Genomic DNA, 461,373 nt, shown 5'->3' with positions numbered 1-461,373 from the left:
ACTCGAAGATTCGGATGCAGAGCTGACAGAAAATAGCTTTCGGATTTATGCCCTCCGCGACGAATATATCAGCACAATCGACCCAGTAATCCGGTTTCTCAAAAATAAAAATCCAACCCTCGCGCACAGCATTTGCGACCGCAGCTACCTACCCGAAGCCAGCCGGTTTCAGCAGCTGGAAGATATGGACTGGGCTTTTGGAACAATGGGGATCCACGATAAGGCGCGGCATTTGGCTACGCTCTATCTCGAAGATCTGGGTGATCTGATCCAGGAAGCGATCGATCCGCATTTCGGTTTTAGTCGCTACGCCGAGCGTTTGGGCAGGTCGGCTACCAGTTTCGACGAAATGGAGCAGGCGCTAGAAATGCCGGATACGCTTTTGTCTCACACATTGAAAGAGGTTTTGGAGGGAAAATTACAGCAATATCAACCCGATATCGTCTGCATTTCAGTCCCTTTTCCGGGAAATTTGTACGGTGGATTTAAGTGCGGGCAGTATTTAAAAAAGCATTATCCCGCTATCAAAGTAGTAATGGGAGGTGGTTTTCCAAATACTGAATTGCGTTCGCTGAAAGAGCCGAGGGTTTTTAATTATATCGATTTTATCTGTCTCGACGACGGTGAGGCGCCGTTATTGTCTTTGCTCGATCACCTAGACGGAAATCGGGAGGCGGCACAAATGAAGCGCGTGTACTCTCGTATAAATGGCGAGGTAGTCTATCATAATGGTGCGCGGGAGCGGGATATTGCGCAGAGAGATACCGGTACGCCGGATTACAGCGACCTGCCACTCAATGATTATTTGTCTGTGATTGAGATTGTTAACCCGATGCACCGGCTTTGGAGCGACGGCCGCTGGAACAAGCTGACGCTCGCGCACGGATGCTATTGGGGCAAATGCACTTTTTGCGACATTTCGCTCGACTATATCCGTCGCTACGAGCCGATGACCGCCGGTTTGCTTTGCGATCGAATCGAAGAAATCATTGCGCATACTAACCAGAACGGTTTTCATTTTGTGGACGAAGCCGCGCCGCCCGCATTACTGCGTGATTTGGCATTGGAAATTATCCGTCGAAAACTGACGGTAGTGTGGTGGACCAATATCCGTTTTGAAAAGAATTTCACGCACGATCTCTGCTTGCTGCTAAAAGCTTCGGGCTGTATTGCTATTTCCGGCGGACTTGAAGTAGCTTCTGACCGGCTGCTGGAAAAGATGAAAAAAGGGGTGACTGTTGCGCAGGTTGCGCGGGTAGCGGATGCATTCACAAAAGCGGGCATTATGGTGCACGCGTATCTGATGTATGGTTTCCCCACGCAAACCGCCCAGGAAACGATTGATTCGCTGGAAATGGTGCGGCAGCTTTTTCAGGCTGGCATTGTCCAATCAGGCTTTTGGCACCGGTTTGCGATGACCGCCCACAGTCCGGTGGGTTTACATCCGGAGGAATTTGACGTAATGAGATTAGGGCCAGATACCGGCCGGTTCGCCAACAACGATCTGGAACACGATGATCCGCTAGGCGCCGAGCACGAGCGTTTTTCGGAAGGTTTGCGAAAATCTTTGTTCAACTATATGCACGGAGTTTGTCTAGATTTCCCGCATTCGCGGTGGTTCGATTTCAAAGTGCCGGTGACCTCCATTCCGCCCAATTATATTGAAAGAAGTATCAGCGAGCTGCCCGACGTGATCAGTCGCGCGAATGCGGTTGCAGTTTGGCTGGGTAGCCTTCCTGAAATGGCTGTTTTTGAAGAGAAAAGAGGGAAAAGTATCTTTGAGGTAGCGGAGCTTGTATTTTATAACAAGAAGAAAGAGTGGGCTATCGAAGCGGATGTGGCGATCGGAGAGTGGCTGGTTGGTGTATTTCCAAAGCTGTTAGTATCTAATCCAGAACCGTTGTCTTTCGATAAGTTCATGAAAGAATTTGAGCTCGCCGGACTAGGGAGTTTTGAAATATTTGCCCAAACAAAAACCTGGACGGATCTCCGTACGGGCGGACTATTAATACTGTAACTATCAGTATCTCAGCACTTCAAAACTTTTAAGCTCATTATCAAAAGTGGTGAAAACAGCAGGGTAACCAATATCCACCCGACCAATTTTATTCGCCAAATTCAAAGCTTTCGCCGGCCGTATCGTTGCCATTTCGATCGCTTCCTGCAAAGGTATTCCAATGATTTCGACAGCATTTCTGACTGCGTCAGGAAGAGAAATGGTCGCGCCGGCAAGGTTACCGTCGGAATTGGTATAGCGGCCGTCTTTCAGGTAAGCATCGAATTCGCCCCATTTGAATTCTGTCACTTTCTCGCCCAGAAACAGCGCGTCGGAAATCAGGAAAAGTTTGTCTTTTTTGATCTTGTAAGCAACACTTGCCGCACCGAAATCACAATGCACGCCGTCGATAATCAGCGGCGCGTATACGGACTCAGTGTCAAAAGTAGCTCCTACAAGTCCGGGAGCTCGGTGCCCGAAAGCTGACATTGCATTGTATAAATGCGTGACCAGATTAATACCCTGCGAAAATGCTTTGGTAGCCTCTTCATAAGTTGCATTGGAATGCCCGGCAGAAACTGTGATATCCGAGTCCAGCAGCATCTGGATTTGTTCTTCCGTGAACATTTCCGGCGCAATCGTAATCAGGCGAATTACCCCTTTTCCAAGCCGGATAATTTCTTCCAACTCGTCATTCGAGGGTTTTCTAACAAATCCTGCCAAATGTGCGCCGCGTTTGATCGGATTCAAATACGGGCCTTCCAAATGCATTCCCAGCACGCCTGAACCGGGGTTTTTCTCCATAAAACTTCTAGTTGCTTCAATACCTTTCAGGATATTTTCGTGTGGAGAAGTAATAAGGGTTGGCAGCACGTAGGCTGAGCCGGTTTTTAAACTTGCTGAGTAAATATCTTCAATCGTCTCTTCATCAGCGCGTTCCGTGAAATAGTACTTTTCGCCCCCGTTAATGTGGCTATCAAAAAAACCGGGTGCCAGATTGTCCACGCGAATTTCGTGCGGACCGGCTTCTGCATATTCCATTCCCGCAATCTGCCCGTCCAGGATTTTGATGGACTGATTTTCAAGTACTTCGGATCCTGTAAATACTCTGCGGGCAAATAATTGGAAAGACATAAGCGGTTTAGAAAATGGCGATATCAAGAAACAAAAAATGAGCAGCGCTTCAAAACGCTATTTGATAATAATATCAAATTTTGTCAATAGCCCGGCGAGGTCGGAGGACCGAAATTTGGCTTTGCGAATGTTATTGGAAGTGGGATCGATCGTGAAGTTTTTACAGGTTGTGAAGTCCAGACCGGCCAGATTAGTATTAATAAAAACCGCGTCCCAGAGGTCGCAATCGTGGATTTTGCTTTTCGATAAATCGGCCTGCGTGAAGTCAGCGCCGTGAATTTTGCACTTTGTGAAAAAGGATTTGTTCAGTTTTTTTCTTTCGAAAATCGCATAGTCGAGAATGCATTCTTCAAACTTAACTGCAAATGCAAAGTCTTTGGCTTCCGAAAAATTGACACCGGTAAGTTTGCAATTGCTGAATGTAATATCCGAGATCTTACAGTTTTTGATTTCGGCATTGCTCAGGTTGCAGTTTTTAAAAACACAATCCATGAAGTCGATACCCGACAAGTCTGAAAAAGTGCAGTTATTGAATGTAACCTGCTCGTAGGCAGATTCCACGGGTTTTCGCTCCGTGAAATCGACGTTATTGATTGATTCCAAAAGGTTTAAGTATTGGTAAGAGAAGAGATCAAAGGTATTTCTTAATGACGGATTTTAGTTGATCAGCCTGCACCACACCCGACTGGCGCCACATTGGTTTGCCGTTTTTGAAGACAATCAATGTCGGTACACCCTGGATCTTATATGCATTGGCGGCCGACTTATTTTTATCAACATCGACTTTAATAATCGTAGTAGAATCTCCCAGATCGGCTTTTACCTGATCCAGAATCGGTTTCATCATTTTACAGGGCCCGCACCATTCGGCCGAAAAATCGACCAGAACAGGCTTATTTCCATTGATCAGTTCTGCGAAAGTTGCCATGATTTTGAGTTTTTTAGTTCAAGATAAAGTGAATGTATCCTGTATAACTAACTCAATTTTTCCTTTAAAAATTTCCCAAACTTCATTTCTACGTATTCGTAGGTAAAGTGAGAATAGATAATGGTGAGTAAAATGGAAGAAGTGAGTGAAATAGCGATCATCAAATCTGTGGGTTGTGATTTCAAAAACCTGAAAAGCACCACGTTGACGAATATGAGTACCAATGCGTGGTTGAGGTAAATGGAGTAGGATATTTTACCGAGGTACTGAAAAGGCTTGGTGGAAAGCATTTGTGTAACGATTCCTTTCGAGCTGGCGAAAATGACAATACCTGCCGAAAAGAGCGGCGGAAAGATCAACTTCCACAGATTCAGGTCCAAATAATGGACTAGGTACATGGCGGACAGCAGTACGATCAGGAAAGGGATTTCCAGTGCGGAAAGATGAAAAGTTCTTTTACTTAAAATAAAATGCGTGAATATGCCGAGGCAAAAGCAGAGTAAACCTCTAACAAAACCATAATCGTAAGCCAGCAGATATTCGCCTCTTGAATAGATAAAAACCGCAGACAAGATCGTGATTAATATGAAAGACAGGTACTTGAATTTTGGTACCAAAAGGATCACCAATCCGAAAACCACATAGGAAATCATTTCAGCAGAAATAGACCAGGAAGGGTAGTTATTGCTTATCCACGAGCCGAAAACGGGCGTGGAACCCATGAAAGTGAGTGCGTCGAATGCAGTGTAAAAGTAGTAGGAGAGCCCAAGGCTGCCGACGTTTTTCATCGAACTCTGGTCGCCCAGTAGGTTGGCTAATACGAAAATCACTTCTGTGTAGAACAGGAGCGGATAAAGCCGGATGAAACGTTTTTTGAGGAATTGAAAAAAATCGCCCGCCGTGTGAATGCGGTTTACGTAATTCAGGGCTATTACAAAGCCGCTGAGTACGAAGAAAAAATCAACGAAAAGGCTCGCATTGATTACAAAGAAGTTATTATAGAGATAATGGTCTTTAAAAGCATTGTGATGATGAGCGATGACCAGTACCGAAAATATGCCCCTAAGTCCGTCCAATTGTTCAACTCTGCCTTTCATGAGAATGATTTTGACTTGCCGGGGTGCATGTAAAGCAAGCGATCGGAAAATGGAATGATTTAGGTGGTGGCAACCGTGGTAAGCCGCGTGGCCGCCTTCTTTTTCTGGTAACTATCAAGGTAGCGGATTCCGAGGAAACGGATCATTACCGCGTAAGGGAACCAGAATGCAATGTCGTAGGGTCTTCCGCCGGTAACGAGCAGTACCATCATCGACAAAAAGAAAAATGCGAGAAATGTGCTGAGCGGGTTGGTATACCTCCGGATTTCGCGGATTGCGAAGAGAAAGAGAAAGAAATTGAAGGCCGCAAAGAAAAGAAATCCGAAAATTCCCTGATCCACCCAGGCTTCCAGGATAGGTACATCGAGGTAATCGGCTTTATAGCCACGGCCTAGAAATACTTCCCACGAAAAGATCGTTTCCATAAATTCACCAAACCCGCTTACCCGGCCCATAGCGGAATAATCCACATCGGCTTCCTCCGAAAGGCGGACCCCGGTTGAGGTAAAGATCACGTTCATGATCCGGTCCTGGAAAATATCCCAGTAACCCAGCAGTAAATTCAGAATATCGCCGTAGCGCGCCAGGAAGTAATTAATTCCAACCAGAATAATCGCAATGAAAATGAAGTTCCGAAGTTTGAATGCATTCCCGATCGCAGAGGTGATATTTGAAAATTTGAACCGGAAAATAAAATAAGCGAAAGCGGCGAGACCCAAACCAAGATAGCTGGATTTGGCAAGCGACATAACCACCACACCGAGTCCGAAAAGCACCGAGAAAAACAGAAATATCCGGGTTAAGAGGTTCTTTGTATTGCCAAGCATCATCAATGCGGTGAGCATACATACGATCCCGTTTCGGGCTGTAATGTGCGGATTACCACCTGGCTGGGCTCCTTCGTTGGCAAAATTGACCGCTGCCCGCATCCCCGGAGTCCAGTTTGGATCCGTGATCAGCGAGTAAACAAGGGTGATATTAGTAAAAAACGAGAGGAGAAAAATGATCATTACCAGCGTGTCCTTCACATCGTTCGGAACGTGCATTAAGAGCACAATGAAGCCGAATGTAAATGCGAAGTTTCCGACGTCGGCGACTGATTTTCCTACATTATTAAAAAACATAAAGTAGTAAAGCGCCATTAACAAAAACGCCAGACCCAGGTTCAGCAGAATGATATTCGGCTTGTAAAGTCGCTTGAAAAGGTGCATTGGCACCATTAATATCAGTGCAAATGAAAAGAAGATAGCGGTAAAAATGCTGCTTGCAGGTCCCACACCCAATGTATCCCTAATAAAAAATATCAGCGGAAACCCGTTGAACATCATAGCGATGCCCAGCGAATATCTGAGATAAGTAAAATTATTAGCTACATTAAGTAAGCTCCAATTCATCTAGAAAATCTGTAACTAATGTATTTGAAATCAAACCTGGAAATGAAATAAACGATTTTCCTGGTTCGGCACCAAAGATACTTGATTTTGTTGACTAGCGCCGAACTGTTCGTAGAAATGTACAATTCCTGCACCCGCTTGTGCTCCTCGCTTCCCACGTGCGCGATGGTCGAAGATTTAGCGTCGGCATGCACGCGCAATGCACCGCCAAGTCCGTCGATCTTCTTTGTAGTTGTTCCTTTTTTGGCGGTGTACCGACTTACAAACTCGTAATCGAATGCAAAACGGTAGCTTTCGTCAAAGAGACCATACTTTTCAACGAGCGACCGCTTGAAAAACAACGACTGATTGTGAATCTGCATTCCTTCCAAAATCTGGCAATCGAAATCAAAAGAGGTTGTTTTCAGGAGCTCGGTCACTTCGTCGTCGGTTGAGATCATGTACAAGTCTCCGTAGAGAATATCGGTCTTGTACTGCGCGGCTGCCTCTCCAAAACGTTTGAAAGTGCCTGGAAAATATACATCGTCCGAATTCTGGAAACTGATATAGTCGCCGGTTGCTCTTCTAAGCGCCTTATTAATAGCGTCTACCTGGCCCTTGTCTTTTTCCGAAACCCACCAGGTAATGTATTTTTCGTACTTTTTAATGACTTCAACACTATCGTCAGTCGAGCCGCCGTCGACGATCAGGTATTCCAAATTCGGATAGTTTTGGTTAAGAACGCTTAGAATCGTGCGTTCGAGAAACGGCGCCTGATTGTAGGAAGGCGTGATAATCGTCAGCTTCGGCAGGTTTTTCGCATTGCTTGCCGCTGCATTTACATCCAGTTGTAAACCGGACACAAATTTGCGCAGCTCATGTGTGTTTTTTTCTAGGAAATGCATTGCATCCTGTTTTTAGAACTGATCAATATATTCGGTAACAGCCGTAAGTTTTTTGGCGATATTATTTCGTAAAACGCGGTATCTGCGAATGTCGGGCACTTTTCCGTAAACGGGCAGATGTGATTCGGGCAGATATTTCCGGTAGTTTTGAAGGTTTTGTGTGTATTGTTTCAGCAAATTTTGAAATGTATCGTTCTGTCCGGCCAGGGCTTCATGATTGGACCAAACCGCATCGAAATACGTCAATCCTGTGAAATCAGCGGAAATAAGCGGATTTCCGTCAACTGTATATTGCCCTTTATTTCCTGAAAGTTTTTTATTCAAAATTGCGTTCAAACCAAAATGCCAGCCTGCGTGCGGGATTATTCTTGTTTTCGGAATCCAAACCGGAATGTAGTTCATCCAAAGCTGGTCCATATTCATTCCGTTACAAAGGTCAAATGCAGCTCTGTCGAGTGTCCGGCTGCTCCACCAATCCAGCGTTTTGCGGGTCGCTTCGGTATTTCTCAAAGTCCAGCTTCCGGAATGAAACATTCCTACATTCAAAATCCTTTTATCGTCGAGTACGTCTGACTTAGCAAGTGGTTTGAGAATGTTGGGAGTAAGATAAAAGTCAATGTCATTCTCTAAAACGGCATCGATCGACTGGTACAGCTCAACTGTGGGTGCAAGGAATGTGAGCAGAGTGCATTCGGGGTGCTGATTTAACAACCATTTCGCTACAAACGAGCGGGCGGCTGCCAATACTTCGAAATCAAAATAGTCGAGCACCCAGTTTTCCCAGGCCGGAATACCTATTCTTGAAATGTCAATAACCTGAATATTTGCAGGCAGTTCTTTCAGCGGCGCCGCGTCGACCCAGCAAAGGTAAAAAACAGCATTCGGTTCGCGTTTGGAAACCGAATCTGCCAAATTAAGTGCGTGAGCCAGATTTGTCCTGTTACAGACTGTATATATAATGTTCATTTAAGATCAATCGGCTTCCGGCATTGTTTTAAAATAAGACAATTCCTTGATATTGGATCGGGAAATGCCCGTCAGCGCAAAAGGTAGAGCATCGCTATTACCGATTTGCTGAACGTTTTTGGCAAAATGATTGCGAACGATATTCGTCGGCTTCCTGAGTTGCGGCCAGAAACGATTAGCTTCGAGGTCCCAGAAAACTGAGTCAGCGTGCTGCAAACGCGTTTCGTGCCTGTATTGATAAGCCTCTTTCCGCTTGTTTTGCAACGTTTTCGTCATTCGCTCAATCCGACAAAGGTAAAGTCCATTATCCGTATAACCCTTTCCGAACAGTATTTTTTCCTCAGTAGTTAGTCCTGAAAGCCTTTTTATGATCGTGTCCGGTGCACTTTCCGGGCTTGCGAAATAGGGCGGCGCTTTTAAGTAGTCGTACCCTTGCTTGCACCAATAATAGAGCTCATCACGTACAACCCAACTATTCAATTCGTGGATCAGCAGGAATTCACACCAGTTGAACCGGTCGTAAAAATCCTCCATTAAAAACAGGGAAGCGAGGTGATCGCGGGACTGGAAGTATTTTTTCGGAAAATAAATAACGTCAATATCCTCGTTGTGCTCTTTCACAATGGAAAGGTCGGCGCCTTCGAATGTGATGAAAATGAGCGGATACTTATGTAACGTTTCGAGACAATGGTGTAATAGCCTTTCTTCCGTCGGATTAATGTCGGGATTCAGAATGGGGATGAGTACGGATACAAGCTCTTTCATCAGAATGTTTCGAGCTGACCAATCACATAATGGATGGGTTTTTTGAGAAATTTACGCACCCGCTGGTAACGGCGAACCGGCACTGGCTTGATATATGCGCAAGGGAATTTTCTATAATATGCGTTTCCCTTTGATAAGAGGCTATTCCGGTAAATAGCAAATAACTCGGTAAGGTCGGTGCGGTCGGCTAATTCGAAACGGTCCTGATACTTGGACAATATATCGGGTTTTGCAGGATCATAGCCACTGTAATGAAAGAAGATCAGCGGAAACTGACCATTAATAATGAATTGATTATCAATATTATTGAATGTCCGTTCGTGCAGGTTCCAATAAGCTGCATTGTATCCGGGGTTCCTTTCTATTAATGTATTTTGTACAAAAACAGGCAAGAAATTCATCCAGTTCTGATCTACAAAAAGCCCGTTACAAAGATCTATCAGGCATTCGTATCTTAATTTCTCTTCCCACCAAGCTATAAACTGCGCAATTTGTTCACTCCGACTGAACGCCACAAAGCCGAGGTTGTACACGCCCGTATTCAAATGGTGCAGTTCATTGGGAGTCAGCTGGTCTTCGATTGGCGTTATAATGTGGGGCGTAACTACTGCATTGTATTTTTGCAGCGAGTTTACCAGTTCAGTGAGAGGCTGGAAAACGATAATATCCGGGTCGAAGTAGATAACTTCTGTCGCCTCAGGATAGTGTTTGAAAAAGTAGGTGAAATAGAAAGGCTTTACCGCGGTGTTGAGCTCAGTGATATTGTATCGCTCAGCCATTTCCTGAAAATCCCTTATTTCGATCTTATCAATCTCGATCATCGGGAAATCAGGCGTGTACGAACTTTCGAATGCGATTCCCTCCAATGTGTCGACGAGCCCGATGAAGAATTTTACATCCGGATTCGTGGCTTTGAGGGAATCTCCTAACGTTCGCGCCTGGGCTAGGTAGTTGATTGAGCAAATGGTAAAGGCAATGGTCATTGATTATGCTGTTCCGAAACCTGTAAAGGTAGGTACTTTTGGATGATAGCCTCGATACTGCCGATGCTTTTCTCGGTATTATGCCTTTGTAATACCTTCTTCCTGCCATTTTGCCCCATTGTATCCCTTAATGCAGGGTCAAGAATTAATTGGATAACTGCGTCGGAAGCAGCAGAAATGTCCATGAAGGGCACTACAAAACCAGCGTCACTTTCAATCAGCTCCGGCGCGCCGCCAGCGTCTTCAAAACACACGACCGGAATTTCCAGAAGTGCAGCTTCGAGTACCACAAGCGGGTACGGATCTTCCCGGGAACTGAGCAAGAGTACATCAAAACGGTCAATATAGTCGAGCGCGTGCGGAGTAGGAGGGATCAGAATAATTTTTTCACTTAACCCCATCAGGCGGATATCGCTTTCGATGAGTTCATAGATCTCGTGCTGCGGACCTGCGCCAACCCACACAAAATAGACGGGCAGCGGCTGAGTTTTGTGAATTACTCTTTTTGCAATCCAGTTAAATATATCATTTCCTTTGCGCCATTCGGCATTTCCGCAGCCACCGATCACAATCGCGTCGGCCGGGACTTTGTGCGTTCTTTCGAGTAAATCGTGTTGAACTGTCCGTAACTTCTCATCAATATGTTCGTGGTCAATCAGCGTAAATGTGCTTACGCGTGAAGAAGGAAAATCATATTTTCTGACATAATAGTTGGCGACTGCATGTGATACCGCGATCAGGTGGTCGGCCTTTCGCAGCATGAAAGCCAGGTGCTTTTCATGCGAGTACATTTTGACCGACATAGCCAGTTCGTGTACAAACAATACGAGCGGAATTCTGTGCAGGAATTTCAGGAAATCGTGATAAACGCCCGCATTGGCAATTGAATTGATGAAAACAAGGCCGATATTCTGCATTTCGAGTTCACTAACAACTCGGTCTGTGCCTCGCTGAACCGTGCGCTCTTCGTAAAATTTATAGAGATATACCTTTTTAAGCAGCTTTCCGGTAAAAGGCGTGGGAGCGACTTTGTAATTTTGGTAGAGCTTCGTTACGGTCACGACTTCTTCAAATTCTTTTTCCAGCTCTCCTCCACTGCAAAGCAAAAGATGCATCGGGACGCCCCGTTCTTTCAAAAGCCTCAGCAGCTGTAACAACAGCAGCTGGCTTCCCGCCCGGTTCGCGTCGTGACTGACGAATAATATTTTCTTTTGCTCCATTAACAATTATCGCTATCTCAAACTACGGACCTCACATGGTCAGCACAGAATCAATATATCAGTATGCTTCGTGGCTTAGTTTGCCAGGGACTTTTTTAGCCGGATTTCCGACATATATCCCCCATTCTTCCGTTTCCTTCGTGATCGCCGAAGCCATTCCCACCAGCGTGCCCTGCGCGATCGTAGTGTAATCACGGATTGTGCTGTTTACGCCGAAAAACGAATAGGATTCAACCACACAATGTCCCGAAAGAACTACGTGTGACGTAAAAAATACGTGGTCTTTGATTTGGCCGTGGTGACCGATGTGATTTCCACTCCACATTACCACGTTATTACCGACTGTCGTAAAAGGCTGGATCGTATTGTCTTCCAATATGAAGCAATTGTCGCCGATCACACTTTTATCGAAAATAGTAGCTTTGGAACTGATATAGGATATGAACTGATATCCTTTTGCTTTGGCTTCGTTGTAAATAGCCTCCCTGTTCCGGTTCATATTGCGGCCGGTCATCGGGGCGAAAAATGAATATTCTGCGGGAGAGAAGAGCGTTTCCACGTCCTCAAATGCAACAACAGGCAATCCTTTGAAAGATTCCTGATCTATATACTGGCGATTGATTGTGAACGCAACTATCTCATGTTCAGAGTCATGAGTTAAATAGTAGTGTGCAAGTTCTGCCGTGTCGAGTACTCCAAATATGATAATCTTGGCCATTCTAAATTAATTCGTAAGCTTTCAGTTGTTCCCGGATCTCTTCTGGATTATTGAACATCAGGATATCAATTACCGATAACCAAGGTACGAAAGCATTTTTAAATTGAGTATATGGGTACGGAAGACTTTTAATGAAGTCAAGCTTTATCCCTTCCCTCTCAAATTTGCCTTTGTCGTACAACTCCATTCCACCGATCGGGTTGATGTAATGCGTGGCATTCTCCTGTTTACAAATGTCCAGAATCCTGTCTTGTCCTTTCAGGTTTGTATTTTGATAGATCGTTGAGGAAGGGATTATTTCAGTCTCTATTTCCATGAAAGCGCAGGTTTTAATCAGCGCATGCAGGGTCAGTTCGTAAATAGTACTGACTTCTAAATTTACGATTTCTTCTATCAGAACAAAAACCTTTTGATAATGGGGGGCTTTCTGGTAAGACTGCTGAACGGTTTTCAGAAACTTTTTTTGCCAGGGCTCATTGGTCAATAACCCCACTTCATTGATCAGCTTATTCTGGCTCGCGTCCTTTAACGGAATTGTAAACAGGTGCGCTTTGCCCGACACTAGCATGTTATTCCTGTTGATCCAGCCTTTGTTTATAAAATTCACATCGTCGTAAATAATGAATTTATCGACGGCATTGATAAGCTGAAAGTATCCTATATAGGGAAATATATAGGGCTGCATGATAGCAATTGTCATTTGAAGCTATTTGAGTTTCCGAAGATAATAATCTTCTCCTTTTACATCCAGATTGGTCATTGTAGTGTCTGAGCCCAGGCGGATATCAGTAGGCAGAGCCCTGATCTTGCTGGTATCGTTCACAACACTTCTTGCGTAAAAAAGGTAGTCAGCTTCTTTGGGAATAGGTTTCAGCCCTTTCTCAAAAGGGTGAATTGAGATCAGCTTACGTGATAATTCTGCTCCATACAAGGGATATTCGAAATCATCATTAATAGTCGCTAATGCTACTGTTGCATTCGCCGGCACAATCGAATCGAAAGTCTGGTATGCCTTTGTGATATCGGGACGGGCAATAGTCTGGAATTCAATGCGCTCTGTTTTCAGCGCAGATTCGTGCCCGTAAGCTGGCAACGGAAGACAGCGTACATTGAGATACACCGACATCACCGCAGAAATACAAGCCAGACCGACCACTACCAATACATAACCTTTCCAGATATTGCGCCGGGGTTTTGTAATTGAAAGGCGGTGATGTGAAAATAGCAGCAGCAGAAAAAGAACGCCAAATAATCCGGTTTCAATGAAATACCTCCCTTTAAAAGGATCGTAAGGAGCTGAATAGGAGAGCGTAGCAAAATGCAGACAGAATGCTAGTGCCAGAAACCAATGCACCCGCGATCGGAATACACGCACCAAAACAAGTAATACCAGCGGAAGTGTCAGCGCAAAACCAAATACGCCCCAGTAAGGATTCGCATTGTAGTTCTGGAACCGACGCTGCATCGAAAAAGGGAGGATTGAGAAATCTGTCTCTTCGTCCAGGCGCATGCGCAGCTTGTCTTCAAGCGCAACAATCGGCTTTCTGATCGTAGTATTCAGATTATAACCCCACTGTGCATTCCGGATACCATCAAGATTGAAAAAATCGTAAGCATACCTTACCATATTCCGGCTCCCCTGCTCTAACAGGTTTGATACCGATCCGGCTCTTTCAACAGATTGATGTTTTAAAGAAGTAGGCGGCCCGATCGGGTGGCCGAAAACCATGATATTTTTGATATAGCCGGTTGGGAAAGTATAAATGAGCATCGCCACGAAAATGGACACGGCAAGCTTTACAAATCTACCAAAGAACGTTTTGAGATCAGGAGCCAGGAAAACGGTATAAAGCATGATCACAAAAACCGAAGGCAATAGTAGCGCAAAAGTTACTTTATGTCCGAAAACAATACCGAAAACCATTCCGGAGATGTAGAGGTATTTGTTGGCCCGGGTGGAATAGTAAGTGAACAGGAAATAGAGCAGACAACTCAGGTAAGCGGTCATCACAATATCCGTTTCCGTCGAAATTGCCTGCATTAAAAAGTCCAGGAAAAGGCTGTAAGCCAATGCGCAGAAGAAGCTGGCCGACAAATTTCTGCCTATGCGTTGCGATGTCCCGAATACTGCGACCAGCGAAATGTAATAGGAGAGGTGGTGGATCAGCTTGAATGCATTTTCAAAATTCCCGCTGATCAAATAGCTGTAAATTTGGATCGTTGTCAGGCTTTTTGGATAGGTATCCATATTCCAGTTCGTCCCACCAAAATGCGCCATGGTTCCATGCTGAATATAGCGCACGGCCCGGTTGAGGTGGCCTGTCATACTGTCCCATTCATTTGGTGCGGTAAAAAGTACCAGGATCAGATTCGTGATCGCGATAAAAGCGAACGTCGAGAACATGATCAGGAAAATGGCCTTTAAATAGGGCGAAAGCTCCCGCGACCAGGATTTGAAAACAGTCAACCTATTTGATATAATTGCCCTAACAGAGTAACCCGGAGATGCATTACCTAGATACGACCACAGCAAAAAATGGAGAAGCAGAATGAAGAAATTCCCAAAGATCCACGCGTATACATTGGCGGTGAGATCGAGGGCGGAAAGAATAAAACCACTGGGAATAATGCTTCCTGCGAAAAGAACAAAACAGGTAATAAGCCACTCAGTGAGAGAGGGTTGAGCAACCTTTTTTGCAACAAATCCTATACCGTATAAAAAGAGGAAAAAGGCGAGCCAATAAAAGAGTACCATGCGGTTATGGTGATAAATGACCGTTGATAATGCCGGATATGCGCTCGATGTCTGAGTAAGGCAGGCCGACGTATAAAGGCAAACTTAACACTCTTAATGCGATATCCTCAGAAACCGGACAAGCAAATTGCCGCGGCATAAAAGAAAGGGTATTCAAAGAAGGAAAAAAGTAGCGGCGCGGAATAATTTCCTGCTCACGCAAAGCATCCATTACACGGAACATCATTTCCTCTGAAGGAAATACAACAGGATAATAGGCGTAGTTGTATTCTATATCACTGCTGATCAACGGTTTGGAAAGAACATCCCAGTTCAGCAAACTATCGTAGGCTTCAAAAACTTCTTTCCTTGCCTGGATAATATTTGGTACCTGAGGCAAATTCACCAGCCCCATTGCGGCGTGAAATTCTGAATTTTTACCATTGATGCCTGCATACAAATAAAGGTCGTCGCCCTGGTGACCGAACGCGCGCAGCAAGTGCAGCTTTTTGTCCAGTTCAGGATGATTTGATATCAACGCCCCGCCTTCAATCGTGTGAAAAACTTTTGTTGCGTGAAAGCTGCATGTACTGATATCACCGTAAGAAAGGAGCGATTTACCTTTGTAAGTCACGCCAAATGCGTGCGCAGCGTCATAAATGACTTTGAGATTGTGCTTTTTGGCCACAGCTTCAATCGCTTCAATATCACAGGGATTCCCGTAAACGTGGGTTGCAAGGATAGCAGAAGTTGCCGGGGTGATCGACGCCTCGATGAGGGTCGGATCTATATTAAATGTTTGAGCGTCAATGTCTACAAAAACGGGCGTGCAATTCTCCCAAAGGATTGCATTGGAAGTCGCGCAGTAAGAAAAGGGGGTTGTAATAATTTCTCCTTTTAATTCAAGCGCTTTGATCGCAATTTGAAGAACGATCGTCCCGTTTCCACAAAAATAAAGGTGATCGACGTTGAGATAGTCTTTCAGTTCCTGTTCAAGCTGCTGTAATACAGGCCCGTTGTTGGTAATGTATCCGCGGTCCCATATTTCGTGGACATACTTGATGTACTCCTCCTTGTCAGGCAAAAAGGTTTTAGTGACATTAATCATTCACTACGTGTTCAGTTTGGCGAATGGAAAAATTAAGTTGAGGGCGAATATATCCGGGCCATTTGCCATACCAGGTAACATTTTCACGGTAGTCCTCAATATCAAATACCAGGGCTTCTTCCATGTTGTAAAGCACTGTACTTGTGTCCTTTACGATCATCATGGAAACCACATACGAGCCGTCGTTCAGGAAATTTCCTGGCAGTTCGCAGGTTCCGGTCACCAACCCTTTTGGGAAGCTTTCGGATTGTGTGCCCACATTGAATATACATTCACCGGTAAAGGTGTATAAATGCATACTCAGGTTCAGGTTTGCGCCTTCTACCAGATTCCAGAATTCGAACTGGAAATTGATAGGTGTCCGCACGTCAATATGGTTCAGATCGTCCTGATACTCAGGAAATAATTTGAAGCGTTTCACACGTACCTGATCGTTTCCTGGCGCACTTTCAATAGTGTCCCAATGTTTGTCGAGACTTTTGTGTGATACTTTGCTGAGGTAGTTGGTAACGATATGCGTCGTTTCACCCTGGTCGATCAACCGTCCTTTTTCAAAATAAAACGATTTATTGCAAAGTGCCTGAATAGCGGTCAGGTTGTGGCTAACAAATATCAGCGTACGACCGCTTTCCGAAACGTCCCGCATTTTACCAAGACACTTCTTTTGAAATTCAGTATCTCCAACTGCCAGAACTTCGTCAACAATCAGGATCTCAGGATTAAGGTGAGCTGCGATGGCGAAACCCAATCTCACGTACATACCCGAAGAATATCTTTTGACAGGTGTATCGAGAAATTTTTCAACGCCGGCGAAATCGACGATCGCGTCAAAAGATTCGCGGATCTCACTTTTCGCCATTCCCAGGATCGCGCCATTCAGAAAGATATTCTCTCTTCCGGTTAGCTCCGGGTGGAAACCTGTTCCTACTTCGAGCAAGCTGGCAATACGGCCTTCGATCTTGATCTGGCCCGTACTCGGTTCGGTAATGCGGCTGAGAATTTTGAGCAGAGTTGATTTCCCTGCTCCATTATGACCAACAATACCGATACGGTCGCCCTGGTCGATGCTGAAATTAATGTCCTTCAGCGCCCAGAATTCTTCTTTCTCTGAAAAATCGTCCTGCGCTTCCTTTCTTGAAAATAGTTTATCGACCGTCTCCGAAACAACATCACGCAGGCCCGAGGACCCACTTTTGCGCTGGTGGTCGATGATATATTTCTTACTGATATTTTCAGCTACAATTACAGGCATGCCTTAGCGTAATTTTTCAAATGTGATCAACAAACGTGTTCTCTTTTCTTCGAAAATAAATCAAAGATAATATGAGAATCGAAAAGGAAATGATCACCGTCGAGTACAAACTTTGTGGATTAAAATACGATTTTTCTCCCAGCAGGCACCAGCGGAACCCGCCGATAATGCCCACAAGGGGATTTAGGTTGTAATATTTTTCAAACCAGGTGTCTTTCACAAGCGAGCTTGGATAGGCAACCGGCAGCACGTACATGCCAACCTGGATTAAAAACGGAATTAACTGGCCGATATCACGAAAACGAACGTTCAGCACTGCAAAGAACAATCCGAAGCCCATCGATGTAATAAATGTAAGTAAAACAAAGAAAGGAATGTATATGATCTGCCAGCTTATCGTGTAGTCAAAGAATGGAGTAAGTACGATAAATATGCCGAGTGCGATCAAAAAATCTACAAAACCGACGGCGATAGAGCTGAGCGGCATGAGTAACCGTGGGAAATATACTTTCGATACCAGGTTTGAATTGAGCAAAATACTATTGCTGATCTGCTGAAATGTATTCGAGAAGAATGTCCAGATCGTAAGTCCGCTCAATACCATTAAAGGGTAGGGGACACCAGGATCGCTGTCTATTTTAGCCACATAACTGAATACGAAAACCATAACAGTCATCGTCATAAACGGCCGGAGCACACTCCAGGCGACACCCAGTAACGTTTGTTTGTAACGAACTGAGATATCCCTTTTGGATAAAATCCAAAGTAATTGTCTGTGCAGCCAGAGATCTTTCCAATAGTCCTTTTCAGAACCGCCTGCCTTAATTGTAGTCGTGTGTTGCGCCGCCATTTTTTTACGCTCGTTCTACCCTGACTGTGGTAGCAGGAGTACTGAATACTGTTCTAAAATATGTAAATATCAATGCGATCATTAATCCTGCAAGTGCACCAATCTTCGCATTTCTCTTATCCTCCTGTTTCATATCAAGAGGTACTTTAATGCCTTCAATTTCTGTGAAAAGTGGGGCTTCACGTACCAACGACATCTGCATTTTTTCTGCGTTCGCCATCGCTTCATAATAAAGCTGCTGCAAGAATGTCGATTTTCGCTCCATACTATTGGTAGAAACCTTGGCTTCCGGCAGCATGATTTGCGAGCTGTAATCCATTTGTCTTGCCAGTTTATGCTCAGCAATACCGAGTACGCTCGCTAGTGAATCGGCCCGGTGTTGCAGGAGACGAAGTGTCTTTCTGGTTTTCTGCGTCTGGTTCTCAGTATACATTTCTTCGACTGTTTTCAGGAGTGTAGTTACCCACATACCTGCCAGTGCCTCATTTTCCATGAGGGTTGATATCGAAATAAATGAAGATTTACGATCCAGTGAAGCGATCTCCGTTGCGTCGCCAGCCTTTTTAACGATCTCATTCAATATGATCCTGGAAGTCCTGTCCAGTTTTTTCAGATCGTTCGATACAAAATGAAAATTTTGCAGATCGGGTCTTTCTTCCCACTCAGACGTTTTGATGCCGCTGGAATCAATAAAAAAGTTAGCAAAAATCTCTTTTTTTCCATTGATCTCTACCTCCTTCATCAGGTTACGTTCTAAGACAGGACGTGATTTTACGAAGTAGAAGAAGTTTTCACCTGTGAAAATGTTCGCATCCGGAGCAGATCCCAGGCCGAGTAACCCGGCCATTTCACCGAATCCCGCGCCCTGGCTACTTCCGCCCCCCAAGTTAAACACTACGTTTGCCTCGTACTTGTTCGCCTTTTTTACATAAGTATCCAATGCATATCCGATTCCAAAACCGATGATCGGTAAGAATAGGATCATTTTCCAGTTCCGGATAATGGCATCTTTAACAACGATAACTTTTTCAACTACTTCCTTCGGAGATAGTTCGTCATCGGGAATTTCTTGCGGTCGCGCAGGGGTGAGTGTTTGAGACATTATCTTATTGAGCGAAAGGCCAATACTGTTACTATTAATCCCATAACCGAGCTCAGCAAGCCGGTAGCCGTCGAGATAGCCTGTTGCGTGTTCAACCCAGGAGCAGCTCTTACAGGTACAAAAATCTCCGATCCCGGCTCAACTTTCGGATAAACGTTAAAGAAAAGAAATCTTCTTGTCCGGTCTATATTTCCGTTAGGATATTTAATATAAGAGCTTTTACGGAGAGACTGTACAGTAAAGCCACCCGACTGAGAAATATAGTCCGTAAACGACATTCCCTTGCCGTACTTAACCGTAGTAGGATACAATACCGATCCTGCTACCTGAACTGTTTCCAGACGTTTTGGAATACGGATAATATCTCCTTCCTGTACGATCAGGTCTTCGAATGATCCTGGGTTTTTCAGGATATTTTTCAACACAATACCAATTTTCTCTTCCTTGACATTAGGAACGTCACCGAGGATTGTACCTTTCTTGATACTATTTTCAGTGATCTCCGCCTGTTCAAAGTCAGTAGGCTCTTCCAGGTCTCTCACGATCGTGCGGCGAAGTAAGGTTGCTCCCTCAGGATACGCAAGCTCCGTCAACCCGCCTGATCTTTTGATAATGTCGCTGATCTTGTCGTTTTTGTTAATGATCGTGTACGGTCCGGTTACCAGTACTTCACCTTCGACAAATACAGTTTGCTGTTCTACATAATTCGGCGATTTCCTGACAATGATCTGGTCAAATGGAAGGAGACGGAAATTAGTCGCTTTAGCGCCAAGTGATAAGTCTCTGTTCAGGTCGAACTTAAAAACCTCCGATATCTGCGCATTGGCAGTACCCGCAACACCGTTTCGCTTGCGCCTAACAACTTCTACCTCAGAGGTATAAGCCGACTCGCGGAGACCGCCAGCCTGAACAAGTGCGTCTTCCAGCGTCATTTCGGAAGTATATGGAAACTTGCCTTCGTTGATACCGATCTTCGTATTGTTAACCTCGCCTTCCACACTCACATAAGCCGATTCAGCCATATCGAATTTGGACGGAACAATCACCTGGTCAAGTCTGGTAAGAATGAGGTCGGGAACTACATTATTGATCAGATCCACGTAATTCATCGGGATACTCTGTAGAGTCAGATCGTCTCTTGTTCTCAATACATTGATCCGGCCTGCAAAAGCGTCTTCTCTTAATCCCTGCGCATTTTCAATCAGTTTTTTAAGAGTAGGGCTGCTGTCTAGCGAAAAATCACCCGGGCGCATTACTGCTCCTTCAATCGTCACAATATTTTCGTAGCGATCCAAAACGGTACCTACATTAATAGAGTCACCAGTCGCGATTTCGAAATTCTCATATTCGCTTTCCGAAACGTCCAGCAGCTTTCTTTCCTTAGAAGTAATCCGCTGGATTTTAAGTCTTTCGCGATAAGCCTTATCCTGGAATCCACCTGAATACTTAATAACATCACCCAGCTTTTCCTCAGTTTTCAATTCGTAAATACCCGGACGTTTAACCATACCAGTTATCTCCGCACGTTTCAGATAATAGCCAACTACAATATTGTCATTGTCCTGAACCCGTATATCTCCTTCAATCTTACCGTTAACAAGGTAATCGTAGATATCCATATGCGACACTACCTTTCCAGCCCGCACTACACGCACATCACGGAAAGATCCAATTTCATTCGGCCCGCCGGCCTGGTAAAGCGCATTGAATGCAGATGAAAGCGATGATACCTCATATGTTCCGGGATTAATTACTTCCCCGGTCACAAATACCTTCACTGAGCGGATATTCCCAAGGGTTACCATCAATTTGGTACGGGCTGTGGTGCCTCCGCTGCCGAGTAGCCCCGGAACGAACTTGGCAAATTTATCGATCAAAATTTTCCTGATTTCCTCGATCGTGCGCCCTGCAACCTGCACCGGTCCGACCCTTGGAATTAGGATATTCCCGTCCTTGTTCACCACGCCTTCATAAGTACTTTCTGCGTAGTTATAAATGTAAATGTTCAGCTCATCACCAGGCCCAACCACATAGTTGGTAGGTGTAGCGATCTGTAAATCAGGGATTGGATCCAGATTCTTATTGGCAAAAATAGAGTAACCGTATATCTTCTGGCGGAATGCTTCTTTTTCCTGTTCTTCGGGTGTCAGTGTGGTGGAAGTGGAGGTATTAACCTTGCTCTGGTCACTGTTCTGTTCGCCATTTTGGCCATTCTGATTGGCTGGATTTTTGCTTTTATCGTTAGACTGGCTGTCATTTCCCTGCTGGTTTCCTTGTTGATTACCAGGCTGTTGACCATTTTGTTGACCCGATTGAGGTGCATTTGGGTTTCCCTGAGTATTGCCTTGCTGACCTCCCGTTGTGGTACTTCTCGGTCCGGTTTGCTGCGTGCCTCCCTGAGATCCTTGAGAGGCAGGAGCCTGAATTGTTGGAGCTGAGGGTGTTACCTGAGATATTGCTGGCAGAGAAATGAGAAAAGTCAGAAAATAAAGAAATAAGGAATTATAACTTTTAGTAAATCTGAATCTGTTCATATGAAGAATTATTGTACTATTGAAATGCTGAAAATCCATGAAACCTATCTTTTAGACTACTATTTTTGATTTTGGAATCCGGGCAGCGTCGTATTTGGATGTGTATGTAATAGCAAAGTAAATTAGATTTTTCCTATTTTTAAACAAATTCTAGTAATCGGGCTCTTGTTATCCGCGCAAAGGTATAACAGCCTAACGACAAAAAACTGAAATTATTAAAATACAATATTCAAATTCAGAAATACGACTAAAAGAATAATTATAAAAATGGAAAGTACAAACGTTCAATACAACGAGGATAGTATCAGATCGCTGGATTGGAAGGAGCACATACGATTAAGGCCGGGGATGTATATTGGAAAATTAGGGGACGGCTCGTCTATTGATGATGGTATTTACGTATTAGTCAAGGAAATCGTCGATAACTCCATCGATGAACATATGATGGGTAATGGAAAGACCATCGAGATCAAAATTTCGGAGCATCGGGTGGAAGTACGGGACTATGGAAGAGGTATCCCGCTGGGAAAAGTGGTGGATTGTGTTTCGAAAATTAATACAGGCGGGAAATATGATTCCGGCGCGTTTCAAAAATCGGTCGGCTTGAATGGGGTAGGTACCAAGGCGGTAAATGCGCTTTCCCAATATTTCAAGGTACAATCGTTCCGCGACGGGAAATCAAAAGTCGCTGAGTTTGAGCAGGGAGCTTTGCTGCGTGAATCAAAAGAGCAGCCTTCCAACCAGCGAAACGGCACACATACTTTATTTGAGCCGGATTCGAGCATCTTTAAGAACTTCAAATACATTCCGCAGTACCTGGATAGCATGATCTGGAACTACTGCTATCTGAATGCGGGGTTGACAGTTAATTTCAATGGAGAAAAATATATCTCCCAAAACGGCCTGCTCGACCTGCTGAAAAGCAAAACGGATGCAGAATCGATTCGCTATCCAATCATACATTTAAAAGGAGAGGATATCGAGTTTGCGATGACGCACGGTAACCAATATGGGGAAGAATATTATTCTTTTGTAAACGGCCAGTACACCACGCAAGGCGGAACGCACCTCGTGGCTTTCCGGGAAGCAGTAGTGCGGGCTGTGAGAGAGCATTTTGGCAAAGATTATGCGCCGGAAGATATTCGCTCGTCGATCAGTGCCGCTGTGGCGATCCGCGTGCAGGAACCTGTATTTGAATCTCAAACCAAAACAAAACTGGGATCCAGTACGATCACGCCTGACCCGAACAGTACCACAGTCCGCACCTTCGTCAATGATTTTGTAAAAGAGCAGCTGGACAATTATCTGCACAAACATCCTGAATCCAGGGACGCATTAAAGAAGAGAATTGAACAATCGGAGCGGGAGCGGAAGGAGCTGGCAGGTATTAAAAAGCTGGCAAACGATCGTGCCAAGAAAGCAAATCTGCACAACAAAAAGCTCAGGGATTGCAGGCTGCATTTGACCGACATTAAAAACGACCTGCGTCACGATACCACCTTATTTATAACAGAAGGAGATTCGGCGAGTGGCTCTATCACAAAATCACGTAATATTCAGACGCAGGCTGTATTCAGTTTGAGGGGAAAGCCGCTGAACTGCTTTGGGCTGACGAAAAAAATCGTTTACGAAAACGAAGAGTTCAATTTACTGCAACACGCGCTTGATATTGAGAATGGTGTGGAAAACCTTCGTTTCAACCGGATAATTATCGCTACCGACGCGGACGTGGACGGCATGCACATCAGGTTGTTGTTAATGACATTTTTCCTGCAATTCTTTCCTGATCTGGTTCGTAACGGGCACTTATTTGTTTTGGAAACGCCACTTTTCAGGGTGCGTAATAAAAAAGAAACAATTTACTGTTACAGCGACGAAGAGAAACAGCACGCGATCGCAAAACTCGGCACCAAACCTGAGATCACGCGTTTTAAAGGATTAGGGGAAATATCTCCCGAAGAATTCGGCCGGTTCATTGGTGAAGATATGCGCATAGAGCCTGTGATCCTTCAAAAGGAAACTTCGATCCAAAAGTTGCTTAGTTATTTTATGGGCAAGAATACGCCTGAAAGACAGCGCTTTATAATTGATAATTTGAAAGTTGAGAAGAATATCGAAGAGCTTGCACTCGCCAGCTAATAGTAGCATTATATCATTTTACAAAAAGTTACTCTGTGGAATTACAGAATTTAAGGGAAAGAATAGATACACTCGATGATCAGCTGCTGACTATTTTGAATGAGCGAATGGAGCTGGTTCGGCAGGTAGGCGAGCTGAAACGTTCGTCGCAATCCATAATCTATCGTCCGGAAAGAGAAAAGCAGATCCTGGACAGACTTGAAAAAAGGAATAACGGGCTGTTGACCCGACAGGCGATCGATGCGATTTTCTTTGAGATCTTCGCTGTATCACGCAATCTCGAACTCCCGGAAAGAGTCGCTTACCTCGGGCCGGAAGGAAGTTTTACGCACCAGGCGGCCGAGGGCAGGTTTGGGGGAATGAGCGAATACATGGTTTTGCCGACTATTCACTCTGTTTTTGAAAGTGTAGAAACCGGCCGCAGTAAGTTTGGTGTGGTACCTATCGAAAATAACCAGGAAGGTATCGTGATCGAAACTGTGGATTATCTGCGGGAGAAAAACCTTTCGATCGTGGCTGAGGTATTGTTACAGGTACATTTCACCTTCGCTTCCCAGTCCGACAGTCTGAAAGATATTAAGAAGATATATTCAAAAGACATCGCATTCCGGCAATGCGGGAAGTTCATTCACGAATATCTGGATGGAATGAATGTGGAGCTGATCCCGGTGGAATCGACCTCGAAAGCAGCCAAGCTGGCAGCCGACGAGCCGGACGCAGCTGCGATCTGCTCATCCATTTCCGCCCGCCTTTTTGGAGTACCTATTCTTTTTGATAATATCGAAGACAGTGATCAGAACCGGACACGTTTTCTCATATTGGCCAAAGACTTTACGAATATTAAAAGCGACGACGACAAGACAACTATTATCGCAAACCTGCCGAATACCAATCGTCCGGGCGTTTTGTACGAATTTTTAAAGGATTTCAACGACCGCGGGATCAACCTGACCAAGATAGAAAGCCGCCCGCTGAGAGGCGAAGCAGCTTTCAGAACCTGGTTTTTGGTAGAATTTCTGGGTCACATGCAGGATCCTCAGGTGCAGGAGATCATGCATAAATATGGTACGCATTTGAAGTGGCTTGGGAGCTACATTAAGGTTTCCTAGCAGCCGCTATTTTAAAGTGCCGCGATAAAGTGAGGGCCAGTTACCGTACAATTCAACGGAAGTTTCAGTCCCGTCCGGCAAACGCACTTTGGTAGTTCTCACTGCGGTAGGCGCCTGGAAACTGTCCACTGCGAGCACTACGATATTTTTCCCTCTTACAATCGAAGTAACGAAAGGCTGCTTCTGGTCAATAGCCAGGAGCGCCTGTTCTTTTTTAGGGGTAACCCAGTTTCCGTTTAATTCAAAAGGCAGATCTTTCACGGTACCACCTACGATCACGTCTTCAACCTGCTTCGCCATCCAATTTCCCAGCGCGTAATATTCCGTCGGGAAATCCCAGTACCACGGCGCGCCTTTACCTTTTGCATTCCTTCCAACCTCACCTTCGGGCGTTTTTCCATCGGCGGGATACCATTCGTAACCCCAGCCCCAGCCGCCTTTTACGAGTTTGTAAGCATTAGGATCGCTGCCTGATGGAGGCCCATCCTGCCACAAATAGTAACCGTCGAAAAGTATAAGTGAAAACAATGAAAAGCTCAGCGCCTGACTGGCCGGCATCATCTCCAGCTGGTTCATGATCAGCTCGCCTTTGGGATCTGTGAGCTGGTAGTTCCAGGGATTAATAGGATCTTTATAAAGCGGCATATACCTGTTCCAGCCGTAGAATATAAACTTATTGAGCTTTTGGTATGGGATCAACTGATTGATTCTCAGTGAATGAACAGCAGACAGTAATACAAAATTGTTGGGTGAATTACCCTGCGCATCCATTGCAAAATTCGGCTTTGGGTACACATCAATCGGCGTCGCATTGAATGCATTCTGCAAGCTTTCGCCGTTTGGCAGCACATCAAAATTCGGGTTATTGGATTTCGGCTGCTGGTAATCTTTGATAAAATCTTTCGGATTGGCGCCGCCTACCGTGTTGATATGTGGGTTTGTATAAGCACCTCCGCCCCAGTAATCCATCAAACGCATTTCCGGGTGGTTTTTACGAATATAGTCAGTGAACCAAAGGAGCCTTTGTTTCACCTCAGCCGGATACTTCTGGTTCCAGAACTCAAAGTCAAGCGCATAAACGCCGAAGCCGGGTACGCCGGCCAATGCTTCCACTTCCTGCTTGCTCAGTGTCGCGAACCATTTTTCGTCTTTATCATTGAAATAATTGGGCGTAGCTGTGTAATGCAGTTTATTGGAAGGATATTCTTTTTCAGTATTAAAAAGATAGCCGATCCCGCGCTTGTAATAATTGATAGAAGGTACTTCATCGTTGAGCCGGTATTGCGCGACGATCTTATCTTTAATAGGTTCGAATTCAGGGAATTTTGTGTCAAAAGTTACATTCAATCCGCGTGGCGGCGCAAACCAGTCTGGGATCTGAATGCGGGTTAATCTTGATTCTCCTTTTTCAGCGACTTTACCCGATATCCAGATATTCTGCTGACGAACTGAGCGATTTTTCAGTTCATTCCACCAGTCATTGTAAGGTGCGTCGATCCAGCGGGCGGTTACGGAATACAGGTAACCCGGTCGCACTTCGATGCCATTTTCCAGTCCATTTACCGCGATACCATCGATCATCACCACTTTCGTGCGGCCGTCGTTGTAATTGGCAAAATCTTTCAGGTACAGTTTTCCATCTTTCGAAACCGGCCTTACATCCAGAAAAACATCTTTACTCCCGTGCCTGATCCACTGCGAATTGTCGGGGATCTCATTTTTGATCTTTCCATCGAAACTGAAGGAAGCTGTCGTTTCGCAGCCGGGCTGCCCGAGGCTTATCACCTTGATTGTAGCTTCACCTTCATTCAACTCAGTTTTCGGAATGGTAAGCCACGTTCCGTAACGGTGAGGGATATCAGTCAGTTTCTGCGTATTGCCCGACTGCGTGATTTCGATATTATAAGGCGCTAATCCACCCACATTGGCGGCCAGCTCGAACTGCATTTCAGAGCCGATCTGCCGATACCGCCTGACCGTCAGATCGCATGCATTGGAAGCGGAATCAATAGTAGTGGCAACCGGAAATCCTTTTACAGCCTCGGGATAATGGCGGTTCTGAGAAGGACCGAAGCGGTTCCAGGCCCATAGCCCGGAACCCGCCAGAAATATCAGAATTCCACTGGCCCAGATAAGCGTTGATTTTGACAAAATTTTGTTTTTACGTACCACAATAGTTGGTTACCACCAGCGATAGAACAGACCTATCGACCCGTTAACCGATGATACTCCTTTTTCAATATAGTCATGTTTGTATGCAGTACCATCATATTTGACGCGAACATCTACGCCAACAGCACCATCTTTCTTGAAAAGGAACTTGGAACCCAACCCTATCCCATATTTCGGGGCGATCTTTTGGTGCTGGGAAGACAGTGTTCCATAGTAAAGCACATTATCCAGAATACTGATCCCACCGCTCACCTGCACATAAGGCTGGATCATGGATGTTTTACGAAGAAAATGGTAATTACCAAACAGCTCCACCGGATATTGGGACAAAGTGCGCGTTTGAACCGCCGAGATCGTCCCTTCACCATTTTGATAAAGCGTGCGCGGAATGCGTTTCTGGAAATAGGTCGAACCAATTTCTCCGCCTATTGAAAAAGGTGAGTTTCTCAAAACCCATTCAATCGAAATGGACGCATTCCGGAACGAAGATTTGTCAATATAAGAATCTGCAAAAGAGCCCAGCGGCACTGCTCCCATCACGCGGGCAGTAGCCAGGTAGTGGGTATATCGCTCAAAAGGCGACGGTAGAGTGTAAAGCTTGGGCGCTTCCTGCTGTTGTGCGTAAGCCGGTAAAAAGCCTGCTAGAAAAAGGGCTGCAATGATTATTTTTTTCATTTTCAATTAATTTTTAAATATTCTGACTGGCCAAAAACCGAGTCGATCATCGTATCTACATACTGTCTGTTGCCGATACCCGCCCCTCTTACCTGCGCATCCCAGATCACGTTAAACGTTTTGTCAACTGTGTTTGGGTTCTTGAAATCGAGCAGCGTGATCAGCCAGTAACTCTCGGCAGTTTCGTAGTAGCTGTAATAATTAGGGTAACCATAACCGAAGCCGCCGCCCCAGTAACCGCCGTAATAGGAGTTAAGTGGCTGCGAAACTACATTCAAATAGGTATTTGTGATCCAGGTCACATTAATACCCACGTCAGGTTTGGCTTTCGGGCTCACATATGTGTAGCCGAGGGCCTGCATTTTGGTGATAATGCGCGTAAGTACATCTTTGTCAATATCAGTCAGTGCAGTGCCTGAGCGATTATTTTCAACGACAACTACGGAGTCGACAATGCTGAAAGTTTTGTATTGTTTGAAATTAGCTGCCTTGTCGTGGTTGGTGATGTATACCAGTGATTCTTCCGTAGACAGGTCATTGATCGGATCTTTGGAGCAGGAAGCCATTCCCAGTCCGGCTATAAGAAGGAATATTGAAGCTTTTTTAAACATTTTGGGTCTTACATTTAAAGTTATTAATTAAACGAAATTTGAAATTGAACATTTTACAAATGCAGTTTTAGCGGCTCAATTTTTTAGTAAAAATGGTTTGTACACTATTGCAGACCTCGTTTTGTGAAAATTGGTTGTAACAATCCATACCTTATATTGACGGCGATGCAACTGAAAGGCACATCAAATTTGTATTCTATAAAAATGGATACCTGTAAATAAGGAGAAGGCAATAATCATCATCTTTGGTTTGAAAAAGACCAGCAGCACCTTGCAATTATCATAAATATGGAAACAAAAGAAGAGATTTTAAGGATCATAGATGTTCTGAACGACACGTATGAAAGTGAAGAAGCCTGGTACGGACCGTCGGTAGTAGAGGCACTGCGTGACGTCACGCCGAAAATGGCAGAGCTGCGGCTCAGCACGAATACACACTCGATCGCGGAGATCGTGTACCACATGACCACCTGGCGGATATTCTCAGTGAGAAAGATCCAGGGTGACGCGGAATTTGATATTAAAACACAGGATAAAGACTGGAAGAAATTCCCGATAGTGGACGAATTTGAGTGGGAAGCTATTCAAATGGAGCTCAGTTTGTCTCAGGAAGAACTGATTTCGGAACTGGAAAAAATTGAAAGTGACAGCTTCCTGGAAGAGTTTGTGCCGGGTCGCGACTATTCTTATTATACCATGATCCACGGTGTGATTCAGCACGATGTGTACCACGCAGGGCAGATCGGGCTTATCAAAAAAGCAGTGAAGGGCATGCGCCTGGATGAAGACGATAATTATGGCGCATTTGACGACCGATCGGACTTCGATCAGGGGTCAGAATACTATTAATACTTATATAAAATTTCGTATAGTTGCATTGCGACCTATTGTTTATTGCTAAATTTTTCTATTTTGCATAATAATAGAGCGTTGCGAAACCTAGCTCGTCAATGTTCTAGTGGTGTGGATATAGACATAAAGGCTGTCCGATATTTCGGTCAGCCTTTTTTTAAGTAGAAATCTGTGCAACATTTGAAATCTAAATACTGATCATCCATTATGAAAATCCTTGTCGTTGAAGACGAACCCAAACTGGCCGGCTTTCTGAAACGCGGGCTCGAAGAACAATCCTGGGAAGTCGAGCTGGCGTATGACGGACAAGTCGGGAAAAAAATGGCGGCCAATTACCGGTTCGATGTGATCATTCTCGATGTAAACCTGCCGCTGCTGAACGGTTACGATCTGGCGCGGCAACTGAGAAATGACGGTTTGTCAACACCGATCCTTTTTCTTACTGCCCTTGGAACGATCGACGACAAACTTGACGGTTTTGAAGCCGGCGGAGACGATTATCTTGTAAAACCTTTCGAATTCCGCGAGCTGATCGCCCGGGTGAAGGTATTGTCCCACAGAAATACCACGCGGGAGCAATCGAGCCAGGTACTTACACTCGCCGATCTGGAACTGAACCTCGACGAAAAAGTGGCGCGCCGCTCCGGAAACCGTATTGATCTCACAGCCAAGGAATTTGCATTGCTTGAATACCTTATGCGCAACCGCGGGAGGGTAGTATCCCGGGTGGATATTGCCGAGCAGGTGTGGGATATTCGGTTTGATACAGGTACCAATGTGATAGACGTTTACATTAACTTTTTGAGAAAAAAAGTGGATAAAGATTATCCTAACAAGCTGATCCACACGGTAGTGGGAATGGGTTACATATTCAAGGAAGAATGAATATCAAGTCCCGTCTGACGCTCATGTTCACCATGCTGGTCGGCTCCATCATGGCACTTTTTTGTCTGTCGATCTATTTTTTTTATGATCAATACAGAGAAAAACGGTTCTATTCATTTCTGAACGAGCGGGCGCAGACTATTGCGCAATTGGTAGAGGCGAGCAACGGGATCAGCAAGGCGGATATTGAAAAGATCGAAAAAGAGAACAAAACGATCCTTCTCAACGAAGAGATCACGATCTACGACGGAGCCGACTCGATTATCTACATGAGCGGCGCCGACTACCTGACCATTTCAAAATCATCGCTGGCCGACGCGCGGGGTGGGAGGGAGATCCGCACCAAATACCAGGACAAGGAAGTGATTGTTACCCGCCACATTTTGCAGGATCACCGCAAGCCTTGGATCGTCGTGATTATCGCCAATGACAACCTGGGAATGAGCCAGCTGCACCGGCTGCGTGAAATTCTGGTCATTGGCTGGCTTCTGGCGCTGGTGCTGGTCGCCGTGGCAGGCTGGCAGTTTTCTAATGACGCGATCAAGCCCGTTGCAGATATTATCGATCAGGTCAATAATATTTCGGCGGGGAACTTACACGAAAAAGTAAAGGTAGGGCGGGAGAAAGACGAGCTCGCATTGCTGGCGGAAACCTTCAACCAAATGCTTGCCCGGCTGGAAATTGCATTTGTCGCGCAGAAGAATTTCGTTTCCCACGCCTCTCACGAACTGCGTACACCCCTGGCACTGATCATGAGCGAAGCGGAACTAGGCCTGATGAAGGAACGCTCAGTGTACGAATACCAGGACGCATTGCAGGGAATATGGGCAGAAGCGAAAGAAATGAACGGGCTGGTGAACAGACTGCTCGAACTCGCCCGGACCGACGAAAATACATTCAAAGTATCATTCAGAAAGATCAGGATAGATGAAGTGCTCTGGCAGGCGAAAACATCTACCGAACAAAAAAATCCGGGATACCACGTGAATGTTACTTATGAAAAAATCCCTGACGATGAGCAGCAGCTGATGCGGATCGGCGACGAAAGTCTGCTGCGAACAGCATTCGTTAATCTCATGGATAATGCCTGTAAATATTCTGACGACAAGACGGTTAACGTCTCGCTGGAAACCGGCGACGATCAGATCAGGATCAACTTCAAAGACAACGGAATTGGCATTGCGCCCGCCGAGCTGCCTTATATTTTCGATACGTTTTACCGGAGCGGCGCCACGATCACAAAGGCGGGTTATGGCATTGGACTAGCACTCACCAAACGCATTATCAATATGCAGGGAGCGACGATCGATGTTGAGTCCACATTAGGCTCGGGTGCTACATTTATCGTTCGGTTTCCTCCTTTTTAACTCGCTTTTAATTCAGCATTAATGCGACTTTAACTCGCCTGACTGTTTTTTGTAACCTGATCACCCGGGACAATATATTAGTAAATGAGGTGATTAGATATGCACGAAGTTTAACAGCTATTGATTTCCGAATTACCCGGAGGAAGCGATACCAGGTTAAATTGAGTTAGGTGAGTAGTAAAGCAAAACTGGCCTCGGGACATTCCGGAGGCCAGTTTTTTAGTGCTATTCAGGAATGCGAACCTGCCTCTGCGAATCTTCGATACGTGTGGAAGGCAATGCTTCGGGATATTCTTTTGCGATGAATTCAATCATTTTCTCACGTACCAGACACCTCAGATCAAATGTTTCGCTCGAATTGCGGGCGGACATGATCGCCCGAACTACCATCAGCTGACCCTGCGTATCCGTAATCTGAAGTGCCCACAATTTTCCGTTCCACAGCGGCGTGGTATCCAATATCTCTTTCAACTTTTCACGCAATTTGGGGATAGGTGCGTGGTAATTCAGTTGAAAAAACGCAGTGCCGATCAGCGCACTGTCGTTTCTTGTCCAGTTCTGAAATGGCGTTTCGATGAAATAGGTGATCGGAAGCACAATGCGCCTGAGGTCCCAGATATTCACCACCACATAAGTCAGGTTAATCTCCTCGATCCGGCCCCACTCGCCTTCGACGATCACAACATCGTCTATTTTAATAGGTTGCGTAAATGCGATCTGAATCCCCGCCATCAGGTTAGCAAGAGACTTTTGGGCTGCAAAACCGATAATCACACTGAAAATACCCGCCGAGGTAAGTAAACCTACACCATACTGGCGTACCCCTTCGAAACTCAGCAGCAATACCGAAACGCCTACGATCACGATCAAAATAATGACCATCCGCTTCACGAATTTGATCTTCGTGAACATCCGTCTCGCATGGTTATTATCAGGGGTATTGAAATCGAGCTGGTCGACTAAGATCCTTTCGATTATGATCACGACCCGGACCATCAGCCACGTTGTCGCGGCGATGAGGGACACCTTGCTGATTGCGAAAAGCCAGCCATATTCGGGGTATATAGCGGAATAGGCCCGGGTAGAGGCGGTGATGAAAACCATCGGAACGAAAAAATAGAGTACGCTCGTGAGATTTTCCCGTATCGCTTTCACGGCGTTCCACTGCCTTTTTAAGGCGGCTATCTTAATGATATTGATAAGTAATGCGCTAATTATAAACCCGACTACTCCCGCAATCAGGACAATCAGCCAGGGTTCATTTTTGTAGAAAAACGCTTCTATGTAATTCATTCATTCGTCAGATATCGTTGAGTCGCGCGACGATCATCCCCGTGTGCTTCGGGACAGATGCCACGTATTCAGCCAGCGGGACACTGGTCATGATCACTTTTTTTCCACCCAGGGAAGCGTGGATCAGATAAGCCCTGCTGCCAATTTTACTTATAATACCCATGTGGTTCACGTCCAGCCCCTCAACAGAAGAGGTAAATGCAACAATATCACCATCATGTAGCATCGGTTCCGCCTTTTGAATGCCGGCTTTCGGAATATAGCTGTGCTTTCTTGTATTGATCTCGCTCTCCTGTCCTTTAACCTTCTCCCAAACCTCACTCTCAGCCAGTGCGGCATACAGATTGGCGTGGTTGGTCATGAAGTTGATCTTTTTTGTAAACGGTACCCCGCCTACTTTTTCTGTGATATCTTCGAGTCTGCCGCGTTTCTCGTTTTCATACAGCCAATCCAAAATATAATGCAGCCGGGAAGGATACCCGTCAATGATCCCGTCGCGGTACCGCAATTTGGTCAGCTCATTTTTATATGCGTCAAAAGTTGCATTCTCGCTTTTTGCCACGGTGAGCGCGATTACACTTTCAACAAGTGTAGTACAATCCAACCCGTCGAACTTGCAGACAAGTTTTTCGGTAGGATTGCCTTCCAGCGTACCCGCAACGTAGGGCGTACCCAGAAACGATTCACTCATCCGGAGTACCTGGGTGCCGATATCCCGGCTTTCCGGCAGATCCATTTTCTGCGCAAAAACCTTTTGCAGGTTCGTTTGCGCATGGACAGCACCTGAGAAAGAGACCAGAATGTATAAAACTGCAATTCTCAACATACTCAATTTTTTTAGCGGATATTTAACTGCCGGCCGGTGCACCGGGCTATTGGCAGGGTTAAATATTTACATACAAACTTCGCAATTACGTAAAAATAGCAATGAAAAAGCCTTACCTGCCTATGCAGGCGCTATTTTTTCACTATTTCATATACGAGGACGGATGCCGGAGGCAGCTCAACGTGAATCCCGCTGGAAGTGATATTCGCAGCCTGCTGATGCAATTTTGCCGCAAATGCAGGGAAAACAGGAGTAAGCTTATATTGAATGGTGCTATTCAGTTGCAACACATTACTCCACGCATCTTCCGGAATGCGAACGTTGGTCTCAACAGCTCTTTCACGGTCGAAATTGCAGATAAAAAGCAGCCTTTGATCCGGGGTATGACGGAGATAACTGTAAATGATTTTTTTGTCGTAATTGTAACTTTGCCCATCTACGTTTACATATTGCAGGTCATAAAATTCGCCTGCAAAAACGGCCTCATTTTGCAGCACGAAGTGATTCAGGCTCTCATAGAACTCCCGGAGCTTGCGTTGCTCGCTGGTCAATAGGTCCGTATTGAACTTGCCGCCATTTACCCACTGCTGAAACTCTGTTACGCCCCAGTAATCGAAAATGGTAGTACGTCCGTCTTCTCCCTGAAATCCTTCCGCAACCAGTGGGTTAACTCCCAGTTCCTGACCAAAATAAAGCATCATCGGGCCAGTATGGAGTGTGGCACTGAGCGTCATCGCAGGAATTGCCAGCCAGGGGTTGCCCGCGAAATAGCGCGACGCAATGCGCTGCTCGTCATGGTTTTCCAAAAACCGAAGCATATTTTCACTGATATCCCCTGACTCCTGCTGCCACAGCCTGGTAATATCCTCTGCTGTTCCGTGCCCCTCGATCAGTCGCCGTAGTGAGTTGTACAGTCCGACTTTATCGTACAGATAGTCGAATTTTCCTTTATGAATGTAATTGTGATATTGTTGCGGGTTATAGATCTCAGCGATGAAAATGATCTCCGGGTTTAATTTTTTGATCTCAGGAATTACCCACGCCCAAAACTCCACTGGTACCATTTCCGCCATGTCGCACCGGAATCCGTCCACTCCTTTTTCTGTCCAGTATTTCAAAATATCATACATTTTGAGCCACGTGGAAGGGATAGGAGAAAAATGGGTAGCGCCGCCGTTCTGATAATCCACACCATAATTCAGCTTGATCGTCTCGTACCAGTCATATTGGCTTGGCTGGGCTGCGAAAACATCATTTCCAGTCGCTTTCGCAGGTCTTTCGTCGTAAGGAGCTGTTACGGCGAAAGGCGGTGTGTGGCCTTCCGGGACTATAAAATCCTGATTAGGAATGTAATAGAAGTTATTGGACGGACTGAAACTGACCGTAGTATCATCCTCTTCACCGAAATCCTTCACGCCAATCGCCCGGGCATCCGAATGATATTGCCTCGCTACGTGATTGGGAATAAAATCAATAATAGCTTTCAGCTGTTGTGAATGCGTGCGTGCAATAAGCAACTCAAATTCGTGCATGCGGTTGGTAACGTCGACCGCCAAATCGGGGTCCACATCATAATAATCTTTCACCGCATAAGGCGACCCTGCGATACCTTTCACGATCAGCGGATGATCGTTCCGGATGCCGAACTGCGAATAGTCCGTGAGCGTGGCGTGTTCCAGAATGCCCGTGTACCAAACGTGCGTAATACCAAAATCGGTCAGCGCTTTCAGGGCTGTATCCGTAATATCATTGAACTTGCCGGAGCCATTTTCCTCGATCGTACCGTAGCATTTGTTGGTTGTATTCTGATTGCCGAAAAGGCGCGTGAAAATCTGGTAAATGACAAACTTATTCTGATTAACTGGGGACATAGTCTGTTGACTTTGATATTTATTAAGGAATGGATCGCGGCTTTTCTTCGTCTGCAAGATATTCATTTTGAAAATTACGCCTTCCATTCGTCCTGCCTTTTTGATCCAAACCAGGTATAGCGTGGTGCAGCTGATCAAAATTGGTGCGTGATACAAACACTTTATACCTTTTTATTGATTTTACTATTTCTTGAAAAAATAATATAATACCGAGGATTTAGCATCTGGTTAAAGTAATAATTGTAAATCTGGGACATTACTCGTAGGTTACGACTTTTTGAGCCATTTTATTTGACTATGGTACAGAGAATCTACTTACTTGTTTTATCAAGTATATGGCTGATGCTGACCGTATTAGGTTCCGGGGAAGTTGCTGCCCAGGACTTTGGCGAATGTCAGAGACTGGTCAAAGATCTACTGCCTGTTTTTAACCGCTCTTTTGAAGAAAACAATCCCGCACTAATAAGGGAAAAGTCTTATCAGCGCGGTATCCGCGAATTGCAGGCTGCCTACTCTCTCTATCACAAACAAGCATTTCAACCCTCCGATTCGGTTCAGCGTATGAACAACGAGGCGGTGATACTCGCCCTGCTGGGGAATTACCAGAAGGCACTGCATATCATGGAAGCGCTCGACCTGAACCAGCAGGAACCGCAGCTACGCTATAACAGAGGACTTTTTGCATTGCTTTCCGGAAAATATGACGCAGCCCGAAACGACTTCAGCCAGGCGCCCGGCGGCACACATGCAAACCTGAACACCGTCGTCGCTTTTGGTAAACAGAAAAAATACAGCGAGGCAGCAGATTTTGCGGCCGGTAATTCAGCGAAGAACAGCGGCGGCAAATGGAATTACAATCTTGGAATGGTACACAAATACAGCGGCCGGACCGAAGAAGCGATTGAAGAAGTTACCACCGCGATCAGGCAGAAAGATGAAATGGCATTTCGGCTCCAGCGCGGCGATATGCTGATGCGAACCGGGAATGAAAAGCGGGCTGTCAAAGATTTTGAAAAAGTGGCCCGTACCCACCCGAAAGCGCAGATCAGGTATGCAAATGCATTGCTGTCCCTCAACCAGTTTGGCCCCGCAAAGGCAGTTTTCTCCTCCTATCTCGAAACGGACGACCGCACTTTCCGGGGCGATGCTTACCTGGGAATGGCGCATGCAAATTATGGTTTGAAGCAGATCAGCGAGGCGCAACGCTACTATAAGCTCGCTTCCACTCTAAAACGTGAAACACCCGCATTGCAATCGGGAATAGCAAATACGCACCTTTCCAAGCGCGAGTATCAGACAGCATTTACACTTTTCGACCGGGTAATTAAAAAGGATTCGACCTATTTGCCTGCCTATCTCGGCCGCGCCGTTTCGTATTATGGTCAGCGTAAGTATGAGCTCGCTTTAAAGGATTTCAAGAAAGCAGAAAAAGCGCTGGATGAGCACAACAGGTTTTTTGCTGATCTTTTTGTTACCAAAGCATTTTCTGAATACTATCTGAAACGCACCAGCGAAGCACAGGATGATTTCCAGAAAGCGATCAAGCTGGACGCAACGCGATACGAAGCGCTGGCAGGTATGAGCGGCATTATGATCGACCAGAAACGCTACTCGGAAGCAGGTACTTTCCTGGCAAAAGCATTGCAATACGAGCAGGGTTACGATCTGATGTGGAGCAATTACGGGAACCTGCTCCTCCACTTCGATATGTATAAAAAAAGCTATCAGGTGTTCAAAAAGGCAGTTTCCCTGAATCCTTCCAATGTGAATGCACAGAACGGATGGGGGGTAGTACTGCTGGAAAACGATCAGCTCGACAAATCAATGGCGCTTTTCGACAGCCTGGTGCGGGAAAAGCCCGACTTACCTTTTTTGCATAATAACCACGGTATCATACAAGCATATATCGGGAACCGCCACGACCAGAAACGTCAGGTGAATGAGGCAAATGCGCGTTATGACGGCGCTTTTGAAGATTTTAAGAAGGCAATGGAAGTAGCGCCTTCACGCAAGTTCTATAACGTAAACCAGGGAAACGTATACCGCTATCTGGAAAAATACGATGAGGCAAAACTGAGCTACCAAACCTATCAGGATAAAAGTGCATTGAACAACACCGCTGTCATGTACGCGGGGCAGGAGCGGATCAAGGATGCCAAATATTACCTGGGTGTGGCACTCCAAATCGATTCACTTCACCGGGTTTTTCAATACAATATGACCGTACTTGCGAAAGGGAAGCAAAAGGAAATGATGCGACTCGTAGCATCCGCGGATGAGAATAGCCCTTTTTCCGATATTGGGATCAAATACAGCCGCGATGGATTTGTGACGATCTATTTGTACGATTATGAGTATGACGTGTTGACCTTCCCAGGAAGACACTATATGCCGCTGCCGGTTGCCGAATACAAGGAAGATTACTTTATACCGGAATACGATTTCAAGCTGGTAGCCTACGAGAATAAGAAGAGCGACGGAGACAAAACGAAGCGTGTCAGGTACCGAAGTCAAAAAGTGAAGTTGCCGGGTTCGCGAAACAAATCGGGCACGCATTGCCCTATTCTTTTTTAATCTGAATTTAATAACTTGGAGAAAATCCGCGCAGAATAGGCCTGTGAGAAATATTTTCTACGTCTTCTTTACCGCACATCCCCAACTGACGCAAATTTCTCTACTGTAAAAACACCTCCTTTTGTTCTGGTTAATCAGGCTTCTCCCCGGTGCTGGGAAAAGATATTCCGGACTTCGACGAAGCTGATCGGCTTGTCCAGAAAGTAGTCTGCGCCATTCTTAAAAGCCTCGTCGCGCAAATTGGTCATGGCGCTCATTGTGACGATATATACTTTTTTGTCAGGATATATACTTTTTATTCTCTGAATTTCACCAATACCTTTTCCATCAGGTAAGTTGTTGTCAATGAATATCCAATCCGGCATTATCTCGGTTATGCAAGCTATACCCTCATTCAGGGACCCTGCTACCTTGATAGCCGCTTCCGGCTCCCTGATATTAAGCTGTCTCACTAGAAAATTGCGCATCAACACTCCCAAATCTCTCTCATCTTCAATAATTACAATCTTCATAGCGATGTGTCGGAAATAAATTTAGTCATCAATAGCGGAGGTACTTAAGATAGCTTGTACTGCATATAGTTAAGGTGCCAGTTGCAATAATCCTGCCATTTAAGAGCTTTCCGGAGCGAGAACCGGGACAATGGTTTGTCGAAATTATTCAGTGAGCTTTATTTGAGTTTCCGCTTGTCCGGCTTTTCCGCTATTTAGGAATTTTTCTTTACAGGTTCGGGAGGGGAATTATCGTCAGTATTTTTTTTAGTGTACTGATTTTCAGGTTACTAATGAAAATATATGGACCGAGGAGAAACTGGTAAGGATTTTGCTCAGGTAATGGAAATGATTGTTCACATTAACGCTAAAACTATGTCAGGTAATAAAGTGATTTTGGGTGTAATATCAGCTGCCGTTGTAGGAGCGATTATCGGATTGCTTGTAGCGCCGGAAGAAGGAGCGCAAATCCGGAAGAAGATCAAGAAAAAAACAAACAGCCTCGCCGGCGACCTGATTGATGCGCTTGAAAAAAGCAAACAAAGTGCAAAAGACGCAGCAGAGAACCTGAAAGAGGAGGGCTCGGCATTAAAAGACGAGGCAGTTAATAAAGCAGCAGAGTATACTGATACTGCGAAGCGTGAATTCAACGATTTTAACTAATATTCGTAAAAGGCCGGAGCTGTCCAGTTCCGGCCAACTTTATTTTCACACCATCATGGAAAGCAACACCGATCCGTCGACGGATCAAAAACCAAAAATTACAGTATCAAATACTGTTGATTATATCAAAGAATTGCTTGCTGCTGGCCCGCAAAGTGCTACCGGCCGGGGATTAGAACTGGGTGTGGGCGCAGTACTTGCACGTACTGCATTGAAACGTTTACCCGCACCGCTCAACTTCGTCGTTCCGATGGTTGTGGAAAAGGTGATTTTGAAGCACGGCGTAGATGAAGGCCGCGATCTGTTATTAAAAGGTCTCAGGTGGGTGAAGAAGGCAACTGACGAAAAACCGGAAGTGCTATCCTGATTGCGCATAATCTATATATACTAAAACCCTTCAACCGAAGGGTTTTTTTGTTTTCCATATTCACGGAAATGGGTTGGTTGTCCAGGAAGATAGAAATCAGGGTCGGCAAGCCTTTTGTTTAATACAATTTTTGTCTCTTTATTCCGATCTCGGACAGGCGGCTGCGAAAATCGTACTGAACGAAGTTTTCAACCTCAAATGAAGTGGGCAAGGCGTTACCGGGAAAGTCATTTCTGATCACCGGCCCTTTCTACACTTATGATTATCAGGCAAATATATTTTGCGCTGAAGCAGGAAAACAAAAAGCTTGCGAGCATCTGTCTCGAAGCTGTCAGATTGATCCGCCTTGTCCGAAAAAGGTATTTGGAATCCGGCGAATAGTAGTGACCGTGTGGAGCATCCCTACTTTCTGAATTATAATACTCAGTCTGTGGAAATAACTACGCAATCTTTGCAATCGCTGTTCCGTGTTACCTGAACATTGAATAAAGAATTGTAAATTTAAAGCATTAAGAAAATTACCATCTTACCGTTACTTGCTCTATGCAAAGACAGACGCAGACGCAAAGGCAGACCTTAAAATATTCTCCATTACAAATTCAAATGCTGAACCTACTGCATTTGACAACGATGGAGCTTGAGCAGAGAATCAAAGAAGAATTAGAGGAAAACCCGATTTTAGAAGAGGGTAAGGAGGAGAATGCCGCAGAGGAAGCTTCCGACGATCTGCAGGATCCGGCGGATACCGGAACAGGCGAGGATAATTCAGTTCAGGATTATTACGATTGGGACGAATTCAGGGATGACGATGTTCCCGACTACAAGACTTATGCAAATAACCAATCGGCAGATAATGAGCTATATACGCGGCCGATGGTGGAACCAATCTCGTTCCGCGACGATCTCAAACAACAAATTCATTTTCTCAGACTAAACGAGCGCCAGCAGCTGGTGGCAGACTTTATCCTCGATTCGCTGGATGAAGATGGTTTTCTGAGACGCGAGAGCGACGTAATAGCAGATGACATTTCGTTCGCCAACAGCATGTTCATCGATACCGATGAAGTGAATGCAATGCTGAAAGTGATACAGCAGCTTGATCCACCAGGTATTGCAGCGAGTGACCTGCGCGAGTGTCTGCTCATTCAGCTGAACCGCATGGAAACGCAGAATGATACCTGGAAATCTGCATACCGCATTGTAACTGATGCATTCGATGAGCTGGGTTCCCGCAATTATGACAAGATCATGCGGATTACCGGCCTCGACGAAGAAGCTTTGAAAAAAGCAATTCAGTTGATCACTACATTAAACCCCAAGCCAGCCTCCGGACTTCGCAACGATTCAATAGTGAATGAAAGCATCAAGCCGGATTTCATGTTATGGTATGCAGAAGACGGCGAGATCGAAGTGCAGCTGACCTGGGGAAACAGCCCTGCCCTGAAACTGAGCAAGGTGTTTACAAAAATGGCGGAGCAGAAGAATGACAAAGCCACCAACCAGTTCCTGAAAAACAAGATGAACTCGGCTAAATGGTTCATAGACGCCATTAAGCAGCGGGAAAATACAATGCTAAGCACATTGAAAGCGATTGTGCGGCTGCAATATGATTACTTCCAGTCTGGTGATGTTAAGAAACTGAGACCGATGATCCTCAAAGATGTGGCCGAAATTATCGATATGGATATTTCCACGGTTTCGAGGGTTACTACCAATAAATATGTGCAAACACCGTTCGGGATCGTTTTGTTGAAAGACCTGTTTACGGAAGGTGTTACGAATGAAGACGGTACCGAGGTATCTAATAGAGAAATCCAGGAGGCGATCAGGGAAATTGTTGCCGCGGAGGATAAGAGACACCCGTACAATGACCAGCAGATTACCGATATGTTGTCAGAAAAAGGCTATTCAGTAGCCAGACGGACAGTAGCAAAATATCGGGAGCAGCTGAACATACCCACCGCTAGATTAAGAGTGACTATTTAAATCTAAATTAAGCCCTAAAAACCAGGCATGAAAAAAATTGTTGTTGTTGATGATGAGGCAGATATTTGTTTTCTGTTGAAAAGGTTTTTGTCGAAGAATGATTTCATAGTAGAAACAGCACAAAACGGGAAAGATGGTCTCGCATTGATCGAATCGATCTCGCCGGACCTTGTCATGACGGACTTTCGCCTGGGCGATATTACAGGAACCGAATTGCTGACTGCCATTAAGGCGAAACGGCCAAATGTGCCGGTGCTGATCATTACTGGCTATTCAGATATTAAAATCGCTGTAAGCGTCATGAAGCTGGGCGCTTACGATTATATCACCAAACCGCTTTTTCCTGACGAAATATTAGTCACAGTGAAAAAGGCGATCGCGGATGCGGAATCTTCTCAAAATGAAGAGCAAATGTACACCGCGTCGGCTACCTCAGGCACTACTTCGGAAAACAGTCCGAAACCTGCGAGAAAGATGAATCCACGCACCAAGGCTGGCTACATCATGGGAACTTCGGAGGTTTCTGATAACCTTTTCCGGCAGGTTGATCTGGTAGCGCCTACCAATTTCAGTGTGATTATTTATGGAGAAAGTGGTTCGGGAAAAGAAGCGATCGCGCAGGAAATCCACAACAGATCCCGCCGGAAGGATATGCCTTTTGTAGCGATGGACTGCGGTGCTATTTCAAAAGAACTGGCAGGTAGCGAGCTTTTCGGACACGAAAAAGGATCGTTTACAGGAGCACTTCAAACCAAAATAGGGCATTTCGAGCTTGCCAACGGCGGTACCTTGTTTTTGGATGAAGTTTCCAATTTATCCTACGAAATCCAGGTTGCGCTGCTCCGTGTAGTACAGGAACGTAAAATGCGCCGCATTGGCGGATCAAAAGAAATCGACCTCGATGTACGTATTATCGTTGCGAGTAACGAACGGTTGCTGGAATCGGCGAAAACCGGGAAATTCAGAGAAGATCTTTACTATCGTTTCAATGAATTTACCATTGAAGTACCCGCGTTGAGAAACCGGAAAGACGATCTGATGTTGTTCGCGAACTCGTTTCTCGAAACCACAAATGCAGAGCTGAACAAGAGTGTAAGCGGATTTTCGGAAGAAGTGAAAAGCGACTTCCTGAACTACTCCTGGCCGGGTAACCTTCGCGAAATGAAGAATGTGATCAAAAGGGCTACATTACTTTCCGACGGCGACCTGATCGAAGAAAAATCACTGCCTTTTGAAATTGTAAATTATCGCAAGCTGAAAGACCTCGACGAGGAACCTGCCGCTGTTGCGCCTGCTGCTCCCGGGATTGTAGAACCGGTGGACGGAGACGATTCCAAGCCGAGTTTGAAAACAGTGGCTAATGAAGCTGAATATGATATGATCATGCAGGTTTTGAGGGATGTAAATTTCAACAAAAGCAAAGCGGCCCGTTTACTGAACATCGACAGGAAAACGCTTTATAATAAAATGAAGCAGTTTGACATTTAGTGGTAAAGGGTAATGCGGCATGAACAACAAACTAATAAAGGTACTTCTCGTTGATGACGACGAAGACGATTACTTCCTAACGAGGGAGTATTTTAATGACCTCGTCAACTGGAAATTTGATATTACCTGGTGCGCGACGTTCAGGGATGCGGAGAAGGAGATCAAAACTAAAAAGTATGATCTGTACCTTTTCGATTATCTGCTCGGCGAAAGTACAGGTATTGACCTGATCGATCTGGCCTGCCAGTTTGAATGCGAGGAACCGATCATACTTCTGACCGGAAAAGGCGATACTAAGATCGCTGTCGAAGCACTTCGCCTGGGCGCTGCCGATTATCTGATTAAAAGTGAGCTCGACGCTGAAAAGCTGGAAAGGAGCATCAGGTATGCGCTGGAAAGAACTTCTGTTTTAAAAGCACTGAAACACAGCGAAAGAAGGTACCGACGTGTTTTTGAAGAGTCCAATGATTTTCTGTTTATCAGTGATCTAGCAGGCAATATAATCGATTTGAATGCTTCCGGCAGCGTCCTGACAGGATATGCAGAAGACGATCTTAAATTGAAGAATATCGTCGAACTGATTGAGGATCCGCAATTTAATGCACTCTGGGGAAATATTAAGGACCATACCATTCACGATCACGAAGTGCGGCTGCTTACCAGGGAGGGCGACAAAAAGTACTGTCTCTTTTCCGCTTCCGTAGAAATAGACGACGACCACCCTTACATTCAGGGGCGGCTGCATGATATGACCGCCAGAAAGCAATCGGAACGCGAGCGTTTGTTTTCCGAAAAAATGGCTGTTACAGGTCGGCTCGTGCGCATGCTGGCGCATGAGGTACGTAACCCGCTTACAAATGTGAACTTGTCGGCCGAGCAGCTCGAAATGGAGCTGACGGACGAAGACCAGAAATTTTATACACAGATCATCAAGCGGAATTGTACCCGTATTAACGATCTGATATCCCAGCTCCTGCAACCCTCGAATTCTGCTGATATAGAGTTGGTTAACAATTCGGTGCACACTGTTTTGAGTCAGGCAATAGGAGCGGCGCTTGACCGTGTGCAATTGAAGCGGATCCAGATCGTCACCTACTTTGCAGAAGAAGAACTGGCTATCCCGCTCGATTCTGTTTCCCTGCAAATGGCTTTTCTCAACCTGATAACGAATGCGATCGAGGCGATGGAGGAAGATAAAGGTATTCTTACTATTTCCACCAGAAACCACAGTGAAGGTGTTCAGGTGATCTTTACAGATAATGGTTCAGGCATTAGTGAAGAGCATATTGAGAAAATCTTTGAACCCTATTTTACGGGTAAAAATAATGGTATGGGGATCGGGCTTTCGACTACTATGAGCATTATCCACGCCCATCACGGACGTATAGACGTACAATCGGAAGTGGGTGTGGGAACCACATTTACGATCACTTTCAAGCCGAATGCACTCCTCCCTGACGCGCAGATCTGATATTCGCCGCATTAAAAGCAGGCGCAGTCTGCACGTATAAGGCCCACCGCCAGATTCGGATCACATTTCATGTTATGCCGCGTATGCATTTTTCGTCTTGCGATTGAAGAATGCGTATATGATCGGAAAGACTAGCAAGGTCAGGACGGTCGCTGTGATCAGTCCGCCGATCACGACGATAGCAAGTGGCTTCTGCGTTTCCGAACCAATACCTGTTGATGTTGCAGCCGGAAGCAATCCGATCGCCGCCATTAATGCGGTCATCACCACCGGCCTGATCCGAGACTTTACACCTTCCCTGATCGCCTCGTCGAGTGGCATTCTCGCCGACAGGTTTTTATTAAATACCGAGATCAGGATCACCCCATTCTGAACGCAGAGCCCGAATAGGGCTATAAATCCAACCCCGGCGGAAATCCCGAAGTTCATGTGCGTAACGTGCAGCGCAAGTATTCCACCAATCAGCGCGAATGGAACGTTGATTAACACTAAACCTGCATCTTTTGCATTATTAAACATAATGAAGAGGAGTATGAAGATCCCGATAAGGCTGATCGGTACCACCTGGCTGAGGCGCTCTGTTGCCCGCACCTGGTTCTCGAATTCGCCCGACCAGTTGACAGAATAGCCTTTCGGAAGATTTTGCAGCATTGGTTTCACCCGGCTTTGTGCATCGGCGATCGTACTCCCAAGATCACGCTCGCGCACGGAGAATTTTACCCCGATAAAGCGTTTGTTATTATCCCGGTACACAAATGCAGGTCCGGTTACGGTTCTAATGGTGGAAATTTCTTTCAATGGTATCTTGCCGCCGGTTAGTGTCGGGACCATCAGTTGCTGGATATCGTCCACATTGCTGCGGTATTGCTGCTCGTATCGCAGCCGGATATCAAATTTTCGTTCGCCTTCATAGAGGATCGAGGCAGTTTTACCGCCGATCGCCATTTCAATGACCGCCTGCGCGTCGGAGATACTCACACCATATTGGGCCATTTTATGATCATGCAGGATCACACTCACTTCGGGCTGGCCAATATTCCGCAGAATGCCCACATCCTTAATCCCCGGCACATCTTTGATCGCTTCGAGCACTTCGTTTGCTTTGGTATTCAGCGTTTCCAGATCGTCGCCGTAGATTTTTACGGCATTACTGGCATTCATTCCCGCCACGGCCTCGGCTACGTTGTCGATAATAGGCTGCGAATAGTTGTAGTTGATTCCCTGGAACTGTTTCAGCTTGGTGTCCATTTCTTCGATCAGCTGGTCCTGCGTAATCTTGCGCGTCCATTCAGATTTCGGTTTCAGATTCACCTGCATTTGAACATAATAAAAACCGGAAGGATCTGTTCCGTCATTGGAGCGGCCGGTTTGGGATAATACACCATTTACCTCCGGAAATTCATTGAGTTTTCCACGGAGAACGCTCACCATTTTAATCGTCTCATTCAGAGAGCTGCTCATCGGCATTTTAGCTTCTACCCACAATGTGCCTTCGTTAAGAGTCGGAAGGAATTCGGTACCCAGGAATTTGGCAGAAAAGAGGCTGACACTCAGAAAAATCATTGCAAAAAGAACACTTAATCTCTTACGCGCATAGCACCATTCAAAGCCGCGGGAAACCGAGCGGTCAAAGAATCGGACGATCGGATTACTTTTTTCGCGTACGTTTTTGTTGAGTAAAATTGAGCAGAGTACCGGAACCAGCGTCAGCGTATACAGCAGTGCGCCGAGCAGGGCAAATCCCAGGGTGAAAGCAAGTGGTGTAAACATCTTTCCCTCGACTTTCTGGAAACTAAAAATCGGGATCAGTGCAGTGATAATGATCAGCTTAGAAAAGAATATTGCCTTCCCAAGCTCGCCGCCGGTCTTCTTGATAAGCCCGAGTTTTGCAAGTCTGTTGTAACGTTGCATTCCATTTTTATGTGCCAGATGGTCGAGCGAAACAAATATCCCCTCCACCATGACCACCGCCCCGTCGATGATGATACCGAAGTCGATCGCCCCCATCGAGAGTAAGTTGGCCGACATACCCATGAGTTTGAGGCACATGAATGCAAAAAGCAGTGCAAGCGGAATGATGATCGACACGATAACTGTCGTGCGCCAGTCGGCCATAAAAATGAATACGATCACGGTCACGAGCACAATACCTTCAATCAGGTTGTGCTTCACGGTATGCGCACAAAATTCGATGAGGTTGTCGCGGTCGTAAAAAGTGACCATTTTCACATCCGGCGGAAGGATTTTGGTATTCAATTCCGCTACTTTTTCCTTGATACGCGCCAGTACCTCGCTCGGATTCTCGCCTTTGCGTTGTACCACAATACCTTCCACCACATCATCATTTCCATCGAGTCCAACCTGTCCGACACGCGGCATATCTGACTCTTTCACATCCGCCACATCCCTGACCAGCACGGGATTATCTTTTACAAACTCAACGATGATGTTCTCAATATCCGGAATGGAGTTCAGTAACCCGATCCCCCGCACCACATAAGCCTGCCCGTTTTTCTCGATCACATCGCCGCCTACATTGATATTGCTTTTTGAAACCGCTTGGTATACTTCCAGCGGCGTGATGTTGTATTTAACCAGCTTGGTCGGATTTACCTGCACTTCATAAATCTTCTCCCGGCCACCAAATGCAACCACGTCAGCTACACCCGGAATGCTTCTCAGTTGTCTGTCGATCACCCAGTTATGCAGCGTGAGCAGCTCGCGGCTGTCGCGGTCTTTGCTTTTTAAAGTAAATCTAAAAATCTCTCCGGTAGGACCGTACGGCGGCTGAACGTCAGGTTCCACGCCGTCGGGCAGCGAGATATTCCTGAGCTGGTTATTAACTTGCTGCCGGGCGAAAAAGTCTTCTACGTGGTCATCAAAAATGATCTTGATAATGCTCAAACCGAACATCGTCGTGCTCCTGACGTTGGTTTTCTGCTGCACCGAGTTCATCGCCACCTCAATCGGCACCGTCACAAATCGCTCAATTTCCTCGGCGCTGCGCCCATTCCATTCCGTAACGATGATGATCTGCGTATTGGTAACGTCCGGAAAAGCTTCCAGCGGCGTATTGCGATAGCTGACAATACCCGCCACAATCAGCAGGCCGGTCATGAAGAATATGAAGAACCGGTTTTTCAAAGAAAACCCGACGATACCTCTAATGAATTTGTTCATCGAGTGAATGAGTGGATGAATGAGTGAATGAGTGAATGAGTGAATGAGTGAATGAGTGAATTGGGAGGAAAGGGAGGAAAGGGAGGAGGGAGAATGGAGGAAGGTAGGAATGGAGAAGGTAAGCGTAGCGTAGCTTTCTTTCCCTTCCCCTTCCTCCATCCTCCCTTTCCTCCTTCCTCCCTTTCAATCATTCAACGCGTCGTACACGAGCAGCTGATTTTTCGAGATGACGGTTTCTCCCGGTTCGAGTCCGGATTTGATGTAGGTCCGGTTGGCGAGGGAGCGGTAAACATCTACCGGACGGGTTTCGATTTTCGAGCGGCTGTGGTATACCATCACCCAGTTCTTGCTCCGGTCAAAAATGATCGCTTGCGAGGGGATAGCCTGCATTTCACTGCCTTCCTCGAAGTTGAGGCTCACGGTCGCGTGCATTTCAGGTTTTAGTTTAAAGCCCACATTTTGCAGCTGAATGCGGATCTTCATTGCCTTGGTATCCGGGTCGAGGACGTTGTATATTTTGTCTACTTTTCCTTTGAATACCTCGTCGGAAAAGCTGATTGTACGCACTGCGGCCGCCATTCCGAGCTTAATTCTCGGAATATCACTTTCATTCACATTCGCCATCACCCACACATCGGCGATCTGGCCGACTGTAAAAAGACTTTCGCTATTGTCTGACCGGAGCTGCATGCCGCGGTTGACATTTTTATCAATAATAAAACCATTGATCGGCGACTTTACCGTGTAATTGGTAGATTTACCCAAACCATAAATGGAGAAAATTTCCTTCACTCTGTTCAGCTCCGCCTGCGCTTTATCCACCATCTGGCGGGCAGAAATCACGTCGCGCTCGGGTACCAGCTTACTTTCAAAAAGATCTTCGGTTGAAGACAGATTCTTTTGCGCCACAAGCAAATCAGATTGAGCCTGGATCATTTGTCGCTCAAAATCAGCCACTTCTCCCGACCGGATCACCGCCAGCTTCTGACCTTTCCGCACATTATCGCCCAACTCCACATCCACTTCTTCTACATTACCACCCACCAGCGGATATATCTTGATCACCTGGTTTTCGTCAGGCACTACTTTTCCCACGAGCGTGAGTTCGTTGCGCACCGCCTCCGTGCGAACCGTATCGAGTGTAATACGGCTCATCATGGTATCCGACAGCATAAATGCTTTCGATTCCTCCATATGCTCCTTCTTCTCGCAAGCTGCCAGACTGAGCCCGGCGACTGCAAATGCGGCTGCATAAATTATATCCTTCGTCATAACATGAAATGGCGATGCCGCCGGTAAGTGATAATCGTTGAAAATCAGTTGAATAGCTCCTCGCCGACCACGTAGTTCAGCTCTTCGTAAACCTTAATGCGATCGGCCTGCAACCGGTTATATTCTTGGATGCTTTCGTTGTAGGTTTCGATAAAATCGATGAATTCGAGGAGGGTTATATTTCTTTTCTGGAAGTTGTCGTAAATGCCGGTACTCAACAGCTGGAACTGATCTGTAAACTGGTTTTCAACGCTCTGATAAGCCTTTTCAGCAATGTTCACTTTCTCGATTGCAGCGTCCACCTGGTTGCCGATGCTGTTCTGCCGCGCGTTTTCGGCCGTTTTGTAGTAGCTGATATTTGTTTTCGCAGCCCTGATATTTCCCTGGTTTCTATTGAAAAAAGGAAGAGAAATGGACGCATTCACACCAAAATAGTGATTGACATAATTACTCGCCTGATCGTACACTGCCCCGATCTCGATGTCGGGTACCGCGAGCGCTTTTTGAAGGGTATAATTGAGTTCCGCCTCTTTGGTTTGCGACTGGGCTACTTTCAGGTCGGCGCGGCTCTGTAATGCTCTGTCTATCAGTGTCGAAGGTGTGTATCTGGCGAGCTGGTAACGCCGGATATCCGAACTGTCCACGGTCGGTTTTACGGGCCGGTCGGTATTTATGAGCGTGCGCAGGTCGCGCTGGTTTTCCTGTATTTCAAAGAGAATATCGGCCCGGTTGTTAGAGAGCTGGAATAGCAATGCTTTCAGGCGGACAACCTCTTTCAGCGAAATATTTTTGCGCTCATATTCCTTCTGAAACGCGGCTACCGTCGTAGTTAGGGTATTAATTTGATTGTCATACAATGCAACCGTCTGTTCCAGGTAATAGGATTCGAAGAAAATCTCGCGCAGCTCGAATTTCAGTGTGCGGATCAAATCATAAAACTGGTATTCACTCTTGCGCGTCGATTCCACATCCAGCGCCACCTGCTTGTTACGCTTGCCGGCGCGGGTGATCATTTGTGAAATCGTAAACGCTTTTTGTCCATTTTTGCCCACATCAAATGCGCCCCGGGAGGGATTATAGGCACTTACCTCAACACCAAACGTCGGATTATTCCAGAGCCTATCCTGTATCTCGATCGACTTGGCAATATCGATCTGGTATTTTTCAGCAAGTAATTCGAGATTGTTTTGGAGAAAAAGGCTGTCAGCCTGCCTGGTGGAAAGTCGGAGCGTGTCCTGTGCGTGTAAAGTGTGTGCAAGGGAAACGAACAGCCCGAAAATGTAGATTCGCATGATTTCTGTTTTAGAATGATGCGATATTCGGGTAGCAGTATTATAGGAGGCTTAAAACGAAGTTAGAAAAAAATTAGAAGTACCCTTTACCCCTAAATCCCCTGGGAGGGGACTTTACAATGCGCCCGCCCTAACCAGTAGCAACGAAGAACCCCCTTCAGGGGGCAGGGGGAAGGGGAGCAGAATGCAGGGAAAGGAGGTCAAACATGCTCCAATTGCACTTTAAACTCACTTCCAACACCCATTTCGCTCGTAACCGAGATAGTGCCGTGGTGCAGCTCGATAATGCGCTGACAGATTGAAAGGCCGATTCCAAAACCCGGTTGGTCGGCAGCTTGCGTGGCCCGGAAAAATGGGTCGAAAATATGCGGCAGGTCGTTTTCACTGATCCCGATCCCGTTATCCCTCACTTTAACCGTACAGAATTTCGGGTCAGTGGAAATAATGATACTGGCGTGCTGATCGCTGGAATATTTACACGCGTTATCAAGCAGATTCACAAGAACCCGTTTCAACAGTTCTTCATTTCCTTTTACAACGGTTTCATTACCGTTTTCCGGAATGCGCTCATAATCAATATCCACGCGGTAGGCAGGGTGGGAGGTGAGCAGTTCATCTTTCGCCACAAAAACCAGATCTTCAATGTGGATCGTGGTCATTTTAAAATTCGTGGAGTTCTCGTAAGAGCGGGCGAGGAAAAGCAGACTATTCGTGATGCTGATCAGCCGCTCGGTATCCGAAAACAGGTTACCGAACACCTCTTCCAGCTCGGTGTTATTTTTGGTAAATCGCTGCCCAAGCTGGATCTCGGACTTCAATGCAGCCAGCGGCGTGCGCAGCTCGTGGGAAGCGTGGGAGACAAAGCTTTTTTGTTGCTCAAATGCATTGTTCAGCCGCGCGAGCACTGTATTGAAATTGATTGCCAGCTGCGCGATCTCATCCTTTCGATCGCCCTCGTCGAGTTTTTGAGAAAGATTTTGAGCCGTAATAAGTGAAACCTGTTCGTTGATCCGGCTGATCGGCCGCAGTGCATTGCCCGCGAAATAGATCCCCAGCCCGATCGTGACAGCAATACCTGCCAACAAACCCCATCCGAGGGTATGTTTTAGATTGGTCAGTTTACTATGTCCAAAAGTATCGTAAGCCGAGGCCAGTACCACCAGCGGCTCGCTTTCATCCTGATACAGCAAGCCTATCACCTCATTTTCACCCTGATGATATTCGATATACCTTTCCTTTCGTACTTCGTCGAGCAGCGAAGCCTGGTAAGTAAGCAGCTTATCGTCGACGCTGGAATAGACCATTTCATTCTGGCTGTCGAAAATCAGAACCTTCTCATCGAGCATTTCGGAAAGGGTATTCTGGTCGATCGCTTTCAGTAAATGTTTGTCAATCCCCTGCACTTTCACGAGCAGCCGGCAGGTAGTTTCAGCGCGGCTTTTCAGACGATCATAAAATTCTTCCTGTCTGTAATGTTCTGATACACTGTAAATAGCAAGTGAAAACAAAAGCAGTATCGCCGCTACCAAAAGCGTGAATTGCAGAGCGATACGTTCCTTTATTTTCATATCCATTAATTATTCCTCTCTCATAACATACCCCATTCCAGGGCGCGTGTGGATCAGTTTTACGGCAAAGTCCTTGTCTACTTTTTTACGTAAATAATTGATATACACTTCCACTACATTGGTTCCGGGATCGAAGTTAAGGTGCCACACGTGCTCGGCCAGGTCCATTTTGGAAACGACCCGCCCCCGGTGCTGCATGAAGTATTCCAGCAATGCAAATTCTTTGGCCGTCAGCTCAATAGGATTCCCGGCGCGTTTTACCTGTTTGGTTCCAAGGTTCATTTCCAGGTCGGCGATACGCAGGGTTTTGTCAGTTGATTCGGGATTATTGATTTCTGATATCCGGAGTGCCGCATTGATTCTTGCCAGCAACTCCCTAAAATCGAATGGTTTAACAATATAATCGTCTGCGCCTCGATTCAGACCTTCCACTTTATCTTCAATCTCCCCATAAGCAGTGAGCATGATAATGGGCAGCGCAGGTTTGTAAATCCGGATCTGTTGGCAAACCTCATATCCGCGCATTCCCGGCAAATTCACATCCAGCAAAACGAGATCGAATTTTTTATCCAGCGCAAGTTGCTTGCCGGTGATTCCGTCGTAAGCGATTTCGGTTTCAAACTGCTCGGCAGCGAGACCGCGGAATATATTCTGGGCAATTCTGCGGTCGTCTTCTACTATCAATATTTTTTTCATCATGCTTGAAAAAGTGAGCCGCTATAACACGGTAAGTGCCTGTTCCAGGTCCTGGATCAGGTAATCTGCATCTTCCAAACCCAGGTACATCCGCGCCATTCTGTGTTTTTCGACGGTCGGATCAAAATTTTCGGGAGCAATACCGGCCGCCTGCGGCAATATCAGCGACTCGTGCCCGCCCCAGGAAACTGCTACCAGAAAATGTTTCAAGGAATAGGTAAACCGCTCGATCGCTTCGTGCGAATCAGCCTTCAAAACAATCGTAAGTAAGCCGCAGGCGCCAGATAGCTGCTTTCTAGCCAATTCTATCTGCGGGAAATTTTCATCAAATGGAAAGATAACGCGCTCGATCTTCGGATGATTTTTTAGAAAACCAATTACCTTTTCGGTCGTTTTGGTAATGTGCTGCAACCGAACCGGCAATGTGCGCAGCCCGCGCAGGATCAACCACGCATTGAAAGGCGAAATACCGGAACCGTTATTCAAAAGCTGCTCGTTGAATATCTTTTGCAGCATATCCTTTCTGCCCGTCAAAACGCCCGCCACTGTGTCACTGTGACCGCCGAGGTATTTCGTCGCCGATTGCAGGCTAAGGTCAATACCGAGCGAAATGGGTTTTTGGTGTAAAGGTGTAGAATAGCTGTTATCGACGATAGTGATAATGCCGCGCTCCTTAGCCAGCCGGGCCACAGCTTCGAGGTCCTGCATTTCAAAAGTATTGGAATTGGGGCATTCCAGGTATATAATGCGGGTATTGGGTAAAATTGCTTTCTCGAAATTTTCGATCCTGGTACCGTCAATGTAGGTAGTCGAGACATTGAACCGCGGCAGCATATTATCAAACATTCGCCAGGCCCAGCTGTAAGGTTTGTCCACCGAAATAATATGGTCTCCGGCACCGACATTTGCCAGAACGGAAGCAAAAATAGCCGACGCTCCGCTGTTAAAAACGAGTGCATCTTCCGCGCCGTCGAGCGCCGCCAGTTTTTTGCGCAGAATTTCAATGGTAGGATTTTTTCCTCTGGAATATAAATAGGCAGAATCTTCGTTTTCGAATGCTCTCCTTAAATCTTCAAAAGTGTCGAAAACGAAATTGCTGGACTGCACGATCGGTGGAGATACAGCATTGAAATACAGGCTCCTATCTTCGCCCAGCTCGTTCAGTATATGGGAAATTTCCATTAATACGGGGTTAATCTTAATGTGTTGGCAAAAGGGATATTCGCTTACGAAATCACAGGATATCTTTGGGAACGATCTCGGCAATAGCCTCGGCGGGCGCTTCAAATACGATCCCCTGTTCGAGCGAATGGATAATTGCTTTATTGCTGTGTGCAAAGTAGCAGGTATCCACCCCTAGCTCCTGTATATTTTTTAAAAGCACCGTAGCCTCAGGCTTTGGCCGCTTACGCGTTTGCCGAATATAAACTGCGCGGATATTGGAAGGGAAAGTCCTGCAAATTTCTTCATAAATCTCAGGATCTTTCTGAGAATCGTCGCCGAGCAATATGAATTGCAGTTCGGGATAAAAATTAATGATATTATGGATCTTCCGAAGCTTGTGCAAATGGGAGCCGCCGCCAGTCATTACAAAATCGTCCAGCCCGGACTTGATTTTTTTTAATTTCAATATCGCCTTGGGCAGCCCGTTCAATTCTGCAAACCTGACGATCATATCATACAGGTTCCACTCACTGCTCGATACATAGAAAAAAATGTTGCTCTCTTTTTGCGGGTGCGTCCGGCTGGCAAAGGAAAGCAGCCGGTAGTGTTTTACCACGTCGTCGAAAGGCTTTCTGGCCTGTACATTGCGGGCCAGCAGCACAAATAGTTTTCGAAACGAGCGGCGGCTGTGGGAAATCAGGAAAGTATCGTCAATGTCGGAAATCAGTCCGTAGGACGTTTTGTAGGGTAGAAAGAATTCCTCGGTGCTTACAGCGTGGTATTTTTTTCCGTTCACCTCATCGTCCACAGTTACTTCATAGGTGTGCCAGCCGCTGGGCAAAGTTTCGGTCAGCGGAACCTGGAAACGGAAATAACCGTCTGCCTCGGCGGTCGTTTCAGCCGTTACGTTACCGACTTTGAGGAAAACTTTAAGGAATGGAACAGGTTTAACAGAGAACAATTCTATGATCGTTCTCGCGTACCGAAAGCCGCTACGTGTGTACTTACGATCACCCGAAGGATATTTTTTGACAATATGCCCAAATACAACCAGTTCCTTTTTATTCGCATAACCGCGATACAGCTTCAAGTCACAACGTTTCATACTTATCTTTAACCCACTTAGACTTCAGGTCCCTAATTTAGCCAATATGTTTTCAGAACGAAAAGTTTTGCTGGTTGTTAATCCGATCTCCGGAGATGTCAACAAGGATGTTATTTTTGAAAGAGTGATAGAAAAAACGGGCCAGGACGGATATGACCTGCGTATTTACTCCACCACAGGCGAGCACGACCTCGAAACGATCCGGGAGATGGTGACCACACTGAAACCTGAGCGGATACTGGTAGCAGGCGGCGACGGGACAATATCGCTGGTAGCGCAGGCTGCGTACGGTTCCGACGTGACTATGGGTATTATTCCCGCCGGGTCGGCCAATGGACTTTCGGTAGATTTTGGTCTGTCAGGTTCTCTGGAGCAGGCAATTGAAGTTGCATTTGGTGAGAAGATCATGCATATGGACGCAGTTTCGATCAACGGCGATATCAGCTTGCATTTGAGCGACTTAGGGTTAAATGCATTATTGGTCAAAAACTATGAAAACAGCGAGACGCGGGGAAAGTTGGGGTATGCGCGGGAAATGCTGAAAACGCTGAGCGAGCACGAAAATTTCCTGGCGAAGATCACGGTGGATAATGAAGTGATCGAGACAGATGCATTGATCGTGATCATTGCAAATGCCCAGAAATACGGAACCGGCGTTACGATAAATCCGGCGGGAGATATGGCCGACGGATTTTTCGAACTGGTAATTGCCAAAAAGCTTGATTTTATTGAAACAGCCAAGATCCTGGCCGGCAATACAGATTTCAATCCCGAGATCATGCGGGTTATTTCAGTCAAAAATGCTGTGATTGAATGTTTGGACAAAGAGGCGCATTTTCAGATCGACGGAGAATATAAAGGAATGGTGACGAAAGTCGAGGCGCATATTTTGGAGAAGTATATTAAGGTGGCGGTGTTGTAATGCCAAACCAGTAGTTCTCCGCCAATAGGGCTTTTTTGTCAAAACCTATAACTCTTTACCACTCTACAAAATGAAGGCTGTTTTTCTCTTGATATCCGGTTTGCTTTTTTGTCATTTTAAAAGTGCCGGACAGGCTGTTGAGCTTTGCCAGGGTGCTTATTTTACCGAGCAGCAGGGAAAGGAGTTTCTGGAAAAACGTAAGGTAACTTCGAAAGTAGCGTGGGAAACCCGCGCGGCGCAGATCAGAAAGCAGATCCGCGAAGGAATGGACCTGCAAACTTTGCCACCAAAACCAACTTCAAAGCAGATCGTCCACAGCCGGAAGGAAATGGACGGTTACTCGATAGAAAGTGTTGCTTTTGAGAGTCTGCCGGGCATTTATGTTACTGGTAACCTGTACAAACCACTCAAAGAACAGAAATCTTACGCCGCTATTCTCAGTCCGCACGGGCACGGCGAAAACCCGCACGGACGTTTTCGCGAGCAAACCCAAAAACGCTGCGCTACTCTTGCCAGAATGGGCGCGATCGTATTCGTTTGGGATATGGTAGGGCAGGGCGATGCTAAGCAATGCGAACATAAGATGCCGAAAGCGCTCAAATTGCAGACGATCAATAGCATTAGCTCGCTGGATTACCTTCTTTCTATTCCCGGTGTTGATCCTGAGCGCGTAGCAGTTACAGGCGAATCGGGTGGCGGTACACAGACTTTCCTGTTAGCGGCACTGGACGATCGGATCAAGGTATCCGTGCCGGTCGTGATGGTTTCGAGTTATTTTTTCGGAGGATGTGTGTGCGAAAGTGGTATGCCGATTCATAAAAAAGGCGATTACCAGACCAATAATGTGGAAATAGCCGCACTGGCAGCTCCCCGGCCGATGATCATGATCTCGGACGGAGGTGACTGGACCAAAAATACTCCCGAGGTCGAATATCCTTTTGTCAAAAGTATTTACAGTTTGTATGGAAAAACGGACCAACTGGAAGCTGTTCACCTGCCAGACGAAAAGCACGACTTCGGCCCCTCGAAGCGCAATGCGATGTATGCTTTCATGGCGAAACATCTGAAACTCGACCTGAAAGCGGTTTCTGATGCATCCGGAAAAATCGACGAGGAGCCGGCAAAAGTTCTAACTCAAAAAGAACTCGAAGTTTTCAATGAAGCGCACCCACGGCCAGCCAATGCGGTGATGGGCGACGCAGCTGTTATGGGACTTTTGTAACAGTTTTCGTTCATGATCATCATTATCGTTTTCGCTGCAATTGTCTTCATCGTACTCAGTTCCACTGTTTTCAAAATGCACCCGCTCGTGGGTTTGCTGCTCGCGGCGATCGGCGTAGGCGTTTTTGCGGGGCTTCCTATTGACAAATTGGCCGAAACGATTGGGAAAGGTTTTGGGGAATTAATGTCGAAAATCGGTCTGATGGTGATATTAGGCTGCGTGATCGGCGCTATTCTGGATAAATCGGGCGCGGCGATTAAAGTGGCGGATGTAATATTGAAGCTATTTGGCGAAAAGCGTCCTGCATTTGCTATGTCGGTGATCGGTGGAATTGTGGGGATACCTGTTTTCTGCGATTCAGGTTTTATCATTTTACACAAACTCAATCAGATTGTTGCTAAAAGAACGGGACAGCCGCTGGCGACCGTGGCACTTTCCCTTTCCGGAGGATTATTTGCTACCCACACATTGGTGCCGCCTACTCCGGGTCCATTGTCGGCTGCGGGTAATCTTGGCATTGCTGATTCGGTGGGGCTGGTGATATTGATCGGTTTGGTCGTTTCTATTCCAAGCCTTTTTCTATCGACCTGGTTTGCAGGAAAGTACGCGCGGAATGTTGTAATCGTGTCAGACGCAGCGGTTGAAGAGCCGGTTATGGTCCCGGAAACTCTCCTCCCGCCGGCCTGGAAAGCATTTATGCCTATTGTTCTTCCTATTTTATTAATTACACTTGCCTCCTTTGCCCGAATTCTCGATTTTCCGGAAGTTTGGATTAAATGGCTGGGTTTCTTAGGCAGCCCGCTCGTCTCGTTCCTGTTGGCGATCTTTTTCAGCTATTCATTATTTGCCGAATCCGCAGCTGAACGCATGATGGAATGTTTCAAAAGTGGTATCGAGCATTGCGGTACAACACTCGTATTAGTAGGTGCCGGCGGCGCTTTCGGGGCTATTTTAAAGGAAACACCTTTGAAGGAAATGGTGAGTGTGTGGCTGCTGAACAACGAAATGTCGGGCGGTTACCTGCTGTTGATCGCATTTGCAATCGCGCTCTTTTTCAAAACAGCACAAGGTTCGACTACTTCTTCCATGGTGCTGACAACCAGCATTCTGGCTCCCTTGCTGGCCTCGCTCGGGTTCGTAACACCTGTGCAAATTACATTGGTAGTTATGGCAGTAGGAAGTGGGGCAATGGTAGTATCGCACACGAATGACGCCTGGTTTTGGGTTGTATCGCAGTTCACAGGGATTTCTGCCAAGGATACTTACCGTACCCACACGATTCTGACGGGATTGCAGGGAATTGTGAGTTTCGCTGCGGTGATGGTTTTGTATTGGATTTTAGGGTAAAATACATCGGAAAACCCAGAGGCATTTAATAGCTTGTCATCCTGAATAGAGTTAAAACTTGTCACCCTGAGCGGAGTCGAAGGGGACGGTACTGCTTGATTAGTAACGCCTCCTTCGACTCCGCTCAGGGTGACAAAAAAAGGGTGACATTTCCGTCCTTAACCATCAATAGCCAGGGAGTTAACTCCCCGGCTATTGATATTTTGAATATTTATTTTTGCTTATACGCCCAGCTCGGCCAAAACTTCCGAAACCTTCGCTGCTGCTTCTTTGAATTCGATCGCAGACTGTACTTTCAAACCTGATTCGTTGATAATCCTTGCGCCTTCTTCTGCGTTGGTTCCTTGCAGACGAACGATAATTGGAACAGGAATTTCGCCAATTGCTTTGTAAGCTTCCACCACACCAGCAGCAACGCGGTCGCAACGTACGATACCACCGAATATATTGATCAGGATCGCTTTTACATTCGGGTCTTTCAGGATAATACGGAAACCTGCTTCAACGGTACGTGCATTCGCGCCACCTCCAACATCGAGGAAGTTAGCGGGCTCGCCACCAGAAAGCTTGATAAGGTCCATTGTTGCCATTGCAAGTCCGGCACCATTTACCATACAACCTACGTTTCCGTCCAGTTTCACGTAGTTCAGGTTATTTGCACCTGCTTCTACTTCCAAAGGATCTTCTTCGTTGGTATCGCGCATTTCAGCAAGCTCAGGGTGACGGTACAATGCGTTATCGTCCAGATCAACCTTCGCATCAACTGCTAATATCTTATTGTCAGATGTTTTCAAAACCGGGTTGATTTCGAACATCGCTGAATCACTTTCTATATAAGCTTTGTAAAGCGAGGTGATGAATTTCACCATTTCTTTGAAAGCGTCGCCTTCTAATCCAAGAGCGAAAGCTACTTTACGTGCCTGAAACGGCTGCAATCCAACTTTTGGATCGATCCATTCCTTCATGATTTTTTCAGGAGTATGCTCTGCAACTTCTTCAATGTCCATACCGCCTTCGGTGCTGGCCATGATCACGTTGCAGTTTCTGCCACGGTCCAGAAGGATCGACAGATAGTATTCTTTCGGCTCGCTGGCGCCTGGATAATAAACGTCTTCGGCGATCAATACTTTGTTTACGCGTTTTCCCTCGGGACCAGTCTGGTGGGTCACCAATACTTTACCCAGAATATTGTTGGAGATAGTTCTTACATCTTCTACTGATTTGGCAAGCGCCACGCCACGTTGTTCGGTACCAACGATGCGGCCTTTTCCGCGGCCACCGGCATGAATTTGGGATTTTACAACATACCATTTGGTGCCCGTCTGCTGGCTTAGCTCGCGAGCTACTTCCACTGCCTTGTCAGGAGTGTCGGCTACAAGGCCTTCCTGAATACGCACACCGTATTTTTTAAGAACGCTTTTGCCTTGATATTCGTGAATATTCATGAGTATAAAAGTAAATTGGTATTTTCACGGCAAATTAAGGAATTAATCAAAACGGGCGAAGGAATACGCTCAATTATCTTCAATCAGATCATGAATTTACTTCAGGCAAATGGGATTAGGCGTACATATGGTTCTTTACAGGTTTTGAAGGGAATTGATCTGGAAGTCACAAGTGGAGAAGTGGTGGCGATAGTTGGCCCTTCCGGTGCTGGTAAAAGCACATTTTTGCATATTCTGGGCACATTGGACCGGCCGGAAGAAGGACAGGTGATTATCGACGGTGTCAATGTTTTCGGACAAAAAGACAAGGATCTGGCCCGGTTCAGGAACGAGAAAATTGGGTTTATTTTTCAATTTCATAACCTGCTCGCTGAGTTTACCGCACTTGAAAATGTGTGCATGCCCGGCTATATAAATGGTCAGATAAGTGAAAAGGATATTATTACGAGAGGGAAGGAATTGCTTGATCTGCTGGGTCTTGCGGGACGAATGGATCACTTGCCTTCCCAGCTTTCGGGTGGCGAGCAGCAACGCGTCGCAGTTGCACGCGCGTTATTGAATAAGCCTGCAATCGTATTGGCCGACGAGCCCAGCGGTAACCTGGATTCGCATACGGCCCTCGACCTGCATCAGCTGTTTTTTAAGTTACGGGATGATATCGGGCAGACGTTTATTATCGTCACCCATAATGAAGAGCTCGCCGGAATGGCCGATCGCCGCCTTGTTATGCAAGACGGAAAAATGCTCTCATGAAAATTTCTAAAAAAAATCTTACTCAAATATGTGACCGAACCAATGGACGTGCGTCTAAAGGAGTATGTTTTTCATAACGTTGAGTAAGTAAATAGCCGTTTGAAAGTTTTAAGCGGATATTTTGATTTTTGGTTGCTAGTAAAAAAAACCGCCGGGTAATCCCGACGGTTTTTCTTTACTAGCAAGAATGCTTTTGGAATTACATCATTCCACCCATTCCGCCGCCGTGGCTGTGGCCACCGCCAGCAGGAGCGTCTTCTGGTTCGTCAGCAATTACACATTCTGTTGTCAACAACAAACCTGCGATAGATGCTGCGTTTTCAAGAGCCAAACGGGATACTTTCTTAGGATCAATGATACCAGCTTCCAAAAGGTCTGTATATACATTGTCTTTCGCATTGTAACCGTAAGCGCCGGTTCCTTCTTTCACTTTCTGAACAACAACCGAAGGTTCCTGACCTGAGTTAGAAACGATTGTTCTCAAAGGAGCTTCCAAAGCAACGCGGATGATATTGATACCGGTTTTTTCGTCTTCGTTAGAACCTTCAACTCCTTCCAGCGCAGCAGTTGCACGGATGTAAGCTACACCACCACCCGCTACGATTCCTTCTTCAACAGCAGCGCGGGTTGCGTGCAATGCATCGTCAACACGGTCTTTTTTCTCTTTCATTTCAACCTCAGTTGCAGCTCCGATATAAAGGATAGCTACACCACCTGACAATTTAGCCAGACGTTCCTGAAGTTTTTCGCGATCGTAATCCGAAGTGGTATTTTCGATCTGCGCTTTGATTTGGTTTACACGGCCCTGAATATCCTCAGAGTTACCTGCACCATTTACCAAAGTTGTATTGTCTTTGTCGATAATCGCTTTTTCGCAAGTACCCAGGTAATCCAAAGTAACGTTTTCCAATTTGAAACCGCGCTCTTCGCTGATAACCTGACCGCCGGTGATTACTGCGATATCTTCAAGCATTGCTTTACGACGGTCACCGAAACCAGGAGCTTTAACAGCAGCTACTTTCAATGCACCGCGGATTTTATTTACTACCAATGTTGCAAGTGCTTCTCCGTCAACATCTTCTGCCAAAATAAGCAAAGGACGACCAGTTTGAGCTACTGCTTCCAATACAGGAAGAAGCTCTTTCATGGAAGAAACTTTTTTCTCAGAAATCAGGATATATGGACGCTCTAAATCAGCTTCCATTTTCTCTGTATTAGTTACAAAATATGGAGACAGGTAACCACGGTCAAACTGCATACCTTCTACGGTTTTAACTTCCGTTTCAGTACCACGCGCTTCTTCCACAGTGATCACACCTTCTTTACCCACTTTCTCCATCGCCTCAGCGATCATCTGACCGATCTCTTCGTCGTGATTTGCTGAGATTGTAGCAACCTGAGCGATCTCTTTTGAAGTTGTGATTGGTTTTTTCTGTGCTTCAAGATCTCTAACGATGATTTGAACAGCTTTGTCAATACCACGTTTCAAATCCATTGGGTTAGCGCCAGCTGCTACGTTTTTAACACCGATCGAGTAGATCGCTTGTGCCAGAACAGTTGCAGTTGTAGTACCGTCACCCGCAGAGTCAGCAGTTTTAGAAGCAACTTCCTTCACCAACTGAGCTCCCATGTTTTCGATAGGATCTTTCAGGTCAATTTCTTTTGCAACAGTAACACCATCTTTGGTGATGCTTGGAGAACCGAATTTTTTGTCAATTACAACGTTACGACCGCGGGGTCCCAATGTAACTTTTACGGCGTCAGCCAATGTGTCCACGCCCTTCTTGATCTTGTCGCGTGCTTCTGTGTCAAAAAATATTTTCTTAGACATAACAGTTAATAATTTGAAATAACTTTTAGAGAAACTTAATGAATATTAATTGTCAGACAATTAACCAATAATGGCGTAAATGTCTGATTCGCGCATAATCAGGATATCTTTTCCTTCATATGCTAACTCAGTACCGGAGTATTTACCATACAAAACGGTATCACCCACTTTCACTGTAAGAGGCTCATCTTTTTTACCTGGACCAACCGCAACTACTGTTCCGCGTTGTGGCTTTTCTTTTGCAGTATCAGGGATAATGATACCAAATGCAGTTTTTTCTTCGGCTGGGGCTGGTTCTACAAGAACACGGTCAGCCAGAGGTTGTACGTTCACTTGTATTTCTGCTAAAGTTGACATAAATATTAAACGTTTGTTTTTTGATTGTCAGTAATTGTCTTGACTGGTAACCAGTAAGCACAATCTATGCCAGCAGGCCGAGCTCTGACATTTTTTCCGGGCAGTGTGACAAATTTGTACCTAACCTCGCGGCAATATGATTATAATGCTATTCAGTTGTCAGTACATCGAAAAAATTGCTTCGCGTTTTCAAAATGACTAAATTTTATCGGCATCAATTTTAGAACCTTATGACAAATCTGCAAAGAGACTGGCTGACCGAGGGGGTTTTTGATTTTGAATACAAAAAGTACGTATTGATGGCGTATTTGCAGCATATTAATAAAGAGTTTGACCTTCACCGCCTGCATCCGCACCTGCCCGAGCTGCGTGTTCACTTTGATATCTGCAACGATATACGTGCCAGCAAAATGCGGATTAAAACTTCGTTTCCGAAAAACCTGACGGGCATTGACCTCCAAAGCTGGCAGTTGCAGTACGAGGAAACGCACCAGGACGACCCGTATATGGAAGAGCTGAATTACATACTTGACTTTGCAATCCCCAGGTTTGAGAAATCCATCGGTCAGGGTACCGAGCGTTTTTCGGAAGTAGCGGAAAATCTGACGATCTCGCCTGTTGGTATTGTGCCTTTGCGCTTGCAGGAAGGGTACCTGCTATTTTTACATGCTTTCCAGCCTCTGGTGAGTGTATTTCAATATCAGGTTGCTTTGTTTGATGAAATGAAGGAGCGGATACTGAATACCAGGTTTTTGGAAACTCTGCGGATCGGATTAGGTTACACAGTTTCACAGATCAAGGTCGATCTTACCAAAAAGGATAAGTCGCTTCCCAATCCTGCCACCTACATTATTGAATCCAAATACGATTATCCGCTGCACGAAACGCTGCTTCCGGTTGCTAAAAAGCTGGTTTTAAAAGAAATCAATATCGCCTGATCTTAGCTTATACAAACGAAAAGAGGTCACAATATAAATCGTGACCTCTTTTTTGACTAAGTATCTCTTACTTCGTAGTATCCGCAGGGGCAGCTGGTGTAGTTGCTGCCGGAGCCGCTTGCTGACCAGCAGCAGGTGCCGGTGCCGGAGCAATATTGCCGCCAGGTACCACCGCATTTTGTGCTCTGTCTACATTGACACTTTTAATTCCGCCTCCATTGTCGTCGCCGCCTACCATAATATAAGAAGCCAGCGAGATCAGGATAATAGTACTTGCAAGTCCCCAGGTGATTTGCTCCAATAAATCGGTCGTTTTCTTTACACCGAACATTTGTGTAGTGCCAGCACCGGCAAACTCACTTGAAAGTCCGCCGCCTTTTGAGTTTTGAACCAATACTACCAGAATCAATAAAACTGCGACGATCGCCACGAGAATAATCAAACCCAAATACATGCTTTATTTAATTAATGATTGAATGACTGAATGATTGAATTAATGTAGGAGCAAATTGATTGATGATTCTTTCGCTCTTTATTAACTCAACTTGCGTGATATAATTCGCTTAATTTTTTCGCAAAGTAATTCCTTTTTTCCGGTTTTTTCAAGATCAATTTCTGATAGATATCGATTGCTTTCTCGATTTTGCCCTGGCGGACTAAAATTTTTGCAAATGCTTCGGTCTCAATACTTCCTTCCCACGATTCGGCGACCCGCCCGGTCAGATCAACCTCCACCGGATCAAGATTGTTGTCCTGGCGATTGATCCTTGGGTTTTTCTTCATAAAACCCTGAATGATCAGCTGCTGCCGCTTTTGTTCTTCCGATTTCTGGGAAGCGAGTGTGGTAACCTGCTGATCCACGTCGCTGATCAGGATATCTTCGCCGTTTTGCGGCTCGATGGTTTCCGCAACCGGCTCTGTTTCTGCCGTTTCGGCAACAGTTTCAATGCGGTCTGTATTGTTTTCAATCAATTGCTGAAGAGCAATTCTGCTTAGTGCATAAACCGCCGCTCTTGGTCGGGTTTCATCCAGTTTTTCGGATCCTACCGACGCTTTTGCAAGCAGTGAATGCGCGATCTGGAAGTAAGGAAATGTCTTGATCGTAGCTTCAAGTTCGTCAATCAGTTCACTTCCCGTAAGCGCAGGTTGTTTTACAAGCCGGTTGAAGGATTCCTTTTCAATAATTGCCATACCCGGCTATTCAGTTAGATTCAAGCGATGAAATTAAGTAAAATCGGCGGTCAACTACCAGTCAGCAGCCGATTTATTGAAAATCTGCTGCACCAGGTTTTCACGGATTGTAGGTAAAAGACGCGCTTCATTCTGGTTCAGCGTTTGATCCTGAGGGAAATCCGCGTAGTAAGTAAAAGACTGGTCAAAATTCTTGGTTTCATCTTTTGCATTTGTGTAGCGAACCTGTATCGTCACATTCAGCCTGTTAAGTCCGGCCTGGTCATTCGCAGTAGGAGCAGCCGGTAACACATCATAGCCGGTAACTGAACCTTCAAGCACCAGGTCGCCACCGCCCGGCTGACTTGTCAAACTTGTATTGCGTTGAAAATATTCTTTCAGGTCTTCTGTCAAACGTTGCGGCAGATCCGAAGGCCCGCCCGCAGTTCCCATGGTAAAGTTCAGCACGCTGAAAGTCTTGATATCCGGAGAGAGGTTAGTTCCTGTGAAGGAATATACGCCACATCCTGACAGAAAAAACGAGCTGTGCAGCACCAGTAAAATGATCAGAAACTTCTTAAAACGCACGTCACTCAAATAATCAGCCCATTTAGCCACTTTATTCTTCAATATCATACTGCTTGATTTTTCTGTATAACGTCCTTTCGGAAATGCCCAATGCATTCGCAGCATACTTTCGTTTGTTATTATTTTTACGCAAAGCCTTAATGATCATTTCTTTCTCTTTGTCTTCCAATGAAAGCGATTCTTCCTCGGCCGAAACGTGCACCACATCTTCAATTTCACTTCGCTCGTCTGAATATCTGTCCAAATCCACCATTCTCGAAGGCGGGGGCGATAGTAGCCGCGAAGGTTCGATCGTCGGGTTATTCATCGGAGGCTCAGCATTATTGATCGAGCTGAATAGTTCCTGGTGATCTTTCAATATATCTCCGCCGTATTTTTCATTTTCAAGCACATTTCTGACCAGTTTTTTCAATTCGGTCATATCCCGCCGCATATCGAAAAGCACTTTATACAGTAACTCCCTTTCCGAGAATGAGCTCGCAGAATCTTCTCCATTGCGCAATGTGACCAGCGCTTTCCGGCTCGCGGGCTGCACCGGGTTGAGGTAGTGGTTCAAAGTGTCAACACTGATCGGCAACTCCTTATCCGTTTCCAGAATAGTGATCTGCTCGGCGATGTTTTTCAGCTGCCTGATATTTCCGGGAAATGCATATTGAAGCAATACATCCTTCGAATCCCCGTCGAGGCGCACGGGCTTTGTTCTGTATCTTTCAGAAAAATCATTGGTAAACTTCCTGAAAAGCAGCAATATATCTTCTCCACGATCGCGCAGCGGCGGTACGTAAATAGGTACTGTATTTAACCGGTAATATAAATCTTCCCTGAATTTTCCATGGTTTACCGCGTCGAGGAGATTCACATTCGTCGCAGCAACCACACGCACATTCGTTTTCAATACCTTCGAAGAACCCACCCGGATATATTCACCATTTTCTAAAACCCTAAGGAGCCTGGATTGAGTCCCGATCGGCATTTCACCTACTTCATCGAGAAAAATAGTGCCGGAGTTGGTGGTTTCAAAATAGCCTTTTCGTGCATCAAGTGCGCCGGTAAATGCGCCTTTTTCGTGACCGAACAACTCCGAATCGATCGTTCCTTCGGGAATAGCCCCGCAGTTGATCGCGATGAATGGGCCGTGTTTGCGGGAGCTTAGACTATGTATGATTTTTGAAAATGACTCCTTTCCACTTCCGCTTTCGCCGGTGATCAGCACGGTAAGGTCCGTTGCCGCTACCTGCACTGCCACGTTGATCGCGTGGTTGAGGCCGGGGGCAGTTCCGATGATCCCGAAACGGTTCTTTATAGCTTGTATTTCAGTTGAGTTCATTCAAATAGCGATATCCTACCAGCCGCTGCTTTTAGCTGTTTAAGGGTTTAAAAAATAGCCTCAACCTCTGTCAATGCTTTTCCTTTAAGAGTTGCTGCCGTGCATTCCGTGATCAGTACGTTTACGTAATCACCTATTTTATAATGTTCGCGCGGAAAAATGACCCGCTTATTCTGGTCCATTCTTCCTGAAAAATCATTTTCAGAACGTTTCGAAGTCCCCTCAACCAGCACTTTTTGCACGGTACCGATCAATCGTTGATTTCTTTCGAGTGAAATCCTTTGCTGCACTTCAATGATCTCCGCCAGTCTCCGCTGCTTCACATCCGCCGGAATATCATCTGCATATTTCTTCGCAGCCAGTGTACCCGGCCGCTCCGAATAAGAGAACATATAGCCGAAATCGAAGCGCACATATTCCAGCAGCGAGATCGAATCCTGGTGCTCTTCTTCTGTTTCCGAGCAAAAACCGGAGATCAGATCGTGGGAAATACCACAATCCTCGCCGATGATCCGGCGAATGCTATCTATTCTTTCCAGGTACCATTCGCGGTTGTAAGTCCGGTTCATCATTTCCAAAACCCTGCTATTGCCACTCTGCGCAGGCAAATGGATGTAGTTGCAAATGTTGTCGTATTTTTTAATGGTATATAAAACCTCGTCAGTAATATCTTTCGGGTGCGAGGTACTGAACCGCACACGCAGGTCGGGGTCAATCAGCGCGACCATTTCCAGGAGCTGCGCAAAATTTACTTTATTCTCCCATTTGTAGCTATCCACATTCTGTCCCAGCAGGGTCACTTCCCGGTAGCCGCGTTCAAAAAGGTCACGGGATTCTTTTACGATTGAATGCGGGTCGCGGCTGCGTTCCCGGCCGCGGGTAAGCGGTACCACGCAAAAGCTGCACATATTGTCGCAGCCGCGCATGATCGAAACCAGCGCCGTCACGCCATTGGAATTCAGCCTGATCGGAGAAATGTCCGCGTAAGTCTCTTCGCGGGAAAGAAATACATTCACGCCTTTTTGGCCGGTTTCAGCTTCCTGTACCAGTCTGGGCAGATCGCGGTAAGCATCCGGGCCGGTCACGATATCAACCATTTGTTCTTCTTCCAGCAGCTGTGTTTTGAGCCTTTCCGCCATACAGCCCAGGACACCGATCAGCATGCCCGGCTTTTTCAGTTTCAAGAAATTCAAATGCCTCAACCTGTTCCGTACTTTCTGCTCCGCATTATCGCGGATCGCGCAGGTATTCAAAAATATGACATCTGCATTCTGCTCATCGGAAGTAGTCGCGTAGCCTGCATCGCGCATGACGGAGGCCACAATTTCGCTGTCTGAAAAATTCATCTGACAGCCGTAACTTTCTATAAAAAGCCTCTTTTTGCCGATCGCAGGCTCGTTTTCCGAAACACGCACGGTCTCACACGCCTCTTTATCTGCGTCGGTCAATATCTTTAGTGAACTGACAATTTTCTGCTCCATCGGAAGGATTCTTAGGCACTTAAAATTGCTGCGTTAATGCAGCTTTGATCAATTTCGGGTTCATTTTGAATACACCGAAAGAATACAAATATAGGAAGAAATCGAAGAAAAACTGACAAACTGTCATGGAAACGAACCGCTCAAACCAAAATCAGAAAGGGTAACCTACACCCAGATTGATATTTAAGAAATTGGATTGGGATCTGTCGAATAGCCTTTTAAATTGGAGTTCGTCCAGCACAAACTTCTGTACAGCAGGATCGTAGACTTTGACACCAAAGTCAAATCGCAGAATGAAAAAGGAGAGATCATACCTGATGCCAAATCCGGTACCTACTGCAATTTGACGCACGAAACTTGTAGTCGGGGATCTCTGGGACACGTCCGAGGTACTGCTTAAATTCCACACATTCCCGGCATCCAGGAAAAGTGCATAGTTGAGATCGCCGAAGAAATTAGCAAGGTATCCGCGCCATTCTAAATTACCTTCGAGCAGGAATTCACCGGGCGATTCAATCGTAAGATTGTTGAAAGTTTTCCGGGGAGGCGAAGAGCCCGGACCCAGCCTGCGTGGTAGCCAGGCGCGTAAACTGTTTGAGCCGCCTGCAAAAAAGTATTTTTCATAAGGCGGCACTTTTGTGTCTCCGTAGCTGTAAATCATCCCGCTATTGACCCTTGCAACAAATGCTGACTTCTTCCCAACAGGCCAATAGCGGCGGTAATCTGCATTCCAGCGCAGGTATTTATAAAATTGCAAGTCTTTAAAAACACTGTTAATCAGCTCTTGCTGCCTTGGCAGTATATTCAGCGAGGTCCCTCCCGATTCCAATGCAACCCTGAAATAGCTGGCCTTTTTCTGCGGACCGATCAGTGCATTTGTGTTGTATACAAAATTGACGTTAATGTCAGATACGAACGATTTGTTGAAGCTGTTTCCCAAGTTATTACCCAGCGAATCGGACAAAAATTTGAGCAGATCTTGAAAATCCGGGCGGATATTTTGTGTGTTCAAAATATTAAGATCAACAAGGGAAACATTGAATAGCGTTTTACTCGTAGGTTGCCAGGAATAGGTCATCGCCATTTTCAGATTGGTCCGAGTATATTCCGGCCGGTTGACATAATTGTAACCCACCCCGACTTGCGTCCGCGGATTATATTTAGCTGTGCGGCGCTGTAAAAAATTGCCAGGAGTGAGCAGCCTGGGGAATATCAAAGAGGTATTCAAACCAATTTCTTCACTCCGATAAATATCCTGATCTCCTAAAAAGCCGGGTACCAGCTCAATACCTCCGCGGAGGTTGGCTTCAAAGTTTTCGAGTCCGTTGAACACATTCCGGATCTTGTAAGACAAACTTGCAAACGGTCCAGGGGCGCCTTGCAGCTGTATTACATTCAATCCGACATCCGTGGAGATCTGGTATTTTTCAAGCGGGATCACTTTGAAATAACTATTGATACCCGCCCCGGAAGAATCGAGTGTATAACTGTAATTCACAAAGTCAAACTGGTCGGTTAGGGATAGTTGCTGCTGGGTTCCGCGCTCTTTATCCTGACTGTAATAATCTCCTGGCCTGACCTGGATCTTGCTATCAAGGATTTTTCTTGAGAACTTTTTATCCACAAAAGAATACCGGATACCATTAAAAGTGCTGGTATCTCGTGCAAAAAGTGAATCAGGAATGCCCACAGGCGGCAATACTTCAAATTGAACCGAATTGATCTTGTACCGCACACCCTTGTTGTCTTTGACGGGCATTTCAACATTTACATTGACATCAACTGACTTGAAGCTGCTGTCTGTCAATGCATTGGTAATCGTATCGTTGACCAGATACGAGACATTTTGCCTCGAAAACCCCATGTAACCCTGGTTCCGGAGCAAGGTTTCGATCCGGATACGCTCTTCCTCAAACGCGTCTCCATCATACCTTTTCTTTCCGATCAATGTGGCGGTTTTCGAATTTGCAGTAATAATACTATCGGCGAAGTAGTTTTTTACCTGGTAGTATACGTCACGGATAATGGTCGGCTTATTTTCCGTGACGAGATAATTAACCCGGATCCGGTTGAAAATGGTATCCGGTTTGAAACCGACTTTTGCCTCAAAAAATCCATTGTTATACAGGTACCGCTGCATCTTTTCTGCATTTTGAACCACTTCGTCCAGCTGATAATAAACAGGCATTTCGCCCAGAACCCGCATCCAGAAGTTGCCTTGTGTGGCTCTTACCTGCGCTTTTTCGAGTTTTTTGGCATAGCGGCGCTGAATTTTGCCCAGCTTTTTGGGGTCGTTTTCGTGGATACGGGATTCTTTCTGATAATTTTGCGTCACCTCGATCACCTTGCGCTGCCTTTCTTCGCGGTTATAGAAAATCTCGCCGAAGCGGTAGAGGCCGACGTAAGGAAAAACAGGGAGCCCGAGTAATCTCCGGTTTGGTTTTTGAGGAATCAACCCGTCCAGTTCCGCATCGTTCACAATGCGGTTGCCTTTGATGGAAGAAGTACCCAGGTAATAATCTTTGTTTGGGGAGGACTTAGGTGCGCAGGACAACAATCCTGTGAAAACAAGGAAAATGAGCAAGCTGTATGTAACCCTACAATTGATATTCAATGCTTTCAAAAAATCGTATTAAGTATATAAACTCGCTTAAAGTAAAGAAATACAGGCAGTTGAGTCAAGCTTTTATCGTCGAGGGCGCCAAAAGTGTTTTAGAGCTGCTGGATTCTGACTATGAAATTGAGTTTGTATTGGCGACACAGGAATTTCAGCAAAAATACTCAACTATTTTATCCCGCAATAGCGCCGAAGCAGAAACGGTAACTGCACAGGAACTGGAAGGATTGGGTTCATTTCAAACCAACGATTCTTGTCTGGCAGTTGCTAGAACGAAGGAAAACGAATTTTTGTCTTACCAGGAACCTGAATTTGTATTGGTTCTGGACGATATCCGCGACCCTGGAAACCTCGGTACGATCGTCAGGGTGGCAGATTGGTACGGCATTCAAAAGATCGTTTGTTCAGAAGATACCACCGATTTCTACAACCCCAAAGTAATCGCCGCGAGCAAAGGTTCATTTACCCGCGTCCAGCATTTTTACACCGACCTCACCACTTACCTTGCCGATCAGGCTGCCGGGAAATCTGTGGCAGGCGCTTTTTTAGGCGGAGAGTCACTTTACGAATTCCAGTTTCCTGCAACCGGCGGTTTTATAATTATGGGAAATGAATCGAATGGAATCAGCCCGGAAGTTGAGAAATTTGTTACCGCCAAAATCACAATTCCAAGAATAGGAGAGGCCGAATCGCTGAATGCCGGCATTGCTACTGCTATTATTCTGGATAATATGTCCCGTCAGATTTCGGGTAAATAAAGGTCTCTATTCGTGGGCTGCGCGGTGCGATAATTCTTCCGCATATTCTTTGCCTAGATAATTATCAATAAGATAATGAGCAATGTACAATACTGGTGTCAGTAATATTGCGACTGCCGCTTTGTATAAATAATTGATAGAACCCACCGAAAATACCTGCTTCAAGTCCCAGTTGCCGAACACATAAAAAGCAATTGTGATCACGATAAAGCTGTCGACCAGCTGCGAAAACATCGTCGAGCCTGTTGCCCTGAGCCAGATGAAACGGTTACCCGTTTTCCTGCGCAGCCAGCTGAAAACAAATACATCCAATAGCTGCCCAAGTAAAAATGCGGTGATCGAGCCGATCATAATCCCGAGCCCCTGATTGAAAATTTTGGCAAATGCGTCATTGATATTGAACACATTACCCAAAGAATCGGTATTGTTCAGATCCAGCCAGAATTGTGCCGGTGGAAGCTTGGTAGCGGCGAATATGGTGATGAAAGTGTAAACGATCAGCGCGGCTGTAAGGTAGGATATTCTTTTGACCCCTTTTTTGCCGAAATACTCATTGATAATATCCGAAGTGATAAATACGACCGGCCAGTTTACAACGCCTGCGGTCATATTGAAATCCAGCCGCTGACCGCCTATGAGCAGATTCGCTGGCGGAATTCCCAACAATCCTTCTACCGAAAAGATTTTGCCGCCGGTTATTTCTGCGATCAATGCGTTGGTCAGGAATATGCCGCAAAGCACGAGAAACAGTTTCTGCTTTTTCGCTTCCTGAATCGTAGAGTCCTGCATAGCCGCTAAACGATCATATCTTCTACGGTGCGCGTCGACAATACCCGTCGGTTTTCAAGGAAGAATTCCAGCTTATCTGCCGCCTGGTTCAGCTCGTCGACAGTTGGCAGAAAAACGATGCGGAAATGATCGTCTGAAATGTAGTTGAACCCGGTCCCGGCCACTACCAATACTTTCTGGTCGCTCAGCAGGTCGTAAACGAACTTCTCATCGTTTTTAAGACCGAATTTTTTCAGATCAATTTTTGGAAAAACATACAGCGAACCTTTCGGTTTCACGCAGGAAATACCTGGAATGGAAACGAGCCGGTCGTAGATCAGATTCATTTGCTTGTACAAACGCCCGGTAGGAGCAACCAGCTCTTTGACACTCTGATAACCCCCTAATGCAGTTTGGATCGCATATTGTGTGGGTACATTGGCACAAAGCCGCATGCTGGCCAGCAACAGCAAACCTTCTGAATAAGATTTTGCTTTGTGTTTCGCGCCGCTCAGAATCATCCAGCCGCCACGAAAACCAGCCGAGCGGTAGTTTTTGGAAAGCCCGCCGTAGCTTACGCACAAAGTGTCGGTCACGAGTGAGCCCATTGGGTAATGTACGGCCCCATCGTAAAGTATCTTATCATAAATCTCGTCAGAGAATATGATAAGACCGTGCTCCTCGGCGATTTTGGCAATGCGTATCAATACGTCTTTTTCGTATACCGCGCCGGTAGGGTTATTTGGGTTTATTAAAACAATTCCTTTGGTACGGGAAGTGATTTTCTTTTCAAGATCGTCCAGATCCGGATTCCAGTCAGCGGCTTCGTCGCACACATAGTGCACGGGAGTACCGCCGCTCAAAGCGATTGACGCGGTCCAGAGCGGGTAATCTGGCGAAGGGACAAGGATTTCGTCTCCCGGATTGAGCAGCGCCTGCATTGAAAGCAGGATCAGCTCACTTACGCCGTTTCCAATGAAGATATCATTGATCTCCACATCCTGAATACCGATCGTTTGTGTGTAATGCATCACCGCTTTTCTCGCGGCAAAAAGTCCTCTCGAGTCCGAATAACCCTGCGCATTGCGCATATTCATGATGATATCGTGTACGATCTCGTCGGGTGAATCGAAACCAAAAGGCGCGGGGTTGCCGATATTCAGATTATGTATTTTATAACCCTGACTTTCAAGCTCCAGCGCTTTTTGGTAAGTAGCGCCACGAATTTCATATTTAAGATTGTTGAGGCGCTGGCTTTTGAGGAATTCCATTACTTTATTGTTCGGTCGGTTTTTTCAAAGTTAAGCAAATATGTCAAACAGACGATCCTGAGCGGGATTTGCCTATCGGTTTCTAAGGCTGTCGATAATCACTGACATCAATAGAAATCCCGTCACTCCATAGAAGACCGGACTGATTTCCCAATTCTGGATCCGAAACAAGACCAGCACAGCAATCAGTCCCACAAGTAAGATCATTGACAAAATCCGAAAGACCGTAAGATACGTTTTCATAGTTTATACGATTGATTGAAAGGTAGATAAGAGAATAGGAGCTGTAATATAATAAAAGCCGACCAATTGGCCGGCTTTTAAAAATTACTTGAGGAAGTTAAAATTATCTTGGCGCTTTAAACGTCCATGTATCTACCCAGCTGGCGCGAATGTGAGGCGGAGCAGCTACCGTGCTAGGCTGGATCATCCGATAACTGATTTCTATTTTTTTAGCAGCCGCATCGTATACGTTTTTGCCCGTAGGATCAAGCTGACCTGACCTCGTATTCCCGGCAGGTTGTCCATAGTAATTAGAAACACTTACTATTTTATCAGTCGCAGGATCAAACTTCACAACCGGCGCGAAAGAACCATATCCGCTCACGCCTGTTCCAGTCCAAAACGGGATGAATGGAGAACCCCAGTAGATGTAATCCACTACAACACACTCAGTAGCAGAAATAGTCTCCAAAGTATATTCAAGCGCATCTCCATGCTCCGACATACTGATAAATGCAGGATTGGTATAGTCTACCATTTTGCTAGTGACAGTGTAAACTCCGTCATACTTGTTCTTAGCATTTACACTCAAAAGAATGGTCCCAAAATTACCGCTAACTACGCCGGAAGACACAGACTGAATTTGAATCGGCAGCACGTAGCTCTTTTCGAAATCAAATTTGTTGGGCATCACTTTCAATGTCACAGTAGCTGTGCGCTGGCCTTTCGGGATCACAACAGAGGTCGGCATTGTATAAACGGCTGGCTCAATTAGATCATACTCGGTGTGCTGCTCCTCGTTATATTGACTAAGTGCTGATGTATCTATTCCAAGGTTTACGGTTATATCATTAGGCGCAACATCTGCACCCGAATAACTAACAGTGATCGGATACTCACTTTCGTCGGCGAGATCAAATGCCCTGGTATACAGAGAATATGTACTTCCGCTGGGGGACACAAAACTCGACGGATTTTTGAATTCCACCACATTGGTCGATTTGTCCGGATCCAATGTAATATCATCCTTCAAGCAGGAGGAAAACGCCGCCGCTATCAGGACCAGACTGGCTATTTTTATTGAAAATTTCATATTGCTAATTAATTAGGATCCCAGAAAATAAGGTCAGTGAATTGATTGATCGTTCTGTAATTGCCAGCGTTATACGATTGCTCCGAAGATGGATACAAAATCCTTGAAGGAAGCTTGTCAGCGCGCGTTGAGGTAGACAGCAGAGAAGCGATGTTCTGAAATCCGTTACCGGTTGGCGAAGTTGCCGGGTAGCCGGTTCTCCTGAATTCGTTGTAGCCCTCTTCCGAGTTGATCATATTGACTGCAATCCACTTTTGCGTAATGATCGCTTCCAGCCGTTGTGCAGGTGTAGTAGCCAGCTTGATGTTGACAAGATAGCTTTCCGGGTTATCTGCTTTGTAGGCAGCCACGTCAGCAGCAACATCCTTCGTCGATGATACAAGGTTAGTCACATCTTTATACAAGTAACGATATGAAGCTGTGATACCCGCATCAAAGTTTGCAGTGTAGTCTCCCGGGATGAACGCTTTCAACTTAGCCTCTGCCTGAAGAAATTCAGATTCTGCAAGTAGCATGATCACCTGGCCCTGGCTAGGCCCTTTCAAAACACCCAATGCATTGCTGATGCTGGTCGCGCTGCTATATGTTCCCGTATACCAGGTAGAATAATTGGTGACGATCGTTGGTGCATCTACTTCGTCGCCAAGTTGATTGACAGGAGTACCTGTTGCAAAGTTCTTATAGATTACGGAACCTCTGCCGTTGTCAGTGAGTTTCTGGCCTTTATAAAAACCATAAGCAAATTCGGTAGGAATACGTGAGGTGTTCGAAAGCTCACCGGTAGTAAAATAACCCCATGAATTCCATCTTGGATTCGGTCTGTCTTTTACGTAACCAGGGTTTACAATCGCGTCGTCAGTAAGAAATCCCAGCTCTTTGTCCAGTGCCGCGAAGTTCGTAGTAACGAAGGAAGACAGTGCAGCAACACCTGAAACGCGGATTAGCATTTTCAGTTTTAAAGTATTTGCAAGCTTCTTCCAGTTGTTCATATCGCCGCCAAACATTGGGTCAGACGAGGAGTTCAGCGATTTTGGAAATTCAGCACCGTCAATAATCGTAATAGCAGAATCCAGTTTCACTACCAGGTCCTGGTAGATTGTAGCTGCGTCGTCGTACTTGGGTGTCAGGTTTGCATTGTTTTTCAATGCTTCTGTGTATGGTACGTCACCGAATGCGTCAACCAGCTTCTGATAGTTCAATGCAGTCATAATTCTCGCTGCCGCATTTGCATAAGCCAGTTCATCTTGGCCCTGGGTCTGGTCGAGTACATATTTATAATCGTTCAAATTGTCGTAAGTATTTACCCAAAGCCCATTGTAATCTCCCGGCACCAACTGATAGTTAAACAGGTTACCAAAACCTGAAAAGCCGCCGGCGTTGGCCATATAGCCTCCAAAATGCAGGCCGTAGTTATTAAACTGGTTGCTCACCGCAGCAGATGCTACGATCGCCTGTGGCAGTACTAGCAATGCATCCGCCTCTGTTGCACTGTTAGGGTTTGTATTGATATCGAGATAATCACTACAAGATGACAGGGCCGTAATAAGCAGCGCCAGCATCCAACTGATGTTATATCTTTTCATTATTAGTTTGAATTAGAATGTTAATGATAATGTGCCTCCGAAATACCGTGCAGGAGGAGTTTGTCCAAGTGTTGTAAATCCTACCGCATTGCTATCAGCACCATTCGCGCTATACTCAGGGTCAGTGTAAAGGTTTGACTTAGGAACCCAGATGAACAGGTTTCTTCCCTGAACACTGATGTTTGCTCCTTTGATAACTTTCGTTGCAGACAGGATAGATGAAGGAATTTCATAGCTCACCGATGCTTCGCGCAACTTCCAGAAACCTGCTGAGTTGGCGTAGTTTTCGCCGATGTTGGTATTTCTCGTTCCATCAGTCCAGAAATCAGCACCGCCGCTTCTCACTGCAATGTTGGTATTTGCTACATAATCTCCTTCTGCATTCATGTATGAAGAATTTGGAATAACAAAGCGATCTCTGTTGAACCAGGCTGTACGGATACCGGCCCCGGAGAAATCATAGCCTGTTGAGATCGCGTTGTAGATATAATGTCCATTGCGGTACTCAAACAATATATTGAATCTCAAACTTTTTTTGAATTCAATAGATCCATTCAAACCCAGGATATGCGGCGGGTTGGTAATGCCTACATCATGGAACGAACCATTTGTCGAGGGATACCCTGTTTTAGGATCAACGACGATTCTGCCCTCAGGATCACGGTTGTATTTGGTGACCTGAAGCAGAGGAAAAGGAGAGCCTACTTTTGCGAGTACACGTGCAGCAGTTCCGGAAGTTGACAAGCTCAGTTCGTTCGATTGATCTGACAGTGAAATCACCTTGTTGCTGTTATAAGTGTAGTTGGCACCAAGTGAAACTTCAAGTCCGTTATCAGCTTTGATCGGAGTGATGCGCAGGGTAGCTTCAATCCCTTTGTTTTCCACCTCACCAATGTTTGTTCTCAATGAGTTGTAACCCGTAGAGTTCGGGATCAAAACCGTGATAGTCTGATCAACTGTATTGGTTTTATAATAGGTTACACCACCACCAATATCCCAGGGGCGGAACTCAAAATCAATTCCTGCTTCAACACCTGTTGTAATCTCTGGTTTCAAATTAGCCGAAACAAGGGTGTTGTCCAATGTAAAACCGGCACCGCTTGAATAAGGGTAATTGCTGCCTTGCGAGAAGGTGCTGCTCAATGCATAGGCGCCCAGATTACTCAATGGAATGGGGCCAAATGCGCCTGTGTTTGCAAGGTTAACCTGTCCGACCTGCGAATAGCCTCCCCGGATTTTCAAACTTTCAAGAAAGTCCGAGTTTTTCAGGGCAGGTATAGCATCGCTGGCAATGAAGGAAATGTCAGCAGACGGATAGAAGAACGATCTGTTTTCTTTTGCAAGAATCGAACGCCAGTCATTCCTTGCTGTTACGTGCAGGTAAAGGAATTCCTTGAACCCAAGCCGGGCTTCTCCGTAAACACCAATCTGACGCGCTTTGTAACTTCCTTCGTTTGCACCGGGGTTGTTAAGGCTGTTTCCAACATTGTAAAGCCCGTCGATTACAAGTCCGTTTGCATTAATACCAATTGCTTTCGTTGCGTTTTCACGAACAGTGGTTCCAACCGCCACATTCAGGTTGAAAGAAGGAGTAAGGTTGGTTTTGAATTCAGCAAGAAAGTCGTTGACAAGCTGGGTTGTATAACCCGCGTAATCTACAACTGAACCTGGAATGTCCGTTTTAGAACTTCCCGAAATGCCTTTGGTGTAATCTGAATAAGTGAATTTACCTGTATACACCTTTCCAGAAAGGTTGCGGCCGCTCATCCCGACACGGTATGTGAAGGTCAAAGGTTGAATCGGATTCCACTTCAACTCCATATTTCCCTGCAAATAATCATTACGTGCGTCCCAACGGTTGTTCGATAATGTGAAATATGGATTCTGGAAATATTCGTTGAAATACCCGTTCGGGTTGGCGAAGGGATTATTCTGCCAGTCTTCATACTTCGTTACGTCCACGTGCGATGGTGACATCAGCAGGTTTTGGTAAGCTCCGCCTGTCGCGCTGCTTTGATTGGTACGGTTGGCAATGAAGTTCGTGTTGAACGAAGCTGTCAGGTTTTTATAGATGTGACGAACAATGTTCGCCCTCACGCTGTACCTTTTGTAAGCATCGTAAGGTACAGTAGATTTTTGATCAAAATACTGTGCTGAAAGGTAGAATGTACCTTTTTCGTCTCCGGAAGTAACACTAAGGTCCGTCTGGTTTGCTACGCCCGTATTCCAGAAATCCTCGCGGAAATTTTGTGCAGAGTAGGGGACAGTCTGAATAGATCCATCCTGCAAAGGTTTACCAATCTCAACCATTGATCCGTCAAACGCCGGGCCATATTGCTGGTTTTCGTAAGGCGTGTAGCTTGGTACATCGTCCGGCGTAGTTCCTGAACCAAAACCTCTCTGAAGCTGAGGGAGAAAACTTACTTTCTCAATTGTTGTTGTGTTTGAAACACGGAACTGCGTCACACCCGACTTACCTTTCTTAGTAGTAACAATAAGTGCACCGTTGGAAGCGTCAGAACCGTATAATGCGGCTGCACCTGCACCATTCAAAACCTGGATATCTTCAATGTCTTCCGGATTCAAGTTTCCAAGAATGTCATTGGTTGAGATAATGTTGTCGATTACAACCAGCGCCTGGTTGTTACCAGTTAGCGAGCGGTTACCGCGAAGTACCAAACGGTAATTCGGATTGACGCCGGAGCTTACACCCATTACAAGTAAACCAGGTACTCGGCCCGCCAAGCTGGCTGCGACACTGATCGGCTTGCCCTGTACAATGTCCTGCGCTTTTACCGTAGTTGACTGGTTTCCCAGCTCGCGTCGCTGGGCGGTAAGACCACCCGCTGTGATCACGACTTCATTCAATGCAAGTTCGTCCAATGTCAACACAACATCGAGATTACCGGAAGCCGGAGCTTTCAACTCCTGATTCAGAAAACCGACGAACGAGAAAATAAGGGATTGACCCGGGCGCGCATTAATGCTGTATTCGCCTTTGTCATTGGTAAGCGTTCCGGTGTTGGTACCGGCGACCCTGATAGAAACTCCGGGTAAAAATGACCCGTCGTCTTTGGAAGTAACCGTCCCGGTCACCTCTCTGCTCTGAGCGTACACCTGACTGCAAAGCAGTAGCAAGCCTCCCAGGAAGGGCAGTAGAAATTTTTTCATTAAGTTAGGTTTGTTATAGAATAATAAGACTGTAAAAATAATGTTTGTCCTGACAATTACAACAGCATATTCACTTATTTCGAAATAATCTTTAGACGGAAGGGATCATATACTGTTAAATAGCACGTAAAAAGGGTTTTTGTCAAAATTATCTGTGAAATAGATTTGTCAATTTACGGTTACTCCTAATGTTGGATAAATTGTATTTTACTGATAATACAAAAAGGCGGACCGAAGCCCGCCTTTTGCATTATACTATAAGATGTGATCAGAACTTATCCCACCACAATTTGGTAGTTACCACGTCGCCTCCGATTGCACTTGCGGCAGCTTCGCGGTTTGTGCCGTTCAGCGTTTGCTCGTTAATCGGGTAGATCATCCGAACAGGAATAGCAAGTCCTGCAGGAGCATTACCACCAGTTGGCGGAAGCAATTTCGGGAAGTCTAATCTTCTCCATTCAACCCAGGCTTCCCATCCTCTGTTGTAAAGTGCAAGCCACTTCTGGAAACCGATTTTCTCTTTCCAGTTAGTCGACGCGGTTGCGTAAGCTACTTTCGGCTGTGCGAGGTATGCATTGGTTGCAGCTGTGATCGCGGCAGCAGGCTGGCCGATATTGCCGAGCCAGTATTCGATCGAAGCGCCAACGCCTTTGTTGTAATGCTCAGCAGCTGAACCGGCGATAAAACCTCTTTCAACAGCTTCTGCACGCAGGAACTCAACTTCTGAATAATCCAGCAACAAACCTTCCAGGTCCGGCTCGATGACGTTATCACCTACGTGAGAGAATGCAGAATATGTATTTGAAAATCCGTAAGCACCACCTACAAATTCACCTGCTTCGTTCGGAGTGAAGAATGCGGGAAGTCTTGGGTCTTTCAGCTCTTTCAATGGATTAACAATCGTTGCAGAAGCTACAAAATCCTGGCGGCTGGAATACAGCGGATTTAGGTTTTGCGCGATCACATTGTAGTTCGGAGGAGTTCCGATATATGGGAAAGCTGCATTGTCATTGTTCGAAGTAAATGCTTTCGGTGCGGCTTCTGCTACCAGCTGTTTCGCTTTTGCAGGGTCACTGTCAGCAATGACCATCGCCATTTTCAGTTTAAGTGAATTTGCAAATTTAGCCCACTGAGTCAGGTCACCTTCATAAAGCAGGTCGCCGTTCTGAAAAGGTACGCCATTTGTGCTAAACTTAGGAATAACCGCATCCAAACGAACAAGTAGTGCGTCGTAAACTGTTTTCGCGTCGTCATACTTTGGCAAAACGTTGTCGGGATTCAATGCTTCCGAGTAAGGAATATTTCCGAATGTATTCACCAATGCAGCCCAGGCCATTACTTCCACCACTTCGATCTGCGCCAATTGCACGTCTCTGTTAGCAGGAACAATGAATTCATCTTCGTTCAGCAATCTGCGGGCTTCATTCAAATCAGAAATAACACCTTTGTAAAGTCCCTGCCAAAAAGCCTGAGGAACTGTACGTGCAGTTACATTGTAACGGGGCTCATCCAGATAAGTGGTTGTTGCCCACTGTTGTACGTACAAACGGTAGTTGTTAACGTTTACGTTAGGGCTGGTCAATGTATCAGCAAGCCCTTTCAAAGCATTTGAGAACAAAGTCACCGGGGGCACTGCCGACGGACGCTTCGCATCCACATTGTAATCGTCCAGGCTGTCGACGCAGGCCGTCATCAGCAGTATCGGAAGAAAGAAAATGATTAATCTTTTCATATAATTTTTATAAACGGAATTTAACATTGAAACCATAACTTCTAACCGCAGGGTATGCACCGCTTTGGTATCCACCAGCACCGTTCAGCAATCCTGAACCCAAGCCTTCTTCCGGATCCTGGAAATCCATGTTTTTGTGGATGATCCAAAGGTTACGACCGATCACAGAAACATCAATTCCTTTGAATGCGCGGAGTTTTGAAACGAAATTCTGTGGCAATGAATATGTCAACGCAACTTCTCTCAATTTGATATAGCTCGCGTCGTAAATGTACATCGCACGTGGAGGGTTGGTTGGGTAACCGTAAGCTGTGTTTCCGTTACCATCAGAGTTTTCAGCTCTTACATCGTTCGGAGTTCCGTCAGCTTTAACACCAGGGAACAATACACCGCCTGGCTTGTCAGTCAGACCCAATTTTTTGCCGTCAGCATCATAGTTGTAGGCAGGGTCTCTTTTTGGGTTACCCAATTCGTTCAGACCAGCAGTAATAGGGTACATACCTGTTCCTTCTCCATACCATTGATCCAGTGACCAAACATCTCCACCGTGACGAATATCAAGCAGGAAGTTTAAAGTCAACGATTTGTACTTCAGATTGTTGGTGATACCACCGATCCAGTCCGGGTTAGGGTTACCAATGATTTTGTCAGAAGCTGCTGTCGCTGCATAAGTACCATTCGAGCGAACAATTTTCTGGCCATTTTCATGGTATTCGAAGTCAGTACCGCGGATGATACCAAAAGGTTGTCCAACAGCAGCATTCAGGGAAACACCACCTTGCAAGCTGGCTACCGGAACGTTTTTCACGTCTTCATACAGGCTGATAACCTTGTTTCTGTTACGCGCGAAGTTTGCGCTCACTGTCCACGAGAAGTCACCAGTTCTTACCGGAGTTACGTAAGCAGAAATCTCGATACCCTTGTTTTGTACTTCTCCTGAGTTGATATACTTAAAGGCAAATCCGGTTGCAGCTGAAATAGATACCGGAAGGATCTGATCAAGCGTTTGTGAGCGGTAGTAAGTGAAGTTAAAACCTACGCGGTCTTGCAGGAACGCAGTTTCCAATCCAAATTCGTAGCTTTTTGTACGCTCAGATCTCAGATTAGGATTGTTTTTCGTGTTACGCAATGTAAAGTATGGAGTTGATCCAATACCCGTAGGTTTGTCATACACATCCAAAGTACTTCCCCAAGGTGCGTCATTACCAACCTCAGCGTAGTTAGCGCTCAACTTACCCATTGTCAACCAATCCGCTTTCAAGCCTGGAAGGTTTGAGAAGTTGAAGTTGGCTCCAATCGCAGGATAGAAGTAAGTGTTGTTGTCTTTTGGAAGCGTCGAAGATTTGTCTTGTCTTGCTGTAAGGTCAAGGTTAACCAGATCTTTGTAACCAAATGAAGCTTGTGCATAAATACCGTCTACACCAATACGCTGATAGGTTTCTGACGGAGCTTCGATTGGGTTGATAGAGTTAAGCAGGGAGTAAAGTCCCGGTACAACCATACCGCCATTCGTTTTCGCTCTGATCGCATTCAGTTTTGATCTGCGCATGCTTCCACCTGCCAAACCTGAGAAATTGATGTCTTTTGTGATCGCCTTGCGGAAATTAACGATAACATCCAGGTTGGTTTCGTTGAAACCTCTGTTGTAACGGCTGTATTCTGCCGGACTAGAACTGTTGAATGCAATTCTTTCTTCCTGAAAATCCTGCGTTCCATTGTAAGCGAAACGACCTGTTACATCCACCCACGGAGCAAGTTTGTAGATCGCCTGTGCATAACCGAAGAAGTTATCACGTGTGTCGTTCGAGTAGTTTTGGTAGCGAGAGTAATATGGGTTCTCAGAGTAGATAGGTCCATTGTTCTCGAAACGTCTTGTCGGGCTTGCCCAGTTCCAGGTTACGTTTTGTTCGTTTCTGAAATAAGCATCTTTTTGTTCCAACAGATCCACGTTAGTTTGGAACCACTGTCTGAACTGTTGGTTAGGGTTTTTACCATCATAACCAGTTCCGTAGCGACCAAGACCTTTAATTTGCGAGTAGTTAGCGTTAGCCTGAACAGTCAGTTTCTTAGACAAATCAAAAGAAGCTGAGAAGTTGAAAAGGTTTTTGCCCAGTTTACTGTTTGGAAGCACGCCTTTTTCATCATTTCTTGTATAACCAACTTTGAAAGTTGTGTTTTCACCTCCACCGGTGATGCTTACACTCTGGTTAGAGTTAACGCCCGTTTCATAAAATGCATCAGGTCCGTTTGCAGCTGCAACCCAAGGAGTCATTTTTTGATAGTTAGGAGAGCTTGGATCCAATGCATCCCACTGATAAACCATCACAGAAGGATCGAATTTAGGACCGAAAGAAGCATCCGCATCGAAAAGCGTAATATTGCCTTCACCGGATCCCAGGTTTCCACGATAGAAACGGGTTTTTGCACGGTCACCATCGTAACCTGCACCGTATTCTTTCTGGTATTTTACAAAAGTCGATTTGTCGATCTTACCCCAGGTAACACCACTGTTTACTGTTACGTCGAAGCTGTTTTTGCGGCCTTGCTTGGTCGTGATCAAAATCACACCGTTTGACGCACGTGAACCGTACAATGCAGTAGCGGCAGCACCTTTCAAAACGTTCACCGAAGCAATGTTGTCTGGGTTAATATCCGCAGCAGCATTACCGTAGTCAGTTCCCGCACGACCAGTTTGCTGATCCGAGGTATTGGTATTTGCATTTGAAACCGGCACACCATCAATAACCCACAGTGCCTGGTTGTTACCTGTGATGGATTTGAAACCACGGATAACCGCGCTTGTAGATCCACCCATGTTGTTGTTGGTCTTAATGTCCAAACCAGCCACCTTACCTGCAAGTGCATTCATTACACTCGGGTTACGTGCCTGCGTGATTTGCTCTGCATTTACTTGCTGAGCAGCATATACGAGCTCATTTCTCTTTCTCTCCTGGCCAAGGGCGGTTACCACCACTTCCTGTAACTGGCTTACGTCGTTTTTAAGAGAAACGTTGATCGTAGTTTGGTTACCTATTTCGATTTCCTGAGACTGGAAGCCGATAAAGCTAAACACTAAAGTAGAGCCTGACGCCGCTGAGATCGAATACTCGCCCTGAGTGTCAGATGTAGTACCACGAGTAGTACCTTTCAAAGAAATGTTAACACCCGGCAGCACTGAGCCGTCTTCAGCGGTGACCTTACCGGTCACGGCGCGATCCTGGGCATACAATTGCGTGCTTAAGAGCACCATGCAGCCCAGTAAGGATAATAGATACTTCCTCATACCTGATTAAAGAATAGTTTTGTTACGTGAACACAATGTTGCAAAATTAATTATTAGTTTAACCATTACAACGATTCTATTGCGAAATTTCAAAATATAGTTTGGTATCACATGCGTTTTTGGAAAATATTATAATTCAAATCGGGGTTTTTTAACGATTTTGTAAATGTTGAAAATTCTGTAAAAAACTCGGTATGATTATATAATTGTTAACATAACACCCTGTTTGTTAACTTTTTCGTATCATTACCTTTAACTAGTTTTAACTTTGATAATTAACGCCATTTTACTATACGTTTTGAAATGATAGAATTTTTCTAAATTGAAATTTCCTGATTTGTTCAAATTGCGGCAGTCAACAAGTGCTTTTAGGCACCTTCTGTGATTGCATTATTTTAATATTTACTTAAAATTTACAGCCGGAATGCTACTAAACAAACTGATGGTGGTGGTACCATTGTTCTTTGCACAGGCCGCCTTTGCGCAAACAGCCCTTGTGTCCAGGATCGATCAGAAAGCCCAGTCGATCGAAAAGAAGCTTTCGGACTGGCGGCGTGACTTTCACCAGAATCCTGAGCTGGGCAACAGGGAATTTAAAACAGCCGAAAAGATAGCGGCCCACCTGAACCAACTTGGAATAGAAGTGAAAACGGGCGTGGCGCACACCGGCGTCGTAGGAATACTGAAAGGCGGAAAGCCAGGACCCGTCGTGGCGCTCCGTGCAGATATGGACGCACTTCCTGTGACAGAACGGGTGGATGTTCCATTCAAATCTACCGTGACCGCTGAATTTAACGGACAAAAAACGGGCGTTATGCACGCCTGCGGGCACGATACCCACGTGGCTATATTGATGGGCGTCGCGGAAGTATTGTCTTCCATGAAAAATGATCTGCAGGGTACTGTTAAGTTCATATTCCAGCCGGCTGAGGAAGGTGCGCCCGAGGGAGAAGAAGGCGGTGCCGAGCTGATGATCAAGGAAGGAGTGCTGGAAAACCCGAAAGTAGATGCCGTTTTTGGATTACATATTGATTCAAAGATCGAAGTGGGTAGAATAGGTTATAAGCCGGGCCCGACAATGGCTGCGGTAGATATTTTAACTATTAATGTGACCGGGAAGCAAACACACGGCGCATATCCGTGGTCAGGAGTGGATCCTATTGTTACTTCGGCGCAAATTATCAACTCTTTACAAACCATTGTAAGTCGTAACCTGAACCTGACGCAAGCGCCGGCCGTCGTGACGATCGGTATGATCAATGGAGGCATCAGACAGAATATTATTCCGGAATCCGTGAAAATGGTAGGTACGATACGAACCTTTGATGAAGAAATGCACAAATTTGTTCACAAGCGGATCAATGATATTGCTACCAATGTAGCCGAAAGCGCCGGTGCGAAGGCGGATGTGAAGATCGATATACTTTATCCGGTCACAGTGAATGATATTCCTTTGACCGAGAAAATGATTGGGACTTTACAAAATGTGGCTGGAAAGGATAATGTGAGTCTGATCCCGGCCAAAACCGGAGCGGAAGATTTCTCTTATTTTCAACAAAAAGTACCGGGACTGTTCTTCTTCCTGGGCGGAATGCCAAAAGGAAAGAACCCCGAAGAGGCCGCCCCACATCATACGCCTGATTTTTTCCTGGATGAAGGCAGTCTGGTCCTGGGTGTAAGGTCACTCGCCAGGCTTACTACCGATTATATGGCAGGCGCTAAAGCCAAATCAAAATAAACTGAAACAGATTATTCCGGAATGTTCTTCCTTACCTGATCGAATAAGAGGGTAGGGAAGAACCTTTTCAGATAAATAGCGGCCACTTCCTTAAATCCGCCGATATATATTTCCTTTTTATCCTTTTTGACCGCACTCAATATCCTCCGCGCACATTCCTCGGCAGGAATTCCGTTCGCCTGATTTGCATCCATTTTACCGAATTTGGAGCCGGATTCATTTAATGCATTCAATGAAATATTGGTACGGATATAGCCAGGGCAAACAGTTGTCACTTTGATATTATCTACATAACCTTCTGCCCGGAGTGAATCGTAAAATCCGTGCAACGCATGTTTAGCTGCGTTATAGCCCGAGCGCATAATGGTTCCTATTTTCCCCGCGACACTGCTCATGACAATAAAATGGCCGCTTTTCTGCTTCATCATATAAGGTAAAACCGCCTTCGTCAGCGCAACCGTACTGAAAAAGTCAATTTCCATCAGGTTTTTGTAAACAGCCAGGTCAGTATCTTTGATATAGGAGCGCTGACTGACACCTGCGTTGTGCACCATGATATCGATCCGCTGAAACTGCGCGATCACCTGTCCGGCTGCCGATCCGGCCTTTTCAAGGTCGGTCACATCCATCGGCAACACAAGCACCGACGTATCGGGCAGGCCGGTCGCCAGCTTTACCCTTTCCAATTCTTCTTTTCTCCGTGCTGTCAATACGAGTTTCGCACCTTCGTGCGCAAATGCAATTGCGAGCGCCTCTCCAATCCCGGAACTCGCGCCGGTTATCCACACAACCTTATCTTTAAAATTCTCCATTAATTTATATGAATGCGGGAACAGTTGAAAGGAATTGAAGCCCGGCACTTTTAGAAGTTACTGTAAGTTTGGCCTGCATTCCTACGCCCATAGCCCGGTTATCGCCCACGTGTCCTACCGGAAAGTCAAAACACACGGGGTAGGAATATTCGGCAATATGTTCCTGAATGATCTCATTTGCATTTTTCCCAAAAGTCGGCTCTTTATTATCTTTCATATCAGTAAACTGCCCCACGATCAGCCCCGCCAGATTAGCCAATTTGCCCGCCCGTTTCATCTGGATCATCATTCTATCGAGATTATAAAGGTATTCACTGACATCTTCAATAAACAAAATGGTCCCGTCCAGATCGATCTCAGTTTTGGAACCTATCAGATGATTGAGGATACAAAGGTTTCCGCCCACAACCGTGGCAGTAGCTTCACCCTCGCGGTTCAAAGTATGTGGCTTGATGACATATTCCGGCATTTCTCCAAACAAAAGCTGCCTCAGCGACTCAGCCGCCAGTTCGCCCCCGTAAGTCGTAATGGATTTGGCCATCGGCGCGTGCAGGCTCACATATCCCAGATTATAAAACTGCGAAAGCAATACAGTCAGATCGCTGAACCCGACGATCCATTTGGGGGTTTCTAAAAAACGGGTGAAGTCAAGTTGGTCTACAATGCGGGAGCAGCCGTAACCGCCTCGGGCTGCGATGATCGCATTGATATCAGGATCGTCCAGCATTTGCTGCAAATCCTCCCGCCGCTCATCATCACTCGCCGAAAACTGATTGAAAGCTGTTTTCAGTGTTTTGCCTTCTCTAACCTGTAATCCCCATTGATTTGTAAAAATGTCGATACCGCCGAGGATATCTTCATATTTGATCACGCTAGCCGGCGCCACAATCCCTATCCGGTCACCGGGTTTTAGAAATGGAGGAAGTTTGATTTGACTCATAAATAAAAAAGGGTACATCAATAATGCCCCCTCAAAGAAAGAATACGAATGATTTGTTGATCTACCTTATAAACAATTCTGTGCTCCCGATTTATTCGTCTCGAATAGTATCCTGCCAGATTATGTTTCAATAGCTCCGGCTTTCCAATTCCCGAAGCGGGAGTTTCAGAAATTGAATCAATAAGGTTTTTGATCCTCCTTAATGTGTTAAGCTGCCCTGATTTCGAGAAAAATCTTAAATCTTCGGCGGCAGTATTCGAAAACTCTATTTCGTATTTAATATATCCCATAAATCAGTGCCAGGTTCGTATTTCACGACCTTGCCTTCGTCGATCTGCTTCTCACTGAGCTTGATCTTTCTGACGAATTCCGGGTCGTAAGCTTTTTCCCCGCTGATATTATAGGATACGTTGAATTTCTTGAGTAGACTTTTTACTGCTTCAATAACTTCTTGACTTTCAGTATCTATCGTTAGTGTGGCCATGTTATTCCATGTCTTGTTCCCATCAAATATACCTCAAATAAATATCACATCATCAACCAGATCACTCTTCATTTCCCGGTTGATCAGCTCGATAATCTTTGATTTTGCGCGCAGAAGTTCGTTTCTAAGCGGCGCCGATTCTATTTGTAAAAATAACGTCCGCTCGTGAATATAGACCTTTTTAGTCCGCGTCGCGATCGCCGAACCCATAATTTTGTCCCAGTGCGCGACCACGTAAGACTGGTCAAATCGGGTCCGGATCTTGTACCTGTCGAGCATCTGATCGATAGCATCTTTCAGCGGCGTGACGCCCGGCTTCCGCGACGCCTTTTCTTTGTCAAACCGATAGTGTTGTGCCATAGTTGCGCGAGGTGATTTTTGCAAATGTAGACATATAATAAGGTTCACCGCAGCGATCTACCCTACTTTTTAAGCAACTCTTCATACACCACATCCATAATCGACGTGCGTATATTGAGCGTCGATATCTTGCTGTTTTCCCTTGTCGGGTACACGCGGTTCGATAGAAAAACGTAGTTCAACTTCCAGGCAGGATCCGCCCAGGTCATAATTCCGGTGTAGCCCGTGTGCCCGAAACTTGACGGGCTGGCGTACTTCGGTGCATTGCCGGTATATTTGAATGAAGGTTTGTCAAAACCGATCCCGCGGCGGCTGCCCTGGTCCGGATACTGGTATCTCGTAAATTCCAGCAGCGCGTCTTTGCTCAAAAGCTGTTGCCCGCCATAATAGCCCTCCTGCAAATACATTTGCCACACTTTCATCACATCGTTTGCATCCCCGAACAAGCCCGCGTGTCCGCTTAATCCGCCCAGCATTGCAGCCGCCTCGTCGTGCACCTGTCCGTGCAGCTGCGTCATTCTGAAAAACGTATCTTTCTCGGTAGGGACAATATCTTCCAGTTTATAAAATCTCTTCGGATTGAAAGTCAGCGTATTAGCGCCCAGTTTATGGTAATAGTGATTTTTAAGATAATCCTCAAAACCCTCGCCTGACAAACTTTTTACGACCTGCGGGTACAGAATAAATGACAGGTCGCTGTACACATATCCTTCTTTTTCATTCAAAGGAGAATCCCGGATGGATTTGAATATGGTTTCAGGATAATCCTTGTAAATGAACAGGCTATCTCCCACAACCGAAGTCGGGTACCGCCTGGACTGTTTGGTACTGAACGTCTTCTTTTTCCAGCTGCCGTCCGGTTTTTGCGCTTCTTTCCAAAGCACGATAAATGCTTTCAGTCTTGCGCTGTGCGTCAGCACGTGGCGCCAGTCCAGGTCCGCTTTGTTGGATTTTGCAAAATCGGGCAGGTAATCCTTCATTGTCGCGTCCAGATCGAATTTTTTCTGGTCCCACAAACTCATTAATGCCAGTGTAGAAGCAGTTATCTTGGTCACTGACGCCAGATCGTACAGATCATTCAGCTTAACCGGTGCGGCGCCTTCGTACGTGTGTTTTCCATAAGCCTTCCTGAAAAATACCTTCCCATCTTTTGCCAGTTGCACCACGCAGCCCGGAGTTGCTTTTTCTGTTACGGCAAGATTGGCAATAGAGTCGATTCTGTGCGTCAGAACCTTCGAATCCATTCCCAGCTCTTCCGGAATAGTATATTTCAACCGACCGATTGCCGGCGTTGCAATACCAGCTTCGTAAGGAAATTGTGCATTCACGGTAACCGGCAGCTTTCCACTCGCGGGTATTGCTCCAAAAATAAGTTGCGCCGACAGATCCTGTGTGTAGGGTGTCATTTGATAAGCCATCACCAATGCTTTTGCATTTTCAGGCTTGTTCATTTTGTTTAATGCATAAGGATTTCCAAAAATGGAAACAATTGCCTTTTTCGAAGCGATCAGTTCCTGCAAAACCGCATTCATCGGCTCCGTCAGCCCGTAGTTGGTTCTTGGCGAAATACTTCCCAAATGCACGCCTACCATAATCAGGTTGTAGTTTTTTAGCTGCGCCCTGAGGTTTGCGATCTGGATTTCGGTTGCTTTTGCGGGAATTGTAAAATGAGTTACGGAAGTGTAAAGTTCAAGCGTTTTCTGGAAAGTCGTGATCGTATCCGCACCGAGGGAAACAGAGGCAATTTTTAGGGTATCCAGTTCTCTCAGAGGCAGGATGTTGTTTTCATTTTTTAGAACGGTCAATGCTTTTTCGGTCAGAAGCCTGTTGACCAACTCGGCTGATTTTGGATTCAAATCTTCATATAAATTGTTCAGGTCGACCGGCTTGTAACGGTTCAGCCCCGCCCAGGCTTTGGCCATCAATACCTTTTTACAGCGCGCGTCGATCTCAGCCTGGCTGATTCGCCCCTCGGCAACGCTCTTCTTAATCTCTGTAATTGACTTGTTCAGATCCTCCGTAAATTCCAGAATATCCATGCCCGCTTCCAGGCCCATCGCGTCGGCTTTTCCGTCAGGGAAATATTTGGTTACACCCTTCATATTCATTGCATCCGAATAGATCAGTCCGTCGAAGCCGAGCTTGTCCCTCAATATGTCCGTGACGATCGGTTTGGACAGGGTTGAGGGTAGGTTAGGGGTTTTGTCTAATGCAGGAATGCTCAAATGCGCGATCATAATCCCGCTAATTCCGTTGCTGATCAATGCTTTGAAAGGGTACATTTCGAGTGAATCAATGCGGGTAACATCGTGCTTGATCAGTGGCAGATCGTAATGTGAATCCGTGCCGGTATCGCCGTGGCCGGGGAAATGCTTTGCGCTGGTCAGCAGCCCGTTATCCTGCATTCCCTTCATATATGCAACTGCCTTGTCAGCCACTTTATATTTATTTTCACCAAAAGACCGGAAGCTGATCACCGGATTGTCCGGATTATTATTCACATCGGCCACCGGCGCAAAATTGATATGCATTCCCAATCTCTTCGCCTGCCGCGCCAGCTGCGCCCCCATTTCGTAAATCAGGTCATTATTCCCCTGAATAGCTCCCAGCGTCATTTGGTAAGGATAGCGCACGGTACTGTCGATCCGCATTGCCAGACCAAATTCTGCATCCATCGCGATCAGCAGAGGCACTTTGGAAATAGATTGATAAAAATTCGTCAGCCGGGCCTGGGGCATCGGGCCGCCCTGAAAAAAGACGATCCCGCCAACCTTATTTTCCCGGATCAGCTTTTCAACCATCGCCGGACTACTTGCCTTCGGGTCAATGAGCGCCCTTTTTACATCCGAAACTGCCGGGATCATAATCAGCTGCGCAATCCGCTCGTCGGGAGTCAGCGTTGCAAAAACAGAATCAACCCACTGCCGGGCCGCTGCATTCTGGTTTTTGTTTAGAAAGCTGGGAGATGTACTGATTTGGGCTTTTAAACTTTTTGGAATAAAGAATGAAAAGGAGAGCAGGATTAAGAAAATATGCTTCATTCGATTTTTGCTATTCAATTTAATATTAGTTTTCATTAACCTGCGTCAACACATTGAGAATCAAGTCAGCATTGAACCAAACGCCGACTTCGTTTATCAGGACTTTAATAATTGGCTTGATTGCTTTTACGTGATTCTGTCTTTTTGCTTCTATAAGCGTTCCCAGAATCCCGGTAATTTTGAGGCCCATTTGCGACGCGATCGCTCTCCCCTTCTTTTCATCTATCAATAGTAGGTCAGCATTCAGCTCTTTGGCTAGAATGATAGCCTCAGCTTCTCCTGCATCTAAACTCAGTGCAAGTTCAGCTACCAACGAAGTTTCACTAATATGCCTTATTTCTATCCAATCACTAAATACCTGGTCAATATATTTCTTGTCCAGCTGGCTTAGCTCGGCGAAAACTTCATTTGGAATTACTACTTTATTATAAAGTTTATGAAGAATAAACAGGCTATCCGATTGTAGCAAACCACTGATTACAGAAGTATCACTAACTACTATCACTGAAACAAAGCAGCTAGGGTTTTCAAATCGGACTGCAAGTCTTCGTTATTGAAGGATGATGATATTTTCCGTTTTCCCAGTTCCTGCTGGAATTTGATCGAGCCAATTCCCGTCATCTTTCCACCCTGCCCGACGGTAATTTTTTCTTCTTTGTATAATTGTAAAGCAAGTTCTAATCTGAGTTCCTCAGGACTCATTCCAGTACTTTGCACGATTTGGTCATCAAGTTCCAGTAGCATAGTCAGAATATTCAGTGTCTTGTAAATATACAGATTGAAATCAATTTAGCCATTAATGTATTTGCCTCAAAACACCAACCCCAGCACAAGCCCGGCCAGGATAATAAAGTAGGAGGGGATCTTGGCGAAGGTGAGTACCAGCAGGGTGATAATCACCGTAAAAAGGGGTTGCCGGTCGGTCATCATGGGCTGCAATAGCAAAATGGCCGCTGCGATCGTAAGTCCGCAACTGGCGGCGTGGATACCTTCGAGCGAGGCGCGGATCCCGCGGTACTTTTTTAATTGATCCCAAAAAGGATAAGCAAAGAATATGAAGAAAGTGCCCGGCAGAAATATCCCCGCCGTAGCCACAAACCCACCGACGATCTGCCCGAATACGCCGTGCGTTTGCAGAGAAACGCTCCCCACAAATGTAGCGATAGAGAAAACAGGCCCCGGGACCACCTGCGTCAATGCCATTCCGGCCAGAAATTCCTGCTCGGTGAGGTAATGCTTGAATTCCACAAACTCATTATATAGGATCGGGATCAAAACCTGCCCGCCGCCGAAAACCAGACTTCCGTTCCGGTAAAAGTTTTCAAAAAGCCTCACAGGAAGCGAGTTGGTAACCTTACCCACAATCGCCGCCGCCACCAGTACCGAGATCCAGAATATGATCGGCCGCCATTTCACACGGATCGGCGCTTTGTCCATTTTCTCGTGTTTCTTGAAATTCAAAGAAGCCGCCACACCGCCCAGCACGATCAGTACCGGGGTCGTGTAAGGGGAAGGATAAAGGTACGCGAGTATCGTGGAAATGATCAGAAATGTCCATCCCTGGGTGTTATGAATCACTTTTCGAGCAATAGCCGAAGCGCCGTACATCAGGAATGCAACCGCCATCGGGCCGACGAATTTGGTGAAATCCAGCGAAATAGATTTCGATTCCAGGTAATGTATCCCAATCGCCGCCGCAGTCATTAAAACCATTGCAGGAATAGACCAGACGATCAGCGTCAGGTAAGCAAGCGGCTGGCCGCCGATTTTTAAGCCGATCGCCGTGACGGTCTGCGTCGAGCTCGGTCCCGGTAATACCTGGCATAGCGCCTGTAATTCAAGTAGTTCCTCTTCGGTAATATATCTTCTTTTCTTGACCAGCCTTTCGATCATCATCATTAAATGTACCTGCGGGCCTCCGAAAGCTGTCACTGATAACAAGAGGATATCCATCAGGTAAATGATGTATCTAAAACGGCGGATGGGAGGAACAGCCAATGGCGTACTTAGGTTACTATTTTTTTAATCCCAATTCCCTTAAACGCTCATCCAGAAACTCTCCGGCGGTCATGTTGGTGTATAATTTCGGATTTTCAGCAGTAATGCAGCTTTCCAGGCTGGTTAGGTCCATATCCGCCCGCGGATGCATAAAAAAGGGAATGCTGTATCGCGACGTGCCCATTTTTTCGCGCGGCGGATTTACTACCCGGTGAATGGTCGACTTCAATTTATGATTAGTCAGCCTGTCGAGCATATCTCCCACATTCACAACGATTTGATCGGGTAATGCGGTGATCGCGATCCATTGTCCGTCGCGCCGCAATACTTCCAGTCCCTCGGCACTTGCACCCATTAATAAGGTAATGAGATTAATATCCCCGTGCGCGGCAGCTCTCACTGCACCCTCGGGTACCAGTTCCGGATTGGGAATAGGAAAATAGTGTAGCGCCCGCAGCAGACTATCGCCATTTTTTACTTTATCCTCAAAATAATCCTCGGGCAAATGCAGGTAGATAGCAATCGCACGAAGCAGCGTTTTGCCCGCATTCTCAAAGGTTTTATACACTTCAAGCGTATACTTTTCGAATTCAGGAAAACCCTCAGGGAAAACATTCGAGGGCATATTGCCGATCGGGTCCGGTTGGCCGATATGGTAGAATTCTTTTAAATCGGCGACTTTGAAGCCTTTCGCAGTTTCTTTACCCTTACTGATGTAGCCGCGCTGGCCAAACAGGTTCGGGAATTCATATTTCCGTTTCACTTCGTCGGGTTGAGAGAAAAACTCCTGCACCGACGCGTATAATTTCTCACGCAGCTCGTCACTCAGCCCGTGGTTTTTAATTGCTACAAAACCTATATTAGTAAATGCATCGCCAATTTCGGCCACAAATCTCTCTTTTTGTTCCGTATTTCCGGAAGTAAAATCAGCCAGGTCCAGCGAAGGGACTTGGTTCAATAGCGCAGGTTCCATGTTATTACTTTTTTTGCGCAAAGTATAAAAACTATCGTGAAAGTTGCCAGCTAGTTTTGCTCCCGATCACGCTCACGTCCCGGCTCGCTTATTTTACACTTGACTTGTTTAGTTTTATTATTATAAATTTAATTCAAATTTTAATACTCAATCATGATACTCACACTCCCGGAAAATGAATTATGGAAAAGCTTCATTTCCGGCGATCAGCAGGCATTCAGCCAGTTGTACGATCAGTATTCGGACAGTTTGTTTGCTTTTGGAATGCGCTACACGACTGACGATGATCTGGTCAAAGATTGTATCCACGATCTGTTCATTGATCTGCACAGTTACAGAAGCGGCTTGTCCCGGGAGGTCAATGTGAAATTTTATCTGCTCAAATCATTCCGCCGCAAACTCCACGCCGCGCACCGCAAGTCTTCTATTTTCAGTATCGACCGATGGAATGCGGACGAAAGTTTCGGAATGAATGCATTCTCATTCAGTATTGAGCACGAGATCATTATGGATGAAAGTCAGCGCGAAATATTGCAGCAGCTGGCTTCTGAGATCAATCAGCTTCCGGACCGGCAACGCGAAATACTTTATCTGAAATACAATCAGGACCTGGATTACGACCAGATTGCCGCGATCATGCAGATTTCGGTCCCTACCTGTCGCACCTTCATTTACCGGGCACTCAAACAGCTTCGGGGCAAGCTCGAATTCGGCTCATTTCTGCTCGTTTTCTGCTGGTAATTAAATTTTTTCTTCTTTTTATTAAAAAAAATCGATTTGCGAGTCTATATCCTTTCGAAACCTTTCTCTTGTATGTCAAACAAGTTTGTGCATGAAGAGAAAGTTACCCAAAAAGGGTCAGCGTCAGGATATTAAACCGGAAGAACTGTCCGAAGAAGACCGGAAAACCGCCGACACCACCCGCCAGTTGATGCAGCATATCCGCCACGAAACGCTCCCGCCTTCGGAAAGAGAATATATATGGACTCAGGTGGAGGAGAGTATCCAGCAAAAGAAGCAGATCAGAATGAACAGATTGTGGTATTCGATTGCCGCAACCGTCACGCTACTATTGCTCGCCGGGCTGGGCTATCTCAATTTCAGAAAAGATTCCGGAACGGTAATGCGGCAGCTGGCTTCCAATACGGCAGGCGATCCTGAAAACACCAAACTGGTTTTGGCCGATCAGCGGACGATCAATTTGGAAAGGCAAAATTCGTCCCTGGTTTACGAAGGCAATGGAAACCGGATCCAGATAGATTCAGCTACGGCGGTTGATCAGGAAGTGGCCGGCCAGGAGTTTAATACATTAATTGTTCCTTACGGTAAAAGGTCGGTGATCACGCTTTCGGACGGGACTAAAATCTGGGTCAATTCCGGCTCCAAACTCGTTTATCCTGCACATTTCGATTCAAAACAAAGGGAAGTTTATGTTGAAGGTCAGGCCTATTTTGCTGTCAGCCACGCAGCCGATCACCCATTTTTCGTCCACACCAAAAACATGAAAGTGCAGGTTTTCGGGACGGAGTTTGATGTAAGCGCCTACGCCGACGACCAGCAGACTTCGACGGTTCTCGTGAAAGGAAGTATTGAACTTACGGCAAATCAGCAATCGATTTTTAAAGCTCAAAAGAGAAAACTGGAACCCGGAATGCGGGCGGTTTACGTAGCAGGAAAGGGTTCGCTGGAAGTAAAACAGGTGAATGTGGGAGAATATATATCCTGGAAAGACGGGTACCTCGCATTGACGAGGGCGCCGCTGGCCGGGATCCTGAAAAAATTAGCACGGTACTACGACGTGGATATTCAGCTTACAGAAATGGAAAGCGGCAGCAGGACTTTCTCGGGTACGCTCGATCTTCAGGAGGACATTACCAAAGTTCTGGACATTGTCGCGGTGGGAACATCACTTACTTATCAACAATCGGAAAGGAGGTTTGTACTAGGGAAAAGCACTATTACCAAATAAAAAACGGAAGACGCGGCAACGTCTCCCGATCGATTGCACTTGCCGGCAAGCAAGTGATTTCTTAACAATTGTATCAACAAAAGTCGAATCAAATTTATGAAAAAATTTGACCAATCAGGGTATTACCCTTTGGGAGAGCTACGTCCCCGAAAACTGCTCAGAATTATGAAGTTGACTATACTGCTTTTATGGGTTGCGATGATGAGCGTGCATGCAACAGGCTATTCGCAAAAAAGCAGAATGGATGTAAAAATCCGTAACGGGAACCTCAATACCCTTTTTCAGGAGATTCAGGATAAAACCGAATACCGCATTTTTTACGGCGACGACCTTTTTACAGGAAAGCCGGAGAAGACCATCAACCTCGACCTGAAAAATGAAACGGTGCCTGCGATTTTGAACAAAGCACTGAAAGGTTCGGGGCTCGCTTACAAGATCATAGGCAAGCAGATCGCCATTTTCAGAAAAGAAGAAGAACCCGGTCAGGCACTGATCAATACCATGTCCGTAGCGCCTGCGACGGTCGTTGCTACGATACGCGAAATAACCGGTACTATCCAGGATGTCAAGGGTTTACCGCTCGTGGGAGCAACTGTGGTCGTGAAGGGAACGGACAAAGGAACCTCCACAGACGCAAGCGGGAAATTTACGGTTGAGGCGGAACCGGGCGATGTGCTGGTGGTTTCCTTCATCGGATTTCTTGGGAAAGAGCAAATTGTAGATGCACAAACTTCAATCAACATACAATTGCAGGAAGACCTCGGCGGACTGGAAGAAGTGGTGATCGTGGGTTTTGGTTCGCAAAGGAAAGCGACCATTACCGGCGCTATTGCCACCATTACGACCGAAGATCTGAAACAAAGCCCGACAGCCAGCATTACCAATGCATTGGCGGGAAGGCTTCCGGGGCTTTTTGCAAACCAGTTCAGCGGCGGCGAGCCGGGGGTTGACCGAAGCGACATTTTTATCCGCGGAACTGCTACTTACGGAAACAAAGCGCCGATCGTGATCATCGACGGGCTGGAAAGAAGTATGGATTACCTGGCACCTTCTGAAATTGAGACTTTTACCATTTTAAAAGATGCGTCTGCAACTGCGCCTTACGGAGTTCGCGGGGCAAATGGTGTAATCCTGATCACGACCCGGAGAGGAAAAGTGCAGGATAAGGCGACTGTAAATTTCAAAGCTTCCGTGGGTATTAATCAGCCGGTCAAGTTTCCAACCTATTTGGGATCAGCAGATTATGCAATGCTTTATAACGAAGCAAGAAGAAATGATAACCCCGACGCAGATCCTTCGACGCTGAACTTGTTCTCAGAAGCTTCGATATCGGACTGGCGGCGCGCAAAAGGGGATAACTCTGACGGACTGGGTTACAACTGGGATTATTTTGATTATGCATTCAAACCGGGCGTTCAGCACGACTACAGTTTGTCTATTAGCGGTGGATCAGTAAAGGCCAGATATTTTGTTCTGGCCAATTACTTTCAACAGGATGGAAATTACAAGCATACCAACCTGAGCACCAACAATACGCAGGCCGTTTTCAAGAGATATAATTTCAGGTCTAATATCGATATTGATATTACCGACAACTTTTTCGCCAAACTGGATATCGGCGCGCGCATTACCGACCGGAATGCACCGGGTACCACGGCCGCCAGGATTGTTGAGCTCGCCAATACCCAGCCTTCCTATCTGCCGATCATCGTGGAGCCGAACGGAAACCCTGATAATCGCGTATTCGAAGCCAATAACCCGCTTGGAATGCTTTACGGCGACCAGATTTACAGGTTTAATATTCTTGGAGAATTGAGCAGAACCGGGTTTTTGAACGAAAAAAACACTTACCTGAACGGATCTTTCTCGCTGGGCCACAAGCTTAACTTTATTACGGAAGGTCTGTCGATAGACGGGATGTTTTCTTACGATGCGAGCGACGGCGGCTGGATCAACCGCCGCGTGAACACGTATTCCGAGGGTTACCGCGAATATCCGGGTTACGCTACATTCGTGCCGGCCGACGGAAGCGATATTTACCGTACGCCGGGCAACTATACCGGCGCCTATAAGTCTGGAAATAAGTATGATATCGACCAGACGATCGGCAATGGATTTGACAATAAAGACAATGAAAGCCGCACTTATATTCAGGCGAAGATCGACTATATGCGGAATTTTGGGTTACATAATGTGACCGGGATGGTATTGGGAAACCGGTCGCGGCGGATCATTAATAACCAGGTACCTTTCAGCTACCAGGGATTGACAGCCCGCGCCACTTACGGTTACGACGACCGCTATTTGCTGGAATTCAATGCGGCTTATAATGGATCAGAGAACTTCGCAAAAGGAAAACGCTACGGATTCTTTCCGTCGGCTTCCGCAGGGTGGGTTATTTCCAAGGAAAAATTCCTCATTGGCGCTCAAAAATGGCTTAATAATCTGAAAATCCGTGGTTCTTATGGTTTGGTAGGAAGCGACCGCGTGCCGAATGACAAGCGTTTTATTTATCTGCAATACTTTGGCGGAAGAGACGGAGATTACAACTTCGGTACGGATAACTTCGGCTCCGGCGCGGGCGGATATTTGTCGGAAGGTGATCTCGCTAACCCCGATTTAACGTGGGAAAAGGCCAGAAAGACCAATATCGGTATCGACGCGACTTTCCTGCAACACCTGACATTTACCCTCGACCTTTTCCACGAGCATCGCTACGATATCATCACCGATATGAGCGGGGGCAACAAGTTGGGTTTTCCGGATATTGTGGGTAAAAATGCGCCTTATCTGAATTCGGGTATCGTCAATAATAAAGGTTTTGATATGGAAATCGGGTGGAGCGGCAGCATTGGTAAAAATGCTACCTATTTCATCCGTCCGAATGTTTCATTTGCCCGCAACAAGATCGTTTTCATGAATGAAATTCCTTATGCTTTCGGAGGCAGGGCAAATACCGGAAAACGCATTGAAGAGCATTTTAACTACATTTTCGACCACTTTGTAGGCAACCAGGAAGAGGCGAATACATTGAATGCGATGAACCAGGGAAGCGGCTACCAGTCCTGGGGCGTATTGCGGCCGGGTGATGTGGTTTACAAAGATCTCAACGGTGACGGTCGGGTGGATGATCTGGGCGACAGAACTGCGACGGGATATCCTAAATACCCGGAACTGATGTTTGGTCTGCCGGTAGGAGCGCGCTACAAGAATTTCGATTTCAGCATGCTTTTCCAGGGTGCGGCAAGAGGTTCAATGCAGCTTTCAGGCGCGGCAGTGTACGATTTCCCTTTGTTTAGCCAGGATAAATATGGCAAGGTAAAACCCATGCACCTGAACCGCTGGACTCCTGAGAATGCCAGCACAGCAACCTATCCCGCACTTCATTTCGGTGACCATAGCAACAACAAGAATGCAAACAGCAGCTTGTTTCTATACGACCGCGACTACGTACGTCTGAAAACGATCGAGCTGGGCTATAATCTTCCCAAACCATTGATCAAAAAGATCGGGCTTGACCAGGTGCGGTTTTACGCGCAGGGAATGAACCTGCTTACGTGGGACAAGCTCGGCGACGTAGATATGGACCCGGAAACAAACGAAGGGACCGGAGACTGGTACCCGATCCAGAAGGTGATGAATTTTGGTGTAGACATTTCATTCTGATTATCCTGACTATTTATGAAAAACAGAAAAATATATACGATCCTATTCTTTGTAGTCGGCAATATGCTGGCAGCCTGCGACCAGGATTTTCTGGACAGAAGGCCTGACGATCAGCTGGATGCAGAGCAGGTTTTTACCAGGTATAATAAAACCAATCAGCTGATCACAGACTTGTACGACAATGCGAAAGGCTCCAATAGTCCGCTCGTATTCTTCTCTCACTTCTCCACAGCGCCCGTAACCGACGAAGCGGAAGGTTCTACCGCTGAGGGAAGTTTGACTAACAAATTCAACACCGGCGACTGGAATTCGAATGCAATGCCCGATCGCAGCAGCCGCGGGCAATACTGGTGGGATTTGTACGACCGGATCCGGAAAACGAATGTGATCCTGGAAGGTGTGCGCACTTATAATACGCCGGATAATCCTTTGCAGGCGGGTGATCTGGCGAAGAGGCTCGGAGAAACGTATTTCATGCGCGCATATTTTCATTACCTCGCCGCGCGGATGTACGGAGAGGTGGTTTATATGACAAGAACGATATCTCCAACTGAGCCGATGGATTTCAAACAGGAATCCTTCCATGCTATTGCAGCCAAGATTTCGCAGGATTGTGACTCAGCGATGGCATTGGTACCGGGCAGCTGGGGCGGCGCTGATTTTGGTAGGGTGGATAAAGGGGCTTGTCTGGGACTGAAAGCGATCGTAGCCTGGATGGCCGCAACGCCGATGTGGAACGGAGGTACATTTCCCAACGATACGCGCCTTTTTGCTGCTGAATATGGGCTGAATCCGACACGCTGGACAGTCGCGCGGGATGCAGCTAAGGCGGTGATCGACTATAAAGTGGATGGTCGCCTGCGTTACAGCCTGTACCAGGGGCACGATGCGGCCGATTTCCGGGACGATGCGGGTATTGATAACAACAACTCGAAAGTGCCGGCGCGGCTCTGGGATATGTACCACAACATGGAAGCGTTTCAAAATGAGGCAGTTTTCTTTGTGACGAGAGATAAGGATAACAACTGGCAGGGTGATATTTATCCGCCGAGCTGGGGCGGAAGCTCGCGTCAGATGCCGGTTCAGGAGCAGGTGGATGAATACGAATATGTGGCCAAAAACGGTTTCGGCTATCCTATTTACAGTTCACGTGCGAAAGCCGACGGATACGATGATACGAACCCCTACGAAGGTATCAAACGCGACCCGCGCCTGCACCGCGATGTTGTTTACCACGGATCTACATTCAAGGGAAAGGTGATCAATACCGCGACGGGAGCCGACAAAATCGGCGCTACGAATTCTACTACGACGGGTTATTTCCTGCGTAAAATCCTGCGTGAATCCTGGAATCGGGACAAAAGCTTTTCTATTAGCGGCCCGCCGGTCTGGCGATTGCCTGAATTCATTTATATCTACGCGGAGGCAGTCAACGAAACGGCCGGGCCGAATGCGGAGATCTATGAAATGATCAATAATGTGCGGAAACGCTCTTTTATGGCGCCAATGCCGCCGGAGGTTCAAACGAGCAAAGCGCTGATGGACGAATATATCAAGCGGGAACGCCGGGTGGAGCTTTTTTACGAAAACAACCGGATCTGGACTTCACGTCTGTACCTGGAACCAAGTTCAGCGAAGGAACTCGCGCGGGAGCAGGCCTGGCAGAGCGCCGGTGCTACTAACGAGCAGCGCGCGCAGCTCGGCTGGCCTTACCCTAAAACGCAGCGGATGATCAATGGAATGAAGCCGGTAGAAGACCCGGCAGGTAAAATTGTGGTCGACGGGAAGAAATACAAAATGCAGCGTTTCTTCATAGAAAGCCGCGTTTTCGTAGCGCCAAGGCACTATCTGTTCCCAATCATGCAGGACGAGTTACAAAGAACCCCGACCTTGAAGCAGAATCCGGGGTGGTAGTGAGGGAGGAAGGAGGAAAGGGAGGAAGGAGGAAGGAGAAAAATGAAATAAAGCCCCTGTCAGTCTGAGCGTAGCCGAAGACACGTGCACAATGTCTTCGGCTACGCTCAGACTGACAGGGGGCACATTTTCAAACTTTTTTCCTTCCTCCATCCTCCCTTCCTCCATCCTCCCTTCCTCCCTTTTCCCTACTCCTTCAACCCCTTAATATAAGCAATTGTCTGAGGTATCTGCTTCAAATAACTTGGGCTCTCGTCTTCTATGAAGTAATGTTTTACACCTACTTTTTTGGCGGCTTTTAGGGCGGCGGCGATGTTGATGGAGCCGGTTCCTAGTGCTACGTCATTGGTGGTCGGTGTGCCGCCGGAGAGGTTTCCTACTACTCCTTTTTTAAGGTCTTTCAGGTGCATTAGTTTCCAGCGGGTTGGGTATTTTAATAGCAATGCAGCTGGGTCCTGGCCTGGGAATGCGGTCCAGAGCAGGTCCATTTCGAAGTTGACGTATTCCGGATTTGTGTTTTTAACCAGATAATCAAACAAAGTACCGTCTTCGTAAGGCTCGAACTCGTAGCCGTGGTTGTGGTAAGTAAGCTCAATACCCGCTTCTTTCAGTTCTTTGCCAGCTTTGTTAAAATCGGCAACTGCTTTTTTTGCCGTTTCAAGATCGAATTTTCCGTTGTGGGGAATCCAGGCTACCATCACGTATTTGGCACCCAGAATTTTGGCATCCTTGATCGTTTGCTCCGAACTTTCCGCCAGCTTTTTGTAATCTGCGCCGATGGAAACCATTTTAATACCCCGCTTATCAAGCTGTTTGCGCAGCTCTTCGGTAGTCATTCCCGCTATCGGCCCACCTTCCATTTCAGTAACGCCGAGCGACTTGATGGTGTCCAGTGTCGCTTCAATCCCTTTTGGCCAGCTTCCGCGAAATGTGTAAGCCTGTAATCCGATCGGATTGGTGTACACTTTTCCCTGAGCCAAAACCGCCTCATGCCCCACCAGAGTAGCAGCAGCAAACAGACACGTTTTTAATAATTTGTTCATTTTCAAAATGGTTAATGATGATTGTTGTGCATAGGGGCTTCGGCTTCGCTCAGCCTGACAATACATGTCTGTAGTGCTACTAGTTACTGCCAGATGTTAGCTTACGAACAGATGCATGTTGTCTGCATACTCAGCAAAGATAAAATCTTGCTTACCCATCAGATGCATACTGTCAGGCTGAGCGCAGCCGAAGCTCCACGTGCACAATGCTGTTAAAAGTAATTATGCCCTCAACTTATACTAAAACCCGTCAGCCTTGATCTGCTTTTCTGTAATATCTCCATACTTCTTAACCTGATCGCGTATTTCATCCGCCTTTCCGATCAATACAAATTGCAGCTTGTCTTTCGGGAAGTAGGTATCGATAATTTCCTTTGCCCGCGCAGTGGTCAGCCCGTCTACTTTGGACTGAAATGTATCGATATAGCTTTCATCAAAATTGAAAACGTGCATATCGGTAAGCAGTCTGGCCAATGCACCGGCGGATTCAAATGCGGGCGGAAAGCTTCCTTTTACGTAGGCTTTGGCCGATTGCAGGATCTCTTCATTAATGCCCGTTTTGTGCAGACTATCCAGAACCTGCATCGCCATATCGATCGCAGGTACCGTAGTGGAATTTTTAGTAAATGTGCTGATCGCGAAAGTACCGGCGTATTTGTAGCGGGTAAATGCGCTTCTTGCTCCGTAAGTAAGTCCCGAATTGACACGTAATGCATCATTCAGCCAGGAGGTGAACCGGCCGCCAAGTATCGTATTGACAACCATAACCGGCACATAATCAGCGGAGTTGTAATCAACTCCCTTGCCTGCAATTACAAAGGTCGTTTCTCTGGCATCGGGCTTGTCAACCAGTAACACGCGGCTTTTTTCGAATTCCAGATCCGGGGCCACGCGCTTCACCATGCGGTAAGGCGCCGTTTTCCAGGTTCCAAAAAGTGCAGTCACTTTCTTCTTCATATCCGCCGTTTTGAAATCACCCACTATTGCAATAGCACCTTTTCCCGAGGTATAATTGCCTTCGTAAAATGCCTTTGCATCGGCAGCAGTCAGCTTTTCAATAGTGGATGTGATGCCGTCGCCCGGCGTTGCGTAGGGGAAATTGTTGAACATGAATGCGTTCATGTAGTTTGATATCACCGCACGCGGACTTTCTTTTTGCCTTACCAGTTCCTGAATTGCGCGTTGCTTGTGTTTTTCGAATTCGGTTTTGTCAAAAACGGGATGCATTAATACCTGCTGGATAATATCAAAGAGTTTTTCCTGGTCTTTTACGGCAAACGAAGAAGTAACGCCCGCCATATCTTTTCCCGCATATGTATTGATCGTCGCGCCCACGAAATCGGTCATTTCTTCGATCTGCGGCTTGGTGTATTTTTCAGTACCAAAAAGCAATGCGTCGGCTGTGATACTGGCGAGCCCGAAACGCTCACCGTCGTTGATCGAACCTGCATCGAATACGGCCGATACATTGATCAGCGGCACTTCATGCTGCTCCATCAGGTAAATGGTGAGTCCGTTTTTAAGCTTGAATTTTTCAAAAGCGGGGACTTTGAAATTATTTTGTGCCGAGGCCGACAGCGAAAGCAATGCCGCAAGCACAAATAGTATCTTTTTCATATTTCAAAAATTAGCAATGAATGATGTTGTGAAGTGGCATTTACTTTGATTTTTCCGGCAGCAGATAACCTACAGTCCGGTTACGCTCGGTGAAATATTTCGCAGCAACCCGCTTGATATCCTCCGCAGTGACTTTCTTGTACAGTTCCGGCGCTTCAAACATCTTTTTATAATCACCAAAAAACACATCGTAACTCCCCAGACTATTCGCTTTTCCATTGATCGTTTCGAGCGTACGGTAAAATTCCATCAGTTTCTGGTTTTTTACTTTCTGAAGTTCTTCGTCTTTTACCCCGTTTTTGATCACCAAATCAATTTGATTATCAATTGCTTTTTCCAGATCAGGCGCGGTTACGTTTCCGCCGGCGATCGCGTAAATAATGAACAGGCTCGGGTCGAAACTCTGGTCGGTGAAGCTCGCAACATTGGTCGCCAGGGTGGAATCCATGACTAGTGATTTCGTTAATCTCGACGAGTTACCGGAGGTCAGGAGGCTGCTCAGCAAATCAAGCGCGTAATAATCTTCGTGTTTTGTTTCGGGAACGTGGTAAGCCATCAATATATTCGGCGTGGCAATATCCTTATAAGTGGTAACCCTTCTTTCCCCGTTCTGCGGCGGCTCGATCGTTCTGATTTTCGGAGGTAACCCGCGGGCCGGAATAGGCGCCATATATTGATCGGCCATTTTTTTGACCTGTTCCAATGTAATATCGCCCACGATCACCACCGTCGCATTGTTAGGTGAGTAGTAGGTTTTGAAATAATTTTCCAGATCTTCCTGCGTCCAGCTTTTAATATCAGACTCAAATCCAATTACCGGAAACATATAAGGATGTTCCTGAAATGCAACCGATTGTACCAGCTCACCAAGCATCCGGTAGTTGCTGTTTTCCAGCCCGGTACTCCGCTCGGAAAGTACCACGCCTCGCTCGCTTTCAACCATTTTCGGGTCTATTGACAAATTTGCAATGCGGTCGGATTCCAGTTTGAAGATCGGTTCCAGTGCGTCTTTTTGAAACCAGTCGGTATAAACCGTTACATTTTCGGTCGTGTATGCATTATTGGAACCACCGTTTGCTTCCATAAAACGGTCGAATTCTTTCGGGCCAAAATTCTTGGAACCGTTGAACATCATGTGTTCGAAAAAGTGCGAAAGTCCGGTGATCCCGTGCACCTCGTTCCGCGAGCCGACTTTCCAGAAAATGTACATATTGGCATTGGGAATAGAATGGTCTTCGAGTACGAGAAACTTCATTCCGTTGGCTAATGCAAAAGTTTTGACGTCTTCCGGTTTCGTCTGGGCGTGCGTGCTGCCCAGGCCTGCCACTACTACGGCCAGACACAGCAGGAAAAATTTTAGCCTCATAAAAAATGGGTGGTTAATGATTTCGTAATGATAATGAAAAATAAAAAGGATGCGTGGAAAAAATCTAAACGCTTATTTTTGGCAATTGAATAATCCTAAACCATCAGAAATTTATGAAAAACGTTTTCCGTGTCCTGCTTATTCTCGTGGGATTTGCTACCCTCGCCGGGTTTTCCAAAGAGTATTCCGAAACGCTCAAAGACCAGCGTTTCAAGGTGATGACCTATAATATCCACCACGCGAATCCGCCTTCGGCCGGCGCACAGATCGATATTGAAGCGATTGCAAAAGTGATCAATGCCGAAAAACCCGACTTCGTCGCATTGCAGGAAGTGGATGTAAATACGGAAAGATCAGGAAAAGGTAAGAACCAGGCGCAGCAGATCGCCGCATTGACGGGGATGAAATTCTATTTTTCCAAAGCGATCGACCACGGCGGCGGCGATTATGGTGTGGCCGTTTTGTCCAAATTCCCGATCGTTGACTCGGTGAAATATGCATTGCCGATCCACCCGGATATGAAAGAAGAGGACCGTACCGTAGCTGCGGTGACGGTTACTTTGCCGAATAATAAGAAAATGATCTTTGCCAGCACGCATTTGGGTTTGAAAGAGCCTAACCGCGTATTGCAGGCCGAAACGATTATTGAAAAGTTTGGGAAAACAGAGTTGCCTATGATTTTAGCCGGAGATTTCAACGCAGTGCCCGACAGCAAAGTGATCGCCTACCTGGATAAATATTTCAAAAGAACCTGTTCAGAATGCGGATTTACGATCCCGGTAGAAAAACCGAACAAAACGATCGATTTCATTATGTTCAAATCCGACAAACTGAAAGCCTCGAACACCCGCGTGATCGACGAGAAATATGCTTCTGACCACTTGCCGGTTGTAGCAGATTTTATATTAAAATAACCCTAATCCTTGATCCAATTTACCCGCACAATGCGGCTGGAAACGTCGTGCTCTTTGAAAAAATGCTGCCAGTGCAGCTGTCGCGACGAAAGGTGATCGGTAGGTGATTTGATCTCGATGAATGCATAATCCGTTTCGTTCCAGACCAGCAAATCTGGGAAGCCGCGGGTATTTTCGCGGAGGTTCAATGCGATTTCCATCATCACCGCGCGGATTTTCTCGGGCGACAACAGGGAAGTAAGCGTCAGAACCTTGTGCAGCGCGCCGTCGTACCAAGGTACCAGCACGTTCGTAATCCCATATTTATCAGTAAAAGTCTGAGTGACCAGTTCGTCGATAATCTCGCGCGAACTGGCTGCTTCCAGTCTTTCTTTCAACTGCGCAGACCTTTTGTAGTAAAAATCAGGAAGGAAAAAATCGGACGGAATGCGTTGCAGCGGATTATGGATCGTCTGCACATTGGTATCATAAATAATATCCCAGAAAAGCAGCCCGAACAATGCGCGCCAAGGTTCATTTTCGCTAAAAAATGCCTGGTAGCCCAGCGCGCGGTAATATTCCAGCGCGCCATATTCGACCTGAAACCGAAACGAGATCGGTACCTCGATCGCTTCGGCATCTTTCAAAGCCTGGGTAGTCCGCTTGACGAGCTTGCGCTTTTTGTTCTTAATTCTTTCCTGAAAATCCAGACTGAAATAGCGTTCATCTGCATTCTGCGGGTTTTCTGCGATCTCCTCGCACAGTGCGAGCGCCTCTTCGATCTCGCCCAGGTTGTTCAGCAGTCGCACACGCCGCTCACGGGCCGGCGCATCGTTAGTAAGCTGGTAAATGACGAGTGCCTGAGAAAGCATTTTCTTACGTTCGAGCCAGGCGCCAATTCGTAGAATCAGGGAGTTGAAAGAGGGTAATGCTTTCGGAGCAAGCCCGGTACCGTTTCCGGCGTACCAGTTCATAAACCAATCATAGATTTCTTCCGGCGGCAACTCGTTTTTGATCACGTCAAAAGTTTCTTTCATCAGCGAAACCGTGAGCGTGTCGTCGACTTCCTTTCGTGTTTCAAACTGAATGGACAAAAACTGTTCGTCGAAAGACTGAAAACGCACGTGGCCGAGGTCGCGGATCACGAATTCGGTCATATCTGCATTCCTGTTCCCGAAAAACAGGAACTTCATCAGCATTACTTCGGCTTCGAAAGTAACCTTAACGACCGGTTCCGTTTCGGTAATGATCTCGCACAAAGTCTTAAAATCGTAATCGTGCATCAGCCAGCGCACCAGATCGGGCTTTTTAATGCTTTTGGCCGGCATAATATCCGGGCCGAGGATCTTTGTAAAAAGCAGGTGCTCCGGTTTGGTGAAAAGCTCCATGATCTCCGCAAAGCGCGTTTCGTGCGAATCGCAAAGTGATTCTATAAAACCGTTTTCATGCAGTTCTTCCAGCACAGCAGGCAGGTCGGTGATCTCGGAATAGGAGAGGCTGTTGACCCTGAAAAATGACTTGCTGCGGTTACTGAAACGGATGAAAAGGCATTGTGCATCTTCCGAAAGCCGGTCATAGGTTTCCAGAAAACCCAGCTCTTTCTCCGTCAATATATGGGAGTACCTCTTCCTTACAAATTCCAGGACATAGGTGAAATAATCGTGGTAATATTTGGGAGGAAGGTCAGTTGGGAACCCGTTATTCTCTGCAATTTGATCCGAAGGCACGTCTATCTAAGCGGGATTTTTTATTTCAATGTAGGTATAAAGTTACAGCAAGATTTTAAAAGTCTGGCCTGAATTAAAATTTTGTTAAGTATTCAAAATTTAGAAAAATGAGTAGCTAAAATTGTATTATACCTATTTCAAATCTTGTCAATTCTGATTAATATAGTATATAATTAAGAAATTGGATTACATTTGTTATCTATGGAAAACAATTTTTACTGCCCATGACTACATTAGATTCTTATGATTTCGCAGGGAAAAAAGCCCTGGTTCGCGTGGATTTTAACGTCCCCCTCAATGACAAATTTGAAATCACGGACGATACCCGTATCCGTGCTACAATTTCTACAATCAGTAAGATTCTCAACGACGGAGGTGCCGTTATTTTGATGTCGCACCTGGGCCGCCCGAAAGACGGACCCACAGAAAAGTACTCTCTTAAACATCTGGTAAACCCGCTGTCACTGATACTTGGCAAAACTGTAAAGTTTGCTGACGACTCTATCGGTGAAAGCGCAACCGAACTATCGGCCGCATTGCAGCCGGGAGAAGTGCTTCTGCTTGAAAACCTTCGTTTTTACAAAGAAGAAGAAAAGGGGAATGAAGAATTTGCCGAAAAACTCTCGAAACTGGGAGATGTTTGGGTAATGGACGCATTCGGAACAGCTCACCGCGCGCACGCTTCTACTGCGGTAATAGGCAAGTTTTTTAAGGATAAAGTTTGCGGTTATGTGATGCAGGCTGAGCTGGATAATGCAGAAAGGTTGCTGGAACATTCAGAAAGACCATTTACTGCCATTATGGGCGGCGCGAAGATCTCTGATAAAATCCTCATTATCGAGCGTCTGATCGACAAAGTAGATAACCTGATCATCGGCGGTGGAATGTCTTATACATTCTCAAAAGCGCAGGGTGGAAAAATCGGAAAATCACTTCTGGAAGCAGATAAGCAGGATCTGACATTGGAACTGGTTCAAAAAGCAAAAGATAAAGGTGTGAACCTGATCCTGCCTGTTGACTCGGTAATCGCGGACAAATTTGCGAATGATGCGGAGCGTAAGGTAGTACCAGCCGGCGAAATTCCTGATGATTGGGAAGGTCTGGATATTGGTCCTGAAACGATCAAGATTTTTGCGGAAATTATTAAAAACTCAAAAACAGTACTTTGGAACGGTCCAATGGGCGTTTTTGAATTCCCGAACTTCGCACAGGGTACCAATGCAATTGCGGAAGCAGTAGTAGCGGTAACAGAAGAAAACGACGCATTTTCACTGATTGGCGGCGGCGATTCTGCTTCTGCGATCAACAATGCAGGTTTCGGCGATCGCGTGAGCTACGTTTCGACGGGTGGCGGCGCTTTGCTTGAATATATGGAAGGTAAAGTACTTCCCGGTGTAGCTGCATTGGAAGCGTAATATTTCGATTTATAGTTTTGGTTTAATAAAGAAATCCATCTCGCAAAGCGCGGGATGGATTTTCTACATAACAAACCTAACTAATTTATGAATACTGACCTAGGCCGGGATTCCTATCTAACTTCCACCATTGGCGCGTTTTTGAAGATCGTCAGATCCGGTATTACGCTGGCGGGCACCTTTCACATTTTGATTACCAAAATTGTAGGTGAATGTGAGCCTGAACTGGCGGCTCGGCCACTGCGATTTGACGTGAAAGTCAATATCCTTGTACACTGCTCTTCCGCGGAACCTGTTGGTCCAGAATATATCGTTCACATTCAGGCGGATAGAACCTTTTTTGTTCCAGATATTCTTCTGTAATCCAGCATTCAGCATTCCCATCGGCTTGGCCTGATACAGTCCGTAAAATGCGCGACTGTTGTACCAGCCTGAGATTTCACCTGACCACGTTTTTGAAATCGTAAACTGGTTCGCCGCATACATATTCCACGACGTCTGTCTGATTTCCAGCTTCTCTTCCAGGTATACGGAATTGTAATGATTGTATACCCCTGTGAAATTCGTTTGTATGTTCCACCATTTTGCAACCTTAATAGGGAAGGAGACTGTAAGGCTGACATTATCCTGGTTGTCCAGGTTGTCTGAGGTTACAAAAGTTTTGTTTTCGGAAGCAATTTGCTGCGGAAGCTCGTCTGCGATCATATCCTTGATCCGGCTGTAAGCAATGGTTGTATTCAGGAAACTTTTGTAAACGTGAACGAGCTGGAATGAATTGGTATACTGTGGTTTAAGGTTCGGGTTACCTCTTTGAAAAGTGTAGGGATCAAGGTAAAATTCAAATGGATTAAGCGACTGGTAATTCGGTCTGTCGATCCGGCGGCTGTACGACAGGTTCAGTACGTTGTTGGTATCCAGCTGGTTGGATAAAAATACACTCGGGAAAAAGTTGATGTAATTTCTGTCGCGTTTCTGGCTCAATGTCACTGAGTTACCGATCGAATGCGTGTGCTCGCCGCGGAGTCCGAGCTGATATTTGATCTTTTTAGTAATACTACCATTGTAATTCAGATAGGCGGCATTCACATTTTCAGTGTATTTGAAACGGTTCGAGCGGGTAGGATCAAGTACCCAATCGTCGGCTTTGGTCTCAAAAACCATATCATTATCGGAAGCTACAAAGCTGGATTTCAAACCGGTTTCAAATTTTCCTTTCCAAAGCGGCTGTGCGTAATCAAGTTTTGCAACTGCAATGTTAATATCCGATGGCATATTGTTGCGTACCGTTTCGGGGCTTCCGTCCTGCTGGCCGCCTGGCAGATAGTATTTCGTATCCAGGTTGCTGCTCTTTTTACCGCCATATCTCACATAATCCACATCAAAGGTCAGCTCTTTGCCTTTGTCGTTGAACTGGTGTTTGAAGTTCAGGTTCGTGCTGATATTATTCATTTTGCCGCCATTGTAAACGTCGGTACGGAAAGTGCGCTGCAAGCTCAGATCTTCGTTCAGAATGCGGGTATTGGTTTGTCCGAAAGGATTGCTGAATTCACTGTAAAATCCTGAAACAAGCACGCCCAGCGTAGTTTTATCCGTCGCGAAATAGTCGACCCCGGCGCGGACATTATAGTATTGCGACTTGTTGATCCGCTCTGTGCGCTGGTCGAAAATCGTTACTTTATCTTCAAAAGGAATGGTTCTGTAAATGTCATTATTATTAAAACCTTTGTTCAGAAAAGCGCCTCCGCTGATGAACGAACTTAGCTTACCCGCTCTGTGATTGAGGGTTGCAGTAGCATTTCCTCTTCCAAAACGTGCCCAGGCACCGCCAAGGTTGATATTGCCGTTTGTACCGTAGTTCTTGTTGCGTTTCATCTTGATATTGATGATCCCGGAGTTACCTGCCGCATCGTATTTCGCAGAAGGATTGGTGATCAGTTCTATCTTTTCAATATTATCGCTCGGGGTATTGCGTAAAAGTGTGATCAGTTCCTGTTGAGACAAAAAAGTCTGTTTCCCGTCTATTTGAACAATTACCCCTTCTTTTCCTCTTAGTTTCAACTGTTCATTTTGCTGATCGACAGTTACGCCCGGAGCTCTTTCGAGTACTTCAAGCGCAGTCGCACCGGCAGAAACAATGCTGTTTTCCACATTCACAACCGTGCGGTCGATCTCCTGTTCGATAAAAGGTTTTTTAGACACAACCGTCACTTCGTTCAGTGCCTGGGTTTCAGTTTTCAGATTGAAGACAGGCAGCGCAACTACATTGTTATCTACCGTAAACACATCGCTGTAATTCTTTTGATAACCCACCATGGAAACCAGCGCGAGATATTTTCCGGTGGCTACCTGATCAAATAAAAACTTCCCGTCGTCGTCAGCAGCAAGACCTTTTACAAGCGTCGAATCTTTGGCTTTGAGGAGTAAAACGTTCACAAACGGAAAGGGTTGCGACTTTTCATCCAGAATAGATCCTGAGATTCTACCCTTACCTGCGGCAGGTTCCGGGGTTTGTGCGAACGCAAAATTTCCGCTGAGTAGCAAGGCTACTGTTAGGTTGATTAAAATTTTCATGGCTATTAGATTGTGGTCAATATACCGGGGTGTCTGTCTCAGTACATTGCAAATGTAAGTACTTGGTATAACATAGAACCTTAGATTACACAAGTGGTTTTTATGTTATATAAGCGGATAATGTGTGTCTGTTCGCTGTTTGATAGATACAAAAGGAGTAAAGAATGTTGCATTCCTCTTGAAAAAAAGTTTGAATGGTAAAATGGAGCGACGAGTGATTCGAGTCGGTTTTGGTTTTTTGATTTCGGTCAATCTGTCTACCTTTACATTTTAGATAGCATATATATATGACTGAACAAATTCTGATCTTAGATTTTGGTTCACAGTATACTCAGTTAATCGCACGGCGCGTTCGTGAACTAAATGTTTATTGTGAAATCCACCCATTCAATAACTACCCCGATCTAACTCCAAATATCAAAGGTGTCATTCTCTCCGGAAGCCCTTGTTCCGTTCGGGACGCCGATTCTCCAAGAATAGATCTTGACAAATTTCGCAAAGTTGTGCCTGTTCTGGGCGTTTGCTATGGTGCACAAATGCTGGCCTTTGAGTTGGGCGGCGATGTGAAACCTTCGCAGCACCGTGAATACGGCCGCGCCAAGCTGGAAATTGACGATAATGATTCTTCTTTGCTCGCTGGGCTTTCCGACTCTTCGCAGGTTTGGATGTCACACGGCGATACCATCGTTCGCGCTCCGGAGAATTTCCATGTGATCGCTTCCACCGAATCGGTGAAAGTAGCTGCATTTAAAATTGAGGACGAGCTTACTTACGGCATTCAGTTTCACCCGGAAGTGACGCATACTACGGAAGGTAAGAAGCTGATGTACAACTTTGTAGCCAAAATTTGCGGCTGTAAGGGAGACTGGACTGCTGAGTCTTTTGTAGAACAGACGATCAGCCAGCTTCGCCAAAAACTGGGCAATGATAAGGTGGTAATGGCACTTTCCGGCGGGGTTGATTCCACGGTTGCAGCTACATTGGTTCACCAGGCAATAGGCGAAAACCTGTATTGTATTTTTGTCGATAACGGGCTTTTAAGGAAAGATGAGTTTGCAGAGGTATTGCATTCTTATCAGGATATGGGGCTGAATATCAAGGGGGTAGATTCAAGATCTCACTTTTATGAAAATCTTTCTGGATTATCCGAGCCGGAGGCGAAACGCAAAGCGATCGGTAAGTCTTTCATTGATATTTTCGATCAGGAAGCACATTTAATAGAAGATGTAAAGTGGCTTGGACAGGGAACGATCTATCCCGATGTGATCGAGTCGGTTTCTATCAACGGACCTTCCGCTACGATCAAATCGCACCACAATGTGGGCGGGTTGCCGGATTTTATGAAGTTGAAGGTTGTCGAGCCGCTCAATACACTTTTCAAAGATGAAGTTCGCGCAGTCGGCCGGACTTTGGGTATTGACGAAAAGATTTTAGGTCGTCATCCATTCCCCGGGCCCGGACTTGCGATCCGTATTTTGGGCGAGATCACGCCGGAGAAAGTGGCTATTTTACAGGAAGTCGATGCGATTTTTATCGGGGGACTCAGAAAATGGGATCTATATAAAGACGTTTGGCAGGCTGGCGCAATGCTTTTGCCTGTTCAAAGTGTGGGTGTAATGGGCGATGAGAGAACTTACGAAAGTGTAGTGGCGCTGCGTGCAGTAACTTCCATTGACGGAATGACAGCTGACTGGGCGCATTTACCATACGAATTCCTCGCAGAGGTTTCCAATGATATTATCAATAAGGTAAAAGGCGTGAACAGGGTAGTGTACGATATATCTTCCAAGCCGCCCGCAACGATTGAGTGGGAATAGGCTTAAAAACAAGAAAAGCGGTCGTAAAACCGCTTTTCTTGTTTTGTTATCTTTCCGTCACGTCAGGATCGCCCGACTCCGCGGCTTAGTAAGCTCAGTACAAATAATACAAGGAATACAAAGAACAGAATTTTAGCAATTCCGGCTGCCCCGGCAGCAATTCCTCCAAATCCAAGAACGCCCGCAATAATTGCGACGATCAGAAATATTACGGTCCATTTTAGCATGATTGATAAAGTGTTTAGTTGCTGAATAAATTTTGTAATCAGGTATTTACCAATTATGTGCCAAATCCGTCTTCACGCGAAAACCCTTTCAAAGGGCCTGAAACGTGCTTCCAGGGTTTCATTTTCTCCTTTTTTTGTAGAGAATCATGCCCATTGCCGGTGATAAAATCGCCTTTTTTCCTAGAAGTTTGACGGGAAGTGCTAGTCTGTAATCGTGAAATTTCAAACACAAACGATGTGTCAGATTCAGAGAATTTCCCGTTAATCTCATAGAGCGTTAATTTGCCTAACAACTAATTTATACCAGACCTAATGAAATTTAATGTATTGTTGCTCCTCCTGATTTCGGTGACATCGGAAGTCTCAGCGCAAAGCGACCGCTGGCAGCAGCGCGCCAAATACCAGATGGAAGTTGACTTTGATGCTACCAAACACCAATATAAAGGCAGCCAAAAGCTGATTTACAGCAACAACTCCCCGGATACGCTTCACAAGGTTTTTTATCATTTATACCTAAATGCATTTCAGCCGGGAAGTCAGATGGACGTTCGTTCGAGGACGATCAGTGATCCGGATGCACGTGTGAAAGACAGAATTTCCAAATTGTCGCCGAGTGAGATCGGTTATGAAAAGGTACTTTCTTTGAAACACAATGGAAAAGCTGTCAAATATGAAGTGGTAGGGACTATTCTTGAAGTTACATTAACCGAGAAGATCCTGCCGAAATCGCAGCATACATTTGACATGGAGTTTGAAGCGCAGGTTCCGCTGCAAATCCGTCGTACCGGACGGGACAACAGGGAAGGGATTGACTATTCGATGGCGCAGTGGTATCCCAAGATGTCAGAATATGATTACGAAGGCTGGCATGCAAACCCCTATATAGCCCGTGAATTTTACGGTATATGGGGTGATTTTGATGTAAAAATTAAAATGGACGCTGCTTACACGATCGCTGCGACCGGCTATCTGCAGAATCCCGACAAAATTGGTCACGGGTATTCTCAAAAGCCTGTTACCCACAAGCCGGGCGAAAAGCTGACCTGGCATTTCATCGCACCAGAAGTACACGATTTTATGTGGGCTGCCGATCGGAATTATAAGCATGATATTGTAAAAGTGGATAATGATTTGGATCTGCACTTTTTCTATCAGCCTGAAACAGATAGTATTGCGAGAAACTGGAAAGATATGCAGCCGCTGGCAGTGCGGTGTTTCCAGATCATGAACCAGAAATTTGGACGGTATCCTTACAAACAATATTCAGTGATCCAGGGCGGTGACGGAGGAATGGAATATCCGATGGGTACCTTGATCATGGGACGTCAGCGACTTTCTGGATTGGTGGGTGTTACCGTTCACGAGTCTATCCACAGCTGGTTCCAGATGATATTGGGTACCAACGAATCGAAATATGCGTGGATGGACGAAGGTTTCACGACTTATGCCGAGAATCTCGTGATGTCAGAGCTGTTTCCTTCCAAAAATGATGCGCAAAGAGGAAGTACTGCCAGTTACCGCAGTCTGGCGAAATCAGGCCTGGAAGAACCATTGACCACGCATTCTGACCATTATAATACAAACCGCGCTTATTCGATCGGAGCCTATTCGAAAGGAGCGGTTTTCCTGAACCAGCTTGGGTATATTATCGGACAGGAAAAGCTGGCGAGCGGCATGAAGCGGTATTTCAATGAATGGAAATTCAAGCATCCGAATCCAAATGACTTGAAAAGGATCATGGAAAAAGAGTCGGGGCTCGAATTGGACTGGTACCTGGAAGACTTCATCGGTACGACCAAAACCATCGATTACGGCATCAAGGAAGTAATTCCGAACGGCGCTCAAACGGATATTACACTCGAAAGGATCGGACAAATGCCGATGCCGCTGGATGTGGTAGTGGGTTACAAAGACGGTACCCAGGAGCATTTTTATATTCCGCTGGAAATTATGCGGGGTGAGAAAACTGAGAAATTGTATGCAAAAACCACATTGCTGACAGATTGGGGCTGGACTTATCCTGAATATAGCTTCTCGATCAATCGCAACCTGGCAGATATTACAATCATTGCGATCGATCCTAGCCAGCGGATGGCAGATATTAACCCGGAAAACAACATTTTTCCATCATTACCCAAAGGATCTCCGCGTTTCAAAGGCGAGCCCGCCAAATAGATCAGCGGCCGATCCGAATGGAAGTACCAAACCGCCAGCCCATTCCCTGGAATTTGCTGCCGTGAAACTGGGCCACCGCTTCGAGTCTGAGTATTCTTAAAATATCGTCTATTCCATAGACAACCTCCGTATAGTTGCGGATCGTCGGCACTTTCAGATAATGCAATTGCACCGTCTCTGAAATGCCGGTGGTCCGCAACGCTTCTATCCGGGTGATCACAAATCGCTGGGTCGAAAATGTGGCGTGCGCCTGTAGAAACCGCGAAGCAGTACTGTAAGTATAATAGGGCAGCATTCTGAACTGGTCGGGCGGGTAGGCGTATTGGAAGAAAAATTCATTGCCCATAAAATGCCGGAAGTCGGGGAAATACATTTGATTTTTGCTCAAAAATCCACCTCCATTGACGAAATATTCCAGGTTACTTCTTGGTCCGAGATTCAGGTTCTGGCGAATTGTACCTTGTAATAATGAGTAATCCACATCCCCGGCAAATGCGAGGCCACTTTTGTAGTTTACAATAAATGAAGGTCCCCTGCTGCGCAAATAGCGTTTTTCTCCATTCCTGACCAAAAATCTACGCCAGGGACGAATTGTTGCGGTAAGGTCCAGGATTGTCGCATTATGATCCGGAAACCCTGTATTTCTTATCTCCTTGTTCACAGGCCGGTTGGGCGTGTAGCTATATTTGTCCCAGGAGAATATCGGTTTTGCATTTTCGAGATTGAATAGCTCTTTCCGGCGCTCAAACTCCAAGCCGGCATTCAAAGTGAGAACGTCGGAGATATTGCGCAGCGTGAATTCAACTTTACCAAACTGTTTCTGATAAAGTTTCATGAAGTTGCGGTCAAAAAACCGGGCTGCCATACTGTTTGGAAGCGGCGGGATTGGATTGTTATTATTGATCTGACTCGCCATTTCCCCACCAGACAGGAACAGGCTCCATTTGTCGTTCCCCACATTGGTTTCCAGATTCCCGTAAAGCTTCTTGCGACCAACCGAATATCTGATTAACGGTCTCGCGCTCACAAAGTAAGACTTACCCCAGCGTTTTGTCCATTCGGTGATCAGATTCACCGAGTTACCCTCAACCGTATTGTAGCTGATCGCCCAGATCGGACTTTTGAAATAGAATGTGGTCCTGTTTCCAATCGAATAAGTATTGCCGGTGATCAGGTGCATTGGTTTAAAATAGAGTGAGTCGGGCCGCTTTTTATCACCTTTTGCATCTTTCACAACTTTAATACTATCCTGCATTTGATAGCTGGAAACCTCTGACTTCGTTAACGGAATCGGCCGAAGCTCCTGCCAATATGTAGTATCCCGTTTATTGGCCATTGAATCGATTACAATGGAATCCGAACGTACAAGGCGGTCATCGCTTATTGCGCCGTTGTTTTGCTTTTTCTGCTCCTTCTCATATTTTTTAGTGAGTTTCCGGAAGTTCTTGGTCGAAAATTCTCTTTGCTCTTTGATCAGGTTGTCGAGGTTTTGCTTCTGGTTTGCCGCCGCAGTTTCAGGAGTATTTTTATGGTCGTTAATCACAATATCCTCTTTCAGCCCCGGATCCACGTCCAATTTCTGATAGGTTAACGAAACGAGATATTTAAACTCCCCTGCAAAGCCTACATAGCTACCATCCAGCCTGAATTGCTGATTCACAGGTATCCACACATTTTGTATCGGACTAAAAATCTGCTTGGCCGAAATGTTCAAACCGCGTGTGGTAGTTTGCAAATCGTAGCTATGAATTGCCCAGCGGTCTTCGAGAATAAATAAACTGCCTTTAAAAACACCCTCTCCGTAAGCTTTCGGAATAACCCTGATCTTATTCACCATTTGTCCCTGGTCTTCAAAATATCCCTCATATTCGAAACGATAATAGGAAAATGCTTTGGGCGAAAGAGGAGAGATCGTACCGGCAATCTCGGGGCTGTATAAGCTGGCCAGAATGTAATCGTTCGGAGAGGGAATGCTGTTGTCGAGGCTGTTTCTGGTGGATAAAATCCGCTGACTGTAATGGTTGGGGCGGCGGTATTTGATCTCGGCAACGCTTTCATTAATAAACGCTTTGCCTTCCTGAATACCTTCTTTCTTCAAACGCTTTTCCAGTAAATAGGGAATTTTGGTAGGCAGCGCTGTACTTCTTGAATATACTTTCGCGGTATAACCTCTTAGTTGAAGTTGGTGAAAACGAGCCTTCGCAATTGCCCGCCGCATGATACTGTATGCGGGATCTTCCTTGGATTTGCCTACTGTCGCTTCATTGAGATTCAGCGCCTGCTCTTCCATCGTCACATTCAGTTCGACGAAATCTGCGGCAATTGTTACGGTTTTGGTCAGACTTTTGAAACCTAGGTATTGAAAGATGATCTCATAGTTGCCGGCAGGCAGTGAAAACTGGTATTCACCGTCTGCATTCGCCATCGTACCATCGCTGCTTCCCTTGACCGCAATCCCTGCGTAGGGAAGAGATTCGCCATTTTTGGTACTGATTTTTCCTTTGATCCCGCCGGCATTTGAGAATCCACAAGTTGTGGCAAGCAGCAGAAATAGAAATGCAAAACGCATAGGTTGTTCGTGAAAGTCCTGATAGAAACGGATAACTCTCTCACAACATAACCATACCAGCGGAATTTAATATAGTAAGTACACAAAAAAGCAGCATTCCTGTGCTTGAAATGCTGCTTTTAAAGATTTTCGATTTTAATCACACTGTCCGTCCGGCGTGCAGCTTGCCCCATCTCCCAGAGCTACCAAAGGTGCGGGATTTAATTTTTCCCATTCTCCGAAAGACTGCTCCAATGCGGCCAGAAAAGCTTCCGAAGGCTGCGCTCCTGACACTGCATATTTACGGTCGAGCACAAAGAACGGCACTCCCCGCGCACCAACCTGCTGCGCCTCGTACACATCTTTGCGCACATCTTCACTGAAACGTGTTCCTTCCAGAACAGCTCTCAGCTCAGCGGAATCGAGCCCTATGAAAGCTCCCAGTTCGACGAGTGTATCGTGGTCGGCGGTATTTTTTCCGTCTGTAAAGTAGGCTTTGAAAAGCTGCTCTTCGGCTTGGTCGCCTAGTCCTTTTGTCTTCGCAAATTGTAAAAAACGGTGCGCATCGAAAGAATTGGCGAGTACTGCTTTGTCCATATTATATTCCAGGCCCACTTCTGCCGCCATATTGGTAACGTGATCATTCATCTGCTGGGCATATTCAGGGGTCCAGCCTTTGGTTTCGGCCAAATATTCGTTAATACCTTTTCCCGGCTCAGTCTTCATTTCCGGGTTTAGCTGGAAACTTTTCCATTCCACCTGGATCTTGTCTTTATGTGGAAATTCAGCTAATGCATTTTCAAATTTCCTTTTCCCGATATAGCAGAACGGGCACATTACATCACTCCAAATTTCAACTTTCATGCTGCTGCTGTTTTCAATTTGCCTATAAGGTAATAAAGAATTCTTCATGAGGCCTTCTGACCTTTTTCGCTTTTACCAGCGGATCATTTTCCGGGTCGCGGTAGCCGAGGGTCACAATCACGACGCTGCGCAATCCTTTTTCCTTCAATCCTAAAATTTCATCCAAAGCCGGCCCGTTAAAACCTTCCATTGGCGTGGCGTCAACCTGCTCTACCGCGGCAGCTACCAATGCATGTCCAAGTCCGATATACGCCTGGCGAGCAGACCACTGGAAATTATCTTCCTCACTTCTGTTCAATATCCCGCCGTTAATGCTGTTTTGGAACGCAGACAGCGATTCCGTAGTGATGCCGCGCGTTTCTGCGATCAGTTTAATGTAATCTGAAATGTTCTCGTGTGTGACTTTTTCCCAAGCTGCAAACACCAGCAGGTGAGACGATTCCAGCACCTGCGGTTGTGGCGCGGCGGCTTGATGAATCTTTTCTTTTAATGCTTTTTCTTTGATAACCAACACATTATAAGGCTGCAAGCCCACAGACGAAGGTGCCAGATTGATTGATTCCAGGATATTATCCAGTTTTTCTTCCGGTACAATTTGTCCGTTCATGCGTTTGACGGCGTAACGCCATTTCAATTTATCTATGAGATCGCTCATTTTTTGTTGTGCTTTAATTAATAACTGTGCAAACTTATTGATTTAAGCTATACATTTGTAAGTACTATACAAAAGGATAGTTAAACAAGTTCAGAGATCATGAAGAATGGAGAGGTAACCATAGAGGGACATACCTTAGGGGAATGCACCAAAAGCATATTGCCCGTGCGCGACGCGCTGGAAGTGCTGAGTGGCAAATGGAAATTGCCGATTATCATCTCATTGATGTTTGGGAACAAACGTTTTTCCCAGATCGCACGCGAGGTACCGGGCATTACAGACAAAATGTTATCCAAAGAATTACGCGACCTCGAATGCAACGAGCTCGTAAAACGCACCGTTTTCGACTCAATTCCGGTCGTAGTCGAATATTCACTCACTGAGTACGGACACTCGCTCAAAGTGGTAATTGAAGTATTGCGAGAGTGGGGATCAAAGCACCGGGAAAGGATGATGGTGGAGGCGTAAGATGCTTTGTCTTCCAGATTCTGTTCTACTAAAATTGAAACTGCCAAAGGCAAAAACCTCAAACAAAAAAAAGCAACCCGCGAAGGTTGCTTTTTTGCAATAATATAAATTCGAGAAAGAATTATCCCAGCTGATTAATGCAGTTCAGATCTTCGAATGCCACTTTCAGGCGTGCGATCATGCTTTCTTCGCCTTTGCGTAACCATACACGTGGGTCGTAGTATTTTTTGTTTGGTGAATCAGGACCATTTGGATTACCCAATTGTGTCTGCAGGAAGCCTTCGTTTTCTTTGTAGTATTTCAAAAGACCTTCCCAGGTTGACCATTGCATATCTGTATCGATATTCATTTTGATCGCTCCGTATTCGATCGCCTCGCGGATTTCTTCACGTGAAGAGCCTGATCCTCCGTGGAATACGAAGTTAACCGGCAACTCGGCAGTCGCGAATTTTTCCTGAATGAAATTTTGTGAGTTACGAAGAATTTTCGGCTCCAATTTCACATTACCCGGCTTGTAAACGCCGTGCACATTTCCGAATGCAGCTGCAATCGTGAAGTTGGGTGAAATTTTAGATAGCTCTTCGTAAGCGTAAGCAACTTCCTCAGGCTGGGTATATAATTTCGAGCTGTCCACATCGCTGTTGTCAACACCATCTTCTTCTCCACCGGTTACACCCAATTCAATTTCAAGTGTCATGCCGATTTTCGCCATTCTTTCGAAATATTTAGCGCAAGTCTCGATGTTTTCTTCAAGCGGCTCTTCCGAAAGATCCAGCATGTGAGAGCTGTAAAGTGGTTTTCCGTACTGGTCGAAGTGTTTTTCACCGGCATCCAGCAATCCGTCGATCCATGGAAGCAATTTTTTAGCGCAGTGGTCGGTATGTAAAATGACTGGAACTCCGTAAAGCTCAGCCATTTGGTGTACGTGCATCGCACCTGAAATACCTCCTGCAATAGCCGCCTGCTGATTTGCATTTGAAAGGCTTTTTCCTGCGTAGAATATAGCGCCTCCGTTAGAAAACTGAATGATAACCGGGCTGTTGACCGATTTCGCAGTTTCCAGAACCGCATTCACTGAATTGGTCCCTACTACGTTAACTGCCGGAAGGGCGTAATTGTTTTGATTGGCGTGACGGAAGATTTCGCTTACTCCATCTCCGGTGACAACACCGGCTGCAAAGCGTTTAGTGGTTTCGCTCATAGTAACTTATAATATTTTTTCAAGAAATGATTTGGCAATTCAGATATAAAAAAGGAACTGCGTAGCAAGACCCGCAAGTTAGGTATTTTACATAAAATGGAGGAGAAACAGGCGGTTTATTCTGAGTTAAAACGAACATTTATCAACTTATAACCGTTTTGGCACAATCTGTGTATCTTTGAATCTGGCGGCTTTACAGGTTGCCGGATTGTCTATTTCTTCTTTTTATAATGAATTCAAAACTTTCCAGAACCATACTCCTCGCATTGGCACTCGGCTTTTTTGTGGTTTGGGTATTGGAATTCCGCCGGGCCGGACTTTTTGAAAGTTACTGGCTTTTATTATTGAGTATTGTTTGCGTGCTATTTTTTCAGTTCAGCAGATTGAAAGCCGCAGCGGCCGCGGGCAAGAAGGCCAAACCGGAGGTTCCGGCTACTAAACCGCAGCCGCGGAAAACCGCAAAAAAATGAACACAATTTCACTTGGCCTGACCCTGTTTTTCTTCATCCTCGCCGGCTATTTCGGTGCGGTAAGATCTGTGCTGCTGGATATTTCGATGGACAGATATTCATTCCGTCACGAAAAAATAGAAGAAGTTACCCAAACACTTTACTGGCGCCGGATCCTGCGCATGATCCGGCTCCTGGCTGTGGCGCTCGGCTGTTTTATGGCGATCGTCACCATTTATCCTTACCTGGCGCTGCATTCTGGCTTTCAGGAAATGTTGCTGGTAACCGGACTTTTCGCCGGCCTCGCAAGTATCTGGATGCTATGTTATACGAGTTGGGTTAAAGTCGGCCGCAGCTTTCCCCGCATTCTTGATCTCACTGCCTTTCCGGTGAGGCTGGGGGAGTGGCTAATGACGCCGCTGTATTGGGTTGTGGAGCCTTTTGTGAAAGAAAATATCCTGAATGCGTCCCTGCGGGACGATATTATCTCAGCCGACGATCCAGATTTCGACGATCACAGTATTGAGGAGAGGATGTTTATCAATGCTTTGGATTTCAAGGATTTGCGTATCCGGGATTGTATGATTCCGCGGACCGAGATTTCGGCAGTGAATGTGAATGCAAGCATTGAAGATCTGCGGACTGCATTCCTGTCCAGCGGGCATTCCAAAATTATCGTACATAAAGAATCCGTTGACGAAGTATTGGGTTACTGCCACGCACTGGCGCTTTTCAAGAAACCGAAAGAGATCAGTAATATCATCACGCCGATCATGATCGTGCCGGAAGCAATGCCCGCGCGGGACCTGATGCTGCGGTTTTTGGAGGAAAGAAGAAGTCTGGCATTGGTAGTGGACGAATTCGGAGGTACTTCGGGGCTGATCAGTGTGGAAGATGTGGTAGAGCAGATTTTTGGGGAAATTCAGGATGAATATGATACTACCGAAGACTGGACCGAGCGCCAGCTTGACGATCACAATTACATACTTTCCGCCCGTCACGAACTCGATTATCTGAATGAAAAATACGGCTGGGAATTACCTGAAGGCGACTATGATACACTTGCCGGTATGCTTATCCATTTTTACGGCGATTTGCCCGATGTGAACGAAACAGTAAGTATCCCGCCATTTTCATTCCAGGTTGTGTCAATGCAGGATACACGCATTGAGCTGGTGAAACTGACGATTGAGGAGAAGAATAAAAAATCTGACAAAATTTAAAGCTGCTATTACGCCCAAATATGACCCGAAGTATCTTCGTCCACCTGCTGATTATCTGCTGCGTTTTTTTTACCACACCCATATTCGCTCAAAACGATGCATTCAAGGCTGAGCTGGCCACTATTTCGAAAGAAGCAAATGGCACGGTAGGAATTGGAATCATGGATTTGAAAACCGGAAAAACAACGATTCAGCATGGCGATCACAAATTTCCGATGCAGAGCGTTTTCAAATTTCCACTTGCAATGGCAGTCCTTGATCAGGTTGACAAAGGGAAAATTACATTGACCCAAAAAGTGCGTATTACAAAGGAAGATCTGCTGCCAAAGACGCACAGCCCGATGAAAGATAAATATCCGGAGGGAAATATTGATTTGACAGTAGCTGATCTGCTGAGCTATACCGTTTCAGAAAGCGACAATATAGCTTGTGACCTGCTGTTTAAACTGGCCGGCGGTACCAAAGTTGTCAACGATTATGTACACAAACTCGGCGTCAAAGACATTGAAATCGTAGCAAATGAGGAGGAAATGACCAAAGGCTGGGATATTCAATACAAAAATTTCAGTACGCCGGGGGCGATGCTGCAGTTGCTTTCCGTCTTTTATAAAGGCAAAAATCTTTCAAAAGCAAGCAGCGATTATCTTTGGAAAATCATGATTGCAGGACCGACAGGCGCTAATCGAATTAAATCTCAATTACCTGAAAACACCATCGTCGCGCATAAAACCGGCACTTCTGGCAAGAACGAAAAAGGTACCTACGCGGCCACAAATGATGTTGGGATTGTGAAATTGCCGGGTGGAAAAGACCTCGCAATTGTCGTGTTCGTCTCCGATTCTAATGCCGATATTGAAAGGCGCGAGCTCGTTATTGCAAAGGTCGCGAAGGCAGCGGCGGAACATTTTCCTTCAAAATAATCCTTTTATTAAAAAGGCTGAAAACTTCGAATTGTGCGGATATCTGTCGAGAAACTGGGAAAGAAATTTGTGAAGGAGTGGATTTTCCGCAATGCTACTTTCGAGCTTTTGGCAGGTCAGACTTACACTTTTGTGGGGCCAAATGGAAGCGGCAAGTCTACTTTGCTGCAACTGCTAACCGGCATGGTACCCGCCACGGAAGGCAAAATCAGCTATTACGACGCTCATAATAAGGAAATTGAAGACGATCTCTGGTACAGGCAGCTCGTCATTGCGGCGCCTTATCTTGAACTGATCGAAGAGTTTACATTACGCGAGCTGGTCGAATTTCATATCAAGTTCAAGCCACTCAAAAACAAGCTTTCAGTTAAGGATTTCGAAGAAATTGTGCAGCTTTCCCACGCGAAAGACAAGGTAATCCGCCATTTTTCTTCGGGCATGAAACAGCGCGTTAAGCTGGGACTTGCATTCATGTCCGACGTCCCTATTATTTTTCTCGACGAACCCACTACCAATCTGGATGTCCAGGGTATTCAATGGTACCTGGACCACGTGACGGATTATACTCAAAATCAGCTTGTTTTGCTCGGTTCGAACGTAAAACAGGAATATGAATTTTGTGAAAATATCATATCGGTTTCTGCGTTCAAATAGGATACGAGCACTTTTTCTATGCACAAAACTTTACGGTTAACTCTTGTAATGCTTTCGATGCTGGCCTTTATGGCTGGAAAAACGCGGGCTGGCGGTATGTATTTCATTGAGAACCGAGGTCAGTGGGAAAAGGATATCCTGTACCGCGCCGAAATTCCCGGCGGCTTCCTTTTTCTGAAAAGCCAGTCGATGGTATATGTGCTTTACGATGCCGCTCCGATAGCCGCGCGCCACGCTAAAACGCCCGTTATTTCCCCCGCGGCCCGCCAAAATCCGACTACCTCCAATATCGCTGCACACGGCGTGGAAGTGAAGTTCAACAATGCCGCGAGCGACGTAAGGCACACGCCGAAAAGTCCGGTTCAAACCAGTTTTAGCTATTTTTTGGGTAAAGAAGAAAGCAAGTGGGTAGGTAATGTGCGGGGTTTTGAAGAGGTAGTTTATGAAAATATCTACGCCGGAATTGATCTCCGCGTGTATATCCACAGGTCAAAACTGAAATATGAATTTGTTGTCCGCCCGAATGCAGATCCTTCTCAGATCAGAATGCAATACGTTGGCGCTGAGCAGGTTTCGTTAAGCAGCGAGCGGCAGATTATCGTGAAAACTTCGGTGGGCCAGTTTCGGGAAGCAGAGCCCTATTCATTTCAAAACATTAATAATAAGGCAGTCGAAGTACCTTCTGCATTCTCGCTTTCGGGAAATACGGCGCAATTTATTCTACCAAAAGGCTACCAGAAAAACGCGGCTCTGACCATTGATCCTGAGCTGATTTTTTCCACCTATTCCGGCGCGGTTTCTGATAACTGGGGCCACACGGCGACGTATGATGCGGAGGGTAACCTGTATTCAGGCGGTACTATTTTCGGCGCAAACTTTCCGGCTACGGTAGGTGCGTTTCAGGTGAAGTTTGAAGGATCGGTTGACGTTTCGATCATGAAGTTCACGCCCGACGGAAAGGATCTGGTTTATGCTACATTTCTGGGCGGAGACGATACGGAAGTTCCTAACAGTCTGATAGTCAATTCTAGAAAAGAACTCTTAATTCTTGGTACAACTTCTTCCAAAGACTTCCCCACGCGGACAACTGCTTTTCAGCGTGCATTTGGCGGCGGCAATAAGGTAGTTCCTATTTCAGGTCTGGATTTGAACAATGGGGCAGATATTTACATCTCAAAATTAAGTGCAGACGGAAAGCAACTTGCTGCATCCACTTATCTGGGCGGCTCGGGAAACGATGGCGTAAGCAGCTCAGAATCATTCACAATCCGGAATTATGGCGACGCTTTTCGGGGTGAGATTGTGGTAGATGAAACAGACAATGTACTGATCGTTACTTCGACAAGTTCGACCAACTTTCCACTTAAAAATCCGGTACAAAACCGAATGCTCGGCGCACAGGATGGAACCGTTTCCAAGCTCGATCCGGGGCTTTCCACGTTGCTTTGGAGTACTTATATTGGTGGTGAAAAAGAGGATGCAGCCTATTCTCTGAAATCGCTTCCGGGGGGAACTGTATATGTCGCAGGTTTTACAAAAAGCAGCGCATTATCCAGTACATCAGGATCTTATCAGAAAAACCTGAAAGGAACTGAGGATGCATTTATTGCCAGATATACCGCGGACAAGCTGGTAGCGCTCACCTACGCGGGTACCGAAAAAGAAGATGGAGCCTATTTGCTCGATACCGACGCGAACGGAAATGTGTATTTCTACGGACTGACCACGGGCGATTATCCGGTTAGTCAGGGCGTTTACCAAAATGCTAAAAGTGGCCAGTTCATTCACGCATTGGATGCCACACTCTCGAAAAGTGTTTTCTCAACGATTATCGGCTCAGGCCGAGGTACTCCGGACATTTCCCCGACAGCCTTTCTGGTCAGCGAATGCGGCAATATTTATATTGCAGGCTGGGGTGGAGATGTGAACAGGACTACAAACAGCAATATGTTGAGCAGCACCAATGGTTTGCCGGTAACCGAAGACGCTATTCAACCGGGCACGAATGGAAACAATTTTTACATCGCAATTCTCGAACAGGGTATGAAATCGCTGCTTTATGCGACTTATTTTGGTAGTCAAAGTAAGGACGAGCAGATCCAGGGCGATCATGTGGACGGCGGTACCAGCCGCTTTGATAAAAACGGAACGATATACCATGCTACCTGCGCGTGCGGCGGCAGTCATTTTCCCGTAACCCCGCAAGCCTGGTCGGAGGAAAATAATAGCGACAACTGCAATAATGCGGCTTTTAAGATAGATATCGACCGGTTGGAAGCGAAGTTTGACGTGTATGCTGGTAGTAAAAAAGATGTACTCCGCGGCTGCGCACCACTCGCTCTAACCTTCGTGAATATGAGCGAAGGCGGCATTGATTATATATGGGAGGTAAGTGGCAACACCATTTCGAGGGAAGATGAGCAGGCGGAATATACATTTGCAACGCCGGGTGAATATAAGGTTACTTTAAAAGCATACAACCGGCTGAGCTGCAAGCGTATAGATGTGGCGGAGAAAACTATCATTGTAGAAACACTGAATGCAAAAGTGACTGCGGATACTGCGGTTTGTGAAAATTCTAATGTGAAATTACTCGCGGAAGGAGGTACCGAATACAAATGGTCGCCCGCGACGGGATTAAGCAGCACAACCGTTGCCAATCCGACCGCAATCGTGAAAGAAACGACCGAATACAGCGTGGAGATCAGCAATGCGAGCGGCTGTAAGGTGACCAAGCAGGTGAAAGTATTAGTTGAAAAAAAGGCTGATTTTGTTGAAATGGCAGATACCGAAGCTTGTCAGGGCGCCTCGGTTGTGCTCACAGTCGCCGGCGACGCACCAGAATACAAGTGGTTTCCGGCAAAAGGGTTACCCGAAACGATTGGTAAAAGTGTGACCGTCAAACCCGAAGAAACGACGACTTACACCGTGGAGGGGCTTTACGCCGACGGTTGCCGGCCGATCCGGGAAATAACTGTTAAGGTAGATAAAACGCACGCGCCTGACTTCGAAGTGGTGACTTCCGGCGGCGCATGCAACGAGCCTTTTTCCTATTCGATAAACAACAAAACCGCGAATGCACAGCGTTTTGAGTGGAATTTGGGTAAGGGAAATACGGTAACTGATAAGGATATCGGCGAATATCAATATGAAACGCCGGGAGAATATGTCGTTACTTTAACTTCCTATAATGCAGCCGGTTGTCCTCTCAAAACGGAGAAAAAGGTCGTCGCTTCCCCGCCTTTTACCTTAACCAATGTAATTACGCCAAATGGTGATGGTAAGAATGATTTCTTCATTGTACCCGTTTCGCCTTCGTCGCTGGAAGTTTTTAACCGGTGGGGGAAATCGGTTTACAAGGCTGCTGATTACAAAAACGATTGGGGAAAAGGGATCGCAAATGGGACTTATTTTTATGTGGTCGACACGCCGCAGGGTAATCACTGCAAGGGTTGGGTAGAGGTATTGGAGTAAACCACTTATCTTGCAATCAGGTTATTAATTGAAACACAAATCACTTAATTCAATGAAAAAACTATTCATACTACTATCTCTTGCGGTGGCCGGTTTTGCCGCAAATGCGCAAAATGCAAGTACCTTCGGAAAAGAAGTCAATGACAAAAAAGCGATCGAAGCTTCCGCGCTTCCTGCCAAAATGGGTGATAAGACCGAAATGGAGGCCAAAGTGAGCGGCACGGTAGAATCTGTTTGCCAGGTGAAAGGTTGCTGGATGAAAGTGAAAATGGATAATGGTGAAACAATGCGGGTGATGTTCAAGGACTACGCATTCTTTGTTCCAAAAGATATAGCCGGCAAAACGGTAGTGTTTGAAGGGGAGGCGCAAAAGAAAATGGTTCCGGTCGAGCATTTGCAGCATTATGCCAAAGATGCGGGTCAGAGCAAGGAAGAAATCGCGAAAATCACAGAACCAAAGCAGGAATTGACCTTTATTGCAGACGGTGTTCTGGTAAAATAGTTTTCAGAAATACGAAAGAAATATTCAGGTGGATACTTTGTAGCAATACAAGGTATCCATTTTTGTTTTTATGAAGATCAAAGTTCTCTCTTTCGCCCTGCTGTTTTGCTGTTCCAGCGCATTCGCTCAAAATGTAAGGATCAATTGGTGGAACCCTCAAAGTGCTGCATTTCCTGTGATAGAAGGTCGGGCCTGGCAGGGTAAGGATTTGAAAAATCCGTATGACCGGTTACCGGCAAAGGCCGAAAAGACTGTGAGAGAGGCGGTTTGGGGTTTGTCAAACCAATCGTCGGGGTTGATGATCCGCTTCCGTTCCAATTCACCCGAGATCAAAGTGCGCTATACTGTGGGCGGCGGCCATGCATTGCCCCACATGCCAGCAACCGGCGTGAGTGGAGTCGACTTGTATGCGATTAGCAGTGACGGGGAGGCGCGCTGGGCAGCGGGCAAATATGCATTCGGAGATACGATAACTTACAATTTTCGCGGGCTTGCGGGCAACGATAATTATCACAAAAAAGGGCGGGAGTACCGGCTGTTTTTACCATTATATAACAATGTGAAGTGGCTGGAAATCGGCACGCCGGAAGGGACCGAGTTTACAGCACTGCCAGTGCGGCCAGATCAGCCTATTGTCGTTTATGGTACTTCCATTGCGCAAGGAGCCTGCGCTTCGCGGCCGGGTATGGCCTGGACTTCCATATTAAGCCGGAAAATGGACCGGCCGCTTATTAACCTGGCTTTTTCGGGAAATGGAAGACTGGAAAAAGAGGTAGTGGAGCTGGTCAATGAAATTGACGCAAAGGTTTTTATCCTGGATTGTCTGCCCAACCTGACGATCCGCCCGGGATCCGAATTGGCGGTAACTGCGGAAGAGGTGAGAAGCCGGATTTTGACTTCCGTAAAGTCGATTCGTGAAAAACATCCTGCGACACCTATTGTGCTCGCCGAACACGCAGGTTATACGGACGAAGAGCTTAATCCGCAGAGTAAAAACTTTTACCAGGAAGTAAATGAGATACTAAAAAATGCATTTGCGCAGCTCAAATCAGAAGGAATTGAGAATTTGTATTTGATCTCTAAAAAGGATTTTAATCAGGATATTGAAACGACGGTCGACGGTACGCACCAGACGGATCTTGGTATGATGCGTTATGCGGAAGGTTATGAAAAGCATTTGCGCAATGTGCTGCATGAATATACTGGTGAAGCTTCGACAACAAAGCCCATTATCCAGCTGCGGGAACTTAATAACTACGATTGGGAAGCGCGGCATCTGGCTGTTTTAGAGCATAATAAGAAGTCTTCGCCGGAAGTAGTTGTAATAGGAAATTCCATTACGCATTTCTGGGGCGGGCTACCGAAAGGGCCGCGGGCGGTGGGAGAGGAATCCTGGAACAAAACATTTGGGAAGAGTTCGGTTAATATGGGTTACGGCTGGGATCGAATTGAAAATGTGCTTTGGCGGATTTACCACGGAGAGCTGGATGGTTTTAATGCAAAGCAGATTGTAGTTAACATTGGCACCAATAACCTGCATTTGAATACCGATGCTGAGATTGTGGAAGGCTGGAAGTTGCTGATCAGTGCATTGAAGTACCGTCAACCCAAAGCGAAGATTACCTTTTCAGGTATTTACCCAAGGCGCGCCCAGGAGCAACGCGTGGTGCTTTTGAATGAGCAGCTGGCACAATTAGCGGGTCAAGAAAACATCGGATTTATCGATCCGGGAAAAGTATTCTTGGATAAAGAAGGTAAGATCGACGAGGCGCTGTTTGGCGATGGATTGCATCCGAATGCAAAAGGATATGAGTTGCTGGGGAATGCGATCAAGTCTGCCGTAAAATAACAGTTACAGAATAACTCCAATCCCGAAAAGAATAACGAAAAACAGCGTCGACAGCGCCATTTGTTTCAGATAGGGATCGAGTTCCTGAGCCTTCGTCAGTTTCGAAACAGCCAGGCCGTTTTTGATAAATAATGGGAAGCTGAGCAGGAACAGCAGATTTTGGATTCCGGAAAAATGCAGGAAAGTGTAAAGTGAAACGCAAAGCATGCCTGTGATTAAAATAAGCCAGTGATAAGCGATCGCTTTTTCGCGTCCGAGGCGAACTGGAATTGAATTTTTGCCGGTAGCGCGATCGGATTCAATATCGCGGATGTTATTGATATTCAAAACTCCAACTGCAAAAAGACCGCAACTGGATGCAGGAAGCAATAATGACCAGTCCCAAAGGTGTGTGTGAAGGTAACTGCTGCCTAATACGCCCACCCAGCCGAAGAAGATCAGCACAGACAAATCGCCCAATCCAACGTACCCGTAGGGACGTTTTCCCGCGGTGTATGTAATCGCGGCGATAATACAGGCGACGCCTATTCCCAAAAACACCCAGAATGCATTCTTAGGTGCGTCGTTTAGTGCGATAATGAGCAGCGAAATGCCGGAAATTAATGCGAGTGCTGAGAACCAGACAATCGCACGCAGCATCAGCGAGGCAGTAATATGGCCTGAATGCACAGCCCGGCGCGGCCCTTCTCTCAATTCAGTATCTTTTCCGTTGACAGCATCGCCATAATCATTGGCAAAATTGGAAAGCACCTGTAAAATAATGGTGGTAAGTACACTCAAAGCTGCAACCGACCAGTGAAAATCGCCCGTCGAGGCAGCCAGAAAGCAGCCCATGATTATGCACGAAAGCGAAAGTGGTAATGTTCTCGGCCGGGCGGCCTCAAGCCAGGGATTCATTTAATTTTAAAATGTAGGGAGATTCAGGCTTGTGTTTTCTGCTCAGCCCAATTAATAATTTTTTCTGCAAGGTACAGACCTTCCGTCGAAACTGAGGCTCTTAATATTCCATCGTAGCTCATGGAAAGGTGTAGAATATCGTAAACCGCCATAAAGTCTGAGAGAACCTTTTTATCGAGAACAGATAATTCCTTCTGATACCATTCCAGGCTCTTTCTGGTTTTCTTCTTCTTATCACCCAAAATACTGTCTAACGCAACCAGAACACCAGCATATGCAGTATGTCCGGCCATTTTTACATATTTTCTGTCCTGATAGTATCCGTCTTCCTTTTGCGCTTTTTCACTGAGAATCGTTTTTGCATTCGACAGGTAGCGTTTCGCTTCGATAATGTCCTTCATTGTAATGTGTGTTTGATTGATTTGGAAGGGCAATGTAGGCTGCCAGTGTAGTAACTGGCAGCCCGGCAATATGTACTATTAAATTCCAACTGATTTTAAAAACTCAGGGTCGGTTGGTAGCACTTTTGAAGCAAAGAAATTGGTCAGTTCGCCTTTCTCGTTGATCACATATTTACAGAAATTCCAGGTAGGAACTTTGTCGTTCCAGCCGTTTAAATCTTTGGTGCTTAACCATTTGTAAATAGGAGCCTGGTCGTCGCCTACTACTGAAACTTTTTCGAACATCGGGAAAGTTACACCGTAAGTGGCCGAGCAGAATGTCGCGATTTCTTCGCTCGTACCGGGCTCTTGTCCACCGAAATTATTAGCAGGGAAACCTAAAACCACCACTTTGTCCCCGTGATCCTTATTGAATTTTTCCCAATCCGCATATTGTTTGGTATAACCGCATTTGGAAGCCACGTTCAGGATCACTACTTTTTTTCCTTTATACTTACTTAAATCAACCGTTTTGCCGCCTACAAGCGATTTTACTTTAAAATCATAAAGCGATTGTTTGGCAACCGGCGCGTTTTCAGGTCTCGCAGCAGTCTCACTTTTGTCGGCAAACAAGCCGGTTATCAGGGATGTAATCATAATCAGGATCGACTTTAACACGCTCATTTTAGTTATGGTTATGGTTTATACAAATCTAGCAATAAACACAATGGATTAGTCCTACATTCTTTCGGGAACCTCTATGCCCATTAACCCCAAAGCTTTACGAATTGTTTCAGATACGACCTTAGATAATGCAACCCTGAAACGCGTCGCCTCCGGGTTGGGATCAGAGAATATCGAAACCTCAGCGTAAAACTGGTTATAGACCTTCGCAAGCTCAAATGCATACTGGGAAATGAGCGAAGGAGCAAACTCGCTGGCGGCGGCACTTACCTTTGAAGGATACAAGGAAAGCGAAAATATCAACTCACGCTCAGCGGGATGCAACTTGTAAGCGTCTCCCGGAATTACGGCAGCGATCTCAGCCTGTTCCGCTTTTCGGATAATCGAGCGGATACGTGCGTAAGTGTATTGGATAAATGGCCCTGTATGCCCCTGGAAATCAATTGATTCGAGCGGGTTAAAAAGCATTCTCTTCTTGGGGTCTACCTTTAAAAGGAAGTATTTCAACGCGCCCATTGCCAGCTGATTGTAAAGCTGCTTCGCTTCGGCGCTGTCAAAGTCGTCGATCTTACCCAGTTCCTGCGTGCGGTCTGCGGCAGTCTGGATCATTTCTGCGATCAGATCATCGGCGTCGACAACGGTGCCCTCGCGTGATTTCATTTTGCCGGAAGGCAGATCGACCATTCCGTAGCTGATGTGGTAGCAGCCTTCCGAGTAAGTGCGGCCGAGCCTTTTAAGTATTGCAAAAAGTACTTTGAAATGGTAATCCTGCTCATTTCCTACTACCCACAAATAGCGGTCGTTGTGAAAATCCTTATTTTTTAATTCAGTTGTGCCTAAATCTTGGGTAATATATACAGAAGTACCGTCGCCGCGCAGTACCAGTTTTTCATCCAGACCTTCCTCTACCAGACTGATCCACACCGAATTATCTTCTTTCCGGTAGAAAACGCCTTTTTGCAGACCTTCTTCAATAATATCTTTTCCCAGCAGGTAAGTATCTGATTCGTAATAAGTTTTATCAAAAGAAACGTTGATCTTTTTATAAGTTTCCCCAAAACCCTGGTACACCCATCTATTCATTTTCTGCCAAAGTGCGATCGTGTCGGCGTCGCCCTGTTCCCAGAGTAGGAGGAGTTTTTGAGCTTCCAGAATCCAGGGAGCCTTTTTTGCGGCTTCTTCCTCCTTCATTCCCTGCTCTACAAGTTCCTTGATCTGCTTTTTGTATTCCTGATCGAACTTCACGTAATACTTGCCCGCCAGGTGGTCACCCTTAATGCCGCTGCTTTGAGGCGTTTCGCCATTTCCCAGCTCGCGATATGCTAGCATGGATTTGCAGATATGAATACCCCGGTCATTGACCAGACACGTTTTAACAATATCATAGCCACTGGCTTTCAGTATCTTAGACAAAGAATCGCCAAGGAAATTGTTTCTTAAATGCCCCAGGTGCAGGGGTTTATTGGTATTTGGCGAAGAAAATTCCACCATTACCGACTGTCCGTTCGAGGGCGCTGTGCCGTAGTCGGGGTGGCTGCTCATTTGGCTGAACAAGTCCAGCCACGTCTGGTCTTTCAGGCTGATATTTAAAAAACCCTGAACTACATTGAAACTATCAACTACCGAAGAATTTTCAACCAGCTCAGTCCCAATAATCTGACCAATTTCCGCCGGTGCTTTGCGGGTGGTTTTGGTTAATGTAAAAGTTACAAATGTGTAAAAACCTTCAAATTCCTTTTTTGTGGGTTGTAAAATGATCTCTTCGGCGTCGATTTCGAAGTGCTTTTGGATCGCTTTTTTAATATCGCCTTTTAAAATTTCCTCAATTGTCATGGAAAATGGTGTAAGTCAGAACTGATCTCCCAAAAATGCGGATACATTTTCTGATGTTTTTATTTGAATGAAAATATTTCTAATATTAATAGTTATGTTATCTTTTTGATGCAAAATTAGGGTAAATATTGAAGCGAGTTACACCCCTGAAGGAAGAAGTTATGCCCAGGTTTCTGTTAAGTTGTTTTCGGGTAACTATTGTATGGCTACTTGTTTTGCTGCCTGCAATAGGAGCCTTGGCGCAGCTGCAACAGGCGGACAGGCTGGAAATACCCACCAGTTCTTCCGCTTCCGAACAATTTGAAATATTTAGTCTGGGAGAGCAGGGGATATTGTCTGTGATCAGGGGCGACGGATATTCCAGCATCAGGAACGAGCAGTGGCAATTTGTTCAATACGATACCACATTCAAAGTACGCTGGCGAGCTGCTTACAAGCTCGATTTCAGGTACATCCCGGTTATGGCCTACAAAGGTGCCGACGCCGGCTATTGGCTCTTCGCCGAGCCGGACAGCGACCGGTTTCTTTTTTTACAGCTCAATTTTAATGACGGATCTATCGACACTTTCAAGGGAAATCTGCTCTCAGGCGTCGATGTGCAGCAATTCAAGGTAATTGGCAGCAAAGCGCTTGTTTCGGGCTATTATAGGTCCAGGCCGGTTGTAATTATCCATTCCTTTTTTGACCATACCACCCGCGTACTTCCTGGTCTTTTTGAGAAAAATACCGAGTTAAATAATGTGGACATCAATGAGGTCGACGGCTACATTAATGTGATCACTTACGCTTATCGCAAGAAAAACTGTGTTTTTGAGATCAAAACATATAATTACGACGGCAAATTTCTGAAACGCACGACGCTCAGCGATTCACGTTACAGTTTTATCTCAGGGCAGATCGTCCCACTTAATCCCGACGATTCTTACCTGATCGGCAATTATTCTGTGGGTTGTACCCAGTACTCGCAGGGGCTGTATGTTACCCATATTGAAAACGATAAACCTGCTGAACCTCAGTTTATTGAATTTTCAGATCTGCAAAACTTTTTCAATTATATGAAGCCCAAGCGGCGACAGCGAATGCTTGATAAGATTGGAAAGAGAAAAAGTCTTGGAAAGGAAAATCGTTTCAGGTACCGCCTGCTGGTTCACGAGCTGATCCAGACAGAAAATGAGATCGTGCTGGTTGCAGAAGTGTATTATCCGAACCAGCGGTCCACAATTCCCGTGATATCGGGGGGAATTTCAAGACCCTATATTTCGCGGTCGCTCGAAGGTTACAGATACACGCACGCAATCGTGTGCGGGTTCGACAGGAGCGGTAAATTCATGTGGGATAACTGCATTACCATCAAGGATCTGACTAGTTTCGATTTACAGGAAATGGTGCAGGTAACTCCTGTTGACGATTATTTCGTGCTGGCATACCCGCAGGAAGGCGAAATTCACACGGAGGTGATCAATCGGGATAAGGTAGTTGTGGAAACCGAAAAGTTTAAGATCAACGCAAAATCAGAAAAAGACAAAGTGCTCAATAATGAGGACGGATACTTGTCTCCCTGGTACGGCCAGTATTTTCTCGCCTACGGAATGCAGCGCATCGGCAGCTCGTCGATCGGACAGGGTAGGGAAATATTTTATGTCAATAAGCTGACCTACAAAACAGAAGATATTGGTAAAGTAGGTTTAAAAAGCGACTCAGCGCCCAGATAATCAGTCTACAAGCCAGATGTGATCAGCTTCAAATCCCTGTTCCTTCCATTCAACCTGCACGCGCTGGCTTTCCACGGTACTCACCTTCATCCCTGCATAATCCGGGCCTATAGGAAGCTCTCTGTTGTAGCGGCGATCGATCAGTACCATTAATTCCACCGCTTTCGGGCGGCCAAATGCGGTCATTGCGTCAAGAGCTGCTCGCACCATTCGCCCGCTGGCGAGCACGTCGTCGATCAGAATTACTTTTTTTCCTTCGATTAGGAAAGGCACGTTCGTTTTATTAGGCACCAGCGGGGATTCGCGTCTCCTGAAATCATCCCGGTAAAAAGTTGCGTCCAGGTACCCCAACGGAATATGCTGGCCGGTCCGCTGGCGAAGTTCGGCGATGATACGCTCCGCAAAATAAATCCCCCTAGGCTGTAAGCCCATTACCGCCGAATTGGAAAAATCCTGGTGATTTTCAATTAATTGCTGGCACAACCGGCTGATCATGATTTCCAGCAAAGGGCTACTTAATATTAATCGTTTTTGGGGTATCATGAATTTTCCCTGAATTTTAGCCTAAATTAAGTGCTCTATCACGAAATCAAAAACTTTTGCCAAATGAAATATCTGATTGCCGGATTAGGAAATATTGGTCCGGAATATGCTTTTACCAGGCACAATGTCGGCTTTATGGTGTTGGACAGACTGGCTGCGCAGCATGATTTCAAGTTCAGTTTTGAGAAGCTCGCTTTTGTGGCAGAATGGAAATACAAAGGCCGGCAGATCTATTTTATCAAACCGACCACCTATATGAACCTCAGTGGAAAAGCGCTGAGATATTATATGGATCAATATAAAGTGAGCGCCGAAAACACGCTCGTGATCGTGGATGAGCTGCAATTGCCATTTGGTACACTACGGCTGAAACCGAAAGGCAGCCACGGCGGTCATAATGGATTAAAGAATATAGAAGAATTGCTGGCCACGTCCGAATATCCTCGTCTGCGCTTTGGGATAGGGAATAATTTTCCGCGAGGCAGGCAAGTAGATTATGTGTTAAAAGCTTTTTCCCCAGAGGAAATGGCAGAGTTGCCGATCTTTCTGGATACTGCCGGGGATATGGTTCTGGCTTTTTGTACTTTGGGTATACATTCAGCAATGAATAATTATAACCAATGATTGAACAATTTTAAGAAAATATAATTATTTCAAGACAGTCGAATATTCTGTAAAAGGCCGCTTGAATAAAATATTCTAAATTCTATTGCTGCGTAAATAGTATAATATTGGTAGTAATTGGACTTAAATAATATTAACTTCCAAATAAAATTCGGTCTGCGTCATCCGTGTAACTTTGTAATTTCAAAATTAACAGTGATATTTGTATCACCATTAGCGGAAATAAGAATTGAATTAAACCATGACGCTAATAAAAATTGTTTTATATTTGTGTAGATAAGACAATTAATCAGATCACCCTCTGTTTCAGTCAGATAGAGGAGGGAAATAAAAAGAAGTAATTGACTGATCCGGAAGATTTTGAGTTGTAGAGCTGGCAGTAGGTTAGAGACACATCGAAAAGCAACGATAAATCGTATACAAGGGAGTAATATTTATCTGATTATTACTTTAAACTATTACGCCGGTTAGCACGTTTATTTGGAAATTCGTCCTTCGGGACAAAAAATATTAAAGAAAAGAAAAGGTTAAGGGTTTAGGAATAGTCAGTATAAAGCCATCTCAATGAGGTGGCTTTATCTTTTTATAGGCTCAGCCCAGATTTCAACTCTCCGGTTCGATCTTTTTTCACTTTCTGACCGGTTCACTTTATTCGGCTGCGCCGATCCATATCCGCTTCCTTCAATGCGGTCGGCGGAGATACCTTTTCCCAGCAGATAGGCTTTAACAGTTTCTACTCGCTTGTTAGAGAGTTCGAGGTTCTTCTCAAAATTGCCGGTATTGTCCGTATGTCCTTTGAGCAATATCTTCAATCCCGCATTTTTCTGAAAATATGCTACCATCGCGTCCAGTTCGCTCATTGAGTTCCCTTCCACTTCCTCAGTACTTTGCGTAAAATAAAGCGTAGTGAGTGGAGCTGAATAGGTTTCCGGCGCCAGGCTGATCAGTGATTTGATCTCTTCGTACCGATTGTTGGTTTTGACAGCAATGCTTTTGGATTGGAAACCATCGGCCCGCGCCGAAATTTTATAGGACTGGTAAGGAGTTAATTCGAAATTATAAACGCCCTGCACGCTCTTGGTCTGCGCCACCAGCGAATCGTTATCTGATTTTCGGACCATTACTTCGGCATCATTTACCGGAGCAAGATCGCGCCCATCATATACTCTGCCGGTCACGAGTGCCAAATTTTTGTTTCTGCCAGGCTCCTGTCTGGCGGGTTCTTCCACCTTTGGCTCCGGCTTTTTCTCTTCGGCAACGGGCTCCTTAAAATTCTTGGCAATCGTTTGATAGCTCCTCCGCACGAAAACCGGCGTCATTACCCGATCATAAACGCGGATCAGGGCAATAGAGCCGCCGCTGGCTTCGTAGCCAGCTACCAGATCATCCTGGAAAAGGTTCAGGACCTGATCGTTATCAAGCATTCCTTCGGTGCCGGGATCTTTAAATTCAAGTTTGGATTGTCCATTGATGTACATCTTGATCACCTTCGTTTCGAAGTCCCGCGAATACACATAATGTACATATTGGTTCGCTCGCACAGGCGCTTTTTCACCTATTGCATAGTCGTAGAAATTGAGCTTCCCGTCGTAGATATAGCTTCCGTAGTCGCTTTTTCTGTTCTTGAAATCAAGCACGCGTTTCCAGCTGTCGAGCTCATTCATTTTGAAATAGATCTCAACCGTAAAGCTCTTGCTAAGAAAACCTTTGGCTTCCGTATTGTTGAATTGCAGGCCGCTATTGCTTTCAAACTGATAAGTAGTGCGGTTGAGATAGTCGGAGCCCGGGATTTTTTCTTTGATATATTGCCCCGGTTGTCCAAGCACTTTAAGGGCCGGCCCGCCGCTCTCGATGGGGTTCAGGCCATTGTTAAAATCGTAGGTCCATTGGTTTTGGGAAAATGCAGGTATGCTCGCGATTGACAAAAGAATAGCCAGGAACAATACATTTTTTTGAATTCGCATGCCCAAAAATATGAAAAGTGCAGGCGGAAGCCGAAATGCATCACGTATTTTTGGCGCGTAATCTCCTTTGTGTGTGAAAAATATTGGTATTGGTATTCTGTTTTCCATTTTGTGGTCCTCTGCTTCCGTCGCGACAAAGTTCGGTGTACAGTCAGCTCCTCCGTTAATATTGGCAAACGTCCGGTTTTTTATCGCCGGAATCCTGCTGCTGACTTTTTCCTATTTATTTACCAAAAATCCTTCCTACCGATTGCCAAACCGAAATGAATGGTTGCAACTGGCGCTTTTCGGTTTTCTGAATACAACGCTGTACCTGGGCCTCTACGTGTACGCCATGAAATATACTGCCGCCGGAATAGGCAGTCTTGCAGTTTCGACCAACCCGCTGATCATCGTACTGTTGTCGTCGTGGTGGCTGAAAAGGCGGCCGCAAGCAGAAGAGTGGCTGGGGATTGCATTAGGAATGGCGGGGATCGGTATTGCAACGTATCCGCTCCTTGGCGATAGTTACACGACCGTGGAGGGAATTACGATATTGTTAATCAGCATGATAGCGGTCTCAGCGGCCAGTGTTTATTATGCTTCGCTCAAATGGGAGCTTCCTAATTTGCTGATCAACGGCTGGCAGGTATTCCTGGGTGGCGTGTTTTTACTTCCCGCTACATTCCTGTTCAGTGATTTTTCAGAAACCCGGCTCGACAGTACTTTCTGGGGCTCCGTGTTATGGCTGAGCCTGGCAGTATCTATCGTCGGGCTAATTTGCTGGTTCTATTTGTTGCGACTTGACGCTGTGAAAGCGTCGCTCTGGTTATTCCTGTGTCCGCTTTTCGGCTTTTTCTTTGCGTGGTGGCTTATGGGAGAGCCAGTTACCGTTTACACGGTACTAGGCACATTCTTCGTTTTGGCCGGGTTGTATGCAGGTCAGCGCGTGAAATTGTCGCAAGAAAGCAAAGCTTAATCTTCAATCAGAATCTCGCCTTTAAGGTAGAGTTTGGCCTGACCGCCAATATATACCCTGTCTCCGTCAAGCTCACATTTCAGGAAGCCGCCGCGTTTAGATATTTGTTTGGCGGTAAGTGTATTTTTAGAAAGCCTTTCAGCCCAATAAGGAATAAGGGTAGTATGCGCAGAGCCGGTCACCGGATCTTCATCAATGCCCGATTGCGGCGCAAAAAACCGGGACACGAAATCGACATCGTTCCCTGAAGCTGTGATGATAATACCTCTCGCAGGGATCGTAGAGAGCACAATGATATCAAGTTCCAGGTTTTGAACCACTTCCTCTGATTCTACTACAACCAGATAATCGGTTTTTCCTTTGTAGACTTCCATCAGCGTGGTGGTATTGAGACTTTCCACCAGCGCAGGCGGTGGAACCGCTACGTGATACAAATCCACCGGGAAATTGAGCGTAAGCCAGTCTTCCTTACAATCAACCCGGAGCTCTCCGCTTCGTGACTCGAATACGATCGACTTGCCTTCGTAGTTCTGAATATTGAATATCACATATGCAGCCGCTAATGTAGCATGCCCGCAAAGATCAACTTCCACGGTAGGTGTAAACCATCTGATATGAAATCCTGACTCGGTGGGAATATAGAATGCAGTTTCAGCCAGGTTGTTTTCTGCGGCGATATTGAGCATGGTTTCGTCCGGCAGCCAGTAGTCCAGCGGGACGATTGCAGCAGGGTTTCCTCCAAAGAGTTTATCAGTAAAAGCGTCAATTTGATACAGAAAAAGTTTCATGTAATATCGGTCGGTTAACAATACAAGGTATTAAAAATAATCTCTACTGCCCGAATGTGCCGCAGGAAATTTTTAACATTATTTATAAGAATGGTATAAAATTTTGTCGAAATACATTTACACTATCTTTTCCTGTTTTTCATTCGGAGGTATACACCGTTTGTCCAGCCGAAGCCTTCCTGAATCTCATATTCACCCCCGCCGGCAATCAGATTTGTGTCTGAAACGTTATATTTTTCGAGCATTTTACCCGAGTGCCTGAACTCCTTCTCTATCAGGCCAAGCCACTCAGCCGACAGTTCATTGGCGGTCCGGTGAAAGTTATAATTTCTTAGACCCTTATATGCGATCCATTGCAGCGGAGCCCAGCCATTTGGTGCGTCCCACTGTTGTCCCGATTTTACCGTGGTGGTCAGCAGCCCGCCCGATTTCAAAAAATTAAGCCTAATATATGCCCTCACGTAGTGCGAATTGGGTTTTGGAGCCAATTTAAAAAACAAAGGAAAGGTACCGGCAAGAGTAATGGCCTTCTTGAATTGTTGTTTTTTAAAATCGTAATCCATGTAATAATTTTTGGCAGGGTCCCAGAAGTAAAGCTGGATCGCCATTCTCCGCTGGGCTGCTTTGTCCAGATAAACGCCGTGCAAAGTCATATCTCCCGCGAGCAGGTATGCTTCTGAAAGCGTTTGTTCCAGATGGTACATCAGGCAGTTCAGGTCTACCGGCAGGATATCAGTGGTATGGATCGTGGCGAAATCTTTCTCATCCTCAAACCAGCGGCTGCTAAAATCCCAGCCCGACTCCGCCGCAGCGCGGATATGCCGGTAGAGTTCCTCGCGGGAAGCGCCGTGTTTTTCATTCGCATGGTCAGCAAGTTCCACGTCTTCCCGGTACGATTCCGGTCTGGGTGTCGCTTTATCATCCCAATACCGGTTCAATTTCATTCCATCGGGCAAATGCACCAATCTTCGGTGGGCGCTGAAAGGCTCCCCCGAATTTCCCGGCTCCATCCAGTAATCGTATTCTTTCTGCATTTGGGGCAAATACTTTTTCAGTATTTTCTTGCCTTCCATATCACTGAACAGCCTGACCATCAGTGAGAAAAACGGAGGCTGTGAACGTGTGAGATAATACGTGCGGTTGGCGGTGGGAATATAGCCGAAACTGTCGATGAGATATGCGAAATTGTCGATCATGCTTTGTACCAGATCAGTTCGTCCGTTCTCTTTCAGTCCAAGCAGCGTAAAATAGCTGTCCCAATAGTAAATCTCCCTGAAACGTCCGCCGGGTACCACATAAGCGTGCGGAAGTGGGATCAGCGAACCGCCGCGTTCCTGGCTTTCCGGCTGTCTGGTCAATACCGGCCAAAGCTTTTTGACATGCTCGGAAACCGACATTGTTTTATCAGCCTTGAAAGTGGAAGCAATGTGCGTGGGCATCCTGAAACACCGTCTTACAAATTCCTCTATATCAAAACCTTCTGAATGTCTTTCGTGGTGATAACGTTCAATGATCAGCATAGGATCTTCGAGGGGAATGGCGTCCGCGAAGGTTTTTGAATCCGTGAAAATATGACTGTTCTGGACATCCTTAAAAAAGGAACCGTAAAGCTCCTCGGGCGAAATATGTGATTGTCCGTAAGTGTAAGAGGGGGCAATAAATCCGTACAAAAGAACTGGTTTTAAAGGGTTATTATGCCAATAGCAGGCCGGTTGCATTTACTTTAAGCCCTGACAGTTTTTCAATTGTTTTCAAAAAGCAACGACCGAATATACCCTTTTGTTCCGACAGGCCTGATAAATGTCCTGATGCTGGGAAAGAGAATTTCCTACTTTGTTTGCATTTTCAGGCATCCCCGCTTAATATTGTACCATCAAGTCAATTGCTCCACTTTAAGCGATTGATTTATAAAGAAGAGGCGAGAGAATGGGCTCAACGAACCTCTGGCAACCTGCTACCATCATGGAGAAAGGTGCTAATTCCCACCTAATTTTATTAGGAGATATAAAATCAATTCGCGTGTACTTACTGTTAGAAATTTCCGTAAGCCGAATGGCTTTAATCTCCACATTTTGTATCTAAATGTGCTTTGGCACCTATGCAGTCGGAACAAAAAACATTCAAGCATCCCTATCCCTATTCCCTCGAAATGGGCGGAGAGCTCGCTGGTTTTGAGCTATCATATACCACTTACGGAACTATTGACCCGGACAAAAACAATATCATCTGGATCTGCCACGCACTTACCGGCAGCTCCAATGCGGCTGAATGGTGGGATGGGCTGGTAGGAGAGGGGAAATACTTTGATCCGGCGAAGCACTTTATTGTTTGTGTAAATGTGCTGGGTTCTGCGTATGGATCTACCGGTCCTTTGTCGGTCAATCCAAAAACAGGAACACCATATTACCGCGACTTTCCCGTAATTACTGTTCGTGATGTAGTCGGGGCGATGGATTTGCTGCGCCAGGAAATGGGGATAAGAAGGATAAAAATCTGCATTGGCGGCTCGTTGGGTGGCCAGCAGGCTTTGGAATGGGCGGTAGAAGTGCCCGATTTATTTGAAGAACTGGTATTGATCGCCTCCAATGCATTGCATTCGCCGTGGGGAATCGCATTCAACGAATCCCAGAGAATGGCGATCCAGGCCGACCCTACTTTTGACGATAACCACCCGGAAGCTGGCGCAATGGGCATGCGGGCGGCGCGCTCGATTGCATTGCTTTCTTACCGTAATTACGATACCTACAATTTTACGCAAGCCAGGGATAACCCCGATCAGATCGACGATTTCCGCGCTTCTTCTTACCAGCAATATCAGGGGGATAAGTTTGTAAAACGCTTCAATGCGTATTCCTACTGGGTACTTTCCAAGATCATGGATTCGCACAATGTAGGCAGGAACCGGGGCGGGATTGTGCACGCTTTGGGTTTGGTAAAAGCCAAAACGCTGGTATTAGGGATCAAATCCGATCTACTGTTCCCGCTGTCGGAGCAGCAATTTCTGGCAAGACATATTCCTGATGCTGTTTTTCAGGAGATCGATTCACTATACGGACACGATGGGTTTTTGATTGAATACAAGCAATTGACCCAGGTGATCAGAGTTTGGCAGGAAACGAATGGGCAGTTGGAAATGGCTAAGATCGGATAACCTTTTCCAACTGATCAAATTGCTATTTTTTCGAAATGCTCAGCAACAGCTCGGGCTCATTCGTTGTGATAAAATCAACATTCTTTTCCAGAAAAGATCTCAACATCGCTTCGTCATTTACTGTCCACACATTTGTGGTCAGTTTTTTGGCTTTCATAGCTGCAATGTAATCTTCATTCTTTTTGTACACATTGAAGTGATAATCAATACCGTCTAATCCAGCGGCCGCGATCTCATCTGGCGTTTTATCTCCATTCAAATATTCCACGTGCGCTTTTGGCGCCAGTTCTTTCACTTTTTTGCAAACGTCAAAATCGAATGCGATGTAATCAGTAATATCCTCAACTTGAAGCTTTTTGACCATTTCCACGCATTTCGTTGCCAGCGCCAGGGATCTTTCTTTTCCCATTGAAGACGTTTTGATTTCAAGAATCAACCTCGTGTTTTTCTGTTTTGCGCCGGCTTTCAAATAGGCTTCAAGCGTCGGCAGCGACTCGCCATTTTCCAGCTTGATCTGCGAAAGCTCACTTGCGTTCGTTTTCTCAATATGCGTACCCTTGATAGCATGATCGTGCAATACAAAAATCACCGAATCGGCTGACATGTGCACGTCGAATTCACTACCGTAGCAGCCCATTTTAATCGCATGTTCCAGCGCGCCAATCGAATTTTCTGTCGAGCCGGTGTGCTTCCACGCGCCGCGGTGCGCGATTACTTTGTTCTTGTTTTGTGACATTCCTTCAAATGCAGTAAGGCTTAAAAACCCTGCGGCAAGCATAGCAAATACTTTTTTCATTTTGTAAAAATTTGACTGAAATAAAAAAACCGTGATCTCCGGTTACTAACCAAATGCTAACGGATCCGAAAAGTACATTTTGTATCTGTCAGCTATATTAGGTAAATATTAAGTTTCCGATCCTGGAATATGATGTTTTGAAACTGTAATTACCACCTGCTTCGAAGTTGGCGTGTTGCTTTTGTCGGCTACACTATCGATCGGTACCAGCACATTCGTTTCAGGGAAATAGGTAGCTGTGCAGCCTTTCGGAATAGGGTAGGCGACGACCAGGAATTTGTGCGCCACTCGCTCCACTCCGCCAAAATCGTTGTGCAAATCCACCAGACTTCCATTTTGCAAATTTCGGTCGGAAATGTCTTCTTCATTCATAAAAATGACCCGCCGCTCGTTAAAAACACCGCGATACCGATCATTTAATCCGTAGATAGTTGTGTTAAACTGATCGTGGCTGCGGATCGTCATCATTGTTAACTCATTCTTTGATAAATGATTAACCGGAATAGGGGCGACATTAAATCTGGCTTTCCGGGATGAAGTATCAAACTTTCCGTCCCGGTTACAATTGGGTAGATAAAATCCCGCCGGCTGGCGCACGCGCTCATTATACTTTTCAAATCCGGGAATTGTTCGCTCAATATCCGCCCTGATCACGTCATAATTATCAATATACATTTGCCAATTGATCTGGCTGCGTTTCCCGAGCGTAGCCTGGGCCAGTCTGCATACAATTTCGGGTTCGCTCAAAAGCTGGTCAGAAATAGGAGGCAATACACCTTTTGACATTTGAACCACACCCATTGAATTTTCGCAGGAAATAAATTGATTCTCTCCGTTCCGAATATCCATATCGCTCCTCCCGAGGCAAGGCAATATCAAAGCTTCCTCCCCGTGCACCAGGTGGCTCCGGTTCAGTTTGGTCGAAACGTGGACAGTCAGGCGGCATTTACTTAATGCTTCGGCCGTATAGCGGGTATCGGGCGTGGCAGAAAGGAAATTGCCTCCCATCGCAAAAAATACTCCAACTTTTCCCTCGTGCATCGCCTTAATCGCATCCACAACGTCGTAGCCGTGCTTTTTCGGTGGGGCAAAATGGAAATTTCGTTCAATAGAATTAAGCAGCTGTTCGGAAGGTTTTTCAAAAATCCCAACAGTACGGTCGCCCTGCACATTACTGTGGCCGCGCACCGGACAAGTCCCCGCGCCCGGCTTGCCGATACTACCTTTTAGCAACAACAGATTGACTATTTCCTTAATAGTATCCACCGCATTTTTTTGCTGCGTAAGTCCCATTGCCCAGCAAACGATTATTTTGCTTTTCGTCGCGAGCAGTCGCGCCGTTTCCTGGATTTGTGTAAATGGGACACCGCAAACTTTCGCAAGCTCTTCCGGGTTAAGGGTATTCAAATGCGCTTTAAACTGCTCGTAACCCTCCGTATCTGCCCGAATAAAATCCTGATCGAAAACGGCACCCGGATTTTTTTCTTCTTCTTTTAAAAGCAAGGCTTCAATCGCTTTCAATAGCGCCAGGTCACCGTTTATTTTAATATGAAGAAAAATATCGGTGAGCGAGGAGTTGCGGCCAAATACACCTTCTACTTTTTGTGGATTATTAAAACCCATTAAACCCGTCTCAGGAAGCGGGTTGATAGAAACGATCGTCGCTCCGTTTGCTTTCGCTTTCTGCAATGCAGTGAGCATACGCGGGTGGTTCGTACCCGGATTCTGGCCCATGATCATGATCACTTCTGCCTTGTAAAAATCGTCCAAAGTCACCGAACCCTTTCCGATTCCCAGCGACTCGGCTAATGCGACGCCGCTGCTTTCGTGGCACATATTGCTGCAATCCGGCAGGTTATTCGTGCCAAATTCTCGAACAAAAAGCTGGTATAAAAAAGCCGCTTCGTTACTCGTCCGGCCGGAAGTGTAGAAAACGGCCTCGTCGGGCGACGGAAGTCTGTTCAGTTCTGATCCTATTTTTGAGAATGCGGCTTTCCAGGTAATTGGCTGGTAATGTGTGCCGCCAGCTGGCAAAAACATCGGCTGGGCAATCCTGCCTTTGCCTCCGATTTCGTAGTCCGACAGTTTGCCAAGTTCCAGTACTGAATTTTGTGAGAAGAAATCGGGGGTAAGTTTCTTCAAAGTCGCCTCTTCCGCGACTGCCCGCGCGCCATTTTCACAATATTCCGCAATGCCGGAACGCTCATCGTCGGGATCAGGCCAGGCGCAGCTCGGACAATCAAAACCTCCTTTTTTGTTGAGGTTGAATAACGCCTTCATTCCACGCTGCACGCCGGCTTCTTTAATGGTTTTTTCAAAGCTAGAAACCACCGCCGGAATACCCGCAGCTACTTTCATGATCTTGCCTTTTTTGAGGCCGGTCAGCTTGTCAGGATTTTCAGAGCCTGGGATGATAATAGGCGATTCAGCCATAACTAGCAGGTTTGGTTCGGGTTTTCGTAGTTATCAGACTGATCCTCGGCATCATTGTCGAGGCATTTAAAATCCTTTTCTACCAGCAGATATAACGATTCCTGCTCATTGAAAGACATATTTGAATCAATCCCTATCACATTATTTTCCGGCCACTCCCGTGCAAACGACTCTGGAATAAATATCGTAATGTGCTGATTTTCAAAAGAAGCTGAGAGCGTTTCGATAGCTGGCTGACTTTTGATTGCATACACCAGCTCGCCTTGCGGAAAAGCGGTTCGTTCTTCGAGATATCCTTCGTTGCCCAGTTGTGCCACGTCGCTCTTGGACAGCCGGTATCTTACTTTATTTTTTTGAATTCTGATTTTCATAAACCTATAATCCGGTGATAGCCGGTATAAACATTGAATCTGTCATTTTTTAAAAATCCCACCAGCGTCATATTATTCTCCTCCGCCAGCTGCACTGCCAGGCTCGATGGTGCGCCTATTGCAGCAACCAGCTCAATACCAGCCATTAATGCTTTTTGAATCAGCTCAAAACTTGCTCTGCCGCTCAATAGGAGCATCTTGCTGGTAAGAGGCAATTGATTCTCTAACAATGCTGTGCCGATCAATTTATCCAAAGCATTGTGCCGGCCCACATCTTCACAGATATTTATCAGATCTCCGGCCGCATCGAAAAGTGAGGCAGCGTGTAATCCGCCTGTTTCCTGGAAGATATTCTGTTGTCCCGAAATCCTGGAACCCAATGTAAAAAGTACTTCCCGGCTCACTTCAAACGTGTTTTGCAGGGAATAGGATGAAACGGATTTGATCGCATCGATACTCGCTTTTCCGCACACGCCGCAGCTGGATGTTGTGTAAAAATTTCTTTCAGAAGTATTCAGATTTGGTTCGGATGATTCAGAAAGAGTGACCAATACCTGATTTTCTTCAAATACTGAAATCTCAATATTCTTGATAGCATTTACTGATTTGATAATGCCTTCTGTCAACAAAAATCCTGCTGCAAGTTCGCGGTCAAATCCTGGCGTGCGCATCGTAACAGAAATATTCCGCCATTCTGATTTTCCTGAATTCTGATAGGCGAGCCGTATTTCCAATGGTTCTTCTACTGCCAGGAAATCCTCTTTTTCGGCACTTCCTGTGGCAGTAACCCGCTTGATCGGGCGTCGGATTACGGATACCGGCTGCGTTTTAACCATTGTTTTTTTGTTTTAAAAGCTCTGTAATCCTCGCAAAATCCTCCGGCGTATCTATGGATTGCATTACATTTTCAGCTTCCGGGAGAAATTTTTGCGCATTCACATTTCTCAGAAACGACTGTAACGAACGGTCGCCCGACTCAAAATGTCCGCTCAGACGCGAACCAACTTTCGCAGCGTACCACGCTAGTAAAGGCTCGTATTTTTCGTCTGAATTATAAAAGGCGGCAGCGACAGAATCTTCCTGAATTGCGTTTAGAAAATGTGAAATATCGGTTTCTCCAAGCAGCGGGTAATCGCAGCCGGTAAACAGGAAATCGTGATTTGGAAAAGATTGGAATGCAGTAAGTAATGCTCCGATCGGGCCAATGTGTGCATAATGAGGCAGATCGACCATTTTTTCGTATTCCGTTTCCAGGACACTCAGCTGGTCTTGGTTACAGGAAATAATAGTCTTTTCACAAAACCCGGAAAGCAGATCGGCAACATGCTCATATTGAGATTTTTGATGATAAATAAGACTGCTTTTGTCGCGGCCCATTCTTGAACTTTCGCCCCCACAAACCGCTATTCCGATCAGTCCCATGCAAACAGAATTTGTATTTTGATTCCCATTTTCGCCGAAAGCCGGGTTGAAAGTATCGGCCAAATATGCTTAACTTCCTTTATGGAAAATGGTGATGTCAAGATTATTAATAAAAAGCCAATCTATCCGGTCAGTCCCGAGCTGCGGAAATACCTGCGTTTTTACCAGCGCGACGCCCGTTTACCTGTAAGTTACCACGATTTGCTCGGTTTTTACGAATCCTTTCCGGTGACAGATAAATTCGGTAAAGACACTTTGTGGGAGAGTCCGCTGTACCCGTCGCACGAGATCGACAGGCTGCACAATGGTTTGAAAAAAGTGTATGCAATGCTGAAAGCCTCTGGGAATCTGCGTATTGTGGAGCATAAATACATCGACCGCATTGACTATTGCAAGTTCGGGAACTCGAATCCTTTTCGTATAAAAATAGTGAACCGGCTGAACGACATTTATGATTATTTCTATGTCAAGAAAGCAGACGCTTCACGGATTTATGGTTTGGAACTTGAAGAGATATTTTCTCCGAATCAGGTAAACTATCTTGTTGACGGTGATTCACTTATTGAAGAGCATATCGCCGGTATTCCGGGGGATGAATTTGCCAAGACTCGCCTGCGGCACACAGATTATAACCCGATCCGAATTGCCAAGGAATTTGTAAAATTCAATGAACGCTGCACCATAACCCTGCTCGGGGATATGCGCGCCTATAATTTCGTGATGCAGATCACGCCCGATTTTGACGATTTTCAGTTCCGTCTGCGCGCAATCGACTTCGACCAGCAGTTTTACGAAGGAAACCTGAAAGTATACATGCCACAATTCTTCAAGGAAAACCTGCCTTATGTAGAACTGGCGATGGAATATCTGACGGACAAAACGGTACTTCAATACCAGCAGGAAGAGCAATCCTCTATTATGTACCAGGCAAGAAGCGAGCGCCACCGCCTCCGCGAACTCCGCGACGTTTCGATCAAGGACAATATCTCAACAGTAGAGAATATCAGCCAGCTACGCGAAGGCCTTTCCCGCCATTTCAAAGACACCCATTACCAGCACTGCGAAAGTATGACTGAGATTATTGAATTGAATATCAAGAATATAATCAGGCAGGTGATTTCGTAGAAGCAGCGATCTTTCCTTTTACTCACAAGTATTACTTACCTTTGCGGAACAAACCCAGCAGCATCCGCTGTTCGGTTGTTTCAAATTCAAACCAAAATCGGAAGGCATTCAACCTTCGGCGGATTACTACAATGAGCAAACACGGACGAATTCTTGTCGCTATGAGTGGCGGCATCGACAGCTCTCTCGCAGCTGTTATGTTACACGAACAAGGTTATGAGGTCATCGGAATGACCATGAAAACCTGGGACTACGCCAGCAGTGGCGGGACCAAAAAAGAGACCGGTTGCTGCTCGCTCGACTCCATTAATGACGCCCGAAATATCGCCGTAGAACTCGGTTTTCCCCATTATATTCTCGATATCCGTGAAGAATTCGGAGATTATGTGATCGACCATTTTACCGGCGAATACCTCGAAGGCCGCACGCCAAATCCCTGCGTTTTATGCAATACCCACATTAAATGGGACGCGCTGCTGAAACGGGCAGACAGGCTGGATTGTGAATTCATTGCAACCGGACACTATGCCAATATGCAGTTCAACGACGCCCGGCATTATGTTTCAAAGGGAATTGACAGTTGGAAAGACCAGAGTTACGTGCTTTGGGGCGTTTCGCAGGAAAGTTTAGCACGCACGAAATTACCGCTAGGCTATTTGCACAAAACTGAGATCCGCGAAATGGCCCGCGAGCGCGGGTTTATTGATTTAGTCAATAAATCGGAGAGTTACGAAATTTGTTTCGTGCCGGATAATGATTACCGCGGATTTTTGAAAAGGAGAATACCCGGTCTGGAAGCGGAAGTAGCTGGTGGCAATTTTGTTTTTGAAGATGGTACCGTTGTCGGAAAGCACGAAGGTTATCCTTTTTATACCGTTGGTCAAAGAAAAGGTCTGGGCATTGCATTGGGTAAGCCGGCATTTGTGACCGAGATCAGAAAAGATACAAATGAAGTAGTATTAGGCGATTTGCCGGACTTATTTCGCGATGGAATGTATGTCGGTAAACTGAACTTTCAAAAATATGCTTCGATTGAAAAACCGCTGGAAACTGTAACCAAAGTACGGTACAAACACGACGGAACGCCGGCTACAATCGAGCAAATCGAACCGGATAAGTTGGTAGCGCGCTTTCACGACGGTGTAAACGGGATTGCGCCAGGGCAGGCGGCTGTATTTTATGAAGGCGATGATGTAGTGGGTGGGGGTTGGATATTGAAGAGTTTCAGGCAGTAAGCTAGATACTGCTAGGGTAACTTTTTTGTCAGCCTGAGCGGAGTCGAAGGCCCGTGCACGACCGCCTTCGACTCCGCTCAGGCTGACAAACTTCACTTAAAATTAAATTAAACCTTCGCAATCCGCTGCCGTACAGCCTCATACAGCACAATCGAACTCGCCACCGATACATTCAGCGATTCAACCTGGCCGATGAGCGGGATCTTTGCGCCGCTGTCGGCGAGGTGGATAAATTCTTTTGAAATACCATCTTCCTCAGAACCCATGATAATGACTGTGGGTATTGAGAAATCAATATCATAGACTGACTTCTCGGTTTTCTCAGTACAGGCTACAATCTGCAATCCGCTGTTTCTGAGGTATAAAAGCGTTTCATACAAGTTCGGCTCACGGCAAACTGGCAGGAAATTCAATGCGCCTGAAGAAGTTTTCATCGCGTCTGCATTGATCTGCGCGCCGCCTTTGGTCGGGACGATCAATGCTTGCACACCTGCACATTCAGCAGTTCTGGCGATTGCTCCGAAGTTTCGTACGTCGGTAATGCGGTCTAGCAATAGCAATAGGGGCGTTTTTCCGTCTTCATAAACCTGCGTAAGCACATTGTGCAACGGCATGTATTGGATCGGGGAAACGAATGCGATCGCGCCTTGATGATTTTTACGCGTGATCCTGTTCAGTTTTTCAATTGGTACGCGCTGAAATGGAACGCCCGTTTCTTTGGCGAGCTTTTCAATCTCTGAAAAACCTAATTCTCTTTGAAGGAATAATCGCTCGATCTCTTTTCCAGACCTGAGCGTTTCAAGTACTGACTGTGTCCCAAAGACCATATCGGCCTGGGATTGTTTTGGGGCGGGTTTTCTTACCGTATACTGCCGTTTCTCCATGCTTCGACTACCGGATACCAAATGGGCTGGTATTCGGCGTACCGAACCAGTTCATAATGGTCATCCACAAATTGGTTGTTTTTTCTGTTAAATGTAAAATTGACGTTCTGGGCATTGCCGCGTTGGTCGTAACTCCATACTTCGCGGTCTTTGCTCCGTTGAACTTTATCTGGTGGACCTAACACAATGTAAATCATGCCCTTATCGGTTTTCCACCCTTCTTTATAAGTTGTAAAAAGTTGATTTGCTTCTTCTACGCGACTGTAAAACGACCGAATCGACTGTTGAGCCAGCGGTGCATTTCCGTTCATAAGCGTCAGCCAGTATTTATCAAGCGCTTTTTTATAATCTTCTGCTTTTTTGATTTCGTTAATCTCCGTATTTGTGCTCATGTACAGCAGCGGGCCGAGCAAAAGCTGCGGCTGGGTTAGTTTCGGAAAACGCTCATTTACAACCAATACACCCAATCCTTCTGCCTGAGTGGTATCAGAAAAAATATTGTACAAACCTTCTTTTGCAAATTGAAGCGGCTGATTAGCCTGGATCGTGAAAGTACTATCCACTTCCAGCGACTTACTCACTCCTTTATTCGCGATATTCATCGGAGAACCGGCTGCCTCAAAGTCGTGATTGTAGTAAAAAACGTGAAGCTGCTCTTCTTCCGGATTCAGCTTTTTTATTACAAAAGATTCATTGGAATTGATATAATGGCGCTGTAAAGGCTGTGTGCTATTGGCAGTATAAACGCCGTAAGTCTGGTTCACATCCAATTTCTTAAAACGGATCGTCAGGTCATTCAACACTTTTTTCAAAGTTCCTGTCTGGCTTATCTCACTTAAAAGCACTCCGTAATCCCTGTTAGGACTTTTCAGATCGTAAGAGATCACAATCTTTTGACCGGAAGTAGAAACGTTCGAAGAATCAAGTTTTACATTCCCGTAACCCAACCGTTCCCGCGTTCCATAATCCGAATATATAACGTAGTTCAGATTATAGGTTTTAATAAAATCAGCAGGTGTGATCGGATTTTTACCTTTGAAGGCGTCGACGTAAAGAAAAACCTTGGTTTGCGTAGTATCCTTTAAAATGTATTTGCTCTGAATAGCCACCAGCGAGGGTTCTTCGCTAACCAGCGGCGCAGATTGTTGGGTAGATCTGACCTGCGCTTCCGGCAGTTGTTTGACGGTTTTATTTGAGGACGCACAGCCGGCAATAGCAGCTACCGTCAATATATGGGCTAAAACGCTTAAACTTGTTCTCATGTGTTCTATTCAACCTTTGTCAAATAACGAAGGAACGGATAAAATTACCCAATAAAACTGTAATAAAATTTTCATTCGCCGCTACCCGGATTTCTGGTCGCGGTTTTGATCTGATTTTCGATAGTATCCCACTGATCGTTAGTTACTTCCTCCAGGAAATTAAATTGCCCGGCAGACAAAACCTCACCGCCGTCCAGGGTAATCACTTCACCTGTCATATAGGCTGAAAAATCAGACATTAAATAGGCAGCCAGGTTCGCAAGCTCCTGGTGATCGCCAACCCGTTTCAGCGGGATCCGGTTTTCGAATGCAAATTTTTCGGAGAGCTCTTTTGGGAATAATCTATCCCAGGCACCCTTGGTCGGAAATGGTCCCGGCGCGATCGCATTCAGGCGTATTCCGTGACTGGCCCACTCGAATGCAAGCGATTTGGTCATTGCTAAAACACCCGCTTTTGCCATCGCAGAAGGTACTACCCAGCCGGAGCCTGTCCACGCATAAGTGGTCGAAATGCTGAGTACCGTTCCTTTTATTTGTTTTTCAATCCAATATTTACCCAATGCCAATGTAAAATAGTAGGAGCCGCGCAGCACAATATCAACCACCACATCCACTGCTTTGTACGAAAGCCGCTCCGTCGGACTGATGAAATTGCCAGCTGAATTATTGACCAAACCATCGACCTGACCAAACTTTTCAACCGCTTTACTGATCACATTTTCAATCTGGTCCGGCTTTCTGACATCGCAGGGTACATATATAATATTTTCATCAGAGCTCAATTTCAATTCTTCGACCGTTTTTGTCAGAACCTCTTCCTTTCTGCTGCAAATCACCACGTTAGCACCCAGTTTCAGGAAATAGGCAGCCATTGATTTTCCGAGACCGGTGCCCCCGCCGGTTACAATGATGGTCTTATTCGCGAGCGAGCCTTCGCGGAGCATTCCTTCCGTGTTTGACATCTTACCAGACTTTGGTTGAAAAGAAATATTACTGTTGCGCGAGCAGATATAGCACAGCCATTCTAACCGCTACACCGTTTTCCACCTGATTAAGAATTATAGAATGGCGGGAGTCGGCGGCATCGGAGGAAAGTTCTACACCCCTGTTAATAGGGCCGGGGTGCATCAGGACGATCTCCTTGTTCAGGTCGTCCAGCATTTGTTTATTTATTCCAAAATAAAGAGAATATTCTCTGAGTGATGGAAAATATTTGATCTGCTGTCTTTCCAGCTGAATGCGCAATACATTCGCTACATCGCACCATTCCAGTGCCTGCTTTACATTGTGACCGATCTTTACACCCAGTTCACCCAAATGCTTGGGGATCAATGTAGAAGGCCCGCAAACCATTACCTCTGCGCCCAGCTTTTGCAGGCAGAATATATTGGAAAGTGCCACACGGGAATGCGTAATATCTCCGATAATCGCGATCTTTTTTCCTTGCAGATCACCCAGTTTTTCACGCATTGAAAACGCATCCAGCAGTGCCTGAGTAGGGTGCTCGTGCGTTCCGTCGCCTGCATTCACCACATTGGCGGGAATGCGGGTAGACAAATAATGCGGCGCGCCTGGGCTGCTGTGACGCATGACGATCATATCCACTTTCATCGCAAGGATATTGTTGACCGTATCGAGCAGCGTTTCGCCCTTCTTCACCGAACTGCCCGAGGCTGAAAAATTAACTACATCAGCCGAAAGCCTTTTTTCAGCAAGCTCAAAAGAAAGTCGGGTTCTGGTGGAATTTTCGAAGAAAACGTTGGCAATCGTAATATCTCTCAGGGAAGGTACTTTCTTGATGGGCCGGTTGATGACATCTTTAAATTCAGTAGCTGTATCTAAGATTGTCTGGATGTCATTCTCGTTCAGGTTTTTAATTCCAAGTAAATGCCGGACCGAAAGTTTTGTCATTGTGAATTGTCAATGAAAGTTTCGCAAAGATAGCAAGGAAGCTGGCATTGAGAAAAAACTGACAGCAATTCTGGTGATTCCGGAACATTCAACACTTAACTTTACCGCCACGTGAAATACCAATAGGGTTGCCAGTTTTGGTGACCTTTTATTTTAGAATATGGACAAATCGACCGTTATACAGCATTTGAAGCTGCTTTTAGAAGAAAAAATGAGTGTATCCTGGAATGCCATGGAAGCTGCGCAGGAATCGGCAAATGATCAGGGGAAAAGCTCGATGGGCGACAAATACGAAACTTCCCGTTCAATGGGGCAGCTCGACAGAAATATGCACGCGCGGCAATTTGAGCAAGCGCGCCAGGAAAGGTTGGTTTTGGAGCGGGTTAGTGCCAGCGAAGCGAGTCAGCGCGTGGCAGTAGGATCTCTGCTGGAAACTACGGCTGGCTGGTTCTTTGTCGCAGTGAGTTTGGGTTCTGTTAAAATAAATGAAGAGACCGTTTTGGCAGTCTCTTCATCGTCACCCGTCGGCGCTTCCTTACTAGGGAAAGAGGCGAGGAGTAAATTTGATTTTATGAAAAAGCAGCATGAAATACTGAGGCTATATTAGTCTCAGGCCATATTGTGGTACACACGCTGCACATCGTCGTCGTCCTCAATTCTCTCGATCAGCTTTTCAACTTCGGCAGCTTCTTCTTCGCTTAAAGCCTTGGTATCATTTGGAATACGTTCAAAGTCGGCTTCAACGATCTCGTAACCGTTTTCCTCAAAGTAATGCTGTAACGCACCGAATGCAGAAAATTCACCGTAGATATTGATCAGATCAGTCTCTTCATCCAGAAAGACCTCTTCTCCGCCCAGATCGATCAGTTCGAATTCAAGCTCTTCAATATCTTTCGCGTTATTCTTGATCTTGAAAATGCATTTGCGATCAAAAATGAAATCGAGCATTCCCATGGTACCGAAGCTGCCGCCGAGTTTATTAAAATAGCTTCTTACATTGGCTACCGTGCGGGTAGGGTTATCGGTAGTACTTTCGACAAGAATTGCCACGCCGTGGGGGCCGTAACCCTCGTATACCATTTCCTTGTAATCTTCCTGATCTTTCGAAGTTGCCCTTTTAATAGCCCTTTCTACCGTATCTTTTGGCATGTTGGCTGCCCTCGCATTCTGTAAAAGAACGCGTAGTTTCGCGTTGGTAGCAGGATCCGCAGTTCCATTTTTTACCGCAAGGACAATATCTTTGCCGATCCTGGTAAAAGTCTTGGCCATTTTATCCCAACGCTTGAACATCCTGGCCTTTCTGTATTCATAAGCCCTTCCCATGCTTATTATTGTTAATTGTGTAAAGATTTAGATGACACGAAGGTGATCATATTTTGCACAAAAATATAAAGACGAACACATCAGCCAAAAATAAATTTCTCACAAAAATAATATACATAAATGATCCTCGACTGGCATTTCAAAACCTTTGACGAGCTTTCTACCCACGAACTTTACCAAATGCTGCGCCTGCGTACCGAGGTTTTTGTAGTAGAGCAAAGATGCTGTTTCCTCGATATGGACAACAAGGACCAGCTCTGTCACCACTTGTTAGGCTACCGAAACGGTGTTCTGGTAGCAGTTTCGAGAATAGTGCCGCCGGGTATTTCCTACGAGCATCCGTCCATCGGCCGGATCGTAGTGTCGGCTTCCGCCAGAGGGATCGGAGCGGGAGTTGAATTGCTTAACGTATCAATTGAAAAGCTGGAAAGATTGTATGGGAAAGCCGAAATCCGCATTGGTGCGCAGCTTTATCTGAAAAGGTTTTACGAATCGTTTGGCTTCATGCAATCGAGCGTGCCCTACCTGGAAGACGAGATCAATCACATAGAAATGACGCGAAGAGCGGGTTACAAAGCCGACTAGCCACCAAATGGGGAAGGATTTCCCATCTTTGATGAATTTATAAACACAAGCCTTTTTGGAGGATTTAATTAAATGATAACCCGACTGTAATATTCCGATAATTTGTAGTAATAAAACTACGGATCTTGAAAAAAAACTTTGATATAAATTGTTCCGTTGCGCAATCTTTGATAATTTGGCACAGAATTTTAGTTATTAGTATTCAGTCAAGCAAATTGTTGCTTTGGGACTGACGCCCGTCAGAAACCCAATAACATTTTTGACGAACACTGATAGAGGAGGGTTTACGTGGAATGGCCTACTGTAATGCGGTAGGCCATTTTTTTGTGCCTTAGTAATTGGTTCCCTTAACGAAATCGTGTTCATTTGTAGCAGTATCAGAACACGGCACACCATTTCATGACCAAAGTAACCGATTTCATTCAGCAGGCCGACGGCAAAACGCTGTTCTCCATCGAGATTATCCCCCCATTAAAAGGTCAGAATATCAATGAATTGCTTAATTCGATTGAACCGCTTATGGAATTCAAACCTCCGTTTGTGGACGTTACCTATCACCGGGAGGAGCTGATCGACCGGGTAGGGACCGACGGAACTATTGAGCGTGTACCTATCAGGAAGAGGCCGGGGACAGTTGGTATTTGCGCCAGGTTGATGGAGCGGTTTCACGTCGATGCGGTGCCCCACGTGATCTGCGGCGGTTTTACCAAAGACGAGACCGAAGATGTGCTGATCGACCTGCATTACCTGGGTATTGATAATGTATTGGTGTTACGGGGCGACCCTGAGAAGTCGGCAGGTGTATTCAAGCCTAAGTCCGGCGGGCATACTTATGCTTCGGAACTGGTAAGTCAGGTGAATGATATGAATAAAGGGATTCTGCTGAATGCTGAAACGGAAATGTCGCCTACCAACTTTTGTATTGGTGTGGCGGGTTATCCTGAAAAGCATTTCGATGCAACCAGTTTTGACACCGACTACCAGCATTTGCGCAAAAAAGTGGAGCTGGGCGCTAATTACATAGTTACCCAGATGTTTTTTGATAACCAGAAATATTTTCAGTTTGTCGAAAGATGCCGCGCAGAAGGGATTACTGTACCTATTATTCCTGGTTTAAAACCGATCGCCACGCGCAAGCAACTTTCCGTACTAGCCCAGATCTTCCATCTCGAATTCCCGAAAGACCTTGTGAATGAAGTCGAAAAGTGTGCAACTGACAAGGAAGTACGGCAGGTAGGAATAGAGTGGGGAATACAACAATGCCGGGAATTGATCGATTACGGTGTTCCTGTCCTGCATTTTTATACAATGGGCAAATCAGATAATGTCGCTCAGATAGCGCGGCAGATTTTCTAGAACCGGCTTATTCATAGCAAACAGCAGTTCCATTTGCGCTGACCATCAGCATGGAACTGTTTCCGCCTATTGTTTCGAGATCAATATCGACGCCGATCACCGCATTTGCGCCCAATCGTTGTGCCTGATCCATCATTTCGCGGATTGCAATGCTTTTTGCCTCGCGCAGTCCCTGTTCGTAAGAACCGGAGCGGCCGCCCACTACATCGCGGATATTGGCCAGAAAATCCTTGAAAAAGTTGGCTCCGATGATCGCCTCTCCATTTACCAGCCCAATGTACTTTGTGATCCTTTTTCCTTCGATGTTCGGGGTAGTAGTAACAAGCATATTAGCGTTTGGTTTTGTTGGTGCAATTTTCGCGGATGAAATTAGCAGATTGAAAAAGGCAGGGCGTAAAATAATGGTTTAACGGCAAAGAAGCAGCGGAACACGGTAATTTTTAATTAAACGCGGAAATTTTTATCAGCTAAAAAATCGGTCACGGCCGCGTCCGTAAGAATATTGGTTAGCTTTGCCTTCGAATTTTTTAGATTAAAAAAGCAGTTATGGAACAGTCTATTGAGACAATTAATGCAATTATTAGAGGCAGACGCAGCATTTTCCCGCCAAGTTATATTGAAAAAGAAATCTCGGACGAGGTAATTAACAATATCCTCGAAAATGCAAACTACGCGCCTACACATAAGTTGACAGAGCCTTGGCGTTTCATCGTTTTCAAAGGTGCAAGCCTGAATCGCCTGGCCGGTTTTTTCTCCGAAAGATACAGAACTGTCACAGCACCTGAATCCTTTTCTCAGGCCCGTTACGATGCAGCCGGGGAAAAAGTACTTAAATCGGGTTGCGTGATCGTGATCAATGCAGAATTGCATCCCGACAAATTGCCTGAGTGGGAAGAAACGGCTTCGGTTGCCTGTGCGGTGCAGAATATGTGGCTTACAGCTACTGCCTACGGCTTGGGCTCGTATTGGAGCAGCCCCGGCGTTTTGAAGGAACTGGCCGAGTTCCTGGGACTTCCTGAGAACCAAAAATGTATGGGTTTGTATTTCATGGGTTACCACGATGCCCCTGAAATGCCGGCACGCCGTACACCCATTGAAGGCAAGATTACCTGGGCGGAATAATGGCAAAAAACAGGTCAGTTCTCCGCGCGGATAAGGTTTCAAAGCAATTTGGCGACCAGCCTGTACTTTCAGATATTAATCTGGAACTGAGGGCGGGGGAGTGGCTCGCGATTTTGGGCGAAAGCGGCTCGGGCAAGAGTACGCTTTTGCGCATTTTTGCCCGATTTCTGGATGCTGATCAGGGAAAGATCATTTTTAATGGAGAAGAATTAAAATCCGTGAGTGGAGAGCTGATCCCCGGACATGAATCGATTCGGCTGATCCACCAGGAATTTGAGCTTTTTCCTAATCAGACTGTCGAGGAAAATATCTCCTATTCGCTTCGGTTCTACGATTCTGAATATCGGCGGGAGCGGGTGGAAGAACTGCTTGAAGTTGCAGGTCTCGATTATGTAAGAACTCACAAGGCAAAGTTGTTGTCAGGTGGTGAAAAGCAGCGTACCGCGATCGCAAAGGCACTTGCCGAGCAGCCAGACGTACTTTTGCTGGACGAACCTTTCGCCCACCTCGACAATCATAACCGGCGTGTGCTGGGTGATGCGATCGAAAATATGCAGAAGCAACAGAAAACCAGCTGCATTTTCGTTACCCACGAATCGTCAGACGCGCTCGCTTGGTCGGACAGGATCGCTGTCTTGAAAAATGGTAAGATCATTCAGATTGGTACACCGTCGGAAGTATATAATCAGCCGGTAAACAGTTATGTTGCCGAGCTTACGGGAGGTATCAACTGGCTCGGAAAGGGTGAGAAAAGGCATTTTATAAGACCCGAAAAAGTAAAGCCGACCAGGTTCAAAGAGAAAAGTAAATGGCAGGGAAAGGTCGAGGCGATTCGTTTTAAAGGGAATTACTGGGAAATCCGCTGCACAAATGGGCAGGAGCAACTTTCTTTTTATCGAAGCAAAAAAACGGTTGAAATAGGAGATACCGTTTTTCTGACCTACGCCGCCAAAGATCTGGGTAACATTTGAATTAAAGGCTGAACCAGAAAGATATCTTCACTGCGAAGGGCGTCACATTTGGATTGTCCAGGTAAGTAAGCCGGTGGATAAAGTCAATGCGGCCGCTTTTGAGAATGTTATCAATACCATAACCCAACTCTACATAGGGTCTGTCTTTCAGTTTGTTAAACAGCTGAATTTCATGTCCGGCGTCATCGGTAGCTGCGGTCAATGCCAGGTTGGATTCACTGATACTTCCGTAAAACAGCTTTCCCGTTGCGAGCATCCGCCACTTCAATTTCTTGATCGCCGGAATGCGATTGAGCAGAAACCCCTCAAAATTATGCTCCATTCGCAGTGAAACGTAGCGGTCACTGACGAACTCGAAGTAACGCATCATATTGAATGCATTATCGACGTAAAAAAGCGATTCATTCCCCAACGGCGTGTACAGCAGCGGGTAAGGCAGGGTCGATGGGATCAGGCCGAATGTCAGATTATAGTAAGTCCGTCCGATCACCCCCGTGCGAAAGCTTTGTTTTACATTGAAAGAAAGCTTATTATAATTGAAATCCCCACCCAGAAAATTTTTGACACCCAGAGTATATCTCAAAGTAAATGCGGGCGAATTGCCGTTTCCCATACTGATCCGCTCGTTATCATTTTGTAGAAACGTTTCTTTGTTGGCAAACCGCGTTTCGAAATTGATCTCGGTGATGTCAAATGCGGATTTGGTAGGGGAATCGATACCAGCGTAGGGTTGTGTTTTGTATGCAAAAGGAAATAGCGGCCTGAAATCGCGGTGCCGGATCTGCACACTGCCTGTTAAACCTTTCACCACTTCCCGCTTAAAATAAGCCGAAACATCTTCCTGCCAGTAAGCCCGGCGGAATGCACCAAAACGCGAAAAAGCGCCAAAAAGCGTGTTAGGGCCAATTGTCTCGGCAGAAACGCCCAAACGTTCGAGATCCTTTGAATACGAAATACCCGCCATCGTCCACGGCTTCCGGTCGATGATATAATCCATTCCCGCGCCGTATTTAAAGGCTTTGTCGCGCGTACCATAAGCGCCGTAACCGCTGAAAATCCATTTGCGACTGAACCCCGGATCAGTCCGGAAACCCATTCTGAAACGGTGGCCTTCCACGGCATTATTGGCATACAAAAACAAATAGGGGCCGATGTCAATATTCCATTTGTCGATCTTCTTGTAACCGTTGACGAGGATGTTCAGTATCTCGGTATAAGTCTTCACAACCGGCAGAACACGCAGCGAATCAACCAGTTGAAACGAAAGTCGCTCACTCGGACTAAGTGCCTCGGGCCGGCTTTTGATCCAGAAAGTGGAATCGTGCTTCATGTAATCGTCTTTCAGCTCGATCGACGTATCGTAGAATTTGCTGTCACGCGGCGCATTCAGTTTGAAGTTCGAATTGGCCGAATAGAATTTTAGCAGCATTCCCGCAGTCTGCTTTGTCGGCTCGTCCACATCAATCAGCACCCGTGTTTTCGACGTTAACCATTTTCCTTCATCTTCAAAAAGCTCGTAAGATTGCTGGATCTTAATTTTCTCGATAAAATTCAGATTCGCCTTTTTACCCACATTAACATCGATCTGAGTTAACGCATAAGTATCGCCATCGACCCAGAAGTTACCGGTAAACGCAAGGTCCTGCTCTTGCCGGGGTTCGAATTCAATGTGGTAGTCGTAGCTGGAACCGTTGTAAACACTGTCCGCGAGGTAATATTCATAATACAGCTTCCAGTTTTCGCTTATCGGCGAGACAAAATCTTTTTCCAGGAGATTTAACCAGTTGTTGTAAAAATTATATTGCTGAAACGAAGAGCCGATCAACTGCGAGGTAAGACTTCCGTCTGTAAGTCCCACGCCCGATATCTTCGTTTTGTTGATGATCTCTTTTTTCTTCTTGGGATCTCTGCGGTAAAAAACGTTGGAAACTGACTCAGAAATGAAGATAGGGATGATCGTTTCTCCATTCTCACCTTTTACTTCGTCATATTTATCAACAATATGCGTCATTTTTTTGACAGCCTTCCTGTTCCTGAATTTCTCGGAAAGGTTATCAATATCAATCTGGATTTTGTTATAGCTCTCATATTCGTAAGCGCCCAGGTTATCTATATTATTCGTCTTCCTGTTCGCTACGATTTTTCTCAAAATCGCCCACGCGGGATTCTCGCCGGCAAATATCTTCACCTCTCTCAACTGCGTGGAGCCGGGAGCCAGTTGCACGTCGATGGTCTGTTCGGTCAGGTCTGCTTTGATAGCCTTGCTGCGGTTTTCATAACCCACATAAGTAACACTGATCGAGTCAGCGGGAGGATTGTAGTTGAGCTGGTAAAAGCCATCGAAATTGGTGGTAGTTCCGTAGAGCGAAGCTTTGATCGCCACATTGGCAAACGGGATCGCATCGCCTGTGCTGGCGTCCGTAACTCTGCCCTTGATTACATGAGTTGTCTGCGAATACGCTGTCCCTGAATAGGATAGTATTAAAAAGAATAGGGAGGATATTATTTTGAAGAAAGCATTCCGATCAACCGATATTCGCCCCGTATGCATGCCCTCACTTCGGTTTCTCATCGTTCCTAATCTCATTATTGGAGGTTATATCTGCCGACGGCCGTAAAATATGCACGTCGAGCACTGCTTTGGGCCTGGCAAGGTATTCCCTCACCAAGGTCCGCATTGAATACCCGTCAGGAACATCCTGTGCGGCAAAGGATATTGCTTTAATACCTTCGTTATGAGCGATATACAGCGCACGGGCATTGTGGAAATTTTGGGAAATGATCGTAAAATTATCCTGATTAAAAAGTTCTTTGCACCGCACAACAGAATCAAAAGTCCGGAAACCGGCATAATCCAGGGTCATTACATTCTCCGGTATCCCCAGGTTTAGCAGCGCCCGCTGCATGGAAAGCGGCTCATTGTAATATTGCGAATCATTATTCCCGCTTAATATAATGTATTTGATCTTTCCCTCCTTAAAAAGCCGCGCAGTAGCTTCCATTCGATACTTAAAGAAAAGATTGTCTTTCCCTTTTTCCGATCTGGGGCTGGTACCGAGCACTAATGCAACATCATTGGAAGGTAGGTTTTCTATGGAAAAGTAATTGTATTGTCTTGTACAGTACACCACCCATAAATTACAAAGCAAGATGAAAATCATGCACGCGAATAGTAAGGCTAATATGATTTTAATTGCTCTTTTCACCGAAACAATGATGTGCCCTCAGTTACCCGGGACGTTTACTGCAATGGGTTGCCTGCCTTATTTAGTACGCAAAAACAGGCACCTTCCGTTGCCTGTTCAGCGGATTAAGCCTATATTATTTATTCAAAAATGCCAAGCTGGCTTTTCGAATCAGGCCCTTTCTTGTTATCCTTTTTATTTTTAGTGCCTGGTTTTTTATCCTCCTCAGCTTCATCTCCTTCCTGCGGGTCGGCGGTTTCCTCCTCTTTGCCCGTTAAGTTAACTGTATTTTCTGTGATAACTTCTGGTTCTGTTACACCGGTTACATCTTCACTGGTTACCTCTTCTTCCAACACATTTTCGGGCTCTTCCGTTGCTTCCTGCTCCATTACTGGATCTGGCAGGGGAGCAAGCCAGCGGATATTCTTAAACTTGTCATTTGGAAGCTTGTTACCCATTGCCCGCCAGCCGCGTACGTCCACCATTTCTTCAATGATATATTCAGTGGTAGTTTCCTCTTTCTGAGGTGTTTTGGGGTAAACAATTTCGAGCACCGGACGTTTGTCAGTGCTGGCCAGCAGCAGCTTGCTGTTTTTGGCGTCACTGATAAACAGGAATTTTTTGTCCAGCGAGGAAGTCTCTATATTAAAGCGTTTGATGAAATGCTGTTTCTGACCTCCGTCAAAATAGATCGCCGTGATCGCCAGCGTCGGATCAAATTTCTTGACGAGCAGTACCTCATTGGGCACATAGTGATTGGTCAGATCGAAGTTCGTCAGTTCATAGGAACCGTCTTTATAAATAACCAGGATACTATCCGACGGGCCGAAATTGCCAAGATATTCACCTCTTTCGTCACGGTTAAGGCGCCCGATAATCGGGTCAAACCACATATCCACCCCGCCCAGCGTCGAGCGACCGGCTTGCTTCAGCGTAATTTTCCTGATCGGATATTTGGTCAGGATATTACCCATTGCGCTCCTGTTCTTGATTAGCAGCTCTGCGAAATTGAAATCAAACTGCTTGACTTTCGCTTTGCTCTGGGCTGTAAGGTTCACGGTGATTATCTCAGCTTCCCCGTTATCATTGGCAGTGAAATAGGTGATTTTGGATTTGGGAGATCCCTGCGTCAGATCATATTCACGGTCTCTAGTCACCGCTGTGATCTGGCATCTTTTAATGTATGAAACGCCCGTTTTTCCATCCAGATAAACGAGGTTATACACTTTACGTTCATCGTTTTTGATAAAAACCGCACAGTGAATAATGTCCTTTCCAACAAATATCTTCTCCTGCACTTTGGTCACAAGACATTTTCCATCACCCCTAAAAATGATAATATCATCGATATCCGAGCAATCCATCACATATTCGTCCTTTTTGAGACCATATCCGATAAATCCTTCGGCACGATTGACGTACAATTTCTGGTTATTGGCAGCTACGATATTCGCTGAAATCTGGTTGAATGCATGTATTTCAGTTCTTCTTCCACGGCCTTTACCATACTTTTTCAGCAGATCGCGGAAATAGTCGATCGCGAAACGGGTGATATTGGCCAGGTTATCCTCGGTTTCCGCTAATTCTTCCTGCCATTTCCGCATCAGTTCGTCGGCCTTGAAACCGTCGTATTTAGAAATACGCTTGATCCGGATCTCGGTCAGCTCCACAATATCGTCGTCGGTTATTTCCCGGTAGAATTGTGGTTTGAATGGTTCGAGTCCTTTATCAATCGTCCTGATTACCGCTTCAAATGTTTCGCATTCCTCAATATCCCGGTAAATGCGGTTTTCAATAAATATCTTTTCAAGAGATCCGTAAAGGATTTTTTCAAGAAGCGCAAGCCGCTTGATTTCAAGCTCACGTTGCAGCAGGTGCACCGTTTGCTGGGTATTGTACTTTAAAATCTCAGTAACACCTACAAAATGAGGCTTGTCTGCAATAATTATACAGGCATTCGGTGAAATGGACACTTCACATTCAGTGAATGCGTAAAGTGCGTCCATAGTAATATCCGGAGAAACGCCCGGTGCCAGGTGCACCTGTATCTCTACCTCCGCCGCCGTATTATCAACAACTTTTTTAACCTTGATCTTCCCACCGTCATTCGCTTTTACAATGGAATCAATGAGTGAAGTGGTCGTGGTACCGAAAGGAATATCGCGGATAACGAGCATTTTTTTATCCTCTTCCTCAATTCTGGCGCGCACACGCACTTTTCCGCCACGGTGCCCGTCATTGTAATTGGAAACATCTATCTGCCCGCCAGTCAGAAAGTCTGGAAAAATTGTGACATCTTTTCCCTGCAAAATGGCAATGGAAGCCTCGATCAGCTCGCAAAAGTTGTGGGGAAGTATTTTGGTGGAAAGCCCTACTGCAATACCTTCCACGCCAAGTGAAAGTGTTAGCGGAAATTTGACAGGCAGGGTAACGGGTTCTCTTTTCCGGCCATCGTAGGAAAGCTGCCAGTCAGTGGTATCGTCGTTGAATACGATTTCCTTTGCAAATCTGGAAAGCCTTACTTCAATATAACGCGCTGCGGCCGCACTATCGCCGGTACGGATATCTCCCCAGTTTCCCTGGGTATCAAAAAGCAATTCTTTCTGGCCGATATTAACGATCGCATCGTAAATGGAAGCATCGCCGTGCGGGTGATACTGCATTGACGAGCCGACCACGTTCGCCACTTTATTAAAACGCCCGTCGTCCATTTCGTTGAGCGCATGCATAATGCGTCGCTGAACCGGTTTCAGACCGTCTTCAATCGCAGGTACCGCACGCTCAAGAATTACATAAGAGGCATAATCCAGAAACCAGTTTTCATATAAACCCGAAATGGGCACTTTTTCATGCAATCCGCTATCTTCTACGTCAGGCGTAGCTCCGTTTTCGTCCATAAATGAAGGAGGAACCAGGTTTTAAACTAATCAGAAATATAAGGTCTTCATCCACCGGCTTTCGTTGAAGGACTGCAACATATCCAGGTACGTTGCAGCGCGAAAATTGCCGTCAGATTGATTTGAATTAACTGCTAATATAGCAAATAAAGCTATAATTATCAGTTTGCAGCGTCGGGGTCCTGCGCGTTCAGGACAGTCAGCAGCTCGCTGATCATCATCGCTGTGGCACCCCATATTTTGTACCCCTGTACCATATAGTGCGGCGCATGTACCTGCTCGCCGCGCACCTGAATGTCGCTGGATCCGATGATATTAATGTCGGATATTTCTTCCAGTTTGATCTCAAAAATGTCTTCCACTTCGCGCGGGTCGGGGTAGAAATCCGGGCGGTAGGGCATGGCGGCTATCACGGGTAAAACGTAGAAGTTGCTCGCCGGAATAAAGAGCTCCGTGAGGATCCCGAGTATCTTCACATCATTCAGCCGCAAACCGATTTCTTCCTGCGCTTCCCGCAGTGCCGTACGAATAAGATCCTTGTCAGTAAGCTCGTAGCGCCCGCCGGGGAATGCAACCTGCCCCGAATGCACGCCGTCGTAAGCTGGGCGAAGGATCAGGGGAAAGTATATTTCGTTTTGATGGGGATAAAACAAAATAAGGATCGCGCTTTTACGCGTGCGGGAATTGGGTTTAAATGTAAGCCGCAGCTTGCTGGAAGCCTGCATCAGCTTATGCGCCGAATCACCCGGAAGCGGGTACTTCAGTTTTTTAGCTAATTGTTCGGTAAATAACGAAAAGGATTCCAGTGATGCCATCGCGGCTGTGGGGTGTCAGGAATTGGTATTTTACAAATATAACAAATAACGATTGCCGTGTTATACCCTTGCGTACAACTTCGCGAGCTGCTCGGCGCAACGTTCCCCGTCCATAGCAGCCGACATAATCCCACCGGCGTACCCGGCTCCTTCTCCGCAGGGAAACAGGCCTTTGACCTCGGGATGTTCGCAACTTTCGCGCTCGCGGGGAATCCGTACAGGCGAAGAAGTGCGGCTTTCCACGCCGATCAGTTGGGCGTCGGGTGAAAGGTAGCCCCGCATTTTCTGACCAAAATCAATTAATGCCTCCCGAAGCGGAAATGCGATATTTTCGGGCAGGATTTCATAGAGGTCGACCGACTCCAGACCAGGCTGGTAGGAAGTGTCACGCAATTCTGACGAAATTTTCGATTTTACAAAGTCCGTAGCCAGCTGCGCCGGGGCAGTTTGCATTGCTCCCGCCAGCGCACATGCCCGCTGCTCCATTTCCATTTGATATTGTAATCCTGCCAGCGGGCCAAAAGATTTGTAAGGCAGCAGATCCGGTTCTTCTACCGAAACCACCAGCCCTGAATTGGCATAAGGCGAGTCGCGTTTGGAAGGCGACATACCATTTACCACCACTTCGCCGGTAGCAGTGGCGGCCGGCACAATGAACCCGCCCGGACACATACAAAACGAAAATGCGCCCCGCTGCACTCCCTTGTAATTAGTCTGCGTAACCAGCGAATAAGAAGCCGCTGGCAAATAGGGCCCGCGGTCGGTGGCGCAGTGATATTGAATTTTGTCGATCGTATTCTGAGGATGCTCAATGCGTACACCCATCGCAAAGGATTTGCTTTCGATCAGGATATTTTTGGAATGCAACAAAGTGTAAATATCCCGCGCCGAATGGCCGGTTGCCAGGATTACCCCCAGACCTTTGTGCTCGTTTCCATCCCCGGTCACCACACCTTTCAGCTGTCCTTCCGTAACAAGGAAGTCAGTTACTTTTGTATTGAAATGAATCTCTCCGCCAGCTTTCAAAATGCTCTCCCGCATTTCTGAAACTACTACCGGCAATTTATTGGTACCAATATGCGGGTGGGTATCGATCAGGATCTGCTCACTTGCACCGTGCTGGACAAATATTTCCAGAATCCGGCGAATATCACCGCGTTTGTTGGAGCGGGTGTACAATTTTCCGTCCGAGTAAGTACCCGCCCCGCCTTCGCCGAAACAATAGTTGGATTCGGGATTAACAACATGTTCCTTATTGATAGCCGCCAGATCTCGTCGCCGGGCGCGCACATCTTTTCCTCTTTCAAAAATGACAGGTTTGATACCCAGCTCGATCAGTCGCAGCGCGGCAAACATACCCGCCGGGCCGCAGCCAATAATGAGCGCCTGCGGACGGGCGCTGACGTCTTTATATTCAAAAACGGAAGTAACCAACGACGGAGGAAGTTCATTTACATAAACCTCTGCCTGAACATTCACTTTTACTTGCCTGCCACGCGCGTCGATTGACTGGCGTGTTTTTCGAATAAAAGGCTGATCTGCTTCGCGAATGCGGAGTTTCCTGAAAATATGTTGTCGGAATTGCTCTTCGTCCAGAGCGATCTCCGGCGCGAGCGTAAGTTGAAGCGTATGATGCATAAGAAAGGGATTTATCCTTTAAGTGATACAAAGGTAAAAAATTTCCCGCGCTGATGCCGCAAGAATACAGCCACCGACCTACCGGGTAGCATCGTCGACAATGCTACTTTTGTAATAAATTTCACTTCATATATATGGAAACGAACCGTCGTCAGTTTCTCCGTTCAATACCTGCCTTGGCTGCCGTGCCGACTCTATTGTCACTCCCGAATCCATTGGGCCAAACCGCTGCGCCTTTTCCACTTTCCTGCAACCAATACTCCTGGATCACGTTTTATGCCCGTGACGGGAAGGATTGGTCTGCAAATTTGGACGCGTCATTCGCTGATTTCGCATCGACTGGCTTGAAAGCCTACGAACCTGCATTGAACAATGCGGAAGATGTAACGAAGCTTTTGCCCCTTTTGAAAAAGTACCAGCTTTTAATGCCGTCGGTTTATGTGAATACCTCTTTGCATCAGGCAGAGGAAGCTGCGAAATCTATTGAATCGGTGCTTTCGATTGCGGATGCATTAAAACCGGCGAATACCAAGATTGTAGTAACAAACCCTAATCCGATCAAATGGGGGAGTCAGGAGAATAAATCGGATGCGCAACTGGCGGAACAGGCGAAGAATATGGATAAGCTGGGGGCTGAGCTAAAAAAGCGCGGCATGACGCTAGCTTACCATACCCACGACGTGGAGCTGCGGGCTGCGGCGCGGGAGTTTCATCACATGCTGCTGGCAACCGATCCGAAAAACGTATCACTTTGTCTCGACGTACATTGGGTGTACCGCGGCGCTGGTAATTCGCAGGTTGCTCTATTTGATATTGTTAAATTGTACGGAAAGCGCATTGTAGAGCTGCATATCCGTCAATCGAAAGGCAGTATCTGGCAGGAAACCTTTGGCGAAGGTGATATTGATTATCCACGACTAGTCACTGCGATGAATGCTATAAATGTAAAGCCGCATTTTGTTTTGGAACAGTGCTTAGAGAAAACTTCTCCAAAAACGATGAATGCAGCGGAGGCACACAAAGTGGATATGGTTGAGGCAAAACGTGTTTTTGGAATCTTGTAAAATATATATGGGGCAATTTGAAAAGTTGATATTTAAACTACTTTCGGGCGCTGCTGATAATAATTTCAGTTTCAATGATTTAAGATCTATTCTTTTAAATCTTGGCTTCACAGAAAAAACAACGGGAGGTAGTCATCGAATTTTTTATAAGGAAAATATTGCGGAAATTGTCAATATCCAGCCTGATGGAAACAAGGCTAAACCTTACCAGATCAAACAGGTCAGAGCAATAATCTTGAAATACAAGCTTGTCAATTATGAACAGTAAATACGAGCTCATCATTTATTGGAGCGAAGAAGATAGCAGATTCATTGTCGAAGTGCCAGAGTTGCCTGGCTGTATGGCCGATGGAATTACCCAGAGCGAAGCGCTTTCAAATGCGCAAACGGTGATTGACGAATGGATCGCAACAGCCAGAGAACTAAATCGCGAAATTCCCAAAGCAAAAGGGAAATTAATGTACGCATGATAGTTGACCATATTTATCTGCTAATACTACGTGCTTTTATTGCAGAAAACAATGTGATTCATTTTCCGGATTCACAATCTGCTCTGTAAATCCTTGCTCGTTTCCCGCGACCCGTCGTGCGACCAGCCTGGCGCTTTCAGCAAATATTTGAGTTTTGTCGGAAGATCCACAGGCTGCCGAAAATCCCGCCCGATCTCTTTCCACTCGTGAAAAACGGTCTGCACCACGTTTTCGGGCTGCATTGGTTTTGTCAAACCGTAACGTGGCGGTACCTCCGCCATTTCTTCCTGAAACGTTCCGAATATGCGGTCCCAGATAATCAGGCACATACCCATATTTTTATCCAGGTATTGCACGTTGCTCGCGTGGTGCACGCGGTGGTGAGAAGGGGTAACCAGCAAATATTCCAGCCAGCCCAGTTTTTTGACATATTCGGTATGCACGATAATGCCGTAAATCTGTGTCAGGGAATACATGACGATGATATCCGCAGGTTCAAAACCTAAAATAGCGAGCGGGATAAAGTAAATAAAGCGGTACAGCGGTTGGAAAACAGACGAACGAAAACCGGTTGTCAGATTGAAGTGCTCAGAAGAATGGTGCGTAACGTGCACCGCCCAGAATAGCCGGCAATGGTGATCCACATAATGCAAAGTATAGAAAGCGAGGTCTTCCAGCAAAAAGAGCAAGAGCCAGTAAGCGAACGGATTCTGGATCGGAGCAAATAATGCGAGGTTGTAGAACCACAGCAGAACAGTTACATAAACTGCCCGGAAGAGAAGGTCAATACCGCCATTGCAAAGCATCAGGACAGCATTAGTGACGCTGTCCCGGAATGAGTAGGAGGGCCTGGCGGAATGGTCGTGGCTGGTTTGCCGGTACGTAAGGAAAATCTCTAAACCTATTAACAACAAATAAAACGGAGTGGAAATCTTCAACAGGAAATCCTCAAAGTTGTATGTGCCAGGCATCGTAGTATTTACAAATAGTTGGCAAATATAACCGGGTATAGAATCAAAGATTTTTCTGCATCGATTTCTAAGAAAATTTTAATGTAGCCACGCTAAAACGCTCTGAATCATGACCGTGTTAGGGAATAATTTTCTTCAATGCTTTCCTCAAAGCTTCGTTCTTAAATTTCTTTTGAAGGATGATCGGTGCCGCGATCCGCTCGCGGCAATCGTAGAGTGAACATCTTTCGCACGTTTGATTCACTTCGCGGGAAGGCAGCGAGGGATCGTCGAGGAATGCCAGCTTCTCCCTGGTAGGTTCGTCGAGGTAAATGCCCATTGAAACGCTGACATTCAGATTGGGCGTCGGCGACATCTGCTGTGCAAAACTGATCACCAGGTATTGGTCCTGCGTGTCGACGTAAGTTGATTTCTGCGCCTTGCACAATACCTGCGGCTGCTCCTTGCTATTGATTTTGTCGGCCAGATCGTTCAGGATCGTGAGCGCCACCCAGCGGCGACAATAGTGCTCGTCGCGCACTGTATGCGGATAATGCTTTCGGGAAATGTGCATTTCCTTCGTCATATCGAACACATTCTGACCTACGAAATTATTGAACCGTGAAAAGAAGATCTGATTAATACCAAAATAGCGCGGCAGGATATTGCTGAGCCGGTAACAGAAAGATTCGGGGGTAGTATTAAAATGATGGATCAACCGGATAAGCTGATCAGGCTGCCACGTTTTCTGCGCAAAAACATCGGTAATAGCCGGTACAAGCAGACTCCTCTTGATAATGATCGCGCTCGCAAAGTACGAGGCTTTGAAGTTATTAAGCAGCTGCTCAAACGTTTCAGCTTCTACGAGCGCGGTGGTTTGCAAGCGATTTTTCAGACCTAAATACAGATACCCAAGTTCACGACCGTAAATGAATGCACGCTGGACCGAAGACAAATGTGCATTGAGGAGCAACCGGTTACCTAATATATTGTTGATCGTAAGCGAACGTACCGTTGAAAATTCAGGGTTTGTCCGTTCATTGATCTGCTCGATTTTGTAATTGAATTTCGTTTTCAGAATCCCGGCAAGAAAATGCTCGTCGAGCAGTTTTTCCGGCTCCACGTTATGCTCTGTTAGAAAACGCTCGGCTTCCAGTTCTATATCTTCGAAATAATTGTCGTGCATTTCCTGGTAAGTCCGCAATGCAGAGAAGTAAAACTTCTCAATCGACATATTGTAATTGCGCGCGATCTCGATCAATGTGCCCACAAATGCACTGATCTTCATCGGCGCGTCGGACAGGATTTCAAGCAGGTTAGCAGGATCAATACCGAAGAGTTCAAGCGGCAGTTCGGTGAGAATATTGGAGCTCAATAAGTCCGAAATCGGTTCCAGTCGCTTGCTGAGTTTCAAAGAGACCAGGGTATCGTAGTCGACATCGATGGCCCGTGCGAGCGCCAATATTTTGTCAGACTTCGGGTATTTTTTTCCTTTTTCAATTTCATTGATATAGGAAATAGATAAGCCCGATTTTGCAGATAATTCACTTAATGAAAGACCCTTATCCAGTCGCAGCTGTTTAAGTTTCAATCCAAATACCAACCTAACATTATCTGTATTTATCGCCACTGTTTTGGATGAAAAGGCCTGATTTGAGAGGTTCGCTATCAGGCAATTTAATTAAAGAATCGCAAAAGTAGAAATCAGATCATTTGACCCGACAGACAAACAATAAAAAACGGGACCGATCAAATGATGGTCCCGTCGATATGATGCTGGTTGCGCCTGACTTACAAAATAGCGAAGCCGAGCGTTGCCTGGAACAGATTGCTTTTCTTTCCAAATTGAGATGCAGTAGTCGCGTTGTTAAAGTTGATCTTCACAACATCTGTGAAATTTCCTTCGTAACGCACATCAAGACTTAATCTTCCGAAATCAAGACCTACACCTGCCTGGTAACCGTAAGCAAGGCGGTTTTTGAATTCTGCCTCTGAATTGCCGCCGGTCACATCGTCAAATGAGTCGCCGAGTTTTCCATTGCTGTTCAACCTCAAAGAAGCCATCGGGCCGACATTGATGCGGAAGAATTTAGCGATTCTTACACCGAAAAGGATCGGTACGTCGAGGTTAGAGAAACGTACGTCTACTTTTCCATCCGAGTTCTGTACACCATCTTCATAAACATTAAATCTTCCTCCTTTTTGAGATAGTAAAAATTCAGGCTGGATATATGCATTCTTACCAAATCTGAAAAATACACCACCTACGAAGCCCAGTGAGCGGTTATCGTTGTCTTTAAAGTCAAATGCGTTTCCGCCAGAGTTTAATGACAGGTCGTTACTTCCGTTGATATTAGAAAGGTTTGCCCCAGCTTTAATACCAAATCTGAAAGCAGGATCGTATTGGGCCGATGCGGAGTAGCTGATCAATAGTGCACACAGCGCAATTAGAATGTTTTTCATAGCAATATGAATTAGATAGTTTGAATGATGAATACCTCTTTATTAAATTTTATTAAAAAGCTATGCCGGGTGCGGAGAGTAGGTATGAATGCGCTTCTGGGCATTAGTTTCCCCAAATACGCTTTGCAATGGCTGTTTCGCAGGTTATTCACGGCAGAAGAAGCTGGATACGATCAAAAACGCTATTTTTGCGCGTTGTTTCAATAAATATTTTAATCACCTTCCTATTACAGGGCAGCTTTCGCAATCGGTTTCTTCAAGGATTGGGAATGCATTTAAATGATAAGCTATGAGTGAGTATAGTCATGGGGAAATAGAGAAAAAATGGCAGGGTTTCTGGGAACGAAATGGGACTTACCATGTTTCAAATCAATCTGACAAACCTAAATACTACGTGCTGGACATGTTTCCGTATCCTTCCGGAGCGGGCCTGCACGTGGGACACCCGCTGGGGTATATTGCCTCCGATATTTATTCCCGTTATAAAAGGCTGAAAGGTTTCAATGTGCTGCACCCGATGGGATTCGACAGTTTCGGTCTGCCGGCTGAGCAATATGCGATCCAGACCGGCCAGCATCCTGCGATCACGACCGAGCAGAATATATCCCGCTATATTGAACAGTTGAAAAACCTGGGTCTGAGCTACGATTGGAGCCGCGAAGTGCGCACTTCCGATCCGGGCTATTACAAATGGACCCAGTGGATCTTCGGCGAGCTTTTCAATAGCTGGTACAATAACGATTCCGACAAGGCTGAGCCGATTGAAACGTTGACCCAAAAATTTAGCGAAAGCGGAAATAAAAGGGTTAATGCGCCCGCCGACGAGGATACCCCGCAATTCACGGCCGAAGAATGGAATGCATTTTCAGAAGAAGAACAATATAAGATTACATTAAAATACAGGCTCACCTACGTAGCCGACGCGACCGTAAACTGGTGCCCGGGCCTGGGTTCTGTATTATCAAATGACGAAGTAAAAGACGGCGTTTCCGAGCGCGGCGGATTTCCGGTTATCCAGAAACTGATGCGTCAGTGGATGATGCGCATCACCGCCTATTCGCAACGTTTGCTTGACGGACTGGACACCGTAGACTGGACAGATTCATTAAAAGAACAGCAACGCAACTGGATCGGAAGATCGGTAGGCGCGCTTGTGAAGTTTCAGGTTTGGGAAGAAAGGGAGGAAGGGAGGAAGGAGGATGGAGAAAGAAATCCATATTCCGTTCCTCCATCCTCCGTTCCTCCATCCTCCGTTCCTCCATCCTCCCTTTTCTCCCCCTTCATCGAAGTCTTTACCACCCGTGTCGACACGATATACGGGGTTACTTTTATGGTGATTGCTCCGGAGCATGAGTTGGTGGACCAGATCACTACTACCGAGCAGCGCGGGGCGATTGATGAATATATTGCGATGACGCAGAAGAAGTCGGAGCGTGACCGAATGTCGGATGTAAAAACGGTTTCAGGTGCATTCACGGGGGCATTTGCGATCAATCCTTTTAACGGGGAGAAAGTGCCGGTTTATATTGCTGACTACGTTTTGGCGGGTTATGGTACCGGCGCAGTCATGGCAGTACCTTCCGGCGATCAGCGCGACTGGAACTTTGCGAAGCATTTCGACCTGCCGATCATCCCCATTCTGGATGGACAAAAAGACATAGAAACACAGGCCGACGCGACCAAGGAAGGCAAGTATATTAATTCGGGAATCATTAACGGACTGACTTTCCACGAAGCGAACAAGGTTTTGATACAATACCTCGAAGAAAAGGGTATTGGAAAAGGAAAGATCAATTACAGGCTGCGCGACGCGGTTTTTAGCCGTCAGCGCTACTGGGGCGAGCCGGTTCCCGTTTTTTATAAAGAAGATAGCACCGGAACTCCGGTACCTTATCTGATGTCTGAAAGCGAGTTGCCGCTGAACTTGCCGGACGTTGATAAATACCTTCCGACAGAATCAGGCGAGCCGCCGCTGGGACGGGCGCAGGATTGGCAGCACAGCTCTGGTAATGCTTACGAACTGAGCACGATGCCGGGTTGGGCGGGCAGTAGCTGGTATTGGTACCGGTATATGGATCCTAAAAATCAGTCGGAATTTGCTTCGCAGGAAGCGATTGGTTACTGGCAGAATGTGGATTTGTACATGGGCGGCACCGAGCACGCGACCGGGCATTTGCTATACAGCCGGTTCTGGAACAAGTTCCTGAAAGACAGAGGTTATGTGCCTCAGGAAGAGCCTTTCAAAAAGCTGATTAACCAGGGAATGATCCAGGGGCGCAGCAGTTTTGTGTACCGTGTAAAAAGCGAAGACTACAACAATCCAACCTTCGTAAGTGCCGGATTGCGCGACCAATATGAAGTTTCCGCATTACACGTGGACGTGAATATCGTGCAGAATGATGTGCTTGATATTGAGAAATTTAAAGCGACGCGGGCGGATATTGGTGCTGGAAATGCGACTTTCATTCTGGAAGATGGGAAATATGTGTGTGGGGTGGAGATCGAGAAAATGTCGAAATCCAAATTTAATGTCGTAAATCCCGATGATATTGTAGAGAAATACGGAGCAGATACATTGCGTTTGTACGAAATGTTCCTCGGCCCGCTGGAACAGGCTAAACCCTGGAATACGCACGGAATTGACGGTACTTATCGCTTTATACGCAAGCTGTGGCGGTTGTTTTATAACGACGCGGGACAGTCGGTCGTAAAAGATATTCCTGCCAAACCGGATGAATTGAAAATCCTTCACAAAACGATCAAAAAGATCGAAGAGGATATTGAAAACTTCTCCTTCAATACTGGCGTGAGCGCTTTTATGGTTTGCGTAAATGAGCTGGGCAGTCTGAAATGTCACAGTATAACGGTATTGCAGGAGCTGGTAATTTTGATATCTCCTTATGCGCCACATATTGCGGAGGAACTTTGGGCGGCGTTGGGCAATGCGGAAGGAACAGTTTCGAGCGCCTCGTTCCCGAAATGGGAGCAGCAGCACGTGATCGACGCAATTTTTGAATACCCTGTGCAGATCAACGGAAAAGTGCGCATCTCACTTCCTTTCCCGCTCGATACACCGGGTGACGAAATCGAAAAGGCGGTACTTGCAAACGAAACGGTAGTAAAATGGATGGAAGGAAAACCTGCGAAAAAGGTGATCGTCGTTCCAAAACGGATCGTGAATGTTGTGATCTAGAATTTTTATTAATACAAAAAGAAAGCCCGGTGCAATTGAATGCGCCGGGCTTATTTTTTGGCTAACAGATATTATTTAATGGCAAGTACGCGCTCCACAGGTTGCTCGGACAGTTCAAAGGTTTTGATCAGTTTCTCGCCTTTTCCGGTAATCTGAATGGTGTAAATTCCGCTTGGCAGATTTTTTACATTCAGTGCTTTTCTGAATTTCTCGGTATCCTTTCCGATCACTTCACGGAACATTACGTGGCCTCTGTCATTGGTTACCAGCACCATCGCATTGCAGTCTGCATATTTATCTACATTGATGTGAATGTTACCTGATTTTGAAGCGAAAATTCCGGTACCGAAACTGGTTACTTTTTTGGTTTCCTTATCGTCGGCAAAAGTATTGGCAGTAAAAACAACAGTGAATGCTACTGCGAAGGCGATTGATTTAAGTAAGTTTTTCATGGCTAATGGATGTTTAAAGGTTCTGTGACTGCTGTCCCTCTTGGACATAACAAAGATAGGTGACGACAGGTACTATGTATTACAAAGTACAGGAGCGGTTGAGATCCAAAATAAGTGGTTGTAGCTGCGGAACACTGAACTTTGCTATTTTTGCAGCATAATGGCGAAAAAGAAAATTAAGTCCTCTCCGAAGAAAATACCCTATTTAAAGCCCCTTCCGCCCAAAGGCTGGGCGATTATTGCCGGGGTCGTTTTACTGATAGCGGGCATCATCTGGTGGCGCGACAGCAAGGATGAAAACCAATGGGAGTTTGTCAGCAAGTTCGGTATCCGGCTGCCGATGCGGTACACAATCCACGGGATCGACGTATCTCACCACAATGCGAAGATCAACTGGGACAAGCTGAGAAATACACGATCGGGTGAAGTGAAGATCGACTTCGTGTACATCAAAGCGACCGAGGGCGCGACGCATTTAGACAAACAATATAAAAGAAACTGGAACGAGGCAAAAAGGGTAGGGATGAAACGCGGGGCTTATCATTTTTATAATCCCAGGGTGATGTCCGACAGGCAGGTGCAGAACTTCATCGGCCAGGTGAGGATGGAAGCCGGGGATATGCCGCCCGTGCTGGACCTGGAAACGCACGCCGGCCGGCCCGACGATATCATTATAAAAGGGGTAAGAAACTGGCTCACGCAAATAGAAAAGCACTACGGCGTGCGGCCTATTATCTATGTAAATGAATATTTCTACAAAAAGTATATAGCCGGAAATTTCGACGACTACCCGCTCTGGCTCGCCGGCTATTCCCGCGACGATATCAGCGACCTGGCACTCGATTCGCAGGTCCTATTCTGGCAACACAGCGAAAAAGGCTGGGCCGACGGGATAAGAGGATTCGTAGACTACAACGTATTCCTGCACGAAGGAGACGACTGGGCCGCGCTGGGGGAGTAGTAAACCCCAACCCCTGAAGGGGCTAGCAGGTCTCCTAAAAACCCCAAACCCCTTAAGGGGCTTTATGAGGTCTTTTGCAACAACGAAAAGTCCCCCTTGGGGGATTTAGGGGTGAATTTTTTAAGTCCAACGAGCCCTAATCTCAAACCAAGCCTCCTAAAACCCCCAACCCCTAAAGGGGCTTTACTTTAATTTTTTGCACTACCTAAAAGTCCCCCTTGGGGGATTTAGGGGTTTTTTTGTCCAACGAGCCCTAATTTTCAAACCAAAGGCTCCTGCTGGCTCAAACAGTGAAAACTACCTTGTCCCCAGATGATCTCAGTCGCTTCGAGCGGAATGATCTTTCTTCCCGCAAATGCTTTCTCCAGGATGTCAATCGCAACTTGGTCGTTTGGATTATTGAAGACCGGAACGATGACGCCGATATTGCAGATTAAAAAGTTAGCGTAGGAGCCGGGTGTGCGGAAACCGTCGATCACCACTGCTTTCGGCATCGGAAGCTCAATGATATTCAGCTGTTTGCCATTTACCAGCCGCATTTTTTTAAGTAAATCCAGGTTGGTTTGCAGAATTTCGTAGTTCTCGTCCTCTCGATTTGACTCGACGCAGGCCACCACGGTATCTTCGTTGATAAACCGCGTGGTATCGTCAATATGCCCGTCGGTATCGTCGCCGACAATGCCGCCTTCTACCCACAATACCTGCTCCACGCCGTAATAATCGCATAGGTATTTTTCAATTTCTGCCTGTTTCAAATGCGGGTTGCGGTTGATATTCAGCAAACAGGATTTGCTGGTCAGCACACTTCCGGCGCCATTGAATTCCACCGCGCCGCCTTCCATGATAATACCCGGATTAACGATCGGTAAGTTCAGGTATTTCGCTACTGCGGCAGGTGTGCGGTTATCGTCGTCATAAGGTGGATATTTGCCTCCCCATGCATTGTGGCCCCAATCGACGATCATTTTTTGCATTGTTTCAGGGTTGATCAAAAACGAAGGCCCGTGATCTCGGCACCACGCATCGTTGGTAGGTTTTATGATAAATTCGATTTTTGAAAGATCGACGCCGGTGCGGAAAAGTTCTGCTGTGATAAAGCTTTTAAGATTCTCATTATCAGCAATAATGCCCACATTTTCACCCTGACTGATCGCCTTAATGAATGCCAGATATTGCGGCCGCATTTGCGCCAGCTTTTCTCCCTGCCAGGACGATTCGTTATGCGGAAATGTGAGCCAGGTAGCCCGGTGCGGATGCCACTCGGGAGGAAAAATGAAACCGGATTCTTTGGGGGTTAACGAAGTATGTAGCTCAGACACGATTTTGCGATTGGTAATGAATACCGCAAAGGTCGGAAAGGTTTTGGGTTAAGGCAAAATCAATTATTAGCCACCATTACATTATCTACCAGATACGTACCGTCGACTGTTTCGAGGTGATACGCTTTGGTCACGCGTCTGGCGTTTTCCTTTACCGCACCTATTTTCCAAAGGGATACCAGGCCGGTGGCAGGTTCGTAGTGGTACAAAACGTCCTTCTTCGAAAGCTTTTTCATTCTTTTTTTGCCGTGACTGGTTTGGACCCGGTGGTCGGGCGTGGCCTCTATCAGCAGCGCGGGGACTATTTGCTGTGATTCCGCGACAGTTTCGGCCGGGCGGAGATAAAATGCGGTTAATGCAGAATAGGGTTGGTTAAAAACATCGATCTGCTTCACCTGCGTGGCGGTCGTTTTCCCGCCCCGGCAGGTTTTAACATGTTCGCCAATCTTTACATCCGCGATCGGTTTAACACTACCGTCGGCCATTGTTACGGGCGCACTTCCGGAGAAGTACTGGTAACGCTTCTTTTTCTTTGAAACTTTGATCGTTTCCTCAGATTTGATCTGCCCGACGGACATATTGTCGGTCTGGGCAAATACACTGAGCGATACGAGTAAAAGGAGTGAAGTACTTGCTAGTTTAATCACAATGGAAGTTTATGCTTTTGACATTTTTACAAAAACTTTACTTAATGCATTCGGCAGCGCACCAATGGCGATCAGTACCAAACCTACCGTGATCAGGGTAGAGTTGTGCGCGAAGAATGTACCGGAAGAAAGGATTGCGAGAATTAAAATCGTCGAAAAAGGCAGTGAGAAAGCAAGGAGCAATACAGCCAGTTCGAGGTCGAAAGTCCGTTTTTCTTTGGGTAAACCTTTTGCGTCTTCTTTGATATTGAATGCCGAAATATGCGCGAGAGGCCAGAAACTAGCGGCACTCAGCGGGATCACGATCGCCAGCAGGATCATTGCATAATCGTTGATATTCAGTACATAAATCATCCCCGCGCTGATCAGCATCGTGATACCTGCCCTGAAAAACAGGATACTCGCGACAATGCGTTTTTTTCCTTCTTTTAGTTGAACTGCAAGCCCGATGAACAAAAGCACAAGCGGTGTCATCATCGCGCTGGTTTTATCAAAAAGATCCGTCACGATCGGCGGCAATGTATTGTAGTTGATTCCCAAACTCAGGAGAATGATCGCAAGGAAAATCAGCAGGTTAATAGGCTCCTGGAACATGCTCGCAAAAAGACTTTTCAGCTTGCCGCCCACTTTGGTTTCCTTGTCGTTACTGTTTTTCAAAAACATATTCATAGCGAGAATATAAAGAGAAATCAGCACGAAGAACTTGTTGCCAACATCAGCCAGCGCCGCAATCGCCAGACTTTTTTCCCCTAAAAATTCAGCGATAAAAGGAAAGCACGAAAGTCCCGGCGCGAGAGAAGGAATGAGCATCATCAATGTTCTTCCGGTCGGGCTGTTTTTCTCAATACCAAATAATGCAAAAGCCAGCGGCGCCGAGAAAAACATCAAAAAGTTGAAAACCAAAGTCACCAGCGGGATAATGATCATCGAAGAATCAATATCGATCTTCATCAAAGAAATGAATATGGTCGAAGGCAATGCAACCGACAGAATGATTTCCTTGATCCCATTAGTCTGATCCTTGTTCTTGAATTTGCTTTTCAAGAGCAGTCCAAGGGATATTAGCAATAAGAGTGTTATGGTTTTTTGCAATGCATCACTCATGATTGGAAATGTTGATGTGGCAGGTGTTTTTCAATGGTTGGTAATGGGGGGGTGTTTGGGGGGTCAGGTTGTCATTGATGGTCAATTTTTGTCATTTGTGGTCATTGCTTGTCATTAAGTCATTGATTGTCATTAAGGTCATTGGTTGTCAGTTATGGTCATTTGTCGTCATTTATTGTTTGACGTTACTTGTGCTATTTCTAAACTGCACTTGACAAGAAGACCCTGCACCTAACTATAAATGACAACCAATGACAACCAATGACTAAAATGACAATCAATGACAATCAATGACAAAAAATGACCATCAATGACAACGCATACTAACTCAACTGCCCCAGCGCCCCTACAAATGCTTTCATTTCGTCCATCGTACCGAGACTTACGCGGCACCAGGGTTTGTTCAAAATGTCGAATGTGCGTACTGAGACGCCTTTTGCATTCAGTTTTGTAAGTAATTCTTTTGCAGGTATGGTCACCGGGAAGAGTACGAAGTTGGTGTAGGACGGAATGTATTTATATCCCATTTTATCCAGGTTTTCGTACAGATAAAGCTTCGCTTCGTGATTCAGCTTGCGCGTGTTTCCCTGAAAATCTTTATCGTCGAGGCTGGCAGAAGCTGCAAAGATCGAGGTATAAGAAATCCCCATTCCGCCGCGGGTGATCTTGTTGATCGTTTCCAGGTAGGAAGGAAGTGCGACCATATATCCTACACGGATACCGGCCATTCCCATGATTTTGGAGAAAGTACGGGCTACGATCACATTTTTCTTCTGGGTAAGGAGTGAAACCATGCTCTGGGTATCAGCGCCTACTGCCAGTTCAATGTAAGCTTCGTCAACAAATACAGGTACTTTTTCGGAAACGCGTGAGCAGAAATCAAGCAGGTCCTGGCCTTTGGTGATCGCGCCGGTCGGGTTGTTTGGGTTACAAACGTACACCAGTTTCGTTTCGCTGTCGATTGCGGCTTCCATTGCTTTCAGGTCGTGTGACCAGTCGTCGGTACAGGGAACAGGCTTCCAGGTTGCGCCAACGGATTTGGCAACCTGCACCAGCGACATATAGCAAGGATCAGCAGAAACGATGTTTCCTTTTCCTTTCATGAAAGTCACCAATGCCACTTTTTCCAAAAGGTCCGATGAACCCGGGCCCATCATGATATGGTCGGCAGTTACCCCTTCTTTTTTGGCTATTTTATCAATAAGATCATACATTTCCTTCCACGCATAGCGGTTGCCATTCTTTACTGAATCGGCTACTGCTTTCTGTGCTGACATCGGCGGGCCGTATGGATTTTCGTTTGCATTCAGCTTGGCGATAATCTTTGGCGCTTTCAAATCATCCGGTAAAAAATACTCTCTTACCATGGGGCTGCGGTAAATGCGGTTCTCAGGATCCAGCGACAACGGTGCGCCAGCGAAAGCGCCCATGCTCAAATGCGGGGCCAGTGTCATACCTCCGATTGCCATTAAACCGGATTTAAGAAGATTCCGACGGTCCATTTTCTGATTCATTTTTATAAAAGTTTTAGTAATACGTGACGATAAATATGTGATTGGAAAAACTATAATTCAATTTACAAATAAACAAGCCAACACGGAACACAGTTAGCTTGTTTTTCAGTTAGTTAGCTGCTATTTGTGAAAATCTTGTGAAGGCAATTCCCTTGTGATTTCCCGTCCAGGAAATCTTGATTAGCGAACCGGCTTTCGGTGCGGCTATACCCAGTTCTGCCCAGGTTTTATCAATCGTCACCAGTCCGTCGGCATTGGATGTAACTTCACCCAACGCTGCGCCGGAACGCAGTGTAATTCTGATCGCAAGATTTGGGACAGGGATCGAGTCGATGCCTTTGGTATGGTCGAGGATATTGGTTTTATCGAGTTCCAGCAGGCGGGCCGAAAGCGTCAGTTTCGTGGCCGTCGCGGCATAGGTTACAGTCGGCTCGCTGGCGATCGGTGCGCCGAAAGGAGCTCCTACGATATCAACCAGCACAGGCGCTACGTCTCTTTCCAAAAACGGGTCCTCTACTTTGCAGGAAGCGATTCCAAGCGTGACCATTGCCAGCAGGCAAAGTGTGGTTATGGAAGATCTGATATTTTTCATAATTCTCTGATTTCTTGAATGAATAAAAAGGACGGTTATTTCTCTGCCCACCAAAGCTTGGTTTTCATATCGTCGGCGCCACCATTCAGGCCAGCGCCCTCGGTAACTGCCTTTTGGTTCAGTGAATATTCCGAAGCCGGGTAGTTGAAGCGCGTTGGCAGGATACCACCATTGTTTAATACCGCTCTCGGATCCGGTGCCGGAAATACAGGGAAACCAGTTCTACGCCATTCGACCCAGGCTTCAATACCTTGTCCAAACAGGGAGATCCATTTTTGTTCAAGCACTTTTTCCTTGCTGGCAGCACCCGCTTTTGTGAAATAGTCGGCAGGAGGAGTGAGGCCGTATTGCGCGAAGGAAGCAGTAATTCCATCTTCATAAAACTTCTTGGCATCGCCCGTAATATCACCGTCAAGCGCAGCTTCGGCCAGTATGAATTTTAATTCTGCAAAAGTCATGATCACCTCCGGCGCGTCAGCTTTTGTGAATGCAGTACCGATTGTAGAACTGGTGGCCAGGTAGCTGGTAGCGATCGCGTCCGGCAATCCGTTAGCGTGTCCCTGGTACAAACCATCTTTGTTCGGGTTTGCGTAGACGGCAATGCGGGTATCGCCCATTGCATTCATCTTGTCAGCCAGCGTTTTGCTGATATTCCAGTCCGTACGTCCGCCCTGGATCAGAATCTGATTCCATTCGTTGTTGCTCGGTAATACCGTTGTGCATTTCAGGGAAGCATTGTCTGCATTACTCGTAAACACAGGGAACTTCGTCGCATCTGCCAGAATTTCCGCCATGATAGCCTTCGATTCAGCAGATTTTTTCGCAGCCTGGCGGTTAGCAAGTCTGAGACGGAGTGAGTTGGCGAATTTTTTCCATTTCAAAATATCCCCTGAGTAAAGAATATCCCCCGCGATCGCAGGCCCGCCTACTGTTAGCTTCTCGTTAGCTAATTTGAGATCATTCAGCAAACCTGCGTAAACCACATCCATCGCATCGTACTTGGGCGTGTAAACCGGTTCCATCGCCGTTCCCTTGATTGCGTCGGTGTAAGGAATCGCGCCGTACATATCTGTCAGCAATGAAAACACCCAGCTGCGCATCACCAGCGCCACACCTTCATAATTCGCATTCGGAGTAGCAGATTCCGGGTTTGTCTGCATGATAATGCGCTGGAAATTGAGCAGGCCTTCGTTGAAGAATCCTTTCCAGTTGTTGGAAAGCAATGCAGGTGAAACCGTGTAATCGTCTCCCTCATTACTGTAAATATTCCGGGTCAAATGCTGTACGTACAGTTCGGCTGCATCGATATTGATCCGCTCAAACCGGTCCCTGTGGCCCCAGTAACGGTCGATTGAAGTTTCAATGCCGGTAGGAAGGAGGTACTGCGGCCCGATCGCCGTGGGGCTGTTCGGACTTACGTTCATTTCATCAAAGTCCTTGGTGCAGCTTGAAGCGGTAAGAATACCTGCCAGCGCCGTCATCCAGATGGTTTTATGATTTAATATGTTTTTCATTTCAAAAATCTTTAAAGTCCGTAACTGGGTTGACTGGATCAGAATGACAATGAGATATTGGCTCCTACGCTGCGTGAACTCGGAAGCTCACCGTAGCCAAATCCCTGCTCGTTACCACCTTTGGCGTCGATCTCAGGATCGATGTGCGGCGTGTTTTTGAATATCATCCAAACATTGCGTCCCACTACCGAGATTTTGGCAGACTGTATTTTGATCTTTTTCAAGATGAAAGGACTGAAAGTGTAGCCCAGCGAAAGCTCCCGAAGCTTCACATAAGTAGCATCGAAAATTGCCGATTCGTGGTAGTTTCGAGGGTTGCTGTATCCGTAAAGCTGATTTGCAGTGACGATAATATCGTTTGGTACATAAGATTTCGAACCGTCAGCACCAGTCAATTCGCGCACACCCTGACCGATCACACCTTCTTCGCGGCCCAGCGCGGTCTCAGCATATTGACCTGTCCAGCGCGCAGTACCTGTACCTTCATCGTAAATATCTCCTCCCACACGAACGTCCACCAATGCACTCAGCGAAATGCCCTTGTAGTGCAGTGTATTCATCATCCCGCCGATCCAGTCAGGCTGGATATTGCCCAGTTTTTGTCCGGCAGCAGTGATAGGAAGTCCATTCGCTCCGTACACAACTTGTCCGTTGTATTTTTGAAAACCAACCCCGTAAAATGTACCGTAAGGCTGTCCTACACGTGCTTCCGACGACATTCCTCTTTGTGTTGCCAAAGTATAGGTAGTAAGTCCTTCCGCCAGCTCTACCACTTTGTTGCGGTTGCGAGACCAGTTCAAAGAAACATCCCAGCTAAATCCGCCCGGCAGTTTCACCGGCGTTCCCGAGATCGAAACCTCGATACCCTTATTAGTGATCTTACCTGCATTCAGGATACGCGTATTGTAGCCGCTCGCTTTCGAAATTTCAACACCCAGGATCTGGTCTTTGGTAGTCTGATCGTAGTAAGTCACGTCCAGTCCGATCTTGCCTTTCATGAAACGAAGGTCAGCGCCGATTTCCAAACCGGTTGTGATCTCAGGTTTCAGGTTGCTGTTCGCGATTTGGATGTTCTCGCCGAACTTGGGCACTGCACCGTTCCAGGAGCCTTTTGCAAGGAATGTTTGTGCCAATTGATAAGGCGTTGCATCGTTACCAACCTGTGCGTAACTGGCGCGTACTTTACCGAAAGAGAAGATACTGCTGTTGATATCAAACAAGTCGGTAACAACTGCGCTCAGCGAAGCGGAAGGGTAGAAGTAGGAACGTGCGTTTGAAGGCAATGTGCTCGACCAGTCGTTACGCGCTGTCAGATCCAGGAACAATGCATCTTTCCATGAGAAATTGGCTGTTCCAAACAAGCTTTGCGTTTCAGATTCCCTGATCTCACTTTCGATCGTGTTTTGGCTTGGTACCGAGTTTCCTGCATTGTACAGCCCGTCAACCACCATTTCGCCTACATAGAAGTAGTTTCTTTTGTAATAATTTTTACGCTGAATACCTCCAAACTGAACATTCATGCCGAAATCAGACGTGATATCTTTGTTGTAAGTCAGCATGAAATCAGAGTTCGTTTCCTGGCTGCGCAGAACTTCTTCTGAAAAGCGGCCCGGTGTACGAACACCATTGCGGACGCGGAGGAAATTGGAAACGTTGATACGCGTGTCACTCCAGAAGTCAGTTCCGGTACGTACCAGCAGGCTCAGGGAAGGAAGGATTTTGTAGTTCAATGCGATATTCCCCATTAAACGATCCTTTTCATTTCCCGACGGCAGATTTTTCTGCGTGTAATAGGGGTTCGTGAAAAACGTGTGCTGCCAGTGAGGAGGATCTGTATCCGCGCCTCGCTGATTGTGAACGCCGATATAGCTTTCATAATCGCGAAGCTGATCCCAGGAAACGTGGCGGTGGGACCAGATAAATTCCTGTCCGCCGGAGTAGCTGCGGTTGTCCGAGCCAGACTTGATATATTCACCCGAAAGCGTAATGTTCAGGTTTTTGGTCAGATTGTAGCCCGAGTTGATCCGGAAATTATTGCGGTGAAAATCATTATAGTACATGATACCTTTCTGATCCACGCGGCTCAATCCTAAACGGAAATAGCCTTTGTCGTTTCCGCCGTTCAATGCCACACTATTCGTGATCGTGCGGCCTGTTTGCCAGTATTCTTCCCAGTTATTAGGCTGAGGAGTCAGTGGTGCAACATCGTCACCAGTCCACCACTGTCTCACCATGCGTCCGTCCATAGGTGCTCCCCAGCTTTCATCGGTACCTTCTGAGCCAGCCAGAGGATATCTTGAGTCGTAAACCGACCTGTATTGTGCAATCTCGTTCGGATCTGTGATGCTGCCGCTCCACCCGTCATTGTACCAGGTGCGGTAGCCATTTCCTCCGCCGTAAGTGTTCTGAAAATCTGGTTTGATCCAGGGGCGCTCGAAAGTGATGTTTGAGTTAACATCTACGCCAAGTCCTTTTGTGCCCTGGCCATTTTTAGTAGTGATCAAAATAACCCCGTTAGCAGCACGTGAGCCGTAAAGCGCCGCTGCATTGGGTCCTTTCAATACCGACATTTCTTTGATATTGTCAGGGTTAACTTCTGAAATACCGCCTCCGAAAGTTTTGCTGGCAGTTTGCTCCATCGGTACACCGTCGATAACGATCAGTGGCTGGTTGTTTCCTGAAACGGAAGAAGAGCCGCGGATCTGGATCGTCGAGCTGCTGCCCGGGCCGCCGTTCGACTGTATCCTAACTCCCGCAATTTTACCGGAAAGTGCATTCGCCACATTCGTAGAACGCGATTCTGTCAATGCGCTTCCTTTTACCTCCTGTACTGTATAGCCGAGCGCTTTTTTCTCCCGCTCAATACCAAATGCAGTCACGACCACCTCGGAAAGTTGTCTCGTATCTGCTTCCAATTTAATGTCAAATTGGGTCTGGTTTCCGATCGGCAGTTCTTTGATCAGAAAACCTACATAGGAAACGACAAGTGTTCCGTCGCCCGGAACCGAAAAGGTGAAATTTCCGTCTGCGTCTGCATTCGTACCAACATTTGTTCCTTTCAGAATGACCGATGCACCAGCAAGTCCGAGACCATCTTCGGCCGCCAATATCTTTCCGGTGAGCTGCCTTACCTGGGCGAACGCAACCGGAGAGCAAAGGCATACCCATAATAATAAGAGTAGAACTTTACGCATGAGGAAGTAGAGTTAAAATGTTGTTAGGTGTAAATCCACGGAGAAAAAGTTATGGCTGTGTGGTGTCCACGTTGCCGTGCGCCGCACACACTTTCGCGTGGACAGAACAACACAGCCATAAGCTTGCAACACTGCTTTTCCGGAAAGCAATACCCTCTTTAATCGAGGACAGACATGAAAAACTCGAGAAAAGGCAGAGCCTGACGCGACAGTTTGCCTGTCCACGGTAATCGGGAAACCATTATTAAAATAATTATATTGTTTCGAGGCGGAACCTGCTGAATGGATCGTAAATAATCCCCTCAGGTCTTAGTATGTTCCTCTCTCAACAGTCAGATATATTCATGTGCGGCTGGAATATATCTTCGGTTTAGAAGTTCAGTCATTCGTTTAATGACTTCTCAAATATACTGACAATGTGAAAAGATGCAAGAGAATAAATTAATTATATCGACTTTTTTGCAATAAAAATTGGTCATTTAAAAACTTTATAAAATCGTATTGTAATAATCTGATAAAAAATTTTACTTAACCATTTTTTAATATTGTCGACTGATTTACTAGATTAAAAATGCATAATTCGATTTGTAAATCCCTATAAAATAGACGTTTATGCTACTAACGTGTAGTTTTTCAGTGTGACGCGTGGTTACTAATGTTCTGAATGCGCTAAAATGCAGACTCGGAGCATAGAAAAACAAAAAAGTGAGCCCCGGTTGGAAGCTCACTTTTGGTCTAATAGGAATAGTTATATTTATATGCCTTTCAAGAGTCGATATATCTCTTCAATATCGGCCGGTAAGAATCGATCCGTCGGTCACGCAAAAACGGCCAGGTGGTGCGATAGTGATCCAGCTTTTCGAGATCAAGTTCCTGCACGTGCGTCACTTCACCCTCGTGTGGGGCGAGGTACAACAATTTGCCGTGCGGGTTTGCGATAAATGAGCCGCCCCAGAACTGCTGGTCGGCCTCGCGACCCACGCGGTTAACAGAGACCACATATACACCGTTCGCGACAGCGTGTCCGCGCTGGATGGTTTGCCACGCGCCATATTGTTCTTCATTCGTAGCAGGATCGGTTTCATTCGTATCCCAGCCAATCGCCGTAGGGTAAAAAAGGATTTCAGCGCCCATTAAACTGGTTATGCGAGCCGCTTCCGGGTACCATTGATCCCAGCAGATCAGCACGCCGATTTTCGCAAATTTCGTGTCAAAAATGCGGTAGCCGTCGCGATCAGCAACGTCACTCTGCGCATCGCCGGTGGGTGCGTCGCCGGGCGTGAAGTAGAATTTCTCGTAATAGCCCGGATCGTCGGGAATATGCATTTTGCGGTATTTGCCAAGGTAGGCTCCGTCGGCGTCGAGTACGGCGGTAGTATTATGGTAAAGTCCGTGCGCCCGTTTTTCAAAAAGCGAAGCAATGATTACCACACCCAATTCCTTTGCCAAAGTACTCAACTGATCGGTCGAGGGGCCGGGAATAGGCTCAGCCAGGGCGAAATTGCCGTGGTCTTCCACATCACAAAAATACAAGGATTTGAAAAGCTCCTGAAGGCAGATAATATTCGCGCCTTTTTGCGCAGCCTCGCGGATTTTGATTGTAGCTTTTTGGAAATTGGCCACAACATCAGCGGTACAGCTCATTTGTACCAAACCTACGTTTACTTTTTTTGTCATGAATCTGATTTGTGGATTTGCCTTTGAATGATCAGGAAATGTAACACTAATTCGAGGCAGGTAGTTCTTTGATCGGGAAAGAGAAGGAAATCTCGTTCATACATTTGAAATGCTTCCGAGGGCACGCTTTGTAGCCAATCTTGGAGCAGGGCCTGCAACCGAGGTCGGGCCTTTCCAGTACTTCGAATGCGGTTTTGTAGGGATACATGCCAAAACCCGGAATCGTATTTCCCCAGATCGAATATACTTTTTTCTTAAAGGCGGCCGCTACGTGCATTAGTCCGGTGTCATGCGAAAACACAATGAGCGCCTTCTTTACCAGCGATGCGGACTGGTTGAAATTATATTTTCCGCACGTATTCACGATCAGCCCGTCACCAATCGCATTCCGGATGATTTCTCCATTGTCAAAATCCTCTTTCCCGCCCAGGAGCACAACCGGATAATTGATTTTCCGGCAAAGCTCGATCATTCTTTCGACGGGTAATTTTTTGGTATTATGCTGACCTCCGATCGCATACGCGACAAACGCGGCGCGGTGTGTTGGCGGGAGCCACTCGGGTTCTACATTATCCTTATAAGGTATGAAATAGTCCAGCCCCTGCCCATCGTTCGTGATTCCGAAAGTAGCAAGCGTTTCCATGTACCTGTCTACAATATGAATATCGGGCAGGTAATCGATTTTGAACTGCGTGATCAGCCATTTCAGCACATTCAGCTTGTCGAAACTAAATGAAGGAACGCGCAATGCGAATTTGACCCTTAATGTGCGGATATTGGTGTGAAGGTCTATTACGTAATCAAACTGCTCTTTTTTCAGCTGTTCGAGTACTTGTTTCGTATTTTTTTCAAGTAGCCAGATCTTGTCGACATAAGGGTTGTCCAGCAGCAGGAATTCGAATTTACTTTTGGTAAAATAGTGGATCTCAGCTTGCGGATGCTGCTGTTTCAGGCACCTGATCACCGGCGTTGTCAATATGATGTCGCCAATGGATGAAAAACGGAGGATCAGAAATTTTACCGGTTTACTCACATTTATGGGTTGATGTTGCAGTTATGCAAAAGAAGTAGTTTCGACGCTGTTTTAAAAGCCTGAAACTGCGTCGGGCTCATGTTAATGCAATACCTGCTCCGGTTTCAGCATTTCCGGCCGCTTGTGTTTCCAGCGCCTGTGGCTCCACAGCCAGTTATGCGGCTGGTTCTCAATATCGCGCTGCAAAATCCTGAGCTGCGTTTCCAGGATGGAATTATTCGGAACTTCTCTTGGCTTGTCGGTGATCTTACAGATATTAACCTGATAGTAGCCGCGCTTGTCGGCCACTTTACTGAAATCCGCATACAATACGGTCAGGTTATAGCGTCTCGCAATCGTTTCTACTCCCCTGAAAACGCCGGTATCCTGATTTAGAAACTGCGTCCAGAATGCGGTTTTCGGGTTAGGCGACTGATCATTGGCCAATACCACTACATAAGGTTTGTCGCGCGGCTTTTGCAGTTCTTTAAATATATTTTCCATTGAAACTAACTTCGCGCCGAATCTTGTACGCAAGTCGCGAAGCCACTGGTCCGATTCCGGATTTTGCAGCGGGCGGTACACTACTATGCATTCGTGGGTGAAGGTAAGGGATGAGAAAAGGTTGGCCAATTCCCAGTTTCCCCGGTGCCCCATAAGGTAAATAATGTTGGTCTTGTTTTGATAAAAATGATCCATGATACTGATATCCCCCTGTATCCGCTCGCAAACACACTGCGGCGTTGCAGTGCGGAACTTGATCGTTTCGACGATAAGGTCAGTAAAATGCCGGTAGAAATTTTTAGCAATGCATTCGAGCTCTTCCTCCGTTTTTTCAGGGAAGCTATTTCTGAGATTTTCGAAAATTACTTTTTTTCTGTATCCGCCCACATGGAATATGGACCAGCAAAGAAAGTCGGAAAGGCGAAACGCATTTTTCCAGGAAAGCCTGGAAATTCGGTTCAAAAGGGCAAAAAGTAGTTTAGAGACGGTGCGTTTCTTTAAAACAGATTTCACAATACCAGGGTTATACTATCAGTAAGTAAACGTTGGCATTTGTCTACTAATTTTGTTAGATTCACTCTTTCAAACAATTGCATGGACATGCTGGAAGGGTTATTTGACATTAAGAATGATCGCCGTCTGAGTGTTTACCTGTACCGGATCGGTTTTGGCATGTGGCTGATGTACCTGGTGCTCGGCGCCCCCGCATTGCGGACGTACATGCATTACCGGCAGGATTGCGGCCTGCTTTCCTTTGCTTTAATGATTTTCGGTTTTACAGCCTCAATGGTATACGATTACGTGCACCATCACGATCAGTACGAAATTAAAAAGAAGTGGTTGTTTTTCAGCTATCTGATCCTGGCAGGTATTATCTATTTTCTGGAATTTCACCAGAAGGGCAGGGTGCTGGATATCAACTGGTTCCTCAGATTGCTTTAATATCAGAGTCCCGCAACTGAACTTCCCTGCTGCATCATTTCATTTACTTTTTCAAACGACAGGTCTGGTAAAGCGGCTACTTTTCCGATGATCATAATAGCCGGCGAACCGATTTCGCTTACTTTGGAAAGCGGCAAAATATTGCTGATCCGCCCTGTTACAACCTTCTGATTTTCCAGTGTTCCATTTTGAATGATCGCAATTGGTTCATCCATTTTATTCAGCCCGGAATACATTTCGACAATTTCATTGAGCTTGTGCAAGCCCATTAAAACCACAACGGTGGCAGAAGATTGCGCCGCCAGATGCAGGTCTTTGGATAGCTCGTGGGCTTTGGTAGTACCCGTAATTACCCAAAAACTTTCACTTATCCCTCTGGATGTGAGTGGGATACCAGCTAATGCAGGAACTGCGTAGCTGCTGGAAATACCGGGGATAATTTCGGATTCAATACCATAACCCGCTGCAAAAATTACTTCTTCGTACCCACGTCCAAATATAAATGAGTCGCCGCCTTTCAAACGCACGACTTCACCATATTGCTTTGCTTTTTCGACGATCAGGTCATTGATTTCATCCTGTCCGCAGCTTGTTTTACCAAAGCGTTTTCCGACGAGTATTTTGACACAATCCTCAGGACAATGATCCAGTAACGAAGGGTGGGCGAGGGAATCGTACAAAACGACGCGGGCTTTTTGCAAAGCCTTGACTCCCTTTAAAGTGATCAAATCAGGATCACCCGGCCCAGCACCGATTAATGTAAGTTTCATATTGTTTTGCTGTTGGCTTTTAGCTGTTAGCCACTAACCCTTAGCAAAAAAACTAACAGCTAACAGCTAATCGCTAACACCTAATCCTTAGCTATCTTTTCCGAAAGACAATTCCTGCAATGCCGGCTCTCCGGTTTCCGCTAGTTGCGTCTCTCGGGTGTCGCGAACAAAATTCAGGAATTTATCCGCAGTACTGATGAAGTAGGTTGCGAATTGCTCGGTTGGTTCAAATTTATTAATGCTGAATACCAGTGACTTAAATGGAGTAGCAGCTTTTTCAGCAAGCGCAAATTCCGCAGGCGTTTCATATTCAAAATCCTGACCAAAATGCGTTTCGAAATCGTTGATAATACCATATTGTGTGTTGGTATTCACGTCTTTCGTCATCAGTAAACCTTTTGCGCCGGTGATAAATACGTTGTAAGCGTGATAAATAGCATCCGCCCAAACGCCCGATTCAAAGTTTTCCTTAGCCAGATTTAATTTTTCCTGACCTTCTGTAATTGTGGTAGCAACCAGATCGACCATTACACTCGCGCATTCACCGACACCGATCTCAGTTTTAAAAAGTTCGTCGTGGTCCCAGTCGCGGTAATCGTCGTCGCTCACGGTTGAAAGATCTGCAAGCGGTTTCAGTAGCTGGAAGAAATAGTTCTTAGTCTGACGCTGGTAGTATTGATTGTAATACTCTCCATCGTACGCATTCTTCTCATAATCATCGAAAAGCATACGCAATGCTTCCGGTCCGCGCTTGGTCGGAACTTTGATCACTTTATCTCCGATCAGCCCGACGCCGTCTCCTGTAAAGCCGCCGCCAAGTAAAACCTGTAATGCAGGAAGAACCAGTTTGCCGTTTTTCACAGAGCTTCCGTGGAAGCCGATGTTACACGCATTATGCTGTCCGCAGCCATTCATACAGCCGCTGATCTTGATCTTAATATCTTGATTATAAATCATTTCAGGATACTCGTCACGCATTACATCTTCCAGCACGCGGGTAATTCCGTAGCTGCTGGAAATCGCAAGGTTACACGTATCCGTTCCCGGGCAGGTGGTAATATCCATCGTGCTGTCAAAACCCGGAGCAGCCAGTCCTAACTTGGCAAGTTCGTGGTAAATAGCAACCAAATCTTCGCCTTTTACGAACCGAAGCAAATAGCCCTGGTTTACAGTCACCCGAATATCGTCTGCTGCATATTGACGCACTACATCCGCCAGGCTCCGCGCGATATTTGAATTCATATCTCCAAGCAAAACCCGCAACTGTACTGCGTACCAGCCTTTTTGTTTTTGTTCAAATGTGTTGGTCCTCAGCCATTTTGTGAAAATGTCCAGCTTGTCAGCGTCAATGCTTTCAGCGGCTATTCTCAAAATATCAGATTCGCTCAGAGAAGGGCGATCTGCATAAATGAAAGATTCAACCTCCTTCGTGCCAAATAGATCTTCTGGAATTTCAAAAACCTTGTTTTTAACCGCTGTACGCTCTTCCTCCACTTTGGCCAGCATATCTTCCAGGCCCAGGTCATTCAGAAGAAACTTCATACGAGCTTTGTGGCGACGAACACGTTCTCCGTAACGGTCAAAAACGCGCAACAATGCTTCTATGAATGGTATTACGTCTTTTTCTTCAAGAAATTCAAATGCTGTTTGTGCTGAAAAAGGCTGCGCGCCTAATCCACCACCAATCAATACTTTAAATCCTTTAACAGTTTCCCCGGCTGCATTCACGCCCATTTTGGCGATCAGACCCACATCATGAATAAATGCGAGCGCAGTATCTTTTTCAGATGAAGAGACAGCGATCTTGAATTTCCGTCCCATATCCTGATTGATCGGATTGCGTAGGAAATAGGTAAATATCGAATGCGTGATCGGTGTCACATCGAAAGGTTCGTCGGGATCAATTCCTGCGATCGACGAAGCAGTCACGTTGCGTATCGTGTTTCCGCACGCTTCTTTCAGCGTAATTCCAGCATCTTCCAGGTCAGCCCATAATTGCGGTGAATCCGAGAGCTTTACAAAGTGCAGCTGTATATCCTGGCGCGTGGTCGCATGCAGGTTTCCGGTTGCAAATTTGTCCGAAGTATCCGCGATCCGAACAAGCTGATCGGCGGTAATGCGTCCGTAAGGTAATTTGATACGGATCATTTGAACCCCCGGCTGGCGCTGACCGTAAACGCCCCGCGTCAGACGGAACTTCCGGAAAACTTCCTCCGGCGTAGCGCCTGTATTAAATGCATTGATTTTTTGGTTTAAATCAACGATATCACGCTTTGCAACGGCGGATACTTTGTCAGAAATGATTATTTCGCTCATGGTGATATTCTGTATTTATTCAATCATGCATGCACCAACGGTGACATTCGAAGTCTCGTCAATCAGGATCGCTGCGCCGTTTGCGCGGTTTTTCTGATAGGGATCGTATGCGATTGGCTGGGCAGTTCTTAAAATGATTCTGGCAACATCGTTCAATTTCAGGCTTTCCACCTCGTCCATTTTCTCGTAAGAATTGATATCGATCTGGTATTCAATGTCCCGGACTGAACAGCGGGATCTGGCGGTGCCGTGCTGCAACACGTATTTGTCTCCTGGTTTCAGCGTTTTTCTATCGTCCATCCAGCAAACCAGCGCTTCGATGTCCTGGCTTACGATCGGGGAATTATTCAGAGAAACAATATTATCTCCGCGGCTGATATCAATATCGTCTTCCAACAAGATCGTTACAGATTCTAAAACAGAGGCTTCTTCTATTTCGTTTCCGCCGAATTCTATTTTAGCGATTTTAGATTCCTGCTCGGAAGGCAATACTTTAATCAGATCTCCTTTTTTGAAAGTACCGCTTTGAACCCGTCCTGCATAGCCGCGGTAATCGTGCAGCTCGTCAGTCTGAGGGCGGATTACGTATTGTACCGCAAACCTTCCGTCTTCCTGGTTCTGGTCTTTCAATACATTCACATTTTCAAGAACAGAAAGCAGCGTCTCGCCGGTATACCAGCTCATATTCGCCGATCTGTCCACGATATTATCACCATTTAATGCGCTGACCGGAATGATTGTCAGGTCTTTGATATTCAGCTTATTGGCAAGTTCCTGATAGGATTTTGCTATTTCTAAAAATGCATCTTCCGAGTTACCAACCAGATCCATTTTGTTAATCGCAACGATCACGTGGGGAATACCCAGCATCGAAGCGATCAGGGAATGTCTGCGGGTCTGCTCTACTACTCCGTGGCGCGCATCTACCAAAATAATGGCCAGATCTGCATTAGAAGCACCCGTAACCATATTTCTGGTATACTGAATATGCCCCGGCGCATCGATACTGATGAACTTACGGTTTGGTGTCTGGAAATATTTATAAGCTACATCGATCGTAATACCCTGCTCACGCTCCGAACGCAAACCGTCGGTTAACAAAGCAAGGTCAATTTCTCCCGTATTGCGGCTTTTGCTGGCACGTTCGATGGCTTCCATCTGATCTGCCAATATATTTTTTGTATCGTAAAGCAGGCGACCGATCAAGGTACTCTTCCCATCGTCAACCGATCCTGCTGTTATAAATCTTAGTAAATCCACCTGTTTAATGTTGAATTATTGATTGATTGAATGACTGAATGACCGTTATTGTCACCCTGAGCGTAGCCGAAGGGCTGCACCACGTTCGATCAGAAATACCCTCCCTTTTTCCGATCCTCCATCGCAGCTTCCGTCTGCTGGTCGTCGATGCGGGTTTCGCCGCGTTCGCTGATCCTCGAAATTGAGATTTCGGCAATTACTTCATCCAGAGTAGCTGCGCTGGACTCGACGGCTGCGGTGCAGGTCATATCGCCCACGGTCCGGAAACGAACCTGGCGCGTTACGATCTGATCTTCCGGGTCGCTTTCAATCACCGGGGTATTGTTCAATAATTTTCCGTCACGCAGGATCAACTCTCTTTCGTGGGCGAAATAGATAGAAGGCAATGTAATCCCTTCTCTTTTCAGGTAAGCCCATACATCCAGTTCCGTCCAGTTGGAGATCGGGAACACGCGCACGTTTTCACCTTTTTGGATCCGTCCGTTAAATAAATTCCAGAGTTCCGGCCGCTGACGTTTCGGGTCCCACTGACCAAATTCATCGCGGAAGGAGAAGATACGCTCTTTCGCACGCGCTTTTTCTTCATCCCGGCGGGCCCCGCCAATGCAGGCATCAAATTCAAATTCTTCAATAGTGTCGAGCAGGGTAAAAGTTTGCAGCCAATTGCGGCTTGCATTCTTGCCGGTTTGCTCTTTCAATCCCTTCGCTTTGATCGTATCCTCCACATATCTTACCACCAGCTTTGCACCAATCTTTTCAGCAAGCTCGTCACGGTAATTGATCGCTTCGATGAAATTGTGTCCGGTATCTACATGTACCAGCGGGAAGGGGATTTTACCTGGGGCAAATGCTTTTTGAGCAAGACGAACGAGGGTGATCGAATCTTTTCCACCGGAAAATAGTAAGGCAGGACGTTCAAACTGTCCCGCTACCTCACGCATAATGTAAATAGCCTCCGCTTCAAGCTGATCCAGATAATCCGGAGCTTTCTTTGCAGCACTTACAGAAGCTTCATTGATTGGTAATGACATGGTTGTTATTTTTCTTTTCGAGATTGATGCCTTGAGCTATTAGCGGTTAGCTTTTAGCCGTTAGCCTTTTTTATTATTGGAAGCAACAAACAAAAGCCAAAAGCTAATAGCTAACAGCTAATAGCTAACAGCTTGTACCTACTTCGCATGCAGTCCGCATTCTTTCTTCGACTCGTCTTCCCACCACCAGCGACCGGCGCGGAAATCTTCACCTTCCTGGATCGCCCGGGTACAAGGCGCGCAGCCAATGCTCACAAATCCCCTGTCATGCAGTGGATTATAAGGGATCCCGTTTGATTTAACGTAATGTTTTACTTCCTCAAAAGACCAGTCCAGAATTGGGTGGAACTTAACAAGGTTATGCGCTTCATCAGCTTCAAGCCGCTCCATTCCCTGACGGTTTCCCGACTGCTCCGCCCTGATGCCAGTTACCCAGATCTTTGCGCCTTTCAATGCGCGGTTCAGAGGTTCCACTTTGCGGATAAAGCAGCATTCTTTTCTGTTTTCCACAGAATCGTAAAAGCTCAAAGGTCCCTTTGTGCTCACCAGTTCCTCAGCTGCCTGGGTTTGTGGGTAGTATACTTTGATCTTCGTGTCGTAACGGTTATTAGTCTTTTGCAGCGTCATATAAGTTTCGCTGAAAAGCCTGCCGGTGTCGAGTGTGAAGATGGTAATGTCCAGGTTATTCTTTAAAATCAAATCAGTAATAACCTGATCCTCATATCCCAGACTGGTTGAAAACACAACCTGCCCGGGAAACAGATCCGCCAGTATCGCCAGCGACTCTATTTCGTTCTTCCCTTCAATGGCCGCGTTTAAAGATGACATTATTGCTTCGTTCATGGTGATTCGTCGGCAGCTTTGATTGCCTCATTAATTATTCGGTCGCTGATCCGAAAGTTGGTCTTGCGTATTTTTTCGAACACAGCTTTTACAGATGGTATTTTGCCTTTTTTTTTGCATTTAGGATTACTCCAATACTACCGGTTACCCGGATATTCAGCTTCTCCGCAGACTTCCTCGCCTTCATATCGTCTAGAATTACGGTGCAGTCCGGAATTTCAAATGCTAATGCTAGCGCAGAAGCCTCTCCAATGTCCAAGGTCTCTTCAAAAGATGTTTGCAACGCTTTGTTGTGAACATCTTTGATTTCTACCCACTCAGGCAGAGCACTCCCAACCTCCGCAGCTATCTCTCGTGTAACATAGATGTGATCGTAGACGGCTCTCAATATATCCAGTTCGGCAATCTTAGTAAATAAAATAACACAACTGGAATCAGAGATTACTTACTGAACTATGCATTGGCAATGTCCTTATATAAATCTTCGATCGAATCGCTGAACATGGAAAATCCAAATCTTCCCATGATCTCTATGAAAGATCGTTTACTTATTCCAACAAGTTGAGCAGCTTGACCTAGGCTAATTTTACCTCGCTCATAAAGTTGACCTGCCAAGAGCATTTTAATTTCGAATTCTTCTGTGTCCAGAGAGTCGGGTAAGTCAATGGTTACCGTTTTCATTGCATTTAGAATTTAATTCCTACTCCAATATATCACTTTTCACCGACACCTCGACTGCCTGGGTGAAATCTTCGATCAAGTCTTCAATGTCTTCCAAACCAACTGAAATTCGGATCAGACCTGGCGTAATTCCAAGCGCTTTCTTCTCTTCCGGCTTCAATTTTGCGTGGGTTGTGGTATTTGGATTCGTTACAATCGTTCTAGTATCACCCAGGTTCGACGAGAGCGACGCAATTTCCAATGCATCCATAAAGGCCGCTACTCTTTCAAAACCGCCTTCCAGCTCGATCGTAACTACCGCGCCGCCGGCCTTCATTTGTTGTTTGGCCAGTTCGTGCTGAGGATGTGATTCCAGGAAAGGGTACTTAACCTGCTTTACGTCAGGATGTTTTTCCAAAGCCTGCGCCAGTTGCAATGCATTCGATGAATGCTTTTCCATTCTTAGATTCAAAGTTTCAAGACTTTTGCTCAAAACCCAGGCATTAAACGGAGACATCGAAGGTCCCGTTTGGCGACAAAAGAACCGTAACTCTTTGATGTATTCTTTTTTACCCACAACAACACCACCCAAAACGCGGCCCTGGCCGTCCATAAATTTGGTAGCCGAATGCAAAACAAGGTCGGCACCAAAGTCGGCAGGAGTTTGCAATGCAGGTGAGGCAAAGCAGTTATCGACGTTGAAAATAATATTGTGTTTCTTGCAAATACGACCTATCATCGCCAGATCAACCAGGTCAAGTCCTGGGTTAGAAGGCGTTTCGAGGTAGATCATGCGGGTATTTGGCTGAACAGCCGCTTCCCAGTCCGCCTCGGAAGCATCCGCATCGAGGTAAGTATGTGTAATACCCCATTTGCTCAAAATCTGAGTGATCACCTGGTGTGCAGAGCCAAACAAAGCGCGGCAAGCGAGGATATGATCTCCTGTTTTCAACAAAGCCGCCATACTTGCAAACACCGCTGCCATCCCCGTCGCAGTAGCAACGCCATCCTCACAGTCCTCCAGCATGCAGACTTTGTCCACAAACTCTTGCACGGTCGGGTTAGAAAACCGGCTGTAAATATTCCCAGGTTCGGTTTCTTCAAAAAGCGCCTTGCCCTGCTCAGCACTTTCAAATGTGAAGCTGCTGGTCAGAAATAGTGGTGTCGAATGCTCCCGGTACTTCGTTTTACCGGTTTGAGTACGTATCGCTTTTGTTTGTTTTTTCATGTTAAGCTATTGGCTATTGGCTATTAGCTATTGGCTATTAGCTTTTGGCTTATTTACTGTTGTTATTTCAATTAATTCAATTCGCTCAAATAGATTTCCGGCACTAGTGAAGCTAAATACTAATAGCTAACAGCAAATACCCTACAAATCCGCCAAAACCATATAAATAATCCGTATACTCACGATCACAACAATCGTCCCGACCATGATCATCATTGTTTTAATCGGTAACCGGCGGGATAGGTTTGCTGCGATGGGGGCGGCGACCATTCCACCCAAAATCAATCCTAAAACGACCTGCCAGTGTGAAAATCCGATGATGCTGATGAATGTAATAGAACTTGCCAGCGAAACGAAAAATTCGGCCAGGTTTACCGAGCCGATGGTATATTTCGGGTGACGTCCCCGGGCGATCAGCGTGGAAGTAACGATTGGTCCCCAGCCTCCGCCGCCTATCGAATCCAGCGTGCCACCTGCCATCGCAAGCCAGCCGATCTTCCTGATAGGCTTTTTCTCAACCCGCTTTTTTAACGCTTTCTGTATGATAAGAATTCCCAGTATCAGCGTGTAAACTGCTACCAGAGGTTTGATTATGTAAATATATTGTTCGAGGGTAGAGAGCAAATAAGCACCGGTGATAGCGCCCAGCACACCTGGGAAAAGGATCTTTTTGAAAAGCTTGCTGTTAACATTCCCGAATTTAAGGTGCATATAACCCGAAACCCCGCTGGTGAATATCTCAGAACTATGGACACTCGCGCTCACCGCAGATGGCGGCACGCCCAAAGTCAGCAGAAAAGTGGCCGCGGTAACCCCGTAAGCCATACCCAATGCACCGTCGATCATCTGCGCCACAAAGCCGCCCAGGACGTAATAGAAGAAGTTTTCATTCAGTTCCAGCTCATCCCAAAGCACCGTAAGCCGGTCGTAGGTGAAAAACGTAAATAGCAGGTGACCGACGATCATCAATGCGATCGCGGAAAAGATATTTACCGCCACTTCCGTCCGCGTTCTTTTCCGGATGGTAGCAGCCCAAACTTTCTGCTGGAGCGTTTCCCAGGTAAGGGGCGTTTTTGTATTATTCTTGGAATGAGGTTTGTCCCAGGTCTCAACAGGACCAGCAGGTATTTTGCTGAATCGCACATCTGATTCAGCGGGTAAATCGCGCAGATAAACGACCTGGCCTCTTTCCCTGGCCAATGCAGCCAATCGCCTGTCTTCGGCCGGATCTCCACTGGCAATGTACGCTACGTCCAGAGATTCCCAGTCATTTGCTGAGTCTGTTTCCGATGAGGGTGTGAAATCCGCCGCTTCCTTCAAAGTCTATTAAGTATACTATTCTGGTAGAGTAATTCAGGATGACAAAGGTAAAGTCAAATTGTTAAAATTCAAAGGAACCTTACCTGCACATATTAAACATGCAGATGTTCCCAAGAATTTTTACAAAACCAGAAAAGTAACTAAAACAGAATGTTGGAATTTTTACGAATCAATAGCAGCGAATTTCAAAAAGCGCGGCAGGAACGTGCACGTTTTTACTTAGTATTTTTATTTGAATTGATTTGGTACTGACCGGATTATCGAGGAAAATCGTCTGCTTCGTCTGATGGTTTTCTGAGATCTTTCCAATAACAGCCCCATTTCCATCAGCAATTTCCAGGTCACTTACACAAAAGGGCATTACCGTTTCAGGGTGCACGTAAATGACGTTTTCCATCGGGTGATCTGAATCCGTATCGAATACCAGCTCGATTTTAGAAACAGTTACTTTTTCGTTCCACTCAATTTTTATGGAAGGATTTTCATCCGTAAAATCCGCTACCCACGCATTTGGAGCGGAAATTGGTCTGTGGAGTGCGTTTTTAAGGTTTTTTGGTTCAAATAAAGTGATCGGTTCACTCAAACGAAATGCAACATTTTGCCCCGCCGGTCTGCGCTGCGGGCACCAGAATTCGAAAGTGTCAACGCCCAGGTCCGCCGTTGGTTCCTGCTTGCCATAGTTGGACACAGCCGGATTTGTAGCATTGAAAACTGTCAATATCCCTGTCACTCGTTTGTCAGAATACTGCACTTTCAGCAGCTCATTTTTCATCAGACAAATAAAAACATAGCAAGCCTCCGCCACACCCGCCGACCAGTCCAGCGATACTTCATGCTTCCCGGCCGACAGTGGAATTGATTTCGTTTCCAGCGTAATATCCGGCGTGTGATTGAAAACTTCACTGCTTCTCCGCAGTTCCACTTCCAGCACTGTATCTTCCAAAGCTTCGATGTGGATCGTAATTGCAGGTATTGAGGCAGTAACAGGCAGCATTTGCGCGACTGAATGTTCAATTACATTCCAAATATCGGAGCCCGGAAGCTCGGACAAATGCAGGCTGGAAGACGCGGAAATTCTGGCTTTTTGAACCAGGTCAGCAGGATCTGCAATGTGGGTTTGTGGTAAATACTGACCTGAGCGCCAGAGTTCCAGTTGGTATTCTTCCAAATGCTGCGTTCCGACTTCGCGGGGACTGCAATTGTATTTTTTCGCAAGAGCCGCCGCAATTCCAACCGCCTGGCCGCCCACTGCACTCGTTGCCATAACCCTTGTCGACGCAAATGCAACGTGCGTGGCACTGATAATACGGCCTGCAATAAACAGGTTACTGATATTCCGACTGTAATAGCAACGGTAAGGAATGCTGTAAACGCCTTTGCTGTGCCATTGATTACAACCCGATTGGTCGCTATAAACACCGTCGGCAGGGTGTAAATCCAGGCTCCAACCGCCGAATGCAGTTGTATCTTCAAACGTTTTTTGCTCAACCACATCCTGCTGTGTCAGCATATAATCCCCCTCAAACCGACGACTTTCGCGCTTACCGGGAATGGTACCTACCCATTCCAAAGTCATATTCTCCGATTCAGGAAATTCACCCGAATTCTTAATGTAGTTCCAGGCACCATATACTACCTTCCAAAGTTCCCATTTGATCTTTTCGGTATCGTGAACGGTATCCAACCGACCGCCAAATTCCAGCCACCAGAGCCGACAGCCAAAGTCTTTGGGATTGAAAGTCTTGTAACGTGGAATCTCGGTGATATCCTGCAATGCATAGGAGGGAGGGATGAACTTCACCGGGCGGCCCGCATCTTTGGAATAAAAATACATGGAATGCCCCAGCAGCTCGCCGTAGGCTTTATCCGGCGCAAATTTTTCACCAAACTCCTCCGCTGATTCCGCGCCCATTCTGAATGCAGCGCCTGCCAGAAAGCCCACAATTCCATCACCCGAAGCGTCACAAAACAATGGCGCGGAGACTTGGTATTTTGTGCTATTCTGACTGCAAAATGCATGCACTACCTCTATCTCGTCACTTTCACTTCCATTACCTGTTTTTTTGTCCAAATCAAAAACCGCAGTGTTGAGCAGCAGCGTGATATTGGACTCCTGAATCACTTTTTCGAGCAAAACAGTATCGAAAATAAGCGGGTTACCATCGGGGTTCCGGTAGATATTTTCAAGCATAATCTCGTCAATTACGCCACCTTCCCGCGCCCAGCGGTTGTTGTTTCCCATGTGAGAGGTAGCGCCCAGGATCCACAGCCGCACTTCGCTCGAACAGTTTCCGCCGAGCACCGGCCGGTCCTGGATCAATGTCACTTTTATTCCTGCCCGCGCCGCAGTAATGGCCGCGCAGGTACCCGTCAATCCTCCTCCTACAATCACCAAATCAGCCGCAGATTCAATGGTTTTGGGTGTTCTTTTCGCAGAAGCTTCTTCTTGTGTCATTTTGTTAGATTTTTATGTCACTGGTTCAAAGCGAGGTGCTTATTCCAATGCGAACTCAGCCTCCATTGCCAGGAAACCCGTTGGTTTATAGATCGAGATATGTGTTTTTCCTTCAAAGCCCAGAACCGGAATAGCCACTTCCTTGCTTTCGCCGGGGTTTAGCTCAGGGATACTGACTTTTGTGTTTGAAGTTTGAATGTAGTAGCCGGCTATCCTGCGAGCCGGGAAATCTGCGCGGGCTGTTACCTTAATTGTCAATGTGTTATATCCTTGCTCGCCGGACTTATAGCTTACTTTTTCAACCGTCAGGGGCGAAAGTTCGTCCTGATGCACCTTATAGGCGCGGCGGGGAGAACGATCGGGACCGACTATTCCCCAGGGACGAAAACCGTTTACATTGGTACCAAACAATTTGCTGCGGTAATCATTGTAAGTCCACCATGAAGTAGCAGCCACAAAAGGTCTTTTGCGTACTTCGGCAATTACGTCCCTGATGTGCTGCGCCTGGTAAGCCTCGCCGCCATTTCCGTCCGAGCGCGTGCCCCATTCGCTGATAAAGACGGGTTTATCGGGATATAATTTGTGAATGTGATCGAGAGTTTTGGCGTGCCCGCCATAAATGTTAGCCGACACAAAATCCACATACTGGCTGGCTTCATCCTCCGGCTTTGCGGGCCGTGTATTGATCTGCATGCTGGCAAAAGTATAGAGCCGGGTAGGGTCGACCTCCCTGGCAAATGCGATCATGTCTTTTGTCCATCGCTGGCCGCCGGGCTTGTCGGAAAGGTATTCATTACCAACACTGTACGCGATCACACTCGGGTGGTTCCAGTCACGCTCGGCCATTTCACGGAACTGGGATTTGAAATTGGCGCGCATAGAATCATTGTCCATTTGCTTGCCGGTAAGCTGCCAGTTACCCACTTCGGTGATGATCAGCATACCGTATTTATCGGCCAGATCGTAATAGTATTCAGCGGGCGTGTAATGCGTGAGCCGCTGGAATTCCATACCGGCTTCTTTCATCAGACGGAAATCTTTCTCCACCAGCCAATCTGGCTCCATTGAACCCAATCCCGGATAATCCAACACCCGATTGCCACCGCCCACTTTCAACGGTTTCCCATTAAGCAGTATCTGCGCGTCGCGGATTTCTATCTTTCGTATTCCAAAATGCGAGCTGATCGAATCGGAACCGGCTGTTGCTTTTAGTTCGTACAGGTTTGGCTGGTCAAGGTCCCAGAGTTTTACTTGCGCGGCGGGAATGCTGGCTTCGGCTTCAATGAGGGCAGTTTGGCCAGCCGGAATGCTGGTCGGTTTTGTTTTCCATTTCAGTGTGACAGGTTTTTTATCCTGAAATACATTGAAATCGATTTTGGGAGTTGCCGCATTTGGAGATGCATTCTTCACGCGAATTTTTGCAGTGATGCTCGCACTGTTTTTGGCAAGATCCGGCGTTGTTTCAATCTTGATATTTTCAGCATAAACCTCAGGCTCGATGGTCAGGTACACCGGCCGGATCAGTCCGCCGTAATTCACCCAGCCGACAAAAGCATCATTCACATCGCCATTATCTTTTACCCCCGGAATGGTATTCGTTTTCCAGGTATTGTTGTTGACCGCAACCACCAGCTCGTTATTACCTTCTTTCAGCAAAGAAGTTACATCAAAGCTAAATGGCGTATATCCACCTTCATGCTCGCCGACTTGCTGTCCATTGAGCCAGACATTTGTCTTATAATAAGCCGCGTCAAAATGCAAAATCACCCGTTTGCCCGAGGCTGGTTTCCAGGGAAAGAACTTACGGTACCAGGCTGTTCCGGTATAAAATTCATAGCGCGGATCCGCCGAGAAGCAATGCGGCACAGTTACAATATCCTGTCGGGAAGGTTTGGCTACGCCTTCTTTATACCATTGATTCGACATTCCGAGCTCGGCAGGGTCAAGCACAAACATCCAGTTCCCATTCAGCGATATCGCGCCGGGATCTTTAATATGGTATTGCGCAAAGCTGTTTTGAGAGATCCAGCAAGCAATGATCAGAAGCAGCGTTCTAAATTTATTGTTCATAAAAAGCGTTAAGGAATTCAGATTGATTTAAGTTATTTTTGAAAAAACAGATTTAGCAATGGCATCGACCCAAACCATCCCGACACGGCTAAGCAATCTTCAAATAGAACTCTTGAAGCTGTATCCTTATAGTGTCTCAGAAAATGAGCTGAGGGATATCCGCAAAATGCTGGCTGATTATTTCGCCCAAAAAATCGATATTGAAATGGATCAGTTATGGGAGAAAAATGACTGGAACGACCAAACGATTGAATCCTGGAAGTCTGAACACCTTCGCAGCAAGACTTCCAAATGAAAATAGTTCTGGATACAAACGTTTTGCTGATCTCTCTTCCATTAAAATCCAGGTACCGCCCCATTTTTGACGCTCTCCGAGCTGGCGAGTTTGAACTGGTAGTGAGCAATGACATTTTGCTTGAATACCATGAAAAAATTAGTGAAAAGACTTCGGCAGAAATTGCAGAAAATGTGCTCAAACTAATTCTGTCGTTAGATAACTGCACACTGCAATCAACATTCTTCGAATGGGGGTTAATGCATAATGATGAGGATGACAATAAATACGCAGACTGCGCATTAGTCGCCAGCGCCGACCATTTAGTTTCCGAAGATCGCCACTTTGACATCCTCAAAGACATTGATTTTCCTAAGTTATCTGTCATTCGTGCGGATGATTTTCTTGAACTGGTAACATCAAGTCTACGCTAACTTTCCGCGACGCTACAAACGGGATTAAGGAAGAGAGCAAGACCACAGCCGCGACTATCCCGGTAATCAGAGCTCCTGAGGTTGTCAATGCACTCAGTATAAAAAGCATAACAGCCGTAAACAGCAACGCGCCCGCTATTACCTGCAAGCCAAAACGGTTCTGCCTTTTAGTCTCAATAGCCTCTTCTTCATTGATTTCCAAAGCATCAATGCGTTTTTGTTCCTTGGTTTCGAGGTAGGTCAAATATTCGGTTGCAATGCGGTTTTTCGACCTGGCCCAAAGTTCATAAGCCAACAAAAGCAGCAGCGGCAGCCCGACTCCCACGATCGTTTCCATTCCCCGAGAAAGCTTGAAATCAAGCAGCAACGGAGACAGTATTTTGAAAAACAAGTTGACAAGAAGCCCGATACCGGTAACCCAAAGTGTTGTTTTTGCATTCAGTCTTTTGGAAAACAAAGCCCAAAGCGGCGGCGCGAGCAACGGTCCGCCCGAAATGGCCGAAATACTTAAAACCACTTCCACAATCCCGCCAGCCGCCGGAACCAGCAATGCAATGCCGATCATCCCCAACCCGAAAAACCACGAAGAACCACGCGCCACACGGATCAGCTGCTTATCAGAAGCCGCCGGGTTGACCATTCCTTTGTAGATATCATTTGTAAAAACCGCAGAGACTACGTTCAATGCGGTATTGGCGCTGGCAGAAGTTGAGAAGTACATTCCGGTGAGCATCAAGCCGAGTAATCCCGGAGGCAATACCAGCTTGCAGATCATTAGATAAGCATTTTCAGTATCTAAACCAGTTAATGCAGGGTTGATCGCCTTGTAGATCATCGGCGGAAGCATCCATATGATCGGACTGATCAGGTACAGACCAGCGAAAAGCCAGGCAACTTTTTTAGCAGATTTCTCACTATCAACACTCGTGTAACGCTGCACCATCGTCCAGTTTCCGCCAATGTAGCAAATGTGGTAAATGACAAATGCAGCGACGAAACCGAGGGTATATTCGCCATTTAAAAGGTTAAAAAAATCATCAGGAACATTCTGGGTGAAACCTTCCCAGCCACCGACTTTATCAAAAGACAATGGAAGCAAAATGAAAACCGCGGCTGACAAAACAACGAATTGCAGAATGTCCGTCACCATCACCGCCCAAAGTCCGCCGACTGCTGTATAAGCAATCATAAAAAGCCCCAAACCAATCGTACAAGGCACTAATGGAAGATCCAGTGACGCACTGACAAGCTTGGCAACCGGATATAAAACCGAGCCCTTGATGAAAACTGAAACGAGTGTGAATATGAAGATGTAAGTCTTCTGAACAGGTAGCCCAAGCCTTTCCCGGATGAACTCAGCGGCTGTAAGTGCACCTGTCCTTTTCCAGCGGGGGGCGAGGTAAAGCGCGGTGATCAATGCTCCGATACACATCGTCCATTGAATGGTAATCGCCACCCAGCCGTGTTTGTAAGCAATGGAGCCCCAGGCCACAAATGTACCCGCCGAGAAAAAGCTCATAAATAAGGACAGCCCCCCGATGAACCAGGGAACTGCCTCTCCTCCGGCAAAAAAGGATTTCAGATTCCGCCCTGTCCGCGCAAAAAGCATCCCAATCCCCAGCACAAAAGCCGAGAAAACGAGGATGACGATGGTATCAATGTTGCTGCTCATTTGTTCGTAATGCTATTCTAAACTATTGCTTGGATGAGATTATGTTCGCAAAACAGCTCTCTTGTGTCTGTGAACAGCTTTTCTTTCTTTGTCATGCTGAGGGCTTTTTTTCTTTTTGTCACCCTGAGCGCAGTCGAAGGGAACATGTAAGATGCTACTTAGCAAGGTGCTTCGACTGCGCTCAGCATGACAAGTGTGGTTAGCTCCTTTCAAATTTGGTAAGCAGCTAATAAGCTATCTCCAATGTTTTCAAGCCAAATGCCGGAATGCTTATCTTGTCAATTTCCGCCGCCAGGTTGTTCTCAGCCCATTTCAAACTCTTCATTTTCTTTCCCTCCGTAATCTTACTCTCATCAATGTTCAATGCAAAATCTGTTTGCGAGGAACTGTTGTTCATCAGCATAATGTAAATGCTGTTTTTTGAGGTCGATTGCGCCGTAACACATTCGATAGCCGCATTATCCGGTGTAGCCAGTCCGGCTTTGATCACCAGGTTAGCTTTATCTCCAAACACATTCCCCGGCTCGAAACCATAAGTTTGGTGCGGGCCAACTTTCGGTGTGACGAAGCCTCTTGGAAAGAGGATTTTCCCATTGGATCTCAACTCCGCTTCCGACAACAAATAGTCCGTAATCCAGCCTATCTGCCACCAGGCGTGGTGCGGGTACGGGCCAGCGCCGCGGTTCATCGCATTCCAGTAGTAAGAAGCGACACTTGTTTTGCTGTCCACAAATGCGTCGCGACCGATCGCAGCGGAGCGCGCCATATCTGCGAAAATCTGCTCGCCGGTCAATTTGTACATCCTGATAAACATCCCCGCGTGGCTCGCTAGCTGAATAGGACCGTGGCGTGTAGCCGAGCCGAAAATGCCGCCGTGCTCGAAACTGAGACCGGTTTGGCTGATTTCCCAATCTTCCCGCGCTGTTCCGTTGACCGTTTTAGAAGTATGATTTGCAATAGGATGTGTGTAAATGGAAGTAGTGTAAATCTTGGCACAGGTAACAGCCGCGTCCTGGTATTTTTTGTTTTTGGTCAAATCATAAAGATCCAGTAGAGCCTGCGCCGACTGCCCGGTAGCAAAATCAGGCGCGTATCGCGCATCGCCGCAAACGCCGAGGAAAGAGCCGGTTTCTACTGCATTTTTGATAAACCAGTCAGCCCCTTTTTGCGCGGCTTTCAGGTACTTATCATCTTTTAAAATGCGGTAAGCGACGATCATTCCGTAAAAAGTGGGACGCACATCTTTAATGTCTTTAAATGTCTCTTTTTCTGATTTGCGATCGTAAGCCACTGCCCAGCTTCCATCGGATTTTTGCCAGCTCAATAGCCTGTCAGCGCCATATTTCAGCCGCGTTTTCAGCTCCTGGTTTTCGGGTTCAAAAAGGAGCATATTGCCGATATCCAGCATTACATAATAAGTAAGTGCCATTGGTTCAACGACTTCGCCCCATTCTTCAACAAACTTTTTCTTCTTCGCCAGATAATACTGACCTTCCACAGAGCCTTTAAAAAAGCCCTCGTCGGTTTGCTGCTGCACGAGCTTGAAGTTCTCGGCAGGCGGCAGCACTTTGTTGGTCAGTTCGGGATCGCTCGTCGCGTGGGCTAGCATCCACATCGCGCCATAATCCGAATTTTTCATCGCATCTTTTTGCGAACCCACCACGCCGCCGAGGTACGATTGCGCGCCTATTTGTTTTCCTTTATATTCTTCAATATTCCAGAGTGAAGTTTTAGGGTCAGTGAGGTACAAGTGCATTTTCTCAATGCGATCGGTCAGCGATTGTTTGCTTTTGCGCAGCGCCAGTGTTTGGTCAAACTGGTATATATCATTCGCCGCGTGTTTGATCGCCTGGAACCAGTCGCCGGCAATTATGCTGTACCTGAATGAGAAGGTAAACTCCTCACCTGCATTCAGTTCTGATTTTTCTTTACCCAAAACAGGGTAGTAAATAGTAGGCGCGAGCTGACCTTTTCGGTTCATGTGCGACAAGCCAATGTGCCAGTCCGTTTGCGTGATCTTGTCTTTCGCCCAGGGATCACGCGCAAGTCCTGGCTCTGGGATTACTGATAAAGTCACACCATTCTTGGTAGTTACCAGCGGGCTCAATGTACTCGCACAACGCTCGCGATAAATCACCGGACGGTCGGGCACGCCGTGACCGTAAGCATAAGCGAGCGCGAAGTTCTTTTGCAATGTATTTCCCTGAAAATAACCCGGAACGGAAGTCCAGCCGAGCTGCTCCTGAGCAACAGTCCCCAGCGTAGGTGTAGCCATTGAAAAGTATCCTTTCGCCTTCGCTTTTACTATCATTTTTACCAGAATATCAGTCGGATTTTGTGGGTCAATGCGCCAGTTGGTGGTTATAGACGCGACGTCGGTTTCTTTCGAAAATTCGATTGCATCTGATTTGATCAGCATCGAAGCCGGCAGGAAATGTATCGCCTGACCGGCTTTATTGAGGGAAACATCATTGATACTTTCCTTCCATTGTTCCTGCTGGTAATGGTATGATTCCTCAGGAAATTTTCCACCGGTTATCTTTTCAAAACTTTCTGTTGGCTCTCCGGAAGGTTTCGTAGCCGAATACAGCAAAGTATATTCACCGGAAGGCTTAGGCCCGTCGATCCATTTTCCATCTTTTTTAACCTGGAAAATGGCAATCGGGAATGTGCCTTTCTCGGAACCCTTCCATACAATTTTGATGTGATCGTTACTCAGGCTGTTTGGGTACTTTTTCTGACTAAATGCTGCTCCTGAAAGCAGAAGAGCCATTAATATCGTTGTGGTAAATTTCATGGGTTAGGTATTTCTTTGATAAAATCCTTCATTCCTTTGGTCACATAACTTGCGGTTTTTCCTTTTTCGTCAGTATAAATCAGGTAAGCTTCCAGGTCATTTTGTGTTGATAAAAATTCCTTTGTTGCATCCAGTCCCATTACAAAGAATGCAGTGTCGTAACCATCTGCAGTCATAGCGTCTTTGGCAAAAACGGTCACGCTCAGCAGCGACGTTTCTTCCATTGAACCTGTTTTTGGATTAATGATATGGTTGAAAACGCGGCCATTTCTTGTAAAATGATTGTTGTAATTACCCGCAGTTGTCATGGCAAGATTGGAGAGTTTTGCAGTAGCGAACAGTTGCCCGCGTTTCAACGGATTTTCAATTCCGGCAACCCAGGGAAGATTTTCATCTTTGTTTCCCGAGCACACTACTTCACCTCCGATCTCCACCATAAACCGGTTAATATCCCGACTCCTGAGAAATGTGCTTACAATATCCACCGAGTAACCCTGCGCAATCCCGTTCATATCGATCCTGACACCGGCATTGACTTTGGAAATCGAATCTGCATTGAAGTTAATTTTATCGAAACCAACATATTGAAGCAGTGAGTCTACATTCGCCAGCTCGGGGTCAGTTCGCTTTGCACCAAATCCGAGGGCTTCGGTCAACGGCATGATAGTAGGGTCGAAGGCGCCGTTTGTAGCCGCGTATATTTCCAGGGATTTTTGTAAAACGGGATAAAAATAATCCGACCTAAACCGATGCGATCCGGTACTATTATTAAATGCAACTATCTCTGAATCTTTACGGTACAAGGAAAGGCACTTATCGAAATCCGAGAGAATGGAATCTATCTGGACTTTGAAGTTCCGGTTTTGCCGATCAAAATATTTAATGTGATAAGTAGTACCCTGCGCTTCACCGGAAATGGAGATCAACGGCTCGTTCCCGGCGGCTTTTGCATTCACCGGGGGAACGAACATTTGAAATACCATTAAAATAAACGCAACCGGAATTTTCAAAATCATCAAATCAGTTTGTTACTCAAGGCTGCGGAGCGACAGTTTCTCCTTTCAGGATCCCCATTAATTCCGGCAAATGTTGCTCATATACGCCGCGCGGAGTGGTTCCGTACTTTTTAGTCAGAGATGCCGCGAAGCCGACCACTTCTCCCATCATGCCGCAGGTACGCATTACGCGCGTGCTGCCGAATGCGACGTGCGTGGTACTGATATTCCGCCCGGCCATAAACAGGTTCTGGATGTTTTTTGAATATAAACAGCGGTAGGGAATCGTGTAAGGCGCCACTTTGATGTGTTTTGTTCCTGCAAAAAACTCCTGACCTTCGAAGTATTTAGAATTCTTCGCGTCGGGGAAATGCAGGTCGATGGTCCAGGTAGCAGTGACCGATCCGTCGGGGTAAAATTTACCTTCCTGGATATCCATCTGATTGAGAATATGATCGCCGATAATGCGCCTCGATTCCCTTTTTCCACCAATATAGGCCACCCAAGCCAGCTCGTGTTTGGCGTATTTTGCAGCTTTGTTCTTTTTCAGATAAGACCAGTTTCCATAGATTGCACGGAGGTTATGATCTCGGATTTTCTCAGCGTCGGTAATGGTATTGAAATTACCGAAACCGGTTTCCCACTGCCAGTCAGCTTTGGGTTCGTCAATGTGGTATTCGTCGGAAAACTGGATCGCCCAGGGTGTTTCGGGGAACGAAGAAACAGTGTCGCGCGGGAGTGATGCCCACAGGTTGGAGGTGCCGAGCGTAAAATCATCAGCCTTTTCTGCCGCCAGCGATTCGCCGGTTTCAGTTTTACTTTCACGTCCCATTCTGAACTCCGCGCCAGCCAGAAAACCGATCGTTCCGTCGCCGGTGCAATCCGAAAAGAAGGAGCCTGCAAAGCGGGTTTCTTTATTGGTAGCAATATCCCGGCCCACTACTGCGGTAATAATATCGTTCTCTTTTTCAACCTTATAAACATGCGTGTTCAGAAACAGGGAAATATTAGGCTCGGCTTTCACGATTGAAATCTTGCGCGCATCTCCGTACTCTTTTGCATCTGGATTTCCATTTCCAGGATCGCCATTATCCATTTCGCGCACAATGCGGCCGAGTTTCGGGTAATGATTTTTATCCACGTCGCCCATTAAATGCACGCGGATTTCGGAGCTGTTATTTCCTCCCAAAACGGGTCTGTCCTGGATCAATGCCACTTTGAGCCCCATTCTTGCTCCCGAAATGGCTGCGCAAGTCCCGGCTATCCCGCCGCCAACTACCACCAGATCATACTGGCCGGCTTCAACAGGTTTGTCGGTGAGGTTGAGCAACTTTTTGCGGAATGCGGTCAGCTCTTCCAGCCTATTTGGCGGAGTGAATTTTAAATCATCAGTAAAAAAGATTGCATCGCAGCGGCCATTAAAGCCAGTCAAATCTTTCATCAGGAGCTTCGTCTCGGCAGACTTAATATCGACCTGGCCGCCGTCGTACCATTTCCATTCATCGGATCCGCTTTCACCAAATACCTGGCCCACAGCTTTTCCGTCGAGCAGGAGCTGAAACTTTCCCGGCCCTTTCGGAAATGGAGCCCAGTCTTTGGTTCGCACCCACATTCGGTATTTGCCTGTTCTAGGGAACTGAATAGTTGTAGTTGCATCCTTGACCGGCCGCCCCATTCCGTGCGCCATCAGGTACGAAGAGCCCATTACCACAAAAGATTGCTGATCAATCACCCAGCCGCCTTTGTCGGTGAATGATTCTGTTTCGACGAAAACGTGGTTTTGTGCAAAGACAGAAAGAGAGAAAAGAAACAAGAGTAATATGATCGTATTTGCAATTGTCCTATTAATTTTCTTTTCCATTGTCATTTCAATTGTCTCTCCCATTCTCATTTCAATTGTCTTTTCTATTGTCATCTCAATAGTATTTTCCGTCGGCTGAAGCCGACGGGAATTGACAAAGAAATCAATTGCCCCGGGCTTAAGCCCGGGGATTTTTGATGGGTTTTGGAATTTATTATTTGTTTTCATGAGTTAGTTTTTTGCAAGTATTTGATTGATTAGCGCGGCTTGTTCCTGGTTTGCATTGGGTAATGCGGCTTTGAGATTATTGGTGAGCGAGCTGGTTAGTGGAATATTTGCCAGCTTTTTTAATATCGTGATCTGCAATGAATAGGTAGATTTGTGGTAACTCTCCCAAAGCCAGTTTTGTCTCGCTTCGCTTTCGAAAAAGTGGTTATTGACGTGCTGCAATGCGTATTTGGCAGTAAAAATGTTTTTGCCGGCTATGATCTGCTGCAAGTCTTGTTCAAATAGTTTTTTAACACTTCCATCTTCACCAACCACTTTTTCCATTGCCCAATACTGATAATGGTAATTGTTGCTGGTCAGGAAGGTGTGCAGCAACTTGTCGTCTGTGTAGCTTTCAATGATCTTCCGCATTTCGGGTACCGCCTTTCCGTAAGCGATTTGCCAAAGGGTATAGCAGGTATAAACCGCGCCGTCGATCACCTGATTTTTGATGGTCTTCAATGTAGCGCCGGCTTTTACATCCACGGAGTCTGTAAGGTCTTCGGTGCCTTTTGCGATCAGATCTTCCATTTTTAATTCGGCGAAAATGGAGTTGGGCTGCGCGAGAATGTCCTGCAACTTCTGGTAATCCTCTTCCTTAAACTCGTCGTGATCAACCTTCGTGAGCACCTTGTTTTTGGGAAGATCAAAACGTACATAATTGCCCAGTAAATCCCAGTAAAAATTGATATACACCGGTTTGCATTCATTGGTATAGCAAACCGGTGTGAAGATATTCCTGAAAAAATACTGCGGCCGCCCCTTATCATCGAGCGCGAGTTTCAATGTATAAGTCAAAGTGTCATTCTCCACAATCCTGAATTCCTTTACCTTTTCATTCTTAGGAATGAAGGAGGGGTTATTCAAAAAAAGTGATAAGAAAAAAGCGATACTTAACATATTGAATTCACATTGGTTTTTGTAAAATTGATTTGCGCTGGTGGTGGTTATTACCTGAGCTTGTACGCATTCCCATTCAATAGGAAGCTCCTCCGGAGCTCGACATTGTTTGTGACCTTTGCAATTCTAGAAACAGGGGGCCGCTCTGCGGCCAGATTACGCTGATTTAATAACACGACAGCGCCCATTGACTCATTGACTCATTCAGTCACTCAATCATTCAATCATTCAATCATTCAATCATTGACTCACTTCCAAGCCGCATTCTGTTCCAGCTGTGGATTTGCATTGATCTCGTCCTGAGGTATCGGGAAGTATTTATTCTTTGCTTGGACCGGACGCGTTGGATACACTGCATTCACGGCTTTGGCAATCACGGTCTGGAACTTGTCTGTTCTTGTGAGGTCATACCAGCGGTCGCCTTCGGCGAACAATTCCCACGATCTCTCCTGAATAACAGCATCGACAAACGCTTCTTTGGTCAAACCTTTTGCCAGGTCAGCAACACCAGCTCTGGTACGGACTGCATTGATGTACTCGTAAGCTTTTGCGGAAGGACCGTTCAAATGCGCCTCTGCTTCTGCTGCAACGAGATAAATATCCGCCATTCGCAGAATAGGAATGTTGGGGATCAGACCTGTGCTGGAAACGGGATCCTGGTACTTTTTAATCAAAACTGCATCGGTGGTAATTGGTGTAATGCTCCGCTGCGGAACCCAATTTCCCGATTTATCGATAAAAGTGGTGTCCAGTAATTGTCTTCGCTTGTCCTTCGGATCAAACGAATTGAAAAACGACATATAGGCGAACATGGAACCGTATGAGGTTTTTGCATACTCCACACCCGCACTGCCAACAGGGCCGGCCAGACTTGTAAGCTGGTGCCCGTTACCTGGCGTGATAGGATCCGCTTCATAAGCCCAGATATTTTCACGGCGCGCTTCATCTTCCTTCAGGTAACTGAAAACATCCATTACATTAGGCAGCAGACCGTATTTGCCAGAACTAATCACAGCCTCAGCCTTTTCGAGCGCCTTGGCCCAATCCTGATTATAAAGTGCAGCTTTGGCATAAAGCGCATCTACTGCTTCCTTGGACGGCCGGCCTTTTTCATTGGCAGGATAGGAGGCAAGACCAGCTTGTCCGGCCTGATCCAGATCGCTGTAAATTTGTTTATAGACATCCGCTGCCGCACTTTTTGGCGCGTAGGCTTCCGCTTCTGTCACGCTTGGTTCGGTTTTCACCACCACATCTCCGAAGTTTTTGGTAAGAGTCCAGAAGTAAAAAGCCCTCAGGAAGTAAGCTTCTCCCAAAATCTGTTTCTTACGCGTTTCGTCCATCGTAGCGTCCGGCACTTTGGTAATGATCCAGTTAGCCCGCTCTATTCCACTATATGAAGAAATCCAGAGCTGCTGAGGCGATTCGTTGGTGCGACCTGCACTTTTTTGAACAGTATAAGTAGGCTCTACCGTGAACAGGGTCAATGAATTGCGGCCCACCACGCCTCTCGGATAAATCTGATCTGCGCTGAAATCCGGTACCATCGTTGCTGCCGGGCCGCCATAAAGACCGCCTAATGCATCGTAAACAGACAGTAAACCTTTTTCAGAATCCGAAGCTGTTTTGTAAAAGGATTCGACGAAAATGGAAGAGTAAATTTCTTCGTCTAACTGGCAGGAACCGGTTCCCAATGCAAGCGCCACGAGCGGAAGGAATTTCTTGAGTGCTATTTTAGAAAGTTTCATAATTCAAAAGTTTAGGGCTTAAAAAGTAAGCTGAATGCCTCCCAGGAATGATTTCGACTGTGGGTAAACGAGGTTGTCAATTCCGATTGTAGTATTGGAATTGGCGTAAGTATTCACTTCCGGATCAAAGCCGCTGTATTTCGTGAATGTGAAAAGGTTATTGCCGCTCACATAAACTCTGATTCTGCTTATTCCTTTGATCGTAGGGAGCGTGTAGCCCAGCATCAGGTTTTTGAAACGCAGGTACGAACCATCTTCCACTGCATAGGAAGAAATCGGCAAACGGCCCGCTACTGCCGGACTTACATATTGGTTGCTTGGATTTTCAGGTGTCCACCGGTTTTCTACGCCCTGGAAAAGATTGCGCTGTCCCAGCGGGTTCTCGAACGAAAGCCGACTGACATTGTAAATGTCATTTCCTTCTGTGCCGGAGAAAAAGGCGCTCAGGTCAAAGTTTTTGAAGGTAAGATTGGTAGAAAAACCGTAAATAAACTTCGGATTGGGATTGCCTGTAATGATCTGATCTGCTGAATTAATAGCACCGTCGTTGTTGAGGTCTTTCACCTTGTGTCCGCCGAGTCTGCCGTCGTAACCAGGTGTAATGGCTTCGCCAGTCTGGTTGACACCATCGAAAACGTAGGTTTTAAATACTCCAAGCGGTTGCCCTACTTTGAGAACAGTATAATTCGTGATAAATCTTTCATCGGTTGTTCCTCCGTCCAGGTCGAGCACCTTGTTGCGGTTAATGGTCAGGTTTCCATTAATGCTCCATTTCACCGGACCGTCGAGCAGGTTTGCACTTGCTGCGATTTCTAGTCCTTTGTTTTCAAGCGAGCCGTAGTTTCCGGTAATGCTGCCGTAACCGGATGAAAGCGGTAATGTTTTGATGTAAAGCAGGTCTTCGGTTTTCTTGATATAATAATCCACGATCAGAGAGAAGCGGTTGTTGAGCAAACTGGCGTCTATACCGATGTTGGTCTGTGTCGATTTCTCCCAGCGGAGATCAGGGTTTGAAATCCCGGATGGACGAATGGCGGTGAAGTAAGTATGGTTGATGTCGTAGCCACCACCGGATTCAACTCTTGCCAAAGATTGATATGGATCAATTCCGCCTGCATTTCCCGTAATACCATAACTACCACGCAATTTTAGGTCCGATAGCCAATTCACATCTTTCATGAAAGGCTCTTCAATAAGGCGCCATGCTGCGGACACTGCAGGGAAAAATCCGTATTTGTGATTGGCCCCAAACTTGCTCGAACCGTCTACGCGCGCAGTAACGTCAACAAAATACCGGTCCTTAAAACCATAATTGACCCTGCCCATGTAAGAATCAAGGCGCTGCATATTCCGTGAGCTCGATACGGTCCTGTTCAGTGCCAGTTGAAGCGCTTCGTTCCTCGTAGCATCGTTGGGAAAGCCGGTCGCATTGATTTGATTATCATTATATCTCTCCACCTGCGTCGCGAACAAACCCGTGAATTTCAAGCTATGGTGATCGCCAATTTTGGTGCCATATGAAAGCACACTTTCATGAAGGAGTCCCAAAAAGTTGGAATTAAACTTATTGGCAGTTCCTGAATTTTCATTCCGGTCTTTTACAGCGATAATGGAAATAGGCAGGTAGGTATCGTTAATTCTCGAATCAATGTCGGCATTGAAAGATGCCCGATAACTAAGTCCGGGAACGATCGTATACTCTCCATAAAGGTTGATCAATGCGCGCTTGATGTTGCGTTTCCGCAAGATGGACGTGTAATTCAGCGGGTTGATCACCTCGCGGTATTGGCCGTTACCCTGTTCCGCAAAGGGGAATATGGAACCGTCTGCTTTGTAAGGCTGCAAAGTTGGCGGGGCGCCGATAGCAGCTCCGAGCACGGTTCCGGTCACAACACCCGCGTCGCCAACGCTCGTACTGCCGGCTTCAATCCCATTGTTATTGGAAAAGCTTCCCATCACGCTGGTACCTACGCGCAGCTTTTTGCTGACATTGTGATCCACATTAAGGCGATAGGTGAAACGTTTGAAATCCGAATTAATGATCACACCATCCTGATCGAAGTAGTTGGCCGAAAGCGACAGCTGTGTTTTCTCAGAACCGCCGCTGATCGTGAGCTGGTGGTTTTGGATCGGTGCTTTCTGAAAGATCAGATCTTGCCAGTCAACACCTTCTCCGAGGCTCGCCGGATCGGGATAAGCTTTGTTTTTGAATGTTTCATTTTCCAGCTGCGCGAATTCAGCCGCGTTCAGAACATCAAGTTTTTTGGTTACCTGCTGCACGCCGTAATAGCTTTCGATAGACACGCTGGTTTTGCCTGCTTTGCCGCGCTTGGTCGTAATGAGGATAACTCCATTGGCCGCACGGGCACCGTAAATGGCGGAGGCAGAGGCATCTTTCAATACTTCAACTGACTCAATATCATTGGGGTTAATGGTGGAAAGCGGACTCACATCATTAATCCCGCCACTGTTTGAGATCTGAATTCCGTCAATCACATAAAGCGGCTCTGCATTTCCATTGATCGAGTTTGTTCCCCGGATCCGCACGCTGATATTACCGCCCGGTGAGCCGGAGTTTTGGTTGATCTGCACACCGGAAACTCGTGATTGAAGCCCCTGCGCCACGTTAGTAATAGGTAACTGCGTGAGTTCGTCAGACTTTATCGAGGCAATCGACCCGGTAGTTTCCACTTTGCGTTGGGTTCCATAGCCCACCACGACCACTTCTTCCAGTGATTTTGTGTCGACTTTAAGAATTGCATCCACGGTTGAGCGGTTGTTAACAGCGACTTCTTCTTTCAGGTAACCTACAAATGAAAAAACCAGAGTGGCATTCACAGGAGCATCAACGGAGTAAGTACCATCAACGTTGGTAAGTGTTCCTACCTGCGTGCCTTTGACGGTAACGCTGGCCCCGGGGACGCCTTCTCCCTTTTCGTCACTCACTTTTCCCGAGACAGTGCCCGACTGGGCGAAAGTGATCTGTGCAAGGCTCAGCGACAAGCATAAGAGCCCAAGCAAAACGCGTATTTGTTTCTGCATATTAAAGAATTTAGGGTTAGAGTGGATAACGGAATAATTCAATTAAGGTCAGATCTTTCTTGTATTGAAGCGACAGGTAAATGTGAAATGCGGCCTGCAATTCAGTGTGATCTGAGCCTTTTTAAATGAAATTAACCAGAAGGAAGGGCTGAATCAAGGCAGTTTAAACCTAATATAATCTCAAAATTGCTCAAAAACTATCGGGAACGTTTGCGAATACGTTGCCGATATATGGTTTTATAAACTAATAATATGATAATTCTTTATTTTTGGGCTGAGATATGCCGATGAGCGTCAACTCTCTGGATTTAGGGTTATTTATTTAAATAGTACAATTAGAATGATCAAGTGCGTAAAGTGCGGACAGGTTGAGGGAATTATGAAGGCGGGGTATGTACGGGGCAAACAGCGGTTCCTTTGCAAGCCGTGCAACTATTATTTTACAATCCAGGAAAAGGACGTTTCCGCGGCGGTCCAGCAGAAAAGGAAACGACACCAGACAACGATCATTGATATCGCCAAAACACTCGGAGTTTCGAATTCCACGGTTTCACGCGCATTGCATGGTCACGCGGATATCAGTCCGGAAACCCGCCAGGCTGTGCTGGATACAGCCGCACTGCTCGACTACCAGCCAAATCAGCTGGCTTATAATCTGGTCAAGAGCCGCACGAATACGATAGGGATGATTGTGCCGGAGTTTCACAACCCATTCTTTCCCAATGTGATCATAGGTGCGCACGAGGTGCTGACAAAGGCGGGGTATAACCTGACGATCATGCAGAGTAATGAATCCTACCAGGTTGAAATTTCCAATACGAAGGCGATGCTGGCCAATCGGGTAGACGGGCTGCTGATCTCACTGACACAGGAGACCAACAATTTTGATCATTTGGAAGTATTTGAGAAACGCGGGATCCCGCTCATTCTTTTCAACCGGGTATGCGAGCAGATCAATGTGCCGAAAGTGGTGGTAAATGATTTTGAGTCTGCTTTTATGGCAGTGGAGCATCTGATCGTGAACGGTTACGAGCGGATCGCACACCTTGGCGGGCCACTTACTTTGTTGGTGAGCCAGGAGAGATTGAGAGGCTATAAAGCGGCAATGGAAAAACACGGCAAAACCATTGAAGATCACATGGTAATTCAGGGAATGCTCTCGCAGCAAAAAGCGAGGATATATGGTCAGTACCTGCTCGATCTGGCCGAGCGGCCGGATGCGATCTTTGCAGTGAATGATTCGGCGGCAATTGAAATCATACTGATTGCCAAAGAAAAGGGGATTGCTATTCCTGACGAACTGGGCGTAGTGGGGTTTAGCGACAATCCGGAATCAGCGTACATTGGTCCGGGTTTAACGACAATCAGGCAGCCTACAATGGAAATGGGGCAGGCTACCGCCGAGTGGATTTTACAGCTGGTCGACACGGAGGAAATTCGGATTTCAGAGCGAAAAGTGCTTAGAACAGAGCTGATCGTACGCGGTTCGTCGGCGCGGAACCGGTAAAGGATTTTTCTATATATTTGTCGCGGTTCCTCATTTCATGACACATACTTACATTTAAGTTCTTATCTATGTTAAGACTTGCAGTGCCGTCACAAAGGGAAAAACGAGCGATCCGGGATTTTTTGAGGACCATCAAAACTCAAAAGAAATCGCCTGCCCAAATGGACACCACCGACTATTTATTGAGCAATCCCCGAAACAGGGAGCTTTTGCTGAAAGCGATTGAAGATCTCAAAAGCAACCCAGGTATTTTTATTCAGCGCGACCTTATTGAACCTTGATGCTTCCTGGCATCCTGATGCATGGGAGGAATATACCGAATGACAGAGGGTTGACAAGAACATTGTTAGAAAAATCAACGAGCTTGTCAAGGAATGTTTAAGAACTCCTTTCGAAGGAAGGGGGAAGCCCGAAATGTTGCGGGCGAATTTGTCAGGCTACTGGTCAAGAAGAATCACCGACGAGCACAGGCTCGTTTATCGCGTGCTTGGTGACACTTTATTTATCATGCGTTGCAAATCTCATTACGATAGTTAGTGTTTTAAATACCACGGATGCACGAATAACCACGAATACATTCGTGCCTCATTCGTGCATTCGTGCCTCATTCGTGCATTCGTGGCATTAATAAAACTAAGGATTCTGCTTCAAAACACTAGCTCCCATAATATCGATCTGCGCTTGGGGGATTGGGAAGTATTCACTTTTTCCTTTTACAAAAGTAGCCCCTTTCAGGTAGCTTCTTTTCACGCTTTCCTTCGCCAGATAAGCATTTAACACGCTATCAGCGACGCCCCAGCGAACGAGGTCGAAATGACGGTGGCCTTCCATAGCGAGTTCTACCCGACGTTCAAAACGTACCGCTTTTCTTGCATAATCCTTGGTAGCGAAGGCAGGGTAAGCTTTCACAAGATAATTAGCCGCCGGCTTTCCGCTCGCGTCGGACACGACCACATTAGCCGCACGGGTACGGATCTGGTTTACGATTTTCAACGCGGTTGCCAGGTCGTTTTCTTCGACAGCCACTTCGGCACGCATTAAGAGCACATCGGCAAAACGGATCGCGCGGTAATTGTTAGCATTCGCACGCGGAGATTCTGCACCGGCGTTTTCACCACTGTAAGCAAAGAATTTCTTGAACGTATAAGGTCCCCCGAATGCCTGGTCGCGGATCCAATTCTTGCCGGGATGCGTTCCCCAGTTCAGGAATGGAAGTCCTCTCCGGCCCACAGTCCAGTCTAATCTCGGATCAAGTGTTCCTTCGTAAGGCGTAAATGCATCAGTGGATGCCAGTCCTTCGTCATTTTTGACATCGACGTCATTGAAAGTATCTAGCAAAGGCAAACCAGCTGCATCGGTTTTGAATGCATTTACAAGGTTTTGAGAAGGCTGGTAAAACCCGCAGCAACCGCCAGGCGCCGAGCCGTAAGGAAAGTTGTAATTATCTCCCCAGCTACCGTTCTGCCCGTTTCCACCATCGCCTACCGACATTTGAACTTCGAAAACAGACTCACTATTGTTCTCCGTCGCGATCCTGAAATTGTCATGGAAGCTATTCACCAATGCAAAAGGACCGTTATTGATCACGTCGTCAAGCAGCGGCTTTGCAGAAGTGTAATCCTGCTGGTACATGTGCACTTTGGCGAGCGCGGCTTTTGCAGTCCACTTGCTTGCCCGGCCTACCTGCGCTTTTGTCGCCGACACATTGTCAATAGCGAATTGGAAGTCTGCTTCGATCATTGGCCAGATATCCTGATCGTTTGGTAAATTGATATAATCCGTCACCGTTTCATCCACATAAGGAACCATATTCCAGAGCTTCTTGGCTTCAAAATGGTACCACGCTCTCAGAAAACGTGCCTCACCTATTGCCTGCGCCTTTTCAGCGTCGGTCATGTCTGTTGCCAGACCGGCCAGTTTGATCGCATTATTAGAGCGGGAAACGCCGTCGTAAACAGCGACCCATTTATCATTATATGCCCCAATATCGGCCTGTGGAATGTAACGCTCGATCGTCGTGATCTGCGCCTGGTCACCCACATCCGAACCTTTGTACGCATCGTCGGAAGCGACTGAGCCGTAGATCCAGTTGCTTACCGAAGAGGTGTTCACAGGTCCCGCACCGACGCCGTCCAGCAAACTGTAAGCGCCGATCAGTACCGCATTTACCCCTGATTTATTTGAAAGTGACTGTTCATTCCCAACACCCAGCGGTGTTGTTTCCAGAAACTCTTTGCCGCAGGAAGTCAGCATTCCTACGCAGACCATTGCAGTTATTATGCTCTTTTTCATATCTATTCGCTTATTATTCACAGATAAAAAGTTTTGTCCCAATTACTAAAACCCGAAGTTGATCCCGATCTGGTACATTTTCGAGTTAGGATAATTTCCCTGATCCACACCCAGCACAGTACTTCCCGGCGCAGAGCCTACGGATGTTACCTCAGGATCGATACCGCTGTATTTGGTGATCGTGAAAAGGTTTTGAGCCTGTACGTAAACGCGTGCACTTTCAAATCCGATTTTTGACAAAACAGTACTTGGAAGCGTGTAACCAATCGTCAGGTTTTTCATGCGGAAGTAAGAACCGTCCTCAATAAAGTAGCTCGAAGGCTGCTGGCTGCGGCTGTCGTTTGCGTCCAGGATCGGAAGTACTGCGTCCGGATTTTCAGGAGTCCACGAATCGTTCAGCATACGCAGACTTCTGTTACCAGCCTGGTTGTTGAAATCAACCCAGCGTTTCACCATATTGATAATTCCATTTCCTTTCACGCCCTGGAAGAAAGCCGACATATCGAAGTTTTTGTAGCCTACATTCAGGTTGATACCATAGGTAAAGTCGGGGTGCGGATTACCGAGGAATACGCGGTCGTTGTCGGTGATAGTACCGTCGCCGTCTGTATCCTGATATTTGTATTTACCCACAGCTGCGTAACCCGGGTATTTCGGCCCCTTGTCCACTTCTTCCTGATTTTGGTAAATACCGTCGATCTGCAAACCATAGAACGAATAAAGCGGCATTCCTGCAACTGAGCGAGTCCAGGTATAGCTACGGATCGCCGGGCCAAGTAGTACTGCGGAAGAGCTGTTATTCAACTTGCCCACTTCATTTTTATAGGTTGAGAAATTAACCCCTACTGAATAGGTCAGGTCGCCGTTCAGTGCTTTGTTGTTAAAATCCAGGGCAAGGTCAATTCCCTTGTTGTTCATTTCACCCACATTCACGAAAGGAATCGTTGCAACACCCTGAGTAGCAGGAAGTGCCACCTGATAAAGCATGTCGGAAGTTGTACGGTTGTAAAGGTCAAGGTTGAAGTTGAACATACCTTTCAGGAAAGTTGCGTCCAAACCGATGTTGGTTTGTGTTGTAGTCTCCCATTTTGCATCCGGGTTACCAAATGCTTCCGTATCAAACCCTGGCTCCACTGCATTGTTGCCGCCTCCGATTGCGTAAGAAGACAAGCCCAGGTTCGAGCGATAAGTGCTGAAACCGTTATAGTTACCAATTTCCTGATTACCGGTTTGTCCCCAGCCAGCTCTTATTTTCAGATCATCCAGCCAGCTTACAGGTTTCAGGAAGCTCTCTTCCGAAAGTCTCCATCCCGCACTGAATGCAGGGAACGTTCCGTAACGGTTGTTTTGACCAAAACGCGAAGAACCATCGCGGCGGACAGTTGCTTCCAGAAGGTAACGGTCTTTGAATGAGTAATTTACTTTTCCAAAAAGAGAGAAAAGTGCCCATTCATAACCGCCGCCTGCGTTGTTAATACCTGCTGTACCTGAGCTCAGGAACATATACTGCGGATCTTCGGAGAAGAATGTAGTCCGGGTCGCATTGAAATTTCGTCCGGTACCTTTAATCGCCTCCGTTCCAAGCAATACATTGATCTTATGATCAGCGCCGATGTTTTTGTTGTAGTTCAATGTATTTGACCACGTCCAGTTAAGATCGTACGCATTTTCGTTCGTCAATGCATTTGCAGCTTCGATTTCTGCTTCTTCCAGGTCAAGCAGTGTGTAACCTACGCGGTTGAATGCAGTCAAATCAATACCGATGCTTGACTTGGCAGTCAGATCTTTGAGGATATCGATCTCCATGTAAGCATTACCAAACGCGCGGAAATTATTGGTCTGGTTGTTTTTAGTACGTGCCAGCTGCGCAACCGGGTTGGTAGCAGGTCCCAGACCAGCGGCTCTCGTCGCAGCAAAATTGCCCATGATATCATACACAGGAATTATTGAAGGAATACGATATCCGTTTCCGACAGGGTTACCATCCTGGTTATTCAGCGTACTTGCAGTACCGTTGTTGGCATAATAGCCTTTGTTTTCCGTGTAGCTTACTTCCAGGTTTTCACCCAAACGAATGCGTTTTTTAAACGTAAATTCTGTGTTCGAGCGCAGCGAATAACGATTGAAAGAAGTATGGATCAATACCCCATCCTGCTTGAAATAGTTTAATGCGATCGCGTAGCGGCCGGTTTCAGTACCACCTGTTGCGCCAATGTTATATTCCTGGATCGCAGCCGGCCGGAGTATTTCCTTGTGCCAGTCGGTACCTTCTTTATTAGCCTCTACAATTTGGTAAAAGCCTGCTCGGTTGTAGTTGTACAGCGCCGGATCAACTCTTGGATCACCCGCAGAAAGCCCGTAGCTCGATCCCGCAAGGATATAATCAGGAACCACTGCGCTTGGCCCGTTACCATATTGCTGGTGCGACGGGTTTCCATTCGTCAGTACACCTGCATTCCGGCGCTGCGTCCAGAGCAGGTCGCCAAATTGCTGCGGATCTTTGATCAGGTCCAGATCGACTTTGCCCGTTTGCAAACCTGCGCGGGAGTTGAATGTGAACCTCGCTGCGCCTGCTTTTCCTTTTTTAGTTGTAATGATAATAACCCCGTTGGCAGCTCTTGAACCGTAAATTGAAGCGGAGGAGGCATCTTTCAAAACCTGCATCGACTCGATGTTGTTCGGGTTAATGCTGTTGAGGCCGCCTTTGGTAGGAACACCGTCGATCACGTACAGAGGATCGTTGTTGTTGATCGTACCAAAACCGCGGATGCGGACCGTAGCTTCACCGCCGGGCGTATTATTCGAAGTAACGGTTACCCCGGCCACACGTCCCTGCAATTGCTGGGCTACGTTAGGAGCCGCAACTTTGGTCAGCTCAGTCGCATCGACCGTTGAAACCGCGCCGGTAATATCTCTTTTGGATTGAGATGAATAACCGGTTACGACTACTTCGCTCAATGCCTTTACATCCGATTGAAGTACAATATCTATCTGCGATTTGTTGGCAATGTTCACTTCCTGGGTCAGATACCCGATCGACGAAACGACAAGTGTCGTGCTGCCGTCGGGGATCAAAAGTGTAAAGGCGCCGTCTACGTCGGTGGTGGTACCTACTGACGAGCTTCCTTTTAATACGACAGTCGCGCCGGGAATGGTCCCGCCGGCTGCATCTGCTACTTTTCCCTTGATCGTTATGTCCGCATATTGTCCGCCGATCGTGGTTGTCCGGCGGTTATTTGCCGCTTCTGCTGCAACTGCGCCAGTCAGCGCAATTCCTGTGAGCGGGAGAATAGTTAATACTTGTATGAGCCTGATTCTCAAATTTTTAGGAAGGCGACTCCGCCGGTAAAAGGTTTTTTTCATACTTTTGTTCGTTTTGTTAGTTTGGAAAAATTGGCAAACGAAATCCCACGCTCCTTTCGGGGCAGCAATTCGGTCACAATCTGGTTGGGGATTAATTCGGGTGAGTGATGTGGCGACATCATTCACCTTTTTTATTGAATAGGCTGGTAGTTTATGGTGAATAGATAATGATTGCGTCGGCTCTGGACACTTGCTGAATCAAATATAGGTGATGTGTCAGCTGGATAAAATAGTGTTTCGCAGATCCTTAGAATATCAAAATAAAATTGTTTTATTTTCCTAAATACCATATAAACTAGTTTTGTAGAAGTGAAGATTAAAACCGAAAATTGATATGTCACTGATGGTAAAATAGTTTGTCCGCGTTGTTTAAAGGATATTACCAAACCGATTTAACTATGCGTTTGAAAAGAACAGGAGTAATGTGTTTACTTTTTAGTCTGTGTTTCCTGGCTGGCCAGGCGCAGCAAGCAGCAGATTATCAGCAGCGGATCAGGGCGATCAATGCGAATATCAATCAGATATTTTATGATGAACAAACAGGCTTGTACATGGAAACGAACGGAAAAAATGAAAAGCCGCATGCGTATCTATGGCCACTCTGCGCATTAATGCAAGCCGAAAATGAAGCGGAAGCGACGCTTTTGAAAAAGGAATTACTGAAACCAGTTCTGGATGCAATAGCGAAGTACAAAAACAACGATGCGCCCGCACCAGGGTACCAGGCTTATGTAACCAAAGAGCAAAAGGATTCCCGGTTTTATGACGATAATCAGTGGATTGCGATTGCGGCGCTCGATGCTTACGAACGGACCAAAAATCCATCGTATTTAAAGCTGGCCGAAGAGATTTACACGTTTATGATGACGGGCTATGATAAGAAAACGGGCGGCGGGCTGTATTGGAAAGAGGACGAAAAGAATACCAAGAATACCTGCTCAAACGGGCCCGGGATCCTGGTGGCGCTGCAATTATATAAATTGAACAAAAAGCCGGAATACCTGAATACCGCACTGGACCTTTACGCCTGGACAAACAAACACCTGCGGTCACCGGACGGTACTTATTGGGACGCGATCAAGATTCCTTCTATGAAAATTGATTCAGCCAAATACACTTATAATACCGGTACAATGCTGCAATCCAATGTGTTACTATATGAAATTACCAAAGAAGACAAGTATCTGAAAGAGGCAAACCAGATCGCCGGAGCGGCGCGCGATTTCTTTTATGTGAATAACAAACTGCCCGGAAATTACTGGTTTAATGTGGTGCTCCTGCGCGGATATGAGGCGCTTTATAAGGTAAATAAAGACAAAAGCATTTTCAGCTTTTTCGTCGACGATGCGGAAAGGATTTGGAAAGAAGAGCGGGACGAAAATAACCTGATGGGCAGGAAACCCGAAAAAACGCTGATAGACCAGAGCGCGATGGTGGAGATGTACGCGAGACTGGCGCGGCTGACCAAAGAGTAACTGCAAAAAAAGGGTTGCCGAAAGACAACCCTTTTTCAATTCTATTCCGAGTCTTTATACAACCCGAATTCGCTGATTGCAATGCTCACTGGCGATTTCGTGATCCTTAATCTAACCTTCTGTGTGGTGACCGGCGCTTCCAGTTTCACAATTCTCTTCGCCCCGACGCTAGTACCTTTGTGAATTTCCTTCCAGTTGTTATCCTGCCACGCGTCCACTGCAAATTCCTCGATCCGCTGGCCGAGCTTGATGAATTCCTGAATGCTGATAATGTCAAATACGATCGGTTGGCTCAGGTCCATGATCACCTCGGGTGTTTTAAAATCATCGTCTGTCGCCCAGTAGCTTTCCGGCTTTCCGTCGAGGATATTTTTAGCACTGTAAATAGAATTGTAACCTCTTACATTGACAGCCTTGGAAGTAGCCTTGCCGACCAAGTTAGTGGCAAAAGTCTGGCTTACGTGGTCACCGAATGCTTTCAACGCGGCCACATCGTCGGCGTGCAATTGTCCGCGGGTATCCGGCGCGAGTCCAAGATCCAGCGCCGCGCCGCGACCGACGCTTTTCAGGTAGAGATCGAATAGCTTTTCGGGCGTTTTAGGTTTTTCATTCGGGTGGTAAAACCAGCCTTTGCGCAGCGGAACATCGCATTCGGCCGGGATCCAGAACTTTCCGTTACGGGTACCGCCCGGGTTTTCAGTCGCATTCGCCTGGCCCGGTACAGCTACATTCTGGCCTTCCGAGGGTTTTGGGGTTAAAGTAGCCCAGGAGGTTTCGTTAACACTCCCGTCCTCATTTCCTGCCCAGCGTACATCCCAGCCTATATCGCTGAAAATGTTGGCATTAGGTTGTAGTTTGCGGGTCAGGTTTGTCCAGGTAGAGTCCCACTGGTAGTAAGTTGTATTGTCGATAGAACGTTTTTCCTTCGCACCGCCGTAGTACCCGTCGCCTCCGTTAGCCCCGTCGTGCCACGACATGAAAAGTTCTCCGTAATTGGTATACAGTTCACGCAGTTGCTCGCGGTAAATCGCCAGGTATTCAGGCGTTCCGTATTTCGCATTATTACGGTCCCAGGGCGAGCAGTACACACCGAATTTTAGTCCGTGCTTGCGCGTCGCGTCGGCTACCTCTTTTACCAAATCCCCTTTTCCATCGCGGAACGGGCTTTTTGTAATGTTGTATTCCGTGGTCTTAGTAGGCCAGAGCGCAAAGCCGTCGTGGTGTTTGGCTACCAATACAATTCCCTTTAACCCGCCGGCTTTTGCTGCCAGTACGATCTGTTCTGCACTGAAATCGCTGGGATTAAATGACTTCGGATCCGCATCTCCAAAACCCCATTCCTTGTTTTCAAAAGTAGTAGGAGTGAAGTGAATCAGGCCGTAAACCTCAGTTTGGTGCCAAAGTACCTGCCTTGGAGCAGGAGTAGCGCCGTAAGGTTTTGGGGGAGTTTGGGCGAAAGCATTCAGTGCCGAAAGGAAGAAAAGTGCGGCTATGGGTTTGATCATATCTAATATAAAGAATGAGGTAGCAAATCTATTGAAAAGTGAAGATCGGTTTTTTTTAAGATACATTAATGATTTTGTGTTTTTGATTCAGGTGAATTATGAAGAGATACAGCGTGTGTTTTACATAACAAAAATCTTAATTTTTATTATTAGTTTTGAATACTCTTCAACGTTCCAAATGACTTCATGCTATGTTCAATATTATCGATGATTATATGGAATTGAGAAAAAACATGAGCCTTTTGATCAATGAATCCGGGTTCAAGAATGCTTATCTGGCAGAACAAATCGGCATGCCGGCTCCAACGTTCAGTGTTAAAAAACAGCGCGGAAACTGGACGCCGGACGAGATGAAAAAAATACTTGACATTATCGAAAGCGAAAAGCTCGAAGACTTGCTTCTGCTTGAACTAATGCGTGCTGAGAGCAATGAGCCGCGATATCCAATCGATGATCTCATAAAAAAAATGGGATGGTAGTAGAATACCACAGGAGGTTCGAAAAAGATTTGGAAAAAGCCCCGAATAATATCCATAAGCGGGTTTTTTATGTTATTCTGAAATTGAAAGAAGCTGAAACTCTCGAACTCTCCGGCCTTGACTATAAGAAATTGGCAGGTCAGGAAAGTCAGTACTATCGAATCCGTGTCGGTAACTGGCGCATTGGGATTGAATATATTCATCCTAATGTTACATTGCTGCGGATTTTAGCCCGCGGCAATGTGTACAAATTTTTCCCTCCCAAACCCTAATCAATAACAAACAAATAAGCCGGCTGCGCCCCGATTTCAGCAGCGATTTTTGCGGGAATCTGAATCGCTCCCTCTTTGATTTTTAGTGCTTTTTTGTTTCCTGCGAATGTGATCTTGGCATTTGGTCCAATGGTCAATCCTTCCGGTTTCATACTGATACCAAGCTTTTCGCCGGCTTCTGCCAAATAGAATGCGTAGGTCGTGTTTCCTTTTTTAGTGTATGCCCATTTGCTCTGCCGGTAAGGAGCGAGCGGCTTGGTTTCGTAAATGCCCACGCCGTTTACATTCATCCATTTTCCTATTTCTTCCAGCCGGGTGTAAGCCTCTTCGTGCCACTCTCCGTCGGGTCCCGGCGCTACATTCAGCAGCAGGTTACCGCCTTTTGCCACAATATCAACCAGCGTATGCACCAGCTTTCGGGTTGATTTAAAATTCTCTTTCGGAATGTAGGACCACGAATCGCCCATTGTCATGCACGATTCCCAGGGTATCGACATATAGTGGTCGGGGATCGACTGCTCGGGTGTTACATAGTTTTCAAATTCACCCGTAACCGTTCTGTCGACGACAAGCAGCCCCGGCTGATGCGATCTTGCCATTTTAGCGATCCGCGCCATATCGATATCCTGCTCGTAAGGTATGCTTTTCTGCCAGCTGATATTCGGATCAATTGTATTCAATGGACGCACCCAGCCACCGTCGAGCCACAGAATGTCGACGGAGCCGTAATCCGACATCAACTCTTCGATCTGATTATAGGTGAAATCTTTGAACTTGTTCCAAAGCTCGGGACGCTTTTTAGGATCGTAAGAAGCATTCCGGTCTTTCGGGGGGAAATATTTCCACCAGTAAAATTCCGTATTCCAGTCGGGCTTTGAAAAATAAGTACCTGTCATAAAACCCTGGTTGCGGAAGGCAGAGAGCACTTCCTTGGTCACATTGCTTTTCGGGTTCGATTTAAATGGCGTGTTCGTGATCTTGTAATCCGTGTATTTGGAATCGAACATTGCGAAACCGTCATGATGTTTGGTGGTAAAAACCACATATTTCATTCCCGCATTCTTGGCCGCCTGCGCCCAGCGTTCCGGGTTGAATTTGACAGGGTTGAAAGTTTTCGGTATCTCTTCGTAAGCTTTTTTGTATTCGTACCAATCGTGCGAATGCGGTCCGCGGCGTTCACACCAGCCTTCATCCTCCGGGCAAAGTGACCACGATTCCACGATTCCCCACTGGCTATACGTGCCCCAGTGCATTAACAAACCAAACTTAACATCCTGCCATTTTGCGAGCTTTTGCTGCACCAGCGGGTCAGTCGGTGCTACATATTTGGAATGGTCCTGCTCGGAATGCTGCTGTGCGAACGAAAAATTACCTGCTAGCAAAACCGCGAGCAGTAATGCTTTTGACTTTAAATTCATTTCAGGAAAAAGTAATGGATTACTAATATGTTAGTCTGTGAAAATCTGTACGGATCAGGAGAAATGGCTCTTTGCATTAATCACCCGCGCTTTTCCAGACTTATCTGTTACCGTGTAGTTGAAACCTTTTTGCAGAGAATAGGCGCCCACTTCTCCGTTTTTGCTGATCGCGATGAAACCTACCTGAAAACTTTTTGCCTTTTCAGGATTGATCTTTACAATACGCTCGATGGTTTTTTTGCAGGCTTCGGTCGGCGACGCGCCGTTTCGCATCAGCTCCACAATAGTATGTGTGCCGCAAACGCGTATCACTTCTTCTCCCTGTCCCGAGCCCGTCGCTGCACCTACTTCATTATCAACGTACAATCCCGAACCGATAATGGGTGAATCGCCTATCCGCCCGCGCATTTTAAAACCCATTCCGCTGGTAGTACACATTCCCGACAGGTTACCCGACGAGTCCAATGCCAGTGTTCCCATTGTATCGTGGTTCACAGAACCGTCGTCAAAGTGGCTCGGCGCAAATGGTCCGTGGCCTTTTGGTTTAGATTGCTGGTGTTCAATATTGATAATCGGCTTGTATTCAGCCTTTTTCAGCCATTCTTTATAAGCTTTTTCGGCGTCGGGCGACAATTCACCAGATTCCAGCTTCATCCCGCTCGCTACTGCAAACTGCTGCGCACCTTCTCCCGCCATAAATACGTGCGGCGTGTTTTCCATCAGCTTTCTCGCAAGTGAAGCCGGGTGTTTCACGCGCTCAACAAATGCTACCGAGCCGCAATTGAACTTATCGTCCATAATGCAGGCATCCAGTGTCACGTGCCCGTCGCGGTCAGGATTTCCGCCAAGTCCCACGCAGCAGTTCACTTCATTTTCCATCGCAATAGCCGCCTGTTCTACTGCATCCAATGCTTTTCCGCCTTTTTCCAATATCGGCCACGCACCTCCGTTCGCGATCTGGCCGCTATCCCAGGTCGAGATCACCAGCGGCATATTAACGACCGGTGTTTTCGCAAATAATTCATTCACTTTTGTAAAAGGCAATGCAAAGGCTGATAAACGGAGGAAAGATCTGCGGTTGGATTTCATAGGTCAGGTGTTCGGGAAGAGTTTCTAATATTTTTAAAAATACCCTACAATTAAATTAAAATTTTTCAAATATAGTCGGCAGGGCTATCCCGACAAATGAAAATACGAAAATTTCGTCCCGATCTCATACCGCACAATTAATCGTGCGCCGGCAATTTTGTTTGTAAGTCGATTTCACTGAAATTCGAACTTTTCAGTTAGAATAGTAGCCATGTTCTATATTCAATAAAAAATAAGCATTGTTTCCTATGACTCCACAAAAAGCTATTGTCGACGTTGCGATCAATGCTTACGGCAAACCTTATCAGACTGCCATTACCCTGCTTACTTTGATGAAAACCTCCGGGCAGTGGATCAATAAGATCTATTTCGTTGAAGAGGCCAAACAACCGGAACCTTCTAATTTCCGGTTCATTTTCAATCATTTCGGCAACAAAATAATCTATTATAAACCCAGTTTCTGGCTGTGGACGAAAAATCTGAAGTTTGATTTTTTGCTCAAATTCAAATGGTTCCGGCGCGCGATCCGGTACCAGTATGCGTGGGAGAAATCCAAGCGAAAATACCTGCTGGTAATCCATAACGATGTTTATTTCAAAGAGGATCTTGTGAAAGAATATCTCGAAGGGATTGGCTCGGCTTCGGGTATCGGCAGGATCGGACAGTGCTGGGTCTGTCCGGCATTTGCTGCCGGCTTGTGCCACTCGGAGGTCTATACGCAATATAAACCCGGTTATGAGGAGCTGATGAAAATTTCGGCGGAATATCCACAGGCACGCACCTCGACGTATACGGAAGTAGTGGACCCGGCAGCGCCCTGGCCGCTTCCCGAATGCCGGTTGAACGAATATGTTGCGATGATTGATCTTGAAAAGACCAGAAAAGATACATTGCCCGTCGGAAAAGGCTCTGCATTTGGAAGTTACGACAGGCTTGATGTGGGTGTAAAATGGTTTGCGGATATGAATAACCTGGGCCATTCATTTGTGCATTTTGATTACGATCCTTACGCAACGCACAGTTGGATCAGTCTGAAAAACGCTGGTCACAATGCGCTTTTTGACAAAGATCTTTACAAATATGAAGAGTCGGTAGCCTTGCAGCAGCTGATCGATGAGTTCGGTTATGATCCCAAGACCAAGTCATTTCAACCCCAACTGTAAATGGTTCTGGAAATCCGCGAACTTCACCAGCGATACGGTGATCTGGAAATTCTTGCAATCCCACATTTTCATATTCATCACGGGATTTACTGGATCCAGGGCGAAAATGGCGCGGGTAAGTCGACGCTTTTCAGGACATTATCTGGTATGCTGCCTTTCACAGGCTCGGTAGTGATCGATAGGCAATTTGATCTGAAAAAACATCCGGTCGGTTACCGGTTGAAGTTGAATCTAGGTGAAGCGGAACCATTGTATCCTTCTTTTTTGACGCCGGAAGATCTGATCAGATTTGTCGCCGAAGCCAAGCGAGCACCCAAAGGACAGGCGGAAGAGCTGATTTCCCAATTAGGTATCAATTATTTGAAAAATACTTTTGGCAGCTGTTCCAGTGGAATGGTCAAGAAGGTTTCGCTGGCGGTCGCTTTTCTGGGAAATCCAAAGATCATTATCCTCGACGAGCCGCTGATTACGATTGACAAACACGCGCGGGCAGCATTGTTCGGTATAATCAGGACTTATCATGCTGCCGGAGTAACATTTTTGCTTTCGTCGCACCAGCCTTTTCAGCAGGAGGGTCTGGAAATCACGCAAAGCTTTGCATTGCGCGATAAGACACTGGTTCCGCTTTTTCTTTCATGAAAATGCTCCTGAGTTCCACGGTCTACGAATTTTTCAGCCGGCGGGCCGGCATGTTCCTGGTTTTGCTGGGTATCCTGTTCGGTTTCCTGGGAGGCGCCGAGCACCGCGCATTCGCCCTGTTTTTTCTGACCGGCTCTTATGGAATGTTGTATTTGCTGTGCATCTGGCTGGTTTATACATTATTGTGCGCGCAATTTTTGTCTCAGCTCTGGAAACTGCCTGAATACACATTCATCTATGAAGCGCGCCTCTGGCCTGCATTGATGCGGGTTAAAAGACTCTCCTTTTTGGGTTTCGCTTTTTTGCAGCCCATTCTGTATTATGGTATTTATCTGACTTTCATCGCGATATCTGAGAAAGTTACCCGTAATATTTGGCCCATATTCATTTACTACCTGTTGCTGACTGTTTTGCTCTTGTGCGTCGCGGAATGGCAGCTGCGAAATCCGGTCAATTATGTGATGAAATCAGGGGTAGGGGGTGTTAAGTGGCCTTTTCCCAGACCCGCTTCCTGGCTCTACTGGTCGTTTGAATGGCTGTTCCGGGAGCGGGGTATTACCTTACTGGTAGGAAAACTGGGGCCGGTATTGGTGGCTACGGGCACGATGCTGTACTATTCAACTGACATTTACGATCTCCGGCTGCCGGGTATCGGATTGTCGCTGGCTTATCTTTTAAACTTCGGGATCTCGCTGGAATTTTATAAATGGGAAAGTGAAGTGTGCCTTTGGGGGCGCTGCATGCCGGTTTCGTCCTTGCGGAGGTTTATGCGCATCGTCGCGTTTCATGCCATTATCATTTTGCCGGAAACACTTGTAGCAATCCGGAATGCGGCTTTAAGTGTAAGTGAAATGATCCAGCTGTACTTACTGGGACTGACGATTTTAACAATAATACATCTGTTTTTTTACAAAAAAGAAGGTCTGCCCGAAGATCCGCTGAAAGTATTTCTCTTTGGATTCGTCGGGCTGACCTTATTGATTTTGTATAAAATTCCGCTGCTGCTTTTAATCGCTGGCGGAATGCTGTTCTCGGTTTGGATTTATCCGAAATGGTATAAAATCTGACCTACTTCGAAGGCATCGACGGCCTCACCTCAATTTTGCTCGGCAATGTTCTTGCAGGCAATTTGATCAGATCGGAAATGATTTGTCCGATATCCTCAGGCTGGATCTTCCAAGCATCTTTTTCAGAGGGCTGGTGATTATTAAACTCACTCGCCACCGAGCCCGGCATAATGGTAGTAACTCTGATCCCCGCTTTTCTGACGTCCAGCATCATTGCCTGAGAGAAACCTACCAATCCAAATTTGCTTGCGTTATAGGCTGTTCCATTCTCAAAAAAGTTGGTACCCGCCAAACTCGCGATTGAAATAAAATAGCCTTTTGTGCTCGTTAATGCGGCTAGTGAAGCTTTTGCACTGAAAAACACACCGGTCAGGTTGATATCAATCGTTTCCTGCCACTGCTCTGGGGTAAGTTCTTCAATTGGCGCAAAGTGCCCTACACCGGCATTGGCGATGAAGTAGTCGAGCTGGCCCCATTGGTCCAGCACAGTTTGTACCGCTTTTTGCTGCGATTCATAGCTTCTTACATCCGATTCTATCCCGATCGCGAAACCTTCGCTGATCTTGTTCAGCTCGGCGGCAGCCTGGTCTGCGTTTTCTTTTGAGCGGCTGGTTATGGCCACCCTGATTCCTTCTTTAATAAGTACCTGAGCGATCCCGAAGCCTATTCCTTTTGAGCCGCCGGTGATCAGTGCAGTTTTTGATGATTCTGACATGGTTGAAGTTTTTAATAATTAATTACTGTGAAAAGACAACAGCTATCCATTTCAGAAGGTTTGAAAATAGTCGTTCCCGGCCGGTCCAATGCCTGGCTTTCTCAGTAAAATAGCTGCGGTTTTCACTTAGTAATATCTAAAACCCTATTTTTGCCAACCATTATTCTTTTTGACAGATTTATAAATCATCTATGAAAATAGTAGAAAACAAGGTTGCATTAGTGACCGGAGCTTCCCGAGGAATTGGTCGTGCCATTGCTTTGAGACTGGCTCAGGAGGGAGCTGATGTTGCATTTACTTACCTATCCAGTGTTGAAAAAGGCGAAGCGCTGACCAAAGAGCTCGAAGCTTTTGGTGTAAAAGCAAAGGGTTACCGTTCCGATGCGTCTGATTTTCAGGCTGCTGACCAGCTTGTAACCGATGTAGTCGCCGATTTCGGAAAGCTCGATGTCCTGATTAATAATGCCGGGGTTACCAAAGACGGATTGTTGATGCGCATGAGCGAGGAGCAGTGGGATACGGTAATCAGAATCAACCTTAAATCTGTCTTCAATCTAACTAAGGCGGCTACCAAAAGTATGATCCGTGCAAAAAGCGGGTCAATTATCAATATCACTTCCGTAGTTGGGATCAGTGGAAATGCGGGTCAATCCAACTATGCGGCTTCCAAGGCAGGTATTATCGGTTTTACCAAATCTATCGCGCTTGAACTGGGCTCACGGAATATCAGGTCCAATGCAGTAGCTCCCGGGTTTATTGAAACTGAAATGACCGGCGCGGTGGAGTCGAAAGCAGTGGAAGAATGGAAGCAATCGATCCCTATGAAGCGGGGCGGGCAGCCCGAGGAAGTGGCTGACGCCTGCGTATTTCTGGCCTCAGATCTGTCCAGGTACATTACCGGCCAGGTGATTCAGGTTGATGGTGGTATGTTAACATAGTGTCTTTTTGCGTTAGTAGAATAGCTGGCTGTTTCATTGTATATTGTAACATTGCCAGCTATTGACTCCGAGCACATGCGGTCCGAACTGATCTTTCAAACTCCTTACTGGTTTCTCATTTTCTGCGTTGCAGCGGGGCTTTTGTACGCTTTTCTGTTGTATCAGCCGACTGCTTCCTGGGGTAAAAAGTGGAATTATATTCTGGCTGCATTTCGCGGAATTACCGTTGCTATCATATGCTTTTTGCTGCTCAGTCCGCTTGTTCGCAAAACGGAGACTTCGGTGGATAAAGCGAAGATCGTTTTCGCTATTGACGATTCGGAGTCGGTTGGGAAATTTGGTAAGTCGGTAATGAAGGAGGTAGCAAATGCTACTGAGCAACTGAATGCATCCGGTTTTGAGGTTAGTATTGAAACATTAGGCGGCGCGTCCAGGAAAATTCAGCCGGATTCTATCCTATTTAACAAAAACAAAACAGACCTGACCGGCATGCTCCAAAACATCCGGAGCAACTTTGAGGGCCGGAATCTCACGGACGTGATCCTGGTTTCCGACGGTATTGTCAACCAGGGCGTTTCGCCGGCTTATAATAATTTTCCATTCAAGGTAAGCCCGCTGGCAGTGGGCGACACGGTGCCTGATCTGGATATTCGCATTAAAGATGTGGTCAATAACAGGATCGCGTACCTCGGGAACGAATTCCCGATCCGGGCTGAAATTGCTGCGAACGGGCTTGCGGGTAAGGCCACTACGGTGACGCTCAAACAAAACGGGCGGGTACTGGAAACCCAGACTGTGGCGATCGACCGGGCAGATTTTTTCAAAGCGATTGACTTCAAAGCTACCTCTAATCAAAAAGGAGTACAGCATTTTACCCTCGAAATAGGGCAGGTATCCGGCGAAACGTCGAAGCGAAATAACCGCCGGGATGTGTACATTGATATTATTGACGGAAAACAGAAAATACTGCTCATGGCGCTGGCACCGCACCCGGATATTAAAAGTCTGAGAAGTGTGATCGAGGCGAATGAGAATTATGAGGTGGATGTGAATATCCTTTCTATTTCGTCGAATCCTCCCGCAGCAACGAAACCTTATGATCTGGTTATTTTGCATCAAATTCCAAACGTACTTGGGCTGGGTAATGCTCAGATCAAAAAGTTTATCGACGCTAAAACACCCTTGTTCTTTATTCTGGGCAACCAATCCGCGGTGCCGCTGGCGAATTCGCTCAATCGTTCACTGATCATCAATACTTCAAACAATCAGCTGGATAAAGTTACCGCACGATTTAATCCTGCATTCCAGCAACTTAATTTTGATCCCGAAAGTCTGAAATTACTCGAAAGGCTGCCACCACTTTCTGTTCCGTTTGGGGAATATAACTTGTCTTCAGGCACAGAAACCATTCTTTTTCAAAAGGTAGGCACGCTGAATACCAGTAAGCCTTTGCTTGTTTTAAATACCAGCAGCGACCATAAAATCGCTGTATTGGCGGGAGAGGGATTGTGGCAGTGGCGGCAGGAGGAATTTGCGCAAACGAACAAGCAAGAGGTGGTAGATAACCTTTTTCAGAAACTGATCCAGGTACTTTCACTACGGGAAGACAAACGCAAGTTCCGCGTTTACCCGACTAATAATGAATTTGAAGCGGGAGAGCAGGTTTCGTTTCAGACTGAAATCTACAACGACATTTACGAACCGATTTACGGACAGGAAGTGAAGCTCGATATTACGGATGAAAAGGGTAAAACCAGACAATTTACCTACACGCATTCCAATGAATCGCCCAGGTTTAGTATCACGGGTTTGCAGGAAGGTGTGTACCGATATGTGGCTTCTACGTCGCTCCGGGCGGGTCAGGAAAAGTCTGCGGGACAGTTTGTTGTTAAAAACGTGGATCTGGAATTGAATAATACAACTGCTGATTTTGGAATGTTGCGCGAGCTGGCCGACCGCTCGGGTGGCGAAATGATAACGCCCGCATCACTGGCTTCTTATGTTGAAAAATTGAAAAGCGACCGCCCCGCTGATCGTCTGGACAGTTCAGAAGAAATGGTGGAGCTGATCTATATGAAATGGCTGTTTTTCTTGCTGGTACTGCTGCTAGGCGCTGAATGGGGATTAAGAAAGTACCATGGCGGATATTAGAAGCTCATTTTCAGGAAAGTCAAAAACATTAGCAACTGTATTCCTCGTCGTTTTCACCTGCTTTTTTCAACCGCTGTATGCGCAGGATGCAGATTCGGTTTCAATTAGTATTTACGCTGATTCGGCAGAAATCAAACCCCCGAACTACGCAATGTTACGCGGGATTTTCGCTGCCCAGTCTGCATTGTACCTGGGTACGATCTACGGATTAAGTAAATCCTGGTACAAGCATCCATTAACAAACTTCACAATCCAGGACGATTCCCGCGAGTGGCTTCAAATGGACAAAATGGGGCACGTTTACACATCATTCCAGATCGCACGACACACGGCCGCGCTCTATAAGAAAACCGGAATATCCAAGAAGCAAATGCTCATCTACGGCGCAGTTTCGGGGATTATTTTTCAAACTCCTATTGAAATCTTAGATGGATTTTCCCCGGATTATGGGTTTTCACCGGGTGATATGATCGGAAATATTGCCGGGTCGGCATTGTACCTTGGGCAGGTTGCATTGTGGGATGAAGTTCGCATTCATCCAAAGTTTTCATTTCACGCAACTTCGCTTGCCAAGGTGCGGCCTGAGTTGCTTGGGAAAAGCTGGTCGGAGCGGTGGCTGAAAGATTATAATGGACAAACGTATTGGTTATCTGCGAGTCCGAAATCGTTTTTTCCGGGTAGCAGCTGGCCAGAGTGGCTTTGCTTTTCAGTAGGTTATGGGATTCATAATATGGTTTCAGCGGAAGTGGGCCAGAGTAAGAAAATGGGCTACCGGCCTTACCGGCAATATTATTTGTCAGTGGATATTGACCTGACCAAGATCAAAACAAAGAATAAATTTGTTCGTACTATCGGCTTCCTGGCCAATTCTTTGAAGATACCTGCTCCGGCACTGCAATTCAGCAGAAATGGTGTGGGACTCAAACCTTTCTATTTTTGACAGCCTGGAAGAACTGGCTTATAAATCATTTAAATATGAATATTGGAGATAAAGTAAGATTGTTACATGGGCGGGAGGAAGGCATTATCTATGCTTTTTTGCCTGGAAATGTGGTTGAAATTGAAATTGAAGATGGTTTCAGGATTCCTGTGCTGCGCAATGAGGTAGTTACTATTTCGCCCGTCGAGTCGCAACGGATGCAAAAGGGACCGGATACCGGGAAAGTGACAGCGAAGTCGGACGTGATCGTTCCGCGCAATGCACCTTTTGCCGAAAAGGGTATTTATCTCGCCTTTGTATCAATTAATGATAAATCGCTGACGGTACATATTATTAACAATACAGACTGGATCCTGCCTTTCACCGCTTCGTCCATTCAAAATCAGGTGCAAACCGGGCTGGGCGCGGGTACATTGCAGCCGCGACAGTCGCAAAAACTCGCGGAGGTTTTGATGAAAGATTTTGAAGAGTGGCCTGTTTTTGAACTGAATGTTTTGTATTTCAGGGAAGGAAAGCATTTGTTGCCTCAATCTTTAACCAAAAAAATAAAGTGCCGCGCCCAATCTTTTTATAAAAGCAAGAGAAAAGCGCCTGTACTGGAAAAGGAAGCATTTATTTATCAGCTCGACGAAGAAAATCTGAAAAAAGAACCGGTACTGCCCGACACTGAACTTTCGGTTGCATTGAAAGAGAGTATGCTGAGAGGAGCAGGGGCAGAGCCGGTAAAACTGGAAAAGCCGAATGAGGTGGTTGATCTGCATATTGAAAAGCTGGTGATCGATACCGCCGGGATTTCTAATGAAAATATTGTAAAAACCCAGCTTAGCGCATTTGAAGCAAATCTTGAAAATGCGATTGCAAACGGAATGGAGGAAATTACATTCATTCACGGAGCGGGCAGCGGGGCGCTAAAAAATGAATTGCACCGGCGGTTGAGCAAGAACAAGCATGTGGCTTATTTTAAAGATGCGTTAAAAGACAAATTCGGATACGGTGCGACCCTCGTCAAAATCAAGTAACCTGCTGGCCAGGATATTATATGTTTTTTGTTTGGCAGCCATTGTCTGTAGCCAGTGGCAGTGCCGGCCTAAAAGTACCTCCCCTCAAGCACCTATGGAAGAATATATGTATTCCGATAAGGCAATTCAGAATGAGAAGCATTTGTCGGTGATGAATGTGCCGATCGAATTATCGGTGAAGGAAATTGAGAATCAGATCAATGCGAAAATCAAGGGGCTGATTTATGAGGACAACAGTTATGAAGACGAGGATAATGATAACCTCAAAGCGAAGGTTTGGAAGATCAGCCCGATCCGTGTAGTGGCGATTGATTCTTCTTTTCTTTTTGAAGTCCCGTTAAAAATCTGGGTTAGTGCGGGCTACAAAATCAGTCCGCTGGGTATCACGATGTCAGGTTATAAAGACACTGAATTTTCAATCCGTATTCGCCTGATTTCCAAGATCGGTATTTCTCCAAATTGGCAGGTTAAATCGGAAACTTACGTAGATAGTTATGATTGGATCTCCGACCCGAGCGTGAAGGTTGCCGGCCTCAATATTCCTATTAAAAGTATGGCGAGCCGGATGCTAAATAAAAACTTTGACAAGATCACAGAGGCGATTGACCAGGAAGTAGCCAATAATCTTGAACTGAAAAAGAATGCCGAACTGGCCTGGAACATTGTGCGACAGCCGGTTATGCTTGCCGAAGAATATGATACCTGGCTCGTAGTAGTTCCAACCAGCGTGGTAATGACGCCGCTACTGGCAAAAAACGGTGTGATTCGGGCGGTACTTGGTATCAAAGGATATACCCAAACAATCACCTCGGCCACCAAACCAACCGTAACTGCGGTTCAAAAACTGCCTGACTTACAGATAACCCCAAAAGTAACGGACGATTTTAAGGTAGGGTTAATTAGTCTGGTTTCCTATGAGGATGCGGGCCGGCTCGCTACTGCGAAAATGGCCGGGGAAACTTTTTCATTTCTAGGTGGACAATACAAAGTCAATGTTACTTCTGTTGAATTGTATGGTCAGAATGACAAGCTGGTGATCAAAGCGGGGCTTGCCGGGAGCATTTCGGGTTATATTTATCTAAAAGGCATACCTTATTATGATCCTTTGACTCAGCAGTTGTCTTTAAAAGGTCTTGATTATGACCTCGAAACGAGAAATACGATTGTACGTACGGCGGGCTGGTTATTGCAGGGGCAGTTCAGCAGGATGATGGAGAAGAAAATGACTTTTCCGGTAGGCGACCAAATTACCGAAGCGAAAAAGACAATTCAGAAAGCGCTTGGTAACTACAAGGTTACAGACGGAGTCACACTGAAAGGAACGCTTTCGGACATTCAGCCGGACAAAGTTTATCTTACTCCAAAACATTTATATTCAGTCGTTTTTGCACACGGAAAAGTGAATTTGAAGGTCGACGGAATGAAGGGAATCTGACAGAAAACCAATGGAATAATGCGTATCTGTACCATAAATTTTTACTTTTTATAGTATATTGACTGCTAATCAAAAGAAAGTATTTGTTAGCTTTGTGGTCAGAGGAAAGGAGTGAGCTGTCCTACCGCTGCGGTATTTTTATCGAAGAGGAAAGTCCGGGCAGCACAGAGTACCGTACTTCCTAACGGGAAGGCAACAGATTGGAAACGGCCTGTTGACAGCCAGTGCCACAGAAATGATACCGCCTTGGCATGTTTTTTATATACCGAGGTAAGGGTGAAACGGTGGAGTAAGAGCCCACCGCCCGGCTGGTGACAGACGGGGCAGGGTAAACCTTACGGGCTGAAAGATCAAATAGGTGTTAGTTAGTGAGGCTACTCGCTTCCGTTTTTCGAAACGCTGACACGGGTAGATCGTTAGAGATTCAGGGTGACCTGAATTCTGGATAAATGGTAGGAGTCTTTTGGGTTGTCAAACGCTTAAAAGGAACAGAATCCGGCTTATAGGCTTACCCTTTTTTCTTGTTTTTGAGTTTATTTTACAGTGCAATATTGAATCACATAACGCGTGTTTCCCATGAAGAAAAAGAATCTTTACTTTGTTTTCCTTTGTTTGTCCCTGCTGAGTTTGGATACGTTCGCTCAAAATCGAACGTACGATGGACCCAATAAAATGAATACCTGGTCCATTACCGGATACGGAGGGATTACCAAATTCTTCGGAGATTTATCGCAATACAGTGGCTTCAAGCGCGGGGATAGAGAAGAACTCACCGGTGGCTGGGGCCTTTCGATTAATAAGCAATTATCGCCGATCTTCGGTGTGCAGATTGTCGGATATAACGGACGTTTGCAGGGAGCTAAGGACAATCACCTGAGCTCTATCACAAATCATACTTACAGCGCAACATTCAACAGCCCGTCATTTGTTCAGGTAACACTTGATGGTACAATGAATGTAAGTCGTCTTCTGTTAGGTTATAACAAGCTGAGAAGATGGAAGTTTGACGCTCACTTGGGTGCAGGTATCATCTACTATCACACCGATGTAGATTACACGAACATCACAACCGGCGTTTCAAGCAGTTTCTCAACCAACACAGAAAACAGCTCTAAAACAGCAGGTAAATGGGAGCGTAATGGTTCTGTCTACACTCGTGAATGGGTTGTTCCAGCTGGTTTTACTTTGCATTATGAGCTGACTCCTAGATTTGATCTTGGTCTTGATTATACCCACAATTTCGTTAATACAGAAAAACTTGATGCTACTGTTGGTGGCCTGAGTGATTACGTGAAACAAGATGGTATCTGGACGTTTGCAAAAGGAGATTCAAGAAACGATGCTTACGGAATGCTTTCTCTTGCATTAACTTATAAACTGGGTAAAAATGCAGTAAGAGCAAAAGGCGGTAAATATGATGCAGCCAGCGGACGTTACCACCTACGTTGGGCTAATCCTCAGCAATTGATCCCTGTTCCATACAATCCAACTATGGAAGATGCAGATTCAATTGCAAAAGCGAATATGCCTAAGCCGGTTGATCCACGTCTTTACACAGATACTGATGGTGACGGTGTAGCAGATTTGTTTGATAAAGAACCTAATACTCCTGCTGGTAGCATTGTTTCAGGTGGTGGTGTTGCATTGGATATCGATAAGATCATCAGAGACGCTATCAAAAACAACCTGCCGAAAGACGAGTGCGAAGCATTGTTCAGTAACATCGAATTTGACACTGACAAAGCAATCATCCGCAATCCTTCGAAAGAAACATTGAGCAAAGTAGTTGAGCTCTTGAACATGCGTACCAATTGCCGTATCGTACTTGTAGGTCATACAGATGCACGTGCTTCTGATAGCTATAACGTGTCACTTTCACGTCGCAGGGTTGATGCAGCGAAAAGATTCCTGGTTCGTGCAGGTCTGACAGATCCAAGCCGTATCATCGCTGAATACTACGGTGAATATCGCCCGATCGCAGAGAATACAACAGTGGAAGGCTTGCAGTCTAACCGTCGTGTTGAAATCAAAATATTGCCAAACAACTCGATCCGCTCTACATATCCTGCTGGTTTCCGCAGGTAGTCCGGAAGGAAAAAATACAAAGGGAAGACAGCAATGTCTTCCCTTTTTTTATGCCTCTATATTAAAAACGGAGATAATTTCTTACATTTGCACCCTGTTTAATCAAGGGACGAGTTCCCGCTATAACAAATTCAAAATGGCAGTTAAAATTAGGTTAGCGCGTCGTGGACGCAAAAAGAAAGCGATCTACGATATCGTAGTAGCAGATGCCAGAGCACCACGTGATGGTCGCTTCATCGAAAAATTGGGTATCTACAACCCAGGTACAAATCCTGCTTCCATCGTTTTGGAATCAGGCAAGGCGGTTGACTGGCTTTTGAAAGGAGCTCAGCCAACTGACACAGCACGTTCAATTTTGCAACACGAAGGTGTTTTGTTACGTAAGCACTTGCAAGTTGGTGTGTTGAAAGGTGCAATCACACAGGAAGTTGCAGATACACGTTTCGAAGAGTGGAAGGGCTCAAAAACAGATCGCAAAGCTACTGCGGCTGATACGATGTCTCAAAAACAAAATGCTGAAAAGCAGGCGAAACTTGATGCAGAACGTAAAGTGAGCCAAACTCGTGCAGAAGCGATCGCTAAGAAAAATGCGCCTCCTGTTGAGCCGGTTAGTGAAGTTGAAGAGGTTGAAGAAGTACAGGACGAAGTTGCAGGAGAAGTTTCTGACGCAACTGAAACTGCACCGGAAGTTGAAACTGCAACGGAAGCTGAAACAGCACCCGAAGCTGAAACAGCACCCGAAGCTGCAACCGAAACCGAAGCACCTGCTGCTACAACTCCGGAAAAATCTGCGGAATAATTATTGCTTCAATGCTTTTGATGGGTCTGTCGGTAATTCCGTGCAGACTCATACTTTTTTATATTCATCCTTATTTCTTTATTATCCATGACACAGGATAATTGTTTTTTACTGGGATATATCGTCAGGACCCACGGCACGGCGGGTAACGTAGTCATTTTTCTGGATGTGGATTATCCCGATGATTATGATGGACTGGAATCTGTTTATGTCGAAATAAAAGGAGAGCTGGTTCCATACTTTATCCAGGATATCAACCTTCAGAAGCAAAGCAATGCTATTGTTTCTTTTGAAGATGTCGATACAATGGCGAAGGCTCAGGCTTTGGTAGGAAGTTCGCTCTATCTGCCGCTGGAAAACCTGGAACCACTTGGTGAGGAAGATTTCTATTACCACGAGATCAAAGGGTATACAGTCGTGGATCAGACTATCGGTGAACTTGGCATTATCCGCGAAGTATATTCGCTGAACGGACAAGACTTGATCGCGATGGATTATCAAGGTACTGAAATACTGATTCCGACCGCGGTGGAGATCGTTTTAAAGGCGGACAAACTGAACAAGCAATTGCTGGTTAACCTGCCCGAAGGCTTGCTGGATGTATATCTGGACAAGGATTCAGCAGCTAATACACCTGACGATGCGGATTGATATATTAACTTGTGTCCCCAACCTGCTTGAAAGCTTTTTTGCGCATTCTATCCTAAAAAGAGCGCAACAAGGTGGTTTTGTGGAAGTGAATGTGCACGATATTCGAGATTATTCTACGAACAAACATCGTACGATCGACGACTACGCATTCGGTGGCGGAGCTGGAATGGTGATGCAGATCGAGCCCATCGCGCGATGCATTCAGGCGCTGCAAGCGGACAGAAACTATGACGAGATCATCTATCTGACTCCGGACGGGGAACTCTTGCAGCAACGTGCGGTAAACCAGCTTTCATTAAAAGGTAATCTGATCCTGCTTTGCGGACATTACAAAGGTGTAGACCAGCGGGTGAGGGATCTTTTTGTTACGAAAGAAATTAGTATCGGGGATTATGTGCTTTCTGGCGGTGAATTAGCCGCGGCTGTGCTCGCTGACGCGATTATCAGACTATTACCAGGCGTGTTGAATGATGAAACTTCTGCGCTAACAGATTCTTTTCAGGATAATTTACTCGCACCGCCTGTTTACACCCGGCCCGCAGATTACGAGGGCAGCAAAGTGCCTGACATTCTCATGTCAGGACATGAAGCCAAAATTGAAGAATGGCGTTACGAGCAGGCTGTCAAGAGAACCAGAGAGCGGCGGCCCGATTTGCTTAAATAGGATTTTTCTTCAAATGAAAAGCGTAGCCTGTCAGAAATCCAGACTGCAATTGATCCATTCATTGTCGAAGTTGGTACCATACTTGCGGTAGAAGCCTACTGCCGAGGTATTCCAATCCAGAACCTGCCAAAGCATTCCGGTGCAACCTGTTTCTTTGGCAGCACTCACAGTAGCGTCGAACAAAATCTTACCGATTCCGTTTCCGCGCATTGACTCTGTTACAATGATATCCTCCATATACAACCGCTTGCCTTTCCAGGTGGAATAGCGGAAATAGTACAGAGATAAGCCAATGATTTTGGAATCGGATTCGGCTACAAAAAAATCATACAATTTTTCGTGATAGTCCCGGGTCATTTTTTCCACGTTGTTAGAGACCTGGTTGAGTGCCCTTTCGTAGACTGCTAATTCTTTTACCAATTCAAAAATTGCTGGAATATCATCTTCCCTTCCGTGCCTGGTTGATACCGTCATATTATATCGCTTTTTATTAAAAACAACTTCGAATCAATAATTTACCTGTTTCTAGGTGTAGTTTAAATAGTTTTCCCATTTTTCGACAATTGCCTGAAAATTCTCGGGCAGCTCAGAGTCGAACTGCACCCACTGTCTGGAAGTTGGGTGAATAAAGCCGAGCGACTTAGCGTGCAATGCCTGGCCGGGCAGCAGCTCAAAGCAACTTTCGACCATATTCTTATAATTTCCACTGGATACACTCCGCAGAATTTTATTTCCCCCATAAGTCGGATCATTGAAAATAGGGTGGCCAAGATGCTGCATATGAACCCGAATCTGGTGCGTCCGCCCCGTTTCCAGGTTACATTTGATCAACGACACATAACGCAGGCTTTTTATAACCTGATAATGGGTTACAGCGTGCTTTCCATGGGTGCCCTCAGGCAATACGTCCATCACGCGCCTGTCGCGGGCGCTGCGGCCAATGAAGCTGGCGATAGTACCTTCCGGCTCCTTGGGCTCGCCCCAGATCAGCGCGTAGTAAGTTCGCTCGATAGTATGATCCGAGAATTGCTTCGCCAGAAACGACATAGCAAATTCCGTTTTCGCAATCACCAGCAACCCAGACGTATCCTTATCGATCCTGTGAACCAGCCCCGGCCTTCCTTCGCCGTTACGGCCGGTAGGCAGTTGTTGAAAATGGTAGACCAACCCGTTGATCAATGTCCCTGTCCAGTTGCCAAAGGCTGGATGCACGACCATTCCGGTTGGCTTATTTACAATCAGCAGTACGTCGTCTTCGTAAATGATATTCAATGGAAGATTTTCAGGTAGAATCTCCGTGTCGCGCGGCGGCTGAGGTAGCGCGAGCGTAACTATATCCAGTGGCTTGACTTTGTAACTCGCTTTGGTAGGAAGTCCGTTTACCCTGACAGCTTCCGCTTCGATCCCATTTTGTATTTTTGTCCTGGATGCATTTGCGACATGAAGGCTCAGATATTTGTCAAGCCTGATCAAACCCTGACCTTTGTCGGCTACAATCCGGTAATGTTCAAAAAGGTCATCTTCGTCTGACGTAGTTTCAATAAGGTCTTCGGACATTTGCATTCGATTGGAAAGCAACAAAATTACCAATTTTAGTGGATTTACTTCTTCCTTCTCCGCCCACGCCTTTGCAGGAACTGCACGATCATTTGTTTGAAAAAGCAGCTGTGCGCCTCTTTGTAAAACGCGACGACCTGATTCACCCGGAGGTATCCGGCAACAAATGGAGGAAGCTAAAATATGTATTGCAGGATGTTTTGGTATGTGAAAAGGACACGGTACTCACATTTGGCGGCGCTTATTCGAACCATTTATATGCGCTCGCGGCTGCGGGGAAGGAATTGGGGTTAAAAACAATAGGTATAGTAAGAGGCGAGAAGCCGGAGGAAGAAAGCGCGACTTTGCAATTTTGCAGACAAAAAGGAATGGAGCTGCATTTCGTTTCACGCGAAGAATATAGGTTAAGGGATTCTGCCGAATATTTGTCTGCGCTTGAAAGCAGGTTTGGAGCTCCCTATATCGTCCCGGAAGGCGGAACAACCACGTTGGCGCTGCCGGGAGTTGCCGAATTAGTGGCAGAGGTAGAAGAACAGTTGCCGACAGTGGCCGTTTATTATTGCGTAGCAGCAGGTACGGGTGGTACTGCGGCTGGGCTACTATCAGCCGGTGCGGATGTAGTGGCATTTTCAGCTTTAAAAGGAGGCGACTTTCTGAAAGCCGATATTCTGGATCTGACTCGGGAAATAGCAAAAACGGGGACATTGGATTTGCAAACTGGGTACCATTTTGGAGGTTATGCTAAATACAATGCCGAACTGCTTGGTTTTATTGCCGATTTCAAAGCCAGATTCGGGATTCAATTGGAGCAGGTGTATACTGGCAAAATGTTCTACGGACTCTTTGATATGATCCGCAAAGGACATTTCTCGGAAGGTTCAACAATAGTGGCTGTTCATACCGGCGGACTGCAAGGTTTGCTCAGGAAATAACGGGTGATATTGTTTCCTCGCTGCTGCTTTTGGTGTTTACAAATTCTTTGATCAGTTCGCGGTCTCCGGCGATCCAGAGTACATCCTGATTTTCAATGATCATTGACGAATCCGGGTTTAGAATTCGCTCGCCATTTCGTTCCAAACCGACGATCATGCCCCGGGTTTTTTCACGTATCCCGCTGTTTCTGATATTTTTTCCCCTGATATTATACTCATTTTTTACCTCGATCCGCTCCAATACAATAGTATCTTCATTCGCCAGGTAAACATCTCCGCTTGTACTGATTTCCACATGTCCGCGGAACATATCAAGCTGATCATCCGTCCCGATTACCTCAATGCGGTCGCAGGGATATAGGACTTCGGTGGGTTTGGGTAAATAGATCGTTTTGCTACCTCTTTCGATCAACACCACATTGATACCGAAATTTTCCCTGATTTTTAGCTCCTGCAATGTTTTGCCGATTAAACTGGAATCGGCGCTAACTTCCAGGAAGGCGAAATGTGCGTCCCAGGGAAGCAATATCCTTTTAGATTTTCCGCTGCCTTCCAATTGCCGTGCATTGAGATTTTGCAAAAACCGGTCTTCAATTTTGCTATAAAACAGTTGTAGCCTCCTGTAAAATATAGCAAAACCAAGCATCATAATGCCGCCGGCGATAGCCAGTGCAGTGGGTGTCGCAAAAAACGAGCTCAGCAGAAAGCCCATTAGCAGAATAGCAACAAGCACGCGCGACAGTTCCAGCAATAGCAACGGGCCGCGACTGAATTTACGGCTAAGCCAGATTGCAGAATACGCTTTTCGGTTAGATCTTTTGAAAATAAGAGCCCACAGAAAAGGCGAAATCAGTAGGAAAGTAATCGCGAAAAGTACCGAATTGGTAATGTAATTTTCCGGTACCAGCCTATGCAGCTGATCGGCAAGCTGGCGGGAAGCGGCCAAAACGATCCCGATCACAACCACAGAGTTTAAGACAACAGTCTGGGCATAGGATTTCAATATTTCCTGCCAGTGCGTGGTTTGCGTGATCGTTTCAGTACTTGTACTGTATCGGTTTAAATAGTGCCTCCATTTTTCCGGTAGTTTCCGCTCGAACCAGTTGTAAAACGGCTCGGAGGCCCTCATCATATAAGGCGTAGTAAATGTCGTGATCACCGACACGCCCACCGCAATAGGGTAGAGAAAGTCGCTCGTTACGTTAAGTGAAACGCCCAGCGTCGCGATAATGAAGGAGAATTCGCCGATTTGAGAAAGGCTCATTCCCGATTGCATTGACTTTTTGAGAGGCTGCCCCGAGATAACAGCGCCCATCGTGACAAACATGGTTTTACCCAAAATCACTACAAAAACCAAAATCATCGTAGGAATTGCGTATTGAACCAGCAGCCCCGGGTTGATCAGCATTCCCACAGATATAAAGAATACCGCGCCAAACAGATCTTTCAAAGGTTTCAGCAAATGCTCGATCTTTTCCGCGTGTGTAGTTTCCGCTAATATTGAACCCATTATAAAAGCACCCAATGCGGCAGAAAAGCCGGCTTGTGTAACCAGGAATACCATTCCAAAGCAAAGTGCCACTGAGGTAATCAACACACTTTCATCATTCATTAAATTCCGATACTTCCTTAGCAGCGTAGGAAAAACGAATATGCCGCCCAGAAACCAGATCGTAAGAAAGAAGAAGAGCTTTAATATGGATTGCAAAAGCTCGTAGCCCGCGAATTGCTGACTGATAGACAATGTAGATAGCAAAACCATCAACAATACCGCTGTGAGGTCTTCAATTACGAGGATACCCAGTACGACTCGTGTGAACTTCTGGGTTTTCATGCCCAGTTCGTCAAATGCGCGAAATATGATTGTAGTGGACGAAATCGCAATAATACCGCCCAGAAAAAGGCTGTCTATCTTGCTCCATCCCATTAGTTGGCCGGTCACAAAACCGGTGATGAGCATCATGGTAACCTCAAACAGACCGGTTATAGCGGCTGTGTTCCCAACTTTGACGAGCTTTTTAAAACTAAACTCAAGACCTAAATTGAACAGCAAGAAAATCACCCCGATCTCCGCCCAGATCTCGATGGTTTTAATATCGGTGATGGTTGGGAAAAGGTGAAAATTAGGACCTACAAGTAATCCGGCCAAAATATAACCCAACACGATTGGCTGCTTCAACTTTTTGAAAATAAGGGTAATGATACCCGCCATCGTGAGTATTAGAGAGAGGTCTACAATTAGTTGCGGAACATGCGTCATGTAAAGGGTACTTGTTGATGTATTGTACTTAGAAAGGTCAATAAAATACAAAAAGCCTATGATAAATCAAAGGCTTCTTGTGTATTGATGCAGAAATTACGGGATGTTGTGATTACCCTACACTTCCTTCCAGGCTGATTTCCAGTAGCTTTTGAGCTTCAACTGCAAACTCCATCGGAAGCTGGTTGAGAACTTCTTTGGCGTAACCGTTAACGATCAATGCAACTGCCTGCTCGGTAGGAATACCGCGCTGATTACAGTAAAAAAGGATATCCTCACCGATTTTCGAAGTCGTCGCTTCGTGCTCTACTGTGGCCGAAGGATTGTTGACTTCAATATAGGGGAATGTATGCGCGCCGCATTTGTCACCCAGCAACAGGGAATCACATTGCGAGAAGTTACGCGCTTTTTCAGCTCTTTTGAAAACCTGTACCAATCCGCGGTAAGAGTTCTGACTTTTACCAGCAGATATACCTTTTGAAACGATCCGGCTTTTGGTATTTTTTCCGATATGGATCATTTTAGTACCGGTATCAGCCTGCTGCATATTGTTGGTCACAGCTACTGAATAGAACTCGCCGATCGAATTATCACCTTTCAGGATCACAGATGGATATTTCCAGGTAATTGCAGAACCGGTTTCAACCTGTGTCCAGGAAATTTTAGAACCGCGGCCGTCGCAAAGTCCGCGTTTGGTTACGAAGTTATAAATACCGCCTTTTCCATCTTTATCGCCTGGGTACCAGTTCTGAACGGTCGAGTATTTTACATTCGCATTTTCATGCGCAAAGATCTCAACTACCGCAGCGTGTAACTGATTCTCGTCCCGCATTGGAGCAGTACAGCCTTCGAGGTAGCTCACGTGGCTATCATCGTCACCAATGATCAGCGTACGTTCAAACTGGCCAGTTCCTGCCGCATTGATTCGGAAGTAAGTGGAAAGCTCCATCGGGCAGCGAACACCTTTTGGAATGTACACAAATGACCCATCGGAGAATACAGCTGAATTCAATGCAGCATAATAATTGTCTTTTGGCGGAACAACCGATCCCAAATATTTTTGAACCAATGCCGGATGTTCACGAATGGCCTCGCTGATGGAGCAGAAAATAATTCCTTTTTCTTTCAGCGATTCTTTGAAAGTTGTAAAAACCGATTCAGAATCCATTACCGCATCGACGGCAATCGAAACACCTGAAAGTCGTTTTTGTTCGTTGAGAGAGATTCCAAGACGTTCAAAAGTGTCGCGCAATTCCGGATCAATGTCATCCAGACTGTCAACTTGTTTTTTCTTTTTAGGCGCCGAATAATATTTAATTGCCTGAAAATCGATTTTTGGATAATGAACATTCGGCCACTTGGGTTCAGCCATTGTGAGCCATAAATGATAAGCTTTCAAGCGCCACGCAAGCATCCATTCCGGTTCATTTTTTTTGGCTGAGATAAACCTGACGATATCATCATTGAGCCCCGGAGGAGCCTCATCCGCCTCAATATCAGTTACAAATCCATATTTATATTCCGAACTGGTGATTTCCTCCAACAATTCATCTTCTTTGCTCATAGTCTTAAATTTATCACGCTGTGTTTGGTAATTAGGTAACACAGAGAAGTGTTATTGAGTTTAATCAAGGGTTAAAAATACGCAAAAATGTGGACTTACCCGGCTATACCCCTAAATCCCCTGAAGGGGACTTTTGCGATCTGCAAGTCCCCTTCAGGGGATTTAGGGGTGTCCAGGGGATTTAGGGGTCTACAAATAGCTCCCGGAAGCAAGATAATTCTCCACGTAATCGGCAACACCTTCTTCCAAAGTACTGAATGGACGATCGTAACCGATCGAGCGAAGTTTGCTCATATTTGCTTCAGTGAAATACTGGTACTTGTCGCGGATATCTTCCGGCGTATCGATATACGAAATGTCCGGTGTCTTGTCCATCGCGACGAACGTGTTGGTCACCAGGTCTTTGAAAGTACGCGCCTGTCCGCTCCCTAGGTTGTAAATACCTGAATTTTTGCGGTGGTGCATGAAGAAAATACAGACGTCGATCAGATCTTTTACGTATATGAAATCGCGCATTTGCTCTCCATCCTTAAATTCCGGGTTATGCGAACGGAAAAGTTTCATTTTCTCCGTTGCTTTGATCTGGTTGAAAGCGTGGAATATTACGGAAGCCATTCTGCCTTTGTGGTATTCGTTTGGACCGTATACGTTGAAGAATTTCAGTCCAGCCCAGAAAAACGGCTTCTTTTCCTGCTTTAATGCCCAGATATCAAATTCATTTTTAGAATCTCCGTACGGATTCAGCGGTTTCAGTTGATCCAGTGTAGTCTCATCATCATCGTATCCATTTTCTCCCAAACCGTAAGTGGCTGCCGAAGAAGCATAAACCAGCGGAATTTGATAGGCTACACATTTCTCCCAGATCGATTTAGAGTAGTTTACATTCAGTTCATCGAAAATTTCCTTATCGAATTCCGTCGTATCCGTGCGGGCGCCAATGTGGAATATAAATTCAATATCACGGCTGTTCGCGTCGATCCATTCAAACAGCGAATCCCTCTCCACTTTTTCCTTGATAGTCTTACCTTCCAGGTTTTCTGCTTTTTCAATTTTTGAAAAATCATCCACTGCAATAATGCTCTGAAAGCCGTCCTGATTGAGGCGGCTTATCAATCCGCTACCGATAAATCCGGCTGCTCCTGTTACGATAATCATGGGAAGAATGTATGTTAAAAGGATTCTTTTTACTGATACGCTTGTTGAACTGCAAAACTACGGATACAAAATGTAATTTTGCATCCGATTTCCCAAGTGCAAAGAAGTTTTATGATTTACGTAACCAGAAAAGAGCATTTCAACGCAGCTCACCGGCTTTTTAATCCGGCATGGTCAGAAGAGAAGAACCAGGAGGTATTTGGCCCTTGTGCAAATAATAATTGGCACGGGCACAATTTTGAGCTGATTGTTACTGTAAAAGGCAAGCCCGACCCCGACACCGGATTCGTGATCGACCTGAAAGTGCTCGGTGATATCGTGAAGGAAAAGATTGTAGATAAAGTAGATCATAAAAACCTGAATCTGGACGTAGATTTCATGGCTGGTAAAATGGCCTCCTGCGAAATTTTCGTGACTGAAATCTGGAAAATACTTGCCCCTGCTATCGAGAATGTAGCACCAAACTCCCGGCTGCATTACATTAAACTGATCGAGACCCCCAAGAATTTTGTCGAATACTACGGGGAATGAAATACTATCTCATTGCCGGAGAGCGTTCGGGTGACTTACACGGTTCCAATCTTATCAAAGGGATTAGGGCAAACGATGAAGACGCTGTTTTTCGGGGTTGGGGTGGAGATTTAATGCAGGCGGAAGGATTAGACCTTGTTACCCACTATAAAGACACTGCTTTCATGGGGTTCCTGGAAGTAGCGATGAACCTCCACAAGATTTCCGGGTTTTTGAAAAAATGCAAAGCTGATATTCTCCAATACCAGCCCGATGCATTGGTCCTGATCGATTACCCCGGCTTCAACCTGCGCATCGCTGCCTTCGCCAAACAGAAAGGCATCAAAGTCTTCTATTATATCTCCCCGAAAGTGTGGGCCTGGAACCAGAAACGCGCCTGGAAAATCAAACAGAATGTGGATCACATGTTCGTGATCTTTCCATTTGAGATCGATTTTTATAAAAAATTCGATTACAAAGTTGATTACGTGGGTAATCCACTGATGGACGCAATTACCAGCTTCACTCCAGATCCTGATTTTAGAAAAAAGAATAACCTGGAAGAAGACCGGCCTGTTATCGCATTATTGCCTGGCAGCCGGCACCAGGAAATTGTGAGTATGCTGGAAATTATGCTGAAAGCCCAGCCGCATTTCCCTGAATATCAGTTTGTAATAGCTGGTGTAAAAAACCTGCCCGAATCTCTGTATGCAAATGTGGATGTTTCGGGTAAATCGATAGTTGTGTATGAAAGTACTTACGATCTGCTTCACGTCGCTGCGGCTGCCTTGGTAACTTCGGGCACAGCTACATTAGAAACGGCACTTTTCCAGGTACCGGAGGTGGTTTGCTACAAGACAAGCGGCTTTTCGTACGCAATAGCTAAACGATTGATCAGGGTTCCCTTTATTTCACTGGTTAATCTGATCATGGAAAAAGAAGTCGTGCGGGAATTAATCCAGTCGGATCTGAATGAAAAACTGATCGTAGAAGAGCTGCGCGCTATACTGCCAGGTGGAGCAAAACATGAAACGCAGGTTCAGGATTATTTGAAATTGAAAGAATTAGTAGGAGGTCCGGGCGCCTCGGAATATGCAGGTAAGCTAATTGTCGCGTATATATAACTTTATTTTATATAAAATTAAGTTTGTTTTTTGTAACTTTTGTTATATTTGAGAGGTATTGCTTTGATTGATTCACCTTAATCTGCTTCTCAAATGGAAACATCATCAACTAATTCCGCTCGCGCAAAATCGTGGTCACTCGCTTTATTGCTTGCACTCGTCATCCTTGGAGGTTGCGCCAAATCTACTGACGACAAAGTCACAATCACAGGCGACCTCGATACTTCCGACTCATTTTTAGAAGGGAAAAAACTCTATCTCGGTAATGTAAGTACCCGCAATTTCCAGGACTCTGCAATTGTGAAAGATGGGAAATTCAGTTTTTCTATGAGTCCGGTGAAGGAATTCCGTGCATTTCCATCAAGTATTCTTTATGCAACAGGCAATCCCAAAGAACCATACAAGTTGATCGGGATCAAAAATCCATTCTTTTCCAAGACGGTGGAAAGCACTTTTTTTCTGATGCGGGGAAAAACGGACTTCAAAGCTGCTCCGGATTTTGTCCCCAATAAAAATGAAAAGGTGTTGCTGTTAATCGACAAGCTAAATGTCGATACTGAGGTCGCTTTCAGGCATTTATCTTTCAAATCAAAACCGGAGCAGACAGACGGGAATAAGAAGTACAATGCCGGTTTGGTCAAAAAATATCCGGGTTCGATGGGTTTGTTGAGTCAGCTTGTGTGGAGCAAAACTGTTCTGCCAGAGTCAGAGCTGACCGAATTAGCCGAATTATTTGATCAGGAATTGAAAACTACTCAGGCATATTTAGATATCAAATCTTACCTGAAATTCAACAATAAAGGCTCGGGTTTCCCCAAAGACATTCTCTTGAAAAAGCCGGATCAGGGCTTGACTTCCGCGGTTCTGAATCCGGAAAATAAACACAAACTGGTAGTTTTCTGGGCCAGCTGGTGCGGACCTTGCCGGCAGGAAATTCCCCAGATTAAAACGCTGGAAAGCAAATACAAAGACAAGCTGAATATCGTCAGTATCTCCATTGACAACGACGAAAGTGCCTGGCAAAAAGCATTGGAAAAGGAAAATATGCCCTGGTCGCAATTTTTGGCACTAGCTGATTCTTCGCGGATCAAGCTGGACAAAAGATATAACCTTCAATCCATTCCGGTCTGGATCCTGCTTGACGGGGAAAACAATCTGGTAGAGCGGCAGGTAGGTTATGAAACTGGCAAGAATAGCATCGACCGCAAAGTAGCTGCCCGGCTCAAAACGATTTAAAGCTATTGAAATACTTCTTCGAGGTCGATTTTAAGATCGGGGAAAATGGTGGAGCTAAGTGAATGCATTGCAGGCGGCAAACCAACATATTTACTTTCCTCATTTAAAACATATATCAAAACTGCACTTTTCTGTGGATCGACTATCCAGTATTCACGGACACCACAATCCTGATATAGCTTGAACTTACTGTTCATTTCCTTTTCAGAATTACCTGGTGAAAGAATTTCGATCATGAGGTCAGGAGCGCCGATGCAACCTCGGCTATCCAGTTTTTTACTGTCACAAACAATGCACAGATCAGGTTGGACTACGGTATAAATATCTTGATTTGAGAGGTCAGACCTTTTAGTATCAAACAGCCGGACATCAAATGGTGCACTGAACAAATCGCAGCTACTACCTTTGAAATGAATATAAAGTGCGCCTAATAACCGGGTGGAAATGCGTTGATGCGCGGTATTCGGCGCCGGCGACATCCTGAAAATCTTCCCTCTGATAATTTCAATCCGCTCCTTGATTCGCCATTTCAAATAATCAGCGTAGGTGTAAGTACCCTCTAAGTCGAGTTGATTAATATCGGTTATCGTCGCTTGCATAGTATGTCGTTTCTACAAATCTAACAAAACGCGAAATAACAGCTACTAGACTTCTCACGTTTTCCTTTTCTTCTTCCTCGCAGAAGGAAACAGTACATTATTCAAAATCAAACGATAACCCGGCGAATTTGGGTATAAATTCAAGTCGGTAGGCATTCTGCGGCCGCCGCCTCCGCGGCCCTCCGGGTCGTGGCCGCCGTAGAAAGTCCATTGTCCCCGGCCGAGTTCTCCGTAAATATACCGGTCCGACGAGCTGCTGGTTCCCATGATCAGCGAGCTGGGCTTAACAGTGTTTTTAGAGAATGCCGTAGTTTGTCCAAAAAACTCGCGGATCAGATTTTCATGGTTTTGCACCAGCATCGCCGGGATCACATCCCATTTGGCCGAAAAATCAAAAAGCGAGAAATACACGTCGCTATCGCCCCAGCCGCGGTACCTGCCCGCCGAAGAATTGATATCGGAAAAATTCATTCCCTCATATTCATCCAGCTGCAATTTGAAATTATGGAATGCAAAGGTCTTCTCGAAATCCAGCTTCGACTGTGCATTCGGGTCAATGCCGTCGCCGTCGAGGTTATCGACAATATCAATACCCTCTGCCGCCAACGCAATATCGAAAGTCTCCGCGCCGGAGCACATTGCGAATAGAAAACCGCCGCCCGCACAAAACTCCTTGATCGCTTTGGCAACTGCCAGTTTCATCTGCGGTACTTTTGCGTAGCCAAACCGGTTGGCGATCGCTTCCTGTGCCTTAATATCTTCTTGGGAAGTGCGCCGGAGGTTTTTGCCAAACTGCCCCGTAAAATCTTCGTGGTGCAAATGCAGCCAGTCATACTTCGGCAAATCACCTTTCAGTATTTCTTCGTCGTAAATTACATCAAACGGAATCTCTGCATATTTTAAAACCAGCAAAACTGCGTCGGTATTTTCAAACTCGGAGGGGCTGATCTTAATAGGCGAATAAACCGCAATTCTGGCCGCCTTATGCAGTTTGACCACATCCATATTGATATTCGGATTGCTGATCTCATTGATCAGCTGCGTACTTGCGGCTTCCGAAATGATCTCGTAAGATATCGCCCGCAGCTTGCATTCGTTCTCAATCGACTTGCTGTACTGGACTTTAAAACTGCCTCCCCGATAATTCAGCAGCCACTCTACGTCGATATCCCCTTTTAGCAAAATATACGCAAGTCCGTACGCTTTCAGGTGATTGGTTTGTGACTTATCCATCGGAATAAGTAGCTGATTAGCCAGACAAACCTGTGAAAAAAGCACCAGGAATAGGATAGAAGTCTTTTTCAGCATAGCGACAGACGTTTTGTAATCCGGGACTTTATCAAAAAGCGGAGGGGCGTAATCAAATTTAATGAATATCAATCACATAAAGTAGCTGTTTTTCAGGTTTTTAATAGGTGAATAAAAGGGATATTTACCTAAAACGAATTACATGTTTGAAAGGGGTAAAGCCTGTGATGAAGACGGTAGGAGCTTCCATAATCGGAAGTGCGCCCCTCAATGCAATATTTTTATGCAAAGCCAGCCCCGGCCCGAACGAAATCACATCATCGTTGAAACGATAAGTTCCGGTACCCTCTTTAAGAAGCCACGCATCTTTAGTGTTTTCGATCTTCGTTACTCCCTGCAACTCGCCGCCCGGTCGGAATATCAGTTCAAGCGCAGCGGGTACGCGCTCTGTTCCATTAGTCGTGATTTCAATCGCCATTCCGTCTTCGGTTTCCAAAATGGTCACTTTGGTTTCCAAAAGCTGAATCTCACTTTGCGGGCGGTAGGTTTTCGGCATTTTTTCCCAGTCACCGTCAGGGGCGATCGATTCTTTTGGATAAGGTTGATAGTAGGGCCCGTCGAGTTTCTGGATCAATTCCCAGGTATTTCCTTTTTCATTGACTTTCTCAGATTGAAACTGGCCTTTTCCAAAAAACGAAGAGGCAAATCGCACTCCCTGCAAAACTGCATTGCCTTTCATGAAAGTGAAAAACACCGGATTATTCGCGATCAGCGTGCTATCACGATTGTTTCTCCGGATCCGCACGAGACCCGAATTCGGGAACGTTTTGACATAGCTTATCGGAAAAGGCTTCTCAGCCGGCAACTCTGCCCAAAGTGAAGGATCATTGAGGAAATAGTCGATAAAAGAGCCCGTTTTCTCGCCGGCAGTTTTTTCTATCATCCTGCACATTGCAGCGTATTGCGGGTTTTTGTCCTTAATAGCGAGGTACCGGTAGGGATAATAGTAGTTTTCCATTGTTCCAATTACCGCCTTATCCTGCCGCCCCGAAGCGTCGGTGACCACTTCTCCGTTCGGATGCACATAATACATCGTCATATTCAGGTTCTTGCGCACATTATCCAGCAGCTCCGGTTTATTCATTCCCTTCGCCACGGTGATCAGGATCCGGTCGGAAAGTGAAGAATAAATAAATGTGCTTTTTTCATTATACTGTCCGTCCGCGTCAATATCAATATGTTCGCCGAGCCACTGCTCGATACGTGCCACATATTTTGGGTTTGGCCAAAGTTCGTTCAGCTTGGTCAATGCGGCGCAAACTACCCAGCGGTGATTGGGCGTATGTATTCCGCCCACACTCAACGCATTGCCGCCCCGGATCAGGAAGGTTTTCAGATTTTCGAGTAATTTCTCGACGCCCGGAGTGCCCGAATTTTTGATTGATGCATAAGACATTGTCAGTCTTTTGACCAAAAAACCGGTGTCCGGCGTAGAGTGGAAATTGGTGGAAAGCAAGTCGATCGTACCGTCTTCGTGCTGCGTTTTGATCAGGTATTGAGCCGCCAGGTTCATACTGTCGACCAGCTCGGTCGACCGGTAGTACTTGGAAGTAGGTGAAAAAAGGCCGGAAGCTCCGTATTGGATCAGTGCAGAGGTACTGTGTGGGTTCAATAGGTCAAATCCATCCCTGAGCCCGCCCAGATCTTCGCTATTCTTGTCCTTGACCTGAAAAGTCAGCAGTGACTCAATACTTTTATCAGTTCGGCTAGCCATTGCAGCCAGCCAGGGCGGCATTTTGTCCGCGGTATTTTTTGTTGAAATAAAAGCCGGGGCGACTACCGGCATCGAACAAATAGCAAGTGCACTATTTTTGACAAACTCTCTTCTATCCATGAAATTGATTGATTCTATTCAGGATAAAAAGAACTTTCGGCGCGCCTGCTACTATTTATTATATGCAAAAGTCAATTTTTGCCTATCGAGGGAAGAAATTTAGGTGCTACTCTGTGTTTAGAAACCTGTTCATAAGCATAAGCAATACCGATCAGCTCCGGCTCGCTGAATGGTTTTCCAAGAAACGATAAACCTACCGGAAGATCATTCAAATTGCCCATTGGGACAGTAATAGATGGAAATCCAGAAATAGCGGCTGGGCCGTAGGAACCATAACCCGTCCAGAAATCACCATTTACAGGATCAATGCACCACGCAGCGCCGGTAGCCGGTCCGCAGAGTGCGTCGAGGTTATTTTTCTCAAATTCCTTTTCCAGTAAACCGGCTACTTTATTTATTTTTTCCAATGCAGCCTTGTATTCCTTACTATTCAAATCTCCTTTTGCCTGCGAACTTTCAAAAAGCTCCTGCTTAAAAAACGGCATTACTTCCGCCTCATTTGTCTTGTTAAATGCGATCAGCGCTTCCAGTGACTTGACTTTTGCATTGGAACCCGCCAAATACTTATTGATCCCGTCTTTAAACTCAAACTGAAGTAAAGTCGATTCCGCTCCATCGACGTCCTGCGTTTCCATAAAATCAACTTCAACGATCACCGCTCCCTGGCTACGCAAATGCGCCAGCGCTTTGCTGATCAGGTTATCTACACCTTCATGTTTATCCAGAAAAGTTTTTTCAACTCCGACCCGTTTTCCTTTCAACCCATCGGCGCTCAGGAATTTCGTGTAGTCGGCAGGGAATGCGGTTTCGCTGGTATGTCTGCCCGGATCATTTGGGTCAACGCCCGCCAGCGCGCCCAGCAATGCAGCTGCGTCGCTAACTGTCCTGCCAATTGGGCCGGCGGTATCCTGGGTCTTTGAAATTGGGATAATTCCAGACCGACTCACAAGTCCGACCGTCGGCTTGATACCCACAACGCCATTCATCGAAGATGGACACGCAATTGATCCGTTTGTCTCGGTGCCTACCGCCACTGCGCAAAGATTTGCAGATACCGCCACACCCGAGCCAGAGCTTGATCCGCACGGGGAGCGGTCGATCACGTAAGGATTTTTGGTTTGTCCGCCCCGGCTGCTCCATCCGCTTGACGAGCGTGAAGAGCGAAAGTTGGCCCACTCGCTCAAATTGGTTTTGCCCAAAATCACTGCGCCGGCGTCACGTAGGCGCTTGACAATGAATGCGTCGGCAGCGGCAATATTTCCTTCCAATGCAAGCGACCCGGCGGTAGTCTGCATTTTGTCGGCTGTATTGATATTGTCTTTTATCAGCACCGGAATGCCGTGCATATTTCCCCGGACTTTCCCATTCTTGCGGTCACGGTCCATTGCGTCGGCAATTGCCAGCGCGTCGGGATTAAGCTCTATCACAGATTTCAAGGCCGGTCCGTTTTCATCAATCGTCCTGATCTGGTCCAGGTAGAATTGAGTGAGCTTTCGCGAAGTGAGCTTTCCCTGACCCATCAACCGTTGCATCTCGGGCACCGTCATTTCTTCCAGATTTGATCTCGTATTATCCTCGCCGGCCTGCTGTTCCCGCGGCGTGCATTCCGTGAAAGACAAAGAGATCCCGGAAAGTCCGGCAATAGATGTAAGATGGATAAATGTTCTGCGCTTCATATAGTACTGGTCAGGAAATAGTAAGGTTGCAATATAGAAGTTTAAGGTGATTCGAAGCCGAAGCTATTCCGACAAATCCATATTAGGCTATATACGTTGTTAGAAGCGGTTATTTGTAAATATTATACAATATTACTTATAGTACTTCTTCTACTTTATACTACATTTTACGTGCAAATTCCTGTATATGCCCATTTGAAGTATTAGAATCTTCTTAAAAAATGATAAAATCGTACCAATAATTTCAATGGCACGATTATTTAATTTAACTTTAAGAAGGAAAAGTATCAAATAAATATTGTGATCATGAACGTACTATCAAACATCATATATTATTGTGGGAAGTTTTTCTTTGCAACTATTTTATTCATAGCGATGATCATTTCTACGATCATTTCCCTGCCTTTTATCGGAGTCGGGATGATAAAAGACGCAATGAGTTCACAACATCAGCATGCAGACAGAGACGGTCTTTTTGACTTCCACAGCTGATCAGATATACCGCAATAATATAAAAGGTACGAGCCGGGAGGTTCGTACCTTTTATTTTGTTAGCACTTTGAAACTCTGTTTTCTCTTCAAAAATGGGCTAAATGCTGTAATTTTCGGTTTAATTACTTATGAATTTCTGCATGAAAAATGGTTTAATTCTGGTTTTTATACTGATTATCAGCCTATCTGACTCAGTTTTTGGTCAGGAAAAACGGTATAGTTTTGAGAAGGGCTTAATGGGTTCTCCATTTAAATTGGTGGTATATGCCCCGAACGATTCCATTGCTGAGCTTGCCGCTGCAAAAGCTTTTGGCAGGGTAGAGGAGCTGAACGAAATTATGAGCGATTACCGCGACGGCAGCGAAATCAACCGGCTTTCGGCCCAGTCGGGAAGTGGAAAGTGGGTACCTGTCAGCAAAGATCTTTTCGATATTCTGGCTGTTTCACAATTAGTGAGTAAAAAAACCCAGGGTGCATTTGACGTAACGCTCGGGCCGGTCGTGCAAATGTGGCGACACGCAACCCGGAAAGGAATTTTTCCGGCCAAAGAAGAAATTGCCGCCGCCATGCAGAAAACGGGATATTCAAAAATGAAGCTGAACCGTAAAGCGAGCAGTGTGCTACTGACCCAGAAAGGAATGCGACTGGATATTGGCGGCCTTGGAAAAGGATTTGCGGCCGAAGAGGCGATCAAAGAAGTTAAAAAACTGGGCATTACGTCCGCAATGATGGACGCCGGCGGGAAAATCGTCCTCACAAATCCTCCTCCCGGCACCGACGGTTGGAATATTAATATCTCAAACGGAAGCGATTCCCTGAAAGCGCTCAAACTTTCCAACATTTCCCTGGCCACCTCCGGCCCTACATATAGGTATATGGAATACAACGGAGTGAGGTATTCGCATATCGTCGATCCGGTAACCGGCATCGGGCTGCTTTTTCACGTACGTACCACCGCAATTTGTCCAAACGGTACAATTTCCGACGCGCTCGCAACTGCATTCAGTGTAGCGGGTATTGAAAAGACCAAAAAAATGATCCGCAAATTCCCCCGAACAACCGTTTGGCTGGTTGAAAGAAAGGGTGACCGAGTAGCCGAGTGGAACACCATTAAGCAATAAGCTACTTTGTATTTTTTCCGGATAATCTAAAATTGAATGAATATTTTAAACAATCGTTTAAAATATTCATTTCATACGCTTGTACAATTCAACTTTGCTCCCGACATTTGAAACATATTCCTGGTAAAACCTTGTTTTAAGAACATTACAACCTAACTATTGAACATTGTGAAGTGCGTAAGCGAAAAAAGCGAGGATAAAATCAGAGAGGCGGCGAAACGGGTTTTCCTTAAGAAGGGTTTTGACGGGACAACTTCCCGTGATATTGCCAAAGAGGCAGATATGAATATTGCTTTAACCAACTATTACTTCAGAAGTAAGGAAAAGTTGTTTATGGAAATATTTAAAGATCTGATGGAGATGTATTTCCAGAGTATCATCCTCATCCTGAACAAGCCTATTGACATTAAAACCAAAATTTCGGAGGTGGTTGAAAACAACTATCAAATGATGAAACAGGAGCCAGACCTGGTTATTTTCATCATGAACGAAATTCATAAGGAACCGGAAAGGTTGCTGGTAAAAACGGCGTTGTATCATCAGCTCAAATCAACGCTTTTCAATCAGCAGCTCGACGAGGGCATTGAGACCGGGAAATTGCGACCGATTCGCATTGAGAGTATTCTCCCGTTAATGACAAGCTGCATCGAGTTCCTGTTCTTGGGGAAGGAAATGCACCAGAAAATTTTTAACATGTCGGAGGCAGAGTTTGAAGCTTTTAGCGAAAGTCACAAAGATCATGTGAAAGCGATGATCTGCAATTACCTGATCCTGGAAGACTAAATTTTTGACCTGCTATTAAACGGATATTTAAAATAAACATTTATTTGAAGGTAGATGTCATTTATCCCGGTGGTCAACCGCCGGTAAATTAAGAGTAGGAAGAAATAGGCTCACCGCCCATATTGATCAGCGTTTAGTACAAATTTGAAAACGAAGGTCAATATGTCTGATGAAATTGAGGTGCCGTAAATGGCATGCTCTTTTGTAAGAGAAGTTACCTTTTCGTATACTGGTCAGATTATTCGGGGTTACTCCAAGATTTTGAGCACATTACGAATGGATTCAGTGCCAGCAGGATTTTTGTTTAAAAGTTATCGTGATCGGAAAAGTGCTTTAAAATGTGGTAATGCCCGGTTATGAAAAAATTAGTTGGATAAAGCACGCTGAGATTGCTGAGAGATTTTAATTTGTTTTTAACGGTAAAATACAAAAAGAGAGGAGCGTTTTGTGAACTAGAAGGAGAGGTAAGTGGTTTAATCGTAAGCCAAGATTGTTGACATATCAATTCTTCCGTCGCGCCGCACTCTTTAACAATGCTAATTATGGAAACCAACCATTACAACACCAATTAATTTGCCTGATTTCAATTAACCCAGGCCACAGCCTGAAGCCTTCCGGCACCCTTGAAAGAAAGAAGCTGTTGATTCTGACATTAATTATTTATGGGTAAAAAACTAAATAAACGAATTGCCGAATTCAAAGACGCGGCAGCCATTAAGGCGAAAGGTCTTTATCCTTTTTTCCGACCAATTGAATCCGGACAGGATACAGAGGTCATCATCAATGGAAAATCGGTATTGATGTTCGGTTCCAATTCTTACCTCGGACTAACATCTCATCCCTACATCATCGAAGCTTCTCAAAAGGCTGCTCAGAAATACGGCACAGGCTGCGCAGGTTCGCGTTTCCTGAACGGAACGCTGGATATCCATGAAGAGCTGGAAAGGCGACTTGCCCTTTATACGGGTAAGGAAGGTGCGGTACTTTTCAGTACTGGCTACCAGGCTAATCTGGGTGCATTGTCTTGTCTTACAGGACGTAACGATTACCTGGTACTCGATGAAAGCGATCACGCATCGATCATCGACGGCAGCCGGCTTTCTTTCTCGAAAGTGATCAAGTATGCACACAATGACATGAACGATCTTCGCAAGAAGCTCAGCCTCCTGCCTGACGATGCCGACAAGCTGATCGCTACCGACGGGATTTTCAGTATGGAAGGAGATATTGTGAAGCTTCCCGAATTGAATAAGATCGCCGCTGAATTTGACGCAACCGTACTTGTTGACGATGCGCATAGTTTGGGAGTGATCGGTGAAAAAGGTGCAGGTACTGCTTCCTATTTTGGTCAGACAGATATTACTGATCTGGTAATGGGGACTTTCAGTAAATCGCTGGCTTCGCTGGGTGGATTTATTGCCGGTGACGCTGCTACGATCGATTATCTGAAACACCGCGCCCGCTCGCTGATGTTCAGTGCAAGTATGACGCCGGCCTCGGTAGGAAGCACATTGGCTGCGCTGGATATCATTGAATCTGAACCGCATCACATGGAGCGACTTTGGGCTAATACCCGGTACGCCAAGGAGTTACTCTTGTTTAATGGTTTCGATCTGGGGCAAACAGAGAGTCCGATCCTGCCGCTTTATATCCGGGATAATGAAAAGACTTTCATCATGACAAAACGTTTGCAGGATGAAGGAGTATTTGTTAATCCTGTCGTTTCGCCTGGTGTACGTCCGGAGCATTCATTGATCCGCTTTTCATTGATGGCCACGCATACTTTTAGCCAGATCGAAGAAGCGGTTGACAAAATATCACGCATATATCGCGAAGTATGTCCGGAGCGTGTTATTGAAAGACAAAGACTATGAAGCGAATCGTCTATGTAAACTCTCCTTCGGAACTCAAAAAATTTATTGACTTCCCTCACGACCTCTATAAAAACGATAAAAATTACGTCCCTGAACTATTTATAGCTCAGAAGGACATGCTGACTCCGGGCAAACACCCATTTTACGAACATTCACAGGTGCAGCCGATGCTCGCTTATGATGGAGACAAAATTGTGGGCCGGGTAGCAGCGATCTTAAATACGAACCACAATGCTTTCACCGAGCGGAACGATGGTTTTTTCGGTTTTTTTGATACAATTGAAGACCAGGAAACGGTTGATCTGCTGATTGGAGAAGCTACTAAATGGATAAAGGAAAAAGGCGCCGATACATTAAGAGGCCCGGTTAACTTGTCTACCAATGATACCTGCGGATTATTGATCGAAGGTTTCGATCGCCCGCCGGTTGCAATGATGCCTTACAATGCACCGTATTATCAGACTTTGCTTGAAAATAGCGGTTTGGTGAAAAATACGGACCTGTTCGCCTACGAAATTATTCAGGCTTCGGTGAATGAACGATCGGTGAAGCTGGTTGATGCGTTGGAAGCCAGGTTGCAGAGAAGCGGAGTGGTAATCCGTAAGATTAACCTTAAAAAATTCGACGAAGAAGTTGCCAAGATTCGCGAGGTATATAATTCTGCCTGGGACAAGAACTTAGGGTTCGTTCCCATGACCGAAAACGAATTTAATTATCTGGCAAAAGACCTTAAAATGGTACTCGACGCCGACTACTGTCTGGTGGCCGAGAAAGATAACAAGCTGGTTGGATTCATATTAGGTATTCCAGATATCAACCAGATCCTGATTAAGATAAAGAGAGGAAGATTACTGCCAACAGGGATTTTTAAATTACTACTTGGCAAGAAAAATATAAAAGGCCTCCGTGTGCTGACGCTCGGCGTAGTGGAGGATTTCAGGAAAATGGGCATTGAAGCTTGTCTTTACGGCCGCATTATCCAGAATGGAAGAGCGCGCGGAATCGTAAAAGCGGAATGCTCCTGGATGTTGGAAGATAATTTTCTGATCAACCACGCCATCGAGCAGATTAACGGAACGCTGTACAAAAAATACAGACTGTACGAAAAACCGATATGAAGGAGCGGGTATTCATAACAGGGGCGAGCGGATTTATCGGGTATCATCTGGTGAAAGAGGCACTGGGCAAAGGCATTGAAGTACATGCGGCCGTGCGTCCCACCAGCGACCTGGAATTTCTGAAAAAGCTGGCAAAAGATCCTAAAACAGGACAGCCGGCCGCGCTTCAGATTGTGAATGCAGATTTCAGCTCCCGCGAAAAATTGAAGGATTTACTCGAAGCGGGCGGTTATACATACATTATCCACGCGGCGGGAGTTACGAAGGAGAAAACGGCGGCAGCTTATAATTTAGTCAATGCCGAGTATTCCCTCAACCTGGCGCAGGCTGCGATGTCAGCAGATATTCCGTTGAAAAGATTCGTTTTTCTGAGCAGTCTGGCCGCAATAGGGCCAATAGGTTACTCGGAGCAGCAGCCGATCACGGAAAGTACACTGCCCGGACCAGTCACCGATTATGGAAAAAGCAAGCTGCTGGCTGAGCAATATCTGGAAGATGTCAGCGGATTGCCCCTTACGATAATAAGACCCACGGCGGTTTACGGACCCGGTGAAAAAGATCTTTTTGTGTTGTTCAAAACACTGTCCGGCGGGCTCGATGCGTACATTGGTACCAAGCCGCAGCGACTGAGTTTTGTGTATGTAAAAGACCTCGTCGCCGCTACCTTATCCGCACTCACTGAAAATAAGAAAGACGTAACAGTGTACAACATTTCAGATGGAAATGCTTACGACCGTTACGCACTGGCTGACAGGTTCAAAGAGATCAGCGGGAAAAACGTTTTTCGGACGCATCTGCCCATTATTCTGGTAAAATGGCTGGCAGGTCTGCTGGATATCATTTATTCCTTTTCCTCCAAAACACCTGTCTTAAACAGGGAGAAGCTAAAAGAGCTTACGGCTTCTAACTGGAACTGTAGTATAGACGCAGCCCGGAACAATCTGCATTACCAGCCGCAATATGACCTGCGACAAGGACTTGCGGAGACATTAAGCTGGTACAAAGAAAATAAGTGGCTTTAATTTTTGCTCCCGATTTAATCGGTTTTTGAATCTAATAATCGCAATTACTGACTGTAAGTCAGGTACTTGGGCGATTGTGATCGGGTAGCATTATGTATTTGATCCTTCAAAATGAAAACAATAATTAAGTCGGTATGGTTAAAAATCGCACTGTTGATCTGTATAGTACAGGTTATCTCAGGAGCGGCCATGGCGCAAAATACGACTACGATTAAAGGTACCGTTACCGACGCGAAGACCGGCGAGACCCTGCCTTTTGTGTCTGTACTGATTCCCGGCACTACCATGGGGACTGCCTCAGATGTGGACGGGCGCTACGCACTTACTTTGCGGGAAGATCACGCGAAGATCAGATTTACTTATGTAGGTTATTTGAGTGTTGAAAAACCAATTACGGCGGGAGTTTCGCAGGTTATCGATATCAAAATGTCGGTGGATGCGTCGATGCTGAAAGAGGTAACTGTAAAAGGACGAGGACGTTACCGCAACAAAGATAACCCGGCTGTGCAGCTGATCCGCGAGGTAATTGCGCATAAGGATGAGAATAAAATGGCTGGTAATGCATTTGTTGAATATGAGCAGTACGAAAAGATCTCGCTCGCATTGAGCAATCTTTCAGACGAGTTCAAGGACAAGCGCATTTTCAAGAATTACCAGTTTCTGTTCAAGGCACAGGATTCTACCGCGATGGGCGGCAGGAATATGCTGCCGGCTTACATTCAGGAAAAGCTTTCGCAGGTTTATTTTCGTAAAAATCCAAATACAAAGAAACAAATTGTACTTGCCAACCGTCGTGCTGAATTTGATTCTAAATTCATTGATAATGAGGGTTTAAGCTCTTATTTCAATAGGTTGTATGAAGATATCAATATCTACGACAACGACATTTCCATTGCTACCAACCTGCTCCTGAGCCCGATCGCGAACACGGCGCCGACATTTTACAAGTTTTTTATCAGGGATACCATTAAAACCAATAATCCCTGGTTGATCGAGTTAGGTTTTGTTCCGAGAAATAAAACAGATATGCTTTTTGAAGGAAAGCTGTTTGTGACGCTCGATGGAAAATACAGTGTGCAGAATGCTTATCTGACTGTTAATAAAGACATTAACCTCAACTTCATGCGCGACCTCGAAGCGAGCCTGGAATTTGAGAAAGGCGCCGACGAAAGATATCATCCTTCCAAAACCAGTCTGGCGATGGAGTTTGCATTGGGTGAAAAAAGCGCCGGATTGTACGGTCAGCGGGTGGTTAATTTCAAGAATTACACCATCAATCAGGCCCGCCCCGATAGTATTTACAAAGGTCCGCACGAAGAAATCGCTTACAATCCTGAGATCAAAGTCGGCGAATCGTTCTGGGGCAACGCGCGACATATTCCGCTAGACGCGATTGAACTCGACATTTACAGAAATATAGATACCCTGCAAACCATTCCGTCGTTCCGCCGGACCATGGATATTGCGACGCTTTTCCTGGCAGGCTATAAATCGTTCGGAAAAGTGGAGATAGGACCATTCAATACCTTTTACAGCTTCAATCCGGTCGAAGGTTTCAGATTGCGTTTCGGAGGAAGAACTACCCAGGAGCTGAGCAAACGCGTTTATTTTGAAACTTACGCGGCTTACGGTTTTAAGGATGAAAAGTGGAAATACTTCGTGGCAGGTACCTATTCGATCAACAATAAGTCGGTCTACCATTTCCCGTTCAATTACATCCGGGCGAGCTACCAGCGCGATACCAAGATTCCGGGCCAGGAATTGCAGTTTGTGCAGGAAGATAACCTGTTACTTTCATTCAAGCGCGGCGATAATAACCGGTGGCTGTACAATGACATTTACAAACTGGAATATGTCAGGGAGTTTGATAACCATTTGTCTTATAAGCTCGGTTTCACGCAATGGAGCCAGCGCGCGGCGGGGATATTGCGCTACGAAAGCCTGGACAGCGACGGAACCTTACAGGACCGTGGCTTGCTGAACAATACCGAGGCGAATTTCGAATTGCGGTATGCGCCACACGAACAGTTTTATCAGGGAAAATTGTACCGTACCCCGATCATCAATCGCTACCCGGTATTCACAGCCCGCTACAATGCAGGTATAAAAGGCGTTTTCGCAGGTCAGAACCGCTATCATAATATTTCCGGAAATGTGGCGAAAAGGGTTTACCTGTCGCAATTCGGATATGCCGACGTAACTGCGGAAGGTGGTTATATTTTCGGTAAAAATGTGCTGTTCCCGCTGCTGACGATCCACCGCGCCAACCAATCTTACGCCTACCAGCTGAATTCCTTTAACCTGATGAACTTCCTCGAATTTGTCAGCGACCATTACGCAAGTCTGGATGTGCAGTACTATCTGAATGGATTTGTATTCAATAAGATACCACTTCTCAAAAAGCTGAAATTGCGTGAAGTAGTGAGTTTTAAAGGTTTAATGGGTGGTTTGAGGGACGAAAATAATCCTGCATTGAACCCATCGCTCTACCGTTTCCCGACAGACGAGCAGGGTAAGCCGATCAGCTACACTTTATCCCGTGCGCCTTACATTGAAGGTAGCATCGGGGTGGCGAATATATTCAAGCTGCTGCGTGTGGACCTGGTCAAAAGGTTTACTTACCTCGACAATCCAACCGTTTCGGAATGGGGCGTGCGGGCGAGGTTCAAGCTTGATTTTTAGTATAATAAAAGTAAAAGACACCAATTATGAAATATGCGATCATAGCAGCAGGAGAGGGTTCACGCCTGGCAAAGGAAGGTTTTCAGCTTCCCAAGCCGATGGTAACCTTGTCCGGGGAAATGATGATCGACAGGCTGATCGGTATTTTTATGCGGAACCGGGCGGAGCGGATTTTGATCATAATCAACGAAAACTCACCAGAGCTGGAAGCGCATTTGAATGCGTTGCGCCGCACATTACCACTCGATATCCTGATCAAATCCACGCCCAGCTCGCTGCACAGCGCATTTGAACTTTTAAACCAATATCCTGAAACAGAAGCAGTTTGCCTCACTACGACAGATACGGTTTTTAAAGAAGAAGAATTCGGTGCATTTATTGATGCATTTGAAAATAACCCCCAACTGGACGGACAAATGGCAGTAACTGCTTTTGTCGACGATGAAAGTCCGCTGTACATAAGTGCCGACCAGGAAGGTAAGATCACTGCATTTACAGATTCGAGAGAGCCGGAAACGCAATTTGTTTCGGGTGGAATTTATTGTTTGCGTCAAAAAGCGATCAATACGCTAGCGAAATCTGTGAATAGCGGCACTTCGCGCATGCGGAATTTCCAGCGTGAGTTGCTGCTCGAAGGAATTGAATTACAAGCTTATCCATTTTCCAAGATTGTGGATGTTGACCATATCAGCGATATACAAACGGCTGAAATGTTTTTGAATCAGGAAAGTCTGGTCTAAAAACGCATTACAATCTGACACCAATTAATTAAAGACCGGGGCGTTTTCCGGCAGCGTATGAATGAATTTGAAATACTCGGTGTACACCGTAACAAAAAGTTTTCACCGAACCACATTGGTAACGACGACGCGATTTTTTCGTTAACGGCCAAAGCACTTGAAAAGCTGGGCTGCCGCGTCACGATCTGCTGCGAGGATGATTTTCTGGCGATGGAGCAGGTTCCGCAGTCGAAGATATTCACAATGGCGAGACAAAAAACGGTGGTTGCCAAACTGCAAAAATTGGAAAGTGAGGGTATTCAGGTAGTTAATTCGGCATTTGGAATAGAAAAATGCTTCCGGACCAACCTGACCAATGCATTGAACGAAAACAACATCCCGGTCGCAGAAAGTCATATAGTGCCGACTGATTATCAGGAAGAAACGGTTTTCGATACCATCAAAGGCAAAGGTTACTGGATCAAGCGCGGCGACTTTCACGCGATACATAAGGAAGACGTTTCATTTGCCGCGTCGCGCGAAGAAGCCAAGAGTATTTTACGTGAATATGCATTGCGGGATATTCCCGACGCAGTTATTTCCGAGCATTTGGTAGGTGATCTGGTCAAATTTTACGGCGTGCGCGGGACTGACTTTTTCTTCTGGTTTTATCCTTACGACAACAATCATCACAAATACACGCAGTACCAGGAAATAAACGGCAGCTCGGCTTACTATGCTTTTGACGCAAACAACCTGCAACAGGTATCGAACGAAGCAGCTTTGGCTGTCGGGATCGATATTTATGGAGGAGACGCGATCGTCGGGAAAGACGGCAGTTTCCGCATTATCGACCTGAACGACTGGCCCAGCTTTGCACCCTGCCGCGACGAGGCAGCCGGGCACATTGCCGGACGGATTTTTGAAGTATTTACAAACAATAATTAATGGCTACCACCACTACTGAAAAATCTGAATTGAAGTCAGAAGCCAGCGATTCTGCCTTTCAAAACTCACTGAAATCCCGCGATACCGAGGAGCAGATCGATATTTGGTTTTACCGGCCGATCGGCTACCAGATCGCATTGTTTTGCGCCAAAGTCGGCATTCGGCCCAATCCGGTTACAATCGTCAGTATTTTCTTCGGCGTGGGCGCGGGTATCCTATTTTATTCCCAGGAACTTTGGGTCAATGTGATCGGAATGCTTTCGCTTGTTTTCGCCAATTCTCTCGATAGCGCCGACGGGCAGCTGGCCAGGATGACGAATGATAAAAGCCGGCTCGGGCGTATTCTCGACGGAGCTGCGGGCGATTTCTGGTTCATCGCGATCCACGTTGCATTGTGCCTCCGCGGTATGAACGAAGGCTGGACAGCCTGGATCTGGGTTTGGGGAGTTTTAGCGGGCGCGTCGCACGTGGTGCAGTCTGCGATGGCGGACTATTACCGGAATGTGCATTTGTTTTTTATCAAAGGAACATCGGGCAGCGAGCTGGATAACAGCCGTGAGCTGCAAGCTGAGTACGATCGCCTGAGCTGGACTTCCAATTTCGGGATGAAATTCGTGGCGCGTTTTTACCTGAATTATACCAAAATGCAGGAGCAGTTTTCTCCAAATCTGCAAAAGCTGCTCTGGCTCGTTCGCGACAGGTTCAGAAACGGTTTACCTGAAAAACTAGTAACAGATTTCAGGGCGCAAAACCGGCCTTTGATGAAATATACCAATATCGTACAGTTCAATACGCGCGTGCTGTTCCTGTTCCTCTGGCTGTTCATCGACCAGTCGTGGATTTACTTTTTCTTCGACATAGTCATCTTGAACCCGATCCTTATTTATATGGTCAATGGGCAGGAAAAGGTGAGCAAGCATTTTCATCAGGAGCTTATCAGCGGGAAAAATAATGAATACCAAAGCATATAAGGCACTTTTTCTGGCAATCGGCGTCGCGTCACTGGGCTATATGATCTATGGCACAGGCGTTACCGTGATCTGGGAAAATATCCAGCTGACTGGTATCTGGTTTGTGCCAGTAATAGGTAGCTGGCTGCTGATTTACATATTAAATGCATTCGCATTCCGCGCGATCATTCGCGAACCGCAGTTACCCGAAACCAACCTTTCATTCTGGTCGGTATTGCGGCTTACTATTTCCGGTTACGCGATCAATTACATTACCCCATTTGTCGCATTAGGTGGGGAACCTTACCGGATCCTGGAACTGAAACCGGCGCTGGGAATGAAGAAAGCCACTTCTTCGGTATTGCTTTACAGTTTGATGCACATGTTTTCGCACGTGCTTTTCTGGCTCGCGAGCATTGTACTGATCGTGGCCGTCGTTCCTTTGAGCGATGTAATGCTTGCAGGTTGCGGTATTCTGCTGGTAGTCGGTCTGATATTGGGATATTGGTTTATTAATGTATACAAAAAAGGCTTGATAGTAAGCTCGTTCCGTGTGCTAGAGAAGCTGCCTTTCGTTGGAAAGAAAGCAAAAGAATTCGCGCTTAAAAACGGTGAAAATCTTTACGAGGTCGATGATCAGATCCGTATACTTTACGCCCAGCGGCGCGACGTTTTTTACGCCTCCCTATTCTATGAATTTGTAGCAAGAGTAATAGGTTGTCTCGAAATATTCTTCACAGCTCACGCGATCGGCATGGAAATGAGCCTTTCGCAATCGCTGATCGTGAGTTCAGGTTCATCGCTTTTTGCGAATCTGATATTCTTTTTCCCCATGCAGCTCGGCACGCGCGAAGGCGGTTTGATACTCGCATTGCGCAGCGTTGGAATCGCCTCCGCACCCGGACTTTTCATCGGTATCGTGATGAGAATCAGGGAAATAGTTTGGATCATGATCGGTCTGGCGCTGGTGAGTGGTAAGAAGAAGACAGAAAAGGAAATCCTGGTTGTAAGTGAGTGAAAAAATATAATATGATTAAAGGAATTCTATTTGATTACGGCGGTACGATTGATACCAATGCTTTGCATTGGGCGCATGTTTTGTGGGAAGCGTACCAGCGGAATAATGTGAATGTTGATAAAAAGGCATTTAGCGAAGCTTATAAGTATGGTGAAAGGGCGCTGGCGATCAAGCCGCTGGTTCAGCCGCACCACGTTTTTTACGACGTACTGTTTCTTAAACTGACTGAACAATTCAGCTTTTTGAAGGAAAACGGACATTCGGTCGACGATGCAGCAATTGAAGCTATTGCGAGAGAATGCAATCAATTCGCACACACTACGGTAACGAATGCAAAACAGGTACTCGAAGCGCTGGCAAAGCAATACCCGCTGGTGATGGTTTCCAATTTTTACGGAAATATTAACAATATCCTGGCTGATTTCGGTATCGCCGGTTGTTTTCAGGATGTGATTGAATCTGCTGTTGTGGGTGTCAGAAAGCCCGATCCGCAGATCTATCAGCTTGGGATTGATTCACTTGGTTTTGAGCCGGAGGAATGCGTGGTGGTAGGAGATTCATTTTCAAAAGATATTCAACCGGCTCGGCAACTCGGCTGCCAGGCGATCTGGTTGAATGTGGAAGGCTGGGAGGAAAACGGCGAAAAGCAGGCGACGCCCGAAGGTGTTACTGAGATCACCGATTTTGCACGCATTACGGAAGTTTTAAAGAGTTTGGGTTAGTTGTAAAACTTTTGTCAGGCACGAAAGCGACCTGGTGAAATTAAATGAAAATTATCATGTACGACATTTGTACGATCGGCCACATTACACTCGATAAGGTAGTTACGACCCAGTCTGTCAACTATATGCCGGGGGGAACTTCGTTCTACTTTTCGAAAGCATTGCGGCAATTTGATATCAATTATATGCTGGTAACCGCGCTGGCGGAGCAGGAAAACCATATTCTGGCAGCATTGCGCGAAGAGCAGATCGAGATCTTTTCTCAGCCAAGTCCATATACAGTCTATTTCGAAAATATTTACAGCGCCAACCAGGACCACCGTGAGCAGAATGTGTTGCACAAAGCGGCTCCGTTCACAGTTGCGCAAATGCCCGATATCCAGTCCCGCATTTTCCACCTCGGCCCGCTGCTTTCCGACGATATTCAGTTAGATCTGTTGAAAAGCCTGGCTTCGAAAGGGGAAGTTTCGCTCGATATTCAGGGTTATTTAAGGTACGTAAAAGACAAAAAAGTTTACTATACCGACTGGGCGGATAAAAAGGAAGCATTACCATTTGTCTCAATTCTGAAAGCAAATGAGTTTGAAATGGAAGTGGTGACCGGGACCAGCGATGTGCGCGAAGGCGCAAGGATATTAGCAGGAATGGGCGTGAAAGAAGTGATTATCACCCTGGGAAGCAAAGGTTCGCTGGTTTATAAAGACGATCATTTTTACCAGATCCCGGCTTATACACCTACTGCTGTCGTAGATGCGACGGGCTGCGGCGACACTTATATGGCAGGATATTTGAGTAAGAAAGTGAGAGGAGCGGATGTGCAGGAGGCCGGGGAGTTCGGAGCCGCCATGGCAACCTTAAAAATTCAGTCTTCCGGACCGTTTTCGGGAAACCAGGAAGCTGTTAATCATGTTGTTCTTCATGGTGAATGTGATCGCGAACTGATCGCCCAGGCCATTTATTGAAACAAATACTCAACAATGAAATACGTGATGAAACTGTTGATGGCCTTCGGCCTGATACTGGCTTCGTATTCAGGGACATATTCACTAGCTGAAAATCCAAATGGTAAGTTTGCCGATCCCGACGAATTTCCTGTTCCGAAAAATGTCCCGGGCCTGCTGTTCTACATTCAGCGAGACCCGAACGAAAATACGATCTGCTACCAGCTTAATGTTGACGGACAGGGAAAGTTAAGCGCGAAAGATCCTGTCAATATGTTCTGGATCCGTTATACCGACGGCGGGATCCGTAAGGAGCTCAATTACATCCAGAAAAAGTTTGCTTACGGTATTAATGTAAAGGAAAAAGGCAATTCTTCTTACGAGCTGAGGTCGGTCGCTTATAACAAACTTCCTTTGTCACTGCGGAAAGATACGCGAAATGAGTACCACGTTTACACCAGCATCAACAAAAAAGAATGCATTCTGAGCCGGGTTTTTATCCGCATTGACGGAGGTACATTCTGGTCTCCCAACGTAGTTTACATTGAGCTGAAAGGGACTGAAATCGCGACGGGGAGAACAATCACACAGCGAATTAAACCATCCTGAAAGGGTTTGGTGCCGATTTTTCCTCCAAGTTTGTTACATGATTCTGCACTTGCTAGTAAAGTTTAGGGAGTAAGTTCTGATATTTGGGTTAGATTTTTATTAAAAATTCTATTGCTTGAATTAATCTGAACGTAATCTTAACCTTACTGACAAATGGAGAATATTGGAAACACCAATCAGGATCAGGTCTTTAAAGATGAAATAACCAAAGCTTCCGATTTTAAATTCGGGACTACGGTTGTGAAAGTCTTTGACGACATGGTCAGCAGATCGGTACCTTTTTACAACGAAACCCAGCGCATGCTCGCAGAAATTGCGGCTGATCACGTCAAAGAAGGTTCGCACCTGTACGATCTGGGATGCTCTACCGGTACCACACTGATTGAAGTAGACAAATTAATTCCCTCAGATATAAAATTCATTGGCATTGACGAATCCCCGGAAATGCTCGAAAAGTGCGACCTGAAATTCAAGGAAGCAGGTTTTGTGCGTCCCTACGACCTGCGCTCCGCCGATTTGCAGCAGGAAGATCTTCCAATCTCGAATGCATCTGTGGTGATCCTCTGCCTTACCATGCAGTTCGTCCGCCCGCTGTACCGCGAGCGGCTTTTGCGTAATATTTATGAAGGTTTGAATCCCGGAGGTGTTTTGTTACTGGTTGAAAAAGTGCTTTCAGAGAGTTCGGTATTCAACCGCGACTTCATCAAATATTACTATAACTACAAAAGGCGAAACCATTACAGTGAGCTCGAAATTTCACAGAAAAGAGAAGCCCTCGAAAACGTTTTGATCCCATATAAGTTATCTGAAAACATGCTCCTGTTGAAGGAGGCCGGTTTCGCGGATTGCGAAATATTCTTTAAGTGGTATAATTTTTCAGGAATGATAGCTTACAAAAAATCATGATCGCAATCGGGAATTTCTTTTTTAAGTACAGAAATAATCTGTTCATTTTTCTCTACCTCTTACTTTTCGTTCCCTCTCCGATGCTTTTCAAGCCGGAGCATTTCGGGGAAAAATACTATCTCTATCCAATTATTCTCGGGTTACTTGTGACTTTTGCCGGAGAAATTATCCGGGGTATTACTATTGGTCTCGCCTATATTATTCGTGGGGGAAAAGACAAAAAAGTATATGCTGAAAAACTTGTTACGGAGGGTATATTCAATCATTGCCGCAATCCATTGTATGTGGGCAATATCCTGATGCTGCTTGGCGTGGGTATACTTTCCAATTCGTTGTTCTACGTGGGGGTGGTGATGCCGCTGTTTCTCTTTATTTATCAGGCGATCGTACTGGCGGAGGAAAACTTTCTGCGGAATAAGTTCGGCGCCCAGTTCGATGCATATTGCAGTCGGGTGAATCGCTGGCTCATCAATTTCAGGGGAATTTCAAATGCTTTCGACGGCATGCAGTTTAATTATAAAAGGTGGGTACTTAAAGAGTACAATACCCTGTTGGTGTGGCTGCTTGGGATTTTCGCGATCCTTATTTTCAAATATCCCCAACTGATTCCGGACCCTGATTCGCGCGTGCCGGCTTTCATCGTTGTCGTGGTGATTTTAGGCGCAATCTACGGTTACATTCGTTACCTCAAAAAATCCGGCAAAATGACAGATTCTGTCGCATAATCGGGGTAAAGTACGTGTTGGCATGCTATTTGGCATATTTAATGTACGAAGCTCTCCTAAACCTGAATTATTAAAATCATAACCCCCGATCTAATAGAAGGACGTATGAGAATTGTAATCATAGGAGGAGGATTCGCAGGTGTTAACCTCGCGCTGGACCTTGCCAAAGACAGAAATTTTGAGGTTACCCTGGTGGATAAGAACAACTACAACTTCTTTCCGCCATTGATATATCAGGTTGCCACGGCTTTCTTGGAGCCTTCCAGTATCAGCTATCCGTTTCGCAAATTATTTTCAGGAAAAGATAACCTGCATTTCAGGCTGGGTGAGCTTTTAAAAGTAGTGCCCGAGGCAAACAAAGTAGTGCTTTCAAATGGTGAGCTGGAATACGATCAGCTTGTTTTCGCGACCGGCGCGGAGAGTAATTTCTTTGGGATGGAAAATGTGAAACGCAATTCCACGCCCATGAAAACCCTCGAAGATGCGATCGGAATGCGGAATAAGATGTTGCTGCAAATGGAAAAGGCTACCATCTGCGAAGATCCGGCGGAGGTTAAAAAGCTGCTTACCGTCGTAGTTGCAGGCGGCGGACCTACTGGTGTTGAGATCTCGGGGATGTTTGCTGAAATGCGGAACGGAATTCTGCGGAAAGAATATCCGCAGCTTGCTGGTAAAGGCAGTGAAATATATCTGGTCGATGGGGGAGATTCGCTGCTGTCGCCGATGAGTGTCGCCTCACAGCAGGATACCTACGAGGCTCTGACCAAACTGGGCGTGAAAATCAAGCTCAATACCCACGTTGTCGACTTCACCGATGATAAGGTTTTCTTTACCGAAGGTGATTATATTGACACAAAAACACTGATCTGGGCTGCGGGCGTTACCGGGATTGTGTTCGAAGGGATACCAGCCGAAGCCTACGGACGCGGACGCAGAATGCTCGTAAATGCGTATAACCTGGTGAATAGTACCCATAATATTTACGCAATAGGGGATGCTTGTCTTCAACTGACTGACGCGAATTTTCCGCAGGGGCACCCGCAGGTTGCACAGGTAGCAATTCAGCAGGGAAAAACATTGGCCCGCAATTTCAAAGCGCAGGTCAAAAACGAGCCGCTCAAAGCATTCGCATATCACGATAAAGGTTCAATGGCGATCATCGGCCGCGCCAAAGCGGTTGTAGATATGCCTTCTCCAAAACTTCATTTCAAAGGTGTGATCGCTTGGCTAGCCTGGTTATTTATCCACCTTATCTCGCTGATCAATCACAGAAACAGAATGAAAACCCTATATAACTGGATGGTAGCTTATTTTACCAAAGACCAGTCGCTGCGGATGATCATCAAACCTTCGGAAAAGGAAGAAAATGTCGAATCGTATTAAATAACCGGCCGTAAGGCATTTCAAAAACCGTCATGGAATCTTCAAGCTACGCATACGATTCGCCGGGAATGGTGTCGGCAGTGTTCCTTACCCGGGATGATGCGGATAAGGCATACAAAGCACTTTTGAAGAAGGGCTATTCGGAGGATGAAATTTCGGTACTGATGTCCGACGAAACTTTGAATAAGCACCTGAGTGACACAAACGAGCATTCTGAACCTGAATCTACACCCCCGACAGAAGAGGATCGCGGTAAGACGATCGGCGGTACAACCGGCGCATTAACTGGTTTATTCGTTTCGCTTGGCCTCGTTGCTGTGCCCGGACTTGGGATTTCGATTGCCGGTCCGGTAATGGCGGGTATTGCCGGCGCATTAACAGGCCGCACGCTGGGCGGGATCATCGGTTCGAAAATCCCGGCCACGCATTCAGATACTTACGAAGAGGGCGTGAAGGAAGGAGGCATTATTATCAGCGTAGACCCAAAAAACCGGGCTGAAAGTGATGAGATCATTCAAAAATTTCAGCAATACAATGGCCGCGATATTCTGACCAATGACGGTTACTCGCCTCTGAGTTGATTTACTGTAAGGTATCATTCAATACTTTCGCCTGTTCCAGATATTGCCGCAAAGTGGGAAGTTTCTTTTCGATCCAGGTCCTCAATTGTGCATCCGTCACCGTTTCTTTCTGAGCTTCAAAATAGGTAATAGTATTGGAATGGGCAACGAGCATTGCAGTTGCGTACACGGTATCAAGTTCCATTCCCTTTCTTCCCGAGAGCGTATCAAGCGTCTGTTGCCGGGTATCCGATAAGGTTGTTCGCACGTTCAGATTTTTGGAAGCAGCATAATCTTGCAATTCCCGGTTTGAAGCGGTGTATCCATCGATCATCAGCTGTCCAAAGTCCGCATACCTTTTTGATGCACCGTTATTCAGCGCCACCTGCCCCGCGCTGATCTGGAAAAGTCCCTCGTCCGCCGCATTCATCACAAACTCACGATCCGCCTCCGCGACCACGCTGTTGGTATCGCCTTTATCGTCATCACAAGAAGCAATTGTGAAAAGGGTAAGAATCCAAAAAATCTGATAAAATGATCTGTTCATAATTAGGGCGTCTGGTTTACAGGGAGCTTTCCTGAATAATACTGTGCCACGCCCCGTCGTGCTTCAAAAAATGCGCAGCGTTTGATAAATAGGCATTTATGCGTTGTTGAAGATCAGACCAGGTTCTATATCTTTATCTTACGATTACCAACGTTATAAAAACTCCACTCTTGAAAAGTATCCAATACGCAGAAGCTTTCGAAAAGCTTTGGTCGGAAGAAAGTGAGCGAAAGTCACAGCTTACTAACCGGCTCTATTGCATTGTCTTCCTCTTTTGTAACCCGATCTCGTCAGTTGCCTTCTACCTCTCCGGCGACCCTTTTTTTTATACCCTGTTCACCACCCATCTCTTCTCCGGACTATTCCTGCTGCTCTACCTTTTTTTGAATTATAAAAAAGTGATTACCGGGCACCAAATGAGTTTTGCAGCGCACGTTACGCTGATATTTTTCTATTCTTATCTGCTTTCACTCCCGCATCTTTCTTACGTGCAATCGTCGCTTAATCTTACATTGGCGATCATATTTGCGGGTATGATACTGCGTTGGGAATTCAGATATGCGCTCGTCGCCTCAGTGTTGCCGCTGGTGCTTTATCCCTTGTCGATCCACTTCGCAAGCGACACTTCTCTGACGCTGTTTTTCGAGCAGGGCGGGGTATTTGTGCTGGTTGCGAATTGCATATTCCCCGTGATCGTGAAGTTGAGATACAACAAGGATAAGGCGGAATTTTACTTTCGGTACACATTACAGCAGCAGAATGAGGCACTTGCCCAGCAAAAGCATATTGCCGAGAATGCCACGCGCGCCAAGTCAAATTTTCTGTCGCTGATGAGCCACGAGATCCGGACACCATTGAATGGAATCGTCGGGATCGTGCATTTGATGATGCAGGAAGAAAATCGAAGCGAGCCAAGGTCGGGCGAGCTGCTGCACACGCTCAAATACTCCGCAGACCACATGATGACCGTCGTGAACGACGTGCTCGATTTCAACAAGATCAACTCCCGGCACGTGGTACTGGATCCCCAGCCGTTTGACCCGAGGCAGTTATTTGAAAACCTCCGCAAAATGTTCGGGCCGGGCGCGATTGAAAAAGGCATTGAGCTCATTTTTGAAATTGAACCCAATTTACCCGACCTATTGATTGCCGACCGGATGCGGCTCAAACAGATCCTCAAAAACCTGATCCATAATGGAGTAAAATTTACTGCCGAAGGTTTTGTCAGGCTGAAAGTCGAGCAAAAGGAGATAACCAGTGATTTCGTCAAATTATACTTTGAGGTAACCGATACCGGAATAGGAATTCACGAATCTGAGCAGCGCGAGATATTTGAAGTTTTTACGCAAACGAAAGCCAGTAACCAGCGGGAAAATGCCGGTACGGGGCTCGGATTGGCTATTTCGCGTGATTTGCTTCAATTGTTCAATAGCGAAATAGTGCTGCGGAGCGAGCCGGGAAAGGGCAGTACCTTTTCTTTTGAATTGACGCTGAGATATTCCCAAAGTACTGAAACTGATTACCCGGCAACGACACTGCCTACCCCGCCCCGGGAAGGGATCAAAGTGCTTGTAGTCGATGATAACCGGGCCAATATCGTTCTGGTGACCCAGTTGCTCAAAAGGCGCAACCTTGATTTTGAAATTGCGGTGAACGGACAGGAGGCTTATGAAATGTTTGCCCGGGAGAAATTTGATATGGTGCTGATGGACCTTAGGATGCCGGTAATGGATGGTTTTGAAAGTACGCGCATGATCCGCTTACTCGACAAGCAGGTTCCGGTAGTGGCACTCACAGCATCTTCTTTCGAGGACGAAAAGGAGCGGGCTATGTCTACTGGATTTTCGGGTTATCTTACCAAACCTTTTATCCCGGAAGATTTTTACAACTACATTCTACCGTTTTTAGGAATTGCAGCGACCGATGCTTCCGAGTAGCAGCTTCATTTACAAAGGCTTACCCTTGCGGTAGGAAGCGATTTTCGAATATAATTCCGCAGGTGTAAAAGGTTTGCTGATGTAATCGTTCATGCCGACGGTAAATGCAATATCCTTGATATCCATCATCGCGGAGGCGGTCAATGCGATGATCGGGAGTTTGGTGTACTTTTCGTCCGGAAGCTGGCGGATCCTTAAAGTAGCCTCGTAGCCGTCCATTTCCGGCATTTGCAGATCCATTAATACCAGGTCGTAATCAGTTGTCTGCACTTTTTCGAGCGCGACGAGGCCGTTTTCTGCGACGTCGTATTGCACATTCCACTGCTTCATGAAATTACGCATCAGCAGCACGTTGATCGCATTATCCTCCACGATCAGCAGCCGCATTCCTTCCAGGCTGAATTTGTTGGTCGGGCTGCCGTTTATTTTTTCGGTAAAATGCTTTTCGCTGATCCTGAATGTGAGACTGAAATAGAAAACGGAGCCTTTTCCCGGCTCGCTTTCCACGAAAATCTTACTATGCTGTAATTCAAGCAGGCGTTTGGTGATCGTCAGTCCGAGTCCTGAGCCGCCGTATTTCCGGGTAGTGTCTGAGGTAGCCTGCGTGAAGCTGTCGAAAATAGTGTCAATTTTTCCGGGCGGGATCCCGATACCTGTATCCTGGACTTTGAAATCGAGTGTGATCACGTTTCCCCGGCGGCTGGTCACCTCCGCGGAAATCGTCACTTTGCCCGTTTCTGTAAATTTAACCGCATTGCTGACCAGGTTCGTCAATATCTGTCCCAGCCGCACAGGATCGCCCACAACGGTTACGTTCACATCGTTGCTCACTTTTAATTTGAGCATAATCCCCTTCTCATTTGCCTTTTGCAGGATACCCGAGCGGATATTTTCAAGCAGGGACAGCACATTGAAATCGACTTCCTCAAACTCTATTTTGCCGGCCTCGATCTTGCTGAAATCCAGGATATCATTGATCAATACCAGTAAATTCTCAGCAGAAAATTTGAGGATATTGAGATACTCCATTTGCTCGGGCCGGGGATCCTGCTGCAAAAGCAAATGTGTAAAACCGATCACTGCATTCATCGGCGTCCTGATCTCGTGGCTCATCGTGGACAGAAACTGCGATTTCGCGATAGCCGCCATTTCGGCCATTTCCTTGGCGTGGATCAGTTCCTTCTCGGTTTTTTTCTGGTTATCAATATCCATAATCGCCCCGTACAGCTTCACTACCTTGCCGGTAGCATCACAAAAAGGCTTTCCGATCGCGTGGATAAACTTGATCTGTCCGTCAGGCAGGACGATGCGGAGGTCGAAACTGGCGGGCGACATTTTATTGATCGCTTCCCAAATGTGCGTTTTGTACAGGTGCAGGTCGTCAGGGTGGATCATTTTGGAAAAAACGTCGGTATTCGGTCCGGCGCTGTCAGGTTCCAGCCCGAATATCCGGAAGGCTTCGGCAGACCAGTAGTTTTGGCCCGTTATCAGATCGGCTTCCCAGCTCCCGCTGTGGGTGAGCTGCTGCGACTCGCTGAGCATTGCCTCGCTGCGCCTGATCGCCTCTTCCGCCCGCTTCCGGTCCGAAATGTCGTGCCACACCACCAGGAGCACTTTCTTATTATTAATCGGGACGGGGCTTAATGTGACTTCTACCGGAAATTCCTCTCCGGTTATCTTTCTGTGTATCCATTCAAAACGCGTGTAACCGGTTTCATAGGCAAGCCGGTCCATTTCTAGCGCTTTTTCAGCCGACCTTTTTCCGTCGGGCTGGAATTCGGGTGAAAATGTCGCGGGGTGAAGGGAAAGCAGTTCGGTCTTGTCTTTGCAAGCCAGCATTTTCACAGCAGCCTGATTGCAATCAAGGATACCACTTTCATCAAACAGCAAATGCGCATCTGTGGAATACTGGAAGATCACGCTCAGTTTTTCCTGCAAAAGCTCACGATCATCCTCCCCCTCTGACTTTTTTTGCCCGAAAATTTCCTCCTCACTCGATGACTCCATTTGTGGTGCTTAAAAAACGTGTGTTCCGAATTTAGTAACTATTGTATTTTTATTCAAGATCAGATTTTACCTTAAAATAAAAACCCCTTCCGAATGCTGGCGGAAAGGGTTTTAGCTTAATAAATACGAACACTATTAAAACTTTTGGGCTGATCTACTCTGAAAAAAATCTATCAGCCATACACTTATAATTCCAATGACAGGGACGAAGACAGCAAGCAGCACCCTCAAAAGTTTAGATATAGCAACATCTTTTCCAATAGTGATCCTGTAAATTGTTGCAACCAAAACAGCAAAGTAGAATAAACCTATTATAATCAGCAATTGTGAACTGATACCGATACCGAGTAACAGGATGTTTCCTATCATAATTTTGTGTTAATAAGAATTATGAAATAATGGTCTCTCGCAACACATATCGTAGCTCCAACATCACATCTCAGATTTATAACGTCGCTTATGAGTTTGATACAAACTTTTCCTAACTGCAAAACTCAGAAGAACAACATGTAACTGCAAGCATTGAAATTGGACAAAATTGGACAAAAGCGGACAAAGTTGGACAAGATTGGACAGCCTCGTTAGTTTGAGATTTTTGAGATACTATTAACGCAAAAAGGTGCCGGGCCAGGGCACCTTTTTGCGTTGATTTTTAGGCAAATAATATTCTAAAAAATAAACTTGGTACTCAAGAAGTTAGATGTATCCTCATGAACGATCTCGTTGATCAGTTGTTTGTTGGTTTCATTCATTTTGAATGCGACCAGCGAGCGGATCGAGAATGCGCGGATTGCGTCGGCTACTGATAAGGTACCTTCGGCGCTGTCTTTCCGGCCGGTAAATGGGAATACATCAGGTCCGCGCTGACATTGTGTATTGATATTCACACGACTAACCTGGTTTACGAGCGGATCTATCAGAGACGCAACTTCGTCGGCATCATTACTGAAAATACTTACTTGCTGACCGTGAGTCGATTCGATCAAGAACTCGATCGTTTCTTCCAGATCATCGAAAGGCACCACCGGCACGATCGGCCCGAATTGCTCTTCGTGGTACAGTTTCATTTTGCTATTAACGGGATAAACCACGGCGGGATAGAAAAACGAGCCTTCCGAGCTGCCGCCGTTTTCATTCACTACCGAAGCCCCGTGCGCCACAGCATCGGCAATGCAACTGTCGAGGTATTCAATTTTATTTGTTTCAGGAAGAGGGGTCAGGGAAACGCCTTTTTCCCACGGCATTCCAAATTTCAGCTGTGCCACCGCAGCGCTGAATTTTTCGAGGAATTGTTCGGCGATACTTCTGTGCACCCACACGATCTTCAAAGCCGTGCAGCGCTGTCCGTTGAAGGAAAGCGAGCCCAGGATAATCTCTTTTACCGCCAGCTCGATATCCGCATTGGACGTTACGATCGCGGCATTTTTAGCATCCAACCCCAAAACTGCGCGCAGGCGGTTCACTTTCGGGTGCTGCTTTTTCAATTCATTAGCTACCTTGCTCGACCCGATAAGCGTCAGTACATTGATCTTACCCGACTGCATCAAACCGGGTACGATCGTATTTCCGCGTCCGTAAATAATATTGACCACCCCTTTTGGAAAACAGTCCCTGAATGCTTCCTGCAACGGATAATGCAGCAGCGTACCGAATTTCGGGGGTTTGAAAAGAATGGTATTGCCCATGATCAGGGCGGGTATAAGTGTGGTAAAAGTTTCGTTAAGGGGATAATTGAACGGTCCCATACAAAGCACCACGCCCAGCGGCGAGCGTCTTACCTGAGCTGCAATGCCGTCTACAATATCAAAACCCGAAGAATCCCGGTCGAGGTTTTTCAAAGAATCGATTGTCGCGTAAATGTATTCAACGGTCCGGTCAAATTCCTTTACCGAATCCGCGAAAGACTTACCGATCTCCCACATGATGAGTTTCACGATAATATCTTTCTGTTCGATCATTTTGCCGGTAAACTGCTCCACGCAATGGATCCTTTCCGCCACGCCCATTGTGGGCCACTCTCCTCTGCCATTGTTGTAAGCCGCCACGGCCGCGTCAAGCGATTCGTCTGCTTCGGCGGCTGTGCATACCGGGTAACTCCCGATCAGTTTTCTTTCGAGCCCGTTTTCGGTTTTGATACAAATCGGGGAATATACTTCATGGACAGGCCCATCCCAGGTTTTCATTGCACCGTTGCTCAGGTATTCGCGCTGGTGAATGAGCCCGGGCAGGCTGAACTCCTGGGGAATGTCATTTTCTTCGACGAAGATGTTTCTTAATGTGGCGTTGAAATCCATTTTTTGCTGGCTAAAAATGATGGTAAGGTTTAATTGAAGAATGATTTAAAACAACGGATCGTTCCGTCAAATTGACCTGACGAGTGATATTACCGCAGAACCTTACCGCTTGCTCAGTATTTCATCCCCGCGCGCTACGCAGTGTGTTCCTTTTACCCATTTTCAAGAACCGCGTGATCAGGAAGCCGGAAGCTACCGTGAGGCCAAGGATCAGGCCCAGCCACATTCCTTTGGCACCCATATTGAAATTGAATGCGAGCAGGTACCCGACTGGAATACCGATTACCCAATACGCAATTCCGATCAGTATGGTGGGTGTTTTTACGTCTTTGATCCCGCGAAGCAAACCTGCGCTGATCGCCTGCGTACTATCTGAAATTTGAAAAACCGCGGCGAAAAGCAATAGGAGGGCGGCCAGTTCCACCACCTGCGGCTCCTGGTTAAATGCGACGGGAAGTACGTTCCGGAGGATCACAAACAATGCCGCACAAATGGTACCATATATCAAAGCAGTCAGAATCGTACTCTTTCCGATCACGATGATCTTGACCCAATCGGTGCGGCCGAGTGCATTGCTTACCCGGATCGAACCCGCCTGCGCAAGGCCCATGGAAACCATAAAAGTGAAGGAAGCACAGTTCAGCGCGATCTGGTGCGCCGCTTGCGAAACCGCCCCCAACGTACCGATGATAATACCCGAAACCGCAAATGCGCCTGCTTCCATACCGATCTGCATGCTGCTCGGAACGCCGATATGCAGCAGTTCACGTAAAGTCTTGGCTTTGAGCTTCCATTGGTTATGGCGCACAGCAATGTATCGCGCAAAAGTTTTGTGACTCAGTACCACGTAACCCAGCGCGAGAAACATACAGGTCCGGGTAATAAGCGTGGCCCAGCCCGCGCCTTCCAGTTCCAGCCGGGGGAAGCCCCAGTTGCCGTAGATCAGCAGCCAGTTCAAAAGTATATTCAGCGGCATGCCTGCCAGAGAGAAGATCATCGCGGTGCGCGTGTATTCAAGCCCGTCGGCAAACTGTTTCAGGGTCATGAAAAGCAGCATAGGAATAATGGACAAGCCCATTAATTTCATAAAAGGCATCGCAAGTTCCACTACGTCAGGATCCTGCCCCAGATGATAAAGTATATTTTTACCAAAAACCAGGGTAAATGAGATGACGAGCGCAGTGAGCGTGCAAAGGATGAAACCATTGTACAAATAGTGGGATACCTGCTGCGCGTCCTGCTTTCCGTTGGCCAGCGATACCATTTGAGAAACGGAGATCGTCATACCAATCCCGATCACGAATGGGATATTCATCGCATTGATAACGAGTGCGGCGGCAGCAAGATGTTTGTAGCTGATCGCGCCGACCATTGCGCTGTCTATCAGGTGGAGCGCCATTTGTGCGAGCTCGCCGATAATAATAGGAAATGCTAATTTTAACGTTTGTGATGCTTCTTTTTTCACGGCTTTATGTGGATATGCTAAAAGGGATGCAAAGTTAGGTATTTAGAGATGGGAGTAGGAATATTTCGTTTTAATATCTACCCGGTTAGAGTAAAACAGCTTTGCAAAACGGTTTCTATTGGTAGCAAAAACAGGGGAATCGTTTATTGAAAAAATATTACAAAAAACAGAATGAGTATCAGGAGAAGTTTCGCGGCAGGGATTTTAATTTGCCTTATCTCGGGCGCAAATATGGCATTTGCCCAGAGTGGGGTGAAATTGAAAATTGTAGGTAAAATCGTTGACAGCCAAAGCAATAGTCCGCTTGGATATGCCAGTATCCGGGTTTTTAAGTCAGCGGACAGTTCATTTGTAAGCGGCGCGATCACCGACGAGACGGGCGGGTTCATTGTGGATATTGCAGCAGGTAACTATTATGCACTATCCGAATTTATCGGTTACAAACCACAGGTTACGCCCGGTATCAGATTGAATTCCTCGAACTCTCCGATGGATTTAGGATTAATCAAAGTAAGCCCCTCGGCACGGACGCTGGATGAAGTTACTGTGCAGGCGGAGAAAAGTTCGATGGAGCTGTCTTTGGATAAGAAGATATTCAATGTCGGAAAAGACCTGGCGAATGCGGGTGGTACAGCGGTGGATATCCTCACAAATGTGCCCTCCGTCGCTGTGGACGTGGAAGGGAATGTGAGCCTGCGGGGGAGTGGGAATGTGCGTATATTGATCGACGGCAAACCTTCCGGTCTGGTGAGTATCAAGGGCGCGAGCGGCTTGCAGCAGTTGCAGGGCAGCATGATCGAGCGGGTTGAAATTATAACAAATCCATCAGCGCGCTATGAGGCGGAAGGTATGGGCGGGGTGATCAATATCGTTCTGAAGAAGGAGCGGAAAGAAGGGTTCAACGGATCTTTTGACATAATCACCGGCCACCCGACCAATTACGGTGCTGCCGCAAATGTCAACTACCGACGTAAAAACCTGAATTTCTTCATTAATTATACCATGTCCTACCGCAATACGCCGGGCAAGAATTTCCTGTACCAGGAGTTGTACCGAAACGATTCCACGTTTATCATGGAGCGGGATATGAAGAGTAATCTGAAAGGAATGGCCAATAGTGCCCGTGGCGGGATCGACTATTATTTTAACGCAAAAAATATCCTGACCGGCTCCTATACGTGGCGTACCAGCAAAGGAAAACGCTTCTCGACACTGAATTACAGGGATTATATCGGCAGTACCAATAATTTGACGAGCTACACAGTGCGCACGCAGGACGAGAGAGAAACGGAGCCGAACTCTGAGTACTCAGTTACTTACAAAAAGACATTTAACAGGAAAGGGCAGGAATTTACAGCGGATGTCCGCTACCTGGATAATTGGGAAAATTCGGATCAGTATTATAACGAAAGTGTATTTAACCCCAATGGAAGCATGTCGGGAATACCGCCACTTTTGCAGCGTGCGGTTAATTATGAGACTGAAAAACAACTGCTTTTCCAGGCAGATTATGTGCATCCTTTTGCCAAAGACGGGAAGATAGAAGCAGGTGCACGAAGTAGCTCGCGGGATATGACCAACGATTATACCGTGACCCAGCGCGGGGAAGACGGCAGCTGGTTTACGCTGCCAAACCTCACGAATGATTTTCTTTATGAGGAGAATATCAATGCAGTGTACGGGATTCTGGGTAACAAAACTGGCAAATTCTCTTACCAGGCGGGCTTACGGGCTGAATGGACGGGCGTAACTACGGAATTGAAACAAACTGCTGAGGTGAATAAACGGACTTATGCCAACCTGTTTCCCAGCGTGCACGTCACCTATGATTTTGCCAAGCAGAATGCATTTCAGCTGAGTTTCAGTCGCCGCGTGCGCCGGCCACAGTATAATGACCTGAGCCCGTTTGCTACTTACAGCGATAACCGGAATTATTGGAGCGGTAACCCGGATCTCAATCCTGAATTTACGAATGCATTTGAGCTGGGACATATTAAGTATATGTCAAAGGGTTCGCTCACATCTTCGCTGTATTATCGCCACACGAATGGGAAAATTACGAGTATCAGGACTGTGCAGGAGGATGGGAGCTCTTACACGCGCCCCGAAAACCTGGGTACGGAAGATGCCTACGGTGCCGAATTTACCAGTTCATTTAACCCCTATTCTTGGTGGAAAATCGATAATAGCGTGAATTTTTTCAGGGCGATCACGGATGGTGCGAATGTGGACGAATCTTTTCAAAGTGATACTTACAGCTGGTTTGTGCGGATGATGTCGAGATTTACACTCTGGAAGTCAGCCGACGTGCAGCTGCGGGGAAATTATGAAGCGCCGCAGCAGACGCCGCAGGGGCGGAGAAAGGCGCTGGCCACGCTGGACCTGGCGGCGACGCGGGATATTATGAAAGGCAATGCAACCCTGACACTGAGCGTGATAGATGTATTTAACTCGCGCAAGTTCCGCTCTGTTACCGAGGGTTTTAATTTTTACACCAGAAACACTTCACAGGGCAGATTGCGCCAGGTTAACCTCACACTGAACTACCGGCTGCACCAGGCGAAGAAGAAGCCGAAGGAGTCTCTTGACGGGGAATTTTAAAGAAATTATGTTTCGTAAAAAAGGATAATTGTCTAACTTGTATATGATTTAGAGATTGTTAGCGTGTTTCACCAAATCGTGTTTTGCGGAATGTCTTGATCAATGGCGATGTTATCTTCTGATAATGCTTAATTTTGAACTATGGGCGCAAAAGCAAATAAATCGATATTTCTGGCAGACGATGATGCAGACGACTGCATGCTGTTTGAAGATGCACTGAGGGAAGTGAGCGACTCGACAGAACTGATAACTGCGAATGACGGCGTTGAACTGATCAGTTTAATGGAAACAACCGTCCCACCTCCGCCGGATGTGATTTTTCTGGACCTGAATATGCCGCGGAAAAACGGTTTTGAGTGTCTTGAACAAATCAGAAATACCAAAGCCTGGGAAAGGATTCCGGTGGTTATATTCTCTACAACCGGCCAGGAGGAAATGGTAAGAAAGGTGTACCAGGGCGGGGCCAATTTCTTTATCAGAAAACCAGGCTCTTTTCCGAAGCTGAAGCAGGCAATCAAACAAGTTCTGGATATAGACTGGAACAACTACAACTGGAAGCTGGTACCAGAGAATTTTTATTATCAATATTAACCTTCTCCTTCTGTTCACTGTTTAATTTGTAAAATACATTTCAGACGATATTGGTGAACGAGTCAACTGAACTCCCGAACCCTGGTAGCTACTTTGATCACCAGGCAGACAGAAACAAGAAGCAATCAAGCGATAGCGAAAGCAGATTCAGAGATACGATGAAGCAAGCTCCGGTGGGAATGGTAATCCTGCGTGGAGAAGATTTTTTTGTGGAAATGGCCAACGATTCTTACCTGAACATAGTTGGCCGCACCGAAGAAGAGCTCGTTGGAAGGTTGCTTTTCGACGCCTTGCCCGAAGTGCGGGAATATGTAAAGCCTGTTCTTACGAAAGTATTGCAGACCGGCGAACCTTTCCATGGAAACGAGTTCGAAGTCACATTGAACCGTTTTGGTAAAAAAGAGTTGTGCTACTTCAACTTTGTATATCAGCCACTTGCTGAAACTTCCGGGGAATTATCGGGGATTATTGTGGTAGCTACCGAGGTAACCCAGCAGGTATTGTCAAAACAGGCATTACAGCGGAGTGAAAATCAGTTCCGGAGCCTGGTTACCCAGTCCCAGTTTGCCAAAGCGATATTCAAAGGCGAGGATTTCGTGATCAGTCTTGCCAATGAAGCAATGCTCAAAAATTTGTGGAGACGGACATTGGATGAGGTAGCAGGCAGAAAGCTACTCGACGTGTTTCCTGAATTACAGCAGCAGAAATTTATCACAATCCTCAAAAACGTATACGAAACCGGGACAATTCACCGGGAAAACGAAGCGCTTGCGCAGGTAGACGGGCCTGACGGAATGCGGACGTTTTATCTCGATTATCAATATGCACCGATATTTGAGGAGGAAGGAAAAGTGTCGGCTATAATGGTGTCCGTGAATGATGTGACAGAAAAGGTAAAATTCCGCCAGCAAATCTCGGAAGCCGCGGACAGGCTCTCACTTGCAACCGACGGTACGAAACTGGCTACCTGGGATTTGAACCTGCAAACCAGGGATATTATTTATTCCGGCCGATTGGCTACCCTGTTTGGTTACGACGAAAACAAACTGCTGACGCACGCCGAGCTACGGGACCATGTACACCCAGACGACAGGCATTCCATCGTAGAAAAAGCATTTGAGCTTGCACTGGAAACCGGTACTTACTATTACGAAGCGCGGGTGATACACCCCGATAAGTCCATCCACTGGATCAGAACGCAGGGTAAGATATTGTACCGGGACGATCGCGTGCCACACCGGATGCTGGGTACGATGATGGATATTACCGACCGGAAAGAATCAGAACTTGCGATCAAAACGAGTGAAGGGAAATTCAGGACACTGGCGGATTCTATGCCGCAATTTGTCTGGACCGGAGACAGGGAAGGGAATCTCAATTATTTCAACAAATCCGTATACGACTACACGGGGCTGACACCTGCCGAAATGCACAAGCATTTGTGGCGCCATATTGTCCATCCGGAGGATTTGAAAGAGAATACGCGGCTATGGAACATATCCATTGAGAATGGTACTGATTTCGTCCGCGAGCATCGTTTGAGAAGGTTCGACGGAGAATTCAGGTGGAAGCTGAGCCGCGCAATTCCGCAACGGAACCCGGACGGTACGATTAATATGTGGGTGGGGACAAGTACAGATATTCACGAGAGCAAGCTTTTCATCGATGAGCTGGAAACGAAGGTACAGCTGCGTACCAAGGAGCTAACGATCGCGAACAGTGAGCTGGTCAGGACGAATATGGAGCTTGCTCAGTTTGCCTATGTGGCGAGCCACGATTTGCAGGAGCCACTCAGGAAGATACAGACATTCGCGACGCGCATTCTGGAAACAGAAAACGATAAACTGTCGGAAAAAGGCAAGGATTATTTTAGCAGGATGCAGGCTTCTTCTACCCGAATGCAGCAGCTGATCGTTGATCTGCTGGCATTTTCGAGAGCTAATGCAGTTGAAAAGCACTTCGAGCGTACGGACCTGAATGAGATATTAAAAGTTGTGAAGGAACAACTTGGCGAGGTAATTTCTCAAAGGAATGCAGTGATTACCAGTGAGCTGCTTTCGACACGAGATGTGATTGTATACCAATTTGAGCAGCTTTTTACAAATATCATTGCCAACTCGCTCAAATTCGTAAAGCCGGGACAGGCTCCGCTTATTGAGATCAAAACCGGGCGAATTGCGGGACAGTCAATAGCCCTTTCGGAAGCTGATCCCGGTCAGACGTACACTTACATTTCGTTCTCCGACAACGGCATTGGTTTTGATGAGCAATTCAAAGACCGGATCTTTCAGGTTTTCCAGCGCTTGCACAACAGAAGTGCTTATGACGGCACAGGAATCGGCCTGGCGATTTGTAAAAAGATCGTGGAGAATCATAAAGGGTTACTGGATGCAACCGGCCAACCCGGGATCGGAGCCTCGTTCATTATTTATCTGCCCGAAGCTTAATACCCGCCTTCTCAGCTGAGGTAGTTTGTTTTTTAGTCTGATAAGTAATTGCAATACCAGCCAGGATGATCACACCCCCGGCGATCATTTGCAACGAAATTTCTTCGTCTATAAAAATCCAGGCAAATAGTCCGCTCACGACCGCCTGGCTCAGCAGTGTAAGAGAGACTCTTTTCGCATCCATTTTTTGCACTGCATAATTCAATGCGAGCCAGCCGATAAGTTGGCAGATCAATCCCTGCACTACAAAAACACTCCAAAGCGATGGCGTGAAACCCAAAAGCGGCTGATCGAAAAACAGACAGATTGCCAGGAGGTAAATGCTCGAAGCCGCCATATTGATCGTCATAAAACTAACAATATCCACTTTGTTGAGTACTGATTTGCTCAGGAGCATATAGGCTGCATATAAAACCCCCGATAGCATCGCCAGGCCAAATCCTGCATCCAGCTTCATCTCGGAGAAATGCTCGAATCCGATCAATATCACAGTTCCGGCCAGAGCGACGATCGTGCCGGCCCAGAATGCGGATTTTGGTTTATCAGAAAGAAAAAAGAATGAACATATACCTACCCAAACGGGCGAAAGATTGGCGAGCAAAGTAGCCTGGGTTACATTGGAAAGTGTGATTGATAAATTCCAGACGGCAATATCAGAAGCGAAGATAATCCCGCACAGAATTGTTGGAAGCCATAGGCTACGAGCGGGCCAGGTAAATTTTTTAGCTAAAAAAACATAAGGCAATATCAGAATGAACCCGAAGAACATGCGGTAGAATGCAGAGGTAATGCCGGACACCGGCGCCCATTTCACAAGTACCGGAAATATGCTGATGCTGATCAGACCAACTACAAGCGCAATCCTCGGGTTCACGATAAAAATGTTACAGGGTAGGTTTTGCCCGGTCGTATTGAATAGGCCAGGTAATATCTTCGCCTAGTTCATGCGCTGCATGCAGCGGGAAGTAGGGGTCACGTAACAGCTCCCGCGCCATAATGATCAGGTCGGCTTCATTGTTTTGCAGGATACTTTCGGCCTGAGCAGCTTCTGTGATCAAACCAACTGCTCCCGTCAATACGCCATTTTCTTTTTTGATCTTCGCAGAAAAAGGCACCTGATAAGAGGGGCCGACGGGGATTTTGACATTTGAAACCAAACCACCGGTCGAAACGTCGATCAGTGACACATTCTTTTCTTTTAATATGCCGGCTAATCTGGAAGATTGCTCTTCGTCCCACCCATTCTCAGCCCAGTCCGTTGCGGAAATTCTTACGAAAACCGGCAATTCCTGCGGCCACACCTTATTCACTCCTTCCAGGATTTCGAGTAAAAACCGTATTCTGTTTTCGAAGCTTCCGCCATATTGATCCTGTCGCGCATTACTGAGCGGCGAGAGGAACTGGTGCACCAGGTAACCGTGAGCTGCGTGGATTTCGATCACTTTGAACCTCGCCTTGAGAGCTCGTTGCGCGGCGTCGGCAAAATCGGAAATTACTTTGTCAATACCAGCCTGATCGAGTTCAAGCGGCGGATTTTCACTTGCGTGAAAAGGAATGGGGGAGGCGCTTAAAGTTTGCCAGCCGCCCTGGTCAAACGGAACTTGTCCGCGGCCTTTCCAGGCTGGGTAAGTGCTTGCCTTTCTGCCTGCGTGGGAGAGCTGAATGCCTGGTACGGTTCCTTGAGAAGTTATGAAATCGGTGATCTGCTTCAACTTTTCAATATGCTCGTCTTTCCAGATACCCAAATCTTCGGGAGAAATTCTGCCTTCCGGCGATACTGCGCTGGCTTCGGCAATGATAAGCGACGCGCCTCCGACAGCCCGGCTACCTAAATGGACCAAATGCCAGTCGTTTGCAAATCCATCGACGGATGAATACTGGCACATCGGAGAAACGACAATGCGGTTCTTTAATTCGACACTTTTAAATGTAATTGGAGTGAACAGGAGTGATGACATAAATTAGTTGTTGGTGAAATTTACTGAATGATTTTAACGCGGCCGACGTCGCCCGTTTCGAGCCTGACCTTGATTCCGTGTGTGTGAACCGGCGCTTTGGTGAGGATATCTTTAACAATTCCATAGGTTAACGTGCCGCTCCGTTGATCTTTCTTCAAAACGATTCCGACTGAAAGGCCGGCGCGGATATTCTTTCTTTCTGTTCCTGATAATCCTTCCATTCTATGTATTAGCTGCCTTTATTTTTTGTAAAATCTTGATTTCGTCAATTGTAATAGTGCTGATCAGTTCGAAAAGCCCATTGATCGTTTTTATATCCGATAACATTTTTCTCGACGCGGATTGATCCGCTTTTTCAATTCCCAGCTCTTTGATTTCCTTTTTTCGTTTCGCGAGCAGCTCGATCAGCTTCTGGTTTTGTGGTAAAGATTCCCGGGTTATCTCAAAAGTATTGTTCTTCTTGCCTTCGATAATATCAGTTGCAGCAAGCAATTGCCGGTCTATCTGTCTGATCATCAGCTCAAATTCCGTTGAAAACTCGGAGTAGTTGAGCATTTGTGCGTAAGTAGACAAAGAGGCAATGTAGGAAGTGAGCATGTGGCTCGTCGCGACAAACTGGTGATATTCCTGCATGTTAAGCTGCTGTCTTTTGGGCTCGGAAAGCATTTTCTGGAAATTATCAGAAAGGTTTGCCATCGCAATGATCGCATCTTTCCTGCTCACTTTCATTTCGTTGATATCGAGCTCCTTACCAGCAAATTTCCCTGCCACCAGATCAAAATATTTTCGGTTTGCATCCAGCGCCTCTTTGATGTATTGATTGATCTGCGAATGCTCCCAAACCGGCAATACGTACGATGAAATCACATAAGCGATCACCGATCCGATAATGGTATCGACCACCCGATCCTCCAATACAGTTTGTATATGGTTCGGATTCAGGAAGTTGAATGATAATATCACATACAAAGTGATGGATGTGGAAGCAATGAAATAGTTGATTTTCAAGAAACTGTATGCCGTGACCATAGCCAGCATCATGAATACAAATAAGGCAGTGCTGTCTTTAACAAGGTACAATAGCAAAAATCCGGTCGCGACGCCAAGCAAAGTGCCCCCAATGCGGTGAATATTCCGTTTTTGCGTGATACTGAAAGCGGGTTTTAAAATCACCACAATGGTCAGCAAAATCCAGTAGCCGTGGCCAAGTTCGAAGAAGAGCGATGCGACATAGCCCACCAGCAAGCCAAGCGTAACCCGGACCGCGTGGCGGAAATGGCTGGATTTAAGTGACAAATTATCCAGTAAGATGCGTGGATGATATTCCTGTTTCGGGATGAAATTGTCTCCCTGAACATTCAAAGTGTACCCTTTCCCAACCTCTGCATCGTAGGTAGTAGCGCGGTGCATTTTCTTGATACGCTCGGTAACATCCTGCAAACTGTTCAGAATCTGGCGCAGCATGATAAAATCCTCCATGTTCTCATGGGTCATTTTATATTCACGCATCCGCTCGAACGCTTTCTGACATTTCGCAAAAGCTTCGTCCAGGTCGTGGCGCGGCTGGGAAGCGAAGCCGCTTTGAACTGCTATCCCGATCGTCTGAATTTCGTCGGCCAGCCAGGTGATGTAAGTTCCGAATAGCCTGAGCACTTTGGTATGGTCAAATGCCCGGTGCAGGTTCGCGTAGTTCTGTTGTGAGTTTAATATGCGTTCGAAAAGGTCAATGCTGTCGAGGAACATTAGCATTAATATGCGGCTTTTGTTAGTCGATTCGGTGACGATCTCGCGCGTTTTGAAAAGTATCTCCCTCAGATTTTCATGATTTTCACGGAGTAATACCTGCTGCTTTACAATCCGATTGAACAACCCATCGTAGTCGGGATTGGCAAAATAATAACCCGCCTTGATAGAAAGCAGTTTACCCAGCTCTATGAAACTTTCACCGAGAAGCTGCTGGATCAATTTATAAGGCAAAAGCTTTTGCAGGATCATAAAAAGCAAGAAGTACCAGATCCCGCCAGCAGCAAAAATGGCCGCGGTACGCAAAACCATATCCCCGCTCAGGTGATCGTCGATATTGAATACGAACACCAGCAATGCGATCAATCCGATGCTGTTAACGCGGTTACCGTATACGCCCACCAGCGAAAAAAGCATCCCGAAGACGATGATCTCAATAAAAATGACAAAGTGGAGGTGCCGCAGAAAGCCGGTAATGCAGGCCACGACGAAGCAGGTACCGATCGCAACCAGCAATGCATTTCGCCTGCGGTGATAGGGGCCGGGGTTATCCGTGGCGCCGATAATCAGTGTCCCAAGTGGAAACGCGATCATCTCGCCAAGGATACCGTAATGCTGAAAAATAAGGCTTGGAATGATCGCGCCCAGCGTTAAGCGCACTCCCGTCGACAGGTTATGACTGAAAATGAATTTCTTAAATTCGTCGAGATAGATCATTTATTATGGCTGGCGGCGCTTTTTGCAATACTACTATTTTAATCTCAAAAGAAGCAAAAGACATACCACATCAGGATATAAAACAAGAGGCTGCCTCCTTGCAGAAGCAGCCTCAGACTTATCATTGCTGATATTTTATTCTTCGTGTCCGAGTTTACCGATCGCTTTGTCGATAAAATACTGGCCTGTACCTTCTTCTCCGATCACATCGAAAAGTTCAAGTGCGCGGCGTGCATTGTCTTCTTCTTCTGTTTGTTCTTTAACAAACCACTGAAGGAAGTTTTCAGTTGCATAATCTTCTTCTTTGCGGCTTTGCGATACAATGCGGTTGATCGATTGCGTTACCGCGATCTCACTTTGTAGTGCAGCTTCGAAGATACTTTTGAAGGTTGGAAATTCGTGTCTTACAGCGGGTACTTCAGGAGAAGTTGCGTTTCCGCCTACGAACATCAGGTAGTCAAATATCTTAACCATGTGCTCTCTTTCTTCCTCAGACTGCTTCATGAAATATTTAGCACTGTATCTGAATCCGTTGCGATCACACCAGGAAGCCATTGCCAGATATTTGGCAGAAGCCTCAGCTTCCATTTTAACCTGGTTATTTAAAAGTATTTCTATTTCCTCTTTTAGGGAAGTCCGTTGTCTCAATAAATCTCTCATGGTTTACTTTCTTTTTATTTGTATTTATAAGTACAAATATCATGCGAAAGTTCATCAATCCAAATCGGATCTGAAATTTGGAATTGGTCTAATATGATCTGAATGAGCTATTTAGACTGATTCTGGTTCTAAGAAGAGTAGTTGGTGGAGCAGGGAATTCAGCTCGATAGCGAAGTGGGTACCATTCACAAGCTCGCGTAACTGGATCAGTTCACAGAGCGTTAGTTTATGGTAAATGTTTAGCTGCGGAGCCTCAACGAACTCGTAATCAGATTCATCGGAGAGGTCAAAAATTTTGCTGTGGATATCAATACTGTTGATAAACCGGCGAAATGCCAGGAAATCACGGACTTTAAAAGAAGCTTGAATTTCGCCGAAATGAAGTTGGATTCTGGAAGTAAGATCACATTGTACGCAAAAACCTTTCGCAGTACTGAACAATTCATTGGGGGTATTCACTGACAGTAAAGAATTTAATTCGTGGAAATTGTTGCACAAATATAGGATCAAACTTCCTGTCAAGCAAGATTATTTGTAAGCAATCTAATTAAATACTTTAAGCTGACTGTAAGTCACGGTCGTTCCAAAAATGCCTTATACTCGTTCTGTCGACATTTTTCTCTGCATGCCACATATCATAGTTTTTTTGTAGATTAATCCAGAATTGGGTGGAGTTGCCAAATGCCTCAGACAATTTCACGGATAGCTCAGGACTGATTCCTGAATGGCCGTTCACAATCGCAGACAAGTTAGTACGGCTGATACCCAGCCCTGAGGCCACTTCCGTGATCGTCAGGTTGCGCTCAACAATATATTCCTCTCTAAGGATTTCACCAGGATGTACTGGCGGAAGTTCTCTTTTTAACATAGCATCAATGATAATCTAGGTAATCAACATCATAAATATCGCCATCCTGGAATCTGAAAACTATCCGGTAGTTAGGCGAAACTTTGATAGACCAACATTCGGCAAGATCGCCGGATAACTTATGCACTCCGCTTCCCAATTGTTTCACATCCTCCAAAGTTGAAACCGCGTCGAGCTGATCAAATATCCTTACTATCTTTCTAAGATACGAGGCCGGTAATTTAGAACCATTGCCACTTTCATAATAAAGCAGTAGTCCCTTGTGCTTAATGGATACAATCATCAAAAAGTGTGTGTGTATTAGCCTTTTTTTACTTCTCCGCCGCCTTAGCCCAGTTGTCTCGCAATGTAACCGTTCTGTTGAAAACCAGTGCGCCGGGCTGGCTGTCGGGGTCTTTTACGAAATAGCCTTTGCGCAGGAACTGGAACGATTGTCCTTCTTCTGCGTCGAGTAGCGCGGGTTCGGCATAGCCGGTGATAATGTGCAGGGATTCCGGGTTGATGTAATCTTTAAAATCACCTTCCTCAGAGGAAACATCTTCCACCGAGAACAGTCGATCATATAACCTGATCTCGGCTTTAACCGCATGTGCAGCAGATACCCAATGCAGTGTGCCTTTCACATTGATACCGGTTGTATCATGGCCGCTTTTGCTATTTTCAATAAAGCTGCAATGCACTTCTGTTACTTCACCATTTTCGTCTTTCACGAAATCGTCGCATTGAATGATGTATGCACCTTTCAAGCGGACCATTTTACCGGGCGCCAGGCGGAAGTATTTTTTGGAAGGCGTTTCCATAAAATCCTCCTTTTCAATATAGATCTCTCTCGTAAATGGAATCTCTCTGTTACCGGTAGAAACATCCTCAGGGTTATTTTCGCTGTGGCACATTTCCGTTTCGCCTTCCGGGAAATTGGTGATAATCACTTTTAAAGGATCCAGAACGACCATTCTGCGCAAAGCCTTTTTATTCAAATCCTCTCTCACACAAAATTCCAGCAAGCCCACATCGATCATATTCTCACGACGCGCCACACCGATCCGGTCACAGAAATCGCTGATACTCTCGGGAGTAAACCCACGACGGCGCAAACCGCTGATTGTCGGCATCCGGGGATCGTCCCAGCCGCTAACGTGTTTTTCCTGAACAAGTTGCAATAGTTTTCGCTTGCTGGTAACTGTGTAATTCAGGTTCCGCCGCGCGAATTCGTATTGATGCGAGGGATATATATTCAGCTGTGCGATGAGCCAGTCGTACAATTCGCGGTGCGGCGCAAATTCAAGTGTACAAATGGAATGCGTAACGGTTTCTATGGAATCACTTTGACCGTGGGCGAAATCGTACATCGGATAAATGCACCATTTTTCGCCGGTACGGTGGTGTTTCGCGTGTTTGATACGGTACAAAATAGGGTCACGCATGAGCATATTGATATGCGCCATATCTATTTTGGCACGCAGCGTGCGACTTCCGTCAGGAAAATCGCCATTTCTCATTTGTTCAAAAAGTACAAGATTCTCCTCCACGCTGCGATCGCGGTACGGGCTGTCTTTTCCGGGTTCGGTCGGAGTACCTTTCAGCGCGGCAATTTCCTCCGAAGTGGAATCGTCGACGTATGCAAGCCCGTGCTGGATCAGCGAAACGGCGAAATCATATAATGTATCGAAATAATCGGAAGCATAAAGTTCGTGTTTCCACTCAAATCCCATCCAGCGAATATCCCGTTTAATGCTTTCTACATACTCAGTATCCTCAGTTACCGGGTTTGTATCGTCAAATCGCAGGTTGGTATAGCCGGGAAATTTTTTGGTTAATCCAAAATTGAGACAAATAGATGACGCGTGCCCAATGTGCAGATAACCATTAGGTTCTGGCGGGAAGCGGGTAATGATCTGAGTGTATTTTCCTGATTGTAAATCGGCCTCTACGATCTCTTCTATAAAATTCAGGCTTTTCTCTTCCTTTTTGTCTTCCGTAATCATATAATAATGAAATTATCCAATTCTCAAAGTTAATCTTCTTCACAACAAAATCCGCAAATCGGAATGTAAATCGCAAATCTCTGCGGTTTGCCTTACTTTTGCAGCATGCGCTATTTTCTCGAATTTTCTTACCGCGGAACAGCTTACAATGGCTGGCAAAAGCAAAATAATGCGCTCGGCGTGCAGCAGGTTCTCGAAGAAGCACTTACAAAACTCTTTCGTACAACTGTTGAACTGACCGGCAGCAGCCGAACTGATACCGGCGTACATGCAGAACAACAATTCGCCCATTTTGATTTGAATAATCCCATTTCGGACTACGATTTATTCATTTACAAAATAAATGGCATGATCCCGAGAGATATCGCGGTCAGAAATGTGTACCAGGTTGCAGCGGATCTGAACTCCCGCTTCGCCGCGAGTCACCGGAAGTACGAATACCGCATTTCAAAACGGAAAAATCCTTTTTTAACAGGCTTATCCTTTTTGTTAAAAGCAGATCTGGATGTCGATCTGATGAACGAAGCTGCCGGTCTGCTATTGCGGCACAACGATTTTGAAAGTTTCAGTAAGATCCACACAAACGTCAATAATTTCAGGTGTACGATTACTGAGGCGATTTGGATAGAAACGGAAGATATGCTGGTGTTTCATATTCAGGCTAATCGCTTTTTGCGCGGAATGGTACGTGCGGTGGTTGGGACTTTGCTGGAAGTTGGAAAAGGCAAAAAGTCGGTTCAGGATTTTGAGGAAGTAATTATTTCAAAAGACAGAAAAAATGCCGGAGCGCAGGCCCCGGCAGAAGGTTTGTTTTTAACAGAAGTAGGTTACCCCGAGTCTATACTGCAAGGTCACTGAGTCACTTTCTCACTTGTCAATACATTATTCACCAGCCTGTGTATCCCAAGCGGGTTATCATTTTTCAATTCGTCGGGCAGCAGCGAATCCGGCCAGTTTTGGAAAGATTGCGGCCGCACGAAGCGCAGAATGGAATGCCTGCCCACCGAGGTAAATTTCGAATCAACTGTTGCCGGAAATGGCCCGCCATGATGCATGGAAGGACAAACTTCAACGCCGGTTGGCACCGCGTTCATGATAAATCTGCCTGATATTTTGGCGAGTTGTCTCAATAGCGCGGGGTACGAGGCGGCCTCGGCTTCTTCGGCCATTAATGTTGCGGTAAGTTGCCCTTTCAAATGCAAAATCGCATTCAGTAGTTCGTCGGTATTTTCACAGATTACCAGCAAAGAAAAAGGGCCAAATACCTCTTCATGCAACTTTGGATTCGAAATAAATGCAGCTCCTGAAACCTCGGCAACAGAAGCTTGCGCCTGATTTTCTCCGCTGTTTATATTTTCTGAAACCACCAATTCCGAAACATCATTTTGCCCGAAAACTTCATCCCGCAGGTGGTAATAATTCTGACATATTCCCGCTGTCAGCATAGTTGCCGAGACAGTTTCCGCTATTGCTATTTGGTAAGATTCTCTAAAAAAATCCACTCCTTCGGACCGGGTTACAAACACGAGTCCGGGATTGGTACAAAACTGGCCGGCGCCGAGGCTGACGGAAGCTGCAATCGTTTTTCCCAGCTCCTGCGCATTATCCTTCAAATATTCAGGCAATACCACGATCGGGTTCACACTTCCCATTTCGGCGAAAACAGGAATGGGAGCTTCCCTCTCCTGCGCGAGTTTATGCAACGCCATTCCGCCTTTGAATGAACCGGTGAATCCCACAGCCGCAGTCGCAGGATGCTTCACCAATGTAGCGCCTACTTCAAATCCATCGTCGTACAACATTGAAAAAACACCTTCGGGCATTCCCGTTCTTCTCGCGGCTGCCACAATTGCCTGCGCAGTAAAATCACTCACACCAGGGTGCGCCGCGTGCGCTTTTACGATCACAGGATTCCCAGCCGCAAGCGCCGGACCCACATCGACTCCCGCTACCGAATAGGCAAAAGGGAAGTTACTCGATCCAAATACCACCACCGGACCGATCGGAACCAGCATTTTACGAATATCCGGCTTCGGCGCAGGCTGGCGGTCTGGTAATGCAGTGTCAATACTGGCTTCTACCCAGGAACCTTCTCGGAGCAAATCGGCGAACTGGGTTAGCTGGTTAATTGTGCGGGCACGTTCTCCCTGCAACCGGCCGGCGGGTAACCCTGTTTCCTGGCTCGCGCGTTCAAGCAACTGGTCACCGACCGCCAATATTTCTTCGGCAATAGCGATCAGAAAGTCGGCGCGGCGGTTGGCGGGAATTCCGGCATATTCCTGAAATGCCTTTTCAGCAAGGCGCATTGTCTGCTCTACTTCAGCACTGATAGCTACGTGAAATTTCTCAGGAAGAAAATCGTCTTGGGAAGGTACATAAGCCTGAAATGTACGATCACTTTCGGCTGAAAGTGAGTAACCGATATAGTTTTTACCCTGAATAACCATTTGATAAATCTTTGTTTTGATATAACCTTAAACAAAAAAATTGTGCAAATCGTCGACCTGCACAATTTCATATATATCTATTTATTCTTTCTAAACCAGTCTTCCGATAATATCATCAACGGAAATTCCTTCCGCCTCCGCCTTGAAATTGCGGATAATGCGGTGGCGAAGTACTGGTAGTGCAACCGCTTTCACATCTTCGATATCCGGCGAGTATTTGCCCGAAAGCAATGCATTACACTTTGCCGCCAGGATCAGAGCCTGAGAAGCGCGAGGACCTGCGCCCCATTCCAGGTAATCATTTGTTTCTTTTACTGCCAATCCTGCTGCCGGCCGCGTTTTATGAACAAGCTTCACGGCATATTCAATCACATGGTCAGTCACCGGGACGCGGCGCACCAGGTGTTGGAAGTCCATTATTTCTTCCGAAGTGATCACTTTCTGAACCTGGTAACGGTTGTCGCTGGTCGTGTTTTTTACAATGCTAACTTCCTCTGCATAAGAAGGGTAGTCCAACTGGATCATAAACATAAACCGGTCGAGCTGGGCTTCTGGCAGGGGATAGGTACCTTCCTGTTCGATCGGGTTTTGGGTAGCCAAAACAAAAAACGGTCTGTCCAGATTGTGCTTCGCCCCGGCGATCGTTACAGAATATTCCTGCATTGCTTCCAATAGCGCCGATTGCGTTTTAGGGGGTGTCCGGTTAATCTCATCCGCCAGGATAATGTTCGCAAATACCGGCCCTTTGATGAATTTAAAATTCCTGTTCTGGTCGAGCGTTTCTGATCCCAAAATATCGGAAGGCATCAAATCGGGCGTAAACTGGATCCGGTTGAAGTTGAGGTCGAGCGAAGATGCGATTGTCTGGATCAGCAACGTTTTCGCCAACCCGGGTACACCGACCAAAAGACAGTGGCCCTGGCAAAAAATGGCGGTTAGTAACCGTTTCACCACCTCGTCCTGACCAATGATCACATTACCGATTTCCCTCCTGATCTTCTCGTAAGCTACTTTCATAGCTTCGGCAGCTTCTACGTCCGATGAATACTTCACAGTGTAATGGGTTAATTTTTTAAATACTCCTTCAATGCAATGGAAACAAGGCGCTAAATATCATTACCGGCCGCTGCTGAACCGAGCACCTGACAGTTTTTGTATTCAGGCTCAATGCTGATAAATACATCTCCCTGCGCCTTTTTAAACCATTCTTCCAATGCATTGTTACGCTTGTTGCTGAGTACGATCTGTGAGAGTTTCTCGTAGTCGTCACGCAAATTAGCTGTATGGGGCTCGGATTTGCTCTTGTACCAGATAATCCGCATTGCGCTGCTTCCATCTTCGGTACGGTAAGATACCGGCTGGCTCAATTCGCCTACTTTCATGGTATCAATGGCGAAATAAAGCGCAGGATCCATGGAAGCATCAAGGGTAAGTTTAGACAAACCTGTGTTTCTATCCTGGATCAAACCGCCAGATTCTGCCGTCATTTTATCGTCGGAATTGTCCAGAGCTGCCTTTGCAAATTTCAATGTGTCGATCTCGATCAGTTTTCTCAGACTGTCCAGTGAGCGGACCGCCTGCGACATATCAGTTCCTTTATTGTAATCAGGACGTAACAGAATGTGTCTCGCGTGATATTCGGCTCCACGCGTTTCGATCATCTTGATCAAGTGAAAACCATATTGCGATTCGATCGGGTCAGACATTTCGCCTGGTTTCAGTGCCAATGCGGCCCCCTCGAATTCTGGTACCATTGCGCCCCTTTTCGCAAATCCCAGGTCACCGCCATTTTTTGCTGAGCCAAGATCTTCTGAATAGATCTGAGATAATGTAGCAAAGTCTTCCCCCTTTTCGGCGCGTTGTTTCAGTTCCACGAGCTGCTGGCGCAATTTGTCTTTTTGTTCCCTGGTCACCGTTCCCAGTTTCACAATATGCCCGATTTCCACTTCTGAGGGAATATAAGGAAGACTGTCTTTGGGGATTGAGTTAAAAAATTTACGAACCTCATTCGGTGTGATTTTTACATTACCGGAGATCGTACGCTGCATTTTTTCGACCACTTTCTGGTCTTTAACCTGCTGCCGCAATTCTGCTTTGAGGTTATCAATGCTTTTTCCATAAGCTTCCACGATATTCTTTTCCGAACCAAAACGCTGGATCATATAACCCATTTTTGCGTCCAGTTCGCCGTCAACTTCTTTGTCTTCCACCAAAACTGAATCTATTTCCGCTTTGGCAAGAAGCATTTTGTTGATGATCAGAGATTCGAGCAACTGGCATTTTTCCGGCGCAGTTCGGCCTTCGGCCTTGTACTGGTTGTACATTTCTTCCAGTTCAGAATTCAAAATGTAGTGGTTATCGACCCTGGCGATAATTTTGTCAAGGCTTACTCCCTGCTGACCTTGTCCATTGCTTTTCAAACTGACAAACAGCGCCAGAACCATCATCAAGCCGACAGCAAACAATTTATTTATTTTCATATGATTAGTTATTCCAATTTTAAACACTTGCGGGTTTTCTGATTTTATTTTTAATAATGCTAAAATACATCTTAACGCTTAATTTTCTCTAATTCTTGTGCATTGACTTTCACAGGATATTGCTGCTGCAACCGGTTCACCCACTGTTTTTCGAGCTCCTTCTGGTAATCGTTGATCACACTGCCGCGCGCTTCCAGAAAAGTCTTCGGCCGGGCCGGTTCAATTTTCCGGATATTCACCCAAGTTGCCGCGCCGTTTTCTTCGCTAGTTTGTTCGCCAATATCCCATTTGGCTTTGGCCAGATACCGGTTATCGCGGTTAAAATAACCGTCTTCAATCAACACAGACGCGCCTGCATCAGAATTATACACCTTTTCAACATCCTTGATTGACTGACTGTAAAACTGAAATGCTACCCTTCGGTTACGCTCAGCCTCAGCCGCCTGCCGGAAAGAACCATAGTCCTTTTCTATAATACGCAGAATCGGGATGTTTTGTGTATTTAAATACTTCACAACATTTCTGATTCGTGCCGCAGAAGCCATTTCAGGCTCCTCGGTGGAGCGGTAGCCCGCAATTTCAACTACATAGTCGGGATTTTTCTGCATGATAAGAGCCAGGTCTTCCAGAGACGCGGTTTCGGCCGGACTGATAATGGTAGAGCCGGCTTCAAAAAGTATTTCCTTCGATTTTCTTTCTAACCGATAGGGAGCGACTGCCAGTATTTTTCTGATAGAGTTGACAGTCTGCGGGTCTTTGGCTGAGATTACAGTGGCAAGTGCGCGCTCAGGATAGTTGTAGCGGCCTTTGTTTTGTTCATAGAAACGCACCTGGCCGGTCGAGTCTGACAGCGATTTTTGCCAAACATTTTCCTCCATTACCTGCGACAAAAGCACGCCTTCTTTAATTTCCTTTAATAAGCTTCTAAACTCAGGATTGGTTTCTTCCAAATGTTCTCTTTCGTATTGAAAAAGGCATTCAGACAGATATTCATTGTAATATCTATTGAAAATCACCGCTGGAGATGAATCTTTCGGTCTCCGCTGCTGGCGCCTTTTTACAAAATCCAGAAAAGACAATGCGTCGTAAGATTGCTCCTCGATCTTGAACAAAGTGCTTGCTGACCAGTCTTTTGAAACCGCCCGCTGGTAATCCCATTTCCCGGTAATCAGGCTGCTATCCTGCAAGCCGGCCATTTCCTGATACTGATCAGCAAATTCCTGAACCGCATATTTGTTGCGTAATTGTTTCGCCCGTGCCGCTTCGATGATCTTCCCGCGCGAATCGGTTACTACTTTTTTACGCAAGGCAGGCGCCATTACAGCAAAGCTTTCTATCGGTCTTTTTTGGATCAGCTTGATAATATGCCAGCCGTAAATGGTTAAAACTGGCTTGGAGTAACTTTCAGGCTTGCTCAAAGCATAGGCAGCTTCCTCGATCTCAGGTACCATTTCACCAATACCGAACAGCGGCAAAAGGCCATTATTTTTCTTGGACTGTTTGTCATCAGAATAGTTGGCGACTACATCAGCCCAGCTTTCACCGTCTTGCAAAAGCTTGTAGGCTTCGTCGATTTTTGCTTTCGCAGCTTCTTTCTGGCCGGCAACGGCAAAGGTATCCTGTACCATAATATGCGCGATCTGGATCATTCCCCGATTGGCACGCCGGTCGGTTACCTTAATAAGGTGGTAACCGGTTTTTGTCCGCACGGGCTGGGAAACCCTGCCGACGGAAAGATTATAGGCGGCGTTTTCAATAGGGTACAGGGTCTGAAAAGCGGTGAAGTAACCCAGGTCTCCCTTGTTTTTCTTTGCAGTAGCATCTTTTGAAAAGCGGGAAGCGATATCTCCAAAATCGGAACCCTCTTCCAGGCGGCCTCGCAATGCGATTGCGGCGCGGTGCGCTTCCAGGGTATCAGCTGGCGCAGCGTCTTCGGATACGGCCACTAATATATGCGAAGCCCGCACTTCCTGCTTCAATCTGTTGTAAGCTTCGTTAGTAAATTTCTCTACTAAATCTTTGTCAACCAAGTGATTTTTAGCCAGTTGTTCCCGGTACGAAGCAATTTCCTCCCGGTAGTCAAGCGTAGTATCCCTGCCGTCCTGCTTCGCCTGCATCACCTTGATCTTTGCGTCCGTATATAGGTCGAGGTATTCTTTCGGTGTGAGTTCTTTGGAAGAATCGGAGGCGAATTTGTTTTTGTTATAAGAGTCCTGGTATTCGTCTATTGAAAATTTCTCGTTTCCTATTTCAAGCAGCGGCTGTTCCTCTGTGACAGCTTGCTTGGGCGGTGCGGATGTTTTACAGGATAAAGTCGTGAAAAGCGCAGTAATAATAATAAAGGAAGTTGCTCTAAGCATATTATTTAATTTCAAATGACAGCCCAAAAGATGCTGTTTTATTTAACCCCGATTGTATTCAAATATTGTTAAGCTGGCAAAGTTAGCCGCTTTCGGTACACGACAAAAATATCGCATCAGGTATGTGATTTGCGCTTTGCGGTTTCCCCAGCAGCTGTGATCGCTATGGCAAATTCGCCCCAGCTAACTATTTCGCGCCTTGTGTAGCTGTTCAGCTAAAATTTTAAATACCTCCTTTTTTGCATTTACGCTGGAATTGATGTTTTAATAAGAATATCACTTCTGATTTAGTAACCTCAGGCATACATTTTTTGCAAGAAGTGTCACGGTCAAAATCAGGGGTTATGGAAAATGTGAGAACTAACAACTTTGTGCCTATTATCAGGGCATTGTGGGTTGAACAGAAAAATCGGGAGCTACTTTATCTGGAAGCCCTTAAAAAGGATAGCATGGGATCTTTTCGCCGGCTGTTAAGCCAGGGGCACGTGAGCGCGGTGCTGTTTCAGAAAGAAATTCGCTCTATCTACGATTATTTCAAATGTTTCCTGACAGATAAAGAACTGAGCGAAACCAACCAGATCGCCTCACTAGCCAGTCTGCAATTACTTGAAAATGCAAAAGCCCCGTCGGAAGTTGCAGCATGCCTGAGAAAGTTAGAAGGTACCACATTACAGCATTACAAGGCACTTCGAACTTATATGGACAGGGAACTGGAAGCTTGCCGCATTCTGGACGAGCATTTGAACCGGATCGCCGAATTTTATGAAGTGCTTGGTAAATTGGAAGGGAATAGCAGAAAAACAATAGCTTACACCGCAGCGGCCTGATTCACGCTATTCACACTTCATAAAGTTCGATCGGAAGATCGTCCGGATCGGCAAAGAATGTAAATCGCTTTCCGGTAAATTCATCCACTCTGACCGGTTCAGGATAGATTTCCTTCGCGTTCAACGCAATAATAGCTTCTTCAATATCTGTTACTTCGAAGGCAATATGCCGCAACCCGCACGCTTCTGGCCTTGAAGTTCTTGCAGGCGGCGACGGGAAAGAAAATAACTCAATGCAATACTGACCATTTAGTGAAAGATCCAGTTTGTATGATTGCCGCTCGGCACGCAATACTTCCCTGTCAATATTAAAACCCAACACTTCTGTATAAAACGCTTTGGATTTCTGATAATCCGAACAAATGATCGCGATATGGTGAATCGCATTGAGCTTTAACATCCTGCCATTTTCAAAGTGAATTCTAAATGTAAGATCAATCAGATCTTAATGAAAATTTTCTTTTTGTACATCCAGTAAAGTATCCACCATTCAATCAACAGGATCACCCCGCCGCTTACCAGCGATTTCAATCCCTCACCAAAGATCAAATCATAGTTCGGACTGATATTAATCCGGAAAGACTGATCGATAAAACTGTCGATGGTATGTGCGAAAATATAGGCGGCGATGGAATTGGTCCCTATCACGATCAGAAAAAGGAAAAACCGCTTATTGTTTTTCACATCCACTACATAATAGAAAGCAGCAAGCAAGACAAAGCACCAGCCTCCGCTGAATAGTGTCCATGCCGGCGTCCATATTTTCTTTACAATAGGATTGATGCCGCTGATATTCAATACAATAGCGAGTATAAATAGAATGGCTGTCGTAATAGCGCAACGTTTGATCAGCCAGCCATAATTCGGCGCTGATTTGAGCCATTTTCCAGCAATCAGACCAAGCAGCATCGTGCCTAGGGTAGGGACAAAGCTCAAAGTTGCATACCCGCCGCCATTGAACAGAAACGGTTTGCTACGAGGGAACAGGTTCAAAAACCACCTGTCAAACGCCCACGCCAGATTCGTATTCTTGTTCCAGTGTGCTGCAAAACCTTTCAGATTATGCTCCCAGTCGGCGGTAGTGCCTGTTTGTGACCAGTCGAAGTAGGGGCCCGGGGTAGGGTAAAAGGCAAATGCGAGGAAATAGGCGAGCAGGATCAGTCCAAGCGCACTCCATTGAATTCGTTCATTTACAAATGCTAGTGCAAACAGAAAGGGATATCCCAATCCAATTTGTGTTAATGTATCTTCAAACGTAAAATTCGTCTGCGTGGAATGCATCGAGCGGAGGAAGATACCGAGTAAGATCAGGATCAGAGAACGCCTCAAGGTATGGAACCACATTACCCCGGTACTTTGGTTCTGGCTGGCCCGGCTGGCCATGGAATAGGGCATCGCAACACCGACCAAAAATGAAAATGAAGGTTGTATCAGATCGTGGAGTGAACATCCTACCCAGGGTACGTGGCTTTGGTGAAATGCCAGGAAAGACCAGAATGCACTGTCCGGAAAAGATTCGGATATCTGTTCCAGGCGAAGCACTTCGGCCATCATCAGAAACATTACAAAGCCGCGGTACGCATCGACGGAAGAAACCCGTTGTATCTGGGTTGGTGTAAAGTCTTTCAAATTCATGTGGGTTTAGGGTTGAAATATAAAGAAAAAACCCCGCTGGATTTACCTGGCGGGGTTTTTTAAATCGTATCTCAGTTCTTAAACATTCATCTTTTTCAGCTCTTTCACCGCGTGGTCGGCAGCTCTGGCCGTCATCGCCATGTAAGTAAGCGATGGGTTCACGCAGGAAGCAGAGGTCATGAACGCACCGTCGGTCACATACACGTTCTCAGCGCCCCAAACCTGGTTATGCTTGTTCAATACCGATGTTTTAGGATCGTTACCCATTCTCGCAGTACCCATTTCGTGGATACCGATTCCCGGGTGTTTTGATTCATCATTGTAAGGAACAACGTTTTTCAGGCCGGCGGCTTCCAGCATTTCCGCTGCGTCATTCATCATATCGACACGCATCTTTTTCTCATTATCACCATAAGCCGCATCAAAAACGACAACAGGAAGCCCCCATTTGTCTTTCTTGGTTGGGTGCAGTGTAAACCTGTTTTTTTCGTTCGGAATCATTTCACCGAATCCGCCAAGGTTCATGCTCCACGCGCCTGGCTCGGTAAGCTGCTTTTTAAAATCAGCTCCAAAACCGTCGGTACTCACACCGCGTCCCCAGCTTTCGCGGCTGGCTCCGCCCTGATATCCAAAACCTCTTACGTAATCTCTTTTATCAGTTCCCCAGTTGCGGTAACGAGGTATATAAATACCATTTGCACGGCGACCGAAGTAGTATTTGTCCTCAAATCCGTCCATATCCCCGCGTGCACCTACGGCCAGGTGATGGTCCATGATATTCCGGCCCAGCTGGTCACTTTCGTTACCCAGTCCGTTCGGGAAACGTTTCGATTTGGAGTTCATCAGGATTGAGGCAGAGGCGATTGCAGACGCATTCATGAATATGATCTTGGCAAAATACTCCTTGCTTTCAAGTGTATTCTGATCAATCACGCGCACTCCGGTTACCTTATTCAGTTTATCATCAAAAATAACTTCCGACACGATCGAATCGGTAATCATAGTCAGGTTTCCCGTTTTCTGAGCCGCAGGAAGTGTAGCAGACTGCGTGCTGAAATAGGCACCATAAGGACAGCCTCTCATACACATATTCCTGAACTGACAGGCAGCGCGGCCCAGTTCGGTATGGAAATTCTGCGGCTGGGTAAGGTGCGCGGCGCGTCCCATGATAATGTGGCGGCCTGCAAATTTTTTCTCAACCTCCCCTTTCACATGTTTTTCAACACAGTTCATTTGCATTGGCGGCAGGAAATTACCGTCGGGCAATACATCCAGTCCGTCCTTTGCTCCGCTGATACCTGCGAATTTTTCGACGTAATCGTACCAGGGCGCAATCTCTGCATAGCGGACTGGCCAGTCTACACCAATGCCTTCCTTTCCATTTGCTTCAAAGTCAGCAGGGTTGAGGCGGTAGCTCTGGCGTCCCCACAACAGCGAGCGGCCTCCTACGTGGTAGGCGCGGATCCAGTCAAACTTCCTCGTTTCTTCGTAAGGATTTTCTTTGTCATTCTCGAAAAGATACCGGTGCTCTTCATTGGCCGTGTAGCCAGTGCGCATTCCTGCCCAGTATTCTTCTTTGGCCACCGTTGTAACCCGGCCTCTGTGTTCGAGCTCCCAGGGAGCAAGGGTAGCAGTTTTGTAATCGGTAATGTGTTTGATATCACGGCCTCTTTCCAGCATCAGGACTTTCAATCCCTTTTCTGTCAGCTCCTTAGCTGCCCAGCCACCGCTGATACCCGAACCAACTACGATGGCGTCGTAAGTGGCTTGTTTTGTTGCTTTTAAATTCAGATTCATAGTGAATAATATCGATTTTATGAAGTAAGGCGGCTGCCCCGATTCGTCTAAATTTTTACATTGCCCAGGCTTTCTGGCCTGGTTTATAGTCAATGCAACCGTCATATCTGCCAGGTACCGGCACATATTCCAATGCCTGCGTTGCCCCAACTTCCGAAGTGAAATAGCCTAGTAAGGTCAGTTCCTTCATTAATCTGAAAAACGGTACACCTGCATCGCTATATTCCTTACCGGCTTCGGTATACTTTTTCTTGTCCTCTTCGGCTCTGGCTTTCTTCTCCGTATCGGCTTTTGCAATCTCGTCTTTCGCCGATTTTTCCATTTCTTTCAAAATAGTAGTTCTGTCGGCAGCGGAGGATTTCATAAAATCCTTCTTTTCCAAAGCGTCAAGTCCTTTGGTAAAACTATCCTGATCTTTTTCTGAATAGCATTCATTCAGCATTTTCTCGATGAACTCACCCACTTTCGCATCCTTTGCACCGGGTGTGTCAGTTTTAGGAATGATCATTTCTGCAACTTCTGAGACCAATGCCTTGCGATCAGTGGAAAAGGAGAAACCGGTAGCGGTAGAAGTGTCGGTAGCCGATTTGCAACTTTCCAGGAAAGCCAGGATCGTAGGGGCGGAAAGTGTTCCACCCATCAGGAGCGCTACTCGGCCAAGGGCATCACGTCTTTTCATTTGGTATATATTATAATATTAGTTAACAATCCAAAATGTAATAATACATTCGATTAATGCAATTTTTAAACAATCAAGCTAAATTATGAAATATTCTAAACCGAACTTGTTAGAACAATTCTATATAAGAAAACTGACAGGTAGCAGTCTGAGATCCAGTCAGCTATGACTAATTAAAATGGCATTAAAGTTGCAGTACGAATAATTGCAGTCGGAATAATGGAGGTAAAACGCATCACAGGACCATTAAATTGCAGCCGCGAATATCAGAATTATCAAATCTTCCCATCACATAAAAGCTACCCTCAGCCTCGCCAAAGCGGCCCAGATCCTGCGTTTCGATGAAAGAACAGCTGTCCAGGTTCGCCAGGTCGATCACATTGATCCCGCCCGTTTTCGATACGCTGATATTATGGTCATAAACCGATAGCGGATCGTTAATATCACGCAACAAGATCCGCATGGTGCGGCCCGCCGTAAAGAGTCCTGAGCCGCTGGAATATCCCTGGGAAAGTAACTCCGTCATTCCATATTCGGAGTGAATTTGCGGCACACCGAAAGCCGACGTTAATATATCGTGCACTTCTTCCCGCAGCATTTCGCGCCTGCGCCCTTTCATACCGCCAGTGTCCATCACGATGAGGTCGTTTTTTTGCTTCAAAAATCGAAGATCACCCTCGTTTTCAGCAAGGTCCAGCAATGCGAAGGTAACGCCCATTAACAGTACTTGCTTACCGTCGGGCTTTGCGATGAGACTGCGCAGGTTTTTCAGCATTTCCGCTGTGTTATTCAAATAAAATCCTGAAAAAGGGGAGCCGCTGGCCTTAATAAAATGTTGCAGCATATACACGAGCGAAGAGTTGTTTCGTTCAAGGTATGATGGCAAGAGGGCGAGAATATGGAAGTTATTAAGGTCTCCGTATTTTCCCCTGAAAATCTGTTCTGAGATCGTTTCGTAAAGCTCAGGATCGTACAGATCGTGGCGGCTCGTTTGCTGACCAGTTGTCCCGCTGCTTTCAAAAGTAGTTTCTACCTTAGAAACAGCCCCGGTTTTGATCCTGTGCGTTTTGAAAAATTGAATAGGCAGAAATGGGATTTCAGTCAGTTTTTTGACAGTCCCCGGATTGATTTGCAGGTGGCCGATAAACTGTTTGTAAATGGGATTATGGTCGGCTTGATAGCGGAAGATTTGCAGCGCCAGTTTCTCGAAATCAGAGGGTTCAAATGTCAGAATCTGGTCCCTGAGGCGCTGTCTAAGTTCGGTAACCGCTATATTGTTTTGAAGTTCCAATACTGTTACTTTCGTAGGATATAAATACAAAGTTAAAAATTGAAGTGATATGAAGCTGAAAGTTTCCCTCTTCCTCTTATTTGCGGTTTCAATGGCAGGATGTGTCGATATCCCCAATTTCGACGAAACGCCAAGAATTTACTATAACGGAATAGATCAATATACCGAATCTGACACGATTTCAGGTAAGCTGCAACGGACAGAAGTGGTGACGATCACAGTCGATTTTGAAGATGGCGACGGAGATCTGGGCGCGTCTTCGGAAGATGTTCAGAAACCTGAGTTTACTTCTGCATACAAGAATGTGCCAGGCTGGGGGATGCCTGCCAATTACGAATTGGTGACTATGATCATGAATAAGGATAGCAGCTGGTCGGAGACGGTGATGGAGGGAGATAGTTTTAAATTCTTTCCTATGCTTAAACCAGACGGAAAAGCGGGGCCGATCAAAGGTAAGCTAGATCTGAAAATTCCTTTCCGTTACCTCGATAATGCAGTTTTAACGAAAGTGAAATTCAAAGTGCGCATTATCGACCGCGCATTCCACATCAGTAACCAGCTTAACCCGCCTACCGACGAAGTTACAGTTCCGGTTTACAGATAAATCCATTCGAAAACCAATACAAAACGCCGGCATCACTCTACGATGCTGGCGTTTAATATGATACGGAAAGTGGTTCCTTTGCCTATCTCCGAGTTTTTCACGAAAAGCTTGCCCGAGTGGTAATTTTCGATGATCCTTTTCGCCAATGTAAGCCCTAGTCCCCAGCCCCTCTTTTTAGTACTGAATCCGGGATTGAAGATCTTGTTCATATTGGCTTTCGTCATTCCTTTGCCGGTATCGGCAATATCGATCCACATCTCATTGTTGTTCGGCGGCGCCTGTAGTGTGACATTAATTTCGCCGATCCCGCCCATTGCATCTACCGCATTCTTACATATATTCTCTATCACCCATTCAAACAGGTTTTTGTTTAAAAGCGCAGTCTGCTCGTCGGCGAGCTGATTGTACACCGTAAACTTCACTTTGGACGAAACCCTTTTTTCAAGATAACTGACAAAATTATTCAGGATCTCCGCGACTGGCTCGGCTTTCAATGTGGGAATAGAGCCGATGTTGGAAAAGCGGGTAGTGATCATTTCAAGGCGGATCACGTCCTTCTCGATCTCCTCGGCAATAGAGGGATCAATGTTAGGATCGCTTCTGAAATATTCCACCCACGCCATCAGCGACGACAGTGGTGTGCCTAGCTGGTGCGCAGTTTCCTTCGCCAAACCCACCCAGACCCGGTTTTGCTCCGCCTTCCTGGCCGAACTGAATGCGAGATAGGCGAGGTAGCCGATCAATAGCATCACCGAAAGTTGCAGGAAAGGGTAGTAGCGTAACTGGGTGAGCAAAAACGAGTTACTGTAATAAATGTATCCTGTGCGTCCCTTGCCCAGCTCCACCGGAATAGGCGGGTGTTCGAGCTTCATAACCGCGAGCTTCTCCTGGATCATGCGTTCTTTTTCCTGTGCACTGATCGTCGCCGGGAAATCGATATTCATAGTCCGGTCGGGGGAAGTCAGGTTATTTTCATCCACATAAATGGCCGGAATCTGGTAAAAGTTGACCGCGTCCTGGATTACCTGATACACTACATTGAAGTTTTCATCCAGCGGACTATTCACCACGTACCGCAGCCCTTCCGCGTAAAGTTGTACCTCGCGCTCCTCCCTTTGTTCCAGTTCTTCTACTAATATATTGGTATAAAAAAGAGAACTGATACTGAGCAGGAGCAGAATAATCCCGATCAGATACTTATAAGCACTCTTCTGATCGTAGGTGTCCATCAGCGAGCGGCGCAGGCGCTGGCTGTTTAATATAGCTGCCGGATGCAGACGAAATCGCGGTTTTTGCTTGGGAGTTTGACTGATCATTCAGTTGCCGTGGCACGAGCTGCCGGAATTTTATGTTGTAGTACAAATAACGCAAAATAATTAAGCTTAGTGGATTTAAGATCGTCTAAGTTGGCCCGCATCGTCACCTATAAAACTGACCTGAATCATATTTTCGGGTGAAGGTTTGTCGTTATTTCGCATAGCATTAACCATAATTATTTAAATGCTTTCTAAATAAACCGCTTACTCTGCTTTAACTTTTCTATTGAAAGTTTGTGCCGTATTTTTGCATATTGACTAGACAAAGTGATGTATAATCAGTTCAAATTAATAAGTTTATCACATCGGAACGCTCCTCTTGCCATAAGGGAACAGTTAGCATTGAATGAGGCGGAGGCAAAGAGCATTATGCTGCGTCTAAAAGATTTCTTCGATGTTTCCGACGTCCTCGTTGTCTCTACCTGTAATCGTACCGAAATATATTATTCTGCCTCATCTGATCTGAATGAGGATATTATCAAGTTACTTCTCATCGAGAAGGGTATTGTTGACACCGATCTTTTCAAATCATATTTCGAGCGTTTTAGTGACGGGGAACTCGCAGTTCACCATTTATTTCAGGTAGCCACTGGTCTGCAATCGCAGGTTGTTGGTGATATGCAAATCCCGAACCAGATCAAGCATGCTTACCAATGGTCTGCGGATCTGAATATGGCCGGGCCGTTTTTGCACCGTTTATTGCACACGATTTTTTTTGCTAACAAACGGGTTGCGCAGGAAACATTCTTCCGCGACGGCGCTGCTTCCATATCTTATGCAGCGGTCGAAATGCTGGAAGGATTGATGCCAAATCCAAGGATACTCATTGTAGGATTGGGTGAAATAGGAGCAGATGTATGTAAAAATCTAGCTGAAAACGCCAATGCAGATGTGACTCTGGTGAACAGAACGCGAAGCAAATCGGAAGAATTGGCCGCCACGCTTGGTTTCAGGGTAGCTGATTTTGCAGATATCGAAACGGAAGTTTCCAGAGCAGACATTATCGTATCTTCTATTGCCCGCAACGAACCTTTCTTTACAAAAGAAATGATGGTCCGCCTGCGTGGTATGTCTTTTAAATATTTCATTGATCTTTCAGTACCAAGAAGTGTTTCACCTGAAGTGGAAGAAATTCCTGGCGTAATGCTTTATACCATTGATTCGATCCGCTCCAAAGCAGACGCAGCATTGCACCGCCGTTTGGCAGCCGTGCCGCATGTGAGAGAGATCATCGACGAAGCCGTTTTAGAATTTAATGACTGGTCGAGGGAAATGGTCGTTTCTCCGACTATTCAAAAGCTGAAAGGCGCGCTGGAACAGATCAGAAAAGAAGAGCTTACCCGTTTTACAAAAAGCCTGAGCGATTCAGAGCTTGAAAAAGTGGAACGCATTACGACGAGCATGATGCAGAAAATCCTCAAACTTCCTGTGCTGCAATTGAAAGCCGCCTGTAAACGAGGAGAAGCAGAAACGCTTATAGATGTATTGAACGATCTGTTCAATCTTGAAAAAGTCAGTTCAAACCATTAAGTTGGTTCTCAAAATAGAAAAAGGCTCTCAGGACATTTCTGAGGGCCTTTTTTATGCCAAAAATAAAGAGAGGGTGACAATGATCACCCTCTCTATGTATTACCTTACCCTCCACAATAATTAATTGTATTCTTTGATTGACCGCCGAAGCAGCCTGATCCTAACCAATTCAAAAGATATTGCTGAATACTTTATATCTCTCAACAGTTTTCAGCACATCTGATCCTATTTACGATGCCGCAAAAGTTTTAGATCGAACAGACGAAAAAAAAATTAATTTTTTTATTCACGTCCCATAAACCCGATCATTTTGTCAAGATTCATACTACGCGCGGAGGCATCGAAGATCTCGCGATAAATTCCTTCTTTCTCATAAAGCTCTGCGTGCGTTCCCCGTTCGGCAATGCGCCCTTTCTTCATTACATATATCTGATCTGAATCCAGGATCTGGGACAGGCTGTGCGAGATAATGATCACAGTCCGGTCTTTTTTAATCGCGTCGAGGCTGTTTTTGATTTGTTCCGTAGCAATTGCGTCAAGACTTGCGGTCGGTTCATCCAGGATGATAATAGGGGGATTTTTCAGAAAGAGCCGGGCGATTGCGATCCGCTGCTGCTGGCCGCCCGAAAGCATTTGCGCGTCCGTATCATATTGCTCCGAAAGCTCCATGATCTGATTGTGCAGATAAGCTTTTCTTGAAGCTGCGATCAATTCTTCCTGTGTAGCGTCCAGTTTTCCATATCGGATATTGTCAGCAATCGAGCCTTTGAAAATGTGGTTCTTTTGAAGTACCATTCCGATCGCATGCCGCAGCGGCGGAAGATCGTAATCCTGCAAAGGTTTTCCATCAAGTAACAGCTGCCCTGAATCAGGCGCGTAAAATCCTACCAGCAGATTGATCAACGTACTTTTTCCTGCACCCGACAATCCGACCAGTGCAGTAGTCTGCCCGGCTACAATATTCATATCAATATTAAATAGCGCTTTTGTTCCATTCGGATAAGTGAATGAGACATTTCGTAATTCGAAATTTCCCCTGAAACCTGGTGACGGAACATTTCCGCTTTTCTCAGTCGCTCCGTCGGCATCGAGAATTTCAAAGAAACCTTCAGAGTAGGTCAGCGCGTCGTTCATCTCGTCGTAAATCCGGTGCAGCTGGCGAATAGGGGCAGATACATTATTGAAAAGCAGAATATGAAACATGATCGCACCAATTGACATTTGCTGATCGAGCACGAGGTAGGCGGTGAGGATAATGATCAAAACGACGCCGATCTGCTCGATGAAACTCTTGATACCATCGTAAGCAAAGTTGGTTTTGCGCGTCTTCAATTGCGATTCCATGAGCTCCTGCTGCAACTGATATTGCCGGTCGCCTTCCAGTTTTTCCCGCACAAAGGATTTGATCACAACAATAGATTCGATCAGGTTGATCAGCCCGCTGCTTTTGTTTTCACGCTGGCGTTTCAGCTTGCGCCTGACACCCTGCAACTCGCCCGCCTGCCGGAAACTGATCCAGAAATAAACAGGTAAAATCGCCAGCGCAATGCTCCCCACGTATACATTTGCAGAAAACATAATACCCAGCGCGACCAATGCATTCGCAAAAAGAGGAAGGATATCGATAAAGAAATTCTGGATCAGCTTGGTCAGACTTTCTACTCCGCGGTCAATGCGCGTTTGCAATTTCCCCTTCTGATTTTCATTGTCGCTGAAATAGGCCAGATTATAAGAAAGTATCTGGCTGACAGCATCTTGTGATAAGTCACTGGAAACATTGATCCTGATTTTTTCACCAAAATAACGTTGCCCGAAAACGATAAACGAATTGACGATTTCCTTAATGAACAATATGAGTGAAATGCGGATCAGCAGATCCCTGCCCTCCATAATACCCCATTTTTTGTCGAGTATCGATTGCACCGTATCCACCGTATACCGAAGAACCCAGGGGTTAACCTGCGCCGTAATCGCGCCCAGTAATGTAAGAAAAAGCGCGAAAGCAATCTGCTTCCGGTAGGGCTTCACATAGGGTTGAAGTCGCTGAAAAATTTGCCAGATGTTCATATTACCTACTTCTTCCCGGACCTTTTGATCGGCCTGCCGTACTTCTGCATTTTCTCTTTGGCGTGGTCACGGCGGATATTCACCTTTTGATTTTTCGGGATTTTTTCATGGAATGCAGGACCTACATCTTCGCGTTTAGGCGCTTTGAAAAGCACGTCTTTCATGTAGATCTTCGGCTCTTCGTCGGGCGTAAGTATCTCGGAGATTTTCAAATTTTCCGGAAGCGGTACCATTGGTATCTTGAATTCCATCAATGCCTCTATTTCCTCCTGGAATTCCTTTTCTTTCTCAGTAATAAAGGAAATGGCCACGCCTTTACAGTCAGCGCGGCCGGTCCTGCCTATTCTGTGGATATAATTTTCGGGAGATTCGGGAATATCGAAATTGAAAACGTGGGACACTTCTGCTATATCGAGACCGCGGGCTATAATATCCGTAGCGATCAAAAGTCGGAAGGTACCATCGTGAAACTGCCTGATCGTATTGAAACGGTGATTCTGCTCCTTGTTTGAATGCATTACCCCGATTTTGTTGAGATAACCTACTTCAAGCTGGTTATACAGCTGATCGGCGAGCTTTTTCGTTGCCACAAAGATCAGTACCTTATTCATTTCTTCGTGTTCTTCCAGCAGTAGGTCCAGCAGATTTACTTTGGTGTAAAAATTCGGGACTTCGTAGGCGTACTGTTCTATATTATCGAGCGGCGTACCGGCAGGCGCGGCTTCCACGCGCACAGGGCTATTAAAATATTCCTGCATCAGATTCTCTACATCCTGCGAAAGAGTCGCCGAGAAAAGCAGGTTTTGCCTTTTTTGAGGTAAAAGATCAAGGATGTTTTTCAGCTGTGTCCGAAAGCCCAGGTTCAGCATTTCGTCTACTTCATCTATTACCAGCTTCTTGATCGCCTTGGTTTTCAATGATCCATTCAATGCGAGATCGTACAGCCGGCCAGGTGTGGCCACCACCACATCAGCGCCCTGATGCAGTTCTGCCATTTGCACCTTAATATTTCCGCCTCCGTAAACACCAACCACTTCCAGCGTCAGGTAAGTGGCCAATTTCCTCACTTCCTCCACTACCTGCACGACGAGCTCCCTGGTAGGTACAAGAATGAGTAACTGCGGCAATCTGTCTTTCGAATATTCAAGCTGGCGGAGTGTAGGCAGCAGGTAAGCGATCGTTTTTCCGGTCCCGGTCTGGGCAATGCCGCACACGTCTTTTCCGGACATCATCACCGAAAATACCTTATGCTGAATCGTAGTAGGAGTAGTATAACCCGAATCCTGCAATGCGTTCAGGAGAGGTTTGGTCAGATTTAATTCTTCAAAAGTCATAATGCAATTCAAATTGAGGCGCAAAGTTACGCCTTATCTCCCGGTTATTGAAGTGCAGGTATCAGGTGAGACAGTACTTAATTTTGGTGTTGGTCAAATATAAAAAAAGGGCATTCTCAGCCGAGATGCCCTTCCTTATTTTATAAAATAGTGTGTTGGAGTACTTTCAACAGTGCGTGTTAACGGGTGCGCAGTCTGCCTGAACCGCTATCGTAAGTCCCAAGTGGGAAACTGATTCCGGCATTGATGCCCCAGTTATTATTTTTTATATTAGAATTATCAAGCCTCGTAACATCCAATAGGCCGAATCCGTAACGTGCGTCAAAGTTGAGCCAGATTTTATCTTGCAACCGGAAGTTAATACCCGCACCAACCACTCCACCGAGGTCAAACGGGCTATAAACGCGGTCGTTTGAATTTCCATTGATATTGTCCCCATTCTTATTTCTCGCCCCAACCAAAAAGTTTAGCGAAGGTCCGAGGAAGATTTTAGGTCTTACATTATCTCCATATTGGCCGAAGTAAAATGTAGCAAGCAGCGGAGCCTGGATGTAGTTGAGATTAATGGCATTTCGCTTGTCGTCAGTTTGCGCGCCGAGTTGGGTAAAGAGCAGCTGCCCGCTGAAACCAAACCCAGTTTTAGAGCTGTAATTATAAAACCCGCCGACTGTCAACCCGGGTTTCCAATCGGTGTTTGAGATGTCACCGCGAAAGTTGGCGATCGAAACTCCTGCCATTGGTCCTATTGAAACGTTTTCCTGAGCGTGTGACTGCTGAACACAAAGGAATGTGACCAGTAGTAAAATAATACAATTTTTCATTTGATTAGAATTTGGGTACACTTTACTATACGTTCAGAAAAATGCGTACCAGATCCTTGTGAGATGCTTATAATGTTGACAACGATCCTATTGAGATGAACCAGCTCGTATTTGGATAATTATATTCAGAAAATGAAGCTGAAAATCGGGGAAATTCGTCTACAAGTGTATACGTTCACCTCAGAAGACAGAGGGAGCTCGGCTATTTGCGTTTTCCCAGCCATTGAAGAATGTAGTAGAGTGGAGCGCCACCCAGGAACAACGCCCAGCCGACAATTGCCGAGCTCGGATCAGTCACGATTACATTAATGGCAGTAATTAGTAGAAACAGCACAAACAATCCAGGCAGATAAGGATATCCCCAGACCTTGAAGCCTTGATGCGAATCGTTTTTTCCCGCCCGCTTCCTGAAAACAAAGAGCGTAGCGGCCGCGCTCGCCAGCGCAATCCCGTCAACGGACATCACATAATTCACAATCTGCTCGAAAGTATCCAGCACCCAGAGTGAAAGCAGCGTAGTTACGATCAGGAAAGTAAGTGCAAACTCCTGGACCTGCGTGCGTTCGTTGACTTTCTTAAATATCTGCGGCAGAATATGGTCGTCGGCCAGTGCGTAATATACCCTCGGCAGCGAAAGCATAGTCGCATTGATAAAGCCGAGTACCGAGCAGAATATAGCGAGCGAGAAAAATATTTTCCCCGACGGACCAAACAAAACGTTGGCTGCGTCAGCGGCGATTAGACTTGAATTACTCAAACCCTCGTAACCGAGTACGTTATAATAAGTATAGTTGAGCGCCAGATACAAAGCTAAAATCAGGAACATGCCCAGGAAAATTCCCCGCGGTGTATTACGAACCGGATCTTTGATATCCGCGCCGAAATTCAATGTTTGCTGATACCCGCCAAAAGTATAGAACACGGCGATCAGGCTGGCCCCAAAGGCGGAAAGCCAGTTTCCGCCCGAAAGTTCCGGTGTAACAGTCACGACGTCATTACTTGTATTGGAATAAAAAATACCAGTACAAAGCGCAAGCATCATCAGAATTTTGACACTGCTAAGGATATTCTGCGTACGTGAGCCGGACTTGATCCCCAGCATATTCACTACATAAAAAAACAATAGTGTAACAATCGCAGTAACCAGAATGCCTTTCTGGTCACGGGCAAAATCAGGAAGGAGCGGATTGAGGTATTCAGAACCGATCAATGCAACGCCGGCCATGCCCGCGCCATAGGTAAGTACGATCACCCAGTTGATCATGAATGCATATAGCGGGTGGAATGCGGTCGAGATCATCTTGTAAAAACCACCGGGAAAATGGTGTCTGCTGCCTATTTCAGCAAAAACGAAAGCGCCGATCAAACTCACAACCCCGCCCGCGATCCACGCAGAAAAGAATATCTCCGGGCTTCCGGCTTGCTTCGCGACTATCGCCGGAGTTCTGAATATACCGATACCGATCACAAGACTGATCACGATCATCCCCAAATCAAATACCCCGATCTGAGGACGGATTTTTCCGGAAGGTTCAGGCATTAGGCAGGTTTTTTAGAAGTTCAATTCCTGATAGGAGATGAGTAATATAGCAATTACGGCCAAAACAAGCCCCCATTTGTTCAAAGAATTCAACCGTTCCCTGTAAATGAGCCACGCTGCTACCGAGGAAACGAGCATGCTGAGGATATTGTAGATCGGGAAAACGAAAGCTGCGCTATTACCGAACGAAGCCAGTGCGAGCAGCAGAAAATACAGGGACAGGAAATTAGGAACGCCCAGGATCAGTCCGCCGATGATACTTCTCAGTTTCAGTTGCTCTTTGTACGCAAAAATCCTGTAAATCAATATCGTTGTGCCTATTATCACTGCGCCTGTGCAGGCGATGATCATGAAAACGGTGGTCTGCCCGGGCTCGTAATATTTGACAGACAAGAAATTGATCAGCGTATTATTGGTGCCCGATGCAAGAAACGTGAGCACCGGGAATAGCCATAGTGCACTCAATGCGCCCTGAGGCTGGTTTTTAGTCTTGTCTTTGGTCTGTATCGCGCCTAATGCCAGTGCCGCGAGCGCTACCATGAGGCCGGTATAGTTCAGGAAAGTAAAGTCCTTATTGTTGTTTTTAAATATAAAAAGGCCGAAAAGTACTGGGATAACCAGCGACATATTACCCGCCAGCGACGCGGCCGTTACGCTTACTTTTTGTGCTGTGAGACCGATCAGCATAAATGCAGTGACAAACAGGGAGCCGAGCGCAAGGGTAAGCAGTGTACCTTCTGAATTCCATCTAACCTGCTGAAAAACAGCCAGATCCGGCGTGAGGACCAAGCCGGTCAGCACGCAGGAATAATAATTAAAAACGACCGCGTGAAATGAATTGACCTGGTAACGCGGGTAGGCCCGCATGATCAGGTAAAGGGCGACAGTAAATACAACTGCCAGTGCGAAATAGAGCATTTGCGGCTATTGCTTGGAAAGAAGTTCGTCTATAACCTTGGGGTAATGTTCGTATTCCAGTGCGTGAATGCGGGTGGCGACGGCGCTGGCGTTATCGGCGGGATCAAGGTCGCAGGTTGCCTGAAAAATGATATTGCCTTCGTCGTAATGTTCATTCACATAATGGATCGTTATGCCCGATTCCTTCTCGCCGGCCTGCACCACTGCTTCATGAACGAAATGCCCGTACATACCTTTGCCGCCATATTTGGGCAGAAGCGCCGGGTGGATATTGATGATTTTATTGGGGAAAGCAGCCACCAGTGGAACGGGTACCAGCATCATGAAACCCGCCAGCACAACCAGATCAATGCGCTCATTTTGCAGGATCTGCGGGATTTTTCCCGTTTCGTAAAATGTCTTTTTATCAAAAAATACAACCGGGATCTGTAACCGGCAGGCCCTTTTGATCACGCCAGCCATGGGATTATTGGTAAATATCAGCGAAACTTCCACGTCTTCCCTGTCTGCAAAATATTCACTTATGTTTTCTGCGTTCGTGCCGGAGCCGGAAGCGAAAATGGCAATTCTTTTCATTGGTGTTACTTATATTATATCGATGAGTTTGATCTTAGAATTGTGACAAAGCTAAAAAAGAACGGCTTACGAATTCATTCGAAAGCCGTTCTTTGACAAAATCGTATTTTAAATGCGTTGGTCAGTATATTTTCGTCAGCTCGCTATAACCCATCAGTTTACCCTTGCGATAAGTTTCTGTTTTCAGGTCCCAGATAACGCCCGGCGTGCGGTACGAGATACTCTGCATTTCCATTTTGATCGGAAATCCCATTACCATTTCCATGGTCATATCTGCATTCAGCTTGTATGCATCGAACGTTCCTGCCGGGACTGTAAGCTTTTCCTGCGCGCTGATATTTCTGTTCCTGATGAGCATATTGAATGCAACCGGCGCGGCACCAGTCTTGCCCTTCCCTTTTACAGAAGCGTCTTTGAGCTTATCGCCTACCTGGTATTTCGTGGGGTATTCGATATTTTCATAAGTGAATTCCATCTCCATATTTTGGAAAGACTTCATTTGTTCCTGGTTCACGAGCGAGCTGGCGTCGAGTAACATTACATTTCCATCGCATTTCATCTCGTACGTATTTTTCAGTTCCGACTTTTCTTTAGTATTGAAAAACTCCATATCGATCTTAAAAACGGTGTACGCGCCATCTTTCGTGACCTTCGCAATCTTATAGATCATTTTGCCGGCCGGCCTTCCTTTTGCGTCGTAGTTGTTCATTTCAAATCCGGAACCTTCTTTGAGCGTGAGACCGGCACAATCCTGGGCAAATGCAGGTATTTGCAGCGAAACCAGACAAACAATTGTCCATAGTAAAAGCTTTTTCATAATTCGTCGATCGATTCGTGATTTAGATTGGAAACCTGTAAATATACTTTCTTGCGGCAGTATAGCGGGCGGGTAGCAGCTATATTGATTTAAAGGAAATTGAAATCCTGTCACGCCCAGATCATCGTCATAAGCCCAAGCAGCATAATGATCTTGCACAAGCTGCTCACCTGCCTGAAATCGCGGCGCGTATCAGCCCGGGAAAGCTGGAATGCGAGGTATAAAATCGGCAGCAGCAATAGAATGAAAAGTAGCACGAGCAAGCTGTTATTCAATACCCTCGCCATTGCAAAAAGCGCGAAAATGAATAGTACCAGCACTATATACAGGAAATTGCGGGTGCGCGGGATGCCCCAGATTATGGGCAATGTCCGGCAGCCGTGCGCCTGATCGCCTTTAATATCCTCCATATCCTTCACAATTTCTCGTACCAGTGAAATGAAGAATGAAAAAACTGCATAGATAAACACCAGATGCCGGTTTTCGGGATAATGAACTGTCAGGATGAGCAAAGTCATCGCCGTGAGCAGCGATACGATAAAGTTGCCGATAAAAGGCAGCCGCTTGAAGCGCTCGGAGTAAAACCAGAGCAGCGTGATCGAGAATACGTTGATCAGGAAAATATAGGGGCTGACCGCGAGCCCGAGCACTGCACCCATCACATTCAGGATCTGGTGCGCGCCTATTGCCCAGCGCCTTTTGAGATACCTGCCTACCACAACCCGCTCCGGCTTGTTGACAATATCTATTTTAACATCAAAATAATCGTTGATAATGTAACCCGCGGCGGCAATGCAAACTGTGGAAAGCGATAGTAGAAAAAGGTAGGGATCCAGTACGATCTCGCGCCAGTTTTCCCGCGGGCCGATGAGGAGAATGCGGGTCAGGTATTGGGTCAATGCAACAATGATCAGGTTGGTGGTCCTGACAAGCCGCGCACTACCCGCAATATAATCCCGTAATCTCAATTTTGACCTGGCCGACACTGTAATGCGGGTTAACGCTGAAAAGAAGGTTTAGCCGATAAAATTATTCATTTTAAAGCATTAACGACAATTCTTCACTTCTTTATCCGGTTAGGGGATAAAAAATGATTATTTGTTGTTAGCCCAAATGAAACAGCCCGCACTCTAACGGCAGTCGGGACATTTAACTATTTTGACAACATTATGAAAATCGGTATTGTATGCTATCCAACCTTCGGAGGAAGCGGTGTGGTAGCTACCGAACTAGGTAAGGCGCTCGCCAAAGCCGGTCACCAGGTTCATTTTATAACCTACTCGCAGCCTCAAAGACTCGATTTTTTCAACGAGAATCTTTATTATCATGAAGTAAATATACCCGCTTACCCATTATTCCAATATCCGCCCTACGAATCTGCGCTTTCGAGTGAAATGGTGCATGTGGTGCAAAACGCAGGTCTGGATCTGCTACACGTACATTATGCAATCCCGCACGCGTCTTCGGCTTATCTCGCAAAACAGATACTGGCGCAGCAGGGAATCCACATTCCCGTGATCACGACTTTGCACGGAACGGATATTACTTTGGTGGGTAAAGACGAATCCTACGAGCCGGTGGTTACATTCAGTATCAACCAATCTGACGGAATTACGGCTGTTTCCGAATCTTTGAGAAGAGATACTTACAGCCATTTTAATGTCACCAAAGACATTGAAGTGATCCCGAATTTTATCGATCTGGATCGTTTTAACAGACAAAAGAAAGACCATTTCAAACTCGCGATCTGCCCGAATGATGAAAAGCTGATCGTTCATACTTCCAATTTCAGGAAGGTGAAGCGGATCGACGATGTGATCATGATATTTGAGAAGTTGCGCAAACTGCTTCCCTGCAAGCTTTTACTAGTAGGCGACGGTCCCGATCGCGCACGTATCGAGCGGCTTTGCAAGGATTTGGATATGCTTTCAGATATTCGTTTTCTGGGTAAACTGGATGCGATTGAAGAAGTGCTTTCCGTAGCCGATCTGTTTTTAATGCCTTCTGAAACAGAGAGTTTCGGATTGGCAGCCCTGGAAGCGCTGGCCTGTGAAGTACCTTTGATCACTTCCAACGCAGGCGGATTGCCAGAACTGAACCTTCACGGTATCACCGGCTTTTTAAGTAATGTAGGTGATGTGGACGATATGGTGAAGCACGCGGCTTACATTCTGGACGATAATAATTTGCCGACATTTAAAGCAAATGCATTGGCGCGCGCGAAGGAGTTTGACGTTGCCAAAATATTGCCGCATTACGAATCTTACTATGAAAAGGTCGTTGAAAGCAGCAAAATGATTGAAATGTAGTGTGTAAACGGACCAGGCCGCTTATAACCGGCTCGGACCTTTCCACAGCCAGAATGCCTCATTCGCTAGGATTTTCTTTATATTAGTGTGCTATTTTACTTAGGCTTGCGTTATACAGAGAAGAAAACTTTTGAAAAATGAAACTTGTATTTAATATAATTCTCATATTCCTGCTGTTGTTAGCATTCGTTCCTTTTTTTAGAAACTTCATTTTCCATCTGCTTGTAGGACGGAAGCTGGTGAAGGAACAGGAAAGAATATTCCGGGCGCATCAAAAACAACAGGAACAGAAAACGAGAAATGGAGTGAGAGTCGACAATACTCCCCCGAACACGGATCAGTCTTCGAGATTTGGAGGTGGTGAATATGTTGACTACGAAGAGGTTAAGTAATTTTACCAGATTTTGAAATAAAAAAACCGGCACTGAAAAGCGCCGGTTTTTTTCTTGAATTGAAAAACTGGATATGTTTACTGTTTTACGATCTTAAATGTGCTTTTTCTTCCCTTTGATTCTACCATAAGCACATAAATACCACTTTGCAGCGCAGCTATATTGAGCTCTTCAGCAGCCTTGCGTGACTCTGATTGCCGCAATACCCTTCCATTCAGATCGTATAAAATAATTTTCTTCAATGCGGCTGCATTTTCAAATGTGACGTTGAGCACCTCCTGAGCAGGGTTGGGGGCTACGGTAACTTTGAATGTAAGAGCAGGCTCGGAGGCAGTTACCATTTCTACCCGCACTGTTCCAGGACTTTCTATCGTACCGAATCCGCAATAATTGGAAACCTTGAAAAGCCTGTAAAACTGGTTTGGCGATGCCTGAAAAAGCTCTATCACGTCGGTAGGGTTGTGAGTCTGCCGCGTGTTGATCAGCAGATCTGTTCCCCACTGGTAGGTCCACGGAGCGCCGCCTTCCAGCAAAACCGTGATTTTAGGATTGGTTTTACCATCAAAAATAACCGATTCGGAAGCAAACCGCGCTTTGGCTTTTTGGCCTGCAACCATTGCTAATTCATAAGCTCCGCTGGCTGTTCCCGGATCGCTCGCAGCCACGCGCATTCGGTATTGTCCGTTTGGGATAAGGTCGACCGGAAGTACAGCTTTGAGCGGGTTTGTGTTTCCAATGGTCGTAATGGACCGGAAGTTCTTCCCCGTCGTGTCCGAAATCTGCACGGTCATGATATTGCCCGAAGTGAATGTGCCCAGGGTAGCGTAGGAAACTGCAATCGTGTCGCCGGTACAAAAGCCTGCACTGCTCTGAGAAGTCCAGCTCGTGACGCTCACGCTTTTTGCTGAAACTGGATTTACCTCCACGGTTGCTGATCCGAAACTGTCTCCTGCTCCGCACTCATTCCGAACCGAGGAAATCGTGTAGGTAGTAGTTTGCCGCGGCTGTACGCGGACGTAATTGATCTGCCCCGGGAATGCGTAAAAATTTCCGCGGGTTCCATCTGATAATGTGTATTCTAAATAGCCCGTGCTTTTGGTTGAGCGAAGTGCAAGCTGTGTTGCCGTTCCGCTATTGATAATCGTGTTGCCGCTGATACTTAAATCGGTCCTGGTTGTAACGTATACGTTAACCTCGCTGGTGAGGTCATATTTTGCTACCGTGCCTCTGATCTGATATCTGCTGCCTGTCAGTATAGCGGGTATTTTCAGGTCGATATCGCCTGCGATTGTTTTAGTAGAATCAAGCGGTATCTCGGTGTTCTTATCAAGGTCTGTCAGTACAAAACGGATATATGCATCAGAAAGATCGGCCTCTCCGGCCAGGCTGTAAGTGATCCTGACAGCGTTGCCCGGGCACACCGATGAAGTGTTTGACTGCATGGTCAGACGCGGCTTGACGGATACTTTCACAGAACCCGAAACAGTACCGTATCCGCAAGCATTTGAGATCATTTTGATTGCATATTGCTGCGATTTCTGCGGATATACGTAAACATTCTCCTGGTTGCCGGAATAGTAGTTTGCAGTAGAATTATCCTGCCAAATTGTAGTCCAGGGATTGCTGCCGGTGAATACCAGTTTCAGGATCACCGTTTGTCCTGCTTCCACTGTAATATTATCGCTCATGTTTTCGGTGACCAGATTAACCGTTGCCGGCTCACTGACCTGGACTGAATAACTGTCAGTAGCCGGGCCGTCTGATGAAACTACCCTAACAGAATAGTAGCCGGCAGCCAGGTTTGCCGGGATAAATCCATTCAATGCAGGTCCAGTACCTCCCTTTACAATTATCGTCTTATCAGTTGTATTTTGTTTGGTGAATTCCAGGTCGAAAGTTGCTCCCGACGAAGCTTTACCTTCACCCACCCCGAAGGATACGGAAATTGGGTCGCCCGGACAGAAGTAACTATTGTTATAATAGGAAGTAAGTTGAATGCGGTATGCAGCAGGGATCAGGTGCGCATTGAGGTTCACCGGCACACTCCCGCATGTATTCGCTACGGATTTGATCTTGTAAACAGCCATCTTTCCAACCGGCGATTTAATAGGCACTTCAATGGAGCTACTTCCGGTATTTGTCGAAGTATAAACCTGGTCGGCACCTCCGTCAATGGAATAGGTTGCCTGTGAAATGCTGCTTGTCTGCGATCTTACTGTGACGTACCCGCCTCCCGTGGCAAGGAATACCGTAGGATTTTCCGCAGTTGTTTCAGGGTAAATGGTGATGTTCGATAGCGGCTGCTGCAATGTAGTTGACTGAACTTCACTGAATAATACCGGATTTGTTGACGCAATCCGTACTCCGCCGTTATTTGAATACGAGTAGTTTGATTTTATCTTAACCTTGTAAGTCCCGCCACTTTCAATGGTTTTAAGGGTTTGGAACTCACAGCAATTTCCATAACCCTGAATGTAAAACTTGTTTCCTGCATTAAAGGAACCGACTGTGCCGAATACAATTTCAATACTATCATCTTCGCAGATTTCTTTCCTGATCGGTTCCAGGTAGATTCCCGGCGCGGATGTGGATTTTACTGAAAGGTTTACAGAGCGGGGATTATTATTTGAAAAACAGCTGTTGCTGATCGATTTGATCTTGAATTCTGTATCTGATTTCAGGAAAAAATCTTTACCCGCAATATTTCCCTCGTATTCATATTCGGCAATTGTTCCGTCCATGTATTCGATTTTGTAGGGCGAGCCGCCTGTCAGCCCATACCTTAATGCTATTATCTGCGGCTTTTCGTACACGTAAGTTTCATTAAAGCCGGCATACTGGACATTCGGCATGGTTTGTAGCACTACATTGTAGGATACATTTGTTTGCAGGGCAGGTTGTGTTGTGATGATCTGATAACCATAACCTCCGTACCCGCTTTCACGTGGCGGCAATGCAAACTCAATGTAATCGCCGTTTTTACTTGCCGGTAATGTGCTCGTTTCACCATTGAACTGATTATGCAGTTTTACAAAAAATTGCGAGGAACCTGTAAAATTCACATTAGTCAATACTTTGATTTTCCCTTGTGTCCCTGCACAGATCAACTGCCTTTGCGAATCATCAATCCTGATTCCTTGCCGGAGCTTGATTTCCACTACCTGCGGATCCCGGATCTCCGTCTTACCGCAACCGGTCGTGATAGATTTGATCGAAAAGTTCTGATCTGCAATGGGATAGCTTGTAAAGTAAGCTGTTGAACTGTTCGAATTGTATATCGTACCATCGGTAAATTCAACTGAATAAGGTGGTAATCCCGTCATGTTGACCGCCAGTTGCATGAATTCACCAAAATTGATCGTCTGGCTCTGGGTATTGAAAGTTGCATTAGGTGCTGCCCAAACCTGGATCGGAGACTGGTAAATAGAGGAAACTGTTGCCGGATTTTCCGTAACAACCTGCACATTGTAACTCGCATTACCATTGATATTTGCATTGGATGGAAATCTTGTTTTAAGAAAATTCCCATCAACGGTTGCTGGCGCTTCCAGTATCGCAGGCATTTCCCCGCTGCTTGCATAGCGAAGAAACCGGACCTTGTATTTAGTTGCGTTCGTGAAAGCTTCTCCATTTGTTGATATCCTGACCGTAACCTCGCTGTTTTCGCAAAGTGCGGACGGGGTGACAAGCATGGTCTTAACAGAGGTTTTGTTAACAACCGCAGTGTAACTTCCACTTATCGCCATTGCACCACAAAAGTTCTCCGCATGAGCGATTCTGTAAGTGCCGCTGGCAGCTATGGTAAGGCTATATGGCTGAGCAAATATGCCGTCGTTCGAGTAAATGCTGATCTTACTGCTATCACTCAAAGTCACACGCCCTTCCTGAAAGTTAGTACCCCGCAACAGAATCTCTACGCGGTCGTATGCATTCAGGGTGTCGGATTTGCCGGGAGGATTCAATACAACGCTTCCCTTGGTATGCACACCGATGGAAGAGCTCCAATCGCTTTGTGCCTTTGGAGAGGAGGTAATTGCGCGCATTTGAATATAGGAGTTGCCGAATGTAAGCGAATCCGAAATTTTGAATTCAAGGTTCCCGCCGACCAGCACTGCAGGAATTTCCGCACTGATGTTATTTGCGTAAAGTTTGCGGATTTGTACTGTGTACTTATTGTCTGCATTAAAAGTCCCGGACAGGACTACGGGCAGCTTGAAGGTTGCATTGACGCAAACAGACGAAGTAAGATAGTTATGGTCAATGGTAATGGAATTATTCTGCGCAAAAGAACGAGAGCAAAGCAAGAGCAATGCAATAATGCAGGGGTAAAGTTTAATCATGTTTAAGAGGAGTTACAAAAGTGCTCGAAAATACAAGTTTTTCTACAAAATGTGTATAGGGAAAGTGACTTACACAAACAAAAAAGTGGCGTGCAAATTGCTCTGCACGCCACGGGAAATTTATCTGAAGGCTTCTGCTACCGGCTCAGGTACAGATTTCTTTCTCCATAAATCTTTTGAAAGAAGTCGTCCTGCAAATCATCGATAAAGTAGATTGCTTCTCCGGTCGATTTCATCTCAGGCCCAAGCTCCTTATTTACATTCGGGAATTTATTGAATGAGAATACCGGAATCTTGATCGCCCAGCCTTTTTTCACTGGCTTGAAGTTGAAATCAGAGATCTTTTTGTCTCCCAGCATCAGTTTCGTCGCATAGTTAACATAAGGTTCCTGGTAAGCTTTGCAAATGAAAGGTACCGTTCTGGAAGCTCTTGGATTCGCTTCGATCACGTACACAACACCGTTTTTAACCGCAAACTGAACATTGATCAATCCCTTTACGCTCATCGCCAGCGCTATTTTGCGGGTATGTTCTTCAATCTGGCGAATTTCGTCTGCTGTCAAGTCAAATGGTGGCAATGCTGCGTGCGAATCTCCTGAGTGGATACCCGCCGGCTCAATATGCTCCATCACGCCGATAATGTAAGCGTCTTCCCCGTCGCAGATCGCATCAGCTTCTGCTTCCAAAGCGCCTTCCAGGAAGTGATCGAGGAGGATATTATTATCAGGAATATCGTGCAGGATCTTCACAACGTGCTGTTCCAGTTCTTTCTCGTTGATCACAATCTTCATGCTCTGTCCACCCAACACGTAGCTCGGACGAACCAGCAGCGGGAAGCCCAAGGTCCTCGAAAGTTCTACCGCCGCATCAGATGTACGTACCGTTCCGAATTTCGGGAATGGGATACCAAGTTCTTCCAGAAGTGATGAGAACCGGCCGCGATCTTCTGCCCAGTCAAGTGAATGGTAGCTGGTACCGATGATCTTTACACCGTATTTTTCCAGTTTTTCAGCCATTTTTAAAGCTGTCTGGCCGCCGAGCTGTACAATTACACCTTCTGGTTTTTCGTGCTCGATAATGTCAAAAACGTGCTCCCAGAAAACCGGCTCAAAATATAGTTTATCTGAAATATCCGGGTCGGTCGAAACTGTTTCCGGATTACAGTTGATCATAATGGTCTCGTAGCCAGCCTCTTTGGCCGCAAGTACACCGTGCACACAAGAGTAGTCAAATTCAATACCCTGGCCAATCCTGTTCGGACCTGAACCCAGTACCACCACTTTCTTACGGTCGCTTACAATCGATTCGTTGTCAGGATATTCCTGGGAAGTATTGAAAGTAGAGTAGTAGTAAGGTGTTTTTGCTTCAAATTCGGCAGCGCAGGTATCCACACATTTGTACACGCGTTTGATGCCAAGTGCCTTTCTGCGGTCGTACACCTTACTTTCTTTTGTTCCCAGTAAATGCGCGATCTGGCGGTCAGCGTAGCCTTTTTGCTTGGCTGTAAGCAAAAGGTCTTTCGGCAGGTCTTCCAGGTCAAACTTTTCAATCTGGTGTTCCAGTTCGATCAATTCTTCAATCTGGCGCAGGAACCAGGCGTCGATCTTAGTCAGGTTCTGAATTGTTTTGAAAGACAATCCAATTTTGAATGCGTCGTAAATATGGAACAGACGGTCCCAGCTTGGGTGTTTCAGACTGTATTTGATCGCTTCCTGATCGCGCAGCTCGCGGCCGTCAGCTCCCAAACCATTTCTGCGTATTTCCAGTGACTGACATGCTTTTTGCAAAGCTTCCTGAAAATTCCGTCCGATCCCCATTGCTTCACCCACAGATTTCATCTGCAAGCCAAGTGTGCGGTCAGCGCCTTGGAATTTATCAAAGTTCCAGCGCGGTACTTTTACGATTACGTAGTCGATCGAAGGTTCGAAGAATGCAGAGGTACTTCCCGTGATCGGGTTGATCAGTTCGTCGAGATTATAGCCGATCGCCATTTTGGCAGCGATCTTGGCAATAGGATAACCCGTCGCTTTGGAGGCTAGTGCAGAAGAACGTGACACACGCGGGTTGATCTCGATCGCGATGATCATATCGTCGGCAGGATTTACTGAGAACTGTACATTACAGCCTCCCGCAAACTTCCCGATCCCGTTCATCATTTTGATAGCCAGATCGCGCATTTGCTGGTAAAGCGTATCAGGCAGCGTCATAGCTGGCGCAACTGTAATACTGTCGCCGGTATGTACGCCCATCGGGTCAAAGTTTTCGATCGAACAGATAATGATCACATTACCATTGTTGTCACGCAGCAATTCGAGCTCGTATTCCTTCCAGCCCATTACACTTTGCTCCACCAATACTTCGTGTACCGGCGATGCGTGCAGACCGTAATTCAGTGCTTTATCAAAATCTTCTTCTTTCTCCACAAAACCGCCACCGGTACCTCCCAATGTAAATGAAGGGCGGATAACCAGCGGGAAACCGATTTCCTGTGCAATCTCTTTTCCTTCCAGAAATGATCTGGCTGTGCGTCCCTTACAAACGTTCACGCCTAGTTCCAGCATTTTCAACCGGAATTTTTCTCTGTCCTCGGTAGTTTCAATCGCTTTGATATCCACACCGATAATCTCCACTTCGTATTTTTTCCAAATCCCGGCTTTATCGCAGTCGATAGCCAGGTTTAATGCAGTTTGTCCGCCCATCGTCGGCAATACCGCGTCGATCGGCCTGCCTAGTGCTCTGTGTTTTTCAAGAATTTCGACGATATACTTCTTTTCCAAGGGTAACAGATACACATGGTCTGCGCTGATAGGGTCAGTCATGATCGTTGCCGGGTTGGAATTGATCAAAACTACTTCGATTCCTTCCTCGCGAAGCGACCTCGCAGCCTGGGAACCTGAGTAGTCAAATTCACAAGCCTGACCTATAACAATGGGACCTGAACCGATAATCAGAACGGATTTGATATTCGTATTTTTGGGCACAGCAGATGGTAATTTTTGTAGAAATAAAGGAAATACACTAACAACTTTTGGGGTTGCCTGGCCTGGTCGGCGGAGGGGTACGTCCAAAAATTCCACAAAGTTAATTCACATATCCGAAAAAGATGGGCAGGATGGTGGAAATAACGTTAAAAATTTAGGTATTGCTGCCTAATATCTTGATTTACAGAAATTATTAAAAATTACTGCAAAGGAACGATCGACGGAGCAGAGATGTCGAAGTCGCGCAGCCTGAGCGGAACGTTGCCGCTCGCGCCAAAACGCCACGGTGCCGAGTTGCCGGGGATATTGGGATAAAAACCTACCCTGATCTGGAATGTGTTGACAGCCAGGTTTTCATTACGGAACCGCAGACCCAACCCATAACCCTGGTAAAGCGGCCCGTCCCACAAAGACGAAACACCGTTTACAAGCCCCAGGTCGGCGAATACAAAATAGGCAATACGAAATCCCAGCAAACTTTTATCAGAGAAAAAGACGGTTTCGGTGCCTACCGTAAGTCGCTTGGTACCGATCAGCTGATCGTTGTTTATACCGCGAATACCCTGTTCCCCACTAATATTCAGGTAGTCGAGCGGGTCGCGGCGGATTCCGTGTGTGTAACGAAATGTGAGAAACTGCCGGAAAAAGCTGTAACGGAAGGGAATAAGGTTACTGATATAATTGAGCTGACCGCTGAGTACACCCTGCTGGGCTTTTCCGTTTTTAGAATAGGTACCCACATTGGCCAGCGCGTACATATAGCCCAGGTTATGCGCGAGATATTGGCCCGTCGCATATTGGACTCCGGCATAACCCCTTGCTCCGAATTGCGTGTTTTCCTGGCCGATCGTCAATGCAAAAAGGTGCCCGATCGGAACGTCTTCCGTTCTACCAAAACCATAGATCAAAACGTCCCTTTTATAGTTACGGTTGGAATAACCCAAACTGACCAGCGTTGCACTGCGGTTCCAGTAGATCTTATTCAGGTCGGGCGCAACTTGCGGGCGCTCGTCGAAACTATACTTGTTATGACGGATCGCCGTCACGATCCGTGAATTTTTTGCCAGGCTACTGTTCGGAAAAGGAAATTTGAAAGACCGGCCGATCCAGGCATCGTAAAATTTGTATTCGGTAGGGTACTGGATCACGACTTCGGTATCGTCCAGCCGCCTTCTATATTGCTGTACTTTGATATGCGAGAGTTCAAACGCACCTGCATACTTGGTTTCGTTGGTTAAAAACCGCCGGTAAAGTCGTAGCGATTGTTCTTTCAGGTCGCGCTCGAAAATAAAGTTGGCTTGCCCGGTTATGAAGGTTTTGCCAATATAAGGGACTGTATATATGGTCCTGAACTGAAATTTTTGAGTGGGATCATTGGCGTCCCAGCGGATCCCCGTTCGCTGCGAATGCGTGGTACCGCGCACATTTATATTCTCGACGGCCAGATTAAATTTATTAAAAGAACTAAATCCGCCCGCAAAATTCAGCGACCACGAATCCTGCACCAGGACCACCACATCGGCCATCCACGTCACATCCGTTCGCGGCACTACGATGATCCGCGCATCGAGGATAGTACGGTTTTCCCTGAGTAAACGCTCGTTATCTTTCAAAGTCTGCGCCTGAATATCGTCGCCTTCGGAGAAAAGCAAAAATGATTTGCGGATAATCCCTTCCCGGGTATTGGTATGAAGCCTTTTACTAAGAAATTTTTGAAGGCGATTTCCCTGCCGGGTGGTGTCGTACACGGACTCGCCCATAATATCGAGCTGCCGGATATATATCTTGCGGATCACCATTCCTTCGTAAGGTGTGAACGGATTGGTTTCGATCTCTTTTACCTCCTTGATCTTACCCTGATTATATACGTCCCTGAACAACAATCTGTAAACCGCCTTCGAAAACTTGGTTTTTGACATCCGTGCTTTCAGATTTGTGTAACGGATACTGTCCCTGCTGTAAACTGACACGCTATCGGGATTTTGGGCCGATGCAAGGGTCGTAAGCAGAAGAAACAGCAACAGATATTTACACATTGGGATAACCAAATTCCACTAGACAGAATTAACGTAATTGCAGGTGTCAAGGTATGCAGCAGGAATGTCGTTATTTATTGGCTTCCAGAATAGCCTGCACCGTTTTTTCCAGTGCGCTGGGTGCCGGGGCATTTTTCGCGGCGAACTTTCCATTTGGGCGAATAATCGAAAAAGTAGCTGCGTCCAGCGGGTTCAGCCTGAACAGCAGGTCCATCATCTGATTGTTGTCCAGGAATACATGTACGCCTTTTAACTGGTGGCGGATCACATATTGCCGAAGTAATGCGTCCGAAAGACCGAAATCTTCGCCAGGCAGGTGCACAAAAATGAACTTTGTGTTCTCGGGTAAGCGGGCTTGCAGCAATGGAACATAGCCCAGTTCTTCCCTGCTTCTTGCGTCGGCCAAATTCCATTTGGCGAGGTAAATGGTATTGCCTTTAAAACCGTCAATAATCCTGTTGATCCAGCTGGTGCCGCGGTCGTTGGAGGCGGTGAGATAATAGCCCGGCAGTGCCTCCGTCGGATCCGTTTTTACGTCCCGAAAGCTTACGAACTGCCTGATATCAGCACTATCTTTTACTTCCAGCCTCACGATCTCGTCGAGCGACTGGCTGAACTGCGGGCTGCCGGTTCTGGATTGAATGTATTTGCTCAGTGCAAGCTGCTCTTTGTAAGTATATTTGTAAAGATTTTTAGACAAATAGCGCACTTTCAAAAACTCGGTCGCGGTACTATCAAAAAGATCCCCGTAAATCCTGTTTTCTCTTTCAAAATTAAACAGCAGATTTAAGACAGATTCATTTTTAGCAAAAAGCTTGTTCAGGAAGTCCAGCTCACTTTTTTCAGCGAGCCCATTGAGGGTGATCTGTTCCAGGCGCTGTTTTTCCTCAGGCGTAAGTTTAGGGGTATTGTTACGGATCAAAGTCGCCATTAACCTTACTGGTAACGAATTGGTCCGGTTTGGGTTACTAAATTTGCGTTGTTCCACCAGCAGGTCCGCATAGTCGCCGAACCTGTTCGCCCATACCACGCGCTGACCGGTAAGCGGGGGAGAGATCAGTCTTTTCAGACTGTCTTGCAATGCCTTACTTACCTCGTACCTGTTGCTCAAAGCGTGCTCGTAAAGGAACTGCATCTGCTCTTCGTCCGCGTTCGCTTTCACCCATTCCACCAATGCAGGCGACTTGACAGTATTCTGTGTAGCCGATTCAATAGCGCTAAGCCTGAGAGCTGTGCGCTGTTCCGCAGCTCTTCTCGCTTCATTCGGGCCTTTTTCCCAAAAACTTTTGAAGAAATCCTGGCCAAGTGCCTTGCTTCCCGCCAGCTTTTTGTCAACCTCCGCCAGATAAGCGGCATATTGGTTATTAGCATCGGCATTGACGCCGGCGAAGTAAAATAATTTGCTGGCTTTATTCAAAGAGTCCCCATTGAACGTAATCTCAACCGTTCCCGGTGATCCCAAAAAGGTGGTAAATGCCCGGCCGCCATAATCCAGGTAAATTTCTTCCTGTGCAAATAGCATCGGTAGCGATACCCGGAAACTGCCGTCTGCTTCCAGCGGAGCCTGTTTGCTCAGCTCCGACTGAGGCTGCAAAATGTTGTTTCTCGAAAAATTAATGAAAGGCGCCTGCCGGTAAAGCCTGCCGTTGAGGTTGAGAATGCGGCCCTTAACGATCAAAGAATCAGTGGCAGCCTCAGAAAGCTGTATGGTAATTGAAAAGAGGACGAGTAATAGGATGAAGCGCATGCACGTGACTATTAAAATTTTATAACGAAAAATAGCCAGCGTTTTTTGTCCCACCAAATTTGTTTCTTTTATTCCCTTGTGTCAGGAAGTTACAAAACGGTGTTTCAGGTGCGGTCGGGGCCTACTAATTCCTGGTCTGGTCCGCCGTCTTCATACCGCACATATATCCCGTGATATCGGTCCTGGACATTGTAATCTCTGCGTAGCGGGTGGCCTTCCCAATCTTCCGGCAGTAATATCCTGCGCAGGTCAGGGTGGCCTTCAAAGTATATCCCCATCAGATCGTACGCTTCCCGCTCGTGCCAGTCGGCAGTGCGCCAGATGTGGCTCACCGTAGGAACCGAAGGCAGCGCAGTGTCGGCCGCATTTCTTGGAAATACGACTTTAATCGTCAGATCGGTATGGTAAGGGATAGAAGTAAGGTTATAAATCACTTCCATAGTAGCCAGTCCCGGCCCATTGTCCATAGCGGTAATACAGGCGAGAAAATCGAAATACAACCGGCTGTCCTGATGCAGGAATGCGCAAATCGCATCGATCTTCTCGACGGGCACGATCAATATAGGTTGCGGGCCTTTTGTATCTGCGTCAATCGCCACGCCTGGAAACTGCGCAACGATCAGCGCACTGATTTCTTGAAAAGTCATAAGTCAGGATATTAGGTAGTAGCCGGTTCAGCGGCTTCCATTTCGAGAAACAACGCAGGAGCTACTTCTTTTGTGTTTCGTATTTTTTCCTGAAGCTTCATAAAACCGCCAATCAGAGCCTCAGGCCGGGGCGGGCAGCCGGGTACATAAACGTCCACCGGGATAATCCTGTCCACGCCTTTTACTACGTGGTAGCCATGTTCCCAGTAAGGTCCGCCACAATTTGAGCAGCTTCCCATCGAGATCACGTACCTCGGTTCTGGCATTTGTTCATATAATCTCCTGATCCGGTCGGCCATTTTAAAAGTCACCGTGCCAGCCACGATCATTACGTCGGATTGGCGCGGGGAAGGTCTCGGCATGATCCCAAACCGTTCCAGGTCATAGTTAGAGGCATAAGTTGCCATCATTTCAATTGCACAGCAGGCAATACCGAAACCCATGGGCCACAGCGACGAAAGCCGCGCCCAGTTCATCAGATCCTCTGCATTCGTTAGTATAATTCCACCGTCGCCAGTTTTTGGTCTTTCGCTCATTGCTTGTTGAAAGGAAGAAATTTGTTGGTACGGATATTGCCTTTTAAAAGGTGTACCAACTATCCAAAAGTAACCATATTTGGCAAGAATCGGTTTCAGCCAACGTTACAAAACAAATGCATAACTTCAACTGTATGAAAAACAAATTACTTCTTATCGCCACTTTTTTAGTTTTCACAGCGGGTTTGGCGAACGCGCAAACGGACTCGACCGTGCGGATGTTCAAACATGGTATGGCCATTTACGCCGAGATTGGACTGCTGCCGAATAACCGAGTGATCCGGGACCACCTTTCCCGCCTGCAGATCAAGCCGTTTGAGAACGTAATGGCATCATTGGTACTGGCACGCCGGACTGAATCCGACAAATGGTTTTCGGAAGGAAGGATTATTTTAATGAACAGTACCAATTACACCACAGATAAGGATCAGAAAAAGGCATATCTATCAGGAATTGGTATTGGTACCGACGGTGGCCCCAAACTGGTGAATACCTCGCGCTGGAATGTTACAATTCCGCTGGGAGTGGATTTGATGCTATATCGGATGAACATCAAAAGCAATGCTAATGCCACGCTGGGCCAGGTTGTCAGCAATCCTTCTTCATTCCAGGCCGTCAAACTATTCACCGGCAATGTAAATCTGCACGGAGGAATTGGTGTGGATTATAAAATGAATGTGATGCCAAAAGTCAATGACAAAGTGTACCTCAGTGCGAAGGCAACTTATCACCAGCCTCTATTGGGCAAAAGAAAATGGAGGGGCGAAAACGTGACGATCAGCGACTTATCCTATCTTAAAGTAAATCAGATCTATATCCAGATCGGAGCTGTATTTTTTCCAAAACCAGGGAGGGATAAAAAGTGGGGAGGAATGCACGGTGGTCACTGACCTTTCTGTTTCTCTGCCATCAAAGCACGCAGCTGATTTTCTAAAATCTTGATATAAATATCCTTATCAGACTCGGTAAGGATATTTTTGTGACCCAGAATAGGGTTTTGCCTTGGTTTCTCCGAAATCAGATCGTCGACCGTAGTATCGAGTACTTCTGCGAATTTTTTGAGCTGACTGATACTAGGGTCGGTTTTGCCTCTTTCGATTGCCGAATAGTTGGGCTGTGACATGCCGCATTGCAGGGCCACATAGCTTTGGGTAAACCTCTTCTCCTCCCGCCTGGTGAGCAGGTTACTTGCAAGAATATTCATTTGAGTGTGTGATTTTTTGAGGATTTAATATTGCAATAATTCAAAAATTCTGTTTCAACCACAACTCTTTTGCCAAATTATAAGCGTAGGTTATAGACTTATAAGTCCTGCTTATAGAGTTATAAGTGTGACTTGTTGGAAGTGAAAAATTGTCTCCGTCACTTTGTAGCGCAGGAATGCCTGAGTGCTTTTCTGAGACTATACCTTTCACTATACAAACTGTACACATGTTAAAATTCCGACACTTCCGGCATTGCTGGTCCCTTTCCGTAATCGTTCTTTTAGTATCCTTTTCCTGTCAAAGATCAGAAATAGCTTCGTCGGACCGGGACGGTCCCAAAGCAACAGTAATGGAATTTATGGTCTCTATGGAGGAAGCCTCCCAAGTTGCCACAGCAGACCAGTCCACCGATTCATCTTCAAAATCAACAAGCAGAATAGGGTCAGAAGAGAATGAAATTCTGGAAAGGCGAACAATTCTTGATTCGGCTAATAATCAGCCTTTACTATACATATTCAAGAAAAGGAAGGGTTTCACGATCGTATCTGCCGATCTGCGGGTAATGCCGGTTCTGGCATATTCCGATAAATCGAACATTGATCCGAACCATATTCCAAACGGCGTAACGCTTTGGTTGGAAATGGCGAAAGAGAAGATCAGGGAGGCAAAAAGGGATACAAGCCCACCTCATCCTATTGTCCTGAAAGAGTGGCAAAAGTTCCTGTCCCGCCAATTGAGAACTAGTGACAGTTATTGCATTGAATGGTATCAGTATGGTCAGTATCAATGTAAGTATACTTCCACACAAAAAGGCCCGCTGCTTACATCCGAGTGGAGCCAACGTCACTTGTCTACGACACAATTGAGTTCTGGTGGTGATTGTGATGACTGCGGTAGAAGATTTGCTGGCTGTGGACCTGTAGCAATGGCGCAACTAGAAGAGTTTTATCATCCAAATCTAGCGAGGCCAAGATTTTCCAATGGTACATGCTTTGCAACAAATGCAGGACAAGTTAGTTTGGGAACGCTTATGCAGGTGATGGGATCCAAGTCGAAGGCGAGCTATAATTATATGGGAACTTGCGCCACCTTCACCTGGCCGGCAAATGTCAAAAGCGGATTGAAGGATTTCGGATTCTCAAATGGGGGCAACGGGAATGAGGCTTACAATTTTGCTTTGATTAAAAGTGAATTGAATGGAAACCACCCGGTGATCTTTTGGGGCTCAACATGCCTGGATTGCTTCGCCGATTACCATATCTGGTTATGCGATGGTTATTTGCAGCATCACTACAGTGATTTTAATTGCACTACTAAACAGTGCAATCAATGGAGTTATAGCTACCTGAATATGAATTGGGGGTGGGGTAATGATTCGAATGGATATTATGCTTTCGGGCAATACAACCCGGATGAAGGTGATTACAATACAAATCTACACGTAATAACAGGCATCAGACCATGAGTATAATAAGAGCGACTTCATTTTTAAAGATACTTTCGATTGCCTCATTTCCTGTGCTTCTGGCAGGTTGTTTCAGGAGAGGTGATGAAGTACTACCTGACAACAGCCCTGTCAGCTCACTTGTGTCAGGAACCTGGATTTTAGAGAAGGTCGTAACACCGACAAAAGTCCTGACGGGTTCTCAAATTGGATATTCAGAAAAGCTTGTAGTCTCCTCGGTTAACGGTTATGTTGCGGATCAAATTTATCGGGATGATACTTTATTTGCCACAAATTTTCGCGCGGGGAACATAAAGCCAACTCAAAGCGCAAAGCTCAAGACTGTACTAATGCATTACCGTGATGGCAGAAAAAGGTTCTTCAAGGTTACAATTGTTTTAAGAGAACCTACAATACTTCAAGCTACTCAATACTTGCACGAATTAGGCGGGCAAGCAGATTCGATCAAGTATTATTACTCGCAGAACTGGTGGTAACCGGTCACTTCGAAGCATACCGCCCGTTCACTTATTTGTACATATCAGAAGGCACGGATCAGACCTTGATCTTTATTATGGTAAAAATATCTAGATTCTTAGAAACTAGCCGCTTAATGCACTTACTATCTGTAATAGTGTTTACAATAGCCATTGAAAGTTGTAAGCCTCGTGAGGACTTTATATATGGAAAGCCAGGGGAGGGAATGTTAAATGGCACCTGGATTTTGGAGCGGATTGTTACACCAAGTAAGACGGTAGTAATTGGGAAAAGCGGCTCTGAGACTCTAAAATTTGAGTCTGTAAATGGATTAAAACTGATAATATTTATCGCGAAGATTCCCTCATAGAGAGCCACACCTGGACAAAGACGCCCTGGCCGGTGGTAAAAGGCTCGGACAAAACAATAATTGTAACTTACCGCGATGGATCGAAGCGGTTTCATAGAATTATAGTCGTTGTCGGGAAACCAACTATTCTTGAAGCTACCCAATATGTGAAAGAACTTGGGAGCGTTGCAGATTCGATTAAATATTATTATTCTCAAAATTGGTGGTAACCGGGTCACTTCGAAGCGTACCGATCGTTCACCTGCTTGTACATATCAGCTGGTACCGGTGATTTTATCTCGGGGATCTGTTGCTTCGGTCTTACCCAGTCGAGGTAGCCTTTGGCCCAGGCGTAGGCCAGGCCAAGGATCAGGATGCCGATGAAAACGGTCATTTCGGCCATCGCAAACCAGCCCCAGGCTCCATTAGTTTGGGCTATCAGCTCTTCATTGCCAAATACGATCGCCCAGGGAAAGAGGAAAAGCAGCTCGACCTCAAACAAAACGAAGATCAATGCTACAATGTAAAACCGGATATTGAACTGGATCTGCGCATTTCCCATCGGATCTTCGCCGGATTCGTAGGTGCTCAGCTTTTCCTCGTTGGGATTGTCGGGGCGGAGGAACTTTGCTGCCATAAGCATCACACCCAGCAATACAAGACCGGAAATGATGAAAAGTAGAATATAACCAAAATCAGAAATCATACTTTGCTTCTTTTTGCAAATCTAATCTTTAAATATCTCCGTTCACAAAAAACTCACCAGCCACCCGCCCAATAAGCCTCGCCAACAAATCCACTTTTTGCCAATAGCTGCGCTGCCTGCTTGCTGCGCTTTCCGCTCTGACAGTAAAAAACGATTTTTTGATCAGGCGAAAAGGAAGAGATCACGTCGGGAATTTCAGAAAGGGGTATATTGACGCCGCCAAAGTTATCTGCCTCATACTCATAATCTTCCCGCACATCTACCAGTTGAATATGCTCCGGGTCAGTCCCACTTACCTTTTCATATTCTTCCCAGGAAATCTCCATTACCTCTGTGTCTGCCTCTTTAATCTCCGGTTTTGTGGCAGGTACTGGTGAAGTTGCAACGGTTCTATTGAATTTGAAAACAGAAGTGGCATTGGATAGCGCATTGATCACAAGCAGTTCGCCGGAGAGTACCTTACCAACCCCGCAAGCGATTTTGATAGCCTCATTCGCCATGTAAGTGCCGATCATTCCCGGTAAAATTCCGATCACGCCCGCCTCGGCACAGTTGTCACCTTCCTCGGCGTCGGGAAAAAGGCATCGGTAGGTAGGTCCGTTATCATAATTAAAAACAGAAACCTGTCCCTCAAATCTGAGAATAGAGCCGAATACCCAGGGTTTTCCCAATGCAACACAAATATCATTTACCAGATAACGCGTTTCGAAATTGTCCGATCCATCGATGATCAGATCATATTTGCGAATGATCTCAGCTGCATTTTCTTCGGTGAGCCTGACAGGATAAGGGGTGATTTTAACAAACTCATTTAGCGCAGAAAGCTTCTCAGCAGCCGTGATCGCCTTACTTTTACCCACATCTCCCGGGTTGTAAAGGATCTGCCGGTGCAGGTTGGTGACTTCCACCACATCATGATCGATGATACCAACTTCGCCGATTCCTGCTGCTGTAATATATTGAAGTACCGGACAGCCCAAGCCGCCCGCACCGACCACCAAAACCCGCGCCGCTTTCAGTTTTTCCTGTCCGGCCAGACCGATTTCTGGCAAAAGTATCTGTCTGCTATATCGTTTACGCTCGCCGCCTTCCAATTTTGACATATTGATATTATTGTTTGCTCGTCAGGCAATTTTAGACCTTTTCACCAGAAAACAGGTAATGTTCCGATTTCGATCACCGGGAGCGGGTTAATTTTTTATAAATAAAGCGTTATTTTAACGCATTCAATTAACCTGACAACGACCTGTATTATTTGATGGATCTTATTATCAGAAGTGCTGCCCCGAAGGATTTACCCGTTTTACTGGACATTATCAATCACGCGATCTTAAACACTACGGCCATTTACGATTATGAACCGAGGACGATGGACGAGCAACGGGCCTGGTTTGAGAAAATGTTCAACGACGGAATGCCCGTTGTCGTGGCAGAAATGGAAGGTAAGGTGATCGGCTACGGATCTTACAATACATTCCGGCCGAAAATCGGTTACAAATTCAGTGTGGAGCATTCCATTTATCTCGACGACAAGTCGCGCGGAATGGGGGTTGGAGGGAAGCTACTGGGAAGTTTGATCCAGCGCGCCAAAGAATCCGGCGTCCACACAATGATCGGCGTAATTGACGCAGCAAACCGTGGAAGCATCGAATTCCACAAGAAATATGGTTTTGTAGAAAAAGGCTACCTCAAAGAGATAGCCTTCAAATTCGACCAGTGGCTCGACGTTGTATTTATGCAGCTGCTGATTGAGGAGGACTGATTCGGCTAATTTGTTAAACCTACCAAGTCCTCTTTTTCATATATTCATCCAGCTCGGACCGTTTCATCGGAATTTCACCCGGGTTTTTGTCGAGCCATTTGATGAAGTCATTCTTCAAAGTGTCAGACCACTGACTGTCGATCTGGCCGGGTGTGTATTTGCCTTCTTTTAGCATTTTAATACCAAACTTATCGCGCAATGCGATGAACTCGGCGGTGACGATTACTTTTTCGGCCAAATGTGCGGGGATGAAAATAACGCCTTCACGCTTCGCCAATACCAAATCACCGGGCAGTACGATCGCGCGACCAATACGGATCGGGGTATTCAGGCCAGAAAGAAAAACGTCTTTCAGGTAGGAGGGATCCCAGTCTCTTACAAATGCATTGAATCCTTCAATCTTGGAAAGTCCTTCCAGATCCCGCGAAGAAGCGTCGAAAATGACGCCGTTGCCCGATTTGGCAAAAATAGAATTACCCAGATTGTCGCCGATCAAAGTGCCCTGTGCGATCTTGCCAAAACCATCTGCGACATACACATCACCCTTTGAAAGCTGGTCGATCGGCCAGGAATTGGTGTTGCCGATACGCCCGTTTTTCGCGCCGCGTTCTTTAATGCTTTTCTCCACATCGGGCCGCGACGGCATAAACTGCGCCGTAAGTGCGCGGCCCGCAATGGGTACATCCTGGTGGATCATTTTCCAGTTGCCGTCGAACTGGCAATTATATCCTTCATTTTGCAAAACCACCCAAGCTTCTTCAATTGCGATTTCTTTCACCCGCCTGATCAGATCATCCGGCACTTTCGGGCGACCGTCGGGAAACCTTTCGCCTTTCCATTCGGAGGTGAGGAAGATAAGTTCGTCCTTGGAGATCGTTTGCGCCTGGGCGGCATTTGTAAAAGTGAGCGCAGAAAGAGCGATTGCGGTTAAGCTCAGGAATCTGAATTTCATAAACGGAAAATGGTTGATCAGGTTTTTGGGTGGATAAAAATAGGTATAAACTTACTTATCCCACCAAACCAGACTGGAAAGCGTATTTGTCCCGCCCTGCCGGTCGCGCGCATCCATAAAATTGACTCGGTTGTATTGCTCTTCCGAATCAGGAATTACAAAACGCGTCGGGATTTTTCCGCCAGTCAGATTTCCGGGATAATTGGTAGGAGTGAGCTTAGGATAGCCAGTGCGGCGCCAGTTGGAAAAGATCTCATATTCATCTTCCAAAAACAATGCGACCCACTTCTGCGTCGATATTTGCTCGATCTGCTGCTCCACGGTACCGGTTGATCTGTAAGGGTTTGCGGTCAGATATGCATTGATTTTTGCTTCTGAAATAGTACCGGCCGGACCAAACAGTGACCACTGGCGCAGGCCCGCTCTCACCGCATTATTATACGCAACTGCTGCCGTACTTCCGGTATACCAGCCACGAACCGCCGCTTCTGCCAGCAAAAGATTTGTTTCAGCATTTCCGAAAACGATCAGCGGCGAAGCATACCTGAGTACCGTGGCCGGATTGGGCTCCGAATATTCATTGAAATCAGCAGGGCGACTATTGAATGCAGCATTCGGCATACCCTTTTGCGCCGCAGTAGAAGTGTCAGCCACAAAAGTCGATCCTTCCGGTTTCCATACAACAGATACCACATTCAGGCGGGGATCTTTGGTGGTTTTCAAATGATCGATCAGCGTTTTCGCCAATTTCCCGCCTTCCACATTATCGCCGCCCGGGGTAATATAGTCGGTTGCCATTAAACCGTTCGCGATAAAATTGCGGCTAAGTGTTTGTGAACCATCTACATAAGCTATTACCGCACGGTCCGCATCTTCAAGTATCACACCACCCGCAATCGCTTTTTCAACCCAGCTTTTAGCCAATGCATTATCTACTTCTGTCAGACGCATTCCGAGACGCAGCATCAGCGAGTAGGCGAATTTTTTCCATTGCGTGATATTGCCCGCGTAAATCAGGTCGGCATTCGCAAAATTGGCCTGGGAAGCGTCGAATGCGGCAATGGATTCTTCCAGCTCTTTCAGCATATCCGCATAAATCGCTTGCTGGGTATCATATTTCGGGCCGTAGTTTTTTTCTGATAAAGCACGGCCGGATTCGAAATAGGGGATATCACCGTAAAGGTCAGTAAGGCGGTGGAAAATGTAGGCTCTCCAAATCCTGGCCGCCGAAAGCTTGTTGACAGCCAAAGGATCATCCTGCACCGCATCGATGATCTGGTTGATCGTAATCACTGCACCTGCACCTTGCGCAGTACCGGCATATGCATTCCAGCTCGCTTGTGAGTAGTTAAAATTGAAGTACTTATCTCCCGCAGCAGGTACCTCTTTATAAGTGGCGAAATGCTGCATTGATTGTCCGATTGTGAGGTAAGCAGCGCCGGTGAAGTTGGTCGCGACACCGTCCAGCTGGGCTCTGGTAAATAGATATTCGGGAACAACCTGGGCGTATTTGTTCGGGTCGACGTTCATTTCCTCGAAACCATTATCGCAAGAGGAAACCATCAGGGCCAGTGGGGCCGCATATATGAATTTTTGAAATAGACTTTTCATCGTACAGTTCATGTTTTAAAATTTCACCATCAGGTTTACGCCCATACTACGGGTTCTCGGCACACCAAATGCTTCCAGACCCTGCGCATTAGTACTCGTGTAGCTCGATTCAGGATCGAAGTAGTTTTGCTTTTTATCCTTGAAAAGAATAGCAAGGTTACGCGCAACGAATGATACCGAAGCCGATTGCAGTTTGAGGAAAGCCAGCTTGTTAACCGGGATATTGTAACTCAGCACAACCTGACGAAGCTTGATGAAATCGTTGTTGAACATAAACATCGCCGTGTAATTCTTGTCGTTGTCGTAGTAAGTATCCACGTCCTTTTTCTCCCAGGTCTTGCTAAAAGGAGCGCCTTCCGGTGTCACGCCTTCCACAGTTACGCCTGTATCGCGGCCCGGCAACGTTTCTTTCGGCAAACCGAAACGGTAGGCATACTGATAAAGGTTGGAGTACACAATGCTTCCGAACTTACCATCCAGCAATACATTCAGTGAGAAATTTTTGTAGCGAAAATTGTTGGTAATACCCATTGTCAAAGGAGGCGTGCCTTGTCCGATCTCTTCCAGGTCACCGCGTACTGCATAGCCGCTGGCCGGGTTGAATATCACATTTCCACCCGCATCAGTTTTCTTCCGGTAGCCCCAAACCGTTCCGTAAGGTCTGTTTACAGCATTGCGGACCACACCACCACCTACGCCGGTAGCAATGTCCAATGCATTGATCCCCTCTGCCAGCTGCTCGATCTTGCTTCTGTTGTAAGCCATATTATAGCTCACATCCCAGCCAAAGTTCGTTTTCTGGACCGGCGTTCCTGTTATCAATAACTCCACCCCTTTATTGCTCAGCTCACCCACGTTCAACAATGCAGAAGTGTAGCCCGACGACAATGCAATGTTGGTCGTAACGATATCATCGGTCGTTTTTCGGTTATATAAGGTAATGTCCAAACCTAAGCGATTGTTCAGGAATTTGGCTTCCAAACCTCCTTCGTAAGTAGTCGAGGTCAAAGGTTTTAAGTCAGGATTCGGTACTTCCGAAGAAGCTAGTCCCTGCACCGGGCGACCGTTATGTCCGCCTTGCTGCATATTGTAATATTGGTAAATCTGATAGGCATTCACTGTTGCGCCGCCCACCTGTGCCCACGAACCGCGCAGCTTGGCAAAACTGATCGCCGAAGGCAGCTCCATCGCTTCCGAAAGGATCAGCGAGCCACCGATGGACGGGTAAAAAATCGTATTGCTTTTTGGATTCAAAACCGAAAACCAGTCCTGCCGGCCGGAAACAGTTAAATAAGCTAAACCCTTGTAGCCAAAGTCAACCGATCCGAAAAGCGAGTTGATCGCACTTTTCAGGTACCTCGGCGTGGTGGTCATGGCAGCTAAATTGGTATAGCTGTAAAATTCAGGGATCGTAAATTCGCTGCCTAAAATGATCGTTTCGTCAAAAATGCTGCGCTGTGCATTCGCGCCGGCCATCGCCGAAAAGCTTACATTTTCCCACTCCTTGTTGTAGTTAACAGTCAACATTCCGTTGGTTTCAGAAGAACTTGTTTTTCTTCCTTCATAACTTCCACGCGGAAAGAATGCATTGTTGGTCGGCTGCACATATTCAGAAGTGAAGCTGTAAAAGTCCTGGCTCACGCTTCCTTTTACGTACAGATTTTCAAGAATATCATAACGAAGGCTTCCCTGACTTAAAAAGCGGTGTTTGGTATCGTCGTTTTTGAATTTATTAATAACAAAATAAGGGTTTGGAGCAGCTGGTACCGGATTCCACTCCATTTCTTTGCCGGTCACCGGATCAAATCCCGGCGAAAGGCTGCGGATATCTACTGTGTTGGCAACCAGGTAAGTAGCCCAATGCGGGTTCATATCTGCATAACCTACTTTGGGACGGTCGGTACCTTGTTCCAGGTTGTATTGGAAAACAGTTTCGACACTCAGTTTTTTGCCCAAAAAAGCATTCAGGTTCAAATTCGCGATGCGGCGGACAAACGAAGAATTCGGCACCACACTATTGGATTTCGTATTATTCAAACCTAAGCGAAAGTTTACCGTTTCTGTACCGCCAGTCAATGCCACGGAGTTGATGTAATTGGTGCCCGTATTATAGAAATTTTTCAGGTTGTCTTTTTGGGGAGAATAGGGGTGCATTTTCCCGTCAACCTGGATCGTCGGTTGGCCATCCATTTTTGCGCCGTACGAAAGGCGGCCCGTGCTTTTAGCCTGTTCCACCGTAGTCGGCTTCACACCGTCCACACCCTGCCCATATTCATACTGCCAGTCGGGAATAACAGCAAGCGTTTCAAATGTGGTATTACTGTTGATCTCCACACCGATCCCTTTCTGCGCGCGGCCTTTTTTGGTAGTGATCAAAATCACACCGTTGGAAGCACGTGCGCCGTAAAGTGCCGCCGCCGGTCCACCTTTCAGCACGCTGATCGACTCAATATCGTCCGGGTTAATACCACCGATTCCGTCACCGCGGTCGACGTTCATTCCATTTCCATCCGCAGTAGTTCCACCCGGGGTAGAATTATCCATAGGCATTCCGTTGATCACGTACAGAGGCTGGTTATTTCCATTCAATGAACCGTTACCGCGGATCACAATGCGGCTCGATCCGCCCGGTCCAGTCGCCATACCTGATGCATTCACACCGGCGATCTTGCCTGTCAATGCGTTACCGATATTGTTTTCGCGCGCCTGGGTGAACTCCGAACCTTTCACTTCTGAAACCGCGTAAGCCAATGCCTTTTTCTCTTTTGCAATACCCAAAGCGGTGACCACCACCTCATTAAGCGCTTTTGCTTCCGGTTGCAGCTGCACATTAACAGTAGTCTGGTTTCCGACGGCCACTTCCTGTGAAGTATAACCTACAAAGCTAAAAATCAACACCGAAGAAGCGAGTTCTGCGTCAGGAATGTCGATTGTGAAATTTCCCTCAGCGTCCGAGGAAGTACCTCGCTGTGAGCCTTTTATCAAAACACTTACACCAGGCAGACCAGCGCCGGTCTCGTCTGTTACTTTCCCGGTCAAGTTGCGTTTTGGTGAAACTTTACTTTCAGCAGACGTTTCGCCTTGTGCAGCCTGCTCGCGTTTCAGGATAATGCGGTCCTGCACCACTTCGTACACCACGTGGTGAGGCGCCAGGATCTGGGTTAGTACTTCGGAAAGTGCCTCCTGCTGAAATTTGAAGTTGCTTTTCTGGTCATTGAAGATCTGCGGATTGTACATGAACTTCACCTTCGCCACCTGCTCGATCTTCTCCAATGTCTTGTCAATATCCGAGTTGGATAGCCGCAGCGTCACTTTTTGTTCCAGTATTCGTTGTCCGCGCACGTCGTTGGCGTGCACAAGCGTGCCGACTGCGATGGAAAGTAGGGCTTGATACAGCGTAATGCGCATGATTTTCTGTAAAGCATGATGAAATTGTACGGTTTTTGGCATATAGGAGTTTGTTAAAAATGGTCAGTAACAGCCTTTGCTGCTGATGATAATGCTCGCATCCATCTGCTCGTATTCAGCTCCGAGCGTTTTGCAGATCAGGGTCATTTTTTCAAATAGCGGCTCGTCGGAAAGGGAGGCGGTGAGGTAGCAGTTCTGCATTACTTCCGCATCAAAAATGATCTTCACTCCGTAAGACTTTTCCAGTGTTGCGAATACTTCCGAGACAGGAGTTGCTTTAAAATCAAACGATTGCCGCTGTATAGGCAGTTCAAGCAGCTTTGGATCAGGTACCAGGCTTCGGGTCAGTCGTAACTCTTTGGCTGCGAAGACAATCTGCTGGTTAGGCGTCAGTATCATTCCCGCCAGCTTCTCATCCGCATGCTGACTTGCCAGCGCCTCTTTCGTCATCGGGAACACAGAAACCTTACCCGTTTTCACAACTACCTTCACTTCTTTGTCATCTTCAAATGCCCTTACCTTGAAGCTGGTACCCAACACTTTCGTCGCCAGCGTGTGTGCGTATACATAGAAGGGTTTGTTCGGATTTTTAGCCACTTCAAAAAACGCCTCGCCGACCAGGAACACTTCTCTTTTCTTTCCTTCAAACTTTCCGGGGTAGGTAATGCGGCTGTCGGGTTGCAGCAAAACCGTACTGCCGTCTCCCAGCGTGATCAGCTTCGCCTTGTCGGTCGAGTTGTATTGCTCCACCAGCGGCTCTTCTATTTTGCTCAGAATCACCTTGTACTGATCCGATTGCTGCCTGTTGATACTCTGCTTGTTAATCCACCAGCCCACAAAAAGCAATGCGATCACGGACGCAGCCAAGTGGTACCAGTTAGGACGGAATTTCAGCCAAACCGTCGTTTTTCGGGCTTCTTTTTCACCGATCGCGTGTGAAAGGCGGTAAATTTCATTGGCTACTTCTTCGTCTGAAATCTGGTTAAAAGTGGCTTCTGTCGCAGCCAGCAGCGCTATTGCTTTTTCTACCAGCTCCGTCTTGTCGGGATTTTCTTCAAGCCACCTGGCCCACGCAGCTGTCGCGCCGGCATCATGGAACAAAACCCACTTCCTGAACGACATATCCGCGGCAAGTTCCTCCGGAAGATAATTTTGGTAATTATGCATAAGCGGCAAATGAAAATTTGGCTAATTTCTATAAGGATGCAGAATGATTCGGGTAATACTCTTTTTTGTGAAATTTTTTTGGAGGTATAGCCGATGGATTACCAGATCGCTCCATTGGGAAACTATTTGAGGCGCGAGTCAGAATTAACTGGGTTATTTAAAGAAGTTAATAGCGGATTTAAATTTTCATTCAAAGCTCTTACTATGACCCGTTTCAATAGAATTCTATTCTTGATCAATTTAGTCAGCTTATCAGGCTGCGGAGTCTTCACAGACCGCACCACCGTAGTTTACGGAACCATCACCGATCAGAATGGCGAGCCGGTTGATAGTATTTTGGTTTCGATTGACGGAGTTAAGGGTTTTATGTACGAGACATTGAAAGAAGTATACTCTGGGAAGGATGGTAGCTATGAATTGGTAGTAGAGGTTCCAAGGAAATACGGCTCAGTAAACGTGCTTGTACCATTTGGTTCGTTCGACAACCCGAAGTACGACATGAATTACAAAGATGTTAATGTTAAAAAAAATGAGATAGCTACCCGAAATTGTTGCAGCGCCTCCATTGGGAACAAAACCAAATATGATTTTCGACTGATACCTAAATGATTGAATATGAATACACAGGCTACCACCACAGCGAAGAGAATGTACCTGCTGATCACCTGCCTCTGCCTGAGCTTCCTGCTCTCACGATGCTTTCTTACACAGGATCGTACCACCGTAGTTTACGGAACAATCACCGATCAGAATGGCCAGCCGGTGGATAGTATTTTGGTATTGATAAAAGGCGCCAGAGCATTTAGATATGAGACTTTGCTACAGGTTTACTCTGGTGAGGATGGTAGTTATGAATTGGTGGTTGACGTTCCGAGGAGATTCAGTTCAGCTAACCTAATTGTGCCCTTTGGTTCATACGTCAATCCCAAATTCCAGAAGAATTATAAAGGCAAGAAAACCTTTAAAAATGATCAATTCACAACGGGTTGCTGCTCAGTTTTAATAGGCGATAAGACTAAATACGATTTTGAGTTAATACCTAGATAATCAAACATGAATACACAGACTACAACCACGTCGAAGAGAGTGTACCTGCTGATCACTTGCCTCTGCCTGAGCTTTTTGCTCTCACAATGCTTTCTTACACAGGATAGTACCACCGTAGTGTACGGAATAATCACCAATCAGAATGGCCAGCCGGTGGATAGTATTTTGGTGACTATCAAAGGAGTAGATGGTTTTAAATATGAAAGGTTGAAGGAAGTTTACTCCGGGGAAGATGGTAGCTATGAATTGGTAGTAGACGTTCCAAGGAAATACGGCTCAGCAAACGTAGTTGTACCTTTTGGTTCATACGACAACCCCAAATATGAGAGGAATTACAAAGGCAAGAAGACTTCTAAAAATGATCAGTTCACAAATAATTGCTGTAAAGCTTCCATTGGTGACAAAACGAAATACGATTTTCAGCTAATACCCAGATAATTAATTTTTCAATTTTAACGCACTTGCCATGATGCATTTCTTAAAATGCGGTAGAGGAAAACTACGTCTTTTCCTCCTGCTCCTCCTTTGTGTTATTTCAACAGTTTCAGCCCAGGATTATATTCAGCAAAGGAATGCAAAGCTCAATGCGATGGACTTATCGGGCCTTGGCAAAACTCTTTTTCTCAATGCTGCAATCACAGATCAGAATGAAGTTAATCATTATAAAAGCTTGTCTAAAAGTCAGTTGGCGAAACCTGAGCGCGTCACGTCGGCTGAGTGGCAAAATCTGTATGAGAGATTGATGGACGCGGATTTCAGACCGGAAGGGGAGAAGTTGGCGGACTTTGACAACTGGATGGAGACCGATCCCTCGAAAATCACCAGAAACGATACGGTGCCAATCGGTATCATGAATCTGGAAGGTATATACCTGACCGGTACTGAGATTACAGAAAATGAAGCCCAAAAAAAGGCAGGTAATAAAGCTGACTTCTTGAAATACGAAAGGGTGAGAATCGTGTCAGCTTCGGTGTTAAAGGAAGATCTCTATCAGGCAGATGTGATTTTTAAACTGAGTCCGGGTTTCTGTTTCTCAAATCAAACTGATCAAGTGAAAACGGTCGAAATTGATTTTGGGAATGGAAAAGGGTACCGAAGTTTTACGCTTTCAGAGCAGCTGATACCACATCGTTTTGAAACAGAGGGCGAGCACTTGATACATATCCGGCTGACAACCGGGCGCATTACTTACCGCTTTGAAACCAAAGTGAATGTCCTTCAAATGGAGCGAGTCAAGCCATTTGCAGAGTTTCAGATCACGGCCAACAAAATCTATCAGGATACTGCGGACAATGACCGATCAGCCAGAACCGCATTGGTAGGCGGAAACGTCAGGATTCTGCTGGGCTGTGACCAGATATTGAACAAACCGATCATCATTGCCGAGGGGTTTGATATGGGGCAGGATATCTTTTTGGATTTCCTGGAAGCCAAATACAGAACCAGATTTAATCGATACTTAGCGGAGGGTTATGATCTGGTATTTTTGGATTACTCCGACGGCCGCGCAGCGATACAAAACAATGCGCAGGTGCTAAAAGCATTGATCCAACAGGTTAACACGATGAAAACGGGTTCAGCCCAATCTGTGGTGATCGGCGAAAGTATGAGTGGTCTGGTTGCGCGATGGGCACTCAGACAAATGGAAAACGAAGGGCTGGCTCATCAGGTTAAGCTGATGCTTTGTTACGATACGCCGCACCAGGGAGCGAACGTCCCGGTCGGACTCACGCAACTGATGCACGCAGCAAGTCCCACACTACTAACCAAAGTGATCCTCAAATTTTTCGCGAAAGGCTGGCGAAACTATTATCTGGCAATGTCAACGCCCGCAGCTTTGCAGCTATTGATGCACCAGACCGACGCTCCAAATATTGGTGGCAAGCATCCGGAGTTTGATCTGTTCCGGACTCAACTGGTAGCGCTTGGCAATGGCGGTTATCCTCAGAACTGCCGCAACATTGCAGTGACACACGGTAGTATGGATGCGGGCGATCTAACATTATTTAACGATTATCAGTACGGCAGCAGGATATTGCGAAGCTGGACACCGTTTGGTTTACAGAATACCAACATCGACATACATACCAGCCATCCCGGCCAAAACACCAATGTACTTCGTTTTGCAAGCTGGGGTATATTTTCAAAAGCAATCGGTATTAACCGAAAATATAACAGTCCTTTAAACGACGATTTTCTTCCTGGCGGTAGAACGAATGCACCAGTTCCGAACAAATTGTTCAATTCTACAAAGGAATTTGAATTCTGCTTTGTACCTACATTTAGTGCCATTGATTATACTGGGCCCCGAGTGACGCAAGCAGATCGCGAGCTGCTGAATGTGACAGCTGTAAATGCGCAAACTGTTAATCGGAAAACTCCATTTGCGGCTATATATGGAAATAATGAAAACACTGAGCATGTTGAGGCAGACGATATCGAGTGGGGGTTAATTGGCGAAGCCGAAAACCTCCTTACTGGCATAGCCGCTTGCCCGGCGCTTCCGGTGCCACCGGTTCCTACAATAATGACTTACCCTGTTTGCCACCCTTTCGACAAGAAAAGGACTACCGAAGACAACACTGCATTTGTTAATGTGTCCCTCGCTTCTTCTTCTAATGGACTGTATATTCACAATTGGACTGTCGCGCCAGGTGACCAGCACTTTACAACTACCGGTGATCAAATTACTTTTCGCGCTGAGAGTGTGGGTTTATATCAAATCACTTGCGTGCGTACATACCCGGGGCGGAGGGATATCAGCAGTACCCACTCGGTAGGTATTTTCGTGGCCGATTGTAAAGATGTTACCGCAGATCCCGAAACGCCAACCGAACTGAATCTGGCTGAGGCAGATGTATTAGCAAGCGATGTCTGGGAAAACGACTTTTTGCTTACCACCGTCGCCGATCTGGAAGTGTTTGCACATTATATTGGAAACCCCAAAATATTATACGCTACGCTCGCAAACGGCACATTCGTTCCAAGAACCACGTTACTTGCGAGCGGGATGTTCGAGGAATTCTCAGAGTTATTTGCAGCCACCGATCCGCGAATACCTCTTCCGGTCCGGCTCAAAACTTTTACCGTGAATGCGGAGGGGAAAACAGCTTTGCTGGAATGGAAAACCGAGAGCGAAATAAACAGCAGCCATTTCGAAATCGAAAGAAGTAACACCGGGAAAGACTGGTTTTCCATTGGTAAGGTTCAGGCTGAGAACATTCCGGATGAACCGGCGCAGTACCAGTATGCAGATCAGAATATTACCGCAAAGCACGTTTACTACCGGCTTAAAATGGTCGATCGTGATTCGACTTTTGCTTACAGCCAAATCCGCTCACTCACATTTGATCCTGCGTCAGAACTAGCCGCGTATCCTAATCCGATAGGGCCGACTGGTGAGATTCAACTGCTTTCAGGCGACGTTGGTATAGCAAATCTCCGCGTTTATAATCTGGCCGGTAAGCTGGTTTTAAAGTCTGAAAAAGCTAATGCGAAGATTAATGTAGAGGGCCTGCCGGCAGGCAAATATATTCTGCAAATTCAAATGGAAGACGGTACGAAAGAGAGCCGCACGATCGTGAAGGAATAGCTAGAAATTTTATTTGAAATAAAGGTAAGCCAGAACGAGCGCCTGACTTATCAGCTGCATTTGCACTTTCAATGAATTGATCGCCTTAAACAACAGATTTGCAACTGATTGCCTGTTTACCTGCATCAGGTCGGCTATCTGTTCGTTGTTCATTCCTTCGTAGTATTTCAGGAATATCGCTTCTTTCTGGCGGCGGGGCAGGTCTTCCAGCGCCGTTCGGACTTTTACCTGGTTTTCCGTAAAAACTTCATGTTGCTCGATTTCTGTCTCAATGTTCTGGTAATCAGACAGCTCGCCTGCTTCTTCAATATCCAGTTGCGAAAGTGCATTATTGTTTCTCCTGAATTCCTGCATCAGCTGGTTTCGCAAAGCCCGGAGGAAATAAATCGTCACAAACTGGATCTGAATAGTATTTCTTTTCTCCCAGATATGGATCAGCAAATCCTGGATTGAATCCTTGATGAACTCTTTGTCGTAAGTGAAATTAGTGGCGTAGTTGAAAAGCGTGCGGTACTGTTTGTCGGCGAGCTGGCAGAACGCAAGACTGTCCCCGGCCTGGGATTGCTGCCAGAGGTTCAGAAGAACAGTATTCTCCTCAGCGATGCGTTGTCTTTTGTTCAAATCTTGTCAGGTAAGACAACAAATAAACTGGTAATAGCTAATAATGTAAAATATAAGGAAGACTTTATTTTCTGATTTAGAATAATATTTGCAAAAAATGTATTATCCCAGAATATAATTTAAAAATAGAAAGCGACCCGGCTTTTTCTTGAAATTTGCCGGGCCGGATCTACTGGTTATACATACGCAATGCAATCGATTTCCACCAGCGAGTCGCCTGGTACGCCGCCGTAAACTGCTACTGTTGTGCGGCAGGGCGGTTTGCTGCCAAAGCGGCCCTTATAAGCTTCGTTCATCAGTTTGTAATCATTCAGATCGTGCAGGAATACACTGCATTTGAGCACTTTTTCCATAGAAGAACCCGCCTTGATCAGCTCTTTTTCGAGTTCGTCGAGCACGTGTTTGGTGTGGGCAGTAATATCTCCTTCGAAGTGAGCGCCTTTTCCGGCAACAAAAACCAGGTTATTGAATTTGGTATGGCCCGAAAACAAGGGTACATCCTGATACATTTCGACACTGCCGACTTCTTTTTCGGGCGCAGCTTCGGCCTGCACTTTGGAGGCTGCTCCAATGCCGGCTATTCCTGCTACGGATGCGAAAAGTTTCTTGATAAGTGATCGTCTTTCGGTTTTCATAATGGTCTGAATTGGTTTATAAATAAGCTGTCTTAGGATCTTTTTTTCTTGCTCTTTTTTGCGATTTTCTCGCTGGCCGGAAGTGTGATTTTCCAGATGCTGCCGCCTGCTTTGTTGCCGCCCTGCTTTCCGCCGTATTCAATCACATAGAGTGTATTTCCGACAAGCAATGCATCGGTCGGGGAGGTGAAATTGTCGACGATGCGGGTGGTTTTCGTCTTGTAATTGTCGGTGGCTTTGTCATAGCTCATTTCCAGATGCAACAGATCTTTTCCCTGTCTACGCAACGGACTTGGATTAACGACACCGTTTCTCGGACCGCCTGTGTATCTGATCACAAATCCGTCACCCGCGAGGTCTTTGCCTAATGTTTTATCATTGTCAAAAAACAGCCCCAGCGGCGATGAATGCGCATTAAAAGTGCCCACAGTTACTCCTGTCGTGTCTCCGTCCATGACAATGCCCGTTTTCCGGTCGCGGTATTCATTGGCATCAGGGCCAGTATTCTGAACTGCCGGAGTGAATTTGACACCTTCCGGTTTCTTTGGAAATTCAGGATCATTGTGGAAATATTTCATGAGCCAGGCAAATGCGAACTTGCTCAGAAACGGATCTTTTTCAGGGTCCGGCTGATAATCGGGAAACTGCTGCGGATTTTCAATGCCGCCCATAATCCACGGAAATCCATAATGGTGGCCAGCCCGCACCCAAAACATATCTTCCGGGTGGTCGTAGTCGCCGGAATTGGATACCGCGAACAGATTTCCTTTTCCATCAAAAGCCATATCATAAGCATTCCGTATTCCCTCGGCGTAGAGGTAGCCTGCCTTTTTCATTTCCGCAACATCGGTGGTCAATACCAGATCTTTTGAGGCGATTGGAATTCGAAAGACATTCGCTGTCAATGCATTATCCCGTGCATTCGGATATTCGCCGCCGTTATCCTGCACTTCTCCGTGATCGGTTCTCGCGCCGGTATTTACGTAAATGAATTTTTTATCAGGACTGATTTCCAGTGCATTCCAGCCGTGATCGAAAGTGGTTTTATTAGCCCCATATTCAACTGTATTGAAAACAACTGTCATTTCCGGTTTATCCGCGCCGGGCGTCGCTACGTCGGGCGTCGCTACGTCGGGCGCCGCCACGTCCTTTTGCATTTCATAGCGCACCATCCTGCCTTTGTTTCCCTTGTTGTTATTTACACTCACATTGCCAGCCAGAAAAAGGGTGTTTCCGTTAAATGCAGCGCCCTGCAACCGGGGGATACCATGGTCCTCCACTGAAAAAACCTTTCTGCCCTCAGGCTTTCCGTTCACCTCCACAATCCTGATCACATCCCCAAAAAACGTGGTATAGTAAATTTCACCGGTATTCGGGTGGCGAATGATCCGCACCGCTTCCGGCTCTACTTTCATATATTCCTCAATGGTAATATCGTCCCGAAGCGCGACCGGCGTTTTGGTAGTTACCTCCTTCGACTGAGAGAATGTCTGCCCCGCCAAGCCTAGTGAAAGCAGGGCGGCGAGTGCATATTGGTAGCGATTTGACATGGTATGTGCTGGTTCAGGATTTATTCTTTTTTGCCCAAATGGCGAATATACGCGACGAGCTGCCACTTCTGCTCATCTTCAAACACATCCTTGAAAGGTGGCATATTCCCTCGCCCGGTAGACAGTTTCCAGAATAAGGCACCGTCGGTCTGACTTTTAACCAGGGTATCATGAAAATTCGCAGGTTTCTGCCCCAAAGCTCCTCCCGCTGCGCCGTCGCCGTAGCCTTCATCCCCGTGGCAGGAGGCGCAGTATAATGTAAAAAGTTCTTCCCCCTGCGCGAGTGTCAGCGGCTCTTCATGGTGCGGACTTTTGAGGGTATCCGCCCAGGCCGGGGCCTTCCAGGGATCCTGAACGGAATGTGCAGGTCTGTTATCTCGCGACGAAAGCCCGGCCAGAGCCGAGCCAAAAAACAGGATGATACTTGCGGCAAGGGTAATGTTTTGAAGCATTCAGTATCTGGAAAAAGGTGAATTTATCTATCAGTAATTCTCCCTCCAACCCCCAAAGTAATACTCAATTGCCGGAGAGTAATATCCACTCAATGAGGTTGGAAGGAGAAAAACGTTACTTCAAACTGTCCAATGCGGCCCGTACGCCCGCCACTTCGTCGGTGGTGACCTCGCTGGCCGAGTTTCCGAAATTGCTTCGAATGTGTGTCAGTACTTCCGAAATCTCTTCGTCTTTCAAAAAGCTGTGTTGCGGCATCACATTATTATAGGATTGACCTTTTACTTCAATCGGCCCTTCGAGGCCCTGCAATAGTACTTTGATCAATCTTTCCTTGTCGCCGGTCACCCAATCGGCTCCTCCAAGTGGCGGAAAACGCTGCGAATCGCCCATTCCGTTTCGCTGGTGGCAGGCCGAACAGTAAATGCTGTACACGTTTCCGCCGGCAATAGGCTTGTCCTTATCGAGATTATCTTTGGTCTGATCCGGCGTGCGGATGTGGCTCATTGACTTTCTTTTTTCCATCCCCGCAAGCGCTTTTTTCGGAAATTTCTTTTTGTCGCCGGTATAGGTAATCTTCCAGATCTTCCCTTTTTCGGTTTCGGCGATATAGATAGAACCGTCGGGTCCCATCGCGATTCCCATTGGTCTGTACACCGCGTCGCTCACATTTACGATCGGGTCTATACCTGCAAAACCGTCAGCGAATATCTCATATTCCCCTGCCGGCTCACCGTTTTTGAAGGGAACAAAACCGATGAAATAGCTCGATTGCGGATAAGGCGCGCGGTTAGTAGATCCATGAAATGCGATAAACGAGCCATTTTTGTAACGTTCAGGAAATTGGTTACCCTGGTAGAATAGGAGATCGTTCGGTGCCCAGTGGCCCGGAAATCCGATCAGTGGTTTCTCATATTGCGCACAGTCGCCTTCCTTTTTTCCATCGCCGCCGTATTCAGGATTTAGTACCTTTTTGCCCTGCATCTGGTCCCAGTAGCAATAGGGCCAGCCGGCGTGCGTGCCTTCTTTTATTCTCAAAAACTCCTCCGAAGGTAGCATTGCACTTTCCCAACCATCGTAAAACTGCGGCCATAAACGCAGTAAATCGTCGCGCCCGTGCTGCAGTGCGTAAAGATTGTTATCTGCAAAATTCCAGTCCATACCCACAATACTGCGCAGCCCGGTTGCAAACTTCACTCCATCCTTTTGCAGCTGCCCAGTTTTGTTTGCATCAAATTTCCATATTCCGCCGTGGTCTTCCAGAATAGGGCAGGGCGTCATTCCAGGCGAACCCGGTATGCGGTTATCTTCCTGACAAGCATTGGAATTGGCACCAAAAGGCACATACATATTACCCTTATCATCGAAAGTGATCGGCTTGGCGATATGCTCGTGCATGCCGTGCGGGTGGTCATCGGTCAATATCACTTCTTCCTTACTCTGCGGAATCAGGTCGTCGGGCGTGAGTTTATATCTGTACACTACCAGCTCGGAGCTGAAATAGAGGTAGCCTTTGTAAATCCGCATCGCAGTACCATAAGCCCGCTCTCTGCCCACCCCTCCAAAACGCTTGATAATATCCGCCCTTCCGTCGCCATTCGTATCCCGCAAGGCAATCACCGACTCGCCGGTATTGGCAAACCGTGCTTTTACATAAATATCCCCATTATCATTCACCGCAATATGCCGCGCCCGCCCCGGCAGACTATCCACGACAACAACCGCCTCAAAACCAGCCGGCAGAAACAATCCGCCGTTCTTGGTATTCACAGGCTGATCCTTCCGAGCCGAATGCTGCGTAAAACCCAATGCACAGCATGTCAGTAAGGTAAGGAGGTATTTCAGGTAGCGTTTGTTCATTGGCGTTTGATCGAGCCTGTTGCCTTTTTTTGTTTTATTACCCTAAATCCCTAAAGGGACTTTCTCATTTTCCAAGCAGTACCGCAAAAGCCCCCTCTCAGGGGGTTGGGGGTACATTACCCTAAATCCCTAAAGGGACTTTTTTGTTTTTCCATGCAGTACCGCAAAAGCCCCCTCTCAGGGGGTTGGGGGTGCTTCCGTGCCTTTTACCCTAAATCCCAAAAGGGACTTTCTCGTGGTTTCTCTCCTCTTTTTCTCCTTCCTCCTTTCCTCCTTCCTCCCTTCCTCCCTTATTTCAAATAAACCGGCTTCGTAATCCCGTTCAGGTCGTAAACAATCTTGCCCCCCATGATCGTGAGTTCGCATTCCAGCTTTTCTTTGCCTTCCATTTTGTATCCCGTTTTATCATAAAAACCAAAATTTCCTTTGCGCATCGAGAAGATTGCGACGTCTGCAATCGCACCTTCTGACAGGTGCCCAAGATTTTCTCTGTGAATCACCTGAGCGGGCGACCACGTGCTGGCTTTGATGACAGCCGGCAGGTCCATTCCCATTATATAAAACTTGGACATAATGCTGAGCATATCCTTCATCGAACCGTTCATGCTACCGGTATGAAGGTCAGTACTGATGGTATTGGGGTAAAAACCTGATTTCACTGCCGGAATAGCCTGCGAATAGTTGAAGCTCGCGCCGCCGTAGCCTACATCAAAAACAATGCCTTTTTTACGCGCTTCGATCGCAAACGGCTTTACTTTTTTAGTGTCTTCATCCACGATCGTTTCGCGCACATTTCCTTCGAGAAGTGTATAGGCATGTGTGAAAATATCACCCGGGCGCAGGTGTTTCATGAAAAGATCTTCCAGCGGAAGTGGCGGGGTACTTCCTCCAAAATCGACCATAACAGGCATATTGGCCAGCTTCCCGGCCTTAACCGCATTGTCGACAGGCTTCCAGTCCTGACCTACGAAGTGCGCGACTTTGAAACCCACCACGTCATTTTTGTTCCTTAATGCGACAGCCGCCGCCAGGTTAGGATCCATATCGGAAGTATCCTGCTCCCAGTTGCCGCCGCGCATTCCCTGGCCCACGATATTCATGAAAGAGAGTACGCGGGTCTTCGAATTAAGGATAATGTTGTTTTTAAAATCCTCAAATGAGCTCCACCCGGCACCGCCCGCGTCGACGATCGTGGTAATGCCCACCCGGAACGTGAACCCGTCGGGAGGCAGGGCGATAAATCCGTTGCTGAGGTAGTGGTTGACCTGCGTGCCGAAAAAGACGTGTCCGTGAATATCGATCAGGCCGGGCGTGACGTACATTCCTTTTGCGTCCACCACCTGCCGGGCTTCTTTCGGGTCAATATCTTTGGCTACTTTTTTGATCTTCCCTTGATAAATCCCAATATCCATCACCTGATTGATATTGTTTTTCGGGTCGATAACGGTTCCGCCTTTGATTAAAATGCTGTAAGTCTGCGCGTTACATACAACAAAGCCAGCAGCCGATAGAAGGCAGGTAAGTATAAATTTATATTTCATTTTTAAAGGGGCTTAGGTACTGCTATTCCGGATTGCGATCAGACAACTGCTTTCGACAGCTCTTCTTTCAGTCTGGTAGCAACTATTTTTTCTTCTCCCGGCTTCAACATCCAGGTGGTTATAGTCAGCGTATTGTTCTCGCCGGGCATGATTTCAATCGACGGGCTTCCATCGCGCAGGTTTTGCTGCAACACTTTTACGGGCAGCGATACTTTCGTGGCATCCCAGGAGATCCGCAGGGTAGGCGTGTGGTTACCCAGTTCAGGGGCGAACGTTTCTACATTTACTCCGGCCACGCTTTTTGCCGCATTCCTGATTGTTGCAGCACGGTCTTCCCACATTTTCCACTCCTTTTTGTGGTCCATTTTGACAAATTTGTCCAGCGCCACGTACATACCCAGGATTTCTTCCTTATTCACCTTCATTCCCCGGCCGATTGTCGAGCCACGCGGTGGCATGCTCAGTCGCGCCGCGTCGATCAGATGTTTTCTGCCCATCAAAATTCCCGCGCTCTGTGGCCCGCGCATTGCTTTTCCACCCGAAACACAAACCAGGTCAAAGCCCATATCATTGAATTTCCAGAGGTTTTCAACCGGCGGAACGTCGGCCGCCATATCGATCATCGTCGGGATACCATTCTTTTTCGCGATCTCAACCCATTGCTGGTGGTTGATCTGGCCTTTGTCCGATTGAATATGCAAAAACCACAGCAGCGCAGTCTTTTCATTGATCGCCTTCTGTAATTCCTCGATCGTCTCGATCTGGATGATTTTGCAGCCTGTATTGGTCAGTGCGTGCGAATAGCCAATATCGTGTCCTTTTTGGATAATTACTTCCGATTTCATCCCGGTACCTTCCAGATGTGGCAGTGCCTCGACCTTTTTTTGGTCCATTCCGGTCAGTACTCCCGCCAGCCCGAGTGTTAAGGCCGAAAAACAGCCCGCTGTAACCACCGCAGCTTCCGCGTGCGTCAGTGCCGCGATCTTTTCGCCCACTTTCGTCTGCACCTCATCCAGCATCATAAATTCCTTCCCAGCGCCTTGTATCGTTTCCATCACTTCCTCGTGCATCAGCGAGCCCGTCATCGCAGTGTAGGTTCCAGCGGCATTGATGAATGTGCGGATCCCCAGTTCTTTGGCCAGGTTCCTGGCTGGTACTTTCGCAACAAGCCCGGCAGCTTCTGCTCCGTTTTGCCCTAGAAATCCGCCCAGAAGAGGAAAGGCGGACAAATGCTTGATTAAATCTCTGCGATTGATCATAATGGTTCAGGACTATTTAATTACGCTGTTTTAAGAATTTTTGGAATACTCTTAAATAAGGATGCAGGAAATATGTGCGAATACTCTTCTGGTAGCTTTATTTTTTTTGATATGCGCAATTTATAGAATAAAGTTTGGTCAATATAGCAATTGTAGTTCTTTTGTTTTGATGAAAATTATGGATTTTTGAAACGGGTGTTCGAACACAGTACAAAACAGAAAAGCCTGCTGAACGCGACTTCTTGCGCTCATGCAGGCTCTTTTTTTACTTGTATTTCGAGAAATTAGAAAGGCTATTTCAGGAAAAGCTGTTTGACGCAAACCGGCGTAGGCACGCTGACCTCCTTGTTTGCGAACGTGAGCTGTCCGGATTTTGCGTCCATTTTAAAGAATACCAGATTGTCGTTATCGCGGTTGGCGACGATCGCGAATTCCCCCTTTTCATCGATCAGAAAATTCCGCGGATGCTTTCCATGCGTTTCTACGTGACCGGCTGGTTTCAGTTTGCCGGTGGTGGCATCGACATTGTAAATCGCCAGACTTTCGTGGCCCCGGTTAGAAGCGTACAGGAATTTTCCATCAGGTGAAAAGTGAATATCAGCGGCGGAATTTTTGCCCTTAAAGTCAGCCGGCAACATGGTAGCACGTTCCAGCGGCACGAGCGCACCCGAGTTTTTCACGATCTTAAATGAATTGACCACCGAACTCAGTTCTCCTACCGAATAACCAAAATTCCCGTTCGGGTGGATCACAAAATGCCGTGGGCCGTCGCCTTTTTGTACTTCTGCGTAAGGCACTGAGCCGGGCGTCAGCTTACCTGTTTGAGCGTCAATAGCATAGAGCATTATTTTATCAATACCCAGATCGGAAGCGTATACAAATTTTCCATCGGCACTTGGTATCATTGAATGCATGTGCGGCTTCTGGTCAGCGGCTCCTTTGTTCTGAATCGTGTCGGTCAGCGCACCGATGCTGCCGTCCTGGTTAAGCTTATACACAGCAAGGTCGCCGCTGCCGTAATTGGAAACGTACACAAACCGGCCTTTCGGATCCACGCCGATGTGGCAAGACCCGCTTCCGTGCGAAGGCTGCTCATTGATCACAGTCAGCTTTCCAGTAGCCGGGTCGATCGCGTAAGCTGAGACGGTCCCAGTTCCTTCATTGGCGGCGTACAGGTATTTTTTATTAGGATGAAATTCTAGAAAAGACGGGCTGGTTTTGCTGGTAATGATCTGTAACTCTTTGACAGACATATTACTTCGATCCAGTTCATACACGTAAATACCTTCTCCTTTTTGCGTGTAAGTGCCCACATACAGGATCTCTTTGGTCTTCTGTGCGAATGTTGTCATAGCGATCAGGCAAAACAAGGTCAGAATGGTTAATCTCATGGGTTTAGTAATTGGTTGGTATAAATTAAAATTTGCGAAGCAGCATTACTCGAAGATCAGTGTGCCGAATTTCTGGAATTCGTGGAAGCTGCCACCCGTTTTCTGCCACGAATAATAGGCAGTTTCCGAATCGTAATCAATGCGGTAAAAGTTGCCCCTCCATTTGGTTCCTTTCTTCGGGATCGATGGTACGATCGGGTTCATTAATGCATAAGGAATAAAAAACTCCGCTTTCCAGCCTTCTACTGAGGCCATACTCTTTTTCTGTCCGCCCTGCACGCTGGTTTCGTGGTGCACGCGCGTACTTTCATTGTAGATCCACGGCTTCCAACCCTGTGCTTTTCCATTGATATTGGGCACCAAAATAGGCAGCTCGTAATTGAGCGGCGATACTTCATATTCAAGGTAAATGGGCACTTTGGTGTCCGGCCAGAGAAAAACTTCGACTACATCCTCTTTAAACAACATCCCGTAATCTTCCAGAATAGTTGCGGTCAGTTTCTTGTCGGTGCAGTCGAAAAGGAAGTAAATACCTTTATCCGAATACATGATCTTGACTTTGGTCGGATATTGTTTGCCGGGAGCGGCCTGTTTGGGACCTTTTTGAACGGTAATATCGAACCACTTTGCGGCCGCCCAGTTAGCGGCGGTACCTTCTCCATTTACTTTAAAATCGGTTGTTCTTTTGACGACAAGTGAGGAATCAGGATTTGCGGCTGCGCTAACATAATGGGAAAAGGCGCATACAATGAAGCACAGGAATACAGCAATTCTTTGGGTCATGGTCAGGCTCTTTGGGTTAGGATGGTAGGAACAGGATTGGAGTGTGGTTATTTGTAGTCAGGTGGGGTCGCAGCAATTTCATCAGGTTTTTACATTTTACCAAATGATTAACAATATGTACCTTTTGCTGGATGAAGCGCACAGCAACGCATTTCAGAAGCGTCTTGGAACGATTATTTAAACGGTACTTGCCAAATAATTAGTAGAACTTTTAACTTCAAATGTCATGATACGCGAAAGAGGAGAGCCTGCTATTGCAGATACAAGCAAACCCATTATTGAACCACCTGTTTTTCCTGATTATCCCACCAATACCCAGCAATCAAGGCCGATTGCAGAGGATCCGAGCATTGCCGGCGGAAATGGCGACGATGAGGACGAGGATCTACTGGACGAAGAAACAGATGATGAAGTAATTGATGACGAAGAGACAGTAGCCGACGAATTTGATGCGGATATTGATGATCGTGAAGTCGTTATTGAAGATGGTGACGAGATTATCGATCCCGATGACGAAGACGACGACATCTAGTACTGGTTAAAGTCTATTTCGAAAAAGCCCTTTGGACAAACTCCTGAGGGCTTTTCCTTTATTAATGAGTATCGGGAAGAGGGTTGCGCCTTATTCAGCTAAATTCTGTTTTTCTCACTTTTCCCAAACCCATGCGTTCCGAGAACCCAAATGCTACCCAGAGTATTACCCAGGTAATTGCCGCTTCGTCACTTGGTACATTAATCGAATGGTATGATTTCTACATTTTCGGCAGCCTCGCCGTCATCATCGGACAACAGCTGTTTCCAAGCGACGCAGGTGCTTCCGCATTGATTAATACGCTCGCGATTTTCGCTGCCGGATTCATTGTAAGACCATTCGGCGCGTTGGTTTTTGGCAGATTGGGAGATTTGATCGGACGTAAATACACCTTCCTGCTCACGCTCGTTTTAATGGGCGGCTCCACGTTTTTGATCGGGTTGATACCTTCCTATTCGAGTATCGGTTACGCCGCGCCTATTCTGGTTTTGATATTGCGGCTTGTGCAGGGACTGGCTCTGGGCGGCGAATATGGCGGTGCTGCAACCTATGTAGCAGAGCATGCACCGGTAGGGAAGCGGGGGTTTTTCACGAGCTGGATCCAGACTACCGCAACACTTGGACTGTTCCTTTCGCTGGGTATTATCGTGCTGACCAAGAATATGTTAGGAAGTGAAGCTTTTGCCGACTGGGGCTGGCGGATCCCGTTTTTGGTGTCCATTCTGCTGGTTGGAGTTTCGATATATATCCGGATGAAAATGCACGAATCCCCCGTTTTTACCAAGCTGAAAGCGGAAGGAAAAGTCTCGGCAAATCCTTTGAAAGAGAGTTTTCAGAAAAAGGCGAATTTCAAAATGGTATTGCTTGCGCTTTTCGGGGCGACAATGGGGCAGGGGGTGATCTGGTACACCGGGCAGTTTTACGCGCAATCTTTTCTTGAAAATACCTGCAAACTGGATTTCAACGAATCCAGATATATTCTGCTCTGGGCCATACTTTTCGCGACGCCGTTTTTTGTGGTATTCGGATCGTGGAGCGATAAAGTGGGCCGCAAATGGATTATGCTGACTGGAATGCTGCTGGGGGTAATATGCTACCGACCTATTTATCAATATTTTATAGATGCTACTAATGTGCGGGAGTTTGAGAAAACCAGCCTGGCCAATGTTTCTGAGCCGGTTACTGAACGCGGCCTGGCTACTAACAAAACGGATTCGCTGATTACGACAACTGTGGTAAAAACGCTGGCGAGCGGGATGACATTTAAAGAGGTAAAAACGGAAACAATAGCAGCCGGACAGGTTGGTTCTTTGCCAGAATCAGCTGTCGCTATCAAGGATGTAACGTTATCCAGCTCCACTTATATCATGGTGATCGCACTGGTTTTCTTCCAGGTTTTACTGGTTACAATGGTATACGGGCCTATTGCGGCGTTTCTGGTCGAGCTTTTCCCAACCCAGATCCGGTATACTTCCATGTCGCTGCCTTACCATATCGGAAATGGGGTATTCGGAGGTTTGGTGCCATTTATTGCCACGCTGGTCGCTTCTTTCAGCGGCTCCACGCCACTCTCCGGACTCTGGTACCCGATCGGTATCGCTGCGCTGTCCTTCGTGATCGGCGCAGTATATATTGACAACCGGGTCGATAATAATGTGATGGATTAAGATATAGATTCTAAAAACTTATATATAGCTTATTATGAATGCTTTAAAGAAATTTTTGGGTTTGGTTTGGATGTTACTGGGACCTGTTATCATACTTTTTTTGTTTATGCAGGCGAGCGATAAGATCGGGCTAGCGGCAGAAGGAATAGATCGGACCAACACGACTTTACAATGGTCGATCATCATATTGATTTTTATTCCGATTTGCGCCGGACTCGTGATTTTCGGTTATTACGCGTGGAAAGGCGAGTATGAACACTTGCCCGAGAGTTCATCGGAATTGTAAGCACATGAAAGAAGAAGTATATATCCTGGCTGCGGCCCGCACACCTATCGGAAGTTTTGGAGGAAGTTTGTCCTCAGTTCATGCAGCCAGACTGGGCGCCACAGCTATTCAGGCGGCTTTGTCCAAATCGGGCGTAAATGCGGGACAGGTGGATGAAGTATTGATGGGGAATGTAGTTTCTGCTAATCTGGGCCAGGCGCCGGCTCGTCAGGCGGCGATTTATGCCGGCTTGCCGACAAGCGTAATTTGTACCACAGTAAACAAAGTGTGCGCTTCCGGCATGAAAGCAACGGTTTTCGGGGCACAATCGATTCAACTGGGCGATGCGCAGGTGGTAGTCGCAGGCGGAATGGAGAATATGTCGCAGATTCCCTATTATTTACCCAAAGCGAGAAACGGATATGGTTATGGCCACGGCGAGATCGTCGACGGGCTATTGAAGGACGGACTGACTGACGTATATGATCAGATCGGGATGGGATTATGTGGCGACCGGACAGCCGCGGAATACAAGATCAGTCGCGGGGAGCAGGATGAATTTGCTATTTTATCCTACAAAAGAAGCGCAGCATCAACCGAAGCCGGGCTATTCTCAGAAGAGGTGGTATCTGTTGAAATCCCTTCTCCGAAAGGCGGCGATTCCACCTGGGTCAGTGAAGACGAAGAATTCAGGAAGGTTAAGTTTGAAAAAATACCTTCTTTAAAACCCGTTTTTTCAAAAGATGGAACTGTGACCGCAGCCAATGCTTCTACGATCAACGACGGGGCGGCAGCATTGGTTTTGGCAGGAAAAGATATAGTGAATGCTGGAAATCTGGTACCTGTTGCCAGGATCGTGGCGTATGCAGATGCCGAGCAGGATCCCGCCTGGTTTACGACGACGCCCGTTTTGGCTACAAAAAAAGTATTGAAAAAAGCAGGGTTAGCTATCTCGGATATTGATTACTTCGAAGTAAATGAGGCATTTGCGGTTGTGGCGCTGGCTTACATCAAAATGCTGGACCTGGATATTGATCGGGTCAACGTATTCGGAGGAGCGGTATCGCTTGGACACCCGCTGGGCGCTTCCGGCGCGCGCATTATCACGACTTTACTATCGGTATTGAAACAAAGAAACGGAAGATACGGGCTGGCGGCGATCTGTAATGGCGGAGGCGGCGCTTCGGCCGTGATCGTGGAGCGGCTCGTCGAGCGACTCTGATTATTTGATCAGTACTTTCAGGCGATCATAAAAGCCTGTGCTCTTGAATGTAAAGGTTTTGTGAAGAATGTAATTGCTGATAAAGCTGCATCCCTGACCGAAAATATAGCATGCCATTTCGGTGATATTCGCCTCTTTTTTACCGAAAGGTAGTTTTGCCTGGTAGATATCGAAGCCGAGGGTATTCGTCACTACGTAATAGGAAATGTCGGCGCCTAGTTTTGTTACAATTAAAGAGAAGGTTGCGACCATAAAAAACTTCACCATTTCGCGGCGCGTCTGGTTACTGCGGCGCGCGTCGAATGCGAAAAGTTTGGTTAGGATAAATCCCCAGATCAGTCCGACGAGGTAAGAAGGTACAATGGAATCGCTCCACGAAATACCGAACCAATCCTGAATTAAACTGCTGGAAACTAACTGAATAACTGCCCCGGTGCCTGCAACAAGAAAATAAGCGATTAAATCTTTTGCATTAAAAATCTGACTCTTTCTTACTTCGGCCACGTGTGCAGGTGTTGGTTAAATACGGCTGGATACTCAAATGAGGCTCAATATTAGAAATAAAATGGTCTCTAACCAAAATCGCCAACCTAATTTGATTCACTGGAAAATGTGTCTGCGGCCGCCCGTATATGGCACTGTTTTTGTTCTGTTTTAACTTTTAAAGTAAAGTAATAACTGAAATCATGCTTCCGAATATGAAAAAGCTACTTCTGCTATCCATCCTTTTTGTTTCTGCCACCACCGCATTTTCACAGACCCAGGATTGGGCATTCGGTGTTGAAGTGGGCGAGCCGATCGGGGTAAGTATCAGGAAATATGGCGAAAGAAATGCGCTGGATATCAGTGTGGGTACGTATATCGGCCTTTTTAAAGATAAGCAGAACTACAAAGTAAGCAACGACGATCTGGGCAGCGTTGGGATTATGTTCAATGCCTCCTACGAATGGTACGTGCCCCTTCTGAACGAGCGGATATCTGCGTACGCGGGGCCGGGTGTACAGGTGAATTCGCGAAGATATTATCCGAACCGCAATATCAAGGAAGTATATACTACCAATATTTCAACTGGACCGTCGGCTACAATTGGACTCGAATTCTTTTTCGCCCGCAAACCGGCTTCGTTTTTCATGGAAGGCGGGGGATACCTTGAATTAATTCCCAAAATATTCTACTTTAATCCTACCCTTAGCGTTGGGCTAAGACATAACTTTTAATCAGCATTCAAGTGAAAAAAGCACAAATTATCCTGTACGTAACTGCATTGGCATTCATTCAGTTATCGTGCTCTTCTACGCTGCAAAAAAGGTATGACCAGCGCCACGGAACAACCAGCTACGACACCGATACGGACCGGTACAGAAATTCAAATTCCACTTCGTCCGATGAGACTTACCGCCGCGATTACAGCAAAGCAACCGATACCAATGTGCGCGCTTCCGACGGAAACCTGCTGGCGCAGTATGAGGAAATGGATAAGGTGGGAGACCTGGTCTTGTACGAGCTGGATATTCTGGAAAGAAGATATGATGTGCTGATCAATGAATACAAAACGGCAAAATCGTCTTCAAAAGAAGTGATTGCGAACGAGCTCGATCGTATTCAGGATGATGAAAGAGTGCTTTATAAAGCCTACACTAATATTTATCGCAACGGAAAGAACAACTGGCCGGTGGTAAAATCGCAGGTTGAGAACACTTTAAGATCAGTACGCCGGGTCGACAAATAATTACCAGCCAGCTCCTTTTGTCTGCGTTTTGATCCGGCAAACGTACCCGTCAACGGTCATATAAAGCGTTGAACCGTCATTTCCCCAGGCGCAATTGGACGTGAGCTCGTTCATTTCAATGCGGCCCAGGAGTTTTCCTGCCGGGGTCAGGATCAACATTCCGCCCGGTCCCGACGACCAGAGATTACCGTCTTTATCCACTTTTAAGCCGTCCGGAAGCCCGGCCTTTCCGACTTTCAACATGGGCGTAGCGTCGTATACCAGCTTGCCTGTACCGATTTTTCCTGTCGCGTCGATCGGGTAGGACATGATAATTGCTTTTTCAGGATCCGACTGCGCTACATATAAAGTTTTGCCGTCGGGCGAAAACGCGAGTCCGTTTGGTCTGGTCAGGTCTGCTATTTCCTGCGTGATCTTTCCATCTTTCGCAATGCGGTAAACGCCAAATTGTGGTATTTCCCGCGTCGGGTCGGCGTGTTTTTTGTCCATCCCATAAGGCGGATCAGTGAAGTAATAGCTGCCATTTGCATGCTCCGCAATGTCATTTGGACTGTTAAATCGCTTTCCTTCAAAATGACCTGCGAGCGTCACTTTTCCTCCTACATTCAGCGGCATCGCAGATATTCTCCTGTCTCCGTGCTCGCAGGAAATCAACCTTCCTTTGCTGTCGATGATCAATCCGTTGCTACCGGGTTCGTCGCTGTAAATCCCTTTCCCAGTATAGCCCGACGGTTCCAGAAAAGTGGAAAGTCCTTCTTTTTCATCCCACTTATAAACCCTGTTTTTTGGCACATCAGAAAACAATAAGAATCCGCCTTCTTTCACCCAAACCGGCCCTTCTGACCATTCGAAACCCGAGGCCAGCACTTCAATTTTTGCATCTTTTGCAATCAGTTTTTCAAAAGATGGATCGTCGTAAATCACTTTTCCCATTGTGGGATAGTTCTTTTGGGCAAATGCAAGTTGGGTAAAGAGTAATGCGGGCAGGAGCAGTCGGGAAGCGATTTTCATATATAAAAAATGAATGTGCGGTTAATGGGGAAATCTGTTTAAAAAGCGGAGTGCGTTGCTGCAACTACTGTCCGATAAGCACAGAATCGGCTTGCTCAGGATTTGCTGCCAGAACGAGCGAGGAATAAGCGCTCAAATTTCCACCCGTGAAATGACCGGATATGCCAGTATCATTCGAGAAGATTACATGGCGAAAGTCGCTTAATATACCCGGCAGCGTAATCTGCTTTTTCAAACCACTCAGATTATGAATAACCAGCAGCGGGCTGGATTCGTGTGTCCGCAGAAACGCCATCAGCTGATCATCATACAAATTTACAGCTGCCAGATTCGGCTGAAAGATCTGACTTAGCGCCGGCTGTTTTTTGCGTAAATGGATCAGAGAGCGATAGTGGCAATAGATCGAATGCGGATCACTTGTTTGCCTCGAAAGCGGCGTGACGGTTTTGGTAGTAGTGAATCTTGCATCGATCCAGTAGGTGATTTCCTTGGTATCTTCCTCATTATCAGACCATAAAAAAGGCTCTCGAATGTGGGGATCTGGTTTGGAGCCCAGCATTCCGATTTCTTCCCCGTAATAAATGTAAACCTGACCGGGCAATGTAAGCAGCATGCTGGCAGCCAGTTTGATCTTTTCAGTATGATTCTCAACCACGCTTCCGATCCGCTCCTGATCGTGGTTGGTCAGCATGATCGCGTCGATGAAATGCGGGTTATACTGTGCAAAAAGCGCATAGCTTTGAAGCAGCTTTTCGACCAGATTTTCGTCCTTTTCACTGATCAGAATGCGCTGTAATGCAAAGCTGAGGTCGAAGTGAAAGGTAGCGTCGAGGTGATTGAAATAAGGTGCAACTTCTTCTGTTTCAGCCCATACCTCGCCGACTGTGAATGCATTCGGGTTACTTTTCTTGATCAATCCCGCGAAGAAGTCCCAGAATTCGAGGCTATGTTGTTTTTCCCACTCCGGATAAATATGTCGCGCCGCATCCAGTCTGAAACCGTCCACGCCAATTTCCACCAGCCAGAAATCGATGATCTTTTCCAGCTCTGTGCGCAATGCAGAGGAATGGTAGTTGAGATCGGGCATTCCTACGTAAAATAACCCGTAATATTTTTCCTGGTCTTCCGGGTTATCGTGCCACGGGTATACTACCTGCGAATCGTCGGAAGTTTCGCGTTTTGCAATTCCCAGGGTTTCAATCTGCGGCGGCGTCATCCACCAGTAAAATTCGCGAAAACGGTTATCAGCGCTTTTGCGCGCTTCTGTAAACCACGGATGCAGCGTGCTAGTGTGGTTGACGATCAAATCAAGATAAATCTGAATTTTCCGTTTGTGCGCCTCATATAGCAATCTCCGGAAATCGTAGATCGTCCCATATTCAGGTTCAATTCCAAAATAATCGACGACGTCGTATTTATGGTAACTCGGCGATGGATGAATAGGCGTTAGCCAGATTGCCTCAATGCCCAGATCCGCCAGGTAGTCCAGCTTGGAGATAATCCCTTTGAGGTCGCCGATCCCGTCTCCATTCGAATCACAGAAAGAGCGGACGAAGATTTCATAACAAACCCGGGGGATAAATTTCGATTTGTCAGCGATCATTGTAGACTTTTAATCCCGGAAAAAGGGCTTTAATTTCTGGTAAACAATATGAACGGGCAGACCCATAATCGTGTAAAACGATCCTTCAATCCGCTCAATGCCGGTCATTCCGATCCATTCCTGCACGCCGTACGCGCCGGCTTTGTCAAAAGGTTTACATTGTTCAATATAGTACGATATTTCCGAATCCGCCAGCTCGCGGAAATAAACGGTGGCCGTATCTGAGATCGTTTCCATTTGCCCATCCGTCAGGATCGTCACTGCCGTGACAACGTCGTGGCTTTTTCCGGACATCAATCTCAGCATTTCAAACGCTTCTGCGGCGTCAAACGGTTTGCCGAGAATGCGGTTTTCTGCAATTACGACGGTATCTGCGGTCAATATGATCCTCCCCGCCGAAATGTCCCGGAACACTGCTGCTTTCTGTTCGCAGATGTAGGCTGCAACATCTTTGGCGGGCAGATCAGTGGGAAAACTTTCGTCCGTGGGCTTCACATCGATATCGAACGTAAACCCGGAATCTGTCAGCAATTGTTTTCTTCTGGGAGAATTGGAGGCGAGGATAAGCGGTTTTTGAAGATTAATCATTTTTTTATCAAAGCAGGAACTATCATTTCACTAATAGATGTTACTACATTAAATGTACATACATTCTTTATTTACATTGACAGCAGACACCATGTCCATTGAAACTGATATAAAACAAAAAAAATTTCGGAGCCCGTACCAGCGGCTGGCACTGAACCTGATTTATACTACCAACTGGCTGGAATACAAACAACTGGAATTCTTCAAGAAGCACGATATGACGCCCCAGCAGTACAATGTACTTCGCATTCTGCGGGGCCAGCAAACCGTGCCGATCAAGGTAAGTGATATTACTGAAAGAATGCTTGACAGGAATTCCAATACTTCCAGGCTGGTAGATAAGCTGCTGGCGAAAAACTTGGCGAAAAGAACTTCCTGCGAGAATGACAGACGCGCTGTCGACGTCGTGATCACAGAAGAAGGTTTGCAGTTGCTTGCCGAGCTGGATCCTCACGTAGACCAGTGGGAAGACCGTTTTAATATTATAACCCCCGAAGAAGCTGACCTGATCAGCGCCTTGCTTGACAAGGTTCGGGAAGCTGAATGATAATTTTCACTCTTATTACCATAATCACAATTAACAATTCAATTTAAAATGAAAACTACAATGAAATCGGTTAAATTTTTCTTCGCATCTCTGGCAGTAGCTGCTTTTGTTTCTGCATCAGTTTCGGCTGAGGATGGCAAGAAAGCCACAAATTTGAAAGTAAACCCCGCTAAAAGTGAGTTGACCTGGGTTGGTAAAAAAGTAACGGGCGAGCACACGGGCAAAATCGCATTGAAAGAAGGAACGATCACGATGGACGGTGCAAAACTGACCGGCGGAAAATTCGTTGCTGACCTGAATAGCATTACTTGTACAGACCTTACTGATAAAGAATACAACGATAAATTGATCGGTCACTTGAAATCTGACGACTTTTTCTCAGTTGCAAAACATCCTCATGCTACTTTTGTAGTGACTAAAGCGACTCCGAAATCTGCTGGCGTTTATGACGTAACTGGTGATTTGACGATCAAAGGAATTACCAAGCCCGCTACTTTCCCTGTAACAGTTAAAACAACTGCTGCCGGAACAGAAGCAACTGGTAAACTGGTAGTTGACCGCTCGAAATATGACATTAAATATAACTCGAAGTCATTCTTCGAAAACCTTGGCGACAAGATGATCAATGACGATTTTACAATCGACGTAAAATTGGTTGCCGGGAAATAATTTTTCATGGCTAATAGATTGCTTTAAAGCCTGTCCGTTTGCGGCAGGCTTTATTTGTTTTGTAGCCGTCAGTTATTATTAATCCCGTAAGACGGAAAATCGTCCATAAACTCGATCTGGCCGTTGACCGCCTTGAAGCAGTAGTGGCTCATTCCGTTGGTAACTGCAAGATATTGAGGTTGTAAGGTGAAGTTGTACCGGCTGATCTGTGCAAATGTGGCCTCGGTAACCGGCACGAACGGCGCTTTGCATTCGATCAGTAAAAACGGCAGCGAATTGGAAGACAATACCATGATATCGCTTCTTTTGGCAAGGGAATTATATACCAATCCCGTCTCGACCGCGAAAAGCGATTTGGGATAGCCGTAGTGGGAAATCAGCAAATGGATAAAATGCTGGCGCACCCATTCTTCGGGTGTAAGTGAGACGTATTTCCTTCGGATAATGTCGAAAATATGCGGTTTCCCGTTAACCTGCTTAACTTTATAAGCAAATTCGGGAAGGTTTAGAGATTCCATAGAACGAAGATACGCATCACAACAAACCTGGCCAATTAACGCATTGACTTCATGAATACCAAAGAGCAAATAGTGGAAAACTGGCTCCCGCGCTACACGGGCACGCCAGTCGGGGAGTTTGGAAACTATATTCTCCTGACAAATTTCGGTAACTACGTGACGATGTTTGCAGAGAAGTTCGACGTACCTGTGAGAGGTCAGGGGCGGGCAATGCAAACTGCTACACACAAGGATATTACTATCATCAATTTCGGAATGGGAAGTCCGATGGCCGCCACGGTAATGGATCTGCTGTCAGCGATTGACCCGAAAGCTGTATTGTTTCTGGGTAAATGCGGCGGGCTGAAAAAGACGCAGATCGGCGACCTCATTCTGCCTATTGCGGCGATCCGGGGCGAAGGTACCAGCGACGATTACATGCCGCCCGAAATACCTGCATTGCCTTCTTTCCGCCTGCAAAGCACGGTTTCGGCCAGCATCAAAAAGGCAAAAATGGATTATTGGACGGGCACAGTGTACACGACGAACCGTCGGATCTGGGAGCACGACGACGACTTCAAAGAATACCTGCGGGCGATCCGCGCGATGGCGATCGATATGGAAACGGCGACGATCTTTATAGTAGGGTTTGCGAATTCGATCCCGCATGGTGCATTGCTGCTCGTTTCCGACAATCCGCTGGTTCCCGAGGGCGTGAAAACGGAGGAAAGTGATCAGAAGGTGACGATCAATTTTGTTAAAAAGCATTTGGAAATCGGCATTGAGTCACTGACAGAACTGGCGCGTTCGGGAGAATCGGTCAAGCACATGCGTTTTGAGAATTAAATTAATACACATCGAAATGGAGAATCAATCATTATATGAGCGGATAGGCGGCGACGAGGCGCTTAGGATGCTGACTGACAATTTTTACGATCTGGTATTCAGCCACGAGCTCATTTCGCGGTTATTTAAAACAGATAAAGACCTGATCAAGGAAAAGCAAAGGTTGTTTCTGACACAATTTCTGGGCGGGCCTCAGGCATATTCGGAAGTATACGGTCACCCCATGATGCGCGCCCGCCACATGCCGCACACCATCACCGAAGACGACGCGATCGCCTGGCTGCAATGCATGTCGGAAGCGGTCGGAAAACTGCCTGTTAGTAAGGAATTGAAAGACGAGTTGTTTAACCGGTTTCCCAGGACAGCGTTTTTTATGGTGAATTCGGAGGGGTAAGGCTAGTTCTTCGTATTCAAATAAAATGATTCTTCCGTCTGTCTGAAATCATTAACAGTGTAGCTCCTGACAAAATCAGGATTATCCAGCCATTTGAAAATCTCCATTCCTGATATCAGTGATTTTGGCTGTGATCTCGGATAATAATTGATGATATGCTTGCCATTCGATCAAATCATCCCATGCTTCAAAGTTCTCAGAAGAAGCATTTTCAATTTGATTTTCGAAGGATTGCAGGTCAGTATCATACTTCTTTTCCAGAAATGAAATCTTATCTGAATACACTTGCTTCTGCGACAGATAGTCAAGCAAAACCCAGTTTCCAATTTGTTTTTTACTTAAAGTCAGCACAATATCTCTTTTTTGGAGTTTAACAAATTTAAGTATTGTCTTATGCTAAACAAGTTGCGAGCTTGTTTTGTTACTAAAATCCTTCTCCGGAATATCAGGACAGCGTTTTTCATGGTGAATTCGGAGGGGTGAAAATTTAATGTGACTTTTTATGGAAGCAGACGTCTAAACAGAGTTCTCGATTTGGGAACTTTTGTTATTTTTGACTATGCACATTCATGAAAAGAATTTTTGCTAAGAGTACGTTGGTCCAGTATTGGCAAATCCATCCCGAAACGGAGCAATACTTGAAAATCTGGTTTGACACAATTTTGAAGAACGATTTTAAGTCGCCGGCTGAAATTAAAGTTACTTTCGGAACTGCCAGTATTTTGAAAAACGGGAGGATTGTATTCAATATCAAGGGTAATTCTAACAGGCTGGTAGCACATTTTAATTTTAGTAAACAGCTCGTTTAAATCCGTTTCATTGGCACGCACAACGAATACGACAGGATTAATGCAAATACGATTTGAAATATGCTTAAACTAATTAAGACAGAAGATGAATACCGAACTGCGTTGAAGCGGCTTGGAGAACTTTTTAATGCAACTGCCGGCACTCCGGAAAGTGATGAGTGTGACGTACTTGCGTTGCTCGTAGGGGCTTATGAAGACGAACATTATCCAATCGGCGAACCTGATCCTATTGAAACGATAAAGATCCGGATGGAAGAGATGCAGTTGAAGCAGATTGATCTTGCGGAGGCGGTTGGGGGAAAAAGCCGGGTGTCGGAAATATTAAACAAGAAGCGTAAGTTGACAGTTGAAATGATCAGAAATCTTTCGGTGCTGCTGCATGTATCCGTCAATAGCCTGATCGCCGATTATCAATTGTCCCGCTAAACTTGCTGCACGGGCGCGGGCAAAACGAGAAAATATTACCTTTGCCGCATGAATTTCAAAGAGCAATTATCCGGCTACCCGATATTGGAGATGGTGGCGAAGGCTGCGGCTGAGCTGGATGTAGAGGCATACGTGATCGGTGGGTTTGTAAGGGACCTGATACTCAAAAGGAATAGCAAGGATATTGACATCGTTTCCATCGGAAGCGGCATTGAACTGGCCGAGCTTGTCGCCAGTCAGCTTGGGCCGGATGTTTTTGTCAGCATTTACAAAAGTTTCGGAACAGCCCAGATCCGGCAGGGTGATTTGGAAATCGAGTTTGTAGGCGCCAGAAAAGAATCTTATCGCGCCGATTCGCGCAAGCCGGCAGTAGAAGACGGGACGCTGGCGGACGATCAGAACAGGCGCGATTTCACCATTAACGCAATGGGGATCAGTCTTAAAAAGGAAAGCTTCGGCGAGTTGATCGATCCGTTTGATGGTGTTAAAGACCTTAAAAAGAAGATCATACGAACCCCACTGGGGCCTGAAATCACTTTCTCCGACGATCCGCTGCGAATGATGCGGGCGATCCGTTTCGCCAGTCAGCTCAACTTTGATATTGAAGCGGATACTTTCGATGCGATCGTCAAAATGAAGGACCGTATTTCCATTGTTTCTGCGGAGCGGATCTCAGACGAATTGAACAAAATAATTCTTTCCAAAACGCCTTCCTACGGTTTCAAACTGCTATTTCATTCCGGCTTACTGGCTATCATTTTTCCTGAAATGATTGAGCTGCAAGGCGTGGAAAACATTGAGGGAAAGGGACATAAGGACAATTTTTACCACACTTTGCAAGTCCTCGATAATGTGTCCCACACCACCGACGACCTCTGGCTCCGCTGGGCGGCGATCCTGCACGATATTGCCAAGCCGGCTACCAAGAAGTTTGACAAAAAGATAGGCTGGTCATTTCATAATCACGAAGAAGTGGGCGCGCGAATGGTACCAGTCATTTTCAGGCGGATGAAATTGCCGCTGAATGAAAAAATGCGCTTTGTGAAAAAGCTCGTGCGGCTGCATTTAAGACCGATCGTTTTGTCGAAGGAAGATATTACAGACTCTGCAATGCGGCGCTTGCTCGTGGAAGCCGGCGAGGACATTGAGGCGCTGATGAAACTTTGCCGGGCGGATATCACCTCCAAAAACCCCGAAAAGGTTAAAAAATACATCAGTAACTTCGATCTCGTTGAACAGAAGCTGAAAGACCTGGAAGAGCGTGACAAGCTGCGCAATTTCCAGCCAGTGATCACCGGTGAAATGATCATGCAGACTTTCGGGTTGAAACCTGCGAAAGAAGTCGGGATTATCAAAGAAATCATCCGCGAGGCGATTCTCGAAGGCACGATACCCAATGAATATGAAGCTGCTTTTGCTTTTATGGTGGAAGAGGGTAAAAAAATGGGTTTTTCTGTGCAGTGACCCGGCACATATTTTATAGCATAAGGCGCATATTTATAACTTTACCAAAAACATCTTCTCTTCACCAATTCAATGGAAAATACTCCGTTCAAGCGTTTTTTTGGCGCGCTTTTGACGATTCTCGGCATTTCAGTTCTGCTTTTCGCCTGCATCGCATTTCTTTCTGATAAACCAGTACTTGGGCTGACGGTTTCCAAATGGGAATCGATCGTGCCTTTTTTAGTAGGTACCGTATTTCTGCTCACGGGGGTCAACCTGGTCAAAGGCTAATTTGATCTTACCAAACCTGCGCCTACCGTGCAATCAAGGCACTTTTTGGGCAAACAATAGTTATTATACCATTCTATCAGCGCCTGGGAATCGGCAGATGTTTTCACCCGCATTCCCAGCGTCGCCCACTCTCTGGTGATCCGGTTGTTCTCCGAAGGAAGCTGCGAAAGCCAGTCAATCGCCTTATCGAGCAGTTCGGGTTGCTGGCGCTGTCGGGCAAAGGCGACCAGTACCGGAATAATACCATTGATAGTCAGCAAAGAGCCGGCATCTTTTCCCATGAAAGGCACGGGTGTCGCCGCCTTTTTATCGAAAACATAATGTCGGATCCAATAGTCCGATTGTCTGAGCTGGAACAGGTCCTCCATTTTTTCAAATGAATTCACCGAAATAATAGTCGAGAACAGGTTGCCCTCTATGCTGAGCAGTCGCGCCAGCTGCGCCAGCCGGATCGTAGGAAAGCCGGCCGGCCGCAGTTTTGCGAATTTCCATTCGTGCGGCTGCATTACTTTGTCGGCCAGCTTGTATTTGGTACTGAAAAAACGGAACTCATTTTGCAGCGACCGCACATAAATGTCTTCGGATTTTTCAGGAATAAGACCAGCAGAACCAAAAAGAATAGCCTCAACGTCCAGCAGCCGGTCGCGGTGTTTTTGGATAACTTTCAAAGGCACAATCTGAGTTAACCTGAGAAATGCGGGATCATTCAATTTGAATCCGAAATGCATTCCCAGCCACTGATAAGCTGTTTCTTCCCAATCATTGCGGTTTTTTTCTAACAATTCCATCACGGCCACAGCTTTTCTGTCCAGCCTTTCCAGCAACACGCGGTCGAGCATCGCGTACTTATGAATCTCGTGGATTTCAGAGAACATACCCGCACACGGGATCGTATCGCCCATATCCTGCAACAGCGCATATCTCTCCATAATGGAATTTTTCACTGATCCTTTGAGCGCCAAAGTTGGTACCAGTGTCCCGTCCTGCCGCATTACCGGCTTGTCATTTTCCCAAACCAAATGCAGGATCACGCTTTCATAAGCCGGGTCGGAGTCGTGCGTGTGGACAAACCAATCAGAGGAGCGCACATGGATTTCAATGCTTCCATACCAATGCACATCGTCGATTACCACCGCGGCTTCCAGGAAATCGGGGCCGGCGTTGTTGTTTCTATGGCCGGTACGGACTACGGAAATGCGCTTTTGCTCGTCTGTGACAAGATTTGTGCTTTCAAAATACTGGAAACGCCAAACGAAACTCAGAATCTCTTCATTCATCATAACAAGGGACAGATACGTGTGATTTGCTAAATATTGGTTTTGATTTCTTTGTCTAAACCTGATTAGTTTCTGTTCTTTGTACGCTGTTTTCGTCCTTTGGTATCGTATTGTTGAAGTGAAAAGTTCTTTTGTGCGCCGTCTGCGATTTATTGTTTTAAGGTTACTGCTCCTGTTTTTCGGAATTTCAATTATTTGGGTGGTCATTCTCAGGTTCTTACCAGTTTGGGTAACTCCGTATATGCTTTCCAGAAAAATTGAAGCTTTCAGGGAAGACAAGGAAACTGAGCTTTTTCACGACTGGGAACCCTACGAGAATATTTCGAAAGAAGTGGCTTTGGCAGTAATTGCTTCGGAGGACCAGAACTTTCCAAGGCACTGGGGTTTTGATTTTGACCAGATTTATAATGCTGTAACTGAAAAGCGGAAGCGCGCGCGCGGAGCAAGTACCATTTCCCAGCAGGTTGCTAAAAATATCTTTTTGTGGCACGGCAGGAGCTATATCCGGAAAGGTTTGGAAGCCTATTTTACGGTTTTGATCGAGCTGATCTGGGATAAGGAACGCATTCTCGAAGTATATTTAAATGTGGCCGAAATGGGAGAAATGACTTTCGGCGTGGAGGCGGCTTCACAGCGCTATTACAAGAAATCGGCGCAAAATCTCACGAGATATGAAGCGGCGCGCATTGCGGCGGTACTTCCCAATCCGATCCGTTTTTCTATTAAAAACCCCTCAGGCTACGTCAATAAGCGCACCGGCCAGATCGTACGGCAAATGAAATACCTGGGCGGGCGCAAGTATCTTAACAATTTGTAAGCCGCTATCTAATCTCTTTTTTCGGCTCGCGCGAGGAAGCTGGCGTGGCCGGTTTGACCGATTCGCGGGAGGAAGGTTTGGTCAAACCTTTGGTTGAAGCAGGTTTTTTGCGGGAGTGCCCGGGCTTCTTTCGCTTGACCGGCTTTTTTGCGGGCCTGGCAGGTTCCACCTGTTTCACAATAACCGGCCTTCCATTTTTGTCGAATGCAGGAACGCGGTAGCTGACCGATCGCGATTTTGGGTTTCTTTTGACAAATAATGCAGAACCTTCACCCGCCGTTGCTGGTCGTGAATAAGTCGTTTTGTAGTCTCCTCGATTGGATTTCGTGCGTACAATAATCGATCTCGACCGAAAATTTGCGCTGTAATACTGCCCGTACCAGGCCGGGTTCCGGAAATATTTCCATTTCCGGTAGCGGGCATTGTACGATTTGTGCAAGTGATAATGGTAACCATAGTACGAATGCCAGTACCGCGGCCGCCAGGGTTTCCAGTAAGAAGGATAATACCGCCAGCGCCACGGTGAGTTCCATGCTGAGTAACCAGGAGAGAAAACGTAACGCACCATCGGCCAGGTGGCTACCGACACAGGATTGCTCTGCGCCGATTTAACCGTTTCTAAGCCTGTATAGCCCGGATTCGCAGTTTCCGTATTGTTTGGTTCCAGAATATAATCCTTGCCATACAAGTCTTCGTCGCCGACCAGCTGGATCAGCACTTTGCCGTCGCTTTTCTTTTCAATGAAAAAAACGGCTATGTTCTGGTCCTCATTTTCGCTGACAGCCGTTTTTAATGTGATGGTGTGAATATCCCCACTTACCTTGTCAGACACGCGAATGTAGTCGGTACCTTCGTCCCCGTTCAGGTCGAGATTGTTGATTCCCGCCTGTTGGGCATTCAGGCTTCTTTCGAAAGCTTCCAGGGTTTTGGATTCCTGAAAAAGCTTCATTACGGCGTATAAATTGAGATTATCTCCTGGTAAATCGAGCTTTTCTGTTTCAGACTGGGCGAATAAATGAGCAGTTATGCCGCATAAAAACAGTGACAATACGAAGCGTAACAATTTTTGCATACCGTTGAGATAAGGGCCGGGTTACGGTCCCTCGAAGCGTTGAGATTACCAAGAAACCTCAAACTAAGCAATTTTCTTCCATTTCACCCAGGCGCCGCGCAACATTACTTTTCTGATCGCTCACTGAACCAGGGTAACTTTCGCGCCTTTTCTGAGTGTATTATGTATCTCTGCAACCTCATTGGTGTGCCTGATCAAATCATCGATTGCCGCTTTGGATGCGTCCGAAGTTACTTTTGCGGCGTATTGAAAGTTGTCTCCAGGCTGTCCGTCCGCGCCGAATTCGGCGGTACAATCCACCTCCACGCCGGTTACTATGATGTTCATTTTGGCCGCCTCACGATAAATATCGTTGCAAAAACACGTTGCTAATGCGAGTAGAAGCAATTCCCCGCCGTTAACCGAGGAGCCATAACCTGTCGGCTTTGGCGCAATCTGAATGGATTTGGCAGATCCATTAGTTTCAAGGAGAACCGAGTGTTGATTGAATTCACTTTGAATGCGGGCAGATATTTTCATAAAAATCCTGTTAGAATGCTGTTTACTGCGGAGTCTACCAGCCAAATCCATAATCTTCCCCATGGTTGCTGGACCCGCCCCAGAAGCTGCCGTGTTGCCAGTCAAAGTAAATTGCATTGATCGGGCCGCTGGTCCTGGGCTGGTAGGAGAGTTTGTAACCCATTTTGGATAGCTCTTTCCTGGTCCAGTCGGGCATCGATTCGTTCAATATCAGTCCGCCCGGAATCTTTTCGTGCGCCCCGAAGCTGCCGTACATTTGCAGCGTTTTAAAACTTGGCGCTTCCGTAGCTTCCTGCACAGTCATACCAAAGTCAACCATATTCAAAAAGAATTGCAGCAGAAGCTGATCCTGCTCGTCGCCCGCTTGCTTGGCAAATGAAAGAAACGGCTTTCCGTCTTTTAACGCGAGACTTGGCGTGAGCGTAACACGCGGCCTTTTGCCCGGTTCCACCACATTGAAAGGATTTTCACGGGCGTCGAGCACGAAAGATTGCATCCGCTGGCTCAGCCCTACGCCCGTATTTCCGGCAATACAAGCCGGCACCCAGCCGCCGCTCGGCGTAATGCTCACCACCCAACCCTCTTCGTCAGCCGCCTCCACCGAAGTGGTACCCGCCGTAAATTCCTTCATAAATTGCTCGCTGGGTCCGTTTTGGTTTTGATCTAGTACCGCATGAAAATTACCCCACGTTTTAAGCTGGTCGGCGTACGGATTTTTCTTGCCCTCGAAGGGGTAGGGATCACCCGGAAGCACTTTTGCGTCATTCTTTTCCAGGTCAATTTGCTTGATCCGCTCCTTCGCATATTCTTTCGACAGTAACCCTTTCATCGGCTCTTCGGGCGCAAATGCCGGGTCGCCATAGTAAAAGTCACGGTCGGCGAAAGCGAGGTTCATTACCTGGTACAGGGTATGCACATATTTTGACGAATTATAGCCCATCCCTTTCAGATCAAAGTTTTCAAGCATATTGAGTGCCTGCAACATCACCGGCCCCTGCGTCCATTGCTGCATTTTATACACATCAATACCCTTATAATTCGTCATTAGCGGCTCTTCGATCTTCACTTTCCAGGTCGCGAGATCCTGTTCGGTGATCAGCCCGCCTTGTTCCTGGGTACCTCTGGCGATTTCTTTGGCAATATCCCCTTTATAAAACCGGTCATAAGCTGCATATATCGCCTCTTTTCTAGTCTTCCGTTTTTTGAGTGCCTGCTGCTCCGTGTCTACCAGCTTTTGCAGCGTCGCCAGCAGATCTTTTTGCACAAAAATCTCCCCGGCGTCAGGCGCTTCTCTTGGCTGCCCCAAATGCGGCAGGAAGATTTTGGTTGAATAGGGCCATTTTTTGATCTCAGCTTTATCGCGCTCAATCGCATTCGCAGTTTGCGCCTCGATCGGATAACCCTCCGCCATTTGCATAGCCGGCGCCAAAACTTCTTTCAGGCTCATAGTCCCGTATTCTGCCAATATCGTCATCAATCCGCCCGGCGTTCCCGGCGTAGTCGCGGCCAGCGGACCGTATTCCGGCGGGTATTTCATTCCTTTCTTTTTGTAAAAATCAGCCGTCGCGCCGGTCGGAGCCACGCCCATCGCGTTGATCGCAATCACCTTTTTTGTTTTTGGATTGTAGATCAAAGCCTGCGTTTCGCCGCCCCAGCTCAGTACATCCCACATCGTGCAGGTTGCAGCCAGCATAGCGCAGGAAGCGTCGACTGCATTCCCGCCTTTACTAAAAATCATCGCGCCGGCAGTCGCGGCCAGTGGCTTTCCGGTAATCCCCATCCAATGTTTCCCATGTAGCGGCGGTTTTTGGGTTGTCACGGGGAAATTGTTAAAAGACTGGCTCCACGCAAGGAAAGACGAGGTAGTGATCAATAGGGCCGAGAATAGAAGTTTTATTTTCAATGGGATCCCGCGGTTTGATTAAACTGTATATAGTAAAAGTCGTGAAAATTTAGATTAAAGTTTTCGCTGAAATCTCAAATTTCTTTGGTAACCGGCTTGGTACTAGCCGCTTTTTGCAGTATTTCGCGGCTATGAAAGATCAGAACCCTCTCGCAGAAGCGCCCGTCAAACCACTGTTCTTCAAATATTACGCTCCGGCGCTGATCAGCATTCTTTCAGTTACAGCGCATCAGGTGATCAATGGTATTATCCTCGGCAGGCAAGTGGGTAAGGAAGGTTTGGCGGCTGTCGGGTTGTACGGATCGGTATTGCTCGTTTTTATCGCGCTCACCTTACCGATTATGGTCGGCGGCGGGATCATGATCAGTAAAAATATCGGCGCGGCCGATTATCCGAAGGTGGGGAAGATATTCAGGTTTGCCACCACGCTCGGTTTGCTATTCGGCGCTATTATCGCTTTGTCCGCCCCATTCGTCGTAAGGCCCATAGCCGATTTCCTTGCTGGTGCTGAAAATGAACAGATTGCGCAAAGCACCTCAGACTACATGCTGTGGCAGCTCGTGGGACTACCGTTTTTCTTTATACGCATGTTTTGGAGCAATTTTGTGAGCAATGACGGTAACCCGAAAACTGCCCGGAATGCCTCGTTACTCGCGGTTTTTGTGAATATAGTCCTCGATCTGCTCTTAATTGTAGTGTTTTCTTTTGGCGTAACCGGCGCGTCGATAGCTACAACGCTGGCCATTTTCTCGGGAACCCTTTTCCTGTTTTTTCATATTCGAAAAGGAAAAGGGTATGTGAATTTTCGACGCTTCCGCTTCACTTTACAGTTGCAGGAATGGCGGGAGTTGCTGCGTCTGGGGGTACCTTCGTTTGCGTCGGAAATTGCTTTTTCTACTGGCTTGCTGATCATTAACCGGCGGGTTGTGGCGCACGGTGCGCTGGCAGTTGCTGCTTTCGGAATGATCAATTACATCAGCTTTATATTCCTGAGGTTTTTTACTGCCGCCATGATCGCCTGCCTTCCTATTATTTCCTTCAATCTCGGTGCGCAGAAGTTAAGCCGGGCGCGGGAAGTCTTTCTTTTTGCCCTGCTGTTTACATTCCTTCTTGGTATCGCCGTCGCCGCAGCCGGTTTTGCATTTCCGCAGCCGCTGGTCACCCTGTTTTCCGGGAAGGAAACAAAGGAATTCGGAGAAATAGCGACTAACGGTATTGGGTGGTATTTCACCCTTTTTCTAGCTGCCGGCCCAAATTATGTCCTTTCCGCCTATTTGCAAAGCACCGGCCAGACCACTGTTTCCATTATCATGAATGTGTTGAAAGGAGGCTTGCTGGTCGCTTTGTTCGCCTGGATTTTGCCTTATTTTTTAGGTTTAAATGGAGTCTGGCTCGCGAGAGGCGTAGCCGAAATTGTGTCTTTGCTATTGATAGGTGGATATTGTTTATCCACCGGAAAAGGATTTGTAAAACCTGCCGAAATTTCATAGCATTTCCTGGTTGCCCGTTCCAGAATGTAGCTGAGGATTTCATTATATTGCTATTGATTATCCAGGAAATAATCCGGCGATTTTCTAACCAATTATCCAGCTCAGCGATGGCACAATTCAAGACACTTTCATCAAATTTTCACGTCAGCACACTGGTGGAGCACGGTACGCTCACCTTTTTTCTTGACGGTAACCAGATTATCAGCGCAAGGGATTCCATCGATTCGAAAACGATGATCCTTGAAGCAGGCAGGCACGAATACCAGTGGCAGGTGAACGGAAAGGACAATTTAACCCGGTATTATATTCGGATGACGAGCAACGGCGTGGCAGTGCCCGGGACGGGAGTCGGGCCCAGGACCTTGAAAGGCGGAGATACGGATTTTAGCGGAGGGGAATTTCAGGTCAGCTAACTCAGATGCAGGATATGAAAAATCGATTTTTACAAATTTTCCTGATTGCGGGCATATTAATGGGCCGGGAAAGCCACGCGCAGAACACGGAAGATTGTTCGAATCAGGAGACAGTTATCGCCAGAAAAAACCTGAACGAAAAGCTACAATCCAATAATAATGTTGCCAATGCAGGTACAGTGAGCAATCTGCCCAGCATTAGTCTGACTTCACTTTTTTCCGACACACAAGCCGAGGCCAAATTTTCTGTCAATGCGGGTGAAAGCCTTTTTAATATTGGTCTTTCACAATCATTTTCTGAAAAACCCGGATCCGCTACTTTTCTGGATTTGGAAGGCATCACCACCGGGACCACATTTTCGGTCGCCTGGCAGCGGACCATCGGACGCACACTTATTCCGACGAAGCTGCCGATCACTGACTTGCGGAAATTTATCGAGGTGAAACAGAAAGTGCGTGAGCGAAAGAAAATCGATCCGGCCAGCGATGTAACATTTCTGGATATGGACGAGGCCGACAAAAAGGAATTGATTGAAGCCGGCGCGATCAATCTCGATGCTTTTGAAACGCCGTGGATATTCACAGCCAGGTTCAGCGCCAGTCGCGTCGGATTCGACTACATCACCGATTCGCTTGCTGTAAGGCCTTCCGCCGCGACCCGCGTTGGGAAAAATTTTAATCTTGCATTTTCCAAATTCGAAAATCTTTATACCTATTATTCTTTTTCGTACAGCCTGATCGTCAACTATGCAAGCGGAAGCGACGTGCTCGACTATTCGTTTCCGGTCGGGAGCAATGGTCACGCATTCAGCTCGGAGGTCACATATGGAGCGCCGGCAAAAAGTATCGACTCGCGGATCAAAGCCGAGCTCCGACAAATGATAACCAGGGATAGAATACCGGTACTCGGACTTAATCCGAGCGTAACCTGGATTGTCAAAAGTGAAAAGCTTAATCTCGATATTCCGGTATATTTTCTCACGAAGCGGGAAGACGGTAATTTCAACGGATTGCAGGCCGGGATAAAAATTGGTTACACCAGCCGGTTTAATGATAGTTTCTTCAAAGATATGGTCGATCTGAAATCTCAAAAAGTCTATTTCGGCCTTTTCGTCACGAAACCATTTCTCGTAAAAAATTGAAAATGTTTAGCTTAGTTTCAAGTGAGAATTATATATCGCACAACCAACAGAGCATAGACTGGAATCATTATTTTTGATTGATCATCATACAAAAACTGCAAAAAACATGCCGGAAATAGTCGACCTCGAAATCTTTAAGACAAACCTTGAAAAACGCTTCAAAAATAAGAAGCTCCAAAAAGTGGAAGTCGGTTCCGGCGCCAAGATCGAAGCTTCCGAAAAGGATTTTGAAAAAGCACTTTCCGGTAAAAAACTGAAAAGCGTCGACCGGAAAGCCAAGGAACTATATTTCAATTTCGGTGACGATCAGGTTGTTTCCATGCATTTGATGTTACACGGTCAGCTCAGTACGCCTGAAACTTTGCCCAAAGCATTTGTCGCTGCTTTTGTGTTTGAAGGTACCGAGCCACTGGTGTTGTCTGATTATCAGAAAGCAGCCAAGATCTCACTCAATCCGAAGGAGAATCTGGTTGTAGATGCACTTTCCGGTGAAATGACACCTGAATGGCTGGAAGCACAATTAAAAAAACGCAGGTCGCCTGTGAAGACAGTAATTTGTGATCCCAAGATCATCGGCGGTATTGGTAATGCATACGCAGATGAAATCCTTTGGGAAGCAAAAATCCATCCCGAGTCCGTCGCCAATCAAATTCCTGCAAAAGAAGTCCACAAGCTTGCAAAAGCAATAAAAAGCGTTGTCAACGATTCTATTGAAAAGATCAGGAAGTCAAATCCGGATATCATCACAGGCGAAATCCGCGATTTTATGGTGGTACATAATCACAAACGGAAAACCAGCCCGACCGGCGGTGAGATCAAAAATGCGACGGTAGGCAGCAGAAAAACTTACTATACCGACGAGCAGATCAAGTATTGATCTGCTTTCATGCATTAAAATAACGCAGCCTGAACAAACTGTGCGCTTGGCAGTCCTTTCAAAGGAAAACGCTCCACGATCTGGAATTTATCACCTTTTACGAGTGACCTCCTAAGCAGCTGCATTTCATTGACCTGAAAGCTGGCCGAAAATTGCTGGTACCTCCACTCAAACCATGCCTGGTCAAGCTGCTTTTCAGTCATATTACGCGCGATCGTATAATGCGGGTCTGTGCAGTATTCGTGCTCTGCCGGCGACCACTGCTGAATATGTTTATCAATATCTGTTTTCAGGTTTTTTACGATTTCCAGTATTTTCCCTGAAGCAGGCGCAGCTACGTCTACATACATGGTACCGCGGTCATATTTATCAAAACCATTGAGTTCCATTTTAAACGGAGCGGAGGTTTCTGCCACTTTTTTGCATCCCTGAATAACCCGGTCCACTTTACTTTCATGGATAATGCATTGCATTAAAGCCATGTGCGGAGTCAGGTTGGAAGCGAACTTACAACCGTAACGCCGCTCAAAAAACTCTTTTACACTCGTTATATGTGCCTTCGTCACCTCGTCGCAAGAGAAGATCAGAAGGTATTCCAGCATGTGATTGCGGATACTGGTTAAGGTACTGGGATGATTGTTGTTGATGTGAATACTTTTCATCTTGTAGTCTGTTGAATGTCAATGATTAGTAACACTACAAAAATAGCAATGATATAATAAGTATCAAATAAATGATCGTAAAAATATCATAATTATTTAAGCAACAACAGATTTAGAACGCAGAAGTAGCGAATACACTGCGTCAGAGCACTTTATAGCTTTATATTTCAGAGAAAAAAATCTTAATAGATAACCGGGCCAGTCTGGATACGGGCCAATATTTCAGTCAGCACTTTGGGTGTCAGTGGTTTGACGATCAGGTCCTGTACTTCGCTGAGCGACTGCGCCCGGGCAAAGTCTTCTTCGTCATTTGAGGAGCTTACGATAAAGATATGCACCTTCTTTTGAACCGTCGGAAGCAGCTTACCAACAGCGTCGAGAAACTGCCAGCCGTCGAGAACGGGCATGTTCAGATCGAGCAGGATCAGGTCGGGAAGTTTGTCGGGAGTACCCAGGTTTTCATTGAAAGCGTCGATCGCGAGCTGCCCGTTATTGAAGTAGTTGGTTTGTTCCGCGATCGCCGACCTGCCGATGATGATGTTGACGGCAAAACGGTAAATCTCGTCGTCGTCCACTACCCAGAGGTTAGTTACTTTATCCATTAAATATTATTTTAAAAGCTGATCCTACACCCGGCTCACTTTCCACTTCAATTTTCCCGCCCTGGGATTCAATCTGCGTTTTTACCAAAAATAAACCTACTCCGTGCGCGTCACTGCGGTTGTGAAAGGTTTTGTAAAGTCCGAACATCTTTTTACCGTGCAGCGCCAGATCGATTCCCAGCCCGTTGTCGCGGCATTCCAGTACCGTTTTTTCATCCTGATCCTGGTAACATTTCAGCTGGATATGAAGCGGGCTGTCCGGTTTCCGGTATTTGATCGCATTGGATACCAGGTTAGTGATAATGCTTTCGAGGTAAACTCTTGGAAATGACACAACCGTTTCCTCAAAATAAATATCAACCACCGCATTATTCATATTCAGATCCGTATGGAAAATACCCAGCACTTTCTCGGTGATTGTTTTCAGGTCGATCAGTTCGGATTGTACCACACTTTCCTTGATCTTGATCGCTTTGGAAAGATCTTCCAGCGTGGAATTCAGCCCATTTGAAACATCCTTCATTTTCTCAAAAAGCAATGCATTCTCCTCGTCGAGCTTCTCCGGGTCCACGAGTGTGGAAAGCAGTACCATATTGGTAGCGTGATTCCTGATATTATGGGATAGGATATGCGTGAAATTCTTCAACTGCACATTATTCTGAGTAGTGAGTTCGAGCGATTTGTTCAATGCAAGCTCGGCATTCTTGTAACGATCAATATTCATAAAAATCCCGCGCAGCTTCGTCACCTTGCCATTTTCGTCAAACAGCGGCCGGCCCGTGGATCTTACCCACACTGATTTTCCTGTCAGCGTAGTGGCTACCAGTTCTTCATCCCACTCCCGCCCTGTTTCGATAGCCGCTGTCACCGCTGCTTCTGCGATTTTCTTGTACGGTTCCTGAACGTGGCTGTATAAACTTAGTTGGTTAAGCGGATAGTCGTCGGGAAGTTCCAATATGTCATACACCGTTTTAGACCAGGTTCTTACCTTCGTAATAAGATCCGTTTCCCAGCCGCCCACCTCGCTGATCCGCCCCGCCTCCGACAGCAGGAACTCACTGGCAGCCAGCTTTTCCTCCACTTCCTTTCGCTTTACGATCTCGCATTCGAGGTCGCGTACAGATCGGAGGCTGCTGATCAGCGGCAGCATTTTGTATAATGCAAAAACTGTGACGATCGATACAATTGCGGTTGCCAATCTGAGCAGTGCGCTCAGCCGGTAAGCCGGCCACCAGAATATCGTGGCGTCGATTAAATGGGTTAGCCCACAGAGAAGGATAAAAGCTATAAAAAGCAGAAAGATCCTTTGGAAAGGGGAGTCATTGCGTCGGCGGATAACGACGAGAAGCAATACGGGAATCGTAAAATAGGCTGCGCCGATCCCGATATCGGAAAGGATGTAGAGCCAGCCGTGAAAGTCCGACCAGCTGCCGCAGTACCACCTTGCCGGAAAATCGCTTGTGTTGGAAACACTTGAAAAAAAAGTGGAGATCTGATCTGATAGCGGTGCAGCCGCATTAATCGGGGGTAAGGGCGTTTTACATAATGCAATATTTGCAAGTTGATCTGCAACGTGTTGCGTGCTATCAGGTTTCAAGAGAACTTTTTAGAGGACGGGTGTATCGAGGCTGTAAGATAGTATTTTGTTAAGAAAGATCAATTTGCGGTTTTAATAAAACCCGGAATATTCTCATACTAAGTAAGATATGGCGGCGTTGATTGCATTGTAACCGATTGTTCTAAAACCTTCAACTTAATCTGTTTGCTATGAACGGAAAAATCCTGCCCCTGAGTTTTTTCTTGTTGAGCTGTGCACCGGCCGTCGCACAGTCCGTCGGCATACCTGTCGGAATGCCGGCAATGCTGGAAATCAACCCCGATGCCCGAACTGGCGCGATGGGTAATGCAGGCGCCGCATCGAGCCCTGACGCCAATGCGACCTATATCAATTCCTCGAAACTGGCCGCTGCCCAAGAGGATTTTGGGGCCTCCGTTTCCTACACGCCCTGGCTGCGAAGCCTGACGGACGGAATGTGGCTGGGCTACGCAAGTGCCTACAAGAAACTGGGTGAAAAACAAGCGGTTGCCGCGTCAGTTCAGTATTTTGATTATGGTACAAATGCGCCCTTCGGTATTTCTAGCAATGGGCAGGATCTGGCTTTGAGCGCCATGTATTCCAGACAGCTTGGGCGTAACTTTTTTATGGGACTCACACTAAAATACATTTCGTCTGACTTGGGACAGGCTGTCATTTTGGGAACTCCCCTTGAGCCGGGACGCACGGCAGCTGCAGATATCAGTGCCTATTACCGGAAACAGATTAAAAGTGAATCTACGGGAGAAGATTTCATCTGGTCGCTGGGAGCTGTGGTGTCAAATATTGGTGAAAAGGTCGATTACGGTGGCGGTATGGAATCTTATTTACCTACCAAACTCAGGGTAGGAGGCGGGATATCTTACACGGCGACTGGCCGGCATAGGATAAACGTTATTGCTGATCTGAGCAAGCTGCTCGTACCAACTCCCAATGTGAACGGAGTTCCCTATTCAGGTACCTATTTTGACGCCATTTTCCGATCATTTTCTGACGCGCCGGGCGGTTTTAAGGAGGAAATGCAGGAAATCAAAATCGGAATGGGAGCAGAATATTGGTATAACAACGCGATTGCATTGCGGGCTGGTTATTACCATCAGGATAAGCGGAAAGAAAATGCGAGATTCGTCACAGCCGGTGCCGGTGCGAGGATTCTGAAAAAATTCCAGGCGGATTTCGCGTACATTTTTCCAACCGTAAGTGGGAGCCCGCTTAGTAATACTTACCATGCCACACTATCATTTTATTTGAGCGGAAAAAAAGGGTAAAGGCTATCTGAATTGTCACTCAGCAAACAAAGTCAGGCAGTCGGGATTTGCGTATAACACTATACGTCTAAGTTTCGGGCTGCGTCATTTCAGTTCAGATGCGAAATGCTGCAACTAATACAGCATATCCGACGATCTGGAAGAAATGACTGGCTATGAGGCGTTTCGAGTGACAATTTTTGTGTAGCCATGAAAAAAATAATTGTCATCTTAATCGGGATATTATTCCCTGCTGCTTTCGCGGCGGCTCAGCCAGACTGGGTCGTCGCTACTGAGAAAGATGGTGTTAAAGTATACAGCAAAACGGTTCCCGATTCCCGGATCAAAGCATTAAAAGCCGAATATGTGATGGAGGCTACGGTGGAGGAAATATTAGATCTGTTGGTTGATATTCCGGCTACTACCAAATGGATGTGTCACGCCAAAGCCTGCGTTTTGCTGAAAAAGATCTCGGAGCAGGAACTCTATTATTATACTGAAGTAAGTCTGCCCTGGCCGCTTGATAACCGTGATTTCGTGACACATTTGAAGATCACACAAGACCCTGTCACTAAAATAGTCACCGTTAACTCGCCGGCTGTCGCGGGTGAAGTTGCGCCAAAAAAAGGGCTGGTGAGGGTAAATCATTCGCAAAGTGTGTGGAAGATCGTACCAGCGGGCGAGCGAAAGGTGAAGCTCGAATATACCTTGCGTACAGATCCCGGCGGGCTGATCCCGGCCCACGTTGTCAATCACTTTGCCCGGCAGGCACCGGTTGAAACATTCCTGAATATGCAGGGAGAAATCCGTTCCAGGCGGGAAAAGAGGAATGCAAATGCCGCAGCTAAATCTGCCGGAGCCTATAAGTAACTAGCCCGCTTTCAATGCTTTCCACAGATGTAAGATGCGCGCCGCGGCTACAAAGGCACAAAAGGCACGCAATTTTAGACGGTTTTGAAAGGAACAAGCAAACATTCACCATGGGAAAAGGGAAAGAACTTTTTGGTCACTACAATGATCTTGCAAAGGAAAAAGGGCCGGGTACTAAGGAAAGTGCGTATGCCGGTATTCTTTTTCAGGCATTATTAATGGTCGGCGAGCGGCGCACATTCGAGTTGCTGGAAGAGGCGGACGAACAGGGAAAAAAGCTAAAATTGCAATACCCCGACAGTTCGAAAAAGGGCGAAGCGCCCAGCGGAATCGTGCTGGAATGATGTTGCTGGAATAGTTATTTAGCAGAATGCGTTTTTCAACAGCTAAAACCAGCTACAAATCATGAAAACTGCAATCTTATCAATAGCAATGTTTCTTCTGACCGCGACCGGAGCCGCATTTGCACAGTCTACAACTCAATCAACCAACCCTAAACAAAAAGCTACCGGCGATACCGCAAGTAACTCTGCCGGAAGTATCCAGGGCGAACGCAGGACCACTGACGGAAGAGGAAAAGAGAACCAGGGAGGCCCCGCGACAGCAACTCAGGCGGGCCGCGCGACCGGCGCAGGCAAGCGCAGTGAACCAGGTGGAAAAAGTAACGGAGATGCAACAGGCAAAACCAAATTGCCGGGCAACCAAAACGAAGCCACTAACCAGTCGGGTAATGCAGGTGGTAGCAAAAGCAAAACACCAAAATCCACTCCAAAGCAAGACTAAGGTCGGTTTTGAAGCAGTATATGAGCGAAATCCCTGTCTGGTACAGGGATTTTTTTTGTTGAATATGCTGAACTAGTTTTTTGCCTCCACTACTGCCATAACCAGCGTGGCTGCATTGGCTGCTGCGATATCATAAAAGTTGCCCATATCCTCGGCCGCGTGGTCGTCGGCATTGTCGCTCATGCTCCGAATGATCAGGAAAGGCACATTTTGTTGAAAACAAGTCTGCGCGATGGCCGCGCCTTCCATTTCGGTAGCGGCCGCATTCAAATCTTTCCGCAGCCGCTCAGCTGTTTTTTTGGAGGAAACAAAAACATCACCTGTAACGATAATACCTTCGCTCACCGCCGGCACGCGGGTTCCTGATTTTCCTGCTATCTGATTAAATTTTAGACCTTTCGAAACCTTAATTGCTTTTTGTACCAGCGCGGGATCACATTTGAAATGCGTAGGATTGGGCTGGTCGGTGAGGGGATTTTTAGTTGCCCAATAATCCATTTTATCATCGGTCAATGCGCCGAAATCGTGGTAAGCGATCTCCGTACCGATCACAATGTCACCCGGGCGCAATGCCTGGTTCACGGCACCTGCAATGCCGGAAAAAATGATCTGGCGGGGGCGGAAATGGTCGAGCATGATCGTAGTGGTGATCGCCGCATTCACTTTGCCCACACCGGTTTGCGCGACCACCACTTTCCGGCCTTTCAATTCACCGGTTATAAACCCGACAGAGCGGATCACGGTATCTTTCGGATTGACCATATTTGCCCTCAAAAGCTTCAACTCAGGCGGAAAAGCCCCGAGTATTCCAATTATTTCCTGCGCATTCGACTGAATTTGAACAAAACAAAAAACCAGGAGCAGTAATACTTTTTTCATGAAGAGATTTAAAAAATTAACGCGAGTACCGCGAATAAGTCGATGATTATCAATGCTAATGTAATTTCTCTGGCGCGGCCCGTTAAAATGTGCAGGGCTGTCCAGCTGAGAAATCCCCAGATAATACCCTGGGTAATGGAGTAAGTAAATGGGATCAGTACCATCGCGAGAAATGCGGGAAAAGCTTCGTGCAGCTCGTTCCAGTTAATTTTCACAACCGGTTTCATCATAAAAACCCCAACTAAAACCAATGCCGGCGCCGTAGCAATAGCCGGGATCGCGCTTAATAATGGCGATAAAAATAGAAATGGCAGAAATAAAATCGCGCCCGTAATAGCTGTAAGGCCCGTTCTTCCGCCTTGCTCAATGCCTACCGCAGATTCAATATAAGCTGTACCCGGGCTGCTGCCGGTAAGTCCGGCGACGGTGGTTGAAAATGCATCTACGATCAGCGATTTCCTGATATTGCGCGGCTCGCCGTTTTCGTCAAGTAGGTTTGAAGCTTCCGCCAGACCGACAAATGTGGACAGGCTGTCGAACATATCCGTAAACACAAATGCGAGGATAACGGGCGCCAGGCTCCATTTCAGCGAGTTGACCAGATCGAGCTGAAACAATAAACTGAAATCCGGCGGGGCTACCAGGTTAGTGATTGTGATCACCGTTTCAGTACCTCCCCACCAGCGTCCGATCGGCCAGGCGAGGAGGCTGGTGAGCACGATACCTATCAGAATGCTTCCTTTTACATTTCTTATTAATGGAACCACTGTGAGTAGCAGGCCGGCAATGAAAGTGAGTGTGGATGCATTGAGGTTACCCAGGCTAACCATCGTAGCCGGACTTGCGACGATGAATTTTGCATTTGAAAACCCTATTAATGTAATGAAAATACCTATCCCTGAGGCGATTGCATACCGGAGCGGCTTTGGGATCGCTTTTACAATATAGGACCTTACATTAAATATTGAGAGCAGTAAAAAGAATATCCCCGACCAGAAAACAGTGCCCAATGCGACCTGCCAGGTGAGTTTGTACGTAAACACCGCCGTGAAAGTAAAAAATGCATTAAGGCCCATTCCCGGCGCGACGAGGATCGGGTTATTGGCGTACAGCCCCATCATCATCGAACTGAAAAACGATACCAGGATCGTAGCCGTTAAAACCGCTGAAAACGGCATGCCCGTCTGGCTGAGTATCGACGGGTTGACAACGATAATGTAAGCGGTGGCCAGGAAGGAGGAAAGTCCGGCGAGGATTTCGGTGGAAACAGACGTATGATCTTTTCTTAGCCGGGAAAAAGAAAACATAGGAGTGCGGTTTATTTCAAATATATTGATTTATATCGAATGAGGAGGTTTAGGTACCCGCCGACTTTTGGACTAGATCTTTTAATTCGTTCTTACATGTCTCAGTTTGTTAAAAATCAGGTCAGGAAGTGGGGAGTTGTTTCTGTTGTGGTGTTGTCCCTCGCGACTGTCTTGCTTACCAGTTATACCAAATACCAGCATATTGCCTCCGATCAGCCCGATTCGTCCAAACTGGCCGCTTTCGTAGAGCCGAGTTTTCCATATATCTCTACTTCCGTCGATGCCCGGAAGATCGGCGCGGGTTTCCCGACTGATAACCAGGCGGCGCGCACGCTTGCATTGCAGCTGGGCGACAGTGCGTATGTGTGCTTTGATACCGATCAGTTGCGGTGGTCGGTGGCGTGGACAGGTAATTTTTTGCCTATGGTTTTAATGGCGCAGATATCTTACAAAAACTTCTTTAATAAGAATAACGCTATTGCCAGGCTGACGGGCGAACCCAAGATCGCGACGGGCAATTATGCCGGCTGGACTATTGGAAAGCCACTTTTCAGGAATGGAAAGCAGGAAAACGAGCCAACCTGGAAAGCACTGCCGGCGGACCAGGCGCGGTGGAACGGATCGTACGTGGTAGGCTCAGAAGCCATTTTGCATTACACGGTTGGGAATTCGAAGATCTACGAGTTACCGGGCAGTTTCAAGTTTGGGGACCAAACGGTGTTTCGTCGGAAGCTGCGGGTTGAAAGTGTTGAGAAAGAGCTTTATATGATAGCTGCGGAAGTCAGTAACGGTTCTACCGGCGAGGTGAAAGGGAAGACTGCGTATATCTACCAGGGTGCAAATAAAGATAGTGTGACAGCCATTTCAATTGCCGGCAAGGTAGGCTGGTCGCTAGAAATCAATGAGAATAAATATGTCACGGTTAAATTCCCTCCGGCTGCCAAGCAATCACTAGGCATTATTGTGATGTGGAAAGGGCCGGCGAAATTGTTGAAAGCATTCGAAAAAGCGGCGCGTTTGCGCCCCGAGCAGCTACCTGATTTTGAAAAAGGTGGCCCTGCTGCGTGGAAAGAAACAATTACTACGGCAGGAAAGCTATCTCCGGATACCGCTGCATTTGTTACCGACCAGCTGACCTTGCCCTTGAATAACCCCTGGAAACGAAACGTGAGGGTAGCAGATATCGCATTCTTTCCCGACGGCCGGGCTGCGGTGGTGACGTTTGAAGGGGATGTGTGGACTGTTGAGGGTATCGACAAGAATTTGCAAAATATCAAGTGGAGAAGGTTCGCGTCGGGCTTGCACGAACCGTTGAGCATTGAGGTGGTGAAAGATTTTATATATGTATTTGACAGAAACGGAATCGTAAAACTGCACGATCTGAACAACGACGGGAATGCAGACTATTACGAGAATTTTTCAAATGTAATGTCGCAATCCGCAGAGTCGCGGGAGTGGGCGGCGGACCTGGTGTACACGCCCGACGGAAGTTTTTATGTGGCCAAAGGCGGAAGCCTGAGCAACGGCCCGGGAATGACGGCTGCAACCTCTGGAAAAGGATTCCGCACGGGCTCGGATCAGAATGGTACGATCCTGAAAATAACTGCTGACGGAAGAAAATCCGAGGTGATCGCGACGGGTTTACGCGGCCCGTATCTGGGTTATAATTCGAAAACAGGCGTTTTGACAGCAACTGATCAGCAAGGTAACTTTGTGCCGTCGACGCCCATTTACGTGATCAAAAAAGGGGACTATTACGGTGTTACCCCGACTGCGCACCGCACTGATAATCCCGAGATCGCCCCTCCGCTAACCTGGATCCCTCACAGCGTCGACCGGTCAAGCCTGGGCCAGGCCTGGGTTACAGGTAACAAAATGGGGCCGCTGAATGGTAGTCTGATCCACTTTTCATTTGGTACGCCCGGGCTTTTCCGCGTGTTGATTGACAGTACTTCCAGGATTTTACAGGGCGGCGTTTCCTACATCAATGCCAATTACCCGGCGCCTACTTCGAAAGGTGCATTGAATCCGGTGGATGAACAATTGTATGTGACCGGTTTTAATCTTTGGGGATCTGCATCGGTCGGTATCAGTTCGTTAATTCGGCTTCGTTATACCGGCAAGCCAAGTTATCTGCCAAATCAGTTTCACGCTGGTAACCAAGGTATTATCATTGGTTTTGATTCAGAAATAGATAAGACTTCTGCACTGAATGCTGCGAATTTTGACATAAAAAGATATAACTATAAGAGAACCGAAGAGTACGGTTCGGGCCACTTTAAGCTTGATGGTAGTACGGGTGAGGAGCTACTGCCGGTTGCCGGGTCTTATCTTTCGGCGGATGGAAAAAAAATATTGCTGCTCGTTCCGGATATGAAGGAAGTAATGCAAATGGAAGTAGGGTATAAGCTGAATGCAAAAGACGGCCGGAAAATGAACGACCATTTTTACTTTACCGTGAATAGCTCAGACGATATGGATTTGAAAAAGTATGGTTTCGAGCATGTGGATTTGGCATTGCTGACTTCGAAAAAAGCTGAGATAGCGACGCAGCCTGCGAAAACGGAAATAGCCTCCGCCGAAAAAGGCCAGGAGATATTTCAGAAAATGGCCTGCGCCGGCTGTCACTCGCCCGGTACCAAAACCGACGGGATGTACGGCCCGCCCTTCAAAAATCTATACAAATCCGAGCGGATATTTGACGACGGCACCAAGGTCGTTGCCGACGAAAAATACCTCAGGGAATCGATCCTAGAACCTTCAAAAAGGATTGTAAAAGGGTATAATGAGGAAATGCCCTCGTTCGTAGGCGTTTTGACGGATACTGACATAGAGTCCGTGATCCTGTATATTAAAGCGCTAAAAAAATAACCCGGCTGGCTTTTATTCTTTGATATTCAATACATTGGCGCCCGGCGGCTCTTCCATGAGCCGCTGGAATTGCTTGTCATGAACGGTGATCATAATCTCGACGGAGCCTGTTCCCACGGTTGCTTCCAGTAAATGTCCGCCGTAGGCTTTGAAATCTTTCCCCGTCACCACGCCGTGGCAGTGCAGAGAAGGTTTACCATTTTGCCACGCAATAGAACCCTGCATCGAAGCCAGCTCCACATCCTTGAAATCCTTAGGATCGTACTCTTTTGTTTTAAAATTGAAGAACCCGAATTTGGCGCTCACGAAACCCATTCCAGTAAAGTTGGCGGAAGGTATCTGCTCTTTAGTAGCCAGGTTTTCAATTTCCTTAAATACATCATCGCCCTGGCGCAACACCATTACAAAGCCAGCCGGTACCTTCACATATTTCGGAATGCTATCACTTTTGCTCTGGGCCGAAAGCTGGATAGTGGACAAAAGCAACGCAAAAGGAAGCAGGTGGAAAATATGCATAGCGGGAAGTTTTTGTTTTTTGAGAGTGAAAAACAACCATGCCTGCTGCAAGGCACAAAAAAACAGGCGGTTAGAAAACGTCTGACCGCCTGTTTACTCAAAACCGAACTTACAAACCAAAACCTGTCGCCAGCCCCTTCACAGGCGTGCTAAAACTATATTTCATTTGCGTCGCACCCGAAGCCAGGTCGACTGTATAGAAGCTCGTGGAGCCGCCAACCGTGAAAATTGCATAGCCCATACCGGTGGAATTGCCGATATCGAAACCGATACCTGCGGCAACGTCAATGCCCAGGCTTTTACCATCGGCAAGCGTACCATTATTTGGTGGGATTTGCTTGAAGATCATATTGGATTGACTGTCAATATCGAACAGCGTCGTATTGGCTGCAACTACGCCCGGGTAGCTGTTGGTATAAGCAACGGCAGTTACAAAAGGAGTTGCGTCTAAATTTTTCAAGGGTGTATCTATCGTCGTCATTCCCGTAGTTACGTCGATACGCAGGTTTTGTCCTTTGTCACTTACCACACGAAGTCTGTCGGCTGCGGGGTTGAAGTCAACTCCGAAATGCATCCCATCGATCAGCAACGGACCATCGCCTGTTTTCAATGCAGCGACTTCCATTGCAGCGCCGCTTCCAAGGTCGACTCCGTAAAGCTTGCTGTCATTACCCAAAGCATACAACCTGCCGTTTGCCGGTCTGATATCAATTCCTTCCAGCATCACGCCGCCTGGCAGCCCGCCAATTGCCTTCGTTCCATATTCGTTACCGTTGGTTGGATTGAAGATTTTTAGGTTGTTGGCACCGTCCAGCGCATAAGCAACAGGCATCGCCGGTATTGCAATACCAGTGATATTCACGCCAGCCGGCAGGTCACCCAGTTTTTGAAGCTTACCCGTTTTCAGGTCTACAAAATCAAGCTCCCATTTGTTTTCGAATTTCACAGAAGCGATCGGGAATACATCCGCTGCATTCATATCCGGAGAAATATCAAATCCGCCCACTTCGGTAATATCCAGGCCTAATGAACCTACCGGAACCAATGCACCAGGATTTGGCGGATTCTGGATATAAAGCATATTTGCCTCAGCATCAATATCATAAAGTGTAGTTCCCACGCCAGGAGCGGCGGTCACACCGGCTCTGCTATTGGTATAAGCTACCGCGCCTACTTTCGGACTAGCCGGCCCGTTCAACTGGGAATCGCCGGCAAGTACTGCGCCGGTTTCAGGGTTCAGGCGGAGATTTTGTCCGGTGTTGGTCACCACACGTATTTTGTCGACAGTTGGGTTAAAGTCAAAACCAATGCTTGATCCGTTCAATTTGGTAGCAATCGGATCCATTCCGATCCGCGTTGCTTTTCCCTCCTGATCACCCGTTTTGATATTGACATGATATAAATTGCTCAGCGAGCTGATCGCATATAACTGGCCCGTCGCCGGACGGAAATCGATCCCGGCCAGTACTTCATCACTCTGCAATCCGGTAACCGCGAAAGAGCGTAGCGGGCTTGCCGTGTTTTTGATGTTGATTTCGTGAAGCTGGTTATTGTCGGATAATGCGTAGAAAATACGGTCCGGCAATGTTTGCTCTGTGGGCGGTACGCGGTGATCTTCGCACGATACAAGCGCGAATGCGAACATGAACGAAGCGGCAAGGAGTACCTGCTTAACTGGTTGGTTGAGAATCTTCATAAGCTGCTTATTGTAAAATGGGGAATGGTTTAGCAGCATCTACGTTTAAACAGCAGAATGCGATTAATGCAGCCTGAAAAAATTTAATTCGCTTTTAACCGCATTTTAATATGGAAGTTTAAAGAGATTTTTTGTTTGATGGATTGGTCGATTTAATTCCCTTTTTTTGTATTCAAAATTCTCAACAAATGCTATTTACAGTAAATCATCTCGAAGGTATCAGGTCCGGCAAAATTTCACTCGCTTTCCGGAAATGGAAAAAAGCAGACGTAAGTGCCGGGAGCCGCATTCAAACCTCGGTCGGAATCATTGAAATTTCTTCACTAAGTGAATATAAAAGGGGCGACATTTCTGAACAGGAAGCAAATCAGGCGGGTTTTTCGGATGTGAACAGACTGTTATCCCTGCTCGACAAAATCAGTGAGGGTACGATCTATAAAATGGAAGTGCGCTATATTTCAGTAGATCCGGCATTAGCAATGAAGGAACCAGTGGAGGTTAACGCTGACGAATTTGAGGATTTGGTTGAAAAACTGAGACGCCTCGACGTTGGTAGTAACCAGGGTAAATGGACGATCAAAATCCTCAAAGCAATTCAGGAAAACCCGATGCTCAGCGCCGCAGACCTGGCAATCAAAGCAAAAAAAGAAAAAGAATGGCTGAAACTGAATGTACGAAAGCTCAAAAATCTGGGCTTGACGATCAGTCACGAACCTGGCTACACGTTGTCTCCGCTTGGGGAACATTTGCTCGAAAAACTAAGCGCGGCTAATTAGGAACGGAAATTGAGTTGACGTAATGTTAACAAAAATTTAACCCGCAGGAAATCTCCGGAAGCTACATTAGCAGATTAAAGCAAGGAAATGAGGAAAGTTAAGGTTGCCTTTTTCGCAGAGATCCTGATTGCCGATTTTGACGGAGCAGCGCGGACCATGTTCCAGCTTTTTGAAAGGATCGACCACGAAAGATTCGAATTCCTCTTCATCTGCGCTAGCGGCCCGGACCAGATTTTTGGTTTTGATTGCCTGAAAATTCCATCTCTGCGCATTCCATTTAATAGAAATTACGTGATCGGAATGCCCGGCCGCGCACCGGAAGGAACGTGGGAAAAACTCGATCATTTTGCCCCTGATCTGGTCCATATTGCTACTCCGTCGTTCCTTGGGCATTTTGCGCTCAAATATGCGCGCGGCAAATCGTTGCCTGTAACCAGCATTTACCACACGCATTTCGTCAGCTACATTGCCTATTATCTCAAATACCTGCCGTTTCTGATCAAACCGGTCGTAAGCCTCACCAGAAAGTATCAGAACGAATTTTATGACCAGTGTGACAAAGTTTACATTCCTTCAACCAGTATTGCAAAAGAGTTGGTTGAGGCAGGAATGTCACCAAAAAACATGAAGATATGGAAGCGAGGCATGGATACCGGACTTTTTTCTCCCGGTAAAAAGGACGAAAATTATCTGCAAACGCTCACTGGAAATTCCAATCCCACTATTCTCTTCGCCAGCAGGCTGGTTTGGGAAAAAAACCTCGAAACGCTGATCTCGATTTATGAGCTGGTCCGCGCCGGGGGTCTTTCCTATAATTTCATCGTTGTCGGCGACGGGGTGGCCAGGAAAGATTGCGAGGCGCGTATGCCCGGCGCTATTTTTCCGGGGCGACTAGGTCACGAGCAGCTTTCGGTTTTGTATGCATCGGCCTCTGTTTTCGTATTTCCTTCCGTGTCCGAAACTTTCGGAAATGTAGTTCTGGAAGCAATGGCGTCGGGATTAGTACCTGTCGTAGCCGACGGTGGCGGTAGCCGGGATTTTATTGAAGAAGGTGAAAACGGGTACAAATGCAGTCCGTACGAAGCGGCGGCCTACGTTGAAAAAATCAGGGAAGTCATAGAAAATCCTTCTTTGCAGGCAAGATTGAGTCAAAATGCTGTTCAATACAGCCAGAGTTATGATTGGGATGAACTCGCCAGGGTTTATTTTAGCGACCTGATCGCGTTGACCGCACCCATCGAAAAACTAGAACTTGAAAATTAGTCCCGCTCATATTCGTATTTTCAAGATCATCCTGGTACTAAGTATCCTGATCCTGTTATTTCAATTTATCCGGCACACCGATCTTGCGGAGGTGAAAAGTGCTTTGCAAAATGCAGGTGCAGGGTTTATCTGGGTGATTGTCAGTACGTTTGTTGCTTATTGGTTTGGTGCGATAGGGTGGTGGTTTTGTCTGGGCGAATCAAAAAAACACATTTCACACGCAAAGATCTTTGTTGTCAGGCACATCAGTGAATCTGTTGGCGCATTCAATCCTGCGAGTGTCGCCGGGGGGGATATGTTCAAGGTTTTTCTGTTAAAACCCTACGGAATTGACCAGCAACCTGCACTTACTTCCGTGATCATTTACCGGTTTTTGATGATATTAAGTCAGCTGGTATTACTGGTTGCAGCGATGATCTGGCTGGTTTCGGGCAGCGGACCGGGCGCTGGGTTGCTGCCTCCTGGGTTGCTCGTAGTAATGGTGGCGGCGATATTGCTGCTGGCTGGTTTTTGTTTTTTTTGGGTTAAAAAGGCGGGGAAATTGGAGGCAGCAACTGAGACAAGTTCTACACAAAGCCGGCTGCAAAAAGTGAGTGGCAAGATACGGGAACTGCGAATTGCGCTTTATCAATTTGCCTTAAAACATCCGCGTGAACTCGTTTTTGCATTCATTTGCTTCCTACTTCACTGGCTGATCGGATCTGTGGAATTTTATATTATACTAAAATTGCTGGGTTATGATGTGACGCTTATGCACGGACTTTTGCTCGATATGGGCGTCGTGCTCGTCAAGTCCGCGGGTGCATTTGTGCCGGGGCAAATTGGCGTGGAAGAAATAGGTAACAAGCTCATGCTCGCAGTGATAGGTATTACAAGTGCTACTTTGTGGATTTCAGTTTCAGCATTGCGCCGCACACGCCAACTATTCTGGATATTAATGGGCGCATTGTTTTATGCATTGTTTGCCCGCACTAAAAAAGCGATATCCTGATCAGTATGGAGATATTATTTGTCAGCCATAAATATCCCCCGGCAGTAGGCGGAATGGAAAAGCAGAGCTACGAGCTGATCACCGGAATGGAGCGGCATTGCAAAGTGCACCGCATTGTTTTTGACGGGAATGAAAGCACCGTAAGCTACTTTTTATTACTGAAAAAGAGAATACTGCGTACCTGCGCCGACAATCCTGGCATTAGTATCATCCATTTCAACGACGGTCTCATCGCCGCATTTTGCTCCCGTCACAAAGGATATAATCACCTGAAACGTACTGCAACCCTGCACGGGCTCGACGTGGTTTTTCCGAGTAAGATCTATCACAAATTCATCCTTCCCCGCTTCAACCGTTTCGACAAGCTGATCGCCGTGAGCCGCGCGACCGCCTCAGAGGCGCAGCGTTTGGGGATTGATAAAAATAAAATAGTAGTAATTCCAAATGGCGTTGATACCAGGATTGAAATAGCCAAAAGTCCGATTACGTTGACTGAAATGCTTGCTAATCACGGCATTGAATACCGTGGTGAGCGGATATTGCTGGCATTGGGCCGGCCAGTCAGGCGAAAGGGAATGTCGTGGTTTATTGAAAATGTGGTTCCGTCATTGAAAGGGAATTTTCTCGTGCTTCTGGTCGGTGCATACGAGCCTGTCGCGGGCGGTACAGAAAGATTGCTTTCCCGTTTGCCAAAAAAGCCAGCCGGAAAAATTTCACTTTTCCTTGGTTTTCCTACTGATAATGCGCCTTTGCGGCAATTGTTTCAAGAGCCCGAAGTCGCGGAGCGTGTGAAGCATTTGAAAAGATTACCCACGACCGAAGTGCAGTTGTTACTATCGCAGTCGGCCGCCTTTATTATGCCAAATATCAAGGTAGCGGGTGATATGGAGGGTTTTGGCTTGGTATGTCTCGAAGCCGTAATGGCCGGTGCAACTGTTTTCGCAGCTGATATTGACGGAATTCCCGATGCGATCCAGGATGGAAAAAATGGGTATTTGCTTCCGTCAGGCAATGCAAAAATTTGGGCGGAACGCATGAATGAAGCGATAGCCAATCCGCAGCCAAACGAGCACAAAGCCGCATTCAGGCAATATACAATTGAAAATTTTGGTTGGGAGAAAATGGTGCGGGGCTATTACGACCTGTTCAAATCCCTGGTCAGATAGCCCCGCGCCACATATTTTTTCACATTTACGCAAGATCCCACTTTTTACGCGGCTTCCGTGAAAGCAATCGGTTTGCCTCCTTATCGCCGACAAACTTTTCTTTCTCCGCATTCCAGGTAAGTTCCCGTTTAAGCCGGTAGGAGATCAGCCCCAAATGCATCGGTATCGTCATTTCCCGTGCGTAAACGAGGTTGGACTCAGGCTGTTTCCTGGATTTGACAGAATCTATAAAATTTTGCTGATGTCCCGGCGACCTTGGATTTGTGATCGGGATGGTTGCAATATCAGTCATCGTTTCGCCATTGATCGTGATCGACCGGGTATTATAATCGCAAATGAGCGTGCCCCTATCTCCTTCAAAATAGGCGCCTATGCCCGTTCCTGCTGCTCCCGGCACATTAGGCGGTGCCATGGTCCATAATATTTTCAAGTTTTCAAATTCGTAATCCACATTCAGGATCTTTGGCGCGTCCGCTATTCCGCTAAACGCTTCGCCGTGCGCATTGATCTTTTTCAGACCTTGCGGCGCGAGCGAGGAATAGACCACGTCGGCAATGTGACACCAGAAATCGGCAAATTCCCCACCGGAATAGTCAAGGAAATAGCGGTATGTGAAGTGGCACTTTTCGGGAATGTATTCGGTAAAAGGCGCGGGGCCAAGCCACATATCCCAGTCGAGCGTCTTGGGTACAGCCTGCGACACGGGCGAGCCGATATCTTTCGCATTCGCAGTTTTCCACAGCCGCACGGTACTGACCTTGCCGATCGCGCCGGATTTAATGATCTCTACCACCCGGTGGAAATTGTCCCCCGCATGGATCTGGTTGCCCATTTGGAATACCCGCTCGTATTTTTCCAGGTTCTTCAACATCATTTTACCCTCACCCAAATTATAGGAAAGCGGTTTTTCGCCATACACATCCTTGCCAGCCTGAAACGCCAGCGCGGCGATCTGCGCGTGCCAGTGGTCCGGCGTAGCCACCGTTATTGCATCAATATCCTTACGTTCCAGTATCCGGCGGAAGTCTCCGTAAGTATCCACTTTTGCATTCGGCTGCATTTCGAGCAATCGTTGTTTGGTCTCGCCCAGGTGCAGCTCGTCAACGTCGCAAAGCGCCACGATCTCGACTTCCGGCAGGTTGGCAAACCATTTCATGTGGTTATTTCCCATTCCGCCCAGCCCGATATGCGCCACGCGGACGCGGTCACTGGCGGCAACTTTTCCGTAAAGTGATGGCAGAATAGAAAAGCCGAGCGCACCTAGCCCGGCCATTTTAACAAAATCTCTCCTATTGGTATGAATACTCATCGATGTGGGCTCAGGGGTTAGGTTGTCAGGTGATTTTTGACAAAAGACGAAATTTCTCCCACATCTACTTTCAGCATGCGGCTTTTGAAGAGGTCGGCTTTGTATTTAATGATAAAATTGCGCAGCGACATCCCGGTGCTGTTCATCATGCACAGATTGGCAACCTCCTCGGACGTATTGAAGTGCAAAAGCAGTTCTGGAATACGAACGGTTTTGTTCTGTTGCAGCTCGCCTTTCAGATATTCTACCATGCGTTCGGTGAGTACCTGCTGTGACGATTTTTCTTCGGTTCTTTTGGTTTCAAAATTATTTCGCGCGAGAATTGTCATGATCAGGTCGATACTGCCTTTGATCAGCTTGACGTGCGAAGATTGTTTTTGGCTGATTTCAAATGCGATCTGGTTGATCAGGTAAGCGATCGTTTGTCCGTCGCGCTCGTTGGGCAGGGGCTTTCCCTGGGTGAGCCTGGTATTGTTGCAGAGATTTTCGGCCTGCTTGTAAGTGTCCGCAAAATCGGGGTCAAATGCTTTCTTTTTCTGAAAATCGTCGGCCAGAAAAGTATGGAATGCGATCACAAAAATTTCGGTACCACGGTCTTCCTGAAAAACCGGCTGCTGATCAGGTTTTAGCAGGATCAGGCCTGATTTGGCATACGCAGCTATTTTCCCGTCGAGCACAAATTGTCCGTTGCCAGACAGGATGAATATCAGCCGGTAATGCCGCAGTTCTTCCGGGCTGGCTTCCCAGATACTGGTTCTGCTTTGGAGGAGGTGGAATTTTTTATGGACACTAAACCTGACCGCGGACATTTAGAGTAAGTTTTGTTTTACTCAAATTCCTCAATCAGGTCTTTAACTGAAATTGTAAATGTCGGAAAGCCCGTTTTTTGATATTGAAACCGGGTTTTTCAATGCAGAACTAAGCTGCTTTCAGCGCCCGAGCCAGCTTTTAAACTCCGTGATACGCTCCGAGCTCACGAAAACTTCCTGCGAAGCGGCGGGGGCCAGCTCAATTTTCAGCTTTCCTGCCGAGATCGTGTGGATATCCTTAATCGCATTGATCGAGATCAGGAATGTGCGGTTAACGCGGAAAAAGTCAGCGGGGTCCAATAGCTGCGTCAATTTTTCCAGACTATATTCCACCGCAAAATGGCGGCCGTCAAAAAGCCGCAGGAATGTTGCCCGCTCCTCGATCGTGAAATAGGCGATTTCGGAAGTTTTGAATGTAAAGATCCGCGAGCCGGCCGTAACCAGAAATCGGTCCTTATATTTCTCAACCGAAATCTCGTTTGCCGGAACACTCATTTTCGGATCGGCAGGTATATTTAATTTCTTGAACTTCAATATAGAAGCCTGCAATTCCAGCGGATTGATCGGTTTCAGCAAGTAATCAATGCTGTGCGTTTTGAAAGCTTTCAGCATATAATCGTCGAATGCCGTCGTGAAAATGATCGGGATCATCAGGTTCAGGCTCTCCACAATGTGAAAACCGTTGTCGTCTTCGAGGTGAATATCCAGGAAAATAAGGTCGGGCTGGATGTTGGTGGGGTTTTGAAAATAAGTAATTGTTTCAAAAACCGAGGGTATAATAGCCAGCACGTGAATATCCCTGTCAATACCGAGAAGCATGTTTTCCAGCCTTTCCGCACTCAGTTCCTCGTCCTCAATGATCAGTACTTTCATGCTATGAGAGGGATTTTTACGACAAAATGCGTACTATTTTTTTCGATCATAACTTGTTTGTCAAGCAATAACCGGTACCTGTTTACAATATTTTTCAGGCCCAGCCCGGTTGTAGGTTCACTGAGTTTCCGAAGCTGTAACGGGTTACTGACTACCAGCCACCCTGAATCTATGGAAACGCTGATCAGCAGCGGATTAGCAGCGGACATGGTATTATGCTTCACCGCATTTTCAATCAGCAGCTGCAACGTGAGCGGGATCACCGAATAGCGTTGCAGATCGTCCGGCAAAAGCTGTAAGTCCATTACAATTTTGTCCTTAAACCGCATCCTGAGCAAATAGGTATAGGTTTCCAAAAACCGGATCTCCTCCTGCAGGCTGATCTGATGCAGCTCCGCCTGTTCGAGAATATAACGGTAAGCCTGTGAAAGTTGTTGGATAAATTCACTCGATTTCTCCGACCCTGACTCTACCAGCGAAGAAAGTACGCTCAGGTTATTGAAAAGAAAATGCGGGCTGATCTGATTTTTTAGGACCATGAAACGAGCGTTAATATTCTCTTTTTCAAGTCGTTCTGAATTGAGTTGTAACTTCTTTAATCGCTCCTGTATCTGATCGCTCACGCACAGGTAATACGCCGCGATCAATGCCAGAATGGTCAGCACCTCATTCGCTCTTCTCCAAAATGCACGGACCATGGGAGTCAGCCTGCTACCGAATTCAAGCCTGGGTGTATGCGTCCAGAGGCCATTCATTAAACCCCACGTTTCGCTCAGAATCTTGTCGAACACGATCGCCAGTAAAATGGCCGGTACGAGTGCAATAAGCTGGTTTGATAACTTAAATTCTGCTGATCCGCTGCTGCCTGTCCACGCATCGATCCGGCGCAATCCCCAATCGACCAAGTAGATCCAGCTGGTATAAAACACGGTACTGATCACGATCTCCATGCAGAAAAGCGGCAGCTTTCGCAGGACCGTAGCCCAAACATCCTCCGGCACGTTCATGTAAGTCCGCAACGGAATATAAACCAGCGCCAGCGCAAAGCCAAGCAGCCATTTTTTGCTAAAAAACATGCGGTGCATTAGAGGGGATTATCGCTTTTTGCCCGATTGATATATGCCATTTGCCAAATGTTCCTTCTTTAATTCCGCCTGGAAATCTACCGGGTTGAAGTTTTCAACAAAGCCACTTTCTTCACCCTCGATCAGCAATTTTCTCAGCAGTTCCAATTTTTGTTCTCGTGATTTGCGTTTGCTCATTTTTGAGTGGTGATATGTCAAAAACGAAGTTATCATTTTGCGACTGAAAATTCTCATTCCCGAACTTTTGTATCCTACACATTTACCCGAACCCCCGAACCCCGAGCCCCTCACTTTTGAACTTCTAACCGCCAAAATCCCTTTCCTTAAGTAGGAAAAGTTGACCAAAACAATATCATGGAAATAGGTATCAGTATGTTCGGGGATTTGTCTTTTGATAAGGCGGCCCGGGCATTTCAATCCCCTCACGAAAGGTTACAGGATTTGCTGGAGGAAGTAAAGCTGGCTGATGAAGTCGGGCTGGATGTATTCGGGATCGGCGAACACCACCGTGCTGAATATGCGGTTTCGAGTCCGGAAATTATCCTGGCTGCCGCCGCATCAGTGACCAAAAATATCAAGCTGACGAGCTCTGTTACAGTATTAAGCTCCAATGATCCCGTACGCGTTTACCAGAATTTTTCAACGGTAGATCTGCTTTCAAACGGTCGTGCCGAGATTACGGTAGGGCGGGGGAGCTTCATCGAATCGTTTCCCCTTTTTGGTTATGATCTGAACAATTACAACGGTTTATTTACCGAAAAACTGGAACTGCTGAAACAGATCAACGAGACCGAAACGATCAGTTGGAAAGGGAAATACCGCGCTGCGTTGGATAGTCAGCAGGTCTTGCCGAGGCCCGTCAATGGGCGAATGGATATCTGGATCGCCGTCGGTGGTACGCCGCAGTCGGTTGTGCGCGCGGCCAAAATGGGTTTTCCGCTTATTATCGCGATCATCGGTGGAATGCCGGCGCAGTTCAAGCCGTTTTTTGATCTTTATAAAACTGAATATATCAATGCCGGTCACGATCCTGCGAAAATGCAGCTGGCGACGCATTCGCACGGGTTGGTAGGCGAAAATGGTACTGCACTTGCCGATGAATATTTTGCGAGTTACGCAGGACAAATGGACCGGGTTGGCAGCAGCCGCGGCTGGGCTCCTTATACCAGGGGACAGTTTGAAGGCGGACGCAGCCCGGAAGGTGCCTTGTTTGTGGGAGATCCAAATCAGGTCACAGAGAAAATATTGCAGAACCAGGAAATGTTCGGATTAACACGCTTCCTGCTCCATACCGACGTGGGTGGCCCGGATCATAAGTTGCTTATGAAGTCCATCGAGCTGTTGGGTGACAAAGTCGCGCCAGCTGTGCGGAAGGCTTTGAAAAAGTAATTAGCGCATTCTTAGTAAGTTATGTATCATGCTGCATTCGTCCTGAATGCAGCATTTTTTTTAGTAAATAAAAGGATACTTGCATCAATACAGACTTATGCGAAGTATATGAAGTTGATATCGATCCCTTTTTATCACAAAACTTCCTTCGCGATGTTACATCTTTTCAAAATTAGCGTTCTCAGTTTACTGCTTTATCTCGGTCTGTCAGGTTGTGAAAAAAAGGATGACGGGAAAATCAAAATCACTTTCCGATTGAATAAAGCCAAAGGTGCCGGCGCAGTTCTGGTTACCTACAATATGCTTAGTCTGGACACATTGCTGTTAGGTAAATCTACATTGGATAGCAATGGTTTTGGGATAATAGAAACTAGGATTGAAAAGCCTGTTTTTGGACATGTTAACTTGCAGGACACGTATATCCCATTGTACCTCAAAGCAGGTGACGAGATAGTACTTGAAGCAGATGCCAGCAAGATCGGAGGTGGAATTAAGGTCACTGGCGACGGTTTTGTGATCAGCAGGTTTCTTCGAAATATACAGAAAGTCACGCAGAATTATTACAATCATAACGCAAAGGCTATCTGGCAAATTGAGCCCGCTGAGTTCGCATCAATCTTCAAACTGTATCAGAATGAGTTGTACAAAGAAGCTGAAAGACTTGAAAAAGAGGAAGGTATAGCTCCTGAAGAACTGGATTTGATGAAAAAGAAGGTCGAGATGGTATTGTACGAATATCAGCAACACTATGTGAACAACCATTACAGCTATGACCTGGACGATCCCACTATTCCGGCAGATTTGAAAAAAGTCGCTACGACGTTGCCTGTGGATTCAGTTTTTTTTGATAAGAACTCATACGATTACGGTCAAATCCTATCCAGCTACCTGATTTCCGGTATTCACGGGCCGCTCGGCAAGCTTACCGACAAAATGAACCAGGATTCACTGGATGGACACTGGCTGGAAGTGTCTGATGATTTTATTCAAAAAATGACATTGAGTCCGTTTTTGAAAAGGCATTTCAGAGCTGCAAATATCAACTATTGGTTGCGAATGGATGGTTTGTCGCCGGAAATAGCTAAGCTCCGCGAAGATTTTTATAAAACGCCGGTTTCGCCTGTTTACAGAAAGACCCTGGACCAAAGTTTCGCGAAATGGGAACCCCTCGCGCCGGGGAAACCTGCGCCGAATTTTACAGGCACTACCGCGGACGGAAAGCCGATTTCGCTGAGCAGCCTCAAAGGAAAGCTGGTGTACGTCGACGTATGGGCAACATGGTGCGGGCCGTGCCGGGACGAATTTCCGCATTCCAAAAAGCTGGTGAAGGAATTTGAAGGCAATGACAAAATCGCATTCCTGTACGTCTCAACCGATTCGAATATAGATACCTGGAAAAAATTACTACCCGATAAAAGCGTCCCCGCAGGTATTCATCTGCACCAGAAACAAGACGGCCAACCCGACGCGATCTGGGAGAAGTACCACCTCTGGGGCATTCCGAGATACATACTGATCGACGCCGAGGGAAAAATGCTAAAAACCCACGCGCCCAGACCAAGTTCGGACGATATTCTGCCTTTGCTGAAAGGGTATTTGAAAGAAAGCTGATATTTCCCTACTTCACCTGCGCACTGATCCAGTCACTCATCGCTGCCAGCGCTACCGGGGAGAAGGTTTCTGTGTTACCTGCATATTCGCTGGGGTGGCCGGTTTTGCTGGTTTGAAAAAAGTGGTTGAGATCGGGCAGTGATTTGACTGTTACATTTGTGTTACCGCCGGCTTTTACGGCTTTTTCAATCACTGGGAGATTTTGCTGCGCGTCTACCTGCAAGTCTTTTGCTCCGTTCAGTGCCAGTACCGGACAAGAGACCTTTGAGAAAAAATCGGCCGGATCGATCGAGAACATATATTGGTACCAGGGCGTGCACATGGCATTGACTTGTGCTGTAAAGAGTTGCTCTTTGGTAAATCCGGGGGGAAGTCCTTTTGCGGGGTAGCTATTCATATTTTTTTGGAAAAATGCGGTGAGCTCGGTTCGAAGGCGGGTAGTGTCCGTCGTTTTTGTGAGTATTTCTACGGTTTTCCCGTTCAATTTTCTGATCACTGCGATTTCTTCTTTACTGGCACCACCAGCCCGTGCGATCAGCTCGGATTGCAATGAGATCACCTCGATTCCCCTTGCGCCGGGTCCGGCAAGAGAAATGATAAAACCAATGTCTTTGGAGCGCGAGGCTGCTATTGCGGCTACCAGCCCTCCGTCGCTGTGTCCGGCAACGCCAATTTTTTCAGGATCGATCTCTTTTCTGGTTTTCAGGTAGGCGACCGCACTTTCAGCATCGGTTGCGAAATCGTTGGAAGTAGCTTCCATAAACTGTCCGGTGGATTTGCCAATCCCACGATCGTCGTAGCGCAAAACTGCTATGCCCTGGCGGGTTAGATAATCGGCGATCACCAGGAAAGGTTTGTGCCCCCAAAACTCAGAATTACGATCCTGCGGCCCGCTGCCGGAAACCAGGATCACTACCGGGAATTTGTCTCCTTTTTCGGGTAATGTCAATGTGCCAGACAGGGTGACATCCGCCTGATTGTTCGTAAATGTGACGTCTTCGCTATGATAGGGATACGGCAATGCAGGCTCCTGCAATTTTGTTTCAACGGGCTTTTCCGACAATACGAGATAGACGAGAATAGCAGCGATTGTAACTAAAACGGCGGTTATTATTACTCTTTTTTTCATCACGGCAGGGGGCAGGAGGGCAGCTTTGGTTATATTTGTTTAAGCAGTCACTCCTATTAACCTACTGATATTTTAACAATGGACGCACTCACTTATCTTCGTGACGGGATCAGAACCTACTTTTCCGAGTCGACGGAACTCCAACTTGGAGGCAAACTGGCGACACAGCGGCGCTTTAATTTTTACTTCAAAATAAACCCCGCAGAACCCTATCTGGTGTACCTGAACTGGGATGGGGAAGAGGACCGGTTCACGCTGAAATGTCTGGAATTCTCAGATCCCGGACAGCTGAACCAGCTGGTAGCCGCCTATCCTGAAACGGGTTCGAAGGTTTTCAATGCAGGCAAACCCAGATCTGCCGTTTCGTTTCTGTATCAGGGTAAAAGCAGGTTATCACGCCTGCATTTCAATGGTGTTATTAACGAAAAGATAGAAGCGCCTGAAATAGACGCTCCGCAGCTTTTGCGTTGTGTAGACCCATTTTACAAAACTTCCTAACGCAATCGGGCCAGCTGTAAATCGACCGTATCGCTCGCCATCACGAAATGAAGGTGCATGGATTTTTGCGTCCGGTTGGTCACTGCAATATGGAGGGTATCGTCTTTTCCACCTTTTTTTGCCGGATTTTGGAAAATGAATCGGATATCATTTTTCAGGCTGTCAAACTCATAAGATCCTCGCAAACTCTCAGCCGGCAGGTACCGATACGGATTGGGACTGAATGCTGCGCCGTTCCAGCTCGCAAAATAGACCTTGTTCCAGGCGGTCGAATCTTTAAGCCAGGCAGTTTCAGTAACAGGTTGCCTGTTTTTTAATAGCTTTTCCACTTTCCATGTTCCCAGCAATATCTTATCTGTTTTGTCATTCCATAAATATTGGTAAATGGTTGCAAATGCGGCGGCTATCACCAGGAAGCGCAAACCGTTTTTTGCCCACTGGTTCTTTCCTCCGATCGTGGGGAAACGCTCTACCAGATCCCAGAATGCTGCTTTTAATTTTTCAAAATCATTAAAAAGCAGGTAAACGAGGCCGAGTGTATAGATAATGGAATTGAAAAAAGCGCCTGCGGCGATATCATAAAATAAGTTGATCAACACGATATTGACCATCACTGGCAACAGTACCATCACACCGATCAGCGTCGTTCTGCGGAAGAGCAGCAATATCGATCCGCCTACCTGAAACAAACCCAGTATCACTGCCAGCGTGTAGGAATAGCCGAAATAATACCAGGTCAACGCAAATCCGTTGAGGTCGCCGAGAGGCATATCGAGTCGGTAACCGGGCGATTGCAGCTGGGTTTTGAGGATTTTGGCAAAACCATAAACTGAAATAGAGTAGGCCAGCCAATAGCGCAGCATCCCCAGTAATATCGCGTGGTGCCAGCCACTATTAATGCGGCCCGTGCGCTCGCGATCGTGCCATAGCGTGGCATAAACCGCACCACCGATCAGCGGAAGAACAGCCTGAATAATGAAGTAATATTTATCGTAGTCACCGAGATATTCCCAGATCGACGTGAATATGTCCAGCGGGATCTGGATAATGACGGTGACGGCGAGGATGCCGAGAGAGGCTTCGCAGAACTTGTGGAACCAGCCTGCGGGATTAGAAGTAAACTGTTCGGTCATAGATCGGATTCGGAATAGCGCGAAACGTAAATCTATGACGCGAACAGCTTTTTTGCTAGCGTACAATTACTTGTTTTTCAGTAATTGCCGCTCATTTATTTGTGAGTAACCCCGGATACAATGTGCCGTCGGCGGTCGGGAATTCGATATTCAGGAGCTTGGCGACCAGTGGGGCAATATCCTGCAAGCTCATTTCAGGTACCACCGCGCCCGGTTTGATCCCTTTTCCGAAAGCAACAAAACCAGTTTGTATTTCCTTGAAATCGGGGAAAAAGCCGTGGGTACCGCCACTCGATGCACGCGTGAAATCACCGGTGGCAGCTGCACTGACGGTAATTCCCTGCCTCGGGGCCAGCGCCAGTGCCGCATTCGGGTCAGCGCCGACTTCGTCCAGTGCCGCACGGTCTTTCACAGCGAAAAAGTTCTTTTGACCCACCGGCAGATCGTTCAGAATTTGCTTTACTTTTTCCAGCGTTTGAGTATCATTTTTATCTTTCAAATGTAAAAATGCAGAACCGCCGGAGCCGTGAAAATAAGCTTTCCACGCTGCTTTGTTGGCAGGATCGTACAAGCCGGCTTTTGCCAAAAGCACATTCGGTGCGATCGCTGTGTGGATATCCACAAAACCGTGATCACCAGTGATGATGAAAGTCGTTTTTTCTCTGATACCCGCTTTTTCAGTCGCTTCAATGATCGTTTTAATGCCTCTGTCGACACTCGCCAAAGCGGCTCTTACCTGGTCACCTTCGCGGCCTTGCTCGTGTTCAAAATGATCAACCGCTACCAAATGTACCGCCAGGAAAGAAGGTTTGTATTTACGGATCAGGTAGGCGCTGATGCGCGACATATTCTCGTCCACGCTCAGGTAATCACTGTTAAAATCAATCTCTTCCATCTTGCCGGTCGCATTCTGCTCCACTTCTTCATACAAACCTTTGGGAGAAGCATGTTCAGAAAGCGCCTTGATCATGATCCGGTCCCCGCCTTTTTTCTCAGGCAAATACCAATACTCAGGGATATTGTAAGTAGCCGGGCTGCCTACTGAAACCGGCCAGAACACGGAGGCGGTCTTCAAACCTTTCTCTTTGGCCACGCTGAAAATCGTAGGTACTTTGATCGTGCTGTAATCCCAGATCCATTTTCCGGTCACTTCGAGCGGCTCGGGCGGTGTATTATAATGTACGCCGTGTTTGAGGGGCTTCACTCCGGTGATAATCGTGGTGTGCGAAGGGTAAGTTACTGTCGGGAAAACGCCGGTAACGCCGTCGGAATAAGCGCCGGTTTCCATTCCCTGCCGCAAGTTCACCATCGACCAGTTAGGGTCTTTATAAAATTCAGGACGAAGCCCATCGATACTGATCAGTACCACGTGGGAGTCCTGGGCAGTTGCATTCAGCGAAATAGCAATGCCGAGAAGTGTGAGGAGTTTTTTCATTAATTAATGAATGAATGATTGAATGATTGAATGATTGAATGGGGGAGGAAAGGGAGGAAGGAGGAAAGGGAGGAAAGGGAGGAAGGAGGAACGGAGGAAGGAGGAAATATTTTTTCCTGTCTCCATTCTCCCTTCCTCCATCCTCCCTTTCCTCCCATTTCTCCCTTAATTAAAATGCATACCGCAAGCCAATCTGGATCTGGTAAGGGCTTCCATTTAAGCTGGAAACACCGGTTCCGTTGCTCATGCCGTATCCGTATCTTTTGGCAGTTGCGTCGAATGATCTGATGGTGTAAAGGTTTTGCTTGCCTAGGTTGGTTCCTACACCCCAGTCTTTGTTCAGCAGGTTAGCTACGTTGAAAATGTCAACTGATGCTTCCAGACCATGGTTTTTGTAGAAATTGAATTTCTTGGCCAATCTCAGATCAAACACCCCGTAGAAACCGTTGATACCTCCGTTACGCTCGGCGATTTTACCCATATCTCTCGTCAGATAATCCTTGATGCTTTGCTCAGCTTCCGGATTGTTCAGGATTGCATTGATACCGTCGCGAACAACTTGTGGCGTTTCAGGGCTGTTTGGGTCATAAATGTATGGAAGGTCGTTTGAAGAAACGAAGTCACCATTCATGTTACCGTTAACAGCCAGCGAGTAGCGCGTTCCACCGATACCTGAGTAACGCAGACCCAATGTTACGCCCCAGATGCTTGGCGCAGTTCCGTAGAATACTACTTTGTTGCGGAAGTGGTTGTTCGCATAAGTAATGCGGCTCAGATCGCGTGGATCGTCATTCACCATCAAATCAAGCGTTGCCGTGTTTGCTACGTTACCGTTGTACGAAGTGTTGTCTTTTGAATCGTTCCAGGTATACGAGAAAGTGATCTGTCCGTCCTTGAAATAACGGTAAGTACCGTCAATTACCAATGCAAGCTGGTTTTTCTTACCAATGCTATTCAGTTCAAGCACGCGACCCACTTGCTTCGTCTTGCGGCTGTCCAACCAGTTGGTAGCTCCGTTTTTAGCATTGATCTTGTCAGCCGGAACGTATACGCCACGGTTGGCTTCTTCTGCAATGCGGAAATAGGGATCTTCTACCATGTTGCGGTCCACATACATATAGTTGTTGCGCGCCCATGAAGCATAACCGCTCACACCGATACGCAGACGATCGCTGAAGAAGTGGTTATACGAGAAGTTCGTTTTGTAAAGAACAGGGATTTTCGCATTGGCATTGTTCATGTTGATCGTGATCAGACGCTCGATGCCGGGCGTATTAAACAAATCAGCACCTGGTGCAGTCGAAGGATCTTCACGGTAACCCGGGAAGTTAGGTTTCGGTACCAATGCACCCTGGATTTCAACTGCTGCTACTTTCGTTCCGTCAAACAACATGTTGTTGATCATCGAATACGGGTTCAGCTGCGAACCGAAGATACCCGCACCGAAACGGATAATGTCTTTGCTTTGCTCATTTACATCCCACGTAAATTGTACGCGTGGCTGCAATTGCGTTGTATTGATCTTGTTGTCGGTACGCAGGTTCAACTCATCAAATACGACCTGGCTGAAATTCGCTTTGTTCAGGTATTGGGTGTTGTCCAGACGCAGACCAGCCACCATTTCAAGACCACGCGCCAGTTTGGTATCCATTTGTGCATAAAGACCTGTTGCCAGAGAATTGACGATCGAGCTTGGGTCGTCCTTCAAATTGATCTCACGGGCATAACGGTAAGGCGTCTGGTTGTTAAAGTTGTCAAGACCAGTGAAATAGAAACGTCCGTTCATTTCGCTACCATAAACCGACTTCATGCGGTTGAACATGACATCAATACCAAATGTAAAGTTGATTTTGCCGGTGTTGTAATACACATTGTTCATCGCCTGGTAAACCTGTCCTCTAAACCACTCAGGTGAGAAACGCTGACCGCCGATTTGAATGGCGGTGATATAGTTGTTTGTTCCCGACGTCGAGTTGATGTTTTCAACAATTGCACGTGGAATACCGGCAGAAGGAAGCTCCGAGCTTGGGATTACCGCCTCATACTGATAAAGGTGCTGTACTTTAAATTCGTTCGTTAATTTCGGGCTCACGATCGTACGAAGGGAGGCCATGATGCTGTTGTTGAAACGCTCACGGTCGATATAAGATTCGTATGCATTAATGCTCGTATTGTCACCTTCCGACAGCTTGTCGTTTTCCTTAATCAGGTTATTGCGGAGCGTCAGCAGGTTTTTGGAATTCAACTGCCAGTCAATTCTTGCGAAAATTGCGTCAGTTCCTTTTTTCTTGCCAAATGAACCAAACTGCGGATTGTTGGAAACACCGTATTTTGATCTTGCAATATCCAGAAAGTTATCCAGCGTTTCCTGCGTTACGCGGTTAGCCGCTACGTCTGCGTCAGATTGCAGGTTGGCGATAAAAAGAGGACGTGAGTCGGCCTGATGGTCCCAGGCTACAAAGAAGTGCGCTTTGTCTTTTTTCAATGCACCACCCAGCGACAAACCGAATTGATTAGTCGAGAAATCCTGCGTTCTTTTATTTCCTCTCAAATCATAACCACTTGAAAGCCAGTCTGCACGCATGAAGTTAAATACGCTACCTGTCAATTGGTTTGTACCCGATTTGGTTACAGTGCTGATCGTTCCACCACCTGCGCGGCCGAGTGTAACATCGTATTCATTGGTAACCACCTTGAATTCACGGATCGCCTCCATTGAAATGGCGTAGGTACCTCCGGTTTCACCACCCGCAATGGTACTGCGCGAGGTCATACCATCAATTGTATAGTTGGTAGAAGATCCCAGCTGCCCGCCAAGGCTGTTACCGTTGCTCAATGGCGAAAGTTCAATCAGCGAGGTGAAATTCCGTCCGTTTACCGGCAATTTGGTAATGTCTTTGGCAGTAATAGCGGTTGACGCTCCAAGGCTAACAACCGTGTTTTTCAGTGAGTTCGCCTTAATGTCAACGGCTTGCAATTCATTTGCACTGCTTTCCATTGCGAAGTTCAACCTCAGCTGATCGCCCTGGTTCAATGCATATCCCGTTTTCTTTTGTTCTCCAAACCCTACAAATGAAACTGTGATAGAGTAAGGTGAGCCCAATGGAAGCTGCTTGATGACGTAATCACCATTGACATCGGTAACAGTACCAGCCTGAAAACCGGTAGATTCATTTCTGACCAGAACGGTCGCGCCAGGGATCGGTCCTGCCTGTACTTCGGTTACTTTCCCGATAATTGTTGCCTCATTACCCTGCGCAAAACCTGTGAGGCAGGCGCAAAAAAGCAAGGCGAACAATGCAATACATCTTGTAATTGATCGATTCATTTTGTGTTTGTTGTTAATTTAATCGTTGTTTTAAAAATTGTGGGTTGCGCATTTTCTTCACACACCAGGCGGGCTGGTGATACTTGTTATTCAAGAGAAGGTGTTTAGGTGGATTAATTAAATGGGGCGCTGCTACCGTGTGCCGGTATACGCATGGAGTTCAGGTTTCGTGTGCAATTGCTGGTGCTCATTTTTAACGCCCGCAAAAGTAAGTCGGCAATGTTAAGGCTGTGTTATCGCTGGATTAAGGGTTAGTTAATCTATACACCCGATTTTCCGGCGTCTTTTTTCTTCGCTTCACCCCGGCATTTTTACATTTGGCCGACGCTGGCATTTTAAAGCATTAAAGCGCTGTGCAGTTTTGTCGTGTTATTGACCTTCAAAAAATCCAGACATGAAAGCATTACTATTAGCCTTGACAATCTTTCTTTCAGGTAGCGTTGCCGCGCAGCAGGGTACCCAAACCGTCCGCGGCGTGATCCGCGACGAAGTTTCCAATGCGCCTGTGATCGGCGCTTCCATTTTATTGCTGCAAGCCGACGGCGCAACTCCGGTGGGTACTACTACGGATGTAAATGGCGACTTTCGCATTACCGGCATTCCCCTCGGCCGGCAGTCTTTCCGCATTACGATGGTGGGTTATGAAGAGCAGCGGCTGTCGAACATGGTGGTTACCTCTGGCAAGGAAGTGGTCGTGAATGTGACGATGACGGAGAATATCCAGGCGCTGAATGAAATCGTGGTCACCGCCGACCGGACCAACGACAAGAGCAAGACCAACAATGAACTCAGCCTCGTGAGTGGCAGATCTTTCAATATTGAAGATACCAAACGTTACGCAGGTTCACTGGGCGACCCTTCGAGAATGGCGGCCAACTTCGCGGGTGTGGTTTCCGGCGACGATTCTCGGAATGATATTGTGGTGAGAGGCAACTCGCCGACCGGCATGCTCTGGCAGCTGGAAGGATTGAATATCCCCAATCCAAGCCACTTCGGTTCATTTATGGCCACCGGCGGACCGATCAGTATGTTGAATAATAATGTGCTCGCAAAATCCGATTTTCTGACGAGCGCTTTCCCGGCGCAGTATGGGAATGCATTGTCTTCTGTTTTTGATCTGCGGATGCGGGAAGGGAACAACCAAAAACACGAGTTTGTCGGCCAGATCGGGTTTAATGGTTTTGAAGCGGGCGCGGAAGGGCCTTTTTCTAAAAATTCAAAAGCTTCGTTTTTGGTCAATTACCGCTATTCGACACTCGGCGTGTTCAAGGCGCTGGGCATTCAGTTCGGTACGGGAAGCGCGGTGCCGGATTATCAGGATCTCAATTTTAAAGTGACAATACCAACCGGGCAAAAAGGTAAGCTGACACTTTTCGGCATTTTGGGTGGAAGTAAAGTAGATTTTCTGGGCTCAGAGGTGGACACTACGCTCACTAATTTATATGGTACCGAAAACAGCAATACCCGTGTGACCTACAAAACCAATATCGCCGGGCTGGCGTACGATTATAACATTTCTTCCAAAACCTTCGCCCGGCTGACTTTGGGAATGAGTACCACGCGAGAAAAGTTCAGCGGCGATTCGATCAGCATTGCAACGCGTGAAGCATTCCCCAGCGGCGAGTCAAAATACAATACTGCCAAATATTCGGCGGTACTTAACCTGCGGCATAAAATGAATGCAAAAAGCAGCTTGTACGGCGGTGTCACTGTGGATTTGCTGGATTTTGATCTGTTTAACAAATCCATTCACAAAGGCGGTACGCTGGATAGTGTCAGGGTGAATGTAAATGGAGAAAAAAATGTGCTGACCCAGGCTTACGCGCAATGGCGGTACCGTTTTTCACCCAGACTTTTACTCACAACCGGCCTGCATTTCCAGCATTTCAGTTTGAATAACAGCATAGCCCTGGAACCGCGGGCGGGCCTGCAATATGGGCTGGGAAGTGGACAATCGCTGAGTATAGGGTATGGATCGAACAGCCAGACGCAGAGTTTATATACTTATTTTATAGAAACACCAGCTGAAAAAGGCGCGGTGCAGACGAACCGAAACCTTGACTTTACCCAAAGCCACCATTTTGTAATGAGTTACGAAAACAGGCTGGCGGAGAATCTGATGCTAAAAATCGAACCATATTATCAGATATTGAACAATGTGCCGGTAGAGTTGAGGACTTCCACCTACTCGACGCTCAATACCGGCGCGTCTTTTGGTCCGACTGACCGGGATAGTCTGGTGAATAAAGGTTCGGGCAGGAATATGGGTATTGAGCTCACGCTGGAAAGGTATTTCGATCAGGACTACTATTTTCTCCTGACAAGTTCTCTTTTTGATTCAAAATACAAGGGAAGCGACGGTGTAGAGCGGAATACGGCATTTAATACGAGATATGTGGTAAACCTGCTGGCGGGAAAAGAGATTAAAATGGGGAAGAACATGGAACAAGTGCTGGGCTTCAATCTCCGGACTACACTGGTAGGCGGCAAATATTTCACGCCGCTGAACGTGGCTGCGTCGCAATTCAGGAAAGAAGCAGTTTATGACGAGAATCTGGCGTTTTCGGTTAAACAGAATCCCTATTTCCGGACAGATCTGCGCTTTTCATACAGAAGAGAAATGAAGAAAAGTACGATTGAAGCTTCGCTGGATTTGCAGAATGTATCGGCCAACAAAAACATCTTCCAGCAAACCTATAACCCGCGGACCAATCGCCTGGCGAACCAGTATCAGCAGGGGTTTTTCCCGGTACCCTATTTCCGCTACACATTTTAATCGGGTATTGCGGGTATTAACTTAATTTCATGTGCCGAAGGATCATTTTCATATTGCCTCAGAATAATTTAAATGAAGGAACCACCCTACAAATTTGACGACCGCAAAATGCGACTGATCGGTATCCCCCTGGGAGGAATACTGATACCGATGATGATCAATTTTGACGGGTTCATGAAACTGAGCGCGGACTTCGGTATCAGCGTATTGTTTTCTACATTCATTACACTCATACTCTGGGAAGGTAATCGCGCCATCATCATGCGGATGTGGCAAAAGTTTCCGGATCACAACCAGACTACCCGCCGCGTCCTGTATGAGTCGGCGCTGGGTCTGCTATATGTTCTGATCATTAGCATTATACTGAACGAAACGATTTGCAAACCTTATTTTAAGCATAACGCATTCCTGATCACTTTCCGGATCAGCATAGTGCCCACGATCATCGTTTATCTGATCTACGAATCAGTATACTTCTTTGAATCCTGGAAAATGAATGTGCGTAAAACCGAGTCACTCATGCGGGAGGGCGTGCAATCGCAGCTGGAAGTGCTTAAAAATCAGCTCGATCCGCATTTTCTGTTCAATAGTATGAATACCCTGGCCGCGCTGATCGACGATGAGAATACCGATGCGCAGGATTACCTCGAACGACTTTCGGACGTGTACCGGTACGTGCTCGTCAGCCGCAGCAAGAATACCGTGACGGTAGAGGAGGAGATCGCTTTTGTCGATGCTTACGTGTATTTGAACAAAATTCGATTCCGGGATAATTTGCAGGTTACCAAGCAGCTGTCGGCCGGTACGATGAAACAGCACGTTACCCCGCTCAGTTTGCAGATGCTGATCGAGAATGCAATCAAGCACAATGTAGCATCGCGCAAGCATCCTTTGACGATCACGATCAGCGACGAGCGCGACGATTATCTGGTAATTGAAAACAACATTTCGGAAAAGACGATCCTGGAAAAATCGACGCGCGTGGGGTTGCAGAATATTATTAACCGGTACAGTCTGCTCAGTGAAAGGCAGGTGGAGATTATCAGAAAGAACGAACTCTTTACAGTGAAGATCCCGCTGCTTGGACAAGTGGTTTAATGCAGAAAATGAAACACATTTGATTTTAGCCATGAAAATTCTGATCATTGAAGACGAATACCCGGCGGCAGAGCGGCTGGAAAAACTGATCCGCAAACTTCACCCTAAAATCGAAGTAGCTGCGGTGCTGGATAGTGTAGAGTCTGCATTAAAATGGTTTGCAAAAGAAGAGCCGGTCGACCTGATATTTTCGGATATCCAGCTTTCCGACGGTCTAAGTTTTCAGGTCTTCGAAGAATATCCCGCCCATAGCCCGATCATTTTTACTACTTCCTATGATGAATATGCGATCAAGGCATTTCGGGTCAAAAGCATTGACTATCTCCTGAAACCGATCAAGGCGCCGGAGTTGGCGGAGGCGATCCGGAAATATGAGGTGATCAGGGAGGATTTTTCGCCCAAAGCTTATGCGAGAAAAGTGGAAACGCTCCTGGATAGTCTGAATTTTAGTAAAAAACCTTACAAAACGCGGTTTCTGGTAAAGAACGGAGAGCAGCTGATACCGGTGAACCAGGAGCTGGTCGCTTATTTTTACACGGCCAATGAAATGTCCTGCCTGGTGGCGAACGACGGGCGGCAGTACTTGGTGGATTACAAGCTGGAGGAGCTGGAAGCGCTGGTTGACCCGCTGAGCTTTTTCCGGCTAAACAGGCAGTTCATCGCGCGGATTGACGCTATCAATAAGATACATACCTATTTTAACGGGAAACTGAAAATAGAACTGCGGCCGCAGATGCCGCAAGAAGTGATCGTGAGCCGGGAAAAAGCGCCCGCGTTCAAAGCCTGGCTGGAAAGCTAATAATAAGGGCACAAAAAAGCCTCCGCGGAAAATATATCCCCGGAGGCTTTTGCATTTTTTATTTGGCAGCTCTCACAGCCGCGATAGGAAATTCTCCGTCGTTTGTAACAACCATTCCCATTAGTGAATCGCCTTTCTGTACCATATTAAGACTGATCATCCCGCCCTGGAAATCCACTTTGAAGGTTACTTTATTGTCAGTAACAGCGAGTTCTTTCATTTCGGCCCGGTCTGTTTCGCCCAGGTAACCTACCATTTTGCCGCCCTTTTCTTCAAATGTCATGGATCCTTTTTCATACTCCGGCGGAACATTCGAAACTGTGTAGTTCCAGGTACCGGCCAGCTTGTCGGCCACGTTGCGGGCTACCGCAAAAGCTGCGCTGGTGAAAAGCATGACGAGTAAGAGGTATTTCATTTTCATAGTCTAATAAATAAGGTTAATAATTATTGAATCCAGTCACCTGGTTCTTCCAAATTTAGAAAAAAAAGGATGTGAAAAGGATCAGCACTGAATTATATTTTTGATAAAGAAATTACAAATTATTTCCGGGTTCAAGTCAATTTTTGGTATTGGTATAGTTATATGATTATGAGCGTTATAGAATTAAATTCTGTGTTTTGTATTAAGTCAAAAATTTTATTCTTAAAAGCTCTAAGAAACTTGCAATTCTTTTTGATCTTTTTATGGCGGTGGTTCGTAGGTGTGGTAAATTGAATAATCTCTCAACAAAACCGGATTTGCCGTAATGGAAAACAACTTACTAAAAAATGCTGGCCCTATGCTTGAAAAAGTTAATCGGCGCTATTTTCTGAGATCAGCGGGAGTCGCTGCTACAACGGGTGCCTTCATCATGGGATGTACACTTGACGATCATAATATACCGGGTGAAGAGGTGGTTGACCTTGGTGTTGGCGACATTGGTATCCTGAATTATGCTTATGCACTGGAACAGCTTGAAGCTGCTTTCTACACACAAGTGATCATGACTCCTTATGCAGGAATGTCGGAAGAGGAAAAAACTATCCTTACTGATATTATGTACCACGAGATCATTCACCGTCAGTTTTTCAAAGCTGCATTAGGTGCTGCTGCGATCAAAGGTCTTACCCCAAATTTCGGAGGAATTGATTTTTCAAGCCGCGGCAGTGTTTTGGGTGCTGCAAAATTATTTGAAGATACAGGCGTACAAGCTTACAATGGCGCTGGAAATCTGATCAAAGATGTTAATTACCTGCTTATTGCCGGCAAGATCGTTTCAGTGGAAGCGCGTCACGCTGCTGCAATCCGTGATTTGCTGAACCCTAATTCTATGGATTTCGCTGGAGACGATGTGGTTGATACCGTAAACGGTTTCGACAAAGCTGTTAAGCCAGGCGTTATTCTTCCTGCAGTTCAGCCATTCGTTGTAAACAAAATCAGCGGAAGCGGCTTGCCTTCATAATTAATAACATAAAAACATCGGATCAAAATGAACTTACTTAATATACTTGACCAATTTCAAAAATTTGATGGCGACGCGATCGAGCGTATCGAATATACTTCGCGCCGTTTCTTTTTAAATAAAATCAGCACCAAAGTGGCTGCTGCTGCTGCTCCTGCTATCATCGCAGGTTCAATGAACAAAGCTTACGCGCAATCTTCGGAAGCGGTTGATGTGCTTAAATTTGCTTTGACACTTGAATATCTGGAAAACGAATTTTACAATATAGGTAACAAGACCGCTGGACTTATCCCTGATATGTACAAGCCTGTGTTCGCGCAGATCGAGAAACATGAGCTTGCTCACGTAAAATTCCTTGAAGCGGCTTTGGGTGTTACACCTCCCTTCAGAGATAAACCTACTTTCGATTTCACAGTAGGCGGAACTTACAAAGCATTTACTGATTTCGATACTTTCGTATTCCTTTCACATGCATTCGAAGACACTGGTGTTCGCGCATACAAAGGACAGGCTGGTACTTTGATCAAAGATCCACAGATTCTGGAATATGCATTGCAGGTACATTCAGTTGAAGCCCGTCACGCATCTATTTCAAGAAAAATCCTGGCTAAGATCAGAAACAGCAAATCCATCAAATCGTGGATCACATTGGATGAAGGATCTCCTGCACCGGTTTACAAAGGATCGAACAGCGAAGCAACAATCGTTCAGGGTGGTGTAAATCTATTGGATCTTGACCTGGCTGGTATCCCTGATACAGGTTCATTGAGATACAAAGCGGCAACAGAAGCATTCGATGAAATCCTGACCAAGGATGAAACGCTTGCTATCGCGATACCTTTTATTAAAATGTAATCGTACTTAATGATTGTGGAGTTGGTTTGTGAAGTAAGCAGGCTGTCTGGAAAGGCAGCCTGTTTTGTTTTATAAAAGAGCTGTAAAAATGTGACCAAATTGAAAGACTGACGTCTAAACAAAAATTCAACTTGTTTAGCCAGTTTTCTGATGAAGAAACTATTACTGCTTTTTGTTCTCTTTTGGGTAAATCAGCTTTCCGCCCAGCCCACCAGCAGCCAAAATTACATCCTGACGCGCACCTACAAACAAACCGGCGCGGCGGCGGGCGATGTGAGCAAAGTATCGACCCAGGTCCAGTACTTCGACGGGCTGGGCAGGCCAACCCAGACTGTGGAAGTGGGCCAGAGCCCGTCAGGTTCGGATCTGGTCGGCGCTTCCAGCTACGATGTTTTGGGGCGGCTTTCTAAACAGCATTTGCCTTACCCGGCAGCTGGCAGCGGCGCTTTCCAGCCAAATGCGGCGAATGCGGCGGCAGGATTTTATCAATCGGCACCGGCTGGGCTGGATGCTTCGGATTTGGGCAAACCCTACCAGCAGACCTTCTACGAAAAATCCCCGCTCGGCAGGGTTACCGGCCAGCAGGCGCCTGACAACAAAAGCTCGGCTTCGGTCACCAAACACAAGGTCAATGCAGCCAATCAGGTCAAACGCTACGATTTCGACCTAACCAATAATACATTATCGCAGGCCGGCCACTACGCAGCAGGGAGTTTATCCTGGATCAATGAAACCGACGAGGCTGGGAATGTGACCAATACCTTTACCGATAAGCTGGGCCAAATGGTTTGCAAGCAGATCGTCGCCTCGGCCCAGCAGACCCTTTTGACTTATTACGTTTACGATGACCTGGGGCTATTGCGGGCGGTTTTACAGCCTGGTTACCAGGATAACCCTTCGATTGCTGAGCAGGCATTTACTTATAGTTATGATGATCGTGGCAGGAACATTTCCAAAACCATTCCCGGCGCAGGTACGACCGAGCTGGTTTACGACCGTTTCAACCGGCCAGCACTTTCGCGTGATGCGGGCCAGGCCGCGCGCGGCGTTTGGGGTTTTACCAAATATGATGGAAGAAACCGGCCAATTGCTACTGGCGAAATCGCCTCGAACCTAAGCCGGGCAGACTGGTCAGCAGCGGTAGATGTAGGAACACTTCATCACGAAGAGCGCAGCAACGGGCAAATAGCGGGCTATACCCTGGACAAAACAGCGCCGAAAACAGCTACGGAAGCCAATCTTCTAAATATCACTTTTTACGATGATTACGCTTTTTCCAAAGCAGCCAATCTGGCTTACAGTTCAGTCTACTACCCTGCAAATAACGCCAATGTAAAAGGCTACCCAACCGGCACCCGCGCCCGGGTACTTCCCGGAGCAGGAGGCACTGGCGCCTGGCTGACTACTGTCAATTACTATGATGCCGAGTACCGGCCCCTGCAAACAACCCGCGAGCTATACGGACTCGGCGCAAGCGCAATTGAAAGAATATCCACCCAATACCTGTACGATCTGGCGCCGGTAGTAGCCGAGCAGAAAACCGAGCAGATTCTAGGTGGCAACAATACCAACACGCACGTTGCCACCCACACCTACGACCACGCAGACCGGCTTTTAAGCACGCATGAAACGGTAAGCGCGCCAACTGGTTCTCATGAAGCTTACACGGTCGCAAGGCGGTACAACCAACTTGGCCAGGTTTACACGCAGTGGCTGCATTCGAAAGATGGGAGCTACTTTTTGAGAAAAACCACTTACACCCAAAACATCCGCAGCTGGCAAACCTCTGCCAAAACTGTCTACAAAAAGCAAAACGACGGCCCCGAGCTTCCCATCTTCGGTTACGGGCTGGCTTACCTGAAAGGGAACAGCTACACAAATGGTAACATCAGTCAAACCGACTGGCAGGACAAAAACCTCCCTGCCAAGGGACTGACCTTTACCTACGACGGCGCAAACCGGCTGACCAGCTCGGTTGGAGTTAATGGATATACCGATACCGAGCAATCGATCAGTTACGATGCAAACGGAAACCTGAAAACGCTCACCAGGGCCGGCTCAGCCCAGGACCAGCTGACTTATACTTACTCGGGCAACCGGCTCACATCGGTGACCGACAACTCAGCCAGTAACACGGGCATCAAAGCCGGGCTGAGCAGCTACGCCTACGACGCAAGCGGCAACATGACCACCGACGGCGGCCGCAATGCAACCGTTACCTACAACCAGCTGGACCTTGCCAAAACCGTCAAGATCGGGGCAAAGACTTTTACTTACGATTATGACGCGTCGGGACGAAAGCTGCAATACACCGCCGATACGATCACGCTGCAATATGCTGGGATCTTCGAGTACCGGAAGGCAGGCAATGCAAGCAGCTTATACCGGGTGCAGCTCGCGGCGGGCGAAGCTGCGATACTGGCAGGAAAGCCTGTTTTTCATTATGCATTAAAAGACCATTTGGGCAGCACCAGGCTGGTTTTCAATGAAAAAGGCACCACCTTGCAACGGACGGATTACTACCCTTTCGGGCTGAGCATCAACCGCGACGGGGCGGCACCGAAAGTGCAGGACTGGGCAAGCCGGTACCTGTACAATGGCAAAGAGCGGCAAGTTGGCACAGGCTACCTGGATTATGGGGCACGGATGTACATGCCGGAAGTCGGCCGGTGGGGCACAATCGACCCAATGAGCGAGGCAGCAAGACGTTTTAGCCCGTACACCTACGGCAACGATAATCCACTTATCTTCATCGACCCGGACGGAATGCAAAGCTGGCACTTCGAAGGCAAGGCGGCAGAGGAAATGTTCCGGCAAGAGCAGCGGGAGCAGGAGGACAGGGAGAAGAAACGGGCTGAGAAGGACAAGCCTTTTGGTCTGCTGGCGAGAATGAAAGCGACTGGCTGGGAGCCGGGGCAGGAGTTGCCGGTTGTGGATGGGATTGAGAGTGATCATACGATTGACTTCACGATCATTCCGATTGCGAAGCCGTTAGAATGGCTGGTTAAGCCGCTTGTCGGGTTGGTTCGGGCGCAGTGGTTGGGGAGGGTTGGAGGCAGGGAGGCTGCAAAGACAGTAAGTAATAGTGCCAGCTTATCAACAAATGGAGCTAAGTTAAGTCAGCATTTAGGACAGCTTGAAAAATACGGGGCAGGAGGATTTAGAGAATTAGCTAATGGCAGATTTAGATATTACGGGCAAGCTACTTTAAATCGAGGGGACGCCAATTCTTTTAGAATGGTCCGAGAATGGAACCCCACGTCAGGAGGTAAGCGTACTTGGTTTGAAACATTAAATCCGAATGGTGGTATCATTCAAGTAAGACCTGAGTTCGGGACTGGTGTAAAAACGCATTATTTATTTAACATTACAGGAGATTATTTAGGAAAATGGTAGTTTCAGTTAACATAATTTTAGAAAAATATGCCTCTGTTTTGAATGGAAGCTTATCATATTCTAATGCTGATAGGTGGGCTTGGAAAATGATGCAATTATTTGACGACGGAAAGGTTGAGTTTGAGCCAAAAGAAGACGAAGAACTTATATGGCAACTAATTCAATATTTGTATGGTATCGATATGCCGGATGCAAGAGATAGGCTGAAACCGTCAAGAACGAATTTAGATATAATTGATTTCTTAAAAGAGAAGAATGTCTATAATCTATTGCATACAATCAAAAAGTAGCTATACCTCAAATCCATGATATTGTTTTTTAAGGTAGCTATAAACACTACAAGTTTAGCAGAGTGGCAGCGCAATATGGTGGTTAGTCAGAGCTAGGTGCAATACAATTTATTGAATGTTCTAAGCTGCCCGGCGTTTCAGTCCCTATACCTACGGAAACGATAATCCACTTATCTTCATCGACCCGGACGGCATGCAAAGCTGGCACTTCGGAGGTAAAGCCGCCGAAGAAATGTTCCGGCAGGAGCAAAGGGATCAGTAAGACAGAGAAAAGAAACGCGCGGAAAAAGACAAGCCGTTTGGTCTGCTGGCGCGAATGAAAGCCACCGGCGGGGAGCCGGGGCAGCAGCTGCCGGCTGTGGATGGGATTGAGTCGGATCATACGATTGACTTCACCATAATTCCCATTGCGAAGCCATTGGAATGATTTCAGGGATCTGGGAACCTTAAATGAAACAAAAATGTACGACGAGCTTTTATTGAAGTATTATTCTTTATCGGCGTGGTTTGTTGGAAAGAAAAAAAACAGCTATATAATAAAGGCACAACACTTTTACTAGGCAATTTGCTTTTGTTCAGTTGGTCATCACTAGTGTTTTTTCTTTTATTTTTATTACCCTTCAAATTTGGGAAATTTTCTTTATCCATTATCCTATTGGTATCCGGGTATTTAATATTCTACGGTTTCATTAATCGAAATATTATTCTGTCCATTAACGAAAAAAATATTAGAGAGCGCTTTTATCAATTAGATCATACGACACAGAAGAACAAAGCATGGATTGCTTTGCTATTACTTCTGGTTTCCTTCTTCTTTCTACAATTTGTGATATATTCTACATTTCGAGAATATTTATTAGAAGGATTTTAGATGTATATGCCGGAAGTCGGTAGATGGGGTACAGCCGACCCGATGAGCGAGGTCGCAAGACGTTTCAGCCCCTACACCTTCGGCAACGATAATTCACTTATCTTCATCGACCCTGACGGCACACAAAGCTGGCATTTCGAAGGTAAAGCCGCCAAAGAAATGTTTCGGCAGAAGCGGCACGAGCACGAAGACAGGGAAAGAAGCGGGCGGAGAAAGGCAAGCCATTTGGGATGAAAGATTCTCGTCGGATAGGTTGGACAAAAATGCAGTACTATTTAAGAAAACAATAGCTCATCCACCTCCCGCCGCGTCGGCATGGAGCTTTGGGCGCCCATTCTGGTGACGCTGATCGCGGCTGCCTCGCAGGCGAACGCCACGGCTTGTTCTAATGGTTTTCCTTCTGAAACCGCAACTGCCAGCGCGCCGTTGAAACAGTCCCCTGCGGCGGTGGTATCCGTTGCTTTTACACTTGGAGAAGTGATAAATGTGCCGCCTTGTGAAGTGCGAAGATAGGCGCCTCTGCTGCCAAGCGTAATGATCACATTTTTGCAGCCTTTGTCAATCAGGATCCTGGCGGCCTGCTCCACGGTGGGGTCGCTGGTTACACGGATGCCCGTGAGTAGTTCTGCTTCGGTTTCGTTGGGTGTGATAGCAAAAAGATATGGGTAGATTTCTTGGGGAAGGATTTGGGCGGGCGCTGGATTTAATATCACCCTGGTACGTTTCTGGTGCGCTGCGTTTATTGCAAACCGGACAGTTTCCAGGGGTATTTCCAGCTGGACCAATAAAATATCATCGCTTCCGGTCTCCTGCATTCCCAGGCTGACTTCTTCCGGTTTCAATGCGGCATTTGCGCCGGGTGCTACCGTAATGCAGTTTTGTCCTTCCGTATCGACGTTGATCAGGGCTATTCCCGAAGGCAGCGTGTGGTCAGTTGCAATATATTTGGTAAGGATATTTTCACGCTGAAACTGTTCCAGGGCCTGCTTGCCGAAAAGGTCGTTGCCTATTTTACAGATCAGACAAACCTTGCCGCCCAGCCGCGCCGCGCTCACGGCCTGGTTCGCGCCTTTACCGCCAGCATTCATCAAAAACTCTCCACCGATTACCGTCTCGCCTTTCGCAGGCAGCTTGTCTGATTTGACAACCATATCGGTATTGGAACTCCCTACAACATAAATCATAACATGGAAAGATAACAGAAAATCCATGTTACTATACCTCGCGCGCGATTTTTCCTGGGAACGATAATTATACCTGTGTAAATAGTGCGAACCAACTCATTTACCGCACCACATACATATGTACCCATATTCGGAAAAAGCTGAGAATAAACTGATTATCATCGCCGGCGCGAGCGGACATCTCGGTTTACGGATCACACACCATTTAATACAAAAAGGCGCAAAAGTGCGTGCATTGATTAGAAAAGGCAGTAAAAATCCAAGCATAGCGGCACTTCGCAACAGTGGTGCCGAAATTGTCGAAGTTGATTTTAACAACCACCTCAGGCTGGCAGCTGCACTGGCCGGTGGGGCTTGCATGGTATCGGCGGTTTCCGGTCTGCGGGAAGTGATTGTTGATTTGCAGATCAGGCTCCTCAATGCGTCGGTCGAGGCAAGTGTGCCCAGATTTATCCCTTCCGATTTTTGTATTGATTACACCAAACTCCGGCCCGGAACAAATCGCAATCTCGATCTCCGGCGCGAGTTTAACGAAAGGCTCGATCGGACGAATATCAGAGCCACTTCCATTCTGAACGGTATGTTCGCCGACCTGCTCACCGGCCAGGCGCCGCTTGTGCAGTTTGGTCTAACGAAAGTGATCTACTGGGGTAATGCTGATACCGAAATGGATTTTACTACCATGGAAGATACCGCCCATTTCACAGCACTAGCCGCATTGGATGCAACAACACCGCGCTATCTTCGCGTGGCCGGGGAAGTAGCGAATGCGCGCGACCTGGCGAAGGCGGCCAGCCTGGCAAAAGGGGAGGAGTTCGGGATATTTCGTATCGGCGGACTCGGTCTGCTTGCATTCATGATCAAAGCTGCGCGCACCTTATTCCCCCAGAAAAAAGAGGTTTTTCCGGCCTGGCAGGGAATGCAATACCTGTACGATATGCTTACCGGGCTTCCCAAACTGCATCCTCTCGACAATCACCGCTATCCTGAAATCAATTGGACGCCGCTGCGGGAAGTGCTCAGGGAAGGGAAATAATAGTCTGGCTGCAATATATTGCGTTGGCGGTCGTCTACAACTTGATCTAACACTTCCTCTATTGTGAAAAAAATGCTCTTTCCGCTGCTGGTCGGCCTATTTCTGCTTAATTGCCAATCGGATGATATTGATTCCGACGATACCAACGTGGTAGACGGGACTGACCTGCCCAACGACAAAACTGACTGGTGGAAGCCGGTATATGGAGTTTCTTTCGATTGGGACCTCGATGATCTGGATGCAGGTGACCGGTTTTCTGCGGATGTTGTCGACGTAGATGCATTCACAACTTCGGCCGAGCAGGTAGCTGCGTTGCATGCACAGGGGAAAAAAGTAATAGCTTATCTCTCGGTAGGAACCCTCGAAAACGATCGGCCCGATGCTGGTCTGCTTCCGAAAGAAGTGATTGGGAAAGTATATCCCGAGTGGCCGGAAGAAAGGTGGCTGGATATCCGGCAGCCGGAAAAATTGCGACCCTGGCTTAATTCGCGATTTAATATGATCATCAACAAGGGTTTTGACGCGATCGAGCCGGATAATCTCGACAGTTATGAAAATGAGACCGGTTTTCAGATAACCGAAACAGATACGCGCAGGTACTGCGATTTTCTAATCGAAATGGCGCACCGGAACGGACTGGGAATCGGTCAGAAAAATGTACCTGAGCTGGCACCGGATTACAGTGCAAAGTTTGACTGGATGCTGACGGAAGATGCATTTGAACAAGGCTGGCAAGATCAGGCGCAGCCTTTCACAGTACTTAATAAACCTGTTTTCGCTACCGAATATACGGATATGACCAGCAAGGCAGTTTTTGAAAACACATTTTGCCCCAAAGCCAAATCACTTCGGATTTATGCGGTTTTAAAGAAAAGAGATCTGGACAAATGGTCATCCGCCTGTCCATAACCTATTGATAAAAAGAAATTTCTGCATTTATTTAAGATCAGGATTTCAGTACTTTCCTGTTGCAAGGTTCCATTTGATTTTGAATAGAATTAGTTCTGTAAAATAATTTTTCTAATTTGTGGTTAAACGAGTTTGGAGATATGTTTGGCAACTAATAAAATTTTATGACTACGGAAGCCGCTAAGATTCTAATTGTTGAAGATAATCCTTTGATGGCCAGGCAACTGGAAGCGGAACTTAATGGGAAAGGATTTATAATTACCGGTATCGCGCGCAACCTGACGGACGCGGTATCACTGATGAAGACGCAGGCCTGCGATCTGGCGCTGATCGATATGCGGCTTGACGGGCCGGAGGATGGTATTGCTACTGCACAGGAGCTGCTGCGAATTAAATGGATCCCTATTATTTATATAACCGGAGAAGAATCCTACGAAGAAATAGCGGAACGTTCTCAATCTACTTTCCCGGCCGCCTTTCTTGAAAAACCAATCAGGCCGAGCGAATTATTTGTGCAGATCAATCTCGCACTACACAATTTTCAGGCGGGTAACCTGCCGGCGGCTAAAAGTGTACAGAGTGAATACATCGTGTTTTTTACGGATAAAGAGCATATTCAGGTGCGGCAGAGTAATATTATTTTCATCGAAGCGGATGGTCCTTATGCCAAGATTTATATTACCGAAGAAGAATTCAAACGGCTCTATCCCGAAAAAACGTTCAACTACATTTACGTCTCACCCAACATTGGCCGCATTTATTCTGAACTGAAAAGCTACTTCTATAAACTATCAAGAAAGCACATTATTAACCTCGACCATATCAGCAGGTTAAGTGCAAATCAGATCATCGCAGGAATCCACAAAATCCCTATTCCGGAAGGTCGCCGCCAGGATTTGATCGCCAAATTGAATGTGGTGAAAAGCAGATAAAAACTTTCGTTTGTAAAATCCCGGATTTGGAATGATCAAATACCGTATCGGTATAATTCTCAAAACGGAGGTAACTAATATGACTAGTTTTATATCACGTAATAACAACCTCTCTTCTTTAATCGGTGCAAGTGTTAGGTCAGAAATTGCTTGACTTATCCCTTTTTGACTAAGATTCGTTGATCAAAGCATCAACCCTGGAATGGGGAGCGAGACCGGTAGATGGCGACCTCCCCTTCCTTGTTTTAAATTCCCCCCAAACCTCTTTCAGAAATAAAAAGCGACAACTTTGCTTGAAAATGTCTGTTTCAGTAATTTGTCTGTATGAAACACCATATTATTCACCCATCTCATGACTTGCGTGACTATGTGAAGTATTTCTGGGTGCTGGAAGATAATCGCGGGCAGGCAACTTCACGGCGCTTCCAAACTATTGCGGACGGTTCACCCGGAATGATCTTTCATGAATCCGAAAACGGTTCTTTGTATCAGTTTGAGAAACAACTTCCGCCGACTTTTTTATATGGTCAAACCACCTCTGCGACGGAAATCAAGTCGCCGCCCGCATTTCGCGCAATAGGCATTTATCTTTACCCGCACGCTTTAAAAACGATTTTCGGGCTACCGGCAAGCGAGCTCACCAATACCTGCGTTGATGTTACTATGCTCAATAGCGATAGCAAATATCTGACCGAAAGGCTGATTGAAACAAATGCAATGGAGGATAAGATTTCTGTTTTAAGTACTTTTTTAAAGCAACAAATTGCCTGTAACTCCGCTACTTCCGACGTTGATGTAATGCTTGCGTTGTCAATAATTTACAGAGAAAAGGGTGCGATTTCGCTTTGTATTTTGCAGGAAAAAACGGGACTTTCGGAGCGCGCATTAGAACGCCGGTTTCAGCGTGTAATCGGTATTTCTCCTCTGCAATTTTGCAGGATCGTTCGTTTTCAGTCTTCGCTAACGCAGCTTCGCGAAAACGGTTTCGAAAAGCTTTCAGATATCGCTTACGAAAATCAATACGCTGACCAGTCGCATTTCATTCGTTCATTCAAAGAATTTGCAGGAGATTCGCCGTTTCGATTTCGAAAGAAATCCAGCGAACTGATCAACAATTTCCCTGAGATTATCGGGTGAATTTATCGGTCGTTATCTGGAGTTAACCGGCTTTCGTGAAAAAGTCATTTTGCTACTTTCGACTTGCGCTGTTCTTTCATTCCTGATCGTCAGCGCTATTTCAAGCATGTATTCTTTTTTAGGTTGAAAAGTAATTGCATCTGTAAAAAGCGTTTTTCGGAATTGATTTTGAGGAGTTAATTCGTTTAATATTCCATTTCCCTTCGCGGCTACCTGCCCATTTTCAGACAATTTCCATTCATAATCGGAATTGGACAAGTCGCTGAAATCCATCGTATTCCGGAAGATCACTTCGCCTTGATCAAAATTCGTGATAGCTACAATAACAGGCTTATATTTCTCAGCAGATAATTCCAGAATACGTTTATTGGTATTGCATTGCAAAGCACTATCTGCATAAAATACCGGCGCATTCATTACGCCCATTCTCTCGATTTCTTTCCATGGATAAGCCATCGGATTGTATCTTCCTGCGTTAGTTAAGTATTGATTGACTACTTTATTCAAATTCTGATCGCCACCTTTTAAACAGTAAAATAAAAGTGACGCATTCGGCACGCGCCGATCTTCAAACGAAGGGAGATTTTGAGCCGAAAAATTCGAAAATTGAAGGGAATGCCACAACTGCTCTTCCGACAATCCATTCATTCTCTCATCCAGCTGATATTCAATAATGGTATAAAGTCCCAGACTGTCACACAATTCCAGCCACCGCTTATTGTGATTTTTGACAATCACGGTATTCACCTGCGCATTTTTTAAAGCTTTGATATGTTGCTTCATTTGTGCTTCATTTCCAAAGGAACCCTCGTAACGCAAAGGTTTAAACGTCAGTTTTTTGTTGTTTAAAACCGCATTTCCATCTGTGATTTTAAAATCAATAATGCTTTGATAAAAAGGTGCGGCATTCTGCAAAATCTGATCGTCGGCGATGGGGGTAATCCTGCCGGAATACCAAACAGGAAATTCTGCATTCCAGAACTCAAACATCAAGGGAACGGTCTCGAAAGTATCCCACGACGCTACTTTCGGAGGATCGCCATTCATGTCGTCACTCGCCGCGCACATTTGTGATTGATAAACAATGTTTTGTGCAAGTGAATCCGGCTCTGGATAGAGGCTTTGCTTTTTGATCTCGATCAATTCGCTCATCGCCTCAAATCTTGATTTACCCCCCAGCCAAATATAACTACGGTTATACATGAAATAGGAATGGTAAGGTCGGGCTACCTTATTATGGAGAATATTGAACCTGGGAAAAACAACAGCCAGCCGCGTTGAGTCGCTTTGCGCAGTTGCCGGATTTATACCAGCAATGCAGATCATGCAAAAAAGTCGGAGTAAAGTTTGCATTAAGGCGGGAATAGGATCTGATATGATATTAAAGATCCGTGGTGCTTTTTTATTATACAACAAAGTCTAATTTTTAATACCCCTGTCGGTTTCATTCTATTTTCTCGAATCGTGCCATTCTAGTTTTGAAAAAAAACGAAAAACCATGATAGCGATCACAGGAGCAAATGGGAATCTGGGGAAGGCGGTACTTTCCTTTTTATTGCAAAAAACGCAGGCTGCGAATATCGTAGCGGTCGTTCGGGAACCTCAGAAAATGGCGCAATTTGCCGGACTGGGTATTCAGATCCGGAAGGCGGATTATAATGATCCGGCAAGCTTAGAAACTGCTTTTCAGGGTATTAAGCGGCTTTTGCAAGTTTCTTCTGCAAGTTATGGAGAGCAGGCGGTAACCGAAGAGCAAAACGTTGTCGCGGCGGCTGTGCGGCAGGGGGTAGCGCATATTGTTTACACCAGCACATTGAGCCCCTCTGAAAACCCGATTTTCTGGGGCGGGCAAACCTGCCGGCAAACGGAGCAATCGATCCGCGAATCGGGCATGCGGTATTCGATTTTCAGGAATAGCATGTACATGGAAACGATCCCGCTTTTTATCGGCAGCGCGATGGAAAACGGCCAGATCTATTATTCTGCGGGAAATGGGGCGGTCAGTTTTGTGTCTCGAATCGATATCGCCGTGGCGATTAGTCACATACTCGCTGAGCCGGAAGAAGGAAATCAGGTTTATGAGATTACGGGTGAAAAGGCATTCACATTCGCGGATGTAGCCAATGTACTTCAAAAAATCAAGGGCATTGAATGCAGCTATACAGATGTTCCGGGGGAGATTTTAAAAAGTGAATTGCTGAATGCAGGCTTGCCGGAAGAAGAAGCCGTTTTTTATCTCAATATGGGCGATAGTATCAAAGCCGGGGAATTTGCATTGACAGACCCGAAACTGGAAAAACTGCTGGGCCGAAAACGGCTCACTACGGAAGAATACCTCACGCAGCTTTTAAGAAATAGCGAGGCGAATGCGGGTTAAACGTTAAAATTGGAGTCTTACAATCAGCCCGCCTTGCATTCGGTCGGGCTGATTTGCATTTACAACCAATATAACTTCATCATGAAAGCTTGTTTGCTGCTGCTCAGTGTTTTAATGGTAAATTCAATCTTCGCACAGGACCTGCGGCTATGGTACGAGAAGCCAGCGGAAGTTTGGACGGAGGCTTTGCCGGTGGGCAACGGACATATGGGCGCGATGATTTTTGGCGGGGTGGAGGAGGAGCATTTGCAGCTCAATGAAGTCACCCTCTACTCGGGCGATCCCAAGGGTACTTTTACTTCGCTGGATGTTCGCAAGGATTTCCGGAAAGTTGATTCACTTTTTAAAATAGGAAAATATAAAGAGGCAGAAAGTCTTGTCGCGGCGGAATGGCTGGGGCGGAATCACCAGGATTACCAGCCGCTGGGCGACCTGAAAATTAAGATGGAACATAGCGGAAAAGCAACCGGTTACCGCCGCTCGCTCGACCTCGCTACTGCTACTACACACACCGAATATCAGGTAAATGGTACCACTTTCAAACGTGATATTTTTGCCAGTTACCCCAACCGCGTGATCGTGATCCGGCTGACTGCCAGCGGGAAGGAAAAGCTGAACGGGGAATTGCAATTATCTACATTACACACGACGCTGGCCAATATTTCAACTAAAAATAACCAGTATATTATGTCGGCCAAAGCGCCTGGTTTTGTACTCCGGCGTTCTTTCAAGCAGGTTGAAAAAGCGGGGGATATGTACAAATATCCGGAAGTATATGCCAAGGACGGAAGCCGGCTGCCCGGTGCTTCGCAGGTTTTATACGGCGAGGATGCAAATGGTTGGGGAATGGGCTTTGAGGCGCGCATTCAAACCACTAACAAGGGCGGTAAAGTGGAATATGCGGGAGATAAGGTCAGGATTTCCGGTGCTTCGGAAGTGGTGATCCTGCTGGCTTGCGCAACGAGTTATAATGGTTTTGATAAAAGTCCGGCTACCGAAGGATTGGATCCGGCCGAGCTGACAAAAAAGCATCTTGCTTCTACCCAAAACAAAAATTACGAAGTACTATATAATGCGCATTTAGCTGATTATCAGAAACTTTTTAATAGATCCAAAATTCAGATCGGCACATTAAATGAGCAATCCAAACTCCCGACCGACCAGCGTATCGCGCAGTTTTCGAATGGGAAGGATCAGTCGCTGACCGGGTTGTTCTATCAATTCGGCAGATACCTGATGATCGCCGGTTCTCGGCCGGGAGGACAGCCACTTAACTTGCAGGGTATGTGGAACGACAGGATTATTCCGCCCTGGAATGGAGGCTATACTGTTAATATCAATGCAGAAATGAATTACTGGCCGGCGGAGCTGACTAATCTATCGGAATGCCACGAACCATTTTTGAAAGCGATCAAAGAGTTGTCGGTAAATGGATCCAAAACTGCCCGCTCGATGTATGGAAACCAGGGCTGGGTGGTGCACCATAATACCGATATCTGGCGCCACACCGAGCCGATCGACCTTTGTAACTGCTCCTTCTGGCCGATGGCGCAAGGCTGGCTCACCAGTCATTACTGGGAAAGGTACCTGTTTCACGGAGATAAAAAATTCCTGAAAAATGACGTTTACCCGCTGCTAAGAGGAGTTGTGCTGTTTTACAAAGACTGGCTGGTACCGAATAAGGACGGCTACCTCGTGACGCCGGTGGGACATTCGCCTGAGCATCAGTTTAAATATGAGGACGGAAAGTCTACAATGAGCCCGGGCCCGACGATGGATATGGCGCTGATCCGGGAATCTTTCGCCCGGTTTATTGAAGCTTATGATCTGTTAGGTGTTCAGGATCAGAAGCTTTATGATGAAATTAAGGCAAAACAGGAAAAGCTGCTTCCTTACCAGATCGGGAAGTACGGGCAGTTGCAGGAATGGCAATTTGATTTTGAGGATGGTGAGCCCGAGCATCGGCATATTTCGCATTTGTACGCATTGCATCCTTCGAATCAGATCAACCGTTTTACTAATCCGACCCTTAATACGGCGGTTGCCAAATCCATGGAACGGCGCGGGGATTCAGGCACGGGCTGGGCGATGGGCTGGAAGATCAACATCCACGCACGGCTTTTAAATGGAGATAAGGCGCACACGCTGCTCACCAACCTGATCACGCTGGTGCGGGAAAATGATCCGATTTTGCAGGGAAAAGGCGGGTTGTATCCCAATATGTTCGACGCCTGCCCGCCGTTTCAGATCGACGGAAATTTTGGTGGAACTGCAGGTATTGCAGAAATGCTTGTGCAAAGTCACGCAGGCGAAATTCATTTGCTGCCTGCATTGCCCAAAGCCTGGCCCGACGGTAAGATCACAGGTTTGAAAGCCCGCGGTGGTTTTGAAATTGATCTGGAATGGGCGGGTGGAAAGTTGAAAAGTGCGTCGGTGAAATCGGCGCTGGGTGGAAATTGCAGGATCAGGACCAATGAAGAGACTATCGTGAAAGGCGCAATAGCGAAGCCGGCCGCCGGTGCAAATACCAACGCTTTGTTTTCTTTTATCAATCCTGAAAAAAACAGGACAGCGGCGGAAGAAAAGTTGCCAGCCGGGATATTGAAAGATTTTCAAACCTCGGCTGGCAAAACTTATGTGGTAACGCCCGGAAAATAAAGGACTTATTTGCTGTCCGTCAGCAGCTGCACCGCTTTTTCCAGCAGCTCATCTTTTCCTGAAATAATACCTTGAATAGTAGGCGTAACCTGCAAATCGGGCACAATTCCTACTTGCTGGGTTTCCTTGCCGTCGGGATAATAAATGCCAACCCCGCTGATGCCGGTGTAGATATTTCCGGGAAGCACAATGGAGGAAATGTTTCCGTCTGCGCCGGCCGTGGTACTGCCGATTACAGTGATATTCGGGGCGGTTTTGAATGTCATAGAAGTATATTCCGCCTGACTCTGCGAGCTTTCGTTGACGATCAGGATAATTTTTCCTTTGTAGTAATTTGGGTTGGCGCTCCCTATGCTGATGTTTCTGCCGAATGTAAACATTCCGGGTGTATGGAAACTACCCATTGTGAATTTAACAAAAGGTTTCGCCTCGGGTAACAGGTATGGTCCAAAGCTAAAAACCATAAAATCAGAGGGATAACAACGCATATCTATGATCAGACCTTTGCTTTTTGAGATCTCAGGGGTAAGCTTTGACATGTATGTATTTTTCCATTTTCCGGGATACAAATAAGCAATATCCGGACTGAGCATTTTGAAACAGGTATCCGCTTTATTGAAGTTGGCGTAGATATTGATCTTATCCGTGCCAAATGCAGGAACCACCAGATCCTGTACCTTATTATTTCGCCTGATACTTACGGAAATAGTAGTATCATTGGTCCGTAACAAATTGGAAGACAATACCCTCAGCTGAGTAGGGTAGTTGGAAGCCGGTGAATGGGGTAGTTTTTCTTTAATCAGCTGAGCAATGCTTTTTCCATTGATTTTTTCAACAATATCCCCGATTTTCAATCCCGACTTTTCTCCAAGTGCAGCGTTATAATAATCGGTAACAACCGGTTTATTTTCAATAAATGTAAGCTGGGCCGGGGCGTATTTTTCACCAAAAAACTTATTAAGCGCGCCTTGCTGATTGTAAATATTAGCGTGCGTATCCTTTACCCTGCCGATCAATTCGAGTGTGGTAAGTTTATAGGAAGTTTCGTCGGTTGCATTAATGAATTTTGGTATAAATTCAGTGAGTACCGCCTGCCAGTCTTCTTTAATAAGGGATTTATATGGGAAGAAATATTCGATCATATTCCAATATCGGAACAAACTCAGCAACCTGTAACCCGCGTCGGAATACTGCATTTGTGGGTAGGGATTTTCGTTTTTGAATTCAGGATTTCCCACGTCCGGATACATGGAGATGTAATAGCTTTCATGCGTTTTCTTTGCATTTTTTATTGTATCGAGCAAAGCTTGCATTTCTTTCCCTATTGCAGGATTCGAGAGCCAGTTTAAGGTTGGTTTCAATACGGCTGTTTCTGGAATTGGCTGTGCCGATCCCGGATTTACCGGTCCCAGCTTTTTAATCCATTGATATAATATCTTCTCTTTTTCCGCTTTTGATTTTGCACTAGTTAGCTGAGGCAGAATCCGAAAAAGCTCATAATCCCAGTTATGGTTGCCACTTTTGACAGCCGGGTGATAGTATTTCAAAAAGCCCCACAATCTGCCCAGATCAGACAGATCTTGTGTGAGTGCCGGGGTCAGTTTATCCAGAACCACATTCGAACCTTTGTCAAATTCTTTATCCAGCTCAGCCGCAAGAGGCTTTCTGACAGGTGCTTCGTAAAATGGCTTTCCGTCAATGAATAGTTCCAAATCGTCTGTCCATAACTCGCCCGGCCCAGCCAGTAACGCGCCGATATGGATTTTGGCCGCACTGCTGGAATAGGGAAGTTTGATACTGTACTGTTTCCAGTCGGAAGTCCCGTTAATCGCCTTTTCCTGCATATTATTGAATTGCAGCGTACCCGCTTTTCCATCTATCCGCAGCATTAATCCAACCCAGCCGCTGGTTACATTTCTAAATTTCAAATACCCCCTCAGCTCGATTTCTTTCCCCATGTATTGTGCTGGAATCGTGCTCGCTACGCTACCAAAAGTCCCATTTGGGATCGGATCGGGGGCTTTTAGGAGAACAGAATTTTTTCCATTGTGTTTTTCGGTGCTGTCTGTCACAACCTGATAATTCGTTCCCCACTGCATCCATTTATCGGGCAGCTTTTGCCCGGGATTCTTTTTCTCGAAATCCAGATTGAAATCGGCTGGTGCCGGCTGGTTCTGGGCTGCCGACAGAAAGGGCAGGCAGAGGAATGCGAGTGCTGTTAAAGTTCTTTTCATGGAAGTGACTTTGTTTCAACTTGTAAAGCGGTTCGTTCTGCTGTTATACCAAAGTCACCGTTTAATATTTAACACTTACCGGAAGAAAAATTATTAGCTGCTCATTGCGATTTGTTATTATTGGAATCATTTTTGTGATGCTAAAAATATCATTACTCAATTCCTCTATGAACAATCTGGTCAATAAAAGCGAGATGCTGGAAAAGCTGCGGAATGATATTCTGTCTTTCCAGGGCTACCGAGCGCCAATCGACGGGCAGCGGACTGATTTCGGGCTGGGCCCTATTGAAGCTGCATTCCCCAACCATACTTTTCCGACAGGAGCAGTGCATGAATTTATCAGTGACAGTGAAGAAGGCAGTGCGGCTACCAGCGGTTTTATGGCGACGTTATTGGGCACACTGATGCGAAAAGGCGGTTTTTGTTTGTGGATCAGTATCAATCGGACCATTTTTCCGCCCGGGCTGGCATTTTTTGGGGTTGAGCCGCACAGGATCATTTTTGTGGATTTAAAAAAAGAGCAGGACCTGCTGTGGGCGATTGAAGAATCGCTGAAATGCAAGGCTGTGGCAGCGGTGGTAGGGGAGATCAAAGAAATAACGCTGACCGAATCACGGCGGTTACAACTTGCTGTTGAGCAAAGCCGGGTGACCGGTTTGATCCATCGTGCAAATCCGCGCAGCATGAATACGCTGGCCAGTGTTTCGAAGTGGAGAATTACGCATATCCCCAGTCAGCTGGAAGATGGAATGCCGGGTGTGGGGCACCCGAGGTGGAATGTAAAGTTGATGAAGGTGCGAAATGGAGAGCCGGGCGAATGGGATGTGGAGTGGTCGGGCAAGTTCAGTCATATTAAAAAGGCAGTTCCGGCGCAAGAAAATAAGGATTTGCTGCAAACTGGTTAAGGTAAAATCGCATTCCATTCATCATAAAACTGGCCGCGTAGTTTTGGTAATTGCGTAGTTTATCACTTTAAATACGCGCAACACCGATTTACTACCATTCCGCAATGAAAATACGCTTACTTTATCTGGCTCTCGTTCTTTCGTTTTACCACATTTCTACACTGGCGCAAAAGCCGGTACCTGCTGCCAAAACAGACTCCATTTTCGCCGAGTGGAATAAGCCGGGAATGCCGGGAGCGGCTGTGGGGGTTGTGCATCAGGGCAAGCTTATTTATGCCAAAGGTTTTGGCGAAGCAGATCTGGAAACGGGCGCTAAAATTACGCCTGAAACCATTTTTCACATTGCTTCTGTTTCCAAGCAATTCACTGATTTTGCAATAGTTATGCTCTCTGAGCAGGGAAAGCTTTCTTTGGATGACGATATCAGGAAACATATTCCGGAAGTGCCCGACTTCGGAAAAACGATCACGATCCGCCATTTAATGAACCATACCAGCGGCCTGCGCGACCAGTGGAACCTGCTGGCAATGGCCGGCTGGCAGCTGGACGATGTGATCACTAAGCAACACGTTTTTAACCTCCTCACGCGCCAGAAAGAACTCAATTTCGAGCCCGGTTCTTCCTATGCCTATTGCAATACCGGTTACACGCTGCTGGCGGAGGTGGTAAGCCGCATTTCCAGGCAACCTTTTGCCTTTTGGATGGAGCGAAATATATTTAAACAGCTGGGAATGAAGCGCACACAATTTTACGATAATCAGGAAAAGATCGTGAAGGGGCGCGCATATTCATTTCACCGTACCCCGGGTACGTTCGGGCCGACGATGTTTAGTAAAAGTATTTTGAGCTATGGAAATGTAGGCGCCACCAGTCTGTTCACAACTGTGAATGACCTGGCGCTCTGGATCAATAACTTTCGCGAACCGCAGCTGGGCACAGCGGCGACGATGAAGCAAATGCTGGAACGCGGCAGGCTGACCAAAGGAGATACGCTGCCTTATGCTTCCGGGCTCATTCACGGCAAATACAAAAATCTGGATTATTATGGCCACGACGGCGCAGATGCCGGTTTTCGGGCGCATTTATCCTATTTTCCAAAGGAAGATTACGGGTTTATTGTACTGAGTAACCAGGCGGAATTCAATCCGTCCAAAAAAGCTTTCGAAGTAGCCGACCTGTATCTTGCCACATTTATTAAAGAAGAAAAACCGGCAGACAAAGCACCAGCTGTTACCAAAACAGAAGCCAAATTCGACTCGACTCTATTCCGGCAATATGCCGGCTCCTATTCATTGACGGAAGCGCCCGATTTTGTGATGACTTTTAAAAAAGAAGGTGATAAATATCTCACGCAGGGAACCGGGCAGCCATGGTTTCCGCTGTTTCCTTCCTCAGATTCCACCTTTTTCCTGAAAGTAGTAGACGCGTCAGTAACTTTTCACAGACCGAAAGAAGGGCAGGTAACCCGCATTACCCTGCATCAGAATGGGAATCATGAAGGTATCCGCGTAGAGCCAAAAAGTAAGGAAGCAATCCCGCGAGAGCAGTTTGTAGGAAGATATTACAGCCCGGAACTGGAAACTTTTTACCATATTAAATTACAGGGAGATACGCTCAAACTCGTGCATATTCACCACGGGGAAGTCGATTTGTCGGTGGTGAATAAGGACAAGCTGCAAGCGCCGTGGTGGTGGGTACAGCAGATAGATATGGTTAGGAATGAAGCAGGCATTGTTACCGGCATGAAAATGACAAACGGTCGCGTTGCTAACCTGCGTTTTCAAAAGCTCCCGGAAGATTTTGCGGATAAAAAGTAGTCATTGGAAATTGAAAAACTGCTTCAAGTACAATTACGTTACTTGAAGCAGTTTTTTTATATAATTATAATGCGGCTATTCCTGTGAAGCCAGTAATTCGTCCAGATTGGAAAGGCCCATTTCGAAACCTTCTTTGAAGCCCATTTCCAGGGTTTGTTCAAGATCTTTCAGTTCTTTAAAAGTTATCTCAATGAACACCAGTGTCTTGCTGGATTCTTCTTTAAATGTATTCTCCCAGTCCGATCCGGGCATGGAATCACTGATATTACCGTTTTCATCGCAAAATGCGTCAGCTGCGGTAAAGGATCTGAGCGGTGCGATCGATTTGTAATCCACGCGCGCCCAGTGTTCTTCACCCTCCGGCCCTACCATCGCGTACAGCCAGTGCCCGCCTTCTCTGAAATCCATCGTTTTGGTCCGGGCTTTCCAGGGTTTTGGAGCCCACCACTGGTCAAGAAGTTCTTTTTCTGTCCATGCAGCCCACACTTTGGTCACTGGTGCATCAAACTCCCTTTCTACCTTAATCTTCTTATTCTCCTTGTCGACATTGAAATTCATTACAACATTACTTTTCATAATCGTCTGCTTTTAAGTTAATTAATACTTGATCTAGCTGATTAAAACGATCTTCCCAAAGCTTTTTGAACTGTTCGAGCCACTGATCCACTTCCTTCATTTGCTTTGCATTGAAATGATAAAAAATTTCTCTTCCGGAAAGCTCCTGTCGTACCAGCTGACACTCCGTCAATATCTTAATATGTTTGGAAACCGCCTGCCTGCTCGTATCGAAATGCTCGGCCAGTGCATTGGGCGTCATGGCTTGTAACGCGATTAAACTCAGTATAGCTCGCCGGGTCGGATCGGCAATAGCCTGAAATACATCTCTTCGGATCTCCTTCGGCATATATGCAATGTTATGGTTGCAAATATAAGCGCAACAATATGGTTGCGCAAGTTTTATTTAAAAATTTGGGAATAAAATCAAATATAGGTCTCAGCTTTCAAGTGCCACTTCCGGATCTTGGCCATCAGTTCTTCCAGTTTGATCGGCTTACTGAGGTAATCGTCCATTCCGGCATCGAGGCATTCCTGTTGTGTGCCTTCGAGTGCGTTGGCTGTTAATGCCACAATAACGGGCTGGTGCAAAACGGTTCTCCGAATCAGGTGCGTTGCTTCGATTCCATCCATAACCGGCATTTGCATATCCATCAGGATCAGGCCGTAATTTTTCAGGTTCGATGCCTGTACTGCTTCCTGTCCGTCTTTGGCGACGTCGGGTTCGTAACCCAGCTTTTGCAGAATCCTGACAATCACGTGCTGATTGATCTTGTTATCTTCGGCTACCAGCATTTGTACCGGGTATCGTTTTGAAAAGTCGGTAGAAAGGCGGTTTTGCGTCGCGTGCTCGGTTTTTTGGAGAAATTTCTTTTGCAATGCACTCATCAGGTGCGTACTCAGGATATGCTGGCGGATCGGCTTGGATAGTACCGAAGAAAATAGCTGCCGGTGCCTGTCCTTCAATTCTTCGCCAATTGAACTAAGTAGTATAATAGGCGTTTCGGGCGTGTAGCGACGGATATTTGCCGCCAAAGTCACTCCGTCCATCACGGGCATCTGCATATCCGTGATCACCATATCGATTTCCTGGTCACTGAACAGGATTTCCAGCGCTTCTGCACCTGAGGCTGCAAGAACCGGTACCAGTTTCCAGTTTTCCATCTGACGTTTCAGAATAGCCAGGTTCGTTGCATTGTCATCGACCAGCAGGATTTTCTTGCCCCGGTGTTCGTCCATATCCTGGTTTTCGAAGGTAGGAAGCTCCTTGGTGCCTTTGGTGGTTTTTACCGTAAATGAGAATGTGGAACCCTGGTCTATCTCGCTGGAAACCGTGATTTCGCCGCCCATCAGTTTTACCAGTTTTTCGGAAATAGCCAGCCCGAGGCCCGTACCGCCGTATTTCCGGGTAGTTGACGAATCCACCTGGGAGAAGGCTTTAAAAAGCCTGTTCATTTTATCCTCAGAAATCCCAATTCCTGTATCGCGCACGTCAAACCGCAATTGCAGACTCCCGTCTGCGTAACTCTCTTCCTGCGTCACATATACGCAAACCTCACCTTCTTCGGTAAATTTCATCGCATTGCCCACGAGGTTGATCAGGATCTGACGCAAGCGAAGCTGATCTCCGACAACCTGGGCCGGAATGTGCTCGTCGATCTGGTACACCAGGTCCAGGCCAAGCTTAGCCGCTTTTCCACCGAAAATATCCAGTACATCCTCGATGTTCTGGCGGAGATTAAAATCCTCAGCTTCCAGTTCCAGGCTGCCTGATTCTATTTTGGAAAAGTCAAGAATATCGTTGATCACATTGATCAGCGTATCCCCGCAGTTAGCGATGGTTTCGGTAAACTGGCGCTGTTCCTCAGTCAATTGTGTTTCCTGCAATAAAGCCGCCATTCCGATCACGCCATTCATAGGTGTGCGGATTTCGTGGCTCATCGTAGCCAGGAATACGCTTTTTGCCTGATTTGCTTTGTCGGCTTCCTGACGCGCTTTTTCCAATTTCGCATTGCTGACGCGCAGCCTGTCATTCGCTCTTTTCTGGATTTCTTCGTTCTGCTTACGCACCAGCGAAAGCTGTGCTTCCTTTTGAAGCTCAGCCAATTGCATAGTTTGCTTAATATGCATTTGGTAGAACTGGTTCAGCATATAAGCCCACAACCCGCATATAAAAAAAATAGCCGCAGCGAGCAAAATGTGAATTGTAAACGTAAGCAGGTCGAAATAGGTAAGTCGGGTAAAATAGATTTCGGTCAGTCCGGTATTTTGTAAATAGCCGAAAATGGCGTGATGCAATAGCACAACGAGCATAACCGGTATTTGTAACTTCCATTTCTGGTAGGTGATCAGTACCGCGCTGCCGATGAATGCAAAGAAATGCATCTCAAAAAGTCCGTGCATCTGATAGATGAACTGCGCCATGTAAATCCCTAAAATCGCACTCAGCACATATTGGTACAGATCCGATTTAGGCAATGCCAGTTTTACGGAGTAATAAGCTATTAACAATATCCCGCCCACGCCGATAGCGATCAGCCAGGTATCGTAAAAGACAGCCAGCAGCAGCCCGATCACGAAATAGCCGGGCAAAAAGAAATTCATCAGATGGTCGGATCTTTCTTTGATCCCGGAGAGAAAGTTGCCAACCGGCAGGTCGGGCAAAGTACTCTTGTTTTCCAATATCATTTGGCAGGAGTTTTAATTTTTGCAGATCGGCATCGAGCAACCGTAAGACGTAAGTGCTTGTGTGCCAAGTGTGGGCAGCGACTCGCTTTTCAACAGCCCGTCCAGCGCGATCTTTGCAAAGGCAGTTTTTTCATCCGTACAATAGCGGCTGGCGTTGTAATTTCCGCGGTAATATAGTTGCTGTTCCTGATCGATCAGCGCGGCCTGCGGGGTGGAATATACACCGCACCGGGTTGCCAGCGACTGGTCAAAACTGACCGGAATATCCAGTCCGATCTTGTCCTGGATTTGTTCAACTGAATATTTTTTATCGGAGAGCACAACAACCGTAAACTGGACCTTATCACCGTATGAGCGGACCAGGGATTGAAAATGCGATTTATTGAACCGGGAACACGGGCATTCGGGATTATAAAAATGAAGCAGAACCGGTTTTTCAACTACGTTCATTGCCTGGCCCAGATCGATCCTGGTCCCGGTTGCCACCGAAACATAATTTCGCGGAACAGGAGTAGGTAGCTGATACACCCAATCATTGTACCAAAACAAAGCCCCAACTACGGATAATAAGAGCGTGAGCCAGGTAGTCACCAAGGCTATTCTAATCATTAGTAGAAATATCTATATATGAGGGTTCTTTAAAAATTGTCTTTGTTATCAAATTTAATCTAAAAATATGAATCAGGACCGTTTCGCAATTCTTTTTATTGCTCTAAAATCTTGGCGAAAAGGTAAAAAAAATTCGTATTCGCTTTTAAAACTACTGTCTTATATATAGTTTTATTATATATATAATTAAAAGTTTACTTTATGAAGGTTTTACTAATATTCATGACTGCGATTATCTGTTCCGTGGCCGTTTTGGTTGTGCATAAATGCATTGTTTCCGAGCAGTCCGACGCAGCGGATACGCTGAGATGCGAGCTGGAAGTGCCACTTGAATATCAGGTAGAGCCGAAATTGCTACCTAACTATCCGGAGGGAGAAGCGTACGTGGTTCCTCGCGAAGAAATCGTCCCCAACACCGATCCTGAGTTTCCGGGTGGTATGTCGGCTTTGGCTGCGTACATTAAAAAAAATCAAAAAATGCCGAAAGCTGCGCGCAGAGCATGTATTTCTGGAAATGTATACCTGGCTTTTGAGGTAACTGCGCGCGGGGAGATCCGAGACATTGAGGTCCTGAAAGGAATAGGCTTCGGCTGTGACGAGGAAGCGGTCAGATTAATATCCGCCATGCCAAAATGGAAGCCCGCCGAAAAGGATGGTAAATCTGTCAGTAGCAGATTCCATATACCTGTTCCGTTTGGAATATATATAAGAAATAAGTGAGTACTGTTACTACTGTCTACGGAACGGGAACA

General features: G+C 46.3%; 390 protein-coding genes, 1 other RNA gene, 1 pseudogene and 1 riboswitch (2 of these 393 running past the window's edge). Of the genes and pseudogenes, 162 read left to right on the top strand and 230 right to left on the bottom strand.

Features of this window, described 5'->3' with window-relative positions; all coding sequences use genetic code 11:
• Window positions 1-2,017, top strand: the 3' portion of a protein-coding gene (locus tag LZG94_RS14020) for a radical SAM protein (protein ID WP_233792496.1). The gene continues 182 nt to the left of window position 1, outside the view; the window shows 2,017 of its 2,199 coding nt (coding positions 183-2,199); the start codon falls outside the window, past its left edge; it ends in the stop codon at window positions 2,015-2,017.
• Between the two features lie 3 nt (window positions 2,018-2,020).
• Here LZG94_RS14020 and nagA read toward each other — a convergent pair whose 3' ends face one another.
• Genes nagA through LZG94_RS13955 form a run of 13 tightly spaced genes read right to left on the bottom strand, consistent with a single transcriptional unit; the run spans window position 2,021 to window position 14,552 of the window.
• Window positions 2,021-3,130 (bottom strand): N-acetylglucosamine-6-phosphate deacetylase, encoded by a 1,110-nt coding sequence (gene nagA, locus LZG94_RS14015; protein ID WP_233792495.1) that lies wholly within the window; start codon window positions 3,128-3,130, stop codon window positions 2,021-2,023.
• Between the two features lie 57 nt (window positions 3,131-3,187).
• Window positions 3,188-3,733 (bottom strand): pentapeptide repeat-containing protein, encoded by a 546-nt coding sequence (locus LZG94_RS14010; RefSeq protein ID WP_233792494.1) that lies wholly within the window; start codon window positions 3,731-3,733, stop codon window positions 3,188-3,190.
• Window positions 3,734-3,761: 28 nt separating this feature from the next.
• Window positions 3,762-4,058: a thioredoxin gene (gene trxA, locus LZG94_RS14005; protein ID WP_215232582.1), complete on the bottom strand. Its 297-nt coding sequence runs from the start codon at window positions 4,056-4,058 to the stop codon at window positions 3,762-3,764.
• A 47-nt stretch (window positions 4,059-4,105) separates the two neighbouring features.
• Window positions 4,106-5,155, bottom strand: coding sequence for an acyltransferase (locus tag LZG94_RS14000; protein ID WP_233792493.1), 1,050 nt, complete (start codon window positions 5,153-5,155; stop codon window positions 4,106-4,108).
• A gap of 59 nt (window positions 5,156-5,214) precedes the next feature.
• Entirely contained in the window at window positions 5,215-6,549 is a 1,335-nt protein-coding gene (locus LZG94_RS13995) for a hypothetical protein (protein WP_233792492.1), read from the bottom strand.
• Complete coding sequence (locus LZG94_RS13990) at window positions 6,546-7,433, bottom strand: glycosyltransferase family 2 protein (RefSeq protein ID WP_233792491.1); 888 nt, start codon at window positions 7,431-7,433, stop codon at window positions 6,546-6,548. Before LZG94_RS13990 ends, LZG94_RS13995 begins: the two co-directional genes overlap by 4 nt.
• 12 nt (window positions 7,434-7,445) lie before the next feature.
• A complete protein-coding gene (locus LZG94_RS13985; protein ID WP_233792490.1) occupies window positions 7,446-8,399 on the bottom strand; it encodes a hypothetical protein in 954 nt (317 codons plus the stop codon).
• 6 nt (window positions 8,400-8,405) lie between these two features.
• Entirely contained in the window at window positions 8,406-9,164 is a 759-nt protein-coding gene (locus LZG94_RS13980) for a DUF5672 family protein (RefSeq protein WP_233792489.1), read from the bottom strand.
• Window positions 9,164-10,147: a glycosyltransferase gene (locus LZG94_RS13975; protein WP_233792488.1), complete on the bottom strand. Its 984-nt coding sequence runs from the start codon at window positions 10,145-10,147 to the stop codon at window positions 9,164-9,166. Before LZG94_RS13975 ends, LZG94_RS13980 begins: the two co-directional genes overlap by 1 nt.
• Window positions 10,144-11,367: a glycosyltransferase family 4 protein gene (locus tag LZG94_RS13970; RefSeq protein WP_233792487.1), complete on the bottom strand. Its 1,224-nt coding sequence runs from the start codon at window positions 11,365-11,367 to the stop codon at window positions 10,144-10,146. Before LZG94_RS13970 ends, LZG94_RS13975 begins: the two co-directional genes overlap by 4 nt.
• 58 nt (window positions 11,368-11,425) lie before the next feature.
• Window positions 11,426-12,085, bottom strand: coding sequence for an acetyltransferase (locus tag LZG94_RS13965; RefSeq protein ID WP_233792486.1), 660 nt, complete (start codon window positions 12,083-12,085; stop codon window positions 11,426-11,428).
• A 1-nt stretch (window position 12,086) separates the two neighbouring features.
• A complete protein-coding gene (locus LZG94_RS13960; RefSeq protein ID WP_233792485.1) occupies window positions 12,087-12,785 on the bottom strand; it encodes a WbqC family protein in 699 nt (232 codons plus the stop codon).
• A gap of 6 nt (window positions 12,786-12,791) precedes the next feature.
• Window positions 12,792-14,552, bottom strand: a complete 1,761-nt coding sequence (locus tag LZG94_RS13955; protein ID WP_233792484.1) for a glycosyltransferase family 39 protein — start codon at window positions 14,550-14,552, stop codon at window positions 12,792-12,794.
• 69 nt (window positions 14,553-14,621) lie between these two features.
• Here LZG94_RS13955 and LZG94_RS13950 point away from each other — a divergent pair, with 69 nt between their 5' ends.
• Complete coding sequence (locus tag LZG94_RS13950) at window positions 14,622-14,804, top strand: hypothetical protein (RefSeq protein WP_233792483.1); 183 nt, start codon at window positions 14,622-14,624, stop codon at window positions 14,802-14,804.
• A 40-nt stretch (window positions 14,805-14,844) separates the two neighbouring features.
• Here LZG94_RS13950 and LZG94_RS13945 read toward each other — a convergent pair whose 3' ends face one another.
• Genes LZG94_RS13945 through LZG94_RS13925 form a run of 5 tightly spaced genes read right to left on the bottom strand, consistent with a single transcriptional unit; the run spans window position 14,845 to window position 21,665 of the window.
• Window positions 14,845-15,927, bottom strand: a complete 1,083-nt coding sequence (locus LZG94_RS13945) for a DegT/DnrJ/EryC1/StrS aminotransferase family protein (protein ID WP_233792482.1) — start codon at window positions 15,925-15,927, stop codon at window positions 14,845-14,847.
• A complete protein-coding gene (locus tag LZG94_RS13940; protein ID WP_233792481.1) occupies window positions 15,920-17,179 on the bottom strand; it encodes an ABC transporter ATP-binding protein in 1,260 nt (419 codons plus the stop codon). Before LZG94_RS13940 ends, LZG94_RS13945 begins: the two co-directional genes overlap by 8 nt.
• 16 nt (window positions 17,180-17,195) lie before the next feature.
• Window positions 17,196-18,029, bottom strand: a complete 834-nt coding sequence (locus LZG94_RS13935) for an ABC transporter permease (RefSeq protein WP_233792480.1) — start codon at window positions 18,027-18,029, stop codon at window positions 17,196-17,198.
• A 4-nt stretch (window positions 18,030-18,033) separates the two neighbouring features.
• Window positions 18,034-19,131, bottom strand: coding sequence for a hypothetical protein (locus LZG94_RS13930; protein WP_233792479.1), 1,098 nt, complete (start codon window positions 19,129-19,131; stop codon window positions 18,034-18,036).
• Window positions 19,131-21,665, bottom strand: coding sequence for an SLBB domain-containing protein (locus LZG94_RS13925; protein ID WP_233792478.1), 2,535 nt, complete (start codon window positions 21,663-21,665; stop codon window positions 19,131-19,133). The genes LZG94_RS13930 and LZG94_RS13925 overlap by 1 nt, the downstream gene beginning before the upstream one ends.
• Before the next feature lie 267 nt (window positions 21,666-21,932).
• Between LZG94_RS13925 and LZG94_RS13920 the strand changes: the two genes are divergently transcribed.
• Window positions 21,933-23,804 carry a DNA topoisomerase IV subunit B gene (locus LZG94_RS13920; RefSeq protein WP_233792477.1) on the top strand — a complete coding sequence of 624 codons (1,872 nt, stop codon included), beginning with the start codon at window positions 21,933-21,935 and terminating at the stop codon, window positions 23,802-23,804.
• A gap of 35 nt (window positions 23,805-23,839) precedes the next feature.
• On the top strand, window positions 23,840-24,913 hold the full coding sequence (gene pheA, locus LZG94_RS13915; RefSeq protein ID WP_233792476.1) for a prephenate dehydratase: 1,074 nt from the start codon (window positions 23,840-23,842) through the stop codon (window positions 24,911-24,913).
• 6 nt (window positions 24,914-24,919) lie between these two features.
• Here the strand turns inward: pheA and LZG94_RS13910 are convergent, their stop codons facing one another.
• The 3 genes from LZG94_RS13910 to LZG94_RS13900 are packed head-to-tail and all read right to left on the bottom strand — an operon-like array spanning window position 24,920 to window position 28,371.
• Window positions 24,920-27,064 carry a hypothetical protein gene (locus LZG94_RS13910; protein WP_233792475.1) on the bottom strand — a complete coding sequence of 715 codons (2,145 nt, stop codon included), beginning with the start codon at window positions 27,062-27,064 and terminating at the stop codon, window positions 24,920-24,922.
• Window positions 27,065-27,094: 30 nt separating this feature from the next.
• Window positions 27,095-27,760: a hypothetical protein gene (locus LZG94_RS13905; protein ID WP_233792474.1), complete on the bottom strand. Its 666-nt coding sequence runs from the start codon at window positions 27,758-27,760 to the stop codon at window positions 27,095-27,097.
• Between the two features lie 2 nt (window positions 27,761-27,762).
• A complete protein-coding gene (locus LZG94_RS13900; protein ID WP_233792473.1) occupies window positions 27,763-28,371 on the bottom strand; it encodes a DUF4136 domain-containing protein in 609 nt (202 codons plus the stop codon).
• A gap of 288 nt (window positions 28,372-28,659) precedes the next feature.
• Between LZG94_RS13900 and LZG94_RS13895 the strand changes: the two genes are divergently transcribed.
• The 3 genes from LZG94_RS13895 (at window position 28,660) to LZG94_RS13885 (ending at window position 31,475) form a co-directional block, all read left to right on the top strand.
• Window positions 28,660-29,220, top strand: a complete 561-nt coding sequence (locus LZG94_RS13895) for a DinB family protein (protein ID WP_233792472.1) — start codon at window positions 28,660-28,662, stop codon at window positions 29,218-29,220.
• 210 nt (window positions 29,221-29,430) lie between these two features.
• The gene (locus LZG94_RS13890) at window positions 29,431-30,108 is read left to right on the top strand and encodes a response regulator transcription factor (RefSeq protein ID WP_215232560.1); all 678 of its coding nucleotides are present in this window, start codon (window positions 29,431-29,433) and stop codon (window positions 30,106-30,108) included.
• Window positions 30,105-31,475 carry a HAMP domain-containing sensor histidine kinase gene (locus LZG94_RS13885; protein WP_233792471.1) on the top strand — a complete coding sequence of 457 codons (1,371 nt, stop codon included), beginning with the start codon at window positions 30,105-30,107 and terminating at the stop codon, window positions 31,473-31,475. Before LZG94_RS13890 ends, LZG94_RS13885 begins: the two co-directional genes overlap by 4 nt.
• Window positions 31,476-31,700: 225 nt before the next feature.
• Here LZG94_RS13885 and LZG94_RS13880 read toward each other — a convergent pair whose 3' ends face one another.
• The 3 genes from LZG94_RS13880 to LZG94_RS13870 form a co-directional block, all read right to left on the bottom strand.
• Window positions 31,701-32,768, bottom strand: coding sequence for a mechanosensitive ion channel family protein (locus tag LZG94_RS13880; RefSeq protein ID WP_233792470.1), 1,068 nt, complete (start codon window positions 32,766-32,768; stop codon window positions 31,701-31,703).
• Between the two features lie 7 nt (window positions 32,769-32,775).
• Window positions 32,776-33,594: an N-acetylmuramoyl-L-alanine amidase-like domain-containing protein gene (locus tag LZG94_RS13875; RefSeq protein WP_233792469.1), complete on the bottom strand. Its 819-nt coding sequence runs from the start codon at window positions 33,592-33,594 to the stop codon at window positions 32,776-32,778.
• 131 nt (window positions 33,595-33,725) lie between these two features.
• Window positions 33,726-35,465 carry an alpha-amylase family protein gene (locus LZG94_RS13870; RefSeq protein ID WP_233793123.1) on the bottom strand — a complete coding sequence of 580 codons (1,740 nt, stop codon included), beginning with the start codon at window positions 35,463-35,465 and terminating at the stop codon, window positions 33,726-33,728.
• Between the two features lie 342 nt (window positions 35,466-35,807).
• Between LZG94_RS13870 and LZG94_RS13865 the strand changes: the two genes are divergently transcribed.
• Window positions 35,808-38,039, top strand: a complete 2,232-nt coding sequence (locus LZG94_RS13865; RefSeq protein ID WP_233792468.1) for a tetratricopeptide repeat protein — start codon at window positions 35,808-35,810, stop codon at window positions 38,037-38,039.
• Between the two features lie 134 nt (window positions 38,040-38,173).
• Here the strand turns inward: LZG94_RS13865 and LZG94_RS13860 are convergent, their stop codons facing one another.
• Window positions 38,174-38,551 carry a response regulator gene (locus LZG94_RS13860; RefSeq protein WP_233792467.1) on the bottom strand — a complete coding sequence of 126 codons (378 nt, stop codon included), beginning with the start codon at window positions 38,549-38,551 and terminating at the stop codon, window positions 38,174-38,176.
• Between the two features lie 354 nt (window positions 38,552-38,905).
• On the opposite strand from LZG94_RS13860, the gene LZG94_RS13855 reads away from it, so the two are divergent.
• The 5 genes from LZG94_RS13855 (at window position 38,906) to LZG94_RS13835 (ending at window position 44,505) form a co-directional block, all read left to right on the top strand.
• On the top strand, window positions 38,906-39,193 hold the full coding sequence (locus LZG94_RS13855; RefSeq protein ID WP_233792466.1) for a YtxH domain-containing protein: 288 nt from the start codon (window positions 38,906-38,908) through the stop codon (window positions 39,191-39,193).
• A gap of 55 nt (window positions 39,194-39,248) precedes the next feature.
• Window positions 39,249-39,560, top strand: coding sequence for a hypothetical protein (locus LZG94_RS13850; RefSeq protein ID WP_233792465.1), 312 nt, complete (start codon window positions 39,249-39,251; stop codon window positions 39,558-39,560).
• A 543-nt stretch (window positions 39,561-40,103) separates the two neighbouring features.
• Window positions 40,104-41,546, top strand: coding sequence for an RNA polymerase factor sigma-54 (gene rpoN, locus LZG94_RS13845; protein ID WP_255700651.1), 1,443 nt, complete (start codon window positions 40,104-40,106; stop codon window positions 41,544-41,546).
• 27 nt (window positions 41,547-41,573) lie between these two features.
• Window positions 41,574-43,034, top strand: coding sequence for a sigma-54 dependent transcriptional regulator (locus LZG94_RS13840; RefSeq protein WP_215232550.1), 1,461 nt, complete (start codon window positions 41,574-41,576; stop codon window positions 43,032-43,034).
• 19 nt (window positions 43,035-43,053) lie between these two features.
• Window positions 43,054-44,505: an ATP-binding protein gene (locus LZG94_RS13835; RefSeq protein ID WP_233792463.1), complete on the top strand. Its 1,452-nt coding sequence runs from the start codon at window positions 43,054-43,056 to the stop codon at window positions 44,503-44,505.
• Window positions 44,506-44,577: 72 nt separating this feature from the next.
• On the opposite strand, the gene LZG94_RS13830 is transcribed toward LZG94_RS13835, so the two are convergent.
• The 7 genes from LZG94_RS13830 to LZG94_RS13800 all read right to left on the bottom strand — a co-directional run bounded on the left by LZG94_RS13830 (window position 44,578) and on the right by LZG94_RS13800 (window position 54,782).
• The gene (locus tag LZG94_RS13830) at window positions 44,578-47,685 is read right to left on the bottom strand and encodes an efflux RND transporter permease subunit (RefSeq protein ID WP_233792462.1); all 3,108 of its coding nucleotides are present in this window, start codon (window positions 47,683-47,685) and stop codon (window positions 44,578-44,580) included.
• Between the two features lie 183 nt (window positions 47,686-47,868).
• Window positions 47,869-48,957, bottom strand: a complete 1,089-nt coding sequence (locus LZG94_RS13825; RefSeq protein WP_233792461.1) for an efflux RND transporter periplasmic adaptor subunit — start codon at window positions 48,955-48,957, stop codon at window positions 47,869-47,871.
• Between the two features lie 44 nt (window positions 48,958-49,001).
• Window positions 49,002-50,249 (bottom strand): TolC family protein, encoded by a 1,248-nt coding sequence (locus LZG94_RS13820; protein ID WP_233792460.1) that lies wholly within the window; start codon window positions 50,247-50,249, stop codon window positions 49,002-49,004.
• 200 nt (window positions 50,250-50,449) lie between these two features.
• Window positions 50,450-51,817 (bottom strand): cell wall metabolism sensor histidine kinase WalK, encoded by a 1,368-nt coding sequence (locus LZG94_RS13815; RefSeq protein WP_233792459.1) that lies wholly within the window; start codon window positions 51,815-51,817, stop codon window positions 50,450-50,452.
• A gap of 9 nt (window positions 51,818-51,826) precedes the next feature.
• Window positions 51,827-52,513: a response regulator transcription factor gene (locus LZG94_RS13810; RefSeq protein WP_233793122.1), complete on the bottom strand. Its 687-nt coding sequence runs from the start codon at window positions 52,511-52,513 to the stop codon at window positions 51,827-51,829.
• Between the two features lie 21 nt (window positions 52,514-52,534).
• Window positions 52,535-53,695 carry a PLP-dependent aspartate aminotransferase family protein gene (locus tag LZG94_RS13805; RefSeq protein WP_233792458.1) on the bottom strand — a complete coding sequence of 387 codons (1,161 nt, stop codon included), beginning with the start codon at window positions 53,693-53,695 and terminating at the stop codon, window positions 52,535-52,537.
• Between the two features lie 52 nt (window positions 53,696-53,747).
• Window positions 53,748-54,782 (bottom strand): App1 family protein, encoded by a 1,035-nt coding sequence (locus tag LZG94_RS13800; RefSeq protein ID WP_233792457.1) that lies wholly within the window; start codon window positions 54,780-54,782, stop codon window positions 53,748-53,750.
• A gap of 46 nt (window positions 54,783-54,828) precedes the next feature.
• Here LZG94_RS13800 and LZG94_RS13795 point away from each other — a divergent pair, with 46 nt between their 5' ends.
• The 3 genes from LZG94_RS13795 to LZG94_RS13785 all read left to right on the top strand — a co-directional run bounded on the left by LZG94_RS13795 (window position 54,829) and on the right by LZG94_RS13785 (window position 58,273).
• A complete protein-coding gene (locus LZG94_RS13795; RefSeq protein ID WP_233792456.1) occupies window positions 54,829-55,704 on the top strand; it encodes a diacylglycerol kinase family protein in 876 nt (291 codons plus the stop codon).
• A 70-nt stretch (window positions 55,705-55,774) separates the two neighbouring features.
• A complete protein-coding gene (locus tag LZG94_RS13790; RefSeq protein ID WP_233792455.1) occupies window positions 55,775-56,926 on the top strand; it encodes a S9 family peptidase in 1,152 nt (383 codons plus the stop codon).
• Between the two features lie 12 nt (window positions 56,927-56,938).
• Window positions 56,939-58,273: a GntP family permease gene (locus LZG94_RS13785; protein ID WP_233792454.1), complete on the top strand. Its 1,335-nt coding sequence runs from the start codon at window positions 56,939-56,941 to the stop codon at window positions 58,271-58,273.
• A 221-nt stretch (window positions 58,274-58,494) separates the two neighbouring features.
• On the opposite strand, the gene sucC is transcribed toward LZG94_RS13785, so the two are convergent.
• Window positions 58,495-59,718, bottom strand: a complete 1,224-nt coding sequence (sucC, locus tag LZG94_RS13780; protein WP_215232537.1) for an ADP-forming succinate--CoA ligase subunit beta — start codon at window positions 59,716-59,718, stop codon at window positions 58,495-58,497.
• A 90-nt stretch (window positions 59,719-59,808) separates the two neighbouring features.
• On the opposite strand from sucC, the gene LZG94_RS13775 reads away from it, so the two are divergent.
• The gene (locus LZG94_RS13775; RefSeq protein WP_233792453.1) at window positions 59,809-60,471 is read left to right on the top strand and encodes an ABC transporter ATP-binding protein; all 663 of its coding nucleotides are present in this window, start codon (window positions 59,809-59,811) and stop codon (window positions 60,469-60,471) included.
• 199 nt (window positions 60,472-60,670) lie between these two features.
• On the opposite strand, the gene groL is transcribed toward LZG94_RS13775, so the two are convergent.
• A complete protein-coding gene (gene groL, locus LZG94_RS13770) occupies window positions 60,671-62,302 on the bottom strand; it encodes a chaperonin GroEL (protein ID WP_233792452.1) in 1,632 nt (543 codons plus the stop codon).
• Window positions 62,303-62,362: 60 nt separating this feature from the next.
• Window positions 62,363-62,659 (bottom strand): co-chaperone GroES, encoded by a 297-nt coding sequence (groES, locus tag LZG94_RS13765; RefSeq protein WP_031526862.1) that lies wholly within the window; start codon window positions 62,657-62,659, stop codon window positions 62,363-62,365.
• Between the two features lie 230 nt (window positions 62,660-62,889).
• Here groES and LZG94_RS13760 point away from each other — a divergent pair, with 230 nt between their 5' ends.
• Entirely contained in the window at window positions 62,890-63,597 is a 708-nt protein-coding gene (locus LZG94_RS13760) for a hypothetical protein (RefSeq protein ID WP_233792451.1), read from the top strand.
• Between the two features lie 67 nt (window positions 63,598-63,664).
• Here the strand turns inward: LZG94_RS13760 and secG are convergent, their stop codons facing one another.
• The 6 genes from secG to LZG94_RS13730 form a co-directional block, all read right to left on the bottom strand.
• A complete protein-coding gene (gene secG / locus LZG94_RS13755; RefSeq protein ID WP_215232533.1) occupies window positions 63,665-64,051 on the bottom strand; it encodes a preprotein translocase subunit SecG in 387 nt (128 codons plus the stop codon).
• Between the two features lie 86 nt (window positions 64,052-64,137).
• Window positions 64,138-64,788: a hypothetical protein gene (locus LZG94_RS13750; RefSeq protein ID WP_233792450.1), complete on the bottom strand. Its 651-nt coding sequence runs from the start codon at window positions 64,786-64,788 to the stop codon at window positions 64,138-64,140.
• A gap of 54 nt (window positions 64,789-64,842) precedes the next feature.
• Window positions 64,843-65,403, bottom strand: coding sequence for an LptE family protein (lptE, locus tag LZG94_RS13745; RefSeq protein WP_233792449.1), 561 nt, complete (start codon window positions 65,401-65,403; stop codon window positions 64,843-64,845).
• On the bottom strand, window positions 65,387-66,682 hold the full coding sequence (locus LZG94_RS13740; RefSeq protein WP_215232531.1) for a sigma-54-dependent Fis family transcriptional regulator: 1,296 nt from the start codon (window positions 66,680-66,682) through the stop codon (window positions 65,387-65,389). Before LZG94_RS13740 ends, lptE begins: the two co-directional genes overlap by 17 nt.
• A gap of 47 nt (window positions 66,683-66,729) precedes the next feature.
• Window positions 66,730-68,163: a tRNA (N6-isopentenyl adenosine(37)-C2)-methylthiotransferase MiaB gene (gene miaB, locus LZG94_RS13735; protein WP_233792448.1), complete on the bottom strand. Its 1,434-nt coding sequence runs from the start codon at window positions 68,161-68,163 to the stop codon at window positions 66,730-66,732.
• A gap of 151 nt (window positions 68,164-68,314) precedes the next feature.
• Window positions 68,315-70,786, bottom strand: a complete 2,472-nt coding sequence (locus tag LZG94_RS13730) for a BamA/TamA family outer membrane protein (protein WP_233792447.1) — start codon at window positions 70,784-70,786, stop codon at window positions 68,315-68,317.
• Here LZG94_RS13730 and LZG94_RS13725 point away from each other — a divergent pair.
• The gene (locus LZG94_RS13725; protein WP_233792446.1) at window positions 70,777-71,538 is read left to right on the top strand and encodes an RNA methyltransferase; all 762 of its coding nucleotides are present in this window, start codon (window positions 70,777-70,779) and stop codon (window positions 71,536-71,538) included. The two genes, LZG94_RS13730 and LZG94_RS13725, sit on opposite strands and share 10 nt — an antisense overlap.
• 6 nt (window positions 71,539-71,544) lie before the next feature.
• Here the strand turns inward: LZG94_RS13725 and LZG94_RS13720 are convergent, their stop codons facing one another.
• The 8 genes from LZG94_RS13720 to LZG94_RS13685 all read right to left on the bottom strand — a co-directional run bounded on the left by LZG94_RS13720 (window position 71,545) and on the right by LZG94_RS13685 (window position 84,661).
• Window positions 71,545-72,327 (bottom strand): queuosine precursor transporter, encoded by a 783-nt coding sequence (locus LZG94_RS13720; protein ID WP_233792445.1) that lies wholly within the window; start codon window positions 72,325-72,327, stop codon window positions 71,545-71,547.
• A gap of 5 nt (window positions 72,328-72,332) precedes the next feature.
• Window positions 72,333-73,577, bottom strand: coding sequence for a pyridoxal phosphate-dependent aminotransferase (locus LZG94_RS13715; RefSeq protein WP_233792444.1), 1,245 nt, complete (start codon window positions 73,575-73,577; stop codon window positions 72,333-72,335).
• 72 nt (window positions 73,578-73,649) lie between these two features.
• Window positions 73,650-73,820: a hypothetical protein gene (locus LZG94_RS13710; protein ID WP_233792443.1), complete on the bottom strand. Its 171-nt coding sequence runs from the start codon at window positions 73,818-73,820 to the stop codon at window positions 73,650-73,652.
• 103 nt (window positions 73,821-73,923) lie between these two features.
• Window positions 73,924-74,892 carry a DUF1735 domain-containing protein gene (locus tag LZG94_RS13705; protein WP_233792442.1) on the bottom strand — a complete coding sequence of 323 codons (969 nt, stop codon included), beginning with the start codon at window positions 74,890-74,892 and terminating at the stop codon, window positions 73,924-73,926.
• Window positions 74,893-74,900: 8 nt separating this feature from the next.
• Window positions 74,901-76,475, bottom strand: coding sequence for a SusD/RagB family nutrient-binding outer membrane lipoprotein (locus LZG94_RS13700; protein WP_233792441.1), 1,575 nt, complete (start codon window positions 76,473-76,475; stop codon window positions 74,901-74,903).
• 12 nt (window positions 76,476-76,487) lie between these two features.
• A complete protein-coding gene (locus LZG94_RS13695) occupies window positions 76,488-79,646 on the bottom strand; it encodes a SusC/RagA family TonB-linked outer membrane protein (RefSeq protein ID WP_233792440.1) in 3,159 nt (1,052 codons plus the stop codon).
• Window positions 79,647-79,914: 268 nt separating this feature from the next.
• Entirely contained in the window at window positions 79,915-81,378 is a 1,464-nt protein-coding gene (locus LZG94_RS13690) for a SusD/RagB family nutrient-binding outer membrane lipoprotein (protein WP_233792439.1), read from the bottom strand.
• A gap of 7 nt (window positions 81,379-81,385) precedes the next feature.
• Window positions 81,386-84,661, bottom strand: coding sequence for a SusC/RagA family TonB-linked outer membrane protein (locus LZG94_RS13685; protein WP_233792438.1), 3,276 nt, complete (start codon window positions 84,659-84,661; stop codon window positions 81,386-81,388).
• Between the two features lie 424 nt (window positions 84,662-85,085).
• Here LZG94_RS13685 and LZG94_RS13680 point away from each other — a divergent pair, with 424 nt between their 5' ends.
• Window positions 85,086-86,399, top strand: coding sequence for an amidohydrolase (locus tag LZG94_RS13680; RefSeq protein WP_409013283.1), 1,314 nt, complete (start codon window positions 85,086-85,088; stop codon window positions 86,397-86,399).
• An 11-nt stretch (window positions 86,400-86,410) separates the two neighbouring features.
• Here the strand turns inward: LZG94_RS13680 and LZG94_RS13675 are convergent, their stop codons facing one another.
• The 10 genes from LZG94_RS13675 to LZG94_RS13630 form a co-directional block, all read right to left on the bottom strand.
• Window positions 86,411-87,211 carry an SDR family oxidoreductase gene (locus LZG94_RS13675; protein WP_233792437.1) on the bottom strand — a complete coding sequence of 267 codons (801 nt, stop codon included), beginning with the start codon at window positions 87,209-87,211 and terminating at the stop codon, window positions 86,411-86,413.
• Between the two features lie 4 nt (window positions 87,212-87,215).
• Window positions 87,216-88,151 (bottom strand): LD-carboxypeptidase, encoded by a 936-nt coding sequence (locus LZG94_RS13670; RefSeq protein ID WP_233792436.1) that lies wholly within the window; start codon window positions 88,149-88,151, stop codon window positions 87,216-87,218.
• Window positions 88,152-88,168: 17 nt separating this feature from the next.
• Window positions 88,169-88,441 (bottom strand): Txe/YoeB family addiction module toxin, encoded by a 273-nt coding sequence (locus LZG94_RS13665; RefSeq protein ID WP_233792435.1) that lies wholly within the window; start codon window positions 88,439-88,441, stop codon window positions 88,169-88,171.
• A complete protein-coding gene (locus LZG94_RS13660; RefSeq protein WP_233792434.1) occupies window positions 88,417-88,635 on the bottom strand; it encodes a DUF2683 family protein in 219 nt (72 codons plus the stop codon). The genes LZG94_RS13665 and LZG94_RS13660 overlap by 25 nt, the downstream gene beginning before the upstream one ends.
• Before the next feature lie 33 nt (window positions 88,636-88,668).
• Entirely contained in the window at window positions 88,669-88,995 is a 327-nt protein-coding gene (locus tag LZG94_RS13655; RefSeq protein WP_215232516.1) for a DUF721 domain-containing protein, read from the bottom strand.
• 62 nt (window positions 88,996-89,057) lie between these two features.
• Window positions 89,058-92,036, bottom strand: coding sequence for a glycoside hydrolase family 3 N-terminal domain-containing protein (locus tag LZG94_RS13650; protein WP_233792433.1), 2,979 nt, complete (start codon window positions 92,034-92,036; stop codon window positions 89,058-89,060).
• 25 nt (window positions 92,037-92,061) lie between these two features.
• Window positions 92,062-92,541 carry a DUF3368 domain-containing protein gene (locus LZG94_RS26470; RefSeq protein WP_233792432.1) on the bottom strand — a complete coding sequence of 160 codons (480 nt, stop codon included), beginning with the start codon at window positions 92,539-92,541 and terminating at the stop codon, window positions 92,062-92,064.
• A complete protein-coding gene (locus LZG94_RS13640; protein ID WP_233792431.1) occupies window positions 92,538-92,780 on the bottom strand; it encodes a UPF0175 family protein in 243 nt (80 codons plus the stop codon). The genes LZG94_RS26470 and LZG94_RS13640 overlap by 4 nt, the downstream gene beginning before the upstream one ends.
• Before the next feature lie 66 nt (window positions 92,781-92,846).
• A complete protein-coding gene (gene chrA, locus LZG94_RS13635) occupies window positions 92,847-93,989 on the bottom strand; it encodes a chromate efflux transporter (RefSeq protein WP_233792430.1) in 1,143 nt (380 codons plus the stop codon).
• A gap of 61 nt (window positions 93,990-94,050) precedes the next feature.
• Complete coding sequence (locus LZG94_RS13630; protein WP_233792429.1) at window positions 94,051-95,007, bottom strand: isopenicillin N synthase family oxygenase; 957 nt, start codon at window positions 95,005-95,007, stop codon at window positions 94,051-94,053.
• 153 nt (window positions 95,008-95,160) lie between these two features.
• Between LZG94_RS13630 and LZG94_RS13625 the strand changes: the two genes are divergently transcribed.
• From LZG94_RS13625 to LZG94_RS13610, 4 genes are all read left to right on the top strand, one after another.
• Window positions 95,161-95,748: an RNA polymerase sigma factor gene (locus tag LZG94_RS13625; protein WP_215232512.1), complete on the top strand. Its 588-nt coding sequence runs from the start codon at window positions 95,161-95,163 to the stop codon at window positions 95,746-95,748.
• 91 nt (window positions 95,749-95,839) lie between these two features.
• Entirely contained in the window at window positions 95,840-96,976 is a 1,137-nt protein-coding gene (locus LZG94_RS13620; RefSeq protein ID WP_233792428.1) for a FecR family protein, read from the top strand.
• Between the two features lie 165 nt (window positions 96,977-97,141).
• A complete protein-coding gene (locus LZG94_RS13615) occupies window positions 97,142-100,642 on the top strand; it encodes a TonB-dependent receptor (protein ID WP_233792427.1) in 3,501 nt (1,166 codons plus the stop codon).
• A gap of 15 nt (window positions 100,643-100,657) precedes the next feature.
• The gene (locus LZG94_RS13610; protein ID WP_233792426.1) at window positions 100,658-102,556 is read left to right on the top strand and encodes a RagB/SusD family nutrient uptake outer membrane protein; all 1,899 of its coding nucleotides are present in this window, start codon (window positions 100,658-100,660) and stop codon (window positions 102,554-102,556) included.
• 188 nt (window positions 102,557-102,744) lie between these two features.
• Here LZG94_RS13610 and LZG94_RS13605 read toward each other — a convergent pair whose 3' ends face one another.
• The 3 genes from LZG94_RS13605 to LZG94_RS13595 all read right to left on the bottom strand — a co-directional run bounded on the left by LZG94_RS13605 (window position 102,745) and on the right by LZG94_RS13595 (window position 106,582).
• Window positions 102,745-103,599 carry a sugar phosphate isomerase/epimerase gene (locus tag LZG94_RS13605; protein ID WP_233792425.1) on the bottom strand — a complete coding sequence of 285 codons (855 nt, stop codon included), beginning with the start codon at window positions 103,597-103,599 and terminating at the stop codon, window positions 102,745-102,747.
• A 240-nt stretch (window positions 103,600-103,839) separates the two neighbouring features.
• A complete protein-coding gene (locus tag LZG94_RS13600) occupies window positions 103,840-105,216 on the bottom strand; it encodes a pitrilysin family protein (RefSeq protein ID WP_233792424.1) in 1,377 nt (458 codons plus the stop codon).
• 40 nt (window positions 105,217-105,256) lie between these two features.
• Complete coding sequence (locus LZG94_RS13595) at window positions 105,257-106,582, bottom strand: pitrilysin family protein (protein WP_233792423.1); 1,326 nt, start codon at window positions 106,580-106,582, stop codon at window positions 105,257-105,259.
• 113 nt (window positions 106,583-106,695) lie between these two features.
• Here LZG94_RS13595 and LZG94_RS13590 point away from each other — a divergent pair, with 113 nt between their 5' ends.
• Complete coding sequence (locus LZG94_RS13590; RefSeq protein ID WP_233792422.1) at window positions 106,696-107,496, top strand: endonuclease/exonuclease/phosphatase family protein; 801 nt, start codon at window positions 106,696-106,698, stop codon at window positions 107,494-107,496.
• A gap of 2 nt (window positions 107,497-107,498) precedes the next feature.
• Here LZG94_RS13590 and LZG94_RS13585 read toward each other — a convergent pair whose 3' ends face one another.
• A complete protein-coding gene (locus tag LZG94_RS13585) occupies window positions 107,499-109,202 on the bottom strand; it encodes a VRR-NUC domain-containing protein (RefSeq protein ID WP_233792421.1) in 1,704 nt (567 codons plus the stop codon).
• A 224-nt stretch (window positions 109,203-109,426) separates the two neighbouring features.
• Here LZG94_RS13585 and LZG94_RS13580 point away from each other — a divergent pair, with 224 nt between their 5' ends.
• Window positions 109,427-110,617 carry a phosphoglycerate kinase gene (locus tag LZG94_RS13580; protein WP_233792420.1) on the top strand — a complete coding sequence of 397 codons (1,191 nt, stop codon included), beginning with the start codon at window positions 109,427-109,429 and terminating at the stop codon, window positions 110,615-110,617.
• Window positions 110,618-110,734: 117 nt separating this feature from the next.
• Here the strand turns inward: LZG94_RS13580 and LZG94_RS13575 are convergent, their stop codons facing one another.
• Window positions 110,735-113,188, bottom strand: coding sequence for an outer membrane beta-barrel protein (locus LZG94_RS13575; RefSeq protein ID WP_233792419.1), 2,454 nt, complete (start codon window positions 113,186-113,188; stop codon window positions 110,735-110,737).
• A 287-nt stretch (window positions 113,189-113,475) separates the two neighbouring features.
• Here LZG94_RS13575 and guaA point away from each other — a divergent pair, with 287 nt between their 5' ends.
• Entirely contained in the window at window positions 113,476-115,005 is a 1,530-nt protein-coding gene (gene guaA / locus LZG94_RS13570; RefSeq protein WP_233792418.1) for a glutamine-hydrolyzing GMP synthase, read from the top strand.
• A 62-nt stretch (window positions 115,006-115,067) separates the two neighbouring features.
• Here the strand turns inward: guaA and LZG94_RS13565 are convergent, their stop codons facing one another.
• Window positions 115,068-115,232, bottom strand: a complete 165-nt coding sequence (locus LZG94_RS13565) for a DUF1328 family protein (RefSeq protein ID WP_031526823.1) — start codon at window positions 115,230-115,232, stop codon at window positions 115,068-115,070.
• Window positions 115,233-115,544: 312 nt separating this feature from the next.
• Between LZG94_RS13565 and LZG94_RS13560 the strand changes: the two genes are divergently transcribed.
• Complete coding sequence (locus tag LZG94_RS13560; RefSeq protein ID WP_233792417.1) at window positions 115,545-117,407, top strand: M1 family metallopeptidase; 1,863 nt, start codon at window positions 115,545-115,547, stop codon at window positions 117,405-117,407.
• Between the two features lies 1 nt (window position 117,408).
• Here LZG94_RS13560 and LZG94_RS13555 read toward each other — a convergent pair whose 3' ends face one another.
• The 3 genes from LZG94_RS13555 to LZG94_RS13545 all read right to left on the bottom strand — a co-directional run bounded on the left by LZG94_RS13555 (window position 117,409) and on the right by LZG94_RS13545 (window position 121,474).
• Entirely contained in the window at window positions 117,409-119,976 is a 2,568-nt protein-coding gene (locus LZG94_RS13555) for a DUF5686 and carboxypeptidase regulatory-like domain-containing protein (protein ID WP_233792416.1), read from the bottom strand.
• Window positions 119,977-120,111: 135 nt separating this feature from the next.
• Window positions 120,112-120,819 (bottom strand): DsbA family protein, encoded by a 708-nt coding sequence (locus tag LZG94_RS13550; protein WP_233792415.1) that lies wholly within the window; start codon window positions 120,817-120,819, stop codon window positions 120,112-120,114.
• 22 nt (window positions 120,820-120,841) lie between these two features.
• Window positions 120,842-121,474, bottom strand: a complete 633-nt coding sequence (locus LZG94_RS13545) for an NAD(P)H-dependent oxidoreductase (RefSeq protein ID WP_233792413.1) — start codon at window positions 121,472-121,474, stop codon at window positions 120,842-120,844.
• Window positions 121,475-121,573: 99 nt separating this feature from the next.
• Between LZG94_RS13545 and LZG94_RS13540 the strand changes: the two genes are divergently transcribed.
• Window positions 121,574-121,942 (top strand): helix-turn-helix domain-containing protein, encoded by a 369-nt coding sequence (locus LZG94_RS13540; RefSeq protein WP_233792412.1) that lies wholly within the window; start codon window positions 121,574-121,576, stop codon window positions 121,940-121,942.
• A 121-nt stretch (window positions 121,943-122,063) separates the two neighbouring features.
• On the opposite strand, the gene fbaA is transcribed toward LZG94_RS13540, so the two are convergent.
• Entirely contained in the window at window positions 122,064-123,143 is a 1,080-nt protein-coding gene (gene fbaA, locus LZG94_RS13535; RefSeq protein ID WP_233792411.1) for a class II fructose-bisphosphate aldolase, read from the bottom strand.
• Between the two features lie 230 nt (window positions 123,144-123,373).
• Here fbaA and LZG94_RS13530 point away from each other — a divergent pair, with 230 nt between their 5' ends.
• From LZG94_RS13530 to LZG94_RS13500, 7 genes are all read left to right on the top strand, one after another.
• A complete protein-coding gene (locus LZG94_RS13530) occupies window positions 123,374-123,613 on the top strand; it encodes a hypothetical protein (RefSeq protein WP_233792409.1) in 240 nt (79 codons plus the stop codon).
• Window positions 123,610-124,815 (top strand): hemolysin family protein, encoded by a 1,206-nt coding sequence (locus LZG94_RS13525; RefSeq protein ID WP_233792407.1) that lies wholly within the window; start codon window positions 123,610-123,612, stop codon window positions 124,813-124,815. Before LZG94_RS13530 ends, LZG94_RS13525 begins: the two co-directional genes overlap by 4 nt.
• Before the next feature lie 20 nt (window positions 124,816-124,835).
• Window positions 124,836-125,735: a class A beta-lactamase, subclass A2 gene (gene bla, locus LZG94_RS13520; protein WP_233792405.1), complete on the top strand. Its 900-nt coding sequence runs from the start codon at window positions 124,836-124,838 to the stop codon at window positions 125,733-125,735.
• Window positions 125,736-125,768: 33 nt separating this feature from the next.
• Entirely contained in the window at window positions 125,769-126,389 is a 621-nt protein-coding gene (locus LZG94_RS13515) for an ABC transporter ATP-binding protein (RefSeq protein ID WP_233792403.1), read from the top strand.
• A gap of 48 nt (window positions 126,390-126,437) precedes the next feature.
• Window positions 126,438-129,863: a gliding motility-associated C-terminal domain-containing protein gene (locus LZG94_RS13510; protein ID WP_233792401.1), complete on the top strand. Its 3,426-nt coding sequence runs from the start codon at window positions 126,438-126,440 to the stop codon at window positions 129,861-129,863.
• Between the two features lie 52 nt (window positions 129,864-129,915).
• Complete coding sequence (locus tag LZG94_RS13505) at window positions 129,916-130,365, top strand: DUF4920 domain-containing protein (protein ID WP_233792399.1); 450 nt, start codon at window positions 129,916-129,918, stop codon at window positions 130,363-130,365.
• A gap of 70 nt (window positions 130,366-130,435) precedes the next feature.
• Entirely contained in the window at window positions 130,436-132,214 is a 1,779-nt protein-coding gene (locus LZG94_RS13500) for an SGNH/GDSL hydrolase family protein (protein WP_233792397.1), read from the top strand.
• A 3-nt stretch (window positions 132,215-132,217) separates the two neighbouring features.
• On the opposite strand, the gene LZG94_RS13495 is transcribed toward LZG94_RS13500, so the two are convergent.
• The 4 genes from LZG94_RS13495 to argS all read right to left on the bottom strand — a co-directional run bounded on the left by LZG94_RS13495 (window position 132,218) and on the right by argS (window position 136,008).
• The gene (locus tag LZG94_RS13495; protein ID WP_233792395.1) at window positions 132,218-133,111 is read right to left on the bottom strand and encodes a 1,4-dihydroxy-2-naphthoate polyprenyltransferase; all 894 of its coding nucleotides are present in this window, start codon (window positions 133,109-133,111) and stop codon (window positions 132,218-132,220) included.
• Between the two features lie 23 nt (window positions 133,112-133,134).
• Window positions 133,135-133,512 carry a DUF5618 family protein gene (locus LZG94_RS13490; protein WP_233792394.1) on the bottom strand — a complete coding sequence of 126 codons (378 nt, stop codon included), beginning with the start codon at window positions 133,510-133,512 and terminating at the stop codon, window positions 133,135-133,137.
• Window positions 133,513-133,590: 78 nt separating this feature from the next.
• Window positions 133,591-134,175 carry a glutathione peroxidase gene (locus tag LZG94_RS13485; RefSeq protein ID WP_233792393.1) on the bottom strand — a complete coding sequence of 195 codons (585 nt, stop codon included), beginning with the start codon at window positions 134,173-134,175 and terminating at the stop codon, window positions 133,591-133,593.
• 54 nt (window positions 134,176-134,229) lie between these two features.
• Window positions 134,230-136,008, bottom strand: coding sequence for an arginine--tRNA ligase (gene argS, locus LZG94_RS13480; RefSeq protein ID WP_233792392.1), 1,779 nt, complete (start codon window positions 136,006-136,008; stop codon window positions 134,230-134,232).
• A 161-nt stretch (window positions 136,009-136,169) separates the two neighbouring features.
• Here argS and LZG94_RS13475 point away from each other — a divergent pair, with 161 nt between their 5' ends.
• Window positions 136,170-137,720 carry a hypothetical protein gene (locus LZG94_RS13475; protein WP_233792390.1) on the top strand — a complete coding sequence of 517 codons (1,551 nt, stop codon included), beginning with the start codon at window positions 136,170-136,172 and terminating at the stop codon, window positions 137,718-137,720.
• Here the strand turns inward: LZG94_RS13475 and pyrR are convergent, their stop codons facing one another.
• Window positions 137,721-138,260: a bifunctional pyr operon transcriptional regulator/uracil phosphoribosyltransferase PyrR gene (gene pyrR, locus LZG94_RS13470; RefSeq protein ID WP_233793120.1), complete on the bottom strand. Its 540-nt coding sequence runs from the start codon at window positions 138,258-138,260 to the stop codon at window positions 137,721-137,723.
• A 66-nt stretch (window positions 138,261-138,326) separates the two neighbouring features.
• Between pyrR and pth the strand changes: the two genes are divergently transcribed.
• Window positions 138,327-138,887: an aminoacyl-tRNA hydrolase gene (gene pth / locus LZG94_RS13465; RefSeq protein ID WP_233792389.1), complete on the top strand. Its 561-nt coding sequence runs from the start codon at window positions 138,327-138,329 to the stop codon at window positions 138,885-138,887.
• Between the two features lie 575 nt (window positions 138,888-139,462).
• Here pth and LZG94_RS13460 read toward each other — a convergent pair.
• Window positions 139,463-140,851 carry an OmpA family protein gene (locus LZG94_RS13460; protein WP_233792388.1) on the bottom strand — a complete coding sequence of 463 codons (1,389 nt, stop codon included), beginning with the start codon at window positions 140,849-140,851 and terminating at the stop codon, window positions 139,463-139,465.
• Between the two features lie 73 nt (window positions 140,852-140,924).
• Between LZG94_RS13460 and LZG94_RS13455 the strand changes: the two genes are divergently transcribed.
• Window positions 140,925-141,809 carry a DMT family transporter gene (locus LZG94_RS13455; protein WP_233792387.1) on the top strand — a complete coding sequence of 295 codons (885 nt, stop codon included), beginning with the start codon at window positions 140,925-140,927 and terminating at the stop codon, window positions 141,807-141,809.
• Here LZG94_RS13455 and LZG94_RS13450 read toward each other — a convergent pair.
• Together LZG94_RS13450 and treA are read right to left on the bottom strand one after the other, a co-directional pair.
• Entirely contained in the window at window positions 141,806-142,597 is a 792-nt protein-coding gene (locus tag LZG94_RS13450) for a PhzF family phenazine biosynthesis protein (RefSeq protein ID WP_233792386.1), read from the bottom strand. The genes LZG94_RS13455 and LZG94_RS13450 overlap by 4 nt on opposite strands.
• A 122-nt stretch (window positions 142,598-142,719) precedes the next feature.
• A complete protein-coding gene (gene treA / locus LZG94_RS13445) occupies window positions 142,720-144,267 on the bottom strand; it encodes an alpha,alpha-trehalase TreA (protein WP_233792385.1) in 1,548 nt (515 codons plus the stop codon).
• Window positions 144,268-144,499: 232 nt separating this feature from the next.
• Window positions 144,500-144,608: riboswitch (SAM riboswitch) on the top strand.
• Window positions 144,609-144,695: 87 nt separating this feature from the next.
• Here treA and metX point away from each other — a divergent pair.
• Entirely contained in the window at window positions 144,696-145,748 is a 1,053-nt protein-coding gene (metX, locus tag LZG94_RS13440) for a homoserine O-acetyltransferase (protein WP_233792384.1), read from the top strand.
• Window positions 145,749-145,770: 22 nt separating this feature from the next.
• Here metX and LZG94_RS13435 read toward each other — a convergent pair whose 3' ends face one another.
• From LZG94_RS13435 to LZG94_RS13415, 5 genes are all read right to left on the bottom strand, one after another.
• Window positions 145,771-146,544, bottom strand: coding sequence for a glycerophosphodiester phosphodiesterase family protein (locus tag LZG94_RS13435; RefSeq protein WP_233792383.1), 774 nt, complete (start codon window positions 146,542-146,544; stop codon window positions 145,771-145,773).
• 108 nt (window positions 146,545-146,652) lie between these two features.
• Complete coding sequence (locus LZG94_RS13430) at window positions 146,653-148,977, bottom strand: FdhF/YdeP family oxidoreductase (protein WP_233792382.1); 2,325 nt, start codon at window positions 148,975-148,977, stop codon at window positions 146,653-146,655.
• A gap of 2 nt (window positions 148,978-148,979) precedes the next feature.
• Window positions 148,980-149,348 carry a DUF7009 family protein gene (locus LZG94_RS13425; protein WP_233792381.1) on the bottom strand — a complete coding sequence of 123 codons (369 nt, stop codon included), beginning with the start codon at window positions 149,346-149,348 and terminating at the stop codon, window positions 148,980-148,982.
• On the bottom strand, window positions 149,345-150,184 hold the full coding sequence (gene fdhD / locus LZG94_RS13420) for a formate dehydrogenase accessory sulfurtransferase FdhD (RefSeq protein WP_233792380.1): 840 nt from the start codon (window positions 150,182-150,184) through the stop codon (window positions 149,345-149,347). The genes LZG94_RS13425 and fdhD overlap by 4 nt, the downstream gene beginning before the upstream one ends.
• Window positions 150,177-150,770, bottom strand: coding sequence for a molybdenum cofactor guanylyltransferase (locus LZG94_RS13415; RefSeq protein WP_233792379.1), 594 nt, complete (start codon window positions 150,768-150,770; stop codon window positions 150,177-150,179). Before LZG94_RS13415 ends, fdhD begins: the two co-directional genes overlap by 8 nt.
• A gap of 81 nt (window positions 150,771-150,851) precedes the next feature.
• Here LZG94_RS13415 and LZG94_RS13410 point away from each other — a divergent pair, with 81 nt between their 5' ends.
• Window positions 150,852-151,895 carry a hypothetical protein gene (locus tag LZG94_RS13410; protein ID WP_233792378.1) on the top strand — a complete coding sequence of 348 codons (1,044 nt, stop codon included), beginning with the start codon at window positions 150,852-150,854 and terminating at the stop codon, window positions 151,893-151,895.
• Window positions 151,896-152,026: 131 nt separating this feature from the next.
• Complete coding sequence (gene mnmA / locus LZG94_RS13405; protein ID WP_233792377.1) at window positions 152,027-153,130, top strand: tRNA 2-thiouridine(34) synthase MnmA; 1,104 nt, start codon at window positions 152,027-152,029, stop codon at window positions 153,128-153,130.
• Window positions 153,131-153,237: 107 nt separating this feature from the next.
• Here mnmA and rlmB read toward each other — a convergent pair whose 3' ends face one another.
• From rlmB to LZG94_RS13385, 4 genes are all read right to left on the bottom strand, one after another.
• The gene (rlmB, locus tag LZG94_RS13400) at window positions 153,238-154,014 is read right to left on the bottom strand and encodes a 23S rRNA (guanosine(2251)-2'-O)-methyltransferase RlmB (protein WP_233792376.1); all 777 of its coding nucleotides are present in this window, start codon (window positions 154,012-154,014) and stop codon (window positions 153,238-153,240) included.
• Complete coding sequence (locus tag LZG94_RS13395; protein WP_233792375.1) at window positions 153,990-155,276, bottom strand: GWxTD domain-containing protein; 1,287 nt, start codon at window positions 155,274-155,276, stop codon at window positions 153,990-153,992. Before LZG94_RS13395 ends, rlmB begins: the two co-directional genes overlap by 25 nt.
• Before the next feature lie 71 nt (window positions 155,277-155,347).
• The gene (locus tag LZG94_RS13390) at window positions 155,348-156,238 is read right to left on the bottom strand and encodes an SDR family oxidoreductase (protein ID WP_233792374.1); all 891 of its coding nucleotides are present in this window, start codon (window positions 156,236-156,238) and stop codon (window positions 155,348-155,350) included.
• A gap of 28 nt (window positions 156,239-156,266) precedes the next feature.
• Window positions 156,267-157,187, bottom strand: coding sequence for an aspartate carbamoyltransferase catalytic subunit (locus LZG94_RS13385; RefSeq protein WP_233792373.1), 921 nt, complete (start codon window positions 157,185-157,187; stop codon window positions 156,267-156,269).
• Window positions 157,188-157,347: 160 nt separating this feature from the next.
• Here LZG94_RS13385 and LZG94_RS13380 point away from each other — a divergent pair, with 160 nt between their 5' ends.
• Window positions 157,348-157,794 carry a transcription elongation factor gene (locus LZG94_RS13380; protein WP_233792372.1) on the top strand — a complete coding sequence of 149 codons (447 nt, stop codon included), beginning with the start codon at window positions 157,348-157,350 and terminating at the stop codon, window positions 157,792-157,794.
• Between the two features lie 2 nt (window positions 157,795-157,796).
• Here the strand turns inward: LZG94_RS13380 and LZG94_RS13375 are convergent, their stop codons facing one another.
• On the bottom strand, window positions 157,797-158,510 hold the full coding sequence (locus LZG94_RS13375) for a YebC/PmpR family DNA-binding transcriptional regulator (protein ID WP_215232464.1): 714 nt from the start codon (window positions 158,508-158,510) through the stop codon (window positions 157,797-157,799).
• A gap of 120 nt (window positions 158,511-158,630) precedes the next feature.
• Here LZG94_RS13375 and LZG94_RS13370 point away from each other — a divergent pair, with 120 nt between their 5' ends.
• Together LZG94_RS13370 and metF are read left to right on the top strand one after the other, a co-directional pair.
• Window positions 158,631-159,095: a GNAT family N-acetyltransferase gene (locus LZG94_RS13370; RefSeq protein ID WP_233792371.1), complete on the top strand. Its 465-nt coding sequence runs from the start codon at window positions 158,631-158,633 to the stop codon at window positions 159,093-159,095.
• Between the two features lie 399 nt (window positions 159,096-159,494).
• Window positions 159,495-160,451, top strand: coding sequence for a methylenetetrahydrofolate reductase [NAD(P)H] (gene metF, locus LZG94_RS13365; RefSeq protein WP_233792370.1), 957 nt, complete (start codon window positions 159,495-159,497; stop codon window positions 160,449-160,451).
• A gap of 7 nt (window positions 160,452-160,458) precedes the next feature.
• Here metF and LZG94_RS13360 read toward each other — a convergent pair whose 3' ends face one another.
• Window positions 160,459-160,779, bottom strand: a complete 321-nt coding sequence (locus LZG94_RS13360) for a heavy metal-binding domain-containing protein (RefSeq protein WP_215232461.1) — start codon at window positions 160,777-160,779, stop codon at window positions 160,459-160,461.
• Window positions 160,780-160,997: 218 nt separating this feature from the next.
• On the opposite strand from LZG94_RS13360, the gene LZG94_RS13355 reads away from it, so the two are divergent.
• Window positions 160,998-161,573 carry a nitroreductase gene (locus LZG94_RS13355; RefSeq protein ID WP_233792369.1) on the top strand — a complete coding sequence of 192 codons (576 nt, stop codon included), beginning with the start codon at window positions 160,998-161,000 and terminating at the stop codon, window positions 161,571-161,573.
• A complete protein-coding gene (locus LZG94_RS13350; protein WP_233792368.1) occupies window positions 161,573-162,544 on the top strand; it encodes an ABC transporter ATP-binding protein in 972 nt (323 codons plus the stop codon). Before LZG94_RS13355 ends, LZG94_RS13350 begins: the two co-directional genes overlap by 1 nt.
• A 1-nt stretch (window position 162,545) precedes the next feature.
• On the opposite strand, the gene LZG94_RS13345 is transcribed toward LZG94_RS13350, so the two are convergent.
• From LZG94_RS13345 to LZG94_RS13325, 5 genes are all read right to left on the bottom strand, one after another.
• The gene (locus tag LZG94_RS13345; RefSeq protein ID WP_233792367.1) at window positions 162,546-165,131 is read right to left on the bottom strand and encodes a DUF5686 and carboxypeptidase-like regulatory domain-containing protein; all 2,586 of its coding nucleotides are present in this window, start codon (window positions 165,129-165,131) and stop codon (window positions 162,546-162,548) included.
• On the bottom strand, window positions 165,100-165,705 hold the full coding sequence (locus tag LZG94_RS13340) for a vancomycin high temperature exclusion protein (RefSeq protein WP_215232458.1): 606 nt from the start codon (window positions 165,703-165,705) through the stop codon (window positions 165,100-165,102). Before LZG94_RS13340 ends, LZG94_RS13345 begins: the two co-directional genes overlap by 32 nt.
• A 164-nt stretch (window positions 165,706-165,869) precedes the next feature.
• Window positions 165,870-168,626 carry a DNA gyrase/topoisomerase IV subunit A gene (locus LZG94_RS13335; RefSeq protein WP_233792366.1) on the bottom strand — a complete coding sequence of 919 codons (2,757 nt, stop codon included), beginning with the start codon at window positions 168,624-168,626 and terminating at the stop codon, window positions 165,870-165,872.
• Between the two features lie 161 nt (window positions 168,627-168,787).
• A complete protein-coding gene (locus tag LZG94_RS13330) occupies window positions 168,788-169,441 on the bottom strand; it encodes a CoA pyrophosphatase (RefSeq protein WP_233792365.1) in 654 nt (217 codons plus the stop codon).
• A gap of 60 nt (window positions 169,442-169,501) precedes the next feature.
• A complete protein-coding gene (locus LZG94_RS13325) occupies window positions 169,502-171,079 on the bottom strand; it encodes an NAD(P)/FAD-dependent oxidoreductase (protein WP_233792364.1) in 1,578 nt (525 codons plus the stop codon).
• A gap of 134 nt (window positions 171,080-171,213) precedes the next feature.
• Here LZG94_RS13325 and LZG94_RS13320 point away from each other — a divergent pair, with 134 nt between their 5' ends.
• From LZG94_RS13320 to LZG94_RS13315, 3 genes are read left to right on the top strand one after another with little or no spacing between them, the layout of a single operon-like run.
• Window positions 171,214-172,143 (top strand): sugar phosphate isomerase/epimerase, encoded by a 930-nt coding sequence (locus LZG94_RS13320; RefSeq protein ID WP_233792363.1) that lies wholly within the window; start codon window positions 171,214-171,216, stop codon window positions 172,141-172,143.
• Window positions 172,082-172,411, top strand: a complete 330-nt coding sequence (locus LZG94_RS26555; protein WP_409013278.1) for a type II toxin-antitoxin system HicA family toxin — start codon at window positions 172,082-172,084, stop codon at window positions 172,409-172,411. Before LZG94_RS13320 ends, LZG94_RS26555 begins: the two co-directional genes overlap by 62 nt.
• Window positions 172,401-172,613, top strand: coding sequence for a type II toxin-antitoxin system HicB family antitoxin (locus tag LZG94_RS13315; RefSeq protein WP_233792362.1), 213 nt, complete (start codon window positions 172,401-172,403; stop codon window positions 172,611-172,613). Before LZG94_RS26555 ends, LZG94_RS13315 begins: the two co-directional genes overlap by 11 nt.
• Before the next feature lie 71 nt (window positions 172,614-172,684).
• Here the strand turns inward: LZG94_RS13315 and LZG94_RS13310 are convergent, their stop codons facing one another.
• From LZG94_RS13310 to LZG94_RS13300, 3 genes are all read right to left on the bottom strand, one after another.
• Window positions 172,685-173,584, bottom strand: a complete 900-nt coding sequence (locus LZG94_RS13310; protein WP_233792361.1) for a sterol desaturase family protein — start codon at window positions 173,582-173,584, stop codon at window positions 172,685-172,687.
• Between the two features lie 118 nt (window positions 173,585-173,702).
• Complete coding sequence (locus tag LZG94_RS13305; protein ID WP_233792360.1) at window positions 173,703-175,193, bottom strand: helix-turn-helix domain-containing protein; 1,491 nt, start codon at window positions 175,191-175,193, stop codon at window positions 173,703-173,705.
• 161 nt (window positions 175,194-175,354) lie between these two features.
• Complete coding sequence (locus LZG94_RS13300) at window positions 175,355-176,026, bottom strand: porin family protein (protein ID WP_233792359.1); 672 nt, start codon at window positions 176,024-176,026, stop codon at window positions 175,355-175,357.
• Window positions 176,027-176,315: 289 nt separating this feature from the next.
• Between LZG94_RS13300 and leuS the strand changes: the two genes are divergently transcribed.
• A complete protein-coding gene (leuS, locus tag LZG94_RS13295) occupies window positions 176,316-179,219 on the top strand; it encodes a leucine--tRNA ligase (protein ID WP_233792358.1) in 2,904 nt (967 codons plus the stop codon).
• Window positions 179,220-179,290: 71 nt separating this feature from the next.
• On the opposite strand, the gene LZG94_RS13290 is transcribed toward leuS, so the two are convergent.
• A complete protein-coding gene (locus LZG94_RS13290; RefSeq protein WP_233792357.1) occupies window positions 179,291-179,671 on the bottom strand; it encodes a hypothetical protein in 381 nt (126 codons plus the stop codon).
• Window positions 179,672-179,831: 160 nt separating this feature from the next.
• Between LZG94_RS13290 and LZG94_RS13285 the strand changes: the two genes are divergently transcribed.
• Window positions 179,832-180,632 carry a glycoside hydrolase family 25 protein gene (locus LZG94_RS13285; protein ID WP_233792356.1) on the top strand — a complete coding sequence of 267 codons (801 nt, stop codon included), beginning with the start codon at window positions 179,832-179,834 and terminating at the stop codon, window positions 180,630-180,632.
• 260 nt (window positions 180,633-180,892) lie between these two features.
• On the opposite strand, the gene LZG94_RS13280 is transcribed toward LZG94_RS13285, so the two are convergent.
• The 10 genes from LZG94_RS13280 to LZG94_RS13235 form a co-directional block, all read right to left on the bottom strand.
• Window positions 180,893-181,951 carry an agmatine/peptidylarginine deiminase gene (locus tag LZG94_RS13280; protein ID WP_233792355.1) on the bottom strand — a complete coding sequence of 353 codons (1,059 nt, stop codon included), beginning with the start codon at window positions 181,949-181,951 and terminating at the stop codon, window positions 180,893-180,895.
• A gap of 59 nt (window positions 181,952-182,010) precedes the next feature.
• Window positions 182,011-182,598, bottom strand: a complete 588-nt coding sequence (locus LZG94_RS13275; protein ID WP_233792354.1) for a hypothetical protein — start codon at window positions 182,596-182,598, stop codon at window positions 182,011-182,013.
• Between the two features lie 9 nt (window positions 182,599-182,607).
• Window positions 182,608-183,702 (bottom strand): hypothetical protein, encoded by a 1,095-nt coding sequence (locus LZG94_RS13270; RefSeq protein ID WP_215232444.1) that lies wholly within the window; start codon window positions 183,700-183,702, stop codon window positions 182,608-182,610.
• A gap of 323 nt (window positions 183,703-184,025) precedes the next feature.
• Entirely contained in the window at window positions 184,026-185,216 is a 1,191-nt protein-coding gene (locus tag LZG94_RS13265) for a histidinol-phosphate transaminase (RefSeq protein ID WP_233792353.1), read from the bottom strand.
• Between the two features lie 109 nt (window positions 185,217-185,325).
• Window positions 185,326-185,808: a hypothetical protein gene (locus LZG94_RS13260; protein ID WP_233792352.1), complete on the bottom strand. Its 483-nt coding sequence runs from the start codon at window positions 185,806-185,808 to the stop codon at window positions 185,326-185,328.
• 35 nt (window positions 185,809-185,843) lie between these two features.
• Window positions 185,844-187,322: a SusD/RagB family nutrient-binding outer membrane lipoprotein gene (locus tag LZG94_RS13255; RefSeq protein ID WP_233792351.1), complete on the bottom strand. Its 1,479-nt coding sequence runs from the start codon at window positions 187,320-187,322 to the stop codon at window positions 185,844-185,846.
• Window positions 187,323-187,360: 38 nt separating this feature from the next.
• Window positions 187,361-190,516 (bottom strand): SusC/RagA family TonB-linked outer membrane protein, encoded by a 3,156-nt coding sequence (locus LZG94_RS13250; RefSeq protein WP_233792350.1) that lies wholly within the window; start codon window positions 190,514-190,516, stop codon window positions 187,361-187,363.
• Window positions 190,517-191,281: 765 nt separating this feature from the next.
• The gene (locus LZG94_RS13245) at window positions 191,282-192,193 is read right to left on the bottom strand and encodes a carbon-nitrogen hydrolase (protein ID WP_233792349.1); all 912 of its coding nucleotides are present in this window, start codon (window positions 192,191-192,193) and stop codon (window positions 191,282-191,284) included.
• A 46-nt stretch (window positions 192,194-192,239) separates the two neighbouring features.
• On the bottom strand, window positions 192,240-193,226 hold the full coding sequence (locus LZG94_RS13240) for a glycosyltransferase family 9 protein (RefSeq protein ID WP_233792348.1): 987 nt from the start codon (window positions 193,224-193,226) through the stop codon (window positions 192,240-192,242).
• 81 nt (window positions 193,227-193,307) lie between these two features.
• The gene (locus LZG94_RS13235) at window positions 193,308-194,222 is read right to left on the bottom strand and encodes a lysophospholipid acyltransferase family protein (RefSeq protein WP_310589869.1); all 915 of its coding nucleotides are present in this window, start codon (window positions 194,220-194,222) and stop codon (window positions 193,308-193,310) included.
• An 87-nt stretch (window positions 194,223-194,309) separates the two neighbouring features.
• Here LZG94_RS13235 and LZG94_RS13230 point away from each other — a divergent pair, with 87 nt between their 5' ends.
• Window positions 194,310-194,651: a hypothetical protein gene (locus LZG94_RS13230; protein ID WP_215232657.1), complete on the top strand. Its 342-nt coding sequence runs from the start codon at window positions 194,310-194,312 to the stop codon at window positions 194,649-194,651.
• A 2-nt stretch (window positions 194,652-194,653) separates the two neighbouring features.
• Here LZG94_RS13230 and cobA read toward each other — a convergent pair whose 3' ends face one another.
• The 12 genes from cobA to LZG94_RS13170 all read right to left on the bottom strand — a co-directional run bounded on the left by cobA (window position 194,654) and on the right by LZG94_RS13170 (window position 208,604).
• Window positions 194,654-195,421: a uroporphyrinogen-III C-methyltransferase gene (gene cobA, locus LZG94_RS13225; protein ID WP_233792346.1), complete on the bottom strand. Its 768-nt coding sequence runs from the start codon at window positions 195,419-195,421 to the stop codon at window positions 194,654-194,656.
• An 87-nt stretch (window positions 195,422-195,508) separates the two neighbouring features.
• Window positions 195,509-197,737, bottom strand: a complete 2,229-nt coding sequence (locus LZG94_RS13220) for a HEPN domain-containing protein (RefSeq protein WP_233792345.1) — start codon at window positions 197,735-197,737, stop codon at window positions 195,509-195,511.
• Window positions 197,738-197,752: 15 nt separating this feature from the next.
• Window positions 197,753-198,997 (bottom strand): sulfate adenylyltransferase subunit 1, encoded by a 1,245-nt coding sequence (locus LZG94_RS13215; protein WP_233792344.1) that lies wholly within the window; start codon window positions 198,995-198,997, stop codon window positions 197,753-197,755.
• Between the two features lie 89 nt (window positions 198,998-199,086).
• Window positions 199,087-200,028, bottom strand: a complete 942-nt coding sequence (cysD, locus tag LZG94_RS13210; RefSeq protein ID WP_233792343.1) for a sulfate adenylyltransferase subunit CysD — start codon at window positions 200,026-200,028, stop codon at window positions 199,087-199,089.
• A 138-nt stretch (window positions 200,029-200,166) separates the two neighbouring features.
• Entirely contained in the window at window positions 200,167-200,871 is a 705-nt protein-coding gene (locus tag LZG94_RS13205; RefSeq protein ID WP_233792342.1) for a phosphoadenylyl-sulfate reductase, read from the bottom strand.
• Window positions 200,868-200,954, bottom strand: coding sequence for a hypothetical protein (locus tag LZG94_RS13200; RefSeq protein ID WP_233793118.1), 87 nt, complete (start codon window positions 200,952-200,954; stop codon window positions 200,868-200,870). The genes LZG94_RS13205 and LZG94_RS13200 overlap by 4 nt, the downstream gene beginning before the upstream one ends.
• 5 nt (window positions 200,955-200,959) lie before the next feature.
• Window positions 200,960-201,259: a hypothetical protein gene (locus tag LZG94_RS13195; protein ID WP_233792341.1), complete on the bottom strand. Its 300-nt coding sequence runs from the start codon at window positions 201,257-201,259 to the stop codon at window positions 200,960-200,962.
• Window positions 201,260-201,324: 65 nt separating this feature from the next.
• A complete protein-coding gene (locus tag LZG94_RS13190) occupies window positions 201,325-201,552 on the bottom strand; it encodes a UPF0175 family protein (RefSeq protein ID WP_233792340.1) in 228 nt (75 codons plus the stop codon).
• A gap of 19 nt (window positions 201,553-201,571) precedes the next feature.
• The gene (locus LZG94_RS13185) at window positions 201,572-202,759 is read right to left on the bottom strand and encodes a PLP-dependent aspartate aminotransferase family protein (protein ID WP_233792339.1); all 1,188 of its coding nucleotides are present in this window, start codon (window positions 202,757-202,759) and stop codon (window positions 201,572-201,574) included.
• A gap of 141 nt (window positions 202,760-202,900) precedes the next feature.
• Window positions 202,901-204,079, bottom strand: coding sequence for a TSUP family transporter (locus LZG94_RS13180; protein WP_233792338.1), 1,179 nt, complete (start codon window positions 204,077-204,079; stop codon window positions 202,901-202,903).
• A 169-nt stretch (window positions 204,080-204,248) separates the two neighbouring features.
• Entirely contained in the window at window positions 204,249-206,534 is a 2,286-nt protein-coding gene (locus LZG94_RS13175) for an FAD-dependent oxidoreductase (protein WP_233792337.1), read from the bottom strand.
• Window positions 206,535-206,573: 39 nt separating this feature from the next.
• On the bottom strand, window positions 206,574-208,604 hold the full coding sequence (locus LZG94_RS13170; protein WP_233792336.1) for a glycoside hydrolase family 2 protein: 2,031 nt from the start codon (window positions 208,602-208,604) through the stop codon (window positions 206,574-206,576).
• 58 nt (window positions 208,605-208,662) lie between these two features.
• Here LZG94_RS13170 and LZG94_RS13165 point away from each other — a divergent pair, with 58 nt between their 5' ends.
• Entirely contained in the window at window positions 208,663-208,899 is a 237-nt protein-coding gene (locus LZG94_RS13165) for a hypothetical protein (protein ID WP_233792335.1), read from the top strand.
• Complete coding sequence (locus LZG94_RS13160; protein WP_233792334.1) at window positions 208,896-209,312, top strand: putative toxin-antitoxin system toxin component, PIN family; 417 nt, start codon at window positions 208,896-208,898, stop codon at window positions 209,310-209,312. Before LZG94_RS13165 ends, LZG94_RS13160 begins: the two co-directional genes overlap by 4 nt.
• On the opposite strand, the gene LZG94_RS13155 is transcribed toward LZG94_RS13160, so the two are convergent.
• The 7 genes from LZG94_RS13155 to LZG94_RS13125 all read right to left on the bottom strand — a co-directional run bounded on the left by LZG94_RS13155 (window position 209,263) and on the right by LZG94_RS13125 (window position 222,531).
• Window positions 209,263-210,984, bottom strand: coding sequence for a sodium:solute symporter family protein (locus tag LZG94_RS13155; RefSeq protein WP_233792333.1), 1,722 nt, complete (start codon window positions 210,982-210,984; stop codon window positions 209,263-209,265). The genes LZG94_RS13160 and LZG94_RS13155 overlap by 50 nt on opposite strands.
• 226 nt (window positions 210,985-211,210) lie before the next feature.
• The gene (locus LZG94_RS13150) at window positions 211,211-213,781 is read right to left on the bottom strand and encodes a glycerophosphoryl diester phosphodiesterase (protein WP_409013276.1); all 2,571 of its coding nucleotides are present in this window, start codon (window positions 213,779-213,781) and stop codon (window positions 211,211-211,213) included.
• The gene (locus tag LZG94_RS13145) at window positions 213,778-214,797 is read right to left on the bottom strand and encodes an FAD:protein FMN transferase (RefSeq protein WP_233792332.1); all 1,020 of its coding nucleotides are present in this window, start codon (window positions 214,795-214,797) and stop codon (window positions 213,778-213,780) included. Before LZG94_RS13145 ends, LZG94_RS13150 begins: the two co-directional genes overlap by 4 nt.
• Window positions 214,798-214,813: 16 nt before the next feature.
• Window positions 214,814-216,637 carry an FAD-dependent oxidoreductase gene (locus LZG94_RS13140; RefSeq protein WP_233792331.1) on the bottom strand — a complete coding sequence of 608 codons (1,824 nt, stop codon included), beginning with the start codon at window positions 216,635-216,637 and terminating at the stop codon, window positions 214,814-214,816.
• A 171-nt stretch (window positions 216,638-216,808) separates the two neighbouring features.
• Entirely contained in the window at window positions 216,809-217,744 is a 936-nt protein-coding gene (locus LZG94_RS13135; RefSeq protein ID WP_233792330.1) for a hypothetical protein, read from the bottom strand.
• 248 nt (window positions 217,745-217,992) lie between these two features.
• Complete coding sequence (locus tag LZG94_RS13130) at window positions 217,993-219,492, bottom strand: RagB/SusD family nutrient uptake outer membrane protein (protein ID WP_409013309.1); 1,500 nt, start codon at window positions 219,490-219,492, stop codon at window positions 217,993-217,995.
• Window positions 219,493-219,507: 15 nt separating this feature from the next.
• Window positions 219,508-222,531: a TonB-dependent receptor gene (locus LZG94_RS13125; RefSeq protein ID WP_233792328.1), complete on the bottom strand. Its 3,024-nt coding sequence runs from the start codon at window positions 222,529-222,531 to the stop codon at window positions 219,508-219,510.
• A gap of 340 nt (window positions 222,532-222,871) precedes the next feature.
• Here LZG94_RS13125 and LZG94_RS13120 point away from each other — a divergent pair, with 340 nt between their 5' ends.
• The 3 genes and pseudogenes from LZG94_RS13120 (at window position 222,872) to LZG94_RS13110 (ending at window position 224,575) form a co-directional block, all read left to right on the top strand.
• The gene (locus tag LZG94_RS13120; RefSeq protein ID WP_233792327.1) at window positions 222,872-224,038 is read left to right on the top strand and encodes a LacI family DNA-binding transcriptional regulator; all 1,167 of its coding nucleotides are present in this window, start codon (window positions 222,872-222,874) and stop codon (window positions 224,036-224,038) included.
• Between the two features lie 68 nt (window positions 224,039-224,106).
• The gene (locus LZG94_RS13115) at window positions 224,107-224,319 is read left to right on the top strand and encodes a hypothetical protein (RefSeq protein ID WP_233793136.1); all 213 of its coding nucleotides are present in this window, start codon (window positions 224,107-224,109) and stop codon (window positions 224,317-224,319) included.
• A pseudogene (locus LZG94_RS13110) lies at window positions 224,309-224,575 on the top strand (Txe/YoeB family addiction module toxin). Before LZG94_RS13115 ends, LZG94_RS13110 begins: the two are co-directional and overlap by 11 nt.
• Before the next feature lie 96 nt (window positions 224,576-224,671).
• On the opposite strand, the gene LZG94_RS13105 reads toward LZG94_RS13110, so the two are convergent.
• Together LZG94_RS13105 and LZG94_RS13100 are read right to left on the bottom strand one after the other, a co-directional pair.
• Window positions 224,672-226,330 (bottom strand): RagB/SusD family nutrient uptake outer membrane protein, encoded by a 1,659-nt coding sequence (locus LZG94_RS13105; protein ID WP_233792326.1) that lies wholly within the window; start codon window positions 226,328-226,330, stop codon window positions 224,672-224,674.
• Between the two features lie 45 nt (window positions 226,331-226,375).
• The gene (locus LZG94_RS13100; RefSeq protein ID WP_233792325.1) at window positions 226,376-229,693 is read right to left on the bottom strand and encodes a TonB-dependent receptor; all 3,318 of its coding nucleotides are present in this window, start codon (window positions 229,691-229,693) and stop codon (window positions 226,376-226,378) included.
• Window positions 229,694-230,091: 398 nt separating this feature from the next.
• Between LZG94_RS13100 and LZG94_RS13095 the strand changes: the two genes are divergently transcribed.
• A complete protein-coding gene (locus tag LZG94_RS13095; RefSeq protein WP_233792324.1) occupies window positions 230,092-231,168 on the top strand; it encodes a glycoside hydrolase family 76 protein in 1,077 nt (358 codons plus the stop codon).
• 41 nt (window positions 231,169-231,209) lie between these two features.
• On the opposite strand, the gene LZG94_RS13090 is transcribed toward LZG94_RS13095, so the two are convergent.
• On the bottom strand, window positions 231,210-232,673 hold the full coding sequence (locus LZG94_RS13090) for an alpha-L-fucosidase (protein ID WP_233792323.1): 1,464 nt from the start codon (window positions 232,671-232,673) through the stop codon (window positions 231,210-231,212).
• Between the two features lie 191 nt (window positions 232,674-232,864).
• Here LZG94_RS13090 and LZG94_RS13085 point away from each other — a divergent pair, with 191 nt between their 5' ends.
• Window positions 232,865-233,152, top strand: coding sequence for a hypothetical protein (locus tag LZG94_RS13085; RefSeq protein ID WP_233792322.1), 288 nt, complete (start codon window positions 232,865-232,867; stop codon window positions 233,150-233,152).
• Complete coding sequence (locus LZG94_RS13080; RefSeq protein ID WP_233792321.1) at window positions 233,146-233,424, top strand: type II toxin-antitoxin system RelE/ParE family toxin; 279 nt, start codon at window positions 233,146-233,148, stop codon at window positions 233,422-233,424. The genes LZG94_RS13085 and LZG94_RS13080 overlap by 7 nt, the downstream gene beginning before the upstream one ends.
• Here LZG94_RS13080 and LZG94_RS13075 read toward each other — a convergent pair.
• Together LZG94_RS13075 and LZG94_RS13070 are read right to left on the bottom strand one after the other, a co-directional pair.
• Complete coding sequence (locus tag LZG94_RS13075; protein ID WP_233792320.1) at window positions 233,421-234,842, bottom strand: alpha-L-fucosidase; 1,422 nt, start codon at window positions 234,840-234,842, stop codon at window positions 233,421-233,423. The genes LZG94_RS13080 and LZG94_RS13075 overlap by 4 nt on opposite strands.
• Window positions 234,843-234,896: 54 nt before the next feature.
• A complete protein-coding gene (locus LZG94_RS13070; protein WP_233792319.1) occupies window positions 234,897-235,931 on the bottom strand; it encodes an isoaspartyl peptidase/L-asparaginase family protein in 1,035 nt (344 codons plus the stop codon).
• A 248-nt stretch (window positions 235,932-236,179) separates the two neighbouring features.
• On the opposite strand from LZG94_RS13070, the gene LZG94_RS13065 reads away from it, so the two are divergent.
• Genes LZG94_RS13065 through LZG94_RS13055 form a run of 3 tightly spaced genes read left to right on the top strand, consistent with a single transcriptional unit; the run spans window position 236,180 to window position 238,800 of the window.
• A complete protein-coding gene (locus LZG94_RS13065; protein WP_233792318.1) occupies window positions 236,180-237,094 on the top strand; it encodes a hypothetical protein in 915 nt (304 codons plus the stop codon).
• Complete coding sequence (locus tag LZG94_RS13060) at window positions 237,095-237,733, top strand: ATP-binding cassette domain-containing protein (RefSeq protein WP_233792317.1); 639 nt, start codon at window positions 237,095-237,097, stop codon at window positions 237,731-237,733.
• A complete protein-coding gene (locus LZG94_RS13055) occupies window positions 237,730-238,800 on the top strand; it encodes a hypothetical protein (RefSeq protein WP_233792316.1) in 1,071 nt (356 codons plus the stop codon). The genes LZG94_RS13060 and LZG94_RS13055 overlap by 4 nt, the downstream gene beginning before the upstream one ends.
• A gap of 1 nt (window position 238,801) precedes the next feature.
• Here the strand turns inward: LZG94_RS13055 and LZG94_RS13050 are convergent, their stop codons facing one another.
• Complete coding sequence (locus tag LZG94_RS13050) at window positions 238,802-239,515, bottom strand: SDR family oxidoreductase (protein WP_233792315.1); 714 nt, start codon at window positions 239,513-239,515, stop codon at window positions 238,802-238,804.
• A 191-nt stretch (window positions 239,516-239,706) separates the two neighbouring features.
• On the opposite strand from LZG94_RS13050, the gene fabG reads away from it, so the two are divergent.
• From fabG to trmD, 10 genes are all read left to right on the top strand, one after another.
• A complete protein-coding gene (gene fabG, locus LZG94_RS13045; protein WP_215232406.1) occupies window positions 239,707-240,453 on the top strand; it encodes a 3-oxoacyl-[acyl-carrier-protein] reductase in 747 nt (248 codons plus the stop codon).
• A 75-nt stretch (window positions 240,454-240,528) separates the two neighbouring features.
• Window positions 240,529-242,604 carry a VWA domain-containing protein gene (locus LZG94_RS13040; protein ID WP_233792314.1) on the top strand — a complete coding sequence of 692 codons (2,076 nt, stop codon included), beginning with the start codon at window positions 240,529-240,531 and terminating at the stop codon, window positions 242,602-242,604.
• On the top strand, window positions 242,591-243,544 hold the full coding sequence (locus tag LZG94_RS13035; protein WP_233792313.1) for a DUF2279 domain-containing protein: 954 nt from the start codon (window positions 242,591-242,593) through the stop codon (window positions 243,542-243,544). Before LZG94_RS13040 ends, LZG94_RS13035 begins: the two co-directional genes overlap by 14 nt.
• Window positions 243,545-243,579: 35 nt before the next feature.
• Window positions 243,580-244,563 (top strand): DUF2027 domain-containing protein, encoded by a 984-nt coding sequence (locus LZG94_RS13030; RefSeq protein ID WP_233792312.1) that lies wholly within the window; start codon window positions 243,580-243,582, stop codon window positions 244,561-244,563.
• A gap of 94 nt (window positions 244,564-244,657) precedes the next feature.
• Window positions 244,658-245,998 carry a DUF4403 family protein gene (locus tag LZG94_RS13025; RefSeq protein WP_233792311.1) on the top strand — a complete coding sequence of 447 codons (1,341 nt, stop codon included), beginning with the start codon at window positions 244,658-244,660 and terminating at the stop codon, window positions 245,996-245,998.
• Window positions 245,999-246,106: 108 nt separating this feature from the next.
• Window positions 246,107-246,517, top strand: an RNA gene (rnpB, locus tag LZG94_RS13020) — RNase P RNA component class A.
• A gap of 153 nt (window positions 246,518-246,670) precedes the next feature.
• On the top strand, window positions 246,671-248,083 hold the full coding sequence (locus tag LZG94_RS13015) for an OmpA family protein (RefSeq protein WP_229254528.1): 1,413 nt from the start codon (window positions 246,671-246,673) through the stop codon (window positions 248,081-248,083).
• Entirely contained in the window at window positions 248,016-248,882 is an 867-nt protein-coding gene (locus tag LZG94_RS13010) for a 30S ribosomal protein S16 (protein WP_310589867.1), read from the top strand. Before LZG94_RS13015 ends, LZG94_RS13010 begins: the two co-directional genes overlap by 68 nt.
• An 87-nt stretch (window positions 248,883-248,969) precedes the next feature.
• A complete protein-coding gene (gene rimM, locus LZG94_RS13005; protein WP_215232401.1) occupies window positions 248,970-249,533 on the top strand; it encodes a ribosome maturation factor RimM in 564 nt (187 codons plus the stop codon).
• Window positions 249,523-250,197: a tRNA (guanosine(37)-N1)-methyltransferase TrmD gene (gene trmD, locus LZG94_RS13000; RefSeq protein WP_233792309.1), complete on the top strand. Its 675-nt coding sequence runs from the start codon at window positions 249,523-249,525 to the stop codon at window positions 250,195-250,197. Before rimM ends, trmD begins: the two co-directional genes overlap by 11 nt.
• Window positions 250,198-250,227: 30 nt before the next feature.
• On the opposite strand, the gene LZG94_RS12995 is transcribed toward trmD, so the two are convergent.
• Together LZG94_RS12995 and LZG94_RS12990 are read right to left on the bottom strand one after the other, a co-directional pair.
• The gene (locus tag LZG94_RS12995) at window positions 250,228-250,671 is read right to left on the bottom strand and encodes a GNAT family N-acetyltransferase (protein WP_215232399.1); all 444 of its coding nucleotides are present in this window, start codon (window positions 250,669-250,671) and stop codon (window positions 250,228-250,230) included.
• A 51-nt stretch (window positions 250,672-250,722) separates the two neighbouring features.
• Window positions 250,723-251,754: an RluA family pseudouridine synthase gene (locus LZG94_RS12990; protein ID WP_233792308.1), complete on the bottom strand. Its 1,032-nt coding sequence runs from the start codon at window positions 251,752-251,754 to the stop codon at window positions 250,723-250,725.
• Window positions 251,755-251,792: 38 nt separating this feature from the next.
• Here LZG94_RS12990 and LZG94_RS12985 point away from each other — a divergent pair, with 38 nt between their 5' ends.
• Entirely contained in the window at window positions 251,793-252,686 is an 894-nt protein-coding gene (locus LZG94_RS12985; RefSeq protein WP_233792307.1) for a 1-aminocyclopropane-1-carboxylate deaminase/D-cysteine desulfhydrase, read from the top strand.
• Here LZG94_RS12985 and LZG94_RS12980 read toward each other — a convergent pair.
• The 3 genes from LZG94_RS12980 to rfaD all read right to left on the bottom strand — a co-directional run bounded on the left by LZG94_RS12980 (window position 252,676) and on the right by rfaD (window position 257,665).
• Window positions 252,676-254,946, bottom strand: coding sequence for a cation:proton antiporter (locus tag LZG94_RS12980; RefSeq protein WP_233792306.1), 2,271 nt, complete (start codon window positions 254,944-254,946; stop codon window positions 252,676-252,678). The genes LZG94_RS12985 and LZG94_RS12980 overlap by 11 nt on opposite strands.
• A 112-nt stretch (window positions 254,947-255,058) precedes the next feature.
• Complete coding sequence (gene sufB, locus LZG94_RS12975; protein WP_215232395.1) at window positions 255,059-256,510, bottom strand: Fe-S cluster assembly protein SufB; 1,452 nt, start codon at window positions 256,508-256,510, stop codon at window positions 255,059-255,061.
• A 189-nt stretch (window positions 256,511-256,699) separates the two neighbouring features.
• Entirely contained in the window at window positions 256,700-257,665 is a 966-nt protein-coding gene (rfaD, locus tag LZG94_RS12970) for an ADP-glyceromanno-heptose 6-epimerase (RefSeq protein WP_233792305.1), read from the bottom strand.
• Window positions 257,666-257,776: 111 nt separating this feature from the next.
• Between rfaD and LZG94_RS12965 the strand changes: the two genes are divergently transcribed.
• The 3 genes from LZG94_RS12965 (at window position 257,777) to LZG94_RS12955 (ending at window position 260,535) form a co-directional block, all read left to right on the top strand.
• Window positions 257,777-258,196 (top strand): 6-carboxytetrahydropterin synthase, encoded by a 420-nt coding sequence (locus tag LZG94_RS12965; RefSeq protein ID WP_215232393.1) that lies wholly within the window; start codon window positions 257,777-257,779, stop codon window positions 258,194-258,196.
• On the top strand, window positions 258,193-259,299 hold the full coding sequence (gene lpxB / locus LZG94_RS12960) for a lipid-A-disaccharide synthase (RefSeq protein ID WP_233792304.1): 1,107 nt from the start codon (window positions 258,193-258,195) through the stop codon (window positions 259,297-259,299). Before LZG94_RS12965 ends, lpxB begins: the two co-directional genes overlap by 4 nt.
• 93 nt (window positions 259,300-259,392) lie before the next feature.
• Window positions 259,393-260,535, top strand: coding sequence for a TlpA disulfide reductase family protein (locus LZG94_RS12955; protein ID WP_233792303.1), 1,143 nt, complete (start codon window positions 259,393-259,395; stop codon window positions 260,533-260,535).
• Window positions 260,536-260,537: 2 nt separating this feature from the next.
• Here LZG94_RS12955 and LZG94_RS12950 read toward each other — a convergent pair whose 3' ends face one another.
• From LZG94_RS12950 to LZG94_RS12935, 4 genes are all read right to left on the bottom strand, one after another.
• The gene (locus LZG94_RS12950; RefSeq protein ID WP_233792302.1) at window positions 260,538-261,134 is read right to left on the bottom strand and encodes a Uma2 family endonuclease; all 597 of its coding nucleotides are present in this window, start codon (window positions 261,132-261,134) and stop codon (window positions 260,538-260,540) included.
• A gap of 54 nt (window positions 261,135-261,188) precedes the next feature.
• On the bottom strand, window positions 261,189-262,442 hold the full coding sequence (locus LZG94_RS12945; RefSeq protein WP_233792301.1) for an asparagine synthetase B: 1,254 nt from the start codon (window positions 262,440-262,442) through the stop codon (window positions 261,189-261,191).
• Between the two features lie 124 nt (window positions 262,443-262,566).
• Window positions 262,567-264,276, bottom strand: a complete 1,710-nt coding sequence (locus tag LZG94_RS12940) for a hypothetical protein (RefSeq protein WP_233792300.1) — start codon at window positions 264,274-264,276, stop codon at window positions 262,567-262,569.
• A gap of 71 nt (window positions 264,277-264,347) precedes the next feature.
• Window positions 264,348-265,952 (bottom strand): amidase, encoded by a 1,605-nt coding sequence (locus LZG94_RS12935; protein ID WP_233792299.1) that lies wholly within the window; start codon window positions 265,950-265,952, stop codon window positions 264,348-264,350.
• 306 nt (window positions 265,953-266,258) lie between these two features.
• Between LZG94_RS12935 and LZG94_RS12930 the strand changes: the two genes are divergently transcribed.
• The 18 genes from LZG94_RS12930 to LZG94_RS12845 all read left to right on the top strand — a co-directional run bounded on the left by LZG94_RS12930 (window position 266,259) and on the right by LZG94_RS12845 (window position 284,546).
• Window positions 266,259-266,444, top strand: a complete 186-nt coding sequence (locus LZG94_RS12930) for a hypothetical protein (RefSeq protein ID WP_233792298.1) — start codon at window positions 266,259-266,261, stop codon at window positions 266,442-266,444.
• Window positions 266,445-266,584: 140 nt separating this feature from the next.
• Window positions 266,585-267,565 carry an FAD:protein FMN transferase gene (locus LZG94_RS12925; protein ID WP_233792297.1) on the top strand — a complete coding sequence of 327 codons (981 nt, stop codon included), beginning with the start codon at window positions 266,585-266,587 and terminating at the stop codon, window positions 267,563-267,565.
• A gap of 168 nt (window positions 267,566-267,733) precedes the next feature.
• On the top strand, window positions 267,734-268,348 hold the full coding sequence (locus LZG94_RS12920) for a TetR/AcrR family transcriptional regulator (RefSeq protein ID WP_233792296.1): 615 nt from the start codon (window positions 267,734-267,736) through the stop codon (window positions 268,346-268,348).
• 662 nt (window positions 268,349-269,010) lie between these two features.
• A complete protein-coding gene (gene spt / locus LZG94_RS12915) occupies window positions 269,011-270,222 on the top strand; it encodes a serine palmitoyltransferase (protein ID WP_215232384.1) in 1,212 nt (403 codons plus the stop codon).
• On the top strand, window positions 270,219-271,340 hold the full coding sequence (locus LZG94_RS12910; RefSeq protein WP_233792295.1) for a hypothetical protein: 1,122 nt from the start codon (window positions 270,219-270,221) through the stop codon (window positions 271,338-271,340). The genes spt and LZG94_RS12910 overlap by 4 nt, the downstream gene beginning before the upstream one ends.
• The gene (locus LZG94_RS12905; RefSeq protein WP_233792294.1) at window positions 271,337-272,362 is read left to right on the top strand and encodes an NAD(P)-dependent oxidoreductase; all 1,026 of its coding nucleotides are present in this window, start codon (window positions 271,337-271,339) and stop codon (window positions 272,360-272,362) included. Before LZG94_RS12910 ends, LZG94_RS12905 begins: the two co-directional genes overlap by 4 nt.
• A 111-nt stretch (window positions 272,363-272,473) precedes the next feature.
• Window positions 272,474-275,044 carry a DUF5686 and carboxypeptidase-like regulatory domain-containing protein gene (locus LZG94_RS12900; RefSeq protein WP_233792293.1) on the top strand — a complete coding sequence of 857 codons (2,571 nt, stop codon included), beginning with the start codon at window positions 272,474-272,476 and terminating at the stop codon, window positions 275,042-275,044.
• 26 nt (window positions 275,045-275,070) lie between these two features.
• Window positions 275,071-275,784 (top strand): NDP-sugar synthase, encoded by a 714-nt coding sequence (locus LZG94_RS12895; protein ID WP_233792292.1) that lies wholly within the window; start codon window positions 275,071-275,073, stop codon window positions 275,782-275,784.
• A gap of 57 nt (window positions 275,785-275,841) precedes the next feature.
• Window positions 275,842-276,711 (top strand): hypothetical protein, encoded by an 870-nt coding sequence (locus tag LZG94_RS12890; RefSeq protein WP_215232379.1) that lies wholly within the window; start codon window positions 275,842-275,844, stop codon window positions 276,709-276,711.
• Window positions 276,711-277,682, top strand: coding sequence for a CDP-alcohol phosphatidyltransferase family protein (locus LZG94_RS12885; protein WP_233792291.1), 972 nt, complete (start codon window positions 276,711-276,713; stop codon window positions 277,680-277,682). Before LZG94_RS12890 ends, LZG94_RS12885 begins: the two co-directional genes overlap by 1 nt.
• On the top strand, window positions 277,663-278,679 hold the full coding sequence (locus LZG94_RS12880; protein ID WP_215232377.1) for a lysylphosphatidylglycerol synthase transmembrane domain-containing protein: 1,017 nt from the start codon (window positions 277,663-277,665) through the stop codon (window positions 278,677-278,679). The genes LZG94_RS12885 and LZG94_RS12880 overlap by 20 nt, the downstream gene beginning before the upstream one ends.
• Before the next feature lie 11 nt (window positions 278,680-278,690).
• Entirely contained in the window at window positions 278,691-279,401 is a 711-nt protein-coding gene (locus LZG94_RS12875; RefSeq protein ID WP_233792290.1) for an HAD family hydrolase, read from the top strand.
• Between the two features lie 56 nt (window positions 279,402-279,457).
• Window positions 279,458-280,363 carry a PfkB family carbohydrate kinase gene (locus LZG94_RS12870; protein WP_233792289.1) on the top strand — a complete coding sequence of 302 codons (906 nt, stop codon included), beginning with the start codon at window positions 279,458-279,460 and terminating at the stop codon, window positions 280,361-280,363.
• A gap of 15 nt (window positions 280,364-280,378) precedes the next feature.
• Complete coding sequence (locus tag LZG94_RS12865) at window positions 280,379-280,951, top strand: DUF4833 domain-containing protein (protein WP_215232374.1); 573 nt, start codon at window positions 280,379-280,381, stop codon at window positions 280,949-280,951.
• 153 nt (window positions 280,952-281,104) lie between these two features.
• On the top strand, window positions 281,105-281,857 hold the full coding sequence (gene cmoA / locus LZG94_RS12860) for a carboxy-S-adenosyl-L-methionine synthase CmoA (protein WP_233792288.1): 753 nt from the start codon (window positions 281,105-281,107) through the stop codon (window positions 281,855-281,857).
• Complete coding sequence (locus LZG94_RS12855; RefSeq protein WP_233792287.1) at window positions 281,854-282,582, top strand: isoprenylcysteine carboxylmethyltransferase family protein; 729 nt, start codon at window positions 281,854-281,856, stop codon at window positions 282,580-282,582. The genes cmoA and LZG94_RS12855 overlap by 4 nt, the downstream gene beginning before the upstream one ends.
• Window positions 282,583-282,687: 105 nt before the next feature.
• The gene (locus tag LZG94_RS12850) at window positions 282,688-283,965 is read left to right on the top strand and encodes an NAD(P)/FAD-dependent oxidoreductase (RefSeq protein WP_233792286.1); all 1,278 of its coding nucleotides are present in this window, start codon (window positions 282,688-282,690) and stop codon (window positions 283,963-283,965) included.
• Window positions 283,966-283,997: 32 nt separating this feature from the next.
• A complete protein-coding gene (locus tag LZG94_RS12845) occupies window positions 283,998-284,546 on the top strand; it encodes a general stress protein (RefSeq protein WP_233792285.1) in 549 nt (182 codons plus the stop codon).
• Between the two features lies 1 nt (window position 284,547).
• On the opposite strand, the gene LZG94_RS12840 is transcribed toward LZG94_RS12845, so the two are convergent.
• A complete protein-coding gene (locus LZG94_RS12840) occupies window positions 284,548-285,072 on the bottom strand; it encodes a DUF4142 domain-containing protein (protein WP_233792284.1) in 525 nt (174 codons plus the stop codon).
• Between the two features lie 170 nt (window positions 285,073-285,242).
• Between LZG94_RS12840 and LZG94_RS12835 the strand changes: the two genes are divergently transcribed.
• On the top strand, window positions 285,243-287,009 hold the full coding sequence (locus tag LZG94_RS12835) for a response regulator (protein ID WP_233792283.1): 1,767 nt from the start codon (window positions 285,243-285,245) through the stop codon (window positions 287,007-287,009).
• 9 nt (window positions 287,010-287,018) lie between these two features.
• Here the strand turns inward: LZG94_RS12835 and LZG94_RS12830 are convergent, their stop codons facing one another.
• The 3 genes from LZG94_RS12830 to LZG94_RS12820 form a co-directional block, all read right to left on the bottom strand.
• Complete coding sequence (locus tag LZG94_RS12830; protein ID WP_233792282.1) at window positions 287,019-289,016, bottom strand: hybrid sensor histidine kinase/response regulator; 1,998 nt, start codon at window positions 289,014-289,016, stop codon at window positions 287,019-287,021.
• Between the two features lie 668 nt (window positions 289,017-289,684).
• Window positions 289,685-291,310 carry an NADP-dependent glyceraldehyde-3-phosphate dehydrogenase gene (locus LZG94_RS12825; protein ID WP_233792281.1) on the bottom strand — a complete coding sequence of 542 codons (1,626 nt, stop codon included), beginning with the start codon at window positions 291,308-291,310 and terminating at the stop codon, window positions 289,685-289,687.
• Window positions 291,311-291,431: 121 nt separating this feature from the next.
• Window positions 291,432-292,775 carry an MATE family efflux transporter gene (locus tag LZG94_RS12820; protein ID WP_233792280.1) on the bottom strand — a complete coding sequence of 448 codons (1,344 nt, stop codon included), beginning with the start codon at window positions 292,773-292,775 and terminating at the stop codon, window positions 291,432-291,434.
• A gap of 171 nt (window positions 292,776-292,946) precedes the next feature.
• Between LZG94_RS12820 and LZG94_RS12815 the strand changes: the two genes are divergently transcribed.
• From LZG94_RS12815 to LZG94_RS12805, 3 genes are all read left to right on the top strand, one after another.
• Window positions 292,947-295,376 carry a TonB-dependent receptor domain-containing protein gene (locus LZG94_RS12815; RefSeq protein WP_409013272.1) on the top strand — a complete coding sequence of 810 codons (2,430 nt, stop codon included), beginning with the start codon at window positions 292,947-292,949 and terminating at the stop codon, window positions 295,374-295,376.
• A gap of 141 nt (window positions 295,377-295,517) precedes the next feature.
• Window positions 295,518-295,967 carry a response regulator gene (locus LZG94_RS12810; RefSeq protein WP_215232364.1) on the top strand — a complete coding sequence of 150 codons (450 nt, stop codon included), beginning with the start codon at window positions 295,518-295,520 and terminating at the stop codon, window positions 295,965-295,967.
• 53 nt (window positions 295,968-296,020) lie between these two features.
• The gene (locus LZG94_RS12805) at window positions 296,021-298,414 is read left to right on the top strand and encodes a PAS domain S-box protein (RefSeq protein ID WP_233792279.1); all 2,394 of its coding nucleotides are present in this window, start codon (window positions 296,021-296,023) and stop codon (window positions 298,412-298,414) included.
• On the opposite strand, the gene LZG94_RS26465 is transcribed toward LZG94_RS12805, so the two are convergent.
• The 9 genes from LZG94_RS26465 to LZG94_RS12760 form a co-directional block, all read right to left on the bottom strand.
• Entirely contained in the window at window positions 298,392-299,288 is an 897-nt protein-coding gene (locus tag LZG94_RS26465) for a DMT family transporter (RefSeq protein ID WP_233792278.1), read from the bottom strand. The two genes, LZG94_RS12805 and LZG94_RS26465, sit on opposite strands and share 23 nt — an antisense overlap.
• 10 nt (window positions 299,289-299,298) lie before the next feature.
• Window positions 299,299-300,372 (bottom strand): NADH:flavin oxidoreductase/NADH oxidase, encoded by a 1,074-nt coding sequence (locus LZG94_RS12795; RefSeq protein ID WP_233792277.1) that lies wholly within the window; start codon window positions 300,370-300,372, stop codon window positions 299,299-299,301.
• Window positions 300,373-300,392: 20 nt separating this feature from the next.
• The gene (locus tag LZG94_RS12790) at window positions 300,393-300,593 is read right to left on the bottom strand and encodes a YwbE family protein (protein WP_233792276.1); all 201 of its coding nucleotides are present in this window, start codon (window positions 300,591-300,593) and stop codon (window positions 300,393-300,395) included.
• 1 nt (window position 300,594) lies between these two features.
• Entirely contained in the window at window positions 300,595-302,832 is a 2,238-nt protein-coding gene (locus LZG94_RS12785) for an FUSC family membrane protein (protein WP_233792275.1), read from the bottom strand.
• A 135-nt stretch (window positions 302,833-302,967) separates the two neighbouring features.
• Entirely contained in the window at window positions 302,968-303,492 is a 525-nt protein-coding gene (locus LZG94_RS12780) for a ferritin (protein ID WP_215232360.1), read from the bottom strand.
• Window positions 303,493-303,603: 111 nt separating this feature from the next.
• Window positions 303,604-303,951, bottom strand: coding sequence for a DUF6686 family protein (locus tag LZG94_RS12775; protein WP_233792274.1), 348 nt, complete (start codon window positions 303,949-303,951; stop codon window positions 303,604-303,606).
• Window positions 303,952-304,048: 97 nt separating this feature from the next.
• A complete protein-coding gene (locus tag LZG94_RS12770; protein WP_233792273.1) occupies window positions 304,049-304,360 on the bottom strand; it encodes a HigA family addiction module antitoxin in 312 nt (103 codons plus the stop codon).
• A gap of 4 nt (window positions 304,361-304,364) precedes the next feature.
• The gene (locus LZG94_RS12765) at window positions 304,365-304,643 is read right to left on the bottom strand and encodes a type II toxin-antitoxin system RelE/ParE family toxin (RefSeq protein ID WP_233792272.1); all 279 of its coding nucleotides are present in this window, start codon (window positions 304,641-304,643) and stop codon (window positions 304,365-304,367) included.
• 28 nt (window positions 304,644-304,671) lie between these two features.
• Window positions 304,672-306,345 carry a glutamine--tRNA ligase/YqeY domain fusion protein gene (locus LZG94_RS12760; RefSeq protein ID WP_233792271.1) on the bottom strand — a complete coding sequence of 558 codons (1,674 nt, stop codon included), beginning with the start codon at window positions 306,343-306,345 and terminating at the stop codon, window positions 304,672-304,674.
• Between the two features lie 105 nt (window positions 306,346-306,450).
• Between LZG94_RS12760 and truA the strand changes: the two genes are divergently transcribed.
• Window positions 306,451-307,203, top strand: a complete 753-nt coding sequence (gene truA, locus LZG94_RS12755) for a tRNA pseudouridine(38-40) synthase TruA (RefSeq protein WP_233792270.1) — start codon at window positions 306,451-306,453, stop codon at window positions 307,201-307,203.
• Here truA and LZG94_RS12750 read toward each other — a convergent pair.
• From LZG94_RS12750 to LZG94_RS12735, 4 genes are all read right to left on the bottom strand, one after another.
• The gene (locus LZG94_RS12750; protein ID WP_233792269.1) at window positions 307,197-308,792 is read right to left on the bottom strand and encodes an aldehyde dehydrogenase (NADP(+)); all 1,596 of its coding nucleotides are present in this window, start codon (window positions 308,790-308,792) and stop codon (window positions 307,197-307,199) included. The two genes, truA and LZG94_RS12750, sit on opposite strands and share 7 nt — an antisense overlap.
• A gap of 90 nt (window positions 308,793-308,882) precedes the next feature.
• Complete coding sequence (locus LZG94_RS12745) at window positions 308,883-309,845, bottom strand: MoxR family ATPase (RefSeq protein ID WP_233792268.1); 963 nt, start codon at window positions 309,843-309,845, stop codon at window positions 308,883-308,885.
• Between the two features lie 53 nt (window positions 309,846-309,898).
• Window positions 309,899-311,272: a peptidylprolyl isomerase gene (locus tag LZG94_RS12740; RefSeq protein ID WP_233792267.1), complete on the bottom strand. Its 1,374-nt coding sequence runs from the start codon at window positions 311,270-311,272 to the stop codon at window positions 309,899-309,901.
• Between the two features lie 71 nt (window positions 311,273-311,343).
• Complete coding sequence (locus LZG94_RS12735) at window positions 311,344-313,632, bottom strand: peptidylprolyl isomerase (RefSeq protein ID WP_233792266.1); 2,289 nt, start codon at window positions 313,630-313,632, stop codon at window positions 311,344-311,346.
• Between the two features lie 344 nt (window positions 313,633-313,976).
• On the opposite strand from LZG94_RS12735, the gene LZG94_RS12730 reads away from it, so the two are divergent.
• A complete protein-coding gene (locus LZG94_RS12730) occupies window positions 313,977-314,459 on the top strand; it encodes a hypothetical protein (RefSeq protein WP_233792265.1) in 483 nt (160 codons plus the stop codon).
• Window positions 314,460-314,469: 10 nt separating this feature from the next.
• On the opposite strand, the gene LZG94_RS12725 is transcribed toward LZG94_RS12730, so the two are convergent.
• From LZG94_RS12725 to LZG94_RS12705, 5 genes are all read right to left on the bottom strand, one after another.
• Window positions 314,470-314,859 carry a VOC family protein gene (locus tag LZG94_RS12725; RefSeq protein WP_233792264.1) on the bottom strand — a complete coding sequence of 130 codons (390 nt, stop codon included), beginning with the start codon at window positions 314,857-314,859 and terminating at the stop codon, window positions 314,470-314,472.
• Window positions 314,860-314,897: 38 nt separating this feature from the next.
• A complete protein-coding gene (locus LZG94_RS12720) occupies window positions 314,898-316,094 on the bottom strand; it encodes an acyltransferase family protein (RefSeq protein ID WP_409013271.1) in 1,197 nt (398 codons plus the stop codon).
• A 78-nt stretch (window positions 316,095-316,172) separates the two neighbouring features.
• Window positions 316,173-317,891 carry a GMC family oxidoreductase gene (locus LZG94_RS12715; protein WP_233792263.1) on the bottom strand — a complete coding sequence of 573 codons (1,719 nt, stop codon included), beginning with the start codon at window positions 317,889-317,891 and terminating at the stop codon, window positions 316,173-316,175.
• A gap of 55 nt (window positions 317,892-317,946) precedes the next feature.
• On the bottom strand, window positions 317,947-318,570 hold the full coding sequence (locus LZG94_RS12710) for a gluconate 2-dehydrogenase subunit 3 family protein (protein ID WP_233792262.1): 624 nt from the start codon (window positions 318,568-318,570) through the stop codon (window positions 317,947-317,949).
• Window positions 318,571-318,805: 235 nt separating this feature from the next.
• A complete protein-coding gene (locus LZG94_RS12705; RefSeq protein ID WP_233793114.1) occupies window positions 318,806-319,861 on the bottom strand; it encodes an acyl transferase in 1,056 nt (351 codons plus the stop codon).
• A gap of 49 nt (window positions 319,862-319,910) precedes the next feature.
• Between LZG94_RS12705 and LZG94_RS12700 the strand changes: the two genes are divergently transcribed.
• Entirely contained in the window at window positions 319,911-320,465 is a 555-nt protein-coding gene (locus LZG94_RS12700; protein ID WP_215232346.1) for a hypothetical protein, read from the top strand.
• 32 nt (window positions 320,466-320,497) lie between these two features.
• Here LZG94_RS12700 and LZG94_RS12695 read toward each other — a convergent pair whose 3' ends face one another.
• Window positions 320,498-321,781, bottom strand: coding sequence for a PAS domain-containing sensor histidine kinase (locus LZG94_RS12695; protein WP_233792261.1), 1,284 nt, complete (start codon window positions 321,779-321,781; stop codon window positions 320,498-320,500).
• A 270-nt stretch (window positions 321,782-322,051) separates the two neighbouring features.
• Between LZG94_RS12695 and hemA the strand changes: the two genes are divergently transcribed.
• The gene (gene hemA, locus LZG94_RS12690) at window positions 322,052-323,311 is read left to right on the top strand and encodes a glutamyl-tRNA reductase (RefSeq protein ID WP_233792260.1); all 1,260 of its coding nucleotides are present in this window, start codon (window positions 322,052-322,054) and stop codon (window positions 323,309-323,311) included.
• 282 nt (window positions 323,312-323,593) lie between these two features.
• On the opposite strand, the gene LZG94_RS12685 is transcribed toward hemA, so the two are convergent.
• From LZG94_RS12685 to LZG94_RS12650, 8 genes are all read right to left on the bottom strand, one after another.
• Window positions 323,594-325,378, bottom strand: coding sequence for an ABC transporter ATP-binding protein (locus LZG94_RS12685; RefSeq protein WP_233792259.1), 1,785 nt, complete (start codon window positions 325,376-325,378; stop codon window positions 323,594-323,596).
• A 5-nt stretch (window positions 325,379-325,383) separates the two neighbouring features.
• Window positions 325,384-326,712, bottom strand: coding sequence for a DEAD/DEAH box helicase (locus LZG94_RS12680; RefSeq protein ID WP_233792258.1), 1,329 nt, complete (start codon window positions 326,710-326,712; stop codon window positions 325,384-325,386).
• Window positions 326,713-326,891: 179 nt separating this feature from the next.
• On the bottom strand, window positions 326,892-327,533 hold the full coding sequence (locus tag LZG94_RS12675) for a porin family protein (protein WP_215232342.1): 642 nt from the start codon (window positions 327,531-327,533) through the stop codon (window positions 326,892-326,894).
• 202 nt (window positions 327,534-327,735) lie between these two features.
• On the bottom strand, window positions 327,736-329,073 hold the full coding sequence (locus tag LZG94_RS12670) for an APC family permease (protein WP_233792257.1): 1,338 nt from the start codon (window positions 329,071-329,073) through the stop codon (window positions 327,736-327,738).
• Between the two features lie 12 nt (window positions 329,074-329,085).
• Window positions 329,086-329,991, bottom strand: coding sequence for an EamA family transporter (locus LZG94_RS12665; RefSeq protein WP_233792256.1), 906 nt, complete (start codon window positions 329,989-329,991; stop codon window positions 329,086-329,088).
• Window positions 329,992-329,997: 6 nt separating this feature from the next.
• Complete coding sequence (locus tag LZG94_RS12660; protein WP_233792255.1) at window positions 329,998-330,567, bottom strand: phosphoribosylglycinamide formyltransferase; 570 nt, start codon at window positions 330,565-330,567, stop codon at window positions 329,998-330,000.
• 121 nt (window positions 330,568-330,688) lie between these two features.
• Window positions 330,689-331,384 carry a hypothetical protein gene (locus tag LZG94_RS12655; RefSeq protein ID WP_233792254.1) on the bottom strand — a complete coding sequence of 232 codons (696 nt, stop codon included), beginning with the start codon at window positions 331,382-331,384 and terminating at the stop codon, window positions 330,689-330,691.
• A 110-nt stretch (window positions 331,385-331,494) separates the two neighbouring features.
• Complete coding sequence (locus tag LZG94_RS12650) at window positions 331,495-332,376, bottom strand: geranylgeranylglycerol-phosphate geranylgeranyltransferase (RefSeq protein ID WP_233793113.1); 882 nt, start codon at window positions 332,374-332,376, stop codon at window positions 331,495-331,497.
• A gap of 177 nt (window positions 332,377-332,553) precedes the next feature.
• Here LZG94_RS12650 and bshA point away from each other — a divergent pair, with 177 nt between their 5' ends.
• Together bshA and LZG94_RS12640 are read left to right on the top strand one after the other, a co-directional pair.
• On the top strand, window positions 332,554-333,693 hold the full coding sequence (gene bshA / locus LZG94_RS12645; RefSeq protein WP_215232337.1) for an N-acetyl-alpha-D-glucosaminyl L-malate synthase BshA: 1,140 nt from the start codon (window positions 332,554-332,556) through the stop codon (window positions 333,691-333,693).
• Between the two features lie 137 nt (window positions 333,694-333,830).
• Window positions 333,831-334,085 carry a DUF4834 family protein gene (locus LZG94_RS12640; RefSeq protein ID WP_233792253.1) on the top strand — a complete coding sequence of 85 codons (255 nt, stop codon included), beginning with the start codon at window positions 333,831-333,833 and terminating at the stop codon, window positions 334,083-334,085.
• A 77-nt stretch (window positions 334,086-334,162) separates the two neighbouring features.
• On the opposite strand, the gene LZG94_RS12635 is transcribed toward LZG94_RS12640, so the two are convergent.
• The 6 genes from LZG94_RS12635 to nuoB all read right to left on the bottom strand — a co-directional run bounded on the left by LZG94_RS12635 (window position 334,163) and on the right by nuoB (window position 346,372).
• Window positions 334,163-338,425, bottom strand: a complete 4,263-nt coding sequence (locus LZG94_RS12635) for a T9SS type A sorting domain-containing protein (RefSeq protein ID WP_233792252.1) — start codon at window positions 338,423-338,425, stop codon at window positions 334,163-334,165.
• Window positions 338,426-338,562: 137 nt separating this feature from the next.
• Window positions 338,563-341,406: a carbamoyl-phosphate synthase large subunit gene (gene carB / locus LZG94_RS12630; RefSeq protein ID WP_233792251.1), complete on the bottom strand. Its 2,844-nt coding sequence runs from the start codon at window positions 341,404-341,406 to the stop codon at window positions 338,563-338,565.
• Window positions 341,407-341,606: 200 nt separating this feature from the next.
• The gene (locus LZG94_RS12625) at window positions 341,607-343,376 is read right to left on the bottom strand and encodes a hypothetical protein (RefSeq protein ID WP_233792250.1); all 1,770 of its coding nucleotides are present in this window, start codon (window positions 343,374-343,376) and stop codon (window positions 341,607-341,609) included.
• A gap of 136 nt (window positions 343,377-343,512) precedes the next feature.
• Window positions 343,513-345,189 carry a hypothetical protein gene (locus tag LZG94_RS12620; RefSeq protein WP_233792249.1) on the bottom strand — a complete coding sequence of 559 codons (1,677 nt, stop codon included), beginning with the start codon at window positions 345,187-345,189 and terminating at the stop codon, window positions 343,513-343,515.
• Window positions 345,190-345,293: 104 nt separating this feature from the next.
• On the bottom strand, window positions 345,294-345,836 hold the full coding sequence (locus LZG94_RS12615; RefSeq protein ID WP_215232332.1) for an NADH-quinone oxidoreductase subunit C: 543 nt from the start codon (window positions 345,834-345,836) through the stop codon (window positions 345,294-345,296).
• An 11-nt stretch (window positions 345,837-345,847) separates the two neighbouring features.
• Entirely contained in the window at window positions 345,848-346,372 is a 525-nt protein-coding gene (nuoB, locus tag LZG94_RS12610) for an NADH-quinone oxidoreductase subunit NuoB (RefSeq protein ID WP_255700645.1), read from the bottom strand.
• A gap of 134 nt (window positions 346,373-346,506) precedes the next feature.
• On the opposite strand from nuoB, the gene LZG94_RS12605 reads away from it, so the two are divergent.
• Window positions 346,507-347,262, top strand: coding sequence for a hypothetical protein (locus LZG94_RS12605; protein ID WP_233792248.1), 756 nt, complete (start codon window positions 346,507-346,509; stop codon window positions 347,260-347,262).
• Here LZG94_RS12605 and LZG94_RS12600 read toward each other — a convergent pair.
• A complete protein-coding gene (locus LZG94_RS12600; RefSeq protein WP_233792247.1) occupies window positions 347,256-347,576 on the bottom strand; it encodes a helix-turn-helix domain-containing protein in 321 nt (106 codons plus the stop codon). The two genes, LZG94_RS12605 and LZG94_RS12600, sit on opposite strands and share 7 nt — an antisense overlap.
• 350 nt (window positions 347,577-347,926) lie before the next feature.
• On the opposite strand from LZG94_RS12600, the gene LZG94_RS12595 reads away from it, so the two are divergent.
• Together LZG94_RS12595 and LZG94_RS12590 are read left to right on the top strand one after the other, a co-directional pair.
• Window positions 347,927-349,042, top strand: a complete 1,116-nt coding sequence (locus tag LZG94_RS12595; protein WP_233792246.1) for a Spi family protease inhibitor — start codon at window positions 347,927-347,929, stop codon at window positions 349,040-349,042.
• The gene (locus LZG94_RS12590; RefSeq protein ID WP_233792245.1) at window positions 349,039-349,518 is read left to right on the top strand and encodes a hypothetical protein; all 480 of its coding nucleotides are present in this window, start codon (window positions 349,039-349,041) and stop codon (window positions 349,516-349,518) included. The genes LZG94_RS12595 and LZG94_RS12590 overlap by 4 nt, the downstream gene beginning before the upstream one ends.
• A 564-nt stretch (window positions 349,519-350,082) precedes the next feature.
• Here LZG94_RS12590 and LZG94_RS12585 read toward each other — a convergent pair.
• Window positions 350,083-350,553, bottom strand: coding sequence for an NADH-quinone oxidoreductase subunit A (locus LZG94_RS12585; protein WP_233792244.1), 471 nt, complete (start codon window positions 350,551-350,553; stop codon window positions 350,083-350,085).
• A 53-nt stretch (window positions 350,554-350,606) separates the two neighbouring features.
• Window positions 350,607-351,656, bottom strand: a complete 1,050-nt coding sequence (moeB, locus tag LZG94_RS12580; RefSeq protein ID WP_233792243.1) for a HesA/MoeB/ThiF family protein — start codon at window positions 351,654-351,656, stop codon at window positions 350,607-350,609.
• Window positions 351,657-351,811: 155 nt separating this feature from the next.
• Between moeB and LZG94_RS12575 the strand changes: the two genes are divergently transcribed.
• On the top strand, window positions 351,812-352,315 hold the full coding sequence (locus tag LZG94_RS12575; protein ID WP_233792242.1) for a GNAT family N-acetyltransferase: 504 nt from the start codon (window positions 351,812-351,814) through the stop codon (window positions 352,313-352,315).
• A 19-nt stretch (window positions 352,316-352,334) separates the two neighbouring features.
• Here LZG94_RS12575 and LZG94_RS12570 read toward each other — a convergent pair whose 3' ends face one another.
• From LZG94_RS12570 to LZG94_RS12555, 4 genes are read right to left on the bottom strand one after another with little or no spacing between them, the layout of a single operon-like run.
• The gene (locus tag LZG94_RS12570; protein WP_233792241.1) at window positions 352,335-353,267 is read right to left on the bottom strand and encodes an RraA family protein; all 933 of its coding nucleotides are present in this window, start codon (window positions 353,265-353,267) and stop codon (window positions 352,335-352,337) included.
• 51 nt (window positions 353,268-353,318) lie between these two features.
• Window positions 353,319-354,878 carry a SusD/RagB family nutrient-binding outer membrane lipoprotein gene (locus LZG94_RS12565; RefSeq protein ID WP_233792240.1) on the bottom strand — a complete coding sequence of 520 codons (1,560 nt, stop codon included), beginning with the start codon at window positions 354,876-354,878 and terminating at the stop codon, window positions 353,319-353,321.
• Window positions 354,879-354,893: 15 nt separating this feature from the next.
• Window positions 354,894-358,328, bottom strand: coding sequence for a SusC/RagA family TonB-linked outer membrane protein (locus LZG94_RS12560; protein WP_233792239.1), 3,435 nt, complete (start codon window positions 358,326-358,328; stop codon window positions 354,894-354,896).
• Between the two features lie 21 nt (window positions 358,329-358,349).
• Window positions 358,350-359,453 carry a FecR family protein gene (locus LZG94_RS12555; RefSeq protein ID WP_233792238.1) on the bottom strand — a complete coding sequence of 368 codons (1,104 nt, stop codon included), beginning with the start codon at window positions 359,451-359,453 and terminating at the stop codon, window positions 358,350-358,352.
• Between the two features lie 231 nt (window positions 359,454-359,684).
• Here LZG94_RS12555 and LZG94_RS12550 point away from each other — a divergent pair, with 231 nt between their 5' ends.
• The 4 genes from LZG94_RS12550 to LZG94_RS12535 are packed head-to-tail and all read left to right on the top strand — an operon-like array spanning window position 359,685 to window position 364,092.
• Window positions 359,685-360,062: a hypothetical protein gene (locus tag LZG94_RS12550; RefSeq protein WP_233792237.1), complete on the top strand. Its 378-nt coding sequence runs from the start codon at window positions 359,685-359,687 to the stop codon at window positions 360,060-360,062.
• A gap of 6 nt (window positions 360,063-360,068) precedes the next feature.
• On the top strand, window positions 360,069-360,500 hold the full coding sequence (locus LZG94_RS12545) for a hypothetical protein (protein WP_233792236.1): 432 nt from the start codon (window positions 360,069-360,071) through the stop codon (window positions 360,498-360,500).
• 6 nt (window positions 360,501-360,506) lie between these two features.
• A complete protein-coding gene (locus tag LZG94_RS12540; protein ID WP_233792235.1) occupies window positions 360,507-360,938 on the top strand; it encodes a hypothetical protein in 432 nt (143 codons plus the stop codon).
• A gap of 28 nt (window positions 360,939-360,966) precedes the next feature.
• Window positions 360,967-364,092: a T9SS type A sorting domain-containing protein gene (locus LZG94_RS12535; RefSeq protein ID WP_233792234.1), complete on the top strand. Its 3,126-nt coding sequence runs from the start codon at window positions 360,967-360,969 to the stop codon at window positions 364,090-364,092.
• A 9-nt stretch (window positions 364,093-364,101) separates the two neighbouring features.
• Here the strand turns inward: LZG94_RS12535 and LZG94_RS12530 are convergent, their stop codons facing one another.
• The 9 genes from LZG94_RS12530 to LZG94_RS12490 all read right to left on the bottom strand — a co-directional run bounded on the left by LZG94_RS12530 (window position 364,102) and on the right by LZG94_RS12490 (window position 374,182).
• On the bottom strand, window positions 364,102-364,713 hold the full coding sequence (locus LZG94_RS12530; protein ID WP_233792233.1) for an RNA polymerase sigma factor: 612 nt from the start codon (window positions 364,711-364,713) through the stop codon (window positions 364,102-364,104).
• Between the two features lie 176 nt (window positions 364,714-364,889).
• Window positions 364,890-365,348, bottom strand: a complete 459-nt coding sequence (locus LZG94_RS12525; RefSeq protein WP_215232314.1) for a RidA family protein — start codon at window positions 365,346-365,348, stop codon at window positions 364,890-364,892.
• A gap of 32 nt (window positions 365,349-365,380) precedes the next feature.
• On the bottom strand, window positions 365,381-366,898 hold the full coding sequence (locus LZG94_RS12520) for a cytochrome c class I (protein WP_233792232.1): 1,518 nt from the start codon (window positions 366,896-366,898) through the stop codon (window positions 365,381-365,383).
• Window positions 366,899-366,918: 20 nt separating this feature from the next.
• Window positions 366,919-367,350, bottom strand: coding sequence for a cytochrome c (locus tag LZG94_RS12515; RefSeq protein WP_233792231.1), 432 nt, complete (start codon window positions 367,348-367,350; stop codon window positions 366,919-366,921).
• Window positions 367,351-367,465: 115 nt separating this feature from the next.
• Window positions 367,466-369,208 (bottom strand): PQQ-dependent sugar dehydrogenase, encoded by a 1,743-nt coding sequence (locus LZG94_RS12510; protein ID WP_233792230.1) that lies wholly within the window; start codon window positions 369,206-369,208, stop codon window positions 367,466-367,468.
• Between the two features lie 290 nt (window positions 369,209-369,498).
• Window positions 369,499-370,749, bottom strand: coding sequence for an amidohydrolase/deacetylase family metallohydrolase (locus LZG94_RS12505; protein WP_233792229.1), 1,251 nt, complete (start codon window positions 370,747-370,749; stop codon window positions 369,499-369,501).
• Between the two features lie 38 nt (window positions 370,750-370,787).
• On the bottom strand, window positions 370,788-372,008 hold the full coding sequence (locus LZG94_RS12500) for an aminotransferase class V-fold PLP-dependent enzyme (RefSeq protein ID WP_233792228.1): 1,221 nt from the start codon (window positions 372,006-372,008) through the stop codon (window positions 370,788-370,790).
• Between the two features lie 293 nt (window positions 372,009-372,301).
• On the bottom strand, window positions 372,302-373,399 hold the full coding sequence (locus LZG94_RS12495; protein ID WP_233792227.1) for a lactonase family protein: 1,098 nt from the start codon (window positions 373,397-373,399) through the stop codon (window positions 372,302-372,304).
• A 45-nt stretch (window positions 373,400-373,444) separates the two neighbouring features.
• Window positions 373,445-374,182 carry a carbohydrate-binding family 9-like protein gene (locus tag LZG94_RS12490; RefSeq protein ID WP_233792226.1) on the bottom strand — a complete coding sequence of 246 codons (738 nt, stop codon included), beginning with the start codon at window positions 374,180-374,182 and terminating at the stop codon, window positions 373,445-373,447.
• Between the two features lie 226 nt (window positions 374,183-374,408).
• Between LZG94_RS12490 and LZG94_RS12485 the strand changes: the two genes are divergently transcribed.
• The 4 genes from LZG94_RS12485 (at window position 374,409) to LZG94_RS12470 (ending at window position 377,868) form a co-directional block, all read left to right on the top strand.
• On the top strand, window positions 374,409-374,714 hold the full coding sequence (locus tag LZG94_RS12485) for a hypothetical protein (protein ID WP_233792225.1): 306 nt from the start codon (window positions 374,409-374,411) through the stop codon (window positions 374,712-374,714).
• A gap of 131 nt (window positions 374,715-374,845) precedes the next feature.
• Window positions 374,846-376,381, top strand: a complete 1,536-nt coding sequence (locus LZG94_RS12480; RefSeq protein ID WP_233792224.1) for an MFS transporter — start codon at window positions 374,846-374,848, stop codon at window positions 376,379-376,381.
• Window positions 376,382-376,415: 34 nt separating this feature from the next.
• The gene (locus LZG94_RS12475) at window positions 376,416-376,667 is read left to right on the top strand and encodes a DUF6814 family protein (protein WP_233792223.1); all 252 of its coding nucleotides are present in this window, start codon (window positions 376,416-376,418) and stop codon (window positions 376,665-376,667) included.
• A 4-nt stretch (window positions 376,668-376,671) separates the two neighbouring features.
• A complete protein-coding gene (locus tag LZG94_RS12470) occupies window positions 376,672-377,868 on the top strand; it encodes an acetyl-CoA C-acyltransferase (protein WP_233792222.1) in 1,197 nt (398 codons plus the stop codon).
• Here LZG94_RS12470 and LZG94_RS12465 read toward each other — a convergent pair whose 3' ends face one another.
• Window positions 377,869-378,372, bottom strand: a complete 504-nt coding sequence (locus tag LZG94_RS12465; protein WP_233792221.1) for a GtrA family protein — start codon at window positions 378,370-378,372, stop codon at window positions 377,869-377,871.
• Window positions 378,373-378,566: 194 nt separating this feature from the next.
• Between LZG94_RS12465 and LZG94_RS12460 the strand changes: the two genes are divergently transcribed.
• Together LZG94_RS12460 and LZG94_RS12455 are read left to right on the top strand one after the other, a co-directional pair.
• Window positions 378,567-379,085, top strand: coding sequence for a hypothetical protein (locus LZG94_RS12460; protein WP_233792220.1), 519 nt, complete (start codon window positions 378,567-378,569; stop codon window positions 379,083-379,085).
• Window positions 379,086-379,096: 11 nt separating this feature from the next.
• Window positions 379,097-379,597 carry a hypothetical protein gene (locus LZG94_RS12455; protein WP_233792219.1) on the top strand — a complete coding sequence of 167 codons (501 nt, stop codon included), beginning with the start codon at window positions 379,097-379,099 and terminating at the stop codon, window positions 379,595-379,597.
• On the opposite strand, the gene LZG94_RS12450 is transcribed toward LZG94_RS12455, so the two are convergent.
• The 3 genes from LZG94_RS12450 to LZG94_RS12440 all read right to left on the bottom strand — a co-directional run bounded on the left by LZG94_RS12450 (window position 379,598) and on the right by LZG94_RS12440 (window position 382,799).
• Complete coding sequence (locus LZG94_RS12450) at window positions 379,598-380,608, bottom strand: SMP-30/gluconolactonase/LRE family protein (RefSeq protein WP_233792218.1); 1,011 nt, start codon at window positions 380,606-380,608, stop codon at window positions 379,598-379,600.
• 64 nt (window positions 380,609-380,672) lie between these two features.
• The gene (locus LZG94_RS12445; RefSeq protein ID WP_233792217.1) at window positions 380,673-382,211 is read right to left on the bottom strand and encodes an alpha-amylase family glycosyl hydrolase; all 1,539 of its coding nucleotides are present in this window, start codon (window positions 382,209-382,211) and stop codon (window positions 380,673-380,675) included.
• 9 nt (window positions 382,212-382,220) lie between these two features.
• Complete coding sequence (locus LZG94_RS12440) at window positions 382,221-382,799, bottom strand: nucleoside triphosphate pyrophosphatase (RefSeq protein WP_233792216.1); 579 nt, start codon at window positions 382,797-382,799, stop codon at window positions 382,221-382,223.
• A gap of 91 nt (window positions 382,800-382,890) precedes the next feature.
• Here LZG94_RS12440 and LZG94_RS12435 point away from each other — a divergent pair, with 91 nt between their 5' ends.
• Both LZG94_RS12435 and LZG94_RS12430 read left to right on the top strand, forming a co-directional pair.
• On the top strand, window positions 382,891-383,346 hold the full coding sequence (locus tag LZG94_RS12435) for a MarR family winged helix-turn-helix transcriptional regulator (RefSeq protein ID WP_233792215.1): 456 nt from the start codon (window positions 382,891-382,893) through the stop codon (window positions 383,344-383,346).
• Between the two features lie 60 nt (window positions 383,347-383,406).
• Window positions 383,407-384,015, top strand: a complete 609-nt coding sequence (locus LZG94_RS12430) for a YceI family protein (RefSeq protein ID WP_233792214.1) — start codon at window positions 383,407-383,409, stop codon at window positions 384,013-384,015.
• Window positions 384,016-384,083: 68 nt separating this feature from the next.
• Here LZG94_RS12430 and LZG94_RS12425 read toward each other — a convergent pair whose 3' ends face one another.
• A complete protein-coding gene (locus tag LZG94_RS12425; protein WP_233792213.1) occupies window positions 384,084-384,533 on the bottom strand; it encodes a type I restriction enzyme HsdR N-terminal domain-containing protein in 450 nt (149 codons plus the stop codon).
• Between the two features lie 51 nt (window positions 384,534-384,584).
• Here LZG94_RS12425 and LZG94_RS12420 point away from each other — a divergent pair, with 51 nt between their 5' ends.
• Both LZG94_RS12420 and LZG94_RS12415 read left to right on the top strand, forming a co-directional pair.
• On the top strand, window positions 384,585-385,358 hold the full coding sequence (locus LZG94_RS12420) for an AMP nucleosidase (protein ID WP_233792212.1): 774 nt from the start codon (window positions 384,585-384,587) through the stop codon (window positions 385,356-385,358).
• Between the two features lie 16 nt (window positions 385,359-385,374).
• Window positions 385,375-385,752, top strand: a complete 378-nt coding sequence (locus tag LZG94_RS12415) for a globin (protein ID WP_233792211.1) — start codon at window positions 385,375-385,377, stop codon at window positions 385,750-385,752.
• 81 nt (window positions 385,753-385,833) lie between these two features.
• Here LZG94_RS12415 and LZG94_RS12410 read toward each other — a convergent pair whose 3' ends face one another.
• Window positions 385,834-386,103: a hypothetical protein gene (locus LZG94_RS12410; protein WP_233792210.1), complete on the bottom strand. Its 270-nt coding sequence runs from the start codon at window positions 386,101-386,103 to the stop codon at window positions 385,834-385,836.
• Between the two features lie 218 nt (window positions 386,104-386,321).
• Between LZG94_RS12410 and LZG94_RS12405 the strand changes: the two genes are divergently transcribed.
• The 4 genes from LZG94_RS12405 (at window position 386,322) to LZG94_RS12390 (ending at window position 388,721) form a co-directional block, all read left to right on the top strand.
• Window positions 386,322-386,561 (top strand): type II toxin-antitoxin system HigB family toxin, encoded by a 240-nt coding sequence (locus LZG94_RS12405; RefSeq protein WP_233792209.1) that lies wholly within the window; start codon window positions 386,322-386,324, stop codon window positions 386,559-386,561.
• Between the two features lie 60 nt (window positions 386,562-386,621).
• Complete coding sequence (locus LZG94_RS12400; RefSeq protein WP_233792208.1) at window positions 386,622-386,987, top strand: type II toxin-antitoxin system HigA family antitoxin; 366 nt, start codon at window positions 386,622-386,624, stop codon at window positions 386,985-386,987.
• Window positions 386,988-387,035: 48 nt separating this feature from the next.
• On the top strand, window positions 387,036-388,451 hold the full coding sequence (locus tag LZG94_RS12395) for a CCA tRNA nucleotidyltransferase (protein ID WP_233792207.1): 1,416 nt from the start codon (window positions 387,036-387,038) through the stop codon (window positions 388,449-388,451).
• Window positions 388,452-388,523: 72 nt separating this feature from the next.
• Entirely contained in the window at window positions 388,524-388,721 is a 198-nt protein-coding gene (locus LZG94_RS12390) for a hypothetical protein (protein ID WP_149641352.1), read from the top strand.
• Here the strand turns inward: LZG94_RS12390 and LZG94_RS12385 are convergent.
• Window positions 388,718-390,001, bottom strand: a complete 1,284-nt coding sequence (locus LZG94_RS12385; protein ID WP_233792206.1) for a DUF2851 family protein — start codon at window positions 389,999-390,001, stop codon at window positions 388,718-388,720. The genes LZG94_RS12390 and LZG94_RS12385 overlap by 4 nt on opposite strands.
• 115 nt (window positions 390,002-390,116) lie before the next feature.
• Here LZG94_RS12385 and mtgA point away from each other — a divergent pair, with 115 nt between their 5' ends.
• Window positions 390,117-390,815, top strand: coding sequence for a monofunctional biosynthetic peptidoglycan transglycosylase (mtgA, locus tag LZG94_RS12380; protein WP_310589866.1), 699 nt, complete (start codon window positions 390,117-390,119; stop codon window positions 390,813-390,815).
• 4 nt (window positions 390,816-390,819) lie between these two features.
• On the opposite strand, the gene LZG94_RS12375 is transcribed toward mtgA, so the two are convergent.
• The 3 genes from LZG94_RS12375 to LZG94_RS12365 form a co-directional block, all read right to left on the bottom strand.
• Window positions 390,820-391,887 carry a hypothetical protein gene (locus tag LZG94_RS12375; protein WP_233792204.1) on the bottom strand — a complete coding sequence of 356 codons (1,068 nt, stop codon included), beginning with the start codon at window positions 391,885-391,887 and terminating at the stop codon, window positions 390,820-390,822.
• A 120-nt stretch (window positions 391,888-392,007) separates the two neighbouring features.
• Window positions 392,008-392,406, bottom strand: coding sequence for an OsmC family protein (locus tag LZG94_RS12370; RefSeq protein WP_233792203.1), 399 nt, complete (start codon window positions 392,404-392,406; stop codon window positions 392,008-392,010).
• A 34-nt stretch (window positions 392,407-392,440) separates the two neighbouring features.
• Complete coding sequence (locus LZG94_RS12365; protein WP_233793111.1) at window positions 392,441-394,186, bottom strand: gamma-glutamyltransferase family protein; 1,746 nt, start codon at window positions 394,184-394,186, stop codon at window positions 392,441-392,443.
• Between the two features lie 254 nt (window positions 394,187-394,440).
• Between LZG94_RS12365 and LZG94_RS12360 the strand changes: the two genes are divergently transcribed.
• The 4 genes from LZG94_RS12360 to LZG94_RS12345 all read left to right on the top strand — a co-directional run bounded on the left by LZG94_RS12360 (window position 394,441) and on the right by LZG94_RS12345 (window position 398,231).
• Window positions 394,441-395,799: an MATE family efflux transporter gene (locus LZG94_RS12360; RefSeq protein ID WP_233792202.1), complete on the top strand. Its 1,359-nt coding sequence runs from the start codon at window positions 394,441-394,443 to the stop codon at window positions 395,797-395,799.
• 107 nt (window positions 395,800-395,906) lie between these two features.
• Window positions 395,907-396,212 (top strand): hypothetical protein, encoded by a 306-nt coding sequence (locus tag LZG94_RS12355; RefSeq protein WP_233792201.1) that lies wholly within the window; start codon window positions 395,907-395,909, stop codon window positions 396,210-396,212.
• Window positions 396,213-396,226: 14 nt separating this feature from the next.
• Window positions 396,227-397,354, top strand: a complete 1,128-nt coding sequence (locus tag LZG94_RS12350) for a hypothetical protein (RefSeq protein ID WP_233792200.1) — start codon at window positions 396,227-396,229, stop codon at window positions 397,352-397,354.
• Between the two features lie 106 nt (window positions 397,355-397,460).
• On the top strand, window positions 397,461-398,231 hold the full coding sequence (locus LZG94_RS12345; RefSeq protein ID WP_233792199.1) for an Fpg/Nei family DNA glycosylase: 771 nt from the start codon (window positions 397,461-397,463) through the stop codon (window positions 398,229-398,231).
• A gap of 14 nt (window positions 398,232-398,245) precedes the next feature.
• Here the strand turns inward: LZG94_RS12345 and LZG94_RS12340 are convergent, their stop codons facing one another.
• The 3 genes from LZG94_RS12340 to LZG94_RS12330 all read right to left on the bottom strand — a co-directional run bounded on the left by LZG94_RS12340 (window position 398,246) and on the right by LZG94_RS12330 (window position 401,092).
• Window positions 398,246-398,893, bottom strand: a complete 648-nt coding sequence (locus LZG94_RS12340; RefSeq protein WP_233792198.1) for a 2'-5' RNA ligase family protein — start codon at window positions 398,891-398,893, stop codon at window positions 398,246-398,248.
• 182 nt (window positions 398,894-399,075) lie between these two features.
• Window positions 399,076-399,495 (bottom strand): response regulator, encoded by a 420-nt coding sequence (locus LZG94_RS12335; RefSeq protein WP_233792197.1) that lies wholly within the window; start codon window positions 399,493-399,495, stop codon window positions 399,076-399,078.
• Window positions 399,488-401,092 (bottom strand): ATP-binding protein, encoded by a 1,605-nt coding sequence (locus tag LZG94_RS12330; protein ID WP_233792196.1) that lies wholly within the window; start codon window positions 401,090-401,092, stop codon window positions 399,488-399,490. The genes LZG94_RS12335 and LZG94_RS12330 overlap by 8 nt, the downstream gene beginning before the upstream one ends.
• Window positions 401,093-401,262: 170 nt before the next feature.
• Here LZG94_RS12330 and porV point away from each other — a divergent pair, with 170 nt between their 5' ends.
• The 4 genes from porV (at window position 401,263) to LZG94_RS12310 (ending at window position 403,989) form a co-directional block, all read left to right on the top strand.
• Entirely contained in the window at window positions 401,263-402,357 is a 1,095-nt protein-coding gene (porV, locus tag LZG94_RS12325) for a type IX secretion system outer membrane channel protein PorV (RefSeq protein ID WP_233792195.1), read from the top strand.
• Window positions 402,358-402,546: 189 nt separating this feature from the next.
• Complete coding sequence (locus tag LZG94_RS12320; RefSeq protein WP_233792194.1) at window positions 402,547-403,206, top strand: START domain-containing protein; 660 nt, start codon at window positions 402,547-402,549, stop codon at window positions 403,204-403,206.
• A 14-nt stretch (window positions 403,207-403,220) separates the two neighbouring features.
• A complete protein-coding gene (locus tag LZG94_RS12315) occupies window positions 403,221-403,550 on the top strand; it encodes a hypothetical protein (RefSeq protein ID WP_233792193.1) in 330 nt (109 codons plus the stop codon).
• A gap of 61 nt (window positions 403,551-403,611) precedes the next feature.
• Complete coding sequence (locus tag LZG94_RS12310) at window positions 403,612-403,989, top strand: hypothetical protein (RefSeq protein ID WP_233792192.1); 378 nt, start codon at window positions 403,612-403,614, stop codon at window positions 403,987-403,989.
• 72 nt (window positions 403,990-404,061) lie between these two features.
• Here LZG94_RS12310 and LZG94_RS12305 read toward each other — a convergent pair whose 3' ends face one another.
• Complete coding sequence (locus tag LZG94_RS12305) at window positions 404,062-404,868, bottom strand: 5'-methylthioadenosine/adenosylhomocysteine nucleosidase (protein WP_233792191.1); 807 nt, start codon at window positions 404,866-404,868, stop codon at window positions 404,062-404,064.
• 8 nt (window positions 404,869-404,876) lie between these two features.
• Window positions 404,877-406,175, bottom strand: coding sequence for an NCS2 family permease (locus LZG94_RS12300; RefSeq protein WP_233792190.1), 1,299 nt, complete (start codon window positions 406,173-406,175; stop codon window positions 404,877-404,879).
• A 96-nt stretch (window positions 406,176-406,271) separates the two neighbouring features.
• On the opposite strand from LZG94_RS12300, the gene LZG94_RS12295 reads away from it, so the two are divergent.
• On the top strand, window positions 406,272-409,046 hold the full coding sequence (locus LZG94_RS12295) for a DUF6797 domain-containing protein (protein WP_233792189.1): 2,775 nt from the start codon (window positions 406,272-406,274) through the stop codon (window positions 409,044-409,046).
• A gap of 12 nt (window positions 409,047-409,058) precedes the next feature.
• Here the strand turns inward: LZG94_RS12295 and LZG94_RS12290 are convergent, their stop codons facing one another.
• Both LZG94_RS12290 and LZG94_RS12285 read right to left on the bottom strand, forming a co-directional pair.
• Complete coding sequence (locus LZG94_RS12290; protein WP_233792188.1) at window positions 409,059-409,562, bottom strand: PPC domain-containing DNA-binding protein; 504 nt, start codon at window positions 409,560-409,562, stop codon at window positions 409,059-409,061.
• 109 nt (window positions 409,563-409,671) lie between these two features.
• Window positions 409,672-411,258 (bottom strand): DUF4394 domain-containing protein, encoded by a 1,587-nt coding sequence (locus LZG94_RS12285; RefSeq protein ID WP_233792187.1) that lies wholly within the window; start codon window positions 411,256-411,258, stop codon window positions 409,672-409,674.
• Window positions 411,259-411,446: 188 nt separating this feature from the next.
• Here LZG94_RS12285 and LZG94_RS12280 point away from each other — a divergent pair, with 188 nt between their 5' ends.
• The 4 genes from LZG94_RS12280 to LZG94_RS12265 all read left to right on the top strand — a co-directional run bounded on the left by LZG94_RS12280 (window position 411,447) and on the right by LZG94_RS12265 (window position 415,454).
• The gene (locus LZG94_RS12280) at window positions 411,447-412,034 is read left to right on the top strand and encodes a hypothetical protein (protein ID WP_233792186.1); all 588 of its coding nucleotides are present in this window, start codon (window positions 411,447-411,449) and stop codon (window positions 412,032-412,034) included.
• Window positions 412,035-412,121: 87 nt separating this feature from the next.
• On the top strand, window positions 412,122-413,297 hold the full coding sequence (locus LZG94_RS12275; RefSeq protein ID WP_233792185.1) for a glycosyltransferase family 1 protein: 1,176 nt from the start codon (window positions 412,122-412,124) through the stop codon (window positions 413,295-413,297).
• Window positions 413,287-414,288: a lysylphosphatidylglycerol synthase transmembrane domain-containing protein gene (locus LZG94_RS12270; RefSeq protein WP_233792184.1), complete on the top strand. Its 1,002-nt coding sequence runs from the start codon at window positions 413,287-413,289 to the stop codon at window positions 414,286-414,288. The genes LZG94_RS12275 and LZG94_RS12270 overlap by 11 nt, the downstream gene beginning before the upstream one ends.
• Before the next feature lie 5 nt (window positions 414,289-414,293).
• Window positions 414,294-415,454 carry a glycosyltransferase family 4 protein gene (locus LZG94_RS12265; RefSeq protein WP_233792183.1) on the top strand — a complete coding sequence of 387 codons (1,161 nt, stop codon included), beginning with the start codon at window positions 414,294-414,296 and terminating at the stop codon, window positions 415,452-415,454.
• A 25-nt stretch (window positions 415,455-415,479) separates the two neighbouring features.
• Here the strand turns inward: LZG94_RS12265 and LZG94_RS12260 are convergent, their stop codons facing one another.
• The 5 genes from LZG94_RS12260 to LZG94_RS12240 all read right to left on the bottom strand — a co-directional run bounded on the left by LZG94_RS12260 (window position 415,480) and on the right by LZG94_RS12240 (window position 419,707).
• Window positions 415,480-416,763 carry a Gfo/Idh/MocA family protein gene (locus tag LZG94_RS12260; RefSeq protein WP_233792182.1) on the bottom strand — a complete coding sequence of 428 codons (1,284 nt, stop codon included), beginning with the start codon at window positions 416,761-416,763 and terminating at the stop codon, window positions 415,480-415,482.
• 17 nt (window positions 416,764-416,780) lie between these two features.
• A complete protein-coding gene (locus tag LZG94_RS12255) occupies window positions 416,781-417,572 on the bottom strand; it encodes a hypothetical protein (RefSeq protein ID WP_233792181.1) in 792 nt (263 codons plus the stop codon).
• A gap of 120 nt (window positions 417,573-417,692) precedes the next feature.
• The gene (locus tag LZG94_RS12250; protein WP_233792180.1) at window positions 417,693-418,445 is read right to left on the bottom strand and encodes a LytTR family DNA-binding domain-containing protein; all 753 of its coding nucleotides are present in this window, start codon (window positions 418,443-418,445) and stop codon (window positions 417,693-417,695) included.
• Window positions 418,442-419,521, bottom strand: coding sequence for a sensor histidine kinase (locus LZG94_RS12245; RefSeq protein ID WP_233792179.1), 1,080 nt, complete (start codon window positions 419,519-419,521; stop codon window positions 418,442-418,444). The genes LZG94_RS12250 and LZG94_RS12245 overlap by 4 nt, the downstream gene beginning before the upstream one ends.
• 18 nt (window positions 419,522-419,539) lie before the next feature.
• A complete protein-coding gene (locus LZG94_RS12240; protein ID WP_233792178.1) occupies window positions 419,540-419,707 on the bottom strand; it encodes a type II toxin-antitoxin system ParD family antitoxin in 168 nt (55 codons plus the stop codon).
• A gap of 177 nt (window positions 419,708-419,884) precedes the next feature.
• Here LZG94_RS12240 and LZG94_RS12235 point away from each other — a divergent pair, with 177 nt between their 5' ends.
• On the top strand, window positions 419,885-420,919 hold the full coding sequence (locus LZG94_RS12235) for an LLM class flavin-dependent oxidoreductase (RefSeq protein WP_233792177.1): 1,035 nt from the start codon (window positions 419,885-419,887) through the stop codon (window positions 420,917-420,919).
• Window positions 420,920-421,072: 153 nt separating this feature from the next.
• Window positions 421,073-422,530 (top strand): TlpA disulfide reductase family protein, encoded by a 1,458-nt coding sequence (locus LZG94_RS12230; RefSeq protein ID WP_233792176.1) that lies wholly within the window; start codon window positions 421,073-421,075, stop codon window positions 422,528-422,530.
• Window positions 422,531-422,537: 7 nt separating this feature from the next.
• Here the strand turns inward: LZG94_RS12230 and LZG94_RS12225 are convergent, their stop codons facing one another.
• On the bottom strand, window positions 422,538-423,659 hold the full coding sequence (locus LZG94_RS12225) for a S9 family peptidase (RefSeq protein ID WP_233792175.1): 1,122 nt from the start codon (window positions 423,657-423,659) through the stop codon (window positions 422,538-422,540).
• Window positions 423,660-423,737: 78 nt separating this feature from the next.
• On the opposite strand from LZG94_RS12225, the gene LZG94_RS12220 reads away from it, so the two are divergent.
• The gene (locus LZG94_RS12220; RefSeq protein WP_233792174.1) at window positions 423,738-424,157 is read left to right on the top strand and encodes a hypothetical protein; all 420 of its coding nucleotides are present in this window, start codon (window positions 423,738-423,740) and stop codon (window positions 424,155-424,157) included.
• On the opposite strand, the gene LZG94_RS12215 is transcribed toward LZG94_RS12220, so the two are convergent.
• The 3 genes from LZG94_RS12215 to LZG94_RS12205 all read right to left on the bottom strand — a co-directional run bounded on the left by LZG94_RS12215 (window position 424,154) and on the right by LZG94_RS12205 (window position 430,053).
• Complete coding sequence (locus LZG94_RS12215) at window positions 424,154-425,290, bottom strand: hypothetical protein (protein ID WP_233792173.1); 1,137 nt, start codon at window positions 425,288-425,290, stop codon at window positions 424,154-424,156. The two genes, LZG94_RS12220 and LZG94_RS12215, sit on opposite strands and share 4 nt — an antisense overlap.
• Before the next feature lie 91 nt (window positions 425,291-425,381).
• Window positions 425,382-426,725, bottom strand: a complete 1,344-nt coding sequence (locus LZG94_RS12210) for an alkaline phosphatase family protein (protein ID WP_233792172.1) — start codon at window positions 426,723-426,725, stop codon at window positions 425,382-425,384.
• A gap of 169 nt (window positions 426,726-426,894) precedes the next feature.
• The gene (locus LZG94_RS12205; RefSeq protein WP_233792171.1) at window positions 426,895-430,053 is read right to left on the bottom strand and encodes a TonB-dependent receptor; all 3,159 of its coding nucleotides are present in this window, start codon (window positions 430,051-430,053) and stop codon (window positions 426,895-426,897) included.
• Between the two features lie 394 nt (window positions 430,054-430,447).
• Between LZG94_RS12205 and LZG94_RS12200 the strand changes: the two genes are divergently transcribed.
• From LZG94_RS12200 to LZG94_RS12190, 3 genes are all read left to right on the top strand, one after another.
• Window positions 430,448-432,829, top strand: a complete 2,382-nt coding sequence (locus LZG94_RS12200) for a TonB-dependent receptor (protein ID WP_233792170.1) — start codon at window positions 430,448-430,450, stop codon at window positions 432,827-432,829.
• A gap of 72 nt (window positions 432,830-432,901) precedes the next feature.
• Complete coding sequence (locus LZG94_RS12195; RefSeq protein WP_233792169.1) at window positions 432,902-433,927, top strand: sensor histidine kinase; 1,026 nt, start codon at window positions 432,902-432,904, stop codon at window positions 433,925-433,927.
• Window positions 433,928-433,958: 31 nt separating this feature from the next.
• Window positions 433,959-434,726, top strand: a complete 768-nt coding sequence (locus tag LZG94_RS12190) for a LytTR family DNA-binding domain-containing protein (RefSeq protein ID WP_233792168.1) — start codon at window positions 433,959-433,961, stop codon at window positions 434,724-434,726.
• Window positions 434,727-434,784: 58 nt separating this feature from the next.
• On the opposite strand, the gene LZG94_RS12185 is transcribed toward LZG94_RS12190, so the two are convergent.
• Window positions 434,785-435,141 (bottom strand): hypothetical protein, encoded by a 357-nt coding sequence (locus LZG94_RS12185; RefSeq protein ID WP_233792167.1) that lies wholly within the window; start codon window positions 435,139-435,141, stop codon window positions 434,785-434,787.
• Window positions 435,142-435,505: 364 nt separating this feature from the next.
• Here LZG94_RS12185 and LZG94_RS12180 point away from each other — a divergent pair, with 364 nt between their 5' ends.
• The 4 genes from LZG94_RS12180 (at window position 435,506) to LZG94_RS12165 (ending at window position 440,709) form a co-directional block, all read left to right on the top strand.
• Window positions 435,506-436,168: a ferritin-like domain-containing protein gene (locus LZG94_RS12180; RefSeq protein WP_310589865.1), complete on the top strand. Its 663-nt coding sequence runs from the start codon at window positions 435,506-435,508 to the stop codon at window positions 436,166-436,168.
• A 27-nt stretch (window positions 436,169-436,195) separates the two neighbouring features.
• Window positions 436,196-437,023, top strand: a complete 828-nt coding sequence (locus LZG94_RS12175; RefSeq protein WP_233792165.1) for a ferritin-like domain-containing protein — start codon at window positions 436,196-436,198, stop codon at window positions 437,021-437,023.
• Window positions 437,024-437,173: 150 nt separating this feature from the next.
• Window positions 437,174-440,419: a DUF6443 domain-containing protein gene (locus LZG94_RS12170; protein WP_233792164.1), complete on the top strand. Its 3,246-nt coding sequence runs from the start codon at window positions 437,174-437,176 to the stop codon at window positions 440,417-440,419.
• Entirely contained in the window at window positions 440,413-440,709 is a 297-nt protein-coding gene (locus LZG94_RS12165; RefSeq protein ID WP_233792163.1) for a hypothetical protein, read from the top strand. Before LZG94_RS12170 ends, LZG94_RS12165 begins: the two co-directional genes overlap by 7 nt.
• Window positions 440,710-440,791: 82 nt before the next feature.
• Here the strand turns inward: LZG94_RS12165 and LZG94_RS12160 are convergent, their stop codons facing one another.
• Complete coding sequence (locus tag LZG94_RS12160; RefSeq protein ID WP_233792162.1) at window positions 440,792-441,091, bottom strand: hypothetical protein; 300 nt, start codon at window positions 441,089-441,091, stop codon at window positions 440,792-440,794.
• Between the two features lie 495 nt (window positions 441,092-441,586).
• On the opposite strand from LZG94_RS12160, the gene LZG94_RS12155 reads away from it, so the two are divergent.
• Window positions 441,587-441,814, top strand: a complete 228-nt coding sequence (locus LZG94_RS12155; RefSeq protein ID WP_233792161.1) for a hypothetical protein — start codon at window positions 441,587-441,589, stop codon at window positions 441,812-441,814.
• Between the two features lie 41 nt (window positions 441,815-441,855).
• Here the strand turns inward: LZG94_RS12155 and rbsK are convergent, their stop codons facing one another.
• Window positions 441,856-442,764, bottom strand: coding sequence for a ribokinase (gene rbsK / locus LZG94_RS12150; RefSeq protein WP_233792160.1), 909 nt, complete (start codon window positions 442,762-442,764; stop codon window positions 441,856-441,858).
• A 118-nt stretch (window positions 442,765-442,882) separates the two neighbouring features.
• Between rbsK and LZG94_RS12145 the strand changes: the two genes are divergently transcribed.
• From LZG94_RS12145 to LZG94_RS12130, 4 genes are all read left to right on the top strand, one after another.
• Window positions 442,883-443,800, top strand: coding sequence for an NmrA family NAD(P)-binding protein (locus tag LZG94_RS12145; protein ID WP_233792159.1), 918 nt, complete (start codon window positions 442,883-442,885; stop codon window positions 443,798-443,800).
• Between the two features lie 72 nt (window positions 443,801-443,872).
• On the top strand, window positions 443,873-444,709 hold the full coding sequence (locus tag LZG94_RS12140) for an endo alpha-1,4 polygalactosaminidase (protein ID WP_233793110.1): 837 nt from the start codon (window positions 443,873-443,875) through the stop codon (window positions 444,707-444,709).
• A 164-nt stretch (window positions 444,710-444,873) separates the two neighbouring features.
• Entirely contained in the window at window positions 444,874-445,641 is a 768-nt protein-coding gene (locus LZG94_RS12135) for a LytTR family DNA-binding domain-containing protein (RefSeq protein WP_233792158.1), read from the top strand.
• Window positions 445,642-445,965: 324 nt separating this feature from the next.
• Window positions 445,966-446,778: a helix-turn-helix domain-containing protein gene (locus tag LZG94_RS12130; RefSeq protein WP_233792157.1), complete on the top strand. Its 813-nt coding sequence runs from the start codon at window positions 445,966-445,968 to the stop codon at window positions 446,776-446,778.
• 12 nt (window positions 446,779-446,790) lie between these two features.
• Here LZG94_RS12130 and LZG94_RS12125 read toward each other — a convergent pair whose 3' ends face one another.
• Window positions 446,791-448,131 carry a beta-galactosidase domain 4-containing protein gene (locus tag LZG94_RS12125; protein WP_233792156.1) on the bottom strand — a complete coding sequence of 447 codons (1,341 nt, stop codon included), beginning with the start codon at window positions 448,129-448,131 and terminating at the stop codon, window positions 446,791-446,793.
• Between the two features lie 145 nt (window positions 448,132-448,276).
• Here LZG94_RS12125 and LZG94_RS12120 point away from each other — a divergent pair, with 145 nt between their 5' ends.
• Complete coding sequence (locus tag LZG94_RS12120; RefSeq protein ID WP_233792155.1) at window positions 448,277-449,155, top strand: SDR family oxidoreductase; 879 nt, start codon at window positions 448,277-448,279, stop codon at window positions 449,153-449,155.
• A gap of 9 nt (window positions 449,156-449,164) precedes the next feature.
• A complete protein-coding gene (locus tag LZG94_RS12115) occupies window positions 449,165-451,813 on the top strand; it encodes a glycosyl hydrolase family 95 catalytic domain-containing protein (RefSeq protein WP_233792154.1) in 2,649 nt (882 codons plus the stop codon).
• Window positions 451,814-451,818: 5 nt separating this feature from the next.
• Here the strand turns inward: LZG94_RS12115 and LZG94_RS12110 are convergent, their stop codons facing one another.
• A complete protein-coding gene (locus LZG94_RS12110; RefSeq protein ID WP_233792153.1) occupies window positions 451,819-454,047 on the bottom strand; it encodes a S41 family peptidase in 2,229 nt (742 codons plus the stop codon).
• Window positions 454,048-454,214: 167 nt separating this feature from the next.
• Here LZG94_RS12110 and LZG94_RS12105 point away from each other — a divergent pair, with 167 nt between their 5' ends.
• Complete coding sequence (locus LZG94_RS12105) at window positions 454,215-454,952, top strand: ImuA family protein (RefSeq protein WP_233792152.1); 738 nt, start codon at window positions 454,215-454,217, stop codon at window positions 454,950-454,952.
• 104 nt (window positions 454,953-455,056) lie between these two features.
• Window positions 455,057-456,769, top strand: a complete 1,713-nt coding sequence (locus LZG94_RS12100) for a serine hydrolase (protein ID WP_233792151.1) — start codon at window positions 455,057-455,059, stop codon at window positions 456,767-456,769.
• A 75-nt stretch (window positions 456,770-456,844) separates the two neighbouring features.
• Here LZG94_RS12100 and LZG94_RS12095 read toward each other — a convergent pair whose 3' ends face one another.
• The 4 genes from LZG94_RS12095 to LZG94_RS12080 all read right to left on the bottom strand — a co-directional run bounded on the left by LZG94_RS12095 (window position 456,845) and on the right by LZG94_RS12080 (window position 460,621).
• On the bottom strand, window positions 456,845-457,345 hold the full coding sequence (locus tag LZG94_RS12095; RefSeq protein WP_233792150.1) for an SRPBCC domain-containing protein: 501 nt from the start codon (window positions 457,343-457,345) through the stop codon (window positions 456,845-456,847).
• A complete protein-coding gene (locus LZG94_RS12090) occupies window positions 457,335-457,661 on the bottom strand; it encodes a helix-turn-helix transcriptional regulator (protein ID WP_215232636.1) in 327 nt (108 codons plus the stop codon). The genes LZG94_RS12095 and LZG94_RS12090 overlap by 11 nt, the downstream gene beginning before the upstream one ends.
• Before the next feature lie 89 nt (window positions 457,662-457,750).
• On the bottom strand, window positions 457,751-460,012 hold the full coding sequence (locus LZG94_RS12085) for a response regulator (RefSeq protein ID WP_233792149.1): 2,262 nt from the start codon (window positions 460,010-460,012) through the stop codon (window positions 457,751-457,753).
• Window positions 460,013-460,024: 12 nt separating this feature from the next.
• Entirely contained in the window at window positions 460,025-460,621 is a 597-nt protein-coding gene (locus LZG94_RS12080; protein WP_233792148.1) for a thioredoxin fold domain-containing protein, read from the bottom strand.
• A 201-nt stretch (window positions 460,622-460,822) separates the two neighbouring features.
• Between LZG94_RS12080 and LZG94_RS12075 the strand changes: the two genes are divergently transcribed.
• Window positions 460,823-461,341: an energy transducer TonB gene (locus LZG94_RS12075; protein ID WP_233792147.1), complete on the top strand. Its 519-nt coding sequence runs from the start codon at window positions 460,823-460,825 to the stop codon at window positions 461,339-461,341.
• Between the two features lie 16 nt (window positions 461,342-461,357).
• On the opposite strand, the gene LZG94_RS12070 is transcribed toward LZG94_RS12075, so the two are convergent.
• A protein-coding gene (locus LZG94_RS12070; protein ID WP_233792146.1) for a PQQ-binding-like beta-propeller repeat protein crosses the window boundary here: on the bottom strand, window positions 461,358-461,373 show its final stretch. It continues 1,541 nt past the right edge of the window; the window shows 16 of its 1,557 coding nt (coding positions 1,542-1,557); the start codon falls outside the window, past its right edge; the stop codon is at window positions 461,358-461,360.

Source organism: Dyadobacter sp. CY343, from assembly GCF_021390335.1.
Lineage (GTDB): Bacteria > Bacteroidota > Bacteroidia > Cytophagales > Spirosomataceae > Dyadobacter.
Note: the sequence above shows the minus strand (reverse complement) of the source record. Positions and strands in the feature narration are given on the sequence as shown.

Excerpts from the sequence above, each read along its gene's own strand:
- LZG94_RS13395 (WP_233792375.1), bottom strand. The coding sequence starts at position 155,276 with ATGAGAACAAGTTTAAGCGTTTTAGCCCATATATTGACGGTAGCTGCT.
- LZG94_RS12660 (WP_233792255.1), bottom strand. The coding sequence starts at position 330,567 with ATGAAAAGAATTGCCATTTTCGCTTCCGGCTCCGGCACGAACGCAGAA.
- LZG94_RS12405 (WP_233792209.1), top strand. The coding sequence starts at position 386,322 with ATGAAAAGAATTTTTGCTAAGAGTACGTTGGTCCAGTATTGGCAAATC.
- LZG94_RS12955 (WP_233792303.1), top strand. The coding sequence starts at position 259,393 with ATGGAAACATCATCAACTAATTCCGCTCGCGCAAAATCGTGGTCACTC.
- LZG94_RS13590 (WP_233792422.1), top strand. The coding sequence starts at position 106,696 with ATGAAAAACGTTTTCCGTGTCCTGCTTATTCTCGTGGGATTTGCTACC.
- LZG94_RS12475 (WP_233792223.1), top strand. The coding sequence starts at position 376,416 with ATGAATGCTTTAAAGAAATTTTTGGGTTTGGTTTGGATGTTACTGGGA.
- LZG94_RS13085 (WP_233792322.1), top strand. The coding sequence starts at position 232,865 with ATGTTCAATATTATCGATGATTATATGGAATTGAGAAAAAACATGAGC.
- LZG94_RS13285 (WP_233792356.1), top strand. The coding sequence starts at position 179,832 with ATGGCGAAAAAGAAAATTAAGTCCTCTCCGAAGAAAATACCCTATTTA.
- LZG94_RS12870 (WP_233792289.1), top strand. The coding sequence starts at position 279,458 with ATGTACGACATTTGTACGATCGGCCACATTACACTCGATAAGGTAGTT.
- LZG94_RS13255 (WP_233792351.1), bottom strand. The coding sequence starts at position 187,322 with ATGAAAAACATATTAAATCATAAAACCATCTGGATGACGGCGCTGGCA.
- fdhD (WP_233792380.1), bottom strand. The coding sequence starts at position 150,184 with ATGGTTAAAACGCAGCCGGTATCCGTAATCCGACGCCCGATCAAGCGG.
- LZG94_RS12540 (WP_233792235.1), top strand. The coding sequence starts at position 360,507 with ATGAATACACAGACTACAACCACGTCGAAGAGAGTGTACCTGCTGATC.
- truA (WP_233792270.1), top strand. The coding sequence starts at position 306,451 with ATGCGCTATTTTCTCGAATTTTCTTACCGCGGAACAGCTTACAATGGC.
- LZG94_RS12095 (WP_233792150.1), bottom strand. The coding sequence starts at position 457,345 with ATGAAAAGTAATGTTGTAATGAATTTCAATGTCGACAAGGAGAATAAG.
- guaA (WP_233792418.1), top strand. The coding sequence starts at position 113,476 with ATGACTGAACAAATTCTGATCTTAGATTTTGGTTCACAGTATACTCAG.
- LZG94_RS13650 (WP_233792433.1), bottom strand. The coding sequence starts at position 92,036 with ATGAAGCATATTTTCTTAATCCTGCTCTCCTTTTCATTCTTTATTCCA.
- LZG94_RS13415 (WP_233792379.1), bottom strand. The coding sequence starts at position 150,770 with ATGGGACTGATCGGAATAGCGGTTTGTGGGGGCGAAAGTTCAAGAATG.
- LZG94_RS13805 (WP_233792458.1), bottom strand. The coding sequence starts at position 53,695 with ATGGAAATTTCCCATATACTGAACGAGCTGGGCGAAGATAGGAGCCTG.
- LZG94_RS13120 (WP_233792327.1), top strand. The coding sequence starts at position 222,872 with ATGATCAAGTGCGTAAAGTGCGGACAGGTTGAGGGAATTATGAAGGCG.
- LZG94_RS13540 (WP_233792412.1), top strand. The coding sequence starts at position 121,574 with ATGAAGAATGGAGAGGTAACCATAGAGGGACATACCTTAGGGGAATGC.
- nagA (WP_233792495.1), bottom strand. The coding sequence starts at position 3,130 with ATGTCTTTCCAATTATTTGCCCGCAGAGTATTTACAGGATCCGAAGTA.
- LZG94_RS12155 (WP_233792161.1), top strand. The coding sequence starts at position 441,587 with ATGCCGGAAGTCGGTAGATGGGGTACAGCCGACCCGATGAGCGAGGTC.
- LZG94_RS12725 (WP_233792264.1), bottom strand. The coding sequence starts at position 314,859 with ATGTTAAAGCTCAATGCGATTCACCATATCGCGATCATTTGTTCGGAT.
- secG (WP_215232533.1), bottom strand. The coding sequence starts at position 64,051 with ATGTATTTGGGTTTGATTATTCTCGTGGCGATCGTCGCAGTTTTATTG.
- LZG94_RS13600 (WP_233792424.1), bottom strand. The coding sequence starts at position 105,216 with ATGAAAAAGATACTATTTGTGCTTGCGGCATTGCTTTCGCTGTCGGCC.
- LZG94_RS12135 (WP_233792158.1), top strand. The coding sequence starts at position 444,874 with ATGACTACGGAAGCCGCTAAGATTCTAATTGTTGAAGATAATCCTTTG.
- LZG94_RS13450 (WP_233792386.1), bottom strand. The coding sequence starts at position 142,597 with ATGAAACTTTTTCTGTATCAAATTGACGCTTTTACTGATAAACTCTTT.
- LZG94_RS12440 (WP_233792216.1), bottom strand. The coding sequence starts at position 382,799 with ATGATTAATCTTCAAAAACCGCTTATCCTCGCCTCCAATTCTCCCAGA.
- LZG94_RS13795 (WP_233792456.1), top strand. The coding sequence starts at position 54,829 with ATGTTTTCAGAACGAAAAGTTTTGCTGGTTGTTAATCCGATCTCCGGA.
- LZG94_RS13175 (WP_233792337.1), bottom strand. The coding sequence starts at position 206,534 with ATGACACAAGAAGAAGCTTCTGCGAAAAGAACACCCAAAACCATTGAA.
- LZG94_RS12310 (WP_233792192.1), top strand. The coding sequence starts at position 403,612 with ATGAAAACTGCAATCTTATCAATAGCAATGTTTCTTCTGACCGCGACC.
- LZG94_RS12965 (WP_215232393.1), top strand. The coding sequence starts at position 257,777 with ATGATTTACGTAACCAGAAAAGAGCATTTCAACGCAGCTCACCGGCTT.
- LZG94_RS12075 (WP_233792147.1), top strand. The coding sequence starts at position 460,823 with ATGAAGGTTTTACTAATATTCATGACTGCGATTATCTGTTCCGTGGCC.
- LZG94_RS13850 (WP_233792465.1), top strand. The coding sequence starts at position 39,249 with ATGGAAAGCAACACCGATCCGTCGACGGATCAAAAACCAAAAATTACA.
- groES (WP_031526862.1), bottom strand. The coding sequence starts at position 62,659 with ATGTCAACTTTAGCAGAAATACAAGTGAACGTACAACCTCTGGCTGAC.
- LZG94_RS12370 (WP_233792203.1), bottom strand. The coding sequence starts at position 392,406 with ATGAAAATATCTGCCCGCATTCAAAGTGAATTCAATCAACACTCGGTT.
- LZG94_RS13830 (WP_233792462.1), bottom strand. The coding sequence starts at position 47,685 with ATGAACAAATTCATTAGAGGTATCGTCGGGTTTTCTTTGAAAAACCGG.
- LZG94_RS12590 (WP_233792245.1), top strand. The coding sequence starts at position 349,039 with ATGAGTATAATAAGAGCGACTTCATTTTTAAAGATACTTTCGATTGCC.
- LZG94_RS12080 (WP_233792148.1), bottom strand. The coding sequence starts at position 460,621 with ATGATTAGAATAGCCTTGGTGACTACCTGGCTCACGCTCTTATTATCC.
- LZG94_RS13265 (WP_233792353.1), bottom strand. The coding sequence starts at position 185,216 with ATGAATCAGAAAATGGACCGTCGGAATCTTCTTAAATCCGGTTTAATG.
- LZG94_RS13315 (WP_233792362.1), top strand. The coding sequence starts at position 172,401 with ATGAACAGTAAATACGAGCTCATCATTTATTGGAGCGAAGAAGATAGC.
- LZG94_RS13775 (WP_233792453.1), top strand. The coding sequence starts at position 59,809 with ATGAATTTACTTCAGGCAAATGGGATTAGGCGTACATATGGTTCTTTA.
- LZG94_RS13815 (WP_233792459.1), bottom strand. The coding sequence starts at position 51,817 with ATGAAAATAAAGGAACGTATCGCTCTGCAATTCACGCTTTTGGTAGCG.
- LZG94_RS12400 (WP_233792208.1), top strand. The coding sequence starts at position 386,622 with ATGCTTAAACTAATTAAGACAGAAGATGAATACCGAACTGCGTTGAAG.
- LZG94_RS12145 (WP_233792159.1), top strand. The coding sequence starts at position 442,883 with ATGTACCCATATTCGGAAAAAGCTGAGAATAAACTGATTATCATCGCC.
- LZG94_RS12275 (WP_233792185.1), top strand. The coding sequence starts at position 412,122 with ATGAGGAAAGTTAAGGTTGCCTTTTTCGCAGAGATCCTGATTGCCGAT.
- LZG94_RS12810 (WP_215232364.1), top strand. The coding sequence starts at position 295,518 with ATGGGCGCAAAAGCAAATAAATCGATATTTCTGGCAGACGATGATGCA.
- LZG94_RS12445 (WP_233792217.1), bottom strand. The coding sequence starts at position 382,211 with ATGATCGCTGACAAATCGAAATTTATCCCCCGGGTTTGTTATGAAATC.
- LZG94_RS12170 (WP_233792164.1), top strand. The coding sequence starts at position 437,174 with ATGAAGAAACTATTACTGCTTTTTGTTCTCTTTTGGGTAAATCAGCTT.
- LZG94_RS13510 (WP_233792401.1), top strand. The coding sequence starts at position 126,438 with ATGCTTTCGATGCTGGCCTTTATGGCTGGAAAAACGCGGGCTGGCGGT.
- chrA (WP_233792430.1), bottom strand. The coding sequence starts at position 93,989 with ATGGATATCCTCTTGTTATCAGTGACAGCTTTCGGAGGCCCGCAGGTA.
- LZG94_RS12695 (WP_233792261.1), bottom strand. The coding sequence starts at position 321,781 with ATGATCAGTCAAACTCCCAAGCAAAAACCGCGATTTCGTCTGCATCCG.
- LZG94_RS13890 (WP_215232560.1), top strand. The coding sequence starts at position 29,431 with ATGAAAATCCTTGTCGTTGAAGACGAACCCAAACTGGCCGGCTTTCTG.
- LZG94_RS12500 (WP_233792228.1), bottom strand. The coding sequence starts at position 372,008 with ATGATCAATCGCAGAGATTTAATCAAGCATTTGTCCGCCTTTCCTCTT.
- LZG94_RS13610 (WP_233792426.1), top strand. The coding sequence starts at position 100,658 with ATGAAAAACAGAAAAATATATACGATCCTATTCTTTGTAGTCGGCAAT.
- LZG94_RS12085 (WP_233792149.1), bottom strand. The coding sequence starts at position 460,012 with ATGATATTGGAAAACAAGAGTACTTTGCCCGACCTGCCGGTTGGCAAC.
- LZG94_RS13545 (WP_233792413.1), bottom strand. The coding sequence starts at position 121,474 with ATGAGCGATCTCATAGATAAATTGAAATGGCGTTACGCCGTCAAACGC.
- LZG94_RS13425 (WP_233792381.1), bottom strand. The coding sequence starts at position 149,348 with ATGAAAATCAGAATTCAAAAAAATAAAGTAAGATACCGGCTGTCCAAG.
- LZG94_RS12180 (WP_310589865.1), top strand. The coding sequence starts at position 435,506 with ATGCTTGAAAAAGTTAATCGGCGCTATTTTCTGAGATCAGCGGGAGTC.
- LZG94_RS12175 (WP_233792165.1), top strand. The coding sequence starts at position 436,196 with ATGAACTTACTTAATATACTTGACCAATTTCAAAAATTTGATGGCGAC.
- pth (WP_233792389.1), top strand. The coding sequence starts at position 138,327 with ATGAAATATCTGATTGCCGGATTAGGAAATATTGGTCCGGAATATGCT.
- LZG94_RS13680 (WP_409013283.1), top strand. The coding sequence starts at position 85,086 with ATGCTACTAAACAAACTGATGGTGGTGGTACCATTGTTCTTTGCACAG.
- LZG94_RS13300 (WP_233792359.1), bottom strand. The coding sequence starts at position 176,026 with ATGAAAAACATTCTAATTGCGCTGTGTGCACTATTGATCAGCTACTCC.
- LZG94_RS12265 (WP_233792183.1), top strand. The coding sequence starts at position 414,294 with ATGGAGATATTATTTGTCAGCCATAAATATCCCCCGGCAGTAGGCGGA.
- LZG94_RS13800 (WP_233792457.1), bottom strand. The coding sequence starts at position 54,782 with ATGAAACGTTGTGACTTGAAGCTGTATCGCGGTTATGCGAATAAAAAG.
- LZG94_RS12685 (WP_233792259.1), bottom strand. The coding sequence starts at position 325,378 with ATGAACATCTGGCAAATTTTTCAGCGACTTCAACCCTATGTGAAGCCC.
- LZG94_RS12110 (WP_233792153.1), bottom strand. The coding sequence starts at position 454,047 with ATGAAAAGAACTTTAACAGCACTCGCATTCCTCTGCCTGCCCTTTCTG.
- LZG94_RS12760 (WP_233792271.1), bottom strand. The coding sequence starts at position 306,345 with ATGATTACGGAAGACAAAAAGGAAGAGAAAAGCCTGAATTTTATAGAA.
- LZG94_RS12740 (WP_233792267.1), bottom strand. The coding sequence starts at position 311,272 with ATGAAAATAAATAAATTGTTTGCTGTCGGCTTGATGATGGTTCTGGCG.
- LZG94_RS13055 (WP_233792316.1), top strand. The coding sequence starts at position 237,730 with ATGAAAATGCTCCTGAGTTCCACGGTCTACGAATTTTTCAGCCGGCGG.
- LZG94_RS13630 (WP_233792429.1), bottom strand. The coding sequence starts at position 95,007 with ATGGAACCTGCGCTATTGAACCAAGTCCCTTCGCTGGACCTGGCTGAT.
- bla (WP_233792405.1), top strand. The coding sequence starts at position 124,836 with ATGACCCGAAGTATCTTCGTCCACCTGCTGATTATCTGCTGCGTTTTT.
- LZG94_RS13880 (WP_233792470.1), bottom strand. The coding sequence starts at position 32,768 with ATGAATTACATAGAAGCGTTTTTCTACAAAAATGAACCCTGGCTGATT.
- LZG94_RS13835 (WP_233792463.1), top strand. The coding sequence starts at position 43,054 with ATGAACAACAAACTAATAAAGGTACTTCTCGTTGATGACGACGAAGAC.
- LZG94_RS12620 (WP_233792249.1), bottom strand. The coding sequence starts at position 345,189 with ATGCGCTTCATCCTATTACTCGTCCTCTTTTCAATTACCATACAGCTT.
- LZG94_RS12505 (WP_233792229.1), bottom strand. The coding sequence starts at position 370,749 with ATGAAATATAAATTTATACTTACCTGCCTTCTATCGGCTGCTGGCTTT.
- LZG94_RS13505 (WP_233792399.1), top strand. The coding sequence starts at position 129,916 with ATGAAAAAACTATTCATACTACTATCTCTTGCGGTGGCCGGTTTTGCC.
- LZG94_RS12485 (WP_233792225.1), top strand. The coding sequence starts at position 374,409 with ATGATACGCGAAAGAGGAGAGCCTGCTATTGCAGATACAAGCAAACCC.
- LZG94_RS13050 (WP_233792315.1), bottom strand. The coding sequence starts at position 239,515 with ATGTCAGAATCATCAAAAACTGCACTGATCACCGGCGGCTCAAAAGGA.
- trxA (WP_215232582.1), bottom strand. The coding sequence starts at position 4,058 with ATGGCAACTTTCGCAGAACTGATCAATGGAAATAAGCCTGTTCTGGTC.
- LZG94_RS13725 (WP_233792446.1), top strand. The coding sequence starts at position 70,777 with ATGCTTTCAAAAAATCGTATTAAGTATATAAACTCGCTTAAAGTAAAG.
- LZG94_RS12520 (WP_233792232.1), bottom strand. The coding sequence starts at position 366,898 with ATGTCAAATCGCTACCAATATGCACTCGCCGCCCTGCTTTCACTAGGC.
- LZG94_RS13665 (WP_233792435.1), bottom strand. The coding sequence starts at position 88,441 with ATGGGATATATTAAATACGAAATAGAGTTTTCGAATACTGCCGCCGAA.
- LZG94_RS13575 (WP_233792419.1), bottom strand. The coding sequence starts at position 113,188 with ATGAAAATTTTAATCAACCTAACAGTAGCCTTGCTACTCAGCGGAAAT.
- LZG94_RS13070 (WP_233792319.1), bottom strand. The coding sequence starts at position 235,931 with ATGAAATCCAACCGCAGATCTTTCCTCCGTTTATCAGCCTTTGCATTG.
- LZG94_RS13925 (WP_233792478.1), bottom strand. The coding sequence starts at position 21,665 with ATGAACAGATTCAGATTTACTAAAAGTTATAATTCCTTATTTCTTTAT.
- LZG94_RS13785 (WP_233792454.1), top strand. The coding sequence starts at position 56,939 with ATGATCATCATTATCGTTTTCGCTGCAATTGTCTTCATCGTACTCAGT.
- LZG94_RS13220 (WP_233792345.1), bottom strand. The coding sequence starts at position 197,737 with ATGAGCGAAATAATCATTTCTGACAAAGTATCCGCCGTTGCAAAGCGT.
- LZG94_RS12125 (WP_233792156.1), bottom strand. The coding sequence starts at position 448,131 with ATGCAAACTTTACTCCGACTTTTTTGCATGATCTGCATTGCTGGTATA.
- LZG94_RS13695 (WP_233792440.1), bottom strand. The coding sequence starts at position 79,646 with ATGAAAAAATTTCTACTGCCCTTCCTGGGAGGCTTGCTACTGCTTTGC.
- LZG94_RS13550 (WP_233792415.1), bottom strand. The coding sequence starts at position 120,819 with ATGAAAGTTGAAATTTGGAGTGATGTAATGTGCCCGTTCTGCTATATC.
- porV (WP_233792195.1), top strand. The coding sequence starts at position 401,263 with ATGAACGGAAAAATCCTGCCCCTGAGTTTTTTCTTGTTGAGCTGTGCA.
- LZG94_RS12940 (WP_233792300.1), bottom strand. The coding sequence starts at position 264,276 with ATGGATAGAAGAGAGTTTGTCAAAAATAGTGCACTTGCTATTTGTTCG.
- LZG94_RS12935 (WP_233792299.1), bottom strand. The coding sequence starts at position 265,952 with ATGAAGCGCAGAACATTTATCCATCTTACATCTATTGCCGGACTTTCC.
- LZG94_RS12730 (WP_233792265.1), top strand. The coding sequence starts at position 313,977 with ATGGAAAATGTGAGAACTAACAACTTTGTGCCTATTATCAGGGCATTG.
- LZG94_RS13750 (WP_233792450.1), bottom strand. The coding sequence starts at position 64,788 with ATGGCAATTATTGAAAAGGAATCCTTCAACCGGCTTGTAAAACAACCT.
- LZG94_RS13990 (WP_233792491.1), bottom strand. The coding sequence starts at position 7,433 with ATGCATTTCCTAGAAAAAAACACACATGAGCTGCGCAAATTTGTGTCC.
- sucC (WP_215232537.1), bottom strand. The coding sequence starts at position 59,718 with ATGAATATTCACGAATATCAAGGCAAAAGCGTTCTTAAAAAATACGGT.
- LZG94_RS13690 (WP_233792439.1), bottom strand. The coding sequence starts at position 81,378 with ATGAAAAGATTAATCATTTTCTTTCTTCCGATACTGCTGATGACGGCC.
- LZG94_RS12205 (WP_233792171.1), bottom strand. The coding sequence starts at position 430,053 with ATGAATCGATCAATTACAAGATGTATTGCATTGTTCGCCTTGCTTTTT.
- LZG94_RS12680 (WP_233792258.1), bottom strand. The coding sequence starts at position 326,712 with ATGACTTTTGAAGAATTAAATCTGACCAAACCTCTCCTGAACGCATTG.
- LZG94_RS13385 (WP_233792373.1), bottom strand. The coding sequence starts at position 157,187 with ATGACAAAACTTTCGGTCCGGCATTTACTTGGAATTAAAAACCTGAAC.
- LZG94_RS13720 (WP_233792445.1), bottom strand. The coding sequence starts at position 72,327 with ATGCAGGACTCTACGATTCAGGAAGCGAAAAAGCAGAAACTGTTTCTC.
- LZG94_RS13555 (WP_233792416.1), bottom strand. The coding sequence starts at position 119,976 with ATGCGTTTTGCATTTCTATTTCTGCTGCTTGCCACAACTTGTGGATTC.
- LZG94_RS12355 (WP_233792201.1), top strand. The coding sequence starts at position 395,907 with ATGGCACAATTCAAGACACTTTCATCAAATTTTCACGTCAGCACACTG.
- LZG94_RS13965 (WP_233792486.1), bottom strand. The coding sequence starts at position 12,085 with ATGGCCAAGATTATCATATTTGGAGTACTCGACACGGCAGAACTTGCA.
- LZG94_RS12235 (WP_233792177.1), top strand. The coding sequence starts at position 419,885 with ATGGAAATAGGTATCAGTATGTTCGGGGATTTGTCTTTTGATAAGGCG.
- LZG94_RS13105 (WP_233792326.1), bottom strand. The coding sequence starts at position 226,330 with ATGAAAAAGAGCATAATAACTGCAATGGTCTGCGTAGGAATGCTGACT.
- LZG94_RS13580 (WP_233792420.1), top strand. The coding sequence starts at position 109,427 with ATGACTACATTAGATTCTTATGATTTCGCAGGGAAAAAAGCCCTGGTT.
- LZG94_RS12780 (WP_215232360.1), bottom strand. The coding sequence starts at position 303,492 with ATGAGAGATTTATTGAGACAACGGACTTCCCTAAAAGAGGAAATAGAA.
- LZG94_RS13260 (WP_233792352.1), bottom strand. The coding sequence starts at position 185,808 with ATGAAAAATATCAGATCTTCCATAACCACACTTTGCCTGCTGGCAATG.
- LZG94_RS12215 (WP_233792173.1), bottom strand. The coding sequence starts at position 425,290 with ATGACCGAACAGTTTACTTCTAATCCCGCAGGCTGGTTCCACAAGTTC.
- LZG94_RS13430 (WP_233792382.1), bottom strand. The coding sequence starts at position 148,977 with ATGGCTGAATCGCCTATTATCATCCCAGGCTCTGAAAATCCTGACAAG.
- LZG94_RS12880 (WP_215232377.1), top strand. The coding sequence starts at position 277,663 with ATGAATACCAAAGCATATAAGGCACTTTTTCTGGCAATCGGCGTCGCG.
- LZG94_RS12480 (WP_233792224.1), top strand. The coding sequence starts at position 374,846 with ATGCGTTCCGAGAACCCAAATGCTACCCAGAGTATTACCCAGGTAATT.
- LZG94_RS12570 (WP_233792241.1), bottom strand. The coding sequence starts at position 353,267 with ATGAAATTCAGATTCCTGAGCTTAACCGCAATCGCTCTTTCTGCGCTC.
- LZG94_RS13930 (WP_233792479.1), bottom strand. The coding sequence starts at position 19,131 with ATGTCTCAAACACTCACCCCTGCGCGACCGCAAGAAATTCCCGATGAC.
- metX (WP_233792384.1), top strand. The coding sequence starts at position 144,696 with ATGCAGTCGGAACAAAAAACATTCAAGCATCCCTATCCCTATTCCCTC.
- LZG94_RS13625 (WP_215232512.1), top strand. The coding sequence starts at position 95,161 with ATGATACTCACACTCCCGGAAAATGAATTATGGAAAAGCTTCATTTCC.
- miaB (WP_233792448.1), bottom strand. The coding sequence starts at position 68,163 with ATGGAGCAGAAAATTGTCAGTTCACTAAAGATATTGACCGACGCAGAT.
- LZG94_RS14000 (WP_233792493.1), bottom strand. The coding sequence starts at position 5,155 with ATGAAAGGCAGAGTTGAACAATTGGACGGACTTAGGGGCATATTTTCG.
- LZG94_RS12340 (WP_233792198.1), bottom strand. The coding sequence starts at position 398,893 with ATGAAAAGTATTCACATCAACAACAATCATCCCAGTACCTTAACCAGT.
- LZG94_RS12435 (WP_233792215.1), top strand. The coding sequence starts at position 382,891 with ATGTCCATTGAAACTGATATAAAACAAAAAAAATTTCGGAGCCCGTAC.
- LZG94_RS12670 (WP_233792257.1), bottom strand. The coding sequence starts at position 329,073 with ATGCCTGAACCTTCCGGAAAAATCCGTCCTCAGATCGGGGTATTTGAT.
- LZG94_RS13500 (WP_233792397.1), top strand. The coding sequence starts at position 130,436 with ATGAAGATCAAAGTTCTCTCTTTCGCCCTGCTGTTTTGCTGTTCCAGC.
- LZG94_RS12700 (WP_215232346.1), top strand. The coding sequence starts at position 319,911 with ATGAAGCTGAAAGTTTCCCTCTTCCTCTTATTTGCGGTTTCAATGGCA.
- LZG94_RS12190 (WP_233792168.1), top strand. The coding sequence starts at position 433,959 with ATGAAAATTCTGATCATTGAAGACGAATACCCGGCGGCAGAGCGGCTG.
- LZG94_RS12930 (WP_233792298.1), top strand. The coding sequence starts at position 266,259 with ATGAACGTACTATCAAACATCATATATTATTGTGGGAAGTTTTTCTTT.
- LZG94_RS13895 (WP_233792472.1), top strand. The coding sequence starts at position 28,660 with ATGGAAACAAAAGAAGAGATTTTAAGGATCATAGATGTTCTGAACGAC.
- LZG94_RS12615 (WP_215232332.1), bottom strand. The coding sequence starts at position 345,836 with ATGACTTTTCAAGAAATCAGTGCGCTGATCGTTGCGCAGTTTCCAGGC.
- LZG94_RS13125 (WP_233792328.1), bottom strand. The coding sequence starts at position 222,531 with ATGCAGAAACAAATACGCGTTTTGCTTGGGCTCTTATGCTTGTCGCTG.
- LZG94_RS13160 (WP_233792334.1), top strand. The coding sequence starts at position 208,896 with ATGAAAATAGTTCTGGATACAAACGTTTTGCTGATCTCTCTTCCATTA.
- LZG94_RS12290 (WP_233792188.1), bottom strand. The coding sequence starts at position 409,562 with ATGCATATTTTCCACCTGCTTCCTTTTGCGTTGCTTTTGTCCACTATC.
- LZG94_RS13935 (WP_233792480.1), bottom strand. The coding sequence starts at position 18,029 with ATGGCGGCGCAACACACGACTACAATTAAGGCAGGCGGTTCTGAAAAG.
- LZG94_RS12100 (WP_233792151.1), top strand. The coding sequence starts at position 455,057 with ATGAAAATACGCTTACTTTATCTGGCTCTCGTTCTTTCGTTTTACCAC.
- LZG94_RS13290 (WP_233792357.1), bottom strand. The coding sequence starts at position 179,671 with ATGAAAAACTTACTTAAATCAATCGCCTTCGCAGTAGCATTCACTGTT.
- LZG94_RS13825 (WP_233792461.1), bottom strand. The coding sequence starts at position 48,957 with ATGACGAAGGATATAATTTATGCAGCCGCATTTGCAGTCGCCGGGCTC.
- LZG94_RS12105 (WP_233792152.1), top strand. The coding sequence starts at position 454,215 with ATGAACAATCTGGTCAATAAAAGCGAGATGCTGGAAAAGCTGCGGAAT.
- moeB (WP_233792243.1), bottom strand. The coding sequence starts at position 351,656 with ATGTCAAAATTGGAAGGCGGCGAGCGTAAACGATATAGCAGACAGATA.
- LZG94_RS13475 (WP_233792390.1), top strand. The coding sequence starts at position 136,170 with ATGCCCAGGTTTCTGTTAAGTTGTTTTCGGGTAACTATTGTATGGCTA.
- LZG94_RS13985 (WP_233792490.1), bottom strand. The coding sequence starts at position 8,399 with ATGAACATTATATATACAGTCTGTAACAGGACAAATCTGGCTCACGCA.
- LZG94_RS13140 (WP_233792331.1), bottom strand. The coding sequence starts at position 216,637 with ATGGAAAAGAAAATTAATAGGACAATTGCAAATACGATCATATTACTC.
- LZG94_RS12990 (WP_233792308.1), bottom strand. The coding sequence starts at position 251,754 with ATGTCCGAAGACCTTATTGAAACTACGTCAGACGAAGATGACCTTTTT.
- LZG94_RS12850 (WP_233792286.1), top strand. The coding sequence starts at position 282,688 with ATGAGAATTGTAATCATAGGAGGAGGATTCGCAGGTGTTAACCTCGCG.
- LZG94_RS13075 (WP_233792320.1), bottom strand. The coding sequence starts at position 234,842 with ATGAATTTAAAGTCAAAAGCATTACTGCTCGCGGTTTTGCTAGCAGGT.
- bshA (WP_215232337.1), top strand. The coding sequence starts at position 332,554 with ATGAAAATCGGTATTGTATGCTATCCAACCTTCGGAGGAAGCGGTGTG.
- LZG94_RS12910 (WP_233792295.1), top strand. The coding sequence starts at position 270,219 with ATGAAGCGAATCGTCTATGTAAACTCTCCTTCGGAACTCAAAAAATTT.
- LZG94_RS12120 (WP_233792155.1), top strand. The coding sequence starts at position 448,277 with ATGATAGCGATCACAGGAGCAAATGGGAATCTGGGGAAGGCGGTACTT.
- LZG94_RS12875 (WP_233792290.1), top strand. The coding sequence starts at position 278,691 with ATGATTAAAGGAATTCTATTTGATTACGGCGGTACGATTGATACCAAT.
- LZG94_RS13410 (WP_233792378.1), top strand. The coding sequence starts at position 150,852 with ATGGAAAATGGTGATGTCAAGATTATTAATAAAAAGCCAATCTATCCG.
- LZG94_RS12855 (WP_233792287.1), top strand. The coding sequence starts at position 281,854 with ATGATCGCAATCGGGAATTTCTTTTTTAAGTACAGAAATAATCTGTTC.
- LZG94_RS12945 (WP_233792301.1), bottom strand. The coding sequence starts at position 262,442 with ATGCTGAAAAAGACTTCTATCCTATTCCTGGTGCTTTTTTCACAGGTT.
- LZG94_RS12140 (WP_233793110.1), top strand. The coding sequence starts at position 443,873 with ATGCTCTTTCCGCTGCTGGTCGGCCTATTTCTGCTTAATTGCCAATCG.
- LZG94_RS12785 (WP_233792275.1), bottom strand. The coding sequence starts at position 302,832 with ATGATCTATCTCGACGAATTTAAGAAATTCATTTTCAGTCATAACCTG.
- LZG94_RS13870 (WP_233793123.1), bottom strand. The coding sequence starts at position 35,465 with ATGTCCCCAGTTAATCAGAATAAGTTTGTCATTTACCAGATTTTCACG.
- LZG94_RS12365 (WP_233793111.1), bottom strand. The coding sequence starts at position 394,186 with ATGGGGATTACCGGAAAGCCACTGGCCGCGACTGCCGGCGCGATGATT.
- rlmB (WP_233792376.1), bottom strand. The coding sequence starts at position 154,014 with ATGGAGAAACGGCAGTATACGGTAAGAAAACCCGCCCCAAAACAATCC.
- LZG94_RS12375 (WP_233792204.1), bottom strand. The coding sequence starts at position 391,887 with ATGCAAAAATTGTTACGCTTCGTATTGTCACTGTTTTTATGCGGCATA.
- LZG94_RS13320 (WP_233792363.1), top strand. The coding sequence starts at position 171,214 with ATGGAAACGAACCGTCGTCAGTTTCTCCGTTCAATACCTGCCTTGGCT.
- spt (WP_215232384.1), top strand. The coding sequence starts at position 269,011 with ATGGGTAAAAAACTAAATAAACGAATTGCCGAATTCAAAGACGCGGCA.
- LZG94_RS12225 (WP_233792175.1), bottom strand. The coding sequence starts at position 423,659 with ATGAAAAAAAGAGTAATAATAACCGCCGTTTTAGTTACAATCGCTGCT.
- nuoB (WP_255700645.1), bottom strand. The coding sequence starts at position 346,372 with ATGAGCGAAAGACCAAAAACTGGCGACGGTGGAATTATACTAACGAAT.
- LZG94_RS13970 (WP_233792487.1), bottom strand. The coding sequence starts at position 11,367 with ATGGAGCAAAAGAAAATATTATTCGTCAGTCACGACGCGAACCGGGCG.
- LZG94_RS12890 (WP_215232379.1), top strand. The coding sequence starts at position 275,842 with ATGAATGAATTTGAAATACTCGGTGTACACCGTAACAAAAAGTTTTCA.
- LZG94_RS12460 (WP_233792220.1), top strand. The coding sequence starts at position 378,567 with ATGAAAAAGCTACTTCTGCTATCCATCCTTTTTGTTTCTGCCACCACC.
- LZG94_RS12830 (WP_233792282.1), bottom strand. The coding sequence starts at position 289,016 with ATGGAGTCATCGAGTGAGGAGGAAATTTTCGGGCAAAAAAAGTCAGAG.
- LZG94_RS12600 (WP_233792247.1), bottom strand. The coding sequence starts at position 347,576 with ATGAATATTCTTGCAAGTAACCTGCTCACCAGGCGGGAGGAGAAGAGG.
- LZG94_RS12545 (WP_233792236.1), top strand. The coding sequence starts at position 360,069 with ATGAATACACAGGCTACCACCACAGCGAAGAGAATGTACCTGCTGATC.
- LZG94_RS13960 (WP_233792485.1), bottom strand. The coding sequence starts at position 12,785 with ATGACAATTGCTATCATGCAGCCCTATATATTTCCCTATATAGGATAC.
- LZG94_RS13460 (WP_233792388.1), bottom strand. The coding sequence starts at position 140,851 with ATGCGAATTCAAAAAAATGTATTGTTCCTGGCTATTCTTTTGTCAATC.
- LZG94_RS12555 (WP_233792238.1), bottom strand. The coding sequence starts at position 359,453 with ATGCATAATTACCAAAATTATCTTCCGGAGGAACTTGCCGCGGATATG.
- LZG94_RS12195 (WP_233792169.1), top strand. The coding sequence starts at position 432,902 with ATGAAGGAACCACCCTACAAATTTGACGACCGCAAAATGCGACTGATC.
- LZG94_RS12250 (WP_233792180.1), bottom strand. The coding sequence starts at position 418,445 with ATGAAAGTACTGATCATTGAGGACGAGGAACTGAGTGCGGAAAGGCTG.
- LZG94_RS12490 (WP_233792226.1), bottom strand. The coding sequence starts at position 374,182 with ATGACCCAAAGAATTGCTGTATTCCTGTGCTTCATTGTATGCGCCTTT.
- LZG94_RS12510 (WP_233792230.1), bottom strand. The coding sequence starts at position 369,208 with ATGAACAAACGCTACCTGAAATACCTCCTTACCTTACTGACATGCTGT.
- LZG94_RS12295 (WP_233792189.1), top strand. The coding sequence starts at position 406,272 with ATGTCTCAGTTTGTTAAAAATCAGGTCAGGAAGTGGGGAGTTGTTTCT.
- LZG94_RS12305 (WP_233792191.1), bottom strand. The coding sequence starts at position 404,868 with ATGAAAAAAGTATTACTGCTCCTGGTTTTTTGTTTTGTTCAAATTCAG.
- LZG94_RS12450 (WP_233792218.1), bottom strand. The coding sequence starts at position 380,608 with ATGAAAATCGCTTCCCGACTGCTCCTGCCCGCATTACTCTTTACCCAA.
- LZG94_RS12160 (WP_233792162.1), bottom strand. The coding sequence starts at position 441,091 with ATGATCCGACTCAATCCCATCCACAGCCGGCAGCTGCTGCCCCGGCTC.
- LZG94_RS12245 (WP_233792179.1), bottom strand. The coding sequence starts at position 419,521 with ATGTTTTTTAGCAAAAAATGGCTGCTTGGCTTTGCGCTGGCGCTGGTT.
- LZG94_RS12130 (WP_233792157.1), top strand. The coding sequence starts at position 445,966 with ATGAAACACCATATTATTCACCCATCTCATGACTTGCGTGACTATGTG.
- LZG94_RS13875 (WP_233792469.1), bottom strand. The coding sequence starts at position 33,594 with ATGTTGAGAATTGCAGTTTTATACATTCTGGTCTCTTTCTCAGGTGCT.
- LZG94_RS13230 (WP_215232657.1), top strand. The coding sequence starts at position 194,310 with ATGCTGGAAGGGTTATTTGACATTAAGAATGATCGCCGTCTGAGTGTT.
- LZG94_RS13330 (WP_233792365.1), bottom strand. The coding sequence starts at position 169,441 with ATGGCATCACTGGAATCCTTTTCGTTATTTACCGAACAATTAGCTAAA.
- LZG94_RS12905 (WP_233792294.1), top strand. The coding sequence starts at position 271,337 with ATGAAGGAGCGGGTATTCATAACAGGGGCGAGCGGATTTATCGGGTAT.
- LZG94_RS12280 (WP_233792186.1), top strand. The coding sequence starts at position 411,447 with ATGCTATTTACAGTAAATCATCTCGAAGGTATCAGGTCCGGCAAAATT.
- LZG94_RS13615 (WP_233792427.1), top strand. The coding sequence starts at position 97,142 with ATGAAGTTGACTATACTGCTTTTATGGGTTGCGATGATGAGCGTGCAT.
- LZG94_RS13670 (WP_233792436.1), bottom strand. The coding sequence starts at position 88,151 with ATGAGTCAAATCAAACTTCCTCCATTTCTAAAACCCGGTGACCGGATA.
- LZG94_RS12240 (WP_233792178.1), bottom strand. The coding sequence starts at position 419,707 with ATGAGCAAACGCAAATCACGAGAACAAAAATTGGAACTGCTGAGAAAA.
- LZG94_RS12715 (WP_233792263.1), bottom strand. The coding sequence starts at position 317,891 with ATGAATCTGAATTTAAAAGCAACAAAACAAGCCACTTACGACGCCATC.
- LZG94_RS13030 (WP_233792312.1), top strand. The coding sequence starts at position 243,580 with ATGAATATTGGAGATAAAGTAAGATTGTTACATGGGCGGGAGGAAGGC.
- LZG94_RS13155 (WP_233792333.1), bottom strand. The coding sequence starts at position 210,984 with ATGAGCAGCAACATTGATACCATCGTCATCCTCGTTTTCTCGGCTTTT.
- LZG94_RS13485 (WP_233792393.1), bottom strand. The coding sequence starts at position 134,175 with ATGAGCGTGTTAAAGTCGATCCTGATTATGATTACATCCCTGATAACC.
- LZG94_RS12995 (WP_215232399.1), bottom strand. The coding sequence starts at position 250,671 with ATGACGGTATCAACCAGGCACGGAAGGGAAGATGATATTCCAGCAATT.
- LZG94_RS13245 (WP_233792349.1), bottom strand. The coding sequence starts at position 192,193 with ATGACAAAAAAAGTAAACGTAGGTTTGGTACAAATGAGCTGTACCGCT.
- LZG94_RS13995 (WP_233792492.1), bottom strand. The coding sequence starts at position 6,549 with ATGAATTGGAGCTTACTTAATGTAGCTAATAATTTTACTTATCTCAGA.
- LZG94_RS13095 (WP_233792324.1), top strand. The coding sequence starts at position 230,092 with ATGCGTTTGAAAAGAACAGGAGTAATGTGTTTACTTTTTAGTCTGTGT.
- LZG94_RS12210 (WP_233792172.1), bottom strand. The coding sequence starts at position 426,725 with ATGAAAAAACTCCTCACACTTCTCGGCATTGCTATTTCGCTGAATGCA.
- LZG94_RS12230 (WP_233792176.1), top strand. The coding sequence starts at position 421,073 with ATGTTACATCTTTTCAAAATTAGCGTTCTCAGTTTACTGCTTTATCTC.
- LZG94_RS13490 (WP_233792394.1), bottom strand. The coding sequence starts at position 133,512 with ATGAAGGACATTATCGAAGCGAAACGCTACCTGTCGAATGCAAAAACG.
- LZG94_RS13090 (WP_233792323.1), bottom strand. The coding sequence starts at position 232,673 with ATGATCAAACCCATAGCCGCACTTTTCTTCCTTTCGGCACTGAATGCT.
- LZG94_RS13270 (WP_215232444.1), bottom strand. The coding sequence starts at position 183,702 with ATGAGTGATGCATTGCAAAAAACCATAACACTCTTATTGCTAATATCC.
- cysD (WP_233792343.1), bottom strand. The coding sequence starts at position 200,028 with ATGTCATTACCAATCAATGAAGCTTCTGTAAGTGCTGCAAAGAAAGCT.
- LZG94_RS13185 (WP_233792339.1), bottom strand. The coding sequence starts at position 202,759 with ATGAAAAAACAAACAAAAGCGATACGTACTCAAACCGGTAAAACGAAG.
- LZG94_RS13375 (WP_215232464.1), bottom strand. The coding sequence starts at position 158,510 with ATGGGAAGGGCTTATGAATACAGAAAGGCCAGGATGTTCAAGCGTTGG.
- LZG94_RS13620 (WP_233792428.1), top strand. The coding sequence starts at position 95,840 with ATGAAGAGAAAGTTACCCAAAAAGGGTCAGCGTCAGGATATTAAACCG.
- LZG94_RS13080 (WP_233792321.1), top strand. The coding sequence starts at position 233,146 with ATGGTAGTAGAATACCACAGGAGGTTCGAAAAAGATTTGGAAAAAGCC.
- LZG94_RS13905 (WP_233792474.1), bottom strand. The coding sequence starts at position 27,760 with ATGAAAAAAATAATCATTGCAGCCCTTTTTCTAGCAGGCTTTTTACCG.
- LZG94_RS12895 (WP_233792292.1), top strand. The coding sequence starts at position 275,071 with ATGAAATATGCGATCATAGCAGCAGGAGAGGGTTCACGCCTGGCAAAG.
- LZG94_RS12345 (WP_233792199.1), top strand. The coding sequence starts at position 397,461 with ATGCCGGAAATAGTCGACCTCGAAATCTTTAAGACAAACCTTGAAAAA.
- LZG94_RS13165 (WP_233792335.1), top strand. The coding sequence starts at position 208,663 with ATGGCATCGACCCAAACCATCCCGACACGGCTAAGCAATCTTCAAATA.
- LZG94_RS13685 (WP_233792438.1), bottom strand. The coding sequence starts at position 84,661 with ATGAGGAAGTATCTATTATCCTTACTGGGCTGCATGGTGCTCTTAAGC.
- LZG94_RS13840 (WP_215232550.1), top strand. The coding sequence starts at position 41,574 with ATGAAAAAAATTGTTGTTGTTGATGATGAGGCAGATATTTGTTTTCTG.
- LZG94_RS13370 (WP_233792371.1), top strand. The coding sequence starts at position 158,631 with ATGATCCTCGACTGGCATTTCAAAACCTTTGACGAGCTTTCTACCCAC.
- rpoN (WP_255700651.1), top strand. The coding sequence starts at position 40,104 with ATGCAAAGACAGACGCAGACGCAAAGGCAGACCTTAAAATATTCTCCA.
- LZG94_RS12950 (WP_233792302.1), bottom strand. The coding sequence starts at position 261,134 with ATGCAAGCGACGATAACCGATATTAATCAACTCGACTTAGAGGGTACT.
- LZG94_RS13640 (WP_233792431.1), bottom strand. The coding sequence starts at position 92,780 with ATGCTACTGGAACTTGATGACCAAATCGTGCAAAGTACTGGAATGAGT.
- fabG (WP_215232406.1), top strand. The coding sequence starts at position 239,707 with ATGAAAATAGTAGAAAACAAGGTTGCATTAGTGACCGGAGCTTCCCGA.
- LZG94_RS13340 (WP_215232458.1), bottom strand. The coding sequence starts at position 165,705 with ATGATTTTCATCTTGCTTTGTAATTTATGGGTGGTGTACTGTACAAGA.
- LZG94_RS12395 (WP_233792207.1), top strand. The coding sequence starts at position 387,036 with ATGAATTTCAAAGAGCAATTATCCGGCTACCCGATATTGGAGATGGTG.
- LZG94_RS13865 (WP_233792468.1), top strand. The coding sequence starts at position 35,808 with ATGCTGACCGTATTAGGTTCCGGGGAAGTTGCTGCCCAGGACTTTGGC.
- leuS (WP_233792358.1), top strand. The coding sequence starts at position 176,316 with ATGAGTGAGTATAGTCATGGGGAAATAGAGAAAAAATGGCAGGGTTTC.
- LZG94_RS12260 (WP_233792182.1), bottom strand. The coding sequence starts at position 416,763 with ATGAGTATTCATACCAATAGGAGAGATTTTGTTAAAATGGCCGGGCTA.
- LZG94_RS12575 (WP_233792242.1), top strand. The coding sequence starts at position 351,812 with ATGGATCTTATTATCAGAAGTGCTGCCCCGAAGGATTTACCCGTTTTA.
- LZG94_RS12790 (WP_233792276.1), bottom strand. The coding sequence starts at position 300,593 with ATGGAAGGATTATCAGGAACAGAAAGAAAGAATATCCGCGCCGGCCTT.
- LZG94_RS13760 (WP_233792451.1), top strand. The coding sequence starts at position 62,890 with ATGACAAATCTGCAAAGAGACTGGCTGACCGAGGGGGTTTTTGATTTT.
- LZG94_RS12300 (WP_233792190.1), bottom strand. The coding sequence starts at position 406,175 with ATGTTTTCTTTTTCCCGGCTAAGAAAAGATCATACGTCTGTTTCCACC.
- LZG94_RS12285 (WP_233792187.1), bottom strand. The coding sequence starts at position 411,258 with ATGAAGATTCTCAACCAACCAGTTAAGCAGGTACTCCTTGCCGCTTCG.
- LZG94_RS12565 (WP_233792240.1), bottom strand. The coding sequence starts at position 354,878 with ATGAAAAGTCTATTTCAAAAATTCATATATGCGGCCCCACTGGCCCTG.
- rbsK (WP_233792160.1), bottom strand. The coding sequence starts at position 442,764 with ATGATTTATGTTGTAGGGAGTTCCAATACCGATATGGTTGTCAAATCA.
- LZG94_RS12640 (WP_233792253.1), top strand. The coding sequence starts at position 333,831 with ATGAAACTTGTATTTAATATAATTCTCATATTCCTGCTGTTGTTAGCA.
- LZG94_RS12825 (WP_233792281.1), bottom strand. The coding sequence starts at position 291,310 with ATGGATTTCAACGCCACATTAAGAAACATCTTCGTCGAAGAAAATGAC.
- LZG94_RS12665 (WP_233792256.1), bottom strand. The coding sequence starts at position 329,991 with ATGCTCTATTTCGCACTGGCAGTTGTATTTACTGTCGCCCTTTACCTG.
- groL (WP_233792452.1), bottom strand. The coding sequence starts at position 62,302 with ATGTCTAAGAAAATATTTTTTGACACAGAAGCACGCGACAAGATCAAG.
- LZG94_RS13335 (WP_233792366.1), bottom strand. The coding sequence starts at position 168,626 with ATGGACGAAAACGGAGCTACGCCTGACGTAGAAGATAGCGGATTGCAT.
- LZG94_RS13065 (WP_233792318.1), top strand. The coding sequence starts at position 236,180 with ATGACTCCACAAAAAGCTATTGTCGACGTTGCGATCAATGCTTACGGC.
- LZG94_RS13205 (WP_233792342.1), bottom strand. The coding sequence starts at position 200,871 with ATGAACGAAGCAATAATGTCATCTTTAAACGCGGCCATTGAAGGGAAG.
- LZG94_RS12420 (WP_233792212.1), top strand. The coding sequence starts at position 384,585 with ATGAATACCAAAGAGCAAATAGTGGAAAACTGGCTCCCGCGCTACACG.
- LZG94_RS13900 (WP_233792473.1), bottom strand. The coding sequence starts at position 28,371 with ATGTTTAAAAAAGCTTCAATATTCCTTCTTATAGCCGGACTGGGAATG.
- LZG94_RS13675 (WP_233792437.1), bottom strand. The coding sequence starts at position 87,211 with ATGGAGAATTTTAAAGATAAGGTTGTGTGGATAACCGGCGCGAGTTCC.
- LZG94_RS13040 (WP_233792314.1), top strand. The coding sequence starts at position 240,529 with ATGCGGTCCGAACTGATCTTTCAAACTCCTTACTGGTTTCTCATTTTC.
- metF (WP_233792370.1), top strand. The coding sequence starts at position 159,495 with ATGACCAAAGTAACCGATTTCATTCAGCAGGCCGACGGCAAAACGCTG.
- LZG94_RS12315 (WP_233792193.1), top strand. The coding sequence starts at position 403,221 with ATGCTTTCCACAGATGTAAGATGCGCGCCGCGGCTACAAAGGCACAAA.
- sufB (WP_215232395.1), bottom strand. The coding sequence starts at position 256,510 with ATGAGCAAAGAAGATGAATTGTTGGAGGAAATCACCAGTTCGGAATAT.
- LZG94_RS13135 (WP_233792330.1), bottom strand. The coding sequence starts at position 217,744 with ATGTTAAGTATCGCTTTTTTCTTATCACTTTTTTTGAATAACCCCTCC.
- LZG94_RS13820 (WP_233792460.1), bottom strand. The coding sequence starts at position 50,249 with ATGCGAATCTACATTTTCGGGCTGTTCGTTTCCCTTGCACACACTTTA.
- LZG94_RS12865 (WP_215232374.1), top strand. The coding sequence starts at position 280,379 with ATGAAATACGTGATGAAACTGTTGATGGCCTTCGGCCTGATACTGGCT.
- LZG94_RS13190 (WP_233792340.1), bottom strand. The coding sequence starts at position 201,552 with ATGAAAACGGTAACCATTGACTTACCCGACTCTCTGGACACAGAAGAA.
- LZG94_RS13115 (WP_233793136.1), top strand. The coding sequence starts at position 224,107 with ATGTTAAGACTTGCAGTGCCGTCACAAAGGGAAAAACGAGCGATCCGG.
- LZG94_RS12430 (WP_233792214.1), top strand. The coding sequence starts at position 383,407 with ATGAAATCGGTTAAATTTTTCTTCGCATCTCTGGCAGTAGCTGCTTTT.
- LZG94_RS13940 (WP_233792481.1), bottom strand. The coding sequence starts at position 17,179 with ATGCCTGTAATTGTAGCTGAAAATATCAGTAAGAAATATATCATCGAC.
- LZG94_RS13810 (WP_233793122.1), bottom strand. The coding sequence starts at position 52,513 with ATGAAAAAAATATTGATAGTAGAAGACGACCGCAGAATTGCCCAGAAT.
- LZG94_RS12900 (WP_233792293.1), top strand. The coding sequence starts at position 272,474 with ATGAAAACAATAATTAAGTCGGTATGGTTAAAAATCGCACTGTTGATC.
- LZG94_RS12720 (WP_409013271.1), bottom strand. The coding sequence starts at position 316,094 with ATGAATTTGAAAGACTTTACACCAACCCAGATACAACGGGTTTCTTCC.
- LZG94_RS13700 (WP_233792441.1), bottom strand. The coding sequence starts at position 76,475 with ATGAAAAGATATAACATCAGTTGGATGCTGGCGCTGCTTATTACGGCC.
- LZG94_RS12980 (WP_233792306.1), bottom strand. The coding sequence starts at position 254,946 with ATGACGCATGTTCCGCAACTAATTGTAGACCTCTCTCTAATACTCACG.
- LZG94_RS13885 (WP_233792471.1), top strand. The coding sequence starts at position 30,105 with ATGAATATCAAGTCCCGTCTGACGCTCATGTTCACCATGCTGGTCGGC.
- LZG94_RS12350 (WP_233792200.1), top strand. The coding sequence starts at position 396,227 with ATGAAAAATCGATTTTTACAAATTTTCCTGATTGCGGGCATATTAATG.
- LZG94_RS12815 (WP_409013272.1), top strand. The coding sequence starts at position 292,947 with ATGAGTATCAGGAGAAGTTTCGCGGCAGGGATTTTAATTTGCCTTATC.
- LZG94_RS13975 (WP_233792488.1), bottom strand. The coding sequence starts at position 10,147 with ATGACCATTGCCTTTACCATTTGCTCAATCAACTACCTAGCCCAGGCG.
- LZG94_RS12390 (WP_149641352.1), top strand. The coding sequence starts at position 388,524 with ATGGAAAATACTCCGTTCAAGCGTTTTTTTGGCGCGCTTTTGACGATT.
- argS (WP_233792392.1), bottom strand. The coding sequence starts at position 136,008 with ATGACAATTGAGGAAATTTTAAAAGGCGATATTAAAAAAGCGATCCAA.
- LZG94_RS12220 (WP_233792174.1), top strand. The coding sequence starts at position 423,738 with ATGGACGCACTCACTTATCTTCGTGACGGGATCAGAACCTACTTTTCC.
- LZG94_RS13565 (WP_031526823.1), bottom strand. The coding sequence starts at position 115,232 with ATGCTAAAATGGACCGTAATATTTCTGATCGTCGCAATTATTGCGGGC.
- LZG94_RS13035 (WP_233792313.1), top strand. The coding sequence starts at position 242,591 with ATGGCGGATATTAGAAGCTCATTTTCAGGAAAGTCAAAAACATTAGCA.
- LZG94_RS12525 (WP_215232314.1), bottom strand. The coding sequence starts at position 365,348 with ATGAAAACCGAAAGACGATCACTTATCAAGAAACTTTTCGCATCCGTA.
- LZG94_RS12425 (WP_233792213.1), bottom strand. The coding sequence starts at position 384,533 with ATGGAATCTCTAAACCTTCCCGAATTTGCTTATAAAGTTAAGCAGGTT.
- LZG94_RS13380 (WP_233792372.1), top strand. The coding sequence starts at position 157,348 with ATGGACAAATCGACCGTTATACAGCATTTGAAGCTGCTTTTAGAAGAA.
- LZG94_RS12335 (WP_233792197.1), bottom strand. The coding sequence starts at position 399,495 with ATGGATAAAGTAACTAACCTCTGGGTAGTGGACGACGACGAGATTTAC.
- LZG94_RS13710 (WP_233792443.1), bottom strand. The coding sequence starts at position 73,820 with ATGAAAACGTATCTTACGGTCTTTCGGATTTTGTCAATGATCTTACTT.
- LZG94_RS13325 (WP_233792364.1), bottom strand. The coding sequence starts at position 171,079 with ATGCATCATACGCTTCAACTTACGCTCGCGCCGGAGATCGCTCTGGAC.
- LZG94_RS12845 (WP_233792285.1), top strand. The coding sequence starts at position 283,998 with ATGGAATCTTCAAGCTACGCATACGATTCGCCGGGAATGGTGTCGGCA.
- LZG94_RS13250 (WP_233792350.1), bottom strand. The coding sequence starts at position 190,516 with ATGCGTAAAGTTCTACTCTTATTATTATGGGTATGCCTTTGCTCTCCG.
- LZG94_RS12515 (WP_233792231.1), bottom strand. The coding sequence starts at position 367,350 with ATGCTTCAAAACATTACCCTTGCCGCAAGTATCATCCTGTTTTTTGGC.
- LZG94_RS12320 (WP_233792194.1), top strand. The coding sequence starts at position 402,547 with ATGAAAAAAATAATTGTCATCTTAATCGGGATATTATTCCCTGCTGCT.
- LZG94_RS12385 (WP_233792206.1), bottom strand. The coding sequence starts at position 390,001 with ATGATGAATGAAGAGATTCTGAGTTTCGTTTGGCGTTTCCAGTATTTT.
- LZG94_RS12415 (WP_233792211.1), top strand. The coding sequence starts at position 385,375 with ATGGAGAATCAATCATTATATGAGCGGATAGGCGGCGACGAGGCGCTT.
- LZG94_RS12360 (WP_233792202.1), top strand. The coding sequence starts at position 394,441 with ATGAAAGATCAGAACCCTCTCGCAGAAGCGCCCGTCAAACCACTGTTC.
- LZG94_RS13855 (WP_233792466.1), top strand. The coding sequence starts at position 38,906 with ATGTCAGGTAATAAAGTGATTTTGGGTGTAATATCAGCTGCCGTTGTA.
- LZG94_RS12770 (WP_233792273.1), bottom strand. The coding sequence starts at position 304,360 with ATGTTAAAAAGAGAACTTCCGCCAGTACATCCTGGTGAAATCCTTAGA.
- LZG94_RS12765 (WP_233792272.1), bottom strand. The coding sequence starts at position 304,643 with ATGATTGTATCCATTAAGCACAAGGGACTACTGCTTTATTATGAAAGT.
- LZG94_RS12470 (WP_233792222.1), top strand. The coding sequence starts at position 376,672 with ATGAAAGAAGAAGTATATATCCTGGCTGCGGCCCGCACACCTATCGGA.
- LZG94_RS13920 (WP_233792477.1), top strand. The coding sequence starts at position 21,933 with ATGGAAAGTACAAACGTTCAATACAACGAGGATAGTATCAGATCGCTG.
- LZG94_RS13560 (WP_233792417.1), top strand. The coding sequence starts at position 115,545 with ATGAAATTTAATGTATTGTTGCTCCTCCTGATTTCGGTGACATCGGAA.
- LZG94_RS12165 (WP_233792163.1), top strand. The coding sequence starts at position 440,413 with ATGGTAGTTTCAGTTAACATAATTTTAGAAAAATATGCCTCTGTTTTG.
- LZG94_RS12675 (WP_215232342.1), bottom strand. The coding sequence starts at position 327,533 with ATGAAAAATTGTATTATTTTACTACTGGTCACATTCCTTTGTGTTCAG.
- LZG94_RS12495 (WP_233792227.1), bottom strand. The coding sequence starts at position 373,399 with ATGAGATTAACCATTCTGACCTTGTTTTGCCTGATCGCTATGACAACA.
- LZG94_RS13595 (WP_233792423.1), bottom strand. The coding sequence starts at position 106,582 with ATGAGGCTAAAATTTTTCCTGCTGTGTCTGGCCGTAGTAGTGGCAGGC.
- LZG94_RS12710 (WP_233792262.1), bottom strand. The coding sequence starts at position 318,570 with ATGAAAAGACGTGATGCCCTTGGCCGAGTAGCGCTCCTGATGGGTGGA.
- LZG94_RS13655 (WP_215232516.1), bottom strand. The coding sequence starts at position 88,995 with ATGGCACAACACTATCGGTTTGACAAAGAAAAGGCGTCGCGGAAGCCG.
- rimM (WP_215232401.1), top strand. The coding sequence starts at position 248,970 with ATGACACAGGATAATTGTTTTTTACTGGGATATATCGTCAGGACCCAC.
- LZG94_RS13660 (WP_233792434.1), bottom strand. The coding sequence starts at position 88,635 with ATGGCCACACTAACGATAGATACTGAAAGTCAAGAAGTTATTGAAGCA.
- trmD (WP_233792309.1), top strand. The coding sequence starts at position 249,523 with ATGCGGATTGATATATTAACTTGTGTCCCCAACCTGCTTGAAAGCTTT.
- LZG94_RS12585 (WP_233792244.1), bottom strand. The coding sequence starts at position 350,553 with ATGATTTCTGATTTTGGTTATATTCTACTTTTCATCATTTCCGGTCTT.
- LZG94_RS13350 (WP_233792368.1), top strand. The coding sequence starts at position 161,573 with ATGGCAAAAAACAGGTCAGTTCTCCGCGCGGATAAGGTTTCAAAGCAA.
- LZG94_RS13310 (WP_233792361.1), bottom strand. The coding sequence starts at position 173,584 with ATGCCTGGCACATACAACTTTGAGGATTTCCTGTTGAAGATTTCCACT.
- LZG94_RS13605 (WP_233792425.1), bottom strand. The coding sequence starts at position 103,599 with ATGAACAAATTATTAAAAACGTGTCTGTTTGCTGCTGCTACTCTGGTG.
- LZG94_RS12535 (WP_233792234.1), top strand. The coding sequence starts at position 360,967 with ATGATGCATTTCTTAAAATGCGGTAGAGGAAAACTACGTCTTTTCCTC.
- LZG94_RS13060 (WP_233792317.1), top strand. The coding sequence starts at position 237,095 with ATGGTTCTGGAAATCCGCGAACTTCACCAGCGATACGGTGATCTGGAA.
- LZG94_RS13740 (WP_215232531.1), bottom strand. The coding sequence starts at position 66,682 with ATGAACTCAACTGAAATACAAGCTATAAAGAACCGTTTCGGGATCATC.
- LZG94_RS13790 (WP_233792455.1), top strand. The coding sequence starts at position 55,775 with ATGAAGGCTGTTTTTCTCTTGATATCCGGTTTGCTTTTTTGTCATTTT.
- LZG94_RS13015 (WP_229254528.1), top strand. The coding sequence starts at position 246,671 with ATGAATACCTGGTCCATTACCGGATACGGAGGGATTACCAAATTCTTC.
- LZG94_RS13860 (WP_233792467.1), bottom strand. The coding sequence starts at position 38,551 with ATGAAGATTGTAATTATTGAAGATGAGAGAGATTTGGGAGTGTTGATG.
- LZG94_RS13355 (WP_233792369.1), top strand. The coding sequence starts at position 160,998 with ATGGAACAGTCTATTGAGACAATTAATGCAATTATTAGAGGCAGACGC.
- hemA (WP_233792260.1), top strand. The coding sequence starts at position 322,052 with ATGTATAATCAGTTCAAATTAATAAGTTTATCACATCGGAACGCTCCT.
- rfaD (WP_233792305.1), bottom strand. The coding sequence starts at position 257,665 with ATGATTATCGTAACAGGAGCAGCCGGATTTATCGGTAGCGGATTGATA.
- lpxB (WP_233792304.1), top strand. The coding sequence starts at position 258,193 with ATGAAATACTATCTCATTGCCGGAGAGCGTTCGGGTGACTTACACGGT.
- LZG94_RS13705 (WP_233792442.1), bottom strand. The coding sequence starts at position 74,892 with ATGAAATTTTCAATAAAAATAGCCAGTCTGGTCCTGATAGCGGCGGCG.
- LZG94_RS13145 (WP_233792332.1), bottom strand. The coding sequence starts at position 214,797 with ATGATTTTGAAAATTCCGGTTGCGTTTATTTTAATGGTATTTCAAATG.
- LZG94_RS12255 (WP_233792181.1), bottom strand. The coding sequence starts at position 417,572 with ATGTCCGCGGTCAGGTTTAGTGTCCATAAAAAATTCCACCTCCTCCAA.
- LZG94_RS13945 (WP_233792482.1), bottom strand. The coding sequence starts at position 15,927 with ATGATTAATGTCACTAAAACCTTTTTGCCTGACAAGGAGGAGTACATC.
- LZG94_RS12655 (WP_233792254.1), bottom strand. The coding sequence starts at position 331,384 with ATGAAAAAGCTTTTACTATGGACAATTGTTTGTCTGGTTTCGCTGCAA.
- mnmA (WP_233792377.1), top strand. The coding sequence starts at position 152,027 with ATGAGCAAACACGGACGAATTCTTGTCGCTATGAGTGGCGGCATCGAC.
- LZG94_RS13345 (WP_233792367.1), bottom strand. The coding sequence starts at position 165,131 with ATGAGATTAGGAACGATGAGAAACCGAAGTGAGGGCATGCATACGGGG.
- LZG94_RS13390 (WP_233792374.1), bottom strand. The coding sequence starts at position 156,238 with ATGTCAAACACGGAAGGAATGCTCCGCGAAGGCTCGCTCGCGAATAAG.
- LZG94_RS12185 (WP_233792167.1), bottom strand. The coding sequence starts at position 435,141 with ATGAAATACCTCTTACTCGTCATGCTTTTCACCAGCGCAGCTTTTGCG.
- LZG94_RS13525 (WP_233792407.1), top strand. The coding sequence starts at position 123,610 with ATGAACACAATTTCACTTGGCCTGACCCTGTTTTTCTTCATCCTCGCC.
- cmoA (WP_233792288.1), top strand. The coding sequence starts at position 281,105 with ATGGAGAATATTGGAAACACCAATCAGGATCAGGTCTTTAAAGATGAA.
- LZG94_RS12560 (WP_233792239.1), bottom strand. The coding sequence starts at position 358,328 with ATGCCAAAAACCGTACAATTTCATCATGCTTTACAGAAAATCATGCGC.
- LZG94_RS13495 (WP_233792395.1), bottom strand. The coding sequence starts at position 133,111 with ATGAATCCCTGGCTTGAGGCCGCCCGGCCGAGAACATTACCACTTTCG.
- LZG94_RS13530 (WP_233792409.1), top strand. The coding sequence starts at position 123,374 with ATGAATTCAAAACTTTCCAGAACCATACTCCTCGCATTGGCACTCGGC.
- LZG94_RS12885 (WP_233792291.1), top strand. The coding sequence starts at position 276,711 with ATGGCTACCACCACTACTGAAAAATCTGAATTGAAGTCAGAAGCCAGC.
- LZG94_RS12795 (WP_233792277.1), bottom strand. The coding sequence starts at position 300,372 with ATGTCATCACTCCTGTTCACTCCAATTACATTTAAAAGTGTCGAATTA.
- fbaA (WP_233792411.1), bottom strand. The coding sequence starts at position 123,143 with ATGAGCGAAACCACTAAACGCTTTGCAGCCGGTGTTGTCACCGGAGAT.
- LZG94_RS12925 (WP_233792297.1), top strand. The coding sequence starts at position 266,585 with ATGAAAAATGGTTTAATTCTGGTTTTTATACTGATTATCAGCCTATCT.
- LZG94_RS13025 (WP_233792311.1), top strand. The coding sequence starts at position 244,658 with ATGGAAGAATATATGTATTCCGATAAGGCAATTCAGAATGAGAAGCAT.
- cobA (WP_233792346.1), bottom strand. The coding sequence starts at position 195,421 with ATGAAACTTACATTAATCGGTGCTGGGCCGGGTGATCCTGATTTGATC.
- LZG94_RS13360 (WP_215232461.1), bottom strand. The coding sequence starts at position 160,779 with ATGCTTGTTACTACTACCCCGAACATCGAAGGAAAAAGGATCACAAAG.
- LZG94_RS13100 (WP_233792325.1), bottom strand. The coding sequence starts at position 229,693 with ATGAAAAAAACCTTTTACCGGCGGAGTCGCCTTCCTAAAAATTTGAGA.
- LZG94_RS12735 (WP_233792266.1), bottom strand. The coding sequence starts at position 313,632 with ATGCTTAGAGCAACTTCCTTTATTATTATTACTGCGCTTTTCACGACT.
- LZG94_RS12200 (WP_233792170.1), top strand. The coding sequence starts at position 430,448 with ATGAAAGCATTACTATTAGCCTTGACAATCTTTCTTTCAGGTAGCGTT.
- LZG94_RS12595 (WP_233792246.1), top strand. The coding sequence starts at position 347,927 with ATGGAATTTATGGTCTCTATGGAGGAAGCCTCCCAAGTTGCCACAGCA.
- LZG94_RS13715 (WP_233792444.1), bottom strand. The coding sequence starts at position 73,577 with ATGGAATTCCTCAAAAGCCAGCGCCTCAACAATCTTAAATATGAAATT.
- LZG94_RS12605 (WP_233792248.1), top strand. The coding sequence starts at position 346,507 with ATGAAAAACAAATTACTTCTTATCGCCACTTTTTTAGTTTTCACAGCG.
- LZG94_RS12750 (WP_233792269.1), bottom strand. The coding sequence starts at position 308,792 with ATGGTTATTCAGGGTAAAAACTATATCGGTTACTCACTTTCAGCCGAA.
- LZG94_RS13150 (WP_409013276.1), bottom strand. The coding sequence starts at position 213,781 with ATGAAATTTACCACAACGATATTAATGGCTCTTCTGCTTTCAGGAGCA.
- LZG94_RS12840 (WP_233792284.1), bottom strand. The coding sequence starts at position 285,072 with ATGAACAGATCATTTTATCAGATTTTTTGGATTCTTACCCTTTTCACA.
- LZG94_RS13170 (WP_233792336.1), bottom strand. The coding sequence starts at position 208,604 with ATGAACAATAAATTTAGAACGCTGCTTCTGATCATTGCTTGCTGGATC.
- LZG94_RS26555 (WP_409013278.1), top strand. The coding sequence starts at position 172,082 with ATGCAGCGGAGGCACACAAAGTGGATATGGTTGAGGCAAAACGTGTTT.
- LZG94_RS13950 (WP_233792483.1), top strand. The coding sequence starts at position 14,622 with ATGGAGAAGCAGAATGAAGAAATTCCCAAAGATCCACGCGTATACATT.
- LZG94_RS12635 (WP_233792252.1), bottom strand. The coding sequence starts at position 338,425 with ATGATTAAACTTTACCCCTGCATTATTGCATTGCTCTTGCTTTGCTCT.
- lptE (WP_233792449.1), bottom strand. The coding sequence starts at position 65,403 with ATGATATTGAAGAATAAAGTGGCTAAATGGGCTGATTATTTGAGTGAC.
- LZG94_RS13980 (WP_233792489.1), bottom strand. The coding sequence starts at position 9,164 with ATGAAAGAGCTTGTATCCGTACTCATCCCCATTCTGAATCCCGACATT.
- LZG94_RS13435 (WP_233792383.1), bottom strand. The coding sequence starts at position 146,544 with ATGAAAAAAGTATTTGCTATGCTTGCCGCAGGGTTTTTAAGCCTTACT.